We start from the raw sequence: 461,373 nt of genomic DNA, 5'->3' as shown, positions 1-461,373 counted from the left end.
ATGCTAGAGAGCGAATGGAAAATTTTAAAAGATAAAATGCATGCCAAAGTTTACAGAACAAATTAAAAAGGGAAGTACCTTTAGAGAGAGTTTTGCTTACACCCAAAATGATGTGGATAGATTTGCTGAAATTTCTGGAGATAAAAACCCAATCCATTTGGATGAGGCTTACGCCGCTCAATCTATTTTTAAACGACGAATTATCCATGGTTATTTAGGAACTAGTGTTTTTTCAAAAGTGTTTGCCATGGACTTTCCCGGTGAAGGCACCATTTACCTTAAACAAGATTTAAAATTTATGAAGCCTATGTTTGCAGACACGCAATACACTGCCGTATTTGAGGTAATAGAACATATGCAAGACAGGCACAGGGCTTTAGTCAGCACTTATATTTTGAATAATAACAACGAAGAGGTAGTAACTGGCGAAGCATTAATTCAAAATTCAAAATTTTTATAGATTATTTAAAGGGGTGATAAATGTTAGGTATGGATAATAATTCAGTGTTTATAATCGCAGAGCTCTCAGCCAACCACGGAGGAGATATTAACATTGCGAAACAGACCATTAAAGCGGCTAAAAGAGCTGGAGCTGATGCAATAAAACTACAAACCTATAGAGCGGATACCATTACCTTAGACGTAAAGAACGACTATTTTAAGATAGATCATAATTCTCATTGGGACGGAAGATATCTTTATGACTTATACGAAGAAGCTTATACCCCTTGGGAATGGCATCAGGAGTTGTTCGAAACTGCAGAGAACGAAGGGCTAGTGTGTTTTTCTTCTCCTTTTGATTTTAGTGCTGTTGACTTATTGGAATCATTAAATGTTCCTATATATAAAATAGCATCTTTTGAAATTACGGACATACCCTTGATAAAATATGTTGCCTCTAAAGGAAAGCCTATTATTATATCTACAGGAATTGCAACAATAGATGACATAGAGTTGGCTCTAGAAACTTGCAGAGGAGAAAACAATAACGATATCACTTTGCTTAAATGCACATCACAGTACCCAGCACTTCCAGAAGACTGTAATTTAAATACAATACCAGATTTAAAAATCCGTTTTGGCACTAAAATAGGTTTGTCTGACCACACCTTAGGAATTGAAGCGCCAGTAGTAGCAGTGAGTTTGGGCGCAAAAGTAATCGAAAAACATTTTATGGTTGATAAGAGTATTGGTGGACCAGATGCGCATTTCTCATTGGACGAAAAGGAATTTACGGAACTAGTAAAAGCCGTGAGAAAAGCCGAAAAAATGTTAGGTAAGGTGGATTATGATTTAACAGAAAAAAAAATAAAAAGTCGCGAATTTTCTAGATCTCTATTTGTTTCTGAAGATGTAAAGACAGGGGATTTAATCACATCTTCGAATGTTAAATCGGTTAGACCAGGACATGGATTACACCCAAAGCACTATAATAATATTTTAGGCAAAAGTTTTACTAAAGATTTAAAAAAAGGCACACCACTTTCTCAACAAATGATTGAAGGTTTTAATGTTTGAGGTAACGGTAAATAAGTATGATCAAGCATTTGGTTCCTTCAAAATTTGGATTTTATAAGTTATTCAACTTAGGTCTTAGGGTAGCTCCCTTAAGTGTTAAATTTTTATTTTTTGCCGTATTATCAAAAGTTCTAAGTCCTGAAATTTATGGGAGCTATACACTTATTACAACTACAATTACTATTTCCATATTTGTGCTAGGATTAGACTTTTACAACTATTCTATTAGAGAGATTTTAATGAATGGCCAAAATACTGTTAGTAAAGTGTTCAGCACTTTTTTACTTTATATTGTTGTTTATATTATTGCGATGTCTTGCGTTGCTGTCTATTATCATTTTAGTGATGGTATGGGTATGTCTTTAAAGGTCACTCTTACGATTTTATTAATTTGCATTACGGAACATTTTTGCCAAGAGGCATATCGGCTTCAAATAGCATTCAAGAAGGTGCTAACGGCAAACTTAATTTTCTTTTTTAGAGTATTCTTGTGGATGTCTTATTTGACTATAGAAATACTTTTTTTCAATAAAAATCTAGTTTTAGAGACTATTTTGAACTATTGGTTAATATTCAATTTAGTTGCCGTTGGTTTAAATGTTGTAACTGCAGTAAGGCCAGCAATAAATAATAAGGGCTCATTAAAATTAAGCATAGCATTTATAAAAAGAGGAATTGTAGTTTGCAGTTTGTTTTTTTTAGGTACATTATCCCTTAAATCAATTGAGTACCTTAACCGTTATATTGTAGACTTATTTTTGGGAAAAGAAATTACAGGTGTTTTCAGCTTCTATTCTAATCTAGCTTTAGTAATTACTGTCTATATTAATGCTATTGTTATTTCTTTTGAACTGCCTCTATTAATAGAAAAAGGCAATACCTCTAATTTTAGTAAGTACTTTAAAATATTTAAAAACTCATTCTTGAAACAAATCGTTATAATTATAGTTTTACTATTGATTGCTATTGCGCCAATTTTATATTGGCAAGATATACCGCTTTATAAAGATTATCTGTATATATTTTTCATATTATTGATTTCCACAGCAATAATAAACTATTCTTTAGTGTATCATTTTTATCTTTATATTAAGAAAAAAGACAGAACTATTTTATGGCTTACCATCAAAAGTGGTTTTTTTAATCTAGTAACAACTCTTATTCTAACATACTATTTTGGGGTTGCAGGTACATGTGTAGCTTTCTTGTTAACAAGTATATGCATTATTTACCTGAGAAAATCGAGTTGTAAAAAGGTTGGTTATGAATAATATTTTTATTGCACTTTCTACCCACCACGTTAAGTATTGCGAAAAAATTGCTCAGCAGCAAAAAAAGGCGACTAACATTTTAATTACAAGTAGGGATTTTGAGGTAGATAAAACCATATTTGATAGGTTAATTTATCTTAAATCTAAAGCATACAATCAATCTGACTCTACAGTTTCTAAAATCAAGACCATTATAAAAAAAGCATCAGTATATAAGGATGTTGTTGCGCAATTGAGAGACTTAAGAAATGAAGCTCAACTTAGGGTATATTTTTCTTCATTGGAAGATATGTTATCTAATCATATGCTATTTTATTTTTCAAGAAATATTGAGGGTGTGGTAATAGAAGACGGTGTGTTAAATTATTATATGCATACCCTAGAAGAGGTTTCTCAGTTTAATTTTTTAGTTAAAAGACTTATTGCTCTAGCGTATGGCATAAAAATTAAGCCATATATTGGGCACACTTCAGGGATCGATTACGATAAAGTGAAATATCAACTAGTTCGCCAACCAAATTTCGCAATTAAACCAGAAAAATCCAGGCAATTACCACAAGAAAAGCGAAAATTAACAGAGCTTAGCAACAATAATTTAATTGTAGGTCAAGAGCCTTATGGCAGTATGTTTGGTTCAGACGTTTATATTTCTAAACTTAAAAAACTCCTAACTCAAGTAATAGGTTCAGATAATTACAGTGCAACTCATAAAATCTATTACAAACCCCATAGACATGGTCCGAGATTAGATTTCGAAGCACTAAAACGAGATTTTAAAAACCATAATTTAATTTATGTAGATGATGAGACGAGTATGGAAGACTTATATTTTGACAAATTAAAATGTAGAAATATATATACTTTTGACTCAAGTGCTGTGTTTAGTATATATTCTGAAGCTCCATTACAATTAAAGGAGCAAATAAATATTACTGTAATGCCTTTTTATAAAAGTGTGCTAAACCCGCTCTTTAAAAAACTAAACTTTACAATTATAGAAAATGATCTTTAACCTTATTAGCATATTGGTAATTGTATTGATTGGCTATCATTTTTTTAATAAGAAAAAAATAGCATTTATATGCTTCCTTCCTTTTTTTATACAGTATCTATGGATGGCTGCATCAGTTTTGGTTATTGAGCAAGGTGCTTATGTTAGTGAACAAGACAAACATGGTGAGTTTTACTTCACTAATTTTTATTTGCTTATGTTCTTCTTTGTGTCTGTTGTTTCTTTCCTGTTTTTTTATACAGTTTTTCAAAAAGGCTTAAAGCTCAACTTACCTAAGGTTAAAATAGTTAAGAAATCAGAATTGTCCATTGTATACGCTATTGCCATTATAATTATGGTTGTTGCTTATATAAGCCTGTTGTCTTCCCCCTCTGTATACACGTCTGAAGAAATAACTAAATTCAATTACTGGGAAACAGCTGCATATCCTGGTTTAAGTGCATTGTTAGGAAGTACTATAGGGTATTTACCCTTTATTTTTGGGATAACATTTAGACGATATAAAAAGTTGACATTATTATTGGTTGGGCTTTATATTATTTATTTAGTGGGTGTAGATCAAAAGTTCACAGCCTTTTTGTATGGTCTTATAGGATTTTTTGTTTCATATACTATTATTGGTCTAAGGCAAAAAGAAAGTAAGAGTATTTTGAATTTCAAAAAACGTTATTTAGTGTTGGTCGGAACTTTAATATTTTCTTTAGTCCTACTAAAATATTCTAATAAAAATCCATTTGCTTATTTAAATTTAACTCCTGTAGAGTCTGTTTTTTATAGAGCTTTTGGACTACAAGCTCATGTTTTTTGGGGCGTAAATGAAAAATATGTTTATAACGACGCGCCTAACACGTGGGACTTAAGCGAATTGCCATATGGGATGCATGTTGTTATGAGAGACTTTACACCAGAATTTCATCAGAGGTATTTAGAAAGGTTATGGGAAGGAGGTGTAAGCTGGACTAATGCTTACCCAGCTATACTAATGAGGATTTTTCCACTTCCTATAGCGCTTTTGTTTCATTTTATAGCATTTTCTTTTGTTCCCCTAATATACGTATTGCTTGTAAAAGCAATACGTAATGAAAATTACCTTATTGCAGTCATTTTGTTTCAGCTAACATTATGGTTAACAAACGTGTATTCGATGGCTTATTTTCATAGAATATTAAAGGTGGTTTTAATATTTTTGTTTATTGCATTTTTATCATATATATACATAAATGCTAGAGCAAAAAGAAAATTATGAAAAACCTTCAAGATATAATACCAAAAGCATATTTCGCTTTGATGTTTTTCCTAACTACTTCAATTTTTCTGAGTAATGTAAGCTTAATAATTTTGATAACTGTTGCGCTTTTTTTTGGTAAGAGAGTATATCCGTTAAAGCAAATCCTGTTCTCTAGCCTAATATTACTTTTCTGTTATGTTGTAATATTAAGCACATCTACCCTAAACCTAGAGTATAAAGAATATTTGAAACTTTTACCACTGGTCTTAATACCCATAGGCATGGCCTACATCAAAAAGGACACCTTATTAAAGGGGTTGTACTTTTTATTTGCAGCGATACTAGTGAATCAATTTATAGCTTTGTTTGGTATTATTGAGTATTATTTTTTCACAGAAGGAAAGACAGTTGCTTTGAGAAGTTACGCAGGTATTAATGAAATTTTACATTTTGAAAGACCATATTTAGGTTTTTTATCAGCATTAAATATCATTATTAGCTATAGGATATTTAGAAATTTTAGAAAGTGGGTTTTTGTACTTTCTAGTGTGTTTTCTGTATTAATAATAATAATAATTTCAGCTAGACTAGGATTAATAATTGCATTATTAGCGGTTTTAGTTTTTGTATTAGTTGAAATAAAGATTAATTTAAAATATCTGTTGCTTTTTATATTGGCATTATTAACTTCTACAATTATATTTTTTCAATCTAATAATCCATTGAAAAATAGATTTCAACAATTAAAGTATGACACTAGAATTGTAGTTTGGCAAGGAGCAAAATCCATATATAGTAAAGACGCAAATCCCATATTCGGATTGAGTAGTCAGACTGAGGTAAAAAATAAACTGCTCAATTATTATAAAAAAGAAGCAAATTTTGATTATCAGCCTGATAAAACAAGATTTATAATGAAAGAATATAACACTCATAATCAATATATAAATGAGTTACTTAGAGGTGGTTTGCTTGGTCTCTTTTTGTTGGTTTCCCCCTTTTTTATGGCATTAAGATCCAGTTATCTTGAAAAAAACATCGTTAATGCATTATTATTGTTAGCGGCCCTGCTATTTCTTTTGGTAGAAAACCTACTAGCAAGGCAAATGGGAGTATATTCTATAGCTATTATATTATCTTTGACTAGAAATAAATCTTATGAGAGTACTTAAGTTTTTTTTGCTATTACTTCTTTTAGCATCATGTAAAAATGAAAATAAGACCGTTGAGGAGAATGATGTTGTAGAAGAGCATACATACGTTGACTCCCTATATACTATAGACAGCTCCTTTAAAGTTGGAGATGTTAGACGTTACGGTGTAGAGCCGGGCAAGGGAATAGGCCAGCACCCAACCTTACTAAAAGACAAACTAGATGTCCTGTTAGATATTTCAGAAACTGGAGTCGAAATTTTTTTCCCAAAAGGTATTTACGACAGGACTTTTAATATAGAAAACCGTAAAAATATTAAGATAAATTCTGATAGCGCTACGTTTACTGGTGCCATTAACATTAAAAATTCAGAATTAATTAAAATAGACGGTGTTATACAATCTCTGTCTAGGTTCTATACCCAAAACGCTAAGAGCATCAGTGTAGATGAAATAATTACTGAAACAAATGTTGAAGACAAAATGAATAACTTAAGAAGTACAGGTGTTTCGATACATGGTGGTTCAGAAGACATTACGATTAAAAAAGTACTCATTAAAGATTCAGGTTCAGGACCACAGCAATATAAATATATCAAAGCAGGCTTTATTGTGCATGGTCATAATAATGAACCGAGAGAGATAAAGATAGACACCGTTATTGTAGAGTCGTCAGATAGACACGGTGTGTATTTAACAGGTGAGGAAATAGATATTAAATATTTGAACGTTAAAAAATTTGGTGTTGGTAGTGGAGAAAATATGGCAAAAATGGAAGGCGGCATAGAGGGGGAACAGTTAAAATTTTCTGGGCTTTGGATAAAAAACTGTCATAATTCATTTATAGACAAGGCAATTATTGATTTATCAGACTCAAAAGGCACTTATAGCGTAAATTTTGATATCGGCGAAGAATTTAGACCTACAGTAATTGAAACTTTAATACTAAAAGGAACAAATATCAATACAACTCTTAAACAACGGACATTTTCTCGAACGGGAGTAAGAGTAGAAAACATAATTGAAAAGTAGGCATCAATTTAAAAACCCCATTCTCTAATTTAAGCAATGAAAAAAGCACTTATACATGATTGGTACTACGTAAATGGAGGTGCCGAAAAAGTCATTCATTCATTTAATAAAATTTGGGATGACTTTGACCATTTTGCCCTTGTGGATTTTTTGAAGGAAGACGATCGTGACTATATATTAAATGGTAAATCGGTAAACACAAGCTTTGTTCAAAATCTTCCTACGGCAAAATCTAATCACAGAAAATTTTTACAATTATTTCCTTACGCAATAGAGCAATTTGACCTAAGTGAATATGATTTGGTATTAAGTTCTTCAGCGTCAATTGCTAAAGGTGTTTTAACTAATCAAAATCAACTTCATATATGTTATTGCCATTCACCTATGCGATACGCTTGGGATTTATATCATCAGTATCTTAATGCATCAAGTTTTGGTATAATAAAAAGGATATACGCCAAAAGAACTTTACATAAAATAAGGATGTGGGATGTGTTGAACTCAAATAGAGTTGATTTGTTTATTGCAAACTCCCACTATATTAAAGGTAGAATTAAAAAGATATACAATAGAGATGCAGAAGTAATTTATCCCCCTGTCGATGTCAACCAGTTTCAACTTCAGAAAAAAAAGCATGACTATTACTTTACCGCATCTAGAATGGTGCCCTATAAAAAAATTGAACTTATAGTAAGAGCATTCAATAACCTACCCAATAAAAAATTGATTGTTGCGGGTGATGGACCAGAATATAAAAAAATTAAGGCCATAGCTAAATCTAACATTCATCTAACAGGTTTTTTAGATACGGCTGAACTAAAAACATATATGGCAGATGCTAAGGCGTTCGTTTTTGCTGCTGAAGAGGATTTTGGGATTATACCAGTAGAAGCCCAGGCATGTGGAACTCCGGTTATAGCATACAATAAAGGGGGTGTTAGAGAAACTGTAATAAACAGAAAAACAGGATTACTATTTAACCATCAAACCGAGAAATCCATTATAGATGCTATAAGCGAATTTGAAACTTTAGAATTGGATCCGGTCACAATAAGACAAAATGCCATGAGATTTTCTAAAGAACGATTTGAGAAAGAAATTGGTGATTACGTAAACGAACAACACAAAAATTTTATTGCTCATAAAAAATCACTACACCAATCATATTAGAGCTAAAGCGGCAAGTTCTTTTTTCAAATCTCAAAAGTTGTTGTATATATTAGCATTTTATGCTAACTTTAAAGTAGTAAAATTCATTCACTTTAAATCAATAAGCTCAGGAAAAAAATTACTTTTGTCATCTATTTTCAAGAAATTTGAGTTTATTTAAACACGGAAGATATTCAGGATATTTAAGACCCATATCTTACTTAATCGATTTAAGTATTATAAATGGTGTAGCAATTCTGTATTTGCTAGAAGGCAAAGACCCCTTAATTTTCTCAATATTTATATCTGTCGGCTGGGTTTTATTGGCCATTTATTCAAAATTTTATGAAGTCTATAGATATACAAGACCCGTTAATATCTTGGCCCTTGTAGTAAAACAATTTATCTTGTTTTTGCTTTTAGTGTTTGCATTTTCGGGTCTGTACCACGAATTAAACATTTACCCAAGGCCAATTGTAAAATATACGCTTCTTTGTTCTTTGTTAATTACTGTTTCTAAGTTTACAATTTATTATCTATTACAGAAGTATAGAGTCTCGTTTGGCGGAAACTACAGGTCAACAGTTATTTTAGGTGCAAACAAAAAGACACTTGCTCTAGAAAATTTTTTTAATAAAAACCCAGAATATGGGTATCTGCACCAAAAGACTTTTAACTTTAAGAATAAAGAACACACATTGAGCGATTGCTTTGATTATGTACTAAATGAACGAATAGACGAAATTTATTGCTCCATTTCTGAACTTACAAACTCTCAGATAGCTGAAATTGTAGATTTTGCAGATAATAATCTAAAGATTTTAAAATTTATACCAGATAGCAAAGAGATTTATTCAAAACGACTTAGGTACGAATATTATGATTACATACCCGTTTTAACATTAAGAACCATACCTCTAGAAGATTCGGCAAACATGGTCATAAAACGAGGTTTTGATATTTTATTTTCAAGTATTGTAATTGTTTTCGTTTTATCATGGTTAACCCCTTTAATTGCAATTCTTATTAAATTAGAATCCAAAGGACCAGTGTTTTTTAAGCAATCTAGAAATGGTTTTAATTATAAAGAGTTTGATTGTTACAAATTTAGGTCTATGACACCAAATAAAGACGCGAATTTATATCAAGCCACTAGAGGAGATCAACGAGTAACAAAAGTTGGTAAATTCATAAGAAAAACGAGCATAGATGAGCTTCCTCAGTTCTTTAATGTCCTTTTTGGAGACATGTCTGTGGTTGGTCCTAGGCCGCACATGGTGAGCCATACCAATATGTACGCCAAGAAGATTGACAAATTTATGGTGAGACACTTTGTTAAACCTGGCATTACAGGCTTGGCTCAAATTAGTGGATTTAGAGGCGAAGTTGAAACGGATAAGGATATTATTGGTCGCGTAAAATATGATATCTTTTATATTGAAAACTGGTCTTTACTACTCGATATAAAGATTATAGTACAGACTTTTGTTAATGCTATAAAGGGAGAGGATAAAGCTTATTAAATTTTGCCTTTTAAGCCATTTAATTGAGCGGTTAAATCAAAGCTTGTACATGCTGTAGCTTGTATTGCTTTTTTTCTTTCAATAGTTATATCTGACTTTTTTATGGAGTTGATTATTGAATTCAATTCAGTATAGTTTCCAGCTTCAGCTATCCAGCCTAATTTGTGTTTACTGATTACAGACTCGCCTTCACCTCCACCAAAATATAGCATTGGGAGTCCTAATTTGGCATATTCAAAAATTTTAGACCGAACCGATCCATATATTCTATTAAGCAGTGGAATAATAGCAACATCATATTTTTTTAATTCTTGGTGTAAAACACTTCTGTCTACTCGACCATAAAAGAAAATGGGCAATTCTTTATTGGTTTCAATATAAGATTTTACATCTTCCTCTTCTGCGCCAGAGCCATAGATATGAAGTTCAATAGTGTCATAGTCTAAATTTTCACATAGTTTTAAAATTCCCTGAGCCACACCCAAAAGCCCAGCATAAACTATCTTAATTTTTTTGGTGCCCGAATGGTTTTCTGATATGTTGTTTACCGGAATATTAGGATAATTACGATAAAGAAACATCTCAGGTTTTTTGGTAATTTGTTCAATATGCGAGAGTATTTCATTACTCTGCCCCAAGATTAAATCAGCATTTTTATAGTTAAATCGCTCTAGCTTTTTTAAAATACTATAACTAAAGTTGTTCTTTAAAGCACCCAGCTCAAGCCCAGCACTTGGCCATAAATCACTAACATTTAAGATTAACTTTCGTTTTTTAGTCCTCAAAAAAAACATACATGTAAAAGCAACAAGCAATGGAGGAGATTGAACAATAACCTTCTTAGGTATTTTGTTCCAAGTAAAAAACCACACTAAGCTTATACTGTAGGACAGCATGGCAAATAAACGTACAAATTTGTTTTTAGATTTGCTTGCGTACAGCCAAATCCTATTTACCTCAATACCGTTTTCTAAAGTCTTAGATTTGTATTTGCCTTTGTATTCAGAAAAAATCTTACCTGTAGGGTAATTTGGCAACGGCGTCACTATACGAACCTTATAGCTGGATTTTAAACCCTCGGCCAAATGATATATACGATTAGATGCAGCTCCTATCTCAGGAGGAAAATAACTCGTAATAATCATTAGTTCTTCCATAACCTAGTCAACGTAAGATGTAAACTGCTTTAACTTTCCGGATTTAGAACGGTCTAATTTATCAACGCGTTCAAAAGTAATAGAAATTCCTGGTTCTAAATACTGTTCCATAGCTTTGGTAATTGTCTTTTTTTTATCTGAAGACAACACTTCACGACTCACATATTTAATCTTAAAAGTGTCCAATGCTATTTGCTCAATAATAAACTCAGAGACATTACCATCATCCTCAATAACGCTTTTGGTAATATAATAAAATGTTAGACCAGCCGCTTTTTTTCCGCTTGGCAAAACAGCGATATCATTGGTTCTGCCCACAAGTTTTTTCAAAATGGGTTTTCTCAATGTGCTTTTGTCGCTTAAAATGCCAATATCACCAATATCATATCGAATAAATGGATGTGCTTTATTGTATAAAGAAGTGATGACAATTCTACCTTCTTCTCCATGTGGAAGCACATTATCATTATCATCCAGAATTTCCAAAAATAAGGTTTCACTGTTGATTTGCCATTCGTTTTCTGTATTCTGAAAAGCTATTAAATCCAATTCAGAAGCGCCATATTCATTAACAATCGGCACACCAAATTGTTTTTCCATAAGTGCCTTATCATCATCAAATAACATTTCAGAAGTTACAATACAAACCTTTAAACTTGGGCACAAATCTTTTAATATAATGTCCTTACGCTTTAGGAATTTAGCAAATTGAACAATTGGACTCGTATAACCATTGATAAAATCAAATTTTGAAGTCTTAAATTTTACAAGAGCCTTTTCAAAAGCATTATCACTCAGATCAAAAACGGAAAACCGATATCGGTTACTAAACCAATCTTTTAAGCGCTCTTTATAATATCCCTTCTTGTCTAACGGTATGCCGTAGAAGCGCGCTTGTTTTGAGGTATTAAAATCAATACCGTACCAAGAAAATCTATCAGTAATTTCTGCCCAGGTCATCGCATGGCACCATTTATCTTTAGCAAAAATAAAAGGGTCACCTGAACTGCCCGAAGTTTTATTTACGTAAATATTCTTTAACTCATAACCATTACTCAAGCGCTTGTCTAGTGGCTGCTGTAGGTGACGTTTGGTCATAACAGGAACAGAACTCCAATTATTAACATCTAATTGGTTTGCAAAAGATCTATAAAATGAATTGTTCTTTAGGTGGAAAGAAATGATGTCCTTTTTCTGCTTTTCAACATAAGCTTTAAAGTCCGAATTATTTTTAGTCTGAATTTTAGACAGAGTCAACCTCGCCTTGTTGATATCAAAGCCATTAATTTTAAGTGAAAAATCAAATAGTCGCAAGATGTTTAAAGCCAAAAAGGTTTCCGTAAATTAATTGTTTTTTCATCTTAAAACCAATTATTTTTGCCCAAAGAAAATTTAGGCATGAATATTTTAGTACTAGGCTCTGGTGGTAGAGAACATACGTTTGCATGGAAAATTGCTCAAAGCGAACATTGTAACAAACTTTTTGTAGCTCCAGGAAACTCTGGTACTGCAAATATTGCTACTAATTTAAATATTTCCGTAACTGATTTTGAAGCGATTAAAAAAGCAGTTATCGAAAATGAGATTGAGTTGGTGGTCGTTGGACCAGAAGATCCTTTGGTGCAAGGCATTCATGATTTCTTTTTACAAGACGAGGATTTAAAGCATGTTGCAGTTATAGGTCCTCAAAAAGCATCTGCAGAGCTTGAGGGCAGTAAAGAATTTGCCAAAGAATTTATGATGCGTCATAATATCCCAACGGCAGCCTATCAAAGCTTTACAAAAGACAATGTTGAAGAAGGGTACAAGTTTTTGGAAACCCTAAACCCACCTTACGTTTTAAAAGCTGATGGTTTGGCAGCTGGTAAGGGTGTTTTAATTATTAATGATTTATCTGAGGCTAAAGCTGAATTAAAAAGAATGCTTGTTGATGCAAAATTTGGAGATGCTAGTACCAAGGTGGTCATTGAAGAATTTTTGGATGGTATAGAATTGAGCTGTTTTGTGCTTACCGATGGAAAAGACTATAAAATCCTACCGACAGCAAAAGATTACAAGCGCATCGGTGAAGGTGATACAGGATTGAATACAGGAGGAATGGGAGCAGTATCTCCAGTACCTTTTGCAACAGATCAATTCTTAAGTAAAATTGAAAATCAAATTGTTAGACCTACGGTTGAAGGTTTAAAAAAAGACAACCTACCTTATGTGGGCTTCATTTTTATAGGGCTAATTAAAGTCGGTGACGACCCAAAAGTAATTGAGTACAATGTTAGAATGGGTGACCCTGAAACCGAAGTGGTTTTACCACGATTAAAAACGGATTTGGTTGAAATTTTCCAAGCTATGGCCAATCAAACGTTGTCAGGTGTAACTATAGAAATTGATGAACGAGCAGCGACAACGGTTATGTTGGTCTCTGGTGGTTATCCAGAAGCTTATGAAAAAGGGAAAGAAATTTCTGGAATAGATAAAATTGGAGACTCACTGGTGTTTCATGCCGGAGCAAAATATCAAGGTGATAAAGTAGTGACTTCTGGAGGACGTGTTATCGCGATAACATCTTATGGCAACACTTACCAAGAAGCCATAAAAAAATCTTACCAAAGTATAGAAAATCTACATTTTGATAAGATGTATTATCGTAAGGATATAGGTTTCGACCTTTAAAGACCTACAAATATGAGTGAGCTGTTACGCTCTTATCTTCTTCGTTATTGTCGTTGTATTTTTTTAATTGAAGCATCCAGTAGATAAAAGCAACCATGCCAACGATAGTGAAAAGCCAAGACATAAAATTAGCAGTGAACCAGCTTTCTAGCTCTAACGCTCTTAAAGCATCAAACGGAGCAAATAGTACATCAACAAATAAATCTTGTATTGCGTAAAAGAAATCCTTCATAACTTTATAAATTTACAGAGCAAAAATACAAAAAGAGTTAATGATTACAAGCATTTTTAGTAAATCTAAACCTATAAACTATATAATAGTTACAGTTTTTGTTGCGCTACTTTTTGTAATTACAAATATCAATACCTTATTTGGTGATTTAGACAGCACCTTAAAGGCACTAGTTAAATTGATAGTTGCTTTGTTTTTGGTGTTTCTCATCGATTTTATAATTTCAAAAAACAACCTCACAAAAAAAAACAGTTATGCTTTAATGACATTTGGTTTGCTGTTCGCAATGTTCCCAGAAGCACTTCGTTATTCCGATATTCTGTTTGCTAATTTATTCGTCCTTTTTGCTTTAAGACGCATTATAAGCTTGCACACCAACCTTCACATTAAGAAAAAATTGTTCGATGCTGGTTTTTGGCTAATGTTGGCTACTCTTTTTTATTTTTGGGCAATTCTGTTTTTTGCATTAGTCATAGTAGCATTGATTTATCATTCGCAAAACGACGTTAAAAACACCATTATTCCTTTTGTTGGTGTGGCAACAGTTATTGTTTTACTACTGGTCTACAATATAATTGTTCACGATAATTTTATAAGACCAACAAACTTTCAACGCTTTGCGAGTTTAGATTACACACCGTATAACAGTAAAGGGAGCGTACTGAAATTTACGGTGCTATTCGCAACTTTTGTATGGATACTTATCTATTTCTTTAGAATCCTTCCGGATAAGAACAAGAAACTGAGGCCGTCTTATTTTCTCATAGCGTGGTCTTCAATAATCGCTATATTGGTAGCAATTATAGCTCCTGTAAAAAATGGCAGTGAGTTTATATTTTTGTTTGCACCATTCTCTATAATTATGGCCAATTATATTGAAGTGATCTCAGAACGATGGTTTAAAGAGGTTTTTGTAGTCTTGTTAATTATAACGCCAATACTTGCCTTATTCCTGTAATTTATTGCCGTAGGCTAAATCGCCAGCATCACCGAGACCAGGAACGATATAACCTTTGTCATTTAAAGTGTCGTCTACCGCTGCAACCCAGAGATGGGATTCAGCATCAAAAGTATTAGCAACATAATCAACACCTTTTTGAGCACCAATAACACTCACCAAGTGAACTTCTTTTGGGTTACCAAATGGTTTTAATGCTTCAAATGTCGCGACCATGGACTGGCCAGTCGCCAACATTGGGTCGGCAAGAATAAGTGTTTTGTTTTCCAAACTAGGGCATGCTAAATACTCCACCACAATTTCAAAACTTTCAGGGTTATGTTTGTGTTGTCTATAGGCTGAAATAAAAGCGTTCTCGGCAGCATCAAAATAGTTTAACAACCCATTGTGAAGCGGTACTCCAGCTCTCAAAATAGAACACAAAACTATATTGCTTTGATGCAAAAAAGTGTTAGACGCGCCTAATGGAGTTTCTGTTGCGTGGGCTTCATAATTTAGGGACTTACTTAATTCATACCCCAAAACCTCTCCTATGCGCTCTATGTTTCTTCTAAACCGCATACTGTCTTTTTGAATGGCCTTATCTCTTATTTCTGAAATAAATGTGTTTAGTATGGATGGTGTTTTAGAGAGGTCGTGAATGTGCATAGATTCGCTTTTAATTCAATCGCTAAGTTAATAATTCAAACTATATTTGCATATTCAAATTTATAAGATATGTTTTCGGAAAAAGCAAACTCCATATTTCAAGACGCTATAAAAACCTACAAAATTCTTAATACCGTAGATCAGCCGTTCACAAACAAATACAATAAAAACGAAGATCTCATCGCACATTTGCTGTACAGAAAATGTTGGATTGATACGGTTCAGTGGGCTTACGAAGACATCATTAGAGACCCGAACATCGATCCAGTTGCCGCATTAAAATTAAAGCGAAAGATTGATGCATCTAACCAAGACAGAACTGATACAGTTGAGTTTATTGATAGCTATTTCTTAGATAAATACAAGGATGTAGATGTAAAGCCTAATGCTAAGATAAATTCCGAAAGTCCGGCTTGGGCTATAGATCGCTTATCTATTTTGGCGTTAAAAATCTATCACATGCACCTAGAAACTGTGAGAGAAGATGCATCTGATGCTCATAAAGCAGCTTGCCTAAATAAGCTCAATGTTTTGTTAGAGCAACGAAAGGATTTAAGCACAGCAATTGACGATTTGTTGAATGATATCGCCAATGGAGACAAGTACATGAAAGTGTATAAGCAAATGAAGATGTATAATGATGATGAGCTTAATCCTGTACTTAGGGGACAAAAGTAATTTGTCATCCTGAACTTGTTTCAGGATCTCATTTACTGAAACAAATGCCAAATACAAAACATATACTCGTCATTAGGTTTTCTGCCATGGGAGACGTGGCTATGACTGTTCCCGTTTTAAGAGCTTTAACCGAAGAACATCCTGGTGTAAAAATAACAGTGGTCACTAAAGCTTTTTTTAAGCCTTTCTTTTCAGATTTAAAAAATGTTGAGGTTTACGCTGCAGATTTAAAAGGAAAACACAAAGGCGTTCTTGGGCTTTATAAACTTTCTAAGGAATTAAAAGCGCTCAAATTTGATGCTGTTGCCGATTTGCACAATGTGTTGAGAAGTAAAATCTTAAAACTTTTTTTTGCAGATAAGGAAGTTGTGCAAATTGATAAAGGTAGAGCTGAAAAAAAGGCTTTGACTTCGGGCAGAATATTTCAACAATTAAAAACCACACATAAACGCTATTCTGACGTGTTTGAAAAACTCGGTTATCAAATAGATTTATCCAATCCTCAGTTTCCTGAAAAACCTGAATTAACTTCAAAACTAAAATCCTTTATTTCAAATTTTGAACAAAAAATTATTGGCATTGCACCTTTCGCTGCTCACCAAAGCAAGATGTATCCATTAGAAAAAATGGAAAAGGTCATTGCACAACTTTCAAAGGAGTATAATGTCATTTTATTTGGTGGAGGAAATAAGGAGGTGAAAATTTTAAACAATCTCGAAACCAAATATGACAATGTAAAGTCGGTAGCTGGGAAACTGAGTTTAGAAGAAGAACTGGACTTGATCTCTAATTTAGATGTGATGTTGTCTATGGATTCAGGTAACGGACACTTGGCGGCAATGTTAGGTAAAAAAGTAATTACGATTTGGGGAGTAACACACCCATTTGCTGGATTTGCACCATTCAATCAACCAGAAGATTATGCTTTGGTGGCAAATAGAGAAGAATATCCTTTGATACCCACTTCAGTTTACGGTAACAAATATCCCAAAGGTTACGAAAATGCTGCGGGAAGTATTTCTGTCGATGAGGTTGTTTCGAAAATTAAAAAGACTTGTCAGGTTTCTAAAACCTGAAAGGTCTGATACCTAATACGTCATCAATCCCCTTCCTTCTGGGAAGGGTTAGGGATGGGCTTTACACATCATCATAATCCACCACAACCTTAGCCGAAGTAGGATGCGCCTGGCAGGTCAACACCAATCCTTCTGCAACTTCACTATCTGTAAGAATATTATTCTGACGCATTTTTGCTTGCCCTTCCGTTAATCTGGCAATACAACTGCTGCAGATTCCGCCTTGGCAAGAGTACGGAGCATCAATATCTTGTTTTAAGGTCGCTTCGAGAATTGAATCCTCTTGAGACATTTCAAATTCAAATTCTTCATCATCAACCAACACTTTTATTTTTGAGTTTCCGCTAGGAACTTCAACATCAGAATCATTTTCACTATCAACTGGCGCTGTAAACAATTCGAATAAAATATCTTTCTCCTTAATGCCGTTTTCTAACAGTACGTCTTTTACCGTGTGAATCATTTCTTCAGGGCCACAGAGGTAGAATTTCTCAATAGAGACTCCTTTGTACTTATTCTTAACAATAAGGTTTACCGTGCTTTTTTCTATGCGACCGAATAATGCATTTTCCTCACGTGCTTGGCTGTAAATAAAATGGGCATGGAAACGATTTTCGTAGGTTTTTTTTAGCTCGAGCAAATCTTGGATAAACATAGCATCTGCTAAAGTTTTATTCCCATAAACCAATATAAAATTGCTAAATGGCTCTTCCTCTAAAAGTGTTTTGGCAATACTCAAAACAGGTGTAATACCACTACCAGCAGCAAAAGCTGCAATAGTTCTGGTTTTAGCTTCATTGGCCTCTAACGTAAAGCGTCCGTTGGGTTCTGCCACGTCGATAGTATCGCCAGTTTGCAGTTTTTCGTTGGCGAAAATTGAAAAGGTTCCTCCTTCCACAGCTTTTACCGCTACGGTTACTTTTCCACTGTTTTGGGACGAGCAAATAGAGTAATCTCTACGCACCTCTTCGCCATCAATAGTTGTTTTTAAGGTAATATATTGACCAGCTATAAAGCTGAAATTATCTTTAAGATTTGTAGGAATATCAAAAGTTATAGCTACTGATTTGTCAGTTACGTTTTCAATTGATTTTATGGTAAGACTATGAAATTGTGCCATTGCAATGATTTTCTGCAAAAATAAGGAAGCAAGACGGAATGCTAAATTTGTTTGTAACAAATTAACGATTAAGTTTACTAATAGAAAAAACCAACCAAAAGCATGATAAAGCATTTCTTAAATTTAGAATGGAAACAATATTTCCGTTCATCCTATTGGCAAAAAAACTTGGCACTCAACATATTGCTGGTGTTTTTTGCCCTTTATTTTGTTGTGGTATTTTTAGCATTAGGGTTTGGGCTACTGCCAATCCTCAAAAAAATGTACCCAGAGCAAGATCCTTTTATAGTAGCTAACAGCTTTTTGTTTTTCTGGATTATTGCGGACTTAATGATTCGTTTCTTTTTGCAGAAACTACCAGTAATGAGTGTAAAACCTTTACTCACGTTGCCAATTAAGCGCTCAACGGTTGTGCATTTTGTTTTAGGGAAATCTGCATTATCCTTCTTTAATTTTTTACCGCTTTTTGCGATTATCCCGTTTAGTATTATGCTTATAGCCAATGGCTATGTGGCAAGTATGGTGCTTACATGGATGTTCACCATGATTTGTATTGTGCTTATTATCAATTTTCTGAATTTTATTATAGAAGCGTTATCCGCAGAAACCGAGCTGTCATTTCTGCCACTAATTATTGTTGTCGGAATTCTGTATGGACTGGATTATTTCGAAATCGTATCCATGACCGACCTTGTTGGAAATGCGCTTATAGGTATAGCTAACAATCCAACATTGATACTGATTCCACTGGCAATTTTGGTATTGTGCTATGGTTATAACTACAAAATTTTGAAGCAAAAGCTGTTTTTGGACAGCTCGCTTAAATCTAAGGTCACAGAAGTAAAAGCGGCTGACCTATCATGGACCAAACGTTTCGGTAATATTGCGCCTTTTATGCAATTGGATCTAAAACTCATTTGGAGAAATAAACGAACCAAGTCTTCAGCTTTTCTTATGATTATTGGTTTGTTATATGGCCTATTTTTTTACACACAGCCAATTTACAGGGACTCGTTATATGCGGCATCATTTGTTGGTATCTTTTCAACAGGAATTTTTCTAATATCGTTTGGGCAATTTATTCCGGCTTGGGATAGCGGTTATTATAAGATGCTGATGAGCCAAAACATTAAGTACGAGCAATACCTACGCTCAAAGTTTATTCTTATGATTTTAAGTGTAGCCATTATGTTTGTATTGGGTATTCCCTACATTTATTATGGGTGGAAAATATTAGTAATGCATTTTGCAGCGGCCATTTATAATATCGGAGTCAACTCTCATATCATGTTATATGGCGGCTCATTCAACAGAAAAAAAATAGATCTCAACCAACGTGCAGCATTTAACTATCAAGGTACAGGAGCTGTACAATGGATAATTGGGTTGCCCATAATGCTTATTCCATTGATTATATTTTCAGTCGCAAACTTTTTTGCAGGCTTTGAAGTCGGTGTCGCAGTTCTCATACTTATAGGCATCACAGGGATAGTGCTTCACAAAAAATTAATGAAGTTAATCACCAAGCGCTACTTAAATTCAAAATATAAAATGATTGACGCCTTTAGTCAAGACAGTTAATTTACAGACCAAAAAATTATGATATATACAAAAAACCTTTCAAAGTCATATAACGGAACTACGGTTCTCAATATAGAAGAATTAAATATTCCTAAAGGCCAAAGTTTCGGTTTGGTAGGGAATAATGGAGCGGGAAAAACCACCTATTTTAGTTTGCTTTTAGACCTGATAAAGCCAACAACAGGAAGTGTTACCAGTAACGAAGTGGTCGTAGATCAAAGTGAAGATTGGAAACCTTTTACATCATCATTTATTGACGAAAGCTTCTTAATAGGTTACCTCACACCAGAAGAATATTTTTACTTCATAGGAGATTTAAGAGGGCAAAACAAAGCAGATGTGGATGCACTGACATCGCAATTTGAAGACTTTTTCAACGGTGAAATTATAGGAAAGAAAAAATATCTTAGAGACTTAAGTAAAGGTAACCAAAAGAAAGCAGGTATTGTTGCTGCGCTCATTGGTAATCCCGAGGTTATTATTTTAGACGAACCTTTTGCTAATCTCGACCCAACCACACAAATCCGACTAAAACAAATCATTAAAGATTTAGCCAAAAAGAAAGGAGTAACCGTACTTGTATCCAGCCACGATTTAATGCACGTTACAGATGTTTGCGAGCGTATTGTGGTTTTAGAAAAAGGTGATGTTATTAAGGATTTAGAAACTAATCCAGCAACTTTAAAAGAACTCGAAGCACATTTTTCGGGCAGTATGGTTTCTCAGGAAGAGGAATAACCATCGTTTTTTATTTCCGCGATAAGGAAAATAGGTATAATTTGTTAGTTTTAACACATGATGAAAAAACTCACCTTCGGAATATTTATCACATTTCTGGTTTCAACTTGTAGTTCGAAAAAAGACAGCTATTTGATTAAGTTTTATGAAGGAAAATTTGATGAGATCGGAGTTCCATGTGGATATTTAAATTCGAAAGGAGATACGATTGTACCAATCGGAAAATATTACCACTGCTATACCGACACAATTCGAGATTTTGGAATGGTTATGGAGAAAAAAACAGGTACAATATTTGGGATTGACCATAAAGGAACTGAATTATATGAGGTTTTTAAATATGACAATGGGCCTGATTTTATGGAAAACGGACTTTTCCGAATTATTAAAAATGGAAAAATTGGATATGCTAACTCCAAGGGGAAGATAATAATTGAACCGAGATTTGAATGTGCTTATTCATTCAAAGACGGCTTTGCCAAGGTTTCTGACAATTGCGAAACGATAAAAGACGGTGTACACTCTATTTGGAAAAGTGAAAACTGGTATCAGATTACAAGAAATGGTAAACGTGCTGAAAAATAACTGTCGACAGTTTAAGTTAACCAGTAAAACATATAGGCTACGCACATGCCAGTTTCTTCTCTATTTACAATTTCTAAAGTAGTTTTCCGCTTTGGTGACTTTTCCGAAGAATCCCAAATTCAACTTCATTTTCAACCTCAAATTCAAAAAGATGCTTATTTTTACCACTTAGCACACTAAAAACCCAATAGTTTAGTTATCTATTAATCAAATAGAACCGACGTTGAAGACCTATTACAAACTCATATTATCTCTATTCTGTATTGCGTTAATTTCACAGAGTTGTTCGCGCAAAAAGGACACTTTTATTAACAGAAATTTTCATGCCTTAGGCACCAAATACAACATTCTCTATAATGGAAACATAGCCTTAGAGCGTGGCAAACTTGCGGTTAATGATGAGTTTACCGAAAACTTTTGGGAGTTGCTACCTGTGGAGCGCATGAAGGTTAGCGAAGATATTTTTCTACCTGGTCAAACTAAAAACGCAGATTTTGAACGTGCTGAAGAAAAAGCCATTAAGGCCATCCAAAAACACGGTATGAACATAGATGGGAAGGAAAAAAACCCACAAATTGACGAAGCTTATTTGCTTTTGGGTAAGGCACGTTATTACGACCAGCGTTTTGTACCTGCTCTAGCGGCATTTAATAATATTCTGAATAAATATCCTACGAGCGATAAAATCAATCAGGTAAAAATTTGGCGAGAGAAGGCCAATATGCGTTTAGACAATAACCAAGGAGCCATAAAAAAGCTAGAACGCTTACTTGAAGAAGAGGAGATAGAAGGACAAGATTTGGCAGATGCCACAGCGACTTTGGCTCAGGCCTATATTAACATTAAAGCTAAAGATACTGCTATATCATTGCTTGGTGTTGCTGCTGAAAACACTAAAGTGAAAAGAGAAAAAGCACGTTTTCATTTTATTAGAGGTCAGCTATACAATGAGATGGAAGAAAAGGATAGCGCCAATATGGAATTTGATGCCATTATAGAGATGCACAGACAAATTCCTAGGTCGTTTTATATTAATGCCCATTTAGAAAAATCCTATAATTTTGATGTTTTGGATGGAGATGAGGTGGCTTTTGAAGAATATCTCACAGAACTTGAAGAAAATCGCGAAAACAGACCTTTTCTTGATAAAATCTATTATCGTATTGCAGAGTTTCATCGCAATAGAGCCTCAGATAGCCTAGCGGAAGCCTATTACAACAAGTCGCTTAGAAAAACAACATCAGACAAATACCTAAGATCACTTAGTTATGAGACTTTGGGGAACATGTATTTTGATAGAAACATATATAAAACAGCTGGTGCCTATTATGATAGTACCATGACCGCTATGGTTCAAAACTCCAAACCTTTTAGAATTATTAAAAGAAAGCGTGAAAATTTAGATGATGTCATTTACTATGAAGACATAGCACGAGCCAATGATAGTATTTTGCACATAATCAATCTTCCAAAGGAAGAGCAGTTGGCCATTTATGTTAAACATACCGAAGAACTAAAAGCTAAAGCGCTAGAGGAAGAAAAACTCAAAGAAGAAGAATTAAAAAAGCAGGAGGTAAGAAAAAATGCGGCAACAAATAACATAAAGGACAATAACCGAAAAGCAAGTATAAGTCCGAGAGGTTTACCTGGAGAATTTAACACTAAAGATGGTGGTGGCAGTAGTTTTTATTTCTATAATCCAACAACTGTTGCTTACGGTAAAAATGAATTCTTAAGACTTTGGGGAGAACGAAAGCTTCAGGATAATTGGAGGCTTTCAGATCAACGTGCTGGTATTAAAGCTGCTGACAAACAAGAAAGCATATCGCAAAGCAAAGGAAGCGAAGAGCTTTACAACCCTGAAACATACATAGCCTCTCTACCTACAGATGAAGCTGACATCGATAGCATAGCAAAAGAAAGAAACTTTGCCTATTATCAACTGGGAATTATCTACAAAGAAAAATTCAGAGAGTTTGAATTGTCCAAATCTCGTTTCGAAGATTTATTAAATAACAATCCTGAAGATCGATTAATTCTTCCTTCAAAATATAATCTTTATAAGATTTATGTTGAATTAGGTCTTAATAGAAAGGCTGAAGCGATGAAGGGAGACATTGTCGCTAATTACCCAGATTCGCGTTATGCAGAAATCCTGTTGAACCCTCAGTCAGAATTGGCTAAGGATGAAAACAGTCCAGAAGTGATTTACACCAATCTTTATAAAAAGTTTGAAAATCAAGAATACCAAGAAGTAATCACTGAAGCAGATATTCAAATAAAACGTTTAGAAGGCGACGACTTTTTGCCAAAGTTCGAGATTTTAAAAGCCTCTGCCAAAGGCCGTCTTTATGGGTTTGAGGCATATAAAGAAGGTATTAATCACATTGCACTGACCTATCCAAATTCTGAAGAAGGTAAAAAGGCTCAAGAAATATTGAATAATGCTATCCCTGCATTGGCTAAAAAAGATTTTGTATCGGACGACGTAGCGAAGAATTTTAATGTGATTTATCAATTTGAAAAAGGGTCTGGTGAAGATATAGAAGCCTTTGTAAAAACCTTAAATGAAGAAATTGAAAAAAAGATAAAGTACTTCGATTTAACCACGTCAATAGATGTCTATGACGAAAACACTACCTTTGTAGTTGTACACGGTCTAACTAGTATTCAGGGTGCTAGTGGTTTTGCCCAATTATTGCAATCAGACGAAAGAGATAGTCGAGGACGACCGGTAAAACCAAAAATAACAAAAGAATATATTGCAATATCCTCGCCAAATTATGCTATTATCCAACGCCATAAGAATTTGAACACATATCTAAAATTAGAGTAAATTAAAACCAAATCATCATGTTTTCCTCAGACAACAAGAAACCTAAACAAACAACGACTATGGAAACAAGTACGCAACAGAATATTATAGCAAAGGGCACTAAAATTGTTGGAGATATAGCAAGTGAAGGGCCTTTTAGAATAGATGGCACTGTAGAAGGGAATGTAAAAACTTCGGGTAAAGTCGTAATTGGCAAATCAGGATTCATTAAAGGTACCTTACAGGGTGAAAATGCTGATTTTGAAGGTAAATTCTCTGGTAAGCTAATACTATCTGGCACATTGTCTTTAAAAACCACAGCACACATAGAGGGTGAAGTCCATACGAGTAAATTAGCTGTTGAGCCAGGCGCTACATTTAACGCAACATGTAGTATGAAGGGTACAGTAAAAGCATTACCTAATGAGCCAGTTAAACCAAAACAACCAGAGCAGCAACAAGTCAAAGCCACACAAGCCTCTCAAAGACCAGAAAGACAAGCTTAATACATACGCACGTTTTTCTAGTATCGCTTTGCAAATGTTTGCCATTATTGGTGTTGGCACTTATGCTGGTGTAAAATTGGACGAGTACTCCCCTAATGAGCATAACCTTTATACTATAATATTGTCTTTATTATCCGTGGTTCTTTCAATTGTTTTTGTAATTAGACGTATTATTGCAGCTTCAAAAGAAGATTAAAATGGAAGCCTTTAAGAAAAGACAGATATCATTTGTATTACAACTTATAGGGATTAGTGCGGTTTTATTTGGAATTCACAGCTATTTGCTACATCACTTTGCCTCTGAGAGAATATTCTTTTTTCCTGTTTGGCAGATTTATGTTTTTCATTTCGTTATTACACTTGTCCTATATACTATTATCAATTATAGATATTCCTCAGGTAAAACAGACATTTTTAATGTCTTTATGATTATGACTTTTGTAAAGATGGCATTGGCTATTGTCTTCCTATTGCCTTTGATACTTTCGGATTTTGAAAACAAACAACCAGATGTTTTTAATTTTTTCATTCCGTATTTCTTGTTTTTATTCTTTGAAGTTTTTGCCTTGACAAAATTTCTTCAAAAACAGTAATTTTTAGGTTTCTAACACGCCTTTAAATCAACTGATTTTACCGATTAAAAGACCTGAAAAATTATAGCGAAATTATTGTTTGTCAATTCATATAATGTACGTACATTTGCAGCGAATTTAAAACAAGGTATTTTAAAGCCACAAAGAATGACGTTAAGCACCTTAAAGCGTACAGTATTTACAGTTCTGTTTTTATCCGTATTTAGTTTTGGTTTTGCCAAGGATGCTAAAGAGCAAGGAGATGATGAAAAGTTTGACGCTAAGTCAATGATAATGCATCACGTTAAAGATGCCTATGGCATGCACATTATTACGTTTAACGAAGGTAAAGAAGACGAAAAGCACATTACCATTCCATTACCTGTTATTCTTTGGACAGATAATGGTTTAACTACATTTATGTCTTCAGAATTTCATCATGACTATCACGGACACGAAGTGGTGGAAAAAAATGGAGGCAAATTCGTTAACGTTCATGAAAAGGTTTATCAACTTAACGAGGGTGAAACAGAAGTAAAGTTAGACGAAGAAGGACACCCTACCAATGCAGAACGACCAATAGACATATCAATTACAAGAAACGTCTTTATGATGTGGGTTTCGGTTATTGTCTTGATACTGATTTTCTTTGCTGCAGCAAAAAGTTACAAAAAGAGTAAAAACAATGTGCCTTCTGGTATCGGAAGCTTTGTTGAGCCTTTGGTGGTGTTTGTGCGCGATGAAATTGCAAAGCCAATGATTGGTGAGCATAAATACAAAAGGTACATGCCTTATTTGTTAACGGTATTTTTCTTTATCTGGATTAACAATATTTTCGGTTTGATTCCAATTTTAAACGGAGCTAACCTTAGTGGTAATATTGCTTTTACAATGGTATTGGCACTATTCACATTTATCATCACAACATTTAGTGGAAACAAAAACTATTGGAAGCATATTTTCTGGATGCCAGGTGTACCTGTGCCAATGAAAATATTCTTAATGCCAATAGAATTAATAGGAATATTTACAAAGCCAATTTCGCTTATGATTCGTTTGTTTGCTAACATTACAGCAGGACACATTATCATTTTAGCATTAATGTCTTTGATATTTATATTTAAGACTTGGGCTGTAGCACCAGTTTCAGTAGCATTCTCGTTATTTATCGGGATTATTGAAATTGTGGTAACTGCAATTCAAGCCTATATATTTACAGTATTGTCTGCCCTTTATTTTGGGATGGCAACTGAAGAAGCGCATCATTAATTAATTTAAATTTTATATTATGACTATTACTGGAATTGCAGCTATTGGAGCTGGTTTAGCAGCTATCGGAGCTGGTGTAGGTATTGGTAAAATTGGTGGATCTGCTATGGAAGCTATGGCACGTCAACCAGAAATGCACGGTAAGATTCAATCTTCTGCATTAATTTTAGCAGCCTTCGTAGAAGCGGTAGCGCTATTTGGCGTTGTAGCAGCGTTAATCGTATAATTATGATTAAAACTAATTACAGAAGTAACGGTTGGTTGCTTCTGTAATTTTTATCATTCTCCATGTGGCTTTGGCTGCGGAGAATAAAATTTAGATTAAAAAGCATTTATAAAACATGGATTTAATTAAACCTGGATTTGGATTGGTATTTTGGACGGTAATCACCTTCCTAATATTATTGTTTTTATTAAGAAAATTTGCTTGGAGACCTATTCTTGGTGCCGTTAGTGAAAGAGAAGAAGGTATAAAAAATGCCTTAGCTTCTGCTGAGAATGCACGCAAGGAAATGGAAAACCTTCAAGCAGATAACGAGCGTATTTTACAAGAAGCGCGTGTAGAGCGTGAGGCTATGCTTAAGGATGCTCGTGAAATAAGAGAGCAAACCATTGCTAAAGCTGAAACAGAAGCACAAGAAAAAGCAAGTAAGATCATTGAGAAGGCACAAGCAGCTATAGAAAGTGAAAAGAAAGCTGCAATGGCTGAGCTAAAGAGTCATGTTGCTGGTTTATCAATAGAAATCGCTGAAAAAGTAGTGCGCGAAGAATTATCTAACAAAGACAAGCAATTGAAATTGGTTGAAGGCATGTTAGGTGAAGCAAAATTAAACTAAGGATAAATGGCAGGATCAAGAGCAGCAGTAAGATATGCTAAAGCGGTTTTAAGCTTAGCACAAGATCAAAAGGCAGCAGAAGCGGTTAATAGTGATATGAAGCTTATTTCAGAAACTATTTCTCAAAGTGATGAGCTTAGACAAGTGCTTCAGAGTCCTGTTGTAAGATCTTCAGACAAAAAGTCTGTATTGTCTTCTGTATTTTCAAAAGTAAGTGCTAATACAGAAAACCTGATAGATACTTTAATCTCAAACAAACGATTAGCACTCTTAAACGAAGTAGCTTCAAGTTACGTTCAGTTATTCGATCAATTAAGAGGAAGTCAAATTGCTAAGGTTACTACAGCAGTGCCTTTAACAGCAGATTTAAAGACTAAGGTTTTAGCTAAGGTTAAGGAATTAACTGGTAAAGACGCAGAAATAGAAAATATTATAGATGAAAGCATTCTAGGTGGTTTCATTTTACGAGTTGGAGATACACAGTACAATGCTAGTATCGCAAACAAACTCGAAAAACTAAAAAGAGAATTTACATTAAATTGAAATAATTCAGAATTCAGAATTTTGAATTCAAAATTAAATAGAGATGGCAGAAGTAAAACCAGCTGAGATATCAGCAATCTTAAAACAACAACTTTCAGGTTTTGAAGCAAGCGCTTCATTAGACGAAGTAGGAACAGTATTAACTGTAGGTGATGGTATTGTACGTGCTTATGGATTGGCTAACGCACAATATGGTGAATTAGTAGAATTCGAAGGTGGTGCAGAAGGAATTGTACTTAACCTTGAAGAAGATAACGTAGGTATCGTATTATTAGGTGCTTCTACTGGTGTAAAAGAAGGATCGACAGTAAAACGTACTGAGCGTATTGCCTCTGTAAAAGTAGGTGAAGGTATCGTAGGTCGTGTTGTTGATACTTTAGGTAACCCAATCGATGGTAAAGGACCAATTACTGGTGAAACTTATGAAATGCCTGTAGAGCGTAAAGCACCAGGTGTTATCTATAGAGAACCTGTAACTGAGCCATTACAAACGGGTATTAAGGCGATTGATGCTATGATTCCTGTAGGTAGAGGTCAACGTGAGTTGGTTATTGGTGACCGTCAGACAGGTAAGACTACGGTTTGTATTGATACCATCTTAAATCAAAAAGAATTTTACGATGCAGGTGAGCCTGTATACTGTATATATGTAGCAGTTGGACAAAAAGCGTCAACTGTAGCAAACATTGCTAAAACATTAGAAGAAAGAGGGGCTTTAGCTTATACTACAATTGTAGCGGCTAACGCATCAGATCCAGCAGCGATGCAAGTATATGCACCAATGACAGGAGCTTCTATTGGAGAGTATTTTAGAGATACTGGTCGCCCAGCATTAATCATCTATGATGATTTATCTAAGCAAGCGGTAGCTTACCGTGAGGTGTCGTTATTATTACGTCGTCCTCCAGGACGTGAGGCGTATCCTGGTGACGTTTTCTATCTTCACTCAAGATTGTTAGAGCGTTCTGCAAAAATTATCAACGATGATACTATTGCCAAGGAAATGAACGATTTACCAGATTCTCTTAAGCCAATGGTAAAAGGTGGTGGTTCTTTAACTGCTTTACCTATCATTGAAACGCAAGCAGGTGACGTATCAGCATATATCCCGACTAACGTAATTTCTATTACGGATGGTCAGATATTCTTGGATGGTGATTTATTTAACTCTGGTGTACGTCCAGCAATTAACGTAGGTATTTCTGTATCTCGTGTTGGTGGTAATGCTCAGATTAAATCGATGAAGAAGGTATCAGGTACTTTAAAACTAGATCAAGCTCAGTTCCGTGAATTAGAAGCGTTTGCTAAGTTTGGTTCAGATTTAGATGCATCTACATTAAACGTAATTGAAAAAGGTAAGCGCAACGTTGAGATCTTAAAGCAAGCTCAAAACGATCCTTATACTGTAGAAGATCAGATTGCAATTATCTACGCAGGTTCTAAGAACTTGTTAAGAGATGTTCCTGTTGAAAAAGTAAAAGAATTCGAAAGAGATTATATCGAATTTTTAAATGCTAAGCATAGAGATACGCTTGATACGCTTAAAGCAGGTAAATTAACTGATGAGGTTATTGATACATTAACTAATGTAGCTAAAGACCTTACAGGAAAATACAGAGCTTAATAATTAATCTAATGTCACTCTGAGCGCAGTCGAAGAGTCTTTATAAATTAAAGAATGGCAAACTTAAAAGAAATACGTAACAGAATATCATCAGTATCTTCAACGATGCAGATTACCAGTGCCATGAAAATGGTATCTGCTGCTAAATTGAAAAAAGCTCAAGATGCTATTACTGCGATGCGTCCCTACTCTAATAAGTTAACTGAATTATTACAAAGTTTAAGCGCTACTTTAGATGCTGATTCTGGTAGTAAGTATTCTGTTCAGAGAGAGGTTAAAAATGTTTTGATTGTTGCTATCACGTCTAACAGAGGTCTTGCAGGAGCTTTTAACTCTAATATTATAAAAGAGGTGAACAGGCTTGCAACTGAGACATATGCAAATCAAGAAGTATCGTATTTAGCAATTGGTAAAAAAGCAAATGATGCTTTTAAAAAGACCAATAAGGTTATTGCTAATAAAAGTGATCTTTACGATGACCTAACATTTGAAAATGTTGCGGAAATCGCCGAAATGATCATGGAGAAGTTTGTTGAAGGTGATTATGACAAAGTTGAATTGGTATATAACAGCTTTAAAAATGCTGCAACGCAGATTATTATGGCTGAACAATTCTTACCAATCGTACCAATCGAGGGAGAGGATGCTCACGCAAACTTAGATTACATTTTTGAGCCTTCTAAGCAAGAAATTGTAGAGACCTTAATACCTAAGTCTTTAAAGACTCAATTGTATAAGTCGATTAGAGATTCATTTGCTTCTGAGCATGGTGCACGTATGACAGCAATGCACAAAGCAACTGACAATGCTACTGAGTTAAGAGATCAATTGAAGTTAACGTACAACAAAGCAAGACAAGCGGCAATTACCAACGAAATTTTAGAAATTGTTGGTGGTGCAGAAGCACTTAACAATTAGGTTCGAGCCAAAAATTTTTGTAAAAATAAAGTAAAGTCCAACTCATTGAGTTGGACTTTTTCTTTGAGTAAATTTAAAAAATTAATGTATTTCATCGATAAAATACCGAAATCATCGATAAAATAAATAAAATTCCTATATTGCCCTCCCAAATCTAAACCTACTTATAAAATGAAAAAGCTTAAAGCAGGAATTTATGCCCTAATTTTCGCTATTGCGATGTGTCTTACCTTCCAATGCGCTAGTCCAAAAGTGGCAACTACCTTTGAAAATGAAATACCTTTTAATATTGAAGATGTTTACTTTCAAGAATGGTATGCAGGCATTAAAGTTGGTGGTACAGGTGTAAATATTTTTATTCCAGTGGTCGACAAACCTGCAGATGTTATAGTGGACAGTGTCTATTTTAGAAATCTTCAAGGTAAATTGGTAAAGACCCAAGGGAAATATTCAGCGGTGCTTAAAAACAAGTCACGCAGCTACACCTTTAGAGTTGAAGACAAACCAGAGGGTTATCCTTTTGATTTAAAAGCTTATGAATGTGTGATTAGCTACATTCAAAACGGAGAAACAAAATATTATAAAATTCAACAACTTAATGAATTTGCAGGGACTTACTATGAGAATGGTCCACCATCAATCTATGTACGAGAAAGCTCAGAAGGCTTAGCAACTATAGACGAAGAGAATGATAATTAGTTTCATATAAATAATTTTTAGTTAGTGATTAAAAAGTCTTGCATGCTATGTGTAAGGCTTTTTTATTTCAGCTTATTAGAAGAGCTATTTATTTAATACTTTTACACAGCACAGAACACAATCAATTGAGCGGTTTTAAATCCCTTTTTAAACAAACTTTTATTTATGGCTTGGCAACGGTATTACCGAGGATGTTGAGCTTCTTGTTGGTTCCACTTTACACAAGTGAAGCTGTTTTAGCCAATCCTGCTGAATATGGTAAGGTTTCGGTTATTTTTTCATATTTCGTACTGTTCAATGTGGTTTTGGCTTACGGTATGGAAACTGCATTTTTCCGCTTTTTCAATAAAGAAGAAAATAAAGACAAGGTGGTTAGTACGTCGTCCCTATCCTTAATTGTATCGTCTTTTGTGTTCTTCGTGTTAGCCTTAATATTTCAAAATCAAATTTCGAGTATTATTGATATTGACGTAAAGTACATCAATCTAGTGATATGGATATTATTACTCGATGCATTGGTTATCATTCCCTTTGCATGGCTTAGGGCAAACGAAAAACCAATGCGCTATGCCATTATTAAAATATTGAATGTTGTTATTAACATTGGGTTGAATCTATTCTTCTTACTGGCTTTAAAAGACCTGGCGCAAGGTGGAGGATTATTTGAAAGCATCTACAAACCCAACTTCGAAATCAGTTACATATTTATTGCAAACCTTGTAGCGAGTGCCTTTACATTGTTGGTAATGTTATCATTTTATGCAAAAATCAACTATAGATTCGACAAGCATTTATGGAAACAAATGATGCGCTACGCTATGCCTGTTTTAGTTGCAGGTGTTGCATTTTCAATAAACGAGACTTTCGATAGAATTTTGTTAAAGGAATTATTACCGCCAGACGTCGCTGAAAGTGAAATAGGAATGTATTCAGCGTGTTACAAATTGGCACTATTCATGACACTTTTTGCAACAGCTTATCGCTTAGGTATAGAGCCCTATTTCTTCAGTCACGCAAAAACTAAGAACCCACAAAAAAACTATGCCAATATTTTAGAGTTCTTTGTGGCATTTGGATCTATTATTCTATTGGCCGTTGTTGTATTTGCGGATATTTTGAAACCAATCATCATTAGAAGTGAAGCTTATTGGGAAGCTATGTGGATTGTTCCAATAATTCTATTGGCCAATTTTTGTTTGGGTATTTATCACAATCTATCCGTTTGGTATAAAATAACGGACAGAACAAAGTTCGGTGCCTATATTTCAGTTGTTGGTGCTTTAGTGACGCTAGCTATTAATTTTATGTTTATAGAAACCTATAGTTACAAGGCATCTGCCGTTGCTACATTGGTAGCTTATGGAACAATGATGTTACTGTCCTTCTATTTCGGAAGAAAGTATTATCCCATACCTTATAATCTTAAAAAAATTGGTCTTTACCTAGGCTTTTCCATTGGCTTATCGGCATTATCTTTCTATCAATATCGAGAGAATTATGTTATAGGAATTGCAATGTTAATTGTATTTTTGGGATTGGTTATCATGTTGGAAAAGAACCAACTGAAACGTCTCCTAAAACAATAAAAACATGAAGATTAAAATCATAAATAAATCCAGGCACGATTTACCACATTACGAAACCATAGCTTCCGCAGGTATGGATTTAAGGGCGAGTTTAACTGAATCTAGAATTTTAAAACCTCTAGAGCGTACCATCGTTGGTACTGGTTTATTTATAGAATTACCGATTGGTTACGAAGCACAGGTAAGACCAAGGAGCGGATTAGCAGCTAAAAAAGGCATTACAGTTTTAAACGCACCAGGAACAATAGATGCAGATTATAGAGGCGAAATAGGAGTGATATTGGCAAACCTTTCAAATGAAGATTTTACCATTAATAATGGTGAACGCATCGCACAATTAGTCATTGCAAAACACGAACGTGCAGAATGGGACGAAGTAGTAGAACTTTCAGAAACAGAAAGAGGAGAAGGTGGTTTTGGTAGTACAGGCACCTCGTAATTGTAGAATTACGATTGACGATTTCAGAATTGTCCCCTTGAGGGGACTTTAGGGGTGTTTTAAAAAATCACCTTAAACATAAACAAAGATAAAGTTTAACATAAAAGAGATTTCCGCTTTTGCGGAAACGAAAAATAAGTTTTTCGATGAAAATAATAGTACCAATGGCAGGCAGAGGTTCTCGCCTTAGACCACATAGTTTAACAGTTCCAAAACCATTAATACCTGTTGCAGGCCAACCCATTGTGCATCGGCTAGTAAAGGATATTGCCAAAGTGTTGAAACAACCTATTGAAGAAATTGCTTTCGTTTTGGGTGATCCAGCATTTTTTGGTGAAGATGTGGTTGAGAGCTTAACAGAACTAGCTCAGGACCTAGGAGCCAAAGCATCTATATACAGACAAGACCAACCATTAGGAACAGGACACGCCATAATGAGTGCCAAGCCTTCTCTTTCTGGTCCAGCCGTAATTGCCTATGCGGATACGCTGATTAGAGCAGAGTTCGATTTAGATCCAACTGCAGACAGTGTGATATGGACAAAAAGAGTTGAAAACCCTGAAGCTTATGGTGTTGTAAAATTAAATGAAAACGAAAATATTGTGGAGCTGGTTGAAAAACCAGAAACCTTCGTCAGTGACCAAGCGGTAATAGGTATTTACTACTTTAAAGATGTTGCGGTTTTAAAAGAAAAGCTTCAAGAAGTTCTGGATGAAAACGTTATGAACGGAGGCGAATACCAAATCAACGATGGTATAAAGCGTATGATGGCTGATGGCAGAATATTCAAAACAGGTACTGTTGATGAATGGATGGACTGCGGTAACAAAACCGTTACATTACAGACCAATGCAAAAATGTTAGACTTCTTAAAAGCTGATGCCGAAGAACAATTAGTTGATGATTCTGTCGTATTAGAGAACTCAAAAATTATTGAACCTTGTTTTGTTGGTAAAGGCACTGTTTTACGCAATACAACCATAGGACCTTACGTTTCTATTGGCAAGGACTGTGTTATTGAAGACTCAAGCGTTAAAAATAGCTTAATCCAGAACCAAACCAGTATCAAAAACGCTAATTTAGAGGAAGCTATGATTGGTAACCATGTAAAGTACAATGGTAAGTTTACTAAAATAAGCATTGGTGATTATTCTGTATTAGAATAAAACAAGAATGTCATACTGAGCGTGGTCACTGAGTAAAGTCGAAGTGCAGTCGAAGTAAATTTTAGTTTGGAACAACTTTTGAAAATATAATGTCATTCAGAGCTGTCAGGCTGAGCTTGTCGAAGTCAAAGCGAAGTGAAGAATCTCAAATGAAATTTAATAATAAAATAACAAGAATTCTTGTGGTACTAGTTTTAGTGCCAAGCCTTGCTATGGCCCAAGTGGATTTCAACAAACGTCCAGATGATGACTTAGGCAATGTTGAAGATGAGTTTCAGGAGCATTTTTTCGAAGCTCTTAAACAAAAGGGAATTGAAAATTATGACAGAGCAGTAGAAGCACTTCACAAGTGTTTAAATCTTAACAGTAAAAAACCGGTTATTTATTTTGAACTGGGAAAGAACTACAATAAGCTCAAAAACTTTGGTGCTGCTGAAGACAACCTCAAAAAGGCGATTAGTATGCAACCTGATAACGAATGGTTTTTAGATGAGCTATACGATGTATATTTCCAACAAGAGGACATAGACAACGCCATCAAAACCATAAAACAATTGGTTAAATACCATCCAGATTACAAAGAGGATTTAGCTGCTTTGTATGTCAGGGAAAAACGCTATAAACAAGCTTTGGAACTTTTGGACGAGTTAGATGAAGAATTGGGTGTTAGTGAAGCCAGAGATGCTATGCGAAATGATATCTATAGTATTACCGGCAATGTTGATGACAGAATTGAAAACCTTGAACAGCGAATCGCAAACAATCCCAACAACGAAGACAATCATTTAAAACTCATTTATAGATACAGTCAAACAGGAGATAAACAGAAAGCCTATAAAGCAGCCGAGAATCTTCTAAGAATAAAACCAGATTCCAAATTCGTGCATTTGGCGCTATACAAATTTTATCTACAAGACGGTAAGTTGGAAGATGCCATAAACTCCGTAAAAATAGCACTGACAAGTCCAGAAATAAATGCAGATGCTAAAGCCAAAGTACTTAAGGATTTTGTGAATTTTGTGTCTAAAAATCCAGAATATGAGGGTGATTTAGTTGATATTACTGCTTTGGTGGACGGTAATAAAGATGCCCAAACCCATAGTGACCTTGGGCAATACTATCTAAAATCAGGTGATAAAGTAAAGGCATTGGCAAATTTCAAAGAAGCCCTAAAACAAGACCCTAATGACTTTAAACTCATTAAGGATGTATTGTTACTTCAATTAGATACTCAAGATTATACAGCGGTAGTACAAGATAGCGAAGAAGCCTTAGAATTGTATCCTGCACAGCCAATATTGTACTTGGTTAATGGAGTTGCAAACAATAAGCAAGGCAGTCACAAAAAGGCTATAGATAATCTAGAAATGGGCTTGGATTTCCTAATCGACAATCCTAACATGGAAGCTGATTTTTATTCAGAATTAAGTTTAGCCTATAAAGCTCTTAATAATATTAGTAAATCTGAAACGTTTGCTAAAAAGGCACAAGCCATAAAAGCCCAACAGTAAATGATTTTAAATCCCACCTTTAAGTTCTCTAGAGTAATTTTATCATTTATTTTGATGGCTTTCTTACTAAACTGCAAGTCAGCCAAAAGTGTTATAGAATCTGGTAAAGCAAGTGACAAGCTTTCTGCCAAGCAAGTTATTAAACAGCATCAGAAAAATGATGCAGACTTTAAAACGCTTCAAGGCAAGGTAAAGATAGATATTATCCAAAACCAAGAGGAACAAGGTTCAACCTTCAATTTGAGAATTGAAAAAGATAAGGTTATTTGGCTGAGTGCAAAACTTGGGTTGGCTAGAATGATGATCACACCAGAGAAAGTAAGATTCTATAATAAACTAGATAATGAGTATTTTGATGGTGATTACAAATTATTAAGTGATTTTGTAGGTGTTGACTTAGATTTTGATAAAGTTCAAAATATATTATTGGGTCAGGCCATATTTAACTTAAAAGATGAAGCTCATACAGTTTCGGTTAATGACAATTCTTATGCCTTGCAACCTAAAGACCAAAACGCACTATTAGAGCTGTTTTATTTAATTAACCCATCGTATTTTAAGATGGATAGTTTACAGTTGTTTCAACAGTTAAAAAAACGTATTCTTCAAGTAGATTATATGTCTTATCAAGAAGTTGGGAAGCAGATTTTACCAAAAGATATCAAAATTATTGCGGTTGAAGACACTGATGAGGTTGCTATCACCATGGAGTTTAAGTCCTTAACACTCAATGAAGAGGTCCGTTTTCCATTTAAAATTCCAGCAGGTTATAAAGAAATAGTTATTAAGTAATGAATGCAAAGTGTTTACAAATCATTATAATTTTAGGGTTTCTACTATCCTCACCATCGCTTATTGCGCAAAGTAAAAAACAAGAAAAGTTAGAAGCTCAACGCCAGCAAGTTCTTAAAGAGATGAAGCAAATAAATGCTTTATTATTCACTAAAAAGAAGGAACAAAAATCTGAAATCACCCATATTGAAGACCTTAACTATAAAGTGAGTGTTAGGCAAAATTTGATTAGAATCACTAACGAACAAGCCAATTTATTAACTCGCGAAATCAATACAAACCAAAAAGAGATTACAAGCCTTAGAACGCAGTTACAAGAATTAAAAGATGATTATGCTGCCATGGTTGTAAAATCATACAAGAGCAAATCAGAGCAAAGTAAGGTGATGTTCTTATTGTCATCCGATGATTTTAAACAGGCTTATAAGCGATTACAATACATTAGACAATATAGAGATTACCAAAAGGAACAGGGTGAAGCGATAAAAACCAAAACCCAAGAGTTACAAGATTTAAATATTCAACTTTCCAAACAAAAGGCGGATAAGCAAAAATTAATTGAAGAAAATAGAGCTGCTAAACGTCAGCTGGAAAGAGAGCTTAAAGAGCGCGAGGTATTGATGGCTTCCATAAAAGCCGACATGAGCAAATTTGCCGCTCAGATTAAAAAGAAGAAACAAGAAGCAGACCGATTGGATAGGGAAATTAACCGACTGATTAGAGAAGCCATTGCGGCATCCAATAAAGAAGCGGGTAATAAATCATCTACAGGAAAATTTGTGCTCACACCTGAAGCTAAAAAACTAGCTGCTAATTTTGAGGCCAACAAAGGCAAATTGGGTTGGCCTGTTGAGAGAGGAGTAATAAAAGCTAAATTCGGAAAAGGCCGTTCCTTAACGGACAGTTCTGTTGAGGTTAACAATCCTGGTATTAAGATTGCAACGACTACAAGCGCTGAAGTTAAAGCAGTTTTTAATGGTGAAGTCTCTCAAATTTTAGTTATAAAGAGAGGGAATCCAGCCATTTTAATAAGACATGGAAATTACCTAACTGTATATACAAACCTCTCTAAAATTTATGTAAAAAAAGGAGATAAGGTAAAAACTGGCCAGGCCATTGGACAAGCGTTTACCAACAAAACCAATGGAGAAACTTTATTAGGCTTTAGAATTTATAAGAACAATCAAAAGCTTAATCCTCAATATTGGTTGTCTAAGTATTAAACTCTCACCACTACATAACCTTTTCGTGTCTTTTGGTAGTGTTTTCCATTAAAGAAATAGTAACGTTTTCCTTTTACCCTAACGACTTTATAATTTCTAGGTAATTTTTTTACTACAGTAACAGAAGCAGGTTGTTTTACAGCCACTCGACTTGCACAAGAATTTAAACTTAATGCAAATACAAAAACTAAGGTGTAAACTAAATATTTCATATCATTAATAAATTTGGTTTAATGATAAGACACGGATATTTAGAAAAGGTTTAATTCTACAGATTGTAAGATATAAGGGTAAACGAGATACTGAAACAAATTTAGCTTGAGAGCTTTCACCTTCTGTGCTACATCATGTGATTTGTTATTCTGAACTCGTTTCAGAATCTATTACTCAAAAAGCGCCTTTAGTTCAGTAGCACTAGAAGGTTTCATCTTTCCTGCTAACACCAAGCTCAATTGTTTTCTACGCAGAGCTGCATCATAGCGTTCCTTTTCTAATTCGGTTTCTGGGATAAGCTCTGGGACTTTTACAGGACGACCTGTCTCGTCTACAGCAACAAAGGTATAAATAGCCTCATTGGCTTTAATACATTCGCCAGACTCGCGGTCTTCAATCCAAACATCCATATAAACTTCCATTGAAGACTTAAAGGCACGAGAAACTTTTGCCTCTATAGTCACAACGCTTCCAAGAGGAATAGATCTATTAAAAGCTACATGGTTAACAGAAGCCGTAACAACAATACGACGTGAGTGACGTCTCGCTGCTATACTTGCTGCTCTATCCATACGTGCCAATAACTCACCACCAAAGAGATTGTTGATAGGGTTGGTTTCACTTGGTAATACTAAATCGGTAACCACCGTTTTAGACTGAAATGCGGTTCTAGGTTGCATAAATCATTAAAATTTGTGCAAAGATAAAGTGAATTGAATTAATAAAGGGATAACTAAGAACTAATCTAACTTCTTAATCAACAACCAAGCATCACGGTTGTGCTCACGTCGGATTTTGTAGAGTGCACTTTGAGCCTCAGACCTAGTTTCAAAGCTAGAATAAACCACTTCGTGCAAGCCATAGCGATTTTTGCCAATTTTTCTGGCTTTATAGCCTTTGTCTCTTAGCTGCTTCACTTTTTTATCGGAATTAGCTTCAATTCTAAAAGCACCGGCAACAATATGGTAATTTCCAGTTTGTTTTTCTAACGACAACGTTGCAGCAGGTAATGGGTTGCTGATAACAAAAGTAGCTTCCTGTACTTTGGCATCCAATTGTGCATTGGCCTCCTCTTGTGCTAGTTGGTTATGGTTTTCAATGGTATTGTTGTAATACTTTGCAGCTCCAAAACCTCCTAAGCCCAACACAATAACAGCTGCAGCAGCATACTTTAACCAGTTGTTGTTAGAGCGCTTTTCTGGTGTAAATGCAATTGGTGCTGTTTCCTCAATGGCTTCAACCTCTTCTTTATAAACTTCACGCTTAATATCGTTAGAGGTAAAGTGAGATAAACCAAAGGAATCCGTTAGGTAATTAATATGGTTAGAAGGGTTAAATACAATTTTGCCTTCTGCATTTAAAACCAGTTCGCCAATATTTTCAAATTGAATGGTTTCACCTTCAATTAAATACGACTTTATGGTTTTAACATGCTTAGTGATTTTTTTGTTAGCGGTATTGTAAGGAATCTTTTCAACCTCAGCAATGTAGTTAGCTAACAAGCCATCGTTGCTCTGCAATTGCTCATTAAACGATAACGCTTTTTTTGGAGGATAAAATGTATGAGTTGACTCATGCATTTTGGCAGAAATACGATTGGTTAAAAAAGCACCAAAATTTGGAACGGTTACACAGTCGTATCGGTATAAAAGGTCGCTAATGTAAGTCTCTAATTGCATATTACTCTAACTATTGTAAGTAAAACCGAGATAATGATTGAACTAAAATTATCTCTTTAGTATAAGCTTCAGTTTTGCTAAAACTAGTTTATGGAGTAAAGTTAAAAATTTTTGAAATTGATAAAAGTTTGCACACATATAGTTATTAACATCAGAAAAATTTAGTTTCTTGTAGGTTTTAAATCAGCCGTTTAAAAATGACAGAAGAACAACTTATTTACACTCTAGCATTGCAACATGTACCTAAAATAGGTTCCACAACAGCTAAAAAATTGATCAATCATTGTGGCTCAGCTGAAGCGGTTTTAAAAGAAAAGAAATCTAAACTTTTAAAAATTGATGGGATTGGCACCATCACCATAGAAGGTCTATTTGATAAATTTCATCTTGAAGAAGCCGAGAATGAACTCAAATTCATAAGAGACAATAACATAACCGTACATTATTTTACGGAAGACACCTATCCTGAAAGATTAAAACATTGTATTGACGGACCTATATTATTATTTCAATCTGGTAATATCAACTTAAAAAAGCAACCTATTATAAGTATTGTTGGTGCGCGAAAAATCACCACAAACGGTATTGCCTTTTGTAACAAATTAGTAGAATCGCTATCACCTTATAATCCAATTATCGTCTCTGGTTTTGCCTACGGCACAGATATTACAGCTCAAAAGGCGGCTATAAATCACAACTTACAAACCATAGGCTGTCTGGCACATGGCTTAAATCAAATTTATCCTAAAGTGCATAAGAAATATGTGGCAGATGTTGAAAAACATGGTGGCTTTTACACCGATTTTTGGAGTACAGATGTATTTGATAGGAACAATTTTTTAAAGCGAAATAGAATCATCGCAGGCCTGAGCGAAGCCACCATCGTCATAGAATCTGCCGAAAAGGGCGGAAGCTTGGTTACCGCAGACATCGCCAATTCTTATGATCGTGAAGTTTTTGCAGTACCAGGACGAACAACAGATAGCCAAAGCGTGGGTTGCAATAACCTAATAAAATTTCAAAAAGCACATCTATTATCTGACCCAATGGATGTTCCCTATTTATTGAATTGGCAATTGGAAACAGAGACCAAACCAGCAGTACAAAAACAACTGTTTGTTGAGTTAGAACCCGATGAAAAAATTATCTATAACTATTTAAAAGACAATGACAAAGAATTGCTTGATGTTATAGCGTATCAATGCGGAATTCCAACCTACAAATTAGCTGGCTTACTTCTTAATATGGAACTGAAAGGTGTGATTAGACCTTTGCCTGGTAAGTTGTTTGAGCTTATTTAAAAAATAAATTGATTATGAGTGGATTCCAGTTAAAACTTTTTATAATTAGAAAAGTGGCGGTAATATGGGCTTTTTTAATTTTGACGCTTTTAGCCTCTTGTGTAAGTATTTATAATATTGATGAACCTAATAATAATCAAATAGATATTTCTCAATATATTATTCGAAACCTAAGGTCAAAACATAAAAGCTTTTTGAACAAAACTAATGTTATTATAATTACTCAGTCAGATAGTATTAATAATAATGAATTTATATATGGTATTTATGACATAGGTTCTGTTCAAGACATTGAAGTTCGACCAGATTCAATTGGTTTTAGCTTTAAAAACTTTAAGGAAATAGATAGAAAGTTATTTGTGTATGAAAGTCAGAATATTGAAAAAAAGCCTTCAGAGATATATGAAATGCTTCACAAATACAATGTAAGATTGGATTCTTGTTCATATAAGTACAGATATGTTACTTATAACTTACAGAAACATACTGACTGTTCTAAAAGCCGAAAATCACACTTTACAGATAATGATTTTTCGTCTATTTATTATAAAGTATATATTGATAAAAAGCTAAAGAAAATAAGATTAAAACAAATTGAGGGGCGTAAACTTTTTTCTTATTAATACCCAACCTTTTCCCTAACACGCTTTAAAACATCATCAGCCACAACCTTAGCTTTTGCAGCGCCTTTGGCTAAAGCCGCATCAACTTCGCTGAGGTTTTCCATATAATAATCATAGCGTTTTCTAGGTTCAGCAAAACGCTCTAAAATCAATTCGTATAGAGTTTGTTTAGCATGTCCATAACCATAGTTGCCACCTTCGTAATTGGCCTTCATTTCTGCAATCTGCTCATTTGATGCCAATAGGTTATAAATAGCAAAACAGTTGCAGGTTTTCCAATCTTTTGGCTCTTCAAGCGGTGTGCTATCCGTCTCTATAGACATAATCTGCTTGCGTAATTTCTTCTCTGGCAAAAAGATATTAATGATGTTGTTTTTACTCTTGCTCATTTTAGCACCATCAGTGCCAGGAATCAACATGGTCTCTTTTTGTATATCAGCTTTTGGTAAGACAAAAGTTTCGCCTCCCATTTTGGCATGAAAGCGTGATGCCACATCGCGCGTCATTTCTATATGTTGTTCCTGATCTTTCCCAACAGGAATGATTTCAGAATCATACAACAGAATATCCGCAGCCATAAGCATAGGATAGGTGAACAGACCTCCATTGACATCGTCTAATCTGTCGGCTTTATCTTTAAAACTATGTGCTAATTCTAATCGCTTAAAAGGGAAGAAGCAATTTAGATACCAAGCTAATTCAGTCACCTGTGGCACATCACTTTGTCTGTAAAACACGGTTTTATCTATATCTAGACCAAACGCCAACCAAGTAGCTGCAGTAGAGTACGTATTGTTACTAAGCGTTTCAGCATCCTTAATTTGAGTTAAAGAATGTAAATCTGCAATAAATAAATAAGAATCGTTTGCCTTATCTTTTGCTTTTTCTATTGCAGGTAAAATAGCACCTAGTATATTACCTAAGTGCGGTGTTCCTGTACTTTGTATACCTGTTAGTATTCTTGCCATAACATTACCTGCGTAGGCAGGTATTTAATTAAATTAAACTTAGTTCTAAAACTGAAAGCAAAGATAAATTTTTGAAAGAACTATAAGAAGCTATTTGAATTAAATACTTAGTTTTGGTGCCATGGCAATATTTAAGTATCCGTTTTGGGTTTTATATCGCATTTGGTTCTACATTTTGGTAGCCATACCTATTATTGTATTGTTTCCTATTCTATTGATTTCCATTTCTAGAGAAAAATGGTATCCGTTTTTCTTTAAACTAGCCCGTTTTTGGGCCAAGTTTATTTTAGTTGGGATGGGTTTTGCCTATAGGGTTAAAAAAGAAGAAAATCCAGACCCGAAGAAGAGTTATATGTTTGTTGCCAACCATACTTCTATGGCGGATATTATGTTAATGCTGGTGTCTGTAAAAAACCCTTTTGTGTTTGTTGGCAAAAAGGAATTGGCAAAAATCCCTTTATTTGGCTTCTTTTACAAGCGTACCTGTATTTTGGTTGACAGAAGTAGTGCAAAGAGCAGACAAGCCGTTTTTTTAAGAGCTCAAAGACGGTTAAAACAAGGCTTAAGCATTTGTATTTTCCCTGAAGGAGGAGTGCCGGAAGAAGACGTTGTATTAGACACTTTTAAAGATGGGGCTTTTCGCTTAGCCATTAACCATCAAATACCAGTTGTACCGATTACCTTTTACGACAACAAAAAAAGATTCTCTTATACGTTTTTTAGCGGTGGTCCAGGTAGAATGCTAGTTAAAATTCACAGTTTTATACAAACAAAAGGCTTAACAATTAAAGAGACTAAAACCTTAAACGAAACTGCCAGAACTGTAATTTTAAACGAGTTAGAAAAGGGTAACATAAAGAGTTAATTCCTAAAAAAGGAAAAGCCACTCTAACCAAGAGTAGCTTTTTTTGTCATCATTGCATTCACCATTGCTTTAGTTTGTTTGCAATAACCTAACCTAATTTAAATTTACCTAAAACTTAAAACTTAATCCTGTATATACTCCAATAAAGAATGGTCTATAATTACCAGACGTATTATTGAATGTATTTATTTGATACTTGAACTGAGGTTCAAGATTAATATTCCACTGTTTAGACAAGCTATAATCTAATCCCAAACCAAAGTTGGCACTAAAACTTGTACTATTAATATTGTTAGCTTCACCAATTAAGGTGTTAACTCCGTCTAAATCTGCGTAGATTTCATTTTCATTTAAAAAGAACGTACTAAATCCGCCAATTACATTAACTCCAAATTTTTTATCTAACACACGATATTCCAATTCTAAAGGCACTTCAATAAAACCAAAACGCTGATCAATGCTACCCACCTTTGTGCTTAGGTCTAAAGAAGATACCATTGCTTTGGCACTCATTAATGATACACTTTGTGCTTGGTTATTTAAAGTGACATTTGCATATTTTTGAGTCACATTTGCACCTGAACCTGAAGTTACAAAAGAGGCAGACACTGCAGGATTAGGGTTTGTAATAGCGAAAACATCTGAAGTTGACTGACTAAGATTAACAACATTTACACCAGTACGCACTTTTAACCTTTCGTTTACAGCATAGGCAGTAGTAATTCCGTAGCTCATATTGATATCGCTACTTTTGGAGTTGTCATTAAACTGTCCATCGATAGGAGACCCTTCACCTAAAGAACTGTAATAAACAGGCGCAACATTTGGCGTAATGCTCCACCTGTTTTGTTCATCTTCTTTCTCTTTTTCATCAGTATCTTTATCCTCTGCATTATTTGCTGCAATAGCATCTAAAATAGATTCCTTTTTTGGGTCTTCTTTAAGAATGTCTTTCTTTTCTATATCTTCAGTAGCAGATGTAGCGTCCGTGTTTTCTGAATTGGATTTTTCAGAACCCTTTGATGTTGAATTATCCGTAACTGCTGTGTTGTTATCTTCTATTGTTTTCTTAATTGCCGACTTTATGTCCTTATCGTTAGCAAGTTCTGTTTTATTACTGTTTTCTGAACTCTTCGTATCAACAGAAGCTACCTTTGTATTATCCGCATCAATTATTGTAGTTAATTTTTCACGTTCTTGTGAAGGTGGGTTTTCGCCTTTATCTTTATTGTCTGAATAAACCGCAACAGAATTTAACTGCGACTTAGGGTTGGAAGTAAGATTTTTAGAAGCACTTTTCTTATCGGAACCGTTATCTTCCTTTAAACCATTAATTGATTCGTCGTCTTTCTCAGAACCTACAAACTCAAGCTTTTCATATGCTTCATCATCCTTAAGCTCATTTTGCTTGTCATTAGACGTTGAGTTGTTATTGTTTTGATTAGAGTTGTTGTTTAAATCTTCTGTATCAACAACAGTAGGGTCTACTGAATTGTCTATGTCTGAATTAAATACAGATATACCAATAGTAAGAAGCAAAGCAATTGCAGCGGCTACACCACCTATTTGCCACCAAAGTGCTACAACTCTGCGTTTTCTCTTCTTATTAGGCAGACTTTCGCTTATGCGATTCCAAACAGCATCGTTAGGTGCTACTTCAAAATCCTTAAACTTTTCTTGAAAAAGTCTGTCTATGTTCTTTTTATCATTCATTGTTATGATGATTGCGAATTTCCATTCGACTTATAATTTTCTATTTTTTCTTTTAAAATCAATCGTGCTCTTGCAAGATTTGATTTTGAGGTTCCAATTGAGATATTGATCAATTCGCTAATCTCTACATGAGAGTAACCATCTAATACATACAAATTGAATACCAATCTATATCTGTCGGGCAATTCTTGAATGATTTTTAATAAAAAATCAATATTCAAGTCTTCATCATCTATATCTACTGTGACGTCTTCAATATTACCTTCATTTACAATATCGTAAACACCTACATTGTCTCTATAGCTTTGCAATGATGTATTAATTGCAATCCGTTTTAACCAACCTTCAAAAGAACCTTTATTATTGTACTGATCTATTTTACTAAATACAGTTATAAATGCATCGTGCAGATTATCTTCTGCTTCCGCATAGTTTTTAGAATACTTAAGACAAAGCGAAAATAACTTACTTGCATACTGCTTGTATAATTGGCTTTGAGCTTGAGCATCTTGTTTTATACAATTTTTAATGAGTCTATCTAAACTCACATTGTTGTCGGAATTAATTAATAATTATCTTTCTTACTACTTACTGCATTTCTACCATCAACCACTGGGATTTCCACCACCTCAAACATTTCTTCACCCTCTTCGTTCTCTCCTTGAAAAAACTTAAAATAATAAGTTTCATTGCTGGTCACTTCAAAATTAAAACTTGCAGTAACTTCTTCTGGCCCAGTAACACATGCCGCCCTCTCGCTAACAAAAACGGTATTTACTATAGCTATGGTTCTTTCTTGCCCATTAATTTCGTATATAAAGTCACTGAAATCGTAACAAGAAGTAGGCTGATTGTAAGTCATTGAGATTTCATAAACCTCTCCAAAAATAAATTGTTCTGGAACATCAATACTTTCAACAGGCAATACTTCTAGAAAAAAAGTCTCTGAATCATCACTCTCAATACTACATGATGTAATAGTGGTGATAAAAATAGCAACTAATATTACGAACTTCTTCATTAGATAACATAATCAATTTCACTCTATAGATGCAGAAAAAGCAAAAGGGTTGCGTCTAAAAACAAAAAAAATCCTGATTTTAACAGGATTTTTGTTTAACTTACTGATTTTCATTTATTAAGGCTCGAACTTTTTCCTCTAATTCATCCATTAAATCAGGATTATCCTTAATTAAAGATTTAACCGCATCTCGTCCTTGACCTAGTTTGGTATCCTCATAACTAAACCATGAGCCACTTTTCTTTACAATGTCACTATCTACAGCTAAGTCTAAAACTTCACCAACTTTAGAAATGCCTTCACCATACATTATGTCAAACTCCGCAGTCTTAAATGGTGGTGCCACTTTATTCTTAACAACCTTTACTCTGGTTTTATTACCCATCACATTGCTGTTGCTGTCTTTAATCTGTGTAGAACGTCTTATATCTAATCTAACAGAAGCGTAGAATTTTAGAGCATTACCACCAGTTGTAGTTTCTGGATTACCAAACATTACTCCTATTTTTTCACGTAATTGGTTAATAAAAACCATGGTGCAATTGGTTTTGCTTATGGAAGCCGTAAGCTTTCTTAATGCCTGAGACATTAAACGCGCATGAAGCCCCATTTTAGAATCTCCCATTTCACCTTCTATCTCACTTTTAGGTGTCAACGCTGCTACAGAATCAATAACAATGATATCAATAGCGCCAGAGCGCACCAAATTATCCGCAATTTCTAAAGCCTGTTCACCATTATCTGGTTGGGAAATAATCAGGTTTTCTAAATCTACACCTAATTTCTCGGCATAAAAACGATCAAAGGCATGTTCTGCATCAATAAATGCGGCTATACCTCCTGCTTTTTGTGCTTCGGCAATAGCATGTAATGTCAATGTGGTCTTACCAGAAGATTCCGGACCGTATATTTCTATCACCCTACCTCTTGGGTATCCTCCTACACCTAATGCAATATCTAAGCCTAAAGATCCAGATGAAATTGCATCTACATCAACAATCGCTTGATCACTCATTTTCATTACTGTTCCTTTGCCATAAGCCTTATCTAATTTGTCTAACGTTAATTTTAGGGCTTTTAATTTTGCGTCTTTTTCACTACTCATTTCTTCTATTGTCTTAATTAAATTGTTATCAAAAATACCACTTATTTTATTTTTTTCAATTTTATGACGCAACCATTTTACACTTTTTGCATCTACTATATGAAAAAGGGAATAATTGCTATGAAAAGTTTTGTTTTCAATAACAAAAGATGTATTCAAAGCTTTTATAGCACCTTTTGAAAAAGAAGAGCTAGTCAATTAGATTAGAGTTGAAAATATATGGGTTCACCAATAGGTGAATTTATTGTCACAGATAGTTTATTGTCTAAGTTTAAAAACTAAAAAAAACGATTATGAAAAAAAATGTAATTAAATTAATGATGGTCTCGGGACTACTTCTAACATTCTTAGGGTGTTCTGATGACTTTGTGAACGAAAACCCTGAAAGTGGTTTTCAGAACATCAACCAGCTTGGTGAAGCTGCGAGTAACAATCCTGACATTGTAACAGGTTTCATCGAGGGTGTTTACTCTACGATGTATACGGTTGGTACTGGTGGTACCGGTGGGCATGATGACTTCGGTCATAAAGCCTATGACCTGTTTGCTGATTTCTTGTCTAGTGATGTTGCCCTGTCCGTAAGTACTTATGGATGGTATAGAGCTAGTATTACTGAGATGCAGTGTACTGAAGATTTCACCTTTTTAGATAATTACCAAGTTTGGAGACACTATTATAGAATGATACGTGCTGCCAATACCGTAATTGAGACTTTAGGTGGTGATGAAGCGGATCCAGAAAATCCTGATAACAGAGCTACTCTTGGACAGGCTTTAGCTATGCGTGCTCATTCTTACTGGTATTTGACCCAGTATATGCAGAATGATTACAACCCTTCACAAGAGATCCTTCCAATCTATAGAACAGTAACTAACGTAGGTGTAGGTAAATCTACTGCTGCTGAGGTTTTTGAACTTATAGAGAGTGATCTTAACAGAGCCATCGTATTATTGGATGATTATAACAGACCAACTAAGACTCAGGTGAACAAGGAAGTTGCACAGGCTATGTTAGCTTATGCTATTGCTTCTCAACGTGATGTTTCTCGTATGGGCGAAGTTGTTGCGTTATGTGATGCTGTGATTTCTGGAACTGGTGCTACGGTAATGACCGCAGCTGAGATTACAGGTGGTTTTAACAATGTGGCTACTCCAGGATGGATTTGGGGTGTAGACCTTAATGGTGATATCGGATTAAGACTTATTTCTTGGTGGGGACAAATGGATGCGTTCTCATATAGTTACGCTTGGGCAGGTGATGCCAAGGCTATAGATCAAAACCTATATGATGCTATTCCTGCTGATGATGCTAGAAAAGCACAGTTCTTCCCAGGTTCAGGTTATTATAACCTAATGCCATTGGATAAGTTCTACGATGCCAGTAGAATTATCGGTGGGCCAAGTGGATCGGTTGTAGCTGATTATGTATACATGAGAATTGCTGAGATGCACATCTTAAAAGCAGAGGCTTTAGCAAAAATGGGCCAGGATGGACCAGCTAGAACTGCATTGAGAGAGGTATTGGACCAACGTTTGCCAGACACATCTTATTTAAATGGATTGTCAGGAGCGGCTTTATTGGCTGAGATTCACTTACAGACGCGTATTGAGTTTTGGGGTGAAGGTAAAACATACCTTTCTATAAAGCGTAACCAGACATCAACAGGTGTGAGAGGAAGTAACCACTTATCTTTTGTTGGTGAATCATTTATGCATAATGATGAGCGTTTAACTTTTGAAATCCCTGAATTGGAAATTCAAAGTAACGTTTTCATTAACGAACAAAATTAATTAACTGCCGTCAGAATAATAAAATTTAATTTTTTTCAATTTTATGACGCAACCATTTTACATTTTTTGCATCTACTATATGAAAAAGGAAAAAGTTGCTATGAAAACCCTTTAAAAAGTTGAGATAAGTCTTGAAAATAAATTTTCTACTTTTTAATAACAATTAGCAAAACACATGACGACTCGGCTGTTGTTTAGTTCAACAGCCGAAAAGTCTAAGTGAGTTAACTTTTTCAATTAGTTTTAAGTTAGTGGTTAGTTAGAAAAGCACCTTGATAATTTCACGGTGCTTTTTTAATGAAAAAATATTAAAATGAATACCTTTGCACAATATACATCAAGGCTTTAGCAGAGATGTACTTTAATTCTTTAACCTTAAAAAATTAGTATAGCATGCAACTGTACAATAACTTAAGTGCTAAAGAAAGAGCAGAACTTATTGAAAAAGCGGGAAAAGACCGCTTAACAATCTCTTTCTACAAGTACGCCAAAATTGGCAATACCGAAATTTTTAGAAACCACATGTTCTTGGCTTGGGACCAGCTAGATGTCTTAGGTAGAATATACATTGCTAACGAAGGCATTAATGCTCAGCTATCTGTCCCTGCAGAGAATTTCGAAGCCTTTAAAAATCATTTAGACACTATCTCGTTTCTTGTAAATGTAAGGTTGAACGTTGCCATTGAGCACGACAATTTTGCGTTTTTAAAACTAAAAGTTAAAGTACGTAATAAGATTGTTGCCGATGGTTTAAATGACCATACTTTTGATGTGACCAATAAAGGGGTTCATGTAAATGCAGAAAAGTTCAACGAACTTATTGAAGACCCAGACACGGTTTTAGTGGATATGCGTAACCATTACGAAAGTGAAATAGGCCATTTTAAAAACGCCATTACACCAGATGTAGATACGTTTAGGGAATCACTGGACTTGATAGAAGAAGATTTAAAAGAATACAAAGAAGACAAAAAGCTAGTTATGTACTGTACTGGTGGAATTCGATGTGAAAAGGCCAGTGCCTACTATAAACACAAAGGATTTAAAAATGTATTTCAGTTAGAGGGTGGTATAATAAATTATGCTAGACAAGTTGAAGCAGAAGGTCTTGAAAATAAATTTATTGGAAAGAATTTTGTTTTCGATCAACGACGGTCAGAACGCATTAGCGATGATGTTATTGCTAGTTGTCACCAATGCGGCAAGCCCGCAGATTTACATACCAATTGTGCTAATGAAGCTTGTCATTTATTATTTATTCAGTGTGATGAGTGTAAAGAAAAGATGGATAATTGCTGCTCTACAAATTGTCAAGAAGTCATTAAATTGTCTTATGAAGAACAAAAAGCTTTGCGCAGAGGGCAAGGAAACAGTAACGACATATTTAAAAAAGGAAGAGCGGACCACCTACCATATAAGAAAGATTTGAGAAATATATTTGAAACACTTAAATCTTCAAAATAAATAAAAGGCTCTAGGTTAAACCAGAGCCTTTTTTAATGTCTATTTTTTAATAAGTTTGATTGTTTTCTTTTGGTTTTGTTCTCCTTCTAGAGTTACAAAATACATTCCGTCAGAAAGTTCTGAGAGATTTAATTCTTTAATACCTTCAGGAGAATTTTCTTCGAAAGTTTTGATGGTCTTACCTAAAATATCAACAACTTTTGCACTTTTGACTTTTGAGGTAGAATTAATATTAACTATGTCATTAAAGGGGTTTGGGTAAATTGAAGTGCTTTCCAGCCCTTCTTCTTCCACACTTAAAGCACCAACATAATAGCTATGGGTTACAGTTTGTCCATTATACGTGGCTTCCCATTTCCATTCTCCAGCAATATTTGCGACCGAAGTCCATCCTCCCCAATATGAAGCATAGTAATTGTCATTAAGATCAAAATCCCAATTATATAAATAGGTGTTGTCTGGTCTTATTACTTTAAGGTTTACCGTTGTTCCGGCAACCTGATCTCTTAAATAAATGAAGTAAGTTACAGTGTCATTTAAATCAAACTGATCACTCTCATTAGAAGTTTCAGTAGTTGGGCAGGCCGGAAAAACCGGAGCAGCTGTGTGCGTTAACACGGCATTGATTCCAGGATTATTGTAAGGCCTTTGGGTTTGCCACCAAGAATCAGCATTAAAACTATTGCAGGTGCCAGCATAAGGATCTACAAGTTGGGTGAATGTAGCATCAGTAAATATTTCAAAATGCAAATGAGGTCCAGTAGAAACACCAGAACTACCAACAACACCAAGATATTCCCCTTCAATGACCATATCACCAATATTCTTGGTCGTAGTTGAGCCATTTTTCATATGTCCATACAAAGCAATACTACCATCACTATGCTGAATGTAAACGGCATTCCAAGGTGTTGTAGTATCAAAATCGCAACTGCGATCAAAATTACCATCGCTTTTAGCAACAATTTGTCCAGGAGCGGCAGCAATAATCTCTACTTCGTCATTGTCCATCATTTTCCATCCGAAGGGCCAAGTAAAATAATCTATACCTTGGTGATTGTACCCGTTATCGGTATCGTAAGATCGTGTACCACAATTGTAATCGGTCAATTGGTCTGGGTATGCAGCATTATGATCTATATAACCAGAAATACCATAAATTTCATTATAAGTTGAATTGGTTGATTTTTGTAAAGGCCATACAAATAAAGGATGAGCACCTCTGTTTTCGGCAGAATAAGCTAGGCGGTTGTTTTGACTTAATTCGGAGATACGAGATTGTATATTCTGATAAATGACTTCTCGTTGAGCATCAGTTAGACATTCCGCTTTTTCAGGATTAAAAACAAATTCACCACCAGTAACGTCAGATGAAGGTTGTTGAGCAAAACTGAAGATAAAACTGAGGACAAAACTGAATAATGTAATTTTTGATTTCATAATGTTAAGGTATTGGTTTGTAGTAACATCGAACTAATCTGAAAATGTGAGCATTAAGATAAACAATATTCTATAAGTTATTATTAGCCAACTCTTTATTTGACTTAAGAAATAATCTTATCTTTACTCATTAATAAATTATGAATCCTTTATCTAGACTTTTTATATCTAGATTGAATATATAAAACTTTTTATGGCTTGTAACAGTTGTGCAACTGGTAAAGACGGCCAACCAAAAGGATGTAAAAACAATGGGACCTGCGGTACAGACAGCTGCAATAAGCTCACGGTTTTTGACTGGTTGGCAAATATGTCACTTCCTAGCGGACAAGAACCCTTTAATGGTGTTGAAGTTCGCTATAAAAATGGAAGAAAACAATACTACAAAAACACAGAAAACTTAACGTTAAGTATAGGCGATATTGTCGCTACCCAAGCAAAATCTGGGCACGATATAGGCATGGTCACTTTAACAGGTGAATTGGTGCGTGTACAGATGAAGCGCAAAAAGGTAGATATCAATGACGAAGAAAACGTTCTAAAAATATACCGAAAAGCATCTCAAAGAGATATAGATGTTTGGTCAAAATCGCGAGACAAAGAAGAGGCAATGAAGGTAAAAGCACGTCAGTTTGCTATTGACCTTAATCTGAAGATGAAAATCTCTGACATAGAGTATCAAGGAGATGGCAGCAAGGCAACTTTTTATTACACTGCTGAAGAACGTGTAGATTTTAGGGAGCTGATCAAAGTTTTTGCTCGTGAGTTCAGAACGCGTATAGAGATGAGGCAAGTTGGCTTTAGACAAGAAGCGGCAAGACTTGGTGGTATTGGCTCTTGCGGAAGGGAATTGTGTTGTTCTACTTGGCTGACGGATTTTAGATCAGTTAGCACTTCTGCAGCGCGTTATCAACAATTATCTTTAAACCCATTAAAGTTAGCTGGCCAGTGCGGTAAGTTAAAGTGTTGTTTAAATTATGAACTTGATGCTTACTTAGATGCATTAAAGGATTTTCCAAAAACCGACATAAAACTTTACACTGAAAAAGGAACTGCAGTTTGCCAAAAGACAGATATTTTTAAAGGTCTTATGTGGTACGCCTATGAAGGAGAATGGATGAATTGGCACGTCATTACAACCAAACAGGCTAACGAAATTATTGCAAAAAACAAGAAAAAAGAAAAAGTTGCAAGCCTCGAAGAATATGCAGCTGAGCACATTCAAGACACTAAAACCGAGTTTGAGAACGTTGTAGGTCAGGATAGTTTAACACGTTTCGATAATCCAAAATCAAATAAGAAACGTAAAAACAATAGGAAGAGAAATAAAAACCGCAACAGAAACCGCAATCAAAAACAAAATGCAAAAAAGAACTAGTTGGTTACTATTGGCACTTGTTAGTTTGTTTATGGTTACAAGTTGTGATTCTAAAGCGGTTTATGACGAATATCAGTCTGTTCCTAACAAATGGCATAAAGATTCAGTTGCGAGTTTTAATTTTAAAGCGCCAGACACTATAAAGAATTATAATCTTTATGTTAATCTCAGAAATACTAACGATTATAAGTTCAGTAATTTATTTCTCATTGTAGAGTTAAATTACCCAAACGGTAAAGCTGTAAAAGACACTTTAGAATATAAAATGGCTGCTCCAAACGGTGAGCTTTTAGGGACAGGATTTTCTGACATTAAGGAAAACAAGCTTTGGTATAGAGGTTATAAGTCGCCGTTTAAATTTAGTGAAACAGGAGACTATAATGTAAACATTCAACATGCTATGCGAAAAAACGGAGACGTAAATGGCGTGGTGAATTTAGAAGGTATAACAGATGTTGGTTTTAGGGTAGAGAACGCTCAAGAGTAATAATTATGGCAAAAAAGAAAACGACAAAATCTAAAACAGAAGCAATAGACTTTTCAAAATATATAAGACGATTTTGGATACTTTTTGCAAGCGGTATTTTTGCATTCGTATTATTGTTTCTTTTAGCATCTTGGGGACTTTTAGGCGAAATGCCAGATCATACCAGATTAGAAAACCCAGAGACTAATTTAGCTACCGAAATTATTTCTTCAGATGGCGAAACCTTAGGCAAATTTTATTTTAACGATAATAGAACTCCAGTTGGTTATGAAGATTTGCCAAAAAATTTGGTTGATGCTTTAATAGCTACTGAAGATATTCGTTTCTATGAGCACTCAGGCATAGATGGCAGAGGTACACTTAGAGCAATTTTCAAACTTGGTAGAGGAGGTGGAGCAAGTACGATATCGCAACAATTGGCGAAACAATTGTTTACTGATCAAGTTTCAAAAAACAGTATAGAACGCGCACTTCAAAAAGTTAGAGAATGGATAATAGCTATTAGGTTAGAACGTCAATATACTAAAGAGGAAATCATAGCGCAATATTTCAATATTTACGATTTTGGAAACAATGGTGATGGAATTCGTTCCGCTTCCAGAATCTATTTTGGTAAAGAGCCTAAGGATTTGGATTTAAAAGAATCAGCTATGCTGGTTGGCATGTTTAAAAACTCTTCATTATACAACCCAAGAAGAAATCCTATAGGAGTTAAAAATAGACGTAATGTTGTTTTAGCGCAAATGCATAAGTACGAATATATTACCGAAGAAGTAAAGGATTCATTACAAGCAACAGAATTAGATTTAAATTACTCACCAGAGTCTCATCGCGAAGGTATAGCCACTTATTTCAGAGAATATCTTAGAGGTTTTATGAAAGAATGGGCTGAAGATGAAAACAATAGAAAACCAGATGGCAGTAAATACGACTTGTATAGCGACGGGTTAAAAGTATTCACCACTATTGATTCGCGTATGCAACAATATGCTGAAGACGCTATAGCTCAACACATGCCAAGACTTCAGGCAGAGTTTGATCATCAAAATACTCCGGATAGAAACCCAACAGCTCCGTTTTTGGAATTAGACCAGTCTGAAATCAATAAGTTGATGAAAGATGGAATGCGTAGAGGAGAACGTTGGAGAATTTTAAAAAACCAAGGAAAATCAGACAAAGAAATTGAGGCATCTTTTCACAAACCAGTTGAAATGACGGTATTTAAATGGATAGATGGAAAAGCCAGTGAGGTAGATACGGTTATGAAGCCAATAGACTCTATGCGCTACTATAAGTCGTTCTTAAAGCCAGGCATGATGTCTATGGACCCAATAACTGGCCATGTAAAAGCTTGGGTTGGCGGTATGAACTATAAGCATTTTCAGTACGATATGGTAAAGCAAGGTAAGCGCCAAGTCGGTTCTACGTTTAAGCCTTTTGTTTATGCCACAGCTATTGACCAATTGCAAGTGTCTCCGTGCGATTCTTTCCCAAGAACACCAATCACAATTGAGGCTAATAAATTTGGTAATCCAGAGTCTTGGACAACAAAAAATTCTGACGGTAATTATTCTGGTAAGCAAACCTTAAAAGATGCTCTGGCAAGTTCTACTAATACTGTCACTGCACGTCTAATGAATGAAATTGGTCCACAACCTGTGGTTGAAATGGCTAAAAAATTAGGAGTTGAGCAAGAGATTTTACCTGTGCCAGCTATTGCATTAGGAACTGCTGATATAAGTGTATACGAAATGGTGGCAGCCTATTCTACTTTTGCCAATAAAGGTGTTTATAATAAACCCGTAATGGTGACGCGTATTGAAGATAAAAACGGAACCGTTCTTTATCAAGTAACGCCAGAAAGTAAAGATGTTTTGAGTGAGGAAGTCGCTTACGTAACTGTTAACCTTATGGAAGGAGTAACACAAGCAGGCTCAGGTAGAAGATTAAGGCACAAAGGGTTTGATAAATGGAATGCCATGTATAAAGAAATTATGACAGGCTATCCTTATGAATTAACAAATCCGATAGCTGGTAAAACTGGTACGACACAGAACCAAAGTGATGGCTGGTTTATGGGCATGGTGCCAAACTTAGTAACTGGTGTATGGGTAGGTGCAGAAGACAGGGCTGCTCACTTTAAAACTATTACTTATGGTCAAGGAGCCTCTATGGCACTACCTATTTGGGGACTTTACATGAAGGCTTGTTATGCCGATGAAACTCTGGATGTTTCTAAAGATGAATTTGAAAAACCATCTGGATTGACCATTAATGTTGATTGTTCTGTGCACGATGAAGGTGATCTTGGTGCCGATTCTGATACTGATGATGATGATGTCGAAGTTGATGTAGATTTCGAATAAGGCAACATACTTCTTCGACATATTTAAGCAAATTTTAGTATGAAGTTTGTTTAGTCTTTTGTATTTTTCAGAAGATAATTTTTCAATTTATGATTAGTAAAAAAGTAGCTAATGTTACTGAAGCTTTGCAAGGCGTAAAGGATAATATGACCTTTATGTTTGGTGGTTTTGGCTTATCTGGTATTCCTGAAAATGCCATTGCAGAACTTGTGAAGCTGAATGTAAAAGGCTTAACCTGTATTTCTAACAATGCAGGTGTCGATGATTTTGGTTTAGGGCTGTTGTTACAGCAAAAGCAAATCAATAAAATGATCTCATCTTATGTTGGTGAGAATGATGAGTTTGAGCGTCAGATGCTGTCAGGAGAATTAGACGTAGAGTTGATTCCACAAGGCACTTTAGCAGAACGTTGTAGGGCAGCCCAAGCAGGATTTCCAGCAATATACACACCAGCTGGCTACGGCACTGAAGTGGCAGAGGGAAAGGAAACACGAGAATTTGATGGTAAAATGTATGTTTTAGAACATGCATTTAAAGCAGATTTTGCATTTATAAAGGCTTGGAAAGGTGATGCAGCGGGCAACTTAATTTTTAAAGGAACAGCCAGAAATTTTAATCCCAATATGTGCGGTGCGGCAAAAATAAATGTAGCTGAGGTAGAGGAACTTGTTCCTGTAGGTGAATTGGACCCTAATCAAATTCATATACCTGGTATTTTTGTGCAACGAATCTTTAAAGGTGCACATTACGAAAAACGAATTGAGCAACGAACAGTTAGGCAAAAGAATTAAGAATGTTAGACAAAAACGGAATAGCAAAACGCATAGCTAAGGAAGTACAAGATGGTTATTATGTTAATCTAGGCATTGGCATACCTACTTTAGTTGCAAATTATGTGAGAGATGATATTGAGGTAGAATTTCAAAGTGAAAACGGAGTTTTGGGCATGGGCCCATTTCCTTTTGAAGGAGAGGAAGATGCGGACATTATCAACGCAGGAAAACAAACTATAACAACATTACCAGGAGCATCTTTTTTTGATTCTGCTATGAGTTTCTCAATGATTAGAGGGCAACATGTAGATCTAACCATTCTTGGAGCGATGGAGGTTGCGGAGAACGGAGATATTGCAAATTGGAAAATACCTGGAAAAATGGTCAAAGGTATGGGAGGTGCCATGGATTTGGTTGCCAGTGCCGAAAATATAATTGTTGCGATGATGCATACTAATAGAGCAGGAGCATCTAAGCTGCTTAAAACATGCTCATTACCGCTTACTGGCGTTGGTTGTGTAAAGAAAATAGTAACCAATATGGCAGTTATAGAAGTTACAGATAAAGGTTTTAAACTATTGGAACGTGCTCCAGGTGTATCTGTTGAGGACATTAAAAACGCTACTGATGGTCACTTAATCGTTGAAGGTGAGATTAAAGAAATGGAGTTTTAGAGAATTCTATTTGCAAAAATGTTATACCGCATATTAACTTGCGGTTTTTTTGTAAGAAAAGAAGACGAAACAGACTACAAATGTTAAAATTATATGCATTTTATCGAATTATAAAGTATTACAACTGATAAAATGAATATTTGTTTCATATTAGCAAACCCAAATAAAAACTAAATTGACCAAATTTACCATAAACTTAATTTATTGATTTTGCCCCAAATCTACCATAAACTTAGCTTATGAAAACTAAATCAAATCTACCAGAACCTACTTTGAACGAAAACGTTTTGTTTTCGAACATTAAAAACACAATGAGAGTAATTTCAGGTGTTTTAAAGTTAACCAAGAAAATATTCATGCTATAACCCTTTTGGGATAGCATGAATTAATTTTTTGGTGTATTCCTTTTCTGGGGATGCATAAATATCATCAGCATCTCCTAATTCTTCAATTTTTCCTTTATTCATAACCAATAATTGGTCTGCCATATATTTTACAACGGCTAAATCGTGTGAAATAAAAATATAGGTAAATCCAAATTGCGATTTCAAATCATTCAATAGATTTAAAACTTGTGCCTGTACCGAAATATCCAATGCAGACACGGATTCATCACAAACAATCAGTTGAGGTTCTAGGGCAATAGTTCTTGCAATGCCTATACGTTGACGTTGTCCACCAGAAAATTCATGCGGATACCTATAAAAAGCCGAGCCTTCTAGTCCTACTTTATTAAGAATATCTAACACTTTTTCTTTACGTTCAGCTGAAGAATTGCCAACATTGTGGACCTTCATAGGCTCCATTATGGCGTTACCAACTGTTAGACGAGGGTTTAGAGAGGCAAAAGGATCTTGAAATATTATCTGAATATCTTTGCGTAATTCACGTAACTCCTTCTTTTCTAGCACAGTAATGTCATTACCCTTGTATTTTATTATTCCAGAAGTGGCTTTATCCAATTGAAGTATGGCGTTTCCTAAAGTAGATTTTCCACAACCGGACTCACCAACCAAACCAATGGTCTCGCCAGGATACACTTTAAAACTTACACCATCAACCGCCTTAAAAGGAACATCTTTAGAAAATAAACCTGATTTTGAAAGATATGTTTTTTCAACATCAATGACTTCTAGTAAAGGTTCTTGAGCGTATAATGTTTTATGACGATTAAGCCTATCTTCTTTTGAGATAATGGTTTTATCGACTTCATTCGACATGAAATCAGAAATAGTTGGTAATTGCTTTAGCCTAAAATCTGCGGAAGGTCTTGCCGCAATGAGCGCCTTGGTGTAATTGTGTTTTGGGTTTTTAAAAATAGAACTAGTGTCACCTTGCTCTACAATTTCCCCTTTGTACATCACCAAAACTTTATCTGCAAGCTCTGAAACTAAAGATAAATCGTGTGAGATAAATAAAATGCTCATTTTAGTTTCTTCTTGGATGTCTTTTAATAGATCTAAAATATCTTTTTGTACAGTAACATCTAGAGCAGTAGTGGGCTCGTCAGCAATGAGCAATTTTGGCTTACATGCAATAGCCATAGCAATCATAACTCTTTGCTTTTGGCCGCCAGAGATTTCGTGTGGATAGGATTTAAAGATTCGTAAAGGTTTAGGAAGTTTTACTTTTTCAAACAGATCAATAACTTCAGATTTAATCTCTGAATTAGATAGTTTTGTGTGTTGTTTCAAAATTTCTTCAACCTGTTTGCCGCATCGCATAGATGGGTTTAGGGAACTCATAGGTTCTTGAAAAATCATTGCAATTTCATTCCCTCTTATTTTTTGAAAAGCATTGTTGTCAACTTTAACAAGGTCATTATCTTCAAACCATATTGAACCCGAAGTAATTTTAGAAATTCCTTTTGGTAAAAGCCCCATTATTGCTAATGAAGATACAGATTTTCCTGACCCAGATTCGCCTACAATTGCAGTTATTTCATTCTGTCTTAGAGCAAACGAAATTGATTTAATAATTTTCTTCTCTATTCCTTCACCAAAAAATGAAATTGAGAGCGCATTAACTTTAAGTAAATCTTGATTTGGCATGTGTAAAAATAATTAAATAAAGGATAGAATTATGATATTTCAATGATATTGACTTTAAAAGCAAATTGCTCACAAATACAATTAAAAGACTGTAATTCAGGCACATAAATAAATCAACAAAAAACCAATATTGCATTTCATCGATTTTATTTGCATTTTATCTGTTTTTATTAAAATTTTACAATATATTAGCCCCTCAACAAATTCATTTAATCCCCAAAACAAATGAAAAAAATTACTTTAACCTTAACCGCTTTATTTTTTTGTTTACTTAATGTAAACGCTCAACTATCAGAAAAAGAAAAAGCTGAGAACTATCTATCCAAGCAAGGTGAATTAACTTTTACCTTTCAAATTGAGGATGGATCCCGGTTAAAATCTTTAACCAGAAATATTTCCTTAATTAATTTCGATGAAACTACCAATACGGTAAAAGCTTGGGCCAATGAGGCTCAGTTTAGAGCTTTTGAAGCTTTAAATATTTCTTATCAGGTACCAAAAAATGAAAACGAAGTTGATGAAGCTACAATTTACGATGTTAGACCTTTAGTAAGTCGAGGTATGATGTCAACACTTACATTTCCGCTTAGTAGCTACCCAACCTATGCAGAATATGCGCAACAAATGCAAGATTTTGAAGATGATTATCCTGCTTTGGTAGAGAAAATAAGTATCGGCACGACAGGTCAAGGCGATAAAGAACTTTTATTTGTAAAAATATCTGATAATGTTTCAGTAGATGAGGCAGAACCTAAATTGATGTTTACATCCTCTATGCATGGAGATGAAATTGCAGGATACCCTATGATGTTAACATTGATAGATTATATATTAACGGTCTATAGTGATACGGGTCATGCGGATCATGCTAGAGTAAAAAACCTAGTTGAAAATGCCGAAATATGGATTAACCCTAGTGCAAATCCAGATGGAACCTATCATAATAGTGCATCAAACACTTCTGTAGGGAGTGCCAGAAGAGGGAACGGTAACAATATAGATTTAAATAGAAATTATCCAGATAACGTAGCGGGACCACATCCTGATGGTGAAGTTTATCAAACAGAAACTATTGCCTTTATGAACTTTGCAGATCAGCATAATTTTGTAATTGCTGCTAATTTTCATGGTGGTACTGAACTTGTGAATTATCCTTTTGATAATGCCTATGCCACATCGCAATACACACATGCAGACACAGATTGGTATGAATATATAAGTGTAGAATATGCCACACATTGCCAAACCGATGCTAATGCTGGTAATACATCAACACCAACGTATACTAATAAATCGTCTTATATGACTGATGATGACGATTGGGATGGCAGTGCAGGAAGTCAACCTTGGCAAAACAATTACTCCCAAAGTCCGGGAGTAACTCATGGTGCTGAATGGTATCGTGTATATGGTGGAAGACAAGATTATATGAATGTTTATCAGCAATGTAGAGAGGTAACCATAGAATTATCAGATACCAAAGTTTTGCCAGAGAGTTCATTAGTAGATTATTGGTATTACAATAGAGATGCCTTACTAGATTATTTAACTCAAGGAACTTATGGATTTAGAGGTTTGGTAAAAGATGCCTCGGATACAAACCCAATAGAGGGTGCTACAATCACTGTAGTTGGTCATGATTCATATGGATCTGAAGTTTCATCAGACGTAGATGGTGATTTTTACAGACCTATAAAAGGAGGAACGTATGATTTATTGATTAGCGCTCCGTGTTATCAATCCGTTACTTTAAGTAGTCAATCAATAACTGATGGGGCGATAGTAGATTTATCGGACATATTACTTACTCCGATTACACCTTCGGTACCTAATACCTTAAACGCGTCTTCTATAACAACAACATCAGCAAATTTAAGCTGGAACTCAACAGGATCTACTTTTGACCTAAGATATAGAGAGGTTGGATCTCCTACTTGGATAGACGTTAATGGGTTATCTACAAATTCATATAATATCACAGGTTTAACTGTTGATACTGATTATGAATTCGAAGTAAGGTCATTATGTAATTCTAATACCTCAGCATATTCTAGTGCCTATAGTTTTAGTACATCTGCGGTAACTTATTGTGCAAATTTAGGTGGTGATGTTTCTGACGAATATATAGGAAGAGTTCAACTAAACACTATCGATAATGTATCAGGTGCTCAAAGCTATTCTGATTTCACAAATATTTCCACAACATTAATTTCTGGAGTACAATACACTATTACAGTTACTCCTCAATGGACGGGAACAACTTTTTCTGAAGGATATAGTGTATGGATAGATTATGATAAAGATGGAAATTTCACAACAGCCGAGCGTGTTATGAACATTGCACCTACACAAAATACAACTGTGAGTGCTACTTTTACTGTGCCATTATCAATTAGCATAGGTAACACCAGAATGAGGGTAGCTATGCAATACAATGCAACACCACCAGCTTGTGATACAAATGGCTATAACTATGGAGAGGTTGAAGATTATACTATTAATTTGTTCAACGGTTTAGTCTTTAGTAGTAATGTTTGGACACCTAGCGCACCTACCGGAGCTACATCTTCTACAAATATTTTAATAGAAGACGGAACATATAATGTTAACTCTGCAATTAGTGTTAATAATATTACCGTTAATTCAGGAGCTACAATCAATGTTGACAAAAGTCAGTCAGTTACAGTAGCGGGAAACATAACTAATAACGGTGAGTTTGTATTAAACTCAGATTCTAACGAATTCTCTAGTTTAATGCTGTCAGGTGCGGCAACAGGTAATATTAATTATAACCGTCATGTTAATTCTAATGCTGGCGGTAATGATTTAATTGCCCCACCTGTTAGTGGACAATCATTTGTAGATTTTTTATCTAACAATTCCAACATTTTATCAAATACAGGCCAAACACAATATCTATTCGGAAATTTTGAAAAGCCAACTAATGACTATTTGCTTTTCGCAAATAATGAAGCAGTAAACTTGGAAGCTGGAAAGGGATATAGAGTGGCATCAACAGATAATGGTACATTCACATTTTCGGGAGCAGTCAGCACAGGAAATGTTAACGTTGCTATTGAAAAAACCGGAAGTAATTACGATAAGTGGAATTTAATAGGAAATCCATATACCAGCTATATAAAATTAGAAGATTTCTTATCTGCAAATGTGTCTGAACTAGATCCATTTAGTGCAGCGGTTTACGGATATGACGCTGATGCTTCAAATGGAAGTAAATGGACTATATGGAATTTAGCATATGCATCGGCAAACCCAGGTACATTAATTGCACCAGGTCAAGGATTTTTTGTATCGTCTAAAGACGGCGGAGCGAATATTTCGTTTACACCATCGATGCGATCAATAGGATCATCAGATGATTTTATTGCTGGTAGAAATCCATCAACAACAGTTGGGCATTTTGTCTTAAAAATGACATCAACAGAAAACACTTTCGAGACTGATATTTATTTTAACGATAACTCTACTTTAGGATTAGATATGGGTTATGATGCAGAACATTTTGGAGGAGCTCCATCAGATTTTTCAATATATTCAGAACTTGCCCAAAATAATGAAGGTAAAGATATGGCAATACAGTCTATAGGTAATGATGACCTTAACATTACTACAACTATACCTCTAGGAATTAATGCTAATCTAGGACAACAATTAGTGATAAGCTTAGAAGGTTCTAATGTTACTCAAGATGTTTACTTAGAGGACATAGTTGATAATACCATTACACATTTAAATTCAGAAGACTTTAGTTTTATACCAGACTCAAACATGTCTGGCATAGGTAGATTTTACCTAAGATTTGGACAAGAAGTATTGTCAACTAATACATCAGAATTTGACGGATTGCAAATTTTTAATGATGCTGAATTGCAGCAAATAGTTATAAAAGGGCAACTAAATGAGAAAACAAAATTAGCATTATATGATATCCAAGGAAGAGAAGTTATTGTTAAAGATTTAGATATTAATAAAAACTTTAATACAGTAAATACCTCTGGAATAATGAAGGGTATATATTTAGTGCAACTAAATAACGGAGCAAATGTTATCACTAAAAAGCTAGTAATAAGATAAATGACGTATTAATTTTATTAAACAGCCTAGAGAAATCTAGGCTGTTTTTGTATTTTACGCAGTAAATAAACAGTGCTTACTTAAAATTAGGTTTATCATTATTTACATAGTAGCAAGCTAAATAAGAGTGGTATTTGTAAAATTTAGAATATTAACTCAAAAATGTTATGAAAAAAGAAATATTGTTGATTATTGCTATGGTGGCAACGACCATGACCTGGTCTCAAGATAATGCAATATGGCAAAAAGAATCCTTAAGGTCTAATGAGGTTTTAAAGGAGAGTCATCAATCCTTAAACAATTCTCAGTCCTTTAATTTAGACACAGATAGGTTAAGACAATCTTTAATGGGTGTTGCCCAACGAAGTGATAGTTCAGTTTCTACAACTACAATTTTATCGTTTCCCAATTCTGATGGAAAATTAGAGCGCTTTTCAATTAAAGAAGCGTCTGTTATGCATCCAGATTTACAAGCAGCTTATCCCGAAATTAGATCATATGTTGGCCAAGGTATAGATAATGCTTCATCCGTTTTAAGGTTTAGTTTGTCTCCTTATGGTTTTAGTGGAATGATTCTTTCGGCTAATGGTAAAAACACATTTATTGAACCAATAGGACAGGATACCAATTCATATATTGTTTTCAATAGAAAGGATAGGGTAAATACTAATAATGATTTTGAATGCTCAGTAACAGAACAGGTTAACAGCGTCATAAATAATGGTACGGCATTTAGAAATGCAGATGACTCAATTCTAAGGACATATCGGTTAGCAGTTTCTGCAACAGGAGAATATACACAGTTTCATGGTGGAACGGTATCTAATGCCTTAGCCGCTATTAATACGACAATGACAAGAGTCAATGGTATTTTTGAAGTAGATTTTAATGTTACCTTGACTTTAATTGCTAACACCACAAATGTCATTTATACTAACTCTGGATCAGATCCTTATGGCAACACAACTACGAATTATAATTCAGAGTTACAAAACACATTAACCTCTGTTATTGGTGAAGCAAATTATGATATAGGACACCTTTTTGCCAATCTTCAGAATAATGGTAATGCAGGTTGTATAGGCTGTGTTTGTGTTAATAACCAAAAGGGAAGTGGATGGACTTCTGCAACAAATCCTGTTGGTGACTTTTTTGATGTAGATTATGTAGCACATGAGATGGGCCATCAATTTGGTGCTAATCATACATGGACTCATGGAGGAAATGAAGGTACAAATGTACAGGTAGAGCCAGGAAGTGGATCTACAATTATGAGTTACGCAGGTATAACTGGTGCTACTGACGTGCAAGCAAATGTTCACCCTAATTTTCATGCAGTGTCTATTGAGCAAGTTACGGATTATGTAAAATCAACAAGTTGCCAGACCAATACTAATACAGGCAACGCAGTTCCTGTTATAACAGCACTTTCTAACTATACAATTCCTAGAGGTACAGCTTTTATTTTAGAGGGTTCGGCTACTGATACAGATACGCCTTCAAATGCTTTAACATATAGTTGGGAGCAGATGGATGAAAACAATGCTTCAACAACTTATCCTAGTACAACGGCGACCACAGGCGTTGCTTTTAGGGCCTATGAACCCACATCAGACAGTTTTCGCTATTTCCCAAGATTACAGACCATTAAAACTGGTGCAACGTCTTGGCAATGGGAAGCGGTTCCTAATGTGGCAAGAACATTAAATTTTAGACTAACAGTTAGAGATAATGTTGCGGGAGGTGGAACAAACAATAGTGATGATATGGTGGTTACTGTTAATGGGACTGCAGGACCATTTGTAGTTAACTCACCAAATACAAATGTTACATGGAACGCAGGAACAACACAGACAATAACATGGGATGTAGCAGGGACGACAGGTAATGGTGTAAATGCCGCTAATGTCAATATATTCTTGTCTACTGATGGAGGAGATACGTATCCAATTTCCCTTGCAACAGGTGTTACCAATGACGGGTCTCATAACGTTGTAATACCTAACAATCAAGGAAACCAAAATAGAATAATGGTAAGAGGATCTAATAATATATTCTTTGACATTTCTGACACTAATTTCACAATTGATGCACCTATTCCTTGTAACCCTATTGTACCAACAGGTTTATCAGCTTCAAATGTAAGTTTCAATTCTGCAACAATTGATTGGGACTCGAATGTAGGGGCTACCTTTGATATAAGATACAGAGAAGTAGGTACAACACCTTATACAAATATTACTGGTGTCACTTCAAACACATACCAACTAACTGGTTTAACTCCTACAACTGATTATGAACTTGAAATAAGAAGTGTATGTACGGCATCTAATTCAGCATATTCAACAACATTGTTGTTTTCTACAACTGCAATTCCACCATGTACAGGAGCATTAATAAATTCTTTTCCATATGAAGAATCCTATGATTCTGGAATTGGTGATTGGATTCAAGCTAGTGGAGATGATGGCGATTGGATTTTATATAATGGTTTAGCTAATAACGGAACCCCTTCTGGAGGTACTGGACCTTCAGATGATATTACCGGAGGAGGAAATTATCTATATATAGAAGCATCCTCTAATAATACACCTGGTGAGATTGGTGCTAATGCAACAGCCATATTAGATAGTCCATGCTTTGATTTGAGCTCAGAAAGTAATCCTTTTTTATCATTTTATAACCATATGTTTGGTGGAGATACAGGAACACTTACTTTAGAAGTTACAACTGACGATGGGTCTAATTGGATTACTCTATTTACCCAAAGTGGAAATCAAGGTAACCAATGGAATTTTGTGCAGTTAGACCTTTCTGCGTATAACGGACTTACCGTTAAATTTAGGATTACAGGTTTAACTGGAAATGGATTTGAAAGCGATATAGCTATTGATCATTTTAGAATAGGAGCACCGACTTATTGTAGCTCTAATGGTAATAATACAAGTGATGAGTATATCTCTAACGTTACCTTAAATACAATTGATAATGATTCTGGTGATAGTGCAACTAGTTTAGGGTATTCAGATTTTACCAGTATAAGTACAAACTTATTTATTGGATCATCATACCCTATTTCAATTACACCTTTATGGCCAGGGACAAATTATGATGAAGGATATTCTGTCTGGATAGATTTTAATCAAGATGGGGATTTTGATGATTCTGGTGAGCAGGTATTTACACAAGCGCCTACACAAGATAATCCAGTTACGGGTAATATTTCTATACCTAATGATGCACTCTTAGGACCAACAAGGATGCGAGTTTCGTTAAAATATGAAGGTATCCCAACTCAATGTGAATCATTTGGGTTTGGTGAAGTTGAAGACTATACGGTCAATATGGCCTTTGATGGACTACTATTTACTAATAATGCATGGACACCAAATGCACCAGATAATACAACTGGCACCGACAATGCTCTTGTACTTGATGGTATAAGCACAATAACATCTGATGTAGAATTGAATGATATTATTATAAGAACAGGTGCTGAACTGCAGTTAGATTCTTCTGGTTCGCTAACGTTAAATGGCAATATAGTCAGCGATGGAATGCTATCGCTCAATTCTGTTTCAACTAATTATTCAAGTTTAATTGTCGATGGTACTGTAACAGGTAACGTGAGATATTTTAGACATGCCAATAATACCGCTACAGTTGGCGAAGGTGACGCAAACGATTTAATTGCTCCACCAGTTTCAGGACAAGCCTTTAACGTATTTGCAAGTAGCAACAGTAATATAGTAAGTAGTAATGGTAACACCCTTTACTTATTTGGTCCGTTTGAAAAGCCAGCAAATACATATGTTTTGTATTCAAATACAGAAACAGCTACCTTAGATGCTGGTACAGGTTATAGAGCCGCATCTACGAATAACTCAACTTTTGAATTTTTTGGAACTGTAAATACAGGAAATATAAATGTCCCAATAGAGGTATCAGGATCAACGTACCCAGAATGGAATCTTGTAGGTAACCCTTATCCATCTTATATTTCGTTGGCAGACTTTTTAACGGCAAACGATTCTCAATTGGCTGTGCCTAATGTAGGTATTTATGGCTATGATGGTAATGCATCAAACGGATGGACCATTTGGAATCAAGCATATTCTTTGCTAAATCCGAATGCGAAAATCACACCTGGACAAGGCTTTTTAGTCGCTTCAATTCCTGGAGGAGGAACAATTAGTTTTACACCTAGCATGAGAGAAATCGGAAATTCTGATGATTTTATTGCAGGTAGAAATAATCCAAGTAGCATATCTTATTTTAAATTAAATCTTACAAGCGAAGGTAATTCATACCATACAGAATTTTATGTTTCTGATGATGCATCCTTAAGTTTAGATCCTGGCTATGATGCTAGAACTTTCGGAAGTATTGCCCCAGACTTTAGCATTTACTCTCAGCTAGTTGAAGATAATGATGGCACTGATATGGCCATTCAAGCTATTTCTAATTTAGATATTGCAAATGATGCTATAATCCCAATTGGAATAAATGCAGTTGCAGGTCAGCAATTAACGATAAGTTTATCTGATTATAGTTTCCCTGAAGAAATCGATATTTATTTGGAAGATCGTCAAAACAATTCCTTTACGCTTTTAAATGATACTGATTTTATTCTATCTGACGCGTCAGATTTGCAAGGGATAGGACGGTTCTTTTTGCGTTTCAATCAAAGTGTTTTAAATGTTGATGACTCTAGTTTAGAAACTATTCAAATTATAAGCTTGGAAAACCCAAAACAAATCGTTGTAAAAGGCCAGCTAGATGAGTTAACGGAGCTCACAATTTTTGATGTTAGAGGTAGAGAAATATTAAACCAAGATCTACCAGTAGGCAGTTTGTCTAATACAATAAGCACTTCTGGATTTGTAAGTGGAGTTTATTTAGTTCAACTAAAAGATACGAAAAACAAAATATCTAAAAAACTAATTGTAAGGTAATTGTTATATAAGTATTTGATTAAAAGCTCAGAGAAATCTGAGCTTTTTTTGTTAGTTGCTAATAAGTAAATGCATTCTTACTTTATGTTACGGTTTTTCCGCACATTTTCGGTTTTAAGGCAATAAGTTATTAACACTGCAATTTTAAATGACATAATTAATTAATTTCAGAGATGAATGCTATTAATTAATCCATAAACCTCAGCATATTATGAAAATTAAATTACTGTTACTCATCGTAATGATGAACACTACCATCGCGTGGACTCAAAACACAACTTTATGGCAAAAACAAACTTCTAATGCCACAACTGTTTTACAAGAAAACCACCAATCATTAAAAACGTTTCAAACGTTTAGTTTGAACACTGACGCGCTTAGGCAATCGCTTAAGAATGTTGCTCAACGAAACGATTTTTCTGTCTCGTCTAACACAATTTTATCATTTCCTAATTCCGAAGGAAAACTAGAACGCTTTTCTATTAAGGAAGCCTCTATAATGCATCCAGATTTACAAGAACGTTTTCCAGAAATTAGATCATACGTTGGTCAAGGTATTGACGATGCTTCGTCTGTATTAAGATTCAGTTTATCACCTTACGGTTTTAGCGGAATGATACTATCTTCAAATGGAAGAAATACATTTATTGAACAAGCAACGCAAGGGTCTAATAGCTACATTGTTTTCAATAGAAAAAACCGAATAAATACGGATAATGATTTTGAGTGTTCTGTAACTGAGCAAATAAACAACACAATCAGTAATACAGCTTTAAGAAATGCAGATGATTCTATTTTAAGAACTTACCGTTTGGCGGTTTCAGCAACGGGAGAATATACACAGTTTCATGGAGGAACAAAAGCTCAGGCATTAGCAGCCATTAATACAACCATGACTAGAGTCAATGGTATCTTTGAAGTGGATTTTAATGTCACCATGATCTTAATAGCTAATACAGATGATGTTATTTATACCAGCACGTCTTCTGATCCTTATGGAAATACAACTAGTGGATATAATAGCGCTTTACAAAATACCCTCACAAATGTAATTGGAGAGGCTAATTATGATGTTGGTCATTTATTTGCAAATCTTCAAAACAATGGTAATGCTGGTTGTATAGGATGTGTCTGCGTTAATGGTCAAAAGGGTAGCGGTTGGACTTCTGCTACGATTCCTGAAGGGGATTTCTTTGATGTTGATTATGTAGCACACGAGTTGGGCCATCAGTTTGGTGCCAACCATACATGGACTCATGGAGGAAATGAAGGTACAAATGTACAGGTAGAACCAGGTAGTGGTTCTACTATTATGAGTTATGCTGGTATCACAGGAGCAACAGATGTGCAGCCTAATGTTCACCCAAACTTCCATGCTGTTTCTATAGAGCAAGTAACAGATTATATAAAAGGCACAAGTTGCCAAACCAATACCAATACAGGCAATGCAGTACCAGTTGTAAATGCAGGTTCTAATTATACAATTCCAAGAGGAACGCCTTTTGTTCTCGAAGGTTCAGCAACAGATGTAGACACTGGTGATGTATTAACTTATTCTTGGGAGCAAATGGACGAAAACAATGCCTCATCCACATACCCTAGCACAACAGCAACAACAGGCGTGGCCTTTAGAGCTTATGAGCCTACAACCAATCCTAATCGTTACTTACCAAGACTACAAACTATAAAAGCTGGAGCAACATCTTGGCAATGGGAAGCGGTGCCTAATGTAGCAAGAACATTAAATTTTAGGCTTACGGTAAGAGACAATGTAGCTGGTGGAGGAACTAATAATAGTGATGATATGGTTGTTACGGTTAATGGTACAGCAGGTCCATTTATTTTAAACTCACCCAACACCAATGTAACATGGAATGCAGGAACAACTCAAAATGTAAGTTGGGATGTTGCAGGTACGACAGGTAATGGAATAAATGCAGCCAATGTTGACATTTTATTATCAACCGATGGTGGTGATACTTACCCAATAACAATTGCATCCGGAGTACCAAATGATGGGTCGCATGATATTGTAGTACCAAACAACCAAGGAAATCAAAATAGAATTATGGTTAGAGGTTCTAACAATATATTCTTCGATATTTCTAATAGCAATTTTACCATTGGTGCACCAGTGGTTTGTAATGCAACAGTGCCGACAAGTTTAACGGCCTCCAACATAGCAGAAACTACAGCTACTCTAAGCTGGGATGCTGTACCAGGCGCAACATACGATTTAAGATATAGAGAATCAGGGACATCAACTTGGACTACTATTGCTGTAACAGGTGTATCGTCTAACCTTTCTGGCTTAACGGCTTTAACACAGTACGAAGCACAAGTAAGAAGTAAATGTTCTGGAGGTTCAAATTCTGCATATAGCAGTTCGGTAAACTTTACAACTACAGACGTACAATTAAACTATTGTAATTCTGCAAGTACAAACGTTAATGATGAGTTTATTAGCCGTGTGCAATTGAATACAATAGATAATAGTTCTGGTGCCCAATTTTATTCGGATTTTACAGGAATTTCCACCACCTTAACTAAAGATGCTCAATATACAATAACCATAACTCCGACTTGGACAGGAACGGTCTATAACGAAGCATACGGAGTTTGGATAGATTACAACAGAGATGGTGATTTTACGGATGCTGGCGAACAGGTTTTTACACAAGGAAATACACAGGCAACATCAGTTAGTGGAAGCTTTACAATTCCTTCTGGTGCGGTTGAAAACTCAACTCGTATGCGAGTGACAATGCGCTATAATCAAGTTCCTGGTCCGTGTGATAGTTTTACTTATGGTGAAGTTGAGGATTATACGGTCATCATTGAAGGTTCTGGTCCAGATACGGAAGCACCAGTAATAACTTTAAATGGGTCAGCTAATGTAAGCTTAGAACTTGGCGAGACTTATAATGAATTAGGAGCAACGGCAACCGATAATGTAGATGGAAATTTAACAGCCAGTATTGTTATTGGAGGAGATGCCGTTGACACCAATACTGAGGGAACTTATATTGTAACCTACAACGTTAGTGATGCTGCAGGAAATGTAGCTCAAGAAGTAACGAGAACGGTTACCGTTAATCCAGATACAACACCACCTGTCATTTCATTGATCGGATCTGGAACAATAAACTTGAATGTTGGTGATAGTTATAACGAACTAGGTGCTACGGCAACAGATAATTACGACGGTAATATTTCATCTAGTATAATTATTGGTGGTGATGTAGTTGATACAAATAATGCAGGGACTTACGTGGTGACTTATAATGTGAGTGACGCAGCTGGTAACGTAGCCAATGAGGTTACAAGAACGGTGAATGTAATTGCCGACACAACACCTCCAGTGATTACTTTAATTGGCGCATCCGTAATTAATTTAACTACTGGCGATAATTATGTAGAACAAGGAGCAACTGCAACGGACAATATTGATGGTGATATTTCAGCTAATATTGTAATTACAGGAAATGTTAACACATCAGTAGCCGGAACTTATTTTAGAAATTACAATGTGAGTGATTCAGCTGGTAATCCGGCAAACCAAGTCGTAAGGACAATAAATGTTACAGACCCTTCGACAGGATGTTCTGGAGGAATTTCGTCATTTCCTTATGCAGAAGGTTTTGAAAACACATTAGGAGCCTGGACGCAATCCAATGCCGATGATATCAATTGGACGGTTGATGCAAACGGAACTCCATCTAATGGTACAGGGCCTTCAAGTGCATTTCAAGGGAACTATTATATTTATGTAGAAGCCTCTGGAAATAACGTTGGCTATCCAAACAAAAGAGCAATTTTAAATTCTCCATGCTTTAACTTATCAGGATTGAGCGAAGCATCATTCAACTTTAAATATCATCAATACGGTTCATCAAATATGGGGCAAATTGATTTGGAAGTTAGTGATGATGATGGAGCATCTTGGTCTTCAGTATGGAATAGTTCAGGGAATTTGGGTAACTCATGGCAAACAGCAAATGTAAACCTAGATGCCTATGTTGGCGGAAGTATTCAATTACGCTTTAATAGAATTACTGGTGGCACGTGGCAAGCAGATATTGCAATTGACGATGTTAGTTTAACCGAAGGAGAGCCTCAGGTCGTGGGTTGTTCTGGTGGAATCTCTTCATTCCCTTATTCTGAAGGTTTTGAAAACACTCTTGGTGCTTGGACACAGTCTGGTGCAGATGATTTAAACTGGACCGTGGATGCCAACGGCACACCTTCGAACGGTACGGGACCATCGAGTGCAATTCAAGGAAGCTATTATATCTATGTTGAAGCTTCAGGGAACAATACAGGATATCCTAATAAACGCGCAATTATCAACTCACCATGTTTTGATTTATCAAATGAATCTGATGCAGATTTCAGTTTTAATTACCACCAATACGGCTCTAATAATATGGGAACCCTAAATTTAGAAGCCAGTAATGATAACGGAAATACTTGGTCAAGTATATGGAATAGCTCAGGAAACTTAGGTAACTCATGGCAGTCGCAAACAGTTAGTCTATCGGCTTATGCAGGTGGAAGCGTTCAACTTCGCTTTAATAGATTAACTGGTGGCACATGGCAAGCAGATATAGCTATAGATAATATTAATTTAACGACAACTAGTTCTTCAAAAGATGAAAAAGACACCGCTGTTGTATTGAATGATGATATTCGTATCTATCCTAACCCTGTAAAAGGTACATCATTAAATGTACAAACTCAGTTTACAGATATTAGCTATGAAGTATATAATTCTATCGGTCAAATGATATCACGAGGGAAGCTTACAAATAAAAGTATAGATGTAAGTACTCTAGATGCTGGTGTATATCATATTAGATTTGTAAAAGCTGATAAAACTTTTATGAAACGCTTTATTAAGAACTAATTAAGCAAGACCCTTTAAGAAGAAAACCCAGAAGCGTTAAGCTTCTGGGTTTTTTTATATGTGTTTTATTTCATTGTCATGAAGCAGTTCATCACCACGAAGGCGTAAGAAAATTTGAGCAACAGCTATGGTGTCTTTTTCGCAATAATTAATAATTCGGTCTATGTCATTGTCTTTGTAATATACACGATAGACTTCGCTCCCATCTATATCGTCTTTGGGTGATGGAATGCCTAAAACATTGGTAAGCAATTTTAAAGATGTGTAGGTTTTATAATCACCAAATTTCCAGAGTTCTAAAGTATCGAGATGAGGAACTTCCCAAGGTTTTTTACCGAAGAGGTTGAGTTTGTATGGCAATTCTATATTATGAATTATCATCCGTCTTGCGATATAAGGGAAATCGAATTCCTTACCATTGTGCGCACAAAGTAAATGCTTGTTTTGGCTAAAATGTGAAATGATGAGGTTTTTAAAGTCTTTAAGAATCTTTATTTCGTCACCATAGAAAGAGGTCACTCGGAATGTTCTTATATCACCCTCAATATTAAAATAACCAACCGAAATGCAAATGATTTTCCCAAACTCAGCCCAAATGCCAGCTCTATCATAGAACTCTTCAGCAGTAAACTCCTCCTTTCGTTGATATTTTGATTTGGCGTCCCAAAGCTCTTGTTTGGTTTGGTCTAAATCCGAGAAATTTTCCGTTTCAGGAACCGTTTCTATATCTAGGAACAATATGTTTTCTAGGTTGAGTTTACTAATCATAATAGCTTATAAAGGCACAATAAATGCTGTAAGAGTTTTTCATCTTAAGTCAAATATAACAAATTCAAGAACAATTAGATACGGGTTTAGATAGGGTTAGTGTTTTTTGTAAAATAGCTAACATATATTAAAACAATGGTCGGCACTATTAACATTCCCATAGAAAAATTTAAAAATGAAAGCCAGCCTGTAAGTTCATTTCCTCCCTGAGAAATATATATTATATCTCCTAATGGACCTTTTGAAAATACAGTGTTATAAGTAAAATTCCATCCAAGGTGCAAGCCGAAAGCAAGCATTATAGATTTAGTTTTGTAAAAAGCCAAAGCCCATGCATATCCCATAAGGCCAGTTCCTAAAAACACCATTAGCATTGCCAATGGGTTACCTAAAACTCCAAATGTAAACCAATGATAAATACCAAAAGCCACTGCAGAAATTGAGATTGAAATTTTTGAGCCTAATTTTTTAATTAAAATGTATAACAAAGCACCGCGAAAAATTAATTCTTCCGTAAAAACAGATTTTATGTCCCACCAAAAAGCTTCAAAGAGAAGTTGTATTGAAAAATTTTCACTCAAAACAAAATGTGAGGTTTTCAAAAGGCTTTCTAGATATTGAACAATTACGCAGAGTACAGCAGTAATAAGAAAACCAGTAATGAATTGTTGAAGCCGATTTAAAACAGGAAGGAAACCGAGTGCTAAAATGGATTTCTTTTCTACAAGGTAAAGTAATAGCCACGACGTAGCTAACAAGACTAAAATTCCTAGCATACAAAAGTCTATTTAGAAATTTTATTCATCATCTCATAAGCCTCATCAATATATAAACTAATATCATAAGTATAAATACCGTCACTCGCCAGGTTTGGCGATTTTTGATGCCCTAAACGTACTATGATAACATTATCTTCTGGTTGAACAATAACGTACTGACCCAAATGACCACGCATCATAAAGAAATCCTTGCCTATTTGACGGTGTAGCCACCAACCATAGCCATATTCTGGACTATCCTTAAATCTAGGTTTCACGGACAAAGCAACATAACTGGAATCTAAAATTTGCTTCCCGTTCCATTTACCATGGTCTTTAAATAGTTTACCATAACGTGCAAAATCCTTTGCGTTACTGGCAATACAACAATAGGCTTTTACCAAATCATGGTCTTCACTATCCACTTGCCATAAGGTTGAATTTTCTGAACCTAAAGGTTTCCAAAAGCTTTCTTCAAAATAATCGTAGAGCTTTTTGCCTGTAGCTTCTTCAATAACCATAGCTAACATTTGTGTGTCTCCGCTAGCGTATTTAAAAGCCTGTCCTGGCTCGGTTTCCATTTTTAGACCGTTCATTACTTTGGCTAAATCATCATCAAAATAAGCTCGGGTTGTTATGGATAATGGCGAATAATACGCTTCGTCCCAATTGGTGCCAGATGCCATGCTGCTTAAATCGCCAACCGTCATTTTTGCTGCATTACCTTCGCAAAACGCAGGTAAAAAATCACAAACTGGTTGGTCTAAACTTTTAATATAACCATCTTGAATCGCTTTAAACATTAAACCAGACACATAACTTTTAGCCATTGAAAACGAATTCGATTTTGAATCTTCATTAAAACCGTCGTAGTAGTCTTCAAACCAAATGCTGTCATTTTTAATAATGACATAGGCAACCGTTCCCCAATCTTTATTAGCCTTGGCTAATTCTTTAGTGGGTTCAACTGAGTTATAATCTTTATGGTTTGGCCATGGTTGTGGATTATCACTTGCCTCTATGGCTTGGTTGTCGAATTTCTTGTAATCCTCTAAAAAGGCAGTGGTATGGCCTTTCATGTAAATAGTTCTTACCGCTTTGATGAGGTAATCGGTATCTGTGATGTAAAGTATGGCAATTAGCAATCCGAAAAAGATGACTAAAACCTTTAATAGTTTTTTGAGGAATTTCATAAAGAAAATTTAAGCACTAAATATAGTAAAAGTGAATTTAAAAAAGTGTTTGTTGCTTGTGTTCGCTTTCGTGATTGAGCAACCATTGTTTTCTATGCAATCCACCTGCATAACCTGTTAAACTTCCATCACTTCCAATAACACGATGACAAGGCACAATAATCCAAAGTGGATTTTTTCCATTGGCACCAGCAACAGCACGAATAGCTTTTACGTCGCCCATTTGTTTAGACAACTCTAAATAAGAGATGGTTTTACCGTAAGGAATGGTCTCAAGTTGCTTCCAGACTTTTTTTTGAAAATCTGTGCCTTCAGGATTTAGTTTTAAGTCGAAATGCTGAAGCTCGTTATTAAAATAAGCTTTAAGCTGTGTCACACAGTCTAAAAGTGCTTCGGGAATAAATTCAACGAGTTCTTCTTTTGAGTCTAATATTGAAACGGATGAGATACCATCATCATCTCCAACGATTTTAGCATGCCCAAGTGGTGTTTCAATATAGCAAGTTGGCATTAGTTTTCTGGATTGTCGTTTTCTATTAGGCCTAAGCGCTTGGCTCTATATTCCCAGCTTTTTCTGGCTAACTTTTGTAGGTCGGAAACGTTATCGCTTTCATCCATAATCTCCAACCCTAACAAGGTCTCAATTACGTCTTCCATAGTAACAATACCACTTACGGAACCATACTCATCAACCACCAAGGCCATATGGTTTCGACTTTCCACAAGTTGATTGAACAGCGTCGGAATTGGCAAACTTCTATTGACAACAATGATACTTCTTTTAATGTCAGAGAGTAGCTTATCACCATTGCCCAATCCCATTTCCTTAAACACTTCGTCCTTTAATACCAATCCAGTAATATTATCTGCGTTTTTTGTATAAACAGGAATACGGGAAAATCGAATATTAGAATTGGCATCAAAAAAATCGCGTACAGACATGGTTTCATCTTCAGATTTCATTACGGTACGAGGAGTCATAATATCTTTGGCTTGTACCTCTTTAAAATTAAGTAGATTTTTAATCACCTTACTTTCATTTTCCTCAAAAACACCTTCTTCGTGCGCAATATCCGCCATAGCGACAAATCCTTCTCGGCTCAATACACTACCATGACCCTTTCCTCCAATAAGTTTAGTAGTGAGTTGTAATATCCAAAGTATACCTGTCCATTTTAGAGGAAAAATTAGAATATTGAGTGCTTTAGATGTAAAATTTGCCAAGCGTTTCCAATATGTTGCACCAATCGTTTTTGGAATGATTTCCGAAGCAACTAAAATTAATATTGTCATTATTGTCGATACTACACCAACCATAATATCCTCGGTAAATTCGATGCCTAAAACAGTGCGTTGCGTACTTCCATAGAGATCGGCATAAGCCACCTTTGCTTGTACACCAACAAGAATGGCACCAACTGTATGAGCAACTGTGTTAAGCGTAAGAATGGCAATTAAAGGGCGATCCACATCTTTTTTTAATTCTTCCAGATTATTAGCATAAGTTTTACCCTCTTTCTTTTTAACGTTGATGAATGTTGGAGTGATGCTCAAGAGCACAGCCTCTAAAATGGAACATAAAAATGAAAAGAAAATGGAAATTATGGCGTAAAAAATGAGTAAGCCCATTAATATATTGAAGTTTAGTTAGTGCGAAGTTACGAAATCAATTTTACAACATCCTTAGCAAAGTAGGAAGCTATAATATCAGCACCAGCACGTTTAATAGACGTCACTTGCTCAAGCATTACCGCATCATGGTCTAACCAGCCTTTTTTCGCAGCTGCTTTAAGCATGGCATACTCACCGGACACTTGATAAACAGCCAAAGGCACATTAAATGTGTTTTTAATATCACGTACAATATCTAGATAGCATAAACCAGGCTTAACCATAACGATATCAGCACCTTCGTTAATATCCATTTCGGTTTCCTTAATGGCTTCATCTCTATTAGCAAAGTCCATTTGATACGTTTTTTTATCCTTTGGTACATCTACCATATCCACAGGTGCAGAATCTAAAGCGTCTCGAAATGGGCCATAAAAAGCCGAAGCATATTTAGCAGAATAGCTCATAATACCAACATCAATAAAGTTAGATTGGTCTAAGCCCTCTCTAATTCCAATAATTCTTCCGTCCATCATGTCGCTAGGTGCAACAAAATCGGCACCAGCCTCAGCATGGGAAATACTCATTTCGGCTAATACTTCAACAGTAGTATCGTTCATTATTTTTCCGTTTTCGATAATGCCATCGTGTCCGTAAGATGAAAAGGGATCTAAAGCCACATCGGTCATCACCAACATATCTGGGCAAACGTCTTTTACGGTTTTTATGGCACGCTGCATTAATCCGTTTTGGTTTAAAGCTTCTGTGCCCTTGTTGTCTTTTAAGTTGTCTTCAACTTTTACGAAAAGCAACACTGATTTTAAGCCTAAGCTCCAAAGTGTTTTTACTTCATCTTTCAGTAAATCCAAACTGAAACGATAGTAATTAGGCATTGAGGCGATTTCTTCTTTAACACCTTTGCCTTCGACTATAAATAATGGTACTAAAAAGTCATTTGGAGTGATGTAGGTTTCCCTTACTAAACTTCTAATGGCTTCGTTTGTTCGTAATCTTCGGTTTCTTCTTATAGGAAACATAGTCAATGTTTTTAGTTATTGAATTAGGTTTCGATTGCGCTCAACCTAACATTCAATTTTATGTTAAACCCATTCTTTTGGATGCTGTAATACTTGTATCAATTTCTCTTCTTCACTTCCTTTTTCAGGATGGTGGTCATAAACCCATTGCACATGTGGTGGCAAACTCATCAAAATACTTTCAATTCTTCCGTTTGTTTTTAATCCGAATAATGTGCCTTTATCATGCACCAAATTGAATTCCACATAGCGTCCACGACGTATTTCTTGCCAATCGCGTTGCGCTTTAGTATATGGTAAATCTTTTCGTTTTTCAACTATTGGAATATAAGCATCGAGGAAACTATTGCCAACTTCAGTAACGAAGGCGTACCAGTTTTGCATGCTCATATCTTCTGTAGCTTTGCAATAATCAAAGAATAAACCACCTATGCCACGACCTTCATTTCGATGTGCATTGTAAAAATACTCATCGCATCTTGCTTTGTATTTTGGGTAGAATTCTGGGTTATGTTTATCACAGGCCGTTTTACAGGTTTGATGGAAATGTTTGGCATCTTCTTCAAACAAATAATAAGGCGTTAAATCTTGTCCGCCTCCGAACCATTGGTCTACGATGTTGCCTTCCTGATCGTACATCTCAAAATAGCGCCAATTCGCATGCACTGTTGGCACCATTGGATTTTTGGGATGTAATACTAAGCTCAATCCACAGGCAAAAAAATCGGCATCTTCTACACCAAAATATTTCTGCATACTGTCTGGTAATTTTCCATGAACACCAGAAATATTGACTCCTCCTTTTTCAAAGACGTTACCGTTTTCAATGACTCGTGTTCTTCCGCCACCGCCTTCTGGACGTTCCCAGATATCTTCTTGGAATTTGGCTTTACCGTCAATAGCTTCAAGTTTAGAAATAATGGTGTCTTGTAGTTCGTGTATGTAGTTGAAGAATTTGTCTTTCATTATGTAGGTTTGCTAACCCTATTTTAGAGACTTGATTATACATGGCAAAAATACAACAATAGAACTATCTCAAGGGGATTTTATAAACTAGAAATTTATAAATGACAACTTCATTTTTTAATCCTTGAAAAAGTCTTACTTTTATTAATAAATTAATTATCCGTCAATTAAATATGAGAGTGCAAGTTGTAAAAACCTGTTGTGCTTTAATTTTCAGCTTTTTTTCTTTTTCTATCCTAGCTCAAAGTGAGTTTTATGACCAAGCTGATTTAGATAGTATTTATAAAGACATAAAATCTAATTTAAAGAATACTGAATCTAATTTAGTTAGAATTGAAAGGGCTATTACTTCTATTGAAAAGATAGAAAATGATACCATAGCTGGTGAATTCTACCACAAATTCGCCAACCTCCGACAAGATATGGGGCATTGGGACAGCATTTCTAGACAAACACATCAAAAAGGGTATAATAGAATTGAGGCTTCTGGTGATGTCTGTAAACAAGTTGTTAGTCTGTTTAACTTAACGCGATTTGCTCTTTTTCAAGACGGTAAAAATTTGTTAGACCTTGCAAAACATGGGTTAGATCTCGCTAAAGAATGTGGTGAATTAAAACACATTGCACATGCACAGTCTTTTTTGGGTGCCGCATATATAAACGCCGCCAATTATAAAAATGCCTTAAGCAACCTTATCGATTCTGAAAAGAACTATGCAAAGATTAATGATTCTTTAGGAATGGCCATGGTCAACCTCGATTTGGCAATTGTCTATTCTAACTTACAAGAAGATGAAAAATCAATAGCAGTGACAAAAAAGGCTGCACTAATTTATAAAGAGTCAGGAAAGGATTTAAATTATGCAGTGGCATTAATCGATATGTGTTCATCTTATTTGGACATCATGGAAACAGACAGCGTCATAAAATATTTGCCTATTGCACATAAAATTGTTGAAAACAGGCATCAGCTTGCCAATGCTTATGTATATCAACATTATGGTAATTTAAATATTCAACAACAGAAATATAGGTGATAGAAGTCTAAACATCAATCTGTATAATTTTTTGGTTTTGGCTTACAAAGGGAAAAAAACGCCTGATATTGCGTATTTCTACGCATTAAAATCAGACTCTATATCAAAATCCATTGGTAATAATTATGAAAGGTTGAATAGTCTGTTGACTCTGGCAAAAGCTAGCCACGACGTTGGAAGAAACGACCAAAGCCATGATGCCTTTTTAGATTACATAAAATTGAAAGATAGCCTTTTAGGCGAAGAAAAATTAAAAGAAGTTGCGGCACTCGAAAAATTTTATGAAGCTGAAAAGCGCGAAAACCAGATTAAGATTCAACAACAGGAAAATGATCTCCTAACAACCAAAAATAGGGCTGCAAACAACCGAAATATAGCCTTGCTCATCACTTTATTGCTATTAGGTGCCATCGCTTATGCGCTCATCAATAAGTTTAGATTAAGAGCAACCAAACAAAAGGCTATCACAAAAGTAAAGGAACTTGAAAATGATAATCTCAACCAAAAGATTGAACATCAAAAACGTGAATTAGCCTCAAAAGCACTTCATATTGCTCAGAAAAACGAAATGCTAAATGAACTTAAAGAGGATCTGAATAATTTAAAAAAAGACTCTAATATCAACGAGGTAAACCATCTTCTAAATAAGTTGCGTTTTGACAAACAAATTGATGATAATTGGGAGCAATTTACAACGCAATTCATGGAAATGAATCCAGATTTTTTTAACAGGATTACAGAACTTTATGATGATTTAACGAAGAACGATATCAGATTAATTGCGCTGTTGAAAATGAAATTTGATACCAGTACAATAGCCTCTTTGTTAAATATATCAACTGAAGGAGTAAAGAAAGCTAGGTATCGACTTCGAAAAAAATTAAACCTATCTTCTGATGAAAATTTGGAAAAGCATATTATGAGCTTTTAATTAGATGTCACTAAAGCGCAATTTGATAGGAAAGTTCATACAGCTCCATATCTAAAACGTGTTCATTAGGAGGAGCAAATTCATTTAATAATGTTTTCTGCCATTTAAAACCATTATTTGTAGCCACTTTAATACTTGATAAATTTTCTTTGTGTGCTATAATTTGAAGCGATTCCAACTCTAAACTATTAAAAGCGTATTCAGACAAAACCTTTATGGACTTAGTTGCCAATCCTTGACCTTCAAAATTATAATCTGTGGCATAAGCAAATTCACCTTGTTTCTTTTGCCAATCAAGTTCTTTTAAATAGATAAGAGCTGCAAGTTTTCTGGTTTCAGAATCTTTTAAAGTAAACAGGAATTCATCTCGGTTCTGAAATTGTTTTACCTTCTTATCTACAAATATCTGTGACAAGGTCGGATTTAAATTTTGCTCCAAGGTCTTCGGGAAAAAGCGTTTCAATCGATAGGCATTAACGACACAAAAATCACAGATTTTCCAAGCATCTCCAGAATGGACCGGGTTTATTTCAAAACCATTGAACTGAGCGATCATGCCATAAGTTCTTCTGATTCTAGAAGCACTCCCTGTTCTTTAAGAAGGTTCACTGTTTTTAATGATGCAGCTGTTACGCTCATCGGTAAAACTAAAATCACACCAATAACAGGAATCAATAAAAATAGAATAAAAATAATACCATTGCCAATCGCAACACCTCTATGTTGCCTTACAAAACGAATGCTTTCGCGATACTTAAAATGGCGTTCCAAAGTATAATCCATATTACCAAAACCAGCATAATAGGCTTGAACTAAAAACAGCAAAACCGTTGAAAAAATATTGACCACTGGTATAAACTTCAATATTAAAATAGGAATCGTAATCAACAGTTCCTTACCTAAGTTTCTAACGTTGATTCTTATACCTCGCCATAATTGCTCTTTAAAGGTTGTATTGCGATGCTGATGTGATTCTACACCTGTTAAATGCGTTTCAATTTTTTCTGAAACCGGACTCATAAACGGCGCGGATAATGCCATGATGATGTGTTTGTAAAGAATCAAACCAATGGCGATAATCACTATGGCTCCTATAAAGGTAGAGATCGCGGTAAAGGTTTCCTTTCCCCAATCCCAAATCCAGATTCTAGCTACGAACCTTCCAATATTATCTGAAAGTCCATAAGCAGAAAAACCAATTATAGTAGCTGTAATAATACTGATGGCAATAGGTATGGCAAAGTATTTCCAAAGTTTTAATTTTGAAATCAGTGCCAGCGCACCCGAGTATGCTTGTATGCCTTTAAGTATGTTTCTAAACATAAGCCTTTTCCTAATCCTTCCCAGAAGAAAAGGAATTTATATAGTAATTAATTCAACTTTTAAAGTTACAAATTACAAAAAAACTTTCCACCTCTTTGTGTTTGAGTAAGCGTTCCTTAGAAGGCTAGGACGGGCTTTTATATTCCTTCACTGCATCAATAAATGCCTTTGCATTTTCCAACGGAATATTTGGCAAAATACCATGACCTAAATTTACAATGTATTTATCTTTTCCAAACTCATTGATCATTTGGGTCACCATTTTTTTAATTTCTGAAGGAGGTGAAAATAATCGAGTTGGGTCAAAATTACCTTGTAGCGTGATGTTGCCTCCAGTTAAATAACGTGCATTTCTTGCAGAACAGGTCCAGTCAACACCTAAAGCTGATGCTCCAGATTTAGACATTTCATTTAAAGCGAACCAACAGCCTTTTCCAAAAGCAATTACTGGAGTGTCCTCTTTTAACGCATCAATAATCTGCTGAATATATTGCCACGAAAACTCTTGGTAATCTACTGGTGATAACATGCCTCCCCAAGAATCAAACACTTGTACGGCATTACAACCTGCTTTTACTTTTTCTTTAAGATAAGCAATAGTTGTATCTGTGATTTTCTGTAATAATTGATGTGCTGCAATAGGGTTTGTAAAACAGAATTCCTTGGCTTTATCAAAGTTTTTAGAGCCTTGTCCTTGTACGCAATAACAAAGAATCGTCCAAGGTGAACCTGCAAAACCGATTAACGGAATCTCGTCATTCAATTTTTCCTTAGTCGCTTTTATAGCTTCGTAAACATAATTCAGTTCTTCTTTTACATCCGGAACGATAACATTATCCACATCTTTTTGAGAACGCACAGGATTTGGCAAGTACGGTCCAAAATTGGGTTTCATCTGCACCTCAATATTCATCGCTTGTGGAATCACCAAAATATCTGAAAACAATATAGCAGCATCCATCCCATAACGTCTAATGGGTTGAACTGTAATTTCACTAGCTAACTCTGGTGTTTGGCAACGCGTAAAGAAATCATATTTTTTCTTGATTTCCATAAACTCTGGCAAATATCGACCTGCTTGGCGCATCATCCAAACTGGTGGACGCTCAACGGTTTCACCTTTTAATGCTCTTAGGAATAAATCGTTTTTTATCATGCTCACTTCCCTTGAAAACGGGAATCTTTTTAATTAAACTTTAAGTTATTACATCTCAGATCTGCAAGGTCATGTTTTTTGCGCTTCCATTTCCTTCCCTCTAGGAAGGCTAGGATGGGCTTTTAAACATAATATTCATTCACCAACTCAATAACACTCTCAACAGTCGGCACTTTTGCCACACGTACGTCTTCAAAATACTTTTTAGCTTCTTTAGCCGTCGTTTCTCCAATACAAAAAGCAATACCACTGGTTTTATTTTGCTTTAAGAAACTTTCAACAGTAGAAGGGCTATAAAACATCACACCATCTAATTCTGCTTCAACTTTATCTGCATCAAATTTGGTTTGATAAGCCTCAACTTCGTTGACTGTGATGTTGTTTTCAGTTAAGGTATTTGGTAAATCATCCAACCTCAAATCACTGCAGAAAAATGTGACTTCAGTACCCTCCATAAATTCCACTAAATGCTCAGCTAATTTTTTAGCGTTGGCTTCCGTGTGCTTTACTTTACCAATACGCCTTTCAATCATGCGCTTGGTTCTTCGACCGACACAATAGATGTTTTTGAATTGCAATTCGGGAGCTGAAAAATTGTGCAATAATGCTTCAACAGCATTTTTGCTGGTAATGATGACATTCTCAATTTCGTTTCGAACAATAGTTTTAGGAATACGGTTCAAACTGATTTTTATAGCATCATTACTATCAGCAATAACGTCATTGTGAAACAGCATCATCTGGTCATCCGTTAACTTTTTAGTGGAATAGATATTTATTTCTTTTTCACTGCGCTTAACTTGGTCAATCAGCTTTTTTCCACCTTTTTCAATCACGTAATCAGCGGCAAACTTTGCCAAATCATCTTTTTGGTCTAGCGGCACAACTTTAGAAAATTCAATTTTCCTCGAACCATCTTTACTGAGCAAAACGCTTTTAAAGTTGATTTCCTCGTTTTTTATAAACGCTAAAGCTCCGATTGGTGCAGTACAGCCTCCTTCGAGTCTGTTTAAAAATTCGCGCTCAATAGATGTGCAAATTTCGGTTTCCTCATGATTGATTTCCGCACATGCTGCTAGTGTCTCTTCATCATCCTCCAGAGCAGCAACCATAACGGCTCCTTGTGCTGGTGCAGGAATCATCCAATGTAGATTAATTGAATTTTCTGGTCTAATATTCAACCGTCCCAATCCTGCTGCTGCAAAAATAGCAGCATCCCAATCTTCATTATCCTCTAACTTCTCTAATCGGGAATTGACGTTGCCACGCAACCCAACGACTTTGTGTGTAGGATATTGATTGAGCCACTGCGCTCTACGACGTAAACTTCCTGTGGCAATAACAGCATCTTTTGTAGATAGAAACTCTTCGTTCTTCTTAAAAACCAAAGTGTCGTTAATATTTCCACGCTTTAAGACTGCCGCTTGTACAATGCCTTTTGGCAAAACGGTTGGCACGTCTTTTAATGAATGTACGGCAATATCGATATCGCCATTAAGCATAGCAATATCTAGGGTTTTTGTGAAAATACCTGTAATGCCAAGTTCGTAAAGTGGCTTGTCTAAAACCAAATCGCCTGTAGATTTTACAGGTACCAATACAGTTTTATGGCCAAGGTTTTCTAACTGTGCTTGTACAGTTTTTGCTTGCCACATAGCGAGTTGGCTGTCGCGTGTGCCAATGCGAATAATTTTAGACATTACTAGTGTTTTCTAACTGAAAAATTTTCTTGATAAGCTCAATGCTTTCGTCTGAAGTGTTACCATCTTCGCGTAAATGATGCGCGAATTGGTTGGTAATTTTCTGAATGATATTTGACGTAATCAACTCGGCTTGGTCTTCATTGAAGTCGCTGAGTTTTTTACGCTGGGTATTAAGTTCGGAATTTTTAAAATCCGTTAATTTATGTTTGATGGCTTGAATGGTAGGCACAAATTTTAAGGTGTCTAACCAAGCATTAAATTCGTTTGTGATCTCAGTAATAATCGCTTCAGCATTTGGGATGTACGCTTTTCGCTTTTCAAGGGTGTCATCAGTGATTTTTGCCAAATCATCTAAATGAACCAATGTTACATTTGATAATTCGCGAATATCTTCATTTACGTTTTTCGGAATCGATAAATCCAATACCAATAAAGGTTTTTGAGTAGAAATTAACGATTTGTAAACCGTAGGGTTTTCAGCACCTGTAGCAACAATTACGATATCTGATGCATTGATTTCGGCTTCAAGGTTTTGATAATCTTTTACGATGAGGTTGAATTTTCCGGCAACTTCTTCAGCTTTTGTTTTGGTTCTATTGATAAGCGTAATATGTGAATTCTTGGTGTGCTTCACTAAATTTTCACAGGTGTTTCTTCCAATTTTACCAGTTCCGAAAAGCAAGATGTTCTTATCTGAAATCGCTTCAACGTTGTTCATGATGTATTGAACAGAGGCGAAGGATACTGATGTTGCTCCAGAAGACAGTTCCGTTTCATTCTTAATGCGCTTACTGGCTTGAATGACGGAATTGACCAAACGCTCCATATACGAGTTGAGAAGCCCTTCCTTTTTTGAAGCACGCGCACTGAATTTAAGCTGACTAATAATTTCAAAATCGCCCAAAATTTGCGAATCCAATCCAGAGCCTACTCGGAACATGTGATTTATCGCATCCTTATTTTTGTGAACATAAGCCACTTCTTGAAACTCTTCAACCGTTCCTTTGGTGTTGTCACAAAGTAACTGAATGAGCTGATAAGGGTGTTCTGCAAAACCGTAAAGTTCAGTTCTGTTGCAAGTGGAAGTCACTAAAACACTTTCAATACCGTTATGCTTGGCTTGGTTCAACAAATTTTGCTTAGCCGTATCACTTAGACTAAAATGACCACGAACTTCAGCATCAGCTTTTTTGTAGCTAAGGCCAACGGCATAAAAATATGTGCTTTTTTGTTGTTGCATTAGGGCAATAAACGCTTTGTGTATTAAGCTGGACAAAAATAATTTGCTTAATGAAGAAAAAATAACGCTAGAAGAACTTAAAGTATCGTTTCTGGTTTTTTTGGTTTGTTTTTTACTAAAACATGATTTTTATCATACTTTTACAGTAAAATTAGGGGTTTTTCAGCTCTTTGTTTAGAACGAATCTAAATAACAATAAAATGAATTTAGAAAAATCGACTTCAAAAAGTATCGCTAGAGGTACTTTTGATGAAACGTTTATAGAAGATGGCTTTTTTGTCTTAACATATAAGAATGAGGACAATGCGGTTCAAATTCTTGAAAGAGAAATTGATAGCAGCTACCTTCAGTTTCATTTTTGTACAAAAGGCAAGGCAGACTTTGTTTTTAACAATGGTAATTACACGCTAAACATTACTGAAGACATGTCTTTATTGCTTTATAATCCGCAACGCGATTTACCCATTCATTTAGAATTGCAACCACAGTCTTGGTTAGTGTCTTTTGTGATTTCGATTAAAAAATTCCACGGTTTGTTTTCTAAGGATGCCAACTATATTACCTTTTTAACAGACGATAACAAGGATAAAAAATACTACACGGATGGTAAAATTTCACCATCAATGGCTGTGGTGCTCAACCAATTGATAAGTTTTGGTTTGCACGATTCCATAAAGCCACTTTATTTTAAAGGTAAGGTTTATGAGCTGTTGAGCCTCTACTTTAACCGCAACGAAGAAGCTGATATTGAGCAATGTCCGTTTTTGGTGGATGAGGAAAATGTAGCCAAACTTAAAAAAGCAAAGGATATCATCATCGCCAATATGGCTGAGCCTCCAACGCTACAAGAGCTTTCTGAAACCATAGGACTAAGCCTTAAAAAATTAAAAGAAGGCTTTAAGCAAATTTATGGCGATACGGTTTATGGCTTTCTGTTTGACTATAAAATGGAAGTGGCTCGCAAACTTTTAGAGTCTGATGATTACAATGTTAACGAAGTCGCGTTAAAAGTGGGCTACAGTACAGCAAGTCATTTTATTGCGGCATTTAAAAAGAAATTTGGGACTACACCCAAGAAGTATATACAGGCTACTAGTTAATAATCATAATACCCATTATAACCACCTCGAGAACTCGGAGTCACTCGTTTTCGGTCTTTATAAATGGCTAGGTTGATAATCTCTTCGTATTGTTCTTCTAATTCCTTGGTTTCATCAACGGTGGTACCATAATTTTGAGAAATACTATAGTAATCTACAACCAACTGTTTAGGGTCTTTAGGTTTTATAAAAGAAATGTAGTGTAGTACTTCAGACTTACCAGAATACTCGTCATCCTTATCTATTTTAAAGAAATACATTACGGCATCCTTACCTTTGTCTGTAACAAAATCGCGTTTTAAAAGAAAATTAATGGAGTCCTTTTCTTTCTCGTAATTAGAATGTGCCAGTAATTTGGATTTAGCAAATTGCTGTTGGCTAATATTAAGAGACTTTATCTTTTTGTGCAGTTTAGCCTCATCAAGCTTTTCTAAAAGCAGATATAGATTTTCCTCGTCTTCAATTAATTTTTCCTTAAGCTGATCTGGTATGTTTTCTTTGTTTTTTGATAACAATATATAGTATTTTACCAATGCTAATTTTTCATCAACGTTGAGCATCTTCTCAAAGAAATCTTGGGCAGTGCGCTCTTTTCTATACGGAAAAATAAGATTGATGTAAGTTGAAAGATCATCAGAATAAGAACCGTAACCATAACCGCTGTTACTCAAACTACGCTTTACCTCAATTTTACCATCATTAATCAGTTGATTCTTATATTTATTATAAGTTTTAGTCTTTATATAACCACTGTCTTTAACACGTGCCAACAAATCGTAAAGCGGTTGCTTGTATTCGCTTATAGTGCTGTACTGAAGTATTTTAGGGTACAACGAGGCTTTTAATTGTAATGAGTCTTTGCCATAATAGTTGTAGAAAATTCCGCCAATACCACCTAAAGGTAGATCGCGCTCCATTAGATCCATGGCCAGATCGTAATTTTCCTTTTTATTGGAATTGAATAAACCTTCTAAAATAGACGACTGTATTTGTGGATCTGAGTAGCTATCGTAATACAATTGCTTAATGAAATCTAAATTGTTTTTTAAGTCAATCTCAACAAGTTTTCCTACCAGATGAGACTTTATGTCCATTCGGTCTTTTTCAAACTCAAAATCCTTCAATACAGATACAATATCCTTGCTGTTATGTTTTTTAAATTTTACGAGACCATAAGATTCTAGGACAATACTGTCGTTTGCTCTTAAGGCTTCAAAAAACTGCTTGGTCTTGTCTTTAAGAACATCTTTTCCCATTAATGTGTCTATTGGCGTAAAGGAATCGTAGAATTCGGTTACAAACTTTGAAGGTCCGCTTATGGAATCGATTAAAGTTTTAAGCTGAAAAAGCACACCTTCCTTTAAAATATTCTTAACCATAACCTGCTTTGCACTTGCTGAATCGGTATAGGTGAAATTGTAATAATGAACATCTTCTAATTTAGATTTAGACCGATTAGCGATGTTAAATCTTTTTTCTGGCTTATAAAATCGAGTGCTGAAGTTTATGTTTCGCTCAAGGTCTTTCCAAAGGCTATCAACATTATGAAACATCTGCAAATCATGAAACTTCTGTCTCGATATTAAAATTTGTTCATTGGCCTTTGTAGAATATGTTGTCGATTTTGTTTTCTCTTCATAATCTTTTTCATCATTATTGTTGTAACTGCCATACCCATAAGGATTAGGTATTGGTGCTTTTGCATTTGTGTTTACTGAGAAATGTAACGAAGTGTCTACAACTTTCTCAAAACCTGTATAATTTGTTTTGTTGAACTTAAAAGATTTAAAAAAGCCGGTTTTTTCAGTTTCATTTGTGCCAACATAACCTAATAGATAGTAACTGCCATCTTTAACCACAGTTTTTAAGTGCAAGTTTTTACCAGAAGTAGAATCTAAAACTGCGCGAGATTCATAGGTTTTATATATACCTTTCTTAAAACCACCTTCAGCTTCTTTAAGCTTGTAGTTTTTATACAGTGCATGGTGAAAATATTTGGCCTCAAAACTATCTTCTTCAATATAGTCTAAATCGTGTAACGCTACTTCTTCAAGAAAATAGTAGGCATCATCTTTATAGCCTTCTAATAACTTCTTTCCGCTATTGCTCATATTACTTGTGATGTAATATTCTGGGAAATCAACACTGAATTTTTTGTTTGGCGACACAAAAACCTTACTTAAGCTTGAAGGCTTTTTGATAGTGATGGAGTTAAAAATTTTACCTTCATGATGTAATACAAAATCACTACGCCCAGCAAACTTTACAATGATTATTTCTAAGGGTGTTTGATAGATATGATACTTTTGAAACTCTCCCTTTTTGGTTTTATTTACAATACTTAAACCAAGATATGGTTCAGCCAATTCTTCTTTTTTAATGATGTCTCCAGGAATATCCTCGTACAATAAATCGTCTATGTCCTTAAGCGTGATATTGTCTTTCTCATTAGGCAAATACATAAAACGGCTAATTCTTGTAACGGTTAAATAAGCACCATTGGTCATATCTGGATCTAAATAATATTTTTGTCCAGCATAAGAAAACTCTCTTAGCTTGTCATAAGTATTAAGCCCTAAAAACCCATCAGGTGTTTTGTGCATTTTCAGCTCAGGAGCCACAAAGAGACTATCGAGTTTTGTTTTTTCTGCCTTGCTGAAATCGGTTTGCTCAGAGGTTAAGGCTTTTACCTTGTATCCTCTTTGGCGTAACATATTAATCATACCTTTATCACCAGGTAAATGAGCCGCACCAACACCTGCAAAAACGGATTTGGTTGGCATCAATTCTACCAAAGAGTTTACCATGTTTTCATTTCTAATAAACAGCATATTCTCTCGGTAGAATTTTGTATTGACTCCGGCACCAATAGAATCCAATAAATCGAGATTTCTATCGCGATATAAATTTTCTTGAATCAAATATGGATTCTCCTTGGCATATAGTTTTTGAATCCAAGGATCTAAATCTTTCTTGTTAGCGTTATACGCTGCTTTTGTAGTTAAATAGCGAGATTCTGCTAAATCTTCTAAGCCATAAATTTCCTTTCCATTTTTCTTTCCGGCTTGATAGATAAACATATCTAAATAGGTTTCCTCCTCAAAATTGTCAGATGCATTACTCTTTCTGTACAAATAAGCATTTACGGCACCATTATCCATTCTTACTGAAGCTCTAATGGCCATTTCCTCAGGATGGGTTAGTTTAAAAAGATTGGTGTAGAACTCGTTTTGGTAATTATTGTAAAACGCAATCTCATTTATCATCATGTCGTAGTTAAAACCTGGCCAAGTAATTGGGTCAGACTCTAAAGCAATACATTCGCTTTCATTTAAGGCTTTATAGAACACATCATCCAAGCGAAAGGCCACTTTTTTACTCACGTGCATCGTTCCATATAGGTACGATGGTTTTTCCAAATCATTACCAGTGATTTCCCAAAGTAAGCTCTGGTATTTCTGTTGGGCAAAGCATGTTATTGAAACTACAAATATTAGGGCTGTAAGAATTTTTTTCATTTTTAAAATTATAATCAGAATTCGTAAAGATATTTAAATCATTGAAATAGCCATAGTTCGTCCATAAAACTCGTTTAAAAACTCATATTATAGATGTTCTAGCTTTTAAATAGAACAAATAAATCACGAAAATATTTGATGATAGCTCAATAACTAATTCCTATTGGAGATAATCAGTTCTATTGCAATTAGAGTTGTATTTTTGCAATTGAAAAAGAAAATTTATGTCAAAAGGAATTCTTCTTGTTAATCTTGGTTCGCCAGACAGTCCAAAACCAAAGGACGTTAAAAAATACCTTGGCGAATTCTTAATGGACGAACGCGTTATTGACGTGCCACTTTGGGCACGAACGCTTTTAGTTAAAGGTATAATATTAAATACACGACCAAAAGCTTCGGCAGAAGCCTATCAAAAAATTTGGTGGGACGAAGGTTCTCCATTAATTGTTTTGTCCGAAAGGCTACAAGAAAAAGTACAGGGTAAAGTTGATTATCCTGTAGCGCTAGCCATGCGTTATGGAAGCATGACGCTGAAAAAAGGGATACAAGAATTAGTGGATAAAGGCTGTACGGAAATAAAAACTATTCCGCTCTATCCACAATTTGCCATGGCAACAACAGAAACGATTGACGTAAAAGTGGATGAATTGGTTGCTGAACATTTTCCGCAAGTTACAATTACAAGAACACCAGCCTTTTATAAGCGTGAAGATTACATCAATGTGCTTTCAAAAAGTATTGGTGAAATCCTTGAAGGTCTGGATTATGAGCATATACTTTTTAGTTATCACGGAGTTCCAGAACGCCACATCCGAAAAAGTGACATCACTAATGGCAACTGCAAAATGAACGGCAAATGCTGTTTTAAAATGGGCAGCAAACAACACGAATTCTGTTATCGTCATCAATGCGAAATTACAACAGTAAACGTGGCTAAAAAATTAGGATTAAAAAATGGAACCTATTCCACAACCTTCCAATCCAGGTTAGGTTTTGACCCGTGGTTAAAACCATACACAGACCGAACTATTGAAAGGATGGGCAAAGCAGGAACTAAAAAAATGGCCATCGTCACACCAGCATTTGTAAGCGATTGTCTTGAAACTTTGGAAGAAATCGCCATGGAAGGAGAAGAAATTTTCCATGAAGTAGGAGGAGAAGAATTCACAGTAATTCCTTGTCTAAATGACCGTGACGATTTCGCACAAGTGCTTACAAATATGATTGAAGAATGGGCAAGTTCAGATAAAACTGTACCAGCCTAATGGCAAAAGTATCCTCACAGGAACTGGGCAACAAATCGATTGGTAAACTTCTGATTCAACAGGCTGTACCAGCATCTATTGGGATTTTGGTCATGTCACTCAACATTCTAATCGATACAATTTTCGTCGGAAATTGGATTGGGCCAACAGCCATTGCGGCAATCAATGTGGTGCTTCCTGTGTCGTTTTTTATCGCGGCTTTGGGTATGTCTATTGGTGTTGGTGGGTCATCTATAATTTCACGAGCTTTGGGAGCTGACAATGAAAAAAAGGCACTCAAGACGTTTGGCAATCAGATTACCCTAACCATTTTTATAACTATTCTTTTTGTGATTTTCGGGTTGATTTATATCAACGACCTCATTCCAGCTTTTGGAGGAAAAGGAGACATCTTTGAGCCTGCAAAAATTTATTACAGAATTGTATTGTACGGTGTCCCGGTCTTGGCTCTTTGTATGATGGGGAATACGGTCATTCGAGCTGAAGGTAAACCGAAATTTGCCATGTACGCGATGATGTTTCCATCCGTTGGAAATTTGATTTTAGACTACCTTTTTATTAATGTTTTTGATTGGGGAATGACAGGCGCTGCGTGGGCAACAACAGGTTCGTACATTATGTGTTTTATATTTATTCTTTGGTTTTTTCTGTCGAAAAATTCAGAACTAAAAATCAATGTAAAACATTTTGGGTTGGATTTACCAATCGTCAAGGAAATAGGATCTTTAGGATTTGTGACGCTTTCAAGACAAGCCATCGTGAGCGTCACTTATTTATTAATGAATAATATTTTATTCGATTTAGGTGGAGAAACGTCAGTTACGGCTTATGCCATTGTCGGTAGAATGTTGATGTTTGCACTCTTTCCCGTTTACGGTATTACACAAGGGTTTTTACCGATTGCAGGCTTCAATTACGGAGCTTATAAATACGATAGAGTTAAGCAAACCATATATACTGCGATTAAATATGCCGCTTTGTTGGCTGGTATTGTGTTCATTTTTTTAATGGTATTTCCAGAAACCATTACAAGCGTATTTACACAAGACGCACAAGTATTGAAAGAAACACCACCAGCAATGCGTTGGGTGTTTGCCGCCACACCTATTATTGCGGTACAGTTGATTGGTGCCGCGTATTTTCAAGCCGTTGGGAAAGCCATTCCTGCATTACTATTAACATTGACACGACAAGGGTTTTTCTTTATTCCACTGATTTTAATTCTGCCAAACTTTTATGGCGAAATGGGTGTTTGGATGTCATTCCCAATTGCTGACGTGTTGGCAACAATAGTTACAGCTTATTTTTTACATCGTGAAGTGAAGTTAAATTTGAAACCAAAGACGACGGAATAATTTTAAATCCGTAATTTTAGAATTCAAAACTAACGATTCAAATAATTATGCGATTTTCAACCATCCTAGCAGTCGTTCTGCTGTCATTTTTAAGTCTAAACGTTCAATCTCAAAACTTTCAAGAAGCCGATTACGGTGCTTTAGAGTATCGTTTACTTGGTCCTTTTAGAGGTGGACGAAGTGCAGCCGTAACAGGCGTTCCCAACAAACCCAACTTGTTCTATTTTGGAGCCACTGGTGGAGGTATTTGGAAAACCACAAATGGCGGTCGCGAATGGGAGAATATTTCAGATGGGTTTTTTGGTGGAAGTATTGGAGCAATCACAGTTTCTAAAAGTGACCCGAATGTGATTTATGTTGGCGGAGGAGAAAAAACCGTTCGCGGAAACGTGTCGTCTGGTTATGGTATTTGGAAAAGTGTCGATGCAGGAAAAACCTGGACGGAATCTGGGTTAAAAAATTCCCGTCACGTACCACGAATTGCTGTACATCCGCAAAATCATAATATAGTGTATGCTGGAGTTTTAGGTAATATCTATAAACCAACCCAAGAACGCGGTGTCTATAAAAGTGTTGATGGTGGTAAAACTTGGAAAAAAGTCTTATTCGCCAACGACCATGCAGGTGTGGTTGACTTAATTATGGACCCAACTAACCCAAGAATTTTATATGCTTCAACTTGGCGTGTGCAACGTACACCTTACAGTTTAAGTTCTGGAGGCGAAGGTTCAGCCTTATGGAAAAGTACAGATAGTGGCGAAACGTGGACGGAGATTTCAACCAAAAAAGGATTTCCAGAAGGGATTTTAGGTATTATTGGAGTAACGGTTTCACCAGTGAACAATCAACGTGTTTGGGCAATTATTGAAAACAAAGATCAAGGAGGATTGTATCGAAGTGACGACGGTGGCGAAACTTGGAATCAAGTGAACGACGAACGTAAATTACGTCAACGAGCATGGTACTATACACGTGTTTATGCAGATACCGAAGACGTTGATAAAGTGTATGTTTTAAACGTGCGCTACCATAAAAGCACCGATGGCGGAAAAACTTTTAGTACGCACAATGCACCTCACGGAGACCATCACGATTTATGGATTGCACCAGAGAATCCAGATAGAATGATTATAGGAGATGATGGTGGAGCGCAAGTCACTTACGATGGTGGCGAAACGTGGAGCACGTATCACAATCAACCAACATCGCAATTTTATCGTGTGACAACGGATAATGCTTTTCCATATCGTATTTATGTGGCGCAGCAAGATAATTCGACTATTAGAATTCCGCATAGAACAGATGGTAGAGCCATCACCGAAGACGATTGGGAAAGTACAGCAGGAGGTGAGAGTGCACATATTGCCGTTGATCCAGAAAATAATGATATTGTTTATGGCGGAAGCTACGACGGATTCCTAACACGAGTAAACCACGAAACAGGAACAGTAAGAGCCATCAACGTGTGGCCAGACAATCCAATGGGTCATGGAGCTGAAGGTATGAAATATCGCTTTCAGTGGAATTTCCCGATTATATTTTCAAAACATAATCCAGATCGACTTTATACGTTTTCGCAACATGTCCATGTGACCGAAAATGAAGGGCAATCTTGGGAAATAATTAGTCCAGATTTAACCCGAAATGACCCAGAAAAATTGAAATCTTCTGGTGGGCCAATAACACAAGATAATACGTCGGTTGAATATTACTGTACTATTTTCGCCGCACAGGAATCTCCATTAAAGGAAGGTTTGCTTTGGGTTGGTAGTGACGATGGATTGATTCATGTGACACAAGATGGCGGAAAAACTTGGGATAACGTCACACCGAAGGGAATGCCAGAATGGATGATGATTAACAGCATTGAGCCAAGTGCATTTGATGAAGGGACTTGCTATGTTGCAGGAACAAAATATAAGACTGGAGACTTTGCACCATATTTATATAAAACGACCGATTTCGGTAAAACGTGGAAAAAAATTACGGATGGCATTAACGAAGAGCATTTTACAAGAGTACTTCGCGAAGACCCAAAACGTAAAGGGTTGCTATATGCTGGTACGGAAACAGGAATGTATATTTCATTTAACGATGGAAAAAACTGGAAACCGTTTCAATTAAATTTACCAATCGTACCAATTACAGATTTAACCATTAAAGACAATAACCTTATCGTTGCTACTCAAGGTCGAAGTCTTTGGATGATTGATGATTTAACCGTGATACATCAATTGTACGATGCGGATTTGAGCAAAACAACATTGTTCAAACCAAAAAACACATACAGAATGCGAGGTGGTAGCCGATCAGGAAGTAAGACAACAGGCACAAACCATCCAAATGGTGTGATAACCTATTTTAACTTGAAAGATTTTGATGAAGATGATAAAGTCTCTTTGACCTATTTCGATACCAAAGGCGACACTATTAAAACGTATTCAAATAAAGACAAGAAAAACATGCTCAAGGTTGAAAAAGGTGCAAATAAATTCGTTTGGGACATGACCTACGATGGAGCAGAGCGACTGCCAGGTATGATTTTGTGGTGGGCAAGTTTAGAAGGGCCAAGAGCTATTCCTGGCGAATACAAAGTTTCTCTTAAAGTTGAAGATTCTGTGCCTTCAAACTCATTTGAGGTGACTAAGCCCTTTACAATTGTTGCAGACCCAAGAGCAGAAAGCACCTTGTCAGATATGCAAAAGCAATTCGATTTTATAAAGGATGTAAATAAAACGATGGATGATGCGCACAAATCCATAAAGAAAATTAGAAATATCAATAAACAATTAGGCGCATTTCAAAAGCAATATAAAGATGATGACAATGTAAAAGACTTGGTAGAAAAGGCTAAAAAATTGGAGGAGGAATTGTCAAATATCGAAAAAGAACTCTATCAAACCAAAAACCGAAGTGGCCAAGACCCATTAAATTTCCCAATTAAATTAACCAACAAATTAGGGCATTTAAATTCATTGGTGAGCATGGGAGATTTCCCACCAACGGAACAAGATATTGCTGTAAAAAATGAGTTAACGGCTAAGATTGAGAAGCAATTAAATGCATTCAATACCATTTTGAGTGATGAGGTTAAAGCTTTTAATGAAGCCTTTAATAATAAGAATCTCAATTATTTGTTTGTTGAGGATTAACAAAAAACATCAATATATTCGTCATCGCGAGCCTGCCTGTCGACAGACACGGAAGAATGACGAAGCAATCTCATGAAGTTTAGTTTTTAAATCAAGAGATTACTTCAAAATAAATTTCTCGTAATGACGATTTCATTTTAACACTATATTTTCAGAATTGGAATACTACAACTACATAAAATCCCTACATCTAATCTTCGTCATCACGTGGTTTGCAGGTTTGTTTTACATCCCTAGGTTATTCGTATATCAAATTGAAGCCTTTCACAAACCATCTCCAGAAAAGGAAATCTTGGGCAAACAACTCAAGTTAATGGCAAAGCGATTATGGTTAATCATTACATGGCCTTCAGCAATTTTAGCAACTATTTTCGCCATTTGGCTATTGATATTAATACCTAGTTGGTTAGAGCAAGGCTGGATGCACGTAAAACTAACGTTTGTACTTCTACTTTTTATTTATCACTATAAAACGCATCTCTATTACAAGCAACTTCAAAGAGATGAGGTCAAAGTCACATCTAACTTTATGCGTATTTGGAATGAAGGAGCAACATTTATTTTATTTGCGGTTGTCTTTTTAGTGATATTAAAAAATGCCTTCAACTGGATTTTTGGAGTTATAGGAATTGTTGTTTTGGGTATTCTTCTTATGCTGGGCTTTAAACTTTATAAACGCATACGTGATAAAAACCCGAATGCTTAGTTGGCTTGATTATTGCTATATTTAAACTCAAAATTAAGAATTAACAGTTACCCTTTTTTAAGGGCACTTTGATGAAAATAAAACGCCTCTCCTTAAGAGCAAGAATATTTGTAGCCATGATACTTTTAGTATTGTTGGCTTCTGTTCTTATTGCCGCTGTTACCATTTATCAATATCACGAAGAGGCTCAAGATTACCACAGAGAGAGGCTTGAACGTAAAGAGAAAGCCATTAGGCAAAGTATAGATTTTGCAATCAGGGAAACCACATGGGAAGTAAAAACAGAGAACATTCCCTTAATTTTTAAGGAAGAAATCTTTGATATTGATGCCATTCATAATCTTCAAATTAACCTTTACGATTTAGAGGGAGAGTTGTTGATAAGTTCCAAAAGAACAATACAACGAGATACAACCGAAACTTGTTTGGATGCAGAAGTGCTCAATGCATTATCCAACACGGTAGAACATCGCCATGTGATAAAGAAAGAGGAAAACGGACAAACATTTCAGTCGTCCTACTCTTACATTACAGATGAAAAATTTAAGAATCTCGCTATTTTAAATTTACCGTATTTAGAGAATGACGATTTTCTGAATAAAGAGCTAAAGGAGTTTTTAGGTCGCTTAAGCTATGCCTATTTGGCCATGATATTAGCGGCTATTGTATTTGCATATTTCATTTCAAAATACATCACAAAATCACTTAAGAACATAAGTGAAAAGATGAATGAAATCCGTCTCGAAAAGCGGAATAAGAAAATACAAATAGAATCTTCTAGCGAAGAAATTGAAACCTTGGTGAATTCATACAACAGTATGATTGATGAGCTTGAAGCCAGTGCAGTAAAATTAGCTACCAGTGAACGTGAGCAAGCTTGGCGTGAAATGGCAAAACAAGTAGCCCATGAGATTAAAAATCCGCTAACACCAATGCGTTTGAGCGTTCAGAGTTTTCAGCGAAAATTCAATCCTGAAGATGAAAACATTCATCAAAAAGTTGAGGAATATAGCAATACTTTGATTCAGCAGATAGATACGATGAGTTCCATAGCTTCTGCGTTTTCAAACTTTGCAAAAATGCCAGCACAAAAAAGTGAAGTCCTCAATGTAGTACATATCGTAAAACTGGCACTCGACATTTTTAACGAACACTACATTACGTTTAAAGCTGAAGAAGAAGAAATTATCGCCAAGTTCGATAGAACCCAGCTGATACGAGTGGTTACCAACTTGGTAAAAAATGGAATTCAGGCGATACCAGAAGACGCAGAAAAGCCAAAAATAGAAGTTAAAGTTTTTAGCGAAGAGAATTCAGTTAAAATAACAGTAGAAGATAATGGCTTGGGAATTTCAGAAGAGAATAAAACCAAGGTCTTTGAACCTAAATTCACCACCAAAAGTAGCGGAATGGGATTGGGATTGGCTATGGTAAAAAACATTGTAGAAACTTATAACGGAAGTATTACCTTTGTATCTCAACAAGGAATTGGCACAACTTTTACGGTTACGTTTCCGAAGGAATAAATAAGCTTGTCATTCTGAACTTATTTCTGAATCTTTTAATAATCAACTATCAATGAACTACGAAAACATACTATCTGAATACAATAATGGAATTACAACCATTACTATTAACCGACCTAAAAAGTTAAATGCATTAAACAAGGATACCATCCAAGAGTTGCACGATGCTTTTGAAGACGCTGATAATGATAGTGACACCAAAGTTATTATTGTTACTGGAAGCGGTGATAAGGCATTTGTAGCTGGAGCTGATATCAGTGAATTTGCACATTTCAGCGTTGAAGAAGGTGGAAAGTTAGCAGCTCAAGGTCAAGCGTTATTGTTCAATTTTGTTGAAAACCTAAGCACACCAGTGATTGCTGCCGTCAACGGATTTGCACTTGGTGGTGGATTAGAATTGGCCATGGCCTGTCATTTTAGGGTCGCAAGCAACAATGCCAAAATGGGCTTACCAGAGACCTCTCTTGGAGTCATTCCTGGTTATGGTGGCACTCAACGCTTACCACAATTAGTGGGTAAAGGCAGAGCTATGGAAATGGTAATGACGGCGGGCATGATAGATGCCACACAAGCCTCTCACTATGGGTTGGTAAACCATGTAACAGAACTTGAAGAGCTGTTACCATTTTGTGAAAAGATAGCAGATAAAATAATGCGAAATTCTTCCGTTGCCATTGCCGAAGCCATTAGAGCTATTAATGCCAATTATAAAGATGGTGTCAACGGTTTTGATGTAGAAATTGAAGCTTTTGGTAATTGTTTCGGGACAGAAGATTTTACTGAAGGTACTACAGCGTTTTTGGAAAAACGTAAGGCTGATTTTCCTGGCAAGTAACCCTTTCATAAAACTACAAACGGTAGCAATACGTTAAAGCATTACTCAATATTTTTGTGTAATGAAGACCAAATCTACTTTATCTGGTCGTGGCGCCCAGCGCAATGTCCACAACCGTTTTTTCGTATTATCACACGAGATGCGTGATGATTTCTTGGAGTTCTGCGAAAAAGAAGGTGAAATAGCGGACAAAAACAAGACACTTTATCTAAACGTATTTCCCAAAACCATAGTCAATAAAGTCACTAGTCCAGATGTTGGTATGGCTTATTCCATGAATATGTACCAAGGCTGTGAGCATGGTTGTATTTATTGCTATGCTCGCAATAGCCATGAGTTTTGGGGTTACAGCACAGGCTTGGATTTTGAGCGTCGCATTTTAGTAAAAAAAACAGCTCCCAACCTTTTAGAAGCTCACCTTAAAAAGAAAAACTGGAAAGCACACCCAATAGTGATGTCTGGCAATACGGATTGTTATCAACCCGCTGAAAAGAAATTTGAACTCACCCGACAATGTCTAGAAGTGTTTCTAAAGTACAAACACCCAACAGCAATAATAACAAAGAATGCTTTGATCCTTCGGGATTTGGATTTGCTTAAAGCATTAGCTAAAGATAATTTGATTTCAGTCAACGTGTCCATTACCTCCTTATCAGAAGAGACCAGACGCATTTTAGAACCAAGAACGGCAACGATTAAAAGACGACTTCAGGTTGTAAAAGCGTTAAGTGATAATGGCATTCCTGTAAATGTGATGCTGGCGCCTATAATTCCATCGATAAATAGTCATGAAATTTTATCCATGGCAAAAGCAGTTTCAGAGGCTGGAGCCCTCAGTATTGCACATACCATTGTAAGGTTAAACGGAGCTATTGGTGAGATTTTCACCGATTGGATTAAAAAAACACTACCAGATAGGGCAGATAAAGTATTACATCAAATCGAAAATTGCCATGGCGGAACCTTAAACGAAAGTAGATATGGAGTGAGAATGCGTGGAGAAGGCAACATAGCTAAGCAAATCAATGATTTGGTGAAATTAGCTAGACTTAAATATTTTAAAGATAAAGGTATGCCAAGGCTTAACACAGATTTGCACGAGCAATATAAAGTAGGACAGATGAAACTGTTTTAAATAAAAAAGTGGGCTAACTAGGCCCACTTTATCAGTAAATAATTAACTAATATATAAACAACAATTTATATTCTAAACCTCTTGATGTAAACCCTATCGTTAGTTCTTACAATTGCTGTATAATCACCACGATTAGTTTCATCTAATTTATAAACCCTATTTAAGATATCTTCTTCCTGTCCATCAACACTTTCGTTGTAGATCAACTCATCTTCGTAATAAAGTTCCACTTCCATTTCCTTTGTGTCTAAAGCAATTTTAGAAATGATAATTTTACTGTTTTCTGTTCTAAAAACCGGTTTGAAGATTTTCTCTTGAGAGTCCGTTAACAAGGTTACTTCCTTGTTTTTTACATTTAAATTCATAATTTCAATCTCAAAGTCTTTACTGATCTCAACAGTGTAAACACCATCATTTAATTGACTGAAATCAAAAAGTCTTATAAGGTTCCCGTTATAGTTAATACGTCCTTGGTAGATGACTTCACCAGATGAATCAGTTACAGATATACTGTCTCCTTCATTTATAAATTTAAATGTAGGTAGGGTTCTTAATGTTTCGCTTGCGTAGCCTGTGTATGTTCCAAACATCACTGCTACTACTAAAATACTTTTAATAAGTGTTTTCATTGTTTTCAATTTTTTGGGGTTAAACTAAATTAACACTACAAAGGTATGTTGCATCTTAAGCTTAGAAAACAAGGATTTTGGCACATTTATGTTCTAAATTAACCTTATATTCGATATTTGAATTTATATGGGTTAAAATAACACACATTATTGGTAATTGAACATAGGTTTTATGTCTTAACATCAGCTAAATTTGTTTAAGCACTTGATTATGACAGTGAATAACACGAAACGTAAACCGACATTAGAAAAGATAAGTCCAGAGTTTGGAAGTTCTATTTTAATTAGAAAACATAATGTTGATGCATATGCTGGAGAAGTGAAGCCTTTTTGGCACTTTCACCCAGAAATTGAATTAGTTTACGTTAACAAAGGAAAGGGTAAGCGTCATATAGGAAACCACTTGTCTTATTTTAACAATAGTCAGTTGTTACTTATTGGGTCTAATCTCCCACATAACGGTTTTACGGATCGTCTTACAGTTAATGGTAGCGAAACGATTGTACAGTTTAGACCCGAATTTCTAGGTGAGTATTTCTTTAATATTCCAGAGATGGAAGGCATTAATAATCTATTCGAACGTGCTAAAAGCGGCATCTTATTTGGCGTAAAAACAAAGAAAAAAATTGGTAAGAAAATAGAAAAACTATCAGAAAAAGAGGGTTTTAAAAAAATATTGGTGCTCCTCGAAATATTGCATGGTTTGGCAAAGTCAGAAGATTATACGATACTAAATGCTGATGGTTATGCGTTTGAAACAGAACCACAAGATAGTGCCAAGATTGATATTGTCTTTAAGCATGTCAATCAAAATTTTCAAGAGCATATTAGTTTAGAAGAGATTGCAGATAAGGTAAGTATGACGGTGCCTGCGTTTTGCCGTTATTTTAAAAAAGTTACTGGAAAAACATTTACTAAGCTAGTCAATGAATACCGTGTTGTACATGCTACCAAACTGCTTTCAGAGAGCCAAATGAGTATTACAGATGTTTGTTATGAGTGTGGATTTAACAACTTTTCGCATTTTAATAAGCTATTTAAAGAATTTACAGGGAAGAGTGCTTCAAAATACCGAAGCGAATTAAAATTAATGGTGCAATAGCAATAAGAACGTAATGGACACAAAGATTGATATAGCTATAGAATATTACACTAAAAAAGGGCAAAGCATTCTAAATAGTGTAAATGCAAATTCAAATCTTACGGCAGATGAACTTATTAGATATGGTGAAGAAATGGCTGTTATTGAGTATAAACTGACAGCACTTGAGATAGCCAAGGAAAACTAAGTTACTTGTTACCTTCCCATTCGTCATAAAACTGTTTCAAAAAGCCTTCCATATATTTATGCCGATCTGCGGCAATTCGCCTCCCAGTTTTGGTGTTCATCTGCTCTTTCAACAATAACAGCTTTTCATAAAAATGATTTATGGTTGGCGCTTTTGTAGCCTTATACTCGGCCTTGGTCATGTTTAGGTTTGGTTTTATTTCTGGGTCATAGAGTGGTCTGTTTTTAAACCCTCCATAATTAAAACAGCGCGCAATGCCAACAGCACCAATAGCGTCTAATCGGTCTGCATCTTGTACCACTTCCATTTCCTTTGAGGTAAAAGAGGTGTTTAAATCAAAGGAATTTTTAAAGGACATGTTTTCAATAATCTTGGTGACATGCTCAATGACTTCGCTATCCACATTTTGTTCTAAGAGAAATTTGCTTGCTTTTCTTGGCCCAATGGTTTCATCACCATCATTGAATTTTGGATCGGCAATATCATGAAGTAATGCCGCCAATGAAACTACAGTTAAGTCAACATTTTCATGTTTAGCAATCCGTAACGTATTCTTATAAACACGCTCAATATGAAACCAATCGTGGCCACCTTCAGCATGTTTTAATTGTTCCTTTACAAAGGCTTTTGTGGCTTCTATGAGTTTATCATTGGTCATGCGTCGATACTACTTTTTACTTGAGCTTCAATAAGGCTTATCAACTCAATTTTGTCTTCATAATGATTAGCTTGTAAAGGCTTATGAACCCTAAATGTGATATGTGCACCAATTCCCATTGGGAATTTCCCATAGCGCAGGGTTTTCCATGAGTTGTTGATAGTTATCGGTACCACTAATGCGTTTGGTACATGCTTTACCATGGTTAACAATCCTTTGGTTTTAAAAGGTTTTGGATGACCATTTCTACTTCTGGTACCTTCAGGAAAAATAACAGCAGCCCAATTGTTTTTTTGTACGCGTTCGGCAAACGCTTCAATGGCTTTAATGGATTCAACAGGTTTTTTCCTATCGATTAAAACCGATCCACCATGACGTAAATTATAGGACACACTTGGAATGCCCTTACCCAATTCTTTTTTACTGATAAATTTTACATGGTGCTTCCTGAAATACCATATTAAAGGCGGAATGTCATACATGCTCTGATGGTTGGCAACCAAGATTAGAGGAATTCCTTTTTCAATGTTATAAGGATTGGTAAAAGAGAAGGTCGTGCCTAAAACGTTAAGGCACCTCATGATGAAAAACTGCAGCCAGTCCACACTGATTTTATGGGCTTGGTAACCAAATACATTTTTACAAAACCATTGTATTGGGTGAAATACTACCAAAGTTAGCCCAAAGCAGATGAAATAAAGCACTGTAAGAGGGTAAGCCAGCAATTTTGTCATAATACAAAAGTAAATCAATGAGGTAGATGCACAAAAAAACCACGAATTAATTCGTGGTTTAAATATTTAAAAAATGAATCGCCATTGCGAACACAGTGAAGCAATCTTTTTAATTTATAGATAAAATTTAGCGAGATTGCTGCGTCATTCACCTTTGAAATGACATGAAATTAACAATGCTCATTATAAGCATCCATAAGATTTTCTGAAATTAATTCTGCAGGACGACCTTCAATATGGTGACGCTCTAACATATGAACCAATTCTCCGTCTTTAAACAAGGCCATACTAGGTGAACTTGGTGGAAAAGGAATCATATATTCTCTTGCTTTGTCCGTGGCATCTTTATCAACACCTGCAAAAACAGTCACTAAGTGATCTGGGCGTTTTGCGTTCTGTAAACTCATACGAGCACCAGGTCTTGCGTTAGCTGCTGCGCAACCGCAAACCGAATTCACCACTACCAAAGTTGTTCCTTCTTTTGCCAAAGCCTCATCTACAGCCTCTGTTGTATGTAATTCTTCAAAACCTACGTTGGTTAAATCTTCACGCATTGGTTTTACTAATTCTGCTGGATACATATTTCAATTTTTTATTAAACTAATTTTGAACTGCAAAGATACGGAAAAAAGTAAGCAGTATTCAGTATTTAGTGAGCAGTATCAATCATACTATCTTAATTTTCAATGGTAACAAACGGGAAAAATAATCTACTAACAAGTATTATATTTGAATTTTAATAAATAACGAGAGAATACATGAGTTTTGCAAAATGGATAGGAGGTGCCATAGGCTGGTCATTTGGTGGGCCAATTGGTGCTATAATTGGCTTGGCAATAGGAAGTTTTGTTGATAATTTAGCTGGAAACGGAACTCCACTGCTAGGTGAGCAACAAACAGGAAGGCAAAGACGGGACCCTTATAGTCAACGACGAACACAAACCAGAACTAGTCGTCCACAAACACAATCTGGTGATTTTGAAGTGAGTTTGCTGATTTTAGCCTCAGTTGTGATAAAAGCGGATGGCAAACAAGATCAACGTGAGCTGGATTACGTACGTCAGCAGTTTAGAAATATGTACGGTACGGAACGTGCCAACCACGCCTTTAAGTTGTTTAAGGGTATAACAAAACAAAATATTTCCACACATAAGGTTTGTACTCAAATACGTCAAATGATGGATCATCCATCACGTTTGCAGCTGCTTCATTTTTTATTCGGGATTGCTAAAGCAGATGGCCACGTAACGGAAGACGAAATGCGACAAATCTATACCATTTCTGGGTATTTAGGCATAAGCAACAAGGATTTTGAAAGTATAAAAGCGATGTTTTATAATAGCACCAACAATGCTTATAAAATTTTAGAAATTAACAAATCGGTTTCTGATGATGAGGTAAAACGTGCTTACCGCAAAATGGCAAAGAAATACCATCCAGATCGAGTTGGGCACTTAGGTAAGGAGCATCAAGAAGGAGCAGAGGAGAAGTTTAGGCAAGTGCAGGAAGCTTATGAACATATACAGAAGGAACGTGGGTTTAAATAGGTTTCAGTAAGCAGTAAGCAGTAAGCAGTAAGCAGTAAGCAGTAAGCAGTAAACAGTCTGTGAAAAGCAAAATCAAAAATTGTAATTCGTAAATCAAAAATTGATTTACCCTCTAAACAAAAAGAAATCATCTTTCATGTCTTCAATTTGGGCATCTTCATTGGTGATGATATAGTCGATGGCTTTAGAGGTAAATTCATCGCCTTTTTCGGTTAGGGATACAATCTTATTGTTAATAGTAATCATATTATTTTTCTGTGCTAAGTCTAATACACTTTTGGAGCGCACTTTTTGCCAATTGATATGCTCGTTGAGATGTTTTACATGACGCTCAGAGATTTCATCATGGTTTTTTAAATGCAATAAAAAGGTGATAAGCGATACTTCTCTACGCTGTTGTTTTTCTCTATACATCACCGCTATAATACCTTTTGTTGGTGCAAATAAATAGACCAATAGAAAGACAAGCCCTAGCACTGTGGTTATGGAACCAGAAATGGATGCATCAAGCCAATGTGCTACCCAATAGCCTAAAATGGCACTAAAAATCCCAAAGCCAATAGAAAGTCCAAGCATTTTCTTTAAATCCGTCGTTAAAAGATAAGCCGCTGCAGCAGGTGCAATCATAAGGGCAACGACTAAAATAGCACCAACAGCATCAAAAGCACCAACGGTTGTTACGGACGACACCGACATTAAACCATAGTGAATAATGGCTGGCGAAAATCCGAGAGATGCGGCTAAACCTTTGTCAAACGTGCTGACTTTTAATTCCTTAAAAAAGGTAAATAGTAAGGTTATGGTGATAAATAGAATTGTCCCGACAATCCAAAGTGATTTTGGACCTACATCAGTGCCAGCAATAAGTAGCCTATCAAAAGGAGCAAAAGCCAGTTCACCCAATAAAACGGCATCAACATCCAAGTGAACGTCGTTGGCGTTTTTGGCAATCATAATCACACCAATACTAAACAATGCAGGAAATACCAAACCAATAGCTGTGTCTTCCTTTACCAATCCTGTTTTCTGAATATACTCTACTAAAATTACGGTGATAATTCCCGTTAGTGCTGCTAAAAGGATGAGTAAAGGCGAGTTTAAATCATGAGTTATGAAAAAGCCTATAACGATACCTGGTAAGATGGAATGGCTTATGGCATCGCTTATCATTGCCATTTTTCTGAGCACCAAAAATGTTCCTGGTATGGCACAGGCCACAGCAACCAAACTTGCAATCAACTGTATTTCAAACTGTGCGCTACTCATCGTTTTCGTTTTGTTGGTTGTATAAATTTGAAGCTGTTTCAAACCCTTTTTCAGTGAGACTCCACATATTGCCCTGTAGTTCTACATAACCTTTATCCACCAATTTCTGTAAAGTGCCTTTGGTGTAACCTTGAAAGTTGTTCAAAATAATAATAGCATGTGGATGCGAAATATCCTCGTGCGTTGCAGCAATGTTATGCATAAATGCCAATGTTTTGTGTAATTCTAAATCACGACGGTTTTTAATAAACCTGATCTGTTTAAACAACAATCCTCGACTAGGTGAAAAAACAAAAGAAATAATAACAAAAACCGCTGCTACCAAGACAATGACAGGTCCAGTGGATAAATTATTCTGACTGGCACTAATCGCAGTACCAAATACTCCTGAAAATGCTCCAAAGAGCGCAGCCAAAAACACCATAACCGACAATTTGTTGGTCCATTGCCTTGCTGCTGCAGCTGGTGCCAAAAGCATGGCACTCATTAAAACAACTCCAACAGTTTGTAAGCCTAAAACAATAGCTAAAACAATAAAGCTGGTGATTAGTATATCAATGGTTTTGGTATTGAAGCCAAGTGTTTTGGTATAGTCTGCATCAAAGAGCAGTATCTTGAATTCTTTCCAAAAGGTGAGCATAATGATTAAACAGATTCCTGTGACGATTGCCATTAGCCATACATCACTTTCAACTAAGGTTGCTGCTTGTCCAAAAAGGTATTTATCCAATCCGGCTTGATTGGCATTGGGCTGTTTTTGAATAAAGGTCAACAGCAACATCCCGAAGCCAAAGAACAAGGATAAAATCAGACCTAAAGCCGTATCAGATTTTAAATGGGTTTTTGTGACAATGCCTCGAATCCAAAAGGTGCCAATAAGACCACTGACCAATGCTCCGAGCAATAAAGTATTACTGTCTTTTGCACCTGTAATTAAAAAAGCAATAGCAATACCTGGCAAAGCAGCGTGCGAAATCGCATCTCCGAGTAAACTCTGTTTTCTGAGCACGGCGAAACTGCCTAACATTCCGGTTACCGCACCGAGTATGGCAGTACCAAGAGTTATGGTTCTGAGTGTGTAGTCTGTGAAGACGAGTTCTATGTATTCTGTTAAGTCTATAATTTTCTTTTATTTGCCATTGCGAAGCTGGTTTTTAATCAGCTGCGGCAATCTGTTTCTTTTTTTCTTTTGTTCATTTTGTCTTGATACAAAACGAACCAAAAAATCACGATCAAAATTAGGAAATTGCTAAAGCACCATTTACTTTCAGAACTTCGTGCTTAAGGCTACGCCTTGCATCTTCGTTCTTTCGTTCATTATTTCTGAATTTTGATGTTTCCGACCTTGTCGGAATATCAAGTTCGATTTATATTTTGGTTTTCATTAGTTAGAGTATGTACTGCAAACTGCGACTGAACACTGTTTACTTTACACTTTTCTACTCTTGTATACTTACCTTATAATTAATACCATAAGTCTTCGTCAAATTATCATCATTAAAAATGTCTTTTACTGGTCCTGTGGCAATTTTCTTCACATTTAAGAAGGTCACCCAATCGAAATACTCAGGAACGGTTTGTAAATCGTGATGAACAACAATAACCGTTTTGCCAGCCTTTCTTAATGCTTTTAATATATTAATGATGGCGATTTCAGTTGAAGCATCAACACCTTGAAACGGTTCATCCATAAAATAGATGGATGCATTTTGTACCAAGGCTCTTGCCAAAAATATACGTTGTTGCTGTCCTCCTGAAAGTTGACTGATTTGTCTGTTTTTAAAAGGGAGCATTCCTACTTTTTCAAGAGCTTCAAGGGCTGCTTTCTTTTCTTTTTGTCCTGGTCGTTTAATCCAGCCCAGACTTCCGTAGGTGCCCATCATAACCACATCTAAAGCGGTTGTTGGGAAATCCCAATCGACACTTCCTTTTTGAGGTACATAAGCTACCAGCTGACGTTGTTTTTCGTAGGGCTTATCATAAATAGCAACGCTACCTGCTATGGGTTTTAAAATACCAAGAATAGATTTTATTAAGGTTGACTTTCCTGCTCCATTTGGACCTACTATAGCCATTAAAACACCTTCTGGGATTTCTAAATCGATATCCCATAGTACGGGTTTGTAGTTGTAGGCTACGGTGAGGTCATCTACTTTTACGGCTACCACTCCTGCGGAAGCAGGAGTCTCATTGTCTTTAGTTTGTTTCTTCATAATTTAATTTATGTTCATTTTGCCTTGATGCAAAACGAACCAAAAAATCACGATCAAAATTAGGAAGTTACTCACTAATTTCTATCGTTTATTATTGAGTTCGTGAATGCAAAGCATTTGCGAAGCACCATTCGCTTTCAGAACTTCGTGCTTAAGGCTACGCCCTGCATCTTCGTTCTTTCGCTCATTATTTCTGAATTTTGATGTTTCCGACACAGTCGGAATTAGGGACATTCATTTATGCTATTTTCTGTTCTTTTGGTTTATTTCTCACTAATCACTAATCACTAATCACTTCAAAGCATTTACAATCGTATTCACATTATACTCAAACATACCAACATAGGTCCCTTCAACTGTACCAGCATTTCCAAGGGCATCAGAATATAAGGTGCCTCCAATTTCTACTTCATGACCTTTTGACTTTACAGCAGCTTGTAGTGCTTCAATCGTTCGTTTTGGCACAGAGCTTTCTACAAAAATAGCTTTGATTTGTTTTTCAATAATAAAAGCAGCTAATTTCTGTACATCTTGAACGCCAGCTTCTGTTGCAGTGGATAATCCTTGAAGGCCGACCACTTCAAAATCGTAAGCTTTTCCGAAGTAATTAAAGGCATCATGTGCTGTCACCAATATTCTCTTTTCTTTTGGAAGCGTTTCGATAACGGTCCTTACTTTTTCTTGAAGTTCATCCAATTCTGATAAATATTTCATTTTATTGGCTTCAAATGTGTCCTTGTTTTCTGGATTATTTTCGGATAGAACTTCTGTTACTTTTTCAGCAAATTGCTTAAAATAGTCAATATTAAACCACACATGCGGATCGTAATTGGAAGCAAAGTAATCAGAACCAATCAATCCTTTTTTGTCTAATTGATCGGCCAATGCTATAGGAGTTTTCGCTTGATTACCCATTTTTTCAAAAACCTCTACTAGTTTGCCTTCAAGATGCAAACCATTATAAAAAATAATATCTGCATTAAACAGTTTTGTTACGTCACCTTCACTTGCTTTGTACAGGTGTGGGTCAACACCACTGCCCATTAAACCTTCTACATTAATAGCATCGCCACCAATGTTTTTTACTAAATCAGTAATCATTGTCGTTGTGGTGACTACATTTAATTTACCGTTGTCGTTTTTCTCGTTTTTACAGCCAAATACTGTTATTAATAAGAGAAATAGTAGTGTTATATTCTTCATTTAAATTTTGTTTTCAATTGCATTTCGACTGCGCTCAATGTGACACGCACAGTAAAAATTATCTTTATTTTTTCTTTCTTATTCTATAACTTAATCCAGCTCCAATTAAAATATCTTGCCCTTCGGTAAAACTTGTACCGAAATAGGCATCAAGTTGTAAATCGTTGCAAACTAAATAGGTGAGTCCTGCATCCCAATAATGGTTGGCAGAACTGTCTTCTGGCAAGTCTCCATACACTTCAGCGTACATGCCGAATTTTTCTGTAAAACTGTAACCATAAGCAAGCGTATAGATGGCTGCAGCTTCTGGTGAGTCATCTCCCCATTGTGCACCAATATTATAGCCAAGACTAGAATTTTCACTCAAAGTATGTGATAGCGAAAGTCTAAAATCTACTCCCGTATATTCTGGTCTGTAGTCTTCTGCAGCACTAAATACCGGAAATACATGGCCTATCAATGCGATCTCTGGCATACAGCCATCTTCTTCGGCAATATCTAACTTCAAACCAAGTAATAATGGGGAAAGACCACTGGTAACATTATCTAATTTGTTGCCGTTTACTGTGGTTACGCCTTCAACAAAATCCCAGCCTAAACGAAATTCCAGATTATCTAAAATTCCGTAACGTATCAGCATAGTGTTGTACGTGTAGTTTTCAGACTTAATATTATTCTCTTCAAAGGATTCGTAAAGTCCTCCGGTTTCAAATTGTAAAACTCCTTTGCCCACGGTTGAAGAGGCTTCAGTTGCATCTGGTCTATCGGTTACTAATGCTTCTACATTATCAGTTTCTTGTGCAAAACCAAATTGTAACGCGGTAAATAAAGTGAGACTCAATAATAAATTTCTGTTAGTTAGCTTCATTGACATAAATTAAGGTTGTAAAATCTTCGTTTAATAAAATTGTGTTGTTTTCAACTGAGAGTTCAGTCATTTTGTTGTTTTTGAATTGCTTTGAAACTTTAATTTCATTGCCATATTTTAATTTGTGATGCGCGCAAAACTCAAAGAATTCCTTGTCATCGCTTGTTAAACGAGAAATGACATATTTTTTTCCTTCAACAGCATTAGACAGCGGAATGGAAGTATCTGTTGTTGTTATTTCTCCTTCTGAATTTGGAATTGGGTCACCATGCGGATCAAACTTAGGGTTGCCAAGATATTCACTGATTTTATTGGCTAATAAGTCTGATGTTTGATGCTCTAAAAGCTCTGCTTCCCTGTGTATGTCGTGTAAAGACATATCAAACATTTTAAATAGAAAAGCTTCCCAAAGACGATGTTTTCTAATCACATTGAGCGCCATTTTTTTGCCTTTATCTGTTAGCTGTAATTCTTGATACTTTTCATAATGCAGCAAATCCTTTATAGCCAGTTTTTTTGCCATATCGGTTGCAGCAGCATTGGATATACCAAGTTTTTTAGCAATATTCCCTGGTTTTGTGTTGCGAGCATCGTGGGAATTATTGTTATAAATAGCTTTTATAAAATTCTCAGTAGCTACGGACATTTATAATTGCTTTAATTAATTTTTAAGTTAGCTTAAATATTTTTCAAATGTAGCTAAAATATTTTATAATTTGTCACATTAATAAATTATTTAAGTCTTTAGATTATATATTAGTAATATGAGAAAAGGACTGTTTTTATTATTGTGCTGTATTGTTGGTTCATTTAATGCACTAGAAGCACAAAACGTTGTACAAAAAGATTCGTTAAGCATCAGTGAATTTGTAAAATTGAATGAAAAGGCAAAGTTCGGCACTTTTCAAGTGGAATTCAACAAGGTGATAAACGATTCAAGATGTCCAAAAGACGTGATGTGTGTTAGAGCAGGTGAGGCTTTTGTTGAAGTGTTGATTTATAAAGATTCAAAATTTATTCAAAAGAAAAAACTAAGGATTGATGCCAGCGGTTTTGTAACGGCTAGCAATAACTTAGCTTTTTATTCTGAGAATTTATTAATTTATGGTTTTAGCTTAACTCCATATCCCGACACTTCTGTTGAAACAAAAGAAGAAGATTATCAGCTGGAAGTTGTGTTTCAGCCTAAAGAATGAATCAAACACTAAGACTAAAGTTTATTTGAGGTTAATGGCATCCGCAATCATCGGTTCCACAAGCCGAAGAAGATTTGCTTTTTGGCTTCCAAATAAATTTTCTTACCAGGAATAGAAGTGCTAAGCCTAGAGCAGAAAAAACCAATATGTTTTGAATAAGTGTGTTCATTTATTTTAACATTTGAAATGCCGCCAATGCTACAAGATAAGCAAAAGCACTCATGATTACAAGTTGGTACATGGGCCATTTCCACGAGTTGGTTTCACGTTTTACAATAGCTAATGTACTCATGCATTGCATGGCAAAAGCATAGAACAGCAATAACGATATTCCTGAGGCAAAATTAAATAAGGGTCCACCAAGAATTGGGTTGACCTCGCCAGCCATTCTGTTTTTAATAGTTTCCTCTTCATCACTACCAACGCTATAAATGGTCGCCAATGTACCTACAAAGACTTCGCGTGCTGCAAAAGAACTTACAATGGCAATACCAATTTTCCAATCGTAACCCAAGGGTCGTATCGCAGGTTCAATTGCTCTTCCTGTAATGCCAATAAAGGAATGTTCTAACTTGTGTGATGCAATTTTTTGCTGTAACTCGTCCTCAGACAGATTTTCTGAAGCAAATTGTTCCGTAACAATAGTATCTGCATTGTTGAATTGTTCGCCAGGACCGTAAGAAGCTAAAAACCAAAGAATAATTGAAATAGCCAGGATGATTTTTCCTGCGCCAAATACAAAAGCCTTTGTTTTCTCTAAAACCGTTAAAGCTACATTTTTAAATAACGGTAATTTGTAGTTGGGCATTTCTACTACAAAAAAAGTTTTACTCCTTATTTTCAGTATCTTATTCAATATCCAAGCTGAACCAACCGCAGCTCCAAACCCGATCAGATACAGCAGCATTAAAGTTAAGGGTTGGTAACCTAATCCTAAAAAGCGACCTTCAGGTATAACTAATTCTATAATGATTAAATACACTGGTAAACGTGCAGAGCATGTTGTAAATGGAGTTACTAAAATGGTAATTAAACGTTCTTTCCAGCTTTCAATATTACGTGTCGCCATTATTGCAGGTATGGCACAAGCTGTCCCGGAAATTAAAGGCACTACGCTTTTTCCGCTTAGTCCAAAACGTCGCATAATTCTGTCCATTAAAAAGACCACACGACTCATATAACCGCTTTCTTCGAGAATAGAAATAAAGAGAAATAAGAAAGCAATCTGCGGAATAAAAATAACAATACCTCCAAGCCCAGGAATAATGCCTTCGGCTATAAGGCTTGTAAATGCTCCGTCTGGCAGCGTGTTTTTTGTCCATTCACTTAAAGACGCAAACGCACTATCAATAAGTTCCATAGGAATTTGTGCCCAATCGTAAATCGCCTGAAAAATAGTTAAGAGTATTATTCCAAATATGAGGTAGCCCCAAACCTTATGTGTTAAAATCCTATCTAATTTAACCCTTAAATCCTTAGCACTGGCCAAATCAATAGTTTGCCCTTTTTTAAGCGTGTTATTGATAAACTGATAGCGCTTTATTGTTTCTTTTTGCTGAAGTCGTTTTAGATCTGCTTTTGTTTTTGTTTTAAAATCTGAAACGGCATCTATGGTGTTTCTATCGGTTTTACCAAAGTTGACATCTTGGGTAATCACTAACCAAAGTTTGTACAAGAGTTGATTGGGAAATGCTTTTCTTAGATTATTAAAATAATCCTCATCTATTGACGAAGCATTAAGGCATGGTTTTGTGGAGAGGTCTTTATAATTTGCAATGAGCTCCTTAAGTTCACCAATGCCTTTATTCTTCCGTGTACTTATAAGTGCAATTTTGGTTTCGAGCTGTTGCTCTAAATAATCAATATCTAAGGAGATACCTTTATAGGCCATTCGGTCTGACATATTGATGACCAGTACGGATGGAATTTCTAAATCCTTTATTTGGGTAAAAAGCAAAAGGTTTCGCTTTAGATTTTCAACATCACTGACTACAACAGCAACATCAGGAAAATCTTTATCGTTTTTATTAAGGAGCAGTTCAATGACCACATTTTCATCAAGCGAAGAGGCATTCAAACTGTAAGTTCCCGGTAAATCAATAATATGTGCTTTTACACCTCGAGGTAATTTGCAGATGCCTTCCTTTTTTTCAACTGTAATACCAGGATAGTTACCCACCTTTTGATTCAATCCTGTTAAGGCATTAAAAACAGAGGTTTTTCCTGTGTTTGGGTTTCCTATTAACGCAACGTTGATTTGTTTAGCCATTTATTACCTCTATTATTATGTGCACAGCCGTTTCCTTTCTAATGGCCAAATGCGAGCCATTAATGTTGAGGTACATGGGATCTGCAAAAGGAGCAACTTGAACCAGCTCCACAGAATTACCCGGCAAACAGCCCATTTCGAGAAGTTTTAAAGGAATATGGATTGAGGAAACATCTTTAATAGTACCTTGTTGTCCACGTTTTAATTCTGCTAGTGTCAAGCTTATTCTTATTTAGATTGAATTTAAAGAAGCAAAAATAGAATAAAATTTCTAGGGGCTAAAACCTTTTTAAAGAATTTAGGATTCGTCTTTTAAGGTTTCAATATCTTCCAGAAGCTTTTCAATGTCTTCAGGATTTGTACCATCATAAAATCCTCTGATTTGACGCTTTTTATCAATAAGCATAAAGTTTTCGGTATGTATCATGTCGTACATATCGCCATTGCCTTGCGTTTTTACCGCTAAGTAGCTTTTTCTGGCCAATTCATAGATTTGTTTTTTATCGCCAGTCACTAAATTCCATTTACGGTCAATGACGCCTTTTTCCTTGGCATACTTTTTAAGTTGTGCAACGCTATCTATTCTTGGAGTAACAGAATGGGAGAGGAGCATTACATCGTCATCACTAATTATTTCCTTTTGAATTTGATACATATGATCCGTCATAATCGGACAAATCGTTTGGCAGGTCGTAAAGAAAAAGTCAGCTACATATATTTTGTCTTTGTAAGTGTTTTGCGTAATGATTTCGCCATTTTGATTGATTAAACTAAAATCCGCAATTTTATGATATTTAATTTGGTGCTGAATAGTGCTATCCACCAATTCTTCACTAACCATGGCTGGCTGGTATATTGGCAATGGTCGTTTAACATTAAGAATACTATAAATTATACCTATAATAATGACACAAAGCACAGAAAAGAAAACTCCGAATTTTTTATAGCGCTTAAAAAACGAAAGAAATGACATTGGTATTTCGTTAAAATTTTTGAATTGCAAAGATACAACAGTTGGCAATTTGACTCTATTATTTTAACAGAAACGTGAGAGAGAAATCCTATGATTTATAAATCGGTGTTAAAAATAAATCGATTGGAAATACAATTATTTTCTAAGTTGCTTTAAAACCTTACTTTTGTCAATTGAAAATTTGAAAATGACTACATGGAATTTGTAATTAAGATATCCCAATTTTTACTGAGTTTATCGCTTCTGATCGTATTGCACGAGTTGGGCCACTTTATACCAGCCAAATTATTTAAAACCAAAGTAGAGAAGTTTTATCTCTTTTTTGATGTAAAATACTCGCTGTTTAAAAAGAAAATTGGGGATACTGTATATGGAATCGGTTGGTTACCACTTGGAGGTTACGTAAAGATTGCCGGAATGATAGATGAGAGTATGGATAAGGAACAAATGGCACAACCTCCACAACCGTGGGAATTCCGTTCTAAACCAGCTTGGCAACGGTTGATTATTATGCTTGGTGGTGTAACGGTTAACTTTATTCTGGCTTACTTTATTTATGTCTTTATTTCCTTTGCTTATGGTGATAAAGACTATACGCTAGAAAGTCTTAAGGATGGATATTTAATTGAAAACCAATTAATGCTCGATTTAGGTTTTAAAACAGGTGATAAAGTAATTGCGGTTAATGGTAAACCTGTTGAAGCACACTCAGACGTTATTAAAAGCTTGATTTCTGCAGAGGAGTTTACTGTAGAACGTAACAACAAAACTAAAAACATCAACTTACCGGAAGATTTTTTAGGGCAGTTGTCTTCTAGAAAAAACCGTTCTAGTCTATTTAACCTTAGAGTACCGTTTATGGTAGCAAAGGTTGATGACACTATGCAGAATAAAGATGTTGACCTAAAGCAAGGAGATGTTCTGTTAGCTATAAATGGAAAAGGCATTAGATATTTTGATCAATTAGAACCAAGATTGAAAAACTATAAAAACCAAACCATTACTGCCACACTTTTGAGGGACAATGATAGTATTGAGAGGGAATTGAAAGTAAACTCAAATGGTAAAATAGGTGTGTTTCCGGGTATTTCAGAAAATAAGTTTGAAGAATTAGGATATATAGATATTACCAGAAAGGAGTACACATTTTTAGAGAGTTTTGGTGGTGGCGCAGATAAATTTGTAGATCAAGTAGCAGGTTATTTTGATCAGTTAAAAGCGATATTCACTCCAAGTACAGGAGCTTATAAGGGTTTAGGTGGTTTTAAAGCCATCTTTGATATTTTCCCAGAAGTATGGAGCTGGGAAGCTTTCTGGAGACTTACAGCTTTCTTGTCAATTATGTTGGCAATACTTAATCTCTTACCAATACCTGCCTTAGATGGTGGACACGTTATGTTTTTATTGTACGAAATGATATCTGGTCGCAAGCCAAGTGAAAAGTTCTTAGAGCGTGCGCAAATCGTTGGATTCTTTATCTTAATTGCTCTGGTATTATTTGCTAATGGTAATGACGTTTTTAGATGGATAACAAACCGATGATGAATTTTAATTTTTAAATCAAAAAATTAAAATTTCATATTGTAGAGATTAAAAAATAATTTATATTTGCCCTCGCTTAAGCGAAAAGCATCTTCCTCAGTAGCTCAGTTGGTTAGAGCATCTGACTGTTAATCAGAGGGTCACTGGTTCGAGCCCAGTCTGAGGAGCAAAAGCCCAACTTCCATGTTGGGCTTTTTTATGCCATGTATTATTTTTATATCATTTATTCAGAACGTTTCGACAAGTTTTATTCGGGTTCTTCTCAAGAGCCATGGAAACGATTGGAAAAACATAAAACCACATCGCTCAACACTTTTACAGCTAAATATAGACCATGGGAATTGAAAGCTGTTTTCGAGGCAGGTAACACAAGGGGTGAAGCTGAGCAAATCGAAAGATTCGTTAAGAGACAAAAGAGTAGAAATCTATTAGAAAAATTAATTACCCCAGATTTTAAGCCAAAAGGGAAATTAGCTCAGTTGGTTAGAGTTCCGCATGTGCGGAATTAATCAGAGGGTCACTGGTTCGAGCCCAGTCTGAGGAGCAAAAGCCCAACTACCATGTTGGGCTTTTTTTATGCACTGTCTCAGCAGGATTTATAACAGTTTTGAAAAGTTATTAGGTTCAATACCAAAACAACCCATAAGGTTATTAAGCTACAACTTTTTTTACTGAGAAATATTTGATTAAAATATTTTGGAGTTTCTCCTTAGATAAGGGCTTAGTAAGATAGTCGTTCATACCAAGTTTTAAGGATTTGTCTATGGCTTGTTTTGTGACATCAGCAGATAGGCCAATAATTAATATGTCCTTATTAACTTCTCGTATTAAACGGGTTGCTTCATAACCATCCATCAAAGGCATATGGATATCCATTAATATCAATTGGTATTGTTTTTCCCTAGCCATTTTCACAGCACTTATACCATCTTTGGCTTTATCTGTTTTTACACCAAGATCTCGAAGAAGTTTGGTTAAGACAAGAACATTAATATTGTTATCATCTACTACTAAAACTTTTATATTCTCAAAACTAAAATGGAATGAATCAGTGTTGAAATTGTTTTGAGGTTGAATTTCAGATAATGTAAAAGGTATATTAAACATAAATTCACTGCCTTTGCCCAATTGACTATCAACAGATATTGTACCTCCCATTAATTCAACTAAATTCTGGCTTATCGCCAAGCCTAGGCCACTGCCTTCATGTTTTTTCTTAATTCCCTGATCTACCTGCGTAAATCTTTTAAATATTTTTGAAAGGTTGTACTGAGGTATGCCAATCCCTGTATCCGAAACTTTTAATGATATGTTTAGACAATTGCCCTTTAGAGTTTCTTTGTAAACCACACAAGCGCCACCACGAGCTGTAAATTTCAAGGCATTTTTTATAAGATTGATAATAACTTGGTTGAACTTTCCCTCATCACCCACAACGGACAGCTCTGAATTGGAGTGAAGCTCTAAATCTAGGCACAGATTTTTTGTTTCAAATTCTGCTTTAAACTGACTTACTAAAGCCGCAACCTCTTTACTTGGTGTAAACACAACCTCATTTAAACTCATTTCCCCAGATTCTATTTTGTCTATTTCAAGTACATCATTTACCAAAGCCAAGAGGTTTTTAGAAGATTTGTCCATTAGATACAAATAATGCGCATTGTTCTCTGGGTTGCTCGAATTTTTCAATAATTGAATTAATCCTAAAATACCATTCAAAGGTGTCCTAATTTCATGGCTCATGTTAGAGAGAAATTCTGTTTTAGCCATTGATGCTCTTTCTGCTCTATTACGCTGCTTACTAAGTTTTTTATTGGTTATTTTTAATTTTTTATTTGCTCTGACAGCCCTTGTGGTTTCAAGTTTTGCTCTTAAATGAAAATAAATAAGTAAGCTCATTAAGGTAGATAGTGCCAACCCAAAAATAAGCATGTTGTTTATTGAAGAACTTTTGTCGTTTAAAAAATTGGCAGAGGCTGGCTTTACTTTTATGGACCAAAATTGACTATCTAAACTATCGATTTTCAATGTATTGCTATATACAAAATCATCATTGCCAGTTTCGGTTTGGGTTGGGTTTTGAGTATAGAAAACAGTCCCTTTATCATCACGGATTTCTACACTATAATCAGGCAGGTTTTCTGCAAATGCATCAAGGTTTTTCTTAAAATCCATTCCCGCAGTAATCGTTCCTCTAAATTTGTTCTGAAAGTAAACGGGAACGTCTACTAAAAAGGCGTGACCGCCCTGAGTCATCTTAAACCACGAGGTTACATTGGTAGATCCATCTAAGCTATGTCTAATCCACTCATCGCGTCTGTAGTCAATTTTAGAAATATCCAACCCGATAGCGGCTTGGTTTCCTAGGGTAGGGTTTATTTTGCGAATGATCATAAGATCATCTATCCACTCAATAAATTTAAAAGAAGGATTTTGCTGTAATATTAATTCCGCATCATGTTCCCAATAATCAAAATAAGCGCCATTTGTAATCTGAAGTCTATCCTTTAAATTTTCTAAACTCTGAATATCTCTTTTAACAATAGAAAGAAACTTTTGCGATAAGAGTTCTCCCGAATTGTGAACCCTATTTTGAAGCGCTGATTTTTGAGCACTAATAGACTGATCCCATAAAAATAGAACGAGTAGGTTAAGAAATATAAAAGAAAAAAGAGGAATTAGGGCTTCTCTTTTTCTCACTTTTGTAAACATTTGAGGCTTTAAAGCGCCGAATATAAAACATTTATATAAATTAACAAATAATTCTTAAGAGGTATGGTACTTTTTCTTTAATGCTCTCAACATCTCAGCAGTCATAGCATCCAAGTCAAAACTATGCTGCCAATTCCAATCTTGTCTTGCTACGCTATCATCAATAGAAGATGGCCAACTATCAGCAATGGCTTGTCTAAAATCGGGTTTATAGGTGATTTCAAAATCAGGCATTTGCGCTTTTATGCTTTCATATATTTCTTTTGGAGTAAACGAAATAGCTGAAAGGTTATAGGATGACCTAATGGTTAGATTTTCTCCTGGTGCTTCCATCAAATCTATTGTTGCCTTTATAGCGTCGTCCATAAACATCATTGGTAAACTTGTATCTTCTGAAAGAAAACATTCATATGTTCCTTTTTTGATAGCTTCATGGTAAATTTCTACGGCATAATCCGTTGTGCCACCACCAGGCATAGCTTTATGACTTATAATACCTGGATAGCGGATACTTCTAACATCAACACCGTATTTTTTATAATAATATTCGCACCAGCGCTCACCCACCTGTTTCGTTATACCATAAACCGTAGTTGGCTCACAGATGGTATGTTGAGGTGTGTCTTCTCTAGGAGTGGTAGGGCCAAAAACGGCAATGCTACTAGGCCAATAGACTCTTTTTATATTACCTCCCTTGGCTAAATTAAGGACATGGAAAAGGGAATTCATGTTGAGATCCCAAGCTTCCATAGGGTATTTTTCGCCTGTAGCACTTAATAAGGCAGCCATTAGATAAACGGTATCTATATTGTGGTTTTTACAGCAGTCTTTTATAGCGTTGAAGTTCTTGGCATCAATAATTTCAAAAGGACCTGAGTTAACCAAGTCTAACTTTCTGGTATTAATGTCGCTGGCTATAACATTCTCTGTACCATGTATTTCTCTTAACTTAGTTGTAAGCTCTGAGCCAATTTGTCCACAGGCACCAATTATTAATATTTTAGAAGGCATATAGTTTAATTAAAGTATCTTCAAAAATAGCAAGAATTTAGACGTCCAAAAATTAAAATTTTCAAAAAAAACAGCTTTAAAGTAAGAAGTTGTCAATCTTCATTTTAAGAATATACTATAAACCCAAAATAATAGTTTAAGTATATTTACAATCAAATTATAATAAGAAATGAGAATTGGTTTACTGCTCTTAAATATATTTAGCTTTCTATTAATGAGTTGCGGTGATGGAGAATCACAATCTCAAATCACAGACACAGAAACTGAGAACCAAAAAACTCCGATTACGGCAAAGGCTATTGAGAATTTTGATTATTCTGATTATGCCTTGAGTACCAATGGAGAGGAAGCTGTTGCTGATTGGGAAAAATATCAAGAATTGGCAATCCAAATCAGCTATCTTAAAAAAGCGGACTTATCTTTTTTTAATGGGGACAAAAAACTCTTAAAGAAGTTTATAGACGAATTTAAAGCACAGATTCCAGAAGATTTACAGACCAACCCAATTATTTCCAGAACGATAATTATTGAAACGACACTTTTAAGGTTAAACGAAAATCTAACACTAGACAATATAGATAGTGACTTAAAATTAGAAAGCGTTAAAGAGGTTGTCGTTGCTTTTTCTAACCTTAATTATCAAATCAATAAAAAATTATCACGCGATATTTACGAACAGATTAAAGCAGAATACTAGTATCTAACTATCTTAAAATTTTGTTAAGTTGTAACATTTGCTTAATTAATCGGTCTTACTACTAACCACGTTTAATTATAATTAACTAATAATCACATTATGGCACGAGCGTATTCAAAGTTTAATCATTTTACGTAATGATTAATAGCGAATTGCATTTGACCATAATTAATCAGTAAACACAAACACATGAAAACCAATCTAAGTCGCGTTCTAGCGATATCAGGTTTGGCTTTCTTTACTATTGTAGGATGTAAAGATGAAGCCAAGAAAGACTCTGCAATGGCAGAAGAAAAAATTCCAGGCATAATTTTGGAAAACATGGACACAACTGTAAGTCCAAACGATGATTTTTACACTTTCGTTAATGGTAAATGGATGGAAACCAATGCTATCCCAGACGACGAATCGCGTTGGGGAGGATTTGGAGTATTGCGTAAATCTACAAGAAAAGATGTATTGGATATTTTAAATACATCTAAAGAACTAGGAACCTATAAAGAAGGTTCAGACCAACAAAAAGCCTTGTTGATTTTTGAATCTGAGTTAGACACTCTTGCTCGTAACGAAACTGGCACTAAACCACTAGAGCCTCTATTAAATAAGATTGATGGCGTCAAAAACCTAAACGATATGCAAACGGTTCTTGCTTCAACACTTGGTGTTGCAGCACCATTCGCTGGTATTGGTTCAAACCCAGATCTTAATGACAGTAGTATGAATACTGCTTGGTTGTTTCCAGCAGGATTAGGTTTACAGCGTGATTATTATTTAGATCAAGACGATAAGACCAAAGAGATAAGAAGTCAGTATGTTGACCACATAGCAAGAATGTTGCAATACATTGATTATTCTGAAGCTGATGCTAAAAAAGCTGCAGAAAAAATCTTAGAGATGGAGACGCAATTGGCAGAACCACGTTTAGATAAAGTGGCGAGTAGAGATATACGAAATTTTAACAACCCAACGTCACTTGAAGATTTACAGACGATGGCACCAGCAATAAACTGGCAAAAGTTTATGGATGACATGGGTATTGAAAAGAAAGTAGATACGCTTTTAGTAATGCAGCCTAAGTATATTAAAGCGATGAATAGTTTTTTAAAGTCTACACCTATTGAAGATATTAAAACGCTTATGGACTGGAGTACTTTAAATGGTGCTGCTGGATTTTTAACCACTGAAATTGAAAAGGCGAATTGGGAATTTTATGGTAAAACACTTAATGGATCTAAAAAAATGCGTCCAGCGGATGAGCGTGCTCTTGGAACTGTAGATGGTAGTGTTGGTGAAGCAGTAGGTCAATTGTATGTACAGGCTAAATTTCCACCAGAAGCTAAAGAAAAAGCTGAGAAAATGATAGCTAACGTCATTACGGCTTTCCAAAATCGCATCACCAAGTTAGATTGGATGAGTGAGGAAACTAAAAAGAAAGCTATAGAAAAGCTAGATAAGTTTACTGTTAAGATAGCTTATCCAGATGAGTGGGAAGATTACTCTGACTTACAGGTGAAAGAAGGAAATTCTTATGCCGAGAATATGTTAGCAGTAGGCGCATGGTCACAGAAACAAAACATTGAAGATATCAATGAACCAGTTGACAAATCTAAATGGGGAATGCCACCGCAAATGGTTAACGCTTATTTTAACCCGCTAAATAATGAGATTGTTTTCCCAGCGGCTATTTTACAACCACCTTTTTATAACTATACAGCTGACGAAGCTGTGAATTATGGAGGAATCGGTGCAGTAATTGGTCATGAGATTTCTCATGCCTTTGATGATTCTGGCGCACGTTTTGATGGTGATGGTAATGTAAACAACTGGTGGACACCAGAAGATTTAGCTGAATTTGAAAAGCGAGGTAAAGCCTTAGCAGACCAATATTCTGCAATTGAAGTTTTAGATAGTGTTTATGTTAACGGCCCTTTTACTTTAGGAGAAAACATTGGTGATCTAGGTGGTTTATTGGGAGCTTATGATGGGTTACAATTGTACTTTGAAGAAAACGGAAGACCAGACGATATAGATGGCTTTACAGCAGAACAACGTTTCTTTATGTCTTGGGCAACGGTTTGGAGAACGTTGATTAGAGATGAAGCTTTAAGAACACAAATCAACACAGATCCTCACTCTCCAGGTCATATTAGAGCAACACAACCTTTAAAAAATATTGATGCATTTTACGAAGCGTTTAATATTAAAGAAGGAGATTCAATGTATTTAGCACCAGAAAAGCGTGTTAGAATATGGTAAGAAACCCAAAAGATTGAAAATAAAAAAAGCTGCCAATTGGCAGCTTTTTTTATTCACCGTGTTGCGATTGTTAGTTCTTTTTAGCAGCGGCAGCTTGTTGTGCTTGTTGTGCTTTTTGGCTTTCTAAAGCTTGACGACTCACTTTTGCCAAATTAAAATTAGGATCTATGGCCAAGGCATCGTTCATTAACTTTATAGCTGCATCTATATTCGCAGTTTTGTCTTCAGTAAATGTTTGTAGTCCCTTTAAACACAATAATGCAGCTTTCATAGAAGTTTCGTAAGGCTGTTGGGTTTCGTAGAAACCACGCTTCATATCATCTGTTACATTGGCTAAACCATATTCAATTTTAGATTTAGCGCCTGCTGAATCACCAGTTTGAATTTTCATATCAGCAATTTCGTATGCCAAGTAAACATTAGGATCGCGTTCAAACAAAATCTCGTAATGCTCTAAAGCTAATTTTGGCTGATTTAGATTTTTAAGCGCTAAAGCTTTAACTTCAACATTCATATCCGAATCCGTTGCGTTTTTTTCAATACCTATAGTGTTTAAGGCCTGCATATACTTACCTTCAGAAAGGTATAAGTATGCAAGGGTATCTTGTCTGGCAACTGATGGTTCTAAAAGATTAAGGTGTGTCATAGCATTAATAATACCTTGTACATCACCCTGTTTTTTCATTTGCTGGTAATACGCTTCGTAGTGTTCCTTTAATTCTGCATTGGTCTGGGCAAAAGCACTAACTGAAAATAGTATCGCAATTGCTAATGTAATCTGTTTCATTGTCTTAAAATTTTGAGGGCTAAAACTATAAAATTTAATGTGAATAGCTCTTAAAAAACTATTAATTTCTATAGTGCCTGTTTAAAAGTGTAGTTCAAAAGCTGTACCAGGTTAGTACTATCTATTATTTTTCCTTTGCTTTTGGACTCCGAATCAAACTCAGGTAACTGTAAACTATGGTGTTTGCAATAGGCTGTATAGTATTCACTTTTCTTAGGATGATCTGGGTGAGCTGCATTAAAAACCATATTCCAATGGTTGTTTTTTAATATTTTGGCAATGATTTCTATGCAATCGTCTTTATGAATCAAATTGATTGGGGCATTAGGATTAGCAACATTTTTCTTTCCTGAAAGATATTCAGCTGGATGCCTTTCTTCATCAAACAAACCACCAAATCGTAATATAGTAGTATTGAAGTTTGAATTGTTTTGAAGCGTTTGCTCAACTTCTATAAGTTGCTTAGAACTATTTGAAGTTGCATTGGGCAAGGTATCACTATCTATTATAGGAAAATCCTCTTCATCTTTAAAAACTGAAGTTGAGCTCACATAAAGCACGTTTTTTATTTGTGCTGCCTCAATAGCTTTCACTAAATGCGTTATTTCGGCAACATGGTTTTTGGACGGATTTTTTCTTAAACCAGGTGGAATATTAATGATTATGGTCTCACTTTCCACTAAAAACTCTGAAGGATTCCCAGAAATTCCATTTTCACTTAACTGAATTAAATAACTATCGATTGAAGCTTTTTTTAGGTCTTCAATCTTATTTTGAGATGTTGTTGAGCCCTTTATTTTATAACCTTTACTAATTAATGATTTAGCTAAAGGAAGGCCAAGCCAGCCACAACCAATAATGCTAATTTGATTTTTCAAACGTCGATGAGTTAATAAAGGATAAAAGTACCTAAAATTTAGACCAAGAACTTATCATTTTGCCAAACAAGTAATTTTCACTAAATTTAAAATTAACTCTAAAATTCAAACGTTATGGGAATAAAAAGTTTTCAAGGTGCTCGTAAGCAACAACAGCAAAGCACTAGTCAGCCTGTTGCGCTAAAAGTAAAAGATTATATGACCACTAATCTCATAACATTTAAACCAGACCAGTCCGTACAACAAGTGGTAGAGTGTTTAATAAAATATAAAATCTCTGGTGGACCAGTAGTTAATGACAAAAATGAGTTAGTTGGTATTATTTCTGAAGGGGATTGTTTAAAACATCTGAGCGAAAGCCGATATTATAATATGCCTCTTGAGCAGGATAATGTAGAAAAACGTATGGTTGCCAATGTTGAAACCATTGATGGCAACATGGATGTTTTTGATGCTGCAAATAAGTTTCTAAATTCTAAACGAAGACGTTTCCCTATAGTTGAGAACGGTAAATTGGTAGGTCAGATAAGTCAAAAAGATATTTTAAAAGCAGCACTTCAACTGAAAGGAGAAAACTGGAACAGTAAAACCAAGGGTTAATCGTCTCGTTTTACCAAAGCATAATAGTCTCCTTCTAAAGGCAAGTAGCCTTGGTCGTAAACAAAATAGTAGATCGTACCTGCTTTTGTCGTATAAATACTTGTGAAATAATTAAAATCAAAACCACGCTCAACGAGTTTTGCCCTAGAACATTTAGTTTTTTTGTTCGGATTAAGGGCTTCCAAAATCCTATAATTTTTTCGAAGGCGATTATTGGTGTTTCTGATAAGATTTTTGGAATCTTTGTTAATGCGATTGTTATAAGCATTGCGACAACCATCACTGCAGAATTTTTTATCAACTCTGCCTATAATTCTATCGCCACATTCTGGACATTTTCTATGCATAATTATGTGTTTAAAATTGGGATGTACGCCACCCAAGGCCCTACTTCGTTTTTATATTGTTTTGCCATAACTCTACTTATTTGGGCAATATGACCCAAATCGTGCGTTACCCAACAGGCTAATAATTCACTAATAGAAACTTCACCCAATTCTGGATGCATACCTTTTTGTTGTAATTGTTCGCTCGATAAATTGAGTTGCTTTAAAACCTTGAGATTATCTTGTCTTAAATTCTCAAATTCATTTAGTAGTTGGCTGATGGTTTTTCCTTTGGAATTTTCAAATTGTGCAAACCGATCGAAGGCTTCAAAAGTTTTGTTTTCAGCATTGCTGAGTATGATTTTAAGGCGTGGTATCCAATCCGTTTTTTCACCATGAATTAAGTGTCCAACCACATCATATGGGTTCCAGGTATCGTTTCCTTCATTGGAGAAAAGCCAATCGTCAGAGAGATTGCCCAAATAGGATTTTAAGGTTTTTGGCGTTTGTTGTAAAACTTCTAATGCCTTTTCAATCGAATACTTCATACGTAATGACAAAATACAAAATATTCGTTTACAAACGTTTACAGAGATTTTAAAATCACAAGCGTATTGGTGTCATTAACGTTTTCAAAAACATCGACTTTATACACCTTAGTTTTAAGGTAATTGATGAGCTGATTTACACTTTCGTTTTTAGCATCTTTTACAGAGGCATTAAAGATGATATCACCTTTTGAAGATTTTAAATTGAGCGTATGGTCCCAAAACTCTTCAGATAAAAATTGATTGGGAACAGATAAATCTATAAAAATATCTACAATGATCAAATCGAACTGAGCTTTACTCTGCTTAACAAATTCAAACGCATCAGCACAGTAGATTTTGAGATTGTCATTTCCTGAAATACCAAATTCACTATTGGCAATATCTATAATTACAGGGTCTATTTCAACGGCTGTAATATGTTTATTGAATTCAAAATCTTTACGAAGCGTATCAATAACGCTTCCGCCTCCCATGCCTAACACTAAAATAGAGTTGACGTTCTGTAAGTTTATTTTTTCAATTCCAAATTTTAAAATGCGTTGTAGTGAACCATAACTATAGTTGGCATTTTGGGAGTTAAGGTGCTTTTTACCATTGTGCCAGGTGATTTCTAGAGTACCACTATAATCGGATTCTATGGTTTTTGTTACCGGCAAGATGTAGCTGAGTAGCTGTTTCATATTGCGATTAAAGATACAATTTCATAAATAGTACTGTCATTTGGTGTATTACCTTTTCCCTTGTCTAATTCGCTATAATGCTTGGTAAAGGTTTTGCCATTTTTATAGACACCAATTGACACGGAATTAAATCCCTTTTTGCTGAGTAGCGAATCTGCATTTCTATCCATGGATTGCTCTATGGATAGTTCTAATTCCGATCTTTTACCGTCTGATGTTTCTTTGCAAGCGAAAGCACTCGAAAGCATTAAAACTATAATCAATTTTTTCATGGTAAAAGGTTTTCTAAGGTTGTAACATCACTTTGTACCACTTGTTGTTATTACGTGTAAATAACTCACGATAGTGAAACCGGTTTTTATTAAACTCCATAAACTCTATCCGTTTTGGTACGATGTAAAAACCAGACCAATCTTTAGGTCTCTCAATTTCTGTATTGGTACATTCAGCTTTTCGTTGTTTAAACAAAGTCATAAGTTCAGTGATATCATCTATTTCAGCACCTTGGCTGCTTATTGCAATAACAATTTGTGATTCTTTGTTCCTGTCTTTAAAATAGTGGTCTGCAAGTTCGTCTTCAATTTGAAAAGCCTCTCCTTGTACCCTAATTTGTCTTTCAGTATCTGTCCACCAAATTATGAGAGAAGCTTTTGGGTTGGCTAGTAACTCCTTTCCTTTTTTAGAATTCATGGGACCAGTGACAACAAACTTTTCTTCTCTAACTTCTTTTAAAGAAACCATACGAGCATTAGGAAAACCATCTATACCAATAGAAGACAAACAACAAGCCGAAGGTATTCTAACCGTACTTTTTTGAGTTTCTTCGTTGTACCAATCTTTAAATTTTTCTAATGGGTTCATTTTATAAAGTTTGCGTCGAGTATTTGTAGGTTAACGGTCGTTGGCTATAACCAGCAATGAATTATACACATAGTTGTGTGTAGTTATTTTATTACGTTCAACGTTTCCATAATCAGTTCAGATTCAATTATTGCTTTCTGAATATTTGTTTTTTTAATCAGCTTTTTCCAAAATCGAAATTCAAAAGTCATTGCTGTTCCGAACAATTCATAAACTCCGTTGTTTTCAAAAGTATAATGCGACTTATAAGGATATTTTCCTTTGTATAAATCCTCCCGTTTTATTTTTGTAGAAATGAGTTTTAAGAATTTTTCAAAACCTTTTTCAAATTCCAATCCAGCATATTTATCAGAATAAGATTCAGTCACCATTCCAATTCCAACTCTTATTTCGTCAAACAAAAACCTGATTGAAATTTCAGAATCATTTTCATTCAGAGGTTCTATTAAAAACCAATCGTTTTCAATCCAAGTCGTTTTATTTCCTATATGCTCATTTAAGATTGATTCATATTGTTTAACTCTTGTTGCGAATATCTTTGAGTTCAAATGTTCGTTTTTTTTTAATTACACACAACGTGTTTGGCTATGGTTTCGTTGCGTGAAAATCCGCGAGGATTTTCCGCCGTAAACCGAAGATAGCAAATTTGCGAGGACTTTCCGAGAGGAAAGTTAGAAGCAATGAACCATAGTCGTTGTTGCATGTAGCTATTTTTTTATTTTCTCGTCTATCCAATTTATAATTCTTTTGGCAATTTGTTTTTGCATTCCTTTTGGTGTCTCATCAAGGATAAATTCAACTTCAAATCTCTCTCTTTCCAAATCTTTAAGGAATTCAGTCAAGTTTTCGTTATCCGAAACTTTGTATTCATCTATTAGGTCATTTATTGAGTCCAAAGCACTTTCTATATCCAAAAACATATCATCATCAATTTCCTCCAATTCATCATAATTATCGTGAAAGAAATCATAAATGGAATCAATTTCTTTCTGTATTTCTGAAAGTTTGATTTCGTTTGGAAAATCAAGCAAAGATTTAATTATTTCATTGTCAGTGAGATTTTGGAAACGACAAGAAACTTTTTTATCTGATTCCGAGAAGATATTTCTAAAATCCAATTTGATTAGAATTCCGCTATCGTCATTCCATTCAGGTTCAGATTCCGCAATATTTGTTGTCAAATCATCGTAGTGAAAGTCAATTTTTTCAAAACTTTTTTCTCCAAGTCCAAAGCGTCTCTTTCACTTAAATTTTCTTTTAAGACCAAAACTTTATGAGGTTCAGTTAGTTTTGAAACGTATTCAACCCATTTCTCATTTCGAGAAGTCTTTGCTGTTTTTCTGTGTCCTTTGCCTTTTCCAACGTAGAAAATTTCATTCGTTGTTGGATTTAGATGTATGTAGACGTAGTAGTCGTTCATAATTACAGGCAACGCGTATAAAAAACACTTTTTATAAAATTAAACAAAATATCAACAAAACCAACAACCATAGCGTTTTAGTCATTTTTAAACGACTACAAACATTTACAAACGAATTTAAACACGTAACTACCGACTAAAATTTGCCAACTGTATAATCTTTGCAGTGTCGAAACATAAGAACCTATCCATGGGTAGGCAAGTCTCGATAGTATTAACTGTTTAACATTAAAAATTTAGAAGACATGAACACATTAAGAAACAAAGTACAGTTGATTGGTAACTTAGGTAAGGATCCAGAAATCATCAATTTAGAGTCAGGAAAAACCTTGGCAAAATTTTCAATAGCGACTAACGAGAGCTATAAAAATTCGCAAGGCGAAAAGGTAACCGACACGCAATGGCACAATATCGTAGCTTGGGGTAAAACGGCACAGATTGTAGAGAAATTTGTAACCAAAGGTAAGGAGGTTGCCATTGAGGGTAAACTGACCACACGCTCTTGGGAAGATAAAGACGGTATGAAACGTTATATGACTGAAGTTGTTTGTAGCGAACTTTTAATGTTGGGGAAATAAAACCCAAGTAAAAAAGTTGAGATATAAAAAGAGCTGCCATTTGGCAGCTCTTTTCTATTTATATAAATAATAAAATTAGTTCTTAATTACTTTTTTAGTAATATTACTACCACTAAAGTCATTGGTAATTTTAACAAAGTATAGTGCATCACCTAACTTATCTAAATTAGAAAGCGTAAGGTTACCGTTTGTTGCAGTTAGCGTTTCGCTCATTACAACACGTCCGTTGATATCAAACAGATTTACAGTGTAGTCATCATTTGCACCATTAGATAATTTTATGGCAATAGATGATGTAAATGGATTTGGACTTATTTCAACAGTATCTACAGTAAATTCATCTACTGTAAGAGAACCACCACATATAGACCAGCCCATGTCTTCAAAAAGGCCTAAAGAAATTGGTCCTGGATTATGGTTTGCAACACCAGAGCCTATTTGAGGAGTCATCAATGAATTTACATTTCCATTAGGAAACGTTGACTCATCCCAATGGCTATAACTAGAACCTTGATCCCATGGGCTAGGTGCAAACATCCTTGGTATTACACCTCCGTTTTGACCTACCGATGTTGGCGAGTTGTTAAAGAGGTTACTACCTGTTAACTGTAAATGCATATCATTAGAAGGGTCAGTAAAAAGACCAGAATCTAAAAGGGATTGACCCATACCGTTTTCAACATTAAGATCGTAAACAGTCGGAATCATGTTGCTTGGCTCTCTCAATCTTCCAGTAGACCCATCTGTCGTGGCAAAGCTTATAAAGCCTAAACCATGACCTAACTCATGTAATACTACCGTGACAAAATCAAATTGACTTCCTGGAGGCATGGCATCTGTACCGTAATACCAGTTAAAAGAACTACTAAAAGTAGCATTTATGTCTATAGATCCAAAACCACTTGAGTCTTGATCTTCAATTTTTTCCCATAATGCAACAGGATAAAAGACATTTGGGGTAGCGTCTGGATGATTAGATGTTAAAACTGTAGTTGGACCAGCTTGGCCTAAGACTCCTGGGCCAAGAGGCTCAAAACTTGCATTTATTCTAATGGGTTGAGAGGATTCTATGGAATTAGCCCAAATATCTACAGCAAATTGAAAGGCTGCCATAGCTTGCGCTCCTTCAGGGCCAGTAAAACCCGTATAATTAACAATAAAGTTTGTACATGCTGTACCACTTGCCATTCTATTTAAAACTTCTGGTGACGTGTGTGTAGAGCTAGGTCCTTCATAATCTTTGGCATAAAGTACACATGCAGGTGTAGTAACATTTTTTACTTTAGGTACAAATTCGGTTTCATCTTGTGCAAAAGCACCTATTGTAAAGCACAATGCACCAACAATAGTAAGTGGCTTTATAAAATTTTTCATTTTAAATGTAATTTTGTTCATAGACTTATTTTTTTCAGCTTAAAAATAATACAATTTTAGATAAAAATAAGGTATAGCTATGAATTTTGGTCAAAACCACCACTATGTTAGACGACCAAAAGTTAGTGACTGAAAAGAAAGAAAGGTTATGCGGGAATAATAATTAAGCCACTTTTTTTAGCAGATCAAAACAAGGACATTTTTTACAGCGTTTACTTTCTGCTTTCTTATACTTCTTACAGCACTTCGATTTTACTTTGCCCAAGGCTTCAAAACCAGAAGTTTCAAGAACTTTTATGCGTTCTTTTTTAAGCTTTTTGTTTTTCTTTTTTTTGCCCATCTTTAGTTCCCTCGAAAGAGGGAATCTTTAAAATTCGGCCACAAAAATAGCTATTTTTATTTATTCTAAATAAGGTTTAACATTTAAACTCCGCCAGGAGTGTCAGCTGCAGAACTTATTGTTAGTTGTTGAATATCGCGATCAAATAAGTAAAGTCCACCTTTATCATTACCAATCATATTGACTTTGTCTAATATGGTTCTTGCCATAGCTTCTTCCTCTATTTGCTCAGCGACGTACCATTGTAAAAAGTTGTGTGTGGCATAGTCTTTTTCCTGTAAAGAGATATGAACCAATTCGTTGATACTTTCAGACACAAAAACTTCGTGCTCTAACAACTTTTCAAACATTTCCTTAAAAGACGTAAACGTAACATTTGGCGCATTAAGCTCGGATATTTGCGCATGTCCTCCACGCTCGTTTATAAACTTCACCAATTTTAACATGTGCTCACGTTCTTCATCAGACTGATCGTACATAAAGTTAGAAATACCTTCCAGACCTTTTACTTCAGCCCAAACAGCCATGGCTAAATACACTTGGGATGATTCGGCTTCTATTCTTATCTGTTTGTTTAATGCAGCTTCTATTGATTTTGATAACATAACTTCTCGGTTTTACACAAAGATAAGCAGTTATAAATAGTATTAAAAGCTTTAAGTGTTAAGTAATTAGAATAAGCGAATTGATAATATTTATGCCTAAGAAATTTGGAATTAAGGTACGGTTTATGTCATATTTGCAATACTAATGAGAAAAACAATAGTACATAGAGCACCAAAATCACTGATGTATCAGTGGGATTATCGTGGAAATAGCATTGAATTCTTTCAACGACAAGGACGTTATGTATCTATTTTTAATCATTGATTATATATGATTTAAACACAAAAACTATAAATAGATAACAAGCGTCCAAGAAATTGGACGCTTTTTTTGTCCGTAATGGGCACTTATTTATGAAATACGAATAGAGGAAAATCGAAAAACCATTAAAAATGATCATCAAATATTTAAAAACAACTTTAAGGCGAAAAAAAATTACAAAAATTTGAAACTAGACTTTAAAAAATAAAATAACACGTATTGAAGACTAAGCAATTGGGAGACAAACGCTTGCCAAAAACCTTCGACCATCTGCATAAAGCGGACAGGAATTCTTTTGCCTTAGATCAACCTAACTAATTGATAATCAATAAATTAAATTGAATTTTTATTTGGAAGTTTCAAAAATTCCATTTTATATTTGCACCAGTGCTGAGCGTAGTCGAAGCATCGCAGAATTAAACAATTCGCAATAACACAAATAATAATATTAATGCTGAATTCATTTCAGTAAAACAAAGAAGCCATGCTAAAACATAGAGTAGCATTTCAAAATTTAAGTTATGACCTCGAGTCATTTACAAGGCTTCGGTATTTTCTGCCTGCCTGTCGGCAGACTGGTAGATAATTTATTTCCCAGAGAAGAATCCGAAGCAAATAAACTGTTTCGGATTTTTTATTTCAAAAAATTTAAGAATACATCTATCTGAGCAGTTTTAAGAGCAGTACATAACGCGCTGCATTTAAAACAGTAACAAACTATTGAATAAAAGTATCATGGAAAATAATTTGCATAACATCCACTTGTTTAGAGCTATTGAAGCCTACCCTTGGGAATTAGGGAAAGCGGTTGAAGCCTTAAATTATGCTTTGTCTTACGACCCAGAAAATGTAAAAGCTTTGCATTTAATGGCTAAAGTACACTATGAGCAATTGGGTGATAACGAAACCGCAAAACGCTATTTTGAAAAAGCTCTGGCTAGCAATTATGAAACGCCAGATATATACCCAGATTATATAAGGCTGTTGATTAATAATGAGGATTTTAATGAAGCCCAAAAGTTAATTGACTTCGCTAAAACTATAAAAGGAGTTGGTAAGGCTGGTATTGCTTTGGCACAAGGACAACTATACGAAAGTATCGCTAAGTATGAAGATGCTGAAAAGGTTCTTAAAGAAGCAAAGCAATTAGCATTGAACGATGATTTTATCAGTTTTGTTGATACTGTTTTATCTCGAGTAAAAAAGAAGAGAAAAGTACAGGCAAACGAAAATAGAATCATAGAAAATCAGGCTAAAAAAGAAGCTGAAGCAGAAACTAAAAATAGCTGGTTTCAGAATAGGCTGAATAATTTATTGTAATTAAAAAAAGTAATTTAGTAGAAGTCTTTTTGGAATCAGGCTTCATTGTAGCGCTCTGCCAGATGTAGAAGCTGGCAGAGCTTAATAAAATTAGAAAACATGAAAACAAAAATAACAGGGCACGATTTAATTGCCTTAGGATACAAGCAAGGGAAATGGATGAAAGAAGCCATTGCACATATCAATGAAAATAAATTACAAGGAGAGGCAATGACTACTAAGTATTTAGAGCAGTTTAAAATGCCAGATCCAATAGCATTACACAGAAATCCGATTGAATTTTCAATAAATATTAAAGCAGAAAATGAAATGGAAGAGGACAATGTCTCTAAAGTCATTAACTCAATGCAAACCTTGATGAAAACACCAACATTGGTTGATGGCGCTATTATGCCAGATGCTTGTCCTGCTGGTCCTGACGGAACAATTCCAGTAGGAGGTGTTGCTGTGGCTAAAAACGCCATTCATCCAGGAATGCATAGCGCAGACATCTGTTGCTCAGTCATGTTAACCGATTTCGGTAAAACAGACCCTAAAGCCATTTTAGATGCAGCACATGCCAATACACATTTTGGTCCTGGCGGAAGAGATAGAAATTCTCAATTTAGATTCCCAAAGGAATTGTTAGAGGCTTTTGAAGATAACGTGTTGTTGAATGACAAAGAAATGATCAAAATTGCACGTTCTCATTTAGGAACTCAAGGTGATGGTAACCATTTTTTATTTATTGGAACCTCTAAAAATACAGGAAACACTATGATGGTAACACATCATGGTTCTAGAGGTCCTGGTGCAAAATTGTACAATAAAGGAATGAAAATTGCCGAACGTTTTAGACGTGATTTATCACCTGAAACTAAAAAGCAAAATGCTTGGATTCCTTTTGATACTGAAGAAGGTAAAAATTATTGGGATGCATTGCAGACTATCAGAGATTGGACAAAAACCAACCATGAAGTATTGCACAATTCAGTTGCTGAAACCTTAGGAATTGATATTGAAAACCGATACTGGAATGAGCATAACTTTGTGTTTAAAGATGGTGATTTGTTTTACCATGCTAAAGGTGCAACTCCTTTGGATGCTAAGTTTATGCCTGATATTACAGGACCTCGATTGATTCCTTTGAATATGTCTGAGCCTGTTTTAATTGTTGAGGGATCTACCACAAAAACCAATTTAGGTTTTGCACCACATGGTGCTGGAAGAAATGTGAGTAGAACACAACATAGAAAAAGTAAAACAGGGAGTGTTATGCAAATCTTCAAAGAGGAAACACGTGGATTGGATGTACGATTCTTTTCTAAGGAAATTGATATTACCGAGTTACCTAGTGCTTATAAAAATGCGAAAGCAGTAAGAGCACAAATGGACGAATTTGGCTTAGGCAATGTCATTGACGAAGTAATGCCTTACGGTTGCATTATGGCAGGTGATTGGCAGAAAAATGCACCTTGGAAATTGAGAAGAGAGAAAAGGAAGCGTGATAGACGTTAATAAAAAAAGCGCAAGTGATTCACTTGCGCTTTTGATTTTAGAATAAGATTCTACTGTTTTATAAATCGTTTTATATTCTGACCATTTTCAGAAGATACTTTAATAAGATATAAGCCTGTTTCCCATTCAGAGACATCAATTTGCGCTTCAATATTAGATGAAATCGACTGAGCATAGACTTGTTTCCCCAATATATCATATACTTGTAAAGTTCCTTCTGCAACTACTGATTTAAATTCTACATTTAAGATAGTAGATGAAGGATTAGGAAATAACCTTAAACTACTACTTTCTTCAAAATCGTCAATCCCGAGAGTACTCCAGTTCGCAACACCGTTTTGTGTGCCATCACCATTATACTGAAAAGGTGGTGATACAGTAATAAAAGTATCAGCGACCCATAGACCAGCAGCAACAGCAACAGATTCTCTGCTTGGTGAAGCTCCGGTTCCCCATTGTAAAAAATCTAACATATTTGCACTAGAACCAAATCCAGAACTACTATACAACGCAAACTCTCCACTTGAAACAGGGAAATTTATTGAGCTTGCAACATCTAATTCTGCTCCCGGAGCTAATGTTGTAACAGTAGTCATACTGCTTAGCTGTGCGTATTGAGGGCGTACACAAAACCAATATCCTGAAATTGTTGCTGTTACATCTCCAAAATTCTTTAGTGTTATGGAGTTTGTATTAGGGTCAGCTTTCAAAATTCTAACATTTTCTTGAGCGAATAATGTTGTTGTAGAAAGTGTTGTAGATATGATTGCCATCAACAACACCTTTAGTAAGTAATTTTTTTTCATAATCAATTTTTATTTTAGGATTCTATTATTCTATATATCCAGTGATCAATACGTTAGAATTGAGTAAAAGATATAATAAATTCCTCTGATTGTGCTTATTTCTGTAGAAGAATTTAATCCTTTAAAAACATTGTTGTTTTTTTAAAAGAAGATTTCTTGAGCCAATCGGTAGGTATTGGCATGCGCATCAACAATAACTTTAATATCAGATGAATAACCACCTCCCATACTACACATCACTGGTATTTGGTTGTTCTTGCACGTTTGTAGAACAAAACGATCACGTTCTTTACAACCTTCTACGGACATACTAAGCTTACCTAATTTATCTGATGAAATGACATCTACTCCACTGAGGTAGTAAATAAAATCGGGTTGTTGCTGGTCTATGAGCTTTGGTAAAGTTTCTTTTAATAGTTTGAGGTATGTATTATCATTAGCGTCATTTTCTAAAGCAATATCCAAATCACTTACTTCCTTTTTAAAAGGATAGTTACTTTTTCCATGCATAGAAAAAGTAAATACGGACTCATCATTTTGAAAGATCTGTGCAGTGCCATTACCTTGATGAACGTCTAAATCTACAATGAGAATTTTTTTAGCCAATCCCATCTTTTGTAGATAGCGTGCTCCAATCGCTTGGTCATTTAGTAAACAAAACGCTTCTCCACGATTAGTGTAAGCATGGTGTGTGCCTCCTGCAATATTCATTGCAATTCCGTGTTTTAATGCATATTCGCTTGCTTTAATTGTGCCGTCTGCAATGATAACTTCGCGCTCTACCAAAACCTCACTTAGTGGAAAACCTATTTTTCTTGCAGCGCGTTGATCTAAAGTAATGTTTACCAAATCATAATAATATTCGGGTTCATGTACTGCTAAAATATATTTGTCATTAGGTTTTGTAGGTTCAAAAAAATTACTGCCACTACAAGTGCCTTCGTGTAGCAATTGTTGTGGCAATAATTCATATTTCTCCATCGGAAAACGGTGTCCTTTTGGGAGAGGATGTTTATAAATGGGGTGGAACGCTATTTTTAGCATACACAATTAGATAATTTTTCATCTAATTTAATGATATAGATTTTTCTTCAAAAATAAACGAACCGTCGTTTGCTATTCCCTCTATAAATAATGTAATAGGAACTTCTGGCTGAGCTATTTTTAATGTAACATTTCCATTGGCATCTGTTGCAAGCTCAGGCTTCCAATCTATAGTACCATAACCTTTAAAGAAATCATCGTTGTAATATTTATAATTAGGCACATAGAATTTCTTCTTTGTACTGAATGCCAGTGGCAATTCATAATCTTGTGTAGTCTTTACATTGTTACTAGGTCTATTTTTAAAATCTGTATAAATTTTAACAATTCCGCCAGAACTATTCGATGTTCTACTAATATCACGTCTATCAACTTCGACGAAATCCACATAGAGCAACGGCAGATTATCAATTATAGATCTGTCTAGCACACGCATATCGTCCAAGAATATTACAGGTACACCGCCAGAAAACGTGGTTACGGTAGTGGTTCCATTTACGGTTCTTTTTGTCAAACCTGCCCTGAATACAAGGAAGTCGGCAATTGATTGAAACTGAATGACGTCATCCTCATCTACAACATGCACCCTGCCATTGCGTCCTTGACTTAATTCTCGGGTTCTTAATTCTTTTCTTCCTGCTTTGGTTTTTACAAGAACTTCATCTAATTGTTGTGTTTCGTTTAAGTTTAAAAATGAAATATTTGTATTTGTCAATCCTGCATATGTTTCATAGTCCCACTTAGGTTTTATAATCCCAGCATTAGTTTGAAATGATGGAATTTTGCTAGGAAACGATTGCAGATAGAGCTTCGCAGGTTCTAATTCGTTATTTTTATTGACCTTAGATAAATAAAGCTTATCATCTTCGTTTAAGAAAACATTTTCTACTGTAAAAGCTTTGCTTATATCATTATCAACCTCATAAAATTGTGGATCTTGATTGGATACAGCATGCACCAAATAGGTTTCCTCTTTGTCTCTTGACTGAGCATTAATATTGGCTCTTAAAGTTATACCTTGCTCAAACGTATGAGTAAGACCAGGATTAGGCGCAAAAATTGTATTCCAATCGTAGCTGCTCCAACCTTGCGTGATCAATAAATTATCTAGCGCTACTTTCTTTTCTTCAGTGATATCTGAAAAATAATACTTAGCATTTTCAACTACACCATTTACATAGGGTTGAAGATAGGTATAAGATAAAATATTGTGATGTCTGTAATAAGATGATGTTTCTTGTGGCAAAACAGAAACGCTCATATTATTTATAAGCGAAGGGTTAACTTGCTTAAAGTTGAGTTTCATTGTTATAGAATCATTAGCCTTAACAGCCGAGAGCTCGTTAGAAGCAATAATATCTATGCCATTATAGTTAAAAAATAAGCGTTCTATAATTGGTTCATTATTTTCATTGAATAGTGTAAGAACATTTACGCCAGCCGCAATATTATCTAGCTCAAAAGCTTTCATAATAGTTAGATCTTCATTAAATACAATTTCAGTAACATCGATATTATCTCCATTATGAATTGTCATTTGATATGGCTTTCCTTTAACCAAATCTAAACTTTCCTTGTTGGTCATAAGTGCCACAATAGCTTTATTTCTATGCTTAACAAGAGAGAGCGTTACACCAAGAGGTTCAACTTGCTCGTTAAAATCAAAACTATAATCTTTGTTTAAGTATTTGATATTTATCTTATAGGATTTACCTATTTCGGCTAAAAGCGGAAACTTTCCGATACCCAATTCATTCACGGCAAATTCAGTTATCAGGTTGTTGTCTTGGTCAACAACTTCACCTTTTACGGATTGTACACCATAACCTTTATAGTCTTTTAAAACCACACCAACATTATTAACAACACCATTTAGCAAATGTCCACCTTCTGGTAAGAACTGAGCATCAATAGAATTTTTAACCGACTCAGTTATAATGGTTTTTTCTGTTTTAGGGTCTATAACTTTAACAGACTCTACAAAATAGTTTTGCTCGTTAAAGTTTTTCATCCAGTTTGTGTAAGCCTTAAAAGTGTAATAGCCAGAGCTAAAGCTTGAATCAATTTTAATGATGTTAGCCGCAACACCATTTTCTACTTTGAGAAGTTTTTGTTTTAAGACGTTGTTATTTTCATCTTCAATACTTACATAAAGATTTGTAGTAACCTTAGATGGTTTTTTATCTTTTTTGTCGAGGACATAAGCAGTGAATCCAATAGCTTCTCCCTTAATATAAGCAGACTTATTTAGATGCACATATACAACTTCTCTTGCATCCGAGGTATAATCTTGGTACTGGGTTACAATTTCTTTAGCCTTGTCTTGGGCATTTAAAGATAAACTGCTGAGAAAAATTAATAGAATAAATAGTTTTGAAATACGAAATCGAGTAGAGTTTTTCATAACGCGATGGTTTTAGAGATTAATAATTTATAGCTTGTAAGAAACCTCTCAATTTTAATGCCAAACTTTAATAATATTTAAGTAAAACCTAAATTTACTTGAAGAATTATTAAAAAACCTGCTAAATTTTAAACATTTAGCAGGTTGAAGCAGAGGTTGTAAGGTGTTAATTAAGAGAAATGGCTTTCTCTTCAAAAACAAACGAACCGTCATTTGCTATTCCTTCTATAAATAATTTTATGTTCCCTCTCGGTTTCACTATTTTAAAACTAGCTATACCCTTTTCATCAATTTTTACTTTTGGTTCCCAACCAATAACACCATAACCTTTATAAAAATCGCTAAAGTATGATTGGTATTTAGGGACATAGAATTTTTTCTCTGCGCTAAACGATAGTGGTAACTTAAAATCTTGTACGGTATCTTGGTTGTTGGTACTTTTAGAGCCTTTTGTGCTAGAGTAAATTTTAATTACACCTCTTGCACCTCTGGCTCCCTCACCAATCCCTTGCCTGTTAATTTCAATATAACCGACGTTGGTCAGTGAATATTGATAAAATATTTGTGTATCGGCAATATACATTCCGTCTAAGAAAAACTCAGGACCCACACGTGAGCCATTAGGAGTTCTATCTGCAAAATACATTCGGTCTTCTACCGCAAATTCACCTTGATTATCAATAACATTAAAACCTTTTGAAACTAGAAACTGGCCAAGCGTGTTAAACAATAGCCTATCTTCTTCTTCTATAACGGAAATCTTACCAAATTTATGCTTTCCAAATTCGCGCATTTTTGTACGCTTTCTATCCAATTCACTTTGCACTACAACCTCATTAAGTGCTTGGACTTCATCAAAATTAAATTCTTTGAATACATTGGGCTTTATATTGGCCTCTATTTTATAATCGTGTTTAGGGTTTAATGTTCTAGAATCCGTAGTTAATCGCGGGATTGCGCTTGGAAAACTCTGAAAATATAATGAAGCTGGTAATAAACCGTTAACCTTTGTCATCTTGGAGACATAAATCTTATCAGAGCCAACAGGGAAAAGGTTGTCTATTAAAAAACTATTTTCACCTTCAGAAAGCGAAAAAATTCTTGGTTCCTCATCAGCAACGGCATGCATTAAAAATGAGTTGTCGTCATTATCACTTATGTCGCTAGCGAGATTTGCCTTTAATCTTATGCCTTGCTCAAAAGTATGTGTTTGGTTTGGAGCGTTCTGAAAAATGGTGTTCCAGTCATAACTACTCCAACCTTGGGTAAGTAATAAGTTATCTAATTCGTATTGCTTTTTGGCATCCACATCTGTAAAATAGTACTTTGCTTGCTCTATATAACCTCTTAAATAAGGTTGTAGATACGTGTAAGACACAATATTGTTGTGCCTATTATAAGATTTTGTCTCTTCTGGCAAAACAGATACACTCAAGGAGTTTATAGTTTCTGAATTAATACCCTTAAAGCCTAAGTTCACTGTAACTGTATCTCTTTTTCTAGACGCAGAAAGATCATTGGTCTTTAACACATCTATACCATTATGATTAAAGAATAAACGCTCGGCAATTGGCTTGTCTTCTCCATTAAATAGTGTTAGGATATTTACACCTGTTGCTGTATTAATGTAATCAATGGCTTTGGTAACAACGGTTTCATCAGTAAAATAGATATCCATGATGTCGTAGTTATCACCATTATGAGCCATTAGGGTATATCGGTTGCCTTTTATGCTTTCTAAAGTTTCATCATTGGTAATTAATGAGACAAACACTTTAGATTTTAGGCTTTTTAAGGACATAATAATACCTCTTGGTTCAACATTCTGATCAAGGTTGACCGTAAAATCTTTGTTGGCGCTCGTAATATTAACCTTATAGGTTTCATTTGTACTTGGTAACAATTGAAATTTACCAATACCAAACTTATTGGTTTCGAATGTTGATAATATTTGATTGTCACTATCTACAACTTCACCTTTAGCATTGGGAATTCCAAAACCAAGATTGTCCTTTATAACAACTCCTACATTATTAATAACACCACTAAGTAAATGTCCACTTTCTGGTAAAAACTGAGCATCAACCGTATTTTCTATGCGTTCTTCCTCTATATATTCCTCAGTTTCTGGATTAATGATTCTTACAGATTCTACATAGTGATTTTGCTCGTTAAAATTCAGCATCCAATTGGTATATGCTTTTACATTATAATAACCAGAAGAAAAAAGGGAATCAACCTCAAACGAATTAGAAGCTACTCCATCATCTACGCGTATAAGCTTTTGTTTGATTACATTTTTATTTTCATCCTCAATACTCACATACAGATTAGTGGTAAGTAGTGATGGCTTTTTATCTTTTTTATCCATCACATATGCTGTAAAACCTATGGACTCACCTTTAATGTAAGTGGATTTGTTAAGGTGCATATAAACGACTTCACGAGCTGCTTCAGTATAGTCTTCATAAGCCTCCAAAACTTCTGAATCTTCTTGTGCACTAATTGATAGACCAAAACATAAGAGAAGTAAAAAAATAGTTTGAGATAGAGGAAGTGAGTTAATTGCTTTCATAACAGTTGATTTTTAATATAAATTTATCAAAAACCACGTCAACAAGAAACAATTTTAACGCGAGTTTAGTAAAGAATAGTAAAGTTTTACATTATTCTCCATAAAAATTCAAACCAGTATAATCAGATATTAAAAGACTAGCTAATCTTCAACCCATTTGAAACCCCTTCAATACTAGGATTAACAAAAACCAGACTACCGTTTTCATCTTCCGTCATTAAAATCATACCTTGACTCTCAACACCTCGAAGCGCTCTTGGAGCCAAATTCACCAAAACAGTAACACGTTTACCAATCACCTCTTCTGGTGAAAAACTTTCTGCAATACCAGAAACTATGGTACGTGTATCTATGCCAGTATCTACTTTTAAAACTAAAAGTTTTTTTGTTTTGGGCATTTTCTCAGCTTCTAAAATAGTACCAACACGTAAATCTAGTTTAGAAAAATCATCAAAGGTAATTTCATCTTTTTGAGGTTCTACCGTTTTGTTGGCCGCTTCGTTTGCTTTTCTATTAGCCTCTAACTTATCGAGTTGTTTCTGTATTTCAGAATCTTCAATTTTTGAAAAAAGTAACTCTGGTTTTCCTGTTTTTATGGTATGTTCAGCAGGAAGTAAGATATCTTTTGTTGGAACGTTGTCCCAAGTAGGCTCTTCGTCAAGTTTAGAATGACAAAGAATTGACTTTAATTTTGTTGAGGTAAACGGTAAAAACGGCTCGCATAAAACTGCTAAGGCAGAGGCAATCTGTAGAGCCACAAACATTACTGTTTTTGTACGCGCTTCATCAGTTTTTATAGTTTTCCATGGCTCTTCATCTGCTAAGTATTTGTTACCAAGTCGTGCCAAGTTCATTAGCTCTTGACTCCCTTCTCTAAAACGGTAACGCTCTATTGAACTAGCAATTACTGCTGGATAGGCCTTTACAGCTGCTAAAGTTTCTTCGTCAATTTCAGAATATTCAGAAGATGTAGGAATAACTCCGTCGTAATACTTGTTAGTTAAAACCACTACACGATTAATGAAATTACCGAAAATAGCAACCAGCTCATTATTGTTTCTGGCCTGAAAATCCTTCCAAGTAAAATCGTTATCCTTAGTTTCTGGTGCATTTGCAGTTAGAGCATATCGCAATACATCTTGTTGATTAGGAAAATCCTCTAAATAATCTGGTAACCAAACCGCCCAGTTTTTTGAGGTTGAAAGCTTATTACCTTCGAGATTCAAAAATTCATTGGCAGGCACATTTTCTGGTAGTATGTAAGATCCTTCAGCTTTAAGCATTGATGGAAAAATAATACAGTGAAAAACAATATTATCCTTACCAATAAAGTGTACTAAAGTTGTGTCCTCATTCTTCCAGTAATCTTCCCAGTTTTTTCCTTCGCGTTCTGCCCATTCTTTGGTTGCGGATATGTAACCAATAGGTGCATCAAACCAAACGTAAAGGACTTTACCTTCACCACCTTCAACAGGTACGGGAATTCCCCAATCTAAATCTCTCGTTACCGCTCTTGGACGCAAACCATCATCAACCCAAGATTTAACCTGGCCATAGACATTTGGTTTCCAATCTTTTTTATGACCTTTTAGAATCCACTCTTTTAAAAAGTCTTCGTGCTTGTTTAGTGGTAGAAACCAATGTTTGGTTTCTTTTAAAGTAGGTTTATTTCCTGTTATGGCTGATTTTGGATTTATTAAATCCGTAGCATTAAGGCTAGTACCACAGTTTTCGCACTGATCGCCATAAGCTTCTTCATTACCGCATTTAGGGCAAGTACCTGTCACAAAACGATCTGCTAGAAACTGATTGGCTTCGGCATCGTAAAGCTGCTCTGATACCTCTTCTACAAACTCGTTTTTATCATATAGAGTTTTAAAGAACTCAGACGCTGTTTTGTGATGGATTTTAGCTGAAGTACGTGAATAATTATCGAACGTAATTCCAAATTCCTCAAATGAGGATTTAATAATCTTATGATATTTATCTACGATATCCTGAGGCGAAACACCTTCTTTTTTGGCTTTTATAGTAATCGGAACTCCATGCTCATCGCTTCCGCAAATAAAAGCCACATCATTGCCTGTTAGCCTTAAATATCTAGCATATATATCTGCTGGTACATAAACACCTGCTAAATGACCAATATGTATTGGGCCGTTAGTGTATGGTAATGCAGCAGTTATGGTATATCTTTTAGACATAAAGGATGGTTTTTTTCAAGCTACAAAAGTACACATTATAAAGTCGAATTAGAAAAAAAATGTACATTTACAAAAAGCAGTTTTTATGATTTTGAGACGCACTATTTTACTCCTCTGTATGGCCATTATATTAGGAATGGGCAATTATGCCTTTGCTCAAAATGATAATGATAAATCTTCTGACATGATAACCGAATTGATTAGACCTCCATACTTAAAAGCAGGTGACACCGTAGCTATTGTTGCTCCATCAGGAATTTTAAAAAACCGAGAGCGCGAAGTACAACAAGCCGTTGATTTATTAAAAAGTTGGGGTTTACATAGTGTAGTAGGAAAACATGTCTTTAGCAAAGCAGATCATTTTGCCGGCACTGACGATGAACGTTGTGAAGATTTACAACGCGCCATGGACGACCCTAAAATCAGTGCCATTTGGTGTGCAAGAGGTGGTTATGGAACCGTGCGTATTTTAGATAAATTAAATTATTCCAAGTTTAAGAAAAACCCTAAATGGGTGATTGGGTACAGTGATATTACAGCATTGCACAATCAATTACATAATGAGGGATATGAGTCGCTCCATGCGCTTATGTGCGTTAGTCTGACTAAGGATTTAGAGGATGTAAAGAGCTCAATAGAAACATTTAAATCTGCTTTGTTTGGCAATCCTACCAATTACATATTAGAGGGTTCAGAATACAATAGGAACGGTGAAGCCTCAGGTCAGCTAGTCGGCGGAAACCTTACCATATTACATACTATGTTGGGTTCTAAGGAAAGTATTGATACATCAGGGAAAATTTTATTTATTGAAGAAATTGGTGAATACAAATATCATATAGACCGCATGTTACAGAGCATGAAACGTGCTGGCTATTTTGATAACCTAAAGGGATTAGTGGTAGGTGATATGTCTAAGCTAAGAAAAAACACCACGCTATGGGGAACTTCAGTAGAACAACTTGTCTTAGATGCCTTAAAGGAATATGATTTCCCAATTGCATTTAATATGCCTGCAGGACATGAAAAAGATAATCGCGCTTTGGTTTTAGGAAGAACAGTTGAGTTGAAGGTAGATAAAAAGGAAAGCACTTTAACTTTTGAATAAATTTCTTAGCCTTATTGAAAAACTTCACAATCATTCAAATATAAATACTTGGCACAGCATTACGAACTTGGCAAAAAAGGAGAGCAACTAGCCGTAAATTATCTAGCTAATAACAACTATGAAATTGTTGAGCGTAACTACAGGTTTGACAAAGCTGAAGTAGATATTATTGCTCAAAAAGGTGATATCCTAGCCATAATTGAGGTGAAAACACGTTCTACTATAGATTTTGGAAATCCGCAAGACTTTGTAAAACCTAAGCAAATTAAAAACTTGGTGAAAGCGGTACATGAATACGTCACCGAAAACGACTTAGATGTAGAAGTCCGTTTTGATATTATTGCAATTGTAAAAGAAAAGAAGGGGTTTAAAATAGAACATTTAGAAAATGCATTCTATCATTTTTAGAGGTAAATGTTAGTGACTACAATAAAGAGGCTATAAAAAAGAACATTTACAACCTTGTCTTTAGTTCTTAATTTCAAAAATCTTTTAAACTCTTTCTTTAATACATTAAAAGATAATAGAATACCTGTAAAAACTACTCCTAATCCAATAAACCAATATAATGATTCTGGATAGGGTAAGGTTGCACTAGTAACAAAAAAAAGTATCAGTAAACTTCCTGTAATTAAAAGGCGTTTTTCATTTACATCATCTAAATTATTTCTCAGTACTATGGTTCTGATTTTTGAAACAATCAGAGCAATAATAGCTGTCAAAAATACTATGGTAAACGTCATTTCTTTTTCAAATTTATTTTAATTAAAAATAATTATTCTTTTAAAGAATAATAAAAATTGAGAGGGTTAACTACTAAATTATTTATAAAAATTCATTTCGTCTATATAATGCCACACATTATCGGATAACATGGGACGAACATTTCTTCCCGCTTTTATTTCTTGTCGTATAAACGTCGAAGACAGCTCCATTATTGGCGCAGAAATGTTAAAAATTTTCGGATGATTGTTAAATTTTGTGTTCACCTTACCATCTGACAATCTAGGGTAAACATAAATGTTGTAATTTTCTAAAATAAGTTCATAGTTTTTCCACTTATGAAAATGTTTTAGATTGTCCTCTCCCATAATCAATGAGAACTCATGTTCAGGAAATTTTTCACCGAGATAAGTGAGCGTGTCTATTGTGTAGTTGGGCTGCTTTAGCCCAAACTCAATATCACTAGGTCTTAATTTAGTATAGTCTTTGGTTGCTCGGTAAACCATCTCTAATCTTTGATGATTATCCAGTAAACTACTTTTTGTTTTAAAAGGACTTTGAGGTGTCACTACGAACCAGACCTGATCTAGATCACTATGCTCTGCTAAATGATTTGCAATAGTTAAATGACCAATGTGTATAGGGTTAAATGTTCCGAAGTATAGACCAATTTTCATTATCAGCTAAATTTATTCCAGTATCTATTCATTTATAAAATCAGAAACCAATTTATAGGCATTTGCCAAAGCTTCATCTAAGTTAGAGTTAACCACGATTTCATCAAAAAGAGGTGCTGTTGCTAGTTCAGCCGGAGCTTTTGCTACACGCATGCTTATTTTTTCCTCGCTTTCCTCGCCACGATCTTTTAAACGTCTTACTAATTCGTTTAGGTCTGGTGGTTTTACAAATACTGCTAAAGTTTGCTCTGGGAATTTACGTTTAATACGTAAGCCTCCAGACACATCAATATCAAAAATAACGTGCTTTCCTTTAGCCCATATACGAGCAACTTCTGTCTTTAGTGTACCATAGAAGTTATCGCGATAGACTTCTTCCCATTCTAAAAACTCATCATTTTTTATCCTGTTTTTAAATTCTTTTAAGGAGAGGTAATAATAATCTTTACCATGAATTTCATTGCCACGTTTTTCGCGCGAAGTTGCTGAGATTGAAAACTCTAAATTTAATTCTGGTTGCTTTAATAAATGCCTAACAATAGTCGTTTTCCCAGAGCCTGATGGTGCTGAAAAAACAATGAGCTTACCTTGTTTTTTGGTTTTAATTTCTGACATTGACTAAAATTTTATTAAAGGACATTCAATAATTGTTCCTTAATTTTTTCTAGCTCATCTTTCATCTGTACAACCAATTTTTGCATAGGCGCGTGATTGGATTTTGAGCCTATGGTATTAATTTCCCTTCCAATTTCTTGAGAAATGAACCCTAGTTTTTTTCCGTTGGAATCATCAGAATTTAAGGCTTTTTCAAAATAATCTAAATGATTTTCCAATCGTACTTTTTCTTCGGTGATATCAAATTTTTCGATATAATAGACAAGCTCTTGTTCAAAACGGTTTTCATCCACTTTTTCCTTAATATCCGCAATACCTTTTTCCAATCTTGCCCTTACACCATCAATACGATCTGGATCCATAGCAATAACTTCTTCCAACAAACGTCTAAGAGTGACAATTCTATCTAAAAAATCTTGTTTTAGAGTAGCACCTTCGTCTTTTCTGTAGGCAACAATTTTAGAGACGGAATCATTAATGCCATTGGCGATTAAGGTCCATTCTTCTTCATCAATGTCATCTCGTTCTGTGGTAACCGCATCTGGTAAACGGATTGCCATTTTAAGTAATTCTGTAGTATCACCATCAACAACATCCTTTAGTTGTTTGATGTATTCTTTTACTACAGTCTTATTGATTTGAGAACTTGTATCTTCACCTGTGATTTCAACATAGAGCGAAAAATCCACCTTTCCACGTACCAGATGCTTTGCTATTAGCTTTCTAATTTCGAGCTCTTTTGCTCGGTACATCGATGGCATACGTGCATTTATGTCTAAATTCTTGCTATTCAGTGATTTTAGTTCTATAGATATTTTTTTGGTTGGGAGTTGCAGAACAGATTTCCCATAACCAGTCATAGATTGTATCATTAATACGATGCGATTAAAGTTGTGCAAAGGTACAAAAATGAATGTTTAACGCGCTATTTAAATAGTTTGAAAAGTATTGAGGTGACCCAAGAGACTTTTATAACTTTGCGTTTTTGATCTGAAAAACAATTTATGTACAAAAAACAGTTTGAAATCCGTTGGAGTGATGTAGATGCCAATGCCCATTTAGCAAATTCTGCCTATACCAATTTTATGAGCCATACCAGAATGGCTTTTTTTGCTGAATATGGCTTTTCTATGCCCGAAATTAAAAAGCACAATATTGGTCCGGTAGTATTTTATGAGCACATGTATTATTTTAAAGAATCTTTTCTTGGAGCACCCATTACTGTGACCATTGAAGTGTCTGGCATAAGTGAAGATGGTATGCTCTTTATGTTTGAGCATAATTTCTATGATACAGACGGAAACAATTTAGCCCATTGTGAAATGCAAGGAGGTTGGATAGACCTTAAGGCTAGAAAACTTACAGGTTTGCCAGAATCTTTATTGGAGTTGGCGCATAAATTTCCGAAGTCTGAAAGTTTTAAAGTGCTTACAAAAGAAGATACACGTAAGCATGGTGTAAGGCCGAAGCCACTAGAAGTTTAAATTATTTAAACGGCTGATGCTGTTTAAATCGTTTTATAGCCGCACCACTTCTCTGAATAATAGGCTTAAGTATTTGATTAGGCAGATAATGCTTATGCCTAATGTAACAAGTAAGCTGCAAAGGTTCTGCACCAATCGTACTTTTTATTTCAGAGGCTGTTCTGCCCAAATTAATCTGTTTTGATTTGGTTTGTAATCCCAACCTAATGTAGTCGTTGAGTATTCTGGGATAAATGGAAAACTCTCTATTTTTAGTGTAATCTAAGCCAATAAAATGAGCGTCTAAATTAGTTCCGTTTTGCATAGCGGATAAAAACCCAACCAATACGTTATTTAAAAAGTATCCTTTTACAATAAACTTATCCTTAAATGTATTTTTGAGATGGATATAAGTGTCTAAATTTAAGATTTGAGCATTAAAGTCGGCATTATCAATAGTGTTTTGATATAATTTTTGAAGCTCATCTTTATAGCTCTCAATATCGTCTTCCGTGAAGAATTTTGCTTCGAGAGGTTCACTTTTAGCATCAGCTCTGTTCGCTTTTACTCTATATTTTGATTTTAATGCATTGAGGTAATCGGTGAATGACTTCCATTCTGGTTTTAAACTTACCACCATATTGGGTTCAACATGCATTGGCACATAGCCAAATGTTTTGAGGTGCTCAGTAATGTAAAGTGATTCGTTTATAAAATCCTTCACAAAAATGGCGTTCATTCGCTTTTTGCATTTTAACTGCCTAATACTTTGGGCAAGTGCTTCAAAGGTTTCTATTTTTGGTTCACCTGTTTTTAAAAAGGTGCCATATTCACCACTTAAAAAGACGTTGCCACAAAAAAGAATTCGGACTTTGCTATTACAAAATAACCAGTTAAAAAAACGTTTTATCCAAGGGAGTAAACGTGTGTTTTTGGTAATGGTTTCAACACCAATGGTAACAATTTGGGTATTGCCAAATGCTACGGCTTTACCATTTTTTAGAATGAAGATGTAGTTAAAGTCAATATCTGTATTTGCAATCTCAAACGCTTTTAAAAATTCTGGGGAATAATAAATGTTTCTAGTACAGCCCAAGCTTTCCCAGTAGGATTCTGGAATCGCATCTACGGTTTCAAAAATTTCAGATTTAAAAGACAAATCAGTGAATCTTTTTGGGTTTAAATGATACGAGATACACTCCTGTAAAAATTAAAATCATAGCAAAAATCTTAATGGCATCAATGTTGTCTGCACCCATTGTTATAGCAAATAAACCAGCAATTACAGGTTGAAGATAAATAAATATACCAACAGTTGATGCTTTTAGCTTATTAAGTGCTAATGGATTTAACAAGTAGGTACCAAAGGTGGCACCTAAAATTACAAATAAGACTGAGAATGTAATATATGGTGTAAACGATTGCCACTGTACCTCTTGTAATTCGCTATACCCAAAAGGAATAAGAACAATTAACCCAAACAAAAACAACCACTTAATAAATGAAAAAGGGTGGTATTTCGCTGTTAATTTTTTGATTAATATGACATAAATACTATACGAAATGGCATTTAAAAAAATAAGCAAATTTCCCAATGGCACATTGTCTCCTGTTCTGACAGATTTACCATAAATGGTTAGTGCTAAAGCACCACAAAGGGCCAAGACAATGCCGACAATTTTTAATGAAGTAATTTTTTCCTTTAAAACATAAGCCGATAGAATTAGAATAATAACTGGTACAATGGTCATTATCGCGGAGGCATGGATTGGTGATGTGAATTCCAATCCTTTAAAAAAGAATAACATATTGATGACCACGCCAAACAACGCAGCTGCGAAAAGTTTTATAAAATCTTTTTTTTCAATTTTTTGTTGAGGTACAATTAGGCTTAAAAGCCAAAATAAAACAGTTGCTCCTGCTACCCTTAATAGTACAAAGCCGAAAGGTTTAATGTAGTTTTCATTCATTACGGCTTTTGCTATAGTGTAATTAAGTCCGTATAGCAGTTGTACCATGAAGAGCGCAAAAATGGCAAAAGCTCTACTATTCATCTAAAGCTTGTTTTGCAGATGCCACTGTTTTTTTGGAATTGCCGATAAAAATCTGATCATTAAAGATGATAACAGGCCGTTTTAAAAAAGTATAATGTTTTAGAATGTGGTTTTTGTAATCTTCTTCTGTTAGGTTTTTATTTTTTAGATCAAGTTCCTTATAAAGTCTAGCGCGTTTACTAAAGAGGCTTTCATAACTATTTGTAAGGCTTCTCATATTTTCAAGTTGATATTGAGTAATAGCTTCTGTTTTTATATCCTGAAGGTGAAAATCACTAGATAAATCAAGCTCATTTATAATTCTCATACAAGTATTGCAAGTGCTTAGATAAAATACTTTTTTCATGTTATTAGTCCCTTAATTATATTTGAAATACAAAGTAAATTTATTTAATCCTAAAAAGGATTACTTTTAGAAAATAAAGCACAATATTATATTTTTACCCGCTCAAAAATCGATTGTCAGTAATGGAATATTATTCAATAGCAACAATTTTAATAGTGCTCTCGGGCATTTTTGGTTACATCAATGTAAAGTTTTTAAAACTTCCAATTACTATTGGTTTAATGGTAATTACCATTGTATTTACAGCAGTTGTGGTTGCCATTGCACAGTTTGATGACACGTTACTTCTGCAAGAGAGAGCATTCATTAATAGCATAGATTTTGAAACGGTTCTGTTGGATATAATGTTGAGTTTTCTACTCTTTGCAGGCGCGCTGCATACTAATTTTCAGCAATTAAAAATTCAAAGAGGACCAATTCTAGCATTTGCCACTTTAGGGGTTTTAATGTCTACCTTTTTGGTGGGAGTAATTATGTTCTTTGTACTGCAATGGATGAATTTGAATGTTGATTTTATTTACTGTCTATTGTTTGGGGCATTAATTTCTCCTACCGATCCTATTGCCGTTTTAGGGATATTAAAAAAGGCGGGCGCACCGAAAAAATTAGAAACTAAGATTGTGGGAGAATCCTTATTTAATGATGGAGTAGGTGTAGTGATATTCTTAACCATATTTGCCATTGCAGCTAAGCCTGAAGCGGCTATAGAGTTTTCATCTATAGCGACTTTATTTGGTCAAGAAGTTATAGGTGGATTGATTTTGGGCTTAGTTTTAGGCTGGATAACATATCGATTAATGCGTTCTATTGACAATTATGAGGTAGAAGTTATTCTTACTATTGCAACTGTAATGGGAGGTACCATGTTAGCGCATAAGTTTCATTTATCGGCACCTTTGGCTATGGTAACAGCTGGGTTAATTGTCGGAAACGATACTGTAAGAAATTCGGCAATGTCTGAAACTACCGAAATCTATGTTGATAAATTCTGGGAGCTTATAGATGTATTATTAAATACTGTTTTGTTTGTAATGATTGGTATGGAAATGCTAGTCTTAACTTTAGAAGGAAAATACATTTATGCAGGCTTATTGGCGATACCAATTATTTTAATGTGTCGTTATATTTCATTGTGGCTACCTATAAAATTCTTTTCTAAACGGTTGGATTTTGTGCCAAAAACTAACCTTATAATGACTTGGGGAGGACTGCGTGGAGGGATTTCAATTGCGTTAGCGCTTAGTTTGTCAGAGGAAATGCATAGAGAGCTATTTCTGGTGATAACTTACATTGTGGTGATTGTCTCTATTGTAGGTCAAGGCTTAACCGTAGAGCCTATTATAAAACGATTGACAAGACCCAAAGTTTAATGTACTTTAAGCAAAGACTCAACTTCATTAAAAGGTATGACGAATTCTGTAAAACCTTGGTCGTAAGAGGCTACTTCATAGACATTATAAAGTAAAACCAAGCCATCTTCACTAAAACCAATATTTTCTGGCAGTTGAAAAGGCTTTCCAAAGAAGAAATCTTCCATTTTTATTTGTTCGCTATCTCTATCAAGAGACTTTACAAAGTGTGATTTAGCTATAACTTTAAAATCTTTCAAATTCTCGATTATATCTTTTTGATTGAGAACCTCACCTGTTTTAGCATTAAGGTTTAAGAATTTTATTTTGTCATTTCCGTGTGCGCCACCTTTAAATTCGTAAGTACTGACAGCAAGAGTAATAACCTCGTCAGATTGATAAATTTTTTCTGTTTCAATATGCAGCTCCCAAACAGGCTCAGAGGCATCAGGAAAGTCTTTTTTAAAGTTTATAAACTCTGAATTGAAATCTTTTAAAATGGACTCAAGGTTCGTCTTTTTTGTTGCATCACTTAATGTGGTAATTATGGCTTCCTCAATCTTAAAATTAATGGTTTTACTTAGCTCATTTTTGCCGATAGCTTTATCATAAATCACGGAAATGTCAGCTTCGTAAGTATTGTTAATTTCAGTTGTTTCAAATACAACAGGATTAAATTCCGAATCGCAGGAACTCAACAGAAATAAAAAAACGAAAAAAGGCAGTAATCGCTTCAAGAATCTTGTGTTTTAGTTAATCATACCATAAAGGTATTGCATAGAATTGAATAGAACGCATAATCCCTTAAATTTGTTGTAATATAAAAATGCACTTCATGAAATTCAACACAAAGGTAATACACGGAGGTCAGGAGCACGATCCAGCTTATGGATCTGTAATGCCACCAATATATCAGACAACAACCTTTGCACAATCCACACCCGGAGGACATAAAGGTTACGAATATTCGAGAACACACAACCCAACCCGTAATGCTCTGGAAAACGCATTTGCAAGTATAGAAAACGGAAATTATGGCTTAGCATTTGGGTCTGGTTTGGCAGCAATAGATGCGGTTCTAAAATTATTACAACCTGGTGACGAAGTGGTTTCTACAAACGATTTATATGGGGGCACTTATCGTCTATTTACTAAGATGTATGAAAATTTCGGAATAAAGTTTCATTTCATTGGGATGGAAAATACCAGTAGAATAGAAGAATATATTACTCCAGACACCAAACTTATTTGGGTAGAAACACCAACGAATCCAATGATGAATATTATAGATATCGTTGCGGTTTCAGAAATTGCCAAAAAGAACGATCTGTTATTGGCTGTTGACAATACTTTTGCCACTCCGTACCTACAAAGACCTTTGGATTTGGGTGCCGACATTGTAATGCACTCTGCAACCAAATATTTAGGTGGTCATAGTGATGTGGTAATGGGAGCTTTAGTTGTAAGAGATAAAGATCTGGCGGATAAGCTTTATTTTATTCAAAATGCAAGTGGAGCAATTTGTGGGCCACAAGACTCGTTTTTAGTTCTAAGAGGAATTAAAACACTTCATATACGTATGCAAAGACATTGCGAAAACGGTAAAGCTATAGCAATCTATTTGGCTAATCACCCAAAAATTGAAAACGTGTACTGGCCAGGTTTTGAAAGCCACCCTAATTTTGAGGTTGCAAAATCTCAAATGGATGATTTTGGTGGCATGGTCTCTTTTACGACTAAAGGAAACAACTATGAAGAAGCTATTAGAATTGTTGAGAATCTTAAAATATTCACTTTAGCAGAATCTCTTGGTGGTGTAGAATCTTTAGCTGGCCATCCAGCGAGTATGACACATGCTAGCATTCCTAAAGAAGAACGCGAAAAAACAGGAATAGTAGACTCATTAATCAGACTCAGTGTAGGAATTGAAGACGAAGGTGATTTAATAGCAGATTTAGAACAAGCCATAGGCTAGTTACTTCGCATCACAAAAAACATATTATATTCTAGTCTAAATAATAGATATACCCAAAATTGAGCCATAAATTCCAGTCGTTGTTTTTGTTAGAAGGTAATTTATGATTTAGACCATCTATAAAGTCATTAAAATAATATTGCCAACGAAGCTCTAAAAATAAATCTGAAAGTATAGTGAGCTTATAACGGGTTCCTACACTCGCAACAACGGACCAAGTTGATCCAGACTCGTTGCTTACAAATGGGTCACCACCAGAAGCAGCTCCCCAAGGGTTATAAAAATTGCTGTTGTTTAATATATTGCCATCACCATAGGTAGTTTCTACAGATGGGTTGTAAGATACAAAGTGTGCTCCAAGCGCACCAAATGGGGCAAACGAATAAGCACCAGCTGAGAAAGCTCTAATACTTCTAGGAAAATACTCAAGTTGCATACCTATGTCCCAGTTTTGGGCTTCACCAGTATGCTGTCTCAGTCGTTCCGCATCTTGACTTGTTCTAGAGTCATCCACCCATTTTCCAAAGTGGTTTAACGAAGTCTTATTCCAAGAAATTTCACTTCGTATTTTAAAGTGGTCATTCCAATATGTGTCAGTAGAATAACAGTTACAGTCAGCACGATAGGCAAAATTAATGTAGTGAACAATACCTACGGCAATACCAGTATTCCCTGAATTAGTTTCAAAATCTTTTCTAACTCCAAAATCAGATTGGAAAGCAACAGCACCTACAAAAGCACCGATTTCATGAGAGAAGCCCAACTGGGCAGAAGTAGTTTGCACTGAAAAAGCAAGCACAAACAAAAGAAATAGTTTTTTTAAGTGTATTGCCATATAACTCTATCTAAAAATTTGAAGCTCTTATCGAACAAATATATAAAAACTCGACGAACTACAAAATAAAACGGACAAAATGCATTTTTCTTGTTAGGGATAAGAATTTTACTGCAATTCTGAAATATTGAAAAAATAATTGAGAATATAAAAAAAATGAATGGTTATTTTTATAGATAACGTATCTTTATGCCCTTAAAATTACAATTTCTTAACATTTTTTTATATGAAAGATAAAATTGAAGCTTTTTTAGATCTTGTAAAGGAGCGCAACGGTCACGAACCAGAGTTTTTACAAGCAGTTCAAGAGGTAGCAGAAACAGTTATTCCATACATAGCTAAACATGAAATCTATAATGGGAAAAATATTTTACTTAGAATGGTAGAGCCAGAAAGATTGATCTCTTTTAGAGTCAGTTGGGTTGATGATTCTGGTGAAATACAAGTGAACAGAGGCTACAGAGTACAGATGAATTCTGCTATAGGACCTTACAAAGGTGGTTTGCGTTTCCACCCTACAGTAAATGCTAGTATTCTTAAATTCTTGGCGTTTGAACAGGTTTTTAAAAATAGTTTAACGACACTTCCTATGGGTGGAGGAAAAGGAGGCTCTGATTTTGACCCTAAAGGCAAGTCAGATAATGAAATTATGCGTTTCTGTCATGCTTTTATGACGGAGCTATACAGACATATTGGTCATAATACGGATGTACCAGCAGGTGATATAGGTGTAGGAGCGAGAGAGATTGGGTATATGTTTGGAATGTACAAAAAGCTGAATAATACATTTACAGGCGTCTTAACAGGTAAAGGACAATCTTGGGGAGGATCTTTAATTAGACCAGAAGCTACGGGATATGGGAATGTTTACTTCGCTGACAATATGTTAAAAAGGAAAAACGACTCCTTTAAAGGTAAGAAAGTTGTTGTTTCTGGGTCAGGAAATGTTGCACAGTATGCTGCAGAAAAAGCCATTGAGCTCGGTGCAACAGTATTAACACTTTCGGATTCTGGAGGTTATATTGTTGATGAAGAAGGCATAAGTTCAGAAAAACTAAAGTTTGTTATGGACCTTAAAAATGTAAAAAGAGGCCGAATAAGTGAATATGTTGAGAAATATCCAAATGCTAAATATGTTGCAGGCGAAAGACCATGGTCTGTAAAATGCGATATAGCACTTCCTTGTGCTACTCAAAATGAACTGAATGGTGAAGAAGCAAAACAACTCATAGAAAATGGTTGTATGTGTGTATCTGAAGGTGCCAATATGCCTTCTACACCAGAAGCAATACATGAGTTCCAAAAAGCAGGCATTTTATTTGCACCAGGAAAGGCTTCTAACGCAGGTGGTGTAGCGACTTCTGGTCTAGAAATGAGCCAGAATTCCTTACGTTTAAGCTGGTCTAGAAAAGAGGTAGATGAAAGGCTGAAAGATATAATGGAAGATATTCATGATTCTTGTGTAGAATATGGCAAGAATGACGATGGGTCTATAGACTACATAAGAGGCGCTAATATTGCAGGCTTTGTGAAAGTAGCAGATGCTATGCTGGCACAAGGCGTAATTTAATTATTTTTAAATAACACTATTAATACTAGCCTCCATGTTTTATGGAGGCTTTTTTTATGACATTGTATATGATTAACATCATATTATCGTTACTATTAAATATATTTGAGCAAACAATTTATAATGTATAAAAGTGTTTTTAAAATCTTGATTTTAATACTGGGTTTATCTACTAGTATGTATGGTCAGGAATTTTCAACCCTATGGCAAGCGCATTATTCTTATAATGACATAGTTGATGTCGTCAGTGGAGATAGTAAGATTTATGCTGCAGCCCAAAATGCTGTTTTTGAATATGATATATTCTCTGAAGACCTGAAAACAATTACAACGGTTGATGGTTTGTCTGGGGAACAAATTACTACAATACATTATAGTGAAACTTACCAATATTTACTCATAGGATATGAAACAGGTTTAATAGAAGTCTATTCAGAAACTGAGGAATCGGTATTGTCTGTAGTTGATATTTTAGAAAAAGAAAATATAACACCTATTAACAAAACTGTAAATCATTTCTACGAGCACCAAGGTTTGATTTATATTTCTACGGATTATGGAATTTCAGTATATGATTTAGAACGATTAGAGTTTGGGGACACTTATTTCTTAGGAAATGGAGGCTCGCAAATTAGGGTAAATCAGGTTTCTGTTTTAAATGACGAAATTTTTGCTGCCTGTTCTAACAATAATGGCCTTAAAAAAGCAGATCTAAACAATCCTAATCTTATAGATTTTTCTCAATGGCAAATTTTAATAGGAGGTAATTTTGTTACAATTAACACACTTGTAGATAAGGCCTATGCAGTCAGGGATAATAGGGCATTATTTGAAATTGACCAATCAGGTTTCACTCAATTGTTTACATTAGATATACTGCCTAATGATACTGAGGTAAGTAACTCTAATTTAATTATATCAACAATGAATACAGTATATGTTTACGATACAAATATTCAGTTGGTAAATAGTTTTCAGCCAAACGAAGAGTTTGATACAAGTTTTACGTCTGCAACACAAATAGATGATTTCATTTATATCGGTTCGCAAGATTTTGGTGTGTTGAGAAGCTCAATTTCAGATAATACATTTTATACGGAAATAAAGCCGAACGGTCCTTTATTTAATGAAGTGTTCAGAGTAAATGCAGAAACTGAAACAGTTTGGGCAACTTTTGGGGACTATACCGAATCGTTAGATCCTTCTCCGGTCAGGAGAAGAGGGTTTAATTATTACCGGGATGAACTATGGGAAGATGTCCCTTTTGATAGTGTGTTTGGAGCGAAGAATCTTTCTGAGATAGCAATAAATCCATTCAATCCAAATCAGGGCTTTATAAGTTCTTTTCAAGACGGTATTTTAGAGGTTAATGATTTTACGCCTACAATTTTATATAATGAAGATAACAGTGGACTAGAGTCTCTAGTACTTCCTAACGCACCTGATTTTAAGAGCATTAGAGTGTCGGCATCCATTTTTGATAGAAATGGAGTTTTATGGTCACTCACAGCTCGTGCTCCAAACCCCTTAAAATCCTATGACCCTAATACAGGGAGCTGGCAAGGCTATGATTTTTCTGCAATTATAGAAAATGCTTTGTTAGATGAATTTGGCTTTTTTGATATAGCCATAGATAATAATGGTACAAAATGGATAGGAGGATACTCTAATGGTTTATATGCTTATAATGAAAATATAGGTACAGACCCATTAAGAAATATAGTATCCGAAGAACAGAACCTCCCTTTTCCTAGGGTGACGTCATTAGAAATAGACAATAGAAACCAACTTTGGGTAGGTACATTTGCTGGCTTAAGGGTTTTGTTTAATACTTCAGGGTTTTATGATGATCCAAATCCAACCTTAAGCTCTATAATAATTTTAGAAGATGGTATCCCAAAAGAATTACTAGAAGGACAGTCCATAACTGATATTGAAGCTGATGGCTCTAACAATAAATGGGTTGGCACCGTAGATTCAGGTGTTTTTTATTTTTCACCTGATGGGCAAAATACCATTTACCATTTTACAAAAGATAATTCTCCATTGCCTTCAGACCGTATTAATGATATCTCCATAGACCCAAATAATGGAATAGTCTATATAGCAACTACCAAGGGCATGCTGTCCTTTAGAGCAGGTGGCTCAAAACCAGAAGAGACTTTAGAAAATGCATTTGTTTATCCAAATCCGGTAAGACCAGAATACAATATATTGGGATTTAATGATTTAAATGATGTAAACAAGGGTATAAAGGTCAGCGGACTTACCGAAAGTGTAAATATTAAAATCACAGATATAGAAGGTAATTTAGTTGCCGAGGCACAGTCCAATATCAACTTAAGATCTTCTAGTGCCAATTATAACTTTGCTATAGATGGTGGTACTGCGATATGGAACGGTAAAAACCTCGCTAATGCTGTAGTAAGAAGTGGTGTTTATTTGGTAATGATTTCAGATTTAGACTCCTTTGAAACCAAAGTTCTCAAAGTTCTCATAGTTAGATAACCATGCTTACCAAAAACAACAGCATTGTACTTTCAAAATTAAAATACAAAGACTACGACCTTATCGTTAAATGCTATACCCAACAACGCGGAATAGTAAGTTATATATTAAGAGGGATTTTAAAATCTAAAAAAGGCCAAGCAAAGACCGTTTATTTTCAAGCATTATCTCAGTTGCAGATAGAAGAAAACTTTAAGCCAAATCAATCGCTCCACACCATTAAAGAAGTGAAGTTGGGCTATATTTATAAAAGCCTTCACACTAACATTTATAAAAGCGCTATAGTTTTATTTTTATCCGAAATTCTTTCTAATGTATTAAGGGAAGAAGAAAGGAATGAGGCACTCTATGACTATTTAGAAACTGCGTTGCAATATCTAGATAATGAAGAGCAGTATGCCAATTTCCATCTTTTATTTTTATTAAAGCTAACACGCTATTTAGGATTTCAGCCCGAAAACCTAAATAAAAATCACGCTTATTTTAATCTGCAGTCTGGAATATTTGAAACTTTCGATGATGGAATTTACTCCATTTCTGGGAAAAATTTAACACTGCTGAAACAGTTGTTGGGCATAAATTTTGATGCGTTACATACTATCAAAATTAGTGCAAAACAAAGACAAGAGTTTTTAAATATGTTATTGCATTATTTTGAATTACATTTGGACGGTTTTAAAAAACCTAAATCATTACAGGTGCTTAATGAGGTATTTCATTAAGCAATTTTTACGAAAAGATTTTAATGAAGATGCGCATAAAAGTAAAATGCAATACCATACTTAGTGTTATTTTATTTCTTTTTTTACAAGTATCGTTTTCCCAAACAATTACTGTTTTAGAAGAAGGTAGTAACGAGCCTATTCCTGGAGTTGCCTTATACAATTTAAAGAAAACAAAATATGTGGTTACAGACATTGACGGTAAGGCCAAATTAGATAGTTTCAACGCGCGAGAAATCATTTATTTTCAAAATCTACTATACGAGAAACTTCAGTTAAGAAAGATTGAGATTTCAGACAATAACAACATCATTTATTTAACTCCCAAAGTTGAAAGCTTAAACCAGATTGTGATTTCGGTCTCTAAGTTTGAACAAAGTAAACGAGACATTCCACAATCCATAGTAAGTATAAGTGCAAAGGAAATAGCCTTGGCAAACCCACAGACCAGTGCAGATTTGTTAGAAAACACTGGAAATGTTTATGTTCAAAAGAGTCAAATGGGTGGTGGGAGCCCTATGATACGAGGTTTTTCTACTAATAGATTACTTATTACAGTAGATGGTGTTAGAATGAATAACGCCATATTTAGAGGTGGTAATCTTCAGAATGTAATTTCCATAGATCCATTATCCATTCAGAATACCGAAGTAACATTGGGAGCTGGTTCCGTGGTTTATGGTAGTGACGCTATAGGAGGCGTCATGAGTTTTTACACAAAAAAGCCTCAGTTGTCATACAAAGATGAACTGTTGGTAAGCGGAAGTGCCTTAGCGAGATATGCTAGTGCCAATTTTGAAAAAACCGGACATTTTGATTTAAATCTCGGGTATAAAAAATGGGCATTTTTAACCAATGTAAGTTACACGGATTATGATGATTTAAGAATGGGAAGCAATGGCCCGACAGATTATTTAAGACCAGAGTATATCATTCGGCAAAATGGTGAAGATGTTATCGTTCCTAATGATAATCCTAAGGTTCAAAAACCAACAGCGTATAGTCAGATTAACTTAATGCAAAGAGCGCGCTACGAACCATCCGATAATCTTAAGTTCGATTTAGGATTGTATTACACCACCACATCAGATTATCCAAGATACGACAGATTGATACGACCACGAGGGGAATCGTTACGTTCTTCCGAATGGGAATATGGGCCACAGCGATGGTTTATGAGTAATTTTCAGGTGACCAAAACCAGTAGTAGCTCCAACTTGTATGATAAGATACAGGCTACGGCAGCATATCAAAATTTTAAGGAGAGTAGAAAGGATAGGGATTTTCAATCCTATATAAGACAAGTAAGAGAGGAAAATGTGGATGCACTTTCCTTTAATTTAGATTTAGAAAAAAAGGTAAGCCCTAAGACCACCATTTTTTATGGACTCGAGTATTTACACAATCGAATTGGCTCTAGTGCGCAAGAGGAGAATATTGATACCAATATGAGTTCTCCCAATGTAACCCGTTATCCAGATGGTGCTACTTGGCAATCTCTTGCAGGTTATGCGAGTTTAAAATACAAACCTAACTCTAAATTTGTGTTTCAATCTGGGTTAAGATATAATCAGGTATTAGCAAGTGCCGATTTTACCGAGAACAACGCTTTTTTAAACCTTCCGTTTGATGATGCTGAGGTCAATACAGGTGCACTGACAGGTACAGCTGGTATTACATGGTTACCTAGTGATATGATACAATGGAAGCTAAATGCCTCAACCGCCTTTAGAGCGCCAAACATAGACGATATAGGAAAAGTTTTTGATTCTGAACCCGGTTCAGTCGTAGTGCCTAATAGAGACCTAAAAGCAGAGTATGCCTATGGAGGAGAATTGGGACTGAAACTGAATTTTGATAAAAAAGTCATTATAGACTTAGCCACATATTACACGTTTTTGGATAATGCTTTAATCCGAAGGGATTTTGAGCTCAATGGAGAAACAGAAATTATGTACGATGGTGAACTGAGCACTGTGCAAGCCATACAGAATGCATCTAAGGCATGGATTTATGGGTTTGAAGCAGGAGTAGAGGTTAACTTTTCTGGTCGCTTAAAGATGCGTTCACAGTATAATGTTATAGGAGGAACCGAAGATAATGACGGAGTGGAAGTGCCAGTAAGACACGTAGCCCCCAATTTTGGCAGAACCCATTTTATTTGGAAAAACGATAAGCTACTTTTTGATGCCTTTTTGGTTTATAATAACGAGCTATCATTTAATCAATTAGCGCCTTCAGAAATATCTAAAGATTATTTATATGCTAAAGATTCAGACGGAAATCCATATGCACCGTCTTGGCACACCTTAAACTTTAGAACACAGTACACTTATAATGAAAAATTAAGCCTTACAGCAAGTTTAGAAAACATCACAGATCAACGCTATAGAACTTATTCTTCTGGTATAGCTGCAGCTGGTAGAAATTTGATTTTGGCTTTAAAATACAGCTTCTAATTCAAAAAAAAGCCTCAACTAAGAGGCTTTTGAATTGTATGTTTATTTAATCTATTTGCGTTTTATGGCTTTTTTGCTAATAACTTGTCCATTGGATAAAGTCACTTTTGCTATATAAGCTGCATTGCTGAGTCTAGATAAATCATAAACTTCAACAGAACTGTTTCCTTTTAGATTATAGACCTGTCTTCCTAAAATATCTAATATTTCAACTGTGGTTATGGTTAGGTTTTTACCTATACTAAATCTTACATCACCATTGGATTGCTCAACAATGGATAGGTCGTTATCATCTAATTGATTGTCGTCAATGGATAAAGCATCGGCTCTAAATACAATCTCAAAACGTTCGTTGAATTCCCCTTTTTCTGAAGTGAAACTATAATCAGAATCTTTAAGGTTATGAATTGAATTTAAGAGATGGTCAATGACATAAATATCATTTTCGTGCATAAAGGCACCCTCAAATTGACGAATAGAAATCGTATAGATCGTAGGTTCATCAATAACAGTACTAAAACCTACAGGAATCACTTCGTCCGTAGTTAAGCTAATAGGGTCTTTACCTTGTATGGCAAATTTCTTATCAGTAGAATCGCCAATCAGAGAATAGATACCAGAATAAAGCTCAGAAGACAGATTTTTATGTGCATCATAATAAGCACCATCATAATTATCTGTTGCGCCATCAACATAGGCCACTAAGATTTGGTTAAACACACCATTGTCTGAAGTTAAGTCTAACCAAAGTTTATTAGGTTCATCTACGATAGAGTTTCTAAAGAACTGATTATTGTTTCCTGTAACACGCATGCTATTATTAAAAATAACATCTGTTGTTCTTATATTTTCACTGTGTATAGTAGATGTAGCACCATCGTCCATAGAGATAAAGAATCCTTGTCCAGAAGGGATATATCGATTTGGTGTAATACCATCACCACCAGCCGTTTGTCCAGAACCGTTTATTATTGCATAATCACTCTGCGAATAGTTTAAATTCTCGTTACCATTGGTATTTGCATCTGCAAGCGTATTATGTGACCAGAAAAAGATGGCACCATTAGTAGCACCGACTGTCTGATCAATACTAGCATTTACTGCTAAGAATAAATCTGCATCTACAGCCGAAGGATATGGGTTACCAATAAAATTCCAATTATTATCATTTAATTCTGCATCATTTCTGTAAATAGGTATATTGTAAACTCCATTATTAAAAGGACCTTCAAACACATAAATGTATTGGCCTGGATTTATAAAAATTGCTGGGTTATGGGTGGCCGCATACCCAACGCCTGGTGTCATTACTGTCGCTCCAGTAACGTTTTGCCAGTCGTCCGCATTATCATCGATATCATCTTGTCCCGGAGTAGTAGAATCATTGTTATTATTAGTCTCTTGAGTAGAATCTCTAAAGTTCTCACCACTAAATAAATATATTCTATTAGGATCAGCTTCTAACAAACCGTCACCGATAATCTCCCCAACTACAGGTGGGCTCCAATAGGTGTATTCTCGGTAGCTAGCAAGAGGCGCTGTTTCTTTTTCTACGGAAATTTTACTCTTATCTGTTAAGACATCTCCATCAACTACAGCGGTATCATTAACCTGTACAAAAGAGCCATCTGTCATAACAACAATATTACCATTTACCGTTAAATCATTTTCCACCAATACATAGGTGTTATTAGCAATGATTAATTCATTATCTGTGTTCACTATACATTCACAAGCTTCAAAACTAGTCTCACCATTTGTCCCAACACTAGTATCATAGTCATCATCTATTACAACTATTTTGTTCAGTGCAGGAGCTGAAGACCAAGACCCATTCCAAGTTGCAGTTATGATATTTAGCTTTACGGCATTGCTTGCCTGATAGCATGTTGTCGTATTTTCCCTAACCTGGCAATAGAACTGATAATCACCGTAGCCTAATGGATTTACGATATCCAATGTAGCAGTTGTAACATTATTAAAATCTGCATTATCTGGTACTACCATAAAAGTTGAAGTGTTAGGCACCAAGTAATACCATTGGTAGGCTAATGGTAATCCGCCAGACACTCCTTCAGTTCCTGTTACTGAAAGTGAAATTGCACTTGTACAATTAAAGGTTGGTGCGGTTAAAACCGAAACAGTAGGTGGTACACCAAGCGAAAAGTCATATAAACCAAAATTGCTATAGTCTGAATCTCCACAAGAGGTCCAATCAATTTCATCCCATTCCGTAATATCAAATGTTGTAGAAGGTAAATTAGCAGCCGTATTTTGACGTCTGTAATTAACACCATCATCGCCAATACCTAAACCATTTGCCCAAGTATCACTACCTAGAACACCAAAAACATCAATTGAAGTGGTAGTAGTGCTATTATATAATTCTAGAGCATCAGAACTGTTATTGTTAAAGTTAATACCACTAGCAGCATTAAAGGCTTGATCTGGCAAACCTCCTGCTAAGCCATTACCAGTTAAATCACAAGTCGTAGTACCAATGCTTATTACATGAACTCCACCTGGTGCTAGTGTGCCAATTAGGTTGGCTGTTGTAGATGGTGATGCGCTTCCGTTGTTAAAAACTCTTATACTGTAATCACTTAAGTCAATACTAGAGGCAGTTCCATTAAATATTTCTATAAATGAAGAACTTCCACTTGTGGCATCTGAAATTTCACTGATAAATAAATCGGTTGGTACAGTTGATGACGATGCGGTTTCACACCCACTTATGGCATCATCTATAATAGTGAATGCATTGGTAGAGGAACAACCTATAGAAAACAGCACTGAAATATTGCCAGAAGTAGCTCCTGTTGGAACTAATACCACCAGCTCTGTTGCAGTAGTGGATACCGTTGTCATTGCCACTCCGTTTATCGTTGCAGTTGCTCCTGTCAAATCCGTAGCTGAAGTAATTGTCACTTCAGTATTTTCTGGGCCTTCGGTTGGCCAAATGGTACTTGTTATAGTTGAGACACATTGTCCTGTACCCTCAATTTGAAAAGTATACGGATTTTCGTCACTATCAGAATTTGTGATACTTACTGTTGCTGTTCTTGTGCCATCTGCGGTAGGTGAAAATTCTATCCTAAACTCTGAAGTAGCAGTTGAAGCCAGTGATGAACTTGGTTGTAGAGTTACATTAAAATCACTAGGATGCGCACCTGTTAACTCTACTCTTGGTGCGCCTGTAAGATTTAATGTCGCTAAACCAATGTTCTCTACAAAATAACTTTTTGGGGCAGTTGTTGCTCCTATATTCGTCGTTGCAAATAATGTATTATTAAGTCCGTTAGGAGCATTAAAACCATTTGCGATTGTAATATTATTACCTTTAATATTGATTTCTGCGTTGGCAGGTCGTACAATATTTATGGTATAGTCTTCTACTTCACCATCAAATCCAGTTTGACATGGCGTAGAAGTTGTATTAAATCTTGTGGACACACGCATTCTTGTCGCAGCAACCACAGCATTACCAGGTATTTCAATAGCTAAGGGACTTTGGTCAGTAGTACCATCTGCTACATTATCAGCCGTACCCAATTCATAATCTTCATTGGAATCTGAGAAATCACCATCATTATTCCAATCTATCCATACCCTTGTGTGCGTCGTGAAATTACCATCAGTGTTTACTCTAACCTCTAAGTTATAACTTTCACCTAAAGTAACAGTTGTTGATATCGCGGTAAAATCTGAATACGCAACATTTGTTGCCGTGCCTGTATTATTTATAGTATTAAATATGACTCCAGTTGTACCAGTATCAAAAGAAGTATTTCCACTAGAATTACAATACGTTAAGGAAGGTACAGCACAAACTTCAACGCCTTCAGACCATGTGGTGCCTCTTCTAATAAAAACTTTTAAACAATAATTAGTGCCATTTGTAAACCCTGTTACGGATTTACTCGTGACGCTAGAAGTTGTTTCATAAACTAACTGATTTGGTGTTGCATACACATCATTATCATTACCAGAATATGCAGACCCATCACCAGAAGGTGTAAACGTAACAGTGCCTTGATTAGCAACTATTATGAGTTGATCCCAACATGAGGAAGGTGTTGGGTTGTTCCAGTTTAAGTTAATTTGATTTGTCAATGGTGTAGCTACTAAATTTCTAACATCAGCTTGTGCTAATCCATTGACCACTCTACTACCTCCAGACGTACCGTTAGACCATCCAGTTAATGCTTCACCAACATAGGCAAATACTGTAATTGAATAATTATTATCTTCCGTTAGGTTGGTTACAGTTGCTGAAGTGCCATTACCTTTATATACAACTTTTCCCAAAGTTGCGCTTACTGTTGTTGCTGTTGTAAAGTTAGCATCCGCAGTATATGTATTAGCATCAGAAAGCGCGCCAGCAGGTGCTGTACCTCCATCTATCATAAAGACAACATAACCTGTAGGTGTGGCACCAGTTGCAGGAGCGTTCCAATCTATGTTTACGGAAGTATCTTCAAAACAGCCTCTAGTACTTGTAACATTATTAGGACTAGGATTAGTAACTGTTAAACTTGCACTATTAGATGTTGTGTTACCACATGCATTGGTCAAAATACAACGGTATAAATTACCATCCATTGAAGCATCCGTTGCACCTGTAGTAAATGAAGTAGCGTTTGCTCCTCCAATTGGTGTCCATGTAGAACCTCCATTTGTGGATACTTCCCATTGATAGGATGATGCATCACTTGAAGCTACAGAAAATGTAGCCGTATCTGGTATTTGCTCGATTTGGTTAGCTGGTTGTGTTGTTATGGTTGGGTTAGAAATCCCAGTTCCATCCAAATCTATTGTAGAGCCACTTGCATTTGTACTCGTCACCGTTATCGTTGCATTTTGTGCTCCTATTGCTGTTGGTGTAAAAGTAACATCAAAGGTAGCAGTACCAGATGGTATTATTGCTTGTGGTGTCCAATTGCTAATGACAAATTGAGCATCATCTGAGCTTACATCAACATTTAAGGCTATAGCAGCACTATTGTTGGTTATGGTATAAGTTACTGGCGATGCTGCTGCAGATAAACAACTAGAACCATGATCTGTTGGTGTTCCTGATATAACAAGATCTGAGGCAACAGCAGATGTCCAACTTAAATTGTCGATTACAGTTCGATTACCACTATTTCTTAGCTCTACATCTACATTCCCACTTACATTTACGGGTATAGATGCTGTGCTCGAAGCTGTTGATGATACCGTTATATTTCCTCCGTACTGTACGCCATTTACAAATAGTTGGAGAGTAGAGTTGCCAGAAAAAACTCTTCTGTAGTCAAATGTCACAGTTCCACATCCATTAGAAACTGAAGTGTCATTAGTGAGAGAACCAGTTCTTAACGTTATAGCATTACCAGTTATATCTTGATCTGTCCTTGCATCAGTCGCAGTCCAATCAAAACCGTCATCACCCGTCCAATTTCTTGTCAAGTAAGAGGTGGAACTGTTAGTTGGAATATTTGTAAAAGATTCTGATGCTTGCCCATAACCAGACACAACAAAGCATAGAAAAGCCAAGAAGATAAGGGAGTATTTCTTTTTCATAGGGATCAATTAACTATTAACCTACCACAAAGATATAATATATCATTGTAGCTCAGGACTTTGTAAGATATGAAATTATTAACAAAAAGTTATATTTTCGTAACTGTGAATCTACAAAAAACCTATACCGTCGATGAAGCGCAAAAAAAGATAGAGCATTATTGCGCCTACCAAGAGCGTTGCCACAAGGAAGTGAGGAATAAATTAAAGGAAATGCGTATGATTCCTGAGGCTGTTGATAATATTATGGTTCACCTTATACAAAACAACTATCTCAACGAGGAACGCTTTGCCAAAGCCTTTGTAAGAGGGAAGTTCAGAATTAAAAAATGGGGAAAAAATCGATTAGTAAGGGAGTTAAAGTTCAGGGATGTTTCTAAATATAGTATTGATGCAGCGCTGAAGGAAATTGATGCTGATGCCTACCATAAAACCCTTGATGAGTTGACCAAAAAAAGAATCGATCAGGTAAAGGAAAAAAACAGCTATAAGAAAAAGCGTAAAGTAGCTGATTATCTACTATACAGAGGCTGGGAGAGTCATTTGGTTTATGAAAAACTTAATGAATATTTATAAAAAAGCCTTTTTTTGAATGAAATCAATGAATGTCAGGTTGAGTGCAGTCGAAACCAATTTTAGGTTAGAACTTTTAAGACCCTTCGACTGCGCTCAAGGTGACATAAGTGGTTACAAATTAAAACTTGCACCAATATTTATAGTAAACTGATTATAGAGATAATAGCCTACATCAGTTTTATCATCACTGTATTTTGCTAATGGGAATGCAGCTTCTGTATAAATACCAAAGCCTTCAGAAAAGAAATAACGTGCACCTACATGGCCACCAAAATTCTTTAAACTTAAGCTCAAACCAGGATAGAAATCAAAGTTGTCGTCAATTTTTAAGACATTACCCAAGTTGGCATTAAAACGACCTTTTAGGTCAAAGCGATCACCAAAATCGGCATCCAATCTATCATCTATGCCCAAAGCATAAGAAGAAGAAATACCTACAGAGATGTTATCACCCAAACCATAATCAAAAGTAATGTTGATACCAGTGGCTTCATCCTGAAAGTTGGCACCAACCTGAAATTTTTGATCACCCTTACCTTCAAACGCTTGCGAATTTCCAAAACCAAAAGCCATTAAAGCTGCTAATAAAACAATTTTTTTCATGTTCAAAATTTTATAAAATGTGGGCAAATATACAAATTTAGATGGCTGCTTATACAGCAATAAGAAAAAGACAAACTAAACGAAAGGCTCTGTATTGGTAATTGCTTTTTCGTTTTTCCAATCAATCCATTTTTGACCTCGCAGGCGACGCATTACATTGTCATAGTTGCGCATCAAAAGAACATTATAAAGTGCTTTCCCGAGATTTTTAGGATTTCTGGCAATAGCACGCAAGCTCATTGAAAAACCTGGTGTTATATATCGCATGTAATGCCAGTAACCTTCTGGCATATAGAGCACTTCTCCATGATTTAAATCGCAAACCCAACCCTTGGCATGTTTAAGTGCAGGCCATTTTTCAAAATCTGGATTATTAAAGTCTATATCTTCTCTAGTAATCAACGAATGCGGTACTTTGTAGAGGTACTTATTCTGTTTTTGGTCAAAAAGGATGCATTGTTTTTTGCCTTCAAAATGAAAATGAAAAATATTGGCCAAGTCAATATCGTAGTGCATAAAGGTGTACGAATCCTTTCCGCCAAAAAAGAGCATTGGTAACCCCTTCATGAGTCGAAGTCCAAAATCGGGATAACTAAAATCCTTTTGAAGCTGAGGAACTTCTTTTAAAACGTTCCAAAGAAAAATCCTGAATTTGGTAGGTTCGCGTTTCAACAAATCCACGTATTCTCCCATTTTCATGGTGGCATGTGGTTCGTTAAACCCATCTTTATAATCTACTGGTCTATCGTCGTAAAGAGGCACTGTTTTATCACCTGCCACTTCTTTCATGTAGTCTAGGCTCCATTTGGTGTAGGCTGGCCAATCTTCAATAAAGCGCTCTATAACCACAGGTTTTTGTGGTTTAAAGTAATGCTTTAAGAAATCTGCTTTCGTGATGGTTTCAACACGAGGTATGTCTTGAAGATTTAATTGCAACAGTGAAAACTTTAGTGCGCCAAAGTTAGTAAAACGTTATCAAAGTTTAGATATTGTTAAGCCGAATTACTTTAAAGCTCTGGCTTTTTGCTTAGCTTCTTCGTTACGTTCAATTTTATGGTCTGGTCGCGACCATTTTGGTTTTTCACCTAAAGCTTGATATTTTGAGTCTGATGCTTCAACAGTCTCAGGCTGCATTTTTTTGATAAATGGCTTCTGAGGGTTTAAACCAAGTTGTTTAAACATTTCCATATCCTCGTTAACATCAGGATTTGGAGTGGTCAATAATTTGTCACCAGCAAAAATAGAATTTGCTCCTGCAAAGAAACACATGGCCTGACCTTCGCGAGTCATCTGTGTTCGTCCTGCAGATAAACGCACTTGGGTTTCTGGTAATACTATACGTGTAGTAGCTACCATACGCACCATATCCCAAATGGAAATAGGTTCTTGTTCTTCTAAAGGAGTTCCGTCAACGGCAACCAAAGCATTGATAGGTACGGATTCTGGTTGAGGGTTTAAAGTGGTTAGTGCCACTAACATTCCGGCTCTATCTTCCTCTTTTTCTCCCATACCAATAATACCACCAGAACATACGGTAACATTGGTTTTACGCACATTGTCGATGGTTTCTAATCGGTCTTCAAAACCACGGGTAGAAATCACTTCTTTATAATATTCTTCTGAAGAATCTAAATTATGATTGTAAGCATATAAACCAGCTTCCGCTAAACGTTGTGCTTGATTTTCAGTAACCATACCCAAGGTACAGCAAACTTCCATATCTAGCTTGTTGATGGTACGTACCATTTCCAAGACTTGGTCGAATTCTGGTCCATCCTTTACATTTCTCCAAGCGGCTCCCATACATACACGCGAACTTCCTGAAGATTTGGCGCGCAAAGCTTGTGCTTTTACTTGCTGAACGGTCATTAAATCGTTGCCTTCAATATTGGTATGATAACGCGCTGCTTGTGGGCAGTAACCACAATCTTCTGGGCAACCACCAGTTTTTATAGATAATAATGTTGACACCTGAACCGTGTTTGGGTCGTGGTGTTTTCTGTGTATCGTTGCTGCTTCGTAAAGCAGTTCCATTAAAGGTTTGTTGTATATATCTAGAATTTCTTCTTTGGTCCAGTTGTGTCTTACTTCGCTCATATGGGTTAATGTCTTAGTGAAACAAAAATAGTGAACTCATTTAATCTTTTTGAGTTTAAGTGAAAATTTGAATTTTTTAACAGATTGAAAAAGACTATGTGAGTTCTTATAACCATTTAGATTCTCGTTCTGTTGCGTCTAAAATATCGATATTTAGAATGGTTGCAATTTGCTTTGCTTTTTCAAAGGCGTCTTTTTCACTTTGCGTGTTGTAAGCTTCTATTTTCTGATTGGTGTTATAGAATAAATTGAGTTTTATGACTTCGTTATTAACGTTAGCTTCAGCACTCAATGCTCTAACAGTAGTGGTTTCTGATGTTTTAAAAACAGAGACATAATCTATATTAGGGAGTTCTTGCCACTTACCAAAAGCTAGACTGAAAAACGAAACAGTTTTTCTGTATTTTCTATTCTCCAAGTCAATCTCTATGCCAGTAGTATGGACAAAGAAAAATGACAAACCACATATAACAAAACCAAAAATATGTGGAAGCCATGATATCCCAAGAATGAAGAAAGCAGCACCAAAAATGAACTTCATAATTGGTATTGGTCTTTTATAAGTTATTTTATTTTTCATTTTTATTAGGAGTAAACGGGTTTGAGTCTACTTTTTTCATTGTGCTATAATCGTCATTATCACCATCAACAACTTTTATATACAAAGTGTCTTTGGTTTTATTGAGATTGTATTTGTAACTTATTTCCTGCTTAATAATTGAGTCTGATAAGTTAACATTGAACAAATGAATTTTATTTTCATCCAAAGTCCATTCCGAGATAGTATGAAAATCGCCATTAAAAGCATCTAAAACTAAAGAATCTTGATAAAAAGTTATTGCAATTTTATCGTGATGAGTCTCGAAAGACTCCCATATTCCAAGCAAATCCTTTTTTTCATCACTTTTACATGCAAATAACATGATTGACAATATCAGCGATATCAATAATTTTATTGGTTTCATTAATTATTGTTTGGGGATTTCATACTATATACACCCCTAAAGTCCCCTCAAGGGGACAATAGTTTTAATGTTACTTTTGAGGACTGTCCCCTTGAGGGGACTTGAGGGGTGTTTTTATGTAAGAACAGTCTATTTCTCTTCAGACTTATCAATCTCAGCATCATCAGCGTCAATCTCTTTTTTGTCTTTACCTTTTAAATACTCTGGTAAATCCATACCAGCCATATTAAACATTTCCTGCAAAGGTGGCACGGACTTATACATGCCTGAGATAAAGTTAGAGGTCGAAGACTTTCCGTCTTTACCACCACCATTTTCCCAAACAGTGACTTTATCTATCTTAATGTTCTTAATAGCTTCAGCTTGCGTTTTTACCAATTCAGGTAACTTATCAGCAATCAATAATAATACAGCATCCTTGGAATTGTTGCCAGCAGCTTTTACGATTTCATCCAAACCAGCAGCTTGCTTTGTTAAGACTTCGTATAAACCTTTCGCTTCCGCTTGTGCTTTGAACAATATCGCATCAGCTTCACCTTTTGCACGTCTTCTTATACGCTCCGCTTCAGCTTCTGCATCTATTTCAACTTTACGTTTGTCAATTTCGGCAGGAACGATAACATCTGCTAACTGCGATGAACGCTCACGTTCAGCTCTTGCAGTTTCAGCGAGTTGCTCAGCAGCATAAGACTCTTCCAATGCTTTTGCAGCTTGTACTTTCTCAGATGCAATGGCCACACGCTCAGCTTCAGCTTCTCGCTGACGACGTAAGGAATCGGAATTTGCTACAGAAATCTTCGCTGTATTTTCACCTTCAACAGCTTGTGCGTTTGCTGCAGCGACTTGAGAACGTTCGTCTTGTTTTGCATTAGCTTCGCCAATAGAACCATCTCTGGTTTTTTCTGCAACAGACTTACGTGCTGCGTTAATTGCATGTGCAGCAGCTTCTTTACCAAGTGCTTCAATATAACCAGATTCGTCAACGATATCCGTGATGTTTACGTTGATAAGTTTCAGTCCAACTTTCTTTAATTCTGTTTCAACAGATTGTGAAATATTGGTTAAGAATTTATCTCTATCGTTATTGATTTCCTCAATATCCATCGAAGCAACTACCAAACGCAATTGACCAAAAATAATCTCTTTTGCCAGTTCTTGAATATCCTGTAAACCTAAGCCTAATAAACGCTCAGCAGCATTTTGCATTACACCTGGTTCAGTAGATACACCAATGGTAAAACGTGATGGTACATTAACACGAATGTTTTGTTTTGAAAGGGCATTGACCAGATTCACCTCAATTGAAATTGGTGTGAGATCCAAAAATTCATAATCTTGGATTACAGGCATAATAAACGCAGCACCACCATGAATACATTTGGCCGATTGTCCGCCACCAACTTTACCATAGACCACTAAAATTCGGTCTGAAGGACAGCGTTTGTAGCGCTTTATTAAAATGATTAATGTCAGTACGATGAATAAGGCTACAAAAATCAGTAGCATTGGCCCACCAAAGCCATCTAAATTCACATTTTCTTGAATGAGTAAGTTGATCATAGGACTTATGTTTTTAAAGGTTAGTATTTAATTTATTTGTCGTTTAGCAAATGAGTTTCACCTGATTGTAGCTCATCACGTTTTGGTGATGAAGCCTCAATAGGTTTACGTGTTCGGTCAACAATGAGAATTCCGTTAGAAGTCACATCCACGACCTTTATTATGGTTCCTGATTTTAAATCTGTTAAGGAATCCGTAAGAGCATCAAGTTCGCGAACCGTACCTTGTACATTCACGCTTACTTTTCCCATGCTAGAGCGATCGCCACCAATGGTGAGATAAACTTCTCCTACTGCGTCTAATGCGTTGTTATAATTCAATGTCCCACTATCAGTAAGTTTACTAATGAAATAGAACAACGACGCCATAATCACCATCATTAATAATCCGCAAATCACGGAAATGATAATTGTTAAAGGTGTTGAAAGCCCAGCGTCAATACAAGCAATACCACTCCAGCCAAAAATGGTAAAAAAGCCTACCAAATTCTTAAAAGTGATAAACTGAAATCCTGCTCCAGCATCACTGTCGATATCAGCATCAGCATCTCCAATATCATCGGCATCACCACCAACAAAAGCCATTATCATTACAACAATGAAAATTAGCGAGCCAACTAGTGCGATTGACCAGTATAGCTTAGGAAGAAACTCTAAATTTGAAAACCATTCTAGCATAATCAATAAGAATTAAAGGTTGAACAATTTATTTTTGCCTTTAAATATAATTATTCAAAAGCTTTTTATACTCTCAGAATCGTCGTTGTTTTTCACTTTTGGCCAAGAGTATAGAAATTAGACCGTTGCACTGTGAGAAAAAAGATTAAAAATCAGGACATCTTATTTCTAACTTCTTACAACGCAGTGGTCTGACATCCAACTATTGGACATTTCTGTCATTTTATTTTGAAAGTATAACAGACACAGCATTACCACCAAAGCCGACGGCATTAATCATAATTTTTGAAATCTTTGTTGGATGCGATTGCTCCAAATAAGGAATGTCAATAAATTTTTGATGGTTAAGCATAAGTATGGCCATTTCTATACTGAGCATTCCAGAAGCTCCTAGACTGTGACCTACTTGTATTTTATTAGTAGTCAATGCAGGAATTTTGTTACAAAAAATCTTTTTTATCGCGTTGTATTCTGCCAAATCACCTTTAATGGTACCTGGTGTATGTGTAACGATGATATCAATCTCCTCTGGATTTGAATCACCCAACGCCATTGCCATAGAACGTTGAAAACATTTGGCATCGGTTGAAAGTGAGGCGTTGTGTTCTAAAAGTTCTGTTCCGTAACCGATACCTTCTATTACTGCAATTGCATTATTCGTTTTTCCTTTTTCTAAGCAAGCCACTGCAGCGGCTTCACTGAGAATCATGGTGTTTTCAGTTTTGTTGAAGTCTAGGGCTTGGCAAGGGTGAGATTCTTCGCTGTGCTCTGAATGACAATAAATTTTCAGAGCCTTCATCTGAGCGATTGTGAAAGGTGTGAGTGGAGCTTCACTACCACCAACCAGAAATTTATCGGACATTCCAGAGTTTAGCCAAGCAACTCCATTTAATAATGCGTGTAATGCCGTTGAACAGGTTATAGAGTGTGAAATTTCTGGTCCTTTGGTTTGCAGATCGTGGGCAATCCAAGAGGATATATTACCAAGTGTTGTTGTTGGCGAACTTAGGGTTTCGGCTTTATGCTTTTCTAAAAAGCTTTCAAAATAAGTTTCAAACAAGCCTGTTGCACCTCGAGACGAACCGATATTTATTCCGAAGTTGTCTGAAGCTTTCCAACCAGCTTGTTTAACTGCTTGTCTCGCAGATAAAATTCCGAATAAAACAGAATCGTCAAGTTGTTTGTACTTGTTATTTGAGTTTCTAAGTTTTTCGATTTCTTCTTTGGCATCATTTGGTAATTCAGCAACGAGATGGTTGTCTTTTAAAGAAAAGAAATGTGTTTTTGACATATAGTTTTCCCATATGGTTTCAGGCAATAACCCTAATGGAGAAATAGATGATATGGCAGTTATGGAAATGGGCTGGTTCAATGTAATTTTTCTTTAAAACAAAAGTAAGATTTATACCTAAGTCTAAAAGTTAACCTTGATAAATTATTGCTAAATTGTAACATAAAATCGTTTCGCTTGACTTACAAATAGAAAATCAATCAAAAAAAAGACATGGAAAACTATAAAAAGAAAAGTTGGTTTGGAAGAAATTGGCTTTGGGTATTGCCAGTTGGTGGTTGTTTAACATTAATAGTGTTAATTGTTTTAGGTGCTGGAACTTTATTTTTTGGGGTATCGAAGATGTTTACATCATCAGAACCTTATAAATATGCTATGGAACAAGTCTCTAATAATGAAGAAGTAATTAGTATACTAGGTGAACCAATTGAAAAGGATGGAATGCTGAACGGAAACATAAACCTGAGTGGTGGTGATGGTGAAGCCGATTTTAGAATACCAATATCTGGGCCTAATGGAACAGGTCGAATTGTTGTTAAAGCCACCAAGTCTTATGGTAAATGGACTTATGAAAAATTGTATACGCAATTTCAAGGAGAACAGAATGATATTAATCTTTTGGATAAGAGTTTAGAGGGTAACTAGAGCAGCTTCAATAGTTTTATAGACCTTTTCTAATTCTTCATCAGTAATGACATAAGGTGCCAAAATATAAATGGTATTACCAAGTGGTCTTAAAAAGACACCATTGTCCATAAAGAATTTAAAGAGTTGGTCGCGTAAATTACCATAACGCTCCATTTGAATATCTAAATCCAGAGCGAAAATTATTCCTGTTTGGCGGATGTTAGCAACTTTTGGATGATTTTTAATCCGTTCACCAAAAGCTTGATGTGATTCTATAATCCGTTTTATATTTTGTTGAATGTCCTCGGATTGTAAGAGTTCAATTCCTGCTAAAGCTGCAGTACAGGCTAATGGATTGGCAGAATAGGTGTGTCCATGGAAAAAGCCTTTGGTAATGTCGTCACTTAAAAAGGCATCGTATATCTTCTGAGTACAACTTGTAATTGCCATTGGGAGTAATCCAGCTGTTAAGGCTTTACTCAAACATATAATATCTGGTTGATTGTTGAGGTGAAGTGAGGCAAAGTGTTTACCTGTTTTTCCGAATCCGGTCATGACTTCGTCGGCAACAGTTATGATATTTTGAGATTTACAGAATTCTAAAATGGCATCTAAGCCATTAGCATCATGCATTTTCATTGCTGCAGCTCCTTGTACTAAAGGTTCGTAAACGAAAGCTGCTACTTTGTTATTTTCTGAAATAGTTTTGAGTTGATTTAAAATGTCATTATGATTGTTGCCATCTGGTGTCGGAATCCGCTTCACTTCAATAAAGAAATCTTCAAAAGGGCCATTGTAAACGGATAACCCTGAAACACTCATGGCTCCAAACGTATCTCCATGAAACCCATCTTCAAAAGCGATTAAAACATTTCGTTTTTCGTTGCGATTAAAATGATATTGCAATGCCATTTTAATGCCGACTTCAACCGAAGTAGAACCATTATCGCTAAAGAATATTTTTTCTTGATTATTGGGAAGAATGTCGATTAAAGCTTCGGATAATTTGACAGCTGGTTCATGGGTTAAACTGCTAAACACGACCTGGTCTAGCGTTTGCATCTGATCTGCAACTTTTTTGGTAATGTATGGATTGCAATGCCCATACATACAAGTGTACCATGAGGCAATGGCATCGATATAGGTGTTGCCATCTTCATCGTAAAGGGTACAGCCCTCTGCCTGTACAATTGCAATGCTTTCTGGATGCAATTGGTGTTGGGTTAGTGGGTGCCAGAGGTGTTTTTTGTCTCTTTCTTTTAAAGTCATAGATTTTCTTTAAACATTTCGGCGTACTCCTTAATCACATTTCTATCAAAATAAGGCTCATCATTTATTCTTCCAATGACATTTACGCCAGTCATTTTTTCGATAATGGATTCTGTGGATTTGTGCTCATCTCCACTATATATAATAGAAACATCAAACCCTTTTTCTTTCAATGTATTGATGGTTAATAGTGAGTGATTGATGCTTCCCAAGTAATGACGAGATACCACAATAACCTTATCTTTTGGTTGAATCAAATCTAAAATAGTTTCAGAATTATTTATTGGCACCATTAATCCGCCTGCTCCCTCAATGACCAAATTATTTTTGGTTTGCGGCCTTTTTATGTTTTTTATGTCAATAGTTAATCCATCAATTTCAGCAGCGCCATGAGGACTCATCGGTGTTTGTAATGCGTAGCTGTTTGGGTAAAAAATCGATTTGGAATTAGTAACCAAACGTTGCACTTTTTTGGTATCGCAATTATCTAATTCGCCAGCTTGTACAGGTTTATAATAATCTGCTTGTAAAGCTTCAACCAAAATGGCTGAGGCTATGGTTTTGCCAACGTCTGTTGAGATTCCGGTGACGAAGTAGGTGTTCATTTTAATGGAAATTCGGTTTTACAATTGTCGCAAATGTATTTGTAACGCGCGTGAAATGGAAGAGTAAAGGTCAATAAACCTATGAAAAATGATAAAAAGGCTTTAAAGCTGTCAATAGTGGAATAAAGTTCTACTTCGTTCTTCCCACAATTGGGACATAAAATAGGGTCATCATTATCATCCAAAGCGTATGCTTTTATTGATTTTAAAATTTCCTTGGCTTCCTTTTCATCTTCAGCACGTACTTTTAGTTTAATGCCTCCAATGGCATTGCTCACCAAAGGATCTGTATCTATAGTGATATTATCCTTTAGAAAAGTTTGAATACCATCTGCTTCCAAACGGCCTTTTACAATCTGTGCTTCGGATGAATATTGAAATCTTGCTATGGTTACAAATGCTTCCCTCATTGGTTAGCAAAGGTAACCAACAAGGTCAAGACTTCCGAGATTTCTTCTTTGGAATTATAGCTGTGAATACAAAACCGTAAACGTTCTCTCCCTTTAGGAACTGTAGGTGATAAAATGGGCTTAACATCAAAACCATGATCTTGAAGAATACTGGCAACAGATTTCACCTTTTCGTTTCCTGGAAGGATACAGCATTGTATTGCGGAGTCGCTGTCTAGAAACCTCTTTTGAAACCCAATTCGTTTAACCTCTTTTTTGAAGAATGAAATATTTTCTTTCAGTTGATATATTTCATTGGTTGTGGTCAATTCATTGTAAGCTATTTTTATGTTAGCCAAAGCGTGAGGAGGCAAAGCAGTGGTGTAAATAAAAGAGCGTGAAAAATTAACGAGATAATCTTTTAAATCTTGCGAACCTAAAATTGCTGCACCATGGCAACCTAAGGCTTTTCCAAACGTGATTACTCTTGCAAACACATCATTTTCTAAACCAAGTTTTTGCACTAAACCTTTTTCAAAAAGGCCTAGTGCGTGCGCTTCGTCAATGATGAGGTGTGCATTGTGTGTTTTGGAGAGCTTAATAAGTTTTTTCAAATCTGGCGAGTCGCCATCCATTGAGAAAACGGATTCGGTAATAATATATGTATCAGATTTGTCATGCTGAACTCGTTTCAGCATCTCAGCCAAATCCTCTAAATCATTATGCTTAAATTTATAAGACTTGGCATTACTCATGTTAATTCCATCTCTTATGGAAGCATGGCACAGTTCGTCATATAAAATGATATCACCACGTTGAGGAACGGATGACAATAACCCAATATTGGCATCGTAACCCGAATTAAAAATCAAAGCGGCTTCACAATTATGGATTTTTGAAATTTCAGATTCAACCTCGTTGTATAATTTATGATTACCTGAAAGCAAACGAGAGCCTGTTGCGCCATTTTGCTTTAGATTGTTGTCAACGAGGTATTGATGGGCTGCATCAAAAATGGTTTCAGATTTTGAAAACCCTAAATAGTCATTGGATGAAAAATCTACCAATTTAGAGTTTGAGCCCAACTCACGAAATGCGTTATTGGCTTTACGGTCTTCGAGTTTTTTATTTAACTTTTTTGGTAGCATTGGGTAAAGATAGTTAAGACCTCACAGGTTTCAAAAACCTGTGAGGTCTAGTTTTAAAATTATCTTTTTTCAATAAAAAATTATTGTTTATCAATAATTTTTATATATTTGTTATTGTTAAACGATAATAAAAAATGAAAACAAAACAAATCTTAAGTATAATGCATATAGTGGCTTGGATACTATTCATCGGACTGTGCATTAAAGCAGGAGCTCTTATTATATCCTTTTTTGTTAGTCTTTTTGTGAATGAATATGCTGTGCAAAATATTTATTTAGGCCTTGATTTTTCTCGTCTTTACAACTTTAGTCAATTACATTATATAATTACAGTTAGCTTAATAATCTTAATAGCTAGTTTGAAAGCCTATCTTTTTTATTTACTCATAAATGTGTTTAGAAAAGTTGATTTTAATAGTCCGTTTACAGAGCCCGTCGCACAGTTGCTTTCAAAAATCAATAAGGTAGTTTTATATACTGCATTGATAGCATTATTGGCAAGTGGATATAGTGCTTGGCTACATCAACAAACATTCTTTTATCCATATAATTGGGGCGCACAAAGCTTGTTGTTTATGGCAGGAGTAGTTTTTATTGTTGCATTATTATTTAAACGTGCTGTTGAGATTCAATCAGAAAACGAATTAACCATCTAAATATGAAAAAAGGAACTACACTTGTGAATATTTTATATTGGTTTAGCAAGATTTCATTTTATCTTCTAATTATTTTATTAATAATAGCCATTAGTTTTGAGGCTTTTACTAAAGATGGAAAGTTAGGTCAATTCTCTTCTGGTGTTCATCACTCTGTCGGCTATCAAGTACCTGTAAGTTTAAAAGTTCATCCGCAAAAACCAATGTATAACAGCTTGCTATTTGAATTAAAAAACAAAAGCACTAATGCTATGGGACAGAAGTATTCTAGTGGTGTGTCTCACTATGCTAAACCGCTTACAAAAGAGGATTCTTTAAATTTTAGAACGATAGTTAGTATCCATAATCGTGATATGGAAGACAACTATGAATTAACCTCCCAAGTATTTAAAGGAGATGGTTATGTTAATGTAAAACCTAAAAAGCTACTAGATAAAATTATACTACTTATTAAAACGTATCTAGGTTTTGTGCTCTTAATTGTCATCTTCTTTTTTCTTAAAAACATTTTTAAAGCGCTTAAATCTAATTTTGAATTTTCTCAAAAATTATACAAGTCAATACAGATATTGGGAATTATTTTAATTGTACAAGTTTTATTAGTTACGATATGTAATTATATCGTTGGAAGTCAATTGTCTATGGTTGGTATAAGACCATTAGATTACAAATTAAATTACGTCACTCTCTCTATGAATCCGCGCTTAGACTTTGATTTTATGATATTCTTTGTTGGAATTTCATTATTGGTTTTATCTACTTTATTGAAATCAGGTAATGAGCTTAAACAAGAAAACGACCTAACCATATAACCATGCCAATAGTAGTCAACTTAGATATAATGCTGGCCAAACGAGGCATGAAGAGCAATGAACTTGCAGAAATCATTGGCATCACCACAGCAAACCTTTCCATTTTAAAAACCGGTAAGGCAAAAGCCATTCGGTTTTCTACCTTAGAAGCTATTTGTAAAGCATTAGATTGCCAGCCTAGTGATATTTTAGAGTATGTAGAAGATTAACATTAAAAAAGAGTGTCCTTTTGCACTTTTTCAATAATATAGGATTGGTTGGTATCGATACCTTTTTTGTAGAAATCTCTGCTAATTGGATGTGCCTTAAATGGTTGTGAGCTCATACCAACGGCTATAATTTCGTTAATCTCTTGTTCATTCATACCATCATCGAGCCAATCTTCATAGTAATGTTCATCTAAGACTAATGGCATTCGCTTGCCTTTATTATGAACCTCCATAAAAAAGTCATTGGCTTCTGTTGTTAGGATGGTAGTACTTAAAGTATTTTTATCGATTTCATTATAAAGACCTGCAAAAAGAAAAAGATCGCCCTCTGGATTACTATTGGAGGGTTGATAGCAGAAATAGGGTATGGCTTTTCCATTTTCGTGATGTGGTTCAAAAAAACCATCGGCTAAGATTAAGCATCTTTTATTTTCTGCACTTTCTTTATAGGATGGTTTTTCAAAGATACTTTCACCTCTAGCATTTAGTGTATTACTTTTTTTGCGAAAATCATCTGGATTGTGTGCAGCCCAATCTGGTATTAGGCCCCAACTTGCGTTATAAATTGTTTCTGGTTCATCCATTTTTATGATTAGTAATTTACCGTGTGTAAAACCATTGAGGTGGTAGTATGGAGTATAACTTACTGAAGGATGAAATTTAGCATTAACACTGTCTCGCAGCTTTTTCTCTACTTGTTCTCTTTGCTTTCGTAACGCTGTTGAATAACACATGATTCTAAGATAGTAATTTTTGTTTTTATTGATGTCTATTAGCAAGTAAAGGAGGTGGTTCTCCCGTAAACGGATTCCAACGGCTAATGGTTTTGGCTTCCATACCAGCAGCATTCATTACAGCTCTATCTCCGTAACGTTCGCGCATTTTATCCATAGCCTGGGCCAAATTAAGATGTATCTTATTGTCTTCAAATAGGTTGATTTGATGGCCTCCTTCTACCAAATGGCTAAACTTTACACCTACCAGACGTACCAATAACCTACGGTTATATAATTTTTTGAATAAATCAAGTACCACAGGAATAATGTTATGGTCCATAGCACTGTAGGGAATGCGTTGTTGTTGTGTATAGGTTTGAAAATCTGAATACCGAATCTTAAATGTCACACAAGCCGTAAGCTTATTGCCACGACGCAATTGAAAGGCTAAGTTCTCTGCCATAGCAATAACTAAACCTCTTAGTTTATGAACGTTTGTGGTGTCTTGCCCAAAGGTACGCTCGGTAGAAATGGATTTGCGTTCGTGATATTGAATTACGGGCGAATTGTCTATACCATTGGCTTTTTTCCAAATGGAAAGACCGTTTTTGCCCAAAACCTTGTGCATTAATTCCATAGGCATATCCTGCACGGTTTTAATGCGTTTTACACCCAAATCGCACAAAGCTTTATAAGTCACGTTACCTACCATCGGGATTTTTTTTACCGAAAGTGGTGCTAGAAACGGTTTTTCGGTACCTGAAATAACACGGATTTCGTTATTGGGTTTGGCTTCTCCTGTCGCAATTTTTGAAACCGTTTTATTTAGCGACAAACCAAAAGAAATGGGCAATCCTGTTTCTTTGATGATACGCTGACGCAGTTCTGAAGCCAATTTATGGCAACCGAAAAACTTATCCATTCCGGTGAGATCGAGATAAAACTCATCAATAGATGTTTTTTCATAAAGTGGTACACTTTCTTTAATGACATCAGTTACATTTTGCGAAAATTTTGTGTATATACCAGAATTACCTCTTAAAATAATAGCTTCTGGACAAAGCTGTTTTGCCATTCGCATTGGCATTGCAGAGTGTACGCCAAAAGTTCTGGCTTCGTAACTACAAGATGCTACAACACCTCTGTCGCTTGTGCCACCAATGAGCACAGGTTTGCCATTAAGACGGCTGTCTAGTAAACGTTCGCAAGACACAAAAAAAGTGTCTAAATCCATATGTACTATACTACGAGTGGTATTCATTTTTTTAACACCCCTAAAGTCCCCTCAAGGGGACAATTCTAATAAGTCTCTTCAGAGTACTGTCCCCTTGAGGGGACTTTAGGTGTGTTTTTCTTTAATGTTAAATATTTATTTTTTACCCATGCGCTTTTTTAAGGTCTTTAAAACTTCTTTTTCTTTGAAACGTTGGATTTAATGATTTTATGGAATATCGAGGATCTTCAATAATTGCCAATCGTTCTAATTTTGAAACCTCGATGGTAACACAGTCAAACTCTACCATTACTTTACCGATGATTTCATATATTCCTTTTCCTCTAAATGGGAATTTTGATGCCACTGGAGGAAAATGAACGGTATCTATAAAATCACCATTACGATCTAAAAAGGTGCTAAAATGCATCAGCTTACCATTTGAGGTTTTTGTATTTTTTGTGGTAACTAAATACCCTTCAATTTTTACATATTTATCTTCTAGTTTAGTAAGGTGCTTTGCACGTAATCTAGTAGTAGATTCTTTTTCTAATAAATGAAATGGGTTGCACAACGGAAAGCCTAATAGTTCAATCTCATCAAAGGCATTTTCTAGTGCTGTACTTGGCAATTCTGGTGTACTGTAATTAATGCGCTCACTTCTAAATAGTGTAACTATATGGTCTTGAATTACAGTTTTGCTAATTTTTAAATGTGCTTCCCAAAGCAATTCACGCTTATTGATTTTTGTAAATCTAAACGCATTAATCTTTATAAGAATACCAATCTGTTCTATAGGAATAGGGACACGTTCTATAAAATCATCGAGCGAATTAAACAGTCCATAATTTTGGCGTTCTGAAAGGATGCGTTCAATAGTTTTAGATTCTAAGGATTGTAAAAACATAAAACCGAGATATATGGTTTTTCCTTTGATAATAGTTTGGGTGTAAGATTGGTTGATGCAAGGTGCTTCAATTTCACCATCATACATTCTGGCTTCGTGTACATAAAATTCGGTACTGTAGAATCCGCCAAAATTATTGATGGTTGCTGTCATATATTCCAATGGGTAGTAGGCTTTTAAAAACAGACTTTGGTAACTTTCTACGGCGTAAGAAGCTGAGTGTCCTTTAGCAAAGGCATAACCAGCAAAGCTTTCAATCTGTCTCCATATATCTGCAACCAAATCAAAAGGCTTTCCGTCCTTTTTGCAATTATCAAAAAACTTCTGTTTCACTTTTAAAAATTCTTCACGCGAACGAAATTTACCAGACATACCACGACGGAGCATATCAGATTCTCCCAAATCTAAACCACCAAAATGATGGGCCACTTTAATTACATCTTCTTGGTAGACCATAACTCCATAGGTTTCTGGCATAATTTCAGCCAGTACTGGATGCGCTTCTTTACGTCTTTCAGGATAACGATAGCGCAAAATATATTGACGCATCATACCGCTTTTGGCAACACCTGGTCTAATGACCGAACTTGCAGCGACTAAGCCTAAGTAATTGTCTACCTGCAATTTTTTTAAGAGCATGCGCATAGCGGGTGATTCTACATAAAAACAACCAATAGCCTTGGCATTTCTAAGTAAATACTTAATGCGTTCATCTTGTTTAAAACGCTTAATATCATGGATGTCTAAAGCGGGTTGGTTAGGGTGATTATAGCTCACAATTTCTACGGCCTCCTTAATTTTTCCCAAACCGCGTTGGCTTAGTATATCGAATTTATAGAGCCCTATATCTTCAGCTACGACCATATCAAATTGGGTAGTGGCAAACCCTTTTGGAGGCATAAATGTTGCACCATAATAATGAATAGGTTTCTCAGAAATTAAAATACCACCTGCATGAATCCCCAAATAATTAGGAAACCCTTGAATATATTTTGCGTACTTAATAACGAGTTGAGATAATCTGTCGAGTTTATGGATATTGTATTTACCTCGTGTGAGTATATCCATCTCAGATTTTGGCAAACCAAACACTTTCCCCAACTCACGAACCGAAGCCTTAAACTTAAAAGTGTTATAAACCGTAATGAGCGCCGTGTGTTTAAAGTTCTCAAAAATAAAATGTGTAATATCATCTCTGTCTTTCCAGGAAAAGTCAATATCAAAATCGGGAGGATTTTGTCGGAACAGATTGATGAAGCGCTCAAAATATAAATCGAGTTCAATAGGATCTACATCAGTAATTCTTAGCAAATAAGCAATGATACTATTAGCTCCACTACCACGACCAACATAGTAGTAGTCTTTGCTACGCGCATACTCTAAAATTTTCCAGTTGATTAAAAAATAGGATACAAAACCTTTCTGTTTAATGATGTTGAGTTCTTTTTCAATACGTTGATAGATTTTTGGTTTAACATCGTTTCCGTAACGGTATGCAATGCCATCATAGGTTAGCTTTTCTAAAAGCTCATAATCAGAATTAGTATTTTTTGTGAGGAACCGTTGATTTTTGGGTATAGGATTTTCAAAATCGAATGAAATTGAGCAATTGTCTAACAAATCCTCTGTGTTATTGATAAGACTTGGGAATTCTGAATAGCGTTCGCACAGTGCATCATAAGGCAACATTATATCTTCTGAGCTGCCTTCTTCAGCTTTTGGAAGTTTGCTCAATAGCGTATTATTATCAATAGCGCGTAGCAAACGATGTGTGTTAAACCCTTTTTTATTTTGAAAAGAGACTGTCTTAAGCACCACTAATTTCTCTCTATGTGTATTCCATTTAGAGAATTTTAATTGATTGAGGTCTTTGGGTGCAATACCTAAAAACTCATTCGGTTTTAATTTGAAATCTTTTCCTTTTTGGTAAGGGTAAATCACGAAACAGTCCTCTATGATATGCTCTGGTCGTTCAGGAATTTTTAAATCGAGGTTATGAAGAAATTTAGAGAGATATTCATTTATATTCTGAAAGCCTTGATTGTTTTTTGCGATTAGAATAAACTCTTGTTGTGCGTTGTTTCTAAAATCTACACCGAGCACAGGTTTTACCTTGTATTTTTTTGAGAGACGAACAATATCTAAACACGCTGAGGTGGTATTAATATCTGTTAACGCTAAAGTCTGTACACCATTTTCTGAAGCAATAGCAAGTAGTTGCTCAGGTTTTATAGTACCATAGCGAAGGCTGTAATATGTGTGACAGTTTAAATACATGGGACTAACAAAATTAGCTACTATATGTAGTCTTTATTGCTTATATTTGTAGTAAATATTGTTAAATTTAATCACATTGAAACCTATACAAGCTAACATAAAGCACCTCAGGTCATTAAAGAAACTATCCCAAGAACGCTTTGCAGACGATTTGGGCTGGACACGTTCTGTAGTTGGTTCTTATGAAGAAGGCAGAAGTGAACCACCTATTGAGCGCTTAATAGACCTGTCTAATTATTTTGATATTCCTATAGATATTTTGGTGCGCAAAGATTTGCGTAAAGCAAAGGATACCTCGTTTATTGAGGTAGGGAACAAGCGCGTATTGTTTCCTGTAACCGTAAATGAAGATAATGAGGATCTCATTGAAATTATACCAGCAAAAGCCTCAGCAGGTTATTTATCTGGCTACGACGATCCAGAATATATAGAACAGCTTCAAAAAATTAAACTACCATTTTTACCCACAGGAACACATAGAGCTTTTCCTATAAAAGGGGACTCTATGTTGCCTGTAAAGCCAGGGTCTTTTGTTGTTGCTAAATTTATTGAAGATTTTAATGATCTAAAAAGCGGAAAGACTTATGTGGTACTGACCAAAGACGACGGTCTAGTGTATAAACGTGTGTACGTTCCTGAGGGTGACGTGGTTAATTTGCTACTAAGTTCAGATAATAAAGCTTATAAACCTTACCTAGTTTCAAAAGAAAACATTTTAGAGTTATGGGAGTTTACCTGTTGCATCAACACTCAAGAATATGATGAAAAGGAACTAAAACTAAGTAGTATTATGACGATGTTCCAAGAGCTAAAAGTAGAGCTGGAAGCCGTAAAACAAATGTAGGATGAAGCAAACCATAAAATGGGGAATTATTGGTTGCGGCAACGTTACCGAAGTTAAAAGCGGACCAGCCTACAAAATGACCGAAGGTTTTGAGCTTGTCGCCGTCATGCGAAGAAACTTAGCCTTAGCTCAAAATTATGCTGAACGACATAATATACCGCGTTTTTATGATGATGCAGATGAGCTGATTAATAATCCTGAAGTTGATGCCGTTTATATTGCCACACCACCAGACAGCCATCATTACTATGCAATAAAGGTTGCCGAAGCAGGTAAAATCTGCTGTATTGAAAAACCAATGGCACCAAATTACACGGAATGTGTTCAGATTTGTGATGCCTTTGAAAAGCGAGATTTACCGTTGTTTGTGGCTTATTATCGCCGATCTCTACCGAGATTCAATAAAGTGAAGTTTCTGTTAGAAGAACATACTATTGGAGATGTGCGATACATTCATTGGACGCTTACCAGAACACCAAGTGAGAAAGATCAATCAAAAGATTATAATTGGCGAACCGATGCAAAGATTGCACCTGCTGGTTATTTTGATGATTTGGCAAGCCACGGTCTAGATTTGTTTGCTTATTTGTTGGGAGATATAAAGGAAGCTTCAGGAATAAGCAGTAACCAACAGCAATTATACACAGCAAAAGATGCTGTTTCGGGTTCTTGGGTACATCATTCTGGAGTTATGGGTTCTGGTACTTGGAACTTTGGTGCTTATGAACGCGAAGATAAAGTCAAAATTATAGGAAGTGATGGAGAAATAAGCTTTTCGATATTTCTTGAAGAACCCCTTACACTAATCACTAATAGTGGAATTAAAGAATTTGTAATTGATAACCCAAAGCATATTCAACAATACTATATAGAAAACATGAAGAAACATTTGGATGGTACTTTACAACATTCGTCCACTGGAAAAACCGCAGCGCATACGGCTTGGGTCATGGACAAGATATTAGGTAAGCTATAATAAAGCAAAAAAAACGCGAAGCATCTGCTTCGCGTTTTTATATTTCAGTTGAGATAATCTAATCTGCTAAAACAATTAGCTTATTATCTTTCATTTCAATAGTACCAGAATTGATGGCTAACCAAACACCTCTATCTGACTTGGTGAATTGGTCTTCAACCTCTTCTTCTAATTGAATATTATTACCAGCTACTTTAACGTGTCCTTCCTTAAGAATAGATACGATAGGAGCGTGATCTTTTAACATTTCGAACTCACCATTAACACCAGGAACAGTAACAGAATCTACTTCTCCACTAAATAATGTTGCTTCAGGTGATACAATTTCTAAATACATAGTTTTTAAAATTTCAATTTTCAAAAACTAAATTCCAAAATTATTACGAATTGGAATTTTGTTTTTTTGTTTTTGGAATTTATCAAGCTTTGCTTGATTATGCTTCCGCTAACATCTTTTCTCCTGCTTCGATAGCTTCTTCGATAGAACCTTTTAGGTTAAATGCTGCTTCTGGTAAGTGATCTAATTCACCGTCCATAATCATGTTAAAACCTTTAATTGTTTCTTTAATATCTACTAATACACCAGGAATACCAGTAAACTGCTCAGCTACGTGGAATGGTTGAGATAAGAAACGTTGTACACGTCTTGCTCTATTTACAGCCATTTTATCTTCTTCAGATAATTCTTCCATACCAAGGATGGCAATGATATCTTGTAATTCTTTATAACGTTGTAATAACTCTTTTACGCGAGTAGCACAGTCGTAATGCTCATCACCTAAAATATCTGCTGCTAAAATTCTAGACGTAGAATCTAAAGGATCTACCGCTGGGTAAATACCAAGCTCAGCAATCTTACGAGATAATACGGTTGTTGCATCTAAGTGAGCAAACGTTGTAGCAGGCGCAGGATCCGTTAAATCATCCGCAGGTACATAAACCGCTTGTACAGATGTAATAGAACCTTTCTTAGTAGAAGTAATGCGCTCTTGCATCGCGCCCATTTCAGTTGCTAATGTAGGTTGGTAACCTACCGCAGATGGCATACGACCAAGTAATGCAGATACCTCAGAACCAGCTTGTGTAAAACGGAAGATATTATCTACGAAGAATAATACATCTTTCCCTTGTCCATCACCAGCACCATCACGGAAATACTCAGCGATAGTCAAACCAGATAATGCCACACGAGCACGAGCTCCAGGAGGCTCATTCATTTGTCCGAATACAAACGTTGCTTTAGAATCTAACATGGCTTTCTTATCTACCTTTTGAAGATCCCATCCACCTTCTTCCATTGAGTGCATAAAGTCATCACCATACTTGATAATTCCAGACTCTAACATCTCACGAAGTAAATCGTTTCCTTCACGTGTTCTTTCACCAACACCTGCAAATACAGAAAGACCACCGTGACCTTTTGCAATATTGTTAATCAACTCCTGAATCAATACTGTTTTACCTACACCAGCACCACCAAATAATCCAATCTTACCACCTTTTGCATAAGGCTCAATTAAGTCGATTACTTTAATACCAGTAAATAAAACTTCAGTAGACGTTGATAAATCTTCGAATTTAGGCGCCTGTCTGTGAATAGGCAAACCTGCATCACCAGCTTTAGGCAAATCACCTAATCCATCAATAGCATCACCAATTACATTAAAAAGACGTCCGTAAACATCTTCACCAATTGGCATTTGGATTGGAGCACCAGTAGCAGTAACTTCTGTCCCTCTACTTAAACCATCTGAAGAGTCCATAGCAATTGTACGTACAGTATCTTCACCAATGTGAGATTGTACTTCTAATACTAAAAGGGAACCATCTGGTCTTTTAATTTCTAACGAATCATAAATCTTTGGAAGTTCTGAACCAGCAGCGAATTCTACATCGATAACTGGACCTACGATTTGTGCAACTTTACCTGTAACTTTTGACATTACTTATATGTTTTTGTTTTGCAATAATTTAAATATGAAAAACAGCTTACGAAATCAAGTCGATTACGTGCGTTTTTCGCGCTGCAAAGATATAGTTTTATTTAAAAAAATGAGCCTTTTTTAAATAAAAAAAACACGCTTTTTAAAAGCGTGTTTTTAGATATATTTATATTGCTACTCTATTGTAGAGTAGGTGAGTAATTCGTTGGATAATCTCCTGCTTTAGCAAGGTTTCCAGAGGCTTCAAAATTTGAGCCGTATGTCGTATCTATAGCTTGTAAAAAACTATTAGCCATTAAGGCGTAGCCTCTAGCTGTTAAATGTATCCCGTCTAAACTTACTAATCCACCGAATACTAAATCTGTATTCATCAGGTAATCATCAAACATAATGCCTGTAGTAGAAGCTTCAACCAATATGCTGTTAAGATCAACCAATGCTAACCCATTTGAACTTGCTACAGATGATATACTTGCGTTATAAGCTGCAGTTGCTGTTGCGATTTCTGTTTGTTCTTCAGGTAATAATGCCCATTTATCTTCTAATGGTAATGTTACTCCCTCAACTGCAAATTGACCTGCAACAGCAGGAGGTAAACCTTGACTCTGTAAGAATGCTAAAAAATCCGCATTTACAGAACCTATTACTGAAGAGCTCGGTAATACAAACAAGTCATCAGCAGTTGCTTGTCTTGCCTGGCCATAAACTAAGCCTAAGAGTCCAGCAACCTGTGGTGCAGCTTCAGGTGGTAATCCGAATTGTGCTAAAAATGCAGGGAATGCAGGATTTGCCAATAAAGTTTGAGTTATTAATGTAGATATATTAGCCAAATTCTCGTCTACTATAACTACGGCACTTGCATCTGTTTCTGAAAAGATTACAGTTCTTTCTGCAGCATCATCAATAGCTCCTTGAGACTCTAAGAAGGCATAAACACCATTTAAAGCACCAAATAAGTTATTTAATGTTGGAATTAATGGTCCGAAATCTGGATTAGAAGGTTCTAATGGATTGTGAGGAACCGTTGTGAAATGTGATAAACTAGTAATGTTAGGTAAGTTTCCGATAACTCCTTTAGCTCCATTAGCTGTTAAGCCAGCAACTAACACATTTAAGGATGCGTCGAAAGTAGCAGTTGGTGTAATAGGGTTGGAACCATCTCCACCAGTAGTAGCATAACCTAAAACATCATTACCTCCAACTTCTGATATTGAAACGAATGTTGGACTCTGTGCCATCGCCAATTCTAAGATTGATGCGTTGGGCGTATTCCCAGTCATTCTTACTGCATAAGGATTTGCCGCTGCTGGGAAATTAGCTAAATTACCATAACCTGGAGCAACTAAATGAAAACTTTTTGCTCCTGGTACACCTAAATTACTAAATGGACCTGTAGGGTTGTTTAAAGCAATATCTGTAGATACAGTTACAGGGCCAATAACAGCTTCTAGAGGCACAGGACCTGCACCACCAAAAACTAATCTAGGGTCTGTAATTCTCATTCCGCCAACAGCTAAGCCGCCAAAATTATCACTCATCATTGGCTGCGTAAAAGTCCCTCCGCCAGCTAATGCAAATTTATTTGACATAATATTTGGAAACGAATTTTCTTGAGCTGCAATAAAAAGTGCGTTATCTGTAAAGCCAGCAGTAAAAGATGCCCCAACGGCAACATAATTTGAAAAGTCAGCAGAGCCTACCGTTAATTCTGGTAATGGCTCGTCGTTAGTATTGTTTCGGTCTCTTAAATCCTGTACGAGTTCATTCTCGCAGGCTACCATACTTAGAGTAAGTAATGATAGCGCTATATATTTTAATTTTTTCATTTTATATATTTTTCTTTTCCGTTATTATAGATTGTTGATAGTCCAAGACACATAGTATTGAGAGCCAATCAATCCTGTACCAAATGCAGTAAAATACTCGTCTTGCAGTAAGTTGGTTGCACCAGCTTTAAATGTAGACTTTAAACTAGGTACTCTTAAATTGATTTGTGCATCCAATACATGATAAGCAGGTACTTCACCATCACCGAAAGAGGCTTCCCAGAAGTAATTATCACTCCATCTCCAAGACACATTAAAACCGAAATTTTTGAATAATTCTGTATTACCAAAAGACGCTTTTACTTTATGCTCAGGAGTGTTGAAGTTAGTTCTAAAATCAGGGTTTTGTTGCACATCAAAATCTAATTTGGCATACGTGTAATTAGCACTTAGGTCAAAGTCTCCTAAAACTTTAGTAGAAACTTGTATCGCAGCACCATAAGAATTAACCTCTTCATCTGAATTAGTATAGGTCTGATATGCTTGGAAGTCTCCATTAGCTATGGCAGCTACTGCTAATGGTGTTCCACCTGGTAATGTTTGTGACAATTGCACGTCTCCATAGAATGGGGCGATTACGGTTTCATTGGCTAAGAAATCCTGGTACTTATTATAATAAGCAGAAGCATCAACTATAATACCATCTAATTTACCACGATACCCTAATTCGAAAGAACTTACTTGCTCTGGTTGTGCTAAGTTAGAGTTGGCTATTTCTAATGCTGCGGGATTACCTGTCTCTGAAAATGCACCTACAGAATTTGCAAAGAAAGAGTTATTGTAAGCACCCGTACCATCGAAATCAATATTCGATTGACCGACTATTGCAGTACCATTTGCACTTAAATCATAATTTCTGACATCTCTTGCTGGGTTGTCTGGTGCACCACCAACAAGAATAGCTCTACCAACATCTAACCCAATGTATAAATCTTGAGTGGTTGGGTTTCTAAATCCAGTTTGAAAAGATGCTCTAATATTATGGTTATCGTTAATAGTGAAACCAGCAGACAATCTAGGAGAGAAGAATCCATCAAACAATTCTGATTTATCATATCTTACAGATCCTGTTAATTTTAATTCTACATTATCAGATAGTTCTAATGATCTTTGTAATTGTGTGTAAAAACCAACTTCTGAGTAGTTAATTGGCCCATCCGTATCCGTATAAATAGTTCCGAATGAATTTAACCTATATCTTCTGTAAGATCCACCAACTTGGATTTCTGCAAAATCTATCATGTCACCAAAATTATAGTTGGCGTCAGCATGATAAATTTTAGAATTATCTTGAAACTTAGATCCAGTATTTAAATCTGGGTCATTAACACTTCTATTAAATGCAGCCTCATATTCTGGGGTGCCTGGAAGATAACGACCCGTATCGGCTGCAGCCCTTGCTGTGGAGTGAGCTTGGTCATTGGTTGCTCCACCTAAAGTTGCACCAATGTATGCCGCAACATATTCACCAAACCAAGTTTGGTCATCTTTCCATGCTCTGTTAATATTAATACCTGTAAATACCATGTCATAAGAGTCGCCTGCTTTATCTTCTGTAACATAACCTCTAACAAAAAAGTTATCGTTTCTTATCTCTAGTTTATGTTGCTGCAAGAAGAAATTCTTAATGTTGTAACGGTTAGCACCTTGATAAATAGTATTACCAGAACCTACTTTACCAACATATTGAATTTCGAAGTCATTTTCCCAAGGACGAAAAAATAATCCCCAATCAGCTTTTATACTTTCAGCATTATAATTTGTTAAATCTCTTTCATTGTAACCAGTTCTACTCACATTTTGTGAAGGTACAAGTGCCGAAGAACCTGGAGGTGCCAAACCTAAATCTTCTAAAAGTAGTGCTACACCGTTAATGTCCGTACTTACTTCGTCACCATATACATTTATTCCGTCATAATCTGGATCATCTCTTGTCAATCCACGATTAAGTTTATCGTCTTCATTAACAGCAAACCAATCTGTTCCTTTTAAATAACCGAAGTTAACTTTTGCTGCAAATTTTTCACTGAATTTATAGGCCATTCTAATCCCTAGATCAGTATAAGGATTGTCTCCAGCAGCTTCTTGAGAAGTTATACCTCTTTTTATATAGCCACTAATTCCTGAATGGTCAAAAGGATTTTTACTACGCATAAATAAAATACCGTTAAATGCATTTGCACCATATAAAGCTGATGATGCACCTGGTAATAATTCTACACTAAGAACATCAGTTTCGGTCATTCCCAATAAATTACCAAGCGGGAAATTTAGCGCTGGTGCTGAGTTGTCCATTCCATCGACTAATTGCATAAAACGCGTATTGGCAAATGTGGCAAAACCTCTGGTATTAATGGATTTAAAGGTTAAACTATTGGTATTGATATCCACACCTTTTAGATTTTCTAATCCGTCATAGAAATCTACAGATGCCGTATTCTTAATTTCTTTTAATCCAAAACGTTCTACTGTAACTGGTGATTCGAAAATACGTTCAGGTGTACGAGATGCAGAAATTACAACTTCATCTAAAGTATTTCCTTCTTGTAGTGTAACATCTACTGTTTGATCGTTAGTTGTTATTTCAACTGTTTGGGCTTCAAAACCTGTGTAACTTACACGAATAGAGAATGGAGGGTCTTGATCTACGGTTAGAGTGTAGTTACCATCAAAATCCGATACTGTACCAGAACTGGTGCCAACTACTACAATATTTGCACCAGGCAAGGGTAACCCAGTATTGTCAGTAATTTTACCTTTAACTGTGGTTTGTGCAAATGACACCACACAAAAAAGCATCGTAAAAAGTTTTAAGATTGTCTTCATTTTAGAGAATTAGTTAATTTTAGTTGAGCAATTTAAAGAAATATATGAAAAGTAGGTAACAAATTTTCATAAAATTATGCACGCATAGTATATTTTGAAAAAATAAGAGCCAAATAATTGAATAATCATCAATTATTTGGCTCTTATTTATGAATTTTTTAATTGTTACTCTACGGTCACAGATTTTGCCAAGTTTCTTGGTTGATCTACATTTTTATCTAACATTACTGCGATGTGATAAGAAAGTAACTGTAAAGGTATAGTGGTTAATAATGGTGAAAGACACTCTAGCGTTTCTGGTACTTCGATAACATGGTCTGCTAATTCCTTAACATTAGTATCTCCTTTAGTAACAATGCCAATAATTTTACCTTTTCTAGATTTTATTTCTTGAATATTACTTACTACTTTATCGTAATGTCCTTTTTTAGTCGCAATAACAACCACAGGCATTTGCTCATCTATTAGAGCAATAGGACCATGCTTCATCTCCGCAGCAGGATAACCTTCAGCATGTATATAAGAAATCTCTTTTAATTTAAGAGCTCCTTCTAAAGCCACCGGAAAATTAAAGCCACGACCTAAATACAAGAAATTGGTTGCATTTTTGTAAATATCCGCTATAGTTTGAATGTAGCCATCAGATTTTAAAGCTTCTTCAACTTTACTAGGAATAGTTTCCAATTCAATTAAATGATGTCTAAACTCTGAACTCGAAATAGTTCCTTTGGCCCTTGCTAATCGTAAGGCCATTAAAGTTAAAACTGTAATTTGGGTTGTAAATGCTTTTGTTGAAGCAACACCAATCTCAGGACCTGCATGCGTATAAGCACCGGCATCTGTTTCTCTTGCAATAGAAGAACCTACTACATTACAAACTCCAAACACAAAAGCTCCTTTAGACTTCGCTAATTTAATTGCTGCTAAAGTATCTGCTGTTTCACCAGATTGTGATATTGCAATAACTATATCTTTTTCCGTAATAACAGGGTTTCTGTATCTAAATTCTGAAGCGTACTCTACTTCAACAGGTATTCTTGCTAAATCTTCAAAAATATACTCAGCTACCAAACCTGCATGCCAAGATGTTCCACAAGCTACAATGATAATACGATCAGCAGCAAGAAACTTTTTCATGTTATCCTCCACACCAGCAAGTTTTACCATGGCTTCATTACTTAACAAACGACCTCTAAATGTATCGGAGATGGCATCTGGTTGCTCGTGTATCTCCTTAAGCATAAAATGGTCATAGCCACCTTTTTCTATTTGCTCAAGATTAAGCTGAAGTTCTTGTACATAAGGATCTACGAGTGCATCATCCTTAATCTTTCTAACTTTTACTTCTTTACCTCTTCTAACAATCGCCATCTCTTCGTCTTCTAGGTAAATGGCGTTTTTTGTGTATTCTATAAATGGAGAAGCGTCACTGGCTATAAAGAATTCGTCTTCACCAATACCTATCGCCAATGGGCTACCTAGTCTAGCAACTACAATTTCGTTAGGTTTGTTTTTGTCAAAAACAGCAATAGCATAGGCTCCAACAACCTGGTTTAATGCAATTTGAACCGCTTTACCAAGCTTAAGGTTTTCGCTCTTTTTAACGTCTTCTATTAAGTTGACTAAAACTTCAGTGTCTGTATCTGATTTAAAAGTATAACCTCTCTTAATGAGCTCTTTCTTTAAAGAGTCATAATTTTCAATAATCCCATTGTGAATTATAACTAAATCACCAGAATTGGAATAGTGTGGATGGGAATTTACATCATTTGGAACACCATGAGTTGCCCAACGTGTATGGCCAATACCAAGTGTGCCATTGGTTGAAATTTCACTTTCTATACGTTCCTTTAAGTCAGAAACTTTTCCTTTGGTTTTTGAAAGTTTAATATTGGTGCCATCATAAAGAGCGATACCAGCACTATCGTAACCACGATATTCTAGTCTTTGAAGTCCTTTAATTACTATAGGATATGCCTCTCTATGGCCAATGTATCCAACAATTCCACACATAGGTTAATGTTTTAGTTATTTGGTTCTGTGTAATATATCTCTAAATACACTTTTTTACTTTCATCTTCAGTATTGTTTCCATGCAATACTGTACCTCTTGGTGTTATTATTGAACTCGTTGGTGTTGTAAATTCAGAATCATCAGTTGTCTGTACTCGTCTTTGTGCTAATATATCTTCTAAATTAACATTTAATGAAACAGCTAAACCTAATTCAACATTAGTAGAATCTCTTAATAAGATATTATTAATGTGCTCTGTAATCCTAAACTTATACTTAATACCGTCTCCAGTTGGTTCATCATCAACGCGTTGCAAAGGGCCAAGATGGTTAAACTTTGAAAACGAAGGTAAACTATTATTGGTAAGGTCAATAAAAAAATCTGTCAACGGTGATTTATTATCTATATCATACAGAAAAAGACGATCTGGCTCTTTTCCATCGACCATATTCTGATCCACATAAAAAACTAAGTTAGCTTCATTAACCAATCGTTTAGTTCTAACAAACTTACCGTCTTCATCAGTTTCTACAAATTCACTTTTCCAAGTTTCAAAAGTATTCATGGTGTTATCATCTTCATCCAAGTCCTCGCCATTAAATAACTTAATCCTTGCAATAGATCCTTCACCACCTTTTAAAAACAATCTGTCGTCACCATTGGTCTCATCTCCATCGTTAATTGGAGAGGTAAATTCATTGTCCATAAAATTGATTCTATTAGGACCAAAACTTAAAACTATAGACGCCTGCTCAGTTGTATCTTCATCATCCGAAGTAGAAGCTGTTAATCTGGTATAATAAATAGTAATATTAGAAGTTTGTGCACCAGTATTAAGAATAAGAAAACTGCCATCATCATTTACGGGCTCAGCTTTAAAATAAAGACCTCTAAAATATTCTGAAAAGTTGTTTTGGCTGTCTAAAACTGGATCACCTTCTTTATCAATAATTTTGTTATGCCAAAATGTAGTGTCTAATTGCACTCTTATACCAGGAAATTGTCTTTGAGTTACTTGTGTTTCTCCTTCATCATCTAAACCAGTTAAAACAAATCCTTCTTCAGAAATTTCGATGATATTATCAATTGGATCAAATTCTTCAGTTGTCTCATTGTAATCAACAAATGGCAATAGTGTACCTTCTAAGACAGCATCAGAAATCGGTTCAGTTGCTGATGCAGATTTGTTTGAAAAATAGGCCTGCGTTTCATCAAATTCAGCATTTGGATCAAAATCTCTAATAAAATAGTTGCTCTCAAATAAACTTAACCTTATTGGTTCTCTACCAAGAACTGAATCTATTTCATAAGTTACATTATCGTCCTCATCTACTTCTTCAATGGAACCAAAATAGGGTATGTATAATACAACAGAGTCAATTTTAACCACATCTCCAAAATCTGCGCCAAAAGTAGTGCTTAATTGAGTTACAAAACTAGATGTTGTTCTGCCATATGTATTATCGTCATAAACGCCTAAAGTGTTAAGGCCAAGACCATTGGTTTGTACTGGCTCTAATGCATCTGTATATGTGATGATATCGTATTGATCTGAAAGAATATCAAAATTAGTTGCAACATCATCATTTAAAATGTCTGATTCTAATGTTGAAAAGTCCTTATCGCAGGCAATAAAACTTGTTGTAATCAGTGCAAATACTGCTATTTGAAGGGCAAATTTGTTCTTTTTCATAGGTTTATTTAACTGTTAAGCACAGTTTCTTTGTAAAACTCCGTGTAAGGATCTGCAAATTCTTCAATAGAATGGAAATCTAAAACAGGTTTTGTTAAATTTTTAATGTAAGTGTCTAATTCTTTTGGCAATGATTCTGAGCCTCTAATAATAGCATCAGAGTTGTCAATTGCAATCTTCATTAGATTAATATAATTTGGCTTTTCAAGAGGTTTTATAGCCTCCTCGTCCAAATTATCGAATTTCACCTTATCTATCATACCTTTATCTAACGTTCCGTCAAAGGTTTGATTGTACACGGAAGTCACAATTTTACTTTCAGTAAATAACGGTTCAGTTTTATAGAATTCTTTAAGATAGAGCGGTAATAATGAGGCTAGCCATCCATTTACATGAATAATATCTGGAGCCCAGTTTAATTTTTTTACGGTTTCAATAACCCCTTTTGCGAAGAAAATAGCACGTTCATCATTATCTGGAAAAAGATTACCATCCTCGTCAGTCAAAGTAGCTTTGCGCTTAAAATAATCTTCGTTATCAATAAAATAAACCTGAATGCGTTCCTTAGGAATAGAAGCTACCTTAATAATCAAAGGCATATCCAAATCATTGATGACTAAATTTATACCAGATAACCTTATAACTTCATGAAGTTGGTGCCTTCTTTCGTTAATATTACCAAAACGAGGCATAAATATTCGTATCTGTCCTCCTTGTTTGTTTACCATTCTTGGAGCTTCAAAGGACATTGAAGAAATCTCCGTTTCTGGTAAATATGGAACAACTTCCGACGACACATACAATATTCGTTTATCTTTCATAAATCTACTGCTTTTGAAAATTAAGAGTAAAAAACATGCAAAATTACAAAAATTTGTGCAGATTGCTAGTAAAATATTATGTTTGCACGCGTTAATTTTTTGTTATAGAGTTGAAAATTTTTCACAATCAAACCGAATTATCCAGTCATGTAGATGGCCTTAAGGCAGATGGAAGCTCCATGGGATTTGTGCCTACAATGGGTGCGCTTCATAATGGGCACTTGTCTTTGGTTGAAAAAGGATTACATGATAATGCTTTTGTTGTAGTAAGTATTTTTGTCAATCCTACTCAATTTGATAATAAAGAAGATCTTGTTAAATACCCAAGAACATTAAATGCTGATGTATCACTTTTAAGAACTGTAAGTGATACAAATATTGTGGTTTATGCACCAACCGTTGAGGATATTTACAACGATAATGTACAATCCCAATCCTTTACTTTTGATGGCTTAGAGCACGAAATGGAAGGCGCTTTTAGAGAAGGTCATTTTGATGGTGTAGGTACTATTGTAAAGCGTTTGTTTGCAATTGTTAAACCTGATAGAGCTTACTTTGGTGAAAAAGATTTTCAGCAATTGCAGATCATTAAAAAACTAGTAGAATTACATAATATACCTGTAAAAGTAATAGGTTGTCCAATCCATAGAGCAAAAGATGGCTTGGCAATGAGCTCTAGAAACTCAAGGCTGACAAAAGACCATAGAAATGTAGCTCCATTTATCTATAAAACCTTAAAATCTGCCAAGAACAAGTTTGGCACAAAAAGTGCTCAAAAAGTTACGGAATGGGTAGAAGAGCAATTTAAGCAACAACCGCTTTTAGAGCTAGAGTATTTTATAATTGCAGACACAGAAACCCTAAAGCCAGTAAAACGAAAATCAACAAAAAAGACCTATAGAGCTTTTATAGCTGTATATGCAGGTGATATAAGACTTATAGACAATATCGCCTTAAATTAATTACCTTTAGTCCCATGCAAATTCAAGTTGTAAAATCTAAGATACATCGCGTTAAATGTACAGGTGCTGACCTTAATTACATTGGTAGTATAACTATTGATGAGGATTTAATGGATGCTGCTAATATTATACAAGGAGAGAAAGTTCAGATTGTAAATAACAACAATGGTGAGCGATTAGAAACCTATTGTATTCCTGGCCCTCGTAATAGTGGAGAAATAACCCTAAATGGAGCTGCGGCTAGAAAAGTAGCTGTAGGTGATATTTTAATTTTGATTACGTATGCCTTTATGGACATCAAAGAGGCAAAAACCTTTAAGCCGTCTTTGGTGTTCCCAAACGAAGCTAACAATCTTCTAAAATAAACTCTTGAGCACACCAAAATCCATCCTAAAAGTTGTTTTGCCCTTGCTCTTAGGAGTAGTTTTGGTATGGTATTCATTGTCTCAAATATCCGTATCAAAACTTATTCAATATTTTAAGAATGCAGACTATTTTTGGATAATCTTAGGAGTGAGTTTAGGTATATTAAGTCATGTGTGTAGAGCTTATCGTTGGTTGTTTATGGCAGAACCATTAGGTTACAGGCCTAAATTTGCCAATAGTTTTATGGCTGTGTATTCAGCTTACCTTATTAATCTAACAATACCAAGAGCAGGTGAAGTAGCCAGAGCTTCAATATTAGCTACATATGAAGATGTGCATTTTGACAAAGGATTTGGTACCATTGTAGCAGAACGTGTTGCTGACACCTTAATGCTACTCTTAATAATAGGAATAGCCCTCGTTTTAGAGTTTGAGTTCATTTATAGTTTCTTTATGGAAAAGTTTAATCCCACAACTTTGCTTATAGGCGGAACAATATTGTTGTTGATAGTTTTAGGATTGTACTTTTTTATAAGGCGAAGCAGTTCAAAATTTGCTTTAAAAGTAAAAAGCTTTGTTAAAGGACTTATTGAAGGTGCATTGAGCATATTTAAAATGAAAAAGAAATGGGCATTTATTTTTTATACTGTATTTATTTGGGTACTGTATTTATCTATGTTTTATGTCACCACATTAGCACTGCCAGAATTAGGCAACATATCACTAGCCGGTGTATTGATAGGTTTTATTTTAGCAAGTTTCAGTATTGCAGCAACAAATGGAGGTATAGGCTCTTTTCCTGAAGCTATAGTGATTGCATTTACGCTGTTTAATATATCAGAAGATCCAAGTAGAGCCTTCGGTTGGATTATGTGGTCTTCTCAGACTTTGGTCATTATAGTTCTTGGAGGCCTGTCTTTAATATACTTACCAATCTATAACAGAAAGAAAACCAGCGTATAAAAATATTTTTTACCTTGCTTCAACTTTAAGTCAATCTACAACATGAAGAATTTTTATAGACTTGTTATATTATTTCTAATCACATGTAATACCCAAGCACAAGCAATTTATGAAACTATAGATTCATATAAGCTTGATGATAAACGTGAATTAAAAATTCAATTGCCAAGAAATTATGATCCAGAAGCGGATCGCACGTATCCTTTGGTTATCGTTTTAGATGGGGATTATTTATTTGAGCCAGTTGCTGGGAATATAGATTACCAAGCCTATTGGGAAGATATACCAGATTGCATTGTGGTGGGTGTAAAACAAGCGACATCTAGAACAGATGATTTTTTCTATGCTGAAGAGACAAATTTGCCCATAAACGAAGGAGCGGATTTCTACGAATTTATGGGAGCAGAATTGATTCCCTTCATTGAAGAAAATTACAAAGCCTCTCCGTTTAGAGTAATTGTAGGGCACGATATGAGTGCTAATTACATCAACTACTACTTGTTTAAAGATGAGCCAATGTTTAGGGCATACATAAGCCTGAGCCCAGATTTAGCACCACAAATGGTAGAAAGATTGCAGCAACGCTTATCAATTTTAGAGCAAGAAACATTTTATTACATGGCAACGGCAGATGCAGATTTGAAGGTTTTAAGAAATTCAATAATAGAATGTGACGCCAAATTAAAATCTATTGAAAATGGCAAACTACACTATAAGTTTGACAATTTTGAAGATGCCAACCATTATTCTTTGGTAGGGAGAGGGATTCCAAAAGCCTTAAATGAAATATTTGCTTTATATAAACCAATTAATGGAAAAGAATACAATGAAAAAGTATTGACTTATGAAGGCTCACCGTACGACTACCTAATGAAAAAGTACGAAGACATAGAATACTTTTACGGTTTTGAAAAGAAATTGATAGAAAATGACATTAGAGCTATTGCAGCTGCTTGCAAAAAGCGCGATGATTTAGAATCTTTAGAAAAGTTGGCAAGGTTGGTTAAGAAAGAATTTCCTAAATCCATGCTCAGTGCTTATTATATGGGAATGTTCCACGAAAAGGAAGGCAACCTAAGAAAAGCACTATTACGCTACAAAGCTGGATTATTGCTAGAGCCTTCTCAGTATATTGATAAGGAAATGATGCTCGAAAAAATGTACGATATACAAGATGCGATGAAAGATTAATTGCAGTTCATCGAAAAAAATTCACAACTTAACGATATTTTAGTATGTTTGGTACCCCAAAGCTAAACCTACTTAAAAATGAGAAAGACTATTTTAATAGTTCTGGCATTTGTTTTTTGCATGCCATTATGCGCTCAGATTAGTTATGATGAAATAAATTCATCTAAACTAAATTCGGTTCGTCAATTAAAAATCAAACTACCAAAAGATTACGACCCTTCTTCAGAAATTAAATATCCTTTAATTATCGTTTTCGATGGTGATTATTTATTTGAGCCCATAGCTGGCCAAGTAGATTTTCAAACCTATTTTGATGATATGCCAAGCTCTATAATAGTTGGTGTTGTACAAGGTAGCGAGAGACGTTATGATGGCTATTGTGATGAGGTCACTGGCTTACCTAAAGAATCTGGCTTGCGTTTTCACGATTTTGTGGCAGAAGAGTTAATACCTTATCTAGATGAAAAGTTCAATACAAGTAAGTTTAGGGTTGCAGTCGGCCATGATTTAATGGGCAATTTCATAAACTCTTATTTATTTAAAGAAGATCCATTATTTAATGCTTACGTATGCATTAGTCCAGATTTATCTGGTACTGTAAGAGACTATTTAGGTAAAAGATTAGAGTTTTTTAAGGATGATATCTTTTATTATATGGCGACTTCAGATAAAGATCTGCCCTATATAAGAGAAGCTGTTTTAAACGCCAATTCTCAGATTTCAGAAGTTAAAAATCAATATTTAACTTATTATTTTGATGATTTTAAGAATGATACGCATTACACACTTGTTAACAGTGCAATTGCTAAATCGTTTGACAAGATTTTTGAATTGTACAAACCACTTCGTGAAAAAGAACTAGAAGAAAAAGTATTGACTTATGAAGGTACTTTAGACAAGTATTTGGTAGATAGATACGATAGAATTGAAGAATTATTTGGCATAAAGAAGCCAATTACCGAAGAAGAATTTGAAAAAGTAGTTAAAGTTGCCGAGCAACGTAACGATTTAGAGTCTTTAGAGAAAATAGGAAAACTGGCGAAAAAATTAAATCCAGAATCATTATTGGGAACATACTACCTCGCTCAATATTCAGAAAAAGTTGGTAAGACCAAAAAAGCTAAAAAGTTATACGAATCTGCTTTAACACTTAATGATGTGAGCCATATTAATAGAGATTTTATCTTCTCTAAAATTGATGAACTTACCATTGTGGATACAGATGAAGAAGAAGAAGGAGAGGAGGAAGACAATGAAGAAAACTAAGAAAAATTCATTATCGACCGACTATTTCTTTGAGGCATTGTTCAACAGAACAAAAAACTTTCTATTTACTAATATACCTTCAAAATTAGCTACGATAAAAGTTTTCGCAATAATCAGTTGGTTTAAAGACATCAACTAAAATTATATTAATTTAGCTGTTCTAAAATTTTAAAAGATTTCCGATTTAATTGGAAACTGAAAATGGCTAAAGTAAAAACAACCTTTTTTTGTCAAAACTGTGGTAGTCAATATGCCAAATGGCAAGGACAATGCACATCTTGTAAGCAATGGAATACCATTGCTGAGGAGGTTATCCAAAAACCTGAAAAAAGTAATTGGAAGCCTCAAGGCTCATCTACCAAACGCGTCTCAAAACCACTAAAAATTAATGAGATAGACACTTCGCAAGAAGCACGCCTAAACATGCATGACGCAGAATTTAATCGTGTTCTCGGAGGTGGAATGGTTCAAGGCTCGTTAACACTTTTAGGAGGTGAACCAGGCATAGGAAAAAGTACCTTACTACTTCAAATTGCTTTAAAATTAAACTACAAAACACTTTACGTATCTGGGGAGGAAAGTCAGAAACAAATTAAGATGCGTGCAGAACGTATCAATCCCAATGACAATAGTTGCTATATCCTTACAGAGACTAAAACCCAAAACATCTTTAAACAAATAGAAGCCTTAGAACCAGATTTGGTAATTATAGACTCTATACAGACGTTGCATAGTGATTATATTGAGTCTTCAGCCGGAAGTATATCTCAAATTAAAGAATGCACTACCGAACTGATCAAATTTGCTAAAGAAACCGCAACACCAGTCTTGTTGATTGGGCACATTACAAAAGACGGTCATATTGCCGGACCTAAGATTCTTGAGCATATGGTAGATACCGTTTTACAATTTGAAGGCGATCGTAATCATGTTTTCAGAATTCTAAGAGCACATAAGAATCGCTTTGGCTCAACGAACGAATTGGGCATTTATGAAATGCAAGGTTCTGGGTTGCGAGAAGTTTCTAACCCAACAGAGATTTTAATTTCCGAAAAAGATGGAGAACTTTCTGGCAACGCAGTTGCCGCCACCCTTGAAGGTTTACGACCTTTAATGATTGAGGTACAAGCATTAGTAAGCACCGCAGTTTATGGAACTCCTCAACGTTCCGCGACGGGTTTTAATGCTAAGCGTTTAAACATGCTGTTGGCAGTTTTAGAGAAAAGAGCTGGCTTTCGTTTAGGCGCAAAAGACGTGTTTTTAAACATAACTGGGGGAATCACTGTTGATGATCCGGCAATAGATTTAGCCGTTGTTGCTGCAATCTTATCTTCTAATGAAGACGTAGCTTTACCTAGCGATTACTGCTTTGCTGCTGAGGTAGGTTTATCTGGTGAAATAAGACCAGTTCAACGTGTTGAACAGCGCATATTAGAAGCGGAGAAATTAGGCTTCTCCAGTATTTTTGTTTCTAAGTATAATAAGATTTCCATAAAAAACACACAAATTAAGATTCAGTTAGTCTCAAAAATTGAAGACTTGATAGGTTTTATAGTCTAATTCTCTGAAAAACAAGTGTTTTTAATCGGTGTTTTTGTGGTTTTCATTTTCCGCATTAAACACTTTATCGAATTTTTTATACACTTTATCGTTTTTTTTAATGAAATGTCTTGCGCACTTTTTTCTAAATGACTACTATTGTACGGTATGGTGAACCTTATAATAAAGGTTTGTCGCACAATTAGTTATATCCCTCCTACTATTCATTTCCATTGAATTAAAGATTTTATCACAGTACATAATAATAGTCCCAAACTATTAATACCATTATGTTATGAAGATAAAATTACTTTTGTGCTTTCTTACTAGTTTAATGCTAAGTAGTACTTTCTATGCCCAAACTTCTAAGGTGATAGTTAAGGTAAAATGGAAAAGCGAATCCTATAATCACAAATTAGAACTCTATAATGCTGCCAATGATTTAGTGATTTCTATTTGCGATGATACCCAATGTTATTCTGGTACTCAAACAGGTGGTACGGACAAATATGTGGTTAAATATAACCTTGGATGTGTTGATGACGGAAATAACTACTATTTAAAGCTTTATGATTATGATAATGACGGTTGGTCTAGTAGCAGTGTAAATGTTAAAGTTGCTGGAGTTACAGTAATTAATAATGATGGTACTGGTGCGACTACAGCGGGTCAGAATTTATACTTTAATGTATCTGGTGGTGCTGCTGAATGTAATGCTGAACCAGATATGGATCAAGACGGAATAGCAGACTATTTAGATTATGATGATGATGGTGACGGGCTAACTGATGGTGCTGAAAATCTTGGTGAAGATCGATTTGAATGCACTCTTCCTCCTCTAGTTTTTGAAAATGGTGCTTATGACGCTGCGGCTAGTAGTAGTTCTGAAGGTACTGTAGGTGCAGTTTACCGTTTTGGGAATGCTATTGAAGGAAAAGATGTTTTATTGGAGGTCTTAGAATTAGACAATACGACGATTAGCGATATTGATGTTGACACAATTGATAACCCTTCGTATCTCCAAACCCAACTGACAATGACTGGGACTGGTACACCTGGAGCAAGGTTTAAATTTACCATCGTAGATTCAGGAACAACCACTCCTTCTGTAGAAGTGTATAGAATAAATGGAATTTCTTGGGATGTCGATGGGGGATCAAATTATCAAGAATCGCATGTATATTATGATGTTGCGGCCTATGGAACGGAGAACCCAACTGCTTTAGAGGTCACCGATTTGGGTAGTAATAATATTCAAATTAGTGCTAATGGCGAACAAGAAGGACCAGGTTTCTCAACTTTAAAGATATTAAGAGCATATTATCAGTTTATAGGCAATTCTTTCGAAATGAGAATGCAACTTGTAAATAAAACAACCACTGGATCTAATCTGCGCCAGTTCGGAATGTCATTCACACAGTGTGAGTTTTTAGATTTTAATGCCAATTCTTTGATTATTATTACAGGTGAAGATTTTGACGGGGATGGTAAATACAACCATTTAGATTTAGACAGTGACAATGATGGTATCCCGGATAATGTGGAAGCACAGACAACATTAGGATATATTGCTCCTAGCAATAACGTTAATCAAAAAACAGGAATAGATTATAATTATGGTGAAGGCCTAAGTTCAATTGATACAGATGGAGATAATACTCCTGATGTTTTAGATTTAGATACAGATGGTGATGGCCTTCCTGACATAGAAGAAAATGGAATGGCAAATAGTATTACCACATTTTCAGATTCTGATGACGACGGACTAGATATACTTTTTGAAGGTTCTGTAACTTATGACCCAACAGATCCAAACGATGATATCAATAGCCCTGAGGCGTCGATATTACCAGACACCGATGGGGATTTATATATAGGAGGTGATTTAGACTACAGAGATGACTTGGATGTTTACCATGAACATGCCACAATCGATTTCGACGGGGACGACGACTATCTGAGCGGCGACAGTCTTCTTGAGGGCCTGGGCGAGCTGACGATAATGGCGTGGGTAAAGATAGACGCCTCCAACGCGGCGAACACCTATACCACGATAGCTGGAGAGGGCGATGGCTGTAAGCTCTCGGTAAGGATCGGCAACAGGCTGGTGTTCGGCATTCGTACGGCACAGGGCTATACTTCTGTCCAAGGGATCGACGTCAATTATAACGAGTGGCATCATGTAGTAGGTACTTTTTCAAATGTCACGGGGGAACAAATCATATATGTCGACGGGCAGGAGCGGAGAAGGCTTACCTCAAGTGGTCTGGTCGGCGAGGTTATAGCCCCTCTGAGTTCATGGAACGGCAATTTTGAGATAGGCCGTTTATCCAGTGATGTGGGTAATCAGCAGTATTTTCCAGGTAACATTGACGAGGTGAGGGTCTTCAACTCGGCACTGAGCGATGAGCAGATACAGCAGATGGTCTACCAGGAAATAGAGATGGAAAGTGGTAATGTAAAGGGGAAGGTCACACCGAAACAGATAAAGGACACCAAGACCCTTCAGACGGTGCCATGGTCGAGCCTGATGGGTTACTGGCCAATGACCGATATAAAGAGCAGTACGACGACGGACCTCTCGGGAAATGGCAGGACCCTAAAGCTGATGAACATCAGGACGGTACAGGAACAGACCGCTCCAATGCCCTATGAGACGGGTGGCAATGGCGACTGGACAAATGAAGGGACATGGTTGCACGGCGATGTCTGGGACATTGAGGATGTGTCGAACAACAAGGACTGGGGCATTGTCCATATTAAGCATAATGTTGCATCCTCAGCGTCGCACACCAACCTGGCACTGCTGATAGACTCCGATAGGACCTTGACCATCAACGGTGACAACAAGGTAGAGAACAATTGGTACCTAGAACTGAACGGCACCTTGGATCTAATGGGCGATTCCCAGTTGATACAGACTGTTACCAGCGACCTGGTGACCTCAGCCAACGGCAAGGTTCTAAGACGGCAAGAGGGGACTTCTAGTGTATATTGGTACAACTATTGGGCTTCGCCTGTTGGAAATACAGGAGCTACAACATTCACAGATAACAATTTATCTACGAACAACACGAACAATACAACCTATAACTTGGGAATGCTCAAGAAACCGAACGGCTCTAACTGGCAGTTCACTAGTGCCTACGACGAAGTGGGCAAGATCAGTACGCGCTGGCTATATACCTACAAAAATGGTGTAACCTATTATGATTATGCACCATTGGGTCAAGGTACCCAGTTGCAGCCAGGCGTCGGATACACCCAAAAGGGCACCGGTACATCAGGGTCGGAACAGCAATATCTGTTTGAGGGAAAACCAAATAACGGTACCATAGTCGTACCGGTCACGGATACTGGGGGAAGCGGTTCCGTTCCCGCGGTTTCTAAAACGGACTACCTGTTGGGCAACCCATATCCATCTGCTTTGGACATCCATGAGTTCATCGATGACAATATCGGTGTCATAGACGGTACGATACAGCTTTGGCAGCAATGGAGCGGAAGCTCTCATTATCTCGATGAATATAACGGAGGCTACGCACAGGTCAACAAACTGGGCTCGGTAAGGGCATATCAGTTTGTGGGCATCGAAGGTGAGACCAATGGCAGCCAAGATGGAACAAAGACACCATCAAGGTACTTGCCGGTAGGGCAAGGGTTTATGACAGAGATTGAGAACAGTGGCAATATAGTTTTTAAAAACAGCCAACGAGTGTTTATTAAAGAATCAGACGCCAACGGGTCTTATAATAATGGGTCGGTGTTCTTTAGGGGCACTTCTAATTCGCAAAATGTAACTGAACAGCAAAATTCAGATCCAGAAGAGGATCCAATGCAAAAAATACGTTTAGAGTTCAATTCAGTTGATGGCCCTGCCACCAGAAGAGAATTATTACTGGGCTTTAGCGAAGATACATCGGACGATTATGATTACGGATATGATTCTAAAAATGTAGAGGAATACAGCGATGACCTCAACCTTGCTCTAGAAGACGAACTGATGACCATGCAGGCCTATGGTCCAATTACTGAGGATAAGGTGGTACCGCTGGTACTAAAAACTTCGGGAAGCTATAACTATACCATAAAGGTTTCCGAGATGGGAAATATCCCTGAGGCCCAAGAGCTGTATATAAAGGATAATTTAACTGGTGAATATTTCGATTTAAGAAACGAACAACCATTTGAATTCTCATCCGAAGAAGGTGAGTTTAACGATAGGCTCGAGATCGTTTTCCAGCAACAGCAAAGCGAAACGTTGTCTCAGATAGAAGAAAACATTGAAGATATTAACCTTTATTATGCCATGGGAAGAAAGAAGATTGTGGTGCTGAACCCGACCAATGAAGACCTGAAGAGCATGGAGATAATAAACATGCTGGGACAGTCCGTTGCAAGGATCGGTACCTTCGAGGGCTCGTACAACGAGTATGGCTTGCCGCAACTGAGCGCGGGCACGTACATCGTAAACCTTACCACCGCAACGGGAGCAAGCATGACGAAGAAATTTATCGTAAAGTAAAACAGTGTTTTTAGTTAGTTAGTGGCAAAGGCCGTTCGGTAAGCATATCGAATGGCCTTTGTTTTTCAAGAACATCTAGACATTTTTAGCAAAAAATCCTTAATTTCGCACCTCGAAAAGAAATGCGAATAATGACTACAAAGTTCCCTGAATATAAAGGACTTAACTTGCCAAGAGTTGCCAAAGACATTAGCGACTATTGGGAAGCCAATAATATCTTCGAAAAAAGTGTAACAACAAGAGAAGGCAAAGAACCCTATGTGTTTTTTGAAGGTCCACCTTCTGCTAATGGTTTACCAGGTGTACACCACGTTTTAGCACGCGCTATTAAGGATATCTTTCCACGTTACAAAACCATGAAAGGCTTTCAGGTAAAACGTAAAGCTGGTTGGGATACGCACGGTCTACCAGTAGAACTTGGCGTTGAAAAAGAATTGGGTATTACTAAAGAAGATATCGGTACAAAAATTACGGTTGAAGCTTACAACGAAGCGTGTAAAAAAGCGGTGATGCGTTATACAGACATCTGGAACGACCTCACACAGAAAATGGGTTACTGGGTAGATATGGACGATCCATATATCACTTATAAATCCAAGTATATGGAATCTGTTTGGTGGTTGCTCAAACAGATTTACGAAAAAGATTTAATATACAAAGGCTATACGATTCAGCCATATTCGCCAAAAGCTGGTACTGGTTTAAGTTCGCATGAGTTAAATCAACCTGGAACTTACCAAGATGTAACAGATACAACGGTTGTAGCTCAGTTCAAGGCCAATACGGATTCATTACCAGACTTTTTACAAAATGAAGGTGATATCCATTTCTTAGCTTGGACGACCACACCTTGGACACTACCAAGTAATACAGCACTTACAGTAGGTCCTAAAATTGATTATGTCTTAGTTGAAACTTACAATCAATACACGTTTAAACCTATGAATGTGGTATTGGCTAAAGGATTGGTCAATAAGCAGTTCGATGGTAAATACAAACAAGTTGAAACCAAGCCAGAACTAATAGAATTTAAAGAAGGAGATAAGAAAATCCCTTTTTATGTTGTAAAAGAATTCAAAGGAAAAGATTTAGTTGGGATTACCTACGAACAACTATTATCCTACGCATTACCAAACGATAACCCAGAAAATGCGTTCAGAATCATTTCAGGAGATTTTGTAACAACAGAAGATGGTACAGGTATTGTACATACTGCGCCAACCTTTGGTGCAGATGATGCTTTGGTTGCAAAGCAAGCTACACCAGAAGTACCACCAATGTTAGTAAAAGATGATAATGGTAACTTGGTGCCACTTGTAGATTTACAAGGCCGATTTAGACCAGAAATGGGAGAGTTTGCAGGTAAGTACGTAAAGAACGAATATTACAATGATGGCGAAGCACCAGAGAAGTCAGTGGATGTAGAACTTGCCATTAAATTAAAAATAGAAAACAAAGCCTTTAAGGTTGAAAAATATAAGCACAGTTACCCAAACTGTTGGAGAACAGATAAGCCAATCCTCTACTATCCTTTAGACTCTTGGTTTATTAAAGTGACAGATGTAAAGGAAAAAATGGTCTCACTAAATGATACCATAAACTGGAAACCAAAATCAACAGGAACTGGGCGTTTCGGTAACTGGTTAGCTAATGCAAACGATTGGAATTTGTCACGTTCACGTTTTTGGGGAATTCCATTACCAATTTGGAGAACAGAAGATGGGAAAGAGCAATTGTGTATTGGTTCTGTTGAAGAATTAAAAGCTGAAATCGCAAAAGCTGTTGAAGCAGGTGTAATGTCTGAAGATATATTCGCTGATTTTGAAGTCGGTAATATGTCTGAAGAAAACTATGAAACTGTCGATTTACATAAAAATGTAGTCGATAAAATAGTATTGGTTTCACCTTCAGGGCAACCAATGAAACGCGAAAGTGATTTAATAGACGTTTGGTTCGATTCAGGTTCTATGCCTTATGCACAATGGCATTACCCATTTGAAAACAAAGATTTCATAGATAAGAAAGAAGCGTTTCCTGCAGATTTCATCGCAGAAGGTGTTGACCAAACACGTGGATGGTTCTATACATTGCACGCTATTGGCACAATGGTTTTCGATTCTGTGGCATACAAAAATGTGGTATCTAACGGTTTGGTTTTAGACAAAAACGGACAAAAGATGTCCAAGCGTTTAGGTAATGCTGTAGATCCGTTTGAAACACTTGCTAACCATGGCGCAGATGCTACGCGTTGGTATATGATAAGCAATGCCAACCCATGGGATAACCTAAAATTTGATATTGAAGGTGTAGAAGAGGTTAAGCGTAAGTTTTTCGGAACGTTGTATAACACCTATTCATTCTTTTCACTTTATACCAATTTAGACGGATTTAATTATTCAGAGGACGATATCCCAATGAATGAAAGACCTGAGCTCGATCGTTGGATTCTTTCAGAATTAAACACATTGATTGAAAAGGTTGATGCATTTTATGCAGATTACGAGCCTACTAAGGCGGCCAGGGCCATTTCAAACTTTACTCAAGATTATCTGAGTAATTGGTACGTGCGTTTAAGTAGAAGACGTTTCTGGAAAGGTGATTATCAAACAGATAAAATTTCGGCATACCAAACGCTATATACATGCATGATTACTATTGCGAAACTCGGAGCTCCAATTGCACCGTTCTTTATGGACAGGTTGTATTTAGACCTTAATGCTGTAGCGCAAAAAGAGAATTTTGAAAGTGTGCATTTGGCAGAGTTTCCAAAAGCTGATAAAAGTGCTATAGATAAAGTGTTGGAACGAAAAATGGAAAATGCACAAACAATATCTTCATTAGTATTATCGTTGAGAGCTAAGGAGAAGATTAAAGTGCGTCAGCCATTGCAGAAAATTATGATTCCTATTGATAATCAACAGCAAAAGGAGGAGATTAAAGCAGTTTCTGATTTAATAAAACACGAAGTAAACATAAAAGAGATTGAGCTTTTAGAGGATGCTTCAGACATTTTGGTTAAAAAAATTAAACCAAACTTTAAAGTGTTAGGTCCTCGATTTGGAAAGGATATGAAGTTGATTTCCAACCTTATAAGTAATTTTTCGGCTGAAGACATTAAAAATATCGAGCAAAATGGTACTTTAGACGTTGAAATTAACGGAAAAAGTGTTACTTTAGAATTAGGTGATGTTGAGATTACATCCCAGGATATAGAAGGTTGGCTTGTGGCTAATGAAGGTGCATTAACAGTAGCTTTAGATGTTACAATAACCGAAGATTTACGTAAAGAAGGTATTGCACGTGAGCTCGTAAACCGTATTCAAAATTTACGTAAGGATTCTGGGTTTGAAGTCACAGATCGAATTGATGTGCAACTTCAGAATGACGAATCAGTAAAAGCTGCAATAGCTTCAAATGAGGAGTATATCAAATCAGAAACTTTAACCGAAGAATTACAAATTATGGACAAAGTAAACAATGGTATAGATATTGCTTTTGACGAGGTAAATACCAAACTGTTTATACAAAAACACTAATATTATGGCAACAGATACTACTAACAGATATTCAGATAAAGATTTAGAAGAATTCAGAGTTTTAATTCAAGAAAAAATTGATAAAGCTGAGCACGATTTAGAACTGATAAAAAGTGCTTACATGAACGATCACAACAATGGTACCGACGATACGTCGCCTACGTTTAAAGCGTTCGAAGAAGGGAGTGAGACTATGAGCAAAGAGGCAAACTCTGCTTTGGCCATACGACAAGAAAAGTTTATTCGTGATCTAAAAAACGCATTGATTAGAATTGAAAACAAAACCTATGGTGTATGTCGTGTTACCGGTAAGCTTATTAACAAGGATCGCCTAAAGCTGGTGCCTCATGCAACTTTGAGCATCGAAGCTAAAAACATGCAGAAGTAACAAATTCCTGCAATTGCAGGAATACCATGATAATAGAAGAGATTTGCAATTACAAATACAGACCTCAAAGGTTTCCAAAACCTGTGAGGTCTTTTGTTTTAGTGTTTTGTCTTGTATTTTCTTACTGTGGTAATTCTCAAAACATACTGACAAAGACCATAGATGCAAGTGCCATTGAAACTATTTCCATACAAGGCAATCAAATTTTCAATATTTCGGTTGTAACGTCTAAAACGAATCTCATTGATATAACATCAACATTAGATGGTGAATACCAAAGTAAATATCAGATTATAACTGAAGAAAAAAACAACAAACTTACACTTCGATTAGAGTTTATGTCTTTTGAAGATATACCAGACAACAAGAGAAATGCTCATAAAGTCATTGCAGCAACTCTACATCTCAAAATCCCTGAAAACCTTAATTTAAACATTCATAGCGATGTTGGCTCTGCAGATGTTGCCGGAAATTTCAATATGCTTTCCATAGAGCTTTCGCAAGGGTACTGTAATGTTAATGGGTTGGCTAAGAACGGCATTATCAACACTATTGACGGTAATATTAGCGTTGTTACCAAAGATGGGAAAATTATTGCATCATCTAAAAATGGTAAGGTAGTTAAGGACAACTTTAACCCATCGCAGTCTCTGTGGAATTTGAAATCCATTAATGGAGATATAACTGTTGCCAAAAAAGAATAATAATTTACATTTGCCTAAAATCGCTTAATGTCCCTAAAGAAAGCTTTATTTATCATCCTCCTCATTTTACTGATAGACCAGATCAGCAAAATTTATATTAAAACACATTTTGCGTTAAATGATGACATCACTGTCTTTTCATGGTTTAAAATCGCTTTTGTGGAAAACGATGGCATGGCATGGGGAACTAAGCTGAGTGATTTTTTCACCTTTATTTCAGATAAATCAGCCAAACTTATCTTAACCTTATTTAGAATTGTAGCTGTAACTTGTATTGGGTTTTGGTTGGTAGATGTCACTAAGAAAAAAAAGTCTAAAACATTGATTTTTGCAATTTCCATAATCTTTGCAGGTGCTTTAGGGAATATTATTGATTCTGTGTTTTACGGAGTATTATTTAGCGATAGTGACATGCAGATCGCTACGTTTTTACCAGAAGGAGGCGGTTATGCAGGCGTGTTTCATGGTAAGGTGGTAGATATGTTGCATTTTCCTATTTGGAGTGGTGTGCTACCAGAATGGCTACCATTTTTTGGTGGAAAATACTTTTCTTTTTTTGATCCTGTTTTCAATGTCGCTGATATAGCTATCAGTACAGGTATCGGGATTTTAATTGTATTCAATAAAAAAGCTTTTAATGACGAGCCTAAAACTGAAATACATGATTCGGAGTCACACAATAATCCAACTTAACATCATTATCAACGGCTTCAAAATTCTCGGTTTCAGCTTCAAAAAAAGATAAGCCTATTTTAATAGTTTCTGGTTTACAATGCTTTAAAAACCTGTCATAAAATCCTTTTCCGTAACCCACTCTGTTTCCTGTTTTGTCAAACGCTAAAAGCGGTACAAAAACTACCTCTAATTGTTCTGAAGCGATAGGGATTCCGTCAATTGGTTCGGGAATGTTATAGTTGTTTTTTTTAATTGTTATACTATCAGTGAGGAGATAATGTGTCATCGAAAAATCCACGAAATTGCTTTTTGAAATGACGATGTTTTTATCTTTTCCTGCTAGGATATTTAAAATGTATTCGGTATTGATTTCCTTTTGTTCTTCTATGGTCAAGAAGATATGATAGAAGGATTTATCCCAAATATCTAATTTTAGCAACTGATTGGCTATAGAAAGACTATAATCTTCAATGTCATCAAGGGATAATGCCTTACGAAGTGATTTATATTTTTTTCGGAGTTCAGATTTTGTCACGATTCGGTTTTAGTGGTAATGTGAAAAATAGCATCACCTTGATAAATTATTGGTGATTCATTAACATTAAAAATATAGCCATTATTTGGCGCTTTTACAAAATGGTTAAAACTACCGTAAGGATCTGTAATATGCCCAAGAACATCTCCTTTTTTTACTTCAGAATTAATTGAAACTGAAGATTTAAACATGCCAGAATAACTAGCTCTAATCCATTTACTCTGTAATATATTCACGCAAGATTTTTTTGGCTCAGACACCTTAAATTTAGAACCTAACATCCCTAAATGATGTAGCACGCGTTTAGCTCCATTAACACCTGTATTGGTGATGTGATGGTCTATATGAAAGGATTTACCGCCCTCATACAACAAAATAGGGATGCCCAATTTGTGACAGGTGCTTCTGAATGATTTCTTAATGTTTTTAGTATATAATACGAATGGAGCACCAAATATTTGTGCTAATTCATTTAGACTTTTTTCCTCTTTTATAACACGAATTTGGGCAGAATTGAAACGACCAGCACCTCCTGTATGAAAATCCAAAACCAAATCTGCATGCGGTAAAATTTCGGTCACCAATTTAAAAGCTACTCTACTTGCTAAAGAACCTCCTTTTATACCAGGAAATACACGGTTTAAATCCCGGCCATCAGGGAATTCTCGATCCATGTGGATAAACCCAAAAACGTTAATGACAGGAATACATATAATCGTCCCTTTTTTAGGCTTATTGATACCCTTGGCAATAATCTGACGCACAATTTCCACACCGTTGACTTCATCACCGTGAATACCAGCTGTAATTAACACTGTAGGTCCAGGCTTTTTGGAGCGTTCAATAATCACCGGAACATCAATTGTGTTTTGGGTGTGCAGTTTTGCAACATTAAAGCTAACCTTGGCACTTTCTCCTAGTCCTACTTTTTCTCCAAGAATATGTAATACTTCTTTTTTGCTCATAAAAATTAGCCCATCCTTACCTTCCTGCATCAACTGCGCTAAGCACAGGCTTCGAAAGGGACTCTCAAGCTTGGGCAAAAGAGTCTATTTAGTGTTTCTTTCAATAAAAGTAATAATAGCCCTCGCTATATTTTTTTGTGTTGCCCTTTCAATACCTTCCAAGCCTGGCGTAGAGTTGACCTCCATAATCAATGGCCCTCTTGAGGATTGTAACATATCTACTCCGCATACAGGCAACTTTAGAGCACGTGCCGCTTTTATCGCCAATTTTAATTCATCTTCAGAAAGTCTAATTAAATCAGCACTTCCTCCTCTATGTAAATTAGAACGAAATTCACCATCTTTACCTTGACGTTTCATAGCGCCAACAACTTGCCCATCCACGATCAATGCTCTTAGATCGGCTCCTTTGGCTTCGGCTATATACTCCTGTACTAAAGCTCTTGCTTGTAGTCCATTAAAAGCTTCTAGAACTGATTCGGCAGCATTTTTCGTTTCTGCCAGTACCACTCCCAGACCTTGTGTGCCTTCCAATAATTTAATAATTACAGGTGGTCCGCCAACATGTGCCAAAACTTCTTCAACATCACGAGAGTAATTAGTAAAAACTGTTTTTGGCATACCAATACCAGCTTTAGATAAACGCTGAAAACTTCTCAATTTGTCGCGAGAACGTATGATGGCATCAGAGGAAACGGTTGTAAAGACGTTCATCATTTCAAACTGACGTACAACAGCGCAGCCAAAAAAGGTGACAGACGCGCCAATTCTAGGGATAATGGCATCGACATAATCTAAATATCTGTCCTTATAATAAATGGTCGGTTTTTCTTTTTCTATAATGATATCGCACTTTAGAGGGTCGATAATTTCAATTTCATGCCCTCTATTTTCGCCTTCTTCTACGAGTCGCCTGGTAGAATATAAATGTGCATTACGCGAAAGAATTACAATGTTCATTAGTGTACTTATAGGATTGGTTGTCTAGGTCAACATCGACCAAAAATTTTTGTTTTAGAAATTGACGGCCAATTAATACCGGAAATTTCATATCGTCTCTGGTGCTTAAAGTTAAGTTAATCTTATAGCTTTTTCCAAAGAATATAGCAGTTGTTTTAATTTTATAGCGGTTTTCCTTGTGGCCATTACTGCTCTTTACATCTGTGTAAGTGTAATTTTCAAATACCACTTCCTTACTATTAAAATTGGGATGACCTTTACTTTTAAAAGTGCAATATAGTTTGCCATTAGCCTCACTAATTTGTGAGCAATGTATGGCAGAGGTGTAAGCGCCAGTATCAATTTTTACATCGATACTTTTAAGCAGTAATTCGGGAAAGTCAATCTTATCGACACGTCCCAAAGTTTTTTTCATATGAAGTAAAATTTTTAAAAAGTGGCGCAAGATAGTGATAAAGTCTATTGAATTTGCACAATTATTTTTACGAATTCTTACCTTTGATTCAATGCCAAAAACTGCCTTAGATATTCAGATAAAAACGCTTCCACACCAACCAGGTGTGTACCAATATTTTGATGCCGATGATAAATTAATTTATGTTGGTAAAGCTAAGGATATAAAAAAGCGGGTGAGCAGTTATTTTACGAAGCATCACGATTATGGTAAAACACGTGTATTGGTTAAAAATATAGCGTCGATAAAACATATTGTTGTAGAAACTGAAAATGATGCCTTGCTGTTAGAGAATAATCTTATAAAAAAGTATCAGCCAAAGTATAATGTGATGCTTAAGGATGATAAATCCTACCCTTGGATTTGTATCAAAAACGAACGCTTCCCTAGGATATTCCCAACGCGTAGAGTAATAAAAGATGGATCTGAATATTTTGGGCCATACACCAGCATGAAAACCGTAAGAACGCTTTTAGACCTAATCAAAGGCTTATACCAATTACGGACTTGTAACTATGATTTATCCGAAGCTAAAATTGAAGCAGGAAAATACAAGGTTTGCTTAGAGTATCACCTCGGAAACTGCAAAGGCCCATGTGAAGGCTTAGAAACGGAGGAAGAATATCATTCTAATATCACAGCTATTAGAGAAATCTTAAAAGGGAACTTTAAAGACTCGCTACAACAGTTTAGAAAACAGATGAAGCGACACGCGGAAGCCATGCAATTTGAAGATGCCCAAAAGATTAAAGAAAAGCTAGAAATTTTAGAAAACTATCAGGCTAAATCAACAATTGTGAACCCTAAGATTAGTAATGTTGACGTGTTTTCTATTGTAAGTGATGAAACCTATGCTTTTGTTAACTTTTTACAATTAAGTTATGGCTCTATTATAAGGTCACATACACTTGAGCTGAAGAAAAAGCTTCAGGAATCAGACAAAGAACTTTTAGAGTTAGCAATTACTGAGATAAGACAACGGTTCAATTCAAATTCTAAGGAAATTTACGTGCCGTTTAAGATTGACTTAGGTGAAGAGGTGAAAGTAACAGTTCCAAAGCTTGGGGACAAAAAGAGCATTGTGGATTTATCTAAACGTAATGCGATGTATTACAGAATGGATAAATTGAAGCAAATAAAAATTGTAGATCCAGATCGTCATGCCAACAGAATTATGGCACAAATGAAAGCCGATTTACGGTTGTCGGAAGAGCCAAGACATATCGAATGTTTTGATAACTCTAACATGCAAGGAACAAATCCTGTGGCTGCTTGTGTAGTGTTTAAAAATGGAAAGCCGAGCAAAAAGGATTATCGTCATTTTAATATAAAAACGGTTGAAGGGCCAGATGATTTTGCGTCTATGGAAGAAGTCGTATATAGACGCTACAAAAGATTACTTGAAGAAGATCAACCATTACCACAGCTCATTATCATTGATGGTGGCAAAGGGCAATTGTCCTCGGCATTAAAAAGTTTAGATGCGCTTGGATTGCGAGGTAAAATAGCAATCATCGGAATTGCTAAACGTTTAGAAGAATTATTCTATCCAGATGATCCAATTCCATTATATTTAGACAAGAAAAGCGAAACGTTAAAAATCATACAACAATTACGTAATGAAGCACACCGTTTTGGTATAGAACACCATAGAAATAGAAGAAGTAAAAGTGCATTGACCACTGAACTAGAAAATATTCCTGGAGTAGGCGAGCAGACCATTATAGATTTAATGAAGCGTTTTAAAACCGTAAAACGAATTGCCAATGCGAAATTGGATGAACTTGAAGCGGTAATCGGAGTAGCTAGAGCAAATAAAGTGTATAATTATTACCATAAAGAATAAATTCATTTGAAATTATCACCCACATATAGACAAAGGATTAATAAGTTAAATCTTGTTTTGTTCTTATTTTTTCTAGTGTATAACTTAAACAGCATACATGCCCAAGAGGATGAACAGCCAAAAGTAGGTCTGGTTTTAAGTGGTGGTGGAGCTAAAGGGTTTGCGCACATTGGAGCATTAAAGGTTATTGACAGTTTGGGTATAAAGATTGATTATATCTCAGGTACAAGCATGGGAGCCATTATAGGTTCTTTGTACGCTACAGGTTATTCTGGTAAACAGCTAGAGAGTTTGTTTAATACTATCGATTTTGATGAATTGATAAATGATAAATTTCCCAGAGCATCAAAACCTTTTTACGAACGCGATAATTCAGAAAAATATGCTGTTAGTCTCCCGTTTGATAGGTTCAATATAAGTTTACCGTCTGCATTATCTCGTGGTCAAAATGTATATAACTTACTGTACCAAATGATGCTTCCTGTAAACAACGTAAGAGACTTTGAGAATTTACCAATTCCTTTTTTTTGCATTGCTACAAATATAGAGACAGGAGAATCCATAATTATGGATAAAGGGAATTTAGCTGAAGCCGTAACTGCAAGTGGTGCGCTTCCGTCTCTGTTTCAACCTGTCATAATTGATGATAAAATATTGATAGATGGAGGAGTTACCAATAATTTTCCTGTTGAAGAGTTAAGGGCTAAAGGTATGGATATTATTATCGGTGTAGATGTTCAAGATGCACTTAAGGATAGGGAGTCTTTAAAATCAGCACCAGAGATTTTACTTCAGATTAATAATTTTCGCACTATTAACGCGATGAAGAAAAAAGCTAGTCTGACCGATATCTACATAAAACCAGATATAGCTGAATTTTCTGTTGTTTCGTTTAGCGAAGGGGAAGATATTATTGCTAATGGTGAGGCAGCAGCTAGAGCTAATATTGCAGAATTGCTAAAGGTAAAAAAACAGCAAAGCACTTATTCAGAAAAACCAAAGCTTCAACTTTTAGATAGCATTAAAATCAACTCTATAAATTTTACTGGAAATGAAAGATATACAAGAGCGTATCTTTTGGGGAAACTCAAGTTTAAGGATAATGAAAAGATAAGTTATAATGATTTTAAAGAAGGTGTAAATAACCTCATAGCAACCAACAACTTTAACACATTCAGATACTATTTAGAACCCTCTTCAAATAACAATGGGTATAACTTAATGGGAGAAATTAGAGAGTCAGAAGTCTCTACCTTTTTAAGATTAGGCGTTCATTACGATGGGCTGTATAAAAGTGCAGCTTTGGCCAACATTACAAAAAAAAGATTACTGTTTAATAATGATATAGCGTCCTTAGATATTATTCTTGGCGATAATTCTAGATATAACTTCGATTATTTCATCGACAAAGGGTTTTATATCAGTATAGGTGTTAAGTCGCGTTACAATAGTTTTAATAAAAACATAAATCCATTACTTGCTTTAGAAGAGGATTCTCCTTTGTTAACCGGACTGAACAAAATTGACGTAGAACTCACGGATTTCACCAATCAAATTTACTTACAGACCATTTTTAGAAAAGACTTTGCGTTAAGAGCAGGTGCAGAGTATAAACGCCTTAAGATAACTTCTGAAACGATTATAGATAATAATCAAGAAGATGAATTTACTTTTGAAAACACAGATTATTTTAGTGTCTATGGTAATTTAATTTTTGACGACTATGACAATTTTAATTTTCCTAAAAGCGGATTTTATTTTAATGGGGATTTTCATTTATATCTCAATGCGTCAGATTTTAACACCGATTTTCAGCAGTTTTCAATAGCCAAAGCCAATATAGGATATGCATTTAGCTTTACAGATCAACTCGCCCTAAAAACAGAAACGAGTGGTGGCTTTAAAATTGGAGATAACTCCACAACAACTTTAGGTTTTGGTTTAGGTGGCTATGGCAAAAATTTCATCAACAATTTTCAATCCTTTTATGGCTACGATTATTTAGCCTTATCGGGTGATAGTTTTGTAAAAGCAACCTTTACTTTGGATTACGAAATTTTTAAAAAGCATCATATCCTCTTAGCGGCTAATTACGCCAATATAGAAGACGGGATTTTTGAAACAGGCGAATGGATTACAGCGCCTGATTATAGTGGGTATGCTCTGGGTTATTCTTTAGAAACGTTTCTCGGACCTTTGGAAGGGAAATATACATACTCACCAGAAACAGGCGATGGTTATTGGTTCTTTAATCTTGGGTTTTGGTTTTAAGTTAAAAAATTATCAACTTTGTAACTCATATGAAACCATTCTGGGCAAACATAAAACTACACTTACACTTTCTTATAAAAAGGAACCCAGAATAGTATTTGTCTCATCCTGAACGGATACGCTAAACTTTTCTGCACTGAGTGAGCAGAGTCGAAGTCTTATTTCAGGATATCTTTAATTTAGTTTTCATTTTTTGTACCTTTAAACGTTGCTGGTTTATACCAAATCAACGAATAAACAACTCAACAATTAAACAGGATTACAAATGCCATTTTATCATAAATTAGGAAAAATTCCACCAAAACGCCATACACAGTTCAAAAAACCAGATGGTAGTTTTTACTATGAGCAATTGTTTGGTACCATAGGTTTCGACGGAATGTCAACCAACAGCTACCATGAACAGCGACCAACTCAAGTAAAAGAAATAAAGAAACAGTATAGTGTCGCACCAAAAGTAGCCAAAGCCAATAATATGCAATCCTATCGTTTTCATGGATTTAAGATAAAGCCCGAAAACGATTATTTAGATAGCAGAAAGACTGTCTTAACCAACAGCGATTGTAGCATTATACTCGCAGCACCAAAAAAATCCACAAAGGATTATTTTTATAAAAACACAGATGCTGACGAGCTTATTTTTGTCCATAAAGGCACAGGTAAACTAAGGACACATCTCGGTAATTTAGATTTTAAATACGGAGATTATCTGTTGGTGCCAAGAGGCATTATTTATAAAATAGATTTTGATACAGAAGACAATCGCTTATTTATTGTAGAAAGTAGAAGACCAATCTACACACCTAAGCGTTATCGTAACTGGTTTGGGCAATTATTGGAGCATTCACCATTTTGTGAGCGCGATTTACGCCAGCCGCAAGAACTGGAGACCTATAATGAATCTGGTGAGTTTTTAATCAAGATAAAAAAGCAAGATGACATATTTGATATGGTCTATGCTTCGCATCCTTTTGATGTAGTGGGTTACGATGGGTACAATTATCCCTATGCGTTTTCAATTCACGATTTCGAACCGATAACGGGACGAGTACATCAACCACCACCAGTGCATCAAACTTTTGAAACCGATGCTTTTGTGGTGTGTAGTTTTGTACCACGTCTATATGATTATCATCCTTTAGCTGTACCAGCACCATACAACCATAGTAATATAGATAGTGATGAGGTGTTGTATTATGTAGATGGCGATTTTATGAGCAGGAATGATATTGACAAAGGCCATATTTCATTACATCCTGCAGGTATTCCTCACGGACCACATCCAGGAGCAATGGAGCGCAGTATTGGTAAGGTGAAAACAGATGAACTGGCAGTAATGGTAGATACGTTTAAGCCTTTAAAAGTAACAGAAGAGGCATTAAAAATTGCTGATGGAGATTATTATAAGTCTTGGGTGAGTCCCTAAATCTCCAAAGGGGACTTTTTAAGTTATCGAAAAATAAAAACATGATATTAATTTAAAACTCAAAATCTGTCCAATTTTGAGTTCCTTCCCTCTGGGAAGGTTAGGATGGGCTTTTTAACATGAGTAAAGAAATAAAATCCGTTGATTACGGTCTAGAAAAAATATTCGAAGGAGCGCAAGATTTTCTTCCGCTTCTAGGAACAGATTATGTGGAATTCTATGTAGGTAATGCAAAGCAAGCGGCACATTTTTATAAGACTGCGTTTGGTTTTCAGTCTTATGCTTACAAAGGATTGGAAACAGGAAGCAAAGACACGGTGTCTTATGTTTTAAAACAAGACAAAATCAGACTGGTGCTTACGACGCCTTTAAGCTCTGAGAACCCAATAAACGATCATATAGTTAAACATGGTGATGGAGTTAAAGTGGTAGCACTTTGGGTAGATGATGCACGCAAATCTTACGAAGAAACCACAAAACGTGGAGCCAAGTCCTATATGGAGCCAAAAGTTGAAACAGACGAATTTGGAGAAGTGGTGAGAGCTGGCATCTACACGTACGGTGAAACCGTACACATGTTTGTAGAACGCAAAAATTACAATGGTGTATTTATGCCTGGTTTTATGAAATGGGAGTCTGACTACAACCCAGAACCAGTAGGTTTAAAGTACATAGACCATATGGTCGGGAATGTAGGTTGGGGAGAAATGAATACTTGGGTAAAATGGTATGAGGATGTGATGGGATTCGTAAACTTCCTATCATTTGATGATAAGCAAATCCATACCGAATACTCTGCACTGATGAGTAAAGTAATGAGTAATGGTAACGGAAGAATAAAATTCCCAATTAACGAACCAGCAGAAGGGAAAAAGCGTTCTCAGATTGAAGAATATTTAGATTTTTATGAAGGACCAGGTGTGCAACATATTGCAGTGGCCACTGACGATATCATAACAACCGTTTCTCAATTGCGTGCCAGAGGAGTTGAATTTTTATCCATTCCACCAGAAGAGTATTATAGAGCCGTACCAGGACGATTGGAAGAATTCAGCCATGAACTCAGAGAGGATATCGAAACCTTAAAAGGCCTTGGCATTATGATAGATGCTGACGAAGAAGGTTATTTACTTCAGATTTTCACAAAACCAGTAGAGGATAGGCCAACCTTGTTCTTTGAGATTATTCAACGTATGGGAGCTCGTGGCTTTGGCGCAGGTAATTTTAAGGCTTTGTTTGAGTCTATTGAAAGAGAACAGGCTAAGAGAGGTACTTTATAAAAAAAGCAAAGCGCGTTTAACTCCCTACTGATAAACGCGCTTATAAAAACCAACTCTAAATTCTAATTGTACATCAAGTTTAAAATAGATGTACTTTGGTTTGCTCTACTCTAGCATCGAAAAACTTTAAAAATGTGAGCATTAATCGAAGATATTTTTAAATAGACTATAGTTTTTGCTTGTGTTTCAGGGTTTTAATAGATTTGGAACAGTAATTGTAATTAAGATAATTGTAACATAAAAATTGCGTTACATTATTTAAATTTACAAACTGGAGATTATGACACGAGCATGTTAAAAGTTTATCGGTTTATAGAAGTATAAATTGCGAACTGTATGTGACCGTCAAATTTCACTAGACAAAAACACATGAAATATATATTTACCATACTAGTTTTTCTTATCGGACTTAAGGCGCCAAGCATACAGAGTGAACCTGCTTTTCAATCTGGTGAGTGGTTTAAATTTAGAATGAGCTACAGTGGCTGGTTTAAAGCTGGTGAGGCGACATTAAAAGTTGATGAGAAAAAATTAAACGGAAAGTCCGTTTTTCATGTTGTGGGTAAAGGAAAGACCACAGGTCTTGCCAATGCTTTTTTTAAAGTAAGAGATAGGTACGAAAGCTACTTTGATAAGGAAACAGGTGCACCATATAAATTTATTAGGAAAATTGACGAAGGTGGCCACACAAAAGACATAGAGATTGATTTTATTCACGAAGAGCAAAAAGCTATTGTCAATAACAAGAAGCATAAAAAGATAAAGACTATTTCAACAGAAAAAGATGTGCAGGACATGGTGTCCATGTACTATTATCTAAGAAACAGCATTGATATTTCTTCATTAAGTATTGGAGACGAAATAAAAACCAATATGTTTTTTGATGAAGAGAATTATGGTTTTAAGCTTAAATATTTGGGTAAAGAAACAATAAAGGTTGATGTTAATGGTTCTAAAGTTAGAGTTAAAACCTTAAAATTTAGACCTTACGTAATGGCAGGTAGAGTATTTAAGGAAGAAGAGAGTTTGACCTTGTGGGTGAGTGCTGATAAGAATAAAATTCCATTAAAGATAAAAGCAGACTTGGCCGTAGGATCACTACGTGCCGATTTAGTACAGTTTAAAGGGTTAAAACATACTTTCCCAATAGTATTAGATAATTAATTTATGCCAGACCAACCTAACTACGACGAGATTATTAAAGCGCTTCAAGAGAAGTACACCAAAATAGACCAAGATACAGATGACCATTTATACGGCTTGCTTTATAGCAAGCCGATTACATATTGGGATTATATACAAACTGATGCACTGTTAAATCTTCAGATTCAACGTACTACATTACCAGATGAGATGGTTTTTATTGCCTATCATCAAATCAACGAGCTTATTTTTAAAATGATACTTTGGGAAATTTCCCAAGTGGCCGAAAAGGAAAATCTAGACGTGGTCTTTTTTGAGAATAAAATCATGCGTATTAGTCGTTATTTTGATATGCTCACAACTTCCTTTAATATCATGGGAGAAGGCATGGAAGTAGAGCAGTACATGAAATTTAGATATACCTTGACTCCCGCAAGTGGATTTCAGAGTGCGCAGTACAGGTTAATAGAGTTTGCATCTACCGAATTGATAAATCTAATTGATTATAGGTTTAGAAAAGATATTGATAGAAATACACCATTTACACACGCATTTGAACATCTATATTGGCAAGCTGCAGGAAAAGACCATAAAACAGGAAAAAAATCAACGCTTTTAATTAATTTTGAAAAGCGTTACAAAGACGAGTTCTTAAGATTTATGGAAACGTATAACACTAAAAATCTTTGGACACGTTTTAAAGAGTTGCCAGTTGAAGACCAAAAAGATAAGGACTTGGTAAAGGCAATGCGCCATTTTGACTATACGGTTAACGTTACTTGGGTAATGGCACATTATAACACAGCCAAGCACTACATAGATAGTGCCTTGGGTGACGGAGAAGCCACTGGTGGTAGTGACTGGAAAAAATACATGCATCCAAAATATCAAAGACGTATTTTTTTTCCAGATCTATGGACTGAAGAAGAATTAGAAAATTGGGGAAATAATATATAATTAGCATACTTAATGCAGTTGAAACAATTAATAGCAATAATCGTAGTTTCCGTGTTTGTTTTTGCTTGTAAAGAAGACAATTCAGCGGAAGAAACTTACAATAAAGAGATAGCCGAAATAGCCGAAGAGGAAAAAATTCTTGAATTTGGTTTTGATCTAAAACAGTTCGAGTTTAAAAGAGATACCGTAAAAAAAGGAGATACTTTTGGTATTATTTTAGAGCGAAATAATGTGGGTTACCCTGAAATTTACCAAATAGCCGAAAAAGCAAAAGACACTTTTGATATTGCCACCAAGCTTCAAGTTGGTAAACCTTATACCTTATTATTTTCTAAAGAGAATGCCAATGATAGTATTCAAAAACCAACAACTTTTATCTATCAGCAAAATCTAGAGGATTATGTGGTTATAGATTTTAAAGATTCCATTCAGGCCTATACAAGCACAAAGCCCATAACCTATGTCGAAAAAACAGCAACAGGCGTCATAGAAAATAATATTTCCCAAACTTTAGAAGAAAAAGGATTAAGTCAAATGCTGGCATTTAAAATGGCTGATGATATCTACGCATGGACCATAGATTTTAGACGTCTACAACCAGGAGACCGATTTAAGGTAATTTATACGGATAAGTATATAAACGATAGTATATATGCAGGTGTTCATGATGTGAAAGCGGCATATTTTGAGCATAATGGAGATTCCCTCTACGCTTTTCGGTTTCAAACAGATTCTATAAAAGGTATTGTTGACTACTTTAACGAAGATGCCAAAAATTTACGTAGAGCATTTTTAAAAATGCCGGTTAAGTTTGGTAGATTATCTTCTCGATATAATTTAAATAGAAGAATAGCCTATTATGGTTACAAAGTTAGGCCACATAAAGGTACTGACTTTGCGGCATCGGTAGGCACACCAATTATGGCCACTGCAAATGGAACGGTCATAGAATCTACAAGACGAGGAGGTAACGGTAAGTATGTGAAGATTAGGCATAACGACACGTACACCACCCAATATTTACACATGAGTAAACAAGCGGTAAAAAAAGGACAATTTGTAAAACAAGGAGATATAATTGGATATGTTGGTATGACCGGTAATACAGGTGGTCCTCATGTATGTTATCGCTTTTGGAAAAATGGGAAACAAGTCGACCCTTTTAAACAAAAATTGCCAGAAGCAAAACCAATTTCAGATAGTTTAAAAGTGAAATACCTAGACTACATAAAGCCAATAAAACAGCAATTAGACAATATCTTTTTCTTGGAAGGCGAGCCTAAAGATATTGAAAATACAATCACCGAAGATCAAATTACAGACATTCAATAATGGCATTGAAATCCACAAATCCGACCCAAACAGAATCCTGGAAAAAATTAGAAGAGCATTTTAAAACGATTAAGTCCAAACACCTAAGAGAGCTTTTTGCGGTAGACCCAAACAGAGCAAATGATTTAACTGTAAAGTGGGATGATTTTTATGTTGATTTTTCAAAAAATAGAATTACAAGCGAGACTCTAGATTTATTGTTGCAATTGGCTGATGATGTTAATTTAAAAGACGCTATTTCAAAATATTTTGAAGGGGATATCATCAACGCCACGGAAGGTAGGGCGGTTTTGCATACGGCATTAAGAGCAACAAAAGATACTGAGGTATTTGTTGATGGCGCTAATGTTATCCCAGAAGTTTTTGAGGTAAAACAGAAAATAAAAACTTTCACAGATTCGGTAGTCAACGGAACGCATAAAGGTTATACAGGTAAGGAAATAACAGATGTTGTTAATATAGGTATTGGTGGTTCTGATCTTGGACCTGCTATGGTTGTAGATTCACTTCAGTTTTATAAAAACCAACTCAACACACATTTTGTTAGTAATGTAGATGGTGACCACCATAAAGAACTCATTAAAAATCTGAACCCTGAAACAACACTTTTTGTGATAGTTTCAAAAACCTTTACTACCCAAGAAACCTTATCCAATGCCAATTCCATTCGATCCTGGTTTTTAGAAAATCAGCCAGAAGAAGCAGTTTCCAAACATTTTGTTGCCGTATCTACCAATATAGAAAGTGTAAAAGCATTTGGTATTGATGAGGCCAATATCTTTCCAATGAAAGATTGGGTGGGAGGACGTTTTTCGCTATGGAGTGCAGTTGGGTTATCAATTAGTTTAGCACTAGGTTACAAAAATTTTGAAAGTCTGCTGATAGGGGCCCATAAAATGGATGAGCACTTTAGGACTTCAGATTTTAAAAGCAATATTCCTGTTATTTCGGCATTATTAACTGTATGGTACAATAACTTTTTTAATGCAGAAAGTGAAGCCATTATTCCTTACACACAATATTTAAATCAATTTGCTACTTACTTACAGCAAGGTATTATGGAAAGCAATGGTAAAAGTGTAGATAGGGACGGAAATACTGTTGATTATCAGACTGGAACAATAATTTGGGGAGAACCAGGTACAAACTCTCAACATGCCTTTTTTCAATTGATTCACCAAGGTACTAAATTGATTCCTGCAGATTTTATAGGTTTTGTAGAATCGCTTCATGGAAATAAAGACCATCACGATAAGTTAATGTCTAACTATTTTGCACAGACAGAAGCCTTAATGAATGGTAAAACAAAAGATGACGTTTTATCAGAGTTGCAAGGGCAATCACTTACCAACGAACAAATCAATAAGCTATTTCCTTTCAAAGTTTTTGAAGGCAATAAACCAACAACGTCAATACTGGTTCAAAAATTAACACCAGAAAGCTTAGGAAAACTCATTGCATTCTACGAACACAAAATATTTGTTCAAGGCATAATTTGGAACATATATAGCTATGATCAATTTGGTGTTGAATTGGGCAAACAACTGGCAAAATCTATACTTAGTGAGCTAAATGAAGAATCGAATTCTTTAAAACATGATTCTTCGACTCAAAACCTAGTGGCTTTTTATAAAGAAAAACGTTAAAAACTGTTAAAAACTTTCTGAAAATTTAATTATGCACGCATAAAAATTGCGAAAAGTATAATTAAATTGTGCTGTTAAAATTCTTAACATTTAGGTAATATAATAACTATAGATATACGTAATTTTGCGCCACTAATTGAAACCAATTAATTCAAATTTTATATGAAAAAATTTAACTATTTTTTATTTGCAGCTGTATTGATGCTTTTTACTACAGCAGCATTTGCTCAAGCTACTATTACAGGTAAAGTAGTTGATGCTGACATGAATTCACCTCTGCCTGGTGCTAATGTTTTAGTAAGAGGTACAGTTAATGGTACAACCACAGATTTTGATGGTAATTTTACAATTACTGCCAATTCAACTTCTGGTGAGATAGTAATTTCCTATATCGGATTTGCTTCTAAAGCCATTAAGTTTAATGGTGATGCTAATCTAGGAACTATTGTTCTGGATTTAGACAACTCTCTACAAGAAGTTGTAGTTGTAGGTACAGGGATTATAGATTTAGCAGAAGGTAGAAAAACACCTGTTGCTGTATCTACTATTAAAGGTAAAGATATACAGCTAAAAGCTGCTGGTAACGTAGAATTTGGTGAAGCTATGAAAAACACACCATCTGTCTATGTATCGAGCCAAGCTGGTGGATTTGGTGATAGCCAAATATTCTTAAGAGGTTTTGATGACACTAACACAGCTTACCTTTTAAATGGACAGCCAATAAACGGTATGGAAGACGGTAGAATGTACTGGTCTAACTGGTCTGGTATGTCAGATGTAGCTAATGCGGTTCAGGTTCAAAGAGGTCTAGGATCTTCTAAACTAGCAATTTCATCAGTTGGTGGTACAGTTAATATTGTATCTAAGACAACAGATAGAAGAGAAGGTGGTTTTGTAAGATTTATGTCTGGTAACGATAGTTACTTTAAAGGGTCTTTTTCATATAACTCTGGCATAAATGATAAAGGATGGGCTTTTTCAGTATTTGTTGATCACTGGCAAGCACATAGAAAATATTCTGAAGGTACTGCCGGACAAGGTCAAAATTATTTATTTTCTGTTGGTTATAAGCCAAATGAGAGACACACTCTTAACTTCTTATTGACAGGTGCTCCTCAATGGCACGATCAAAACTTCTCAGAAGATTTAGAATTTTATGAGGAATTTGGCGAGAAAGCTAATGATAATTACGGGTTTTATAACGGTGAAGGTTTTACAGAAAGACGTAACTACTACCATAAACCAGTAATGAACCTTAACTGGGACTATGACATTAAAGAAGGTTTAGAACTATCTACAGTATTATATGCGTCTTGGGGACGTGGTGGTGGAACCGGAAACCTTGGTAGAGGAAGAGTTAGAGTTGGTGATGATCCTATGTATGATGGCTCAAGACCATATTTAATAGATTTTGATCAAATTGAAGAAAACAATGTTGCTACGGCAGATTCTAACAATAACGGTAATTTCGGTGATTCTTATTTAAGAAGAGCTTCTGTAAATAACCATAATTGGTATGGTTTACTATCAAACTTAAATATTGAAACTAGTGAAAATTGGTCATTTAATATTGGGTTAGATGGAAGAACATATAACGGAATCCACTTTAGACAATTAATAGATAAGTTTGGTCTTAATGGTTATGAGGATAACTTTAGAACTGATAGGCCTGATGATTATGTAATCTCTGAAACCTTTGAAGCTAATCCATGGTCTTCTTTATTTGACTTTGCTGATGATGATCAAAGATATGACAGAAACTACGAAGAGGTAATAAATTATATTGGTGGTTTCGGTCAGGCTGAATATGCAAATGACAATTTCTCTGTCTTTGTACAAGGTGCTGTGTCTACACAATCTTACCAAAGAGAAGGTTTCTTTACTGGTGTAGGTGACGGATTAGGAAAATCAGAAAAAATCAATAAAGTAGGTTACCAAATTAAAGGTGGTGCAGCTTATAACTTAACTGAAAACCATAGCATTTTTGCTAATGCAGGATTTTTTGAGCGTCAACCTTTCTTAGATAACGTGTTTGCTAATATTAGATATTCTAATGAATTAGTTGAGCCAGAAGTTGAAAATGAAGCAATTACTGGTCTTGAAGCTGGATACCGTTTTAGCAACAGTTCTTTTAGATTTAATTTAGATGTTTACAGAACAGAATGGGGAAATAGATTCTTAAGTTTTGGCACTAGCTTACCAATGGATGAGTTTGGTATCTATAGATTTAATGATGTTACTCAAATACACCAAGGTGTAGAATTTGATTTTGAATACAGACCATTAGCAGCAGGTTGGAGCCTTAGAGGATATGGTTCTATTGGTAACTGGAAGTATGATAATGAAACTCCATTTAACCTGCAAAATGATGATACTGGAGAATTTGTGATTGAAAATGGCACTGTTAACCTAACAGATGTTAAAGTAGGTAATGCACCTCAAACGTCTTTTGGTGTTGGATTTGTTGCAGATATTTGTGATGGACTTTCTGTAGATATGGATTATAATATCTATACAGATTTGTATGAGTTTGTTGATGTGGAAGATGCAATCCAAGCTTCTTTAGATGGTGGTACTTATGAGTCTGTAAGACTACCAGCTTATACATTAGCTGATGCCGGTTTAACTTATAGATTTACTATGGGAGACAACCCAATTACGTTTAGAGCGAATGTTTTCAACTTATTTAATGAAGCATATATTAACCAAAGAAATGCTTTTGGTTACTACCTAGGTGTTGGAAGAACGTTTAACGCAAGTATCCGTTACAACTTCTAGTCTATACAAAATATAGAATAAAAAAAGCAGCCATTCGGCTGCTTTTTTTATGACTTAAGATTAAGTTTTTATTCTTTCCAATTTACAGATTCCATTATGCGCTTTATATCCTTTTTTAGATATTCTGAAGCCGGGTAAATAGAATCATAATTAGGTTTTGCGTAAAAGTATAAAGACCCACTTAAAAAGTGATTAACGCTGTCTGTAACATAAAATTGAGATTGTGAAGCAGCATCTCCACCAACTTCATACAGCATACCATAGACCTTGTCTTTATTGTTTTCAAAAGGAACAGTTAAAATCTCATCTGCCTTAATAGTGTGCTTTTGGGTGAGATTTTGCGCATCTCTTAGCAAACTATCCAAATTATCGTTGCTTACAGTTTTATATGTAAGGTATATGGTTGCTTTTAAAGCAGGATATTTTACATCCACACCTTTGGCGTTGCCAGACGATTTTACTTTACTGATAGGTTCAGACAATTTGTTTTTATCAAAGGTAAATGGAAGCGGTAAAGTTGCCTTTTCATATTTAGCTTCAGGATATTCCAACCTTAGATAGCCTTTTGGCTTGGGTAGCGGATCATCACCACAACCTAACATAAAAAGACTTAATATTGGTACCATTATACGCTTCATATATTTGACTTAAGCAAGGTTAATTTTATTTGTTTTATGCGTTTTCGTTCTAAAGCTTCAATAGTAAAAACGAAATTTTTAAAATTTATTTTACTACCTATTCTTGGGAAACCACCAGAAATTTCGAGAACAAAACCAGCTAAGGTTTCCGCCTCACCCTTTCTGCTTTCAAAATCCTCAGTTTCGTCTTCAATGCCAATAATTTTATAGACATCCTTTAAAGGGGTTTTACCTTCAAAACTATAATTATTGTCGTCTAATTTGGTGTAGATTAAATCTTCGTCATCATACTCATCGCTAATATCACCTACAATTTCTTCAATAATATCTTCTAAGGATACCAGACCAGACGTCCCACCATATTCATCTACTACAACGGCAAGATGTACTTTTTTGTGTTGAAATTCGACCATTAAATCATCTAGTTTCTTGTTTTCTGGCACAAAAAACGGATCACGCAGAATACTGGTCCAATCGAATGTTTTCTTATTTAAGTGAGGTAATAGATCTTTGACGTAGAGTACACCTTTTATCTTATCTATATTTTCTTCGTAAACAGGAATTCTAGAATAACCATTATCCACTATGTCTCTAATAATAGTCTCAAAGGGAGTATCGATATTTAGTGCAAATAAATCCATGCGTGGACGCATCACTTGTTTAGTGTCAGTGTTACCAAATGAAACAATTCCTTGTAATAATTTTTGCTCTTCTTGCGTCGTGTTTTCGTGGTTTGTGAGCTCTAAAGCCTGTGATAACTGATCGACACTTAGGTTGGAAGATTGTTTTCCAAACTTCTTCTGAATATTAAGCGTTACAAAACGCATTGGGAGGCTGATTGGAGAAAAAATAACATCCAACACCTTCAGTGGTCTCGCCATAAATGAAGAAAACTTTACACTGTTTCTACTGGCATATATTTTTGGAATAATCTCACCAAACAGTAAGATTAAAAATGTAGCTGAGACAACTTCTACCAAAAACCTCAAAAGTGCATGTGTAATGCTGCTAAAAAGTGTTTCACCTATAAAGGCAAATAAAAGAACAATAGCAATATTTATAAAGTTGTTTGCAACTAAAATAGTTGCTAATAGTTTTTTAGGGCGCTCCAACAGCTTAGCAATGATCTGCATTGCGGCAGAATTATTTTCCATGCCTTCATCTACATTAGATTTCGTTAAGGAGAATAATGCCACTTCGGCTCCAGAAATCAGTGCTGAGCACCCAAGAAGTACAATAAGTAATATAACACTCGTAATAAACGAAGTGTTAGTGAGTAATAAATTTGAAATTAAAACCGTGGGTTCTGGATCCAAGATAAAATTAAATTATATGAATTTAGAATGGTAAATCATCATCCTCTTCTGGTGCAACACTGTTTTGGGTCTGTTGTTGAGGTTGTTGAGATGGTTGTTGGGCTTGAGCCTCCTGTTGTGGTTGCACACCTTGTTGTTCGTTTTTATTGGTTAAAAACGTAAAGTCTGTACATTGAATTTCCGTAGAATAACGCTCCATACCTTTATCATCTGTCCATTTTCTAGTTTTTATGCGACCTTCAATATAGACTTTATCTCCTTTACTCAGGTATTTTTCACAAATCTCAGCGGCTTTGTTTCTCACCACGATATTGTGCCACTCTGTATTAGAGACACGCTCGTTGGTTTGCTTGTTAGTGTAAGTTTCGTTGGTTGCCAATGGAAAACGACCGACACAATTTTTGTCGTCGAAATAATGCATTTTTACTTCATCTCCTAAATGCCCAATTAGCATTACCTTATTTAACGTTCCTGACATAATATGTTTGTTTTAGCTTGCAAAGTTACTCAATTTGATATCACTCCTTTAAAATTAAGAAAAAAATGTGATTTCTATATATTATTAAAATTGAAGGTGTTAATGAAATCACTAATTAGCACAGGTGTAGGATATAAATCAAGGTTTTTAACAGGTATAGACCCTTTGGGTAGTTCATTAATTTCAACAATCCAGAATTTAGTATAAAGATGCTGGTGAGATAATTTGTGGATGATGTCCGACTCGTTATATAGCCAATAATCAAACTTTAAACCTTTAAATAATTCCTCTTCTACATTTAAAAGATGGAACTCATTAGTTTTGAGGCTTTTTGTAGACTCAACTAAAGGAAATTGATACAGGTTTTGCCAAATGCCCTTGCCAGTTCGTTTTTCTAACAATGTGTTTTTGTTTTGGTCAACACAAACTAAAAAATTGAAATATTTGTTAGTGACTTTGGTTTTCTTTAGTTTTACGGGAAGCGTTTCCACTAAACCTTTCTGTAAGGCAACACAGCCATTATTTAAAGGACAAATGGAGCAATCAGCATTTTTGGGCTTGCACTGCCTTGCACCAAATTCCATAATGGCTTGGTTAAAGGTCGCTGGCTGTTCTCTATCTATTAAAGAGGACGCCAATTTTTTAAATTCTTTAATACCTGAGGTAGAATTTATAGGAGTATCAATTCCGAAGTATCGCGATAAAACTCTATATACGTTACCATCTACTACTGCGGCAACTTCATTAAAAGCTATTGATGCAATGGCACTAGCTGTATAATCTCCAACACCTTTTAATTTTAGTAGGTCTTTATAATTGTTTGGAAACTCACCGTCTAAATTAAAAGCAATGTGCTTTGCTGTGGTATGTAAATTTCGAGCTCTAGAATAATAACCCAAGCCTTGCCATAGTTTTAAAACCTCTTGCTCAGTAGCGTTTGCAAGGTCAAAAATTGTAGGATAGGTTTTAACAAAAGCTTCATAATATGGCAACCCTTGCTTAACTTGGGTTTGCTGTAAAATAATTTCTGAAAGCCAAATGTAATATGGATTTTTGGTATTTCTCCAAGGTAAATCTCGTTTATTGTTTGAATACCAGTTAGTTAGTTTTTTGTTAAAATCCATTAAGTTTTTAATTGATGAAGCAAAATTAAATCTTTATCACGTTAAATTTTAATTAATTACGCTTGAAATATTGAAATTAAATTACATATATTTGCATCCCTTAGAATTTATAGTAACCCTAAAACTAATAACAATGACAAAAGCCGATTTAGTAGCTAAAATATCTGATAAATTAGGTATCGAGAAAGGTGACGTACAAGCTACAGTAGAAACCTTTATGGAAGAAGTAAAATCATCTCTAGAAGGTGGTGACAACGTGTATTTAAGAGGTTTCGGAAGTTTTATTATTAAAACAAGAGCTGAAAAAACTGGTCGTAACATTTCAAAAAACACTACGATTAAAATCCCAGCTCACAACATACCAGCTTTTAAACCAGCTAAAGTATTTTTAGAAGGTGTAAAAACTAATGTTGAAGTCAACTAAAGACATTAAAAAAAATATTAATTTAAAAAAGCATTATTTATTATGCCAAGTGGTAAAAAAAGAAAAAGACACAAGGTAGCGACGCATAAGCGTAAGAAACGTAGACGCGCTAATCGTCACAAAAAGAAATAAGCTGAGGAAAAGTAGTTTTAAAAACTACTTTTTTCAGTTTTAGAACGCATTCAAACATAAAAAGTTTAAATACGTTTTTACAAAGAACGTTCTTTGATATAGAATTTAAGCACATTTAATAGAGTGTACTTAAGTTTGCTGGATAATCCTGATAAACAATCAGGAATCCTGTGTCAATTAATTAAGTAAAATCCATCTGTCCTAATTAAAGGATGGATATAAATTAACATTATGAACAAGGAATTAATCATAAGATCGAGTTCAGATATTGTTGATTTTGCCTTATTAAAAGATGGAAAACTTATTGAATTACATAAAGACGAAGAGGATAATAACTTTGCGGTTGGCGATATTTTTATTGCCAAAATACGTAAGGTTATGCCAGGTTTAAATGCCGCGTTTGTCAACGTTGGCTATGAGAAAGATGGTTTTTTACACTATCACGATCTAGGACCTAAACTCCCTTCACTTTTAAAATTCATTAAACGTGTAAGCACAGGAAAATTAAGAGATTATACGCTCAAAAACTTTCCGTTTGAAAAAGATTTAGATAAGCATGGCGCTATTGCCAATGCTTTAAAATCCAATCAATCAATTTTAGTACAAGTAGTAAAGGAGCCTATTTCCACAAAAGGACCTCGCATTAGTTCAGAATTGTCTATTGCAGGAAGATACATAGTCTTGGTGCCGTTTTCTAACCGTATTTCAATTTCACAAAAAATTGAATCGCAAGAAGAAAAAGACCGCTTAAAACGACTAGTAAAAAGTATCACACCTAAAGGATTTGGTGTTATTATTCGTACTGTAGCTGAAGGCAAAAAAGTTGCCGAGCTAGACAGTGATTTACAGAATTTGCTGACAAGATGGACAGCAATGTGTAAAAAATTGTACAAGGCGCATCACCCAACAAAAGTACTTGGCGAAATGAACAAAGCATCCTCAATTTTAAGGGATATTTTTAACGATTCGTTTTCTGGTATCGTTGTGGATGACGAGGAATTGTACATACAAATAAAAGATTACGTGCAGCAAATTGCACCGAAAAAAGAGTCTATTGTAAAGTATTACAAAAACGGAATTCCGATTTATGAAAAATTTGGTGTAGAACGCCAAATAAAAACATCCTTTGGAAAAACCGTTTCTATGGCAAAAGGAGCGTACTTGGTTATAGAACATACCGAAGCTATGCATGTTATAGATGTAAACAGTGGTAACCGTTCTAATAAAGAAAAAAGCCAAGAAGCCACAGCTTTAGAAGTCAATTTAATCTCTGCCGCAGAAATTGCCCGCCAGTTGCGTTTACGCGATATGGGAGGCATTATTGTTATCGACTTTATTGATATGGGTCGTGCAGAGAACCGAAAAAAGCTTTACAACTTTCTCAGAGATGAGATGAAAGACGACAAAGCAAAGCACAAAATATTGCCGCCGAGTAAGTTTGGGTTAGTGCAAATAACCAGACAGCGCGTTAGGCCAGAGCGCAATATTAAAACAAAAGAACAAAATCCTAATCTTGTAGGTGGAGACGAAATCGAAGCACCAATTAAAGTGGTGGAACGTATTAAGCAAGACCTCGAAAGGATTCTTAAAAAAGACTATAAAAAGATAACGCTAAACGCACATCCTTTTATAGCGGCCTTTTTAACCAAAGGGTATCCATCGGTACGTACAAAGTGGTTCTTTGAACACAAAAAATGGGTAAAAGTTTTACCTAGAGATGCTTACACTTATCTTGAATACCATTTCTTTGACAAGGATGGTAACAAAATCACATAATATCTATTAGAAAAAAGCCCTTCCAATTTTGGAAGGGCTTTTTTATTGTTATAATTTATTAGGGCAATTAAGTTTATAAATTATTCCAAATAAATCTATGTAGCAGGATTAGGAATCTCCTCATGTACTTTATTGATTGCTTTCATCACATCTTCTGATAATGACATATTAATGCTATCTATATTTTCCTCTAGTTGCTCTAAAGAAGTTGCACCAATAATATTACTGGTTAAAAACGGACGTTCACTAACAAAAGCTAAAGACATTTGTGCTAATGTCATATTATTGTCTTCTGCGATTTTCAAATACTTTTTTGTAGCTTCATTAGATTGCTCACTGCTGTAACGTGAAAAACGCGGGAATAAATTTAACCTCGAGTTTGCCTTGTCCGTGCCTTTAATATATTTACCCGATAACACACCACATGCCATTGGTGAATAGGCTAAAAGCCCAATATTTTCACGATGTGAAATTTCTGCCAAATCATTTTCAAAAGATCTGCACACTAAGGAGTACGCATTTTGTATGGTAATCATTCGTGGTAAGTCACTGTACTTAGATTCTTCCATATAGCGCATCGTTCCCCAACCGGTTTCATTAGATAATCCAACCTGCCTTATTTTCCCGGACTTAATAAGCTCATCGAGATTATGAAGAACTTCATTAAAATTATCTTCCCATTTTTCATTTGGGTTATGCTTATAATCACGTTGCCCAAAGGTGTTGGTGTCGCGCTCTGGCCAATGCAGTTGGTATAAATCTATATAATCGGTTTGCAGTCGTTTTAAACTGTTATCTACCGCTTCATTTAGTGCGTCTTTACTAAACCCAGTTGTTCTAATATGAGCAGTGTAATCACCTGGTCCTGCAATCTTGGTTGCTAAAACCACCTTGTCTCTATTGCCGGTTTTTTTAAACCAATTGCCAATAATACGCTCGGTTTCAGCATAAGTTTCTGCGTTTGCAGGTACAGGATAGAGCTCAGCCACATCAAAGAAATTAACTCCTTTGTCCAAGGCCATATCCATTTGTGCAAAACCTTCGTCTTGGGTGTTTTGGTTGCCCCAGGTCATGGTGCCAAGGCATATTTTACTAACTTTTATATTGGTGTTGGGTAGTGTTGTGTATTTCATGTTCACTTCCCACGAAAGTGGGAATCTCTTTTTAATTAAACTTTTATTTTGTCATCCTGAACTTGTTTCAGGATCTCATCTACATATCTACAGTTGCACTTCGACTGTTGTTACTCTAAAGCTTCAGCGGCACGCGTGCGCTCAGTTTGATACCGTTGATTTGATTTATGATTATACAAACAAATATAACAAGACCTCACAGGTTTCTAAAACCTGTGAGGTCTAAATCTGTGTTAATATGTTATTGCGAGGAACGAAGCAATCTTACGAATGGTTGTTAATATGCTAATTATGAGATTGCTTCGTTCCTCGCTATTACAACTCGTTTATATTTCATTCAATAGTTTAGAAATCTCATCGAGCTTAGGCGTTAAAATCACCTCAATACGTCTGTTCTTGGCTCTACCCTCTGCGGTGTCGTTTGAGGCAATTGGTGCATATTCTCCACGACCAGCAGCAGTTAAGTTTTCAGGATTGATAGATGGATTTTCCCTAAGAATATTAACGATGGCTGTGGCGCGCTTAGTGGATAAATCCCAGTTACCACTCAACTGTGCGTTGCCTTTGTAAGGTACATTGTCTGTATGGCCTTCAATTAAAATAGCGATATCAGGATTTTCGGCCAATACACTTCCCAATTGCTGTACGGCTTTACGACCTTCGGTACCAACTGACCAGCTACCAGATTGAAACAAGAGTTTATTTTCCATAGAAATATAGACCTTGCCATCTCGCTGTTCAACCGTTAAGCCTTTACCTTCAAAATTGGTTAAGGCTTTAGAAATAGCATCTTTTAATGCACGCATGTTGGCATCTTTGGCCGCTATAACACTTTCTAGTTCAGCAACACGTTTGGATCTATTTTCGAGTTCTTTTTTCAACTTCTCCAAACGTTCGTTTTCTGCAGCTAGTGCTTGTTCTTTGGCTTCGAGTTGTGCTAACAGTTCTCTGTTCTTTTTTGAGTTTTTCGCAATTTCGGCAGAGCTGTTTTGTTCTAAAGCGTCGTAGGATGCTTTTAGATTTTCGAGATTAGATTTTGTTGCTGCATAATCGCTTTGCAATTTATCACGTTCGGCAACTGCTTTGTCGTAGGCTTGTTGCAGCGCGTCTAAATCATTGGATAGTTTGTTTTTATCAGCGTTAAGGGTTTCAACTTCATCAGTTAAATTTCTATTTTCTTTTTTGAGATTGGCATACTTAGTTTCAAGATCTGTGTATATTTTTTTTGATACACACGAAGAGAAAAGGGTAAGTGCCAGTGCTATTAATGAAATTCTTTTTATCATGCTATAAGTTGTTAAGTTGTTGATTTGATTCTAAATATCTAATTCTAATAATATAGGACAATGGTCGCTATGTACAGCTTCAGTGAGTATAACGCTTCGTTTTATCTTTTCTTGTAAGGGTTCGCTAACCATGGCATAATCTAATCGCCATCCTTTGTTATTGGCTCTGGAATTAGCTCTGTAGCTCCACCATGAAAATTCTTGTTTTTCTGGGTGTAAATGTCGGTAGCTATCAATAAAACCACTATCAATAAAATTGCCCAACCATTCGCGTTCTTCTGGTAAAAAACCAGACACTCCTTTCATTTTTGGGTTATGGATGTCAATCTCTTCATGACAAATATTATAATCTCCGCAAACGACAAGATTTGGTTTTTCTTTTTGAAGTTCGTTGAGATATTCATGAATCATATTCATATATTCAAACTTATGAGATAATCTGGCATCATTAGTCCCAGAAGGTAGATACATGCTCATTACAGAAACTCCATCATAATCTACCCTTAAGTTTCGGCCTTCAAAATCCATGGATTCTATGCCTGTGCCAAATTCAATATGATTGGGTTTTGTTTTGCACAGAATAGCGACACCACTATACCCTTTTTTTTGAGCGCTGAACCAGTAGTTGTACTCGTAACCGGCTTGAGTAAATAAGTCTAAATCCAACTGCTCTTCCATGGCTTTAATTTCTTGAAGACAAATGACATCTGGGTTGGTGGCTTTTAACCAATCTATAAACCCTTTGTTAATTGCTGCTCTAATACCATTGACGTTATAGGATGCTATTTTCATACACATTTCCCGTGTAAACGGGACTCTTTTTAATTAAACTTAGATTCCATAAGGACTTCGACTGCGCTCAGTCTGACAGACTAATGTCTTATTATCGGTCTAAATTAAATAATACCCTACTTTTACACTATTATTTTGAGGCTATTTTAACAATAAAATAATCGAGGGTTTTAATAGTTATTATTCTACAATGAAGCATACGCTACTTTTTCTATTGCTACTGAGTTCTTTTTTGGGTGTTGCCCAAGAGAATGCTGGTAATTACAAAAAAAAGCGTTTGGTTGTAAAGGATACTATTAAAATTGATTCGGTAAGTATTAACCCTTCTAAATTTATTGTAAAAACAAAAGAGGGCAAAATCTTGGACTCTACGCTTTATACCGTGGATTATTCAAAATCAATTTTGAGGTTTAAACAGTCTATTGACGTAGATACGATTCAAATCGAATATTTACGTTATCCTGAATTTTTAACCAAGGTTTATAGACAGTTGGATGACGATGTCATCGTAGATCGCTCAGGTCCTGGTACGGAGGCCTTGTACAAGCTCGAAAACACCAACAAACGAAATGTATTTACACCTTTTGATGGGTTAACGACTTCCGGAAGCATTTCTAGAGGAGTTACTATTGGAAACAATCAGAATTCGGTATTGAATAGCGAATTAGACCTTCAGATTTCGGGTAAATTAAGTGATAAAGTGTCTTTAAGAGCATCAATACAGGATGCTAATATCCCTTTGCAAGAAAGTGGTTATTCCCAACGCTTGGATGAATTTGATCAGGTATTTATAGAACTTTTTAGCGATAACTGGAATATACGAGCAGGTGACATTGATTTGGTGAATACCAACAGTTATTTCGCCAATTTTTCTAAGCGTGTACAAGGGTTACTGGTCAATGCCAACATAAGTGAAAAAACGTCTGTTTTTGCTTCGGGTGCTTTGGTACGAGGACAATTTACGACTACCCAATTTACGGCTCAAGAAGGCAATCAAGGCCCTTATAAATTACGTGGTCCCAATAATGAACTCTTTGTACTCATTGTCTCTGGTAGCGAAACGGTTTACGTTAATGGAGTGCCTTTAGAACGTGGAGAAAACAACGATTATATTATTGATTACAATGCAGGTGAGATTATTTTCAATTCTACATTTCCGATAACTTCCGAAATGCGAATTACGGTCGATTACCAATTCAGCGAACGCAACTATTCAAGATTTACGGTTTTTGGTGGCAGTTCTTATAACACCGAAAAGTTAAACTTAAACGTTTCTGTGTATTCTGAAAGTGATGCTAAAAATCAACCGTTACAACAAAACCTCTCAACTGAGCAGACTCAGATTTTAGCTGATGCAGGAGATGATAGAAGTTTAATGGTAGCTCCATCAGCAACACCAGAATCGTTTTCTGAAAATAGAATTCTATACCGTAAAGACATTGTTGGAGGGGAAGAAGTATTTGTGTTTTCCCAAAACCCAGAGGATGAACTCTTCAGTGTACGCTTTACGTTGGTAGGTGCCAACCAAGGAAATTATGTGTTGAGCAATGATAATGCTGTGAGCAATATTTTTGAATATGTAGCACCAATTGCAGGAGTACCACAGGGAAATTATGAACCTATTACACAATTAGTGGCTCCTGAGCGTTTACAGATTGCAGTGTTGAATGGTCGTTATAAACCTACTGAAAGAACAGATGTGTTTTTTGAATTGGCAGGAAGTAAAAATGATGCCAATTTATTTTCGAACATAGATGATGACGACAATAATGGTTTTGCAGGAAAACTAAAAGTCAATCAAAAATTGATAAAATCGGATAGCCTTTGGAATTTATTCGCCTTGATAGATGCAGATTTTATCCAGAAGGATTTTAGAACGATTCAACGTTTATACAGAGCGGAATTTAATCGTGATTGGAATTTAGAGAACGATAATCGAGATGATCAAGGTAATTTTAATTTTGGTAATCAGCTGTTGTTAACTTCAGGATTAAAACTGTCTCATGCTAAGAAAGGCATAGCCGCCTATAATTTTGAGTACTTAGACTATGCCAATAATTTTAATGGTAGTCGACATAACGTGACCGCTAATTTGCGCTTGGGGAATTTTAGGATATTTTCAAATTCGAGTTTTCTCAATAGCGAAAGTACTATTAACCGTTCCACATTTTTAAGATCCTTTAATCGTGTCATCTATGGAAAAAACAACAAATGGGCTGGAGTTAAATTTGCTACGGAAGACAATGAGCAAACTGTTATTGCTACGGATTCTTTAACACCGTTAAGTCAAAGGTTTAAAGCCTATGAAGCTTTTGTTGGTATTGGTGACAGTACTAAGGTGTATGCTGAAGTGGGTTATATAAAACGTTTCAACGACAGTTTAAGAAATAATTCTTTAGAGCGTGTCAACAACTCAAACACTTATTATTTAAAGTCGCGTTTGATTCAGAATAAAAGTACCAACCTTCAGTTATTTGTCAATTATAGGGATTTAAAATCTGAAGATCCCAATTTTGAAGATGAACAAAGTTTGAACAGTCGTTTAAATTACAATCAGAAATTATTCAATAATCTTATCGTTTGGAACACGAGTTTTGAAACCAATTCGGGCACATTGCCACAACAAGATTTTACTTATGTTGAGGTAGAAGCAGGGCAAGGGGCTTATACATGGATAGATTATAACGACAACGGTATACAAGAACTAAATGAGTTTGAAATAGCACAGTTTGCAGACCAAGGGAATTATATTAGAGTACTATTGCCTAACCAGGTTTTTGTAAGAACACATCAAAATCGATTGAGCCAGACTTTGACCATTAATCCTATACAATGGAGCCAATCTAAAAACAAAACGAGAAAGTTCTTCTCTCATTTTTATAATCAGACCTCATATTTAGTGGATAGAAAGGTAAGGCGAGAAGGCAATAACTTTAACCTCAATCCTTTTAAAGATGATGAAGACAATCAATTGGCCTTAAACAACAGTGTGCGAAATGTGTTGTTTTACAATAGAGGAAAGCAACGTTACACAACATCTTATACTTATTTGACCAATACAAGTCGCAATTTGTTATCCATCGGTTTTCAGGAAAATAAGTTGACCAGTCATCAGTTAAATTTCAATCATAAATTCGCGACTAATTGGCTGGTAAATGCTTTAGCTAGTTTTGGAACAGATGAAAGCATTAGTGAGAATTTTGCCAATCGTAATTTTAATATTGAAGAAGAGCGCTTTCAGCCTAAATTATCTTATTTATTCAGTGAAAATGCACAGTTTGATGTCTTTTATCAATACACCTCAAAAAGTAATACCATAGGAAGTTTAGAGACCTTATCCCAAAACAACTATGGCCTGTCGTTCACATATAACAATGCCCAAAAAATTGCCTTAACGGGTGAGTTTAACTTTTTTCAAAATGAGTTTGAAGGCAATGCCAACACACCAGTCGCTTACCAAATGCTTGAAGGTTTACAGCCTGGAAAAAACTTTACATGGAGTTTGTTAGCACAAAAGAAACTAACCAAATTTCTAGATTTAAATCTCAACTATTTTGGTAGAAAAACAGAAACCTCTAAAATTATTCACACTGGTACGATTCAGTTAAGGGCTTATTTTTAAGATAAAGAGATGACAGCAATAAAAAAGCCTAAATCAAAATTTAGGCTTAATAATTTGTGGGCAATCGACAGAAATTAATCGTAATCTCTGTCTTCGTTGAAATTGTTCATAATCATTATGTTTGGTTAAAATTAAATATCTAAAATATTAAAGACAAAAAACGTGCCTTTAATATACTATAGTATCAATTTGTCAGGAAATTAGTAATTATTTAACTAATTTCCAATTTTTTGGGACAATACTTATATATCCTCCATTCCCTTTAAGCATCCATTTCTTTGATTCTATACTAATAGAATTTGAATCTTTATCGATGAAAATACCATCTCGAGGATTGGACATAGTACCATAAATATTACCAACTAATTCAGTATCATCATTTTCAAAAACTAGTGAGAATTTAAAATTTTTCACCAAACTATCAATTCTAAATGAATAATTCAAGTCATCTAATGGGATTTTTCTTTCTTCGATAATTTTAGCCGTAAAAGTGTTATTAAAAGATAAAGAATTATTAGTTAGGTTTTTGTTGATATTTAGGAATTCGAGCTCAGTTGTTATAGTATATCCATCTTCGCCATTCTTTGAATCATTAGAAAATTTAAGTTTGATAATATCAATTATTGAATTTAGTGCCTGTCCATCTACAGATATTTCAAATGCTGAAATATTTCTTATTTCTGAATCTTCTAGTCCTTCAATATTTTTAAACCGAACCTTTGGTGTATAAACATCTAAAAAGTTTGCTTTTTTTACACTTGGATTAATTAACTTAAATCTATTTCTAACTGTTTTAATTATATATTTGTTATCATCACTTAACCTACAAGTAGAAGCCTCTTGAAAAAAATCAAAATACGGCTCAGTGAGAGCATCACAAATTTCTTTATCAAGCTCAATTAAATCTTTATCTACATCCATTGACTTTTGAGCATATATGTTTTTTGTCGCTCTTTGTCTTAGTCTCATCAGTTCTTTGTGATGCTGGAACTTTAAATATTCATCATTAATTAAAATGTCTGAGATTCTCTGTTCAAAATAACGTTTTACTGATCCCATTTCGAATAAAATCCCGATTAATCCACCGACAAACAAGGCTTGTCCTAGATTGTTTAATATTCCTATTATTAAAACCTTATACTCACTCTTCCAAGATGTTGAAACTGGAAAGAAGTCATTATCTAATAATGCACCGATAACTATAAAAACTATTCCTAAAAGAGCTACAAAAGACATAAGAATCCACATTGGAATGATTAGATTATCATTATGCTTTTGTTTTACACGTCTATCAATAAAAAAATATAAGAGACAAATAGCTAAAACACCTCCTATTATTATGAAAATATTATTCATGCCGTTAAATGGTTGATTTTATGGGAGTAATATACTAATTAAATCTCATTAACCATTCCTTAACATCAACCTCTTTTTTGATGATGTCCCGCAATTCTTCAATCTTAACGCGTTTTTGCTCCATGGTGTCTCTATGGCGTATGGTTACAGTGTTATCTTCCAGACTTTCTCCATCAACCGTAATGCAGAAAGGGGTGCCTGCCGCATCTTGTCTTCTATAGCGTCTTCCGACAGCGTCCTTTTCGTCGTAATCCACATTGAAATCCCACTTAAGATCATCAACGATATCTTTTGCCATTTTGGTTAAGGCTTCATCTTTTCTAACCAATGGTAAGACAGCTGCTTTTGTAGGTGCCAAAACTGCTGGTAATTTTAAAACGGTTCTTTCACTACCATCTTCTAAGGTCTCGTCTTGTAAACTATTGGAGAATACGGCTAAGAACATACGGTCTAAACCGATAGAGGTTTCCAAGACATAAGGTGTATAACTTTCATTATCCTCATGGTCAAAATATTGTAATTTTTTGCCTGAGTATTCTTCGTGTTGTTTTAAATCGAAATCCGTACGTGAGTGGATACCTTCCAATTCCTTAAAACCAAACGGAAAATTGAATTCAATATCAGTAGCAGCATCTGCGTAATGCGCTAATTTTTCATGGTCGTGGAAACGGTAGTTTTCTTCACCCAATCCTAATGATTTATGCCATTTTAATCGTGCGTCTTTCCAGTAGTCAAACCAGTCACTTTGTGTACCTGGTTTAATGAAAAATTGCATTTCCATTTGTTCAAATTCACGCATTCTAAAGATAAATTGTCTCGCAACGATTTCATTTCTAAAGGCTTTTCCGGTTTGGGCAATACCAAATGGAATTTTCATACGTCCTGTTTTCTGAACGTTCAAAAAGTTGACAAAAATACCTTGGGCTGTTTCTGGTCTTAGGTATAAATCCATTGCAGTATCAGCAGAAGCACCTAATTTGGTACCAAACATTAAATTGAACTGCTTAACGTCTGTCCAGTTGCGGCTACCTGTCATCGGATCGGCAATTTCAAGCTCTTCAATCAAAGCTTTTACGTCTGCTAAATCTTCTTTTTCCAAAGATTGTCCGAGACGTTTTAGAATGGTATCTATCTTTTCTTGATAGCCCAAAACGCGTCCATTGGTAGAAACAAATTCTTCTTTGTTAAAAGCATCACCAAAACGTTTTTCGGCTTTTTTAATTTCCTTATTGATTTTAGCTTCAATCTTGGCACAATAATCTTCCACCAAAACATCGGCTCTGTAACGTTTTTTAGAATCTTTATTATCAATTAAAGGATCGTTAAAGGCATCAACGTGCCCAGAGGCTTTCCAAGTGGTGGGATGCATAAAAATTGCGGCATCTATACCTACAATATTATCGTGCATTTGTACCATAGCTTTCCACCAGTAGTCACGAATGTTTTTCTTTAACTCAGCACCATTTTGTGCATAGTCATATACTGCACTTAGTCCGTCGTAGATTTCACTACTCTGAAACACGTAACCATACTCCTTTGCGTGAGAGATTACTTTTTTGAATTTGTCGTCGTTTGCCATGTTGCAAAAATAAAAAACCGCTCAAATTAACAGAGCGGTTTTAGAAAAATTATGTAGTTAGTTTACTTTAATTCTATGCTAGTGCTTCCCAGCTTTGTGTTATTATGAAAAACATTGATAAAATAGGTACCTTTTTTTAGCGGTCTATCTTCTTTGTAAGTAGCCACAGTGGTACAAATTTTAAGGTTTTTGTTGTTAAAATTCACCACTTGTTTTTTACTGTAAATTAAGGAACCATTTTCAAAAAAGACTTCACCCTTATCTGAAATAACATTATTGTCTGGGCTTACAATTTGAATATAAAATTCTTTATTGCCTTTTTCCGTTAGGGGATTTTCTACTAAGTCTATACAAACATCAATAGCGTTGGCACGCCTCGCTCTGGTAGTTGACTTCTTCTTGTTGTTGTTTATCTTAAAAGCTTCAGCATTAACACTACTTGCCCTTAAAACAGAAGCCACATCAATGGTTTTGTTGAGGGAATCGTTTTTTTCTACTAGTTCATTGATTTCAAAACTTTTTCTTTGAATAGTATTTAAGGCATAACGCTTTTCTTTCTGCAGCCTAATATTCGCAGAATTAAGGGAATCTACAGTAGCCAGAAGTATCTTGCTCTTGGTTTTTAAAACCGAAAGTTGATCTTTAAATCTAGTGATTATTGATAAGTCACTTTTTAACAATCTTAAAGAATCTAAAGCAGTTTTAGTTTCTTGTTTTGCCTCTTGGAGCTGTGAGGCCATTAGATCATAATCTTGCGTCAGTTCGTCATAACTTTCTAGCATTTCCGATAGCTCTTTTTCAATCAAAAACTTTTCTTGTTTCAGGAACTCTTCGTAGGATTCAATGGATTTATAGTTTGTAAAACTATATATACCTAAAACAGTTAAAACGACCAACAATGAACTTATAATTAATCTGTAGTTAAATAATTGAGGGTTAACTATCATCATTAATTTTCTTAGTTGACGCGAATTTAGATTATATTGGAGAGCAATTTTATTTTATTCGATTAAGTGGTAAAAAATTTGTTGAACTTGTTTTTTCCTGAGGTCTGTGACGCCTGTAATAATATTTTGTCTGATAATGAGCAAATTGTATGTGTCAATTGCAGACATCAGTTACCTGTAACCAACTTTCATTTTGATAATTCTGAAGCGGTTAAAAAGATCGTTTACGGACGTGTAAAACTTGAAAAAGCTACCGCACTTTTACATTTTTCTAAAAAAGGGAAAGTGCAACAATTACTTCATAATTTAAAGTATAGAGGACATAAGGGTATAGGAAGCTTTTTTGGGAAATGGCTTGGTAAAGAGTTAAGCACAATTGATGCGTATATGCAAGTTGATGTCGTTGTACCTGTGCCGTTGTACAAAACCAAATTACGAAAGCGAGGCTACAACCAAGTAGAACAATTTGGGAAAGAAATTGCTAAGACGCTCAATGCAGATTATAATGATAAAGTACTCATAAAAACCAAAGCCACTAAAACTAAAGTGTTTGAAGGGAGATTATCCCGTTGGAATGATGACGGAGCTGTATTTGCCATTTCAGAAAACAAATCTTTAGAAGGCAAGCATATCTTGTTGGTAGATGATGTTATTACCACAGGTGCCACAGTCGAGGCCTGTGCTACAGAATTGTTAAAAATTGATAATATTAAGTTAAGTCTAGCGACGATGGCAATTGCAGATTGATTTTTTCGTTTGTAAGCTTTAAAATTGTTTCTTTGTGCTAAATTATTTGCAATTAATGCGCTCATATTTACTACACATTCTAAGTATTGTTTCCATTGCAATAACTCTAGTGAGTTGTGCCAATCGTGGTTCGCCATCTGGAGGTGAAATAGACGAAGAACCTCCGGTAATCGTTGATGAGAGTCCAGAAAATTTCTCAACTAACTTTAAAGAAGATGAAATCAGGATATATTTTAATGAGTATGTAAAAATAAAAGACATAAGAAAACAACTCATTGTTTCTCCACCAATGGATGTTGATCCGGTTATTGTGCCAATGGGTAACGCAAGTAAATATATTTCAATAACGATAAAAGATACACTTCAAGAAAATACTACTTACGCCTTTAACTTTGGTGAAAGTATAGTGGATAATAATGAAGAGAATCCTTATCCATATTATCGTTATGTATTTTCAACTGGTGATACTATTGATTCACTTTCGGTGAGAGGTTATGTAGAGGATGCCATACTAGAAGAACCAGACACCTTTATTTCTGTAATGCTCTACGAAGTAGATTCTACTTACACAGACTCTATTGTTTATAGGGAAAAACCAAGATACATCACTAATACTTTAGATAGCTTAACGACCTTTAGCATAGATAATATTAAAGCCGGAACGTATAAACTTATTGCCTTAAAAGACAAAAACGGAAATTATAAGTTTGATCAAAAGGATGATAAAATAGCATTTCACGAGGATTTCATATCAGTGCCATCAGCATCAGAATATCAATTGACCTTGTTTAAAGAAGAGGCAAATTTTAAGGCTGTTAAACCAAAGCAAGAAGGTAAATCTATGATAATGTTTCCGTATGAAGGAGATTATGAATCCATGCGAATAAATGTTTTGGGCGACAAGCCAGAAGGCTATCAAACACGTATTGTTAAAGATCCAACTACGGATACACTTTATTATTGGTATAAGCCAGATTTTGAAGTAGATACCACCTTGTTTCTCGTGACTAACGAAAAACATGTAGATACCTTTAAACATCGATTTAGAAAACTAGAAGCAGATTCTTTAGAGATAAAAACAGTAACATCTGGTACACTGAATTTTGAAAATGAATTCACTATAGAAGGGAGCATACCATTGACAAAGATCGATACCACAAAAATTAAATTGATTAATCGAGACTCTACCGAGATAAACTATGGAGTGGAGTATGATTCTATATTAAACCGTTATAAATTTCCTGTTGTAAAAGAAGAAGGGCAGAAATACTTTTTCGAAATGTTGCCTGGTACTTTTACGGATTTTTATGAAGGTACCAATAAAGATACTCTGAATTATACCTTTAGAACCAAGTTGAAATCTGAATATGGTAATATTAGAGTGAATCTAAGAAATGCTAAATTCCCATTGATTGTACAATTGGTAGATCAGAAAGGTGTGGTGTTATATGAGCGTTATACCATAGAGTCTCCAGTGGTAGATTTTACCAATATTTCACCACGGCAATACAGCCTACGTGTAATTTATGATGCCAATGGTAATGGTAAGTACGATACAGGTAATTATCTATTGGGCATTCAGCCAGAGCGTGTGAGCTATTCTCCTCCAATAGAAGAGGTAAGGAAAAGTTTCGATTTTATTATCGACTTTACGCTTTTAGATTAAAGGCATCTCTGTCTTTTAAGAAACCAAGCTTTTCGCGGTATTTTGTAATGTGTTCTTTTTCTAGAGTAACAATTTCAATAGCTTCTTTACTTTCAGGTATAGAATCCATGCGATGACCTAACACATCATAAGCGGCAGAGTGCCCAGAATACTCATAATTATTACCATCTAAGCCAACACGATTGACTCCAATGCAATAAGCCATATTTTCTATAGCACGAGCTTTTAAAAGTGCATCCCAAGCATCGGTACGTATTTTTGGCCAATTAGCGACATATAGTAAAAGATCATAGTCCTCGGTATTTCGTGCCCAAACTGGGAAACGTAAATCGTAACATACCATTGGGCAAATTTTCCAGCCCTTATAATTCATTGTTAATTTTTCAGTTCCAGCGGTATAGACTTTATGCTCTCCAGCCAAAGTAAAGGTGTGCTTTTTATCGTAGTGTGTAATTGTACCTGAAGGTTCTACAAAAATCAATCGGTTATAATAGTTGTTGTTTTCAGTGATAACCAAACTTCCTACAATAGCAATTTGCTTTTTATCGGCCAATTGTTTTAGCCAATTGATGGTGTTACCATCCATGATTTCTGCAACTGAGGAAGCATTCATGGTAAAGCCAGAAGTAAACATTTCTGGCAAGATAATAAGGTCGGCACTTTCTATAGTGTTGACCTTTTTTTCTAAGTTAATTCTATTGGCTTCTGGATTTTCCCAGACTAAACTGGTTTGGATAAGTGCAACGGTTAGGGAATTGCTCATGGTTATAGCTTTTTCTTGGCCTTCTCTACTTTTTCGGTAAGTTTTTCTATTTTTTCTAGCCATTTACCTTCATCAACAGGCGATAGTTTGCCTCTCTTTTTTAACTTTTCGTATTTAGATTGTGCATTTTCTAAGTTGTTTTGCGCTCTATCAAAATTCTTCTGAAGTTTCTCTCTTTTCTTCAATTCCTTTTCAGCCTTCTTTTGGGCTTTTTCTGCTTTTTTTTGAGCTTTTTCTGCCTTTTTGTTCTCTTTTTCGAGTTTTTTGGCTGCTTTTTCTGCTTTTTCCTTCATTTTTAGTTCTTCAGAAATTGCAGCAGCTTTTTTTAAAATAGTTTGTTTGTCTTCTAGATTTAAAGTTTCTGTGACATCTTCACCGTTTAAAAAGATTTTTTCCTTTTTTACTTCATAAGTCTTTCCGTCTTTTTCCACCTTTTGGGCAAATGATGAAAAAGAAAATGCCAGGAATAATAGTATGATATAGTATTTCATTGTCTTAAAATTTAAGTTCACTAATGTGACACAGAAAAGTACAAAAAGTAACAGATATAACTTAGTTTCTGTTAGGTTTTTTTAAGTTTTTGAAATGCTTCCTCAACCTCTAATTTTAACTTTTTCAGTTCTTTTTCTCGATCTTTAATTTCCGCTGGTGAAAGTGAACCTTCTTTTCTTAATTTTTCAAATTCTTTTTTATGGTCTTCATAACGTCTTTTAATATTTACATAATCGTCTCTTGCTTCTTCAGATGCTTTAAGCTTATCTTGTAGTGCGTCTAATTTTTCTTTTAACTCTTTCTGCTTTTCTTGGGCTTTTTTTTCAATTTTCTCTTGTTCTTCAATAGCTTTTTCCAAAGTTTCTTGTTCTTTCTCTGTGGCACTTTGTGCGCTTTCTTTTTGATTTACTAATTTCTGCAATGAATTTTTTTCAGATTCAGTTAGTTTTCCCGTTACATCTTCTCCATTATTTATTATCGTATTTCCTTTTACTTCATAGACCTTACCTTCATCAGTAATTATTCGTTCACTACTTCCGCAAGAGGATAAAATCAACAATAATAATAGTATTGATATTTCTTTTGAATTAGCCATAGGTATTTATTTAATTATATGCCCAAATGATAGCATTTAAATGGTTGATTTATTAACTAATATGATTATTAAATTAGCTTTAAAACATCCGCTGCTTTAACTAAAGTTTCATTAGTTTTAGCAAAGCAGAAACGTAACACTTTATCGTCCTTACCATTTTCATTAAATACAGACAACGGGATTGATGCAATCTTAAACTTTTTTGTTAATCGCTTAGCGAAATCCACATCGTGTTCATCCGTAATTTCAGAATAATCTAAAACCTGAAAATAGGTGCCCTGTGAAGGTTGAAACTTAAAGCGAGATTCTGAAATGAGATTAAGAAACAAATCACGCTTCTGTTGAAAGAAATCATTCAATCCTAAATACGTTTCTGCATCTTGCATATAGTCAGCAATGCCTTTTTGCGCAGGATGATTAACGGAAAAGACATTGAACTGATGTACTTTTCTAAATTCCTTCATCAAATATTCTGGTGCACAGCAATACCCAATCTTCCAACCCGTGTTGTGGAACGTCTTTCCGAAAGAAGCTGTGATAAAACTGCGCTGTTTTAGATCATCAAATAAGCATACACTTTGATGATGTTCGCCGTCAAAAATAATGTGTTCGTAAACTTCATCACTTAGTACAATGATGTTGGTGTCTTTTGTCAGTTTTTGAAGTTGAAGCATATCATGTTTAGTCCAAATCGTTCCACTTGGATTATGAGGGGTATTGATAACGATCATTTTAGTTTTTGATGATATTTTTGAAGCAACTCCCTCCCAATCGACTTTATAGTTTGGTGCAGAAAGCTGAATAGGAATCGTTTTTCCACCATTGACCTCTATTGCAGGTTGGTAACAATCGTAAGCAGGTTTAAAAATGATGACTTCGTCACCATGCCGCACAAATGCTGAAATAATGGTATAAATGGCTTGCGTGGCACCTGCAGTGACCGTGATATCCTTTTCAGGATGGTAAGTCGATTTATAGAGTAATTGGTATTTGTTTGATATTGCCAATCGTAAATCGAGATTACCAGCCATTGGTGCATATTGGTTATAGCCATTGTTCATGGCATTGCTGACTAGATCATTCAATTTTTGCGAACTCGGATAATTTGGAAAACCTTGCGAAAGATTTATAGCATTATGCTCTTTTGCTAAAGCACTCATTACGGTAAAAATAGTAGTGCCTACATTGGGTAATTTAGATTGGTGTTGCATAGATTTAAAGATACTAAAACCATAAATCTTTTAAAACTTATTTAAGGTTTGTTTAATCCAGCAGTATGTAAAAACATCATCACATCATTAATGCATGTTTTGAGATTGTCTTTTATTTCATGGGTCCAAAATCTAAATACAGTAAAATCAAGTTCTCTTAATTGTTGGTTCACTTCTCGATCGCGTTGCATATTTCGCTCTATCTTCGGAATCCAAAATCCACGGTTGCTTTTTAGTTGGTCCTTTCGCTCATCCCAATTGTAGCCATGCCAAAATTCACCATCAATAAAAATGACTAATTTGTATTTTTTAATGCTTACATCTGGTCGTCCAGGTAGTTGTTTGCTATCTACACGATATCGCACACCTTTTCGCCAAAGTGCCTTACGGAACAACAATTCTGGTTTGGTATTCTTACCACGTATTTTGCTCATTATTTTAGAGCGTTTCTTTGTGGTATAGAAACCAGATTCTTCGTTGAATCTTGGGACTTTTATTTTTTCTTCGGAATACGGCATTGATAAATTAAAATAACAATTTAGAATTTTTTTTCAAAGAGTTCACCTTCTCGATACAATTCCTCATTCTTCGGAATCACTCGAAGTGACGAAATGTGGTTAGTACGTCAGTTCGAGTGAAATTGCTTTTTCAGCAATTTTGTATCGAGAACTCTTATTTGTTAAAACTCTTCTTTGCTAAATTGGAAAGTTTATCAAATTCATTATTAATTAGTGCTTCCTTTTTAGCTCTCGACCATTTTTTAATTTGCTTTTCTGTCTGGATAGCTAAGTTGATATCAGTGAACCCGGCATAAAAAACTAATTTTATTGGTCTACGAGTATAAGTATAACTCTCTATATGCTTACCGTTTTTATGTTCAGAAATTCTATTTGTCAAGTTAGACGTTATTCCTGTGTAATATGTGTCATCAGAGCATTTTAAAATGTAAACGTAAGATTGTTTCATTTGATAAATATAAATACTTCTCGATACAATCCCGAGGTTTCGGGATCACTCGAAGTGACGAACAGTTCGAAATCATTTCAAAATATCTCTAATAATTTTTAAATGATGATTGGTATGCAGCATCAAAAAACGATTAACTCTTTTAGTATTAATATGTCCAAACAAGGGATGCTTAAAATAAGCATTGTTATCTAATTTATTAATGACATCAATATTAGTTTTTGTTGTTTCCAATTGTGCTAATAAATCCTCTTTTGTGATATCATTTGGTGGTAAAACGTATTTTGGTGCTTTTGCTTTTCCTCTTGGGAAAAATCCCAGCGTGAAAAACACTTTTCCTAAAAAGCTGAAATTATTTTGATACTCTGCTGGGTTAGATTTCTCTAAAGTATTAATAACACTGTTTATCACTTTTAAGCTGTGATCCAAATGCCATCCAATGGATGATTTTGAAACTTCAGGATTTTCGAATTCGTATTTTGGTATATAACTTTCAATTTGGCTGATGTAATTGTTCAGGTTTTTAGTTGATGCCATGGATATATAGTTTGGGATAAGGTAAATAAAAAAAATCCCAAACTCTAAAGTTTGGGATTTTTCGATTATGAGATTCCTGTTTTCGCAGGAATGACATTAATATCTGTAATGTTCAGGCTTATAAGGCCCTTCAACATTAACACCAATATATTTTGCTTGGTCTTCTTTTAATTCCGTAAGCTCAACACCAATTTTTTCTAAGTGTAACTTTGCTACTTTTTCATCTAAGTGCTTAGGTAACATGTATACGTCGTTTTTGTAGGCTTCAGAATTATTCCAAAGTTCAATTTGTGCCAACGTTTGGTTGGTAAATGAATTACTCATTACAAAACTTGGGTGGCCAGTTGCGCAACCAAGGTTTACCAAACGCCCTTCAGCCAATACAATGATGTCTTTGCCATCAATAGTGTATTTATCAACTTGTGGCTTAATAGTGTTTTTAGTGTCACCATAGTTGTCGTTTAACCAAGCCATTTGAATTTCGTTATCAAAATGCCCAATATTACACACTATGGTTTTGTCTTTCATCGCCTTAAAGTGCTCAGCTCTTACAATATCTTTGTTTCCTGTTGTTGTGATTACAATATCAGAGTTACCTACAACCGTTTCCAGTTTCTTCACTTCAAAACCGTCCATGGCTGCTTGTAACGCACAGATTGGGTCAATTTCAGTAATAGTAACAATACTACCAGCACCTTTAAAAGAAGCGGCTGTTCCTTTACCAACATCACCATAACCACAAACGGTTACACGCTTACCAGCTAACATAAGGTCAGTTGCTCTACGAATCGCATCTACTGCAGATTCTTTACAACCGTATTTATTATCAAACTTCGACTTAGTCACTGAATCATTAACGTTAATTGCTGGCATAGGTAAAGTTCCATTCTTTACACGCTCATACAATCTGTGAACTCCAGTTGTAGTTTCCTCAGAAAGGCCTTTGATACCAGAGGCTAACTCAGGATATTTATCTAAAACCATGTTGGTTAAATCACCACCATCGTCCAAGATCATGTTCAACGGTTGTCTATCTTCACCAAAGAATAAGGTTTGTTCTATACACCAATCAAACTCTTCTTCCGTCATATCTTTCCAAGCGTAAACGGCAGTTCCTGCAGCGGCTACTGCAGCAGCAGCTTGATCTTGAGTTGAAAAAATATTACAAGAACTCCAAGTGACTTCTGCACCTAAAGCTTGTAAGGTTTCGATTAATACCGCAGTTTGAATCGTCATGTGCAAACACCCTGCAATACGAGCACCTTTTAAAGGTTGTTCGTTTTTGTATTCTTCTCGAAGACTCATTAAACCTGGCATTTCTGCTTCTGCTAATTCAATTTCTTTTCTTCCCCAAGCCGCGAGCGACATGTCTTTTACCTTATTAGGTACGTAAGCAACTGTTTTTGTACTCATATTATTTTTTGTCTAATTTTTAAAATTGTTCCTGCCTTTGGGTTTCACATTGAAATGGTTAAATTCGCTTACCAAAAAATGCCAAATCTGCCTTAGGCAGTGCAAAGATAATCAATAGCTTTCAGAATATTAAATGCCACTGTATAAATCCATTAGCGTAAACTCACAAACTACTGTTAAAATCTGGAAGATTGAAGAGTCTTACCACGATTTAATGAAGCCCTTGGATCTAAAACCAAACAGCCTAGAACGTGTTTTAGGTATGAAAAGCGAACTGCACCAACGTGGTTTTTTAAGTGTTAGGCATTTGCTGCGGGAATTCGGTTATACGGACCAGGATTTGTATTATGATGAAAACGGTAAGCCACATCTTAAAGATGGTAAGCACATTTCCATTACGCATTCATTTACATTTTCTGGAGTGATTATCAGTGACGATGAAGTTGGAATTGACATAGAAAAACAACGTGACAAAATCAGTATTATAGCCCATAAATTTGTGGATTATGAATTCGATTATCTAGATAAAAATTCTGAAGACTACATTGGAAGGCTAACGGTTATTTGGTGCGTAAAAGAATCACTTTATAAACTCTTTGCTACACCAGGTATGGTTTTTAAAGACCATTTTTTAGTGATTCCGTTTATGTTAAAAGATAGAGAAACAGTAGCCTGGATTGATTATGAAGATAAAAAATACAGGTATAATACAGCCTTTTTAGAGTTTGAAGGGTTTACTTGTGCTTATGTGGTTCCTTAATGCAAAGTCTCTATAAAAATATCGTTGCATCTTTAAATGACGGAAAGAAAAACTTAGCTGTTCTCATCGATCCAGATAAAATGAGTATTGAACATGTTGAAGGTTTTATCAACAAGGTAAACACATCTATAGCAACACACATTTTTGTAGGTGGAAGCGAAGTAGATGAGGGAGTTACCGAAACTTTGGTTATAGAGATAAAAAAGTACACGCAACTGCCAGTTATTTTATTTCCAGGTGATCTCATTCAAATTACGGATAAAGCAGATGGCATTTTATTTCTGTCATTAATTTCTGGTAGAAATCCAGAGTATTTAATAGGAAAACACGTCGAAGCTGTTTCAAGATTAAAGCAAACAGGTTTAGAGGTAATGCCATGTGGCTATATTTTAATAGAAAACGGAAAAGAAACCTCAGTACAACGCGTAAGCCAAACTAAGCCATTGCAAAGAAATGATATTCAAAATATAGTGGATACCGCCAAAGCAGGAGAATTATTAGGAATGAAACTCATTTACCTCGAAGCTGGTAGTGGAGCAACACATCCTATTGAACCAGAAATCATTTCAAAAGTAAAGCGAGAACTAAATATCCCATTGATTGTTGGTGGTGGAATTAGGTCTAAGACAGAATTAGAATCGGCTTACAAGGCAGGAGCAGATTTAGTAGTTATAGGAACGGCTTTTGAACGGGATGAAGGATTTTTTGACAATTTGCAAAAGTAAATTGTCATTCTGAATGTATTTCAGCATCTTATAAAAAGAATATTAATAAAAAGATTACCGCTTTTGCGGCGAGTACCATGAAAATATCAATAGAACTAACACTTACACCACTAAAGGACGATTACGAATCGCATATCATCGACTTTATAAAAGTGCTGAGAGCTTCAGAATTCAAGGTTTTAGAAAATCCATTGAGCACACAGATTTATGGTGATTATGATACGCTAATGCCTTTTTTAACTCGAGAAATAAAGAAGTCATTTTCAGAAATTGAAATTGCCGTATTGAACATGAAAATCGTAAAAACCGACCGAAGCGATTATGAACCAGATTTTTGATTTTTTTTTCGCTCAATATGCCGAATACCAGACCACAGATATAGTCTTAGAAATTATAGCTGTTGTATTTGGATTCCTATCCGTTTGGTTTTCTAAGCAAAATAAGATTTGGGTGTTCCCAACAGGTATGTTAAGTACCATAATTTTTGTGTATCTACTTTTTAAATGGGAATTGTTGGGCGATATGATGATCAACGGTTATTATTTTATCATGAGCGTTTACGGTTGGTATATATGGACTCGAAAAGTAGATGAAACCCATGTCACACCTATATCTACGACGACCGCAAAAGAAAAAAAGCTAAGTCTAGGCATTTTTATAGCTACCCTAATTTTTGTTTTTAGTGTCTATAAAACATTTGACAAATGGAATGGTTGGGTTGCCTACATCGACACCATAACAACGGCGATATTTTTTGTAGGCATGTGGCTTATGGCGAGACGAAAAATAGAAAATTGGATATTCTGGATTATTGGAGATATCATATCTGTACCTTTGTATTTTTATAAAGGATTTACATTTACAAGTTTTCAGTATTTAGGATTTACTGTAATTGCAATATTCGGTTATTTAGCATGGAAGAAGCACTTAAACAACAACCTAGTAACTGTATAAAAGTCGTTTTGTTTGGACCTGAATCTACAGGAAAAACAACACTATCGCGTCAGTTGGCCAGACATTACAATTCGGTTTGGGTGCCAGAGTATGCGAGAGAGTATCTTCAAAACAAATGGAATAACGAACGCAAAACCTGTGAGCCCGAAGATTTGTTACCAATAGCAATAGGTCAAATGAAACTCGAAAATGAACTGGCTCAAAAAACGGATTCTGTTTTAGTTTGTGACACTGATTTACTCGAAACCAAAGTGTACAGTGAAGCCTATTACTCAGGTACATGTGACCCGATTTTAGAAACATATGCTCTAAAAAATTCGTACGCCCTTTATTTTTTAACTTATATTGACACACCTTGGGAAGCAGACGATTTAAGAGACAGACCCGATGAAAGAGAACGTATGTTCAAAGCTTTTGAGTCGGCTCTAAAAACGTATAATAGACCTTACGTTTTGTTAAAAGGAACTAAAGAGGAACGACTTAAATTAGCTGTTAAGCATATAGATAACCTACTACAGAATAAAAAATGAGCTTTACAGAAAAAGATATAAAACAAATTGAAGCTAAAGGATTAACAATGAAGCAAGTTGAATCCCAGATTGAACTTTTTAAAACCGAAATTCCTTTTGCAAATATCGCTAAAGCCGCAACCATAGATAACGGTATTATTGGCTTGTCCGAGAATAGCATTGAGGACAATGTGGCAAGATTTGATGCGCAAAAGGATAGCTTAGATCTCGTGAAATTTGTGCCAGCTTCTGGTGCAGCCACACGGATGTTCAAATTTTTGTATAAATTTTTAAAGGAATACAACCCGGAAGAACAATCCATTAATTCTTACATCAACAAAAGTAAGCTGAAAGAAATGTCGCTGTTTATGGTTGGGTTAGAAAAGTTCCCATTTTATGCCCAAGTTATAGAGCGATTGGAATCAAAAGGAGTGGATTTTGAAAACCTATCAGATAGTAAAAAAACCTGGCATTTTGTTCATACCATGCTCGATGAGAAGCAGTTAAATTTTGGAAATCAACCAAAAGGATTATTGCCATTTCACAAATATCGTAGTAGTCACATTTCTACAGCATTTGAAGAACACTTGTATGAAGCGGCACTTTATGCTTCAACAGACAATACAGCTGAGCTACACTTTACCATTTCAGAACGTTACAAGGATAAGTTTGATAAGGAATTTAAGCGTATCGAGGAATACGTGGAAAATAGCACTGGAGTTTCATTTAATATTTCATTTTCTTACCAGCACGAATCTACGGACACCATTGCGGTGACTTTAGATAATGAACCGTTTAGAGAAGATGATGATAGTCTGTTATTTAGACCCTCTGGTCATGGGGCTTTATTAAGGAACCTCAATGCCATTGAAGCAGATATTATCTTTATTAAGAATATTGATAATGTAGTAGTAAAGGATTACAAACATGAAGTAGCAAAATACAAAAAGGTACTGGCTGGAATTCTATTAAAACTACAATCCAAAACATTTGAGTATCTGCAATTGTTGGATAAGCAAACAATTTCGGGTGGTGAGTTTACCGAAATTGAGGAATTTCTTTCACAAGACATGATGATTAAAATCTCTAGTGAATACCAAAAATATCAGGATGAATATAAAATAGAGTATTTACGGGAAAAGCTCAACAGACCTATCCGAATTTGCGGTATGGTAAAAAATGAGGGAGAACCAGGTGGAGGTCCATTTTGGGTAAGAGATATGTATGGTAACCTATCCTTACAGATTGTGGAGTCGGCACAGATTAATTTAAAGAATAAATCACAGAAAGATATTTTAACCAATGCCACACATTTTAATCCAGTGGATTTGGTTTGTGGAGTTAAGAACTATAAAGGTGAAAAATTTAATCTCGAAAACTTCGTCGATCACAATGCGGCTTTTATAACCATGAAAACTAAGGTTGGTAAGGATCTAAAAGCACTGGAATTACCTGGATTATGGAATGGCAGTATGGCATTCTGGAACACTATTTTTGTTGAAGTGCCAATCATAACCTTCAATCCAGTGAAAACCGTCAATGATTTGCTAAAAGCACCACATCAAATAAAGTCGTAGTGGATGCAAAAGCTTTAAAATCTGAATTAACGTATAAAGCCGTCAGAAGCTCAGGAAGCGGTGGGCAAAACGTCAACAAAGTAGCATCTAAAGTTGTACTGTATTTTGACTTAGAAGCATCTTCGGTCTTCAGCGAAGAAGAAAAAGAACTTTTAAGAGCATTTTTCAGTAACCGATTAAATAAGAAGGGAGTACTAATCTTAAGCTCTGATGAGAGTCGAAGCCAGTTTAGAAATAAAGCTTTAGTAACCCAACGTTTTTTAGAACTAGTTGAGGAAGGTCTAAAAGAAGATAAAGAAAGAAAACCAACCAAAATCCCAAAAGCTGTAAAACGAAAACGTTTAGAAAACAAACGTAAGAATTCCGAAAAAAAAGCAAATCGTAAACCGCCAAAAATTGATTAAAATAATTAGTCAATAATCATTTGCAAATTATCATTTGTTACTATCTTTGCAGCGTTCTCAAAAAAGGGGTGCTGAAATGAGTTAGCAGTCGCAGTACAGAGTTAATAATTGGTTTAAACAACTTTTAACTTTTTACTTGTAACTTTTAACTTAGAAAAGCTGAGATCATACCCATTGAACCTGCGCAGGTAATGCTGTGAAGGAATTTAACGATGACTTTGTCATGCTGAACTTGTTTCAGCATCTCATTCATCAAAAAAATCAATTATTAACAAGAATAATGACCTCTTTTTATTCGATTATAAACTTATAGTCGTATGAAAAATCTATTCAAAAATCTGCTTAAAACAAGTTGGCAGAAATCGACAATTTTCATTTTTTTATTTAGCCTTTGTTCAGCTTATGGACAAGAAAAACAACAAGACACCACAAAAGTTGAAAAACTAGACGAAGTTCTTGTAAAAGCCGTTCGTGTAACGGAAAAAGCACCAATTACACATTCTAATGTCACCAAAAAGGAAATCGCAAAGCGTAATCTAGGGCAAGATATTCCGGTTTTGTTAAACTTTTTACCTTCAGTAGTTACAACAACAGATGCTGGTGCAGGTATTGGTTATACGGGTATTAGAGTGAGAGGTGTGAGCCCGCAATCAACCAATGTTACCATAAATGGGATTCCGTATAACGATGCCGAATCTTTAGGTACGTTTTGGGTGAACCTGGGTGACTTTGCATCTTCGGTTGAAAGTTTACAGTTGCAACGTGGTGTTGGGACATCAACTAACGGATCAGGAGCATTTGGTGCGAGTATTAATGTATTGACTGACGCTGTGTCTAAAGAAGCTTCAGGTGAAATTTCTAATTCCTTCGGAAGTTATAATACCAGAAAGCATACCGTAAAGTTTAGTACGGGATTACTTAATGACCACATTGAGATAGCTGGTCGATTATCTAATATTTCATCAGACGGTTATATCGATAGAGCTTCAGCAGATTTAAAATCATATTTCTTGCAAGCGTCATACATTGATACTAATACCTTAATTAAAGCTATTGCTTTTGGTGGTAATGAAGTCACCTACCAAGCTTGGTATGGTATTGATGCAGAGACTTTAGCTAATGACCGAACTTTCAATTTTGCCGGAATCTATACAGATGATGATGGAAACACACAGTTCTACGATAATGAGGTAGATAATTACAGCCAAGACCATTACCAATTACACTGGAATCAGAAATACAACAACAATTGGTCAACAACCTTGGGCTTAAATTACACCTATGGTCGTGGCTATTTTGAGCAGTTTAGAGAGGACGATGATTTTTCAACTTATGGTTTTGAAGAATTGACTGTTGATGGAGAGACGGTTAATACTACAGATTTAATTCGTCGTCGTTGGTTAGATAATGACTTTTATGTTATTAATGCAAGTGCCAACTATAAAAATGATAAACTCGATATGATCTTCGGTGGATCATTCAGTCATTACGATGGAGACCATTTTGGCGAAGTGATTTGGGCAGAGTTTGCAAGCCAAAGTGAAATACGAGATCGTTATTACGATGGTAATAGCCTAAAGAATGATTTGTCGGTTTTTACAAAAGCCAATTACCAGTTAAACGAAAATGTGAGTTTGTACGGAGATTTACAAGTTAGGAATGTAACGTATAAAACCTTCGGAAATACATCTGATTTAGTAGATTTTGAAGTGGATAAAGATTTTACTTTTTTCAATCCAAAGGCTGGTATTACTTACGACTTAAATACGTCTAACAGCCTATATTTTTCTTATGCCAGAGCAAATAGAGAACCAAATAGAACGGATTTTGAAAGCAATCCTAATATAAAACCTGAGCAACTCAATGACTTTGAGCTCGGTTGGAGACACAAAAAAGGCAACTTTACGTTTAATGCCAACGCCTATTATATGCTGTATAACCAACAGTTGGTGCTTTCTGGACGGTTAGATGATGTTGGTAACCCAATTAGAACCAATAGTGGTGAAAGCTATCGCCTGGGATTAGAGTTAGAGGCAATTATTCCTGTAACATCTAAGCTAACGTTACAACCTAACATGACGATTAGCTCTAATAAAACTAAAGAAACCATTGTGTCCTTAAATGGAGAACTACAGAATTTAGGGAAGACAGATATTTCATTCTCGCCAGATATAGTAGCAGCGAATGCTATAGTATTTCGACCTATAGACAATCTTCAAATGTCATTATTGAGTAAATATGTGGGAGAGCAGTTTATGGGAAATACAGAAAATCCTGATTCAAAACTAGATAGTTTCTTTGTGAATGACTTTAACATCAACTACACACTTAAAACAAATTCAATTTTTGAATCTATTGTGTTTACCGGTTTGGTAAATAATATTTTTAACGAAAAATATGTGTCAAACGGTTACTTTGGTTCTTTTGATTTTGAAGATCCTAGTAGCCCAACAGGTATTTCAACTGGTTTTTTCTCTGGATTTTACCCACAGGCCACAACCAATTTTTTAATGGGGGTAACATTGAATTTTTAGTTAGAAACTACATAGGTATTATTACCAACATCATCAACCCTGTATGGCACTAACGTACAGGGTTGTGTATTTCCCTCAAGACCTAAGCCAGTTGCTAAGCTATATTGATTCTCATCATCACAACCACAAACCACAATATCACCAACCCCAGAATCTGTAAGTGTTGAACATGCGGCAGGAGCATGACTTGGGTCAGCTGCTTCCCAAGCATAAAGTGTAGATGAGTTTAAGCGCCAAAGCCATATACCATTGTTGCCTTGTCCGGAAACGTAAACACCATTACCAGGAAACTGTAATTGATTAAACTGTGGTAAATTAGTATTAACAGTGAGGTTAACTCCAGCATCAAATAAGAAGTTACAATTGCTTCTTGCGCTGTCATCGCTATTGCATGTAAATAAGAGTATAGAAAGGATAATAAGTAGCTTTTTCATTACAAAATTTTGAGGCTCAATTTACGATTATTTCAGCTATACCGTAAATATTTTATATATTTGCATAGTAATCTCGTTGGCGCGGGATTTTTTCGTTAGTCCCGAACTTGTTTCGGGATCTTTTTTAGATATAGCACAAGAGATTACAATAGTTAAACGAATGAATTATGAGTAAAGTATCTTATTACACAGCTGAAGGACTAAAAAAATTAAGAGAAGAACTAAATCATCTTAAAGATGTAGAACGTCCTAAAGCATCACAGGCGATTGCCGAGGCAAGAGATAAAGGTGATTTAAGTGAAAATGCAGAATACGATGCTGCCAAGGAAGCACAGGGAATGTTAGAAATGAAAATTTCTAAGATGGAAGAAACTCTGGCAAATGCTCGTGTTATTGACGAATCTCAGTTAGACACTTCTAAGGTGTTAGCGCTTTCAAAAGTTAAGATAAAGAACCAAACCAATGGTATGGAAATGACTTATACCTTAGTTGCAGAAAGCGAAGCGGATTTAGCTGCAGGCAAGATTTCGGTAAATTCGCCAATTGGTAAAGGTTTATTGGGTAAATCTGTTGGTGACACCGCAGAAATACAAGTGCCTAGCGGAATTATGAAATTTGATATTTTAGAAATTTCGAGATAAACTAAAGACAATTTAAATGCTTATAGTAAAAAGATTCCTTTCTCAAGGAATCTTTTTATCTTTATAAGATATTCTTAAAAGAAATGGCTACACTTTTCACAAAAATCATAAATGGCGAAATCCCATCTTACAAAGTGGCAGAGACACAAGATTTCTATGCTTTTTTAGATATAAATCCAAATTCAAAAGGTCATACACTTTGTATTCCAAAAAAAGAGATCGACAAAATTTTTGATTTAGATGAAGAGACTTACACTGGTTTAATGCAATTTTCGAGACGAGTGGCTATAGCTATTGAAAAAGCTATACCATGTCAACGTGTAGGTATGTCGGTTATTGGGTTAGAGGTTCCGCATGTACATGTCCACTTAATTCCACTACATACCATGGAAAATGCACGCTTTACACATAAGGAAAAATTAACTTCGGAAGAGTTTGAAACTATAGCCAATAAAATAGCTTCCTTCTTGTAATTTAAAAAGAAATTACATCAGTCATCACCAATACAATCAGTGCTAAAATAAGTATATCCAATAAGATAATAACCCAAGCTAAAGGCTTTAGTTTTATTGATTTTGATTTGGGCTGCACTGCACGTTGTTGATATTCAACAACACGTTCTATATCATCTGTCCATCGCACAGGAAATATTGCTGTATTACAATTATTACAGTACATTTCGTGTGAGGTTTCAGTAGTTATAGCTTTATAAAACGCATTTTCTTTAAACTTTTGCTTAAAAGTAATTTCTAAACCATCATTAGAATAACATTCTGGACAATTGTTATTGAGTCTAGCCTCTTTTAGCGTAAAGAATTTTGTCGTAGCCATACCTAAAGTTAAGACAATAATTTTAAACTAATCTGAATGGTGGTGCCTTTACCAATTTCAGAATGAAGAACTTTTATCTTTCCGTTATGATAATCTTCAACAATCCTTTTGGCTAACGATAGCCCAAGTCCCCAACCACGTTTTTTTGTAGTATAACCAGGCTCAAAAATTTTAGTAAACTGATGTTTGGCAATACCTTTTCCTGTATCGGAAATATCAATTAAAACGTTTTTATCAGTTTGTGAAATTTTCAGCTTTAAATCCCCTTTGCCCTTCATAGCATCAATGGCATTTTTTACCAAATTCTCAATAGTCCAACTGTAGAGTTGTGGATTTACATTTACGATAATTTCATTATCTGGGCTTTCAATATAAAAGTTAATAAGTTTAGAAGATCTCGATTTTAAATAATCATACGAAGACTCTGTGAGCTTAACAATATCCAACCTTTCTAAAGTAGGAGCGGAGCCTATCTTGCTAAAGCGCTCTGTAATGGTCTGTAAGCGATCGATGTCTTTTTCTATTTCCGAAATATACTCTGCATTTACATTTTCTGTTTTCAAAATTTCTGTCCAACCCACAAGCGATGATAATGGAGTTCCTATTTGATGTGCCGTTTCCTTGGCCATTCCTGTCCACAATTTATTCTGCTCCGCGTTTTTAGAACTTCGATAAAAGAAATAGACCACAGCAGCAAAAAGAAGTATAATGAGCAATAAAGCCAGTGGATAGTATTTCAATTTGTTAAGTAGCGGTGAATTGCCATAATATATGGTTTGAAACACTTTGTTATTAACAATAACTTTAATAGGCTCATTCTCGCTTGTGAATTTATTAACCAAGTTTTGTATTTGAAGAGAATCTTGAAGTTTTTCCTCATCAATATTAATAGAGGTACTTACCTTACCTTCTTCGTCTAAGACCAGCATTGGTGTGCTGGTTGTGGTCTCGGTGAGAACGTGGGAAGTGACTTCATTTACATCTTCAGTGAGGTCATCAATATTTTTCAATAAGTCAATTTGGGCAACCGACCAGGTTTTTATTTTTATTCGCTCTTCGGCCTTAAATTTTTGAAAAAAGGAATAGGTGTTCCAGAGAATAAGGGAAATAATGATAAACGAAGACAATATAATAATCCAGCGAGCTACATTTCTTTCTAAGCTTAGGTTCATTGGCTAGTGCAATTTCTTTTTAATATAATGTAAAACTGTTGATAATATTGTACTGATATACATGCCAAACACTTTCATCAGCGAACCAATATAATTATATTTGTTGAAAATCAGTTGACTGCATGCTATCTTTTGATCCCAAAGACCTTTCTACAGGCAGATTACACGGTTATTTGTTGAGTGCTGTAGCGCCAAGACCTATTGCGTTTGCAAGTACTATTGATGCTAATGGCAATCCAAATTTATCGCCATTTAGTTTCTTTAATGTCTTTAGTGCCAATCCACCAATAATGATATTTTCTCCTGCGCGACGTGTTAGGGATAATACCACAAAGCATACCTTGGAAAATGTTGAAGCGGTAAAAGAAGTGGTCATTAATGTTGTTAACTATGATATTGTACATCAAATGTCATTGAGCAGTACCGAGTACCCTAAGGATATCAATGAGTTTGAAAAAGCAGGATTAACTATGTTGCCTTCCGATAAAGTGAAACCTTTTAGAGTAGCAGAATCTCCGGTACAGTTTGAATGTAAGGTCAATGAGATTGTTAATTTAGGTACTGAAGGTGGTGCAGGAAATTTGATAATATGCGAAGTGGTTAAACTTCATATATCAGATGAAGTTATGAATGCCGATAGTACTATAAATCAAGAAGCATTGGATTTAGTAGCGAGAGCTGGTGGCAGTTATTACAGCAGGGCAAAACGAGGCTTTTTCGAAATTCCAAAACCATTGAGAACTATGGGAATTGGTGTTGATGCATTACCAGAAGATGTTAGAAATAGTATGATTTTAACAGGGAATAACCTAGGCATGTTGGCTAATGTAGAAACTTTGCCAAACAAAGAGGAAGTAACAAAATTTATTGCAAATATAAGTGAGCGCTATCCCGAAATTAAAACAGCCTCACATAGAAGAAAGCATAAATTAGCTCAAAATTATTTGAGTTATGGAGACGTAGAAAGTGCATGGAAGTTATTACTTTCGTAAACTCAAAGAAAATAAACATAAAATAATTATAGATTAAGCAAAAATGGAAGTACAAGGACGTATTAAGATGATTGGAGAGACCCAAACTTTTGGAAGTAACGGATTTAGAAAAAGAGAAGTTGTAGTAACAACAGAAGAGCAATATCCACAACATATTATGGTGGAATTTGTCCAGGATAAGACGGACTTATTGAACAATTTCCAAGTAGGACAACAGGTTAAAATTAACATTAACCTAAGAGGCCGTGAGTGGGTAAATCCTCAAGGAGAAACAAAATACTTTAACTCTATACAAGGGTGGAGAATTGAAGCTTTACAGCCAGAAGCGGCAAGTGGTGATATGCCACCAGTACCACCAACTGAAGCTTTTGAGCCAGTGAGTGATTTAAATGAAGACGATCATGATGATTTACCGTTTTAATTAAAAAAACGCAATGATTATAAAAAAGACTTGTTTCTCTTGAAACGAGTCTTTTTTGTTTTAAAATGAAAAAGTCCCAATGGTTAGTTGGGACTTAGTATTGTGGTTTTAGGTTTTGACCTTTACAAACAAACTTAAAAAAAAGCAATGATGAACAAAAATTTATTACATAAAGGTCGAGCCAAATATCTATAAAATTCTTATACTATCAAAACACAAATCCTTATTTAACAGTAAAAAATCGCTTAAAAGCATATTTTATGCACTTTTTGACACAAAAAATAGAATTTCCCGATGTTTCAAAAGCCTCTGCAGATGGGTTATTGGCCATTGGTGGTGATTTATCTACAGAACGATTGATACATGCATATTCCCATGGTATCTTCCCTTGGTTTGAAGCTGAAGAACCACTGCTTTGGTGGTCACCAGACCCAAGATTTGTGCTTTTTCCTAAAGATTTAAAAGTGTCAAAGAGTACGCGACAAGTACTTAAAAAGAATCTTTTTAGTGTTACTGTGAACAAAGATTTCAATGCTGTAATCGCTCAATGTTCCAATACAAAAAGAAAAGGACAGTTAGGGACTTGGATAACCAAGGATATGATAGAGGCTTATAAAAAATTGCACCAATTGGGTTATGCAAAGTCTGTAGAAGTGTGGCAAAACGATGAATTGGTTGGTGGTTTGTATGGTGTGGACTTAGGAAATGATGTCTTCTGTGGAGAAAGCATGTTCGCTAAAGTGAGTAATGCCAGTAAGGTCGGATTTATAACCTTTGTTCAGAATTCTGACTATAAATTAATCGATTGCCAATTGCACACCAAACATCTAGAAAGTTTAGGAGGAAAGCATATTTTGAGGCAAGAATTTCTGAAATACCTTTAGACCTCATTATATCTAAAACAAGATACTTCATGGTCATTCACCATGCCTGTAGCTTGCATGTGCGCATAAACAACTGTAGTGCCCACAAACTTGAAGCCACGCTTTTTTAAATCCTTACTTATTTTATCACTTAGAGGTGTATTGGCTGGAGCGTTTTTGTAGTCCTTAAAACTATTTTTAATGGGTTTACCATCTACAAAGTCCCATATGTATTTTGAAAATGAACCAAATTCATCTTGAATTTTCATAAATGCCTGGGCATTGGTAACCGTAGCGTTTACTTTCAGTTTGTTTCTTATAATACCTTTATCTTGAAGTAGTTCATCAACTTTAGGCTGTTGGTACTTGGCTATTTTCTTGTAATTAAAATTATCAAAAGCCTTCCTGAAATTTTCACGCTTTCTTAAAACGGTAATCCAACTTAAACCTGCTTGAAAGGTCTCTAAGGTTAAAAACTCAAATAGCGTATCGTCATCATAAACTGGAACTCCCCATTCTTCATCATGATAAGCTTCATAAAGTGGATCACCAACGCACCAACCGCATCTATGCTTTTCCATTTTGTTTTTTTTCTAAGTAATAAATTAATGTTGTAATAAATGAAACAATAACGAAAAGAATCCTAAACCAACCATAAAAATTAGAACGGTTTGTCGGATAACCTTCAAAATAATGAAGCCTTTCAATAATTAATGCAATAATCCATCCAATTAAACAGACTATTTGAATGATAAAAAATATTCGTCGCCGTTTATTCATTGTAAGTTTTCTGTTTATTTCATACTAAGGTAACAACTGTCACATAAAATATGGCAAGTCAGCCTTAAATTTGCAATATGAAAGTAAATGAATTATCAGTGGTCAACGAAATTATTTCAAAAAGCCTTAAAAAAAGTATTTCTTATCCTCAATATAGAGCACTCGTTGCTGAATTAGTGCAGAAACATTCTACTACTGGAAACGAAAAAACAGAAGCCTTAATTAACTATACCATGCTAAATGACAGACGCATGAAACGCTGGGATAAAACGGTTAAGCTATCTAACGAAGCAAAAACCAAGATCAAAAGCTTTGGCAACAAAGTAACTTGGTTAGTGATTACTGAGAGCTGGTGTGGTGATGCAGCGCATATTATGCCAGTAATCCATAAAGTAGCTGAGCTAAATGACAATATTGATTACAGAATTGTATTGCGTGATGATAATGTGGAATTGATGGATCTATTCTTAACCAATGGTGCGCGAGCAATCCCTAAACTTATTATGATTGATAATGAATCTAAAGAAGTGCTTGATACCTTTGGAGCAAGACCGTCAGTAGCTACTGAAATGGTACAGGCTTACAAAAAAGAACACGGAATGTTAACACCAGAATTTAAAGAAGATTTACAGCGTTGGTACAATAAGGATAAGGGGCAATCAACAATTGAAGATTTGTTGAAGTTATTAACCTAATTTTTCCCTCTAAATCGAAACGTAATAGTACCAATTTGCTTCGTTTTACTGGAGGAGTCAAATCTAACATCCTTAGCATACTCCAAAGCATGTTCTATTAAGCATTGATTTCTGGAGCTAGAAGATCCGTTAATTGATGCATCTGTTACTTTACCTTTTCCATTTACCTCAATATTAACCACTATTCTACCGCCTTTTTCGCACAAGTAGCGTGGAATGTCATAGGCTTGCATCACTCTGCCAATTAAGGAGTAGGTTAGCGTACTTTTGCTTTTGGCATGTTCGTCAGCTGTTTTTTTGTTTTCTAAACGTTTATTAAGCTCTTCCTGTAGCTTTTTGTAAGATTCGGTTTCATCCGAGTTTAGAGCATAAGCGTTATTGTTAGCATAAGACTTGTTTACACTATTTTCTTCTAATACTTCATTGGCTTTAGCTTCTTCCAAAGCTTTCGTGGTGCGTTCAAAATCATTAGAACTGACGGTTTTAAAGTTACGCATCATGTCCTTGTATTCCTGGTCTTCGTTAAACGCTTTATTGGTAGAAGGTGCGTTAGGATCTTCAAAATTTTCAAGTTCTTGTTCAGTTAGCTTTTCCTCAGGTAGTTCTGGCTCTGGTTCTAACTCATAATAGCTTTCGGTAATGAGATCTCCTTGTTGTTTTAGTTGAATACTGAACATAGCGAGAACCACAGTTCCTGTAATAAGAAACGTGATTATAGCGGCTTTATATTGTTCAATTAGCTTCAAATGTGGTTTAAATTTCTAGTATTTAGATATACGAATATAACAATGAAAAAGTTTAGATAGGTATCATAAACCCTTGTTAAATCATATTTTCTTGGGAAGTGAGGCAATAAAATCCTCTGGACTCAAGGCATTTTCAACCTTAAATTCACCAATACGTGTTCGTCGTAACTCAGACAAATGTGCACCAGAATTTAATGCTTTTCCGAAGTCGTGCGCCAAAGAACGAATGTAGGTGCCTTTGCTACAAACCACTCTAAAATTTAGTTCTGAACCTTTAATTTCAGTGATTTCAAACTCAGTGATTTCGACTTGTCGTGATTTAATTTCAACCGCTTCGCCAGCTCTGGCAAATTCATACAAACGCTTCCCATCTTTCTTAATGGCAGAAAAAACCGGAGGAAACTGCTCAATTTTACCAATAAATTGTTTGGTGGTCTCGTGGATGAGGTCTTCAGAAATATGTGCCGTAGGGAAAGTCGCATCTATTTCAGTTTCCAAATCATAGGATGGAGTAGTGCTCCCTAAAACAAAAGTCCCAGTATATTCTTTTTCCTGACCTTGAAAAGTATTGATTTGCTTGGTCATTTTACCTGTACAGATTACCAATAATCCCGTTGCTAAGGGATCTAATGTCCCAGCATGTCCAACTTTTATTTTTTTAATGGAAAAAGCTTGTTTAATAGCCCAGCGCAACTTGTTAACAGCCTGAAAAGACGTCCAGGTTAGTGGCTTATCAATCAGTAGGATTTGACCGTTTTTGAAATCGTCTAGTGTTTTCATTTAAAGAATATCGTCCAGATTATCGCAATAATACCAACAATAACACAGTAAATAGCAAAGTAGGTCAATTTACTTTGCTTAACGAGCTTTATCATCCAAGTACAAGCAAATAAACCAGATATAAATGCAGCAATAAAACCAACACTTAAATAAGTGAAATTAGTACTAGTATAATCAATCTGGCCTTCTAAAACATCCTTGGCAATTTTTCCAAAGATCAGTGGAATAACCATTAAGAATGAAAACCGTGCCGCTTTGGTTTTATCAATTCCCAATAATACCGAAGTAGAAATCGTTGCGCCAGAGCGCGAAATACCTGGTAACATGGCTATACCTTGTGCAACACCAATGATTAAGGCATCGAGTAAACCTACTTTTTTATGTGTTCGCTTTGCTCTATCCGCTAGGAATAAGAGTACAGCTGTAACAATAAGCATGCAGCCTACCAGTAGAATATTGTTACCGAAAAGTTCTTCAAAAACACGTTCGTATCTATAACCAATGATAACAGCAGGTAGCATTGAAATAATGATTTTAGCAGAAAATTTCGTCTCTTCAGTCCAAGTTAATGTAGTGATACCTTTAAAAAGGCCACTCAATATTTCGACAACGTCCTTTCTAAAGATAACGATGGTACTTAAAGCGGTTGCAAAATGTAGAATTACGGTAAACAATAAACTTTCTTGAGGTAAGGATTTGCTGCCTAGAATAGCTTTACCAAGTTCTAAGTGTCCACTGGACGATACTGGCAAAAACTCTGTAAGGCCTTGAATAATTCCTAAAATGACCGCATCTAAAATCTCCATGAGGTAAAAGTATCACATCGTGTTTTGATGTGCGTCAAAAGTAAGTAAAAAGAATGTTATTTTTTTGAGCCTTTATTCGGGTTTAAAAGTATAGCATATACCTGAATGCCAAAACCGATTAAAACAAGTGTTGGTGCCAGACGAATACGTCTCCAGCTAAAGATTGATGGGTCAAAAACATTTGGGTCATCACTGCCACCACCAGCCATAAGGATAAAGCCGATAACAATACATGCCAATCCTATAAGCATAAACTTGTAGTTCTTCTTCCCGAAGATGAATTCAGTTTTAGACTGTTCTTTACGTTTTTTTTCTCCCATCAGTTATCAAATTCTGTATAAAGGATATGGTCTTCAATAGCCAATTGCGCTATGTGCTTAGAAGGCCCATAAATCATTTTTGGTAAGTGCAAAGTAACGGTTTTATTTAAAACTTTTGCGTTAAGAGAATCTAAATTTAGACCAGATTCTATCCCTCGGTTGATGTAATACGTTTTGCCTTTATCGGTTTTAAATTGAATGTCATAGGTTGGTCCGGCTCTGAGTGCAGTGATTTTTACAGTCACTATTTCACAATTTTTGGCTTTTGGATTGTAAATCACACAAGACTTGAAAAACAATAGCGGTAAGAGTACTACTATAACCAAAATAATGAGGAGGTTTCTAACTGGACGGCTCATATAGGATGGTTTAAAACCTTAACGAGATTAAAAATAATTTATTTCCTAACAGCTAATAATACAACTGATCTGTCTTCAAATTCAAAAAGCGTTGTGTAGCTATAAAAGTACTGATCCAGGTAATAATGACACCCAACAAGAAAACACCAACAAACAGTGCAACAATCATTACGGTGTTTCTTAATAGCTCTAATTCTGGAAACGTTATATCTAAATAATACAATACTACTGCCATGCCTATCAACGCCACAATAGCTCCGATGATTCCAAGTTGAACACTCTTCCAAACAAAAGGCCTGCGGATAAAACTCTTGGTGGCGCCAACCATTTGCATCGTTTTAATGATAAAACGCTTAGAGTAAACGGCTAATCTAATGGAGCTGTTAATCAACAACACGGCAATGAGCGTAAATAGCCCGCTGATGACCAAAACCCAAAACGATATTTTCTTTACGTTATCATTCATCAGTTCTACCAAGTCGTTATCGTATCTTATTTCTTCTATAAAGGTTTTGTTAGAAAGGCTTTCGGTAATTTCTGTCAATTGTTCAGTAGTGACAAAATCAGCTTTTAGGTAAACATCAATAGAATTTTTTAAAGGATTGTAACCCACAAAATCCATAAAGTCCTCACCAGTTTCAGCTTTCATCAGTTCTGCAGCTTCTTCCTTAGACACATATTTTGCTTCCTTGGTATAATCTGCCATGGCCAAACTTTTCTTTAGTTGGTTGACTTCAACCTCCTTGGCAGTATCGTTGAGATAGATGGTCATGACTACCTGCTCCTTAAAATGATCGGCCACTTTCTTGGAGTTTATCACCAATAAACCCAAGCAACCTAAAAGAAACAAAACCAAAGCAATACTTATCACTACGGAGATGTAGGATGAAATTAATTTTCGCTTTTGGTATTTGTCAAAAGATGATGCCATATGAATAGGATTAATTGCGTAAAAATAAAAAACAATGACAATAAAACTTCAAAAGATGTCAGTCTTTTGATAACATTAAAATTGTCATTCCCGTTAAAACGGGAAACTTTTAAAAATTCCGAAAACTACAATGAGTTCTAAAGCTTTATTTTATTGATGTTATTACAACGTTTAGTTTTTTATTGTGTTGTAGAATAATGGAAATTGGTCTAAAAAATAAATGTATTCAGTAACTATTTTGTAGTCAAAAAACTATAAAGTCGATTTTGTTTTTCTGAAAAATTTTAGCGTTTTCAATTGGTTAATGGCATAGTTGTTGAAAAATCCTGAACTATAAATTTAAAATCAAATCAATTATGAAAAAACTACTCTTTGCCATAGCATTTACCGCTATCGGATTTACCCAACACACCAATGCCCAAGACGTTACTTTTGGAGCTAAAGCAGGACTCAACGTTTCAAATTTCTCTGGAGGAGATGCCGACAGAAATAGCTTAATAGGCTTTCATGTTGGTGCCGTTTCCGAAATTTCCTTAAACGAACGATTTTCACTTCAGCCAGAACTTTTATATTCTAGACAAGGTTCAGAAGCTCAAGATGTTGTGAAGATTAAATTAGATTATTTGGCTATTCCTATAATGGCAAAATACTATTTGGCTGATGACTTTAGTATAGAAGTTGGCCCACAATTCTCTTTTTTGGTGAATGACAAAGGCGAGTATATAGACAGCGATTTGCCAGATGAAGATACAGATGCCGAAAGTTTTGATATCGGTGCCAATGTAGGCTTAGGTTATAACATCAGCTCAGATATTTTTGTGCAGGCACGTTATAATTTTGGTATTTCTACGGTCGCAGAAAATCCAGATATTAAGAACAGCGTATTTCAATTGTCTTTAGGATATAAATTCTAAATCAGTTATGTCATATATACCAAAAAGGACCTTTATTTTAGGTGCTTTTTCAACTTAATAACTTCTGTAACTTATAGGCTATTTGACAAGTAAAGTTTAAATTTGCACCTTATTTCAAGGAAAAACTGTGATGCGATACAATTTCAACGACATTGAAAAAAAGTGGCAAGACTACTGGGCAAAAAACCAAACCTTTAAGGCTGAAAACCATTCAGACAAACCTAAATATTATGTATTAGACATGTTCCCTTATCCAAGTGGAGCAGGTTTGCATGTTGGGCATCCGTTAGGTTACATTGCCAGTGATATTTATGCGCGCTATAAACGCCATAAAGGATTCAATGTGTTGCATCCGCAAGGTTACGATTCTTTTGGCTTACCTGCTGAGCAATATGCTATACAAACTGGTCAGCATCCTCGTATTACCACGGAAGAAAATATAAAAACCTACCGTCGTCAATTAGATCAAATCGGATTTTCTTTTGATTGGAGTAGAGAAGTGCGTACCTCAGACCCTAACTATTACAAATGGACACAATGGATTTTTATTCAGTTGTTTGAGTCGTGGTACAACTATGATTCCAATAAAGCAGAATCTATTGATACCTTAATAGAAAAGTTTAATGCTGAAGGAAATACAAACGTAAAAGCAGCTTGTGATGATGACGTGGAAACCTTTACTGCTGAAGTATGGAAAGCCTATTCAGATGTTGAAAAACAAGAAATTCTATTAAAATACAGACTGACCTATTTAGCAGAAACCGAAGTGAACTGGTGTCCAGCATTAGGAACGGTATTAGCGAATGACGAAATCGTAAATGGTGTTTCAGAGCGTGGTGGTCATCCAGTCATTAGAAAAAAGATGACGCAATGGAGTATGCGTATTTCTGCCTATGCAGAACGATTACTTCAAGGCTTAGAAACTATCGATTGGACGGACGCCCTAAAAGACATACAACGCAACTGGATTGGTAAATCGGTTGGAGCAAGTGTCTCGTTTAATGTCATTGCGAACCACGAGGAACGAAGTGGGAAGCAATCTGCCACCTCTGAAAATCCGGTTATTGATGTTTTCACTACGCGTCCTGACACCATCTTCGGAGTGTCATTTATGACACTAGCTCCAGAACACGAACTCGTATCACAAATCACAACTCCAGAACAAAAAGCTGAGGTTGAAGCCTATGTTGAAGCTACTGCAAAACGTAGCGAACGCGACCGTATGGCAGATGTAAAAACCATTTCTGGTGTGTTTACGGGAGCTTATGCCGAGCATCCTTTTACTAAAGAACCGATTCCGATTTGGATCGGTGATTACGTATTAGCAAGCTACGGCACAGGAGCTGTGATGTCAGTACCATGTGGTGATCAACGCGATTATGATTTTGCCAAGCATTTTGGTATCGCTATTCCTAATATTTTTGAAGGAGTGGATATTTCTGAAGAAGCTTTTGCAGATAAAGAAAAAACCATCATCACCAATAGCGATTTCTTAAACGGAATGACCTATAAAAAAGCAACTAAACGCGCCATTTATGAGTTAGAGCAAATAGGTCAAGGTGAAGGAAAAACCAATTATAGGTTGCGTGATGCGGTTTTTTCAAGACAGCGATATTGGGGCGAACCGTTCCCTGTATATTATGTGGATGGCATGCCACAGATGATAGACACAGAACATCTGCCATTAACTCTTCCAGAAGTTGAAAAATACTTACCAACCGAAACAGGCGAGCCACCTTTAGGTAACGCTACAAAATGGGCTTGGGATACTGCATCTAACACCGTTGTAGATAACGATAGAATAGATCACAAAACCGTGTTTCCATTAGAGTTGAATACCATGCCAGGTTGGGCAGGTAGCTCACAGTACTTTAACCGCTATATGGATCCGCATAATGATGAGGAAATCTTTTCGCAAGAAGCCATCAATTATTGGGAGCAAGTGGACTTATACATTGGTGGAAGCGAGCATGCCACAGGGCATTTACTCTACGCACGCTTTTGGCAAAAGTTTATGTTCGATAAAGGTTTAGTGCCTGTTGATGAGTTTGCTAAAAAATTGATTAACCAAGGGATGATATTGGGGACGAGTGCTTTTGTTTATAGAGCCGCGCCTGTTTTTTCAGATGATGATGGGACAATACCTCTAGGTGGTGTTATTTTTTTTGTTTCTAAAGGGCAAATTAAGGATGGTAAAATCCAAAATGAAAACATAAGTTTTATAGTAAAAGATCGTTGGAAAAAATTTGTTGATTCATGTATTTCAGAAGGTGAAAAGTATGAAAAGTTTAAGGCTTTAATGGATAAAATAGATAATGGTGACATTTGGATAAATACCAATCTTAGTCATATGCAAATATCTCATGCTGATGTATCTTTCGTAAATAGTTCAGATGAATTAGATGTCAATGCATTTAGAAAATGGCGTCCTGAACATGAGAACGCAGTATTTATTGGGGAAAATGGGGAAATTATTGACGGTAATAACGATGTATATAAAGTAGGTCGCGATGTCGAAAAAATGTCAAAATCCAAATACAACGTGGTAAATCCAGATAGTATTTGCGAAGATTACGGAGCAGACAGCCTAAGACTCTACGAAATGTTCCTTGGACCATTAGAGCAATACAAACCTTGGAATACAGCTGGTATAACAGGTGTACACGGTTTCCTTAAAAAACTTTGGAAATTGTATGTTGGTGAAGACGGCTTAAATGTCAATGATACCGAGCCAACTAAGGACAACTTAAAGACTTTACATAAAACCATAAAAAAAGTAGAGGAAGATATTGAGAACTTCTCTTTCAATACATCGGTTTCAACCTTTATGATTGCTGTTAACGAGTTAACTGCACAGAAGTGTACAAGTAAGGAAATACTAGAGCCTCTATTGGTTTTAATTTCACCTTACGCTCCACATATTGCTGAGGAACTCTGGGAAAAATTAGGGCATTCAGAATCGATTTCTACAGCACCTTTCCCAAAATTTGAGGAAAAGTACTTGGTAGAAAGTAGTAAAGAATATCCGATTTCATTTAACGGTAAAATGCGTTTTACTATGGAGTTACCGTTGGATTTATCTAAGGACGAAATTGAAGCTGCAGTAATGGCAAATGACAAAACCAAAGCCCAATTAGATGGTCGCACACCTAAAAAGGTAATTGTGGTTCCTGGTAAGATTGTAAATATTGTGGGATAGCGTTATACTTTGGTAACCAAATACAAATGACTTTCCGATTTTCACTTCATCGAAACTTTAATGCATTCGTCTATTGCTGTATTTGTTTGAAAACGTGTTAGTTATTGTTAATTCTTTAAAATAAGGACTTCAAAATAATAATTCCATAAAAATACGTTCAGAATTCCACTCAAATTTGGATAGTTGAAATTTTTAATAGTATTTCATAACGCTATTAACCTCAAAATCAATTATCATGAAAATTGGAGTCCCAAAAGAAATCAAGAACAATGAAAGCCGTGTTGGTATGACACCAGCCGGAGTTTACGAACTTATCAAAAACAATCACACCGTTTATGTACAAAAAGACGCTGGCTTCGGAAGCGGATTTTTTGACGAGGACTATAAAGAGGTTGGAGCCATAGTTTTAGATACTATTGAAGGTGTTTACGGTGCTGCGGAAATGATTGTAAAAGTGAAGGAGCCTATTGCAGAGGAATATCCTTTAATTAAGTCACACCACGTGGTATTTACCTATTTCCATTTTGCATCAAGCGAGCCATTGACAAAAGCCATGCTAAAAAGTGAAGCGGTATGTATCGCTTACGAAACTGTAGAAGACGAAGATGGCAGCTTACCATTATTAACACCAATGTCTGAATTAGCTGGTCGAATGGCCATCCAACAAGGAGCAAAATACCTCGAGAAACCGATAAAAGGCCGTGGAGTTCTGTTAGGCGGAGTACCAGGAGTACCACCTGGAAAAGTATTGGTATTAGGTGCAGGTGTGGTTGGAATCCAGGCTGCGAAGATGGCAGCAGGTTTAGGTGCACATGTTACCATTATGGATATTAATATGAAACAATTGCGCTATGTTAATGATGTGATGCCAAGTCATGTCGTTACTGAATTTTCTAGCGAATACAATATTAGAAAACGAATTAAAGACCACGATTTAATTATTGGAGGTGTTTTGCTAAAAGGCGCAAAAGCTCCAAAGTTAATCTCAAAAGATATGTTAAAGGAGATGCGACCTGGAACCGTTTTAGTTGATGTTGCCGTGGATCAAGGTGGTTGTATTGAAACATCCAAACCAACAACACATGAAAACCCGACTTATATTATAGATGATGTTGTGCACTATTGTGTTGCCAATATGCCAGGTGCAGTGCCTTACACTTCTACGCTTGCATTAACCAACGTTACGTTACCATACGTACTTAGATTGGCAAATCAAGGTTGGGAAGTCGCTTGTGCCAAGGATGCATCCCTAAGAAAAGGTCTTAATATTGTAAAAGGCAAGATTGTATATGAAGAAATTGCAGAAGCCTTCAACTGGACAGTTGATGCCATGTAAACCAATAAAACTGACATAATTTCTTAACTTTAGTTTGGCGCACTATTTGCTATTCATTTACTAAATTTACATTTTAAAAAAATATAAAACTATGGGAGGAATAGGAATAGGGTATTGGATACTAATTGGCGGCATTACACTTGTAAGTTGGCTTGTTAGTAATCAATTAAAAAGAAAGTTTGCCAAATATTCTAAAGTGCAATTACGCAATGGAATGAGCGGAAGAGAAATTGCTGAAAAGATGTTGGCAGATAATGGTATCTATGATGTTGAGGTAATTTCTACCGCAGGGCAATTAACAGATCATTACAACCCAAAAAATAAAACAGTAAACCTAAGTGAACCTGTTTATAATCAACGTAACGCGGCTGCTGCTGCAGTTGCTGCACATGAAGTTGGGCATGCCGTACAGCATGCACAAGCTTATAGTGCATTAGGTATGCGATCTGCGCTTGTGCCAATTGTGAGTGTTACTTCTGGCATGTCTCAGTGGTTAGTTATTGGTGGACTTGTTTTGGGTGCCGCAGCCGGTGTTGGATTAGGCTATTGGGTAGCTGTTGCAGGCTTGGTTTTTATGGCCTTCGCAACGCTGTTTAGCTTTATCACCTTACCAGTGGAATACGATGCGAGTAATAGAGCATTAGCTTGGTTAAAGGCAAAAAACATGGTAACACCAGAAGAGTATAAAGGCTCAGAAGACGCTTTAAAATGGGCAGCCAGAACGTATTTGGTTGCAGCTATAGGTGCATTAGCTTCGCTATTGTACTGGGCACTTCAGGTGTTTGGAGGTAGAGATTAAGACTAAAACCTTATAAAATTAAAGCTCTGAGAAATCAGGGCTTTTTTTATTAAAATTGCTCATCTATAGTCACCAACTTATTCTGAATGGCATAAACCACCAAACCCGCTACATTTTTAGATTCTGTTTTTAGCAATAGATTGTTACGGTGACCATCAACGGTTCTTGGACTAATGAATAGCTTTTCACCAATCTCGTTGGTGGTGTATTGTTTGCAAATAAGTTCTAAAACTTCTTTTTCACGGCTTGTAAAGTAGTTGGTGTCAAAACTCGACTTTTTAATTTTGTCGTCTTTGTTTATTAAGCCTTCATGTATAAAACGCATTACCTGCTCATCATAATAAAAGCCTTTTTCAGATACTTCGTTAATGGTGGTAAGCATTAACTTTGGTGTACTGTTTTTTGCCAAATAAGCGACGGCTCCTATAGAAATCATATTAATAATAAAAGGTTTGCTAAAGTAGCTTGTCAGTGCAATGATTTTAATATCAGGAAATTCTTTTCGAATCAATTTTGTCGTTTCTACACCATTTAATCCTGGCATTTTTAAATCGGTGATAACAATTTCGGGCAATGTTTCAGCAGTTCTTAATTGCTCCATAAGATGATTACCGTTTTCGGCATCAAAGAGAATCTCTAAGTTTTGTTCTTTGCTTAAAATTGAGATAAGCCCTTGCCTAAATAACAATTCGTCATCGGCTATAGCTATAGTGATTTTAGTATCCATAAGATTCACAGTTTATGGTGAAGGTGCTTCCAGCTTTCTTAGAGCTTTCTACAAATAGTTTTCCGTTTAAAATGGCAACTCTGCTCTTTATATTTTGTAAACCTATACCAGATTTTTTATTGTGTTCACTAATGTTAAAACCTTTCCCATTATCCTTAAATACCAAAACAAAACCTTGTTTTTCTTTTTTAAGTTCCATTTTTAGTTGGTCAGCTTTACCATGAACTAAAGCATTGTTGATTAACTCTTGTGTTATTCTAAAGATATGCAACGCATTGGTTTTGTCTAGGTTCTCAATAGAATCGATGCTGTGGTCAATGCGTATTGAGGTATTAGAGGTAAATTCTTCAAAGAGTTCTTCCAATGCTACTTTGAGTCCAAATTTATCCAAGATTGGTGGCATAAGCTCGTGCGCTATTTTTCTAGAGCTTTCCAAGGTGCGTGTTGTAATATCAAGGATATGCTTTAAGGCTTCTTTATGGGTTTTACCTACGGTATCATCTTCAATTAATACATTGGTAGTTAGGCTTACCACATTGAGTTTAGAGCTAATGGCATCGTGCAAATCTTGCGCAATACGGTTGCGCTCCTTTTCTTGTACCTTAATGGTGGTCTGCAATATTTTCTTTTGATGATCTAGTTTAATATTAACCTTTTCAACTTCTTTTTCAATGATTTTTTGTCGTGTGTAGTAGAAAAACAAAACCAGCCCTAAAGTAACTAGGACTAAAAAAATGATACTATAAACAAGAGCACCTATGATTTGCTCTTGCGTGGCAAATTGAGCTTCTTCCATTCCACTAAAATTAATACTAAATATATTACGTATAAAATCTTATTTATCATCCATATTTTTGTAATGGTGTTATTTTTAAATTCAGAAAGGTAATCTCCTAGAATAAAAATTAAAGTACTCGTGGTAAGATAAATTAATACTCCTGCGTTTATGAGCATAAACTCTCCCTTTTTGCTCAATGAATTATAGAGATGCATTATTGAATAAATAATTAAAGGAACTGAAGTGATGAAAATTTCTAAGAGGTTGAATTGAGATATTAAATAGGGTTTATTAAAATATTGAATTGCTAATGTAAGTAGAACTAAGAGTATGATAATATCAATTCCTTTTTTTTGATTTTGGTTGAGCAAAGTTCTATAAAAAAGAGATAGGAAGATAAATTGAGTAATAAAATAGATATGTGAGTAGTGTAAATTAGCTTCACCTTTATTTCCTAAGTAAGAGCTTATTACAACTACAAATGCAGATGTTACTAAATACAAAGCTAAAAAGAATAGAGCTACATTTTTACTATTAATGTAGCTCCATAAGTATAGACAAGCATTAATTAAGATGAGAGCAATACCGATATATTCAAAGTAATCATCAATTTTGACCATTATGGATTACTTTGGATCGTATAGAGGGCTTGTTATGTCGCAATTACTTGGGCATGGTCTAATAAAATCATAAACTCCAGTACCCACCATTTTACTCAAGTCAACACCTGTATTACCTTCAACAATGTCTTTATGCACACCTTTAACATCTTCAGTGCCTACTAGAAAGAGGCCATTACCGTAACCTTCTGCCATACCACGTTTTTTGTTATCTGGGTTTATACCTACGTAGGCTCTTATACCTTGATCTACTGTTGAGCCTACAGTCAGTGTGCCAGTCTTTGCATCTTTGGTTACTACTCCCATTTCCGTGAGCATAGCAATTAAGTCAGATGCTGGTATTAAAAATGCTTTAGCACAATTAGTGTTAGCTGTTTGCCATTCTTTAGCCCAGTCTTTAGCTTGTTTAACAGGGATAGTAAGAGTTGATAAATTAGAATCCATAATGAAATAATTTAATTAATAGTTAATGGTTAAAGTTAACTATAAAACATCTATAAATAAGGGCCATGCCTAAAAACAGGTATTTCTACGTGTTTTTTAGTCACCGTGATTGTGCGGTTAAAATTTTAAGAGATTAAAGCCACATTTGTAGTCTATTAATCAGTAAAAATTAGACTATTATGGATCAATTTATGGGACAAATTTTAATGTTTGGCGGCACTTTTGCCCCAAGAGGATGGGCATTCTGCCATGGGCAAATGCTTTCAATCGCACAATACCAGGCACTATTTTCATTATTAGGAACTACCTATGGTGGTGATGGAAGAACGACTTTCGCTTTACCAGATTTAAGAAGTAGAGTTGCTGTTGGTTTTGGACAAGGTCCAGGGCAGCCAAATATAAAGTTAGGTTCAATAGGTGGTGAAGCTCAAGTAACACTAAATGTGCAGCAACTACCTGCTCATAACCATACAGGTACAATAGAGGCGGTAAGCCCAATACCTAGAGGCGGTTCTGCAGGACCAGATCCAACGAACGCATACAACGCGGAAGGCGGTGCATATGCTACTGGCAAAAATGCTAAAATGGCAGCGGACTCTGTTTCTGTTGGCCAAACAGGAGGTGGACAAGCACACAATAATATGCAACCATATACTGGTATTAATTATATCATTGCTTTGGAGGGTGTTTATCCATCTAGAAGTTAAAATTTTAATTAATTGAAAGTTAAGGTACTATATGGGTTTTATATGGTGCCTTAACTTAAATTTAAAAGCTATTAACCATGAAAAAAAATTACATTTTAAAAAAAACAATCTTACAAAACTGTTTGTTTTGTTGTTTGTTATTACTGTTGAGCTACTCAGTAAAAGCTCAGAACCTAAACTTCACTATTGACACTGCAGTTGATAACGGGACATCGATAACAGAAACGATTTCTGTTGGACCCGACACCTATGTTTTAACTGTTTTTCATTCAGGAAATGAAGAACTTGATAATCTTGGAGGTGGCGATCTCGTATTTTATCATAGTGCTATTGATCCGTTAAATCCACACATGTTATCTGTCACAAAAAACGGAAACCCTGTTAATTTCAATCTTAACAGTATTGATTACGACACTTTAGGAGAGGGAACTATCTCACTAACAAACCAAGATGGCGACTTTATTTCCGATCCTACACTTTATCCTTTAGGCGCAGGGACTTTAACAATTACTAACCCTGCTAATGGTTTAGGTATTTCTCAAATAAATATTAACCCAACGGATAGTGATGATCTTAATGATTTTGGATTTCATAACGTCAATTTAGATATTGTAAATTCATGTTCACCACCAGCAGGAACAGTTGTTTTTTTTAGTCAAAACTGTACATCTGGCGAATTTTTTGTTGAGGTAGATATAACAGATTTAGGAAGTGGTAGCCCTTCATTGCTTGATGGTACAACAACGTATCCTATTACTTCAACAGGCACATTTAGTTTAGGGCCTTATCCAATAGGCACACCAGTAAACTTTACATTAGTGCATGGTAGTGATGACTCTTGCGATGTTGATTTAGGAAGTGTTTCAGACACCTGTCCTCCACCATGTCAATCACCAGTCGGTACCGCAGTTATAGGCGCACAAGACTGTAACGCTGGTACATTTGAAATTGATGTAACCATAACGGATTTAGGTAACGGAAGCCCATCGTATTTTGATGGTGAGGACAACTTTCCTATATCTTCTACGGGAACTTTCTCTGTAGGACCATATCCTGTAGGCACTCCCGTAAACCCAGTTTTACTTCATGGAAGTGATGCTTCTTGCGATGTAAGCCTGCCGACGATTGCAGATACTTGTTCTGAAGTACTTTTTACAATTGATACTGCAGTCGATGATGGTACTAATATTACTGAAACAATTGTTGTTGGCTCAGATACATATGTGTTAACCGTGGCACATCCTGGTAATGAAGAACTTGACAATCTAGGTGGAGGAGATCTCGTGTTTTTCCATAGTGCAACTGACCCTTTCGACCCATATGTTTTAACCATTACAAAGAATGGCTACCCTACCAACTTCACTTTAAAAGTGATGGATTACGATACTTTAGAAGCTGTTGATATATTATTGCAAAACCAGGATAATGAAGACATTACGCCATATACAAATTACCCATTAGGAGCAGGTACTATGGTAATTTCTAACATAGCTAATGCTACTAATATTTCAAGTTTTAAAATTTTTGGACAAGGTGGTGACGATCTTAATGATATAGGCTTCCATAATATTGGTGTAGACATTGTAGACACATGTGCATCACCTGTAGGAAGTGCAATTTTTGCGAGTCAAGATTGTACGGCAGATGAATTTTTTGTAGATATAGAAGTTACCGATTTAGGTAATGGTAGTCCGTCCATTTTTGATGGAACAACTACGACACCAGTAGCGGCAACAGGAACAATTAATTTAGGGCCTTATCCAACTGGGACTCCAGTGAACTTTACATTGCAACATGGTAGTGATGCCTCTTGTGATGTTGATTTAGGAGGTATATCAGATACTTGCCCACCACCTCCAGTAAATGATGAATGTACTGGAGCTATTTCAGTCGCTTGTGGTGATACTGTAACTGGTTCAACTGTTGATGCAACGGACAGTGGTAGTAATACTTCAAATGATGTATTTTATTCTTTCACGGATACTGTTGATCAGTTTGTCACACTTAGCCTTTGTAATTCAGATTATGACTCATACATAAGGGTGTTTGACGATTGTCCACAAACCAATGAAATAGCAGGAAATGATGATAGTTGTGGAACACAATCTGAAGTCACATTTTTAGCCACGGCAAATACAACCTATTATTTAATGATTGAAGGATTTGGTGCCAATAATGGAAACTATGAGATGTCTGTGACGTGTGCACCTGCGGCTGTCAATGACGAATGTACTAGTGCTATAGCGGTATCTTGTGGTGATACCGTAACAGGTTCAACGGTTAATGCAACGGACAGTGGTAATAATACCTCAAATGATGTATTTTACTCGTTTACAGATACCGTTTTACAAGATGTAACATTATCCTTATGCAACTCTGACTATGACACGTTCGTAAGAGTGTTTGATGACTGTCCACAGACCAACCAAATAGCAGGTAATGACGATTCTGACAACTGTCCTGGCAATCAGTCTGAAGTAACTTTTACGGCACAGCCAAATACCACGTATTATATTATGATTGAAGGATTTAGTGGAAACAATGGTAATTATGATATGTCAGTAACTTGTATTCCTAATGTGCCAGCTCCAGGCAACGATTTGTGTGTCAATGCAACACCACTTAGCTTAGGTGTTACATTAAATGGAGAAACAACTGCTGGCGCAACAGATGATACAACTGGTACCGCTGATGACACAACATGTGATCCTTTTACATTTAAATCTGATGTCTGGTATACGTTTACAGCTCCAGCTTCAGGTGAAGTTTTGGTGAATACTGAAATTACCGGAGATTCTGACCAAGCGAATGTTGCTGTATACTCGACATTAGACTGCTCTCAATTAGATGCTGATATCGTTGCTTGTTCTGCAGGTAATGGAGGTGAATTAGTAACAGTAACTGGATTAGTTGATGGCGCAACATATTATATAAGAGTTTGGAGTGATGGTGTAGCGCCTCCATCAAGTCCTACAACGAGAATTGAAGGCACATTTAATATCATGGTAACGGACGCAACATTATCTACACCTACATTTGATGATATTCCGTTTAGTTATTATCCTAATCCGGTTAAGAATATGTTGACTTTAAATTCGCAACAAGTAATTTCTAAGGTGAGGGTATTTAATATGTTAGGTCAAATGGTATTGACAGAAACACCAAATGCTGCAACAAGGAATTTAGATATGTCTAGATTAGATTCTGGAGCTTATTTCGTTGAAGTGTCAGTAGCAAATACTATTAAAACAGTTCGTGTAATAAAGCAATGATTTTAAGTTAGTAATTAATATCAATGCAAAGAAAAATGCAACCTGAAAAAGGTTGCATTTTTTTTTGTTTTAAATCTTTATCTGTCTGTTAATTTGTTGCTGTAAGGAGATAAAGGTTTCGGTTCTAGAAACCCCTTTTATACTTTGTATTTCAGAATTCAGTACATGCATTAGATGCTCATTGTCTTTTGAAAGTATTTTTATAAAGATACTCCAATGGCCAGTAGTGTAGTGGCATTCAATAACTTCAGGGATTTTTTGTAATTGTTTTACTGCTTCAGGATTACTGACGGCTTTATCTAGATATACACCTACAAAAGCCATGGTCGTATAACCCAGAACTTTTGGGTTGATTATAAACTTAGAACCAGCCAGAAGACCGGATTTCTCAAGTTTTTTAAGCCGTTGATGTATGGCAGCTCCCGAAATACCAACTTGGCGCGCAATTTCGAGAATTGGAGTTCTGGCATCTTGCATTAATGCTCTAAGTATCTTTTTGTCAATACCATCAATGTAAATGCCTTTGTCGTTAATCTTCATTTAAAACTTGTTTTCATTTCCGAGAAAACGGAAATCTTATTCTTATAATTTAAAAGTTAAAAATAAGAAAACGATTTCAGATTAAAACTTCAGTTCAAACATTTAAAGGATTATAACCTAAGTAAGGCACTTCTTTTTCATTAAACTTTATACCATAAGTTTCTAATTCTTCAAGAATTGGAGAATAAACTTCTTTAGAAATCGGAATTTGAACACCAGGCGTGGTTATCTTTCCATTTAAAACAGCCATTGTTGCCATAGCTACTGGTAAACCTACGGTTTTAGACATCGCTGTATAGGTTTGGTCCTCACCAAGAGCTACCATAGTAGAATCAATTTGATGCTTTTCTCCATTGAGTTCATAACCAAATTTATGGTACATCACAATCATATCTTTATCATCAGCATCAAGCGACCAACTATCCATCAAAATCTTTTGAAGAATTTGGGCAGGTGTGGCTTTATCGAGTTCCACCATCTTTTTAGAGTTGAAAATATCGAGTTCCAAAAATTTATCCCAGACAATATCATCCTGGTCAATCTTTAGAGCATGTCTAAATTTTAATTCCACAGAATCCGTTGGGCTGTAAGGTAAAAATGAGTTTACAAAATCACGATAACTCATATTGGCACTATCATCAATCGTATAGCTGTCATCTGTCATACCTAATTGCACAAACACGTTCCAAGCTCTACTAAAACCAACACGTCGCATAGTGCCACGATATAGCGTTTTAATATGGTCTAAGCCATATACTTTCTGATATTTTAGAGAATCTCTATTGGCATAAGCTTCAAAACGGCCATAACCATCAACTTCGAGAAATTCTGTTCGCCTAAACAATCTGTGGTAAGGGATGTACTTAAACTGGTCTTCTTGCAAAAATTTCGCTGCACCACCTTGTCCTGCAACAACAACGTTTCTAGGATTCCAAGTAAATTTATAGTTCCAAAGATTGTTATCACTTTCTGGAGCGACCAATCCGCCAGTAAAGGATTCAAACAGAATCATTTTTCCGCCTTTATCCCTAATTTTATCAATGACCTGCATGGCACTCATGTGGTCAATACCAGGATCAACACCAATTTCATTGATAAAAATGAGGTTATTCGCTTTTACATCTTCATCCAATTCCTGCATTTCCTTGCTAACGTAAGAAGCAGTAACCATGTGTTTTTTATAGGTGACACATTCTTTAGCGACTTCAATATGAAAACGTGCAGGTAGCATGGAGACTACAATATCTGAGTTCTTAACGGCATCAATTCTAGATTCAGAATTAAACACATCTAAATGAATGATATTGGCATTCTGGTGGTCATCAACAAGTTTTTTAGCATTGTCTACGTTGAGATCGCCAACCGTTATTTGAAGATTTTCCGTTTCTGATTTGTCTAACAAATATTTTATGAGATATGATGAGGATTTTCCGGCACCAATAATTAAAATCTTTCGCATAGTGGGTTTATATGACTAATTTTGTAAAGCACGAAAGTAACAAATACAGAAGGCAAAAAGAAACCAAAAAGGTATTTTACTTATGAACAAAAAGATATTAATAGCGGGTTCAATTTTAGGGATTTTAGGAATAATACTGGGAGCCTTTGCTGCCCACGGTTTAGAAAAAATGATTGATGCTGATGCCATTAAATCTTTTGAAACAGGTGTGCGTTACCAATTGTATCATGCATTTTTATTTCTGATTTTAGGTGGTACTTCTTTTGTGAGTTTAAAAAGCAAAAAAACGATATTTTATTTAGTCATAATTGGTGTGATTTTCTTCTCAGGATCTATTTACGGATTGGCTACAAACGAACTCTCAAGCTTTGATTTTAAGAGAATTGCGATGATAACTCCTATTGGTGGGTTATTGCTAATATTGGCTTGGATTGTGATGTTAATCGGTATTATAAGAAATAAGGTCGATTAATGGTAATCTAAGGTGTAGTTTTAAAATAAAGTTATAATTTTGCACCCTAAACAACACAAAAATTATGGTAAACCATACACAAAAAACGAAAACGATTTCGTTAGACAATTACGGTATCAAAAATGCCAAAATTAACTACCAATTAACTCCAGATCAACTTCATGCCGAAACTATAGCGAAAGGCCAAGGTGTTGAAGCCTCTTCTGGTGCACTAGCTGTAAATACAGGTGAATTTACAGGACGTTCGCCTCAAGACCGTTTTATAGTAAAGGATGATATTACCAAGGATAAAGTTTGGTGGGGAAATATCAATATCCCTTTTGAAAGTGAGAAGTTTGATAAACTTTACGATAAAATTACTGATTACTTGTCGGGTAAAGAGGTTTATGTTAGAGATAGTTATGCCTGTGCAGACCCAAATTATAAAACAAATATCCGAGTGATCAATGAGTATCCTTGGAGTAATATGTTTGCATATAATATGTTTTTGCGCCCAACGGAAGAAGAATTACAGGATTTTTCTCCAGAATGGACCGTAATTAACGCACCAGGTTTTATGGCTGTACCTGAAGAGGATGGTACACGTCAACACAATTTTGCCATTCTTAATTTTACTAAAAAGACGGCTATTATTGGAGGTACAGGCTATACAGGTGAAATTAAAAAGGGAATCTTTTCTGCTTTAAATTTTGAATTGCCTGTATTTAAGAATACGTTACCAATGCACTGTAGTGCAAATGTTGGTAAGGATGGTGATACGGCTATTTTCTTTGGTTTATCAGGGACAGGAAAAACAACCTTATCAACAGATGCCAATCGTAGCTTAATTGGTGACGATGAACACGGTTGGACCAACGAGAATACGGTGTTTAATTTTGAAGGTGGTTGCTATGCTAAAGTAATTAACCTATCGCAAGAACAAGAACCAGAAATTTACGGAGCCATTAAAAAGGGTGCTATTCTCGAAAATGTAATTATGGATGATAAGGGCAATGTAGATTTTGCTGATACGTCAATAACTCAGAATACCAGAGTAAGCTATCCTATTTACCATATTGAAAATATTAAAACCCCATCTATAGGGAAAAACCCGAAGAATATATTTTTCTTAACGGCTGATGCATTTGGAGTACTGCCTCCAATTTCTAAATTGACTCCTTCACAAGCGGCTTATCACTTTATTTCCGGGTATACCGCTAAAGTTGCTGGTACAGAAGCTGGTGTTGTAGAGCCTGTACCGAGTTTCTCGGCTTGCTTTGGAGCACCTTTTATGCCATTGCATCCAACAGAATATGCAGATATGCTAAGTAAAAAGATGAAAGATGCAGGTGTAAATGTATGGTTGGTAAATACGGGTTGGACAGGTGGTCCTTATGGAGTAGGTACACGTATGAAACTAAAATATACGCGTGCTATGATCAATGCGGCTCTTAATGGAGACCTTGGTGATTACACATACGAAGACTATCATATCCACTCTGTTTTTGGAGTTGCCCAACCGAGAACATGCCCAGGAGTGCCAACAGAAGTGTTGAGTCCTAGAAAAACATGGAATGATGACAAGGCTTATTATACGATGGCGTTTAAATTAACCAATGCGTTCAGAGAGAACTTTAAGAAGTTTGAATCTTATGCTTCTGAGGAAATAAGACGTGGTGGTCCACAACGCTATGCGTTTTAACGCTAATCTTAAATAGACAATTAAAAAAAGCGATTCTGATTCAGAGTCGCTTTTTTATTTATTATAACTAGTTGAAAGTAAAATATTTAAGAGCTATACATAGAAAGAGGGAAACATTTTATATATTGGATTTTTAATTTTCATAAAATGAAAAGATTTTCCCTCGCTATTTTGCTTCTTTTGGTTTTCAATCAAATAAGTAATGCTCAATCCAAAACTAAATACAATCTTTACTTAGTGTTCAATTCTGAAAATAACGAAATGCACGTTATTGATAAAAAGGTGAATGACTCAGTATTAATAAAAACGTTCAAACTATCTAAAGACCTAGCTTCTGAGAACTTTAAATATGAATTGTTAGTTGACGATGATGGAGAAATTAATAGAAATCTTGAGAAGATACCAGTGGCAAAAAAAGGAAAAATAACACTCTATCATTTTTCCTATATGCATGGAGAAGAATCGTTGGATAATTTATCAGACGGCAACATTATTAACTATGAAGACTTTATAAATTCAGAATTTAAGAGCTTTAGCAAAATTTTAAATAGTGCATCTAAAATCTATATGGTAGATTTAAAGGATAAAGACCAAACTATTTATAGAGCTTATGAAGTTAAGCTATAAAAAAAGCCCAATTGAATTCTCAATTGGGCTTTTTAATAAAGTTATATTTTTTATTTGCCTTTGTTAACAGCATCAATGTACTTCTGCAAAGCCATTGTCATAGATGGTGTTTCAGGAGTTGGTGCTGCAATATCCACACGTAAGCCTTTTTCCTTAACCGCCTGTACTGTTGTATTTCCAAACACTGCGATACGCGTATCGTTCTGTTTAAAATCAGGGAAATTATGGAATAAAGATTCTATACCAGATGGACTAAAGAACACTAAAATATCGTAGTATACATTGGCCAAATCCGATAAATCACTAATAACCGTTTTATAGAATGTTGCCTGTGTCCAGTTGACTTTTAAATCATTTAAGGTTTCAGGAATTACAGGCTTTACTTTATCTGTAGTCGGCAACAAAAATGTTTCGTCCTTATATTTTTTAATCAAAGGAATTAAATCCGCAAAATTACGCTTACCTACATATATCTTACGCTTTCTGTAAACAACATACTTCTGAAGATAATAAGCAACAGCCTCAGATTGGCAGAAATACTTTAATGTATCAGGCACTTTAAAACGCATTTCTTCTGCTACTCTAAAGAAATGATCTACTGAATTTCTACTAGTTAATATAATGGCAGTAAACTTGGTAAGGTCTATTTTTTGCTGTCTAATTTCTTTTGCAGAAACACCTTCTACATGAATAAAAGGTCTGAAGTCAACTTTAACTTTTTGCTTTTCTTGCAAGTCAAAATATGGAGAGTTCTCTATTTTAGGTTCTGGTTGCGATACTAAAATTGTTTTCACTTTCATACGGAAACCCCTTTGTTTTAAACGTTATACTCTCTAATTACCTTATATAAAAGCACATAAGGCGCAATTTCGAGAGCGCAAAGATACAATAAAAAATAGAAAATATTGAGATTAATTATTTTTTGATTGTTTTTTAAAGAAGTTATAAATCCGATGAGGTTTATAAAACAAATCAACGAAAACGTTGCTATTATAATAACATCTGCATAATTTTTTGTGTATAGAAGAAAAAGATTTGCAACCAAAAATAATAGCCCAGAATAATTGATAAAGGTTGTTTTTTGAAACAAGTAATCATCAACTAACGCGTCTATTTCAAAAAGACTTCCAATAAGCCGCTCTAACAAGGTTTTAATAATAACTATTGTAGCAATTGCCAAAAGCAATTTTAAGAACCAAACCAATTCAAAAGTTAATGGAGAAATAAAGGTTGAATAGCTCAAAAACAAAAAAACGCCCACAGAGAGTGAGAAGTTTAAAAACAGAAGGCCATCAAATAAATCAACAAACTTCTGGTCCTTGCTATAAATCTTTAAATATTTAGAATTACCTATAACCGAAAGGAAATCATTAAACCTAAAGGTATTGACATATTTAGCTGCGACAATAAACACCAGCCCTAAAACTGTAAAGATTGTAAACCACTCGTAGGTAATAAAATTTCGCATGTTGCTAAATTATAAAGAATTATTAGGCATAAAAAAGCAATTGAGGTATTTCTTGGTTCAACAAAATCTTATGAAAGTTATAACAGTTTATAATCCATTAAAAACTTTACTTTTGTCCTAACTCTAAAGTTAGCACCTAAACGTGTTTAAAAGTATGCAAATGTCTGACGCACTTGTCATCATTCCAACATATAATGAGATTGAAAACATCGAAGCCATTATCCGTGCAGTGTTTTCACAAGAGAAGGTGTTTCATGTTTTGGTTGTGGATGATAATTCCCCAGATGAAACAGCTGAGCAAGTCAAAACTTTACAAATCGAATTTCCAGAACAACTTTTTTTACTAGAACGCGATAAGAAAAATGGTTTAGGACGTGCGTACATTGCCGGATTTGAATGGGCCTTAAAACAGCACTACGAGTATATTTTTGAAATGGATGCTGATTTTTCACACAATCCAAATGATTTAATAAAACTCTATAAGGCTTGTGATGTTGACGGTGCAGATATTGCTGTAGGCTCTAGATACGTTAAAGGTATCACGGTTGTTAATTGGCCGTTGACCAGAATTCTCTTGTCCTACGGAGCATCGAGATATGTACGGTTTATAACAAGAATGAAAGTTAAGGATTCTACAGCAGGCTTTATTTGTTATAAAAAAGCCGTGCTAGAAGCTATAAATTTAAATAAAGTGAGATTTGTGGGATATGCGTTTCAAATTGAAATGAAATTTAAAGCTCACGAAAAAGGTTTCAAAATCACTGAAATTCCTGTTATATTTAAAGATAGGGTTAAGGGCAAGTCTAAAATGAGCGGAAGTATAATTTCGGAGGCTGTCTTTGGAGTTATTAGTTTAAAGTTAAAAAGTTTATTTTCTAAATAGAACAATGAGGAAACACACTATAATTAAGAACGCTAAAATTGTCAATGAAGGGCAAACTATTGAAGGCGATATACTTATTGAAAATGATATTATAAAGGAAATAGCTTCCTCAATAAGCGTAAAATCCTCTGAAATAACTGTTATTGATGCAGAAGGCAACTATGTTTTACCTGGTATGATAGACGACCAGGTTCATTTTAGAGAACCAGGACTTACACACAAGGCAAATATAGAAACGGAATCAAAGGCGGCTTTAGCAGGTGGGATTACCTCTTTTATAGAAATGCCGAATACCAAACCACAAACCACAACTGTAGAAAAGCTAGAGGAGAAGTTTGAAATTGCATCTAAATCATCGCATGCCAATTATTCGTTTATGTTTGGCGGAACCAATGATAACTTGGATGAGATTTTAAAGGTAGATTCTAAAACCGTCGCTGGTTTAAAATTGTTTTTAGGTTCTTCCACAGGAAATATGCTGGTTGATGATCCTGCAGTCATCGAAAAGATATTCTCAAGTACAGATATGGTGATTTCCGTACACTGTGAAGATGAAGCAACGATAAAAAAGAATCTTGAAGCGCATATCGCTGAGTATGGAGATGATATTCCTATGGAAAAGCATCCAATTATTAGGAGCGAAGAGGCTTGTTACATTTCATCATCAAAAGCTATTGAACTAGCAAAGAAAACTGGCGCAAGATTACATGTATTTCATCTTTCTACAGGAAAGGAGACGAGCTTGTTTTCAAATAAAATACCACTAAAAGATAAAAAAATAACAGCAGAGGTTTGTATACATCATTTGTGGTTTTCTGATGAAGACTATGCGAGAAAAGGAAGCCATATCAAATGGAATCCGGCAGTAAAAACTTCAAAGGATAGAGAACAGCTTTTAAAAGCATTGTTGGATGATAGAATAGATGTTATTGCAACAGATCACGCACCACATACTTTAGAAGAAAAAGATAATTCTTATACAAGTGCTCCTTCTGGAGGGCCATTAGTGCAGCATGCTTTGGTAGCTCTTTTGGAAATGCATCATCAAGGTAAAATTTCAATCGAAAAAATTGTAGAAAAAGCATGTCATAATCCTGCTATATTATTCGATGTTGAAAAAAGAGGTTACATAAGGGAAGGGTATTATGCAGATTTGGTAATTGTAGACCTCAAAAGCCCTTGGACAGTAAATAAGAGTAACATACTTTATAAATGTGGTTGGTCTCCTTTTGAAGGCAATACATTTAAAAGTAGAATAACCCATACCTTTGTAAATGGAGAATTGGCATATAACAACTTTAAGGTTTTAGACGTTAAAGCAGGACGTCGTTTAACTTTTAATCGATAATATGAAAAAGATAGGTGTTTTATTCATTTTAGGTCTTTTGGTCTTGGCTTGCAATAGCAAGGAGAAACCCAAAAAACCAGATAATCTTATTTCTATGGATAAAATGGAGCACATTTTATACGATTTGTATATTATGAATGCTGCTAAAGGTGTTAACAGAAAAATATTGGAGGAAAATGGAGTGGTGCCAGAAACCTATTTGCTGACCAAACACAACATCGATAGTGCACAATTTGCCAATAGCAATGCATATTATGCCTTTTATGCAGATGAATATAGAGGCATAGTTGAAAAAGTTAAAGAAAGATTGGAAAAGGAAAAATTAGAGTTTGAAGAACAGGAAAGAATTGAAGGCCAGGCTGCCAAACGAAGAAGAGACTCAATAACAAAAGCCAACAGAAAAAAGAAAGACCCAAAGACAAAAGGATTAAAAAACCCAAATAATTAATTTTCCTCTGCTTTTAAATCTTTTAGGTAAAGTTCACATATTTCCTCAATCGATTTGTCAATCGGTTTAAAATCAAAACCTAGAGCATTTTTTAGTTTAGAATTGTCATACTTTGTGATGCTCATGGCCGATTTCGCTGCCTGTTTAGACAGACTACGTCTTGTGCCAAATAATATATGCTTTAACCAATCCAAACGCCAGGCTAAATTCAATAACAAGGCTTTAGCTTCTTTTTTAGGCGGATCCACATTTAGTGTTTCTGCTACTTTATATTGAAAACGTTTAAAACTAAGGTTCTCTGATACTAAAATAAAATTCTCATTTTTTATATCACTTTTCATCAGCTTAATCATAGCGTTGACAACATCAAAAACATCCACGTAGCCAACGATACCGTTAGTGTAGTAGCGCATGCCATTATATATTCTTCTAAAAAGGTTACCGCTACTACCACCTTTCCAATAGCCTGCTCCTAAAATTATCCCAGGGTTTACAATAACGGCATCCAAACCTTCTTGTGTACCTCTCCAAACTTCTAGCTCTGCTCCGTATTTTGTTATGGCATAAACGCTGTTATCGTCTTCAGGGTTCCACTCGGTTTTTTCATTTATTAGTTTTTCAGAATCTTCATGATGCCCAATAGCAGCTATAGAACTCACATAGCATAGTTTCTTAACCGAATTACTAATCGATAGGTTGACAATATTGGCAGTGCCTTCAATGTTTATTTTTCGTAATTGGTGATGTTTATCAGGCTCAAAAGAAACAAATGCAGCACAATGGTAAACGTGGGTAATGTTTATAAATGCTTTTTGTAATCTTGGAATATCATTAATGTCGGTTTCTACCCAATCAATGGTATTAAAAAGTGATTCATAATCATCAGAAAAATAAGAGAACACATGCTTCACACGTTTTAAGGTTTTCTCTCTTCTGTAAATAGCACGCACCCTTTCCCCACTGCTCACTAACTTAAAAAGTAAATGTGAGCCTACTAAACCTGTTCCGCCTGTAACTAATATCATAGGGTAAAATTACGTTAAAATTGTCTTTTGTCTTTTGGTACGGAAACATATCTTTGCCAAAACCGAATTACAATCATCTTATAATGGGAAAGAATTTTGTTGAAGAATTACAGTGGAGAGGTATGTTACACCAAAGTATGCCTGGAGTAGAAGAGCATTTAGCTGAAGCAATGAGAGGTGCTTATGTTGGTTTTGACCCAACCGCAGATTCTTTACATATAGGTAATTTGGTGCCAATTATGTTATTAGCACATTACCAGCGTTGTGGGCATAAACCTGTAGCTTTGGTTGGTGGTGCCACAGGCATGATAGGTGATCCGTCTGGTAAATCTAGTGAGCGTAATCTTTTGGACGAAAAGACCTTACGTCATAATCAAGAGGCTATAAAAAAGCAATTGTCCCATTTCCTCGATTTTGAAAGCAATGAAGCCAATGCTGCTGTTTTAGTGAATAATTACGATTGGATGAAGGAATTCTCATTTTTAGAATTCATTAGAGACGTAGGGAAGCATATCACGGTAAATTATATGATGGCTAAGGATTCTGTGAAGAATAGAATTTCTGGTGAATCAACTAGCGATGGTATGAGCTTTACGGAGTTTACTTACCAATTGGTACAAGGCTACGATTTTCTGCATTTGTACAGAGCGAATGATTGCACTATTCAAATGGGTGGAAGTGACCAATGGGGAAATATTACCACAGGTACCGAACTGATAAGACGTATCGGTAACGGAAAAGGTTTTGCCATTACATGTCCGCTGATTACAAAAAGCGATGGCTCTAAATTCGGAAAGTCTGAAGGTGGAAATGTTTGGCTAGATGCCAACAGAACGTCTCCTTATAAATTTTATCAGTATTGGCTAAACTCTAGTGATGAAGACGCTGAAAAATACATTAAGATATTTACATTTTTAACGGAAGCAGAAGTAAATGAGTTGATTTCTGAACATTCAAAGGCACCGCACTTTAGAGTACTACAAAAGCGTTTGGCAGAAGAAATTACCACAATGGTACATTCTAAAGCGGATTTTGAAAATGCCGAGAAAGCCTCAAACATTTTATTCAGTAAATCATTTAAAGAAGACATTAAAACTTTAGATGAAAAAACCTTTTTAGATGTGTTTGAAGGCGTTCCTCAAGCTGAGATATCACAATCAGATTTTAAGGAAGGGTTAGACATGATTGGGGCTTTAGCGGCAAAAACGAATTTTTTAAATTCTAATGGTGAAGCACGTAGAGCATTAAAGGAAAATTCAATAGCCGTTAATAAAGAAAAGGTAAAAGAAGATTATCAGTTATCTGCTGAAGATTTAATAAATGATAAATACATCATCATTAATAAAGGTAAGAAGAATACCTATATTATTAAGATAGTATAAAAAAAGTGCCCAAAATCTCTTTTGGGCACATCTAACCAATCAATCAACTATTGAAAATTTCTCTTTTCGATAGCATATATTTAGTCGTAAATTTTATGGACTCCTTACAGTGCCATTAAATTACATCCGCGAATATCAGAATTATCGAATCTGCCAATAATTTCAAATTCACCGTTGTCGTAAACTTTACCTAAATCTTGTGTGGCAATAAAAGCACACGAATTCACATTTGCCAAGTCAATAACGTTAATGCCACCTGTTTTGTTGGGCTTCTGAAGTGAAAGTGCGTCTTCCGTATCTCGTGTTAAAATTTTCATCCATGGAGGACATTCAAAAATACCATTACCTTTAGAATAAGCTTGGCTTAAGAGCTCGGTCATGCCATATTCGCTATGGATTTTGTCAACACCAAAACCGGTTTTAAGAATATGATGAAGCTCTTGCCTAATGATTTCCTTTCTCCTGCCTTTCATACCACCAGTTTCCATGATAGTAGTGTGCTTTAAACGGAACTGAAACCGTTCCACCAAATCCAATAAGGCAAAGGAAACACCAATTAAAAGTGTTTTTTGTTGTTTAGCCTCAAGTTGAAGTAATTTTTGTGCTAATTCGTCAAGGTTGTTGAGATAAAACCCGCTTTCAGGATGATTGGATTGCTGTATTAAATCGTTTACCATATAAATTAGCGAGGAACCATCACGTTCAAGATAAGAAGGTAATAAAGCTAAAATTACATAGTCCTCAACGTTTCCGTAAAAACTTTGGAAGCCTTTTGTATAGCTTGCTTTATACAGGTTAAGGTCAGTGACTAAATGCTTACTTGTTACACTTCCTGTGGTGCCAGAACTTGTAAAGGTTTTTTCAATAGCATCATTAGAACTTAAGACATCATGACTTTTAAAAAACTGAATGGGCAAAAAAGGAATACCTTCAATGGTTTTTACATCAGAAGGATGTTTATAAAGTAAGTCGCAAAATGAGCGGTAAACAGAATTATTTTCAAACTGAAATCTAAAAACTTCCAATGCCAAAGCTTCAAATTGAGCATCTGATTTAATACTGAAAATGGCTTTAGGATCTATCATAATTTTTACCAAACTTAAATAGTCAGTTTGTAAACAAAATTTGATTTGGTTATTGAGTGTAGTCGAAATACAAAAGTAGATAAAATAAAAAAAGCGCTGTTCAAAATTGTGAACAACGCTTTTTCGAAAAATTTAATATGCTTATCTAATCACTAATTTTTTAGTAGTAGAGGCATTATTTTGAGTAATCTTTAAAATATAAACACCAGTGTTTAAATCAGAAACATTTAGTGTGTTATCCGTTAAAGTTTCACTTTTTACCTGCTTCCCTAAAATATCAAATACTTGGACACTCATTACATCACTATTTGATGAAGTTATGGTTACAAAACCTGTGTTTGTTGGGTTAGGGTAAACAGAGAGTGAAGTTGAATCAAATTCACTTGTAGAAAGTGATGGGTCATCATTTTCTTGGCCAGGTGAGAATAAAGCACCTCCATTTCCTGCAATTGTAGAATGGTCAACAAAAGCACCCGTAAAATCTGGGTTACGGCCAACAGATTGGTCTGTGGCACCAGTATAGGTGTAAGTTACTACAACAACACCAGAGTCATTTTTCACTACAACATCGTCACCGCCATTATTTAATCCTAATTGACCTTCTGAGGCAACTTGTACCATACCAGAAATTCCGGTTGGTGTCCCACCACCAAATACGGTGATAAAACTATTTGCAGGGATAACTGTACTAGCAGGGAATGTATGTCTTAGCCCAAACCCATCTTCAATAGTGAAGCCAGAAATGTCTAAACTACTTGAGCCAATGTTGTACAGTTCTACAAACTCATCATCAGAGCCATCTCTTGTTCCATCTCCATTGGCGTCACCAGTAATATCTCCTGCAGGATCAGCTAAAATTTCATTAATTACTAAGTCCATAGTAACAGGGTCACATTGTGCTGCTGGTACGGCTCCCGACATGGTTGTACCGTCACAATCTCCTCCATTTATAGTAATATCCCATAAATCACCTTCGCTTAATCCTGTAATGGTAATTGTGCCATCTGGGGTGCCAGACGGATCGTCACCACCAACAATACCTGCAGATGTAGTAGTAACTGATGTTATGGTATTGTCAACTCCTGTGTAAGGAATATTTATAGTCACATCATCATTATTATCGCCAGCAGTGTTTGTAGTACATACGTAGATTTCACTTTGTAATGAAACATCACATACCGCACAATCAGAAGTAGGTCTAGAACCTAAAGTAGGACATGTGCCAAATGCACCAATGCTTACGTTAGATAGATCCCAGGAAGAGAAAGATCCATCAGAATCTAAATATTGGATTCCAATAAAAGCGTCTGTACCTGATGCTCCCGAAATATCAATAGAATAATTACCACTATCAGCAATAGTTTGAACTGATGTCCAAGTGGCACCATCTGGGCAAAGACTAGAATAATCATTTGTATATTGAATATTTAATTCAGTTCCGTCAAATCCTTCAGTAGCTTCAAAAATTAAAGAAAGATCTGATACACTTGTCATATCAAGTGGTCCAAAAATTAGCCACGTGTTAGACTCTTCCATGCATCCACCTCCACAGAAACCATTCATACTGTATGTACCTGAAGTTTCAGTCCACTCATCGGTGTCAGAATTTGTTGCTACAGAAACTGATTCAAAAAATTCAGTTCCACCACTCAAATCAAAACATGTATTTGGTGCAGGATCACATTCAGCAGCAGGAACCATTCCAGATAACGATACCCCATCACAATCACCACCTTCTAAGGTTACGTCCCAAGCATCACCTTCAGATAAACCAGAAATTGTAATTGTACCATTAGGAGTCCCAGATGGGTCATCCCCAGCAACTGTACCTCCAGAAGTTGTAGTCACATTCATTATACCGGCATTAGAATTTGTATAAGGTATATTAATTACTACACCATCGTTATTATCACCAAGTGTATTGGTATTACAAGAGTAAGTCGCAGGCTGCAAGGAGACATCACAAGCAGAGTCGTTCATAATTTCATTCCAAGATGTTGCCACACGAATGCCATCTACAAGAACATCTGGGATATTCGAGGATTGTCTCAAAGAAATTGCATTAATGGCTGTACCTGATGTACCTGTGTTTGTTGCCTCGGGTGTCATTGGCTCAGTTGGCGTAACAGCTGTAAGCACGTGTAAATTAGTAACACCAGTAGCTATTTCATAAGAAAAGACTAATAAGTAAGTAGTATTTAAGCTATATGCAGTTGTGCCATAGGTTAAAGTACTACTACTGGTTCCAATACCAAATAAAACATCTCCGTTTCCATCATCTTGAGCACCAACCCTGGCTCTAAATCCACTAGCATTAAAATGAATGAAATAATTGCCGGTCCCAACCGACGATAGATTCACTAATGCACTTCCATATACTGTACCTGTTGTTATATCTGTGAATGCTCTGTTTACATCTTCAGAGTTTGAACCTGTTATAGACACATGGCCTCCAACACCTGAAGAAGGATAATCAGTCATAGATAAACTTGTAGGAGCTCCTACGTATGTAACAGCAGTAGTCCCAGAATGATTACTCCATAAACCACCACTGGTAGCTGTTAAATCTCCACTTGTATTGCCATAATCAAAATCTTCAGCCAAAACTTGGGCAAAAGAAATTGAAGAAACAATCAATGCAAATAATAAAATGTAAAGTTTTTTCATAATTGATTTTTAAAAATTAGTTCATAAATATACTAACAAATAGTGAGTTTCTATAATGGTTTTACCAACATTTCCGTTTTTTACAATATGTTAACATAATAAGGGTCAGAGTGTTTTAATTTACAGTGAATTAGATTTTCAATGTTAGCGAATTGTTATCAATTTAAAAACTTTGCTATCATAACACAGATATATTTTATCTTTACAGAAGCTTAAAATTACCTTAACAGTGAAGAAAAAGGATATTAAGATATTATTGGTTGATGACGAACCAGACATTTTAGAAATAGTAGGGTATAATTTATCATCAGAAGGTTATCAAGTTATTACTGGAGAAAATGGACTTGAAGCCATTGAAAAAGCCAAAAAACATAAACCTCATTTAATTATTTTGGATGTTATGATGCCAGAGATGGATGGTATTGAAGCTTGCGAGCGCATACGCCAAGATTCTAAGCTCAATAATACTATAATTACATTTCTAACTGCCAGAGGTGAAGACTATTCTCAAGTTGCGGGTTTTGATGCTGGTGCGGATGATTACATTACAAAGCCGATAAAGCCCAAAGTGCTCATAAGTAAAGTTAAAGCGTTACTAAGAAGGTTTAAGGAAAGTGAAACCACAAGCGAATCTCTAAAAATCGGTGATTTAGTGATTAATAGAGAGGAATATAAAATTACCAAAAAAGGAGAAGAGATTATACTGCCAAGAAAAGAGTTTGAATTGTTATCTTTGTTAGCAACCAAACCTGGTAAAGTTTTTAAGCGCGAAGAGATTTTAGATAAAGTCTGGGGAAATGAAGTCGTTGTTGGCGGCAGAACCATTGATGTACACATTAGAAAACTTCGTGAAAAAATAGGAGATAAATCCTTTAAAACCGTTAAGGGTGTTGGTTACAAGTTTGTGGACTAATGCAGAAAAATAATCTTAAAAAATCGTACAAGTTTGCTTTTAAAACATCCTTGTATATTACCATTTTACTAACACTCTTCTTGAGTGTTTTTTTGCTTCCGGGAATTCATTTTGTAATCTTTTTTATAATATTTGCTTTAGTTACCTATATTTTATCTTTTGTCGTTATACAATACAGGGTGCAGCGTTTTATATATAGAAGGGTTAAAAACATCTACGACGACCTTACGCTTTTAGAATCTAAAAATCTTAGAGAGCAGCCGATTACCACAGATATGGGCACACTTACCAAAGAAATAGATAAGTATGCCAGAGACAAGAAAATTGAGATTGAAACGTTAAAAGTAAGAGAAGAGTACCGAAAGGAATTTATTGGTAATGTATCCCACGAATTAAAAACACCATTATTTACAGTACAGGGTTATATTGATACACTTTTAGATGGTGGAATAAAAGACGAGAAACTTAGAAAAAAATACTTAACTAGAGCCAGCAAAGGCGTAGAGCGTTTAACCTATATCATAAAGGATTTAGATATGATCACCAAGTTAGAGGTTGGTGATCTGAGTCTAAATAAAGAGCGTTTTGATATTGTAAAATTAGTTGAGAATGTCTTTGAGCTTTTTGAAATGAAAGCTGCCAAGAAAAGCATAACCCTTACTTTTGATATTGATTACAAAGAGCCAATAATGGTGTATGCTGATATAGAACGTATTCAACAGGTGCTGACTAATTTAGTGGTTAATTCCATAAAATACGGAAGAGAAAACGGCACAACGGAAATCAGTATAGAAAACCTCATTAAAAGTAAAGTTATAGTAAGAGTAACTGACAATGGTGAAGGTATTAAAGAAGAGCATCTTCCACGTTTGTTCGAAAGGTTCTACAGAGTGGACAAAAGTGGTTCTCGTAAGGAAGGTGGTTCTGGACTAGGTCTTTCTATTGTTAAACATATTATAGAAGCTCACGAAGAGAAAATGTATGTAGAAAGTGAGCTGAGCGTAGGAAGTGAGTTTTCCTTTACGTTAGAAAAGGCTGAATAACTTTTTGTAGTTAACCTCGTAGTTTAAGAACTTTAATCCTGAGTAATTTTCAACTTCAGACAATAATTTTATTTTAAAATCTTTCTGTTTGCAGCATGGAGCTATACCTTCAACATTAAATTTTTGGGCTAAATACTCTTGTTCGAATTGGCCGGGAGTAGGGATGAAAAAAGCTTGTTTCTCTAGCTTGGCATAATCCATAATCGAGGTGTAACCAGATCGGCTTAAAACCAATTCACTTTCATTTAAGGCTTTTTCTAGCTCAACACTCGTCATAAAATTATATAAGGTGAGGTTTCCTTTTGTAACTTTAGTTTGTTCAGGTTCTATGATACCTTTTACAAAACATACGTTTCCATGGTAGGCTTTTAATTCCTCCAAAAGTTTCTCTTCTAGTAAAGTACGTTGAGGTTCTGGGCCAGATAATACCACAAGTAGATTGTATTTTATGGGTAAATCCTGCTTGTTAAATCTACTTAAGGGACCAATATATTTTAATGCCGATTGGTAACCATCAGGATGTCCTAGGTCACCACTTAGGTTTTTTGTTCCTATATGATCAGGTACCCAGCATTCATCAAATTTTGAAATTATTTTCTGATGCAACTTACTACTTAACCAAGTTGTACTACCGCTTAGCACTTGCAATTGATGTGTTACAAAAACAGATGGAATCTTCTTACTCCGTACTCCAAAACGATTATCTGAAATGATACCCGAAATGTCTTCAGATGCAATTAAACTTTCAACAACCTTTTTTTCCCTTTTAATGGTTTTTAAAAGATGTGGCGAATCTTTCAGTAATTTTAGTTTAAAGCTATTGGCTTTTTTTGCATAAGTGATGTTGTAAGACGGCAATTCAATAGCTTGAAGTTTGGGGAATTCTTTTTTCAACAATTCTAAAGCCTGTCCATCACTGGCAATAACAGGTTCAAAATTGTTGGCAATCAAGGCGTTTACAAGAGGAATGCATCTTGTGGCATGTCCTAATCCCCAATTTAAAGGCGCAATTAAAATTCGTTTCATCAAATACAAAGATAAACCTAAAATGTTTCCTTAATTTTACCGAATTATTACGAAATCGAAAACGAAAGAATAACGTGGGAAGTAAAAATAAGCTCAAACGATTTAAAGAAAATGAAACCTTTGCAAATGTGTTTCAACCAAGACGAGAAGAGTTAACTGAAGGAAACTATTCATTAAAAGGCAATTGGAGGAAAAAATTTTTTAAGAATGACAATCCTGTGGTTTTAGAATTGGGTTGTGGCAAAGGTGAATACACCGTTGGTTTAGCGAAACGTTATCCAAATAAGAATTTTATAGGTGTCGACATTAAAGGAGCACGGTTTTGGCGAGGGGCTAAAACGGCTTTAGAGGATAACATTCCCAATGCTGCTTTTATAAGGACACAAATAGAACTCCTTGAATACGTTTTTGAAGAAAATGAAGTGGATGAAATCTGGATCACATTTCCAGACCCACAAATAAAATATAAGCGTACAAAACACCGCTTAACTAATCTTCAGTTTTTAGAGCGATATCGCAAAGTGCTTAAACCAAATGGATTGATGCACTTAAAAACCGATAGCGAATTTATGCATGGCTATACGCTTGGCTTACTTCATGGTAAGGGTTACGAGGTGCTATATGCCAACCATAATGTATATAAATTAGAAGGAAGCCCTGAAGAAGTCACCGAGATACAGACCTTTTACGAAAATCAGTATTTAGAGAAAGACAAAGCAATTACGTATATTAGATTCAAAATCAACTAAAATTTGAGCATAACAGTCGTCTTCTTCCTCGGGCTCTTTGTGGCACTTATTGGAGTAATTCCACCAGGTTTACTAAATATGACGGCTGCCAGAATTAGCCTTAAAGAAGGTCCTGGTAGAGGTATTACCTTCTCGTCGGGTGTTTGTTTGGTCGTCTTTATTCAAACTTATGTTGCTGCTATTTTTGCTAGATATTTATCAAATAGACCAGATATCGTAGAGATTTTGCAACGTGTAGCTTTTGTCATCTTTGTTCTGATTACTATTTATTTTTTGATTATAGCCAGAAACCAAAAAGAGACCAAGGTAGAAGCGGACGTAAGAAGTAAAAAAAGTCGCTTTTTTCATGGCATGTTTTTATCGGCACTTAATGTTTTCCCAATTCCTTATCAAGCCTATATGACTATCACTATGGCGTCTTTTGGTTGGATGGATTTTGAACGAACAAGCATAATCACCTATGTTACTGGTGCAGCAATGGGAACTTTTGTGATGCTGTATTTCTACATTTTCTTTTTTGATAAGATAAAAGATAAAAAATTCACCTCCCAAAAGAATATGAATTATAGCATAGGAGCAATAACAGGTCTTGTGGCATTAATTACTTTTATCAATATTTTAAAGGAATTGTGATGAAACCTGAAACCTTAGGTTTTTTTGAAAAAGTGTATGAAGTGGCCAGGCTAGTCCCTTACGGAAGAGTAACGAGTTACGGAGCCATTGCCAAATATTTGGGAGCCGCAAAAAGTGCAAGAATTGTTGGGTATGCTATGAATGGTTCTGGAGGGAAAGATTTACCAGCACATCGCGTGGTCAATAGAAAAGGTTTATTGACAGGTAAACATCATTTTGATGGTACTAACTTAATGCAACAATTGCTCGAAAATGAGGGCATTGAAGTTATAGATAATCAAATACAGAATCTTGAAGCGGTGTTTTGGGATCCTGCAAAAGAACTTAAGTAAATTGATTTCATCAATCTACCAATAAATATCTTCTAACTCACGGCTTTATTCTTCTTTCATTAATGCCTATCTTTGCATTTAGAATTAATCTTAATAAACACAGTGAAGCTTAACAAACAAGATATACTTAAAGCCCTCAAAACCATAACAGTGCCTGGTGAAGGTGAGAATATGGTAGATAGTGGTGCAGTGACCAATGTAGTAACTTTTGCAGATGAAGTTATTGTCGATATCACTATAAAGAATCCAAGTCTACAGGCAAAGAAAAAGACTGAAGTCGAAATCCTTCAAACGATTCATAAAGAGGTTTATGAAAAGGCAAAGATAAAAGTGAATTTAAAGGTGGATGCTCCAGCAGCTCCATCAAAAAACGAAATCAAAGGAAAACCAATTCCTGGAATTCAAAATATTATTGCAGTAGCTTCAGGTAAAGGTGGAGTAGGAAAGTCAACTGTAACGGCGAATTTAGCTGTGACTTTGGCCAAAATGGGATTTAAAGTTGGGATATTGGATGCCGATATTTACGGACCATCAATTCCAATTATGTTCGATGTGGCCAACGAGCGACCACTATCCGTTAATGTTGATGGCAAATCAAAAATGAAACCCATAGAAAATTATGGAGTCAAGGTATTATCTATAGGATTTTTTACTAGTCCAGACCAAGCCGTAATTTGGCGTGGGCCTATGGCTTCAAAAGCGCTAAACCAAATGATTTTTGATGCCGCTTGGGGAGAACTGGATTTTCTGTTGTTAGACCTACCTCCTGGTACAGGAGATATTCATTTAAGCATTATGCAAGCGCTACCAATCACAGGTGCTGTGGTAGTTAGTACTCCGCAAAATGTTGCCTTGGCAGATGCTAAAAAGGGAGTGGCAATGTTTCAGCAAGAAAGCATTAATGTTCCTGTTTTGGGAATCATCGAAAACATGGCGTATTTTACTCCAGCGGAATTACCAGAAAATAAGTATTACATTTTCGGAAAAGAAGGAGCTAAAAACTTAGCTGAAGATTTAGAAGTTCCGTTTTTAGGTGAAGTGCCATTGGTACAAAGTATTAGAGAAGCAGGTGATGTTGGTAGACCTGCAGCAATGCAAACAGCAACTCCGACAGAAGAAGCTTTTGAAGCGTTGACACGAAATGTCGTTCAGCAAGTTGTGGATAGAAATGAAAATTTACCAGCTACAGAAGCAATAAAAATTACAACAATGGCAGGTTGCTCTGCCGTAAATAAAAAGTAAATGAGCTCAGAAGAACTTAAATTAAACGTAGAAAAAGCATTAGACGAAATCCGTCCGTTTTTGCAGAGTGATGGTGGTGATATTAATCTATTGTCCATAGATGACAATAAGCTGGTTAAAGTGCAGCTAGTTGGCGCCTGCACGTCTTGTAACGTTAATCAGATGACGTTAAAATCGGGTGTAGAAATGACCATTAAGAAATACGCTCCTCAAATAGAAAAGGTTATTAATGTAGAATAATAAATGTGACATTTATCACATTTTACTTCAAATTACATTGATAGTTTTGTATCCAATTTTCAATTCATGATTAAAACAGATATACTTATCATTGGTGCTGGACCAACAGGATTGTTCACGGTTTTTGAAGCTGGTCTCCTAAAATTAAAGTGCCATTTAATTGATGCTTTGCCGCAACCTGGTGGACAATGTTCAGAGATTTATCCAAAAAAGCCTATTTACGATATTCCTGCTTACCCTGAAATTTTAGCAGGTGACTTAACCGATAAGTTATTAGAGCAATGCAAGCAGTTTGAGCCTGGTTTTACCTTGGGCGAACGTGCAGACACCATTGAAAAACAAGAAGACGGCTCTTTTATAGTAACTACAAATAAGGGTACAAAGCACCAAGCACCAGTTGTTGCCATAGCTGGTGGATTAGGAAGCTTTGAACCTCGAAAACCTTTAATCCATAACATTAAGGATTTTGAAGATAAAGGTGTAGAGTACATTATTAAAGACCCAGAAATGTATCGCGATAAAAAAGTGGTGATTGCAGGTGGTGGTGATTCTGCATTAGACTGGAGTATCTTTTTAAGTGATGTCGCTAGTGAAGTCACTTTAGTTCATAGAAGAAATGAATTCCGTGGGCATTTAGATTCTGTAGAAAAGGTGCAAGAACTAAAAAATAAAGGAAAGATAAACCTAATTACACCTGCGGAGGTATTTGGTATTGTGGGTGATGAAAAAGTTAACGCTGTCGTTGTAAAACAAGCGCAACATATTGAGAGAGAATTTGAGTTGGAGTGTGATCATTTTGTGCCCTTATTCGGCCTATCTCCAAAACTTGGTCCAATTGCAAATTGGGGACTTGAAATAGAGAAAAATGCCATTAAAGTGAACAATGCAATGGACTATCAAACCAATATTCCAGGCATTTTTGCCATTGGTGATGTAAACACCTATCCAGGAAAACTAAAGTTGATCCTATGTGGTTTTCATGAAGCCACCTTAATGTGTCAAGCAGCCTATAAAATTATAAATCCTGGTAAGCGCTATGTCATGAAATACACTACGGTTTCAGGTGTTGACGGCTTTGATGGTACAAGGAAGGAAGCACCAAAAGCCGTTGTAAAAAAGATAAATTAAAAGCAAGACCTAGACCTTGCAGGTCTTTATATTGAACATTTTTTTGCAGAAAATATAGCATGGAACAAGACATTAACATAAAAATTACCGATCGCGATGGCGTTACCCACGACATCATGGCACCAACCGATATGGCGATGAACTTAATGGAAGTAGTTCGTTCTTTTGAGCTCGCTCCAGAAGGTACCATTGGTGTTTGTGGTGGTATGGCGATGTGTGCTTCTTGTCAATGTTATGTAAATTCAGATCATGAATTACCAGAAATGCAAGATGATGAAGAAGCGATGCTTTCTGAAGCCTTTTACGTAAAAGATAATAGTCGTTTAGGTTGCCAAATACAAATGACTCCTGATATGGAAGGCTTGGAAGTAGAACTGGCACCAGAATCATAAATTGAAACGTCATTGCGATCCCGAAACTTCGGGAGAAGCAATCTGTTTATTTTTTTAGTTCTGTTTTAAGAGATTACTCAGTCTTATAATCAATCAAAGGTGTAGGGCCTTCCAGCAAAAAACGGTCAATCTTTAAAGTACCATCTTCCGTCGTCACTATCTGCCATTTAATCAGGGAAATTTTACCATCTTCAATTTCAAGACCAGTAATACTTCGCGGATGTACACAACTCCCATCATTAAAATAGGCAATATCGCCAGGTTCTGGAAAACGTGGTCTATGCGTGTGGCCAGTTATTGTGATGAGATTTTTATTTTCTATAATCCATCTTTTGGTTCTTCGCTCTACTTTTATCAGCTCCTTATAGTTTTTTGCCGGACTGGTTGGGTCCGCAATACCCATAACATTTAAAGGTTTCCAAAGAATACGAACCATAAAGCGACTCCATTTCCAAAAGAGATAATTCCACCAATCTGCTTGGTGTCCATGGCATAAGAAAATTTCCTGCCCAGTTTCGGAGTGTTCTAAAATAATGCCTTCATGATATTTAATATCACAGAAAAGATCTTCGTCTTTACCTGTTTTAGGATCAAAATAGGTGTTGATGTGCTTGCTAACATAATCCTCGTTTCTGTACACCATATCGTGGTTGCCCCAAATCATATGTAGTCGTCCTTCGTCGTGGAATAGCTTCATCAACATATACACGTTTTTATGGGCACTCAAAATGGATTCAAAAGAAAGATTTTCCCATAACTCGTCACCATCACCCAATTCACAATAATTAAACCCTTCGGCATAATAAGTTTTCAATGCATGAAAGTAAATATTACGGTTATTGGCAAAATCATCCGCAAAGCTATTATCACCACGATGGCAATCGCTAAAGAGTATAAACTTGGAACTGTCATTGAACAAAACGCGTTTGGCGTTTTTATAGGCTTTATTAAATCGTGTTCGTGATGACATTTAATTGGTTTGAAACTAAAGTAAGAAAAGTTATTATAATTTCTCTAATGCCACGGGTAAAAGCCGTTCAACAAATTGAGTATATGCCAATTCTGAAGGATGTAAGCCATCTGATGCCACTAAATCTGAATTGTTAAGGCCTTCTCTGGTAATATCTGTAATGCTTATAAAAGTGATGTTGTTATTATTACAGTAATCTTCGGCAAAAGCATTATACATATCAATCTCTTCTGAAGTAGTTTCAGGATTTCCGGAATTTTGTCCAAAAGGAGTAAAGGCGTAATCAGGAATTGAAACCACAATAACCCTAGATTTATCGTTATTGGCAAATCCCAAAGCCTTGTTGACCAACTCAGGAAATTCTTCTTCGTATAATGAAAATGGTTTGCTTTGATACTGATTATTAACTCCAATAAGCAAGGTTGCCAAATCATATTCTGAAGCTAAATCCGCTGTTTCAATTGCCGATTTTAAATTGGTAGTTGTCCAGCCTGTTTGTGCAACCACATCCAGATCTATGGTTGCTTCTTCGATTAGATTTTCAATTAAACTGTCTTTTAATTGTTCAGGAAACCGACAAGAATCGCAAACACTTTCTCCAATGGTGTAACTGTCTCCTAAAGATAAAATTTTATATGTTGCAGTTTGCTGGGAATTTTCATCATCATTTGATTGGCAAGCCACACTCATGGTGGCAAGTAGTAATACTAAAAATATCTTTTTCATAGATTTAAAGATACAACTTTAAAAAAAATGCTTCTCAGTTGTGAGAAGCATTTTCGATATCTGTATTTAAGTCTAAAACCTATTTAAAAGCATTGAGTCCTGTAATATCCAATCCTGTAATCAATAAATGAATATCGTGGGTACCTTCATAAGTGATCACACTTTCAAGATTCATAGAATGACGCATAATGCTGTATTCGCCAGTAATTCCCATACCTCCTAACATCTGTCTGGCCTCTCGTGCAATATTGATGGCCATATCTACATTGTTGCGCTTTGCCATTGAGATTTGTGCTGAGGTTGCCGTGCCATTTTCACGCATTACACCAAGTCTCCAAGCCAATAACTGGGCTTTGGTGATTTCGGTAATCATCTCAGCCAATTTTTTTTGTTGTAGTTGAAATTGCCCAATAGGTTTGCCAAACTGAATACGTTCTTTACTATATCTTAGAGCTGTATCATAACAATCCATGGCTGCTCCAATCGCTCCCCAAGCAATACCGTAACGTGCAGAATCCAAGCATCCAAGAGGTGCTCCCAATCCAGATTTGTTTGGTAATAAGTTTTCTTTAGGAACTTTTACGTTGTCAAAAATCAATTCTCCAGTAGCAGAAGCTCTCAATGACCATTTGTTATGTGTCTCTGGAGTTGAAAAACCTTCCATGCCACGTTCTACGATCAATCCGTGAATTCGTCCATTTTCATCTTTTGCCCAAACGACTGCAATTTGGCAAAATGGAGCATTAGAAATCCACATTTTAGCACCATTCAATAAGTAATGGTCTCCCATATCCTTAAAGTTTGTGGTCATGCCACCAGGATTGCTTCCATGATCGGGTTCAGTTAATCCAAATGAGCCCATCCATTCACCAGAAGCTAGTTTTGGTAGATATTTTTGGCGCTGTTCTTCATTACCATATTTCCAAATAGGATACATTACTAAAGAGGATTGTACAGATGCCGTACTACGTACACCAGAGTCTCCACGCTCAATCTCTTGCATTATTAAACCATAAGAAATTTGGTCTAATCCTGCGCCTCCATATTCTTCTGGAATGTAAGGTCCAAAAGCACCAATTTCCGCTAATCCGCCAATTATTGATTTAGGAAATTCTGCCTTTTGAGCAGCTTCTTCTATTATAGGAGAAACTTCACGTTTCACCCATTCCCTCGCAGCATCTCGCACTAATTTATGCTCGTCTGAAAGTAATTCGTCTAAGTTATAATAATCTGGAGCTTCAAATAAATCTGGCTTCATTATGTAATTTTTTAAAATCTATTGAAGGTCAAATGTAACGAAATCGTTTTCATTGCCCAATAAGAGAACTACATTTTCAGGTAAAAATCTTTGGTAAGGTTGATATAGTCTTCTGTGTATTGATGGCGCTCAGTTTCTATGATTAGTTCTGATATTTTTGTTGCAGTTTCTGAATAGCTAAACTCAATCAAACTTCGTTTTATTTCTGAGTTTGGATTGCCTTTTACCCTTAAAATACGATTGGGAAAAAGACCTATAAGGCTAGCTTCTTCAATAAATGTGTTCTCCATTTTATGAGGAATAACAATTGAAAATATACCGTTTTCCGATAAAAAATTTATTATAGCAAAGATGATATGTTCCATAGGCATAGCGTCACTAAATCGAGCTAAGTTCCTTGCTTTGTCTTCGGTTTTGTAATCTTCTGAGTAGAATGGTGGATTACAGATGATAAGGTCAAATTTTTCATCCACGGCTTCAATATATTCTAATAATGAAGCGTGGAAACAAAACAGACGGTCGTTCCATGGTGAGTTTTCAAAATTCTCTGCGCATTGCTCAAATGCGTCATCATCAATTTCAATCGCTTCAATTTGCTCAGCATTACTTCGCTGCGCTATCATAAGACTTAATATTCCTGTGCCAGCACCAATGTCCAATACGTTAAATGGATTATGGTCAACAGATGTCCAAGCTCCAAGTAATACTCCATCGGTGCCAATTTTCATGGCACATTGGTCTTGATTGACTGTAAATTGTTTGAACTGAAATGGCTTATTCATAGGAGTGAAAGTCCTTCCCTCAGGGAAGGATTTAGGATGGGCTTATATACAATTCAATCAACCCCTGAGGTGTATCAACTTCAATGGTTTTATTTTTCCTGTCAACTGTAACTATAAATTCATCATTCATCGGAATTAGAATTTCAACACCATCTCTATCTATTTCAAAAAGCGCTTGAGCCGTAGAATCGTTAATGGCTTTAATAATACCCACTTCACCAAAGTTTTTATCTTTAATAGTAAAACCAATGACTTCATGAAAGTAAAATTTATCTCCTTCCAATTTTGGGAGTAAATCAAGAGGTAGGTAAAGCTCGGACTTAAGCAAGGCATCGGCATCAGCTTCAGTGTCTACTTCCTCAAATTTAAGTCGAAGCAAATCCGACTTGTGTAATTGGGAAGATTCGATAAAAAAAGGCACTAGGTTTCCTCTTAAGTCAATAAAAATGGCATCTAAATTATCGTAAAGGTCAGGTTCATCCGTATCTAGTTTAGCCAATAGCTCCCCTTTAAAGCTGTACTTCTTTACAATCTTACCTAAATAAAAACAATCTTCTTTTTTCAAGACCAAGTATTGATTTGTCACCCTGAATTTATTTCAGGGTCTTTTTTTTATTAAAATTTTAGATTATGCATAAGAAAGTTCTTTGCACAAAAAACCCAGACCATAATGATCTGGGTTTAAAAGTATAAAAAATAAATTCTTTATTCTTCTTCGTTAGAAGCCGTTGCTTCTTCTGTTGCAGCTTCAGTTTCTTCAGCTACTTCTTCTTCAACAACTGGTTCAGCTGCTGCAATACGTGCTTCGTTTACAGCTTTTTCTGCCTCAAGTGCTTTAGCTCTTGCATCAGCTTCTGCTTTAGACAATCCTTCAGCTTTAGCTTCAATTTTAGCAGTTTTTTCTTCCAACCAAGCGTTGAATTTTTCTTCAGCTTGCTCTTCAGTAAGTGCTCCTTTTCTAACACCAACAGCTAAATGCTTTTTAAGCATCGCACCTTTGTAAGACAAAATTGCTTTTGCAGTGTCAGTTGGTTGTGCACCATTCTGTAACCATTTTACAGCTCCGTCAACATCTAATTCTATAGTTGCAGGATTTGTGTTTGGGTTGTAAGCACCTAATTTTTCTAGGTATTTACCATCTCTTTTAGCGCGAGAATCCGCAGCTACGATCCAGTAATAAGGTTTTCCTTTCTTACCGTGTCTTTGTAATCTAATTTTTACAGGCATAATAATTAATTAGTGAGGTTCTCGACCTCTGTTATTAATGAGGGCGCAAAGATAGTGTATTTTTTTAATTTACAAGGCTTTTAACCACTTTAACTGAAAGATTATTACTTTGACCTAAAGACCAATCCAAGATGAGCTCAGAATAAAAAAATATTATACTTTTGAAACTCTTGTTTCGTTATATTTGAAACAAAGATAAATTAGTATTTAAACAATGAAAAAACTAATCCTCTTATCTCTTATTTTCTTAACGGTATTAAGCTGTGGTGACGAAGTACAATTTAATACACCTGCTTTTCAAGGTGATCGTGCAAATGAGCTTTGGAGAGCTAAGGCATTCTCAGCTAGTATTGATGCCAATGGTTTCTTAACGATTACAGGCACTAATAATATTGAAACGGTAAATCTCAGAACGCCTTCTGTTTCAGAAGGAACCTATGTCGTTGGAAATGTTAATGCTATAGAGGCTGAATATATTGATGGTTTTGGCACAATATTTTCTACTAATAATAGACCAGACCCTAGCGTTTCTATATATCCGGAATTAGGTGAAATTGTAATAGAAGAAATAGATATCGCAAACGCAACATTTACTGGGACATTTAGATTTTTGGCTTTTGATGCTTCAGGTTTAAACTCTGTAGGTTACACCAATGGAATTTTTTATAAAGTTCCTTTAATATCTGGCACAATACCCACAAACCCTATGACGTGTACAGACACTGAAATGGCAGCTGATACGGCTTTATTGGTTTACCAGGCGACATTCGATTCTAGTTTAGAGTTTGTGAGTAGCGCAGAATTTGAAGCGGCTTGTAATGCCTATAGTGAGGCTTTAACAACTCAACGCAACTTTTGCGGAGATGCAGATGGGTCTATACAAGCAATGATCGATGCTTTAGGAAGTTGTCAAATTAGTTGTTCGCAGGCAACAGATAATAGGATAGAAGCCGAAAACCAATACAATACAGCAACAATTGGTAATTTTGATGAGAATTGTGCTCAATATATATTTTACCTTCAGGAGCAGATTCAATTTTGTGGGGATACAGATGGATCTATTCAGGCGGAAATCGACAATCTAGACTGTGCTGATGATGACTCAGATGGAGTGCCAAATGCTTTCGAAGACTTTAATGGTGATGGTGATTTAGAAAATGATGATATCGATGGTGACGGTACACCAAACTACTTGGATAATGACGATGATGGAGATGGAGTTTTAACCATAGACGAAGCAGTAGATGCTGATGGTAATCCAATAGATACTGATGGTGATGGAGATGTGAATTATTTAGACAATGACGATGATGGAGATGGCATATTTACCAATTTTGAAACAGGCGATACCGATGGTAATGGTGTTGAGGATTATTTAGACGATGATGATGATGGAGATACCATATTAACGATTAATGAGAACGCTGACCCTAATTCTGACGGCAATCCTGTGGATGCTTTAGATTCTGATGCGGACGGCACACCAGATTATTTACAAGCTTAGGTAGCCAAAAAAAAACTAATAACAGGAAGCATTACTCGAGAGAGTGATGCTTTTTTTGTTAAATAAAGCTAAGTCTTTGTTAAAGATGTTAAATTGTTGGATTTTTCCTACTTTTTTGTTTATACTACATAGTGTTGAGATGTTAACAATACGCATCCTATAAAGAAGATATTGAAACTTAAAAACAACAAACCAATTATGACATTTTCAGAAGAAATTTCAAATAAATTAAATGAATTATTAGTAAAGAATTATGATGCCGAGAAAGGCTATCTCAACGCCATCGATAATGTTGATAGCGATAGGCTTAAAATGTTCTTTAAAAGAAGAGCATCTGAGCGAAGTGAGTTTGCCAAAGAATTGAGAACAGAAATCTTAAGATATGGTGAAGACCCTAAAGATTCAGGTAGTTTTAAAGGTACAGTTCATAGAAACTGGATGAGCCTAAAATCACTCTTCAGTTCTAACAACGAAGAAGCTATACTAGAAGAAGCCATAAAAGGCGAAAAGGAAAGTTTGAAGTCGTATAACGACTTGTTAGAAGAACGTAACCTACCGCCTTCGATAGATAGTTTATTGATTAAGCATAAAAATGCTATTCAAGCAGCTATCAATACAGAGAAGGTTCATGAAGAAATTGTATCCTAATAAAAGATCAACCATAACAAAAGGGTTGTTATAATCAACAGCTCTTTTTTTTATTATAAGATGTTAAACGATACGCATCTAAAAAAATTAAGTATCGAAAATTTTAAAATGAGAAAGATTATGAAGTACGAAACAGAAATTACAGATAAATTAAACGAGTTAATTGAAAAAAATATGAATGCTAAAGATGGTTATGAGATGGCCATTGATAAAGTAGAAAATAGCGAAGTGAAGAATTTTTTCAAGAATAGAGCAGAGGAACGTGCCAGATTTGTAAAAGAATTAAGAAGTGAAGTTTGGGACAATGGAGAGATTCCAGAGAACTCAGGGAACATTACTGGCGAATTACATAGAACATGGATGTCTTTAAAGACAGCATTTTCAACAAATAATGAAGATGCCATCTTAGAAGAAACCATAAGAGGCGAAAAATCTAGTTTAGAGGAATATAATGAAATTCTAAATGAAGGAACTATGCCAATGTCTATAACTAATATTCTAAGAGAGCAGCGAAATGCTATTGAAGCAACTGTTGCTAAAGCGAAAAATTTTGAGGTCGTATTGTCCTAAAATTAAAGATTAACTGAATTAAAAACCACACCATTTGGTGTGGTTTTTTAATGTTCAAAACTCATAATAACTTCACTTTAAAAAAGTACAAATTCTATGTAATTTTATGGGCTAACTTTCTGTCACGTTCAGAGTAGTCGAAACGCTTTTTAATTCTTAGTTTACAAGTGCTTCGACTGCGCTCAGCATGACATTTAGGTTATCATTGACAAAAGAATAAAGTATAGTTTCCCTCTTCGCGCCTCTGCGCCTTAGCGAGAAGAAAACTTTGAACTTTATACTCTAAACTTTTTTGAACTCTAGAGCATGTACTTAATATTCGACACCGAAACCACAGGATTACCAAAACGCTGGGACGCGCCAATCACTGATACGGACAATTGGCCAAGAGCCATCCAGATTGCATGGCAGTTGCATGACGCGATGGGTAATTGTATTGAGCATCAGGATTATTTGATAAAACCAGAAGGTTTCAACATTCCTTATGATGCTGAAAAAATCCACGGTATTTCCACTGAATTGGCAGCAGAAAAAGGTGTGTCATTGGCTGAGGTTCTGGAAAAATTCAATACCGCTTTAGCTAAAACCAAATTTGTGGTCGGGCAAAATGTTGGATTCGATTTGAATATTATGGGTGCGGAGTTTGTCAGAGAAGATGTGGCAAATCAGTTACAAGAGCTTCCGGTTTTGGACACGTGTACAGAGCACACAGCCGAACTGTGTAAAATTCCTGGTGGTCGTTACGGGAAATTCAAATTACCAACCTTGACGGAATTGCATGAATTCCTATTCAACAAACCATTTGCTGAAGCGCACAACGCCACAGCCGATGTTGAGGCAACCACACGTTGCTTTTTGGAACTTATTCGATTGAAGCAATACACAAAAGAACAGCTCGACGTTCAACCAGATTATTTCGAAAAGTTTTCTGAAGAAAACCCAAATGAAATTCAGCTGATTGGTTTAAAGCACATCAACCTTAAAAAGGAAAGTGCTAAAATCAACGCAAGGCTTCAAAAAGAGCAATCTGAAGTTGTCCCAACCCAAACCAATAAAGAAGCTGCGAAACAATTGGCAGATGTGGATTTTGTGCATCTGCATAACCATTCGCAGTTTTCGATTTTACAATCCACCATAAGCATTAAGGATTTGGTGGATGCTGCAGCAAAGGAAAATATGCCAGCCGTGGCATTGACCGACCACGGAAATATGATGGGTGCATTTCATTTTGTTAGTGCAGTTTCCAATCATAATAAAGCAATAAAAGCACAACATGCTGAAGCTGAAGAGGCGGGAGAAGAGAAAAAAGGGCATATTATAAAACCAATAATTGGTTGTGAGTTTTTTGTATGTGAGAATCATTTAGATAAAACCCGAAAAGACAACGGTTACCAGATCGTGTTGTTGGCAAAAAGCAAAAAAGGATATCACAATCTGGCGAAACTATCTTCAGCCGCATTTACGGATGGCTTCTACTATGTGCCACGAATCGACAAAAAACTGATTGAGCAATACAAAGAAGATTTAATCTGTCTCACAGGAAACCTTTATGGTGAAGTACCAAGCAAAGTGTTGAATATTGGCGAAAACCAAGCTGAAGAAGCCTTACTGTGGTGGAAGGATACCTTTCAAGATGATTTGTATATCGAGTTGATGCGTCACAATCAAGAAGATGAAAATCGGGTGAATCCGGTTTTGATTCAGTTCGCGCAAAAGCACGATGTAAAATTGGTAGCCACCAACAACACCTATTATGTTGAGCAAGAAAATGCCAATGCACACGACATTCTATTGTGCGTAAAAGATGGCGAAAAACAAGCGACACCAATCGGTCGTGGTCGTGGTTATCGTTATGGTCTGCCGAATCAAGAGTATTATTTTAAGTCTTCGGAAGAAATGAAGGCCTTGTTTCGGGATGTTCCTGAAGCGATTGTTAACATTCAAGAGGTGGTGGATAAGATTGAGCCTTATGAATTGGCACGTGATGTATTGTTGCCTGCTTTTGATATTCCAGATGAATTCAAGTTTGAAGAAGATGAAGCCGATGGTGGTAAACGTGGTGAAAATGCCTATCTAAAACACCTCACTTATGAAGGTGCAAAAAAACGCTACGGAGAGATTACGCCAGAAATCAAAGAACGTCTCGACTTTGAGTTAAGCGTTATCGAAAATACAGGTTATCCAGGCTATTTTTTGATTGTTGAAGATTTTATTCGCGAAGCTCGAAAAATGGACGTTTCCGTTGGGCCAGGTCGTGGTTCTGCAGCAGGTTCGGTGGTTGCATATTGCCTGTGGATTACCAATATAGACCCAATAAAGTACGATTTACTTTTTGAGCGTTTCCTGAATCCAGATCGTGTGAGCATGCCAGATATTGATATCGATTTTGATGATGAAGGTCGTGGTAGAGTGATGCAATATGTGATCGATAAATATGGCGCCAATCAGGTGGCACAGATTATCACCTATGGTACTATGGCTGCAAAGTCGTCCATTAGAGATACAGCGCGTGTACTGGATTTACCTTTGAATGAAGCCGACCATATTGCGAAACTGATTCCGAATATGTCTAAACTCGGAAAGATTTTTGGCAAAAGTGAAAAAGAATTGGCGAGCAAATTCCGTTCAGAGGATTTAGAGAAAGTCAATCAGCTGCTCAACATTTCAGATGGAGAGGATTTACAGGCTGAAACTGTTAACCAAGCTCGTATCTTAGAAGGTTCGGTAAGAAATACGGGAATTCACGCTTGTGGAGTCATCATTACACCTGGTGATATTACCAATTATGTGCCTGTTTCAGTAGCAAAAGATTCCGATTTGTACGTCACGCAGTTCGATAACTCTGTGGTTGAAAGTGCTGGCTTGCTGAAGATGGATTTCTTGGGTCTAAAAACACTGACCTTAATAAAGGATACGGTTAAAATTGTAAAGGCAAAGCACAATATAGACCTTGATCCAGATAGCTTTCCACTTGATGATGAAAAGACCTACGAACTCTTCCAGCGTGGAGAAACGGTTGGGATTTTTCAGTATGAATCGCCAGGCATGCAAAAGCACATGAAGCATCTAAAGCCTACGGTTTTTGATGATTTAATTGCCATGAACGCGCTGTATCGCCCTGGTCCGATGGAATATATTCCGAGTTTTATTAATCGTAAACACGGTAAAGAGGAAATTATTTACGATTTGCCTGAAATGGAAGAATACCTAAAGGAAACCTATGGTATTACAGTGTATCAAGAGCAAGTGATGTTGTTGTCCCAAAAATTGGCGGACTTTACCAAAGGTGAAGCCGATGTTTTGAGAAAAGCGATGGGTAAAAAGCAGAAAGCGGTACTTGATAAAATGAAACCAAAATTTATCGAGCAAGCTGCTGCTAAAGGGATGGATAAGGACAAGCTCGAAAAAATCTGGAAGGATTGGGAAGCCTTTGCAAGTTATGCCTTCAACAAATCGCATAGTACATGTTACGCTTGGATTGCCTACCAAACGGCTTATCTGAAAGCTCATTATCCAGCAGAATATATGGCTGCGGTGCTTTCTAATAATATGAACGATATTAAATCCGTAACCTTCTTTATGGAAGAGTGTAAGCGGATGCGACTACCAGTACTTGGACCAAGTGTCAACGAGAGTTTCTATAAATTTTCAGTAAATAAGGACAATGCGGTACGGTTCGGTATGGGAGCCATAAAAGGTGTAGGTCATGGAGCTGTAAAAACTATTGTGGAAAACCGTAAAAAAGACGGAAATTATAAATCTATTTTCGATTTGGCAAAGCGTATCGATTTGCGAGCTGCCAACAAAAAAGCCTTTGAAGGTTTAGCCAATGCTGGTGGTTTTGATTGTTTTGAAGATACACATAGAGCACAATATTTTGCCCATGATGGAGATGGCATTACCTTTTTAGAAAAAGCGGTAAAGTATGGTGCCAAACATCAGGAAAATGAAAACTCGGCACAAGTGAGTTTGTTTGGGGAAGCTAGTGATGTACAGATTGCAGAACCACAAGTGCCACCTTGTGAAGATTGGGGAACGATGGAAAAACTATCGCGCGAAAAGGAAGTAGTTGGTATTTATATTTCCGGTCATCCGTTGGATGATTTTAAAATTGAAATGAAAACATTTTGCAACGGTAATATTTCGGTATTCAATGATTTACAATCCGTAGTAAATCGAGAAATTACATTTGGTGGTGTGGTTACCGAAGTACAGCATCGTGTGAGTAAGCAAGGTAAGGGTTGGGCGATTTTTACGATTGAAGATTATACGGATAGTTACGACTTTAGGATTTTTGGTGAGGACTATTTAAAGTTCAGGCATTTCTTGGTACAGAATTCCTTTGTTTATGTACGCGCCTATGTAAAGGAAGGTTGGATGAACAGAGAAACGGGACAAAAAGGAGAGCCAAGGATTCAGTTTAATAACTTTCAGTTGTTGCACGATGTTATGGATGCCTATGCAAAAAAGTTGTCCATACAATTGAATATTGATGATTTGGAAAAAGACACGGTTTCAAACTTACAAGACTTACTTGGTATGCATATAGGCAATCATAATCTCAATTTTGTGGTGTATGACCAATCTGAAAAATTAAAGTTGAATATGCCAAGCCGAAAACATAAGGTAAAGATTTCACAAGAGTTATTGAATGAGCTGCATGAGTTGGATGTTCGGTATAAGTTGAATTAAGAATTTTTGGTGAATTTATTACGTCAATATGGCAATAACCAAATGAAATACTGCCATTGTAAGGTTTGGCAAAATTTTTGACTAATTTTGTGTAAACGAAGTAGAATACAATTAAAATAAATATTATGGCATTAGAAATAACAGATGCAACGTTTGAAGAAACAGTATTAAAGAGTGATAAACCGGTAATGGTAGATTTTTGGGCAGCGTGGTGCGGACCTTGCCGTATGGTTGGGCCAATCATTGACGAGATTAGTACAGAGTACGAAGGAAAAGCCGTAGTTGGTAAGGTAGATGTAGATGCAAATCAAGAATTTGCTGCTAAATACGGAGTAAGAAACATACCAACAGTATTGGTTTTTAAAGATGGTGAAGTCGTAGGACGACAAGTAGGTGTTGCACCAAAGAACGCTTATTCAGAAGCTATCGATGCACTTTTATAGTCGATATTAAAATAAGTTCTAAAAGAAATGATAAAAGGTTTGCCATTGCGGCGAACCTTTTTTAGTTTAGGCGTATAGCACGAAGCACGAAGCACGAAGCACGAAGCACGAAGCACGAAGCACGAAGCACGAAGCACGAAGCTAAAATAATGCCTTCTGGTTGGGAAGGTTAGGATGGGCTTATGGATTTACAATTAGAATTAAATAAAGCAGGCGGTTTTAAAAACCTAGAATTACTCGCCAAGCAAGTAGTAGAGGGTTTTATTGCTGGCATGCATAAAAGTCCGTTTCATGGATTTTCGGCAGAATTTGCTGAACATAAGATTTATAATCAAGGTGAAAGTACCAAACACATCGATTGGAAACTCTATGCTAAAACCGATCGTTTGTACACCAAGCGCTATGATGAGGAAACCAATTTACGTTGTCACTTAATTGTGGATAATAGTACTTCGATGCACTATCCAGAATCAGCAGGTACAACAATTGATAATCTCAATAAAATTGCATTTTCGGCATTGGCAAGTGCATCCTTAATGCATATTCTAAAAAAACAGCGTGATGCGGTTGGGTTGAGTATTTATAGTGATACTTATGATTTTTACGCACCTGAAAAAGGGAGCGAGCGGCACCATAGAATGTTGCTGAGCAAATTAGGTGAAGCTGTAGTTGCTAAGCCAGAGTCCAAAACCACCGAAACCTATACCTATTTGCACCAGATAGCAGAGAAGATTCATCGCAGGTCTTTGATATTTTTGTTTACGGACATGTTTCAGACCTCTGAAGACGATGAGAAGTTGTTTGAGGCTTTAAGACATCTAAAACACAATAAGCACGAAGTGGTTTTATTTCATATATATGATAAAGCTAAAGAATTGACTTTTCAGTTTGACAATAGACCTAAGCGTTTTATAGATGTGGAAACAGGTGATTTTATCAATTTGTATCCGGATAACATCAAGGAAAATTATGAAAAGGCTGTAAAAGATTACTTTGATAACCTAAAATTGAAATGCGGACAGTACAGAATAAAGTATGTTGAGGCGGACATTAATAAGGGCTTTAACCAGATACTCACCACATATATGATAGAGCGGCAAAAATTTGTGTAAATAAATCTCTATTTTTTTAATTTTTTGTTTGCGGAATTAAAAATGCAATGTATATTTGCCCTCGCAATTATGCAACGGTCTGGTAGTTCAGCTGGTTAGAATATCTGCCTGTCACGCAGGGGGTCGCGGGTTCGAGTCCCGTCCAGACCGCAAAAATTGCTTAAAAGCTCTGAGAAATTGGAGCTTTTTCAATATAAAGACGTTGTGTTGTGCTCAGAGTAACATCTGAGTATTAGTAGAAATCCAATTTATTGGGTATTTACCAATGAAAGGCTTTCCTTTTTTCTGAATAAGAAAATCGGGATGCTTTTTTGTTATATACAAATTTGAAATTAATGATGTTATACAATCTTTCTTTAATAACTATACTGTCTAATATTTTTTTGTATATTGGATGTATTCTTGTGTGACTCAACTTTAAAGAAACCTCTTAACTGCCCACCCTAAAGGCGGAATATTTGTATTGTGTCATATGAAAAACGATAAAGCCTCAGGCAAAAACCCTAACCCTTCTAATACTGTTTTTAATCAAAATAGTATTTACTCAAAAATATTTCATAACAACCCAACGCCTCATACCCTCGCAAAAAAGAGTGATAGAACCTTAGTTGACGTTAACGAAGCATGGGAAAAATTTACAGGCTATAAAAAAGAAGAGGTTTTAGGACATGCTGTCGAGGATTTAGAGCTTATTTGTTTAAGCGAGGCAAATTCTATTAGGGCGTTTTTAGCGGATCAGGAAATCCTCAAATCATACGAGCTAGAAGTGATTAAAAAAAATGGTGACACCACCTATGGATTGGCAACCTTTCAATTGGTCAATTTGGGAGGGGATGATTTTGTGCAGTCCTCAATTTTAGATATTAGTGCACTAAAGCATACCGAGAACCAGCTTCAGGTGTCCAAAAACTTTTCTGAGTCTGTATTAGATAGTATGCATGAAGGGCTTATAGTATTAAATGCAGACCTCACTTGTATACGCGTAAATAAGGCTTATCTTGATATGACTGGGTATAAAGAGTCTGAAATTGTGGGTACAAAACAGCCTTTTCCTCATTGGCCACCTGAGCACTATAAAACCTTCAGAAAATACGTAAGTTTAGGTCTGCAAGGTGTTTTCAATAAAAGTCAACTCACATTTAAGAAGGCAAATGGTGACCGTTTTGAGGCAGCGGTAGCAAATGCAAAAATTACCAATAGCCAAGAAAAAACCATTGGTTATGTGTCAACTTTTGTAGATATATCAGAGCGGCTAAAATTTCAGAATGAGTTAAAGGATAAATCAGAGAGAGCTTTAAATAGAAAAAATGTCATTCTCAAATTGGTAAATCTAATAGGTGAGGATTTTGATGAAGTCTTAAAAAACATAATCTCAAGTGCGGCTCAAGCATTAGAAGTAAAACGAGTTAGTATTTGGAAATTTAATGAGGATGAGACCCAAATACAGTGTCTAAGTGCTTATCATTTACAAGGAGATGAATTTAAAAATAGTGAAGAGCTCGAAACAAAGAACTATCCTAACTATTTTAAAAAACTGTACGATAAAAAAATTGTAAAAATCAATGATTGTGCAAATAGTGACTTTGATAATGATTACAAAAATAGTTACTTAGACAAGTTTGGTATCACTTCCATGCTCGATGTTTTTGTTAAAGGCCTTAAGAAACCTTTTGGTGTACTATGTTTTGAGCATTTAGATGACATAAGGGAGTGGACACCAGAAGAAGAACAATTTGCTACAACTGTTGCGGGTTTAGTGTCATTGGCCATAGAAAATGCCGAACGGACAAAAATACAGAAAGAGCTTGTAGAATTAAACAAAAAGCTCTCTGTAGCGAACACTGATCTAAATAATCTAAAGAAGGAGTTAGAGCAACAAAACGTATATTTAAGAGAGGAAATAAACCTGGTCTTTAATTATGAAGAAATGGTCTATGGCAGTACGGCCTTTAGCCAAGTACTTACAGATGTAGAAAAAGTAGCAGATACAGATGCTACTGTATTGCTTCTTGGTGAATCTGGTACGGGGAAAGAACTTATCGCTAGAGCTATTCATAATATTAGTGAAAGGAATACAAAGCCTCTGATAAAAATCAACTGTGCCGCAATACCCAAAGAATTAATTGAGAGTGAATTGTTTGGCCATAAAAAAGGATCGTTTACGGGAGCTTTAAATGATAAAGAAGGTAAATTTAAACTAGCGGATGGTGGTACATTATTCTTAGATGAAATTGGGGAATTGCCTCTAGACATGCAGCCTAAATTACTACGCGCTATTCAAGAACATGAAATAGAGCCAATAGGTAGTTCTAAAGTACAAAAAGTAGACATAAGAATAGTTGCAGCCACCAACAGAAATTTAGATGAGGAGGTTAAAAAGAAAAAATTTAGGGAAGACCTCTACTTTAGGCTTAATGTATTCCCAATAAATATACCACCGCTTAGACAAAGACCAGAAGATATACCTATTTTAATAGAACATTTTGTGGACAAGTTTTGCAAAAAATACAATAAGAAAATCAAGTACATTCCTCAAGATACAAGACATGCCTTATACAACTATGATTGGCCTGGTAATGTTAGAGAATTGGAAAACTTGGTGGAGCGCGCTGTTATATTGACTAATACAGAAACCCTGTTTGTACCAGGATTCAAGTCTTCAGAAAAACCTACTCCTATACATTCTGCAACACTTAGCTTGGACGACGTACAAAGAATGCATATAGTACAGACTTTAGAGCAGTGTAACTGGAAAATCGATGGGTCCCAAGGCGCTGCTCAAATTTTAGACATTAAACCAAGCACATTAAGAGATAGAATGAAAAAGCTTGGAATTAAAAAACCGTAGTCACGGTATTCCGCGGATTGCGTTTTCCGTAAACTAGTCCCACGGTATATCGTGGGTTCTTTATTTTTAGACATATTTGTAAGTTTTTAATAATCATTGTGTTATAATTTTATTGCAAAAGAATTCTACACTTGGCACGCCTTTGGCAATAAAAAAAGAGAGTTTAAAAATTTACATGTCGACCACATTATCATACGACTTTAAAATAGTTAGATTTTGGATAGAAAGAAATATTCTATTCTGTCAGTTTTTAAATACCAATCTCAATCACAAGTTAACGGATAAAGATATGGGATGCTTTTTAAAAGCTGTTGAAGATTTAACCAGAGGAAAGCGCATGCCATTACTGGTAGATCTAAGAAATGTGGTTTGTAATTTTACTGTAGAGGCTTTTAAATCATTGGCAATTAGTGAAAATTTTCGCCAGTATATAACTTATGAAGTCTTTATTACAAACTCAATTAAAGGAAAACTCTTAGTTCTTACCTACAAAAGAATCTATGAGCCAAAAAAGCCTTTTAAAATATTTGATGACGTAGAAAAGGCCATACAATATTGTATGGAAGAAAAAAAGAATGTATGCAAGCCCCAAAACTTGAAAACTTCAACTTAAAAGGACAAAACGCTAGAATACTAAGTACTCTAGAAGACCACCTCGTAATATCTGTAAATGATAGATTTGGTCGTGTCATTTATGTCAACGATAATTTCTGTAATCTTGTTGGCACATCTAGAAATCTTATCCTCGGAGAGGAAAATGAAATTTTAAAATCGCATTTACACACCAATAAAGTATACAAAAATTTGTGGAAAACCTTAAAAAAGGGTGACGTATGGAAAGGTGTACTGTTTCATAAAATTTCAGAATCTAGACACTATTGGTTGCAAACCACAGTATATCCAATAAAAGATAAAAAAGATTGTATTACAAAATACCTTTCTGTCTATAATGATATTACCGATTATTACCAAAATCAAAACATAGATACTACTGTTGCGCTAGGAGAAAAAGTTGAGTTTAAAAATTTAGAGAAAGTTATCCTTTCTGTTAATAAAAGAGCTAAGATAATTAGGGCACAGAGCACATCCTTAAATAAGGACTACGACGAACTGGTTGGGTCTTATATCTACGATTTTATTGATATAGCTTATCACGATGCCATAAAATCTAAAATCGCTGAGGTATTTAATGAGAAAAAATCTAGTGATTTTCAATTTGCTAGATGCCAAGACAGCTATAATAAAGAACTTTATTTATCAGAAGTACAACCTGTTTTAGATAAATACGATGAGGTGTCTTATGCTAAAATTACTACTGAGCTTAAAACAAAGAATGTAAATATTTTAAGAGAGCTAAACGATATCCAAACCAAGTATAAAAATATCCTAAAGTCACATAACTTAGGAATCGTTGTTGTAACAGATAGTAATGGTATTATAAAAGAATGGAACAAAGGCGCTGAAGTTGCATTTGGCTATAAAGAAGATGAAGTTATAGGAAGATGCTTTTCTATGCTCATTTCCAAACCGCAGATAGAGACAGGTGTAAGAGAGTTGCTTAAGATTAAAAATGACTTAGGTAATGTTAGAGAAGGCGATACTTTAGAAATGAATGCGCTTAAAAAAGATGGGCGAGCGTTTCCTGTAGAATTTGCTGTAAACGGATGGTTCTGCGGAAAGGAGCATTTCTTATCAGCATTTATGATAGACGTCACCGAACGAAAAAGCCTTGAAAATCGCCTACGACAAAAAACCAGGGATCTTGAGCTTTTTTTGTATAGATCTGCACACGATCTCAAAGCACCATTAACCTCGGCAGAAGGTTTGTTAGCATTAATAAAAGAGGAAAATATTGATAGTAGCACTGCAGAATTAGTAGATTTATTAAGCATGAGTCTTCAAAAAGGAAAATTACTTTTTGATAATCTTGCATTTGCCTCATCTATATCACAGAAAAAATTAGACGTAAGTGCCATCAACTTTAAGAAAGAAATTGAAAAATCTATTGAATCACTTAGTGGGCTTGATGGTTTTGATGAAATTGGTTTCAAAATAAATGTAAAGCAAACCAAACGCTTTTATTCGAGTAAAGAGCTGCTAAACTCTGTATTTCAAAATTTAATTCAGAATGCCATCAATTATAAAAAAACTTTGTCTACGAACTATAAACCCCTTATTAAAATAAATGTAGAACAACACGCAAACACTATAGATATAATCATCTCAGATAATGGGCTGGGTATACGTAAAGAGAACCAAGATAAAGTGTTTGATCTTTACTATAGAGTTAGCAACGAAGGTGTACAAGGTACTGGCTTAGGTCTTTACATAGTTAAATGTATCGTAGAAGATCTAAACGGAACCATAAGTTTAGATAGCGATGTTGCCAATGGCACAACTTTTAAAATAACAATCCCCAATTTACCTAAAAAAAAGTAGTATGATTTCTAATGTAATGCTTATAGACGATAACAAAATAGATTTGTTTATATGTAAAAAAATAATTGAGAAATATGATCCGGAGATTAAAACCAGAAATTTTACTAATGGAATTTCAGCGCTCAATTATTTAAAGCTATGTCGTTTAAGCAGCAAGTCCAAAACCTTGGTGCCTCCAGATCTGATATTGCTCGATATTAATATGCCTCAAATGAATGGCTTTGAGTTTATAGAGGAGTTAAAGAAACAAGAACTATATCTTGCTCAATTGCCTAAAATCTACATGCTCTCATCGTCACTATACCCTGAGGACATCCTAAATTCAGATAACAATCCTTATTGTTCGGGATATTTAAATAAACCGCTCACTGTTGAAGGTTTTTCTAGTATTTGCAACACGGCCTCAAATAGCAAGAGATTTAGAGGTTCTTATCTGAAATTAATCTAAAATAACCTAACCCAAATGTACTATGAAAATACACTACTATCTAATCACCACAATCTTAACGGTTTGTGTAACGTCCTTAAATGCCCAAATCAGTAATCATGGCGACTTAAAAATCGTTAGTGGTACCGACGTTAAGTTTACAGACGAGTATGTAAACAATGGCAACCATAACTCTGATGGCAATTTGCAATTAAACAACAATTTTATTAATAATGGTAGTACAGTTGCAAATTCCGGAACAACATTTTTTAAAAGCGCTAGCAACAATTTAATTCAAATTTCAGGCACTGCTGATACGGTTAATTTTTACAATTTAGAGCTAGATGTAACAGCGGCAAATACTAAAGGTGTCCGCGTAGAGGACAACAGGGTTCTTAACCTGCAAAATTCACTGTACTTAAAAAACGGAGATTTGAGGTTGATGGGCGAGTCACAACTTATACAAATGCATTCTGGTTCAAACACAAATACATTTGGTGCTGGAAAATTGCTAAAGGATCAGCAAGGTGAGAGCTCGGTTTATAAATATAATTATTGGTCTTCACCAGTAAACCGAAGCGCTGTTTTTTCAATAGCCAGTTGTTTGTTTGACGGTTCTGACGCTGAATTAAACCCTTTTAGCCCACAAGCTATTAATTTAAATAACGGTGCGCCCTACAACGGTCTTCCTTCTGTAACTGATGTGAGCGGAAATGTCACTAATGCGCTTACCATAAATAAATATTGGCTATATACCTATATGGCTGGCAATGGTTCTTATGCAGATTGGTTGCATATAGATGAAAACACAACGTTAAATCCCGGGCAAGGATACACCATGAAAGGCACAGGTACATCATCTTCGTATCAAAATTATGTGTTTTATGGTGAACCCAATAACGGTGATTATACTTTTACCATAAATTCTGGTGAGCATGCCCTTTTAGGCAATCCGTATCCTTCCGCTTTGGATGCAGATCAATTTTTAACCGACAACGCTAGCGTTGTTGACGCATTATATTTTTGGGTTGATGGAGGCTCTACGTCTCATTATTTAACAGATTATCTGGGCGGTTATGGTGTAAAGAACCTAACAGGTGGAACACCGCCTTCAGTAGCATCACCATTAATTTACGGAATAGGAACTTCTGGCTCAGTGACCTCGCCAACACAATATGTTTCTGTAGGTCAAGGATTTTTTGTACAGGCGTCTTCCAATGGTACAATTCAATTCAATAATGCACAACGGGCGTATAAAACAGAGTCTTCAACGGAAACTACTTTCTATCGATCAAATAGCAACGCTAATGACTTAAATAAATACATAAGAATAGGTTACGAAAACCCTGGAGGGTTTCATAGACAGTTATTGCTAGGGTTCTTACCCAACTCTGCAGCAAATCTCGATTATAACATGGGCTACGATGCCAAAATGTTTGATTTAAGGGATAATGATGCTTATTTCGTTATTGAAGACAATGATGATCTACAATATGTAATACAAGGTGTTGGAGAATTTGCTACGCAAATGGAGTTTCCGCTAGGGATAAAAATTTCAGAACTGGGTAATCATAAAATCACTATAGATGCTCTGGAGAATTTCAACCATTCGGTTTATCTACGAGATACCTATACCAATACGGAAATTGACTTAACAGCGTCTGACTATGAATTTAGTTTGCCAATAGGTGTTTATAACAACAGGTTCGTTATAGCCTTTGAGGCTTTAGATGTTCTACAAGTTGAGGATAATAGCCTAAAAGAGTTACAAGTTTTTTATAACGGTTTAGAGTCTATAATAGTTAAAAACAACAAGAACATTCACATAGACTGTATTGAAATTTATAACACCCTAGGTCAATTAATCATAAAAAAACAAGATAATCTAAATAACAATAGCACTATTGCCATACCATTTGCTCATCCAAACGGAATCTATATAGTGGACGTAAAAAGTGACAATACCCAAAAATCTACTAAAATCTTAAAATATTAATTATGAAAAATCTTAACCGAAAAGTAATCTTCACTAAATGCCTTATCGCTTTATTCATTAGCTTTAATAGCTTTGCCCAAGTGGGTATAGGCACGCTCACTCCAGATGAATCTTCCATGCTAGATGTGAGCTCTACCTCAAAAGGAATGTTGGCACCAAGAATGACAAGCGCCCAAAGAATTGCTATTTCAAACCCTGCTAACGGGCTACTGGTGTTCGACACAACAGAAAATTCGTTTTACTATTATAGTTCTAGCCAGTGGGTAAATCTCAAATCTAAAACGCGAGACAATTACAAATTAATAAAATCGGTTGCTGACTTAAGTGAGGAACTAACAGCAGGAGGTGGCTCAAAATACCTACTCTCAGAAAACACTTTTTATGAAATCAATGGTACAATAAATTTGGCCTATCCTATAGATATTAATAACGCTTTTATATCTGGAAGGGATACCTACGAAGATGTTTTGTTAAAAACCGGAGGTACAATGTTTGTTAGTACAAAAGGCGGTCTTATTAAAAATACAACCCTAGTTGCTGCTGGTGGTACTGTATTTAATCTCTCGGGCACAACTACTGATAATCTTATAATAAGGGATGCTGTTATTGCTAATTCTAATGCGGTAGGTACTATATCTGGCTTTCAATTGGTGTTTATGAGCATTGTGCAATTTGCTGGTAATTCAGGTGGTATTACTTATACGGATATCGATGATCTTTTAATAAGTAATACAGCGTGGCAATCTACTAATTCTGGCGTTTTTGAAACTTATTCTGGGACTTTTGCTTTTATTCAAAAACAAGGTGGCTACATGTTAATTGATGGTACTGATGTTGGTATAGATGTTAGCAGTAACCCAACAGTTAACAATGCAGTATTAACCGGTGTCAGTTTCTCTGGTACGAGTAGTCAGTACATAGATGGCTATAGTGTAGGGTCATATTCTGGATATAATTTTGATAATTCTTGGACGGTTAATTGTCCTGGTATACCAGTAGAATCTGATGAGGTAAGTAGTGGTAATATTTATTATGACGGAACTATAACCACTGGATTTGTTCAATCGACTACTGACAACAACCCATTTAACCTTAGGGGTAATGGAAATAGTAATAGTACAACATTGGTTAATGAATTACGGACCATGTCTACCCAAGACAATAGAATTACCTACACTGGTGATAAAACAAGGACATTTCAGCTTAGTGCTGCGCTGTCCATTAGAGGCAACTCGGGTGTAGGAGATTATTATGCCTTTTTTATAAGAAAAAATGGTACAACAACACTTACTGAAACAAATACCTTAATGAGAGTAAATAATACTTCAGATATATCAAGTAACGCTATTTCTGGTACTGTAGAACTTGCTCCCAATGATTATATTGAAATCTGGGGACAAAGATTAACAGGTTCTGGAACAACCTCAATTACTGTTTTTTCATTAAACTTAAGTATAAATTAGAACGAATTATAATTCATCAAAACCCTTAACAGAATAATTGTGCATAACAATTTGTTTTTTTAGTGTTAGTTATGAAGCCCCAATTGAGTTGGGGCTTTGTTCTTATAGTAATAAAATTAACAAATTTAGTATTTAATCGATAAAAAAATACATTTTATCGATGATTTAGTTGTTAATCTTTCAAATAATTATATATTCGTTCTCCCTCGTTAAAGTTATTTCAGCTTTAATTTAATCCATTTTACTTATAGACTTTCTGTTTAGAAAACATCCCTCGTTTTTCTTTAGTACAATTTTAGGCTTAAACCTAAAGAATAGTTAATTATCCATTCCCTCCCTCAATGTAACGACAGTCGTTACGCAATTTTAATATTGACTATTTAATAAACCCTAAATTGATACTTATGAGAACCCTAAAAATTACTTTAGCCTTAGTTGCAATTGCTATGTTAACCGTGTCTGGTGTGCAATCAGATCAAAATGACTATGTAGATGCTAAGACCATAAAGCAAGAAACTAAAATTAACTTGATCGCTCATGGTAAAGTAAAAAAATTAAAAATGCCTAGTCAAGGATAATATTTTAAGTTTTAAAATGATACAAGCCCATAGCAATTTGTTATGGGCTTTTTATATGTATGTAATTTTTTTATTTCTTCATTAAAAAACTCTAAATTTGATTCTATACCAACGCCATAAAATTCTTGAAATCTAAACTTTTCTTTTTTTGTTTTCTATTTTTAACATTGCCTTTGGCAGCCCAGGAAAGTTTTGCTCTACTTGATTCGATAAGAGAATACAATAAATCATTTAATGATAATTCTTTATCAGCAAAAGAAAGACTTAATTTTGCAAAAAAGGCCAGTGAACTTTCAAAGCGATCTAATATTGATTCACTTATTTTACGCTCTAACAGAAACTTGAGCTATGCGCTTTTAATTAATGGTGATTACGTAAAATTTAAAGATCAGACCACAAATAATCTAAAATTAGCTAGAAAAATAATTGATTCCTCAGCCATTGCATTTTCGGCTCAAAATTTAGGCTGGTATTATTATCAAATAGGAGGTGATAACACTACCGCTTATGCTTATTTAGTTGAAGCACTAAGATATTTTGACAATTTAGGTAATTTACAGAAAAAAGCTGAAGTTTTATATGCAATTGCAGCAATTCAAAATCAAGAAAAGGATTATCTAGGGAGTGAACAGAATGCTGTTGAAGCATTAAAAATTTTCAATAAATTAAACAACATAGATAAGGCTTTAGACAGGTATCTGGTTCTTAGTCTTCTGGGTAGTTTATCTTATAAGTTAGAGAATTACGATAAGTCAATTGATTATCATAACCAAGCCATTGAACTTACAAGAAAAATAGATGGAGGTAATGACTTGTTGTTGGATTCACAAAACGATTTGGCACTACCATATCGTGCAAAAGGAGATTATGATAAGGCTTTAGAAATTTATGAGGATTTAGCAAATAATGAAAATCTAAAAAAAAACGATCTAGTATTTCACGCTTTGATTTTGGATAACTATGCTTTTACAAAATTTTTATCAGGAAATTATAATTATTCTACATTAGAAAAAGATTTTAAAAGCGCTCTAAAAATCGCAGACAGTTTAGGAGATCCTTATACAAAATTAGCAGTATCTATAGATTTGGCGAAATTTTATAAAGCCAATAACCGTTTGGATTCTTCACTTATCTATTCTAAACAGAGTTACAAGATTTCAAAAGACATATCCATTAACGATCTTTATTTAGAGTCTATGTTGCTTTTGGCAACTTTAACCAAGGGAGAAGAAAGTAAGAATTATTTAGAAGAACATATTAAGCTTACGGACAGCTTGTTAAAGGAAGAAAGAAATGTTAGAAATAAATACGCCAGAATTGAATTTGAAACCGACCAACTAGAAGCCGAAAACGAGCAAATATCTAAAGAAAACCTGTACCTAGTCTTTTTGTCAATTGGACTTTTGTTAACAGCGGTACTCGTTTTCATTGTGATATCCCAACGCGCTAAAAACAGAAAATTAAAACTCATACAGGTTCAACAAAAGGCAAATGAAGATATTTATAACCTTATGCTTGGGCAACAGGATAAGGTAGACGAAGCCAGAACTCAAGAGAAAAAAAGAATTTCAGAAGAATTACATGATGGTGTGCTTGGACGTCTGTTCGGTACGCGACTTAGTTTAGACAGCATTAATTTTAAAGATGGTAAAGAAGCGATGATGACCAGAGCCAATTACATTGGTCAGCTTAAAAGTATAGAAGAAGATATCCGAAAAATATCTCATGAGTTAAATACGGATTTTGTTTCCGGTACTGGGTTTATGGATATTGTTTCAGAGCTTATTGAGAATCAGACTCAAGCTTATGGCTTAACATACGATTTTGATTATACGGACGATATTAGCTGGGATTCTGTATCCAATAAAACCAAAATTAATATCTACAGAATTATTCAAGAGTCCATGCAGAATATCTACAAACATGCTAATGCTAAAGCCATTAAAATTAGCATTTCGTTAGAAAAAAATGTAATTTGCCTAGACATCATTGACGATGGAGAGGGATTTGACACATCAAAGAACAAAAAAGGAATTGGTTTAAAAAATATGACATCTCGTGTAGAAGATATTAATGGAAAAATTACCTTTACCTCTCAATCTGGTGATGGTACAATTGTTAATGTTAAGATTCCCTACTCAAACCAATCGACATGAAACATATTAATATCCTTATGGTAGATGATCACCCTATAATTATCGAGGGCTACCAAAATGTGTTAATGGCAACAAAAGAAGACGACCAAACCTTGCTTATTGACACTGCCAATAACTGTGACACAGCACAATTAATGATCAATAGAGCATCAAAAGATACACCTTACGATGTTTGTTTTTTTGATATTAGCTTACCACCATCAGAGGATGGTAAATACGCTTCGGGCGAAGACCTTGCCCTTTTGGCAAAAAAAGTTTTACCGGAGGCCAAAATTATTATTCTGACCATGTTTAATGAATCGTTTAGGATTCATAATATCATAAAAGAAATAAACCCAGACGGTTTTCTTATAAAAAGTGATTTAACATCCATGGAGCTGGCAGATGCATTTCAGCAAATTTTAAAGTATCCACCATATTACAGTAGTACTGTAAGTAATTATGTAAAAAAGACCATTACTAGCGAAATATACGTGGATGATGTTAATAGAAAAATTCTACATTTATTATCTCAAGGGATAAAAACCAAAAGCCTTAGTGAGTATATCCCATTATCAACAAGCGCCATAGAAAAACGAAAAAAGCAACTTAAGCTATTATTTTCAGTAACAGATGGTAAGGACGAAAGTTTGTTGCAAGAAGCACGAGAAAAAGGGTATTTGTAAAAAAAAACAGCGTTTTCTACTGCTAAATAAAACTTCCAAAAGGCTTACCAATGCTGAAAACTACGGTTTTTCCGCATCAAGTCTATGGTTTTTCCACAACAAAAATTTGAACTGCTTACTTATATTTATCCCAAGTCAACAAGAATTAATTAATCCCTCTTAAGTAATTGTTGAGTTAATAGCAAGAAAACTAAACCTAGTTACACACGTTGTAACTAGGTTTTTTACTTTTTAGAACCAACTGGCATTATGCTCAGAAAGTTTTACTATAAAAAAGCCTAAGAATATTATGGCCACAATAAACTTTAAAAAAGTAGAAGCTATAAATCCTAAGAACGATCCAAACGCTGCCTTAAGTGCTTTTTCCATATCGTTTCTGTGAATCATCTCTCCAATAAGAGCTCCAACAAATGGACCGATAATGATTCCAAAGGGAATTGGCGACAGTATACCTACAATTAAGCCCAGAGTTGTACCAATCATACCAGCTCTACTACCACCAAAGCGCTTGGTTCCCAACGCCGGAATTATATAATCTAGCACATATATAAAAATGGCGACCAAGAGCGTAACTATTAAAAACGTCTGACTCATTTGTACACCTTCTGTAAAATGTAAAACCAAAAGACCAACCCAACTAGTTAGCGGACCAGGCAATACAGGTAAAAAACTACCTAATACTCCTAATATCATTAAAAGTAGTGCGACAAGCACTAAAAATATTTCCATATAATTAATTTAAATTCAATTATAAGACGCAAGAAGAAAGCCAAAGTTACAGTGAACGAATGCCAACTGAAAATCGCAAAAAAAAACGTACATTTCGGTATCAAAATGTGCCAATGAACCGAATTGCTTGTCTCTTTTTAATTATTCTCTTTACATCTTGCGATTATTTTGAAAAGCAAAAAGTGAATTCAGAAGATCTGCTTGAGGAAGAATTGCAAACCTTCAATTGGAACGATGTAGATACCTATCCTACGTTTAGTAGTTGCGATTCCATTACTGCAAAAGAAGAAAGTAAGGTTTGTTTTCAGAACACACTTTTGTCTCATGTTAATCAATACCTGGCAGATCAAAACATTGTAGTTTCAGAAGATGTCAACGATACTATTCGTTTAAAACTTGTTATAGATAGCAAAGGTCTTTTAGAAGTTGATAGTATGGTGATAAAACCAGAAACACAATTTCAAATTCCAGAAATAGATAGCTTACTACTTCAAAGCTTAACAAATATTCCTAAAATCTATCCAGCAATTAAACGTGGGCAGCAAGTTACCACAGCTTTTGAGTTGCCTGTGATAGTTAAGATTGAATAGGTTTAGTAAGCAGTTACTTTGTTTTTCTAATTACTTCGCGCCTCTGCAAGAATCACTAAAAGCGTATCGCCAATTTCTGCATCAATCTCAGTACTTCTATATACAACCAAATTAGCGTTGCCAAAAGTCCCCAAGTTGCAATCCACTCTTTGTATTTTGGCGCTCTGTTCTTATAACGCTCTATATAATCAAAGTCTAACAACAAGGCAAATGAAGCTACTATGGCAGCTAAAACATTAAACACAATAGCAAACCAAGATGTTCCCCAGATATAGGTTTTTATCCCGAAAAAACTAAGTATCCAAGAAATTAAATACACAACCATTATACTAATTGTGGCGGTTATAATAACGCTTCGTAATTTTTTTGTCACTACAATGATCCTAAGCTGATACAAAATGAGCATTACAAAGAAGGTAACAATAGTAACACCAATTGCCTGATATGGTAGCTCGGGAAAATTACGATGCGCATAAGACGAAAACCCACCCAAAAAGAAGCCCTTTGCTACAACGTAAAGTGGTACTAAAATGTAAGCCCAATGTTGTCTCACGGAAATTAAAATACTCATAACTATGGCTCCCAGCATGCCACCTAGGGTAAACCATCGCATGGGTGTACCAGCTTCATTGAGCTTCCACAAATAGCCTGTAATGGCTGCAATAACAATAATGCCGAGCATGGATTTAAAAAAAATGCCAGCAACAGACATAGTTTTTGACGAGGACCTACCATCCTCCCAAAAATAACCATTAAATATAGGGTTTGAAGTCTTAAAATTCCTTAGACTCATTCTTACAAGTTGAATTTATAGCCTATGGCAATATCTGTGGAAAAATTACCTTGGTTATCTAAAAAAGCAGCAAATAATTCTCCATAAATTAATGTGATATAGCTGTTCTCACCAACCTTAATATCAGAACCTACTCCGAAAATAAAAGGGATGTCAAATGAAGTCTCATTGACGTCAACTTCCATGTCGCTTTCATTAGTGAATGTAGCATTAGAAAGGTTCAGCGTTGCAAATTTTACTTGTCCATAGATTGAAAATGTTTCCGTATTAACAAATCTAAAGCGGTAACCTAATGAAAATTCGGTGGTGCTGTAAGGAAAATCGTCACTGTCAAACGTCTGTCTTGCTTGTAAAAAACCAGAATGTCTTGGCATATCATGGCCTTCTAAGACTTCTAATTCTGCACCAATCATTGGTGTTTTTTTATTTTCAGGATTACCAACAAAAGGATTATTGGTTATACCTCCAGAAAATCCCAGTCTAAACTGCGCTTTACTTTCGGTTGTACTCGATGTATAGTTCGGGTCTGCAGAGCTATTATAAGCATCAATATAAGCTCTTAGGCTGTAGAGTGTTAACTTAAGCTTGTCCGTGGACATCCCTGTGAGTTCACTCAACGTTGATTTATACTCCTCTTTATAGTCGTTGTTTTCATCCCTTGTGTTCTTTAATTCTGTAATTGTACCATTTTCGGTACGCACAAAATAGCGATATTCATCATCGATAACATTCCACAGGAGGTCTAATTTACCGTCAATTTCAGTTTTGAGCTCCAACGTCTCGCCATTGATGGTATAGGTTTCTTGGCTATGGTTTAGCTGAAACGCAAGACAAAGAATTAGGATTAACAGTGATTTTTTCATTTGTTGTATGACTTGGTTTTAGTAAAGCTACCAAAAATATATGAGATGTTATTATTTTTTGAACGTTCTGCCTTTCCAATGATAGGATTTAAACAAAGAGAGAATCACAATATAAACACTAAAGAAAGGGTATAAAAAGCTTGAAAACAGGAACGATAACAGAAGGTTTTCTTGTTTAAAAAAGCGAGCTGTTTTAAATAACAACAAAAAGTCTATCCCTAATTTTATAACTAATAAGGAAACCGCCATTCTTGGGCTGATAAGGTTAAAAATCAATAGAGGAACCAATGACAGACAAACTAAATTTGCCAAGAAAACAACGAGTCCTAATAGCTTAGAAAACCAATTGGGATTACGGCTAGTTTTAGAGGCCCAACGTAATCGCTGATTAATTAATTGCTGCAAGCTTGAAACAGGTTGTGTATGAACAATAGCTTTTGGGTTCTTTAAATAATTGACTTTTTTTGAATCGTGATTTTTAAGCTTCTCCAATAAAAAAATATCATCACCACTTGCAATTTTCATATTGCCTTCAAATCCTTGCAACTCTCTAAAAATAGATTTTCGATATGCAAAGTTGGCACCATTACATAGAAAGGGTTTCTGCAAACCGAAACCACCAATTGTTGCACCTTGAAGACTTAAAACATCCAAAGTTTGAAAACGGTTAAAGAAAGAGGTTTGACCATAATAGGTTACAGGTGCCACAATACTGTTGGGTTGCTTGGTTTGAATAAATTCATCAAAAGTATCTAACCAATATTCAGGCAAAACACAATCGGCATCTGAAGTAATAATCCATTCGTTGTTAGTCATTTCTATAGCTGAGGTAATCGCATCTTTTTTTGGTGAATTTGAAACGCGATTGTTCTGAATAATTTTTATGTTGTCAGTTCCAGTGAAATCTTTTGTGTCGAGAAGGTTGTATATGATATCGGCCGATCCATCATCAGACTCATCATCAACCAAAATGACTTCAAACAAATCTTTAGGATAATTTAAATTAGAAATCGAATCCAATAATTTAGGTAAATTCTCCGCTTCATCCCGAAAAGGAATTACTATCGAAAATTTAGTCTTAGGTTTTAAATCCTGAAGTTGAAACTCTTCAACTTTATCAAAACCATAGGTCAGACTTCCGATAACCATCAGATAAGCAATTATGATGACGATTATAATAGTTGCGATCATTCGTCGATTTTTGGCATCTTAAAATTCAATACAAAATAACTGCCAAACAGACTCGGGATTACAAAATTCAATAGCCACATTATGGTAATAATTGACAATATAGTGAGTTCGTTGACTTGCACATAACCGAACAGGAAAACTGCAACACTTCCTTTTATAACAACATCGAAAATTGAAATTGAAGGTACAATGGACGCTAAAAAGTACATGCTAGTGATTAATACCATAGCTTTGGTATAATCAACTTCAACTCCAAAAATGGTGAGCAAATAGTAAAATTGAAATGAAAAAATTAAATAGCGAATTAGAGCAAACAATAAATTGGTGGCATGGATTTTAAAAGCCATGTTTTTAATGTATTCTAAAATGCGCTCAATAGAATAGCCTTTAATACTAAACCGGTTGTGTTTAGTTCCAAAAGCAGCAAAAATGCTAACTAAAAGAATTATAAACACAAATCGTGTAACTCTATAGTAGTCCACTTCAATTTGATAACGATTAACAAAAATAATTAACCCAACAACACCAAAAATGGTTGTTATGGTCATTTGTGCTATGTTACCCAAAAGATTTAATAGAACAATTCGTTTTCTGAATTGCTTTACAAAGTAAGCAGCCTTCACACCGTAATCACCAATTCGATTTGGCGTAATCAAAGAAGCGGTTAATCCTCCTAAACTTTGCACTAAAGCATCTCTAAAAGAAATATACTTAATAGATTTTACCAAAGACTTCCATTTTACAATTTCAAAAAACCAGTTAAAAATGCTTAAAATGAGTAAAAAAATGATGTTTTTGGATGAAAACGTGTCATTTTCTCTTAAAAATGCAATAAAATCACTGAATTCTAGATTTTCATTTTCAGCTAGTTTAGAGTAAATAAAATAAAAAGCGCCAACTACAATGCTTAACTTAATAAGTACAAAGAAGAATTGCTTAGTTTTGTAAGGCACGTTATAAAGCATATTACAAATTAAACCAAAAACTTATAGATGCGGCAATGTTTAAAACATTACATTTTCTTTTTTATCGTCTTCTTTGCGACTTTGAATGGATATGCACAACTTAAGGATACGTCTAAGTGGAAAGCGCTTTTTGCAGTAGGTTTTAACTATCCTACAACAGATGGTTTTGTTGATGGCACTTATGCACAATCAGTGAATTTCCCAACTGTGAACCTTGGTATTCAGCATATGTTTAAACGCACTTATGGAGTAAAGTTGGACTATGGATTTAACCGGTTTAAGAATGATGATGGCTCTCCAGAGTTTAAAATCAACTACTCACGTATTAATGCGCAGTTTGTATTTGACCCTACTGAATATATCGGTTTTTTGCCAATGAGATTACGTACTATTTTTCATGCCGGACCAGGTTTTAGTTTTGCAAAACCTTTAGGGAATTTAGGAGATAACAAGCAGTCTTACCTTAATCTCTTAGGTGGTTTAGAAATCCATTATGCTATTAACGAAAAGGTCTCTATTTATGTAGATACAGCTTATATATATGGTTTAACATCCTTAGATGATTATGACCCAGCCCTAAGTGGATTGGGTGCGTTTAATGGCAGTGTTTTTAATGTAACTGTTGGTTTGGCCGTTTCATTAAGCGGTTGTCAATATTGTGATTGATTAAATGAGTAAAGAAAAAATAATATTAGGAATTGATCCAGGAACCACCATTATGGGTTTTGGACTTATAAAAGTGGTTGGAAAACAGATGCAGTTTATGCAACTCAATGAATTGCAGCTCAAAAAATACGACGACCATTACCTGAAACTCAAACTCATTTTTGAACGCACTGTAGAACTCATTGACACCTATCATCCAGATGAAATAGCCATTGAAGCTCCCTTCTTCGGTAAGAATGTACAAAGTATGTTGAAATTGGGAAGAGCACAAGGTGTGGCTATGGCAGCAGGTTTATCTAGAGAGGTTCCTATCACCGAATATTCACCAAAGAAAATTAAGATGGCGATTACGGGTAATGGTAATGCCAGCAAAGAGCAAGTCGCCAAAATGCTACAAAGTACATTAAACCTAAAATCACTTCCTAAAAACCTCGATTCAACCGATGGGTTGGCGGCAGCAGTTTGTCATTTTTACAATCAAGGTAGAGTAGAGGTTGGTGAGAGTTATACAGGTTGGGCTGCTTTTGTAAAGCAGAATGAGAAAAGAGTTAAAAAATAGTTTATTTGTTTAATCGTTGATTTGTCATTCCTGCGAAAGCAGGAATCTATTTTTAATTATGAAAAAGATAACCTGCATTATTATTCTTTTAATTTTTAGTTGTGAAGAAAGGAATCAAAACAAATTTCTTTCTTCTAATACAGATGGAAATACTATAGAAAAAATCAGTGAAAAACCTATTAATGCTTCTGCATGCGATGAGGTAAAAATGAAATGGAATGGACACCTCAAATATACTTCAGGTCCTTTCTATGAATTGAATACACTGGAACAAACCACAGATTTAAAAGCACTTTTGTCAAAATCGGAAACCATAACTAAGCTAAAAATCAATTCTCTAAATTTAACTGAGCTGCCTAAGGAGTTATTCCATTTTAAAAACTTAGAAGCTTTAGATATCTCGGACAACCCTTTTACAGATTTAGAAAAATTGATAACCGATTTAGGTGATTTTCCAAAGTTGGAATTATTGGCAATGAACCATTGTGGCATTGAGAAGCTTCCAGTTAATTTATCGCAATTGGATAATTTGATAGGTCTAGCATTAAATCAAAATGTAAATTTAAAGGAGGTAATCAATATTGGTCAACTGAAAAAACTAAGGTATTTAGACCTTAGCAAAAATAAAAGGTTGAAAGATTTGCCTAGTGAAATAGGCAAACTTAAATGTCTTGAGCAAATAGTTATGGGTGGTTCGGGTTTTACAAGATTGAGAGCAGAACTATCTTATTGTACTAACCTTAAGGAGATTACTGCTAACGCATGTAAAATTAAAGAGTTGCCAGTAAATATTGGTAATCTAAAAAAACTAAAAAAGCTCAATTTAGGTGCTAATAAAATTGAAGTGGTACCAGAATCTATAGGTAATTTAAGTAAATTAAAAACCCTAAATTTAGGTACCAATGAAATATCAGATTTACCCTATTCTATTTCTAACCTAGATAAACTTTACTCAATTAGCCTAGAGTATAATAGATTTAGAAATTTTCCGTATCAGATAATAAAACTGAAAAGCATTAGATATTTGAATTTGCACAATAATAACTTAAAAAAAATTCCTTTAGAGGTTGCTGATTTGCCAAATCTCGTAAGAGTATATGTTGATCACGAATTAATTTCAGACCAAAATATTAATGAGCTTAGAAAAAGAAATCCTGACCTAGTTGTTGAAAGGCGTGACGCTTTGAGGCTTGTCCCAAAGCAGCCAAAAAGAAAAAACTAAAATGGCTGGCATCTACATCCACATACCATTCTGCAAACAAGCTTGTCATTACTGCGACTTTCACTTTTCAACCTCATTAAAAAAGAAAGATGAACTAATCGAAGCACTAGCTAAAGAGTTAGAACTTCGTAAAGATGAATTTAAAGATGTAACGGTAGAAACCATCTACTTAGGTGGTGGAACACCAAGTCTATTGACGAATGACGAATTACAACTTCTGATGGATTCGGTTTATAAAAATTATCAGGTTTCAGAAAATCCAGAGATCACCCTAGAAGCCAATCCAGATGATCTTTCGGCTCAGCGAATAGAAGATTTAGGAGATTCACTAATCAACAGATTGAGCATCGGTATCCAATCCTTTTTCGAATCCGATTTAAAACTTATGAATCGTGCGCACAACGAAGAAGAGGCAAAAAAATGTCTGTCTGTGGCGACTCGCCACTTCGATAATATTTCCCTCGATTTAATTTACGGCATTCCAGGTGCGTCAAACGAGCAATGGAAAAGAAATATTGAAATTGCTTTGAGTTATAACGTACCACATATCTCGAGCTACGCCTTAACGGTTGAACCGAAAACGGCACTGGCATCATTTATAAAAAAAGGCATTATTGAAGATGTGGATGATGAGCAAGCCCATGAGCAATTCCACATATTAAAAGATCGATTAGAAGAAGAAGATTTTATTCATTATGAGTTGTCTAATTTTGGCAAGGAAGGTTATTTTAGTAAAAACAATTCGGCCTATTGGCAGGGAAAACCGTACATAGGTGTTGGTCCTTCAGCACATTCTTTTAATGGTACACAACGTGGATGGAACGTAAGAAACAATTCGAAATATATAAAAGCTATTCAACACAATGAATTGCCAATTGAGATAGAGACGCTCACTAAAACAGACCAATACAATGAATATATAATGACAGGTTTGCGCACCACTTGGGGAGTGTCTTTAACCAAAGTTGAACAAAATTTTGGGATGGTATATAAAGATTATCTAATTGAGCAAGCCAATGTTTTTATAAATCAACATTTATTGTATATTGATGATGAGCATTTACGTGTTACTGAAAAAGGACAATTTTTGAGTGATGGTATTGCTTCAGAATTATTTAAACTTAATTTATCTTGATAACTACAATTCAATACAATTCCAGAAAACTAAAAATAGATTTATCACAGCCCTTAGATATCTCTATACCAATAAAAGGCGGTAAATCCAATATAAATGCTTGGTATATTGGTGAACCAAAAATAGAACCAGAAGTTTTTGACGGAGACACCATTAGTGTTGCTGAAGGTGCTGCGGTAAACTTTAACACTATAACCTTTAATCCACATTCTCACGGAACCCATACAGAAACCGTTGGGCATATTACAAAAGAAAAATATTCAGTTAATAAGTACTTAAAACAGTTTTTCTTTTTGGCAGAAGTGGTTACTGTGGCACCAGAAAAGCTAGATGATGATTATGTGATTTCGGCAAAGCAACTGCAATTTGCTTTAGGTAATAAAAAAAGAGAGGCCTTAGTGGTGCGCACTATGCCAAATACCAGAGACAAAAAATCAAGACAGTATTCCAATACTAATTGGACGTACTTTCAAGAAGATGCTATAAAACTGTTGGTAAAAAAAGGCATTAAGCACCTATTGATTGATTTGCCAAGTGTAGATAGGGAAGAAGATGGTGGTGAACTAAAAGGGCATAACACATTTTGGAACACCAAAGGCAAAATTAGAAAAGACGCCACAATTACTGAGTTGATCTATGTGGCCAATAAAATTGAAGACGGTATGTATATGCTCAATCTTCAAATTGCACCTTTTGAGAATGATGCCACACCAAGTAAACCGATTTTGTATAAGGTTATAGATTAATGCATTTGATTTGTCGTGCTGAACTTGTTTCAGTATCTAAACCCATGTGGACGTTTAGTATGTGACGGAACAGATTAAAAGTGTCCTATGAATAAAGAAATAACATAAATGGAAACATTTTTTATAATCATTATAAGCATATTGGTAACCTTGGGTTTGGTTACCATATACAAGCAATGGAAAACCAAAAAGAAGACCAACGAGCAATCCATTGTGTTACTGGACAAAATAAAACGTGTTTGTAAATTTATTACGGTCGAAGGCGACTTTGCCGAGATTTATCATTACGAAGACGTAAAGGAAAAATTCTTAAAACTAATTTCTAGTCGAAAGAAAGCGTTGGTTGTTATTAATGCAAAGGCGCATGTTGGGTTCGATTTGAGTAAAATACAAATGGATTCCAACCCAAAATCAAAGACCGTAGTACTATCACATTTTCCACAGCCAGAAGTGTTGTCTATTGAAAGTGATATTAATTATTACGATAAGCGCGATGGCATGTTCAATAGATTTGAAGCATCAGATTTAACTGATTTGCACACTAAAGCTAAAGCACATATATTGGATAAAGTTCCTGAGAGTGGTTTATATAATATAGCAAAACAAGAAGCCTTGGAGGCGATTCAGCTTATTGAGAATTTAGTTGAAACTATCGGTTGGACTTTAGACTATTCGGCTTTAAAAATTGAAGGGGAAGAGGATAAAAAGTTATTGAAATAATAAAAAGTCTTCCCTTTGGGAAGATATAGATGGGATGAACATAGAAGACTACAGAAATTATTGCATGAGCAAAAAAGAAGTCACAGAACACTTCCCTTTTGATGATGATGTGTTGGTGTTTAAGGTGTGGAATAAAATGTTTGCGTTGGCATCACTTTCTAAATGGGAAAAAGGAGAAGGTTTTATTAATCTTAAATGCGATCCTGACTATGCTGAAGAATTACGTGCAGAATACAACAGTATAAAACCAGGTTACCACATGCATAAAAAATCATGGAACAGTGTTTATTTTCATACAGGAGAATTGACAACCAAATTTATTTTTGAGCTCATTGACCATTCTTATGATATGATCGTAAAAGGATTACCCAAAAAAGTAAGGGAAACCTTCAATTAACTCTACATTTGTTCTAAACAATAAGATATGTCCTTGGAAAAAGAACTTCAACAGCGCAGTAACAATCAATGCGAACTGTGTGGCAATTCAGAAAATATTTCAACTTACAATGTGCCAGACATTAAAGAAAATGGATTAAATACCTCGCTTTATGCCTGTAAAGCCTGTATTGAACAAATGGACGATTCTGAAAAGATTGATGCTAACCATTGGCGTTGTCTTAACGACAGTATGTGGAGTGAGCATGATGCCGTTAAGATTATGGCTTGGAGAATGCTTAATAGAATTGAAGCCGATTGGTCACACAATTTATTAAGTATGATGTATTTGGAAGACGAGACCCTTGAATTGGCAAAGGCATCGGGAGACGGTGAAGAGGATGAAAATAAAATCACCCATAGAGATGTTAATGGTGTTATTTTGGTAACTGGTGATTCAGTAGTGCTGATCAAAGATCTTAAAGTAAAAGGCTCGAGCATGATAGCCAAGCAAGGCACAGCAGTTAGAAATATAAGATTAGACCACGACAATGAGACGTATATTGAAGGTAAGGTCGATGGCCAGCAGATTGTGATTATTACAGAATACGTTAAAAAGATTTAATCCGAGTCTTTTTTGTTGAAGAAACTAAAACTAAGGGGAATCATAAAAACAAGAAACAGATATTTACCGGTCACCAAGCCGTAAATGGTTATTGCGGCTAATATGGCCATTAGGATAAGTTTGTAACTGTATTTCATGCTGCAAAAATAATTATAAGGATTCAATTTTTTAAAAGATCAAAAATGTTAGAGATTAGGCCAACCTGCGAAAACTGTAATAAAGCATTACCATATAACTCTAACGAAGCCATGATTTGCACGTTTGAATGTACCTATTGTAAAGACTGTGTAGCACTTTTAAAAGAAGTTTGCCCTAACTGTGGTGGTGGATTTGAAAAACGACCGATAAGACCTAAGCGTTTATTAAAAAAATATCCAGTTTCTATTACGCAAGTGTACAAGCCTGTAAATATTGAGTCACATATGAAAAAACTAAATTCTAAGTAGTTAATTTTCTTACATTCTATCTGTTTGCAAATGTGTTGTTTATCGAAAAAATAAACCACCAATTTCAAATTAACTAGTCAATATTACCATTTGTCGATTTTCTAATTAACTAAGGATTATATATCGGATATTGAGGCATCCCTTTGAATTAATAGCACCAAATTTACAGATTAATAGCCCTAAATTATTATTGATGAACTAATATTATTTATTATGGACTTACAGATTACCAACTACAACAATCGCTTTCAGATTAAAGGAACCTTAAACAAGTTGAACTTAAAAACATTTCACGCACATTTCTCTAATATTTTTGACAAGCTAGATGATGTTTTGTTAGATATTGAAAGTGTTGAAAGCATTGACAGGGCAGGTGTAATGGCTTTGGCAAGATTACACAATGAATCGATAACAAAATCAAAACGATTATCTATAGTCGGTTTGGGCTGCAAAGACTTATACGACCACTTTAAAAGTCAAGAAGAAACTACTGTAGCTGCATAAGCAGTTTTAGATAAAGATTTAAAATAAAGTGTTTCCGACTAGTGTTTTTCGTGACAGATTAATGCTCTTGGAAACACTTTTCTTTTAGAGACTTTTAGCAAGACATATCAGCAACAATTTTCCATTCGCCTGCAATCTTTTTAAAGATAATGATAAAGACTCCATTGGCATCACCAATGTCCCGTTTTAAGTGATATTCTCCCATTACCCAATAATTGTCACCTTCAATTTTAGAAATATCATTGATAACGAACTTTAACCTACCACTTTCTGCTTTTGTTGGGTACGCTTTTTTATATCTAGCTAATGTGTTATCCCAACCTAATGTAAGTCCATTAGATCCATAAAATTTTAACTCTTCACTTTTCCAATAGCCTTGCATAAAACTCTCTAGATCATGATTGTTCCAAGCACTTTCTTGAGCTTGCATGACTAAACGAATACCAGCTTCTGCATCAACCACACTAGTGGATGGTAAATTATTTTTTTCTGTGTTAACATCAGCCTTTACGCTAATACAACTAACAAATAATAATGATAAAACTAAGGCATAGACAAATCTCATAAGGTTGAATTTTTTAATTATTATATAAAAGTAATAACTAATTATAATATTCTAAGAGATTTCTTAAATAGTGGTGATTGCACTTATCGAACTCAAAGCACCCCTTTCTGTTTCTTTAAAAACGCATCTGCTTGGTGCTGCATCAATTCGCGTGCTTTTTCACGCTTGTAGTTCATTACTTCTTCCTCGTCGGCAATTTCTGTGTAAACTCTGTTATTGATTTCGTTGTCGGTAGCTACCAGTAATTTGCGTTCGGCAACCTGTTGATTTACCCAAGATTTTACTACCGTTTCCTGGTCTTCTAACTTAAAGTCATATTCACCTTTTGGAGATAATAGTTTTGCAATTATAGGAGAGGTCTCTATAGCCAAAAACAAAAGAAATATAAAAAATGAAGGCAACCAAGGCAGTACTCCCAAAGCATTAACACGTGCCATTAAGCCATCAAAATTATCGATCACAGGTTGCGATTCTGCAACATTGGCTTTATAATCTCCCTGCAAGGCTATGATATCATTTTCTATAGCCTCTATCTTTGCGTTGTTATCTGTCTTAAGTTGTTGTAATTCTGCTAAAGCAGCATCATGTTTTTCACGTTTTTCTTTATAGACAGGGCCTTTGCCTAATTTCATGGTTCCTGATGTGCCTTCGGCTTCTGTAATATAAGTGTCGTAAAGCGCATTGACTTCTGTTTCTTTGGTGTCAATCTGCGATTGTAAACCTATAATCTGATTTTCTAAATCCGCAATTTTAGGATTAAACTGTTGAGCAATCTGATTTTGATTGGCTAAGGTTAAATCATTCTTCTGCTCCAATAGAACTTGATTGATTTCCTTTTCAAAAATCTTTAGTTCTAATGGTTTTGAAATAACAATAGCGATAATTACTGCCAAGAAAATCCGTGGAGTGGCTTGAAGGATTTCGTCCAAAACATTGTCGCGTTTCTTTATTGTTGAGACAATATAACGATCTAGGTTAAAAATGAGCAAACCCCAAATAATTCCGAAGAAAACGGAGGTGTATAAGTTGTCAAAAACGTTGTAAAGCGCGTAGCTCGATGCGATTGTGGCCATTAGAGCCGTAAAGAAAACTGTAGCGCCAATACCAGCGTATTTATTTTGTTCGCCAATGGAACATTCGTCTAGAATATCCGTATCGGCTCCCGAACATAAAATGAAGAATTGTTTTAACATGATTGATTGTTTTTTGATTGATTGACTATTAGAACGCTAAAACCTATGATTTGTTACACTATATATCAAAAAAAGCCTCGATAATCGAGGCTTTTTTAAGATTTTATAATTATTAGTCTTTGACTTTTATTGCTTTTCCATAATATAAACTAATGGCCGACCATCTTTAGATTTTTCTGTAGCTTTAATATTAAACATTTTTTTTGTCTTCATGAGTTTAATTGCCTGATCTGAAGAAATGGATTTTCCCTCACTAAAGAATATTGCATCAGCTTTTGCCATTCTTATTACAAACTCTAAAGGTGATTCTGGTGCTGGCGGAGGAGGAGGTGGTGGAATGTCCTCACCTCCTTTTCTAACCTTTGTTGGTTCTGGCGCTGGTGGTGGAGGCGGAGGAGGTGGCGGAATATTTGGCCATGGTTCGGCATTCTCACGTTGCGCTTCAGTCATTAGGTTACTGTAAATATTATAGTATTTATCGTATTCCTTTTTCTTGATTATAGGGTATTCTTTTATTTTGGTATTGGTTGCTTCAGCTTTTTTAATGGCAGCATTCATTTTTTTTGCCCATGCATCGTATTCTGCAATTTCAATTACTGTAGGTCTTTCTTGTTCTACTGGTGGAGGTGGTAGTGGAGGCGGAAAACTTGGCCATGGCTCTGCTACTTTTTTCTGAGCTTCTGTCATAATATTGTAAATAGCTTTGTATTTATTGACCTCTTTTACCTTTACAATAGGATATGCGTTTACGTCATTATTGGCTTTAGCTTTAGCCATGGCAGTATTTATTTTTTTTGCCCAAGCGTTATAAGCTGCAATTTGTTTTTGTGTGGCTTTTTGTTGTTCGCTATCTTTTACATCAAGACCTGGAAAAGGATACTCAAGAGCTTGTTTTTTCTGTTGAGCTGACATTCTTTTATAGATCTTTGAGAATTTAATTAAGTCTTGTTCGTCAATAGGAGGATACCATGTAGCATCTTCTGAAAGTGCTTTACTTTCACTATGTATTTTCTTAGCCCAAGCATTGTATTTTTCTATTTCTGTTTTTGTGACTACTTGTTGAGTCTCAATTTCATCTACTCTAGCACTGCTTAGTTCAGATGTTTTTTCAACATACTCCCTTTCAGCAAAACTGTAAAAAAGAATAGCAATAATAGGGAGCAATAATAAGCTGCTCAACCAAATTCTGGTTTTTGATGTTTGTGTTTTCATAACTGTAAATCGTTTTTTGATGGATGAATAATTGATGGCACTCGCCAGCTGATGCTCTTGAGTACTTGATGAAAATTGTAGTAATATGTTTTGATACGTTTTGGTATCTGAACCTTCTTGTAAAACGGCATCGTCAGCCAAAAATTCGTGATTAAGCTTTACATGGTGTTTCAGTACATAAATTAAAGGGTGAAACCAAAACACAATTTGAAGCAGTTCAATAAGTATAATATCTAAACTGTGCCATTGCTTGGCATGGGTTTCTTCGTGCAGTAAAACCTCTTTCGGTATATCGTTGTTTTCAAACTTTGATTTATTCAAAAAGATGTACTTAAAAAAGGAATGTGGTATACGATAGTTTTTCAACAACACATATATAAATGAACGTTGAGGTATACGCTCATTCTTGGAGATTAGACGATACAATTTTGTAAGGTTAACCACAAACCGAACGGTAAATAGTAGCGCACCAATACCATAGATAAGCCATAATACGGTTTCTAAGGTCATAAACGTTCTTTCCTCAATTTGTACTTCTGCAAGACCTGATTCTATTGGGATATACATTGGCGATGAATCAAAATCTTGAACTATCGGCTCTACATAATGTGTTATAGTCAATAGTGGTATGATTAAAGCTGCGGCAAAGCAACCTAGTAGATAAAAGCGTTTAAAATGGTGCATTTTTTGACGCTCTAACATCAAAATATAGATGAGCCAAAAAGCCAACAAACAAGCCGAAAATTTTAATAGGTACGTATCCATAGCTACTTGTTTTTAATTTCTTGGTCTATAATAGACTTTAATTCTTCTAACTCTTCTTTAGTTAAGTCTGTTTTTCTTGTAAAAAACGATGCAAACTGAGTAGCACTATCATTAAAGAATGTTTTTATGAGCCCATTAACATGTTTGGAAAAGTAATCTTCTTTTTTAACCAAAGGAAAATACTCTCGCGACTTTCCGTAGGTTTTATAATCTACAAAACCCTTGCCGATCATACGTTTTAATAAAGTGGCAACTGTAGTGGTTGCTGGTTTGGGCTCAGGATAGATATCCAACAAATCTTTCATAAAAGCTTTTTCTAGCTTCCAGAGATATTGCATTAACTGTTCTTCGGTTTTTGAGAGTTGCATGTTCTACAATGTTAGAATTAACTCTACAAATGTAGAATAAAATAATGATTTACAAAAGATTTTATTAAAAATATTTTTGACAGCCCTAAAGTTCCCTCAAGGAGACAATTCTCAAAACAAGCTCTGTTATTAGTGTCCCCTTGAGGGGACTTTAGGGGTGTATTGACCTTGATAAAGCTTAGAGTTTTAAAAATAGATTATAATTCTAAATAATTATCTTTACGAAAAATGAAAAAGAAAATATAAAGTGATGAAGAGCGTATTTCTTTCTATGATATTTGGTTTTACGGTTTTGGGTGTCTCTTATGGACAATCTGTAGAAGATTTAATGAATCAGGTCAGCACTATAAACTTAGAAACTAAAGTCGCGGTGCTATCTGGCGAACAATCTGCCAATATTGATGGTACAACGCAGACCATTACCAGCCGAGTACACAGCAATAACGATTTAGCTGCAGAATACATAAAAGAACAGTTAGAGGCTTTACCTAATCTCACGGTGAACTATCAGAACTTTAATACTACTGGGAAAAATATTATTGCCACACAATTGGGACAGACTAATCCTGATGATATTTACATCGTTTGTGCACATTATGATTCGGTGACGGCCTATTGTGCAGATGACAATGCTACTGGTGTTTCTGCTGTTATTGAAATCGCAAGAATTTTATCCACACAATGTACAGATAGTACCATTATTTATGCACTTTGGGACGAGGAAGAAATAGGTTTACGAGGAGCCAATTATTATGCACAACAAGCTGCTGACGACACCAACGGAAACACAAGAGATAACATACTTGCGGTTGTAAATATGGATATGATTGGGTACGATGGTGATGCTCCAGGAACAGCAGGCGATAATGATTTTGATATTGATGTGCGAAACATTGCGAATTCCATTGCCATTAAAGATGATTTAATAAGTATTCTCAGTACCTACACTTTTGATTTGAATGAAATAGTCGTTAACCCAGGAACAACGGCAAGTGATCACTCACGTTTTTGGAATGAAGGGTATTCTGCGGTTTTGGTTGGGGAATCTTGGGAAACCGACGATGAAACACCAGATTATCATACATCAAATGATAGAGTAGAGGATATTGATTTTCAGTATATGACAGAACTGACCAAATTAGTTACAGCTTATTTGGCCACAAAATCTGGATTGATTAACCTTGATAATACAGTAACACAATCAGCAACAGAATTGACAGCCAACCAATCTACAGGCTCATATCAATGGTTTAATTGTGATACTGGTGCTGCAATATCAGGAGAAACCAGTCAAACATTTACACCGACAACCACTGGAAATTATGCTGTTGAAGTCAGTAATGGTAGTTGTTCGGAAATGAGTTTGTGCATTAGTTTTTCGGTTTTATCCACAGAAGAATTTTCACCCAATGAAATCAAGATATTCCCAAATCCGGTAACTTCAAAACTGAATATTGAAAACTTTACAGGCTCAGAGTTAAAGATAACCATCAATGATATTTCAGGTAAAGTCGTTAGAACACAAGTCTCACAAAAAGAGCTCACAGTGATTGAACTCAATACAATGGCAACTGGTGTTTATTTTGTTAGTATAAACTCAGATACTAAATCTTCAACTTATAAAATTGTAAAGGAGTAATCCTTACTTTTTCAACTCAGTAAAATACTTATAGAACCAAGGAATGGTTTCTATGCCTTTTAGGTAATTCCAAATTCCGAAATGTTCGTTTGGTGAATGAATAGCGTCGCTATCTAAACCAAAGCCCATTAAAATGGTTTTGCTCTTCAATTCTTGCTCAAAAAGGGATACAATAGGAATACTTCCACCGCTACGTTGAGGTATAGGTGCTTTTCCAAAGGTCTGTTCATAAGCTTTTGATGCGGCTTGGTAACCAATACTATCAATTGGAGTCACGTAGCCTTGCCCACCATGATGCGGAGTTACTTTTACTTTAACGCCTTTTGGCGCTATGCTTTCAAAATGTGATTTGAACAATTCAGTAATCTCTTCCCAATCTTGATGTGGTACTAATCGCATGGAAATTTTTGCGTAAGCTTTACTCGCAATTACGGTTTTGGCTCCTTCACCAGTATAGCCTCCCCAAATGCCGTTGACGTCTAATGTTGGTCTAATTGAATTACGTTCATTGGTTGTGTAGCCTTCTTCACCATAAACAGCATCAATATCCAAAGCTTTTTTATAAGCCTCTAATGAGAAAGGAGCTTTCGCCATTTCGGCACGTTCAGCATTAGAAAGGTTTTCGACTTTATCATAAAACCCAGGAATTGTAATATGATTGTTTTCATCATGTAAAGATGCAATCATTTTAGCCAAGACATTAATAGGATTTGCTACTGCACCTCCGTACAATCCCGAATGTAAATCACGATTCGGACCCGTTACTTCAACTTCAACATAACTAAGTCCTCTTAAGCCAGTTGTAATGGAAGGTACGTCTTTGGCTATCATACCTGTGTCAGAAATTAAAATGACATCATTTTTAAGTTTTTCTCTGTTGTTAGCGACAAAAACACCTAGATTTTCACTGCCAACTTCTTCCTCACCCTCAATCATAAATTTAACGTTGCATGGCAGTTCGTTGTTTTTGGTCATGTATTCCAATGCTTTTACATGCATATACATTTGTCCTTTGTCATCGCAAGCTCCTCTTGCGAAAATGGCACCTTCAGGATGTAATTCCGTTTTTTGAATAATTGGATCAAAAGGTGGTGAATTCCATAAATCTAATGGATCTGGTGGTTGTACATCGTAATGACCGTAAACCAAAACAGTTGGCAGGTTTTTATCAATAATTTTTTCACCATAAACAATTGGGTAGCCTTCAGTTTCACAGATTTCCACATGGTCACAACCAGCATTTTCTAAACTTTCTTTAATGGCATCGGCTGTGTTTAGAACATCTTTCTTATAGGCTGAATCAGCACTAATGGATGGTATTTTTAGAAGTTCTATAAGTTCGTCTATGAATCGTTGTTTATGTTCTTTGATGTAAGAATCTATATTTTGCATAATAATTGTTTGGTTTCAAACAAAAATAACAAAAACAAAACCGAAAATATTCTAGTTTAAATGCTATTTGAATATTGAAAGTATTGTTTATATTTGCATCCCGTTATTTTCGGGATTGTAAGCAGGCGTGGTGGAATTGGTAGACACGCTAGACTTAGGATCTAGTGCCGCGAGGTGTGCGAGTTCGAGTCTCGCCGCCTGTACAAGTTAGAAAGCTTCAGTATTTACTGAGGCTTTTTTATTTAACGATAATTTGATTTATTATTAGGTAATTATTTTTTCGAGGTTATAATTAGTTCCCCCTTTTCTAGATTATCTCCAGTAACCGTAAGTTTTATGTTTCCAACTTTATTTGTTGACTGAACCAGTACTACGAGTTTACCACTAAACAATTTCATCGTTGGTAAGTGAAATAGTTCTAATGAAGTTGCATCTCCATTGCAGGCAGCTCTGTATAAGCCATTTCCTTCAACTTTAAATTGAAGTTGGTTTGTTGCTGTTGGACAAGGGATGCCATTTTTGTCTACTACAGAAACTGTAACAAAAGCAATATCTTCACCATTGGCTTTTAAAGTTTTTACATCAGAATCGAGAACAAGCTCATATGGTTTTCCTGAGGTTTTGATTTCTTTTTCGGCCGCAGGATTGCCATTGTTATCTAAAGCTACTACTTTTAATATTCCGGGTTCGTATTTTACATCTATCCACATTAAACGATATCGGTTTTGATTCGTTTTGTTGTTTTTAGTTTGGATTCCTAAACTTTTTCCGTTCAAAAATAATTCTGCACTATCGTAGCTTGTATACACAAAAACTGGTGTGGTTTCGCCTTCACGTCCTTGCCAATTCCAATGCGGTAATATATGAAGTGTTTCATCTTCGGTATTCCAACGACTTCGGTACAAATAATAGCGGTCTTTTGGTAAACCTGCTAAATCATTAATTCCAAAATACGAACTTCGCGATGGCCAAGCTTCATCGTACGGCGTTGGTTCCCCCAAATAATCAAAACCTGTCCAGACAAACTCGCCAATAACCCAAGGTCTATCATCTTGTAATACAAAATCATCATCTGGAAGATTGGACCAGCTACAGTATTCCAAATCGTAAGAAGAGGATTGAAAATCTGGATAGGTCTTCATACTAGCAATTTCAACAGGAAATTTATAGATGCCACGAGAACTTACTGTTGAAGCTGTTTCGGAACCTAAAAGGAAACCTTGCGGAAAACGTTCATAAGCTTCGTCGTATAAATGAACTCTGTAATTTAGTCCTGGAACATCCATAATGGCACCAAAACCAGATTCCATAACCGCTTTCACTTGGTCCATACCAACCGTTACAGGTCGCGTTGGATCTTCTCTATGAAAAATATCTTGTAACCATTTAGCACGTTTAACACCTTCACTTCCCCATTGATCTGGCACCTCGTTACCAGAACTCCACATAACAATGGATGGATGGTTTCTTGTTGCTCTCACTAAGTTAACGACATCCTTTTCGGCATATTCATCAAAAAAGCGATTATAGCCATTTTCAACTTTTGGTTTTTTCCATTCGTCAAAACTTTCAGCCAAAAACATAAAACCCATTTCGTCGCAAAGTTCCAATTGCTCAAAAGACGGCATATTGTGTGCGCTTCTAATGGCATTGCAACCCATATCTTTTAAGATTTTGAGTTGACGTTGCAATGCAGACCTATTTACTGCTGTACCAATTGGACCCAAATCGTGATGTAAACAAACACCTTTAAATTTTCTGGTTTCGCCATTAAGGCTAAAACCTGTGTTTGGGCTGTAATCTATGGTTCTAATACCAAAGCGTTGTGTTATTTCATCTTTAAGAATGTCGCCTTTGTAAAGCTTTAAAACAGCAGTATATAAATATGGTGTTTCCGGACTCCAAAGTTGCGGTTGGTTGACTTTAATATTTTGTTCAAACTCATTGTTGATGATGGTTGAGGTTTCTTTAGAATTTATTTCGTTGCCATCTTTGTTATAAATTTCCGTGACTAGCTTTAAATCTGTACCAAAAGCTTTTGTTTTGATGTTAACTTTAGCTTCATCTAACGAAATTGAAGGTGTGGATATAAATGTAGACCATTGCTCAAAACTTTCGTTATTTTTTATAATGACCCTTACATTGCGGTATAAACCAGCTCCAGGATACCATCTTGACGATTTACCTTCATTGGTTAGTTTTACGGCTAAAGTGTTTTGAGATTTACCATTAATGTATTTTGAAACATCAAAATAAAAATAGCTGTAACCGTACTTCCATTCACCAACTTTTTCTCCGTTTAAAAAGATTTCTGGTTCGCTCATAGCGCCTTCAAAAAGCAATAGTACTTTTTTGGTATCGTCAAAATTCTCAAGTGAAAAAGTATTTCTGTACCAAGCTTCTCCGATGTAAGGTAATGCGCCAGTTCTGCCTGTTTTTTCAGTGGCAATATCCTCGCCATTTTGAGTAATGGCAACGGTTTGTTTATCAACTTCTTTATCAAAAGGGCCATAAATTGCCCAATCGTGAGGAACGGTTACGGTTTCCCATTTAGCGTCATCAAAATCTACTTTAGTAGCACTAGGATGTTGCCCTTTTTTAAATTTCCAACCTTTTTTTAACGTGATTATTTCTCTGGTTTGCGCTTCAGAAAAATATGCTCCGCAGAAAAATATCAAACAACCAAGAAGTGAAAATAAAGTCTTATTCATTTAGTGAAGCGTTATAAAATTTAATTCCGAGCGTGGCTTTATTATCGTGATCAAAAAGTGTAGCATTGTCCCAATGAGAACCTTGTGCCCAAAGTGTAGAACAGCCTGTAGAAACCCAAGCAGGTTCCCAATATACTAAGCCTTGTCCGCCAGCATTTTCGATAATTAGGGCTAACTGATTAAGATAGTCTAATTGTCCTTGCTGGCTTGCAGGAAATCCGCCTGTTAAAGCATCTGAACCTAAAATGTTATTGGCATTATCTGCATTTTCAAGCGTAAAAGGATAAGCTGTTTCAACAATCATCAATTTTTTGTTATAGGTGTTAATTAGTGTAGAAAGCGGTGTTTGTACTTCATCTAAATCGTAATCGGACCACAAGGGATAATAGGATAGTCCAATCCAATCAAAATCTGTGATGCCATTTGCTGTAGCTTGCTCAAACCACCAAAGTCCATTTTCTGGTTGTGCAATATGAAGCATTACTTCTATGTCTTTATTTTTAGCTGTTGCAATATCCCTAACAGCTTCAATACCTTTATTGATTAATGTAGCATTTCTAGCCCAGTCTATAGGCCAAACTAGCTCACCTTGTTGCAAAATCATACCGTTAATTTCATTACCGACTTGTACCATGTCTGGCAATAAATTTTGATTGGATAATTCATCTAGAGTGTTATAGGTGTAATTGTAAAGCAACTCACCCAAAGCAGGGGTATTGTTTATTTCGTTAAGCCAAGCGGCAGGGATTTCTTGTTTGGAAGGATCTGCCCAAGTATCGCTATAATGAAAATCCAATAGCACTTTTAAACCTTTGGATTTAGCGCGTTGTATGGTTTCCTTAACATCATTAAAGTTTGAGTAATTGGTCCAATCAGGATTGTGCCAAAGACGTACTCTTACCAAATTAGCACCTTCGTTTTTAAATAGTTGATATACATCTGTAGTTATTCCGTCTGAATCCTTATAGATGGCACCACAATCTTCCATTTCATTGACATAAGACAGGTCAGCACCATAATAAAATGAAATTGGTGTTTCGGTTAGATCACTATCATCATTAGTGCCATTTGAATCTTTTTCTATACACGAATTGACACCAAAAAGAAGTGATAGCAATAATATTATAGACAAAATGTGATGCATTCCTAATTTAAGATATGTCATAATTTACAGCAATTTTCTGCTAAGTTAAAAAAATATTTTTCAAACACCTACCAGTACCTACCAGTTTTTGTATATATTTGTTCTGTGAATATTATTAATGTAAATAACAACACCGGAATACCTAAGTATAAACAGATTATACAATCTATAGAAATGGGTTTACTTGATGGTCGTCTTAAAAAAGGTGATAAACTGCCTTCGGTGAATAGTATTAGAAATAGATTTTCATTATCTAGAGATACTGTTTTCATGGCCTTTGGTGAGTTAAAAAAACGAGGTATAGTTGAAGCTATTTCTGGCAAAGGTTATTATATAAAAAGTGAAGATGTTACCGTAGTAAAAAAAGTGTTTCTTTTTTTTGATGAATTAAACATTTTTAAAGAAGATCTTTATAATGCATTTACAAATGCCCTAGGACAAGGTGTACAGGTAGACATCTTTTTTCATCATTTCAATGAAGAAGTATTTGCCAAGCACATTAATGACAATCTGGATAATTATAACTACTATGTAATTATGCCTGCAAGTTTAAAAAATGTAGCAAAAACGTTGGAAAAATTACCAAAAGAAAAAGTCTATTTGCTAGATCAGACGAATGAAGAATTAAGTATCTATGCAGGAGTATTCCAAAATTTTGAAGCTAATGTTTTTGATGGTTTAACTCGTTTAAAACCAATGATGCAGAGCTATAACAATTTAATCCTGATCACCCCAAAATCTAATCAACCAGAAGGTATTTTTAATGGTTTTAGGAAGTTTATTTCAAAGATTACGATTAAAGGAAGCCAAGTTGCTGGTTTAGAATTAGTAATTCCAAACCAAGGTGACATCTATTTAGTTCTTGATGATAGAAGCTTAATAAAGCTTATAAAAAAGCTTAAGCAGAGTACGCTTAAAATAGGAGAGGATGTTGGTATTATAGCTTATAATGATTCATTACTCAAGGAAATCGTTGAAGGCGGTATTACAACTATATCCACAAACTTTAAGGAAATGGGAGAGCGCATGGCGTTTATGATAAATAATGATGAGTTTGCCCAGATAAAAAACCCCAATAACATTCTTATTAGAAAGTCACTTTAGATGTATAAAATTGAACACGTTAAGAGTGAAAATTCGAAAAGTCTTGTTATAAGCAATCAAGAAGAAACCAATACCCTATTAATTAATTTGGATGAAGGTGGTAGGGTTGCATCATATAAACATAAAGGAATTAATATTATATCGGATATAGAAAATTCTCCCTACAATAAGAGTTATGCTGCAGCTATTCTTTTTCCTTTTGCAAACCGAATTGAAAATGGTGAATATGTTTTTAACGCTTCAAGCTATAAACTGCCTTGCAATGAAAAGGGAAACAACAATGCTATACACGGTTTGGTTTATAATAAGTCCTTTAAGTTAATAGGTGAAGAATTAAAAAGCGATACAGCCAGAATAGTTCTATATTATAAAGAAAAAAATGGTTACCAAGGGTTTCCCTATAAATTTTCAATCTGGTTAATCTATATTTTAAATAATGGCGAGTTTTCAGTGACCGTTAAGGTAAAAAACGATGACGACTATTCATTTCCTTTTACACTAGGATGGCATCCTTATTTTATAAGTTCAGATTTACAGCAAAGTCAGCTAATTTTTAATGCTAAAGAAAAATTTTTAAGTGATGAAAAGGGTATTGTACTGGATAGAGAAAAATTCACTACTAGCATACCAATTCAGTTGGGTAAAATAGAACTTGATGATGCATTTACTGTAAACTCAAATATTGCAAAGCTTATAACACCAGACTACACACTCAAATTAGAGTCGTCATCTGCAGAAAACTATTTACAAATTTATACACCTGAGGAGCTTAATGCTATTGCAATAGAACCTATGGTAGGGGTGTCAAATAGCCTTAATAATGGTATAGGTTTAAATGTATTGGACTCCAATGAAACCTATGAAAAAGAATGGATCTTAAAAATATCTAAAAACTAAAAAATAAAAGACTATGCAATTCTTAGCATTTATAGGATTCACGCTAATTGTAGCAATTATTTCTTACCTAAAAACAAGATCAACTAAAGAGTCTACATTAGATGGTTATTTTCTTGGAGGCCGAAGTTTAACAGCGGGAGTTATTGCTGGGTCTCTTCTACTTACTAATCTTTCAACAGAGCAAATCGTTGGTTTAAATGGATCTGCATACGAAAGCGGCCTTTCCGTTATGGTTTGGGAAACCTTAGCTGCAATCGCTATGGTAGCAACAGCAATGTATTTATTGCCAAGATATCTTAAAGGCGGAATAACAACAGTACCTCAATTTCTTCAAGATAGGTTCGATACTTCGACGAAAACCATTACATCTATCTTATTTTTAACAGGATATGCGGTGGTGCTTTTGCCAATAATATTGTACTCTGGTTCTATTGCACTAAGCGGTATGTTTGATGTGCCAGAATTGTTGGGCGTTTCAAAATCTACAGCATTGAAAATATGTATTTGGGGAATAGGTGTCATGGGATCTATTTATGCGATTTTTGGGGGATTAAAAGCAGTTGCCGTTTCAGATTCAATTAACGCTATAGGTCTATTAATTGGCGGACTATTAATTCCGGTTTTCGGACTTTTACTAATAGGTGATGGAAGTGTCATAGACGGACTTTCTATTTTAACAACAGAGCATCCCGAAAAATTCAAGTCCACAGGTGAACTCACAGACCCAGTACCATTTTATACTATTTTTACAGGAATGATGTTGGTGCAGCTATTTTATTGGGGAACTAATCAACAAATTATTCAAAGAGCACTTGGTGCCAAAGATTTAAAGGAAGGACAAAAAGGACTATTACTAGCTTCGTTTATTAAAATACTTGGACCAATAATAGTGGTGTTGCCAGGTTTAATTGCATTTCATGTATTTAATGGGGAGTTAGGAAATGCAGATGAGGCCTATCCAGCACTTGTCAAAAAAGTCTTACCAAATGCTTGGGTTGGTTTTTTTGCAGCGGTATTATTTGGTGCAATTCTGAGTTCGTTTAACAGTGTGTTGAATAGTTCTGTCACCTTATTTGGTATGGATGTCTACAAGCAACATATTAATAAAACCGCTAGTGATAGGAGTGTGGTTAGGTATGGAAAGTTTTTCGGAATTATCTTGGCTATACTTGCAATGATGATTGCCCCTTTAATTGAAGATGCTGGTAGTTTGTTTGATTACCTTCAAGAGGTCAATGGTATTTACAGTATACCTATTTTAACGATTATAGTTGTAGGCTATTTCACCAAAAGAGTACCTGCAATTGCAGCTAAAATTGGTTTAATAACAGGATGTCTGTTATATATTCTAAGTCAGTTTTTACTTCAACCTTATTTTATTGAAAAAGCTCTAACAGAGGCAAAATTGAATGGTGTCGTATCGGAGTCAGCGATAGCATTAGTGGAAGCCAAAGCATACCCTCATTTTTTAGATATTATGGCAATTCTCTTTGTCTTGAATATTATAATCATGCTCATTATTGGGAAGTTTCGTCCCAATAGCCAAGCTTATAACATGGAGTACACTAAACAGGTCAATATTACACCTTGGAAGCATGTTAACACAGCAAGTATAAGCATAGTTGTGGTTGTAATAGCCATATACATATATTTTGCGTAGCCTATGAATACACAACTTGTAAATACAATAAGAGATAGGTATAAAACTATATTTAAGGCTGAAGGTGTTTTAGTGTTTTCCCCTGGTAGAATTAATCTAATAGGTGAGCATACAGATTATAACAATGGTTTTGTGCTTCCTGCTGCAATTGACAAGGGTATTGTTTTAGCTCTTGGAAGAAGTAGCAATAACCATTCTACTATAGTCTCTATGGATATGAATGAAGAATTGGTAATAGACCTTAAAAATCTCGAAAGAATAGAAGAGAGTTCATGGAAGAATTACATCATTGGGGTTATTGCAGAAATCTTTAAAACTGGAAAGCAAGTCGAGAATTTTAATTGTGTTTTTGCTGGCGATATTCCTGTAGGATCTGGTTTGTCTTCCTCTGCAGCGCTAGAAAATAGCTTAGCTCTTGGTTGCAATGAGCTCTTTAGTTTAGGTTTAAACAAAAATGAATTAATATATATATCCCAAAAGGCAGAACACAATTATGTAGGCGTAAACTGTGGTGTTATGGATCAATATGCGAGTATATTTGGAAAACATAATCATGCTATATTTTTGGATTGTAAAACATTACAATCAGAATTAGTCCCTGTACAACTCCAGAAATACGAAATTGTACTTGTTAATAGTAATGTAAAACACGCTTTGGCAGAGAGTGGTTATAACGACAGGTATTCCGTCTGTAAAAAAATCATTAAACTTCTTAATAAACCATCGCTTAGAGAGGTTTCGTTTGAAGAGTTGAATTCTATAAAAACTAAACTTTCAGAATCAGATTATAGAAAGGGAGTTTATGTTCTTCAGGAAAATGATAGAGTAGTGGCATGCAAAAATGCGCTTAAAGATAATGATGTTGAAGCTGTAGGTAGATTACTTTTTGAATCGCATATTGGACAAAGTAAAATGTACGATATAAGCTGTACAGAATTAGATTTTTTAGTAGATGAGGCTAAAAAAAGTGCTTACGTCATTGGTGCAAGAATGATGGGAGGTGGTTTCGGTGGTTGTACTATTAATTTGGTATTAAAGAAAGAAGTAGAAGATTTTAAATTAAAAATTTCAAAGGCTTATAAGAAAAACTTCAATAAAGATTGTAGTATTTATAATGTAAAGTTGGGCGACGGCACAAGAGTTATTAAATAAAAACTAAAATGGAAGATTATTTACAAAACGCGTCACATAAACGATTTAATATTTTAACAGAAGAATGGGTCTTGGTATCTCCGCATAGAACTAAACGACCTTGGCAAGGGCAAGAGGAAGAATTATCTACATCAAAAAGACCTAGCTATGACCCTAATTGTTACTTATGTGCAGGAAACAAAAGAGCCAATGGAGAAGTAAACCCCAATTATGAAGACGTTTTCATTTTTAAAAATGATTTTGCTGCGCTAACACATGGAAAAGAGAACTATAAAACAGACCATAAACTCATTAAAGCCGAAACAGAAACAGGCATATGCAAAGTTGTATGTTTTAGCCCAGATCATTCAAAGAGTCTAGCCCAAATGTCTATTAGAGAGATAGAAAAAGTAATCAATGCATGGCAGAGAGAATATAAAAACTTGGGAAAAAAGGATAGTATCAATTATGTACAGATATTTGAGAATAAAGGTGAAGTTATGGGTTGTAGTAATCCGCACCCTCATGGTCAAATATGGAGTCAAAGTTCACTGCCTAATGAAGTTTTAAAAAAAGACAGAAGTCAGTTTAATTATTTCAGTGAAGAAAGTAGTTCATTGCTTGAGGATTACCTCAAACAAGAAATAAAATTAAAGAAACGTATTATTTTCGAAAATGAAGCCTTTGTAGTTTTAATTCCGTTTTGGGCCATATGGCCTTATGAAACAATGATCATACCCAAGGCGCATCAAACAGATATCTGTAAAATACCTGTCGCTGAAACAGTATTATTCGCAGAAGCTATTTCAGTAATTACAAAGGTTTATGATAAGTTGTTTAACTGTTCTTTTCCGTATTCTAGCGGAATTCATCAATCTCCTACAGACAAAGCCAATAATGAGCATTGGCATTGGCACATGAGTTTTTACCCTCCACTTTTAAGAAGTGCAACTGTAAAAAAATTTATGGTTGGTTACGAAATGTTTGCGAGTCCACAGCGTGATATTACTGCTGAAGCAGCAGCAGAATCCCTAAGATATTTATTATAAAAAAAAGAGCTTCTCAACGAGAAGCTCTTTTTTGCTCAAATAACACTTAATAATTAGAGCTTGACTAACTTGGTTGTCATTGTTTGTTTATTATCATTTTCAACTTTGACGATATACATTCCTGTATTTAAGGAAGAAATATCAAATGAATCTATTCTTGTAAAATCACCTTTATAGGACTTTATCATTTTTCCTGATAAATCATAGATCTCAACGTCTGAAACATTGGTGTTGATACTAAATGAAGTACGAGATGGGTTAGGGTAAATAGTAAAACCAAATAATGACTCATCTTCTACACTCAACACATTTGATGGTTTATTACCTAAGATTCTAAACTGGCCCGCAGGAATAGTGATAGAAGTTGTTGAATTTGTAATCGTGGTATTTCCTGTTGGATCCATAAGATCGTACCACGTTGAAGTGACACCTGCAGGGAAATTAGTATTTACCGTTTGTGATACCACATCAAAGTTTGCTAAAATAATAACGTTCTTTAATTCCGTTGTTGGTATGGAGTTATCAAAGATGTCAATTCTTGGTGTAAAATCGCCAGAAGTCATGGTATAATCTCCTTCAAAAACAGGTTCGTCTGTTTTTAATTTATGAAGTTTAGACCAATCATCATAAACTGCTCCTCTAACGGCATCAGCTAACCAATTATTTGTCCATTGTGGTTGTGGCTTCGTGTCTAATTTACAATCTCCATCACCTCCGCCAGGTAAATTAACGGTACCATTATTACACGTGAAAATTGAATTTTCCATACCGAGCTCACCAAAATGCCATATCATTTTAGGACCAGGTACCATTACCGAAACGGCAGCCATAGCAGACATTCTAGAAATGGCCGTATTTAAATCTTGTACATTATGACTTGCATTACTGGTGTTACCAAATGCTAAATTTTTATACATTAAGCGTTCTTCATCATGACTTTCTGGGTAACCGACAACTCTTGGCCCATTAAATGAAGGACGAGAGTTATGACCAATACCATTAATGTTTTTGTTTCCATTTTGTCCCATGGTCAACTCATTATAAGGATCAGTCATTTTTCCCCACATCATTATTCCTTTACCTTCGTCGAACCTATAATTCGCCCATTCTTTTTCTTCATTTTCGCTTCCTAAATGCTCAAAAATTACATAGTGGTCATCATCTAAAGACCAAGAATAATCAGCATACTCTTTAAGTACATCTACTCGGTCTTGTTGGTATTGATTAGTGCAACCTTCATTGTTTTCACAATTTTGGGTAAACCCTTTGGTTAAATCCCAACGGAATCCGTCAATATTGAATTCTTCAATCCAGTGTTTTACTACACGCTTAACGTAATCTTTTGTTCTAGGGTTAGAGTGATCATAATCACTACCTACACTATAACTATGTTGTGCAATTTCATTAAAATAAGGGTTGTCACTACTTGGATCTCCCCAACCGTCACCATCAGGATCGTTCATCCACATTCTTACCATAGGGCTTCTTCCAAAGGCGTGATTTAATGCGATATCCAGTATTACTGCGATTCCATTTTGATGACAAACATCAATAAATTCTTTAAACTTTTCTTCTGTACCATAAAACTTATCCAAAGCCATATGAAATGAAGTGTTGTAGCCCCAACTTTCATTACCTTCAAACTCCATAACTGGCATTAACTGAATGGCATTGATATTAAGATTTTTGAAATAATCGATTCTATCTATAAGATCTTGATAGTTTCTATCAGCATCAAAATCCCTAACCAAAACTTCATATATAATTAAATCTTCCTTCTTTGGTTTTTCAAAATTTGTAACCTGCCAATTATAAGCTGTCTGACCAGTTTGAAGTACAGTGACCTCACGCTCTTGACCTGTAGGATATGCTGGTAAGTTAGGATATGTTGATGAAGGAATAAAAGGATCATCAAACGGAGATAAAACTAAAGTAGAATAAGGATCCGCTACCTTAACTAAAGACGGAGAATTTGCAGTTGGTGTTTTATCTGCTACCCAATATTGATAAGTTTCTACTTGGCCCGGAGTTAATCCTGTAAGTTCTATCCAGAATTTATTGTTTCTGGTCACATCTTTTTTCATGGCATAATTAGAATCTGGTTGCCAGTTATTAAAACTTCCTGCCAGATACACAAAATCTTTCCCAGTAGCATATAAAACTAGTACTGCCGTATTGTCGTCAATATATGTAATACCATCTTGATAATTGGTTGGCATGATGCCAATATTTGATCCTGGGTCAATGAGAACACTAAACTCTTTTGTAATTGTAGTACCATCTAAAACAGCAACCAACTCATAATTTGTGTTTTCTGTAATATTAGTAACAGTGTAAGAGTAGCTATTAGTTGAGCCATCCGTGTCAATAACAGATCCATTTGCGCTTAGTGTGTAACTTGCATTTCCGCCAATATTAGTTGCAGAAATAGCTAAGTCATCACCAGAATTAATGATAGTTGTATCATCGCTAGGAGAAGTTAAACTAACCTGAAATGTCCCAATCTCAAAAATAAAGTCATTACAGCCACTAGCTTTAAACTCTTGCGAACCATCTTCATTTCTAAATACCATTCCCATTAAAACAGCGTTCGCGGCTTGGGTTGCGGTTAGACCGTAATAGGTTTCTGGCACTAAGGTTATAGAGTATATACCACTCCCTTGGCTTGTCATTTGGCCAACACCATCATCTTGTCCCCAATTTCCAACAACACTAATATTAAAAGCATTATCGCTATCACCTACACCAGAGTGCATATACACTTTGTTTGGGCTAGTAAAACCATCGCAGTCAGTAGCTGTACTATTGATGTCTAGAGTTATGGTTATGCTTTCATCAATTTCAAATGGGTTGGGTGTAATAGTCACTTGACTAAACATAAGTAATGAAAAGCCAAAGCATAAAATTGATAAGTAGAACTTTTTCATAGAAGTTTTTGTTTTTAAAAAAAGGGCTGAAAAATCAGCCCTTTTAGGTTTAAGGGTTATACCCTAAATTATTGAATTTTATTAAGTTGGTAAGTGCCATTAGCAACATCTAATCTAACTCTGTATAATCCAGCAGTTACAGCAATATTATCACCACCAGCATCTATAGTTCCATCAGCACCAGTATCTCCATAGTCAGAAGCCCAATCGTTATTAGCTCTGAATTTAACTTCACCATCAACAAGAGTAGCAATGTCTCCGTAGTAAACATCTGGTTGTATTTTAGTTAAAGCGAAATCTGGACCAGCTCCACCCCAATCATTATAACCAGAACCTACAACACCCCAAACATCAGTAGATTCGATTGAGTAAGTGTTGTCGTTGAAGTTTAAAGTTATTTGGTAATGTCCTGCACTTACAGGGATGTTATCTCCTCCGCCATCTAATGTACCATCTAAACCAGTATCACCAAAGTCAGTAACCCATTCGTTGTTTTGTCTGAATTTAATTTCACCATCTACCAATCTAATGCCAACTTTAAAGGTATCAGTAGTATAGTCGTAGTAGAACTTTCCATCAGGACCTGCTCCACCCCAATCATTATAACCAGAGCCAACAACTCCCCAAGAGAAATCTTCCATCATGTAAGTACCAGCAGCAATATCTAAAGTGATTTTATACGTTCCAGCAGTTACAGCGATGTTTGCACCACCTGCATCAAGAGTACCATCAGCACCGTCGTCACCAAAGTCATTTACCCATTCGTTATTTTCTCTAAACTTAATCTCACCATCAATAAGTGTTACGTAAGCTACAAAGACATCGGCAGTACTTGTAGTATAGAACTGACCGTCAGGGCCAGCTCCGCCCCAGTCATTATAACCAGAACCAACAACACCCCAAGATGCTGGCATAATTCCGCCACCACCTGTTCCAGTGCTCTCTAATAATTCTACATTTAATACCATAACATTTGAAAATGCTTCTGTTCCACTACCAGTATCACCTGGATATGCTCTTAATCTCACAGAAAATGATCCAGTATTTGGCTCTGGACTATCTGGATCAGCGTCTAAACCAGCTTCCATAGCAACACTCATCATTTGTCCAATAGTCATTGCTATTTCGTTAGACGTGGTTGATGAAACAACAGTAGCATCTGTAAAATCTCCACTTACTGAGCTTTGTAGTTCGTAAGTAACATTTGTTGGTGCACCAAAATCTGCGCTGACCCAAGTGAATCTTTCACCAAGATTACTTGAAGTTGCAGCAGCAAGTACATAGTTATCTAAAGTAGAATTTGTAAACACAAACCCTTCTGGTTCTTGTGTTGTGAAAACAACGTCATCTTCAGTTTCACAACTATTAAAACTTATTAAGGCTAAGATGAAAAGGCCTAAAATTGATAATTTTTTCATGTTATTTTTTAGTGTTAATTAGTATCCTGGGTTTTGTTCTAAGTTGGTATTTATACCTAAGTCTGTTGCAGGTAATGGCATTAAATCTCTAAAGGATTCTGTTGTAGTACCAGATTGTACTCCACCTTTCCATTGCCAAACGCCATTATCTGAGAATTGATCAAATCTTATTAAATCAGTTCTTCTGTGAGCTTCCCAGTATAATTCTCTAGAGCGCTCGTCTATAATGAAATCCAAGGTTAAATCAGCTTCAGATATGTTTCCACTTGTGTCGCCATATGCACGTTCTCTCAGTTCATTAATATATCCAACAGCGGTACTGGCACTACCGCCGCCGCCTCTTAAGAAAGCTTCTGCATACATTAAATATGCATCTGCCAATCTAAACATTGGGAAGTCAATATCCGTATGGTCTCCTGTAGTATCCGATCCTGGGTTTCCGTTCACATCTACATTTCGGTATTTAGCAACGGCAAAACCATCAGTAAATGTAGCCACAGACATAATGTCTTTGGACTGCCCATCTGTATAAAGTAACTCACGTCCGTCTGCTGAATTTTCTTCACCAGGGAATTGCTCAACAAATGTTGGTGTAGTTCTAATGCCAAACCAACCACCATTGATTCCAAAATCCGAAGGATCCATAGATCCACCAACTGGGGCATGTGTTAAAAATGTCATACCTCCAAAGGCCTGTGTTCTCTGACCATCAAAAGGAATTGTAAAGATAACTTCGTCTTGTGCACCATTAGAATCGTTGTCTGCTAAGAAAGAATGGAAATAAGGGATGTCTGGAATGGAGTATCCTGCACCAATAATATTATTAGTATAAGTAATTACGTCTGCATATCTTGGTGTACCAGTATATACTTCAGCATTTAAATAAATCTTAGCCAATAACATCCAAGCAGCAGCTCTATCAGCTCTACCATATTCATTGCTTCTAGGAGCAGCCATATTATCTGTGATTGCTAATAATTCAGACTCAATGAAATCAAATAAGTCAGCTCTTTGTATTTGTGGTGGAAGAAATGCTCCAATAGGATCGTCCTCAGTTACAAATGGCGGATTTGCAAATAAATCCATTGCATGCCAATAGGTGAGCGCACGCATAAAACGAACTTCTGCTCTAAAGGTCTGAATGTCAGCTCTCAATTCTGAAGAGACACCTCTACCATCTAATTTACTATCCGTAGTTTGTCGTAAAAATTCATTACATAATGCAACTTGGTACATTAGTCTACTGTACATGGTTCTGATAAATTCGTTACCAGAGGTCCAAACTTGACCGTGTAAATCTTGAATTGTACCGTCATTCCACGCAATAAGCGCTTCATCAGTTGTGAGTTCTTGCATTTTCCAATACAATCTTAGATAATTGGAAAACCCTTCGTCTAAACCGGCTAAATCTGGTGCGCCTGCAGGACCTTCCTGACCGCTCAAAGAGATTCCAGCATAAATTTTAGCTAAAAATTCTTTGTAAGCATTAGGGTCTTCAAACGCAGCATCGCCAGTAAGACGTTCGTCTTCTGGTTGTAAATCTAATCGGTCTGCACAAGATTGCACAAAAAGTGCAATAGCAAAGACCAAGAAGATACTTTTAATTGTTCTTAACATCATAGCTTTGTTGTTTATATATTTATTTTTCATTTTTTTTAAAATGTAAAGTTTAAGCCTAATACAATATCTCTAGTTCTTGGGTAGAAATTATTTTCTATACCATTACCAATTTCAGGATCTAAACCGTCATATTCAGTGATTACAAAAACGTTTGTAGCCGTTAAGGAAGTTCTTAATGTCATTTTTGAGAAAGGAATTGTGTAACCAAGAGAGATGTTATCCAATCTTACAAAATCAGCACGCTGAATGTATAAATCTGAAAACAGCTCTTGATTAGTAAATCCAGTATTTAATAAACTAGCATGTCCATTTGCTTGGTAACCAGGTTGGTTTACAATGGCATTAGTATTACCTCTATCTGAGGCTACATTGTTATACACATAGTTTCCAAAACTTCCTCTGAATGTAAAATTCAAGTCCAAGTTCTTATATCTAAAGTTATTAGTGAAACCTATAAAAGCATCTGGTGTTGCCTTTTTATAAGCTTGTCTGTCTGCTTCAGTAATTTGGTTATCCCCATTAACATCTACGTAAGAACCAGCGATTGGGTTTCCATTATCATCATAAACTTGTCTAAATACAAAGAACGTAGTCGGATCATAACCAGGTCTTAAAATTTGAATATTGTTACCTACACCACCAGAAATACCTCCAGTTGGTAACGTAAAGTTAGGATCATCACTTAAACTTAACTTAGTAATTTCTACATCCTGAAATGTTAAGTTAAAATTAGTGTCCCATCCAAAGTTTTCGGTTTGCGAGATAATACCATTAAGGCTTAATTCTATACCTCTACTAGTGGCTTCACCGACGTTAGTAATCAGTAAATCAGTAAGGTTGGCACCAGCTGGTACAGGAACACGAGATAATAAATCTTCAGTTTCTCTATAATAAGCATCAATAGTACCTGTAAGTCTATTGTTAAAAAGACCGAAGTCTAAAGCTACATTATATTGTGTGGTTTCCTCCCATTTAAGTTCTTCATCAAAACCTTCTGGTCTTAAAGTTTGGAAGAAAATAGGATCACCATTTGGTAACGTACCAAATTGAATATTGGCAGCGTTGTTACGTGAAGGTGTATAAATACCTAAATAGCCATAATTCTGCCCAATTTCTTGCTGACCAGTAACACCCCAACCAGCTCTAAGTTTTAAGTTAGAGAAGAAAGAGTTGTCCATAAAACTTTCGTTCGTCATCTTCCAACCCACAGAGACACCTGGGAAAGAACCCCAACGATTATCTTCACTAAATCTCGAAGAACCATCACGTCTATAACTTGCAGATATTAAGTACTTGTCTGCAATATCAAAACTTGCTCTTGCAAAATAAGACTCAAGTGCATTTCTATTAATATCAGTATCAGTAAGTGTTGTAGCGGATACTCTATCTACAAAACTTTTGATATAAAATTCTTGGAAAGCGTGACCCGCTGTAATATCTAATTTTGTATCAATAGACTCAACATCTTTCTTGTAATTTAAATAGAAATCTAATGATGTATTTCTGTTAAGACCAGAAGATACTTCATTTGTTGGTACTCCACCTGAGTTATTTGGATTAGCAGCTGAGAAAACGTAACCATCATTTTCAGCGTAATCTATACCAGCATTGACATTTAACCTTAAGTCTCTTAAGAACCAAAACTTATAATCAACATTAAAGTTTGAAATAACTCGCTTTATAGTTTGTCTATTGTTGTAATTGTTGTTATCTAATAAAAACACAGGGTTGGCAGGTGCTAGATTTGCACTAGTACCATATTGTGTGTAGTTACCGTTTTCATCAAATACAGGTTGCGTAGGGTCAAAAGATATTGCAGCACCTATTGCACCTTCATTTGCATAAGTGTATTCATCTTGAATTCCTTTAGCAACTAAAGTCAATTTTAGATCATTATCCAGAAAACGGTGAACAAACGACGTGTTGATGCCGTTTCTTTCGTATAAATCATCGAGTGGCCCTTCTTGAGATACATGGTTTAAATTTACTCTAAAGTTAAATCTTTCGTATCCTTTAGAAACTGTAATATTATGAATTGCTCCAATACCAGTTGTAAAAATTTCATCTTGCCAATTTGTGTTGGCACCACCAAACGATGAGGTATCACCTCCGTTATCCGTAACTACTTGCATGTATTGCTCAGCGTTTAAAACATCTACAGTGTTAGTAACACTTCTCGTTGATGCCTGTAAACCATACTCAACTTTAAAAGGCTGATTTGCACTTCCTTTTTTCGTAGTAATTAGTATAACACCGTTAGATGCTCTAGAACCATAAATGGCAGTAGCAGAGGCATCTTTAAGTACCACAAAATCTTCAATGTCAGCTGGGTTAATAGCGTTTAAAGCATTTCTACTTCCTTGCGCACCACCACGTTGATCAATTGGAAGCCCGTCAATTACAATTAATGGGTCATTGGTTGCACCAAAATTAGAGCCTAATGAAGCTCCACCACGAATTCTAATTTCACCACCTTCACCAGCAGCACCTCCACCAGATGTAATTCTAACACCTGCAGCTTTACCAGCAATAAGTTGCTGTGGCGCTACAATGGCTCCACGGTTAAATTCTTCATCGCCTACTTTTTCTACAGCACCTGTGGCGTCTTGTTTCGTTGTAGAACCATAACCGATAAGTACTACTTCATCTAATTGAGCTGCGTCTTCTTCCAAAACTACATCAACGGTAGCTTGTCCGTTAAAGACTATTTCTTGCGACTTGTAACCAACATAAGAAATCACAATAGTTTCTCCTTGGTTGACTTCAATTGTGTATTTTCCATCGAAATCGGTCGATGTTCCTCTCGAAGTCCCTTTTACCAGAATATTTACACCTGGTAAAGGCATAGCGTTTGCTTTGTCTGTTACTGTACCACTGACAGTTGATTGTGCCATCAGAGTAGCTGGTATCATAATTAAACAGATTATTAAAGCATTTAAGAATGTTTTCATACAATGTTTTTAAGTTAATTGCTTAGTTAATTGATTTATATTTTCACTTCTTGGGTTAAATCTATGTAAAATTAATGTGATTTAAGTGTTAAAAGGCAAGCGAGACCTAACGCAAACGTTTTCGTGTTAAAAACTTTTCTGAAATTATTGATAGTGAGAGTAAAATAGTAAAAAAATGAGATATTTTCAATTGAGAGCTGTTAAAATTACCAAGTCCCGAAAACCTGTAAAACTATTTTTGGTGTATATTCGTTTTAAAGATCCCTTAGTTAGTTTATAATACATGAAACGAAAAATAACCCTTAAACAAATTGCTAAAGAACTAGATGTCTCCATTTCAACCGTATCAAAGGCACTGCGTAATAGTGTGGAAATTAGTGAAGATACGAAGCAAAAAGTCCAAGCTTTTGCGAAATTGTACAACTACAGACCCAACAATATAGCCTTAAGTCTTAAAAACAGAAAAACCAATACCATTGGAATTATTATCCCAGAAATTGTTCATCACTTTTTCTCTAAGGTCATTAGTGGAGTAGAGACTGTAGCCAACAACAGAGGTTATAATGTTATTGTTGGCCTTTCAAATGAATCGTTCTCTAAAGAGGTCATAAATATGGAAATGCTTGCCAATGGTAGCATAGATGGCTTTATTCTGTCAATTTCAAAAGAAACATTGCAGCAACAAGACTATCATCATTTTAATGAAACGATGAGCCAGGGTATGCCTATTGTTATGTTTGACCGTGTAATTGCAGACATTAAATGCGATAAAGTTATTGTAGATGATTATAAGGGCTCGAAAAATGCAGTAGAAAAACTGATAACCAATGGGTGTAAATCTATTGCTCTAATTACAACCAAAGATTATGTAAGTGTTGGTAAATTACGTACTCAGGGCTATTTAGAGGCTTTGCATGAACACAAGATGACTCCAAAGGCGGAGCTTATCCTCAAAATTGACGACACATTAGATTACGAAGTCCATTTGGACGCGTTAGAGTTAGAAATTGAACAACTTTTTAAATCAAATAAAAAGATTGATGGTGTGTTTGCAGTTAATGAATTGTATGCTTTATCGGCAATGAAAGTCGCTAGGAAATTAGGCTTGGATATACCAAATGATATTCAGGTTATTGGTTTTACCGATGGTGTTTTGTCAAAACATGCCACACCAAGCTTAACTACGGTCAGTCAGCATGCACAACAGATGGGAGAGACTGCAGCAAATCTGTTAATCGATAAGTTAGAAAATGAGTTTGATGATGAGAAGGAAGAAGAGTTTCAAACGGTTGTTATTGCTACAGAATTGATAGAACGCGAATCCACCAAATAGAAATTTAACATTGCCATTTTAAAAACTTTTATATCTTTACCACGAAATCAAAACTTATATTTTCACTTCTACACATAAGTTTTGATAAGCACAGCTTGTCAGAATAGTATTAATTTAAACATACTATTTCATGAAAAAGCGCATTCTCGGATTTTGGGAAATCTGGAACATGAGTTTCGGTTTCTTAGGAATCCAATTTGGATTTGCCTTGCAAGGCGGATTTATGTCACGAATATTTCAAACGCTCGGTGCAGATAAGCATGATATTCCATTGTTGTGGATTGCTGCTCCTTTAACAGGATTACTTGTACAGCCAATTATTGGTTACATGAGTGACAGAACCTGGCACCACCGATTTGGACGACGGCGACCATACTTTCTTATTGGTGCAGTTTTGAGTTCTATCGCATTATTTTTTGTGCCTTATTCTCCAGCATTATGGGTAGCAGCGGGTTTTCTTTGGATTTTAGATGCATCGATTAATATTTCCATGGAGCCTTTTAGGGCTCTAGTAGCAGATAAGTTAGATGAATCTCAAAGAACTTATGGCTTTGTAATGCAAACTCTAATTATTGGAATCGGAACCTGGGTGGCAAGTAATTTGCCTTGGTTAGTGTCGAAAATGGGAGTCAGTGACTCTGCAGCTTTAGGTGTTGTGCCAGATTCAGTGAAAATAGCATTCGCTATCGGAGCATTCGTGTTCTTAATCAGTATTCTTTATACCGTATTTACAACGACAGAATATCCTCCAGAGGATATGGAAGAGTTTGAAAGAGAGAAGGCGCAGAAAAGCAGTTTTGTTTCGGATATTATAAATAATATCGGGAATATGCCTTCCACCATGAAGAAACTAGGCGTAATTCAGTTCTTTAGCTGGTTTGCTTTTTTTACTATGTGGAGTATGGCAAACCCTGCCTTAACAGAGCATGTTTATAAAATGCCAGCACCTATTGAAGCAAATTTTGATATGACTACTGTTGAGGGTCAAAAAGCTTACGATATTGAAAATACTGCGTTTCAAAAATCTTCAAATTTAGTAGGTTCTGCCATGGGTGTTTACGGTTTGTCATCAATGGCTTTTGCTTTGTTATTTGTGTTTTACACTTCAAAACGAAATATTAACCGAAAATACGTTCACATGATATCACTAATTATAGGAGGTGCAGGCTTCTTATTAATGACGGTGGTTACGCCAGAACAACTTAAATATTGTTTTGTGTTAATAGGTATTGCTTGGGGAAGTATTTTGTCCATGCCTTACGCTATGCTTTCAAGTTCGGTTGATCCTAAAAAAATGGGAATGTTTATGGGTATTTTCAATATGTTTATTGTTATCCCTCAGATCATTGCTGCACTTGGTGGTATAAATTACATTTCAGGCCTTTTGGGAGATGATGCTATTAATGCTATGATTATCGCAGGACTGAGTTTAGTAATCGCAGGCTTAAGTAATTTTTTAATTACAGATAAAGCAGCAATTTCTTACCAACCTCAATCGTAAAACTTTAAAATGAATAAAAAAGGATTCATATTTGATCTCGATGGTGTGATTGTTGACACCGCTAAATATCACTTTTTGGCTTGGAAGAAATTAGCTAATAGCTTAGGTATAGATTTCACTGAAGTAGAAAATGAGCAACTAAAAGGTGTAAGTCGGGTAAGATCATTAGAAAAGATTTTGTCTTGGGGACATAAAACCATTTCCGAAGATAAATTCATGGAATTAATGTCTGCAAAAAACACAGATTATTTAAGTTATATTTCCAAAATGGACGAAGATGAAATACTTCCAGATGTTCCAAAAATATTGAATTTATTAAAAGATAAAGAGCAACCTATCTCATTAGGCTCAGCAAGCAAAAATGCCAGAACCATTTTAGAGCGTGTAAATCTAAAAAAACATTTTGATGCTATCGTAGATGGTAATGATGTAAGCAAAGCGAAACCAGATCCTGAGGTTTTTTTAATAGCCGCAAAACTATTAAATGTAAAGCCAGAGCATTGTATAGTTTTTGAAGATTCTGTTGCTGGAGTCGAGGCTGCCAATGCTGCCAACATGGTATCGATTGGTATTGGAAGTGAAGACGTTCTTGGCCATGCCAAATATATATTTAAGGATTTCACAGAAATCTCAAATGAGTTTATAAACTCACTAATTGAAAATTAAAACATACAGTGCCATTAGAATGTGGTACTAAGATTAAGATAAATGAATTTAGATTATATCATACCAAATGATTGGTCAATCTTAGAAGAGGGATTCGATCCAAATAACGTAAAGGCGTCAGAAAGTATATTCAGTATCGGAAATGGTGCCATGGGACAACGCGCTAATTTTGAAGAGCAATATTCAGGGCCAACATTTCAAGGAAGTTATATTGCTGGTGTTTATTATCCGGATAAAACCAGAGTAGGTTGGTGGAAAAACGGTTACCCAGAATATTTTGCAAAAGTACTTAATGCACCAAACTGGATAGGTATTAACGTTTTTATTAATGATGAGGCCTTAGATCTTCATACCTGTAAAAAGATTGAAAATTTTAAAAGAGAGCTCAACATGAAAGAAGGTTGGCTATCTCGCAGTTTTATCGCTACACTTCAAAATGATGTTAAAGTAGAAGTAAGTGTTAAACGTTTTTTAAGTTTAGATATAGATGAATTAGGTGCCATAAATTACTCGGTTAAACCTTTGAATTCTGACGCTACCATAACATACAGACCGTATATCGATAGTGGGATTACAAACGAAGATACCAATTGGGATGATAAGTTTTGGGATACCTTAAATGTAAGTCACGAGAACAATCAAGCCTTCATTCAGGCCAAGACAATGAAGACCGATTTTTATACCTGTACCTTTATGGAGTCTCAAGTTTTTATTGATGGCAAATCTGTAATTATTGAGCCAAATATAAGTGCCGATTCAAACAGTGCTTCGTTTAGTTATAGTTATAATGTAAAGAAAGACCAAACCTACACCATTCATAAGTTCGGTGGTTATACTGTTGATAGAAACCACGATAAATACGAATTGGTTTCAGCTGCTAAAATGGTTCTGAACAAAGCCACAAAAACTGGATTTTCAGCATTGCTCGAAGCTCAAAAAAATGCATGGGCAAAAATTTGGGATATGGCAGACATTACTATTAATGGAGATGTAAAAGCACAACAAGGCATCCGATTTAATATCTTTCACTTAAATCAAACCTATCTCGGTACTGATGCAAGATTAAATATTGGGCCTAAAGGATTTACTGGCGAAAAATATGGAGGAAGCACCTATTGGGATACCGAAGCCTATTGTATTCCTTTTTATATGGCAACAAAAGACCAAAAGGTGGCCAGAAACTTATTGACCTACAGATATAAACATTTAGAAAAAGCCATTGAAAATGCCGAAAAATTAGGATTTTCAAACGGTGCAGCGTTGTATCCAATGGTGACCATGAATGGTGAAGAATGCCATAATGAATGGGAAATTACCTTTGAAGAAATCCATAGAAACGGTGCCATTGCGTTTGCTATTTTCAATTACCATCGTTATACAGGAGATTTCAGTTATATCCCAGAAATGGGATTAGAAGTACTTATTGGTATTGCTCGTTTTTGGCATCAACGCGCAAATTTCTCAACAGACAAAAACAAATATGTTATCTTAGGTGTAACTGGGCCAAATGAATATGAAAACAATGTAAACAATAACTGGTACACTAATTATATTGCCCAATGGTGTATCAATTATGCAGTAGAAAACATTAATCGAGTGGCGTCAGAATATGATACGGATTACACCCGAATTATGAATAAGGTTAAACTATCTAAAGCCGAAATTAAGGAATGGCAAGAGGTAGCGGACAACATGTATTTTCCATACTCTGAAAAGCACAATGTGTATTTACAGCAAGATGGTTTCTTGGATAAAGAATTAATAACTGTAGCAGACTTAGATAAGTCGCAACGGCCAATAAACCAAAAATGGTCTTGGGATAGAATTTTGCGTTCACCATACATAAAACAGGCGGATACGCTTCAAGGGTTTTACTTTTTTGAAGATCAATTTTCTACTGAAGAATTAAAACGACATTTCGATTTCTATGAACCATTTACAGTACATGAAAGCTCGTTGTCACCTTGTGTACACAGTATTCAGGCAGCGAAGTTAGACCGAATGGAACAGGCCTATACGTTTTATTTACGAACATCGCGATTAGACTTGGATGACTATAATCACGAAGTGCACGAAGGTTTGCACATCACCTCAATGGCAGGTACCTGGATGAGCATTGTAGAAGGCTTTGGAGGCATGCGTATTAAAAACGATATGTTAAGTTTTGAGCCTAAAATCCCTGAACAATGGGAAGGGTATTCGTTCAAGGTGAACTTTAGGAATAGAATACTAAAGGTTATCGTAAACCAAGGCAAAACACATTTTGAGTTAGATGGCGACGAAGATTTATCAATTATGGTGCATGGTGAAGAAGTAATTATTTCACCTAATAAGTTGGTAACGGTTTAGATGATTTTATAGCTCCAGTTAAAGAACACTAAAAACAATGAATATGAAAAACATAATAAAAATAGTTTCAGTATGCTTATTGATTTTTGTGACTTCTTGTAAGGAGCAAACCCAAAAAGAGGTAAAGCCGTCAACATCTAAAGAGTTGACTAAAGAGATCAATGATCTCGAAAGGGTAGAACCACCACATTGGTGGACTGGGTTTAAAAACGCTGAATTGCAATTACTGGTTAAACATCCGAATATCGGAAGTTACACACCAGAGATTTCTTATTCTGGTGTCACTCTAGAAAATTTTCATCAGGCAGATAGTCCTAATTATCTGTTTTTAGATGTAGAGATTTCGGAATCTGCAAAAGCAGGTAAATTCAATATTGTTTTTAAACAAGATGATGGTAAGGAGCTTGTTCAAACTTATGAGTTGAAATCGCGTGAAAAATCAGCTGAAGATTATATAGGTTTTAATAGTTCAGATGCCATTTATCTCATCACACCAGACCGTTTTGCAAATGCAAACCCAGAAAATGATGAGGTAGAAGGTTTATTAGAACAAGGAATAGATAGAACCCATGGTTACGCTAGACATGGTGGAGATGTCCAAGGTATAACAGAGCATTTAGATTATATAGACAATCTAGGTTTTACTGCTGTTTGGCCGTGTCCTGTACTCATTAATGATATGCCAAGGGGCTCATATCATGGTTATGCCATGACAGATTTTTATAAAGTAGATCCAAGATTCGGAACTTTAGATGAGTATAAAAATCTAGCTGATGAGCTAAGAAACAGGGACATGAAACTTATCATGGATCAAGTGGCTAATCATTGTGGTTTACAACATTGGTGGATGAAGGATTTGCCGTTTAAGGATTGGGTAAATTATCAGGATTATTATCTAGAAAATATAGATAACTGGAATAGAGAAACAACTAAAATGTCTAATCATAGACGAACTACAAATCAAGATCCTTATGCAGCAAAAATAGATAATGATGGCATGTCTCAAGGTTGGTTTGTACCAGATATGCCAGATTTAAATCAACGGAATCCGTTTATGGCAAATTACATCATTCAAAATAGTATTTGGTGGGTAGAAACTTTAGGCTTGGGCGGAATCCGTCAAGATACCTATCCATATCCAGATAAAGCATTTATGAGTGATTGGGCAGGTGCAATTATGACTGAGTATCCTAATTTTAGTATTGTTGGTGAGGAGTGGAGTTACAATCCGCTTTTAATAGCATATTGGCAAGAAGGTCATGAAAATAAAGATGGTTACGATTCTAACTTAAAATCATCAATGGATTTTGCGATGCAAAAACATATTATTGATGCCTTAAATGAAGAAGAATCTTGGGATAAAGGTCTTGTTAAAATGTACGAAGGTTTAGCAAATGATTTTGCCTATACCTCACCAAAAGATATCATGGCATTTCTAGATAATCATGACAAGAGCCGTGTCTATACAGAACTGAAAGGGGATGTAGTAAACACCAAAATGGCATTGAGTTACTTATTAATGTTGCCAAGAATTCCTCAGATTTATTATGGTACAGAAATCTTAATGGACGACTTTGATAATCCAGGCGATCATGGATTAATTAGAACAGATTTTCCTGGAGGTTGGCAAGGTGATACTGTGAATGCTTTTACAGGTGAAGGTCTAAATGCCGAACAAAAAGATATGCAGAACTTCCTTAAAAAGATGCTCAACTACAGAAAGGACAGTAAAGCCATTCATGAAGGCGAAACAAAACACTTTGCACCATTCGAAGGAACATATTTCTTATACAGAACACATGGTAATGAAACCGTAGTGCACATCATTAACAAAAATGAAGAACCAATTGAAATTGATTTAAACTATCACGAAGAAATGGGTCTAAAAGGAAAGACATTAAAGAATGTGATTACTGGAGAGACCATGGTTTGGGGAGATAGTATAAAGTTGAATGAAAAAGGAAGCATAATCTTATCGACAAAACTATAAAGATGAAAAATACCATTTATGTTTTAGTCCTATTAATGATAATGTCTTGTAAAAACGAGAAGAAAACAACTGATGTCGATTTTGAATCTAACGTGCCAAGTAAAACCTACACTTTTGAAAAGTTAGACAAGGTAGAGCTTTATGCAGGTTCCTTAATTAGAGTAGATAGTTTTCCTTCAAAATATATAACACCACGACCGGTAGATATTTGGTTACCTAAAGATTACACCAGAGATAAAAAATATAGCGTCCTCTATATGCACGATGGGCAAATGTTATTTGATAGTACCACATCTTGGAACAAACAAGAATGGAAAGTTGATGAATGGGCAACTAAACTTATGGAAGAAGAAAAGGTTCAGGATTTTATAGTGGTAGCTATCCACAATATTCCTAGCATCCGTTGGCAAGATTTGTTTCCTGAGAAGGCAATTAATTATATAGATGGAAGCGTAAAAGATTCTCTTGCAGACATAGCTGGTAAAAAGAACATAAAACTCAATGGTGACAATTACTTAAGATTTATAGTCGAAGAATTAAAGCCACAAATAGATTTTGCTTATCCTGTCCATACAGATAGAGAGCACACTTTTGTTATGGGTTCAAGTATGGGAGGTTTAATGTCAATGTATGCTATTTCCGAATATCCTGAAGTTTTCGGTGGAGCAGCATGTTTATCAACCCATTGGGTTGGTGCTATGCCAATGGAAAAGAACCCATATCCCGAAGCCATTTTTAAATATATGGAAACCAATTTACCAGAAGCAGATGAACATAAGTTGTATTTTGATTACGGCAACAAAACCCTAGACCAGCATTACCCACAATATGCACCTAGAGTAGATGAGATATTAAAAGCAAAAGGTTATACAGATAAAGATTCTAAGAACTTATTTTTTGAAGACACTGACCATTCAGAGAATTCTTGGAATAAACGCCTAGATCAACCCTTAATATTCTTATTAGGGAATGATTTGGATTAATAGCAACCTAAGACCTCATAGAAAGGTTTAAATCTGTGAGGTCTTTAAAATTTACTATGAAGCAAAGCATACTATACATAGCGTTTATACTTTTTACAGTTTCAATCACTGCGCAGAATGCTGAGCGTATTTTTAAAAGCGCTCAAATTGAAGGGTTATATGTAAAGGTTGAGGTGAATGACGGTTATTACATCATTAAACCATATGCGTCAAACATTGTTGAAACAACATTTGTGCCCAATGGTGAAGATTTAAATACAGAATCGCATGCCGTTGTGGCAAAACCGAAAAGTTCAACAATTGATATTACAGAAAGAGCTAAAGACGTTTTGATAAAAGCACGTAACGGTTTATATGTAGTTGTCACCAAAAGCCCATTCCAAATCTCATATTACTACAAGGAACAACTCATCACATCCGAAAAACGAGGCTACTACAAAAGCGAGCACGAGCCAATGGATATGGTAAAAGGCAATATTGTTGCAGATTCTACCGAAAAAATAGAATTCAGCCTATCAAAAGATGAAGTGCTTTATGGCGGAGGTGCAAGAGCATTAGGTATGAATCGTAGAGGACATCGTTTACCCTTATTCAATAGAGCACATTACGGTTATGAAACTGAATCTCAATTGATGAACTACACCATGCCGATTGTTTTGTCTTCCAATCAATACATGATTCATTTTGACAACGCACCAATTGGCTATTTAGATTTAGACAGCAATGGAGATAACACCTTAACTTACGAAACTGTTTCTGGTCGTAAAACCTATCAAGTGATTGTTGGTGATTCATGGTATGATATTATGAGAAGTTATACCAATTTAACAGGTAAACAACCTATGCTACCACGTTGGGCTTTGGGGAATTTTTCAAGCCGATTTGGCTATCATTCCCAAGAAGAAGTTGAGATGACGATTGATAAATTTAGGGAAGAAGAGATTCCTGTTGATGCCATTATTTTGGATTTGTATTGGTTTGGTAAAGACATAAAGGGAACCATGGGAAATCTTGAGTTTTTAAGGGATTCATTTCCAAATCCAAAACAGATGATTAAGAATTTGCAATCTAAAAACGTCGAAACGATCCTTATAACAGAACCTTTTGTATTAACCACTTCTAATCGATGGGACGAAGCTGTCGAAGAAGATATTTTAGCTAAAGACTCTATTGGAAACCCAGCCAAATACGATTTCTATTTCGGTAATACAGGAATCATAGATATTTATAACCCAAAAGGGGAGCAATGGTTTAAAAATATTTACAAGGAATTGGCTAATATGGGTGTCAATGGATTTTGGGGAGATTTGGGAGAACCCGAAGTGCATCCTAATTGGGTACAGCACCATACAGGTTCGGCCTCAGAAGTCCATAATATTTACGGACACGATTGGGCAAAATTAGTGTATGAAGCCAGTCTAGAAGCCAATCCAAATAAAAGACCATTCATCTTAATGCGAGCAGGTTATTCTGGTAGTCAGCGTTACGGCATGGTGCCATGGTCTGGTGACGTCAACAGAACTTGGGGAGGATTACAATCTCAACCTGAAATTGCACTACAAATGGGCATGCAAGGATTAGCTTATATGCACTCCGATTTGGGTGGTTTTGCAGGAGCAAATTTAGATGATGAGTTGTACGTACGTTGGTTGCAATACGGAGTTTTCAATCCCATTTTTAGACCACATGCACAAGAAGATGTGCCTAGCGAACCTATATTTAGAAGTGAAAAAGCAAAACGATTAGCGAAGTTCGCGATTCAAACGCGTTATCGTATGTTGCCGTATAATTATAATTTGATGTACGAAAATCATTTATATGGCAAACCATTAATGCGACCTTTATTTTTTGAAGAACCTAATAACACTAAATTATTTAGCTATTCAAAAACCTATTTGTGGGGAAATGATATTCTAGTAGCACCAGTTTTAGAAGCTGGTAAAACAGAACAAGAGGTTTATTTTCCGAAAACGTCAAACTGGTTTAATATAGAAACTGATGAACTCATTGAAGGCGGACAAACCAAAATGGTTAAAACACATCCAGCCTATATCCCAACTTATGTTAGGGCAGGAGCTTTTATACCATTAACCAAAGTGGTGCAATCAACATCTGAGTATGAAGGTAATCGTCTAGAGCTTCACTATTATTTCGATAAGAATTCACCTGAAAATGAACGTACAGTTTATAACGATAATGGTTCAGAAATTAATCCATTGTGGAGTGGTAATTCAAATTATGAATTAATGAAATTTGAATCTATATATAAGGGATCAAATCTAAAATTTGAATTCGAGTTTGAAAAAAGTATCGAATTTGACGAAACTTTAAATTCAAATGACAAAACAATCAATCTTATAGTACACAATATTCAAAGAGAACCAAAATATATTAAGGTTGATGGTAAAAAAGTTGAGGTAAAATGGAATTCAGAAACAAAAACCTTAACTATTCCTATTAATTGGGAAGCTTTAACTAAAAAAGAGATTAAAATAAAACTCAAAAAATAAAACAAGATGAAAAACTTTGCATTAATAATCTGTATGCTACTAGTATTTGTAGCATGTAAATCAGAGAAAAAAGAAGACATCAAAGTAGAGGAAACTATTAAAGAGGAATTTACACCAATTTCCACTTCAGATATGGAAACAGCCGTGATTTACGAAGCTAATATTCGTCAATATTCACCAGAAGGCACGTTTGATGAGTTCACTAAAGATATTCCTCAATTAAGGGAATTGGGTGTAAAAATCATTTGGTTAATGCCAGTATTTCCTATTTCAGAAACTAAACGTAAAGCCACAGGAGGAGCAGATAGCAAGTTTGCTTCAGAATTTCCAGAAGAAGAGCGCTCAAAATATTTGGGGAGCTATTATGCTGTAACTGATTTTACTGAGATTAATCCAGAGTTTGGTACCAAGGAAGATTTTAGAGAATTGGTTAAAACTGCTCACGATAATGGTATTTATGTCATATTGGATTGGGTGCCAAATCATACAGGTTGGGATCATGAGTGGTTAAAAACAAATCCAGAATACTACACACAAAACGAAGATGGTGAAGTCATTCATCCTAAAGGAACAGATTGGACAGATGTCGCAGATTTAAACTACGATAACCAAGACATGCGAAAAGAAATGATTGAAGACATGTCTTACTGGATAACCGAAGAAGGAGTCGATGGATTTAGATGCGATGTAGCCGGTTCTGTACCTCTTGATTTTTGGCAACAAGCCGTACCTCAATTAAGAGAAAAGAAAGATATTTTTATGTTGGCTGAAGCCTGGGAACCAGAATTATTGGATGGTAATTTATTTGATATGGCCTATGCTTGGGATGGCCACCATCTACTTAATGGATTGGCTAAAGGCGAAAAGAATTTAGAAGATTACGAAGCCTATATTCAAAAAATTTCAAAAGACTATGATAACGATGATATCTTAATGAATTTTGTAACCAACCACGATGAAAACTCATGGAATGGTACTATAAAAGAACGCATGGGAGACGCCTCAGAGCTTATGACTGCATTGAGCTTTACTTTAAAAGGTATGCCGTTGATTTATTCAGGTCAAGAATATGATATGGATCATAGATTAAAGTTTTTTGAAAAGGATTCCATCCCTAAAACAAAAGGAGATAGCTGGGATTTGCTCAAAAAACTAGGTAAACTCAAAAATACAAACCCAGCCTTACATGGTGGCAAAAATGCGGCTTCGTATAAGCGTTTAGACTCGGAAAAAGATATATTAATGTTTGAGCGTTCTAAAAATGATGAAACTATTTTATTCATTGGTAATTTTTCTGATGAAGTAAATAAAATAGCTGTACCTGGAGGTATGTATTTAGATTATATGGCTAATGAAAAAATTGAATTGAAGGGAGATGCTTTTACTATGGGCCCTTGGGAATACAAGATTTTAATAAAATAAACTATGAAGAAAACAATTTGGGTTTTACTAATCGCACTAACGTTTCTTAATTGTAAAAATAATACGGATTCGGATGTCGCTATAACACTGGAAAAAGAAAGCTTACAGCAAGATTCACCATTTGTATGGGAAGGTGCCAATCTTTATTTTTTGCTAACCGACCGTTTTAATAATGGAGACACATCCAATGATGTCAACTTTGGTAGAACTAAAGAAACAGGTAAACTTCGTGGCTTCGAAGGTGGAGACATTAAAGGTATAACCCAAAAAGTAAAAGAAGGTTATTTCACAGATTTAGGAATCAATGCTATTTGGATGACACCAATCGTAGAGCAAATTCACGGAGGTACAGATGAAGGCACAGGAGTGACCTACGGTTTTCATGGCTATTGGGCAAAAGACTGGACTAAAATAGACCCTAACTATGGTACTAAGGAAGATTTACAAGAGTTAGTAAAAGAGGCGCATGCCAAAGGCATTCGTATTGTTTTAGATGCCGTGATAAATCACACAGGACCAGTAACGGAAAAAGATCCAGTTTGGCCAGATGAGTGGGTAAGGACTGACCCACAATGCAAATATGATAATTATGAAAATACAGTGACCTGTACATTGGTCGCCAATTTACCAGATATAAAAACCGAAAGTAACGAGGATGTAGAGTTACCACCTCAATTGGTGGAAAAATGGAAGGCAGAAGGACGTTATGAGCAAGAAATAAAAGAACTCGACGCTTTTTTTGAGCGTACAGGACATCCCAGAGCACCACGTTTTTACATCATGAAATGGCTAACGGATTACATCACAGAATTCGGTGTTGATGGGTATAGAGTAGATACCGTAAAACATACCGAAGAACACGTGTGGCAAGAGTTCAGAAAAGAGTGTGACTATGCCTTTAATGAGTATAAAAAGAATAATCCAGATAAGGTGTTGGATGACAATAACTTCTATTTGGTTGGGGAAGTTTATAACTATGGTATCAGTGGAGGTCAAATGTTTGATTTTGGTGATAAAAAAGTAAATTATTTTGAACCTGAAAGCTTTCATAGTCTTATCAATTTTGAATTCAAATGGAATTCAAAAGAAATGGATTATGAATCACTTTTTAAACGCTATTCAGAGGTGTTGAATAACGATTTAAAAGACTATGGAACTATGAACTATCTAAGTTCACATGATGACGGAAGTCCTTTTGATGCCTCAAGACAAAAACCTTTTGAAACTGCTAATAAATTATTGTTATCACCAGGCACTTCGCAAGTCTATTATGGAGACGAGTCGGCAAGATCATTAATTGTGGAAGGCACAGTAGGAGATGCAACATTGCGTTCATTTATGAATTGGGATTCTATAGCAAATCAACCAAGAACGAAAGAAGTCTTGACACATTGGCAAAAATTAGGGCAGTTTAGAGCAAATCACCCTGCAGTAGGTGCTGGTATACATCAAATGATAACAGAAACTCCGTATGTATTTTATAGAAGTTTGTCCACAGACCATTTTAACGATCTTGTTGTAATTGGTATGGATCTCAAAAAAGGACAAAAAGTATTAGATGTCTCTAAGGTGTTTGAAGAAGGAGATAAACTGCATGATGCGTATTCAGGTCAAGATATTAAAGTGACTGATGGCAAAGCTGTTGTTAGTTCAGAATATAATATGGTATTGCTAGAGAAAAAGTAAAATTATGAAATGTAAATTTCTTGTTGTTTTAATTATAATACTCTCATTTTCTTGTAAGAATGACAGTATGATTCTAGATGTGGAATCACCACAATCTAATCTTAAGGTAAGTTTTAATCTAAATGCTGAAGGAGAGCCTTTCTATCAGGTGATGTTCAACAATAAAACGGTTGTAGATACTTCGTATTTGGGTTTCGAATTTACAAATGCTGAAGCTTTAAAAGATGATTTAAAAATTATAACTACAGCCACAAATTCCTTCAACGAAACCTGGCAAATGCCTTGGGGAGAACAAGTCGATGTGGTTAATCATTATAATGAATTAAAAGTAGAACTACAGGAAACTTCAGAACCAAAACGAAAATTAAACATCGTTTTTAGAGTTTACGATGATGGCATTGGTTTTAGATACGAATTCCCAGAGCAAGAAGGATGGACAGAAGCATTAATTAAAGATGAGCATACAGAATTCAACCTCACAAAAGACTACAATACCTTTTGGATTCCTGGTGATTGGGATATCTATGAGCACTTGTACAGCACTACAAAGTTATCAGAAATCGATGCTTTGAAATATGTAGGTCATGTGAATTTGGCACAAACCTATATTCCAGAAAATGCTGTAAATACACCAGTAACCATGGTTGGTGATGATAATACGCACTTAAGTTTTCATGAAGCGGCATTAGTAGATTATTCTGGAATGACTTTAAAGGTCGATACTGAAAATCTTAACCTAAAGAGTAATCTAGTAGGTTCTGAAAATACAGATTATAAGGTAAAAAGAAGTTTGCCATTTCATACACCTTGGCGAACCCTTCAAATTACAGATAATGCACCAGATTTAATTGAGTCTAAACTCATCGTCAATTTAAATGAACCCAACAAACTAGGTGATGTCTCATGGTTTAAGCCCATGAAATATACTGGTGTTTGGTGGGAAATGCACTTGGGAAAATCTTCATGGGATTATGGAATGACTCAAGATATGAATACATGGACAGACCCTGGGAAATCCAATGGCACGCATGGAGCAACAACAGAAAATGTAAAACGTTTTATTGATTTTTCAGCAAAAAACAATATTGGAGGTGTTTTGGTCGAAGGCTGGAATACAGGTTGGGAACATTGGATTGGCTTTGAGGACAGAGAAGGTGTATTCGATTTTGTAACACCATATCCAGATTATGATATTGATGAAGTAACTCGTTATGCCAAGGAAAAAGGTGTAGAAATTATAATGCATCATGAAACTTCAGCAGCTACTGAAACCTATGAAAAACAGCAAGACACAGCTTACGCCTTAATGCAGAAATATGGTATGCATGCCGTTAAATCGGGTTATGTAGGTAAGATTCTACCAAAAGGCGAATACCATCACGGACAGTATATGGTTTATCATTACAACAACGCAGCCATAAAAGCCGCTAAATACGAAGTTGCCGTTAATGCACACGAACCGATTAAAGCCACAGGACTGCGAAGAACCTATCCTAATATAATTTCGAGAGAAGGTTTGCGAGGTCAGGAGTTTAACGCTTGGGCAGAAGATGGTGGCAATCCACCAGAGCATTTGCCAATAGTGGCCTTTACCAGAATGTTGTCTGGCCCAATAGATTTTACGCCTGGTATATTCAATATAAAATTTGATGAGTTCAAAAAAGATAATCAGGTCAATACTACAATTGCCCAGCAACTAGCTTTATATGTAGTTATTTATAGCCCTGTGCAAATGGCAGCAGATTTAGTGGAACATTACGAAGCTAACCCAGAACCTTTGCAGTTTATCAGAGATGTTGGTGTGGATTGGGAGGAAACTAAAGTGCTGAACGGTAAAGTTGGAGATTATGTGACTATTGCAAGAAAAGAACGTCAAACAGGTAACTGGTTTGTTGGAGGTATAACTGATGAAAATTCAATAACTCATGAGTTGACTTTCGATTTTCTGGATGAAGACCAAACGTACGACGCTACAATCTATAAAGATGGCAAAGAAGCCCACTGGAACGATAACCCATTGGATATAGAAATAGAAAAAATGGAACTTACAAAAGGTAATAAGCTATCAATTAAACTCGAAGAAGGAGGTGGCTTTGCTATAAGTTTGAAAAAGAAAAACAACTAATTTTTTAATCCCTATGAAAAATATAGTAACCCTTTTATGTTTAATCTTTACGTTTTGTTTGAATGCTCAAGTAGATGGTGTTGGGATCAACACACAAGACCCAAAGAGCACACTAGACATTAATGGAAACTTATCTTTAAAAGTTGTTGGTTATAATGGCGGACCTAGTAATTCAGCTACTCCAATTGATGACGGTATTTATTTAAATTTAACTCCTACATCTGGAAACATTGAGTTTATTCTACCTGATGCTACAACTGTACCTGGCAGAATATATATTGCTAGAAACATATCTGATACTGAAAACGCGCAGATATATAGTTTTGGCGGGCAGTTTTTTTCTGGCGATAGTAGAGTTGCCACAGCGGCTCCAGTTATTATGACTCCAGATGCTGCAGGAGATGGTGGTGACATAACAAAAACCTTGATTTTTGTAAGTGATGGGTCTAATTGGACCTACGGTCAACTAGGATTCTAGTGCCATTTAACATTTCTTATTGTAACAAACTGATTGTAAGGTAGTCTTAAACTAAACGACTATTTTAAATATTTGTAACTTTGCTTACTTTATACAACTACAGTTTGGACATTAATGACAACATAGAATCACCTTTTGTTTTAAAGGTTAGTTTCAATAAATTATTAAATCAGTACGAAGAATTAATTAAGACTGATAACGATTTTATTGCTTCTAATGCACGTCGTGTACTCAAAATAGCAGAAGAAAACCCAATACTAAGAGAAGGATTTAGTGATTTCTCGGTATTTGTAGATTTAGAAAAGGAAATAGAGGGAATTCTACAAGACACTTTCAGTCCTATACTTACAAAAAACGAAATAAAAACGGCATCGGTACCGTTTCACAATTTTACGTTTAATGCTTCAGAACGTTTTAAATCTATCTTAAAAACGGCAGGTGAAGATTTTGAATTAGAGATGAAAAACATGCCAGAGGATCAAACCTATATAATTGCATGTACCATCATTCTAAACTTTTGCTATGGTTATAACCTTAATTTTAAACGTCCGTTTTTTTATGAGATTCCAGATGCAAATGGTATAAAACGTTATTATAAAATACTGTATAATGCAGACTTTACTGAGATTATTCCTAATGAGGATGCTCCTAAAATAACAGACAAAGATTATGAGGAACTGTTAGATAACTTTGAAAATATAGAGCTGTGGAAAGAAAAATTTCCACCAAACAGTTATACGTTTAAAGGCTTTGTGATTTCAAATATTTTTGATGTTACTGATGATCAATCCATTTCAAACATTAAATCTTCTTTAATAGGTGAAGATAAACGGAAGGATGAAAGTTTTATGAAGGGCTTCTATGAAATTTTCCGTTCACTATTTGGCTTAAAGAATTTAGAAGTGGGTTTTTCCATTTATAATGAAGTAGAAAACACTTTTGAGCGCGTATATGGTGTAGGGATGAATAGTTTTTTATTAAATGAGTCTGAAAGTAAGCCTTGTTCTGATGCTTTATGCGATTGGTCCTATAATAGACTAATGAAAGAAAACGCATTTTTTTCGGTATCAGATGTGGATCGCATCTTTAAACAATCCAAAGGTAAGGCACCACATGTTAAGGAATTGCATAACCAAGGATTTAAGAGTGCTATTTTTGCTCCTATTGCAAATGACGATGGTCTTATGGGAATTTTAGAAATAGTATCTAAAACACCAAAGACTTTAAATAGTATAAATGCCAATAAGTTGGTAGATGTTATGCCATTTATTGTATCTGCAGTAGAACGTTCTAAAAATGCGGAAGCAAACTTAATAGAGGCAATCATACAAAAGGAATGTACATCGATTCACTCTAGCGTGCACTGGAAATTCGTTCAAGAGGCCAGACACTATATTAAAACTGAGTTTAATACAGGCGAGTCTCCAACCTTTAGAAAAATTGCCTTTGAGAATGTCTATCCATTATTTGGACAAATTGATGTTAAGGGCTCATCCAACGCTAGAAATGAAGCGACACAAAAGGACTTGTCACTACAGCTTAACTTGGCAGATAAGATTTTAGAGAAAAGTTTAGAAGAGCAAAGTTTGCCTATTTATGAGCAGATAAAATTTCAAATAACTGAGTTCCTTTCACAATTAAAAGAGAATTTTAAGGTGGATAGTGAGCATGCTATTTCTGTATTCTTAACTACTGAAGTAAAACCTATTTTTAAACTAATAGCTCAAACACAAAAAGCACTAAGACCAGATATTGAGGATTACTTTAGTAAAATAGATGAAGATTTAGGAGTTATCTATTTTTACAGAAAACATTACGATGATACGGTAAAACTAATTAACACCAATATGTCATCTTTGATTGATGAGAAACAAATTGAAGCTCAGAAAATGTATCCACATTTTTTTGAGCGCTTTAAGACAGATGGTGTTGAGCATAATATGTATATAGGTGAATCCATTACAAAGCAAGATAGCTTTAACATGATTTACCTCTACAACTTAAGATTATGGCAATTGCAGGTAATGTGCGAAATGGAAAATGAATATTACCAAAACCAACACGAGTACCCAATTGGTTTAGATGTAGCTTCTATGATATTGGTATTTAACCAACCTTTGTCTATACGTTTTAGAATGGACGAAAAACGTTTTGATGTAGATGGTACGTACAATGCGCGTTACGAAGTGGTTAAAAAACGTGTTGATAAAGCATTTATAAAAGGTACCGAGGAACGAATCACAAAAAAAGGCAAACTCACTATTGTTTACTCACAAAAAGAAGATGAAGAAGAGTATGTTAGATATATAAGGTTCCTTCAATCCAAGAACGTTTTAGATAAAGATTTAGAAATCTTAGAACTTGAAGATTTACAGGGTGTAACAGGCCTAAAGGCATTGCGCACCAGTATTCTTTACCATAATGAAAATGATAAGAACTTCTACACTTATGATGATTTAATGGAAACGATTAAATCCTAAAATTTGCAGTCTTGTTTTCACTAATACCTTCAAATATCATTGAGGTATTGGTATTGGTTTCAGGCAAAACATCCTTTAAATCAACACCTGGATTTTTCTTAACAGCTATACCAAATGCAATAAGAGAAATAATAATCCCTGTCATAAAGACGGTATAGGTAATTCGTAACAATCTATATTTACGTTCTAATACTACACCTAAAAAATAGAGATCTTTTGTAAGTGCTTTATAAATGTAATCTTTGTCCTCTAACATTTCTTTAATGGCCCATTCGTAATCGTCCATGCTCATTTTGTGGAAATTCCCAAAAAAACTTAAATTCACTTTTTGATTTTTTACGTCTTCCTTTGTGAATTCACCACTCGTTACATTTGGACGTGTTGCTATTATAGATAAAACCATAGATGTTACACAGAATAGAGTGAATATTACTGTTGGCCAGGTTAAATAAGGATTTGTATCTAACTTAGAGATGAGGTTGGCAAGTACAACAGAAATAATAATGGCATTAACCGATAATAAAATATTGGCTTTTGTATCTGCAATATCACTTAATTTAATATGGTTTCGTAATGCTACTCTATAAAACGTCTGAACACCTCTAGATGGGCTTTCGTTTTTGTACTGCGCTTTGTATTTAGCCTTAATCTCTTCTTTCTTATACTTGCGCTTTTGTTTCTTTTTCGCCTTCATTAACTTAGAAAGATTTTTCGCTTTTCTAGGATCCCATTCCTTCAAAGCATAATCTGTGTAATATTGATGGCTTTTTGCAAGTACTCTAATGTTTTCATTACGCCATTCTGTTGGCGAGTAGTGCTTAACACCTCTCATTTCCAATTCCTTACGCAGGAATTCGCTTGCTTCTTCAAAATATTTTTTACCAAAGTGAGAGGCATCAGCATCTCTAATAATTTTGCCTAACTTGGTCTTTGGTGGCTCTTTAAATTTTGTTTCCATGATGCACTCATTAACACCATCGATGAGGTCTTGGTCTGCATTTTGTTCTTTAAGAAACTTGGTGGCAATTTCAACACTTTTTTCTTCATGCTCATCTGCACTCTTAGTGTATCCTGTATCATGTAATAAAGCAGCTATTTCAAGAATTTCAGTCTCTTTGTCAGATACTTCAGTGTTTTCAATGATTTCCCGGGTACTCCTTAAAACGCGTTCAGTATGCGTATAGTTATGGTATAAGAAAGAGTTTGGCAGCTCTTGTTTTAAAAGATTAAATACAAATTCTTGAGTCTTTTCTACTAAGGATTTTGCCATGCTAAATGAGTTTATTTGAACAATGTGAATTTACAAAAAAATAAACGAGTTAATATTTAAAATTATTAAATGAGTTACAATCTAAATCTATTTTTATAGTAATTAAGGTTGTTAAATGATTAAATTAGTTACTTAAATAAATCAAAGCTTAGAAATTTAAGCAAACACCATATTGTGCAGCTGAAAATTAAAGACTCATTTAATAAGGAATTACCGTCAGATTCAAACCTTGAGAATACAAGACGGCAAGTATTTAATGCGGCACATTCTTATGTTATACCAAAGGTCCCGTCTAACCCAAAATTAGTTCATGCCTCAGAAGAAATAGCGTCTAATTTAGGCATAGGTGTTGAGGGTTTAAAATCAAAAGAGTTTTTAGAAGTGTTTTCCGGAGCAAAAGTTTACCCAAAAACTAAACCTTATGCTATGGCTTACGCTGGACATCAGTTTGGGAATTGGGCTGGGCAATTAGGAGACGGTAGAGCCATAAATTTATTTGAGATAGTTCATAACGAAAAACGGTGGGCTTTACAGCTCAAAGGAGCTGGTGAAACTCCCTACTCTAGACAAGGCGATGGGTTGGCAGTGCTGAGGTCATCAATAAGAGAATATCTGTGCAGCGAAGCGATGCACCATCTAGGTGTACCAACAACCAGAGCATTGAGTCTAATGTTATCAGGCGATGATGTGTTGAGAGATATGCTCTATGATGGTAATGCTGAGTACGAAAAAGGAGCTATTGTATGTCGCGTAGCACCGACATTTATCCGTTTTGGCAATTTTGAGTTATTTGCCTCAAGACAAGACACTAAAAACCTAAAAATACTGGCAGACTATACCATCAAATACTTTTATCCTGAACTGGGAAAACCTTCAAAAGAAACTTATATAAAGTTTTTTGGAGCGGTTGCCGACAGAACTTTAGACATGATTATCCATTGGCAACGTGTAGGTTTTGTTCATGGAGTGATGAACACCGATAACATGTCAATTTTGGGATTGACCATAGATTATGGCCCTTATGGTTGGTTAGAGGGTTTTGATTTTGGTTGGACGCCAAATACTACCGATAGCCAGAACAAGCGTTATCGCTTCGGTAACCAGCCTAATATTGCACTTTGGAATTTGTTGCAACTAGCCAATGCACTTTATCCTTTGGTAGAAGAAGCCTCTCCTTTCGAAGAGATTTTAAATCAATACAAAACAAATTTTGAAAGTAGATCATTGGATATGATGCGATCTAAATTAGGCTTGCAAAAAAAAGACGACAATGATCTAAAATTGATTAACAATTTAGAGGATTGTTTATTAAGTTCTGAAACTGATATGACCATCTTCTTTAGGCTACTATCCGATTATAAAAAAGGAAAAGTTGAAAATGCATTAGGCACTATTGAAAAAGCATTTTATAAACCCGAACAGATTAAGGGTGATATATTAAAACAATGGAAAGGATGGTTTAAAGCTTACGACCAAAGATTACAAATGGAAGAGGTTGATGACGACGGAAGAAAAGAGAAGATGAACTTAGTGAACCCAAAATATGTGTTGCGAAATTATATGGCGCAATTGGCAATAGACAAGGCAGATAATGGAGACTACAGTTTAATTGACGATTTGTTTCAACTATTAAAACAGCCTTATGCAGAGCAACCCGAAAATGAAAATTGGTTTGCAAAACGTCCTGATTGGGCAAGGCATAAGGTAGGCTGTTCTATGTTATCCTGTAGCTCATAAATACTAATTGATAAAAAAATAATTATGAAAGCAATCTGGAACAATAAAGTAATAGCAGAAAGTAATGATACCGTTGTAGTGGAAGACAATCACTATTTTCCGCATAACAGCATTAAAGAAGATTTTTTTACACCTAGCGATTCCAAATCGGTATGTCCTTGGAAAGGTACGGCATCCTACTACAATATTAATGTTGATGGTAAAGAGAATATTGATGGAGCATGGTTTTATCCAGATCCCTCAGATGAAGCCAAACACATTCAGAACAGGGTGGCCTTTTGGAAGGGCGTAGAAGTAACCGAATAGTATGAAAAGCACAAAGCTAAAAATAAAAAACAGTAAGGGTTTAACGCTGAATGCCTATATGGAGTTGCCAGCAAATCAAAAGCCTAATTACTACGCCATTTTTGCCCATTGCTTTACTTGTAGCAGTAATCTAAATGCTGTTAAGCATGTGAGCAGATCACTTACACAAGATGGTTTTGCCGTTATACGATTCGATTTTACAGGATTGGGTCGTAGTGAAGGAGAGTTTGCAGATAGTCATTTCTCGGCAAATGTTCAGGATTTACTCGATGTTCATAGTTACATATCAGAGCATTATGAAGCTCCAGGTTTATTGGTTGGTCATTCCTTGGGTGGAGCTGCGGTACTGGTTGCAGCATCAAAACTAAAAGCGGTAAAAGCGGTCGCAACTGTTGGTGCACCTGCCACAGTTGACCATGTAAAGCGTTTATTTTCGCATCAAATTGAAGACATTGAAAACAAAGGAAATGTTGAAGTTGATATTGGAGGAAGACCATTTGTAATCAATAAAGACTTTGTAGAGGAGTTTGACAAAACAGATCTACCAGCAATTGTAAAGAATTTAAGAAAGCCACTATTAATAATGCATTCGCCATTAGATAAAATAGTTGGTATAGATAATGCCAAAGAATTGTACGTCAATGCACATCATCCCAAAAGCTTTATAACCTTGGATGACGCTGATCACCTTCTGAGTGAAGAAAAAGATAGTCAGTATGTAGGAGAAATTATTGGTACATGGGCAAGTCGTTATTTTCCTCAGGTCGAAAACAAAATGCTAGATACTGAGGGAGAGCAATTGGTTGGGCATTTAAACATTGTTGAAGATAATTTCACTACCTCAATTCAAACTAAAAACCACACGTTTATTGCAGATGAACCTGCTGGTATTGGAGGTAGCGATTTTGGACCATCACCTTATGAATATCTTAATGCAGCATTGGCCGCTTGTACAGCCATGACTTTAAAAATGTATGCAGAAAGAAAGAATTGGGATCTCAGGGAGGTCTTTGTTTATCTTTCTCATTCCAGAAAGCATAGTGACGATTTAATGGTTAAGGTTGATAAACCAAAATATATGGACCATATTAATAAAAAGCTAAAATTTGTGGGCAATTTAGACGATACTCAAAAAGAACGATTAAAAGAAATAGCTTCGAGATGCCCTGTGCATAAAACCATAGCAAGCGAAGTTGTTTTCGAAACTCAAATAATAGAAGAATAGTGCAGATAGAATTAGAAAAACCGATTACTAAAACTCGATTTTTAGAAATAAGACATAGAACGGAAGAAATTTGTAAGTCTTTAAAACCCGAAGACGTTTCACTACAACCTGTAGAATTTGTCTCGCCACCCAAATGGCACCTGGCACATACCACATGGTTTTTTGAGCAGTTTGTGCTTTCAGAATATAAAAAAAATTATGAGGTATTTCACGAGAAATTCGCCTATTACTTCAACAGTTATTACAACAATGTTGGAGATAAGGTTTTAAGAACCAATCGTGGGTTAATGACACGTCCTACTTTAGGGCAAGCCCTAGATTACAGAACTTATGTCAATGAACAGATGTCGGAATTTTTGAGTGCTGATATATCAACGGAAATTGAGAATGTTGTTGAAATAGGATTGCAGCACGAACAACAGCATCAAGAGCTTTTGTTTTATGATATAAAATACATTTTCGGACACCAACCATCATTTCCAACACTTGATTATAATATTACTTTGAAGCCCGAAAATCAATCACAGGAATTTATAAAAATTGATGAAGGACTCTATGATATTGGGCACAAGGGAGAGGATTTTTGTTGGGACAATGAATTGGGAAGACATAAAGTTTATCTGAATGATTTTGAAATTTCAAATCGATTGGTAACCAATTCAGAATATATGGAATTTATCGAGGCTGGAGGTTATAAAGATTTTAACCTATGGCACGCAGAAGGTTGGGATTGGGTTCAGAATCACAATATTGAAGCTCCAATGTATTGGCATAAGGTCAACGGTAAATGGATGCATTATACGCTTCAAGGTTTTAAAGCTATTGAAGACGAATTGCCTGTCAATCATATTACGTTTTATGAAGCATTCGCCTATGCGCAATGGAAACAGATGCGCCTACCCACGGAATATGAATGGGAAGTATCTTCAGAACATTTTAAACATGGGCAGTTGTGGGAATGGACTAATAGTGCCTATCTTCCATACCCGAATTATGCCAAAGCAGATGGTGCGTTGGGTGAATACAACGGTAAATTTATGGTCAACCAAATGGTGTTAAGAGGAGGTTCTGTAGCGACTTCGCCACAGCACTGCAGACCAACTTATAGAAACTTTTTTCATCCCGAATTGCGTTGGCAGTTTTCGGGAATAAGACTAGCAAAATAAATGACAAATTCTTTCGCAAAGGACGTGCTCGCTGGCCTAACAGCCAAAAGCAAGTACCTATCCTCAAAATATTTTTATGACGATAATGGCAGTCGCATATTTCAAGAAATAATGAATATGCCAGAATATTATCTTACGGATGCCGAGTTTGAAATTCTCTCTATGCAATCCAAACAGATAATAGATGCTCTAGAGTTTTCAACTCCTTTCAATATAATTGAGCTGGGAGCGGGAGATGGCTTTAAGACATTTAAACTTCTCGAGTATCTGGTAAATAATGATGTGAATTTTAATTATGTGCCGATTGATATTTCCCAAGAGGCCATGGATATACTGTCAGAGCGATTGAAAAAGCGTTTGCCAGGTATAAATATTAAGCCTAAGGTTGGTGATTATTTTGAGATACTTAGCGCAAATAAGGATAGTGATTATCCCAGTTTACTACTATTTTTAGGTGGTAATATTGGTAATTATTTAGAGGATAAAGCTAATGAACTTATTAAGCTTTTTAATGATAACATGAAAGTGAGAGATAAGCTTCTTATTGGGTTTGACTTAAAAAAGAATCCAATAACTATTCATAATGCATACTATGATAAGCATGGCATAACCAAACGATTTAATCTCAACTTGCTGTTAAGAATCAATAGAGAATTAAATGCCGATTTTAAAATTGATGATTTCGACTTTTATTGCCATTATAACCCAATTACCGGTGAGGTTAAAAGTTACATTGTTAGTTTAACGAAACAAAGGGTGAATATAAAAGCCCTTAATACATATGTAGAATTTGATTATAATGAGTTGATTTGGACAGAGCTTTCCAAAAAATATGCTCTTGACGAAATTTGTAACTTAGCAGAAACAAACAACTTTAAACTAAAATCTAACTTTTTGGATTGCAAGCATTATTTTGCAGATAGCCTTTGGGAGAAACTCCCTTAAGGATTAATATCTATAGCACTTGCGTTAAAACTTAAGTTATAGTCTTATTATTTTTACGGTTTAAATTTACTCATGAAGAACATTAAAAAAATAATTACCTTAATAGCTTTATCTTTCTTATGTAATGCCTGTGCAACTTATGAAGCAAAATATAGAGACGAGGCACTCAAACAAAACAAATCTCCAGAAAAAGAAATTGAAAAACGGTTTTACTTAATAGGTGACGCGGGTAAGTCACCCATGAATGGTATGTCTTATGGGTTGACAGCTTTCGACAAACATATAAAAGGGAAAAATACAACTCAGGATTATGTATTGTTTCTTGGAGATAATATTTATCCATCAGGTTTGCCAAAAGAAGGCCAAAAAGGTTATGAGAATGCCATAAATGCGCTCGAGGGTCAATTAATGTCACTAGAAAATTTTAATGGAAATGTCATATTTCTTCCAGGTAATCACGATTGGTATTCAGATGGCCTAAACGGCCTCAAAAGGCAAGAAAAATATATTGAAGATGCTCTAGGAAAGAACACGTTTTTGCCTGAAAATGGCTGCCCACTAGAAAGCATAGATATCAGTGAAACGGTTCAGTTAATAATCATTGATTCTCAATGGTATTTAGAAAATTGGAACAAGAATCCAACCATAAATGACGAATGTGAAATTAAAACACGTGAGCGGTTTTTCTTGGAAATAGAAGGTGAGCTAAAAAAAGCACAAAATAAAACAACGGTGTTTGCTATGCATCACCCAATGTTTACCAACGGTGTGCACGGTGGTTATTATGCTGCAAAAAAACATTTATACCCTACCCAAAACAAAATACCAATGCCAATATTGGCTTCGTTTTTAACGCAGGTTAGAACACAAGGTGGTGTCTCTATTCAAGATAGATATAATGAAAGGTATAATGATTTAATGAAACGTCTTGAGACTATGACTTACGATGCAGATAACGTTGTATTCGTTTCAGGGCACGAGCATACACTACAATATATAGAAAAGGATAGTATACGACAAATCGTTTCTGGATCTGGTGCGAAATACTCTGGTGCTGCTCTAGGAAAAAATGGGGTATTTAGCTATGGAGGTCAAGGATTTGCAGAACTTATAATATATAAAGATGGGAGTTCTTGGGTGAAAATCTATAGTGCGGAAAATGGTGAACCTAAAGTACTTTTTGAAAAGGAAGTGTTCGCTCCCAGAAAATATTATGATGTCTCTCATTTACCGGAAAGTTTTCCGAACGAAAAGGAAGTTTCAATATATACCCAAGAAGAAACAGATAAAACAGGTTTTTTTGAATCGGTTTGGGGCGATCACTACCGAGATGTTTACAGTATAAAAATAAAAGCTGAAGTCGCCACTTTAGATACATTATATGGAGGCTTGGAAGTGGTTAGAAAAGGAGGAGGTCATCAAACAAGATCTTTACGATTAAAAACCAAAGACGGCAAAGAATTGAATATGAGAGCGTTACGTAAGAGCGCTACACAATATCTGCAAACCGTATTGTTTAAGGATACTTATATTCAAGATGAATTTGAAAGAACCGCAATTGAAGGGCTGATTTTAGATTTCTATACAGCAGCTCATCCATATGCTTTTACCGTTGTGCCAGAGTTGTCTGACGCTGCAGAAGTATATCATACTAATCCAAAACTATACTATATACCAAAACATAAACATCTCGGTGATTATAACGAAGAGTATGGAGGTGAGCTTTACATGATTGAAGAGCGTCCGGAAGAAAATTACACCGATGAGCGCAATTTTGGATACGCAGATGACATTGAGAGCACTCACGACATAATTGAGAAGATTAGAGAAGATGAAGAGCATAAAATAGATGAAAATGCCTTTGTTAGGGCACGTTTGTTCGATATGCTTATTGGCGATTGGGATCGACACCAAGATCAGTGGAGATGGGCACAATTTGATATGGAAAATGGCGACAAATATTATAGACCAATTCCAAGAGATAGGGATCAAGTGTTTTCAAATTTTGATGGAGCATTATTGGGAATTATGCGAATAATTTCGGGTTCTACCAAGCAACTGCAAGTATATGATGATAAGCTAGAAGACATTGAGTGGATGAATAATGCAGGTATTAAATTAGACCGTACACTGATTCAAAATGCAGAAAAAGAAACATGGCTAAAGCAGGCGAAATTTCTGCAGGATAATGTAACTGATGAGGTCATAGAGAAAGCGTTTGAAAATGTACCTGAAGAAGTGCGCGACAAAACCTTAGAAGAAATAAAGCAACATTTAAAAGGGCGACGTGCTAACCTTCAGGATATTGCCACACGCTATTACAATTATTTAAATGAACTTGTCATTTTAACAGGAACCGATAAGGATGATTACATTGAAGTTATTAGAGAAGGAAACAAGAAAACTAGAGTCGTAATCACCAGAATAAAAGATGGAAAGAAAGCAGACTCAATTGTAGATAGAGTGTTCAATCGAGATATAACCAAAGAGATTTGGATATATGGATTAGACGATAAAGACGTGTTTGAAGTCACAGGCAAGGGAGATAACCCAATTTTTATCAGACTGATTGGCGGACAAGAAAATGATACTTACATCATAAAATCCGGAAGGCGTATTAAGGTCTATGACCACGAAAGTAAACCCAATACCATCAAAGAAAGTAGAAAAAGTACCATAAGATTAACCGATGTATATAATCTTAATCTCTTTGATTTTCAGAAAAATATTGTAAAAAATAGTGTGATAACTCCAGCTGTTGGATATAATCCAGATGATGGTATTTCCGTAGGAGTATCCTATGCATCTACGCTTAATGGATTTCAGAGAAATCCATTTTCAAGACAGCACAGATTTAAGGGAGGTTACTTTTTTGCAACAAGCGGGTTTTCTTTAAAGTATGACGGTGAATTTGCAAATATTATGAATGACTGGAATCTTCATATTGGAGGTCGGTTTACCTCAGATAATTTCACCAATAACTTCTTTGGTTATGGTAATGAAACCGTAAATAATGATGATGAGCTAGATTTCGATTATAATCGAGTTAGGACTAGTATTTATATGGCAAAGGCAGGTATTATAAGAAAAGGTAATTTTGGTAGTGATTACGGGTTTAGAGTTATATTTGAAGGTATAGAACTAGACGATACTGCAGATAGGTTCATAACGGATTTTGCGCCATCATCTAACGAAGAGTTTTACGAGCGACGATACTTTGGTGCTGTTGAAGCGCAATATAACTATGCGAGTTACGATAATCAGATAAACCCAACTAGGGGAATGACATTTATGCTTCAGGGCGGTGCTAAAACAGAGCTTAAGCAAGCAAAGAACATTTTTGGCTATATCAATGCAGATATTGGATTTTACAATGCTTTATCCCGAAACAGAAAATTGGTTTTAAAGACAAATTTAAGAAGCCAATTTAGAATTGGTAAGGATTATCAGTTTTACCAAGCCGCAAATATTGGAGGAAGCAATGGATTAAGAGGCTACAGGACCGAGCGTTTTACAGGGTCGCGCTCTTTGGTGACCAGTGGTGATTTAAGGTATAGTTTCAATTCATTCAAAACCAATATTTTACCATTACAGATAGGAATTTTTACGGGTTTTGATGTGGGAAGAGTGTGGCTACGAAATGACTTTTCTGATAAGTGGCATAGCGACTATGGTGGTGGCTTTTGGGTGACTGCAGCCGAGTCACTTTCAGGTACATTTAATTTATTTAATAGTACCGAAGGGTTCCGCTTTTCATTTGGTTTTGGTCTTAATTTCTAATAGTAAATGAAAAACTTTTTAAACTATACCATTAAATATTTTTACAAATTAGAAAGTAAAATTGCCTTTTATCCGACAGTTTTAAGTCTCATAGGTACCATTTTTGCTTTTGTAATGATATATGCAGAGAGCTTAGGAGTTTCAGATTACTTAATAGAAGAAGCTCCCTTATTGGTTGTAAATGACACTGAAACTGCCAGAAATCTTCTTACAACTTTTGTAGCTGGTTTAATTTCAATCATGGTCTTCAGTTTTTCTATGGTTATGATCTTATTGAGTCAGGCATCAAGTAATTTTTCGCCACGTGTGTTGCCAGGCTTAATTTCTAACAGAAGACATCAAGTAATACTTGGGATTTACAATTCCTCTTTACTCTATTGTATTTTTACTTTAGTAAGTATTGAGCCAGATGGAGATAAATACCAACTGCCAGGCTTTAGTGTTCTGCTTGCCATTTTTTTTATGACCTTTTGTTTAGGTGCGTTTATCTATTTTATTCATTCTATTTCACAAGAAATACAGATAAACAATATTATGAGCAGAATTTTTTCTGTAGCAAAAAAACGACTCAAAGAGCTGGTTAATAACCAAACGGATGAAAAAAACAAGTTTCCGTCTACGGACAATTGGACAACGTTGAATTCAAAAAAATCGGGTTACTTCCAAGATATTTCACTTTCGGCTATGGCTAATCTTGCAGATGAAGTAGAAATGCAATTAGAGGTGGTGCCAGTAAAAGGCACTTATGTTTTTAAGAACACTCCTGTGCTAAAAATGAGCAAAGAGGTTGATGAAGACACTATAGAAAAAGTATTTTCTTCTTTTCATTATTCTAAAAGTGAACGTATAGAAGATAATTATCTGTTGGCTTTTAAGCAACTGACTGAAATTGCTGTAAAAGCCATGTCTCCTGGTATTAACGATCCTGGTACTGCCATAAATGCTATTGATTATTTAACGGAACTGTTTTTGTTACGGTTGCAAAAACAAGATCAGAGCATATATAGAGATAAAAATAATAATCCTGTAATTTTAATAAATACTGTGAGTTTTAAGCAATTGCTTTTTAATGTTATGACAGCATTAAGAACGTATTGTAAGCATGATATTATTATTGTGCAAAAGCTCATGCAAATGTTGGCTTCGATGTTAGATAATAATGAAAAAGCCAGTAAGGATTACGTAAAAACCATACGTCAGGAAATAGAAAATCTATATGAAGATGCCAAAAAAAGTATTCAGAATACAGCGGATTTAAAACTTCTAAAAACGACCTATAATACGATATTGGGATAATTATTTTAGGTTAAAACTGTAAATATTACCACCTTCATAGTCGTTGCGTTCGTCGGTTAAAATGACAATAGTATCATTGACAAAACAAACCCCTTCTTTTTGTGTGTTATGTTGAAATGGAAGTTTATTAATAGCTCCAGAAAAGAAATCATCACCTTCAAAGCCAGATAATGCCCATAGTTTGTCATGATTTAATAGTAGAACTTTTTCATCATTTAAACTTATATCTGCTGAAGTTATTTTATTGTGTTTCCCTTTTAAATTATAATCTGATCTTACAATAGCTTTATGTCTTCCTGTTTTATTTGGAACTTTTAAAACAATAAATTTTTTAGTCTCTTTACTGAAGATGTAGAAATAATTATTGAATAGAAAAAAGGCTTCAAAATCTTTTGATTTTACATCTTTAGGTAATATGAATTCAATAATTTTTGCATCTGCTCTAGAAGCATTTAAATCCTCTTTTTTTACTTTTAGAATTCTAAATAATTTTCGCTTTTTATTGTTGTTTCCAAAATCGCCTATGTAAATATTCCCTTCACTATCAGAGGTTAAATCTTCCCAATCTGTATTTTCAGCATTTAGAATCGTAATATCCCTAATGATTTTACCTTTTCTGCTTAAGCCATACAAATGGTTATCGTTACCTGCATCTTCTATAACCCAAATAAGGTCAGAATTTATAAGAGATTCTGCTGCCGAAACTTCATCTAAACTATTATTGATGGAGCCTTCAATAGTTAACAAGTCAGAGTGCTGACAAGAGCTAACAATAAGTAATAGAAATATTAGTCTTTTGACCATTATCATTGTAATTTTATGACTTCAATATATAGCATTGAATACATACAAAGATATTATAATTATTGGTGGAGGAGCAGCGGGATTCTTCGCGGCAATCAACATTGCAGAGCAACATCCAGAGAAATCAGTTGCTATTTTAGAACGTGGTAAAGAAGGCCTTCAAAAAGTGAAAATTTCAGGTGGTGGACGTTGTAATGTGACACATGCTGAATTTATCCCTTCGGATTTGGTTAGCAATTATCCTAGAGGTGAAAAAGAACTGCTAGGGCCATTTCACACCTTTATGACTGGAGATACTATAGCCTGGTTTGAAGAGCGTGGCGTAGAACTGAAGATTGAAGACGATGGAAGGATGTTCCCTGTTTCTAATTCTTCACAAACCATTATCGATTGCTTTTTACACCAAGCCAAAAAACATAATGTTGAGGTGTTGTATAATCATTCTGTAAAATCTATTGATGCAAGAGAAAATGATTTTTTACTAGATACTTCCCAAGGTGTCTTTGAGTGTGATAAACTTATCATTGCCACAGGAAGCAATCCAAAAATCTGGAAGCTGTTAGAAAATTTAGGTCATGCTATAGTACAACCAGTACCATCGCTGTTCACTTTTGATTTAAAGGATAAACGCATAAAAGATATTCCTGGCGTTGTCGCAAAAGATGTTGAGGTAAAAGTTTTGGGAACTGATTTAGTTTCTGAAGGACCATTATTGATCACACATGTTGGTATTAGTGCGCCAGCTATTTTAAAGCTGTCAGCATTTGGTGCTATAGAACTGGCAAAACTCAATTATGATTTTAAAATTGAAGTCAATTTTATTAAACAAGATTATGAATGGTGTTTGAGTTCACTTAAAGATTCAAAACAAGAATATGCAAAAAAATTAGTGGTTAATACCACACATTTTGACTTGCCAAAACGTCTTTGGAAGCAATTGGTTTTAGCTTCAAACATAAATGAAACCGAACGCTGGGCGGATATTAATAAATCACAATTAGAGGCCTTGACGTTGCAATTAACAGCAGCTAAATTTCATGTTACAGGGAAGAGCACTTTTAAAGAAGAATTCGTTACGGCTGGAGGCGTTGATTTAAAAGAAATCAACTTTAAAACTTTTGAAAGCAAACGAATTCCAAATCTCTATTTAGCGGGAGAAGTGATTAATGTCGATGCGGTTACAGGTGGTTTCAACTTTCAGAATGCTTGGACAGGAGCTTATATTGTGTCACAATCCATCGCTAAATCATGAATACATACATTGCACTCTTAAGAGGTATTAATGTTGGTGGCCATAAAAAAGTACCAATGGCTAAACTGAGAGCGTTATTGGTCGAATCTGGTCTGGAAAATGTAAAAACTTATATCCAAACAGGGAATATTATTTTTCAATCTTCAAGTAAGAACACTAAAACGTTAGAAGAAAAAATAAAGCAATCAATTTTAGAGCATTTTGGTTTTGATGTTTCCGTGTTGGTAAGAACCAGAGCGCAGTTAAGCAAAATTTTTAACGATTGTCCTTTTCCGGAAGAGAAAAAAGAAAACAGCTATTTTGCAATACTATCTAATGTTCCAAAGGAAGACTTGGTCCAAGAGGCATACAAGAAAACCTATGAAAATGAAGAGTACGAAATTCTTAACGATGCCCTGTATTTCTACTGTGCCAATGGTTATGGTAAGGCAAAATTCAATCTTAATTTTTTTGAACGTAAATTAATGGTGAGTGCTACTGCTAGAAATTATAAAACGATGGTAAAACTCTTATCTTTGTCACAGAATTAACCGAAATGACAGAACAAGATTTTATCCTCAAATCATATAATAGCCATATCAAAAGTGGCACTGTAAAATGGTCTTCACCAAGCAATATTGCCTTGGTAAAATATTGGGGAAAAAAGGAAAATCAAATTCCAGAAAACCCTTCTATAAGCTTTACACTTTCAAATTGTAAAACCATCACAGAAGTCACTTATACTAAAAAGGAAGGTGATGATTTTAGTTTTGATGTCTATTTTGAAGGTGAAAAAAATGAAGCCTTTAAACCAAAGATTCAAACATTTTTTGAGCGTATTGAAACCTATATACCTTTTTTAAGAGATTATCATTTTAAAATTGAAACCTCTAATACATTTCCACACAGTTCTGGTATTGCGTCTTCAGCTTCAGGTATGAGCGCTTTGGCCTTATGCTTAATGAGTATCGAAGAAAAATTAAAGGATGATGTCATTCATAGCTGTCATCCTGAGCCTGTCGAAGGAGATAGCGAAGAATCTCAAAATTACTTTAACAAAAAAGCATCTTTTTTAGCCAGGCTAGGTTCTGGAAGCGCATGCCGAAGTATAGAAGGCGAACTCGTAGTTTGGGGAGAAAATGAAAGTACCGAAAGTTCAGACTTATTCGGAATTAAATTTGATGGTGAAGTCCATTCAAACTTTAAAAACTTTCAGGATACAATTCTCTTAGTAGATAAAGGTGAAAAACAGGTGAGTAGTACCGTTGGACACAAATTAATGTTTGGTCACCCCTTTGCAAAAGAACGTTTTGCCCAAGCCCATAGAAATCTTGCTGACTTAAAAGAAGTTTTTGCTTCAGGTGATTTAAAGGCTTTCGTCAAAATTGTTGAGAGTGAAGCCTTAACGCTACATGCGATGATGATGACAAGCATGCCGTATTTTATATTAATGAAGCCAAATACGCTCGAAATCATCAATAAAATCTGGAAATTCAGAGAAGAAACCAATTCTAATATTTGCTTTACTTTAGATGCAGGGGCTAATGTTCATGTGCTTTATCCTTTAGATGAAAAGGAAACCGTACTCGATTTTATAAAGAAAGAATTGGCTAAATTTTGTCAAAATGAACATTATATTTGCGACCATACTGGCTTGGGAGCAAACCAAATAGAAGATTAATACGTATATTTGTTAAAGGAAATTGCTAATACCAATATGAAAGGACCACTTTTTTATTCAAAAATTTTACTCTTTGGAGAGTATGGCATCATTAAAGACTCTAAAGGTCTGTCTATTCCTTACAATTTTTATAACGGAGCATTAAAGGTGGATGAGAATCCCTCTATAGAGGCGATTAAATCTAATGAAAGCTTAAAACGATTCGTTGAATATTTAAAGGGATTGGACAAAGACCTGGTTGATTTTGATTTTGAAACATTACAAGAAGATGTCAACGCTGGCATGTACTTCGATTCTTCTATTCCGCAAGGTTATGGAGTAGGGAGTAGTGGTGCTTTAGTGGCTGCGATTTACGATAAATACGCGTCAGATAAGATTACGGTTTTAGAGAATCTTACGCGTGAAAAGCTTTTAAAGTTGAAAGCTATATTTGCTGATATGGAATCGTTCTTTCATGGTAAATCATCTGGTTTAGACCCATTGAATAGCTATTTAAGTCTTCCTATTTTAATAAATTCTAAAGACAATATTGAAGCAACTGGCATTCCGTCTCAAAAAGCAGAAGGCAAAGGAGCCGTATTTTTATTAGATAGTGGCTCTGTTGGTGAAACAGCACCTATGGTCAGCATTTTTATGGAAAACATGAAGAATGAAGGCTTTAGAAGTATGCTAAAAGATCAATTTATAAAACATACGGATGCTTGTGTGGATGATTTTCTTAAAGGTGATATAAAATCACTTTTTAAAAACACTAAGCAACTGTCTAAAGTGGTATTGAACAACTTCAAGCCAATGATACCAAAACAGTTCCATGAACTTTGGAAAAAAGGTATCGAAACTAATGATTATTACCTTAAACTTTGCGGTTCTGGTGGTGGAGGCTACATCTTAGGCTTTACAGAGAATATTGATAAGGCCAGAGAAGCTTTAAAAGGACAGAAATTAGAGGTGGTTTACAACTTTTAATTCAAAAAATATTACATTTAAACCTCATAGGTTCTTGAAACTTATGAGGTTTTTTTAATTTAGACCTATGCTATCAAGACGGCAGAAACACATTCTACTTAAATTTTTCAGCCTGTTTTCTGTAGTTAGAGGGTATAACATCCTAGTGGTAGTTATTGCCCAATATTTAGCGTCCATTTATATTTTTGCACCAGATAAAACCATTAAATCGGTACTTTTTGATGTTAACTTATTAATGTTGGTGTTGGCATCTTCAGCAACAATTGCTGCCGGTTATATTATCAATAGTTTCTACGATTCAGAAAAAGACCTGATTAACAAACCAACAAAAACGATGTTAGATCGTCTGGTAAGCCAAAACACAAAACTGTCATTCTATTTTGTGTTGAATTTTCTGGCGATTGTTTTTGCAAGCTATGTCTCGTTTAGGGCAGTCATCTTTTTTTCTATTTACATTTTTGCGATTTGGTTGTATTCCCATAGATTAAAGAAACAGCCTATTGTTGGTAATCTCGTTTCAGCAATACTAACAGTTACACCGTTCTTTGCAATCTTTATTTACTACCAAAATTTTGAACTGGTCATCTTTGCCCATGCCATTTTTCTTTTTCTTTTGGTTTCCATGCGTGAACTCACCAAAGATCTTGAGAACATAAAAGGGGATTTAGCTTTAGATTATAAAACCGTGCCTGTGGTGCATGGAGAAAAAGTGTCTAAATTCATGCTAACCATAATGTCTGTATTAACTATAGTTTCTGCTGTTATCTTAATTATGTTCTTTAAAGTTGGGCATATGTACTACTTTTTCTATCTCAGTATTGGGTTGCTAATACTATTCTTGTTTGTACTCTGGAAATCAAACAAAAAAACGCATTATCTTATACTGCATAACATACTTAAGTTTATAATAGTTCTGGGTGTGTTTTCCATTTTATTAATCGATGTATCTGTTGTTTTAAACCGAATATAAATGAATACGACTTTAAAAATCGCGATGGCACAAATCGCACCAGTATGGTTAGACAAAAGTGCGACTTTGCAAAAAATTGAAGATGCTATAAAAGATGCAGCAGAAGAACAATGCGAGCTCATTGTCTTTGGAGAAGCCTTGTTGCCAGGCTATCCGTTTTGGTTGGCGTTAACAGGTGGAGCAGAATGGAACACAAAAGTGAATAAAGAACTACACGCGCATTATGTAAATAATTCCATTTGCATAGAGAAAGGCGAACTTGATTCGGTATGTCAATTGGCAAAAAAACACAAAATGGCTATTTATCTAGGCATTATGGAGCGACCAACAGATAGAGGTGGTCATAGTATCTATGCATCTTTGGTTTATATCAACGCAAAAGGAGACATAAAATCGGTACATAGAAAACTACAGCCTACATACGATGAACGCTTAACCTGGTCTCCAGGTGATGGCAATGGTTTGCAAGTTCATCCGCTCAAGGCATTTACGGTTGGTGGACTCAATTGCTGGGAAAACTGGATGCCATTACCAAGAACGGCTTTATACGGTCAAGGCGAAAATTTACATATTGCAGTTTGGCCTGGCAGTGATCATAACACTAAAGATATTACGCGTTTTATAGCAAGGGAGTCGCGCTCTTATGTGGTTTCGGTTTCGAGTTTAATGTCTAAATCAGATTTTCCTGATGAAACTCCGCACCTTGATGCCATTCTCAAAAACGCACCTGATACTTTAGCCAATGGTGGCAGCTGTATCGCTGGACCTGATGGAGAGTGGATTGTTGAACCAGTCTTGAATAAAGAAGGCTTAATTATTCAAACCATAGATTTTAATCGTGTGTTAGAAGAACGTCAAAACTTCGATCCAGTAGGGCATTATTCAAGACCAGACGTCACAAAACTCATCGTCAATAGAGAGCGACAAACTACTGTGGAAATTAAGTAGTTAATGAGAACTATTGTTATACCTTTGCAAAAAATTAAACCATGAGCAAAAATCAAAATAGCAGAGGAAAAGGACAAGCTTCAGGAAAGGGAAATGCTAAAGGTAAATCCAAAGGTTTTACCAAAGGAAATGCTCCTTTTAAAAAGAAGTCCCAACCAAAAAAGAAATCTTCATCTAATCCTGATGAAATAAGGTTAAACAAATACATTTCAAATTCGGGTATATGTTCGCGTCGCGAGGCTGATGAGAATATCGCCATTGGCTTGGTAACCGTCAACGGAAAAGTGGTGACCGAAATGGGTTACAAAGTAAAACTCGAAGATGATGTAAGATTTGACGGTCAGCGTATCAACCCAGAGCCTAAAGTCTATTTGTTATTGAACAAACCTAAAGGCTTTGCTACTACAACGGCAGAAAGCAAAGGTAGAACGGTTATGGATTTGGTAGCCAATGCTACCAACGCAAACATAAAACCGATAGGACGACTAGGAAGAAACTCTTTAGGCTTATTGTTATTTACCAACGATGATAAAGTGGTGCAAAAGTTCACGAACTCAAAGCATGGTGTAGCACGATTATTTCAAGTTGAATTAAATAAAAACCTAAAGTTTGAAGATCTTAAAAAGATACAGGAAGGTTTTAAGGTAGATGGCAAATTAATCACTGTAGAAGAGGTAAGTTATATTGAAGGTGAGTCTAAAAATAAGATCGGCATAAAAATTAAAAATACCGGAAACACCATACTGCGCACCATTTTTGATACACTTAACTACGATATTATAAAGATAGATTGTGTTGCCATAGGTCACTTAACCAAGAAAGATATTCCAAGAGGCCACTGGAAACATCTTACAGAACAGGAGATTAGCACTCTAAAAATGCTATAAATCCGTCATAAGTAGCACTAATTTTAATTAAAACTATGCATTTCGTCGAATAAACCATACTATTTGTCGAGTGTATCTTTAATTTTTCTATGTTAGTCCTCCCAAATTAAATAACCTGCTTATGAAACATGTAAGACGCTTACTTGTGCTTTTACTATTTGTAAACTGTACAACAGACTCACCTAACGCTGAAGAAGTATTAGAGGTTTCTGCCACAAATCAAGTTGTGCAAAACTGTGTAAATGATGCTCCTAAAGTTAGACTCACCAACAACGGTACGCATAGTTTTGAGTTCATAGTTTATGCTGAAGATTATAGCTTATTGCATTCTGGCAATGTATCTGCGACTGCTAATAGTGGTTGGGTAGAATTATCTCAGAATGATGTTTTGGCTGTAGCTACCAATGACATTGTTTATGGGCAGAAAATCCCTTTAAACCTTCAGTTGTGCGATAACTTGGAACTGGAAATCGATATTAACAATACATTGATGATCTCTGGAGAATAAATACATTTAACTTTTAGGAATATCAGTTGCTTACCTTAACGGTATAGGTGGCTATTAAATCATCTTCTAGATAAAAATGGACATCATAGGACCCAATGCTATTAAATTGGTGTTCAAATGATAATGATGTATCATTAATTGAAATTGATGTAGGGTGGATTTTCCAAGTATCAAATCCATTATCCAGTACGAGTTGTATATGTTCTGTTTTTGCTGAACCTTTCAACTCGTACTGAAAAGCTACGTTACCATACTTTTTAATGTCGTGATGCATTTGCATTGGTGCATTGTGTAGGGCAAGATTCTCATAGGCTTTTCCATAGATAACAGGTGCACTCAAAAACATATCGAATGTAGGAATGTTATCCTCTAAAAGCCACCACCTTTCATCCACAGGAAAATGGTTGACTGCAAATAACTCAGGTTCTGTTAAAAAGAATCCATCATTATATTGAAAGGTAAAGCGGTTGGTTGTCTTGTCTGGAATACCACTCGCCCAAGTAGGATCACAGAGATACCACTTACCATCTAATTTTACGGCATTCCAAGAATGATTGGGAAGATTTAAATTTTCAATATCCGTTGTACTGACGCGTCCGTAGCCTTGTACAATTTCACATTCTATGTTGGCCAACTCAGCTAATTCCTTTACCAAATAGGCATAACCAGTACAAATGGTACGTTGGTTTTTTAGAAGCTTTTTAAATATGGTTTTTCTAAAGTCGTTGTTCCAACTCACAAACTTTAAGCTATCGTCCTTAAACCGTTGGCGCTTGCGCTTATTCTTAAGGTATAGACTATAGTCATTGGCAATATTGGCACAAACCCAGCGATAGATGGCTCTAAACCTTTCTACATCAGTATTGAGGTGGGCTGTTAGCTTATAAGAAAGTTCAGGTAGATTTGTTAATTCTTCTTTGTTATACGATAGGGCAATACTATCCGCTGTTTTAAAATCTATATGCTCAAAATCTGAGATTTGCGAATAGGAATGACCTACTACAAATAAGAAAAATATGTAGGGAAATGTTTTCAATAGAAACAGAACAATTAGTTTTTGCGTTTAGACTTGTATGGTTTGTTGGAATCTAAAGCACCGATCATTTCTATCATATCTTCGGTTAAGACCAGCTTAATAAAGGTGGTATCTTCCTTAATTTCAAATTTTTGCGTTTCGTAACCTATATAACTTATAAGTAGAACATCTCCTGTCTTAAGCTTTATAGGAAAAGTAAATTCACCATTTTCATTGGTGGTGGTACCATTTCTAGCGCCTTGTAGAGTAATGTTTACATCTTTAATTGGTCCTTTTTCGTTACTGATTACACCTTTTACAGTGCGTTCGGTTGAAGTAGTTTCTGTAGCAGCTCTAGTTTGTCCATAAGAAGAGTTAGATGTAAACAGGGCTAACATTGTCACAATAAAACCAAAGGTTTTAAGTGTTTGTTTTTGAGTAAATACTTGTGTTTTCATAATGTTTGTGTTTTGTTTACATCTAAACTATAAGCTTTGGTTAAAGATATAAAATAGACTTGAGTTATCTATTGGCTTGGGTGAGTAAAGAGGTGGTTTTGTTTAGGGAAGTTTTTTTGCTTAAACAGCAAAAAGGGCTTAATGTTCTAAAAAAATGGCAGGTAACGGTCTCGTATAACCGTCAGTTACGGGTTAATATGCGTTAATTTTCGGTTTGACACAGACTTTAGCAATTCCGAGTGGATTCGGACGTAGTCGAATCCGCCGTAATTGCGGTTATACATTGTTGGCACCAGTTTTTTAATTTTTATTTGTCATTTCGTTCGGGTCAAAACCGTACATAAATTTATTCAGTTGTCCATTCGAACTTTCCAGTCCGACGATGTCCATTAATTCCTCAAAATATGTACAAACTCTTTCTCGGTCTTCAGTGTCCAATTCCATATAAACGTCCGCAAACCTTGAAAGTCCGATTTTAATTTTCTCTTGATATTTTTCATCAGTCGGATTTTTAGATTCCGATACGCTTTTAAAGTCAGACGCAACACTATTAATTTTCTCTGTAAAAATCGGTCGCATTTTTTCGTCAGCGATTCCAGGATAGTAATTTTCCGCTACGAACTTTTTCTTTGCGATAAATTCCGCAAATTTTTCATTCGCATTTTCAGGTGTTTTCATTTCAGTCGCATTTTGTCCGCAAGCAGATAAAGTTAAAAACAGAACTAATATTTTAATGTATTTCGTCATTTCTCAAATTGGTGCCAACGGTTTCGTATAACCGTCAGTTACGGGTTTATATGTGTTTATTTTCGGTTTAGCACAGGCTTTAGCAATTCCGAGTGGATTCGGACGTAGTCGAATCCGCCGTAATTGCGGTTATACATTGTTGTGCGTAGGCTTTTATATTTTTCCATTTACGATTTTCAATTCCGTTCCGATTATTTTTTCCAATTCAGCCACGAACTTTGGGTTTAGCTTTGTCCAATTCCAAAAGGTAATTCCAAAATTCCCAAAAGCCCAAGTCGGATTAAATTCAAATTCCGTTATTGATTTTTCAATTCCGCATTTTTGGCATTTTAATATGTCAGAGTCAATTCCACTATGCCAATTTCCTAACGTATTTCCCCAGTCATTTTCAATGTTATTTTCTCCGCAATTCGGACACGTGATTTCTTCAAGTCCATTTCCGCCATTTTCAAACACCTGCTTCTCCGTAATCAATTCAATTCCATTTATTTTTAGCTCGGTCAAATCCAATTCCGATTGCTCTAAAATATTTCGATAATTTTCGGCTGGCGCGTATCCTTTTGATGAGCCTAAAACACATTCAGTCAAATCTTTTTCTGCGATTTTTTGTTCAGTCAGAAACTCAATTATTTTTTCCGCTTTTTTCTTTGAATCAGCAGAATTTAATTTTTCTGAAACTAATGTTATGTAGGTGTCACTCATTTTTTTCAGCTTACGCACAACGGTTTTGGCTATGGTTTCGTTGCGGAATGGTTCGGCAGAACTATTCCGCCGTAAACCAAAGTTAGCAAACACACAGGAATTTCCGAGAGGAAATTCCGCCGCAATGAACTATAGCCGTTGTTGTGCATAGTATTTTTTATTCATTTTTTGGAACATAATAAAATCGGAAGTTTTCAAATGGTGTTCCCTCAACTGCTTTTCCAGCAGGAATAAGAGTTATACTTTCCGCCTTTAAATCCGTTATTTTTCCATTTATTTCTCCGTTATCACGTTTTGTGTAAATCGTTTTTTCATTGCTATTATATTCCCACGTTCCAGTCATAAAAGTTTCATCTTCATTGTAAAGAAGATATTCTCCATTCCGTCTAAATTCGTAGTCGTTATTTGGTGATTTTGGAAGTCCGCTAATTTTTTCTCCGTTAGCCATTCCGTAATCTAATTTCCAACGTTGGAAAAGTTCTTTTGGTAATTCCGAATTTGAGTCAGATTCAGAGTTTTTCTGCGCTCCGCATGAATAGGCAAAGGTCAGAATTCCAATTAATAATATTATTCGCAATGTTTTTTTCATATTATGCACAACGAGTTTGTGTAAGCGTCAGTAACGGGAAAAGGCGTTAGTATTTTTCCGCTGACGCAACTAAGTTAATTAAAACGGATGAATTTCCGATAGGGAATTCAGTAGTTATTGCGCTTACACGTTGTTGTGTGTAGTTTTTTATTCTTTTAAAGTTTGTAAAATTCCGTAATCATCCTTAAACATATTTATTATGCTTTCTGATGGTTTCATTTCTAGTTTATGAAATCCGCTATCATAAATTATTTTTCGCATATCTATTGCTTTTTTATTTTTCCAAAATGCAACTTTGGTATATCCAACTGCATATAATTCACCTTTCTGCTCAAAAGTTTGACGATGATAAACCCATTTGTCATCCCAACCTTCTAGAGTAAGAGTAATTTTAAATTTATTCCACCTTTTTAAAGGTTTTTTATAAATGAACTTTTGAGAACCTAAAACAGGAAATATTCCTTTCTTAAATGTATTGTCATAAAGCTTAGATCTGAAAAGTATCTCAAATCTTATGAAATCCATGTAATAGAAATATTTTGAATTTGCCATGTATCTCAAACCATCGCAATCAAGAATTTTGACTGTTCTAACACGAGAAAGGTCAGATTCTAAATCAACTTTAGTCCAAAATAACTTTGCTCCAATATAAATGTAAAGCATGTGTAACCAATAATAAATCATTTTTCAGGATTTAGTTTGTAGGTTACATAAGTATTCAGGACGGGTCAAAATTACACACAACTGGTTATATCCAAACAAATATATGGATTTATCGGGTTATTTGTCGGGATAAGAGAACATTTGGGTTTGTTTTATCCCGATGATTTAGTTTTTCTAAAGCTACATCTAAAGGGTTCATAATATCCATGAGGTCTTTTCGTCTTACATGAGTGTAAATCATTGTCGTTTCTGGTTTACTATGTCCCAAAAGAGATTGAATATATCTGATATCTACACCATTCTCTAATAAATGCGTAGCATAACTATGTCTTAACGTATGTGGAGTAACAACTTTTTCTATTTGCGCTTTTTTTGAATTTCTTCTAATAAATTGTCTAACACTTTCATGACTATATTTTTTCCCATTCGATCCCTCAAAGAGATATTGCTTAGGCTTGTAATTCATATAATAGGTCTTTAATACAGGCAAAATAGTATTGGCCAAACTTACAACTCTGTCTTTACGACCTTTACTGTTCTTAACATATAATTGTTTTCTGTCTGTATCAATATCAGATAATTTTAAGTTTAGTAATTCACTGATTCTTAAGCCACAAGAATATAAGAGTGTAGTTATGGTTTTGTGTTTTAAGTTTTTAGTATGCCTTATTAAATCTAACACTTCCTCTTGCGATAATACATTAGGCAATTTTTTGTCCTTATTAGGTCTCAACAACTCTAAACTATTAATGTGTGTAGCGGGCTCAAAAACTATAAACAATTTCAGAGCACTAATAAACTGTCGCTGAGTACTAATACTGTAATTCCGCTGTATAAACACGGTCTCTATAAATAATTCAACATCTCTATTGGTTAATTGGTCAACAGCTTTATTGTTATGAAATTCAATAAAATCTGCTACAAAAAACGTATAGGTATCTATGGTGCTTTTACTGTAACGTTTCCCTCTTAAATATTTGTAAAAATTATTAAGTAGTAGCTTTTGTTCTTCTGATAATTGGCGTTGTCGTTTTTGTTTCTTTTTGTCGAGTACCACAGCTTGTTTACTTAGTCCTTTACTATCTATAATTGCGTCTTTTTTAAAACAATTATGTATAAGTTCAATGTTTTTATCAGAATACGGTAAATACCAAATTCTATGGGTTTTACTCCAGCGCGCCAAAGGTATATCCCTTATAATGTTCAATAAATCTTCATTATATCTAAATCTAAGACCAATATGACTCTGACCTTTGTGAACTAGGTTCACTAGCTGAATTTTAGGTGAGGTGTGCTTCATGTTGTTAAATTAATAAAATTCAGTGTATATCAACCATCTACACTGAATTTTATGAATTAAAAACATTTTCTCAAATAAATCACAAAAAAGTTTTGCATATTAAAAAATAAACTACATTTGCCGCGAAAATCGGTTTCAATACATAACACAGAAACCGGTTTTTAGCTGAACACATTGAAAACTGTTTTTATGTTCGGGCTTTTGGACCTTAGGAAGTCATTTTCAAAAGCTGCTTATAGGATAAGTAACCGAATTTTAGAGCTAACTTCCGCTACTACCATCGCTGCAAGCCAGCATGTCTATGGTTTTGTGCCAACTACACAAAGTCAAATTCAAGTTTGATATAAGCTAAACTCATATTGATTACGCTTATCACATTATTATTTCACTTGAATTTTTAAACCACAGAATGAATACAAAATACATTGATCTTATTGATCAATCTTTCGATTTTCCTCAGCCTGAATTTGAGCTGCAGGACAAAACATTGCAATTTCACGGTATAGACCTTATGGAATTGGTTGAGCAATATGGTGCACCTTTAAAGTTTACCTATTTGCCACAAATATCCAACAACATTCAGCGTGCCAAGACCTGGTTTAGCGATGCCTTTAAAAAACACGAGTATAAAGGCAAGTATAACTATTGCTATTGCACCAAAAGTTCACATTTTAAGCATGTCTTGGATGAGGCATTACGTAACGATATTCATATAGAAACCTCGTCGGCCTTTGACCTAGATATCGTAAAAAGTCTAAAAAAAGCTGGTAAAATCACCAATGATACTTACGTGTTAAGTAATGGCTTTAAACGCGATCAATACGTACAGAATATTGCCGAATTAATTAATAGCGGACACAAAAACTGTATTCCGATTATCGATAATTACGAAGAGCTGGATTTATTGTCGCAAGAAATAAACAAAAAGTTTAATGTAGGTATCAGAATCGCTTCAGAGGAAGAACCAAAGTTTGAGTTTTATACATCTCGACTTGGAATCGGTTATAAGAACATTGTGCCGTTTTACAAGAGTCAAATTCAAGATAATAAGCAGGTTGAGCTTAAAATGCTTCACTTTTTTATCAATACTGGTATTAGAGATAATGCCTACTATTGGAACGAGTTGACTAAGTGTTTAAAGGTATATACCTCGCTTAAGAAAATCTGCCCAACTTTAGATAGTCTGAATATTGGTGGAGGCTTCCCAATTAAAAACTCATTGGCTTTTGATTTTGACTATGCTTATATGGTGGATGAAATTGTGAATCAGATAAAAACGGTATGCGATGAAGAGGGAGTGGATACACCAAACATTTTTACGGAATTCGGCAGTTTTACCGTGGGTGAAAGTGGTGGTGCCATTTATAAAGTATTGTATCAAAAACAACAGAACGACAGAGAGAAGTGGAACATGATCAACTCATCGTTTATTACGACACTGCCAGACACGTGGGCCATCAATAAACGTTTTATCATGTTACCAATAAACCGTTGGAACGACAGCTATGAACGTGTTTTACTAGGTGGATTGACTTGCGATAGTGACGATTACTACAACAGCGAACAGCACGTTAACGCCATTTACCTTCCTAAACATAGTAAGGATAAACCATTATATATAGGATTCTTTAATACAGGAGCGTACCAAGAAACCATTGGTGGTTTTGGTGGCTTGCAACACTGTTTAATTCCTTCACCAAAGCATATTTTAATTCAACGTAATGGTAACGGAGATTTAACAACGGAAATTTTTGCAGAACAACAAAAAAGCGAAGATTTACTGAATATTTTAGGATACGGTTCTACGGAGAAAGTAGAAGGACAACCAAAATTTGAAAAGATTAATTACAATTAATAAGATTTCTGCTTCCGCAGGAAGAGAAACATGAAACATCTCAAAGTGATTTTCAAATGCGAAGAATTACCACGAAGATGTTCTATGTGACCTTAATAAAAAATAAAAATGACACACATAAAAACAAAAACTTACGCTGGTATATCAGCAGAATATGGAAAATTAGACCAATCGAAGATTGTGTTAATTCCAGTGCCTTATGATGGCACAAGTACTTGGCAAAAAGGTGCTGACAAAGGGCCAGATGCGTTTTTAGCAGCGTCTGAAAATATGGAACTTTACGATATCGAAACCGATTCTGAAGTGTATCAACAAGGTGTCTTTTTAGCTGAAGCGGTTACAGAAAATACTTCACCAGAGGCTATGGTAGAAGCGGTACACCAAAACACAAAAAAATACATAAAAAAGAACAAATTTGTGACGATTTTTGGTGGTGAGCATTCCATTTCCATTGGCACCATCAGAGCGTTTAATGAAATGTTCGAGGACTTAACCGTACTTCATATTGATGCACATGCCGATTTACGTGAAAGCTATGAAGGTTCTAAGTGCAACCACGCTTGTGCGGTTTACGAAGCGAGTCAGACCACTAACCTTATTCAGGTTGGAATTCGTTCTATGGACGTTATTGAAAAAACCGTAATGAATGAAGAACAAACCTATTTTGCCCACGAAATGGCAGAAGATGACAATTGGGTAGATTCCGCCATTGACCAAATGACGGACAACGTATTCATCACCTTCGATTTGGATGCTTTAGACCCATCCATTATGCCAAGTACTGGTACACCAGAACCTGGTGGTTTGTTGTGGTATGAGACTTTGGACTTCTTAAAGCAAGTGTTTGAAGAAAAGAACGTTGTTGGCTTTGATATTGTTGAACTTTGTCCTAATGAAAATGATAAGTCTTCAGATTTCTTGGCAGCGAAGCTTTATTACAAAATGTTAAGTTATAAGTTTCAAGATCAAGATATTGATGAAGATTTTGAAAGTAATTTCAACGAAGGAGTAACAGGAGTAAATAAAAATTCTAAATACAATGTTGAAGATGACTACTAAAGGACAGATATCACAGTTTATAGAAAAGTACTATCTGCATTTTAACGCAGCAGCTTTGGTCGATGCCGCAAAAGGCTACGAAGACCAATTGAACAATGGTGCAAAAATGTTAGTGTCTTTGGCAGGTGCGATGAGTACTGCGGAATTGGGAAAGATATTTGCAGAAATGATTCGTCAGGATAAAGTGCATATTATCTCTTGTACAGGAGCCAATTTAGAAGAAGATATCATGAATTTAGTGGCGCACTCTCATTATAAACGTGTTCCTAATTATCGCGATTTAACTCCGCAAGATGAATGGGATTTATTGGAGAAAGGTCTTAACCGAGTAACGGATACTTGCATTCCTGAAGAAGAAGCGTTTAGACGCATACAAGAGCATATTGTAAAAATCTGGAAAGACGCCGAAGCCAAAGGTGAGCGTTATCTCCCACATGAATATATGTACAAATTATTGTTGTCTGGAGTTTTAGAAGAGCACTACGAAATAGATTTAAAAGATTCATGGATGTATGCTGCTGCCGAGAAAAATTTACCGATAGTTTGCCCAGGTTGGGAAGACAGCACCATGGGTAACATTTTTGCTAGCTATGTGCTTAAAGGCGAATTGAAAGCAAGTACCATGAAATCTGGTATTGAGTATATGACCTTTTTAGCCGATTGGTATACTGATAATTCCGATGAAGGCATTGGTTTCTTTCAAATAGGAGGTGGTATTGCAGGTGATTTTCCTATCTGTGTAGTGCCAATGTTGTATCAAGATATGGAACGTACAGATACGCCATTTTGGAGTTATTTTTGCCAAATCAGTGATAGTACAACGAGTTATGGATCGTACTCTGGCGCAGTACCAAACGAAAAGATTACTTGGGGAAAGTTAGATATTGATACACCAAAATTTATTATAGAAAGTGATGCAACTATTGTTGCGCCATTAATTTTTGCGTATCTTTTGGGTATGTAAACCTACAATAAAATGAATAAAAAAGACCAACACTTAAAACGTGTCATAGTTGATTTTAAAAAACTGACACCAGAAATTTTAGCACTTTTAGTAGAAAAGTATCCTTATGGTTATGATGATGGTCATGTGGTGAAATTTAAAAACCTTAAAAATGAGCTCATTGAAGCGGTTGAGGTAACCACAGAAGACACTAAGTATCTTGTAAAAATAAGTTCGAAACTAGAAGTGACTATGGAGAACTATGACGAAGAAGATTATGAAGATTTTGAAGATGACGATCCAGACGCAGTGCAAGACCCAGATATGGTACCGAGTGACGATACGGATGATTTTGATTGATAAAAAATTATAAATCTTAAAAAGGATTTTATGAAAACAGCATTTCACATGTCCTTACCATGTTTAAATGTAGATGAGACCAAAGACTTTTACATTAAAAGCATTGGTGCTTCCTCAGGAAGAATGGCAGAACATTGGGTAGATATAGATCTCTTTGGTCATCAGTTAACATTTATTCAGGCTGAGAAATTTAATTTTAATAGCCCAAATTATGTACTTGAAGGTAAAATACTACCATCATTCCACTTTGGAGTGATTGTAGATATTGACACTTGGGGAGAACTTTATGCAAAACTTAGCAAAAGTGATTTAGAAGTTGTGACCCAGACCACTTTTTTAAAAGATAAAACAGGAGAGCATCTGTCCTTTTTTATCAATGATCCTAATGATTATATGATAGAGTTTAAGAGTTTTAAAGAACTTAAAGACATGTTTAAGACCTAATGTTTACCGTTGTTGCTTATCAAGTAGCAAACACTATCAACATAAAAGCGAGTAAACAGCAATTGCCATGGCAATTGCTGTTTCAAGATAGTGACGAACTCTTTTTTTCGAGTTCTAAAGACAAATTTATTTACCTATTTCATTATGGGATGGTTAGCTTTTTCAATTTATCATCAGATGAACGTGAGGCTGCCTTAAAGATGATTCAACCTTATTGTGAAAATCACTTTGGCGAGAGCATTTCAGAAGAAGTACGGATTGAAATTAAACCCAACACATTACAAGTAAATTTTGAAAGTATTGTACTTCCAAATTTAAATAGTGAAATGATTCGGTTGGTGATGCTTAACGCGTCACAGTCTGTGGCCCTAGATCGGTTTTCAAAAATAACCGAAGACCTACTGATTGAAACCAATGAGCACACTAAATACCTCGAGAATAAAGGGAAGTTGGATATCTCGGGAAATAAACTGAAGCGATTTATAGGTAAGGTTTTAAATATAAAAAACAAGATTTCTGAGAATCTCTACATTTTTGATTCTCCAGAAATTACATGGGAAGACGAACAATTAAATAAACTGAACCTAGAGCTAAAGAAGACCTTCGATCTAAAGGATCGATACCACCTTATCCATGATAGGATAGAAATTATTAAAGAGAATTTAGAACTCTTTAAGGATATTATGGATCATAAGGAAAGTAGTCGATTAGAATGGATAATAATCATTTTAATCTTAGTTGAAGTCGTAGATATGTTTATTCTAAAACTGTTTTAGGCAAATAAAAAATACTTCAAAACTAACCACGGTAATTATAACCCTAAGGTTGTAATCTAAAAGCACTTTTGGGCTTGAGGTGGCAAATTCCCAAAAAACGAAAAGTTAAAATCTTCCAATATAATTCTATATGGAAGACAACCCATTTTAAAATTGAATAAAATGAAAAATAAACAAGTTATATTGGCATTTATCTTCTCAATAGTTGCATTTAATGCTAACGCAATTTTAGAGATCAAACATAACAATCAAGACGTGGTTACAGCAACTATTACAGGTACCTATGATGGTTATGATGAAGATGATGGTTACGCTTTTGTGGTCCCAGATGAAGAAGGGGACGATGAAACGATGTACTTTGCAGAAATCGCTGAGGACGTGTTGAAAGCTGTAAATCTTCAGTCAAACGATATGATGGGCAAACGTTTTGAAATCACTTATGAGATTACAGAATACGAAGAGGAAGACGAAAACGGTTTTACAGAAATATATGAAGTTTATAAAATTGTAAAATTGAAGAAACTTTAATTCTTTTAATAATAAAATTTAAGGAGCTGCTAGGAAACTGGCAGCTTTCTTTTTTGCCATAACTCCCAAATAAACACCGAAAATACGATAATGTATTCTAAAGCAATTATCCAAAGATTTTCAGAATTGTCAACATTTAAATAGGCCAAATAGCTTAAAACAACAACCAAGGACCAAGCCAAAGGGAATCTATAATGTGTAAATACACATAGTATTACCAAAGTGGCGATATACCACGGATGTACCGTTGTACTTAAAAATAAATAACAAGTAAAAGTCAGTAGGATAGAAGTGGTTAATTTTGGAATAGTATGGTTCTTTTTAAAAAATGAAAACCCTAAGATTATAATCAAGGTTACTATGGGTAGTATTTTCCCAATAATAGCAATTTCGTTATAGCCAGTTATGGCATAGCCAATTTCTCTAGCGAGATAATAGATACTTGCATTAAACTCAAAATCACCAAACCAAAGCCCAACAGTTTCTGTGTAATTATTGATGAACTTCATAGAGAAGAATGGCAGGAATAACATTAGTGTAGTTATACCGACTATGGTATAAAATGACAACAATTTTGTCATGCTGAGCGCAGTCGAAGCATCTTTTTTGTGTTCAGAAAACCACCAAAAAAACAAAGGCAAAAACATCAACGGAATCAGCTTTACGGAAATAGAGCAAGCCAAAACTACAGCTGCCCATTTCCATTTACCACAATGAAGTAGATACAAACTCCAAACCAGGAAGAAAATCATCACTCCTTCAAAATGAAGGTTGCCAGTGAGTTCAATAATTATAAACGGGTTAAGAATGTACCAAAAGATTCTTTTAGAAGGTACTTTAAGACGCTCTAACAGTTTTTTTCCAAAATAAAGCGTACCAATATCAGCCGCGATAATTATAACACGCATCACTATTACAGAGCCCAAAATACTTTTTCCAGAAAACAGTGCAGCGATAGTAAAACATAATTGATTTAATGGAGGATAATTGGTAAAGTGCGAAGAACTCAATGCTCCCATACCGTTGTATAGTTCTTGTGCTTGTTTAACAGGAAGCTTACCATTTTGTATAAACGAATCAGGCGTATAGAGATAAGGATTTAAGCCTTCTAAAATCATTCTACCGTCCCATATAAAACGGTAAAAATCCTGTGATAAGTTGGGTATGGCAAACAAAAACAGCAATCGGAATACTATTGAAGCTATTACAAGCAGCCTGAAGTGAAAGCCAGACAATTTTATAATTTGAAAAGCAAATGCAAACAGAGCCACATACAATACGAGCAGTTTTTCACTATCCGTTCGTTCTAAATCATAACCAAATGAAACATAAAAAACACCACTCAAAATAATGAAGAGTAGTGGAATCTTATGATATTTTATAAGGTTGGATAGCCCGAGCATAAATTCAAAAGTACATGATTTTTTTAGTTTGAAAATTGACTCGTTATCAAATTAAAAAAAATTATGTGCTAACGCAGTGGTTCCTGAAGTACATTGAATTTTGTTATTTTTTTTAAGCTAAATTTAATGTACAGAAGAAAGATAGAACTATTTAAAATTGGCAAAACCGAGTTTAAAAAAAGATTAATAACTTTAATTCATAAAAACTAAGGTTATGAGTCATTCCATTTACTTCAATTTTATTATTAAGAGCGATAAGGCAAGTGTTTATTATGCAGTTTCACATCCAGATCATTTGGTCAATTGGTGGCCTTTGAAATGTTCTGGAATCCCTAAAGTAGGGAAATCCTATAACTTTAATTTTACAGATGAGTACGATTGGTACGCTGAGGTAGTGAGCTGTGAGCAAGATGATCACATTCATTTTAAAATGACAAAATCTGATGATGATTGGAATCCAACAACATTTGGGTTTGAACTAAAGGAAAAAGAAAACGGAACTTGCCTCAACTTTTTTCATAAAGATTGGCCAGAATGTAATAATCATTTTAAACACTCATCCTTCTGTTGGGCAATGTTGTTAAACGGCTTAAAAAATTATTTAGAAAAGGGAGTCATTATTCCGTTTGAAGACAGAAGCTAGGTTAGAAATTGGCTTCAAATATTCTCGCAAAGCTGCAAGGAAACCAAAACGTTGTGCAAAACATCCGTGAGAATCAGTGTAATCTGTGTCAAAATTAAACCTTAGAACTCAAAGACTTAAAAAATACATAACCAAACCCAATAAAAAGCATAAGGTGAAAAGGGAATAACCCAAAGTCTCCTCCTTGGTCTCCAACGACAAAAGCGCTGTACATACCAAAAGCAAAATACAGCATCAAAATACCTTCTATTATTACGTGAGGTGATAATTTCTTTCTAAGATATTTGTTGCCTTTCCATGAGTCTCTAATGGTGCTGATGTTGAATTTTGGCGTACGCACAAATTCACTTCGCTTACCAGCATGGCCTTCTATCACGGCAATTGAATTGTGCAACGAAAAGCCCATTGCGATAGAGAAAAACGTAAAAAACATGCCAATATATCCAAAGAACTTTTTAAAGCCACTACCATAGATGTTGCGATACATAAACCAATAGCACACAAAGAATATGATGGTACTCATAATGAAGAAACTCATTACATAAAAATAGTCACGTAAATGAGCGTATTCATTCTTTATGTATAGCATGGGAATACTTAAGACCGCTACAATAAAAATACTCAAAAACATGGTGCTATTCAGTAAATGTAGTAAACCATGAACTTTGGTTTTTGTTGAAATATTCTCGGACTTAATTACGCGTTTAAGCATTTTTCTAAAGTTCTCGGCACCACCTTTATTCCAACGGAATTGTTGTGATCTTGCGGCACTGATGACTACAGGCAATTCTGCTGGAGTCTCAACATCTTCCAGATACTTAAACTTCCAATTTTTAAGTTGTGCTCTGTAGCTTAAATCTAAATCTTCAGTTAAAGTATCACCTTCCCAATTACCAGCATCGATGATGCATTTTTTCCGCCAGATACCAGCTGTACCGTTAAAGTTGATAAAGTGTCCTTTGCTATTTCTGCCAACTTGCTCTAAAGTAAAATGTGCATCCAAAGCAAATGCCTGAATTTTTGTAAGCAAAGAATAATTACGGTTAATGTGTCCCCAACGTGTTTGGACGACGCCTATTTCTTCATTCTTAAAATAAGGAATGGTACGTTTTAACCAATTGGGCTGTGGTAAAAAATCAGCATCAAAAATGGCAATAAAATCTCCCTTGGCAATTTTTAAACCTTCTTTTAATGCACCTGCTTTAAAACCAGCTCTATTGGTCCTTGTAATGTGCTTTATATCAAGACCTGTAGCGGCTAATTTTTCAACATGAGCTTTTGTGGAATGTACGGTTTCGTCTGTAGAATCATCTAAAACCTGAATTTCCAGTTTTTCACGAGGATATTCTATCCGTGCTATATTATCGAGCAGGCGCTCCATAACATACATCTCATTAAATACCGGAAGCTGAATGGTTACATAAGGTACCTCTTCAGGGTTGGAAAGGTCAAAGGTAACACACTTTTCCCTTTTCTTTTTTGAGGATAGGTAATTGTAAAGTAAATTAAGCTGAGCCAATGCGTACAAGAAAATAAGTACAATGGCAATGGTGTAAACAATGATGATGAAATATTGTAAATAAATCACTTAAAACTATATTTGAAAATCCAAGTTAGGATTTTTACGCCTGCAAAGATAGCACCTTTTACCGTACCTGAAACTTTTGAGACACCTATTCTGTTTTTATATCGTACAGGAACTTCTTTATAACTCAATTTTTGCTTAAGAGCTTTAAGTTGCATCTCTACTGTCCAACCATAGGTTTTATCTTCCATGTTCAACGCTAACAACTTATCGTACTTAATGGCTCTAAAGGGACCAAGATCGGTAAATTTTGAGCGAAAAAATAAACGCATCAGACTTGTTGCTAGCCAATTACCAAAAATTTGAGGAAACGTCATTGAGCCAGCCTCGCGTAATTCTTTAACTCTTGCTCCTACGACAAAATCTATATTCTCTTCTGTTATAGGTTGAATTATTTTGGTCAGTTCTTCGGGATAATCACTGTAATCTCCATCTAAAAAAACGACGATATCTGGTCGCTGAGCGTCATCGAAGCGAGCAATGTATTCCATGCCTTTAAGACAAGCATAACCATAACCTTTTCGCGATTCTGTTAAGACAGTAGCACCTGCATTTTTAGCATTGGTTTCCGTTTGGTCTGTTGAATCGTTGCTCACTACAATAACTTCATCAACTATAGAAGGAATATCCTTTATAACTTGCGCAATGGATTCTTCCTCATTAAAAGCAGGAATGATGACAACAATTTTGGTCATTTAGTTAGTTTGAAGATGCAAAAATAGACTTCTTATTTCTGATTTACTAAATCCATAAGGTCAACATCATTACCCAATAAAATTTCGTTCGAGTTAATGCGGCCTTTCATGGAATCGTTTTCTAGTTTTAAGACACCTCTTGGACATACGGCAGAACAAATACCACAGCCAACACAACTTGAGCGTATAATGTTTTCACCTTTTTGGGCATAAGCTCTTACATCGATTCCCATCTCGCAATAGGTAGAACAGTTTCCGCAAGAAATACACTGGCCTCCATTGGTCGTAATTCTAAATCTCGAAAATAAGCGTTGTTGAAATCCAAGAATAGCAGCCATAGGGCAACCAAAACGGCACCATACGCGATTCCCGAAAATTGGATAAAATCCTGTTCCTATAACACCTGAGAATATAGCTCCAATTAAAAACCCATAAGTTGATCTCAGGGTTTCGGCTTTAAATAAAAATAAATTAGTGCCATTAAAATAATGCATACCTAACAGCACTAGTATAATCACAAAATAGCCAATGGCACCATATTGCGCATCTTTGGCCAATTGGTCTCTTTTAAAAATCATTGCCAAGGCAAAAACTACGGTCAATAAAACGGCAACGCTGATAAGGAATGTACTCTTTGTTAACCAATATTTACTGCTATCATCTCCTAAATACGAATACACAACTGCCGTAGTCATTAAGACCACAAAAACCACCACACTATGTACGACCCATCGTTCAATTTTCCAGGCAAACTTACGTTTGTCACTTAAATGCCTAAAGGGATCACCAGCGGTTTCCGCTAGACCACCACAACCGCAAACCCATGAACAGTACCAGCGCTTTCCATATTTGTAGGTTAGGATTGGTGTGATGACAAAAATTGAAAGTATTCCGAAGATTAACATTGCCAAACCGATATCGCCTGCATCAATCATTGAATCGACTCTATACTGCTCAAAATTATAGTAATTAAGCGGCCAAATATTTTTTAGATCGTAATACGGTAAACTGAAGGATTCTGAGTTTAATCGCGACATAAACTCTGGAATCAAAAACGCAAACGATAATTGAAAAAACATTACGGAATAAGTTCGTAATCGTTCGTATTTATTGTGTCTGTATTTCAACAAAAATTTATAACCAAATACTAATATGGCAATGGTATAGAATACGCCATAAACAAACCACTGGCTGGCTTGTCCACCATTAAGTAATCTACTCAGTGGATCAAAAAGCGCAACCAAACCTGTGTTTTCTGCACCATCAGCCCCAAGCCCTAACCAACCTGCTTTAAAATAGAGAACAATATAAAATCCTGTTAATGCCAATCCGGAAATCCATGCCCAAAGTCCGCGAGATGAGATAGATTTAAACATCACTCCATCGTTCTTAATTCCAGCCATTTTATTGAGGTACAAATCATTCGCAAAAAGTATGGTGCCGATTATTATAGCGAGCAAGGATACCGTTAGTGTAATTTTGCGATAGGGAAATGTAATATTGAATGTCGCTAACGTTAAAACCATAAGTCCAATCATCCCAATGGCAAGGTAAATGCGTTGCTTTGTTGATAAATCAAAAGCTTCTGGCTTTGTAAGCGACATACTTGGGTTTGGTGTGTTCATTGTTTTTTGTTTGGAGACCTCACAGGTTTTAGAAACCTGTGAGGTCTAAATTCTTATTCTAAAGTTAGTTCTTCAATAGTATTCTTTTTTGGAATGTAATACCATGGAAAAATTTTCAGTGTTTTCAAAAAGGTTAATTATAAATGTTCTACTTAAAAGAGTTGGTTTGTCAGAAACCAATGCTTGGTAAGAGGAATATTTATAAGAAGAAACATCTTGAGTAAATCCATGATGCACTGCATTGTTATTAATATAAATTATTAACGATTTCAGATATTCCTCATCGGTTATTTTAATTCTTGAAAATCTATCTTGAAATAGGCTCCCTGTTCTACCATAAGCTTTATTTATAGCTTTCGTATAAGCGTTAAAACAATTAGAAAATGCTTGTGAAATAAATTTATCTTCAACATTACTTTTAGTTTTTACGAGTAGATGAAAGTGATTTTTAAGTAGGCAATAAGATAAGAGTTCAGCTACTGGTAGAATATGTTTTTTTAGAAGCGAAAGGAAATAAGCATAATTACGTTCTTCGATAAATATATCTTCTTTATTATTCCCGCAATTATAGATGTGGTAATAGGAATCTTTTATTATTGGTTCGTATTTCATTGCTTCAAGTTACACAGACCTCACAGGTTTCCAAAACCTGTGAGGTCTCCTAAATTATTATGATGGTTGTAATTGTCTGTTGTATGCGTTTAAAATTTCTTTTTCATAATGGTCGTAAAACTCTGGATCAAAATTGGCTTGTCTTAAATTCTTAACCACAAAATCAATATCGCGTTTTTCTGTCAGCCATTTATCAAAAGTGTCGTGTTTCATTCGAATCCCAAAGGTGTTGATTCCCAAAAATTCACTAGTGTCTTTGTTGAATGCAATTGTGATGCATTTGGTATCATCCTCATGTTTCCAGTGAAAATGTTGTTCATAATCCGGTCGTCCTTTACTGCCATGTACCCAACCATAGGTTTGGTATTCAATATCCATAAATTTGGCAGAATTAAACCAGTGACCAGGATTATAAGCCATCTTGTTGCCACAAAGCGTTTGCGCTAAAACTTCTCCCATCATACGTCCCGTGTACCAAACGGCTTCGATTGGTCTACGATTTTCACTGGGTTCTTGTTGCTCAGCACAGTCGCCAACGGCATAGACATCTTCAACATTGGTTTCGAGATATTTGTTAACCTTTACTCCCTTGTCAGTTTCAATTTCAGAATCCTTTAGAAAATCAATATTGGGTGACACTCCAGCAGTTAATCCCACTAAATCACATGGAATTTCCTCTCCGGTTTCTTCGATAATAACCGATTTTGCTTTTCCGTTTTCGTCCGATTTTATTTCTTTCAGATTTGTCGATAAACGTAAATCTATATGATGGTTTTTAATATGCCTATTGATCATTTGGCTTTCGCCTTCTGGTAAAACACCATTCCAAAAACTCGATTCTCTAACTAAAAATGTAACAGGAATATTTCTTGAATTCAACATTTCGGCCAATTCAATGCCTATTAAACCTCCACCTACTATCACGGCACGTTTACAGACCTTGTTGTTTGGCGCATCAATTTCGAGTTGGTCCACATCTTGTTTGGTGTACAATCCTTGTACGCCTTTTAAATCTTGTCCTGGCCAGCCGAATTTATTGGGTTTGCTTCCTGTGGCAATGACCAATTTGTCGTAGGTCATTGAATCTCCTTCAGCAAAATGAAGCGTTTTTGATTTGGTTTCAATATGTTTCACATAACCTTTTTTCAACTCAATTCTATTCTTCTTCCAAAACCAATCTTCGTAAGGTTTGGTGTGCTCGTAGGTCATGTGGCCCATATAAATGTACATTAGTGCTGTACGGGAAAAGAAGTAATCGGTTTCAGCAGAAATTATTGTAATTCTTTTGTCTGAAAGTTTTCTAATATGCCTTGCAAGTGTAACACCAGAAATTCCGTTGCCAATAATAACAATGTGCTCCATTTTTTAGGCCCGAGAAGTCGGGAAACTTTTGTAGTTAGATATCTTTATGTCGAAGGATTTGATAAAACCTTAACAGCGATAGTTCAATTTCTTTTAAATTTAGGCATAAATTTACAGTATGAGATATTTTTTACAGTTCCTTTTGGTTTTCGTTTTAGTGGGTTGTGCTGCAGTACCCTTTAAGCCTGTAAAATTTAATGGAGTGAGTTTTGTAGCCGCAAGGGGTGCTGTAGATACAACGCACGTCAATCCGTTAGTAAATGTCGGTGCAAATAGTGCAGCGATTATGCCTTTTGGGTTCATTAGAAATTTAGATAACCCAACTATAGTTCATAATACAAATAGACAATGGTATGGTGAAACTAGGGCAGGAGCTAAGCAGTACATCGAAGAGCTGCGTAAGGCAAATATTAAAATTATGGTGAAACCACAACTTTGGATTACCCATGGATTTTTTACCGGTTTCCTAGAAATGAAAACAGAAGCTAATTGGAAACTTTTGGAATCCTCATATTTAGATTTTATTTTGGAATATGCTGAATTGGCAGAAGAAGTTAATGCCGAAATATTTTGCATTGGTACTGAGCTCGAAAATTTTATAAAACATAGACCAGAATATTGGAACGGTCTCATAATCAAAATAAAAAACATTTATAAAGGCAAACTCACTTATGCAGCCAATTGGGATGAATATAAACGCACTCCCTTTTGGGATCAATTAGATTATGTAGGTATAGATGCCTATTTCCCGATAAGTAACGAAAAAACACCTTCGGTTGAAGATTGCCTAAAAGGATGGGAGAAGCACAAACCAATGATAAAACAATTTTCGGAACAACTAAACAGACCGATTTTATTTACCGAATATGGTTATAGAAGTGTGGATTTTAGTGGAAAAGAACCATGGCAATCTGATCACACGATGAGAGATGTAAACCTTGAAGCCCAAGTAAACACTACAAAAGCACTTTTTGAAACCTTTTGGAAAGAAGATTGGTTTGCAGGAGGTTTTGTATGGAAGTGGTTTCATAAGCACGACAAAGTTGGAGGTGCAGAAAACCCAATGTTTACTCCTCAAAACAAACCTGTTGAAAAAGTTATTCAATCTTACTACACAAAATACAATTAATTTATATGCGGACATTAGCAATTGGCGATATTCATGGAGGACTGAGAGGTTTAACCCAACTTTTAGAACGCGCTAAAGTTACCAAAGATGATAAACTCATCTTTTTAGGTGATTATGTTGATGGTTGGAGCGAATCTGCACAAGTCATTCAATATTTAATAGAACTTTCAGAAAAAAATGAATGTGTGTTTATAAAAGGCAACCACGATATTTGGTGCGAAAAATGGTTACAGCATGGTACGGCGCCACCAGTTTGGTTATACCATGGAGGAAAAGGCACCATTGAAAGTTATAAAGATTTTTCAAAAGACGACAAACAAAAGCATTTAGAGTTTTTTCAGACTATGCCAATGTACTATATAGACGATCACAATAGGCTGTTTGTGCATGCGGGTTTTACCTCAATGCACGGTGTAAAGGAAGAAAAATTTGAACAAAGCTTTTGCACGGACCGTACACTATGGGAAATGGTGCAGACTATGGATAAGCGTATAAAAAAAGACGCAGATAATTACCCAAATCGATTAAAGCATTATTCTGAAATTTACATCGGTCACACACCAACCTTGCGCAGTCACAGTTACGAGCCGATGAATAAAGCCAATGTTTGGAATGTAGATACTGGTGCAGCATTTACAGGTATGTTGTCTGCCATAGACATTGATACAAAGGAAATTTTTCAAAGTGATACATTGCCCAAGCTTTATCCAGATGAGGATGGTAGGAATTAAATAGGATTTTAATCTAAAAGTTCAAAGTGTAACTGTTTAGAGGTGCATCTGAATGCAAAAGGTCGTTTGGTTTTTGAAGATAATTTTTTTATTTCAGGCCATCTTTTAATTAACTGCATTGTCATTTCCCAAAATGAAAAACCCTTTTTGGATGGTGCTTTCATAAAGAAAACTCCTAAGCCATATTTAATATATAAATCCCTTTGGTGTCGTGTGGTCTGAATTCTCAAATCTTGAGTGATAACAATTGCACCTTCTTTACCTGCAATTGGAATCCAATCTTCATCTTGAACACCTCTGCCAAATCTATCTTGTATGGAAATAACCTTGTATCGATTTTTTTCTTTTAAATTCAAGTGTTCTTGAATTAAGTTTAGGCTTTTTGCCAATTGAGGTGCGAAATTTTCATCAATATAAATTATTGTCATCAAGCAGCTTTTTTACAAAATGCTATTGCATCTTTGACTTCGTTTATAGTAATTGAATAAGTCGATGCAATGAATTTTATTGGTTCCTCTGCTAAATGAAGTTGGTAGATTGATTCTGGGTAAATGTTTGTACCTTGAATAGTAGGCAAACCTAACTTGTAATTCGGGTCAACTACAATACTTTTTTCTTTACCTAAAGGCCAGAGTCTTGTCGCTAAGTTGCCATTGTCAAAATCTATTTTGTTAGCGAAAGCTTTAATAAATTTTAGATTTAACTGTTTAGAAGAATCTAAATTGATTATATCTTTATTTTTGAACTCAAATAATACATTTTTACCAACACAATTTATTCCATTAATAACATCTGAATTTGCAAAAGGGAAGGGTGTAGCAAATATTTCTGATAATTCTGTATGGGCTTTTAAAATATTTCTTGTTGATATACCAGTTTCTTTTAATTGAAAAAAAATATAAAATTCAATTAAAGTGTGGAAACTAACAGCCTTAGATTTACCATCAGACCATGAATATTTACTCCCTAATTCTTCTGCAAACCTTTTATCCCAATACTCATTCAGTAATCTCTGAACTTTGTAATATTTTAGATTTAGGATTTCAGCTAAATCAGGAACAGTGTATATCCCAATACCTATTTCAGACTTATTTTCGAAACTCATGACGTTTTAAGTAGCTCTTAAATGTGTGTTGCTAAGATACTTTAATAAATAGAAAAAATATTTAAATAAATACTAAAGGTTTATTTTCCTAACACAAATGCCTTTTATAATAAGCCAGCATCTCATCTGCTGAAGCACCAAACCATTTCTTCACATAGATGGTCCAGAAGTGATATTGCACTTTCCAGACACCATGTTTATCATACATCCTAGCTGAGGTTTTTAGCTTTTTATTGATAACTACAAATTCATTGCGAGCGTAGAGTTCATTAATTAAAATGTTATCTTCATAAATAATGTAATTTTCGTCATAACCACCTATTTCATCAAACAAAGCACGTGTTATAAATTGACTTTGGTCACCACCTCTACATGCACGGCAACTGAATTGCGTTAGCCAACTTGCTAATCGTAACCACCAATGGTTACTATCAAATTGAAGTCTAAAGCATCCTGCATTATTACCTTTATGGACTTCGTCAATAATAAATTTATCATATCTGTTTGGAGGAAAAGAATCGGCATGTAGAAAATATAGAATATCACCTTTAGCATGCTTTGCTCCGAAATTCATTTGTTTGGCTCTTCCTTTTTCTGAATCTAAAAGCACAATGTTTAAATCGAGAGATTTAACAATGTCTTTAGTATTATCAGTACTTCCGCCATCAACAACTATAATTTCTGAAATTGAATTTAACGACGCGTTATCAATTAAATGATGGAGTACATCTTTAATGGTTTCAGACTCGTTTAAAACAGGAATTATAATGCTTATCATATAGTTACTTACGGAAATATAGTTTGGTCAGTTTTAGTTCACTAGTTTAAATATTGTCATGCTGAATTTATTTCAGCATCTATGATTTAATGAGATTCTGAATCAAGTTCAAAAATCCCAGATTCGAGGTAATTAATGACAAGCTAATGTTTAATCATTCAAATCCCAATTATAATCTTTATAACTTTTTTTTGCAGATTCTGAAATGGTAACAGTAGTATATTGGTTCAGAAAATCAATTAAACTTCCATTTTGCTCAAAGTCTTTTTTAAACCACTTAAAGATTTTGGATAGTTTGATTTCATCTTTTGAAATTTCATTTTTTGAAGTGTCAGCTAAAAATTCATTAGTGGCATTGGTTAATTGCTCTTCAAGTTTTGATGCTGTAAAGGCTTCATTTTGAAGTTTAGGACAAGACACGGACGCACAAACAATGGCAAAATGAATACGTGGCTCGTCCATTTTACGTAACATTTCATGCTCAATATCATTAAGGTTATACCATTTGTCACCAAACTGCCATAAGCGTTGGTCCCAAGGGTCTTTAATGTCTTTTATGCTTTCTGTTGGATAATTACGAAGAATTAAATCTACAGTCAAGGCGTTGTAAGCGTTAATCCAATAGGCAAGTAATTCGTTTTGGGGTCTTTCTTCTACCAGATTTCTTTTTTCATATGTAATTTGAAGTATTCTGATATATCCCAATAGATCTTTATGGTCTTTTTTAAAGCCTGAATAGTTAATCTTTCCATCATCTGAAACATGTTTTTCTAAAAGTTCATCCCATAGTTGGTGCTCAGTCAAAAAGCGTTTTGATACTTCTTGATGAATTGACAAATCTTCAGCTTCATAATTTGTTTTGATCTCAACCTGTGTATTTTCAATTTCTTCAACTTCCTCTTCTCTTAAGTTTTCAATTTCGACTACATTTTCACCCGAATTAGGAACTTCCTTAACCACAATAACTTCCATTGCTTGTTCGGGTTGAGATTCAACAGTATTTTTTGCACCACAACAAGCGCTGGTTAATATTGCAACTACTAAAATTGAAAGGTATTTCATTTCTTTAATGGATATAATTCTTGATTTAAAAAATCCTTAGGAAAGGTTTCATCTCCTTTAAAACCCAATTCAATATCCCTTCCGTCGTGCGGCACATGAGCAGTTTTAAAAAGATAATCCCAAAGACTTAATGTTAGTCCATAATTAACACCATACCTTACATGTTTGGGTAAGGCTTTGGCATGGTGCCAAATATGCATTTTAGGATTGTTGAAAATGTATTTTAAAACGCCGTAATCCCATCCCAAATTCGCATGATTTAAATGCCCAATAGCAATCGTAAAGAAATAAACTATGGCTACGTCTTGCGCATCAAAACCACCAATAAGCGCTATCGGAATATAAAGCAGTGACTTGTAAACCACAGGCTCCATCCAATGATAGCGTAAGTGTGCGGCAAAGCCCATTTCTTTTACGGAGTGATGCACTTTATGGAAATTCCAAAGCCAAGGCACACGATGTAGTAGACGATGTGTATTCCATTGTACAAAATCAGATATCAGGAAGAAAATTAATAAGCCCAGCCATTGCGGTAAATCATCGACATCAAAAAGCTGAATGTCAGAAAGCGATAAACCAACTAGACCTAAAACATCATTAAATAGTTCTGAAGCAGTATTGGATAAAGCAATGAGGACGATGAGATTTAGTAAAAAGAAATTGAAAAACATGTAAAAAGTGTCTAGCCAAAAGTCTTTTCTAAAAATAGATTGGTTTTTTCGCCAAGGAAAAGCGATTTCCAAAACCCAAACCAAAAGTGAAATTATAATAAGACCGTAAAAAAAGTTATCCCAATGGTTGAGGTCAATGAGCTCGTATTTGAGATAATTCCAGTAATCGGAATAGGATTTTTTGAATATGTCTATGTACTTTTCCATCTGTCATTCCTGCGAAGGCAGGAATCTCTATTATTAAATTCAAAGTGGATTCCTGACTTCGCAGGAATGACAATGTAGTCTAACAACACCCTCCACCATCATAATGATAGGTAGATTCACTGATAAAAATATCGTCTCTTCCTAAACTCGCCAAAGCACCAGCAGTCTTATCACAAATCGCTAATGGTTGATTTTTCAACAAAATATGACCAGCGTTATCATCTATGTAATCTTCATCACCAAAGTAAATGGCTGCTTTTCCTGTAAAAACACAAGGGCCGTCAGCAGGCATTGGATCTTTAATTGCAGCAACTTCTATTGATTCTATATAGATTAATTCATCTGTATTATAATGCTTAGGATCTAAAATTCTATACGGTTTACGTGCTCTTATTTCAATAGTACCAAAACCAGCATCAGTTAATGCTTTTACATATTCAGCTATTGGTAAACTACCACTTAAACATAATGCACGTAATCTATCGTCATTTCGTAGCTCATCATTCATAGGCTGCTCACAGGTTGGATCGCTCATCACCAAACGACCATGTGGTTTTAAAACACGATACATTTCTGCAATAGCTTTCTTCAAATCTTCAGCCTTAAAAATGTTGAACAAGCAGTTTTGAGCTGCAACATCTATACTATTGTCTTCAACAGGAAGATTCATAGCATCCCCTTTTTTAAGCTCTACAAACTCTGATTTAAACCAATCGTTTTGCTTTTCAGCGACTTTAAAATTTTTGCGTGAGGCCTCTAACATTTCATCAACCACATCAACTCCAATAACTCCACCTTTTTGCCTGTTGAAATATGAAAATTGTAATAATTCCATACCACCTCCAACGCCAACATATAGCATTTTTGGGTTATTGGTTAAATCTCTTGCATGTACAGTAGAACCACAACCGTAGTTCATCTCTTGCATTATTCTTGGGATTTTTAATCCTGGTAATTCCCAAACAGGGTTTGTAGTGCAGCATAAGCCAACATCTGGTGTTAGTGCAGCTTCTTTGTAAAGGTCGTTTGTAGCTTCTAAGTAACTCATAATTTTGTCATTCCTGCGAAGGCAGGAATCTCATTTTAATTAATATGCATTTTCTTTTTTTCGTTGTTCATTTTGTCTTGATACAAAACGAACCAAAAAATCATATTGAAATGAGGAATTTTTCTTTCGTTCTCACGAAAGAAAACCAAAAATAAAATCTAAATTTTTTCCAAGGCTTCAAAAATTCTTAACGATTTAATTTTTATATTCTGCATTTCAATGGTCAATTCAAAGAATTGATTTGGGACTTGAATTTCGACTTAATAAAATCAAAATCCCATTATTTTTTATGTCAAACTCTTAATAAGTTCCTTAAAAAGAGTAATCATATTCGGCTCAGCTTTTACAGCCATGGCAATAATTTCAGTAATATCTACTGGTTTAAGGTTATCTGGGTCGCATTCATCCGTTAAAACTGACACAGCGGCCACTTTTAATCCTAAATGGTTGGCAACTATAATTTCAGGAACGGTACTCATACCAACAGCATCAGAACCAATAATTTTTAGCATTCTATATTCTGCACGTGTTTCAAGCTGTGGGCCAACGACACTTGCATACACTCCTTTATGAAGGGTTATATTGTGTTCTTTGGCTATGGACTCAAACTTTGCGTTTATCTCAGGATTATATGGTGCACTCATGTCCGTAAATCGCTCACCCAATTGCTCTACACCTTTAAATGCCAAAGGAGAGCTTCCTTGCAGATTAATATGATCATCGATTAACATCAACTCTCCTTTTTTGAAATCTAAATTTATGGCGCCAGCTGCATTAGAAACCAATAAGGTTTTTATGCCAAGTTTTTCCATAATCCGAACAGGAAATGTTACATCTTGTAATGTGTAGCCTTCATAAACATGAAAACGTCCTTGCATCACCACTACTTTTTTTCCACCTAAATTCCCATAAATCAATTTGCCTTTATGAAATTCTACGGTTGCTGTTGGGAAATTTGGGATATGATTATAACTCGCTTCGGCAATGATGTCAATGTTATCAATCAACTGCCCTAAACCAGTACCTAGAATGATACCAACTTCTGGATTTTCAAAACCTTTACTTTGAAGGTATTCTGTACTTTCAATAATAAATTTAATCATTAAGCTGTTGTATTTTTTCTTGTAGTTTTTGATTGTTTTTATAAAAGTCTGAAGCGATTAAATCGTCATAAGTATCAATATCATTGAGGGTTTCAAGAATCCCCACTTTAGTTTGTTTTTCTTGTAATTCTTGAAGTGTAAGTTCTAATAGGTTAGCTTGACTCCAAGGTTTGTTTTTAAAGATTAATTCTTCCATTTTAGACATTCCGACAAGATAATAACCGCCATCTTCCGCAGGTCCGAAAACCACGTCATTAGTTTTCAATGCATCAAGACCATTTTCAATATGAGTTGAATTGATATCTGGCAAATCAGAACCAATCAACACAATTCTTTTATAACCAGATTGAAAGCCATCCTTAAAAGCATTGAGCATGCGCTCACCTAAATCAACACCATTTTGAGCAGTTTTAAATTCATTTGGCCATTGCGTATCCACCACAGCATTAGAAAAATAAATACGTTTGTCTATATCTAAAGCTTCCGTTGCTTTTTCTGTGATTTTAACCAGTTCTGAATACACCTCAAAAGCACCATAGTCGCCAATGGTTTTGGCGAGTCGAGTTTTTACGGTTCCTAATTTTATGTTCTTTACAAACACAATGACAAGTGCATCAGTCATATATCTTATTTCCTTTTAATAGCCATTTGCTCCATACTTTGGAAAAGGCATGAATATTATCTGTTTTACCTTCGGAATCATAAACCGAAAAGTCATTGTTTTTCCATTCAAAAATACCACCAAATAAATTATAAACGTTAGTGTAACCAGCTTTTTGGAGCTGCTCTGCTATGTCTTCTGAACGAATACCTAATGAACAATACACGATGATGGTTTGTTGTTTGTCATTAAGTTGTTGTGTTGTTTCTTCTAAGTTAAAGTCGTTATAACCAATATGTATGGCATCCTTTATATGACTAACTTCATATTCTGCAGTTTCTCTAGCATCCAAAAGCACAGCTTCCGTTTTGGGCATTGCCAATTCTTGAACTGAGATATATGGTACAGTTTCAGAATTATGTCGTTTCAACAACTCTGTAAGCGTTTCTTGAGCATTTACTATGGGAGAAAAACAAACGCATATAATTAGAGTGAGATTTCTCACATGAGTTTGAAATGACAAATTAGTTCTATTTTTAACTGCTAACTGCATACTGCGACTGTTTACTTATTATGCCACACTCCCTTGACAACTACTTCCTGCACCAGCCGTACAACCGTAACAATGTTGAGAAATTACAATATTTCTACCTTCAAGTAGGTCCTCGTTATATTCTGAAATGTGTTTTACTTTACTATTCACAGGCAATTCTAACATCTGATTAAAATCGCAATCAAATAAATACCCATCCCAACTTACAGAAAGCGTATTGGTACACATTACATTCTCTACTGCAGCAGGATTGTACGCTTCCACTAACTGATACATATAATCTTCATAGTTTTCTGAAGCTATTAAATAATCCAAGAAACGTGCAATTGGTAAATTCGTTATAGCAAATAGGTTATGAAAATGAATATTGAAATCTTCTAATAAAGCCTTTTTAAAATCCTTCTCCATAGAGGCTTGGTCTCCTGGTAGAAAAGCTCCTGAAGGGTTATAAACTAAATCTAATCTTAAATCAGAATCTGGCATGCCGAAACCTCTGTCATTAAGTTCTTGTAAGGCTTTTATGGATTTATCAAAAACACCGTCCCCTCTTTGTTTATCCGTTTTTCCACGTGTCCAATGTGGCATTGAGCTCACAACATGGACGTTGTGTTTTTTAAAGAAGTCTGGTAAATCGTAATACTTTTTATTTGCACGAATAATAGTAAGGTTGGAACGTACAATGAAGTCTTTAATTCCAGCTTTTGCGGCTTCTTCAACAAACCATCTAAAATCAGGATTCATTTCTGGCGCACCACCAGTTAAATCCAAAGTATGTGCTCCAGTATTTTTAATGACCTCTAGACATTGACGCATGGTATCGCGTGTCATAATTTCTTTTCGGTCTGGACCAGCATCAACATGGCAATGGTCACAAACCTGATTGCACATATAGCCTACATTGATTTGAAGAATTTCGAGCTTTTTAGCTTTTAAGGGAAACTGATTAGTTTCAGAAATCTTTTTCTTAAACGTTGGCAATTCACCATTTTGAAAAATTCCATTAGAGAGAATTTCAAGTTGTTTGTTGCTTTTCGCTAGTTCGCTTCCTTGTTTTTTTAGGGATTTTGTTGCTGTCGCCATTAATCTGTTTCGGGTTTGTTATGCTTATTTAATTTTATGCGTATTGATTTTTCCCCTCAGGGGAAATAAAAAGGGGCTTTTTTATCCGTCTAATTTATTCACTTTATTCATCATTTGTACACCATGCACTAAAGTTGCTCCGCTTTTTATAGCAGCACCAACATGTATGGCTTCCATCATTTCTTCTTTAGTAACACCTCGCTGAAGCCCGTCTTTGGTATAGGCATCGATACAATATGGACATTGTTCCGTATGTGCAACTGCCAAAGCAATAAGTGATTTTTCGCGAGCAGTTAATGCTCCTTCTTCAAACACTTTACCGTAGTAGTCAAAGAATTTATTGCCGAGTTCTTCACTCCATTCCGTGATATTTCCAAATTTTCTTAAATCTGCTGGGTCGTAGTATGTTTTAGACATTTGTAAAGTGTTTCAGTTCGTTATATTACCTACGTAATTTTTAGGTATTGGGTTTTAGGTCGAAAAATAAACCCAAACTTAACAGAAAAATAAGGAGAATGCTAATTTATTTTAAGCAGGTGTACTCTGGATGGTTTACACTAAAAAACCTTACTTTTAGTTCTTCTTTTTCTAAATAAAATGAAAAACTGGATAGAACTTTTATCAGAATTTAAAGAAAAGCGACAACCTGTGGCTTTGGTTACCGTAACCAAATGCTCAGGCTCAGCACCTTGCGTGGTATCTTCGCGAATGATTGTTACTGAAGATAAATCTATTTTTGGTACCATTGGAGGCGGAAAATTAGAATATAAAGCCATTGATCAAGCCATAGTGGCTTTAAGGGAAAACAGAATCATTGAATCATCGTACACTTTAGGACCAGATTTTGCTCAATGCTGTGGAGGTGTTGTAGAATTTATAATAGAACCCATGAATCAATCACCAGAATTGCATCTCTTTGGTGCAGGACACATCGGAACCGAAATCGCCAACCTTCTTGTAGGGACACCTTTTAAAGTAAAACTGATCGATTCGAGACCTGATTGGTTTTCTGAGTTTGATATTCATGAAAGTATAGAACAATGCCAGGTAAAAGAACACGATTTTAAAACTTTTAGGGACACCATCACTTGGGGAAAGAATTGCTATGTGTTGGTGTTGACGCATAACCATGCTATAGATTTTGATATTGTCGCCATGGCATTGGAAAATGAAACCAAATATTTAGGTTTAATAGGCAGTAAAACCAAAAAAGCACGCTTCAATAATATGCTCATAAAAGAAATGGGAATTGAAGATGGCATGAAGAATGTGGTTTGCCCAATAGGATTGCCAATAGGTGGTGATACTCCAAAAGAAATTGCAATTAGTGTTGTGGCACAATTGCTTCAGGTGCATTATAATTCTACTGTTTCTACAGATGAAGAATAACAAATTAATCATTGATAGATTGACTGCCCTTTGGGCATTAAACGAGTCTGGTTTAGGGGGTTTTTTGCATGTTTTTAGTACGCCTTTCACAGGATTGATCGTTGGAGGAATTGCAATTTTATTGATAAGCTTAATTGCCTATTATGCCGAAAACAAATGGCAAGCCATATTAAAAGCGCTTGTTATTGTACTAATTATAAAAATGGCTGTAAGTCCATATTCACCTTTTGGAGCCTATGTTGCTGTGAGCTTTCAGGCCATATTTGGAGCGTTTTTGTTTTCTAACTTTTCTTGGAAAGGTGCAGCGATTATCGTTTTGGGAATCGTCACCTTTTTAGAATCAGCACTTCAAAAATTACTGATATTGACCATAGTTTATGGCACAGAAGTTTGGGAAGCCATTAATATTTATGGGAAGTGGGTGCAAACTAAATTGAATTTTGTTTCAGAAACCACCACATCGACTTTCCTCATTAGCCTGTATCTGATTGTCTATGGAGTTTGTGGATTGCTCGCAGGCATTTTTATCAGAAAGATTATTAAAATAATATCAAAAAAGAAGGAAAAGAATTTTTATTTAGACACTCAGTTAGACGCTATTAAAACTGGTAAGAGCAAAAGGGCTTTCAAAACGAAAGTGATTTGGCTTTGGTTGATTACGGTAGCAGTCATCGTTTTAGCCTTTTCATTTTTCGGCGGAGACTTATTTGGTTGGCAAAAAGCAGTTTACATTTTAATGCGAAGCTTTTTAATTCTGATGCTTTGGTACTTAGTTATTGGTCCTTTTCTTTTAAAAATGGTTCGTAAGTATTTAAACAAAAAAGAATCGCATTACAAAGAAGATATTACTAATGCCATGGATTTGTTTCCGTATTTCAGACAGATTATTTCATATACTTGGAAAGACACCAAACATCTAAAAGGTTATACACGCTTCAAACATTTTATGGCAGATAGCATTTCTAATTGTATGCATTTTAAAGTGCCTTCAGAATGATTTATATTTTAACTGGCGATATTAGAACTGGTAAAACAACTGCACTTTTAAACTGGATTGAAGGTAGAACAGATGTTGATGGTGTGTTGTGTCCCGATGGTAAGAATGGAAAGCGTTATTTCTTGGAAATAAAACCTAAGGAAGAATTTGAACTTGAGGTCGAACTCGAATCTGAAAAGACCATAACCATTGGACCTTTTCATTTTCTGAAATCTGCTTTTGAAAAAGCTAATGAATTTCTAATAACATTAAGTGCTAAAAATGAAAGTCAATATCTTGTTATTGATGAATTGGGAAAGCTAGAGTTGAAGAATACAGGCCTACATGATTCAGCTAAAGTTTTGATTCCAAAATATGAAAAGAAAAAAGACCATCATTTAATTCTCGTAGTTCGTGAATCTTTGTTTGATGATATTTTGGAACATTATAATATTTCTGAATATTCTGTTTTGAAAAAAGATGGCTTAAGATTATTTGATTAGACCTAACAGGTTTCAAAAACCTGTGAGGTCTGAGCTTTGGCTTGTCAACCAAAAAAAGTCTCACTCAAAGCATAATAAATCGCCATTAAAGCTGAAAATATAGCACTTCCCAAAAACCGCCATTTCAACTTAAATCGATTCTGAATGATATAATTGGCGATAAACGAAATCAAAATATTAGCTAAAAATGACCAAAAAGCAATTTCCAATATATTCCAACCAATAACATCAAACTGACCAGAAAATAGTTTAATAAACAGTAAATGTCTGGCAATCCATAGTGGGTTAAAATATAAAATAGCTAATGCGGTTTTGGTTAATGTGGCTTTTATACCTTTTAAAAATTGTGTCTTACGTACAATCCAATCAAAATAATTAGGAATTTCAAAGGCATAAACTGTTGCCCCTATAAACATCATTCCTAATAAGCGTGTAAAGGAGAATTCATCTAATAAAAGTGCAGCAATAGTGTCACCAGCACTGTAGATTAGTGCGCCTTTTAGGATGTTATGTTTTTTGTAATGAAGTGTGATAAGTTATTTTTTCATTTTAGCTTTAAAATTATTCCAGTCCAACTGAAATTCAGCTGAGTCAATAGGTTGAGGGTCAAAATTTTTATAGTCGTCTAACTCTAAGTTGTTATCTGTCCAAAATCCATAGTTTTCAGCTAAGGGCATAGCAACAATAGGTTTTCTATTTTTGTCAAGACCTATTTCTCTCCATGTTGTATTTTCGTTTACATCGTATTCAACTCTCCAGAACTTTACTTCTTCTATCAAATGGTCAAAATCTGGATTCCCATTTGGCAAAATAGCGGTCAGAATTTTATCCAAAGTATTCTCTATTAATTTTTGAAACTTATTTGATTCAGGAAATGAACTTCCTTTTGGGTGCTCAAACTCAATGTATATTTTATTTTCCATTCATTTAGTTGGTCTACTTTCATACAATCCCATCAAAACCTTCTCTGGTGTCATCGGTGCATGAAACTTTAAATCGTAATTAGGATTAAAGGTTTTAATCGCATTCTGAATCGCGAAATAAGCACCAATACCATACATTAGTGGTGGTTCGCCTACAGCTTTTGATTTTAGTATTGCCAATTCATGACCCTTGGTTTCTAACGGTACAGTTTCCACAATCTTCGGTACCGAAAATATATCTGGAATCTTATAGGTTGATAAGGCGTTTGACAATAGTTTTCCATCGTCGTTATAAGCAATTTCTTCCATAGTCATCCAGCCAATACCTTGAACTAGAGCACCCTCAACCTGACCTAAGTCAATGCCTTTGCTCATGCTTTTTCCATAATCATGAACAATTTTAACCGAATCAAATTCATAAGTGCCACGCGTACAATCTACCGTTGTAGTGATGATGGCTGTGCCATAAACATGATAGGCAAATGGATGACCTTTTTCTTTGGTTTTATCAAAATGAATTTCTGGTGTGGCGTAATGCGCATTTTCAGTCAGAGCCACACGCTCTAGCATGGCCATACTGATGAGTTGCGTCCATTCTAGTTGCGTCTTTTTAGCTTTAATATATACGAATTCATCTTTTAAAGTGATCTGTTCAGGTGTAACCTTGAGGTATGTGGCTGCAACAGTTTTCAGTCGTTTTAATAAAGCGTTACAGGCTTTTAATGTAGCCTTTCCGTTTAAATCTGCCGTTGAACTTGCTGCAGAAGGTGAGGTGTTGGCAACGCGAGTGGTATTTGTGGTTTCAATTTTAATTTTTTCAATAGGAACAGAAAACACATCAGCAGCAATTTGCATCATTTTTGTGTTGACACCTTGTCCCATTTCTACGGCTGCGGTACTTATGCCAACGCTTCCATCAAGATAGATATGAACCAAAGCACGCGCATGATTCATTGGTGTATTGGTAAACGAAATGCCGAAACAAATAGGCATCAATGCCATGCCTTTTTTAAATGCTGAGTTTGAATTGTTGAATTCTTCAACTTCACGCTCTATGGCTTCGATGTTATAAATCGACGTTGCCGATTCCCACGAGTTTTTAGCTTCCACTTTTTTAGCAATTTGCCCATATGAAAACACATCGTTTTCATCTAACAAATTAGCTTCTTGAATGGCTCTTGGTGTCACTCCAATGTCATGTGCTGCTTTTGCAATCGCAGACTCAATTACAAACATGCCTTGTGGACCACCAAAACCACGAAATGCTGTATTTGGTGGTAAGTTGGTTTTACAACTCGCTACAGTAACATTGACATTAGGGACGTAGTAACTATTCGTTGCATGGAATAAGGTGCGCTCGGCTACAGCAGGAGATAAATCGGCTGCTGCACCAGCATTTTGCAGAAATTCAGCTTCGTAAGCTAGAATCTTCAAATCTTTTGATAATCCGATTTTATAAGTGCTTTCATAAGGGTGACGCTTACCTGTCATACGTAAATCGTCATGACGATTGAGTATCAATTTTACCGATTGATTCAAATGGTAAGTCGCCAAAGCAGCCATGACAGCCCAAGGTGTGGCTTGGTCTTCTTTTCCGCCAAATCCACCACCAAGTCTTGTTACATCCACTTCAATTTTGTGCATAGCCACTCCTAAAACTTGTGCTGTTGTTCTTTGTACTGCAGTAGGACCTTGTGTTGATGAAGTGATTTTTATAGTTCCGTTTTCCAACGGTTCGGCATAAGCACCTTGTGCTTCAATGTATAAATGTTCTTGACCGTTTGAGAAGGTTTCACCTTCAAAAACATATTCACAATCCTTGAACGCTTTCTCAGGATCTCCCAATACAAATGAACGTGGTTTTGTAATGAGACTTCCTTTTTCTTTGGCTTGTTTCCCTGTGGTAATAACAGGAAGTTCTTCAATTTCAATCTCGATTAGATCTCTTGCTTTTCTGGCAATGAATTCCGTTTCGGCAACAATCAATGCGATTGGCATTCCCCAAAAATGGACTTCGTCTTCTGCAAACAATGGTTCATCAGGTATAATGCCACCAATCTGGTTTTTTCCGGGAATGTCTTTATAGGTAAGAATACGTTCTACACCTTCCAACGCTTCGGCTTTAGAATAATCAACAGACTTTATTTTTCCATGTGCTTTTGGCGAATCAAAAACCACGGCATGAAACGTGCCTTGTCTGATATTAACATCATCTACATACAAGGATTCACCGCGAACATGCGTATAGGAATCCAGATTCTTAATACTCTTTTTTAAAGCAATAGAAACAGCATCTAGTTGAGATTCCAATTCGTTATTTGATTTGTTTTTATGCATGTTGAACAAAGTCGTTTAAGATGAATTGCTTTGGGAACAGTTCCGTAAAATGGGCAAAGAACAGCTGTCTTCCCAGTAAGCGTTTATAGTCGCTTGACCCACGAACATCACTAATTGGTGAAATTTCATTTTGAAGTATATCACTGGCTTCCAAAATGATTTCTGAAGTCAATGATTTTCCGTTTAAAAATGCTGAGGTTTTGTACAAATATTTAGGAATGGCTGCAACACCACCAATAGACACATGAGCCTCTTGGATTTTTTTGTTTTCTACAGAAATATGTATTGCAGAATTTACACTCGCGATATCTAAATGGGTTCGCTTGCAGACTTTTTCGAAATTGAAATATGAATCTTTTGTTGGGAGTTTAAAGCTTATGGTTTTGATAAGTTCTCCATCCTTTAGATCATAAGTTTTATAATCTTGATAAAATTCCTTAAGCGGCAACTGTCGTTCTTTGCCTGCAGGATTTATAATTGTGATTTTGCTGTTTAAGGCTAAAAAGAAAATGGTCATATCTCCAATAGGTGACGCATTAACCAGATTGCCGCCAAAGGAAGCCATATTTCTAATTTGCTCTGAAGACACCAATTTCAGATGCTTTTTTAAGTTGGAGAAATAGCTGTTGAGTTTTGTATGGTTCCACAAATCTGTAACTGTAGAGTTTGCGCCAATGTTGCAAATTCCATTATTGATTTCAATACCTTTTAAAAAGTTTTTTTCCTGAATAAGATGTACCGAATTGTCAATTAAATTATCGGCTTGTTGAACATATAAATCCGTTCCGCCAGCAACATATTTTCCTTTGGGTTGGTTAAGGTCTTCAGCTTCGATTTCCTTTAAACGTTGCGGAATATCTTCAAAATATTCAGGAATAAATCCGTTTTCAATCAACCATTTTAAAGAATTTTTTTCTTGATTTTCAAGTTTTTCTACCACTTGGTATGCTGCTTTTTCAATAGATTTATAACCCGTACATCTACAGATGTTACCACTGATAGCATCAAGAGCTTTACTGTAATTTTTATCAGAATTTGAGATTGCAAAACCAGTAAGCGCAACAACAAAACCAGGTGTGCAAAATCCACATTGGGTGGCATAATTGGCTTTCATGGCTTCTTGAGCAGTGGTTAATTTGTTTTTTAGGTTTGTGCCTTCAACTGTGACTATATGTTTGCCATGCGCATTTCCTAAAGGTGAAATGCATGAGGTGATACTTTGGTAAGTAATGGTGTCATTTTCTAGAGTTCCAACTAAAACTGTACAAGCTCCACAATCGCCTTCGCGACAACCGATTTTGGTTCCTGTGAGACGTTGTTCGTAGCGTACAAAGTCTAGTAAGGTCATCCCAGAATTGGCTGAGGCTGTTATTGTTTTATTATTTAATATAAATCGTATCAATATTCTAATTTGTTTTTCTGTTCATTTTGTCTTGAAACAAAACGAACCAAAAGTTCAAAACGATTTGTTAGGAAGTTACTCACTAATTTCTATCGTTTATTATTGAGTTCGTGAATGCAAAGCATTTGCTAAAGCACCTTTCGCTTTCAAAGCTACATGCTTGAAGCTGCGCTTCGCAGTTCCGCTTTTTCGCTCTTTATTTCTGAAAATCGTTGTTTCCGACTATGTCGGAATTTGGGTGTTGCATTTTTGCTATTTTTCGATTTAACCCAAATTCAATGTTTGTTAATATTCAGTCTTATCCTCTTTCTTAGCCCATTCTTCAAATGGCTCCAAAGCAATCTCTCTCGCTAACTGCTCAAAAGGGATGCTTCGTTTTTCGTATGGCAAAGGAATTTCATTATAGATAAACTCATCGTCAAAGCCAATGTTGGCTGCATCTACTTGATTACTTCCGTAATACACTTTATCTGGTCGTGCCCAATAAATTGCGCCTAAGCACATTGGGCAAGGCTCGCATGAAGTGTAAATTTCACAACCATCCAATTGAAAGGAACCTAAGTTTTTACAAGCATCTCTAATGGCGGTCACTTCGGCATGTGCTGTTGGGTCGTTGGTTGAAGTGACTTTATTATTACCTCTGCCGACTATTTTTCCATCTTTTACGACGACGCATCCAAAAGGGCCTCCTTCGTTGTTGTTCATTCCTTTTAAAGCAGCGTTTACTGCTTCTTTCATGAATTGTTCTTTTTTATTCATTTATATGATTTCTTTCAATTTTTAAACCCATCCCTAACTCTTCCTGAAGAAGGGAATACAATTTAGGTTATTTAAAGTTATGTTTCAAAAATTCGTTTGCATTTATAAAAAGTAAGCGATCAATGATTTCTTGTGCTGAAATTTGATTTTGAGCTTGTAATTTTGATCCGTTTTCTTTCAAGTAATCCTCGGCTTTTTCAATCAAGTAAGGTTTAATGTCTGCTATGTTTTCTGCTGTCCAAAGCCCTTTTATTGGATTTATTATACCATCGAAATCTGAGCCAATAGCCACAGTTTCCCAACAAAATAACCCGTTTTTATCTAAAAGTTCTGCGATGTGTTGGACCTGGTTCCAGATTAATTCCGATTTGTTTCTTGAGCGTCGTTTTTTACTAGGCCAGTAAATGCGAGAGCTTCTTATGGCTTTTTTGCTTCCAATGCGTCGTTCGTCCAATTGCAATCCAAAAATACCTTTAGATTTTGCAATAAGCAGGATTTCAGAATCATAAAAATTGACATCAATATCGCTAAATGCTTTACTGAGTTTTGAATCTGATTTGTCCCATTCTACAATACTGCGTTTTCCATTTACAGCTCCGTGACTGACTATTATTGGAATATTTTGACTGGCATATTTGGTATCTAAAAGTTGGTAATAGGTTTTTCGGGATGCAGTGCTCATGTGTTTGACGTCAATCAGTATGCGCTTTCCTTGTGAATTGTTTAGTAGTTTATCAATGACCTTAAAGCCCAATTCCGTTATGTCTGAATTGAGTCCACGGTTTTGTTGTTTCTTTATTAAACCTATGCTAATACTTCTGGCATGTCCGCAGATTTCATTATAAAAATGATGCGCCAAGGTGATAAAAAATGGTTTGTGTTCCCAGTTTTTCACGGTTTCGATATTGTTTAAAACCGTTGTTTCATCTGCTGTGTTTTTATCTCTGTGCAATCCGGTTTCAAAGGCGTGTGCTCCTTCAATGGTGTTGACTACACTAATTATTTTTCTTGTTTTAGTTGAACTATTGATGTTGTTTTCAATATCAACATAATTGTTGACCAGTCTATAGGTAAAGGTGATGCCATCAATAATTTGAGCCATGTTATGCAATTGCATGTAGTAGTTGTATTCGTCCTGTAAATCTTGAAAATAACTATTGTGATTCCGTAAATTATCAATTCGTTTTTGGCTTACACCAGCAGCAAGATTCACTAATAAATCAGGTATAAACTTAAAGCCCAACATCTTTTCCTTTAGGAAATGTTTTTCAAAAGGATAGAGCGACATCACTACAATATTGCAATTGGCTTTTGCCAAGGTGGTCATATCGGTTTGTGTGAATTTCGTTAAAGTGAGCAATCGGCTAACTTGGCGCTCCAGAAAATTAGGTGGACTGTAATGCCATATCGAATTTTTTCTACCGCTATTAAGGTGATTCTGTTTTTGTGGTTGGTATTTAAAGCTCTTGCCATATGGCTTTAAGGAAGGATGGCAATGTAAATCTATGTACGAAGGCTTCATACTTCTAAAATACGTATTATTCTAGAATTATCATTTGTCTTTGAAAACCAAAAACCCAACTCAATTGAGATGGGTTTTTGGTTTTTATGAATACAGCTGTGTTTATTCTTTAGTTTGGGCTAAAAAGCCACTTCTACAGGACATAATTGACCTCCTGTTTGTGTTGATCCAGATACAATTTCTAAACTGCCTACTAATAAACCTGGGCCAATAATCTGAGAGCAATCTGTAGCCAGTTGAGCGACTTGTTCATTATCTATAAAAACGATGAGATCGCTACTGAAAGTGCCATCTGAAGCATTCCCAGAGATAGTAAACAATTCATCTATCTCAACAGTGTCGTTAAATAGAATATCACCGTTAAGAGTTTCAATTCTAACAGCTGATTCTTGCGATGCACCAATATATCTAAATGTTAGTTCTACAATATTGCTATCACACTCAACACATGGTTCTTCTGTTTCTAATTCAAGCGAAATGTTATCAATAGCACCAGAATTATTCATTATTATTTCCATGAATGCTACACCAAAAGTAGAGTTAAGATCAACAGTTGTTTTTGAATTATCGCCACCTGGTGTGATATCAGTACTAAAGATTACGTTTGCTTCATTATCGTATAAATTAACAATGGTAGGGTTAGAAGCTGCTTCAATATCTAAAATATCAAACGAATTTAGAGTAACATTATCGTTAGCACTAAAGTTAAATACAAAGCTGGCACCTATTTCTAAAATATCATCAGGATCATTTTGATCTAAATCTTCAGAAAGAATAAGGACGTTTCCTAATGCAACATCGTTACTAGCACCACCATTTCCAATTCCTGGGCCACCATAGATTTCATTTGGAGTGCCAATATCAAAATCACCTCCCGTAGGGTTTGATGAGTCAAAAATCATCGCTGCATTACTATCGGGAAAAGCCATGGTAATACCTTCAACTTGCGCATTTTCGAAAGGATCTGTAATCAGTATTTCTGACACAATGTCTCCAGGGCTAAAATTTTCAAAATCAATTATAAACGATTCTATAGTTGAAAATTGATATTCAGAATCATACCTGTAGGTTGTTGTGTTTAAATCTGAATTTGATAGTGATTCGGTTTCACAGGCAAACACAAAGAATAGTAGTGCCAATGAAATAAAGTATAACTTTTTCATGGTAGATTAAGTTTTAAGGATTTGGATTAAGAAAATTAAAGAAAAAGTTATTTGTAATGGTTTTTTTAACGTAAAAACCGTTGAAACGAATACAATTTGTAATAATATGCTTACTATCAGGTGCTTTTGGTCTTGATATTTAAATTTTATAACCAAAAAACCCGATTCAATTGAATCGCCCCGAAACTTCGGGATTGATAGTGGTGCCAAAGGAACATAAGTCGAACTGTTCTCATAAAGATTTACAAAGCTTAATAATTGACTTTACAGCATATAATAAAAAACAGCAAATATATTATCATTATTTATAGGGTAGTAAGGAACTTTAAATAGTCATAACTATTTAAGGGAATACCCTGATTTTTCACAAATCAAGGAAAGCCCTTACTCTTTCAAGACTTTCAAATACTAACTTGCACTCAAGTAAAACCAACACAATTTAAGTCATGAAAAATATATACTTTTTATTGCTACTACTTATCTGTTCTAGTTCTTTGATAATAGCTCAGACTATTCATATAGTTGATAATAATCAAGGGTCTGCTGCACCATATACCAATGTACAGGATGCTGTAGATGCGGCTGCTGATAATGACATTATTTATATTCAACCTTCACCAAACAGTTATGGAAGCATACAAATGACCAAGCCGTTAAAAATATATGGTCTTGGGTATAAACCTGAGCTCAATTCAGGACAAAGAGCATCGGTTTCCAATGTCGCATTTAGACACGGAAATGCCTCTGGCTCTGAAATATCTGGGTTGAATATCACTGAAATCTATCTAGACAATACAACTTTTGAAAATCATGATGTAGTAATCACCAATAATAGAATCAGAACTATTTTTGGAAATGGTTCAACCTCAAACGCAAACAATGTCATCATTGCTGGGAATGTCTTTATTACATGGTCATTTTCTATTGATAATAATAACTCACAAAACTGGATCATATCCAACAACCTATTTGCAAAACAAACTACAAGCTCAACTAGTTACATTTTTTCGAGGCTCAAGAATTCAACTATATTGAGTAATAATATAATTTGGTCTACACAAAATGGGGACACTAACCAATCAATAAGTGTATTTAATGCTTGCAATGGTACCCAAATAAGTAATAATATTTTTCTCTTTACAGGGACTAATTTAGTTAATATGAATTTAGGTTCTAATTCGGCATTAAGCTATCAGAATAATTTAACCTATAGCCTTAATACTACTTTAGATGCCTTGTCTGGTTCAAATAATATTGACAATACCGATCCGCAGTTTGTAGCTTACACCATAGGCTCATCTTTAGAAAGTGCTTCTAACGACTTTAATATACAAACAAGTTCGCCTGCCGAAAATGCAGGTACAGATGGCAATAACCTTGGTGTGTACAATGGGCTATTTCCTTTTAGTCAAAGAGGGTATCCTACCGAATTGCCATACTTAACGGATTTTGTAATATTCAACAATATTATTAGTCCTGGTGAGACCTTGGATATCAACATAAAGGCCAACGCAAATATTAATGATTAGTAAATATGGATACAATGAAACAATCACTATTCTTAATAATTCTATTACTTGCATTCGGCTACGGCAAAGCTCAAATTACTTCAGCTGAATATTTTATTGACACAGATCCAGGTGTGGGTAATGGTATAGCCTTGATCGTTACGGGTAATGTTATAGATTCCGATTTTAGTATACCCACAATTGGGCTTTCTGCTGGTATACATAAACTTTATATACGCGTAGAGAATGCTGACGGAAATTGGAGTTTATACGATAAAAATGTGTTTTATATCCTACCCGATAATACTAATAACACAAACATAACAGGTGCCGAATATTTTATAGATACAGATCCTGGCGTTGGTAATGGAACAGCACTATCGGTTTCGGGTAATATTGTAGATATGGACTTCGACATACCTACATCTGGTTTACCTGATGGGATTCATAAACTATGTATGCGCGTTATCAATGAAGATAACACTTGGAGTTTGTATGATTGCAATGTGTTCTATGTAAGTGAAAATAATTCCAATACGGCATTAATCACATCAGCTGAATACTTTTTTGATATTGATCCAGGATTAGGAAATGGAACACCGATAGATTTAGACAATGCTGAAGATTTAGATGAGGACCTAACAATAGATGTGCCAGTAGATTTACCAGATGGTGATCATTTTTTGTACGTGCGTGTTCAAAACACAGATGGTACATGGAGTTTGTATACCATATCTGAAATGTTATCGTCGTTATCTAAATATGATTTTGAATTACAAGAATTTAAATTCTATCCTAACCCTGTGAAAGACATAGTGCATTTTGACTTAAATAATCAGGTTATCAGTGAAGTTAAAATCATTGATTTACTTGGAAAGGTTGTCTTTAAAAGTAATAGGTTGTCTACTCAAATTGATCTGGGTAGTTTGAGTTCAGGGACTTATTTAATGTATCTCAGCACAGATAGAGCTCATATGTCTCGTAAAATAATCAAACAATAAATCATTATCTTTAAGACAGTTAGTAATCAGTCGAATATTTTGAAAACTTTCGTACTATATATTTTACTGTTTCCGTTGGGTGTTCTCGGACATGAAAACAAGCAAACGGTCCAGAAATACAAGGATAGCATTTCATCGGAGTTAAAAAAAATAACTTCGGATAGCTTGCGTGCTGAAAAGTATTACAATGAAGCTAATTATACAATGCGTAGACTTAACGACTTAAAATTGGGTCGTATCTATCTTGACAGTGCTTTTTTTCTTGCAAATAAAAAGAAACTCAAAAAATTAGAGGCACAATGTCATTTTACATATGGTGTTCTGGAGCGTTTTGAAGGCAACTATAAAAAAGCGCTCAATCATTTAGATAGCAATATGCGCTATTTTAAGAACGATTCTACGCTAGTGTCATATGCCCTGTTTCAAATAGGTGTCATACATGACGAAATGGGTGATTATGAAAAAAGCTTAAAAACATATTTAGAGATTTTAAAAATTTTTGAGGCTAAAAAGGACTCTTTTGCCATTGCTTCAACATTGAACAGTATAGCGGTTGTTAATGGACAAATGGGACAGAATACAGAAGCTATAGATAATTTTAAAAGAGCGTCAATTATTTTTGAAAAGCT

At 35.4% G+C, this 461,373-nt stretch carries 411 protein-coding genes, 3 tRNA genes and 1 pseudogene (2 of these 415 only partly in view); 223 read left to right on the top strand and 192 right to left on the bottom strand.

Annotation, left to right across the window (positions count from 1 at the left end):
• From pseG to ACQ65V_RS04875, 10 genes are all read left to right on the top strand, one after another.
• Nucleotides 1–66, top strand: partial view of a UDP-2,4-diacetamido-2,4,6-trideoxy-beta-L-altropyranose hydrolase gene (gene pseG, locus ACQ65V_RS04920; RefSeq protein WP_155089222.1) — the final stretch only. 1,509 nt of this gene lie to the left of the window's left edge; only the last 66 of its 1,575 coding nucleotides appear in the window; its start codon lies off the left edge, out of view; it ends in the stop codon at nt 64–66.
• The gene (locus ACQ65V_RS04915) at nt 41–460 is read left to right on the top strand and encodes a MaoC family dehydratase (RefSeq protein WP_155089223.1); all 420 of its coding nucleotides are present in this window, start codon (nt 41–43) and stop codon (nt 458–460) included. The genes pseG and ACQ65V_RS04915 overlap by 26 nt, the downstream gene beginning before the upstream one ends.
• A 29-nt stretch (nt 461–489) precedes the next feature.
• Nucleotides 490–1,518, top strand: coding sequence for a pseudaminic acid synthase (gene pseI / locus ACQ65V_RS04910; protein ID WP_202913892.1), 1,029 nt, complete (start codon nt 490–492; stop codon nt 1,516–1,518).
• 17 nt (nt 1,519–1,535) lie between these two features.
• Complete coding sequence (locus ACQ65V_RS04905) at nt 1,536–2,789, top strand: lipopolysaccharide biosynthesis protein (protein ID WP_155089225.1); 1,254 nt, start codon at nt 1,536–1,538, stop codon at nt 2,787–2,789.
• Nucleotides 2,782–3,801 (top strand): hypothetical protein, encoded by a 1,020-nt coding sequence (locus ACQ65V_RS04900; RefSeq protein ID WP_430467095.1) that lies wholly within the window; start codon nt 2,782–2,784, stop codon nt 3,799–3,801. Before ACQ65V_RS04905 ends, ACQ65V_RS04900 begins: the two co-directional genes overlap by 8 nt.
• 13 nt (nt 3,802–3,814) lie before the next feature.
• Nucleotides 3,815–5,047 (top strand): DUF6418 domain-containing protein, encoded by a 1,233-nt coding sequence (locus ACQ65V_RS04895; RefSeq protein ID WP_430467094.1) that lies wholly within the window; start codon nt 3,815–3,817, stop codon nt 5,045–5,047.
• Nucleotides 5,044–6,201, top strand: a complete 1,158-nt coding sequence (locus ACQ65V_RS04890; protein WP_155089228.1) for an O-antigen ligase family protein — start codon at nt 5,044–5,046, stop codon at nt 6,199–6,201. Before ACQ65V_RS04895 ends, ACQ65V_RS04890 begins: the two co-directional genes overlap by 4 nt.
• Entirely contained in the window at nt 6,188–7,213 is a 1,026-nt protein-coding gene (locus ACQ65V_RS04885) for a hypothetical protein (protein WP_155089229.1), read from the top strand. The genes ACQ65V_RS04890 and ACQ65V_RS04885 overlap by 14 nt, the downstream gene beginning before the upstream one ends.
• Nucleotides 7,214–7,249: 36 nt before the next feature.
• Complete coding sequence (locus ACQ65V_RS04880; protein ID WP_430467093.1) at nt 7,250–8,383, top strand: glycosyltransferase; 1,134 nt, start codon at nt 7,250–7,252, stop codon at nt 8,381–8,383.
• A gap of 146 nt (nt 8,384–8,529) precedes the next feature.
• A complete protein-coding gene (locus tag ACQ65V_RS04875) occupies nt 8,530–9,885 on the top strand; it encodes an undecaprenyl-phosphate glucose phosphotransferase (RefSeq protein WP_430467092.1) in 1,356 nt (451 codons plus the stop codon).
• On the opposite strand, the gene ACQ65V_RS04870 is transcribed toward ACQ65V_RS04875, so the two are convergent.
• Both ACQ65V_RS04870 and ACQ65V_RS04865 read right to left on the bottom strand, forming a co-directional pair.
• Complete coding sequence (locus ACQ65V_RS04870; RefSeq protein WP_430467091.1) at nt 9,882–11,042, bottom strand: glycosyltransferase family 4 protein; 1,161 nt, start codon at nt 11,040–11,042, stop codon at nt 9,882–9,884. The two genes, ACQ65V_RS04875 and ACQ65V_RS04870, sit on opposite strands and share 4 nt — an antisense overlap.
• Before the next feature lie 3 nt (nt 11,043–11,045).
• Nucleotides 11,046–12,356, bottom strand: coding sequence for a phenylacetate--CoA ligase family protein (locus ACQ65V_RS04865; RefSeq protein ID WP_430468618.1), 1,311 nt, complete (start codon nt 12,354–12,356; stop codon nt 11,046–11,048).
• Between the two features lie 84 nt (nt 12,357–12,440).
• Here ACQ65V_RS04865 and purD point away from each other — a divergent pair, with 84 nt between their 5' ends.
• Entirely contained in the window at nt 12,441–13,712 is a 1,272-nt protein-coding gene (purD, locus tag ACQ65V_RS04860) for a phosphoribosylamine--glycine ligase (RefSeq protein ID WP_430467090.1), read from the top strand.
• A gap of 4 nt (nt 13,713–13,716) precedes the next feature.
• On the opposite strand, the gene ACQ65V_RS04855 is transcribed toward purD, so the two are convergent.
• On the bottom strand, nt 13,717–13,944 hold the full coding sequence (locus ACQ65V_RS04855) for a DUF6341 family protein (protein WP_155089234.1): 228 nt from the start codon (nt 13,942–13,944) through the stop codon (nt 13,717–13,719).
• 40 nt (nt 13,945–13,984) lie between these two features.
• On the opposite strand from ACQ65V_RS04855, the gene ACQ65V_RS04850 reads away from it, so the two are divergent.
• Nucleotides 13,985–14,902, top strand: a complete 918-nt coding sequence (locus tag ACQ65V_RS04850; protein WP_155089235.1) for a DUF6427 family protein — start codon at nt 13,985–13,987, stop codon at nt 14,900–14,902.
• On the opposite strand, the gene upp is transcribed toward ACQ65V_RS04850, so the two are convergent.
• Nucleotides 14,891–15,550: a uracil phosphoribosyltransferase gene (upp, locus tag ACQ65V_RS04845; protein WP_430467089.1), complete on the bottom strand. Its 660-nt coding sequence runs from the start codon at nt 15,548–15,550 to the stop codon at nt 14,891–14,893. The two genes, ACQ65V_RS04850 and upp, sit on opposite strands and share 12 nt — an antisense overlap.
• A 69-nt stretch (nt 15,551–15,619) precedes the next feature.
• On the opposite strand from upp, the gene ACQ65V_RS04840 reads away from it, so the two are divergent.
• Together ACQ65V_RS04840 and ACQ65V_RS04835 are read left to right on the top strand one after the other, a co-directional pair.
• Nucleotides 15,620–16,228, top strand: coding sequence for a DUF4254 domain-containing protein (locus ACQ65V_RS04840; protein WP_430467088.1), 609 nt, complete (start codon nt 15,620–15,622; stop codon nt 16,226–16,228).
• A gap of 86 nt (nt 16,229–16,314) precedes the next feature.
• A complete protein-coding gene (locus ACQ65V_RS04835) occupies nt 16,315–17,304 on the top strand; it encodes a glycosyltransferase family 9 protein (RefSeq protein ID WP_430468617.1) in 990 nt (329 codons plus the stop codon).
• Between the two features lie 61 nt (nt 17,305–17,365).
• Here ACQ65V_RS04835 and ACQ65V_RS04830 read toward each other — a convergent pair whose 3' ends face one another.
• On the bottom strand, nt 17,366–18,424 hold the full coding sequence (locus ACQ65V_RS04830; RefSeq protein WP_430467087.1) for a 2Fe-2S iron-sulfur cluster-binding protein: 1,059 nt from the start codon (nt 18,422–18,424) through the stop codon (nt 17,366–17,368).
• 102 nt (nt 18,425–18,526) lie between these two features.
• On the opposite strand from ACQ65V_RS04830, the gene ACQ65V_RS04825 reads away from it, so the two are divergent.
• The 6 genes from ACQ65V_RS04825 to ACQ65V_RS04800 all read left to right on the top strand — a co-directional run bounded on the left by ACQ65V_RS04825 (nt 18,527) and on the right by ACQ65V_RS04800 (nt 24,845).
• Complete coding sequence (locus tag ACQ65V_RS04825; RefSeq protein WP_430467086.1) at nt 18,527–20,005, top strand: DUF5687 family protein; 1,479 nt, start codon at nt 18,527–18,529, stop codon at nt 20,003–20,005.
• A gap of 18 nt (nt 20,006–20,023) precedes the next feature.
• Entirely contained in the window at nt 20,024–20,743 is a 720-nt protein-coding gene (locus ACQ65V_RS04820) for an ABC transporter ATP-binding protein (protein WP_430467085.1), read from the top strand.
• Between the two features lie 57 nt (nt 20,744–20,800).
• Complete coding sequence (locus tag ACQ65V_RS04815; RefSeq protein WP_430467084.1) at nt 20,801–21,328, top strand: WG repeat-containing protein; 528 nt, start codon at nt 20,801–20,803, stop codon at nt 21,326–21,328.
• Nucleotides 21,329–21,551: 223 nt separating this feature from the next.
• A complete protein-coding gene (locus ACQ65V_RS04810) occupies nt 21,552–24,164 on the top strand; it encodes a tetratricopeptide repeat protein (RefSeq protein WP_430467083.1) in 2,613 nt (870 codons plus the stop codon).
• A 59-nt stretch (nt 24,165–24,223) separates the two neighbouring features.
• Nucleotides 24,224–24,649, top strand: coding sequence for a bactofilin family protein (locus ACQ65V_RS04805; RefSeq protein ID WP_412559631.1), 426 nt, complete (start codon nt 24,224–24,226; stop codon nt 24,647–24,649).
• Nucleotides 24,567–24,845, top strand: coding sequence for an AtpZ/AtpI family protein (locus tag ACQ65V_RS04800; protein WP_430467082.1), 279 nt, complete (start codon nt 24,567–24,569; stop codon nt 24,843–24,845). Before ACQ65V_RS04805 ends, ACQ65V_RS04800 begins: the two co-directional genes overlap by 83 nt.
• A 186-nt stretch (nt 24,846–25,031) precedes the next feature.
• Here the strand turns inward: ACQ65V_RS04800 and ACQ65V_RS04795 are convergent, their stop codons facing one another.
• On the bottom strand, nt 25,032–25,178 hold the full coding sequence (locus ACQ65V_RS04795) for a hypothetical protein (RefSeq protein ID WP_430467081.1): 147 nt from the start codon (nt 25,176–25,178) through the stop codon (nt 25,032–25,034).
• A 211-nt stretch (nt 25,179–25,389) separates the two neighbouring features.
• Between ACQ65V_RS04795 and atpB the strand changes: the two genes are divergently transcribed.
• The 13 genes from atpB to ACQ65V_RS04730 all read left to right on the top strand — a co-directional run bounded on the left by atpB (nt 25,390) and on the right by ACQ65V_RS04730 (nt 37,827).
• Nucleotides 25,390–26,490: a F0F1 ATP synthase subunit A gene (gene atpB / locus ACQ65V_RS04790; protein WP_155089245.1), complete on the top strand. Its 1,101-nt coding sequence runs from the start codon at nt 25,390–25,392 to the stop codon at nt 26,488–26,490.
• 19 nt (nt 26,491–26,509) lie between these two features.
• Nucleotides 26,510–26,716 carry an ATP synthase F0 subunit C gene (gene atpE, locus ACQ65V_RS04785; protein WP_103050608.1) on the top strand — a complete coding sequence of 69 codons (207 nt, stop codon included), beginning with the start codon at nt 26,510–26,512 and terminating at the stop codon, nt 26,714–26,716.
• A 115-nt stretch (nt 26,717–26,831) separates the two neighbouring features.
• The gene (locus tag ACQ65V_RS04780) at nt 26,832–27,326 is read left to right on the top strand and encodes a F0F1 ATP synthase subunit B (RefSeq protein WP_273289673.1); all 495 of its coding nucleotides are present in this window, start codon (nt 26,832–26,834) and stop codon (nt 27,324–27,326) included.
• Between the two features lie 6 nt (nt 27,327–27,332).
• A complete protein-coding gene (gene atpH / locus ACQ65V_RS04775; RefSeq protein ID WP_412559634.1) occupies nt 27,333–27,869 on the top strand; it encodes an ATP synthase F1 subunit delta in 537 nt (178 codons plus the stop codon).
• 43 nt (nt 27,870–27,912) lie between these two features.
• The gene (atpA, locus tag ACQ65V_RS04770) at nt 27,913–29,493 is read left to right on the top strand and encodes a F0F1 ATP synthase subunit alpha (RefSeq protein ID WP_155089248.1); all 1,581 of its coding nucleotides are present in this window, start codon (nt 27,913–27,915) and stop codon (nt 29,491–29,493) included.
• A 54-nt stretch (nt 29,494–29,547) separates the two neighbouring features.
• The gene (atpG, locus tag ACQ65V_RS04765) at nt 29,548–30,411 is read left to right on the top strand and encodes an ATP synthase F1 subunit gamma (protein ID WP_430467080.1); all 864 of its coding nucleotides are present in this window, start codon (nt 29,548–29,550) and stop codon (nt 30,409–30,411) included.
• 171 nt (nt 30,412–30,582) lie between these two features.
• Nucleotides 30,583–31,110: a hypothetical protein gene (locus tag ACQ65V_RS04760; RefSeq protein WP_430467079.1), complete on the top strand. Its 528-nt coding sequence runs from the start codon at nt 30,583–30,585 to the stop codon at nt 31,108–31,110.
• Between the two features lie 125 nt (nt 31,111–31,235).
• Nucleotides 31,236–32,696, top strand: a complete 1,461-nt coding sequence (locus ACQ65V_RS04755) for an oligosaccharide flippase family protein (protein ID WP_430468616.1) — start codon at nt 31,236–31,238, stop codon at nt 32,694–32,696.
• A gap of 4 nt (nt 32,697–32,700) precedes the next feature.
• Nucleotides 32,701–33,135 (top strand): dUTP diphosphatase, encoded by a 435-nt coding sequence (gene dut, locus ACQ65V_RS04750; RefSeq protein WP_430467078.1) that lies wholly within the window; start codon nt 32,701–32,703, stop codon nt 33,133–33,135.
• Nucleotides 33,136–33,281: 146 nt separating this feature from the next.
• A complete protein-coding gene (locus tag ACQ65V_RS04745) occupies nt 33,282–34,301 on the top strand; it encodes a sugar phosphate nucleotidyltransferase (protein ID WP_430467077.1) in 1,020 nt (339 codons plus the stop codon).
• A 149-nt stretch (nt 34,302–34,450) separates the two neighbouring features.
• Entirely contained in the window at nt 34,451–35,812 is a 1,362-nt protein-coding gene (locus ACQ65V_RS04740) for a tetratricopeptide repeat protein (RefSeq protein WP_430467076.1), read from the top strand.
• A 54-nt stretch (nt 35,813–35,866) separates the two neighbouring features.
• Entirely contained in the window at nt 35,867–36,604 is a 738-nt protein-coding gene (locus ACQ65V_RS04735; protein WP_430467075.1) for a DUF4292 domain-containing protein, read from the top strand.
• Nucleotides 36,604–37,827 carry a murein hydrolase activator EnvC family protein gene (locus ACQ65V_RS04730; RefSeq protein WP_430467074.1) on the top strand — a complete coding sequence of 408 codons (1,224 nt, stop codon included), beginning with the start codon at nt 36,604–36,606 and terminating at the stop codon, nt 37,825–37,827. The genes ACQ65V_RS04735 and ACQ65V_RS04730 overlap by 1 nt, the downstream gene beginning before the upstream one ends.
• On the opposite strand, the gene ACQ65V_RS04725 is transcribed toward ACQ65V_RS04730, so the two are convergent.
• From ACQ65V_RS04725 to ACQ65V_RS04715, 3 genes are all read right to left on the bottom strand, one after another.
• Nucleotides 37,824–38,039: a DUF6515 family protein gene (locus ACQ65V_RS04725; RefSeq protein ID WP_430467073.1), complete on the bottom strand. Its 216-nt coding sequence runs from the start codon at nt 38,037–38,039 to the stop codon at nt 37,824–37,826. The two genes, ACQ65V_RS04730 and ACQ65V_RS04725, sit on opposite strands and share 4 nt — an antisense overlap.
• Nucleotides 38,040–38,210: 171 nt before the next feature.
• A complete protein-coding gene (locus ACQ65V_RS04720) occupies nt 38,211–38,720 on the bottom strand; it encodes an acyl-CoA thioesterase (RefSeq protein WP_155089257.1) in 510 nt (169 codons plus the stop codon).
• A 60-nt stretch (nt 38,721–38,780) separates the two neighbouring features.
• Nucleotides 38,781–39,719, bottom strand: coding sequence for an SPOR domain-containing protein (locus ACQ65V_RS04715; protein WP_412559643.1), 939 nt, complete (start codon nt 39,717–39,719; stop codon nt 38,781–38,783).
• 197 nt (nt 39,720–39,916) lie between these two features.
• Here ACQ65V_RS04715 and dprA point away from each other — a divergent pair, with 197 nt between their 5' ends.
• Together dprA and ACQ65V_RS04705 are read left to right on the top strand one after the other, a co-directional pair.
• Entirely contained in the window at nt 39,917–41,020 is a 1,104-nt protein-coding gene (gene dprA, locus ACQ65V_RS04710) for a DNA-processing protein DprA (RefSeq protein ID WP_430467072.1), read from the top strand.
• Nucleotides 41,021–41,034: 14 nt separating this feature from the next.
• Nucleotides 41,035–41,643 carry a hypothetical protein gene (locus ACQ65V_RS04705; RefSeq protein ID WP_430467071.1) on the top strand — a complete coding sequence of 203 codons (609 nt, stop codon included), beginning with the start codon at nt 41,035–41,037 and terminating at the stop codon, nt 41,641–41,643.
• Here ACQ65V_RS04705 and trpS read toward each other — a convergent pair.
• Nucleotides 41,640–42,611, bottom strand: a complete 972-nt coding sequence (gene trpS, locus ACQ65V_RS04700) for a tryptophan--tRNA ligase (protein ID WP_412559646.1) — start codon at nt 42,609–42,611, stop codon at nt 41,640–41,642. The genes ACQ65V_RS04705 and trpS overlap by 4 nt on opposite strands.
• A 121-nt stretch (nt 42,612–42,732) precedes the next feature.
• On the opposite strand from trpS, the gene ACQ65V_RS04695 reads away from it, so the two are divergent.
• Nucleotides 42,733–43,476: a lysophospholipid acyltransferase family protein gene (locus ACQ65V_RS04695; protein WP_430467070.1), complete on the top strand. Its 744-nt coding sequence runs from the start codon at nt 42,733–42,735 to the stop codon at nt 43,474–43,476.
• Nucleotides 43,477–43,584: 108 nt separating this feature from the next.
• Here the strand turns inward: ACQ65V_RS04695 and ACQ65V_RS04690 are convergent, their stop codons facing one another.
• The 4 genes from ACQ65V_RS04690 to recA all read right to left on the bottom strand — a co-directional run bounded on the left by ACQ65V_RS04690 (nt 43,585) and on the right by recA (nt 47,315).
• Nucleotides 43,585–45,189, bottom strand: coding sequence for a hypothetical protein (locus tag ACQ65V_RS04690; protein WP_430467069.1), 1,605 nt, complete (start codon nt 45,187–45,189; stop codon nt 43,585–43,587).
• A 2-nt stretch (nt 45,190–45,191) separates the two neighbouring features.
• Nucleotides 45,192–45,737, bottom strand: a complete 546-nt coding sequence (locus tag ACQ65V_RS04685; RefSeq protein ID WP_430467068.1) for an RNA polymerase sigma factor — start codon at nt 45,735–45,737, stop codon at nt 45,192–45,194.
• 17 nt (nt 45,738–45,754) lie between these two features.
• Nucleotides 45,755–46,210 (bottom strand): hypothetical protein, encoded by a 456-nt coding sequence (locus ACQ65V_RS04680; protein WP_155089264.1) that lies wholly within the window; start codon nt 46,208–46,210, stop codon nt 45,755–45,757.
• A 100-nt stretch (nt 46,211–46,310) separates the two neighbouring features.
• The gene (recA, locus tag ACQ65V_RS04675; protein WP_155089284.1) at nt 46,311–47,315 is read right to left on the bottom strand and encodes a recombinase RecA; all 1,005 of its coding nucleotides are present in this window, start codon (nt 47,313–47,315) and stop codon (nt 46,311–46,313) included.
• A 293-nt stretch (nt 47,316–47,608) separates the two neighbouring features.
• Here recA and ACQ65V_RS04670 point away from each other — a divergent pair, with 293 nt between their 5' ends.
• Nucleotides 47,609–49,105 (top strand): RagB/SusD family nutrient uptake outer membrane protein, encoded by a 1,497-nt coding sequence (locus tag ACQ65V_RS04670; RefSeq protein WP_430467067.1) that lies wholly within the window; start codon nt 47,609–47,611, stop codon nt 49,103–49,105.
• A gap of 393 nt (nt 49,106–49,498) precedes the next feature.
• Complete coding sequence (locus tag ACQ65V_RS04665; protein WP_430467066.1) at nt 49,499–50,569, top strand: rhodanese-related sulfurtransferase; 1,071 nt, start codon at nt 49,499–49,501, stop codon at nt 50,567–50,569.
• Between the two features lie 39 nt (nt 50,570–50,608).
• Here the strand turns inward: ACQ65V_RS04665 and ACQ65V_RS04660 are convergent, their stop codons facing one another.
• Nucleotides 50,609–52,009 (bottom strand): T9SS type A sorting domain-containing protein, encoded by a 1,401-nt coding sequence (locus tag ACQ65V_RS04660; protein WP_430467065.1) that lies wholly within the window; start codon nt 52,007–52,009, stop codon nt 50,609–50,611.
• Between the two features lie 193 nt (nt 52,010–52,202).
• Here ACQ65V_RS04660 and ACQ65V_RS04655 point away from each other — a divergent pair, with 193 nt between their 5' ends.
• The 5 genes from ACQ65V_RS04655 (at nt 52,203) to ACQ65V_RS04635 (ending at nt 57,687) form a co-directional block, all read left to right on the top strand.
• Nucleotides 52,203–53,387, top strand: coding sequence for a PSP1 domain-containing protein (locus tag ACQ65V_RS04655; RefSeq protein WP_155087935.1), 1,185 nt, complete (start codon nt 52,203–52,205; stop codon nt 53,385–53,387).
• On the top strand, nt 53,371–53,874 hold the full coding sequence (locus ACQ65V_RS04650; protein WP_430467064.1) for a gliding motility lipoprotein GldH: 504 nt from the start codon (nt 53,371–53,373) through the stop codon (nt 53,872–53,874). The genes ACQ65V_RS04655 and ACQ65V_RS04650 overlap by 17 nt, the downstream gene beginning before the upstream one ends.
• Nucleotides 53,875–53,879: 5 nt before the next feature.
• On the top strand, nt 53,880–56,240 hold the full coding sequence (locus ACQ65V_RS04645; RefSeq protein WP_430467063.1) for a penicillin-binding protein 1A: 2,361 nt from the start codon (nt 53,880–53,882) through the stop codon (nt 56,238–56,240).
• Between the two features lie 89 nt (nt 56,241–56,329).
• The gene (locus ACQ65V_RS04640) at nt 56,330–57,031 is read left to right on the top strand and encodes a CoA transferase subunit A (protein WP_273292791.1); all 702 of its coding nucleotides are present in this window, start codon (nt 56,330–56,332) and stop codon (nt 57,029–57,031) included.
• 2 nt (nt 57,032–57,033) lie between these two features.
• On the top strand, nt 57,034–57,687 hold the full coding sequence (locus ACQ65V_RS04635) for a CoA transferase subunit B (RefSeq protein ID WP_412559654.1): 654 nt from the start codon (nt 57,034–57,036) through the stop codon (nt 57,685–57,687).
• A gap of 359 nt (nt 57,688–58,046) precedes the next feature.
• Here ACQ65V_RS04635 and ACQ65V_RS04630 read toward each other — a convergent pair whose 3' ends face one another.
• Complete coding sequence (locus ACQ65V_RS04630) at nt 58,047–59,738, bottom strand: ABC transporter ATP-binding protein (RefSeq protein WP_430467062.1); 1,692 nt, start codon at nt 59,736–59,738, stop codon at nt 58,047–58,049.
• Between the two features lie 225 nt (nt 59,739–59,963).
• On the opposite strand from ACQ65V_RS04630, the gene ACQ65V_RS04625 reads away from it, so the two are divergent.
• The 3 genes from ACQ65V_RS04625 (at nt 59,964) to ACQ65V_RS04615 (ending at nt 73,694) form a co-directional block, all read left to right on the top strand.
• A complete protein-coding gene (locus tag ACQ65V_RS04625; protein WP_430467061.1) occupies nt 59,964–63,833 on the top strand; it encodes a M14 family zinc carboxypeptidase in 3,870 nt (1,289 codons plus the stop codon).
• A gap of 167 nt (nt 63,834–64,000) precedes the next feature.
• The gene (locus ACQ65V_RS04620) at nt 64,001–68,788 is read left to right on the top strand and encodes a reprolysin-like metallopeptidase (protein WP_430467060.1); all 4,788 of its coding nucleotides are present in this window, start codon (nt 64,001–64,003) and stop codon (nt 68,786–68,788) included.
• A 211-nt stretch (nt 68,789–68,999) separates the two neighbouring features.
• Nucleotides 69,000–73,694, top strand: a complete 4,695-nt coding sequence (locus tag ACQ65V_RS04615) for an immunoglobulin-like domain-containing protein (RefSeq protein ID WP_430467059.1) — start codon at nt 69,000–69,002, stop codon at nt 73,692–73,694.
• Between the two features lie 54 nt (nt 73,695–73,748).
• Here ACQ65V_RS04615 and ACQ65V_RS04610 read toward each other — a convergent pair whose 3' ends face one another.
• The 7 genes from ACQ65V_RS04610 to hemF all read right to left on the bottom strand — a co-directional run bounded on the left by ACQ65V_RS04610 (nt 73,749) and on the right by hemF (nt 80,027).
• On the bottom strand, nt 73,749–74,462 hold the full coding sequence (locus ACQ65V_RS04610; RefSeq protein ID WP_430467058.1) for a 3'-5' exonuclease: 714 nt from the start codon (nt 74,460–74,462) through the stop codon (nt 73,749–73,751).
• Nucleotides 74,463–74,548: 86 nt separating this feature from the next.
• Nucleotides 74,549–75,043: a CPBP family intramembrane glutamic endopeptidase gene (locus ACQ65V_RS04605; RefSeq protein ID WP_430467057.1), complete on the bottom strand. Its 495-nt coding sequence runs from the start codon at nt 75,041–75,043 to the stop codon at nt 74,549–74,551.
• Nucleotides 75,044–75,246: 203 nt separating this feature from the next.
• A complete protein-coding gene (locus ACQ65V_RS04600) occupies nt 75,247–76,413 on the bottom strand; it encodes a serine hydrolase domain-containing protein (RefSeq protein WP_430467056.1) in 1,167 nt (388 codons plus the stop codon).
• A gap of 37 nt (nt 76,414–76,450) precedes the next feature.
• A complete protein-coding gene (locus tag ACQ65V_RS04595; RefSeq protein WP_430467055.1) occupies nt 76,451–76,924 on the bottom strand; it encodes a methylated-DNA--[protein]-cysteine S-methyltransferase in 474 nt (157 codons plus the stop codon).
• Nucleotides 76,924–78,042: a CNNM domain-containing protein gene (locus ACQ65V_RS04590; RefSeq protein ID WP_430467054.1), complete on the bottom strand. Its 1,119-nt coding sequence runs from the start codon at nt 78,040–78,042 to the stop codon at nt 76,924–76,926. The genes ACQ65V_RS04595 and ACQ65V_RS04590 overlap by 1 nt, the downstream gene beginning before the upstream one ends.
• Nucleotides 78,043–78,071: 29 nt before the next feature.
• Complete coding sequence (hemB, locus tag ACQ65V_RS04585; protein ID WP_430467053.1) at nt 78,072–79,061, bottom strand: porphobilinogen synthase; 990 nt, start codon at nt 79,059–79,061, stop codon at nt 78,072–78,074.
• Nucleotides 79,062–79,124: 63 nt separating this feature from the next.
• Nucleotides 79,125–80,027 (bottom strand): oxygen-dependent coproporphyrinogen oxidase, encoded by a 903-nt coding sequence (hemF, locus tag ACQ65V_RS04580; RefSeq protein WP_430467052.1) that lies wholly within the window; start codon nt 80,025–80,027, stop codon nt 79,125–79,127.
• A 173-nt stretch (nt 80,028–80,200) separates the two neighbouring features.
• Between hemF and ACQ65V_RS04575 the strand changes: the two genes are divergently transcribed.
• Complete coding sequence (locus ACQ65V_RS04575; protein WP_430467051.1) at nt 80,201–81,064, top strand: hypothetical protein; 864 nt, start codon at nt 80,201–80,203, stop codon at nt 81,062–81,064.
• A 37-nt stretch (nt 81,065–81,101) separates the two neighbouring features.
• Entirely contained in the window at nt 81,102–81,995 is an 894-nt protein-coding gene (locus tag ACQ65V_RS04570; protein WP_430467050.1) for a helix-turn-helix transcriptional regulator, read from the top strand.
• A 10-nt stretch (nt 81,996–82,005) separates the two neighbouring features.
• On the opposite strand, the gene ACQ65V_RS04565 is transcribed toward ACQ65V_RS04570, so the two are convergent.
• From ACQ65V_RS04565 to hemA, 5 genes are all read right to left on the bottom strand, one after another.
• Entirely contained in the window at nt 82,006–82,551 is a 546-nt protein-coding gene (locus ACQ65V_RS04565; protein WP_430467049.1) for a GNAT family N-acetyltransferase, read from the bottom strand.
• Complete coding sequence (locus ACQ65V_RS04560) at nt 82,548–83,318, bottom strand: EI24 domain-containing protein (RefSeq protein WP_430467048.1); 771 nt, start codon at nt 83,316–83,318, stop codon at nt 82,548–82,550. Before ACQ65V_RS04560 ends, ACQ65V_RS04565 begins: the two co-directional genes overlap by 4 nt.
• Before the next feature lie 124 nt (nt 83,319–83,442).
• Nucleotides 83,443–84,474 (bottom strand): uroporphyrinogen decarboxylase, encoded by a 1,032-nt coding sequence (gene hemE, locus ACQ65V_RS04555; RefSeq protein WP_430467047.1) that lies wholly within the window; start codon nt 84,472–84,474, stop codon nt 83,443–83,445.
• A gap of 122 nt (nt 84,475–84,596) precedes the next feature.
• Entirely contained in the window at nt 84,597–86,174 is a 1,578-nt protein-coding gene (gene hemC, locus ACQ65V_RS04550; protein WP_430467046.1) for a hydroxymethylbilane synthase, read from the bottom strand.
• Nucleotides 86,167–87,417, bottom strand: a complete 1,251-nt coding sequence (gene hemA / locus ACQ65V_RS04545) for a glutamyl-tRNA reductase (protein WP_430468615.1) — start codon at nt 87,415–87,417, stop codon at nt 86,167–86,169. The genes hemC and hemA overlap by 8 nt, the downstream gene beginning before the upstream one ends.
• Nucleotides 87,418–87,617: 200 nt before the next feature.
• Here hemA and ACQ65V_RS04540 point away from each other — a divergent pair, with 200 nt between their 5' ends.
• The gene (locus ACQ65V_RS04540) at nt 87,618–88,517 is read left to right on the top strand and encodes a helix-turn-helix domain-containing protein (RefSeq protein WP_430467045.1); all 900 of its coding nucleotides are present in this window, start codon (nt 87,618–87,620) and stop codon (nt 88,515–88,517) included.
• Here ACQ65V_RS04540 and ACQ65V_RS04535 read toward each other — a convergent pair.
• The gene (locus ACQ65V_RS04535; RefSeq protein ID WP_430467044.1) at nt 88,514–92,035 is read right to left on the bottom strand and encodes a TraB/GumN family protein; all 3,522 of its coding nucleotides are present in this window, start codon (nt 92,033–92,035) and stop codon (nt 88,514–88,516) included. The genes ACQ65V_RS04540 and ACQ65V_RS04535 overlap by 4 nt on opposite strands.
• A gap of 224 nt (nt 92,036–92,259) precedes the next feature.
• Between ACQ65V_RS04535 and hemH the strand changes: the two genes are divergently transcribed.
• The 7 genes from hemH (at nt 92,260) to ACQ65V_RS04500 (ending at nt 102,009) form a co-directional block, all read left to right on the top strand.
• On the top strand, nt 92,260–93,300 hold the full coding sequence (gene hemH, locus ACQ65V_RS04530) for a ferrochelatase (protein WP_273292629.1): 1,041 nt from the start codon (nt 92,260–92,262) through the stop codon (nt 93,298–93,300).
• Nucleotides 93,300–94,655, top strand: coding sequence for an MATE family efflux transporter (locus ACQ65V_RS04525; RefSeq protein WP_430467043.1), 1,356 nt, complete (start codon nt 93,300–93,302; stop codon nt 94,653–94,655). Before hemH ends, ACQ65V_RS04525 begins: the two co-directional genes overlap by 1 nt.
• A gap of 47 nt (nt 94,656–94,702) precedes the next feature.
• Entirely contained in the window at nt 94,703–97,807 is a 3,105-nt protein-coding gene (locus ACQ65V_RS04520; RefSeq protein WP_430467042.1) for a VPS10 domain-containing protein, read from the top strand.
• 157 nt (nt 97,808–97,964) lie between these two features.
• The gene (locus ACQ65V_RS04515; RefSeq protein ID WP_430467041.1) at nt 97,965–98,513 is read left to right on the top strand and encodes a CopD family protein; all 549 of its coding nucleotides are present in this window, start codon (nt 97,965–97,967) and stop codon (nt 98,511–98,513) included.
• 71 nt (nt 98,514–98,584) lie between these two features.
• Entirely contained in the window at nt 98,585–100,039 is a 1,455-nt protein-coding gene (locus tag ACQ65V_RS04510; protein ID WP_430467040.1) for an ATP-binding protein, read from the top strand.
• Nucleotides 100,040–100,091: 52 nt separating this feature from the next.
• Nucleotides 100,092–100,874 (top strand): enoyl-CoA hydratase/isomerase family protein, encoded by a 783-nt coding sequence (locus ACQ65V_RS04505; protein WP_430467039.1) that lies wholly within the window; start codon nt 100,092–100,094, stop codon nt 100,872–100,874.
• A gap of 61 nt (nt 100,875–100,935) precedes the next feature.
• On the top strand, nt 100,936–102,009 hold the full coding sequence (locus ACQ65V_RS04500; protein WP_430467038.1) for a PA0069 family radical SAM protein: 1,074 nt from the start codon (nt 100,936–100,938) through the stop codon (nt 102,007–102,009).
• Nucleotides 102,010–102,074: 65 nt separating this feature from the next.
• Here ACQ65V_RS04500 and ACQ65V_RS04495 read toward each other — a convergent pair whose 3' ends face one another.
• A complete protein-coding gene (locus tag ACQ65V_RS04495) occupies nt 102,075–102,638 on the bottom strand; it encodes a hypothetical protein (protein WP_430467037.1) in 564 nt (187 codons plus the stop codon).
• Between the two features lie 211 nt (nt 102,639–102,849).
• On the opposite strand from ACQ65V_RS04495, the gene ACQ65V_RS04490 reads away from it, so the two are divergent.
• Both ACQ65V_RS04490 and ACQ65V_RS04485 read left to right on the top strand, forming a co-directional pair.
• Nucleotides 102,850–103,740 (top strand): AraC family transcriptional regulator, encoded by an 891-nt coding sequence (locus tag ACQ65V_RS04490; RefSeq protein ID WP_430467036.1) that lies wholly within the window; start codon nt 102,850–102,852, stop codon nt 103,738–103,740.
• A gap of 13 nt (nt 103,741–103,753) precedes the next feature.
• Nucleotides 103,754–103,927, top strand: a complete 174-nt coding sequence (locus ACQ65V_RS04485; protein ID WP_430467035.1) for a hypothetical protein — start codon at nt 103,754–103,756, stop codon at nt 103,925–103,927.
• Nucleotide 103,928: 1 nt separating this feature from the next.
• Here ACQ65V_RS04485 and ACQ65V_RS04480 read toward each other — a convergent pair whose 3' ends face one another.
• From ACQ65V_RS04480 to ACQ65V_RS04470, 3 genes are all read right to left on the bottom strand, one after another.
• The gene (locus tag ACQ65V_RS04480; RefSeq protein WP_430467034.1) at nt 103,929–104,585 is read right to left on the bottom strand and encodes an HD domain-containing protein; all 657 of its coding nucleotides are present in this window, start codon (nt 104,583–104,585) and stop codon (nt 103,929–103,931) included.
• On the bottom strand, nt 104,582–105,319 hold the full coding sequence (locus ACQ65V_RS04475) for a lysophospholipid acyltransferase family protein (protein ID WP_430467033.1): 738 nt from the start codon (nt 105,317–105,319) through the stop codon (nt 104,582–104,584). Before ACQ65V_RS04475 ends, ACQ65V_RS04480 begins: the two co-directional genes overlap by 4 nt.
• Nucleotides 105,320–105,489: 170 nt before the next feature.
• Complete coding sequence (locus ACQ65V_RS04470; protein WP_155087969.1) at nt 105,490–105,900, bottom strand: BrxA/BrxB family bacilliredoxin; 411 nt, start codon at nt 105,898–105,900, stop codon at nt 105,490–105,492.
• A gap of 177 nt (nt 105,901–106,077) precedes the next feature.
• On the opposite strand from ACQ65V_RS04470, the gene ACQ65V_RS04465 reads away from it, so the two are divergent.
• Entirely contained in the window at nt 106,078–106,866 is a 789-nt protein-coding gene (locus ACQ65V_RS04465) for a TerB family tellurite resistance protein (RefSeq protein ID WP_430467032.1), read from the top strand.
• Nucleotides 106,867–106,971: 105 nt separating this feature from the next.
• On the opposite strand, the gene ACQ65V_RS04460 is transcribed toward ACQ65V_RS04465, so the two are convergent.
• The 7 genes from ACQ65V_RS04460 to ACQ65V_RS04430 form a co-directional block, all read right to left on the bottom strand.
• The gene (locus ACQ65V_RS04460; protein ID WP_430467031.1) at nt 106,972–108,132 is read right to left on the bottom strand and encodes a metal ABC transporter permease; all 1,161 of its coding nucleotides are present in this window, start codon (nt 108,130–108,132) and stop codon (nt 106,972–106,974) included.
• Nucleotides 108,125–109,252, bottom strand: coding sequence for an iron chelate uptake ABC transporter family permease subunit (locus ACQ65V_RS04455; RefSeq protein WP_430468614.1), 1,128 nt, complete (start codon nt 109,250–109,252; stop codon nt 108,125–108,127). The genes ACQ65V_RS04460 and ACQ65V_RS04455 overlap by 8 nt, the downstream gene beginning before the upstream one ends.
• Before the next feature lie 319 nt (nt 109,253–109,571).
• Complete coding sequence (locus tag ACQ65V_RS04450) at nt 109,572–110,345, bottom strand: metal ABC transporter ATP-binding protein (RefSeq protein WP_430467030.1); 774 nt, start codon at nt 110,343–110,345, stop codon at nt 109,572–109,574.
• Nucleotides 110,346–110,426: 81 nt separating this feature from the next.
• A complete protein-coding gene (locus ACQ65V_RS04445) occupies nt 110,427–110,579 on the bottom strand; it encodes a hypothetical protein (RefSeq protein WP_430467029.1) in 153 nt (50 codons plus the stop codon).
• A 57-nt stretch (nt 110,580–110,636) separates the two neighbouring features.
• On the bottom strand, nt 110,637–111,548 hold the full coding sequence (locus ACQ65V_RS04440) for a metal ABC transporter solute-binding protein, Zn/Mn family (RefSeq protein WP_155087972.1): 912 nt from the start codon (nt 111,546–111,548) through the stop codon (nt 110,637–110,639).
• 64 nt (nt 111,549–111,612) lie between these two features.
• The gene (locus ACQ65V_RS04435; protein ID WP_430467028.1) at nt 111,613–112,416 is read right to left on the bottom strand and encodes a transporter; all 804 of its coding nucleotides are present in this window, start codon (nt 112,414–112,416) and stop codon (nt 111,613–111,615) included.
• The gene (locus ACQ65V_RS04430; protein ID WP_155087974.1) at nt 112,403–113,062 is read right to left on the bottom strand and encodes a metal-dependent transcriptional regulator; all 660 of its coding nucleotides are present in this window, start codon (nt 113,060–113,062) and stop codon (nt 112,403–112,405) included. Before ACQ65V_RS04430 ends, ACQ65V_RS04435 begins: the two co-directional genes overlap by 14 nt.
• A 118-nt stretch (nt 113,063–113,180) precedes the next feature.
• Between ACQ65V_RS04430 and ACQ65V_RS04425 the strand changes: the two genes are divergently transcribed.
• Nucleotides 113,181–113,612, top strand: coding sequence for a hypothetical protein (locus ACQ65V_RS04425; protein ID WP_430467027.1), 432 nt, complete (start codon nt 113,181–113,183; stop codon nt 113,610–113,612).
• A 169-nt stretch (nt 113,613–113,781) separates the two neighbouring features.
• Here the strand turns inward: ACQ65V_RS04425 and feoB are convergent, their stop codons facing one another.
• The 3 genes from feoB to ACQ65V_RS04410 all read right to left on the bottom strand — a co-directional run bounded on the left by feoB (nt 113,782) and on the right by ACQ65V_RS04410 (nt 116,854).
• Nucleotides 113,782–115,881, bottom strand: a complete 2,100-nt coding sequence (gene feoB, locus ACQ65V_RS04420; protein WP_430467026.1) for a ferrous iron transport protein B — start codon at nt 115,879–115,881, stop codon at nt 113,782–113,784.
• The gene (locus ACQ65V_RS04415; RefSeq protein ID WP_162306918.1) at nt 115,874–116,107 is read right to left on the bottom strand and encodes a FeoA family protein; all 234 of its coding nucleotides are present in this window, start codon (nt 116,105–116,107) and stop codon (nt 115,874–115,876) included. The genes feoB and ACQ65V_RS04415 overlap by 8 nt, the downstream gene beginning before the upstream one ends.
• A gap of 72 nt (nt 116,108–116,179) precedes the next feature.
• A complete protein-coding gene (locus tag ACQ65V_RS04410) occupies nt 116,180–116,854 on the bottom strand; it encodes an SCO family protein (RefSeq protein ID WP_430467025.1) in 675 nt (224 codons plus the stop codon).
• Nucleotides 116,855–117,049: 195 nt separating this feature from the next.
• Between ACQ65V_RS04410 and rseP the strand changes: the two genes are divergently transcribed.
• The 3 genes from rseP (at nt 117,050) to ACQ65V_RS04395 (ending at nt 118,905) form a co-directional block, all read left to right on the top strand.
• The gene (gene rseP / locus ACQ65V_RS04405) at nt 117,050–118,396 is read left to right on the top strand and encodes an RIP metalloprotease RseP (RefSeq protein ID WP_430467024.1); all 1,347 of its coding nucleotides are present in this window, start codon (nt 117,050–117,052) and stop codon (nt 118,394–118,396) included.
• Nucleotides 118,397–118,489: 93 nt separating this feature from the next.
• A tRNA-Asn gene (locus ACQ65V_RS04400) sits at nt 118,490–118,563 on the top strand.
• Between the two features lie 36 nt (nt 118,564–118,599).
• Complete coding sequence (locus tag ACQ65V_RS04395; RefSeq protein WP_430467023.1) at nt 118,600–118,905, top strand: GIY-YIG nuclease family protein; 306 nt, start codon at nt 118,600–118,602, stop codon at nt 118,903–118,905.
• A 142-nt stretch (nt 118,906–119,047) separates the two neighbouring features.
• Here ACQ65V_RS04395 and ACQ65V_RS04390 read toward each other — a convergent pair whose 3' ends face one another.
• Together ACQ65V_RS04390 and ACQ65V_RS04385 are read right to left on the bottom strand one after the other, a co-directional pair.
• Entirely contained in the window at nt 119,048–121,108 is a 2,061-nt protein-coding gene (locus ACQ65V_RS04390) for an ATP-binding protein (RefSeq protein ID WP_430467022.1), read from the bottom strand.
• 54 nt (nt 121,109–121,162) lie between these two features.
• Nucleotides 121,163–122,119 (bottom strand): NAD-dependent epimerase/dehydratase family protein, encoded by a 957-nt coding sequence (locus ACQ65V_RS04385; RefSeq protein WP_430467021.1) that lies wholly within the window; start codon nt 122,117–122,119, stop codon nt 121,163–121,165.
• 169 nt (nt 122,120–122,288) lie between these two features.
• On the opposite strand from ACQ65V_RS04385, the gene ACQ65V_RS04380 reads away from it, so the two are divergent.
• A complete protein-coding gene (locus tag ACQ65V_RS04380; protein WP_430467020.1) occupies nt 122,289–122,816 on the top strand; it encodes a hypothetical protein in 528 nt (175 codons plus the stop codon).
• 189 nt (nt 122,817–123,005) lie between these two features.
• Complete coding sequence (locus tag ACQ65V_RS04375) at nt 123,006–125,072, top strand: M13 family metallopeptidase (RefSeq protein ID WP_430467019.1); 2,067 nt, start codon at nt 123,006–123,008, stop codon at nt 125,070–125,072.
• A gap of 70 nt (nt 125,073–125,142) precedes the next feature.
• Here ACQ65V_RS04375 and ACQ65V_RS04370 read toward each other — a convergent pair whose 3' ends face one another.
• Entirely contained in the window at nt 125,143–125,859 is a 717-nt protein-coding gene (locus tag ACQ65V_RS04370; RefSeq protein WP_273289753.1) for a hypothetical protein, read from the bottom strand.
• Between the two features lie 68 nt (nt 125,860–125,927).
• Nucleotides 125,928–126,737, bottom strand: coding sequence for an NAD(P)H-binding protein (locus tag ACQ65V_RS04365; RefSeq protein ID WP_430467018.1), 810 nt, complete (start codon nt 126,735–126,737; stop codon nt 125,928–125,930).
• Nucleotides 126,738–126,851: 114 nt separating this feature from the next.
• Between ACQ65V_RS04365 and ACQ65V_RS04360 the strand changes: the two genes are divergently transcribed.
• Nucleotides 126,852–127,337 carry a CBS domain-containing protein gene (locus tag ACQ65V_RS04360; RefSeq protein ID WP_273289751.1) on the top strand — a complete coding sequence of 162 codons (486 nt, stop codon included), beginning with the start codon at nt 126,852–126,854 and terminating at the stop codon, nt 127,335–127,337.
• Here ACQ65V_RS04360 and ACQ65V_RS04355 read toward each other — a convergent pair.
• The 8 genes and pseudogenes from ACQ65V_RS04355 to ACQ65V_RS04320 all read right to left on the bottom strand — a co-directional run bounded on the left by ACQ65V_RS04355 (nt 127,334) and on the right by ACQ65V_RS04320 (nt 131,175).
• Entirely contained in the window at nt 127,334–127,684 is a 351-nt protein-coding gene (locus ACQ65V_RS04355) for a DUF2116 family Zn-ribbon domain-containing protein (protein WP_155087987.1), read from the bottom strand. The genes ACQ65V_RS04360 and ACQ65V_RS04355 overlap by 4 nt on opposite strands.
• Nucleotides 127,685–127,686: 2 nt before the next feature.
• Nucleotides 127,687–128,211 (bottom strand): DinB family protein, encoded by a 525-nt coding sequence (locus tag ACQ65V_RS04350; RefSeq protein ID WP_430467017.1) that lies wholly within the window; start codon nt 128,209–128,211, stop codon nt 127,687–127,689.
• Nucleotides 128,212–128,249: 38 nt separating this feature from the next.
• Nucleotides 128,250–128,894 carry a spermidine synthase gene (locus tag ACQ65V_RS04345; RefSeq protein ID WP_430467016.1) on the bottom strand — a complete coding sequence of 215 codons (645 nt, stop codon included), beginning with the start codon at nt 128,892–128,894 and terminating at the stop codon, nt 128,250–128,252.
• Nucleotides 128,891–129,166, bottom strand: a complete 276-nt coding sequence (locus ACQ65V_RS04340; protein WP_430467015.1) for a hypothetical protein — start codon at nt 129,164–129,166, stop codon at nt 128,891–128,893. Before ACQ65V_RS04340 ends, ACQ65V_RS04345 begins: the two co-directional genes overlap by 4 nt.
• Nucleotides 129,167–129,179: 13 nt before the next feature.
• Nucleotides 129,180–129,761, bottom strand: a pseudogene (locus ACQ65V_RS04335) (pyridoxine/pyridoxamine 5'-phosphate oxidase); the annotation flags it as partial.
• A gap of 77 nt (nt 129,762–129,838) precedes the next feature.
• On the bottom strand, nt 129,839–130,303 hold the full coding sequence (locus ACQ65V_RS04330; RefSeq protein ID WP_155087992.1) for a hypothetical protein: 465 nt from the start codon (nt 130,301–130,303) through the stop codon (nt 129,839–129,841).
• Between the two features lie 159 nt (nt 130,304–130,462).
• Nucleotides 130,463–130,936: a hypothetical protein gene (locus ACQ65V_RS04325; RefSeq protein WP_430467014.1), complete on the bottom strand. Its 474-nt coding sequence runs from the start codon at nt 130,934–130,936 to the stop codon at nt 130,463–130,465.
• Nucleotides 130,933–131,175 (bottom strand): hypothetical protein, encoded by a 243-nt coding sequence (locus ACQ65V_RS04320; protein WP_430467013.1) that lies wholly within the window; start codon nt 131,173–131,175, stop codon nt 130,933–130,935. Before ACQ65V_RS04320 ends, ACQ65V_RS04325 begins: the two co-directional genes overlap by 4 nt.
• A 245-nt stretch (nt 131,176–131,420) precedes the next feature.
• Here ACQ65V_RS04320 and ACQ65V_RS04315 point away from each other — a divergent pair, with 245 nt between their 5' ends.
• On the top strand, nt 131,421–131,753 hold the full coding sequence (locus ACQ65V_RS04315) for a single-stranded DNA-binding protein (protein ID WP_155087994.1): 333 nt from the start codon (nt 131,421–131,423) through the stop codon (nt 131,751–131,753).
• Between the two features lie 75 nt (nt 131,754–131,828).
• Here ACQ65V_RS04315 and ACQ65V_RS04310 read toward each other — a convergent pair whose 3' ends face one another.
• Nucleotides 131,829–133,127 carry a T9SS type A sorting domain-containing protein gene (locus ACQ65V_RS04310; RefSeq protein ID WP_430467012.1) on the bottom strand — a complete coding sequence of 433 codons (1,299 nt, stop codon included), beginning with the start codon at nt 133,125–133,127 and terminating at the stop codon, nt 131,829–131,831.
• A 423-nt stretch (nt 133,128–133,550) separates the two neighbouring features.
• Complete coding sequence (locus ACQ65V_RS04305) at nt 133,551–134,072, bottom strand: ferritin (protein ID WP_412559701.1); 522 nt, start codon at nt 134,070–134,072, stop codon at nt 133,551–133,553.
• A gap of 997 nt (nt 134,073–135,069) precedes the next feature.
• On the opposite strand from ACQ65V_RS04305, the gene ACQ65V_RS04300 reads away from it, so the two are divergent.
• Both ACQ65V_RS04300 and ACQ65V_RS04295 read left to right on the top strand, forming a co-directional pair.
• Nucleotides 135,070–135,654 carry a tetratricopeptide repeat protein gene (locus ACQ65V_RS04300; RefSeq protein ID WP_155087997.1) on the top strand — a complete coding sequence of 195 codons (585 nt, stop codon included), beginning with the start codon at nt 135,070–135,072 and terminating at the stop codon, nt 135,652–135,654.
• A 99-nt stretch (nt 135,655–135,753) separates the two neighbouring features.
• Nucleotides 135,754–137,151, top strand: coding sequence for an RtcB family protein (locus ACQ65V_RS04295; protein ID WP_430467011.1), 1,398 nt, complete (start codon nt 135,754–135,756; stop codon nt 137,149–137,151).
• 50 nt (nt 137,152–137,201) lie between these two features.
• Here the strand turns inward: ACQ65V_RS04295 and ACQ65V_RS04290 are convergent, their stop codons facing one another.
• The 5 genes from ACQ65V_RS04290 to metG form a co-directional block, all read right to left on the bottom strand.
• Nucleotides 137,202–137,957, bottom strand: a complete 756-nt coding sequence (locus tag ACQ65V_RS04290) for a T9SS type A sorting domain-containing protein (protein ID WP_430467010.1) — start codon at nt 137,955–137,957, stop codon at nt 137,202–137,204.
• A 141-nt stretch (nt 137,958–138,098) separates the two neighbouring features.
• Nucleotides 138,099–139,001 (bottom strand): histone deacetylase family protein, encoded by a 903-nt coding sequence (locus tag ACQ65V_RS04285; RefSeq protein WP_430467009.1) that lies wholly within the window; start codon nt 138,999–139,001, stop codon nt 138,099–138,101.
• A 22-nt stretch (nt 139,002–139,023) separates the two neighbouring features.
• On the bottom strand, nt 139,024–141,405 hold the full coding sequence (locus ACQ65V_RS04280) for a hypothetical protein (RefSeq protein ID WP_430467008.1): 2,382 nt from the start codon (nt 141,403–141,405) through the stop codon (nt 139,024–139,026).
• 166 nt (nt 141,406–141,571) lie between these two features.
• A complete protein-coding gene (locus ACQ65V_RS04275) occupies nt 141,572–143,980 on the bottom strand; it encodes a hypothetical protein (protein WP_430467007.1) in 2,409 nt (802 codons plus the stop codon).
• Between the two features lie 137 nt (nt 143,981–144,117).
• Nucleotides 144,118–146,184: a methionine--tRNA ligase gene (gene metG / locus ACQ65V_RS04270; protein ID WP_430467006.1), complete on the bottom strand. Its 2,067-nt coding sequence runs from the start codon at nt 146,182–146,184 to the stop codon at nt 144,118–144,120.
• Between the two features lie 118 nt (nt 146,185–146,302).
• Here metG and ACQ65V_RS04265 point away from each other — a divergent pair, with 118 nt between their 5' ends.
• Complete coding sequence (locus ACQ65V_RS04265) at nt 146,303–147,292, top strand: S66 peptidase family protein (RefSeq protein ID WP_430467005.1); 990 nt, start codon at nt 146,303–146,305, stop codon at nt 147,290–147,292.
• 48 nt (nt 147,293–147,340) lie between these two features.
• Nucleotides 147,341–147,700, top strand: a complete 360-nt coding sequence (locus ACQ65V_RS04260) for a YraN family protein (RefSeq protein WP_273289722.1) — start codon at nt 147,341–147,343, stop codon at nt 147,698–147,700.
• Here ACQ65V_RS04260 and ACQ65V_RS04255 read toward each other — a convergent pair.
• The 4 genes from ACQ65V_RS04255 to ACQ65V_RS04240 all read right to left on the bottom strand — a co-directional run bounded on the left by ACQ65V_RS04255 (nt 147,697) and on the right by ACQ65V_RS04240 (nt 150,179).
• Nucleotides 147,697–148,035 (bottom strand): hypothetical protein, encoded by a 339-nt coding sequence (locus tag ACQ65V_RS04255; RefSeq protein ID WP_430467004.1) that lies wholly within the window; start codon nt 148,033–148,035, stop codon nt 147,697–147,699. The genes ACQ65V_RS04260 and ACQ65V_RS04255 overlap by 4 nt on opposite strands.
• A 78-nt stretch (nt 148,036–148,113) precedes the next feature.
• Nucleotides 148,114–148,692, bottom strand: a complete 579-nt coding sequence (nadD, locus tag ACQ65V_RS04250; RefSeq protein ID WP_155088017.1) for a nicotinate (nicotinamide) nucleotide adenylyltransferase — start codon at nt 148,690–148,692, stop codon at nt 148,114–148,116.
• A gap of 24 nt (nt 148,693–148,716) precedes the next feature.
• The gene (gene gmk, locus ACQ65V_RS04245) at nt 148,717–149,307 is read right to left on the bottom strand and encodes a guanylate kinase (protein ID WP_430467003.1); all 591 of its coding nucleotides are present in this window, start codon (nt 149,305–149,307) and stop codon (nt 148,717–148,719) included.
• A 14-nt stretch (nt 149,308–149,321) separates the two neighbouring features.
• Nucleotides 149,322–150,179: a YicC/YloC family endoribonuclease gene (locus ACQ65V_RS04240; protein ID WP_155088019.1), complete on the bottom strand. Its 858-nt coding sequence runs from the start codon at nt 150,177–150,179 to the stop codon at nt 149,322–149,324.
• Between the two features lie 132 nt (nt 150,180–150,311).
• Between ACQ65V_RS04240 and ACQ65V_RS04235 the strand changes: the two genes are divergently transcribed.
• A complete protein-coding gene (locus ACQ65V_RS04235; RefSeq protein ID WP_430467002.1) occupies nt 150,312–150,791 on the top strand; it encodes an acyl-CoA thioesterase in 480 nt (159 codons plus the stop codon).
• A 1-nt stretch (nt 150,792) separates the two neighbouring features.
• Here the strand turns inward: ACQ65V_RS04235 and ACQ65V_RS04230 are convergent, their stop codons facing one another.
• Genes ACQ65V_RS04230 through ACQ65V_RS04220 form a run of 3 tightly spaced genes read right to left on the bottom strand, consistent with a single transcriptional unit; the run spans nt 150,793 to nt 153,170 of the window.
• On the bottom strand, nt 150,793–151,929 hold the full coding sequence (locus ACQ65V_RS04230; RefSeq protein WP_430467001.1) for a hypothetical protein: 1,137 nt from the start codon (nt 151,927–151,929) through the stop codon (nt 150,793–150,795).
• 1 nt (nt 151,930) lies between these two features.
• Nucleotides 151,931–152,824 carry a DMT family transporter gene (locus ACQ65V_RS04225; RefSeq protein ID WP_273289711.1) on the bottom strand — a complete coding sequence of 298 codons (894 nt, stop codon included), beginning with the start codon at nt 152,822–152,824 and terminating at the stop codon, nt 151,931–151,933.
• Nucleotides 152,817–153,170 (bottom strand): arsenate reductase family protein, encoded by a 354-nt coding sequence (locus ACQ65V_RS04220; protein ID WP_430467000.1) that lies wholly within the window; start codon nt 153,168–153,170, stop codon nt 152,817–152,819. Before ACQ65V_RS04220 ends, ACQ65V_RS04225 begins: the two co-directional genes overlap by 8 nt.
• 122 nt (nt 153,171–153,292) lie before the next feature.
• On the opposite strand from ACQ65V_RS04220, the gene ACQ65V_RS04215 reads away from it, so the two are divergent.
• Complete coding sequence (locus ACQ65V_RS04215; protein ID WP_430466999.1) at nt 153,293–154,540, top strand: cation:proton antiporter; 1,248 nt, start codon at nt 153,293–153,295, stop codon at nt 154,538–154,540.
• On the opposite strand, the gene ACQ65V_RS04210 is transcribed toward ACQ65V_RS04215, so the two are convergent.
• Entirely contained in the window at nt 154,537–155,256 is a 720-nt protein-coding gene (locus ACQ65V_RS04210; RefSeq protein ID WP_430466998.1) for a DUF3298 domain-containing protein, read from the bottom strand. The two genes, ACQ65V_RS04215 and ACQ65V_RS04210, sit on opposite strands and share 4 nt — an antisense overlap.
• A 98-nt stretch (nt 155,257–155,354) precedes the next feature.
• Here ACQ65V_RS04210 and ACQ65V_RS04205 point away from each other — a divergent pair, with 98 nt between their 5' ends.
• On the top strand, nt 155,355–156,494 hold the full coding sequence (locus ACQ65V_RS04205) for a cystathionine gamma-synthase (RefSeq protein WP_430466997.1): 1,140 nt from the start codon (nt 155,355–155,357) through the stop codon (nt 156,492–156,494).
• A 31-nt stretch (nt 156,495–156,525) separates the two neighbouring features.
• On the opposite strand, the gene ACQ65V_RS04200 is transcribed toward ACQ65V_RS04205, so the two are convergent.
• Nucleotides 156,526–157,329: a THC0290_0291 family protein gene (locus tag ACQ65V_RS04200; RefSeq protein WP_430466996.1), complete on the bottom strand. Its 804-nt coding sequence runs from the start codon at nt 157,327–157,329 to the stop codon at nt 156,526–156,528.
• A 226-nt stretch (nt 157,330–157,555) separates the two neighbouring features.
• Here ACQ65V_RS04200 and gdhA point away from each other — a divergent pair, with 226 nt between their 5' ends.
• The 4 genes from gdhA to ACQ65V_RS04180 all read left to right on the top strand — a co-directional run bounded on the left by gdhA (nt 157,556) and on the right by ACQ65V_RS04180 (nt 164,588).
• A complete protein-coding gene (gene gdhA, locus ACQ65V_RS04195; RefSeq protein ID WP_155088028.1) occupies nt 157,556–158,899 on the top strand; it encodes an NADP-specific glutamate dehydrogenase in 1,344 nt (447 codons plus the stop codon).
• Between the two features lie 147 nt (nt 158,900–159,046).
• The gene (locus ACQ65V_RS04190) at nt 159,047–161,407 is read left to right on the top strand and encodes an ABC transporter substrate-binding protein (RefSeq protein WP_430466995.1); all 2,361 of its coding nucleotides are present in this window, start codon (nt 159,047–159,049) and stop codon (nt 161,405–161,407) included.
• 2 nt (nt 161,408–161,409) lie between these two features.
• A complete protein-coding gene (gene recO, locus ACQ65V_RS04185) occupies nt 161,410–162,129 on the top strand; it encodes a DNA repair protein RecO (protein ID WP_430466994.1) in 720 nt (239 codons plus the stop codon).
• 23 nt (nt 162,130–162,152) lie between these two features.
• Complete coding sequence (locus ACQ65V_RS04180) at nt 162,153–164,588, top strand: TonB-dependent receptor (protein WP_155088031.1); 2,436 nt, start codon at nt 162,153–162,155, stop codon at nt 164,586–164,588.
• Nucleotides 164,589–164,639: 51 nt separating this feature from the next.
• On the opposite strand, the gene ACQ65V_RS04175 is transcribed toward ACQ65V_RS04180, so the two are convergent.
• Nucleotides 164,640–170,153, bottom strand: a complete 5,514-nt coding sequence (locus ACQ65V_RS04175; protein WP_430466993.1) for a GEVED domain-containing protein — start codon at nt 170,151–170,153, stop codon at nt 164,640–164,642.
• 69 nt (nt 170,154–170,222) lie between these two features.
• On the opposite strand from ACQ65V_RS04175, the gene ACQ65V_RS04170 reads away from it, so the two are divergent.
• The gene (locus ACQ65V_RS04170; protein WP_430466992.1) at nt 170,223–170,729 is read left to right on the top strand and encodes a regulatory protein RecX; all 507 of its coding nucleotides are present in this window, start codon (nt 170,223–170,225) and stop codon (nt 170,727–170,729) included.
• A 111-nt stretch (nt 170,730–170,840) separates the two neighbouring features.
• On the opposite strand, the gene ACQ65V_RS04165 is transcribed toward ACQ65V_RS04170, so the two are convergent.
• The 8 genes from ACQ65V_RS04165 to ACQ65V_RS04130 all read right to left on the bottom strand — a co-directional run bounded on the left by ACQ65V_RS04165 (nt 170,841) and on the right by ACQ65V_RS04130 (nt 178,003).
• A complete protein-coding gene (locus tag ACQ65V_RS04165) occupies nt 170,841–171,332 on the bottom strand; it encodes a DUF6646 family protein (protein ID WP_430466991.1) in 492 nt (163 codons plus the stop codon).
• A gap of 75 nt (nt 171,333–171,407) precedes the next feature.
• Nucleotides 171,408–172,268: a cupin-like domain-containing protein gene (locus ACQ65V_RS04160; RefSeq protein WP_430466990.1), complete on the bottom strand. Its 861-nt coding sequence runs from the start codon at nt 172,266–172,268 to the stop codon at nt 171,408–171,410.
• 66 nt (nt 172,269–172,334) lie between these two features.
• On the bottom strand, nt 172,335–173,429 hold the full coding sequence (gene bioB, locus ACQ65V_RS04155) for a biotin synthase BioB (protein WP_430466989.1): 1,095 nt from the start codon (nt 173,427–173,429) through the stop codon (nt 172,335–172,337).
• 106 nt (nt 173,430–173,535) lie between these two features.
• Entirely contained in the window at nt 173,536–174,009 is a 474-nt protein-coding gene (locus ACQ65V_RS04150; RefSeq protein WP_430466988.1) for a hypothetical protein, read from the bottom strand.
• Nucleotides 173,999–174,394, bottom strand: coding sequence for a hypothetical protein (locus ACQ65V_RS04145; RefSeq protein WP_430466987.1), 396 nt, complete (start codon nt 174,392–174,394; stop codon nt 173,999–174,001). The genes ACQ65V_RS04150 and ACQ65V_RS04145 overlap by 11 nt, the downstream gene beginning before the upstream one ends.
• Nucleotides 174,395–174,523: 129 nt before the next feature.
• A complete protein-coding gene (locus tag ACQ65V_RS04140) occupies nt 174,524–175,954 on the bottom strand; it encodes a flotillin family protein (RefSeq protein ID WP_430466986.1) in 1,431 nt (476 codons plus the stop codon).
• A 32-nt stretch (nt 175,955–175,986) separates the two neighbouring features.
• The gene (locus ACQ65V_RS04135) at nt 175,987–176,631 is read right to left on the bottom strand and encodes a hypothetical protein (protein WP_430466985.1); all 645 of its coding nucleotides are present in this window, start codon (nt 176,629–176,631) and stop codon (nt 175,987–175,989) included.
• A gap of 223 nt (nt 176,632–176,854) precedes the next feature.
• Complete coding sequence (locus tag ACQ65V_RS04130) at nt 176,855–178,003, bottom strand: beta-ketoacyl synthase N-terminal-like domain-containing protein (protein WP_430466984.1); 1,149 nt, start codon at nt 178,001–178,003, stop codon at nt 176,855–176,857.
• Between the two features lie 132 nt (nt 178,004–178,135).
• On the opposite strand from ACQ65V_RS04130, the gene ACQ65V_RS04125 reads away from it, so the two are divergent.
• Nucleotides 178,136–178,567, top strand: a complete 432-nt coding sequence (locus ACQ65V_RS04125) for a cytochrome c oxidase assembly factor Coa1 family protein (protein ID WP_430466983.1) — start codon at nt 178,136–178,138, stop codon at nt 178,565–178,567.
• Here the strand turns inward: ACQ65V_RS04125 and bioA are convergent.
• From bioA to ACQ65V_RS04105, 4 genes are read right to left on the bottom strand one after another with little or no spacing between them, the layout of a single operon-like run.
• Entirely contained in the window at nt 178,553–179,818 is a 1,266-nt protein-coding gene (gene bioA / locus ACQ65V_RS04120) for an adenosylmethionine--8-amino-7-oxononanoate transaminase (RefSeq protein WP_430466982.1), read from the bottom strand. The two genes, ACQ65V_RS04125 and bioA, sit on opposite strands and share 15 nt — an antisense overlap.
• Nucleotides 179,815–180,423: a dethiobiotin synthase gene (gene bioD, locus ACQ65V_RS04115; protein ID WP_430466981.1), complete on the bottom strand. Its 609-nt coding sequence runs from the start codon at nt 180,421–180,423 to the stop codon at nt 179,815–179,817. The genes bioA and bioD overlap by 4 nt, the downstream gene beginning before the upstream one ends.
• Nucleotides 180,420–180,833 (bottom strand): DUF2007 domain-containing protein, encoded by a 414-nt coding sequence (locus ACQ65V_RS04110; RefSeq protein ID WP_430466980.1) that lies wholly within the window; start codon nt 180,831–180,833, stop codon nt 180,420–180,422. Before ACQ65V_RS04110 ends, bioD begins: the two co-directional genes overlap by 4 nt.
• Nucleotides 180,830–181,960, bottom strand: coding sequence for an aminotransferase class I/II-fold pyridoxal phosphate-dependent enzyme (locus ACQ65V_RS04105; protein ID WP_430466979.1), 1,131 nt, complete (start codon nt 181,958–181,960; stop codon nt 180,830–180,832). Before ACQ65V_RS04105 ends, ACQ65V_RS04110 begins: the two co-directional genes overlap by 4 nt.
• Before the next feature lie 134 nt (nt 181,961–182,094).
• On the opposite strand from ACQ65V_RS04105, the gene ACQ65V_RS04100 reads away from it, so the two are divergent.
• The 3 genes from ACQ65V_RS04100 to ACQ65V_RS04090 are packed head-to-tail and all read left to right on the top strand — an operon-like array spanning nt 182,095 to nt 183,637.
• Complete coding sequence (locus ACQ65V_RS04100) at nt 182,095–182,616, top strand: DUF2975 domain-containing protein (protein WP_430466978.1); 522 nt, start codon at nt 182,095–182,097, stop codon at nt 182,614–182,616.
• Nucleotides 182,617–182,618: 2 nt separating this feature from the next.
• Complete coding sequence (locus ACQ65V_RS04095) at nt 182,619–183,428, top strand: DUF2975 domain-containing protein (protein ID WP_430466977.1); 810 nt, start codon at nt 182,619–182,621, stop codon at nt 183,426–183,428.
• A gap of 2 nt (nt 183,429–183,430) precedes the next feature.
• Complete coding sequence (locus ACQ65V_RS04090) at nt 183,431–183,637, top strand: helix-turn-helix domain-containing protein (RefSeq protein WP_412559731.1); 207 nt, start codon at nt 183,431–183,433, stop codon at nt 183,635–183,637.
• A 2-nt stretch (nt 183,638–183,639) separates the two neighbouring features.
• On the opposite strand, the gene ACQ65V_RS04085 is transcribed toward ACQ65V_RS04090, so the two are convergent.
• The 3 genes from ACQ65V_RS04085 to ACQ65V_RS04075 form a co-directional block, all read right to left on the bottom strand.
• On the bottom strand, nt 183,640–184,371 hold the full coding sequence (locus ACQ65V_RS04085; RefSeq protein ID WP_430466976.1) for an SOS response-associated peptidase: 732 nt from the start codon (nt 184,369–184,371) through the stop codon (nt 183,640–183,642).
• Between the two features lie 25 nt (nt 184,372–184,396).
• Nucleotides 184,397–185,614 carry a DNA polymerase IV gene (gene dinB, locus ACQ65V_RS04080; protein ID WP_430466975.1) on the bottom strand — a complete coding sequence of 406 codons (1,218 nt, stop codon included), beginning with the start codon at nt 185,612–185,614 and terminating at the stop codon, nt 184,397–184,399.
• Between the two features lie 115 nt (nt 185,615–185,729).
• Nucleotides 185,730–188,750, bottom strand: a complete 3,021-nt coding sequence (locus ACQ65V_RS04075; protein WP_430466974.1) for a DNA polymerase III subunit alpha — start codon at nt 188,748–188,750, stop codon at nt 185,730–185,732.
• Between the two features lie 76 nt (nt 188,751–188,826).
• Between ACQ65V_RS04075 and ACQ65V_RS04070 the strand changes: the two genes are divergently transcribed.
• Together ACQ65V_RS04070 and ACQ65V_RS04065 are read left to right on the top strand one after the other, a co-directional pair.
• Nucleotides 188,827–189,594: an XRE family transcriptional regulator gene (locus ACQ65V_RS04070; RefSeq protein ID WP_430466973.1), complete on the top strand. Its 768-nt coding sequence runs from the start codon at nt 188,827–188,829 to the stop codon at nt 189,592–189,594.
• Between the two features lies 1 nt (nt 189,595).
• Complete coding sequence (locus tag ACQ65V_RS04065) at nt 189,596–190,570, top strand: Gfo/Idh/MocA family oxidoreductase (RefSeq protein WP_430466972.1); 975 nt, start codon at nt 189,596–189,598, stop codon at nt 190,568–190,570.
• Nucleotides 190,571–190,628: 58 nt separating this feature from the next.
• Here the strand turns inward: ACQ65V_RS04065 and ACQ65V_RS04060 are convergent, their stop codons facing one another.
• From ACQ65V_RS04060 to ACQ65V_RS04030, 7 genes are all read right to left on the bottom strand, one after another.
• Nucleotides 190,629–190,907, bottom strand: coding sequence for a F0F1 ATP synthase subunit epsilon (locus ACQ65V_RS04060; protein WP_430466971.1), 279 nt, complete (start codon nt 190,905–190,907; stop codon nt 190,629–190,631).
• A gap of 97 nt (nt 190,908–191,004) precedes the next feature.
• On the bottom strand, nt 191,005–192,513 hold the full coding sequence (atpD, locus tag ACQ65V_RS04055; protein WP_273292561.1) for a F0F1 ATP synthase subunit beta: 1,509 nt from the start codon (nt 192,511–192,513) through the stop codon (nt 191,005–191,007).
• Nucleotides 192,514–192,692: 179 nt separating this feature from the next.
• Nucleotides 192,693–194,339, bottom strand: a complete 1,647-nt coding sequence (locus tag ACQ65V_RS04050) for a G-D-S-L family lipolytic protein (protein ID WP_430466970.1) — start codon at nt 194,337–194,339, stop codon at nt 192,693–192,695.
• A 24-nt stretch (nt 194,340–194,363) separates the two neighbouring features.
• Nucleotides 194,364–197,165, bottom strand: a complete 2,802-nt coding sequence (locus ACQ65V_RS04045) for a TonB-dependent receptor (protein WP_430466969.1) — start codon at nt 197,163–197,165, stop codon at nt 194,364–194,366.
• Between the two features lie 165 nt (nt 197,166–197,330).
• Nucleotides 197,331–199,178 carry a glutamine--fructose-6-phosphate transaminase (isomerizing) gene (gene glmS / locus ACQ65V_RS04040; protein ID WP_273292567.1) on the bottom strand — a complete coding sequence of 616 codons (1,848 nt, stop codon included), beginning with the start codon at nt 199,176–199,178 and terminating at the stop codon, nt 197,331–197,333.
• A gap of 11 nt (nt 199,179–199,189) precedes the next feature.
• Nucleotides 199,190–200,872, bottom strand: coding sequence for a DUF4270 domain-containing protein (locus tag ACQ65V_RS04035; RefSeq protein WP_430466968.1), 1,683 nt, complete (start codon nt 200,870–200,872; stop codon nt 199,190–199,192).
• A gap of 8 nt (nt 200,873–200,880) precedes the next feature.
• Nucleotides 200,881–201,693 (bottom strand): glycogen/starch synthase, encoded by an 813-nt coding sequence (locus ACQ65V_RS04030; RefSeq protein ID WP_155088059.1) that lies wholly within the window; start codon nt 201,691–201,693, stop codon nt 200,881–200,883.
• Nucleotides 201,694–201,803: 110 nt separating this feature from the next.
• Between ACQ65V_RS04030 and panC the strand changes: the two genes are divergently transcribed.
• The 11 genes from panC to ACQ65V_RS03975 all read left to right on the top strand — a co-directional run bounded on the left by panC (nt 201,804) and on the right by ACQ65V_RS03975 (nt 217,826).
• Entirely contained in the window at nt 201,804–202,655 is an 852-nt protein-coding gene (gene panC / locus ACQ65V_RS04025) for a pantoate--beta-alanine ligase (protein WP_430466967.1), read from the top strand.
• A 14-nt stretch (nt 202,656–202,669) separates the two neighbouring features.
• Complete coding sequence (panD, locus tag ACQ65V_RS04020) at nt 202,670–203,020, top strand: aspartate 1-decarboxylase (RefSeq protein ID WP_155088061.1); 351 nt, start codon at nt 202,670–202,672, stop codon at nt 203,018–203,020.
• Between the two features lie 4 nt (nt 203,021–203,024).
• Nucleotides 203,025–203,984, top strand: a complete 960-nt coding sequence (locus tag ACQ65V_RS04015) for a lysylphosphatidylglycerol synthase transmembrane domain-containing protein (RefSeq protein ID WP_430466966.1) — start codon at nt 203,025–203,027, stop codon at nt 203,982–203,984.
• A gap of 42 nt (nt 203,985–204,026) precedes the next feature.
• The gene (locus ACQ65V_RS04010; protein WP_155088063.1) at nt 204,027–205,175 is read left to right on the top strand and encodes an alpha/beta hydrolase; all 1,149 of its coding nucleotides are present in this window, start codon (nt 204,027–204,029) and stop codon (nt 205,173–205,175) included.
• A 78-nt stretch (nt 205,176–205,253) separates the two neighbouring features.
• Nucleotides 205,254–206,441, top strand: a complete 1,188-nt coding sequence (locus tag ACQ65V_RS04005) for an alpha/beta hydrolase (RefSeq protein WP_430466965.1) — start codon at nt 205,254–205,256, stop codon at nt 206,439–206,441.
• 201 nt (nt 206,442–206,642) lie between these two features.
• On the top strand, nt 206,643–208,001 hold the full coding sequence (gene radA / locus ACQ65V_RS04000) for a DNA repair protein RadA (protein ID WP_430466964.1): 1,359 nt from the start codon (nt 206,643–206,645) through the stop codon (nt 207,999–208,001).
• 274 nt (nt 208,002–208,275) lie between these two features.
• The gene (locus ACQ65V_RS03995) at nt 208,276–212,505 is read left to right on the top strand and encodes a LamG-like jellyroll fold domain-containing protein (RefSeq protein ID WP_430466963.1); all 4,230 of its coding nucleotides are present in this window, start codon (nt 208,276–208,278) and stop codon (nt 212,503–212,505) included.
• A 131-nt stretch (nt 212,506–212,636) separates the two neighbouring features.
• Nucleotides 212,637–216,041 (top strand): isoleucine--tRNA ligase, encoded by a 3,405-nt coding sequence (ileS, locus tag ACQ65V_RS03990; RefSeq protein ID WP_430466962.1) that lies wholly within the window; start codon nt 212,637–212,639, stop codon nt 216,039–216,041.
• A 4-nt stretch (nt 216,042–216,045) separates the two neighbouring features.
• Complete coding sequence (locus ACQ65V_RS03985) at nt 216,046–216,429, top strand: TraR/DksA family transcriptional regulator (RefSeq protein ID WP_155088070.1); 384 nt, start codon at nt 216,046–216,048, stop codon at nt 216,427–216,429.
• A 26-nt stretch (nt 216,430–216,455) separates the two neighbouring features.
• The gene (locus tag ACQ65V_RS03980; RefSeq protein ID WP_430466961.1) at nt 216,456–217,133 is read left to right on the top strand and encodes a hypothetical protein; all 678 of its coding nucleotides are present in this window, start codon (nt 216,456–216,458) and stop codon (nt 217,131–217,133) included.
• Nucleotides 217,134–217,160: 27 nt separating this feature from the next.
• Entirely contained in the window at nt 217,161–217,826 is a 666-nt protein-coding gene (locus tag ACQ65V_RS03975) for a lipoprotein signal peptidase (RefSeq protein ID WP_430466960.1), read from the top strand.
• Here ACQ65V_RS03975 and ACQ65V_RS03970 read toward each other — a convergent pair.
• The 4 genes from ACQ65V_RS03970 to ACQ65V_RS03955 form a co-directional block, all read right to left on the bottom strand.
• Complete coding sequence (locus tag ACQ65V_RS03970; RefSeq protein ID WP_430466959.1) at nt 217,780–218,343, bottom strand: 5-formyltetrahydrofolate cyclo-ligase; 564 nt, start codon at nt 218,341–218,343, stop codon at nt 217,780–217,782. The two genes, ACQ65V_RS03975 and ACQ65V_RS03970, sit on opposite strands and share 47 nt — an antisense overlap.
• Nucleotides 218,340–219,308, bottom strand: coding sequence for a succinylglutamate desuccinylase/aspartoacylase family protein (locus ACQ65V_RS03965; RefSeq protein WP_155088073.1), 969 nt, complete (start codon nt 219,306–219,308; stop codon nt 218,340–218,342). The genes ACQ65V_RS03970 and ACQ65V_RS03965 overlap by 4 nt, the downstream gene beginning before the upstream one ends.
• An 84-nt stretch (nt 219,309–219,392) precedes the next feature.
• Nucleotides 219,393–220,268 carry a 30S ribosomal protein S6--L-glutamate ligase gene (gene rimK, locus ACQ65V_RS03960; RefSeq protein WP_155088074.1) on the bottom strand — a complete coding sequence of 292 codons (876 nt, stop codon included), beginning with the start codon at nt 220,266–220,268 and terminating at the stop codon, nt 219,393–219,395.
• On the bottom strand, nt 220,243–220,683 hold the full coding sequence (locus tag ACQ65V_RS03955; RefSeq protein ID WP_412559746.1) for an ATP-dependent zinc protease family protein: 441 nt from the start codon (nt 220,681–220,683) through the stop codon (nt 220,243–220,245). Before ACQ65V_RS03955 ends, rimK begins: the two co-directional genes overlap by 26 nt.
• 91 nt (nt 220,684–220,774) lie before the next feature.
• On the opposite strand from ACQ65V_RS03955, the gene uvrC reads away from it, so the two are divergent.
• From uvrC to ACQ65V_RS03910, 9 genes are all read left to right on the top strand, one after another.
• Nucleotides 220,775–222,568, top strand: coding sequence for an excinuclease ABC subunit UvrC (gene uvrC, locus ACQ65V_RS03950; protein ID WP_430466958.1), 1,794 nt, complete (start codon nt 220,775–220,777; stop codon nt 222,566–222,568).
• A 75-nt stretch (nt 222,569–222,643) separates the two neighbouring features.
• Complete coding sequence (locus tag ACQ65V_RS03945) at nt 222,644–224,839, top strand: patatin-like phospholipase family protein (RefSeq protein WP_430466957.1); 2,196 nt, start codon at nt 222,644–222,646, stop codon at nt 224,837–224,839.
• 265 nt (nt 224,840–225,104) lie between these two features.
• Entirely contained in the window at nt 225,105–226,265 is a 1,161-nt protein-coding gene (locus ACQ65V_RS03940) for a homogentisate 1,2-dioxygenase (RefSeq protein ID WP_430466956.1), read from the top strand.
• Between the two features lie 119 nt (nt 226,266–226,384).
• Nucleotides 226,385–227,545 carry a 4-hydroxyphenylpyruvate dioxygenase gene (gene hppD, locus ACQ65V_RS03935; RefSeq protein WP_155088079.1) on the top strand — a complete coding sequence of 387 codons (1,161 nt, stop codon included), beginning with the start codon at nt 226,385–226,387 and terminating at the stop codon, nt 227,543–227,545.
• A 369-nt stretch (nt 227,546–227,914) separates the two neighbouring features.
• Complete coding sequence (locus ACQ65V_RS03930) at nt 227,915–228,709, top strand: DUF3108 domain-containing protein (protein WP_430466955.1); 795 nt, start codon at nt 227,915–227,917, stop codon at nt 228,707–228,709.
• Between the two features lie 3 nt (nt 228,710–228,712).
• Entirely contained in the window at nt 228,713–229,645 is a 933-nt protein-coding gene (locus ACQ65V_RS03925; RefSeq protein WP_430466954.1) for a tryptophan 2,3-dioxygenase family protein, read from the top strand.
• Between the two features lie 12 nt (nt 229,646–229,657).
• Entirely contained in the window at nt 229,658–230,977 is a 1,320-nt protein-coding gene (locus ACQ65V_RS03920; RefSeq protein WP_430466953.1) for a peptidoglycan DD-metalloendopeptidase family protein, read from the top strand.
• A complete protein-coding gene (gene pgi, locus ACQ65V_RS03915; protein WP_430466952.1) occupies nt 230,977–232,623 on the top strand; it encodes a glucose-6-phosphate isomerase in 1,647 nt (548 codons plus the stop codon). The genes ACQ65V_RS03920 and pgi overlap by 1 nt, the downstream gene beginning before the upstream one ends.
• A gap of 162 nt (nt 232,624–232,785) precedes the next feature.
• A complete protein-coding gene (locus ACQ65V_RS03910; protein WP_430466951.1) occupies nt 232,786–235,401 on the top strand; it encodes a TonB-dependent receptor domain-containing protein in 2,616 nt (871 codons plus the stop codon).
• 68 nt (nt 235,402–235,469) lie between these two features.
• Here ACQ65V_RS03910 and gldD read toward each other — a convergent pair whose 3' ends face one another.
• The 4 genes from gldD to mutY all read right to left on the bottom strand — a co-directional run bounded on the left by gldD (nt 235,470) and on the right by mutY (nt 238,957).
• Nucleotides 235,470–236,039 (bottom strand): gliding motility lipoprotein GldD, encoded by a 570-nt coding sequence (gene gldD, locus ACQ65V_RS03905; protein WP_430466950.1) that lies wholly within the window; start codon nt 236,037–236,039, stop codon nt 235,470–235,472.
• Nucleotides 236,036–237,355 (bottom strand): gliding motility-associated protein GldE, encoded by a 1,320-nt coding sequence (locus ACQ65V_RS03900; RefSeq protein WP_430466949.1) that lies wholly within the window; start codon nt 237,353–237,355, stop codon nt 236,036–236,038. Before ACQ65V_RS03900 ends, gldD begins: the two co-directional genes overlap by 4 nt.
• A 22-nt stretch (nt 237,356–237,377) precedes the next feature.
• A complete protein-coding gene (locus tag ACQ65V_RS03895) occupies nt 237,378–237,833 on the bottom strand; it encodes a single-stranded DNA-binding protein (RefSeq protein ID WP_430466948.1) in 456 nt (151 codons plus the stop codon).
• Between the two features lie 74 nt (nt 237,834–237,907).
• A complete protein-coding gene (mutY, locus tag ACQ65V_RS03890) occupies nt 237,908–238,957 on the bottom strand; it encodes an A/G-specific adenine glycosylase (RefSeq protein ID WP_430466947.1) in 1,050 nt (349 codons plus the stop codon).
• Nucleotides 238,958–239,090: 133 nt separating this feature from the next.
• Between mutY and ACQ65V_RS03885 the strand changes: the two genes are divergently transcribed.
• Both ACQ65V_RS03885 and ACQ65V_RS03880 read left to right on the top strand, forming a co-directional pair.
• Nucleotides 239,091–239,381 carry an HU family DNA-binding protein gene (locus ACQ65V_RS03885; protein ID WP_155088089.1) on the top strand — a complete coding sequence of 97 codons (291 nt, stop codon included), beginning with the start codon at nt 239,091–239,093 and terminating at the stop codon, nt 239,379–239,381.
• A 363-nt stretch (nt 239,382–239,744) separates the two neighbouring features.
• Nucleotides 239,745–241,289, top strand: a complete 1,545-nt coding sequence (locus ACQ65V_RS03880) for an Rne/Rng family ribonuclease (protein ID WP_430466946.1) — start codon at nt 239,745–239,747, stop codon at nt 241,287–241,289.
• 95 nt (nt 241,290–241,384) lie between these two features.
• On the opposite strand, the gene ACQ65V_RS03875 is transcribed toward ACQ65V_RS03880, so the two are convergent.
• The 3 genes from ACQ65V_RS03875 to ACQ65V_RS03865 form a co-directional block, all read right to left on the bottom strand.
• The gene (locus tag ACQ65V_RS03875; protein ID WP_430466945.1) at nt 241,385–242,422 is read right to left on the bottom strand and encodes an aldo/keto reductase; all 1,038 of its coding nucleotides are present in this window, start codon (nt 242,420–242,422) and stop codon (nt 241,385–241,387) included.
• Between the two features lie 326 nt (nt 242,423–242,748).
• Complete coding sequence (locus ACQ65V_RS03870) at nt 242,749–243,708, bottom strand: OmpA family protein (RefSeq protein WP_430466944.1); 960 nt, start codon at nt 243,706–243,708, stop codon at nt 242,749–242,751.
• 30 nt (nt 243,709–243,738) lie between these two features.
• Nucleotides 243,739–244,500 carry an exodeoxyribonuclease III gene (locus ACQ65V_RS03865; protein WP_430466943.1) on the bottom strand — a complete coding sequence of 254 codons (762 nt, stop codon included), beginning with the start codon at nt 244,498–244,500 and terminating at the stop codon, nt 243,739–243,741.
• A 190-nt stretch (nt 244,501–244,690) separates the two neighbouring features.
• Between ACQ65V_RS03865 and ACQ65V_RS03860 the strand changes: the two genes are divergently transcribed.
• Nucleotides 244,691–248,122: a hypothetical protein gene (locus ACQ65V_RS03860; protein WP_430466942.1), complete on the top strand. Its 3,432-nt coding sequence runs from the start codon at nt 244,691–244,693 to the stop codon at nt 248,120–248,122.
• A gap of 207 nt (nt 248,123–248,329) precedes the next feature.
• On the opposite strand, the gene ACQ65V_RS03855 is transcribed toward ACQ65V_RS03860, so the two are convergent.
• The 3 genes from ACQ65V_RS03855 to ACQ65V_RS03845 form a co-directional block, all read right to left on the bottom strand.
• Nucleotides 248,330–249,478, bottom strand: a complete 1,149-nt coding sequence (locus tag ACQ65V_RS03855) for a hypothetical protein (protein WP_430466941.1) — start codon at nt 249,476–249,478, stop codon at nt 248,330–248,332.
• 34 nt (nt 249,479–249,512) lie between these two features.
• Nucleotides 249,513–251,057 carry a glycine--tRNA ligase gene (locus ACQ65V_RS03850; protein ID WP_430466940.1) on the bottom strand — a complete coding sequence of 515 codons (1,545 nt, stop codon included), beginning with the start codon at nt 251,055–251,057 and terminating at the stop codon, nt 249,513–249,515.
• Nucleotides 251,058–251,119: 62 nt separating this feature from the next.
• Nucleotides 251,120–252,007, bottom strand: coding sequence for a hypothetical protein (locus ACQ65V_RS03845; RefSeq protein WP_430466939.1), 888 nt, complete (start codon nt 252,005–252,007; stop codon nt 251,120–251,122).
• 78 nt (nt 252,008–252,085) lie between these two features.
• Here ACQ65V_RS03845 and ACQ65V_RS03840 point away from each other — a divergent pair, with 78 nt between their 5' ends.
• On the top strand, nt 252,086–252,751 hold the full coding sequence (locus ACQ65V_RS03840; RefSeq protein WP_430466938.1) for a ComF family protein: 666 nt from the start codon (nt 252,086–252,088) through the stop codon (nt 252,749–252,751).
• 55 nt (nt 252,752–252,806) lie between these two features.
• Nucleotides 252,807–254,417 carry an Ig-like domain-containing protein gene (locus tag ACQ65V_RS03835; protein WP_430466937.1) on the top strand — a complete coding sequence of 537 codons (1,611 nt, stop codon included), beginning with the start codon at nt 252,807–252,809 and terminating at the stop codon, nt 254,415–254,417.
• Here ACQ65V_RS03835 and ACQ65V_RS03830 read toward each other — a convergent pair.
• From ACQ65V_RS03830 to ahcY, 8 genes are all read right to left on the bottom strand, one after another.
• Nucleotides 254,401–255,180, bottom strand: a complete 780-nt coding sequence (locus ACQ65V_RS03830; RefSeq protein ID WP_430466936.1) for an amidohydrolase — start codon at nt 255,178–255,180, stop codon at nt 254,401–254,403. The genes ACQ65V_RS03835 and ACQ65V_RS03830 overlap by 17 nt on opposite strands.
• A gap of 2 nt (nt 255,181–255,182) precedes the next feature.
• The gene (locus tag ACQ65V_RS03825; protein WP_155088101.1) at nt 255,183–255,671 is read right to left on the bottom strand and encodes a hypothetical protein; all 489 of its coding nucleotides are present in this window, start codon (nt 255,669–255,671) and stop codon (nt 255,183–255,185) included.
• A gap of 71 nt (nt 255,672–255,742) precedes the next feature.
• Nucleotides 255,743–256,267, bottom strand: coding sequence for a hypothetical protein (locus tag ACQ65V_RS03820; protein WP_155088102.1), 525 nt, complete (start codon nt 256,265–256,267; stop codon nt 255,743–255,745).
• 68 nt (nt 256,268–256,335) lie between these two features.
• A complete protein-coding gene (locus tag ACQ65V_RS03815) occupies nt 256,336–257,478 on the bottom strand; it encodes a methionine aminotransferase (protein WP_155088103.1) in 1,143 nt (380 codons plus the stop codon).
• 41 nt (nt 257,479–257,519) lie between these two features.
• Nucleotides 257,520–257,996 (bottom strand): very short patch repair endonuclease, encoded by a 477-nt coding sequence (locus tag ACQ65V_RS03810; protein WP_155088104.1) that lies wholly within the window; start codon nt 257,994–257,996, stop codon nt 257,520–257,522.
• A gap of 154 nt (nt 257,997–258,150) precedes the next feature.
• Entirely contained in the window at nt 258,151–258,444 is a 294-nt protein-coding gene (locus ACQ65V_RS03805; RefSeq protein WP_155088105.1) for a GIY-YIG nuclease family protein, read from the bottom strand.
• A gap of 72 nt (nt 258,445–258,516) precedes the next feature.
• On the bottom strand, nt 258,517–258,981 hold the full coding sequence (locus ACQ65V_RS03800) for a DUF1569 domain-containing protein (RefSeq protein ID WP_430466935.1): 465 nt from the start codon (nt 258,979–258,981) through the stop codon (nt 258,517–258,519).
• Between the two features lie 96 nt (nt 258,982–259,077).
• The gene (gene ahcY, locus ACQ65V_RS03795) at nt 259,078–260,394 is read right to left on the bottom strand and encodes an adenosylhomocysteinase (protein WP_155088107.1); all 1,317 of its coding nucleotides are present in this window, start codon (nt 260,392–260,394) and stop codon (nt 259,078–259,080) included.
• 133 nt (nt 260,395–260,527) lie between these two features.
• On the opposite strand from ahcY, the gene ACQ65V_RS03790 reads away from it, so the two are divergent.
• From ACQ65V_RS03790 to ACQ65V_RS03755, 8 genes are all read left to right on the top strand, one after another.
• A complete protein-coding gene (locus ACQ65V_RS03790) occupies nt 260,528–261,154 on the top strand; it encodes a 4'-phosphopantetheinyl transferase family protein (RefSeq protein ID WP_273291368.1) in 627 nt (208 codons plus the stop codon).
• Nucleotides 261,154–261,879 carry a geranylgeranylglyceryl/heptaprenylglyceryl phosphate synthase gene (locus ACQ65V_RS03785; RefSeq protein WP_430466934.1) on the top strand — a complete coding sequence of 242 codons (726 nt, stop codon included), beginning with the start codon at nt 261,154–261,156 and terminating at the stop codon, nt 261,877–261,879. The genes ACQ65V_RS03790 and ACQ65V_RS03785 overlap by 1 nt, the downstream gene beginning before the upstream one ends.
• A 77-nt stretch (nt 261,880–261,956) precedes the next feature.
• Complete coding sequence (locus ACQ65V_RS03780) at nt 261,957–262,217, top strand: thiamine-binding protein (protein ID WP_430466933.1); 261 nt, start codon at nt 261,957–261,959, stop codon at nt 262,215–262,217.
• Nucleotides 262,201–262,833, top strand: a complete 633-nt coding sequence (gene pnuC, locus ACQ65V_RS03775; RefSeq protein WP_430466932.1) for a nicotinamide riboside transporter PnuC — start codon at nt 262,201–262,203, stop codon at nt 262,831–262,833. Before ACQ65V_RS03780 ends, pnuC begins: the two co-directional genes overlap by 17 nt.
• Entirely contained in the window at nt 262,794–263,363 is a 570-nt protein-coding gene (locus ACQ65V_RS03770) for an AAA family ATPase (protein ID WP_430466931.1), read from the top strand. The genes pnuC and ACQ65V_RS03770 overlap by 40 nt, the downstream gene beginning before the upstream one ends.
• Entirely contained in the window at nt 263,360–264,919 is a 1,560-nt protein-coding gene (locus ACQ65V_RS03765) for a DUF4301 family protein (protein ID WP_430466930.1), read from the top strand. Before ACQ65V_RS03770 ends, ACQ65V_RS03765 begins: the two co-directional genes overlap by 4 nt.
• Complete coding sequence (gene arfB, locus ACQ65V_RS03760; protein ID WP_430466929.1) at nt 264,919–265,323, top strand: alternative ribosome rescue aminoacyl-tRNA hydrolase ArfB; 405 nt, start codon at nt 264,919–264,921, stop codon at nt 265,321–265,323. The genes ACQ65V_RS03765 and arfB overlap by 1 nt, the downstream gene beginning before the upstream one ends.
• A 317-nt stretch (nt 265,324–265,640) precedes the next feature.
• Nucleotides 265,641–267,857, top strand: coding sequence for a TonB-dependent receptor (locus tag ACQ65V_RS03755; RefSeq protein ID WP_430466928.1), 2,217 nt, complete (start codon nt 265,641–265,643; stop codon nt 267,855–267,857).
• On the opposite strand, the gene ACQ65V_RS03750 is transcribed toward ACQ65V_RS03755, so the two are convergent.
• Nucleotides 267,854–268,291, bottom strand: coding sequence for a hypothetical protein (locus ACQ65V_RS03750; protein WP_155088114.1), 438 nt, complete (start codon nt 268,289–268,291; stop codon nt 267,854–267,856). The genes ACQ65V_RS03755 and ACQ65V_RS03750 overlap by 4 nt on opposite strands.
• Nucleotides 268,292–268,458: 167 nt before the next feature.
• Between ACQ65V_RS03750 and greA the strand changes: the two genes are divergently transcribed.
• Nucleotides 268,459–268,932, top strand: a complete 474-nt coding sequence (gene greA / locus ACQ65V_RS03745; RefSeq protein ID WP_430466927.1) for a transcription elongation factor GreA — start codon at nt 268,459–268,461, stop codon at nt 268,930–268,932.
• A gap of 83 nt (nt 268,933–269,015) precedes the next feature.
• Nucleotides 269,016–269,405 carry an HIT family protein gene (locus tag ACQ65V_RS03740; RefSeq protein ID WP_273292059.1) on the top strand — a complete coding sequence of 130 codons (390 nt, stop codon included), beginning with the start codon at nt 269,016–269,018 and terminating at the stop codon, nt 269,403–269,405.
• A 1-nt stretch (nt 269,406) separates the two neighbouring features.
• Here ACQ65V_RS03740 and ACQ65V_RS03735 read toward each other — a convergent pair whose 3' ends face one another.
• The gene (locus ACQ65V_RS03735) at nt 269,407–269,763 is read right to left on the bottom strand and encodes a hypothetical protein (RefSeq protein ID WP_430466926.1); all 357 of its coding nucleotides are present in this window, start codon (nt 269,761–269,763) and stop codon (nt 269,407–269,409) included.
• 8 nt (nt 269,764–269,771) lie between these two features.
• Nucleotides 269,772–270,935: a sensor histidine kinase gene (locus ACQ65V_RS03730; protein ID WP_430466925.1), complete on the bottom strand. Its 1,164-nt coding sequence runs from the start codon at nt 270,933–270,935 to the stop codon at nt 269,772–269,774.
• A gap of 122 nt (nt 270,936–271,057) precedes the next feature.
• Here ACQ65V_RS03730 and ACQ65V_RS03725 point away from each other — a divergent pair, with 122 nt between their 5' ends.
• From ACQ65V_RS03725 to aat, 3 genes are all read left to right on the top strand, one after another.
• Complete coding sequence (locus tag ACQ65V_RS03725; protein WP_430466924.1) at nt 271,058–271,927, top strand: flavin reductase family protein; 870 nt, start codon at nt 271,058–271,060, stop codon at nt 271,925–271,927.
• A 43-nt stretch (nt 271,928–271,970) separates the two neighbouring features.
• Nucleotides 271,971–272,348, top strand: a complete 378-nt coding sequence (locus tag ACQ65V_RS03720) for a DUF3127 domain-containing protein (RefSeq protein WP_155088120.1) — start codon at nt 271,971–271,973, stop codon at nt 272,346–272,348.
• A 260-nt stretch (nt 272,349–272,608) separates the two neighbouring features.
• Nucleotides 272,609–273,232, top strand: a complete 624-nt coding sequence (gene aat, locus ACQ65V_RS03715; RefSeq protein ID WP_430466923.1) for a leucyl/phenylalanyl-tRNA--protein transferase — start codon at nt 272,609–272,611, stop codon at nt 273,230–273,232.
• On the opposite strand, the gene ACQ65V_RS03710 is transcribed toward aat, so the two are convergent.
• Nucleotides 273,229–273,792 (bottom strand): DNA-3-methyladenine glycosylase I, encoded by a 564-nt coding sequence (locus tag ACQ65V_RS03710; protein WP_430466922.1) that lies wholly within the window; start codon nt 273,790–273,792, stop codon nt 273,229–273,231. The two genes, aat and ACQ65V_RS03710, sit on opposite strands and share 4 nt — an antisense overlap.
• 276 nt (nt 273,793–274,068) lie before the next feature.
• Between ACQ65V_RS03710 and ACQ65V_RS03705 the strand changes: the two genes are divergently transcribed.
• Nucleotides 274,069–274,686: a thioredoxin family protein gene (locus ACQ65V_RS03705; RefSeq protein WP_430466921.1), complete on the top strand. Its 618-nt coding sequence runs from the start codon at nt 274,069–274,071 to the stop codon at nt 274,684–274,686.
• On the opposite strand, the gene ACQ65V_RS03700 is transcribed toward ACQ65V_RS03705, so the two are convergent.
• The 6 genes from ACQ65V_RS03700 to ACQ65V_RS03675 form a co-directional block, all read right to left on the bottom strand.
• Nucleotides 274,683–275,432 carry an energy transducer TonB family protein gene (locus ACQ65V_RS03700; RefSeq protein WP_430466920.1) on the bottom strand — a complete coding sequence of 250 codons (750 nt, stop codon included), beginning with the start codon at nt 275,430–275,432 and terminating at the stop codon, nt 274,683–274,685. The two genes, ACQ65V_RS03705 and ACQ65V_RS03700, sit on opposite strands and share 4 nt — an antisense overlap.
• Nucleotides 275,433–275,513: 81 nt before the next feature.
• Complete coding sequence (gene truB / locus ACQ65V_RS03695) at nt 275,514–276,212, bottom strand: tRNA pseudouridine(55) synthase TruB (RefSeq protein ID WP_430466919.1); 699 nt, start codon at nt 276,210–276,212, stop codon at nt 275,514–275,516.
• Entirely contained in the window at nt 276,209–277,018 is an 810-nt protein-coding gene (locus ACQ65V_RS03690) for an undecaprenyl-diphosphate phosphatase (protein ID WP_155088126.1), read from the bottom strand. Before ACQ65V_RS03690 ends, truB begins: the two co-directional genes overlap by 4 nt.
• Before the next feature lie 56 nt (nt 277,019–277,074).
• Nucleotides 277,075–277,338, bottom strand: coding sequence for a DUF3098 domain-containing protein (locus ACQ65V_RS03685; RefSeq protein WP_273292040.1), 264 nt, complete (start codon nt 277,336–277,338; stop codon nt 277,075–277,077).
• Nucleotides 277,338–277,697 carry a hypothetical protein gene (locus ACQ65V_RS03680; RefSeq protein ID WP_430466918.1) on the bottom strand — a complete coding sequence of 120 codons (360 nt, stop codon included), beginning with the start codon at nt 277,695–277,697 and terminating at the stop codon, nt 277,338–277,340. Before ACQ65V_RS03680 ends, ACQ65V_RS03685 begins: the two co-directional genes overlap by 1 nt.
• A gap of 52 nt (nt 277,698–277,749) precedes the next feature.
• On the bottom strand, nt 277,750–278,628 hold the full coding sequence (locus ACQ65V_RS03675; protein WP_430466917.1) for a cell division protein FtsX: 879 nt from the start codon (nt 278,626–278,628) through the stop codon (nt 277,750–277,752).
• 356 nt (nt 278,629–278,984) lie between these two features.
• Between ACQ65V_RS03675 and ACQ65V_RS03670 the strand changes: the two genes are divergently transcribed.
• The 4 genes from ACQ65V_RS03670 to ACQ65V_RS03655 all read left to right on the top strand — a co-directional run bounded on the left by ACQ65V_RS03670 (nt 278,985) and on the right by ACQ65V_RS03655 (nt 284,876).
• Nucleotides 278,985–279,542 (top strand): porin family protein, encoded by a 558-nt coding sequence (locus tag ACQ65V_RS03670; RefSeq protein ID WP_430466916.1) that lies wholly within the window; start codon nt 278,985–278,987, stop codon nt 279,540–279,542.
• Nucleotides 279,543–279,672: 130 nt separating this feature from the next.
• Nucleotides 279,673–282,741 (top strand): leucine--tRNA ligase, encoded by a 3,069-nt coding sequence (locus ACQ65V_RS03665; RefSeq protein ID WP_430466915.1) that lies wholly within the window; start codon nt 279,673–279,675, stop codon nt 282,739–282,741.
• Between the two features lie 235 nt (nt 282,742–282,976).
• Nucleotides 282,977–284,077 (top strand): alanine dehydrogenase, encoded by a 1,101-nt coding sequence (gene ald, locus ACQ65V_RS03660; RefSeq protein WP_430466914.1) that lies wholly within the window; start codon nt 282,977–282,979, stop codon nt 284,075–284,077.
• Between the two features lie 91 nt (nt 284,078–284,168).
• Nucleotides 284,169–284,876 carry a zinc metallopeptidase gene (locus ACQ65V_RS03655; RefSeq protein ID WP_155088132.1) on the top strand — a complete coding sequence of 236 codons (708 nt, stop codon included), beginning with the start codon at nt 284,169–284,171 and terminating at the stop codon, nt 284,874–284,876.
• Between the two features lie 49 nt (nt 284,877–284,925).
• On the opposite strand, the gene ACQ65V_RS03650 is transcribed toward ACQ65V_RS03655, so the two are convergent.
• The 3 genes from ACQ65V_RS03650 to ACQ65V_RS03640 form a co-directional block, all read right to left on the bottom strand.
• A complete protein-coding gene (locus ACQ65V_RS03650; RefSeq protein WP_430466913.1) occupies nt 284,926–285,603 on the bottom strand; it encodes a response regulator in 678 nt (225 codons plus the stop codon).
• On the bottom strand, nt 285,593–286,399 hold the full coding sequence (locus tag ACQ65V_RS03645; RefSeq protein ID WP_430466912.1) for a sensor histidine kinase: 807 nt from the start codon (nt 286,397–286,399) through the stop codon (nt 285,593–285,595). Before ACQ65V_RS03645 ends, ACQ65V_RS03650 begins: the two co-directional genes overlap by 11 nt.
• A 608-nt stretch (nt 286,400–287,007) precedes the next feature.
• On the bottom strand, nt 287,008–287,445 hold the full coding sequence (locus tag ACQ65V_RS03640) for a hypothetical protein (protein ID WP_430466911.1): 438 nt from the start codon (nt 287,443–287,445) through the stop codon (nt 287,008–287,010).
• Nucleotides 287,446–287,624: 179 nt separating this feature from the next.
• Here ACQ65V_RS03640 and ACQ65V_RS03635 point away from each other — a divergent pair, with 179 nt between their 5' ends.
• Nucleotides 287,625–288,152 carry a phage tail protein gene (locus ACQ65V_RS03635; RefSeq protein ID WP_273292023.1) on the top strand — a complete coding sequence of 176 codons (528 nt, stop codon included), beginning with the start codon at nt 287,625–287,627 and terminating at the stop codon, nt 288,150–288,152.
• Between the two features lie 77 nt (nt 288,153–288,229).
• Complete coding sequence (locus ACQ65V_RS03630; protein WP_430466910.1) at nt 288,230–291,424, top strand: T9SS type A sorting domain-containing protein; 3,195 nt, start codon at nt 288,230–288,232, stop codon at nt 291,422–291,424.
• Between the two features lie 69 nt (nt 291,425–291,493).
• Here the strand turns inward: ACQ65V_RS03630 and ACQ65V_RS03625 are convergent, their stop codons facing one another.
• Nucleotides 291,494–291,964 (bottom strand): Lrp/AsnC ligand binding domain-containing protein, encoded by a 471-nt coding sequence (locus ACQ65V_RS03625; protein WP_430466909.1) that lies wholly within the window; start codon nt 291,962–291,964, stop codon nt 291,494–291,496.
• Between the two features lie 94 nt (nt 291,965–292,058).
• Nucleotides 292,059–293,423: a saccharopine dehydrogenase family protein gene (locus tag ACQ65V_RS03620; protein WP_430466908.1), complete on the bottom strand. Its 1,365-nt coding sequence runs from the start codon at nt 293,421–293,423 to the stop codon at nt 292,059–292,061.
• 82 nt (nt 293,424–293,505) lie between these two features.
• Between ACQ65V_RS03620 and ACQ65V_RS03615 the strand changes: the two genes are divergently transcribed.
• From ACQ65V_RS03615 to ACQ65V_RS03605, 3 genes are all read left to right on the top strand, one after another.
• Nucleotides 293,506–293,895, top strand: a complete 390-nt coding sequence (locus ACQ65V_RS03615; protein ID WP_430466907.1) for a DUF423 domain-containing protein — start codon at nt 293,506–293,508, stop codon at nt 293,893–293,895.
• Nucleotides 293,896–293,959: 64 nt separating this feature from the next.
• Nucleotides 293,960–295,576, top strand: coding sequence for a phosphoenolpyruvate carboxykinase (ATP) (gene pckA / locus ACQ65V_RS03610; RefSeq protein ID WP_430466906.1), 1,617 nt, complete (start codon nt 293,960–293,962; stop codon nt 295,574–295,576).
• A gap of 147 nt (nt 295,577–295,723) precedes the next feature.
• On the top strand, nt 295,724–296,203 hold the full coding sequence (locus tag ACQ65V_RS03605) for a hypothetical protein (protein WP_430466905.1): 480 nt from the start codon (nt 295,724–295,726) through the stop codon (nt 296,201–296,203).
• 50 nt (nt 296,204–296,253) lie between these two features.
• Here ACQ65V_RS03605 and ACQ65V_RS03600 read toward each other — a convergent pair whose 3' ends face one another.
• Together ACQ65V_RS03600 and ACQ65V_RS03595 are read right to left on the bottom strand one after the other, a co-directional pair.
• Nucleotides 296,254–297,003: a uroporphyrinogen-III synthase gene (locus ACQ65V_RS03600; protein ID WP_273292009.1), complete on the bottom strand. Its 750-nt coding sequence runs from the start codon at nt 297,001–297,003 to the stop codon at nt 296,254–296,256.
• Between the two features lie 17 nt (nt 297,004–297,020).
• Nucleotides 297,021–297,671 carry a DUF4271 domain-containing protein gene (locus ACQ65V_RS03595; RefSeq protein ID WP_430466904.1) on the bottom strand — a complete coding sequence of 217 codons (651 nt, stop codon included), beginning with the start codon at nt 297,669–297,671 and terminating at the stop codon, nt 297,021–297,023.
• Nucleotides 297,672–297,831: 160 nt separating this feature from the next.
• Between ACQ65V_RS03595 and ACQ65V_RS03590 the strand changes: the two genes are divergently transcribed.
• The 3 genes from ACQ65V_RS03590 to ACQ65V_RS03580 are packed head-to-tail and all read left to right on the top strand — an operon-like array spanning nt 297,832 to nt 300,350.
• Nucleotides 297,832–298,554, top strand: coding sequence for a polyprenol monophosphomannose synthase (locus tag ACQ65V_RS03590; protein WP_430466903.1), 723 nt, complete (start codon nt 297,832–297,834; stop codon nt 298,552–298,554).
• 4 nt (nt 298,555–298,558) lie between these two features.
• Entirely contained in the window at nt 298,559–299,902 is a 1,344-nt protein-coding gene (locus ACQ65V_RS03585; RefSeq protein ID WP_430466902.1) for a dihydroorotase, read from the top strand.
• A gap of 1 nt (nt 299,903) precedes the next feature.
• Nucleotides 299,904–300,350, top strand: coding sequence for a DUF4296 domain-containing protein (locus ACQ65V_RS03580; protein WP_430466901.1), 447 nt, complete (start codon nt 299,904–299,906; stop codon nt 300,348–300,350).
• Here the strand turns inward: ACQ65V_RS03580 and ACQ65V_RS03575 are convergent.
• Entirely contained in the window at nt 300,347–301,375 is a 1,029-nt protein-coding gene (locus ACQ65V_RS03575) for an NAD-dependent epimerase/dehydratase family protein (protein WP_430466900.1), read from the bottom strand. The two genes, ACQ65V_RS03580 and ACQ65V_RS03575, sit on opposite strands and share 4 nt — an antisense overlap.
• 83 nt (nt 301,376–301,458) lie before the next feature.
• Between ACQ65V_RS03575 and tyrS the strand changes: the two genes are divergently transcribed.
• Nucleotides 301,459–302,757: a tyrosine--tRNA ligase gene (gene tyrS, locus ACQ65V_RS03570; RefSeq protein WP_273293076.1), complete on the top strand. Its 1,299-nt coding sequence runs from the start codon at nt 301,459–301,461 to the stop codon at nt 302,755–302,757.
• Between the two features lie 104 nt (nt 302,758–302,861).
• On the opposite strand, the gene ACQ65V_RS03565 is transcribed toward tyrS, so the two are convergent.
• Nucleotides 302,862–303,842 (bottom strand): acyl transferase, encoded by a 981-nt coding sequence (locus ACQ65V_RS03565; protein ID WP_430466899.1) that lies wholly within the window; start codon nt 303,840–303,842, stop codon nt 302,862–302,864.
• A 141-nt stretch (nt 303,843–303,983) separates the two neighbouring features.
• Entirely contained in the window at nt 303,984–306,509 is a 2,526-nt protein-coding gene (locus ACQ65V_RS03560; RefSeq protein WP_430466898.1) for a lamin tail domain-containing protein, read from the bottom strand.
• A 229-nt stretch (nt 306,510–306,738) separates the two neighbouring features.
• On the opposite strand from ACQ65V_RS03560, the gene ACQ65V_RS03555 reads away from it, so the two are divergent.
• Both ACQ65V_RS03555 and ACQ65V_RS03550 read left to right on the top strand, forming a co-directional pair.
• A complete protein-coding gene (locus tag ACQ65V_RS03555; protein WP_273293083.1) occupies nt 306,739–307,422 on the top strand; it encodes a response regulator transcription factor in 684 nt (227 codons plus the stop codon).
• A complete protein-coding gene (locus tag ACQ65V_RS03550; RefSeq protein ID WP_273293085.1) occupies nt 307,422–308,465 on the top strand; it encodes a sensor histidine kinase in 1,044 nt (347 codons plus the stop codon). The genes ACQ65V_RS03555 and ACQ65V_RS03550 overlap by 1 nt, the downstream gene beginning before the upstream one ends.
• Here ACQ65V_RS03550 and ACQ65V_RS03545 read toward each other — a convergent pair.
• Complete coding sequence (locus ACQ65V_RS03545; RefSeq protein WP_430466897.1) at nt 308,448–309,491, bottom strand: glycosyltransferase; 1,044 nt, start codon at nt 309,489–309,491, stop codon at nt 308,448–308,450. The two genes, ACQ65V_RS03550 and ACQ65V_RS03545, sit on opposite strands and share 18 nt — an antisense overlap.
• Before the next feature lie 74 nt (nt 309,492–309,565).
• On the opposite strand from ACQ65V_RS03545, the gene trmB reads away from it, so the two are divergent.
• The 7 genes from trmB (at nt 309,566) to ACQ65V_RS03510 (ending at nt 314,207) form a co-directional block, all read left to right on the top strand.
• Complete coding sequence (gene trmB / locus ACQ65V_RS03540; protein WP_430466896.1) at nt 309,566–310,240, top strand: tRNA (guanosine(46)-N7)-methyltransferase TrmB; 675 nt, start codon at nt 309,566–309,568, stop codon at nt 310,238–310,240.
• 3 nt (nt 310,241–310,243) lie between these two features.
• Nucleotides 310,244–310,873 (top strand): LysE family transporter, encoded by a 630-nt coding sequence (locus ACQ65V_RS03535; protein WP_155088151.1) that lies wholly within the window; start codon nt 310,244–310,246, stop codon nt 310,871–310,873.
• On the top strand, nt 310,873–311,205 hold the full coding sequence (locus ACQ65V_RS03530) for an MGMT family protein (protein WP_430466895.1): 333 nt from the start codon (nt 310,873–310,875) through the stop codon (nt 311,203–311,205). Before ACQ65V_RS03535 ends, ACQ65V_RS03530 begins: the two co-directional genes overlap by 1 nt.
• Before the next feature lie 102 nt (nt 311,206–311,307).
• Nucleotides 311,308–312,447: a P-loop NTPase gene (locus ACQ65V_RS03525; RefSeq protein WP_430466894.1), complete on the top strand. Its 1,140-nt coding sequence runs from the start codon at nt 311,308–311,310 to the stop codon at nt 312,445–312,447.
• The gene (locus tag ACQ65V_RS03520; RefSeq protein ID WP_155088154.1) at nt 312,448–312,687 is read left to right on the top strand and encodes a NifU family protein; all 240 of its coding nucleotides are present in this window, start codon (nt 312,448–312,450) and stop codon (nt 312,685–312,687) included. It begins immediately after the preceding gene.
• Nucleotides 312,688–312,753: 66 nt separating this feature from the next.
• Nucleotides 312,754–313,815, top strand: a complete 1,062-nt coding sequence (locus tag ACQ65V_RS03515) for an NAD(P)/FAD-dependent oxidoreductase (protein ID WP_430466893.1) — start codon at nt 312,754–312,756, stop codon at nt 313,813–313,815.
• Nucleotides 313,816–313,874: 59 nt separating this feature from the next.
• Nucleotides 313,875–314,207, top strand: a complete 333-nt coding sequence (locus tag ACQ65V_RS03510; RefSeq protein ID WP_430466892.1) for a ferredoxin — start codon at nt 313,875–313,877, stop codon at nt 314,205–314,207.
• Nucleotides 314,208–314,280: 73 nt separating this feature from the next.
• Here the strand turns inward: ACQ65V_RS03510 and ACQ65V_RS03505 are convergent, their stop codons facing one another.
• The 6 genes from ACQ65V_RS03505 to ACQ65V_RS03480 form a co-directional block, all read right to left on the bottom strand.
• On the bottom strand, nt 314,281–315,177 hold the full coding sequence (locus ACQ65V_RS03505; RefSeq protein WP_430466891.1) for a serine/threonine protein phosphatase: 897 nt from the start codon (nt 315,175–315,177) through the stop codon (nt 314,281–314,283).
• Nucleotides 315,178–315,210: 33 nt separating this feature from the next.
• Nucleotides 315,211–315,903, bottom strand: a complete 693-nt coding sequence (locus ACQ65V_RS03500; RefSeq protein ID WP_430466890.1) for an SGNH/GDSL hydrolase family protein — start codon at nt 315,901–315,903, stop codon at nt 315,211–315,213.
• 79 nt (nt 315,904–315,982) lie between these two features.
• Nucleotides 315,983–317,161, bottom strand: coding sequence for an acyl-CoA dehydrogenase family protein (locus ACQ65V_RS03495; protein WP_430466889.1), 1,179 nt, complete (start codon nt 317,159–317,161; stop codon nt 315,983–315,985).
• A gap of 68 nt (nt 317,162–317,229) precedes the next feature.
• The gene (locus ACQ65V_RS03490; protein ID WP_430466888.1) at nt 317,230–317,943 is read right to left on the bottom strand and encodes a tRNA1(Val) (adenine(37)-N6)-methyltransferase; all 714 of its coding nucleotides are present in this window, start codon (nt 317,941–317,943) and stop codon (nt 317,230–317,232) included.
• Between the two features lie 31 nt (nt 317,944–317,974).
• The gene (gene rimM, locus ACQ65V_RS03485) at nt 317,975–318,508 is read right to left on the bottom strand and encodes a ribosome maturation factor RimM (protein WP_430466887.1); all 534 of its coding nucleotides are present in this window, start codon (nt 318,506–318,508) and stop codon (nt 317,975–317,977) included.
• Nucleotides 318,509–318,648: 140 nt separating this feature from the next.
• Nucleotides 318,649–319,170, bottom strand: a complete 522-nt coding sequence (locus ACQ65V_RS03480) for a 30S ribosomal protein S16 (protein ID WP_273291556.1) — start codon at nt 319,168–319,170, stop codon at nt 318,649–318,651.
• 214 nt (nt 319,171–319,384) lie between these two features.
• On the opposite strand from ACQ65V_RS03480, the gene ACQ65V_RS03475 reads away from it, so the two are divergent.
• The 16 genes from ACQ65V_RS03475 to ACQ65V_RS03400 all read left to right on the top strand — a co-directional run bounded on the left by ACQ65V_RS03475 (nt 319,385) and on the right by ACQ65V_RS03400 (nt 340,711).
• A complete protein-coding gene (locus ACQ65V_RS03475) occupies nt 319,385–320,674 on the top strand; it encodes a DUF6252 family protein (RefSeq protein WP_430466886.1) in 1,290 nt (429 codons plus the stop codon).
• A 198-nt stretch (nt 320,675–320,872) separates the two neighbouring features.
• Complete coding sequence (locus ACQ65V_RS03470; protein WP_430466885.1) at nt 320,873–321,322, top strand: ferritin-like domain-containing protein; 450 nt, start codon at nt 320,873–320,875, stop codon at nt 321,320–321,322.
• 120 nt (nt 321,323–321,442) lie between these two features.
• The gene (locus ACQ65V_RS03465; RefSeq protein ID WP_430466884.1) at nt 321,443–321,892 is read left to right on the top strand and encodes a ferritin-like domain-containing protein; all 450 of its coding nucleotides are present in this window, start codon (nt 321,443–321,445) and stop codon (nt 321,890–321,892) included.
• 306 nt (nt 321,893–322,198) lie between these two features.
• Nucleotides 322,199–326,584 carry a DNA polymerase III subunit alpha gene (gene dnaE, locus ACQ65V_RS03460; protein WP_430466883.1) on the top strand — a complete coding sequence of 1,462 codons (4,386 nt, stop codon included), beginning with the start codon at nt 322,199–322,201 and terminating at the stop codon, nt 326,582–326,584.
• Between the two features lie 125 nt (nt 326,585–326,709).
• Nucleotides 326,710–327,027, top strand: a complete 318-nt coding sequence (gene trxA, locus ACQ65V_RS03455; RefSeq protein ID WP_155088173.1) for a thioredoxin — start codon at nt 326,710–326,712, stop codon at nt 327,025–327,027.
• A 182-nt stretch (nt 327,028–327,209) separates the two neighbouring features.
• The gene (locus tag ACQ65V_RS03450; RefSeq protein ID WP_273291564.1) at nt 327,210–328,139 is read left to right on the top strand and encodes a DUF58 domain-containing protein; all 930 of its coding nucleotides are present in this window, start codon (nt 327,210–327,212) and stop codon (nt 328,137–328,139) included.
• 76 nt (nt 328,140–328,215) lie between these two features.
• Nucleotides 328,216–328,289, top strand: a tRNA-Asp gene (locus tag ACQ65V_RS03445).
• Between the two features lie 322 nt (nt 328,290–328,611).
• Nucleotides 328,612–330,987, top strand: a complete 2,376-nt coding sequence (locus ACQ65V_RS03440; protein WP_430466882.1) for a sigma 54-interacting transcriptional regulator — start codon at nt 328,612–328,614, stop codon at nt 330,985–330,987.
• Nucleotides 330,988–331,162: 175 nt separating this feature from the next.
• A complete protein-coding gene (locus ACQ65V_RS03435) occupies nt 331,163–331,600 on the top strand; it encodes a hypothetical protein (RefSeq protein ID WP_430466881.1) in 438 nt (145 codons plus the stop codon).
• Nucleotides 331,567–333,426 carry a PAS domain S-box protein gene (locus ACQ65V_RS03430; RefSeq protein ID WP_430466880.1) on the top strand — a complete coding sequence of 620 codons (1,860 nt, stop codon included), beginning with the start codon at nt 331,567–331,569 and terminating at the stop codon, nt 333,424–333,426. The genes ACQ65V_RS03435 and ACQ65V_RS03430 overlap by 34 nt, the downstream gene beginning before the upstream one ends.
• 1 nt (nt 333,427) lies before the next feature.
• Nucleotides 333,428–333,874, top strand: coding sequence for a response regulator (locus tag ACQ65V_RS03425; protein WP_430466879.1), 447 nt, complete (start codon nt 333,428–333,430; stop codon nt 333,872–333,874).
• Between the two features lie 22 nt (nt 333,875–333,896).
• Nucleotides 333,897–335,849: a T9SS type A sorting domain-containing protein gene (locus ACQ65V_RS03420; RefSeq protein ID WP_430466878.1), complete on the top strand. Its 1,953-nt coding sequence runs from the start codon at nt 333,897–333,899 to the stop codon at nt 335,847–335,849.
• A gap of 2 nt (nt 335,850–335,851) precedes the next feature.
• On the top strand, nt 335,852–337,312 hold the full coding sequence (locus ACQ65V_RS03415; protein ID WP_430466877.1) for a hypothetical protein: 1,461 nt from the start codon (nt 335,852–335,854) through the stop codon (nt 337,310–337,312).
• Between the two features lie 404 nt (nt 337,313–337,716).
• Nucleotides 337,717–337,890, top strand: a complete 174-nt coding sequence (locus ACQ65V_RS03410; protein WP_273291578.1) for a hypothetical protein — start codon at nt 337,717–337,719, stop codon at nt 337,888–337,890.
• 173 nt (nt 337,891–338,063) lie between these two features.
• Complete coding sequence (locus ACQ65V_RS03405) at nt 338,064–340,046, top strand: sensor histidine kinase (protein WP_430466876.1); 1,983 nt, start codon at nt 338,064–338,066, stop codon at nt 340,044–340,046.
• Nucleotides 340,043–340,711, top strand: a complete 669-nt coding sequence (locus ACQ65V_RS03400) for a response regulator (RefSeq protein WP_155088183.1) — start codon at nt 340,043–340,045, stop codon at nt 340,709–340,711. Before ACQ65V_RS03405 ends, ACQ65V_RS03400 begins: the two co-directional genes overlap by 4 nt.
• Nucleotides 340,712–340,942: 231 nt before the next feature.
• Here ACQ65V_RS03400 and ACQ65V_RS03395 read toward each other — a convergent pair whose 3' ends face one another.
• Nucleotides 340,943–341,440, bottom strand: coding sequence for a DUF456 domain-containing protein (locus ACQ65V_RS03395; protein ID WP_430466875.1), 498 nt, complete (start codon nt 341,438–341,440; stop codon nt 340,943–340,945).
• Nucleotides 341,441–341,499: 59 nt separating this feature from the next.
• On the opposite strand from ACQ65V_RS03395, the gene ACQ65V_RS03390 reads away from it, so the two are divergent.
• The gene (locus tag ACQ65V_RS03390) at nt 341,500–342,030 is read left to right on the top strand and encodes a hypothetical protein (protein WP_430466874.1); all 531 of its coding nucleotides are present in this window, start codon (nt 341,500–341,502) and stop codon (nt 342,028–342,030) included.
• A 55-nt stretch (nt 342,031–342,085) separates the two neighbouring features.
• Here the strand turns inward: ACQ65V_RS03390 and ACQ65V_RS03385 are convergent, their stop codons facing one another.
• Genes ACQ65V_RS03385 through ACQ65V_RS03370 form a run of 4 tightly spaced genes read right to left on the bottom strand, consistent with a single transcriptional unit; the run spans nt 342,086 to nt 345,842 of the window.
• Nucleotides 342,086–342,823, bottom strand: a complete 738-nt coding sequence (locus ACQ65V_RS03385; protein WP_273291589.1) for a Bax inhibitor-1/YccA family protein — start codon at nt 342,821–342,823, stop codon at nt 342,086–342,088.
• Between the two features lie 2 nt (nt 342,824–342,825).
• A complete protein-coding gene (locus ACQ65V_RS03380; RefSeq protein ID WP_430466873.1) occupies nt 342,826–343,686 on the bottom strand; it encodes a hypothetical protein in 861 nt (286 codons plus the stop codon).
• A gap of 51 nt (nt 343,687–343,737) precedes the next feature.
• Nucleotides 343,738–344,877, bottom strand: coding sequence for a glycosyltransferase family 2 protein (locus ACQ65V_RS03375; protein WP_430466872.1), 1,140 nt, complete (start codon nt 344,875–344,877; stop codon nt 343,738–343,740).
• Complete coding sequence (locus ACQ65V_RS03370; RefSeq protein ID WP_430466871.1) at nt 344,874–345,842, bottom strand: lysylphosphatidylglycerol synthase domain-containing protein; 969 nt, start codon at nt 345,840–345,842, stop codon at nt 344,874–344,876. Before ACQ65V_RS03370 ends, ACQ65V_RS03375 begins: the two co-directional genes overlap by 4 nt.
• 27 nt (nt 345,843–345,869) lie before the next feature.
• Here ACQ65V_RS03370 and ACQ65V_RS03365 point away from each other — a divergent pair, with 27 nt between their 5' ends.
• From ACQ65V_RS03365 to ACQ65V_RS03320, 10 genes are all read left to right on the top strand, one after another.
• The gene (locus ACQ65V_RS03365; RefSeq protein WP_430466870.1) at nt 345,870–346,508 is read left to right on the top strand and encodes a cell envelope biogenesis protein OmpA; all 639 of its coding nucleotides are present in this window, start codon (nt 345,870–345,872) and stop codon (nt 346,506–346,508) included.
• A 4-nt stretch (nt 346,509–346,512) separates the two neighbouring features.
• A complete protein-coding gene (ruvC, locus tag ACQ65V_RS03360) occupies nt 346,513–347,067 on the top strand; it encodes a crossover junction endodeoxyribonuclease RuvC (RefSeq protein WP_430466869.1) in 555 nt (184 codons plus the stop codon).
• Nucleotides 347,068–347,125: 58 nt separating this feature from the next.
• The gene (locus ACQ65V_RS03355) at nt 347,126–348,289 is read left to right on the top strand and encodes a leucine-rich repeat domain-containing protein (protein ID WP_430466868.1); all 1,164 of its coding nucleotides are present in this window, start codon (nt 347,126–347,128) and stop codon (nt 348,287–348,289) included.
• Between the two features lies 1 nt (nt 348,290).
• Nucleotides 348,291–349,424 (top strand): radical SAM family heme chaperone HemW, encoded by a 1,134-nt coding sequence (gene hemW / locus ACQ65V_RS03350; RefSeq protein WP_430466867.1) that lies wholly within the window; start codon nt 348,291–348,293, stop codon nt 349,422–349,424.
• Entirely contained in the window at nt 349,421–350,170 is a 750-nt protein-coding gene (locus ACQ65V_RS03345; protein WP_430466866.1) for a cyclase family protein, read from the top strand. The genes hemW and ACQ65V_RS03345 overlap by 4 nt, the downstream gene beginning before the upstream one ends.
• A 108-nt stretch (nt 350,171–350,278) precedes the next feature.
• On the top strand, nt 350,279–350,890 hold the full coding sequence (locus ACQ65V_RS03340) for a DUF4230 domain-containing protein (RefSeq protein WP_155088195.1): 612 nt from the start codon (nt 350,279–350,281) through the stop codon (nt 350,888–350,890).
• A gap of 34 nt (nt 350,891–350,924) precedes the next feature.
• Nucleotides 350,925–351,287 (top strand): MmcQ/YjbR family DNA-binding protein, encoded by a 363-nt coding sequence (locus ACQ65V_RS03335; RefSeq protein ID WP_430466865.1) that lies wholly within the window; start codon nt 350,925–350,927, stop codon nt 351,285–351,287.
• A 27-nt stretch (nt 351,288–351,314) separates the two neighbouring features.
• The gene (locus tag ACQ65V_RS03330) at nt 351,315–351,890 is read left to right on the top strand and encodes a PhnA domain-containing protein (RefSeq protein ID WP_430466864.1); all 576 of its coding nucleotides are present in this window, start codon (nt 351,315–351,317) and stop codon (nt 351,888–351,890) included.
• Between the two features lie 182 nt (nt 351,891–352,072).
• Nucleotides 352,073–352,336, top strand: coding sequence for a DUF1272 domain-containing protein (locus ACQ65V_RS03325; RefSeq protein WP_430466863.1), 264 nt, complete (start codon nt 352,073–352,075; stop codon nt 352,334–352,336).
• 213 nt (nt 352,337–352,549) lie between these two features.
• Complete coding sequence (locus ACQ65V_RS03320; protein ID WP_155088199.1) at nt 352,550–352,840, top strand: STAS domain-containing protein; 291 nt, start codon at nt 352,550–352,552, stop codon at nt 352,838–352,840.
• 94 nt (nt 352,841–352,934) lie between these two features.
• Here the strand turns inward: ACQ65V_RS03320 and ACQ65V_RS03315 are convergent, their stop codons facing one another.
• The 4 genes from ACQ65V_RS03315 to ACQ65V_RS03300 form a co-directional block, all read right to left on the bottom strand.
• Nucleotides 352,935–353,405 carry a YybH family protein gene (locus ACQ65V_RS03315; protein ID WP_155088200.1) on the bottom strand — a complete coding sequence of 157 codons (471 nt, stop codon included), beginning with the start codon at nt 353,403–353,405 and terminating at the stop codon, nt 352,935–352,937.
• Between the two features lie 92 nt (nt 353,406–353,497).
• A complete protein-coding gene (locus ACQ65V_RS03310) occupies nt 353,498–354,598 on the bottom strand; it encodes a DUF4407 domain-containing protein (RefSeq protein ID WP_155088201.1) in 1,101 nt (366 codons plus the stop codon).
• A 126-nt stretch (nt 354,599–354,724) separates the two neighbouring features.
• Nucleotides 354,725–356,575 carry a M56 family metallopeptidase gene (locus ACQ65V_RS03305; RefSeq protein WP_155088202.1) on the bottom strand — a complete coding sequence of 617 codons (1,851 nt, stop codon included), beginning with the start codon at nt 356,573–356,575 and terminating at the stop codon, nt 354,725–354,727.
• Between the two features lie 2 nt (nt 356,576–356,577).
• Nucleotides 356,578–356,943, bottom strand: a complete 366-nt coding sequence (locus tag ACQ65V_RS03300) for a BlaI/MecI/CopY family transcriptional regulator (protein ID WP_155088203.1) — start codon at nt 356,941–356,943, stop codon at nt 356,578–356,580.
• Between the two features lie 250 nt (nt 356,944–357,193).
• Here ACQ65V_RS03300 and ACQ65V_RS03295 point away from each other — a divergent pair, with 250 nt between their 5' ends.
• On the top strand, nt 357,194–358,582 hold the full coding sequence (locus ACQ65V_RS03295; RefSeq protein WP_155088204.1) for a M28 family peptidase: 1,389 nt from the start codon (nt 357,194–357,196) through the stop codon (nt 358,580–358,582).
• A 3-nt stretch (nt 358,583–358,585) separates the two neighbouring features.
• On the opposite strand, the gene ACQ65V_RS03290 is transcribed toward ACQ65V_RS03295, so the two are convergent.
• Complete coding sequence (locus tag ACQ65V_RS03290; RefSeq protein ID WP_155088205.1) at nt 358,586–359,974, bottom strand: dipeptidase; 1,389 nt, start codon at nt 359,972–359,974, stop codon at nt 358,586–358,588.
• Between the two features lie 121 nt (nt 359,975–360,095).
• On the opposite strand from ACQ65V_RS03290, the gene ACQ65V_RS03285 reads away from it, so the two are divergent.
• Nucleotides 360,096–360,177: transfer RNA gene (locus tag ACQ65V_RS03285), tRNA-Leu, on the top strand.
• Between the two features lie 69 nt (nt 360,178–360,246).
• Here ACQ65V_RS03285 and ACQ65V_RS03280 read toward each other — a convergent pair.
• Together ACQ65V_RS03280 and ACQ65V_RS03275 are read right to left on the bottom strand one after the other, a co-directional pair.
• Entirely contained in the window at nt 360,247–362,685 is a 2,439-nt protein-coding gene (locus ACQ65V_RS03280) for a DUF4982 domain-containing protein (protein ID WP_155088206.1), read from the bottom strand.
• The gene (locus tag ACQ65V_RS03275; RefSeq protein ID WP_430466862.1) at nt 362,678–363,850 is read right to left on the bottom strand and encodes a glycoside hydrolase family 53 protein; all 1,173 of its coding nucleotides are present in this window, start codon (nt 363,848–363,850) and stop codon (nt 362,678–362,680) included. The genes ACQ65V_RS03280 and ACQ65V_RS03275 overlap by 8 nt, the downstream gene beginning before the upstream one ends.
• Before the next feature lie 84 nt (nt 363,851–363,934).
• On the opposite strand from ACQ65V_RS03275, the gene ACQ65V_RS03270 reads away from it, so the two are divergent.
• Genes ACQ65V_RS03270 through ACQ65V_RS03250 form a run of 5 tightly spaced genes read left to right on the top strand, consistent with a single transcriptional unit; the run spans nt 363,935 to nt 369,670 of the window.
• A complete protein-coding gene (locus ACQ65V_RS03270; RefSeq protein WP_162306905.1) occupies nt 363,935–364,933 on the top strand; it encodes a GntR family transcriptional regulator in 999 nt (332 codons plus the stop codon).
• Entirely contained in the window at nt 364,934–365,830 is an 897-nt protein-coding gene (locus tag ACQ65V_RS03265; protein ID WP_430466861.1) for an aldose 1-epimerase, read from the top strand.
• Nucleotides 365,831–365,843: 13 nt separating this feature from the next.
• Nucleotides 365,844–367,490 carry a solute:sodium symporter family transporter gene (locus ACQ65V_RS03260; protein ID WP_155088208.1) on the top strand — a complete coding sequence of 549 codons (1,647 nt, stop codon included), beginning with the start codon at nt 365,844–365,846 and terminating at the stop codon, nt 367,488–367,490.
• A 3-nt stretch (nt 367,491–367,493) separates the two neighbouring features.
• Complete coding sequence (gene galK / locus ACQ65V_RS03255) at nt 367,494–368,642, top strand: galactokinase (RefSeq protein ID WP_155088209.1); 1,149 nt, start codon at nt 367,494–367,496, stop codon at nt 368,640–368,642.
• Nucleotides 368,643–368,650: 8 nt separating this feature from the next.
• A complete protein-coding gene (locus ACQ65V_RS03250; RefSeq protein ID WP_155088210.1) occupies nt 368,651–369,670 on the top strand; it encodes a UDP-glucose--hexose-1-phosphate uridylyltransferase in 1,020 nt (339 codons plus the stop codon).
• 53 nt (nt 369,671–369,723) lie between these two features.
• On the opposite strand, the gene ACQ65V_RS03245 is transcribed toward ACQ65V_RS03250, so the two are convergent.
• The 4 genes from ACQ65V_RS03245 to ACQ65V_RS03230 form a co-directional block, all read right to left on the bottom strand.
• The gene (locus ACQ65V_RS03245) at nt 369,724–372,597 is read right to left on the bottom strand and encodes an alpha-amylase family glycosyl hydrolase (RefSeq protein ID WP_155088211.1); all 2,874 of its coding nucleotides are present in this window, start codon (nt 372,595–372,597) and stop codon (nt 369,724–369,726) included.
• Nucleotides 372,598–372,665: 68 nt separating this feature from the next.
• A complete protein-coding gene (locus ACQ65V_RS03240) occupies nt 372,666–374,015 on the bottom strand; it encodes a SusE domain-containing protein (RefSeq protein ID WP_430466860.1) in 1,350 nt (449 codons plus the stop codon).
• Between the two features lie 18 nt (nt 374,016–374,033).
• A complete protein-coding gene (locus ACQ65V_RS03235; protein WP_430468613.1) occupies nt 374,034–375,632 on the bottom strand; it encodes a RagB/SusD family nutrient uptake outer membrane protein in 1,599 nt (532 codons plus the stop codon).
• A 38-nt stretch (nt 375,633–375,670) separates the two neighbouring features.
• A complete protein-coding gene (locus ACQ65V_RS03230; RefSeq protein ID WP_430466859.1) occupies nt 375,671–378,586 on the bottom strand; it encodes a SusC/RagA family TonB-linked outer membrane protein in 2,916 nt (971 codons plus the stop codon).
• Nucleotides 378,587–378,869: 283 nt separating this feature from the next.
• Here ACQ65V_RS03230 and ACQ65V_RS03225 point away from each other — a divergent pair, with 283 nt between their 5' ends.
• The 12 genes from ACQ65V_RS03225 to ACQ65V_RS03170 all read left to right on the top strand — a co-directional run bounded on the left by ACQ65V_RS03225 (nt 378,870) and on the right by ACQ65V_RS03170 (nt 398,109).
• Nucleotides 378,870–379,919: a LacI family DNA-binding transcriptional regulator gene (locus tag ACQ65V_RS03225; protein ID WP_155088214.1), complete on the top strand. Its 1,050-nt coding sequence runs from the start codon at nt 378,870–378,872 to the stop codon at nt 379,917–379,919.
• A gap of 130 nt (nt 379,920–380,049) precedes the next feature.
• A complete protein-coding gene (locus tag ACQ65V_RS03220; RefSeq protein WP_430466858.1) occupies nt 380,050–381,420 on the top strand; it encodes an MFS transporter in 1,371 nt (456 codons plus the stop codon).
• 9 nt (nt 381,421–381,429) lie between these two features.
• Nucleotides 381,430–382,086 carry a beta-phosphoglucomutase gene (gene pgmB / locus ACQ65V_RS03215; RefSeq protein ID WP_430466857.1) on the top strand — a complete coding sequence of 219 codons (657 nt, stop codon included), beginning with the start codon at nt 381,430–381,432 and terminating at the stop codon, nt 382,084–382,086.
• Between the two features lie 42 nt (nt 382,087–382,128).
• Entirely contained in the window at nt 382,129–384,435 is a 2,307-nt protein-coding gene (locus ACQ65V_RS03210) for a glycoside hydrolase family 65 protein (protein ID WP_430466856.1), read from the top strand.
• Nucleotides 384,436–384,478: 43 nt separating this feature from the next.
• The gene (locus tag ACQ65V_RS03205; protein WP_430466855.1) at nt 384,479–386,425 is read left to right on the top strand and encodes a glycoside hydrolase family 13 protein; all 1,947 of its coding nucleotides are present in this window, start codon (nt 384,479–384,481) and stop codon (nt 386,423–386,425) included.
• A 2-nt stretch (nt 386,426–386,427) separates the two neighbouring features.
• The gene (locus ACQ65V_RS03200; RefSeq protein ID WP_430466854.1) at nt 386,428–387,408 is read left to right on the top strand and encodes an alpha/beta hydrolase; all 981 of its coding nucleotides are present in this window, start codon (nt 386,428–386,430) and stop codon (nt 387,406–387,408) included.
• A 56-nt stretch (nt 387,409–387,464) separates the two neighbouring features.
• A complete protein-coding gene (locus tag ACQ65V_RS03195; protein ID WP_430466853.1) occupies nt 387,465–389,918 on the top strand; it encodes a TIM-barrel domain-containing protein in 2,454 nt (817 codons plus the stop codon).
• A 6-nt stretch (nt 389,919–389,924) separates the two neighbouring features.
• Nucleotides 389,925–391,340 (top strand): alpha-amylase family glycosyl hydrolase, encoded by a 1,416-nt coding sequence (locus ACQ65V_RS03190; protein WP_430466852.1) that lies wholly within the window; start codon nt 389,925–389,927, stop codon nt 391,338–391,340.
• 3 nt (nt 391,341–391,343) lie between these two features.
• Complete coding sequence (locus tag ACQ65V_RS03185; protein ID WP_430466851.1) at nt 391,344–393,026, top strand: alpha-amylase family glycosyl hydrolase; 1,683 nt, start codon at nt 391,344–391,346, stop codon at nt 393,024–393,026.
• 4 nt (nt 393,027–393,030) lie between these two features.
• The gene (locus ACQ65V_RS03180; RefSeq protein ID WP_430466850.1) at nt 393,031–395,151 is read left to right on the top strand and encodes a glycoside hydrolase family 97 protein; all 2,121 of its coding nucleotides are present in this window, start codon (nt 393,031–393,033) and stop codon (nt 395,149–395,151) included.
• A gap of 13 nt (nt 395,152–395,164) precedes the next feature.
• Nucleotides 395,165–395,629 carry a hypothetical protein gene (locus ACQ65V_RS03175; RefSeq protein ID WP_430466849.1) on the top strand — a complete coding sequence of 155 codons (465 nt, stop codon included), beginning with the start codon at nt 395,165–395,167 and terminating at the stop codon, nt 395,627–395,629.
• A 104-nt stretch (nt 395,630–395,733) separates the two neighbouring features.
• Nucleotides 395,734–398,109: a GAF domain-containing protein gene (locus tag ACQ65V_RS03170; RefSeq protein ID WP_430468612.1), complete on the top strand. Its 2,376-nt coding sequence runs from the start codon at nt 395,734–395,736 to the stop codon at nt 398,107–398,109.
• On the opposite strand, the gene ACQ65V_RS03165 is transcribed toward ACQ65V_RS03170, so the two are convergent.
• Nucleotides 398,099–399,379: a Pycsar system effector family protein gene (locus tag ACQ65V_RS03165; protein WP_430466848.1), complete on the bottom strand. Its 1,281-nt coding sequence runs from the start codon at nt 399,377–399,379 to the stop codon at nt 398,099–398,101. The genes ACQ65V_RS03170 and ACQ65V_RS03165 overlap by 11 nt on opposite strands.
• A gap of 174 nt (nt 399,380–399,553) precedes the next feature.
• Here ACQ65V_RS03165 and ACQ65V_RS03160 point away from each other — a divergent pair, with 174 nt between their 5' ends.
• From ACQ65V_RS03160 to ACQ65V_RS03130, 7 genes are all read left to right on the top strand, one after another.
• Complete coding sequence (locus ACQ65V_RS03160) at nt 399,554–401,116, top strand: protein adenylyltransferase SelO (RefSeq protein WP_430466847.1); 1,563 nt, start codon at nt 399,554–399,556, stop codon at nt 401,114–401,116.
• A 24-nt stretch (nt 401,117–401,140) separates the two neighbouring features.
• A complete protein-coding gene (locus ACQ65V_RS03155; RefSeq protein WP_155088226.1) occupies nt 401,141–401,422 on the top strand; it encodes a DUF427 domain-containing protein in 282 nt (93 codons plus the stop codon).
• 1 nt (nt 401,423) lies between these two features.
• Nucleotides 401,424–402,647, top strand: coding sequence for a bifunctional alpha/beta hydrolase/OsmC family protein (locus ACQ65V_RS03150; RefSeq protein ID WP_430466846.1), 1,224 nt, complete (start codon nt 401,424–401,426; stop codon nt 402,645–402,647).
• Nucleotides 402,647–403,813 (top strand): ergothioneine biosynthesis protein EgtB, encoded by a 1,167-nt coding sequence (egtB, locus tag ACQ65V_RS03145; protein ID WP_430466845.1) that lies wholly within the window; start codon nt 402,647–402,649, stop codon nt 403,811–403,813. The genes ACQ65V_RS03150 and egtB overlap by 1 nt, the downstream gene beginning before the upstream one ends.
• Complete coding sequence (locus tag ACQ65V_RS03140; RefSeq protein WP_430466844.1) at nt 403,814–404,758, top strand: L-histidine N(alpha)-methyltransferase; 945 nt, start codon at nt 403,814–403,816, stop codon at nt 404,756–404,758. It abuts the gene before it with no gap.
• Nucleotides 404,759–404,830: 72 nt separating this feature from the next.
• Complete coding sequence (locus ACQ65V_RS03135; protein WP_430466843.1) at nt 404,831–408,538, top strand: metallophosphoesterase; 3,708 nt, start codon at nt 404,831–404,833, stop codon at nt 408,536–408,538.
• A 6-nt stretch (nt 408,539–408,544) separates the two neighbouring features.
• A complete protein-coding gene (locus ACQ65V_RS03130) occupies nt 408,545–409,834 on the top strand; it encodes a DUF2254 domain-containing protein (protein ID WP_430466842.1) in 1,290 nt (429 codons plus the stop codon).
• Here ACQ65V_RS03130 and ACQ65V_RS03125 read toward each other — a convergent pair whose 3' ends face one another.
• On the bottom strand, nt 409,835–410,638 hold the full coding sequence (locus ACQ65V_RS03125; protein WP_430466841.1) for a hypothetical protein: 804 nt from the start codon (nt 410,636–410,638) through the stop codon (nt 409,835–409,837).
• Between the two features lie 34 nt (nt 410,639–410,672).
• Here ACQ65V_RS03125 and ACQ65V_RS03120 point away from each other — a divergent pair, with 34 nt between their 5' ends.
• The 8 genes from ACQ65V_RS03120 to ACQ65V_RS03085 all read left to right on the top strand — a co-directional run bounded on the left by ACQ65V_RS03120 (nt 410,673) and on the right by ACQ65V_RS03085 (nt 417,829).
• The gene (locus ACQ65V_RS03120; RefSeq protein ID WP_430466840.1) at nt 410,673–411,890 is read left to right on the top strand and encodes an NAD(P)/FAD-dependent oxidoreductase; all 1,218 of its coding nucleotides are present in this window, start codon (nt 410,673–410,675) and stop codon (nt 411,888–411,890) included.
• On the top strand, nt 411,887–412,420 hold the full coding sequence (locus tag ACQ65V_RS03115; RefSeq protein ID WP_430466839.1) for a DUF1697 domain-containing protein: 534 nt from the start codon (nt 411,887–411,889) through the stop codon (nt 412,418–412,420). Before ACQ65V_RS03120 ends, ACQ65V_RS03115 begins: the two co-directional genes overlap by 4 nt.
• Before the next feature lie 5 nt (nt 412,421–412,425).
• Nucleotides 412,426–413,550, top strand: a complete 1,125-nt coding sequence (locus tag ACQ65V_RS03110) for a diphosphomevalonate/mevalonate 3,5-bisphosphate decarboxylase family protein (RefSeq protein WP_430466838.1) — start codon at nt 412,426–412,428, stop codon at nt 413,548–413,550.
• Between the two features lie 36 nt (nt 413,551–413,586).
• The gene (locus tag ACQ65V_RS03105; protein WP_430466837.1) at nt 413,587–414,516 is read left to right on the top strand and encodes a mevalonate kinase family protein; all 930 of its coding nucleotides are present in this window, start codon (nt 413,587–413,589) and stop codon (nt 414,514–414,516) included.
• Between the two features lie 67 nt (nt 414,517–414,583).
• Nucleotides 414,584–415,486: a geranylgeranylglycerol-phosphate geranylgeranyltransferase gene (locus ACQ65V_RS03100; protein ID WP_155088236.1), complete on the top strand. Its 903-nt coding sequence runs from the start codon at nt 414,584–414,586 to the stop codon at nt 415,484–415,486.
• Nucleotides 415,487–416,434, top strand: a complete 948-nt coding sequence (locus tag ACQ65V_RS03095) for a carbon-nitrogen hydrolase family protein (protein WP_155088237.1) — start codon at nt 415,487–415,489, stop codon at nt 416,432–416,434.
• Between the two features lie 41 nt (nt 416,435–416,475).
• Nucleotides 416,476–417,321 (top strand): pseudouridine synthase, encoded by an 846-nt coding sequence (locus ACQ65V_RS03090; protein WP_430466836.1) that lies wholly within the window; start codon nt 416,476–416,478, stop codon nt 417,319–417,321.
• A gap of 121 nt (nt 417,322–417,442) precedes the next feature.
• The gene (locus tag ACQ65V_RS03085; RefSeq protein WP_155088239.1) at nt 417,443–417,829 is read left to right on the top strand and encodes a hypothetical protein; all 387 of its coding nucleotides are present in this window, start codon (nt 417,443–417,445) and stop codon (nt 417,827–417,829) included.
• Nucleotides 417,830–417,851: 22 nt separating this feature from the next.
• On the opposite strand, the gene ACQ65V_RS03080 is transcribed toward ACQ65V_RS03085, so the two are convergent.
• The 7 genes from ACQ65V_RS03080 to xerA form a co-directional block, all read right to left on the bottom strand.
• Nucleotides 417,852–418,865 carry a transglutaminase domain-containing protein gene (locus tag ACQ65V_RS03080; protein WP_430466835.1) on the bottom strand — a complete coding sequence of 338 codons (1,014 nt, stop codon included), beginning with the start codon at nt 418,863–418,865 and terminating at the stop codon, nt 417,852–417,854.
• A gap of 14 nt (nt 418,866–418,879) precedes the next feature.
• A complete protein-coding gene (locus ACQ65V_RS03075) occupies nt 418,880–419,302 on the bottom strand; it encodes a carboxypeptidase-like regulatory domain-containing protein (protein WP_430466834.1) in 423 nt (140 codons plus the stop codon).
• 300 nt (nt 419,303–419,602) lie between these two features.
• Complete coding sequence (locus ACQ65V_RS03070; RefSeq protein ID WP_430466833.1) at nt 419,603–420,049, bottom strand: DUF4844 domain-containing protein; 447 nt, start codon at nt 420,047–420,049, stop codon at nt 419,603–419,605.
• A 153-nt stretch (nt 420,050–420,202) separates the two neighbouring features.
• Entirely contained in the window at nt 420,203–420,751 is a 549-nt protein-coding gene (locus ACQ65V_RS03065; protein WP_430466832.1) for a hypothetical protein, read from the bottom strand.
• 157 nt (nt 420,752–420,908) lie between these two features.
• Nucleotides 420,909–421,328: a hypothetical protein gene (locus tag ACQ65V_RS03060; RefSeq protein WP_430466831.1), complete on the bottom strand. Its 420-nt coding sequence runs from the start codon at nt 421,326–421,328 to the stop codon at nt 420,909–420,911.
• A gap of 159 nt (nt 421,329–421,487) precedes the next feature.
• The gene (locus ACQ65V_RS03055; protein WP_430466830.1) at nt 421,488–422,024 is read right to left on the bottom strand and encodes an acyl-CoA thioesterase; all 537 of its coding nucleotides are present in this window, start codon (nt 422,022–422,024) and stop codon (nt 421,488–421,490) included.
• A gap of 88 nt (nt 422,025–422,112) precedes the next feature.
• On the bottom strand, nt 422,113–423,303 hold the full coding sequence (gene xerA, locus ACQ65V_RS03050; protein WP_430466829.1) for a site-specific tyrosine recombinase/integron integrase: 1,191 nt from the start codon (nt 423,301–423,303) through the stop codon (nt 422,113–422,115).
• Nucleotides 423,304–423,712: 409 nt separating this feature from the next.
• Between xerA and ACQ65V_RS03045 the strand changes: the two genes are divergently transcribed.
• The 7 genes from ACQ65V_RS03045 (at nt 423,713) to ACQ65V_RS03015 (ending at nt 429,268) form a co-directional block, all read left to right on the top strand.
• Nucleotides 423,713–425,158 carry an arginine decarboxylase gene (locus ACQ65V_RS03045; protein WP_430466828.1) on the top strand — a complete coding sequence of 482 codons (1,446 nt, stop codon included), beginning with the start codon at nt 423,713–423,715 and terminating at the stop codon, nt 425,156–425,158.
• Nucleotides 425,159–425,266: 108 nt separating this feature from the next.
• Nucleotides 425,267–426,217 (top strand): agmatinase, encoded by a 951-nt coding sequence (gene speB / locus ACQ65V_RS03040; protein ID WP_430466827.1) that lies wholly within the window; start codon nt 425,267–425,269, stop codon nt 426,215–426,217.
• Nucleotides 426,207–427,181, top strand: a complete 975-nt coding sequence (locus tag ACQ65V_RS03035; protein WP_273291008.1) for a deoxyhypusine synthase family protein — start codon at nt 426,207–426,209, stop codon at nt 427,179–427,181. The genes speB and ACQ65V_RS03035 overlap by 11 nt, the downstream gene beginning before the upstream one ends.
• Nucleotides 427,182–427,193: 12 nt before the next feature.
• Nucleotides 427,194–427,520 (top strand): hypothetical protein, encoded by a 327-nt coding sequence (locus ACQ65V_RS03030; protein ID WP_155088249.1) that lies wholly within the window; start codon nt 427,194–427,196, stop codon nt 427,518–427,520.
• Between the two features lie 30 nt (nt 427,521–427,550).
• The gene (locus tag ACQ65V_RS03025) at nt 427,551–427,964 is read left to right on the top strand and encodes a VOC family protein (RefSeq protein ID WP_430466826.1); all 414 of its coding nucleotides are present in this window, start codon (nt 427,551–427,553) and stop codon (nt 427,962–427,964) included.
• Nucleotides 427,964–428,740, top strand: a complete 777-nt coding sequence (locus ACQ65V_RS03020) for an RMD1 family protein (protein WP_430466825.1) — start codon at nt 427,964–427,966, stop codon at nt 428,738–428,740. Before ACQ65V_RS03025 ends, ACQ65V_RS03020 begins: the two co-directional genes overlap by 1 nt.
• Nucleotides 428,741–428,902: 162 nt before the next feature.
• Complete coding sequence (locus ACQ65V_RS03015; RefSeq protein WP_155088252.1) at nt 428,903–429,268, top strand: hypothetical protein; 366 nt, start codon at nt 428,903–428,905, stop codon at nt 429,266–429,268.
• A gap of 29 nt (nt 429,269–429,297) precedes the next feature.
• Here the strand turns inward: ACQ65V_RS03015 and ACQ65V_RS03010 are convergent, their stop codons facing one another.
• Nucleotides 429,298–430,671, bottom strand: coding sequence for a mannosyltransferase (locus tag ACQ65V_RS03010; protein WP_430466824.1), 1,374 nt, complete (start codon nt 430,669–430,671; stop codon nt 429,298–429,300).
• A 214-nt stretch (nt 430,672–430,885) separates the two neighbouring features.
• Between ACQ65V_RS03010 and ACQ65V_RS03005 the strand changes: the two genes are divergently transcribed.
• Entirely contained in the window at nt 430,886–431,314 is a 429-nt protein-coding gene (locus tag ACQ65V_RS03005) for an SRPBCC family protein (protein WP_430466823.1), read from the top strand.
• Between the two features lie 94 nt (nt 431,315–431,408).
• Here the strand turns inward: ACQ65V_RS03005 and ACQ65V_RS03000 are convergent, their stop codons facing one another.
• From ACQ65V_RS03000 to ACQ65V_RS02980, 5 genes are all read right to left on the bottom strand, one after another.
• Entirely contained in the window at nt 431,409–432,899 is a 1,491-nt protein-coding gene (locus ACQ65V_RS03000; protein ID WP_273291098.1) for a cellulose synthase family protein, read from the bottom strand.
• The gene (locus ACQ65V_RS02995) at nt 432,899–433,594 is read right to left on the bottom strand and encodes a glycosyltransferase family 2 protein (RefSeq protein WP_430466822.1); all 696 of its coding nucleotides are present in this window, start codon (nt 433,592–433,594) and stop codon (nt 432,899–432,901) included. Before ACQ65V_RS02995 ends, ACQ65V_RS03000 begins: the two co-directional genes overlap by 1 nt.
• Nucleotides 433,595–433,626: 32 nt before the next feature.
• Nucleotides 433,627–435,219, bottom strand: coding sequence for a 4Fe-4S binding protein (locus ACQ65V_RS02990; RefSeq protein ID WP_430466821.1), 1,593 nt, complete (start codon nt 435,217–435,219; stop codon nt 433,627–433,629).
• A 72-nt stretch (nt 435,220–435,291) separates the two neighbouring features.
• The gene (locus ACQ65V_RS02985; RefSeq protein WP_155088257.1) at nt 435,292–435,831 is read right to left on the bottom strand and encodes a transposase; all 540 of its coding nucleotides are present in this window, start codon (nt 435,829–435,831) and stop codon (nt 435,292–435,294) included.
• Nucleotides 435,832–435,888: 57 nt separating this feature from the next.
• Nucleotides 435,889–437,193, bottom strand: a complete 1,305-nt coding sequence (locus tag ACQ65V_RS02980) for an NAD(P)/FAD-dependent oxidoreductase (protein WP_430466820.1) — start codon at nt 437,191–437,193, stop codon at nt 435,889–435,891.
• A 118-nt stretch (nt 437,194–437,311) separates the two neighbouring features.
• Between ACQ65V_RS02980 and ACQ65V_RS02975 the strand changes: the two genes are divergently transcribed.
• Together ACQ65V_RS02975 and ACQ65V_RS02970 are read left to right on the top strand one after the other, a co-directional pair.
• Nucleotides 437,312–438,322 (top strand): glycoside hydrolase family 113, encoded by a 1,011-nt coding sequence (locus ACQ65V_RS02975; protein ID WP_430466819.1) that lies wholly within the window; start codon nt 437,312–437,314, stop codon nt 438,320–438,322.
• Nucleotides 438,323–438,327: 5 nt separating this feature from the next.
• Nucleotides 438,328–439,053, top strand: a complete 726-nt coding sequence (locus ACQ65V_RS02970; protein ID WP_430466818.1) for a metallophosphoesterase family protein — start codon at nt 438,328–438,330, stop codon at nt 439,051–439,053.
• An 8-nt stretch (nt 439,054–439,061) separates the two neighbouring features.
• On the opposite strand, the gene ACQ65V_RS02965 is transcribed toward ACQ65V_RS02970, so the two are convergent.
• From ACQ65V_RS02965 to ACQ65V_RS02915, 11 genes are all read right to left on the bottom strand, one after another.
• Nucleotides 439,062–439,481 carry a hypothetical protein gene (locus tag ACQ65V_RS02965; protein ID WP_430466817.1) on the bottom strand — a complete coding sequence of 140 codons (420 nt, stop codon included), beginning with the start codon at nt 439,479–439,481 and terminating at the stop codon, nt 439,062–439,064.
• Nucleotides 439,481–440,158 (bottom strand): DUF433 domain-containing protein, encoded by a 678-nt coding sequence (locus ACQ65V_RS02960; RefSeq protein ID WP_430466816.1) that lies wholly within the window; start codon nt 440,156–440,158, stop codon nt 439,481–439,483. Before ACQ65V_RS02960 ends, ACQ65V_RS02965 begins: the two co-directional genes overlap by 1 nt.
• A gap of 88 nt (nt 440,159–440,246) precedes the next feature.
• Complete coding sequence (locus tag ACQ65V_RS02955; protein ID WP_430466815.1) at nt 440,247–440,936, bottom strand: TIGR04283 family arsenosugar biosynthesis glycosyltransferase; 690 nt, start codon at nt 440,934–440,936, stop codon at nt 440,247–440,249.
• A 150-nt stretch (nt 440,937–441,086) separates the two neighbouring features.
• Complete coding sequence (locus tag ACQ65V_RS02950) at nt 441,087–441,998, bottom strand: DUF547 domain-containing protein (RefSeq protein ID WP_430466814.1); 912 nt, start codon at nt 441,996–441,998, stop codon at nt 441,087–441,089.
• On the bottom strand, nt 441,995–442,876 hold the full coding sequence (locus tag ACQ65V_RS02945; RefSeq protein ID WP_430466813.1) for a sterol desaturase family protein: 882 nt from the start codon (nt 442,874–442,876) through the stop codon (nt 441,995–441,997). The genes ACQ65V_RS02950 and ACQ65V_RS02945 overlap by 4 nt, the downstream gene beginning before the upstream one ends.
• A 79-nt stretch (nt 442,877–442,955) precedes the next feature.
• Nucleotides 442,956–443,924, bottom strand: a complete 969-nt coding sequence (arsM, locus tag ACQ65V_RS02940) for an arsenosugar biosynthesis arsenite methyltransferase ArsM (RefSeq protein ID WP_430466812.1) — start codon at nt 443,922–443,924, stop codon at nt 442,956–442,958.
• A gap of 287 nt (nt 443,925–444,211) precedes the next feature.
• The gene (locus tag ACQ65V_RS02935; protein ID WP_430466811.1) at nt 444,212–445,027 is read right to left on the bottom strand and encodes a purine-nucleoside phosphorylase; all 816 of its coding nucleotides are present in this window, start codon (nt 445,025–445,027) and stop codon (nt 444,212–444,214) included.
• Nucleotides 445,020–445,649, bottom strand: a complete 630-nt coding sequence (locus ACQ65V_RS02930) for a TIGR04282 family arsenosugar biosynthesis glycosyltransferase (protein ID WP_273291039.1) — start codon at nt 445,647–445,649, stop codon at nt 445,020–445,022. The genes ACQ65V_RS02935 and ACQ65V_RS02930 overlap by 8 nt, the downstream gene beginning before the upstream one ends.
• On the bottom strand, nt 445,642–446,181 hold the full coding sequence (locus ACQ65V_RS02925; protein ID WP_430466810.1) for a rhodanese-like domain-containing protein: 540 nt from the start codon (nt 446,179–446,181) through the stop codon (nt 445,642–445,644). The genes ACQ65V_RS02930 and ACQ65V_RS02925 overlap by 8 nt, the downstream gene beginning before the upstream one ends.
• An 18-nt stretch (nt 446,182–446,199) precedes the next feature.
• A complete protein-coding gene (arsS, locus tag ACQ65V_RS02920; protein WP_430466809.1) occupies nt 446,200–447,261 on the bottom strand; it encodes an arsenosugar biosynthesis radical SAM (seleno)protein ArsS in 1,062 nt (353 codons plus the stop codon).
• An 81-nt stretch (nt 447,262–447,342) separates the two neighbouring features.
• On the bottom strand, nt 447,343–447,678 hold the full coding sequence (locus ACQ65V_RS02915; RefSeq protein ID WP_155088269.1) for an arsenosugar biosynthesis-associated peroxidase-like protein: 336 nt from the start codon (nt 447,676–447,678) through the stop codon (nt 447,343–447,345).
• 180 nt (nt 447,679–447,858) lie between these two features.
• On the opposite strand from ACQ65V_RS02915, the gene xdhC reads away from it, so the two are divergent.
• The 3 genes from xdhC to ACQ65V_RS02900 are packed head-to-tail and all read left to right on the top strand — an operon-like array spanning nt 447,859 to nt 450,129.
• Entirely contained in the window at nt 447,859–448,650 is a 792-nt protein-coding gene (xdhC, locus tag ACQ65V_RS02910; protein WP_430466808.1) for a xanthine dehydrogenase accessory protein XdhC, read from the top strand.
• Nucleotides 448,640–449,647 (top strand): hypothetical protein, encoded by a 1,008-nt coding sequence (locus ACQ65V_RS02905; protein WP_430466807.1) that lies wholly within the window; start codon nt 448,640–448,642, stop codon nt 449,645–449,647. Before xdhC ends, ACQ65V_RS02905 begins: the two co-directional genes overlap by 11 nt.
• Nucleotides 449,644–450,129, top strand: a complete 486-nt coding sequence (locus tag ACQ65V_RS02900; RefSeq protein ID WP_430466806.1) for a nucleoside-triphosphatase — start codon at nt 449,644–449,646, stop codon at nt 450,127–450,129. The genes ACQ65V_RS02905 and ACQ65V_RS02900 overlap by 4 nt, the downstream gene beginning before the upstream one ends.
• A gap of 44 nt (nt 450,130–450,173) precedes the next feature.
• Here ACQ65V_RS02900 and ACQ65V_RS02895 read toward each other — a convergent pair whose 3' ends face one another.
• From ACQ65V_RS02895 to ACQ65V_RS02865, 7 genes are all read right to left on the bottom strand, one after another.
• On the bottom strand, nt 450,174–450,548 hold the full coding sequence (locus tag ACQ65V_RS02895) for a hypothetical protein (protein WP_430466805.1): 375 nt from the start codon (nt 450,546–450,548) through the stop codon (nt 450,174–450,176).
• 117 nt (nt 450,549–450,665) lie between these two features.
• Entirely contained in the window at nt 450,666–451,052 is a 387-nt protein-coding gene (locus ACQ65V_RS02890; RefSeq protein WP_430466804.1) for a hypothetical protein, read from the bottom strand.
• Nucleotides 451,053–453,389, bottom strand: coding sequence for a xanthine dehydrogenase molybdopterin binding subunit (locus tag ACQ65V_RS02885; RefSeq protein ID WP_430466803.1), 2,337 nt, complete (start codon nt 453,387–453,389; stop codon nt 451,053–451,055).
• Entirely contained in the window at nt 453,382–454,791 is a 1,410-nt protein-coding gene (locus tag ACQ65V_RS02880; protein ID WP_430466802.1) for an FAD binding domain-containing protein, read from the bottom strand. Before ACQ65V_RS02880 ends, ACQ65V_RS02885 begins: the two co-directional genes overlap by 8 nt.
• Before the next feature lie 285 nt (nt 454,792–455,076).
• Nucleotides 455,077–455,550 (bottom strand): nucleoside deaminase, encoded by a 474-nt coding sequence (locus tag ACQ65V_RS02875; RefSeq protein WP_430466801.1) that lies wholly within the window; start codon nt 455,548–455,550, stop codon nt 455,077–455,079.
• A gap of 67 nt (nt 455,551–455,617) precedes the next feature.
• Nucleotides 455,618–457,072 (bottom strand): membrane dipeptidase, encoded by a 1,455-nt coding sequence (locus ACQ65V_RS02870; RefSeq protein WP_430466800.1) that lies wholly within the window; start codon nt 457,070–457,072, stop codon nt 455,618–455,620.
• A gap of 119 nt (nt 457,073–457,191) precedes the next feature.
• A complete protein-coding gene (locus tag ACQ65V_RS02865) occupies nt 457,192–458,235 on the bottom strand; it encodes a DUF7467 domain-containing protein (protein ID WP_430466799.1) in 1,044 nt (347 codons plus the stop codon).
• A 446-nt stretch (nt 458,236–458,681) separates the two neighbouring features.
• Here ACQ65V_RS02865 and ACQ65V_RS02860 point away from each other — a divergent pair, with 446 nt between their 5' ends.
• The 3 genes in view from ACQ65V_RS02860 to ACQ65V_RS02850 are tightly spaced (at most 39 nt apart) and all read left to right on the top strand, a layout consistent with a single transcriptional unit that may run on beyond the window.
• Entirely contained in the window at nt 458,682–459,764 is a 1,083-nt protein-coding gene (locus ACQ65V_RS02860; protein ID WP_430466798.1) for a hypothetical protein, read from the top strand.
• A 14-nt stretch (nt 459,765–459,778) separates the two neighbouring features.
• Complete coding sequence (locus tag ACQ65V_RS02855) at nt 459,779–460,744, top strand: T9SS type A sorting domain-containing protein (protein ID WP_430466797.1); 966 nt, start codon at nt 459,779–459,781, stop codon at nt 460,742–460,744.
• 39 nt (nt 460,745–460,783) lie between these two features.
• Nucleotides 460,784–461,373: the 5' portion of a tetratricopeptide repeat-containing sensor histidine kinase gene (locus ACQ65V_RS02850; RefSeq protein WP_430466796.1), read on the top strand. It continues 1,366 nt past the right edge of the window; only the first 590 of its 1,956 coding nucleotides appear in the window; it begins with the start codon at nt 460,784–460,786; its stop codon lies off the right edge, out of view.

Origin of the sequence: Winogradskyella ouciana (assembly GCF_965284585.1) — a bacterium.
GTDB classification, from domain to species: Bacteria; Bacteroidota; Bacteroidia; order Flavobacteriales; family Flavobacteriaceae; genus Winogradskyella; species Winogradskyella ouciana.
Note: the sequence above shows the minus strand (reverse complement) of the source record. Positions and strands in the feature narration are given on the sequence as shown.

Coding starts and splice junctions, on each gene's coding strand:
- ACQ65V_RS04915 (WP_155089223.1), top strand. CDS start 41: ATGCCAAAGTTTACAGAACAAATTAAAAAGGGAAGTACCTTTAGAGAG.
- pseI (WP_202913892.1), top strand. CDS start 490: ATGGATAATAATTCAGTGTTTATAATCGCAGAGCTCTCAGCCAACCAC.
- ACQ65V_RS04905 (WP_155089225.1), top strand. CDS start 1,536: ATGATCAAGCATTTGGTTCCTTCAAAATTTGGATTTTATAAGTTATTC.
- ACQ65V_RS04900 (WP_430467095.1), top strand. CDS start 2,782: ATGAATAATATTTTTATTGCACTTTCTACCCACCACGTTAAGTATTGC.
- ACQ65V_RS04890 (WP_155089228.1), top strand. CDS start 5,044: ATGAAAAACCTTCAAGATATAATACCAAAAGCATATTTCGCTTTGATG.
- ACQ65V_RS04885 (WP_155089229.1), top strand. CDS start 6,188: ATGAGAGTACTTAAGTTTTTTTTGCTATTACTTCTTTTAGCATCATGT.
- ACQ65V_RS04880 (WP_430467093.1), top strand. CDS start 7,250: ATGAAAAAAGCACTTATACATGATTGGTACTACGTAAATGGAGGTGCC.
- ACQ65V_RS04870 (WP_430467091.1), bottom strand. CDS start 11,042: ATGGAAGAACTAATGATTATTACGAGTTATTTTCCTCCTGAGATAGGA.
- purD (WP_430467090.1), top strand. CDS start 12,441: ATGAATATTTTAGTACTAGGCTCTGGTGGTAGAGAACATACGTTTGCA.
- ACQ65V_RS04855 (WP_155089234.1), bottom strand. CDS start 13,944: ATGAAGGATTTCTTTTACGCAATACAAGATTTATTTGTTGATGTACTA.
- ACQ65V_RS04850 (WP_155089235.1), top strand. CDS start 13,985: ATGATTACAAGCATTTTTAGTAAATCTAAACCTATAAACTATATAATA.
- upp (WP_430467089.1), bottom strand. CDS start 15,550: ATGCACATTCACGACCTCTCTAAAACACCATCCATACTAAACACATTT.
- ACQ65V_RS04840 (WP_430467088.1), top strand. CDS start 15,620: ATGTTTTCGGAAAAAGCAAACTCCATATTTCAAGACGCTATAAAAACC.
- ACQ65V_RS04835 (WP_430468617.1), top strand. CDS start 16,315: ATGGGAGACGTGGCTATGACTGTTCCCGTTTTAAGAGCTTTAACCGAA.
- ACQ65V_RS04830 (WP_430467087.1), bottom strand. CDS start 18,424: ATGGCACAATTTCATAGTCTTACCATAAAATCAATTGAAAACGTAACT.
- ACQ65V_RS04825 (WP_430467086.1), top strand. CDS start 18,527: ATGATAAAGCATTTCTTAAATTTAGAATGGAAACAATATTTCCGTTCA.
- ACQ65V_RS04820 (WP_430467085.1), top strand. CDS start 20,024: ATGATATATACAAAAAACCTTTCAAAGTCATATAACGGAACTACGGTT.
- ACQ65V_RS04815 (WP_430467084.1), top strand. CDS start 20,801: ATGATGAAAAAACTCACCTTCGGAATATTTATCACATTTCTGGTTTCA.
- ACQ65V_RS04805 (WP_412559631.1), top strand. CDS start 24,224: ATGGAAACAAGTACGCAACAGAATATTATAGCAAAGGGCACTAAAATT.
- ACQ65V_RS04800 (WP_430467082.1), top strand. CDS start 24,567: ATGAGCCAGTTAAACCAAAACAACCAGAGCAGCAACAAGTCAAAGCCA.
- ACQ65V_RS04795 (WP_430467081.1), bottom strand. CDS start 25,178: ATGAAAAAATTAAAAACATCTGGTTGTTTGTTTTCAAAATCCGAAAGT.
- atpB (WP_155089245.1), top strand. CDS start 25,390: ATGACGTTAAGCACCTTAAAGCGTACAGTATTTACAGTTCTGTTTTTA.
- atpE (WP_103050608.1), top strand. CDS start 26,510: ATGACTATTACTGGAATTGCAGCTATTGGAGCTGGTTTAGCAGCTATC.
- ACQ65V_RS04780 (WP_273289673.1), top strand. CDS start 26,832: ATGGATTTAATTAAACCTGGATTTGGATTGGTATTTTGGACGGTAATC.
- atpH (WP_412559634.1), top strand. CDS start 27,333: ATGGCAGGATCAAGAGCAGCAGTAAGATATGCTAAAGCGGTTTTAAGC.
- atpA (WP_155089248.1), top strand. CDS start 27,913: ATGGCAGAAGTAAAACCAGCTGAGATATCAGCAATCTTAAAACAACAA.
- atpG (WP_430467080.1), top strand. CDS start 29,548: ATGGCAAACTTAAAAGAAATACGTAACAGAATATCATCAGTATCTTCA.
- ACQ65V_RS04760 (WP_430467079.1), top strand. CDS start 30,583: ATGAAAAAGCTTAAAGCAGGAATTTATGCCCTAATTTTCGCTATTGCG.
- dut (WP_430467078.1), top strand. CDS start 32,701: ATGAAGATTAAAATCATAAATAAATCCAGGCACGATTTACCACATTAC.
- ACQ65V_RS04745 (WP_430467077.1), top strand. CDS start 33,282: ATGAAAATAATAGTACCAATGGCAGGCAGAGGTTCTCGCCTTAGACCA.
- ACQ65V_RS04740 (WP_430467076.1), top strand. CDS start 34,451: ATGAAATTTAATAATAAAATAACAAGAATTCTTGTGGTACTAGTTTTA.
- ACQ65V_RS04735 (WP_430467075.1), top strand. CDS start 35,867: ATGGCTTTCTTACTAAACTGCAAGTCAGCCAAAAGTGTTATAGAATCT.
- ACQ65V_RS04730 (WP_430467074.1), top strand. CDS start 36,604: ATGAATGCAAAGTGTTTACAAATCATTATAATTTTAGGGTTTCTACTA.
- ACQ65V_RS04725 (WP_430467073.1), bottom strand. CDS start 38,039: ATGAAATATTTAGTTTACACCTTAGTTTTTGTATTTGCATTAAGTTTA.
- ACQ65V_RS04720 (WP_155089257.1), bottom strand. CDS start 38,720: ATGCAACCTAGAACCGCATTTCAGTCTAAAACGGTGGTTACCGATTTA.
- ACQ65V_RS04715 (WP_412559643.1), bottom strand. CDS start 39,719: ATGCAATTAGAGACTTACATTAGCGACCTTTTATACCGATACGACTGT.
- dprA (WP_430467072.1), top strand. CDS start 39,917: ATGACAGAAGAACAACTTATTTACACTCTAGCATTGCAACATGTACCT.
- ACQ65V_RS04705 (WP_430467071.1), top strand. CDS start 41,035: ATGAGTGGATTCCAGTTAAAACTTTTTATAATTAGAAAAGTGGCGGTA.
- trpS (WP_412559646.1), bottom strand. CDS start 42,611: ATGGCAAGAATACTAACAGGTATACAAAGTACAGGAACACCGCACTTA.
- ACQ65V_RS04695 (WP_430467070.1), top strand. CDS start 42,733: ATGGCAATATTTAAGTATCCGTTTTGGGTTTTATATCGCATTTGGTTC.
- ACQ65V_RS04690 (WP_430467069.1), bottom strand. CDS start 45,189: ATGAATGATAAAAAGAACATAGACAGACTTTTTCAAGAAAAGTTTAAG.
- ACQ65V_RS04680 (WP_155089264.1), bottom strand. CDS start 46,210: ATGAAGAAGTTCGTAATATTAGTTGCTATTTTTATCACCACTATTACA.
- recA (WP_155089284.1), bottom strand. CDS start 47,315: ATGAGTAGTGAAAAAGACGCAAAATTAAAAGCCCTAAAATTAACGTTA.
- ACQ65V_RS04670 (WP_430467067.1), top strand. CDS start 47,609: ATGAAAAAAAATGTAATTAAATTAATGATGGTCTCGGGACTACTTCTA.
- ACQ65V_RS04665 (WP_430467066.1), top strand. CDS start 49,499: ATGCAACTGTACAATAACTTAAGTGCTAAAGAAAGAGCAGAACTTATT.
- ACQ65V_RS04660 (WP_430467065.1), bottom strand. CDS start 52,009: ATGAAATCAAAAATTACATTATTCAGTTTTGTCCTCAGTTTTATCTTC.
- ACQ65V_RS04655 (WP_155087935.1), top strand. CDS start 52,203: ATGGCTTGTAACAGTTGTGCAACTGGTAAAGACGGCCAACCAAAAGGA.
- ACQ65V_RS04650 (WP_430467064.1), top strand. CDS start 53,371: ATGCAAAAAAGAACTAGTTGGTTACTATTGGCACTTGTTAGTTTGTTT.
- ACQ65V_RS04645 (WP_430467063.1), top strand. CDS start 53,880: ATGGCAAAAAAGAAAACGACAAAATCTAAAACAGAAGCAATAGACTTT.
- ACQ65V_RS04640 (WP_273292791.1), top strand. CDS start 56,330: ATGATTAGTAAAAAAGTAGCTAATGTTACTGAAGCTTTGCAAGGCGTA.
- ACQ65V_RS04635 (WP_412559654.1), top strand. CDS start 57,034: ATGTTAGACAAAAACGGAATAGCAAAACGCATAGCTAAGGAAGTACAA.
- ACQ65V_RS04630 (WP_430467062.1), bottom strand. CDS start 59,738: ATGCCAAATCAAGATTTACTTAAAGTTAATGCGCTCTCAATTTCATTT.
- ACQ65V_RS04625 (WP_430467061.1), top strand. CDS start 59,964: ATGAAAAAAATTACTTTAACCTTAACCGCTTTATTTTTTTGTTTACTT.
- ACQ65V_RS04620 (WP_430467060.1), top strand. CDS start 64,001: ATGAAAAAAGAAATATTGTTGATTATTGCTATGGTGGCAACGACCATG.
- ACQ65V_RS04615 (WP_430467059.1), top strand. CDS start 69,000: ATGAAAATTAAATTACTGTTACTCATCGTAATGATGAACACTACCATC.
- ACQ65V_RS04610 (WP_430467058.1), bottom strand. CDS start 74,462: ATGATTAGTAAACTCAACCTAGAAAACATATTGTTCCTAGATATAGAA.
- ACQ65V_RS04600 (WP_430467056.1), bottom strand. CDS start 76,413: ATGAAATTCCTCAAAAAACTATTAAAGGTTTTAGTCATCTTTTTCGGA.
- ACQ65V_RS04595 (WP_430467055.1), bottom strand. CDS start 76,924: ATGCCAACTTGCTATATTGAAACACCACTTGGGCATGCTAAAATCGTT.
- ACQ65V_RS04590 (WP_430467054.1), bottom strand. CDS start 78,042: ATGGGCTTACTCATTTTTTACGCCATAATTTCCATTTTCTTTTCATTT.
- hemB (WP_430467053.1), bottom strand. CDS start 79,061: ATGTTTCCTATAAGAAGAAACCGAAGATTACGAACAAACGAAGCCATT.
- hemF (WP_430467052.1), bottom strand. CDS start 80,027: ATGAAAGACAAATTCTTCAACTACATACACGAACTACAAGACACCATT.
- ACQ65V_RS04575 (WP_430467051.1), top strand. CDS start 80,201: ATGAGAGTGCAAGTTGTAAAAACCTGTTGTGCTTTAATTTTCAGCTTT.
- ACQ65V_RS04565 (WP_430467049.1), bottom strand. CDS start 82,551: ATGATCGCTCAGTTCAATGGTTTTGAAATAAACCCGGTCCATTCTGGA.
- ACQ65V_RS04560 (WP_430467048.1), bottom strand. CDS start 83,318: ATGTTTAGAAACATACTTAAAGGCATACAAGCATACTCGGGTGCGCTG.
- hemE (WP_430467047.1), bottom strand. CDS start 84,474: ATGATAAAAAACGATTTATTCCTAAGAGCATTAAAAGGTGAAACCGTT.
- hemC (WP_430467046.1), bottom strand. CDS start 86,174: ATGTCTAAAATTATTCGCATTGGCACACGCGACAGCCAACTCGCTATG.
- hemA (WP_430468615.1), bottom strand. CDS start 87,417: ATGCAACAACAAAAAAGCACATATTTTTATGCCGTTGGCCTTAGCTAC.
- ACQ65V_RS04540 (WP_430467045.1), top strand. CDS start 87,618: ATGAATTTAGAAAAATCGACTTCAAAAAGTATCGCTAGAGGTACTTTT.
- ACQ65V_RS04535 (WP_430467044.1), bottom strand. CDS start 92,035: ATGAAAAAAATTCTTACAGCCCTAATATTTGTAGTTTCAATAACATGC.
- hemH (WP_273292629.1), top strand. CDS start 92,260: ATGTCAAAAGGAATTCTTCTTGTTAATCTTGGTTCGCCAGACAGTCCA.
- ACQ65V_RS04525 (WP_430467043.1), top strand. CDS start 93,300: ATGGCAAAAGTATCCTCACAGGAACTGGGCAACAAATCGATTGGTAAA.
- ACQ65V_RS04520 (WP_430467042.1), top strand. CDS start 94,703: ATGCGATTTTCAACCATCCTAGCAGTCGTTCTGCTGTCATTTTTAAGT.
- ACQ65V_RS04510 (WP_430467040.1), top strand. CDS start 98,585: ATGAAAATAAAACGCCTCTCCTTAAGAGCAAGAATATTTGTAGCCATG.
- ACQ65V_RS04505 (WP_430467039.1), top strand. CDS start 100,092: ATGAACTACGAAAACATACTATCTGAATACAATAATGGAATTACAACC.
- ACQ65V_RS04500 (WP_430467038.1), top strand. CDS start 100,936: ATGAAGACCAAATCTACTTTATCTGGTCGTGGCGCCCAGCGCAATGTC.
- ACQ65V_RS04495 (WP_430467037.1), bottom strand. CDS start 102,638: ATGAAAACACTTATTAAAAGTATTTTAGTAGTAGCAGTGATGTTTGGA.
- ACQ65V_RS04490 (WP_430467036.1), top strand. CDS start 102,850: ATGACAGTGAATAACACGAAACGTAAACCGACATTAGAAAAGATAAGT.
- ACQ65V_RS04485 (WP_430467035.1), top strand. CDS start 103,754: ATGGACACAAAGATTGATATAGCTATAGAATATTACACTAAAAAAGGG.
- ACQ65V_RS04480 (WP_430467034.1), bottom strand. CDS start 104,585: ATGACCAATGATAAACTCATAGAAGCCACAAAAGCCTTTGTAAAGGAA.
- ACQ65V_RS04475 (WP_430467033.1), bottom strand. CDS start 105,319: ATGACAAAATTGCTGGCTTACCCTCTTACAGTGCTTTATTTCATCTGC.
- ACQ65V_RS04470 (WP_155087969.1), bottom strand. CDS start 105,900: ATGTATCCAGCAGAATTAGTAAAACCAATGCGTGAAGATTTAACCAAC.
- ACQ65V_RS04465 (WP_430467032.1), top strand. CDS start 106,078: ATGAGTTTTGCAAAATGGATAGGAGGTGCCATAGGCTGGTCATTTGGT.
- ACQ65V_RS04460 (WP_430467031.1), bottom strand. CDS start 108,132: ATGAGTAGCGCACAGTTTGAAATACAGTTGATTGCAAGTTTGGTTGCT.
- ACQ65V_RS04450 (WP_430467030.1), bottom strand. CDS start 110,345: ATGAAGAAACAAACTAAAGACAATGAGACTCCTGCTTCCGCAGGAGTG.
- ACQ65V_RS04445 (WP_430467029.1), bottom strand. CDS start 110,579: ATGTCCCTAATTCCGACTGTGTCGGAAACATCAAAATTCAGAAATAAT.
- ACQ65V_RS04440 (WP_155087972.1), bottom strand. CDS start 111,548: ATGAAGAATATAACACTACTATTTCTCTTATTAATAACAGTATTTGGC.
- ACQ65V_RS04435 (WP_430467028.1), bottom strand. CDS start 112,416: ATGAAGCTAACTAACAGAAATTTATTATTGAGTCTCACTTTATTTACC.
- ACQ65V_RS04430 (WP_155087974.1), bottom strand. CDS start 113,062: ATGTCCGTAGCTACTGAGAATTTTATAAAAGCTATTTATAACAATAAT.
- ACQ65V_RS04425 (WP_430467027.1), top strand. CDS start 113,181: ATGAGAAAAGGACTGTTTTTATTATTGTGCTGTATTGTTGGTTCATTT.
- feoB (WP_430467026.1), bottom strand. CDS start 115,881: ATGGCTAAACAAATCAACGTTGCGTTAATAGGAAACCCAAACACAGGA.
- ACQ65V_RS04410 (WP_430467025.1), bottom strand. CDS start 116,854: ATGTCATTTCTTTCGTTTTTTAAGCGCTATAAAAAATTCGGAGTTTTC.
- rseP (WP_430467024.1), top strand. CDS start 117,050: ATGGAATTTGTAATTAAGATATCCCAATTTTTACTGAGTTTATCGCTT.
- ACQ65V_RS04395 (WP_430467023.1), top strand. CDS start 118,600: ATGTATTATTTTTATATCATTTATTCAGAACGTTTCGACAAGTTTTAT.
- ACQ65V_RS04390 (WP_430467022.1), bottom strand. CDS start 121,108: ATGTTTACAAAAGTGAGAAAAAGAGAAGCCCTAATTCCTCTTTTTTCT.
- ACQ65V_RS04385 (WP_430467021.1), bottom strand. CDS start 122,119: ATGCCTTCTAAAATATTAATAATTGGTGCCTGTGGACAAATTGGCTCA.
- ACQ65V_RS04380 (WP_430467020.1), top strand. CDS start 122,289: ATGAGAATTGGTTTACTGCTCTTAAATATATTTAGCTTTCTATTAATG.
- ACQ65V_RS04375 (WP_430467019.1), top strand. CDS start 123,006: ATGAAAACCAATCTAAGTCGCGTTCTAGCGATATCAGGTTTGGCTTTC.
- ACQ65V_RS04370 (WP_273289753.1), bottom strand. CDS start 125,859: ATGAAACAGATTACATTAGCAATTGCGATACTATTTTCAGTTAGTGCT.
- ACQ65V_RS04360 (WP_273289751.1), top strand. CDS start 126,852: ATGGGAATAAAAAGTTTTCAAGGTGCTCGTAAGCAACAACAGCAAAGC.
- ACQ65V_RS04355 (WP_155087987.1), bottom strand. CDS start 127,684: ATGCATAGAAAATGTCCAGAATGTGGCGATAGAATTATAGGCAGAGTT.
- ACQ65V_RS04350 (WP_430467017.1), bottom strand. CDS start 128,211: ATGAAGTATTCGATTGAAAAGGCATTAGAAGTTTTACAACAAACGCCA.
- ACQ65V_RS04345 (WP_430467016.1), bottom strand. CDS start 128,894: ATGAAACAGCTACTCAGCTACATCTTGCCGGTAACAAAAACCATAGAA.
- ACQ65V_RS04340 (WP_430467015.1), bottom strand. CDS start 129,166: ATGAAAAAATTGATTATAGTTTTAATGCTTTCGAGTGCTTTCGCTTGC.
- ACQ65V_RS04320 (WP_430467013.1), bottom strand. CDS start 131,175: ATGAACGACTACTACGTCTACATACATCTAAATCCAACAACGAATGAA.
- ACQ65V_RS04315 (WP_155087994.1), top strand. CDS start 131,421: ATGAACACATTAAGAAACAAAGTACAGTTGATTGGTAACTTAGGTAAG.
- ACQ65V_RS04310 (WP_430467012.1), bottom strand. CDS start 133,127: ATGAAAAATTTTATAAAGCCACTTACTATTGTTGGTGCATTGTGCTTT.
- ACQ65V_RS04305 (WP_412559701.1), bottom strand. CDS start 134,072: ATGTTATCAAAATCAATAGAAGCTGCATTAAACAAACAGATAAGAATA.
- ACQ65V_RS04300 (WP_155087997.1), top strand. CDS start 135,070: ATGGAAAATAATTTGCATAACATCCACTTGTTTAGAGCTATTGAAGCC.
- ACQ65V_RS04295 (WP_430467011.1), top strand. CDS start 135,754: ATGAAAACAAAAATAACAGGGCACGATTTAATTGCCTTAGGATACAAG.
- ACQ65V_RS04290 (WP_430467010.1), bottom strand. CDS start 137,957: ATGAAAAAAAATTACTTACTAAAGGTGTTGTTGATGGCAATCATATCT.
- ACQ65V_RS04285 (WP_430467009.1), bottom strand. CDS start 139,001: ATGCTAAAAATAGCGTTCCACCCCATTTATAAACATCCTCTCCCAAAA.
- ACQ65V_RS04280 (WP_430467008.1), bottom strand. CDS start 141,405: ATGAAAAACTCTACTCGATTTCGTATTTCAAAACTATTTATTCTATTA.
- ACQ65V_RS04275 (WP_430467007.1), bottom strand. CDS start 143,980: ATGAAAGCAATTAACTCACTTCCTCTATCTCAAACTATTTTTTTACTT.
- metG (WP_430467006.1), bottom strand. CDS start 146,184: ATGTCTAAAAGATATACCATAACTGCTGCATTACCATACACTAACGGC.
- ACQ65V_RS04265 (WP_430467005.1), top strand. CDS start 146,303: ATGGCCATTATATTAGGAATGGGCAATTATGCCTTTGCTCAAAATGAT.
- ACQ65V_RS04255 (WP_430467004.1), bottom strand. CDS start 148,035: ATGACGTTTACCATAGTATTTTTGACAGCTATTATTGCTCTGATTGTT.
- nadD (WP_155088017.1), bottom strand. CDS start 148,692: ATGAAAATTGGTCTATACTTCGGAACATTTAACCCTATACACATTGGT.
- gmk (WP_430467003.1), bottom strand. CDS start 149,307: ATGTCAGAAATTAAAACCAAAAAACAAGGTAAGCTCATTGTTTTTTCA.
- ACQ65V_RS04240 (WP_155088019.1), bottom strand. CDS start 150,179: ATGATACAATCTATGACTGGTTATGGGAAATCTGTTCTGCAACTCCCA.
- ACQ65V_RS04235 (WP_430467002.1), top strand. CDS start 150,312: ATGTACAAAAAACAGTTTGAAATCCGTTGGAGTGATGTAGATGCCAAT.
- ACQ65V_RS04225 (WP_273289711.1), bottom strand. CDS start 152,824: ATGAATAGTAGAGCTTTTGCCATTTTTGCGCTCTTCATGGTACAACTG.
- ACQ65V_RS04220 (WP_430467000.1), bottom strand. CDS start 153,170: ATGAAAAAAGTATTTTATCTAAGCACTTGCAATACTTGTATGAGAATT.
- ACQ65V_RS04215 (WP_430466999.1), top strand. CDS start 153,293: ATGGAATATTATTCAATAGCAACAATTTTAATAGTGCTCTCGGGCATT.
- ACQ65V_RS04205 (WP_430466997.1), top strand. CDS start 155,355: ATGAAATTCAACACAAAGGTAATACACGGAGGTCAGGAGCACGATCCA.
- ACQ65V_RS04200 (WP_430466996.1), bottom strand. CDS start 157,329: ATGGCAATACACTTAAAAAAACTATTTCTTTTGTTTGTGCTTGCTTTT.
- gdhA (WP_155088028.1), top strand. CDS start 157,556: ATGAAAGATAAAATTGAAGCTTTTTTAGATCTTGTAAAGGAGCGCAAC.
- recO (WP_430466994.1), top strand. CDS start 161,410: ATGCTTACCAAAAACAACAGCATTGTACTTTCAAAATTAAAATACAAA.
- ACQ65V_RS04180 (WP_155088031.1), top strand. CDS start 162,153: ATGAAGATGCGCATAAAAGTAAAATGCAATACCATACTTAGTGTTATT.
- ACQ65V_RS04175 (WP_430466993.1), bottom strand. CDS start 170,153: ATGAAAAAGAAATACTCCCTTATCTTCTTGGCTTTTCTATGCTTTGTT.
- ACQ65V_RS04170 (WP_430466992.1), top strand. CDS start 170,223: ATGAAATTATTAACAAAAAGTTATATTTTCGTAACTGTGAATCTACAA.
- ACQ65V_RS04165 (WP_430466991.1), bottom strand. CDS start 171,332: ATGAAAAAAATTGTTTTATTAGCAGCTTTAATGGCTTTTGGTTTTGGA.
- bioB (WP_430466989.1), bottom strand. CDS start 173,429: ATGAGCGAAGTAAGACACAACTGGACCAAAGAAGAAATTCTAGATATA.
- ACQ65V_RS04150 (WP_430466988.1), bottom strand. CDS start 174,009: ATGAAAAATAAAATAACTTATAAAAGACCAATACCAATTATGAAGTTC.
- ACQ65V_RS04145 (WP_430466987.1), bottom strand. CDS start 174,394: ATGAAACCAATAAAATTATTGATATCGCTGATATTGTCAATCATGTTA.
- ACQ65V_RS04140 (WP_430466986.1), bottom strand. CDS start 175,954: ATGATCAACTTACTCATTCAAGAAAATGTGAATTTAGATGGCTTTGGT.
- ACQ65V_RS04135 (WP_430466985.1), bottom strand. CDS start 176,631: ATGCTAGAATGGTTTTCAAATTTAGAGTTTCTTCCTAAGCTATACTGG.
- ACQ65V_RS04125 (WP_430466983.1), top strand. CDS start 178,136: ATGGAAAACTATAAAAAGAAAAGTTGGTTTGGAAGAAATTGGCTTTGG.
- bioA (WP_430466982.1), bottom strand. CDS start 179,818: ATGACTTTAAAAGAAAGAGACAAAAAACACCTCTGGCACCCACTAACC.
- bioD (WP_430466981.1), bottom strand. CDS start 180,423: ATGAACACCTACTTCGTCACCGGAATCTCAACAGACGTTGGCAAAACC.
- ACQ65V_RS04110 (WP_430466980.1), bottom strand. CDS start 180,833: ATGAGGGAAGCATTTGTAACCATAGCAAGATTTCAATATTCATCCGAA.
- ACQ65V_RS04105 (WP_430466979.1), bottom strand. CDS start 181,960: ATGCTACCAAAAAAGTTAAATAAAAAACTCGAAGACCGTAAAGCCAAT.
- ACQ65V_RS04100 (WP_430466978.1), top strand. CDS start 182,095: ATGAAAACAAAACAAATCTTAAGTATAATGCATATAGTGGCTTGGATA.
- ACQ65V_RS04095 (WP_430466977.1), top strand. CDS start 182,619: ATGAAAAAAGGAACTACACTTGTGAATATTTTATATTGGTTTAGCAAG.
- ACQ65V_RS04090 (WP_412559731.1), top strand. CDS start 183,431: ATGCCAATAGTAGTCAACTTAGATATAATGCTGGCCAAACGAGGCATG.
- ACQ65V_RS04085 (WP_430466976.1), bottom strand. CDS start 184,371: ATGTGTTATTCAACAGCGTTACGAAAGCAAAGAGAACAAGTAGAGAAA.
- dinB (WP_430466975.1), bottom strand. CDS start 185,614: ATGAATACCACTCGTAGTATAGTACATATGGATTTAGACACTTTTTTT.
- ACQ65V_RS04075 (WP_430466974.1), bottom strand. CDS start 188,750: ATGTATTTAAACTGTCACACATATTACAGCCTTCGCTATGGTACTATA.
- ACQ65V_RS04065 (WP_430466972.1), top strand. CDS start 189,596: ATGAAGCAAACCATAAAATGGGGAATTATTGGTTGCGGCAACGTTACC.
- ACQ65V_RS04060 (WP_430466971.1), bottom strand. CDS start 190,907: ATGTATTTAGAAATTGTATCACCTGAAGCAACATTATTTAGTGGAGAA.
- atpD (WP_273292561.1), bottom strand. CDS start 192,513: ATGTCAAAAGTTACAGGTAAAGTTGCACAAATCGTAGGTCCAGTTATC.
- ACQ65V_RS04050 (WP_430466970.1), bottom strand. CDS start 194,339: ATGAAAAAATTAAAATATATAGCGCTATCATTACTTACTCTAAGTATG.
- ACQ65V_RS04045 (WP_430466969.1), bottom strand. CDS start 197,165: ATGAAGACAATCTTAAAACTTTTTACGATGCTTTTTTGTGTGGTGTCA.
- glmS (WP_273292567.1), bottom strand. CDS start 199,178: ATGTGTGGAATTGTTGGATACATTGGCCATAGAGAGGCATATCCTATA.
- ACQ65V_RS04035 (WP_430466968.1), bottom strand. CDS start 200,872: ATGAAAAAGAACAAATTTGCCCTTCAAATAGCAGTATTTGCACTGATT.
- ACQ65V_RS04030 (WP_155088059.1), bottom strand. CDS start 201,693: ATGAAAGATAAACGAATATTGTATGTGTCGTCGGAAGTTGTTCCATAT.
- panD (WP_155088061.1), top strand. CDS start 202,670: ATGCAAATTCAAGTTGTAAAATCTAAGATACATCGCGTTAAATGTACA.
- ACQ65V_RS04010 (WP_155088063.1), top strand. CDS start 204,027: ATGAAGAATTTTTATAGACTTGTTATATTATTTCTAATCACATGTAAT.
- ACQ65V_RS04005 (WP_430466965.1), top strand. CDS start 205,254: ATGAGAAAGACTATTTTAATAGTTCTGGCATTTGTTTTTTGCATGCCA.
- radA (WP_430466964.1), top strand. CDS start 206,643: ATGGCTAAAGTAAAAACAACCTTTTTTTGTCAAAACTGTGGTAGTCAA.
- ACQ65V_RS03995 (WP_430466963.1), top strand. CDS start 208,276: ATGAAGATAAAATTACTTTTGTGCTTTCTTACTAGTTTAATGCTAAGT.
- ileS (WP_430466962.1), top strand. CDS start 212,637: ATGACTACAAAGTTCCCTGAATATAAAGGACTTAACTTGCCAAGAGTT.
- ACQ65V_RS03985 (WP_155088070.1), top strand. CDS start 216,046: ATGGCAACAGATACTACTAACAGATATTCAGATAAAGATTTAGAAGAA.
- ACQ65V_RS03980 (WP_430466961.1), top strand. CDS start 216,456: ATGATAATAGAAGAGATTTGCAATTACAAATACAGACCTCAAAGGTTT.
- ACQ65V_RS03975 (WP_430466960.1), top strand. CDS start 217,161: ATGTCCCTAAAGAAAGCTTTATTTATCATCCTCCTCATTTTACTGATA.
- ACQ65V_RS03965 (WP_155088073.1), bottom strand. CDS start 219,308: ATGAGCAAAAAAGAAGTATTACATATTCTTGGAGAAAAAGTAGGACTA.
- rimK (WP_155088074.1), bottom strand. CDS start 220,268: ATGAACATTGTAATTCTTTCGCGTAATGCACATTTATATTCTACCAGG.
- ACQ65V_RS03955 (WP_412559746.1), bottom strand. CDS start 220,683: ATGAAAAAAACTTTGGGACGTGTCGATAAGATTGACTTTCCCGAATTA.
- uvrC (WP_430466958.1), top strand. CDS start 220,775: ATGCCAAAAACTGCCTTAGATATTCAGATAAAAACGCTTCCACACCAA.
- ACQ65V_RS03940 (WP_430466956.1), top strand. CDS start 225,105: ATGCCATTTTATCATAAATTAGGAAAAATTCCACCAAAACGCCATACA.
- hppD (WP_155088079.1), top strand. CDS start 226,385: ATGAGTAAAGAAATAAAATCCGTTGATTACGGTCTAGAAAAAATATTC.
- ACQ65V_RS03930 (WP_430466955.1), top strand. CDS start 227,915: ATGAAATATATATTTACCATACTAGTTTTTCTTATCGGACTTAAGGCG.
- ACQ65V_RS03925 (WP_430466954.1), top strand. CDS start 228,713: ATGCCAGACCAACCTAACTACGACGAGATTATTAAAGCGCTTCAAGAG.
- ACQ65V_RS03920 (WP_430466953.1), top strand. CDS start 229,658: ATGCAGTTGAAACAATTAATAGCAATAATCGTAGTTTCCGTGTTTGTT.
- pgi (WP_430466952.1), top strand. CDS start 230,977: ATGGCATTGAAATCCACAAATCCGACCCAAACAGAATCCTGGAAAAAA.
- ACQ65V_RS03910 (WP_430466951.1), top strand. CDS start 232,786: ATGAAAAAATTTAACTATTTTTTATTTGCAGCTGTATTGATGCTTTTT.
- gldD (WP_430466950.1), bottom strand. CDS start 236,039: ATGAAGCGTATAATGGTACCAATATTAAGTCTTTTTATGTTAGGTTGT.
- ACQ65V_RS03895 (WP_430466948.1), bottom strand. CDS start 237,833: ATGTCAGGAACGTTAAATAAGGTAATGCTAATTGGGCATTTAGGAGAT.
- mutY (WP_430466947.1), bottom strand. CDS start 238,957: ATGGATTTTAACAAAAAACTAACTAACTGGTATTCAAACAATAAACGA.
- ACQ65V_RS03885 (WP_155088089.1), top strand. CDS start 239,091: ATGACAAAAGCCGATTTAGTAGCTAAAATATCTGATAAATTAGGTATC.
- ACQ65V_RS03880 (WP_430466946.1), top strand. CDS start 239,745: ATGAACAAGGAATTAATCATAAGATCGAGTTCAGATATTGTTGATTTT.
- ACQ65V_RS03875 (WP_430466945.1), bottom strand. CDS start 242,422: ATGAAATACACAACACTACCCAACACCAATATAAAAGTTAGTAAAATA.
- ACQ65V_RS03870 (WP_430466944.1), bottom strand. CDS start 243,708: ATGATAAAAAGAATTTCATTAATAGCACTGGCACTTACCCTTTTCTCT.
- ACQ65V_RS03865 (WP_430466943.1), bottom strand. CDS start 244,500: ATGAAAATAGCATCCTATAACGTCAATGGTATTAGAGCAGCAATTAAC.
- ACQ65V_RS03860 (WP_430466942.1), top strand. CDS start 244,691: ATGAAGCATACGCTACTTTTTCTATTGCTACTGAGTTCTTTTTTGGGT.
- ACQ65V_RS03855 (WP_430466941.1), bottom strand. CDS start 249,478: ATGAATAATATTTTCATAATAATAGGAGGTGTTTTAGCTATTTGTCTC.
- ACQ65V_RS03850 (WP_430466940.1), bottom strand. CDS start 251,057: ATGGCAAACGACGACAAATTCAAAAAAGTAATCTCTCACGCAAAGGAG.
- ACQ65V_RS03845 (WP_430466939.1), bottom strand. CDS start 252,007: ATGATGATAGTTAACCCTCAATTATTTAACTACAGATTAATTATAAGT.
- ACQ65V_RS03835 (WP_430466937.1), top strand. CDS start 252,807: ATGCGCTCATATTTACTACACATTCTAAGTATTGTTTCCATTGCAATA.
- ACQ65V_RS03830 (WP_430466936.1), bottom strand. CDS start 255,180: ATGAGCAATTCCCTAACCGTTGCACTTATCCAAACCAGTTTAGTCTGG.
- ACQ65V_RS03825 (WP_155088101.1), bottom strand. CDS start 255,671: ATGAAATACTATATCATACTATTATTCCTGGCATTTTCTTTTTCATCA.
- ACQ65V_RS03820 (WP_155088102.1), bottom strand. CDS start 256,267: ATGGCTAATTCAAAAGAAATATCAATACTATTATTATTGTTGATTTTA.
- ACQ65V_RS03815 (WP_155088103.1), bottom strand. CDS start 257,478: ATGCAACACCAATCTAAATTACCCAATGTAGGCACTACTATTTTTACC.
- ACQ65V_RS03810 (WP_155088104.1), bottom strand. CDS start 257,996: ATGCCGTATTCCGAAGAAAAAATAAAAGTCCCAAGATTCAACGAAGAA.
- ACQ65V_RS03805 (WP_155088105.1), bottom strand. CDS start 258,444: ATGAAACAATCTTACGTTTACATTTTAAAATGCTCTGATGACACATAT.
- ACQ65V_RS03800 (WP_430466935.1), bottom strand. CDS start 258,981: ATGGCATCAACTAAAAACCTGAACAATTACATCAGCCAAATTGAAAGT.
- ahcY (WP_155088107.1), bottom strand. CDS start 260,394: ATGAGTACAAAAACAGTTGCTTACGTACCTAATAAGGTAAAAGACATG.
- ACQ65V_RS03790 (WP_273291368.1), top strand. CDS start 260,528: ATGCCACTGTATAAATCCATTAGCGTAAACTCACAAACTACTGTTAAA.
- ACQ65V_RS03785 (WP_430466934.1), top strand. CDS start 261,154: ATGCAAAGTCTCTATAAAAATATCGTTGCATCTTTAAATGACGGAAAG.
- ACQ65V_RS03780 (WP_430466933.1), top strand. CDS start 261,957: ATGAAAATATCAATAGAACTAACACTTACACCACTAAAGGACGATTAC.
- pnuC (WP_430466932.1), top strand. CDS start 262,201: ATGAACCAGATTTTTGATTTTTTTTTCGCTCAATATGCCGAATACCAG.
- ACQ65V_RS03770 (WP_430466931.1), top strand. CDS start 262,794: ATGGAAGAAGCACTTAAACAACAACCTAGTAACTGTATAAAAGTCGTT.
- ACQ65V_RS03765 (WP_430466930.1), top strand. CDS start 263,360: ATGAGCTTTACAGAAAAAGATATAAAACAAATTGAAGCTAAAGGATTA.
- ACQ65V_RS03755 (WP_430466928.1), top strand. CDS start 265,641: ATGAAAAATCTATTCAAAAATCTGCTTAAAACAAGTTGGCAGAAATCG.
- ACQ65V_RS03750 (WP_155088114.1), bottom strand. CDS start 268,291: ATGAAAAAGCTACTTATTATCCTTTCTATACTCTTATTTACATGCAAT.
- greA (WP_430466927.1), top strand. CDS start 268,459: ATGAGTAAAGTATCTTATTACACAGCTGAAGGACTAAAAAAATTAAGA.
- ACQ65V_RS03740 (WP_273292059.1), top strand. CDS start 269,016: ATGGCTACACTTTTCACAAAAATCATAAATGGCGAAATCCCATCTTAC.
- ACQ65V_RS03735 (WP_430466926.1), bottom strand. CDS start 269,763: ATGGCTACGACAAAATTCTTTACGCTAAAAGAGGCTAGACTCAATAAC.
- ACQ65V_RS03730 (WP_430466925.1), bottom strand. CDS start 270,935: ATGAACCTAAGCTTAGAAAGAAATGTAGCTCGCTGGATTATTATATTG.
- ACQ65V_RS03725 (WP_430466924.1), top strand. CDS start 271,058: ATGCTATCTTTTGATCCCAAAGACCTTTCTACAGGCAGATTACACGGT.
- ACQ65V_RS03720 (WP_155088120.1), top strand. CDS start 271,971: ATGGAAGTACAAGGACGTATTAAGATGATTGGAGAGACCCAAACTTTT.
- aat (WP_430466923.1), top strand. CDS start 272,609: ATGCACTTTTTGACACAAAAAATAGAATTTCCCGATGTTTCAAAAGCC.
- ACQ65V_RS03710 (WP_430466922.1), bottom strand. CDS start 273,792: ATGGAAAAGCATAGATGCGGTTGGTGCGTTGGTGATCCACTTTATGAA.
- ACQ65V_RS03705 (WP_430466921.1), top strand. CDS start 274,069: ATGAAAGTAAATGAATTATCAGTGGTCAACGAAATTATTTCAAAAAGC.
- truB (WP_430466919.1), bottom strand. CDS start 276,212: ATGAAAACACTAGACGATTTCAAAAACGGTCAAATCCTACTGATTGAT.
- ACQ65V_RS03690 (WP_155088126.1), bottom strand. CDS start 277,018: ATGGAGATTTTAGATGCGGTCATTTTAGGAATTATTCAAGGCCTTACA.
- ACQ65V_RS03685 (WP_273292040.1), bottom strand. CDS start 277,338: ATGGGAGAAAAAAAACGTAAAGAACAGTCTAAAACTGAATTCATCTTC.
- ACQ65V_RS03680 (WP_430466918.1), bottom strand. CDS start 277,697: ATGAGCCGTCCAGTTAGAAACCTCCTCATTATTTTGGTTATAGTAGTA.
- ACQ65V_RS03675 (WP_430466917.1), bottom strand. CDS start 278,628: ATGGCATCATCTTTTGACAAATACCAAAAGCGAAAATTAATTTCATCC.
- ACQ65V_RS03670 (WP_430466916.1), top strand. CDS start 278,985: ATGAAAAAACTACTCTTTGCCATAGCATTTACCGCTATCGGATTTACC.
- ACQ65V_RS03665 (WP_430466915.1), top strand. CDS start 279,673: ATGCGATACAATTTCAACGACATTGAAAAAAAGTGGCAAGACTACTGG.
- ald (WP_430466914.1), top strand. CDS start 282,977: ATGAAAATTGGAGTCCCAAAAGAAATCAAGAACAATGAAAGCCGTGTT.
- ACQ65V_RS03655 (WP_155088132.1), top strand. CDS start 284,169: ATGGGAGGAATAGGAATAGGGTATTGGATACTAATTGGCGGCATTACA.
- ACQ65V_RS03650 (WP_430466913.1), bottom strand. CDS start 285,603: ATGGATACTAAAATCACTATAGCTATAGCCGATGACGAATTGTTATTT.
- ACQ65V_RS03645 (WP_430466912.1), bottom strand. CDS start 286,399: ATGGAAGAAGCTCAATTTGCCACGCAAGAGCAAATCATAGGTGCTCTT.
- ACQ65V_RS03640 (WP_430466911.1), bottom strand. CDS start 287,445: ATGGATTCTAATTTATCAACTCTTACTATCCCTGTTAAACAAGCTAAA.
- ACQ65V_RS03635 (WP_273292023.1), top strand. CDS start 287,625: ATGGATCAATTTATGGGACAAATTTTAATGTTTGGCGGCACTTTTGCC.
- ACQ65V_RS03630 (WP_430466910.1), top strand. CDS start 288,230: ATGAAAAAAAATTACATTTTAAAAAAAACAATCTTACAAAACTGTTTG.
- ACQ65V_RS03625 (WP_430466909.1), bottom strand. CDS start 291,964: ATGAAGATTAACGACAAAGGCATTTACATTGATGGTATTGACAAAAAG.
- ACQ65V_RS03620 (WP_430466908.1), bottom strand. CDS start 293,423: ATGCGAAAGATTTTAATTATTGGTGCCGGAAAATCCTCATCATATCTC.
- ACQ65V_RS03615 (WP_430466907.1), top strand. CDS start 293,506: ATGAACAAAAAGATATTAATAGCGGGTTCAATTTTAGGGATTTTAGGA.
- pckA (WP_430466906.1), top strand. CDS start 293,960: ATGGTAAACCATACACAAAAAACGAAAACGATTTCGTTAGACAATTAC.
- ACQ65V_RS03605 (WP_430466905.1), top strand. CDS start 295,724: ATGAAAAGATTTTCCCTCGCTATTTTGCTTCTTTTGGTTTTCAATCAA.
- ACQ65V_RS03600 (WP_273292009.1), bottom strand. CDS start 297,003: ATGAAAGTGAAAACAATTTTAGTATCGCAACCAGAACCTAAAATAGAG.
- ACQ65V_RS03595 (WP_430466904.1), bottom strand. CDS start 297,671: ATGCGAAATTTTATTACCTACGAGTGGTTTACAATCTTTACAGTTTTA.
- ACQ65V_RS03590 (WP_430466903.1), top strand. CDS start 297,832: ATGTCTGACGCACTTGTCATCATTCCAACATATAATGAGATTGAAAAC.
- ACQ65V_RS03585 (WP_430466902.1), top strand. CDS start 298,559: ATGAGGAAACACACTATAATTAAGAACGCTAAAATTGTCAATGAAGGG.
- ACQ65V_RS03580 (WP_430466901.1), top strand. CDS start 299,904: ATGAAAAAGATAGGTGTTTTATTCATTTTAGGTCTTTTGGTCTTGGCT.
- ACQ65V_RS03575 (WP_430466900.1), bottom strand. CDS start 301,375: ATGATATTAGTTACAGGCGGAACAGGTTTAGTAGGCTCACATTTACTT.
- tyrS (WP_273293076.1), top strand. CDS start 301,459: ATGGGAAAGAATTTTGTTGAAGAATTACAGTGGAGAGGTATGTTACAC.
- ACQ65V_RS03565 (WP_430466899.1), bottom strand. CDS start 303,842: ATGATAGATCCTAAAGCCATTTTCAGTATTAAATCAGATGCTCAATTT.
- ACQ65V_RS03560 (WP_430466898.1), bottom strand. CDS start 306,509: ATGAAAAAACTTTACATTTTATTATTTGCATTGATTGTTTCTTCAATT.
- ACQ65V_RS03550 (WP_273293085.1), top strand. CDS start 307,422: ATGCAGAAAAATAATCTTAAAAAATCGTACAAGTTTGCTTTTAAAACA.
- ACQ65V_RS03545 (WP_430466897.1), bottom strand. CDS start 309,491: ATGAAACGAATTTTAATTGCGCCTTTAAATTGGGGATTAGGACATGCC.
- ACQ65V_RS03530 (WP_430466895.1), top strand. CDS start 310,873: ATGAAACCTGAAACCTTAGGTTTTTTTGAAAAAGTGTATGAAGTGGCC.
- ACQ65V_RS03520 (WP_155088154.1), top strand. CDS start 312,448: ATGAGCTCAGAAGAACTTAAATTAAACGTAGAAAAAGCATTAGACGAA.
- ACQ65V_RS03515 (WP_430466893.1), top strand. CDS start 312,754: ATGATTAAAACAGATATACTTATCATTGGTGCTGGACCAACAGGATTG.
- ACQ65V_RS03510 (WP_430466892.1), top strand. CDS start 313,875: ATGGAACAAGACATTAACATAAAAATTACCGATCGCGATGGCGTTACC.
- ACQ65V_RS03505 (WP_430466891.1), bottom strand. CDS start 315,177: ATGTCATCACGAACACGATTTAATAAAGCCTATAAAAACGCCAAACGC.
- ACQ65V_RS03500 (WP_430466890.1), bottom strand. CDS start 315,903: ATGAAAAAGATATTTTTAGTATTACTACTTGCCACCATGAGTGTGGCT.
- ACQ65V_RS03495 (WP_430466889.1), bottom strand. CDS start 317,161: ATGAAGCCAGATTTATTTGAAGCTCCAGATTATTATAACTTAGACGAA.
- ACQ65V_RS03490 (WP_430466888.1), bottom strand. CDS start 317,943: ATGAATAAGCCATTTCAGTTCAAACAATTTACAGTCAATCAAGACCAA.
- ACQ65V_RS03480 (WP_273291556.1), bottom strand. CDS start 319,170: ATGCCTGTAAAAATTAGATTACAAAGACACGGTAAGAAAGGAAAACCT.
- ACQ65V_RS03475 (WP_430466886.1), top strand. CDS start 319,385: ATGAAAAAACTAATCCTCTTATCTCTTATTTTCTTAACGGTATTAAGC.
- ACQ65V_RS03470 (WP_430466885.1), top strand. CDS start 320,873: ATGACATTTTCAGAAGAAATTTCAAATAAATTAAATGAATTATTAGTA.
- ACQ65V_RS03465 (WP_430466884.1), top strand. CDS start 321,443: ATGAAGTACGAAACAGAAATTACAGATAAATTAAACGAGTTAATTGAA.
- dnaE (WP_430466883.1), top strand. CDS start 322,199: ATGTACTTAATATTCGACACCGAAACCACAGGATTACCAAAACGCTGG.
- trxA (WP_155088173.1), top strand. CDS start 326,710: ATGGCATTAGAAATAACAGATGCAACGTTTGAAGAAACAGTATTAAAG.
- ACQ65V_RS03450 (WP_273291564.1), top strand. CDS start 327,210: ATGGATTTACAATTAGAATTAAATAAAGCAGGCGGTTTTAAAAACCTA.
- ACQ65V_RS03440 (WP_430466882.1), top strand. CDS start 328,612: ATGAAAAACGATAAAGCCTCAGGCAAAAACCCTAACCCTTCTAATACT.
- ACQ65V_RS03435 (WP_430466881.1), top strand. CDS start 331,163: ATGTCGACCACATTATCATACGACTTTAAAATAGTTAGATTTTGGATA.
- ACQ65V_RS03430 (WP_430466880.1), top strand. CDS start 331,567: ATGCAAGCCCCAAAACTTGAAAACTTCAACTTAAAAGGACAAAACGCT.
- ACQ65V_RS03425 (WP_430466879.1), top strand. CDS start 333,428: ATGATTTCTAATGTAATGCTTATAGACGATAACAAAATAGATTTGTTT.
- ACQ65V_RS03420 (WP_430466878.1), top strand. CDS start 333,897: ATGAAAATACACTACTATCTAATCACCACAATCTTAACGGTTTGTGTA.
- ACQ65V_RS03415 (WP_430466877.1), top strand. CDS start 335,852: ATGAAAAATCTTAACCGAAAAGTAATCTTCACTAAATGCCTTATCGCT.
- ACQ65V_RS03410 (WP_273291578.1), top strand. CDS start 337,717: ATGAGAACCCTAAAAATTACTTTAGCCTTAGTTGCAATTGCTATGTTA.
- ACQ65V_RS03400 (WP_155088183.1), top strand. CDS start 340,043: ATGAAACATATTAATATCCTTATGGTAGATGATCACCCTATAATTATC.
- ACQ65V_RS03395 (WP_430466875.1), bottom strand. CDS start 341,440: ATGGAAATATTTTTAGTGCTTGTCGCACTACTTTTAATGATATTAGGA.
- ACQ65V_RS03390 (WP_430466874.1), top strand. CDS start 341,500: ATGCCAACTGAAAATCGCAAAAAAAAACGTACATTTCGGTATCAAAAT.
- ACQ65V_RS03385 (WP_273291589.1), bottom strand. CDS start 342,823: ATGAGTCTAAGGAATTTTAAGACTTCAAACCCTATATTTAATGGTTAT.
- ACQ65V_RS03380 (WP_430466873.1), bottom strand. CDS start 343,686: ATGAAAAAATCACTGTTAATCCTAATTCTTTGTCTTGCGTTTCAGCTA.
- ACQ65V_RS03375 (WP_430466872.1), bottom strand. CDS start 344,877: ATGATCGCAACTATTATAATCGTCATCATAATTGCTTATCTGATGGTT.
- ACQ65V_RS03370 (WP_430466871.1), bottom strand. CDS start 345,842: ATGCTTTATAACGTGCCTTACAAAACTAAGCAATTCTTCTTTGTACTT.
- ACQ65V_RS03365 (WP_430466870.1), top strand. CDS start 345,870: ATGCGGCAATGTTTAAAACATTACATTTTCTTTTTTATCGTCTTCTTT.
- ruvC (WP_430466869.1), top strand. CDS start 346,513: ATGAGTAAAGAAAAAATAATATTAGGAATTGATCCAGGAACCACCATT.
- ACQ65V_RS03355 (WP_430466868.1), top strand. CDS start 347,126: ATGAAAAAGATAACCTGCATTATTATTCTTTTAATTTTTAGTTGTGAA.
- hemW (WP_430466867.1), top strand. CDS start 348,291: ATGGCTGGCATCTACATCCACATACCATTCTGCAAACAAGCTTGTCAT.
- ACQ65V_RS03340 (WP_155088195.1), top strand. CDS start 350,279: ATGGAAACATTTTTTATAATCATTATAAGCATATTGGTAACCTTGGGT.
- ACQ65V_RS03335 (WP_430466865.1), top strand. CDS start 350,925: ATGAACATAGAAGACTACAGAAATTATTGCATGAGCAAAAAAGAAGTC.
- ACQ65V_RS03330 (WP_430466864.1), top strand. CDS start 351,315: ATGTCCTTGGAAAAAGAACTTCAACAGCGCAGTAACAATCAATGCGAA.
- ACQ65V_RS03325 (WP_430466863.1), top strand. CDS start 352,073: ATGTTAGAGATTAGGCCAACCTGCGAAAACTGTAATAAAGCATTACCA.
- ACQ65V_RS03320 (WP_155088199.1), top strand. CDS start 352,550: ATGGACTTACAGATTACCAACTACAACAATCGCTTTCAGATTAAAGGA.
- ACQ65V_RS03315 (WP_155088200.1), bottom strand. CDS start 353,405: ATGAGATTTGTCTATGCCTTAGTTTTATCATTATTATTTGTTAGTTGT.
- ACQ65V_RS03310 (WP_155088201.1), bottom strand. CDS start 354,598: ATGTTAAAACAATTCTTCATTTTATGTTCGGGAGCCGATACGGATATT.
- ACQ65V_RS03305 (WP_155088202.1), bottom strand. CDS start 356,575: ATGGATACGTACCTATTAAAATTTTCGGCTTGTTTGTTGGCTTTTTGG.
- ACQ65V_RS03300 (WP_155088203.1), bottom strand. CDS start 356,943: ATGCAACTCTCAAAAACCGAAGAACAGTTAATGCAATATCTCTGGAAG.
- ACQ65V_RS03295 (WP_155088204.1), top strand. CDS start 357,194: ATGAAGAGCGTATTTCTTTCTATGATATTTGGTTTTACGGTTTTGGGT.
- ACQ65V_RS03290 (WP_155088205.1), bottom strand. CDS start 359,974: ATGCAAAATATAGATTCTTACATCAAAGAACATAAACAACGATTCATA.
- ACQ65V_RS03280 (WP_155088206.1), bottom strand. CDS start 362,685: ATGAATAAGACTTTATTTTCACTTCTTGGTTGTTTGATATTTTTCTGC.
- ACQ65V_RS03275 (WP_430466862.1), bottom strand. CDS start 363,850: ATGACATATCTTAAATTAGGAATGCATCACATTTTGTCTATAATATTA.
- ACQ65V_RS03265 (WP_430466861.1), top strand. CDS start 364,934: ATGTATAAAATTGAACACGTTAAGAGTGAAAATTCGAAAAGTCTTGTT.
- ACQ65V_RS03260 (WP_155088208.1), top strand. CDS start 365,844: ATGCAATTCTTAGCATTTATAGGATTCACGCTAATTGTAGCAATTATT.
- galK (WP_155088209.1), top strand. CDS start 367,494: ATGAATACACAACTTGTAAATACAATAAGAGATAGGTATAAAACTATA.
- ACQ65V_RS03250 (WP_155088210.1), top strand. CDS start 368,651: ATGGAAGATTATTTACAAAACGCGTCACATAAACGATTTAATATTTTA.
- ACQ65V_RS03245 (WP_155088211.1), bottom strand. CDS start 372,597: ATGAAAAAGTTCTACTTATCAATTTTATGCTTTGGCTTTTCATTACTT.
- ACQ65V_RS03240 (WP_430466860.1), bottom strand. CDS start 374,015: ATGAAAAAATTATCAATTTTAGGCCTTTTCATCTTAGCCTTAATAAGT.
- ACQ65V_RS03235 (WP_430468613.1), bottom strand. CDS start 375,632: ATGTTAAGAACAATTAAAAGTATCTTCTTGGTCTTTGCTATTGCACTT.
- ACQ65V_RS03230 (WP_430466859.1), bottom strand. CDS start 378,586: ATGAAAACATTCTTAAATGCTTTAATAATCTGTTTAATTATGATACCA.
- ACQ65V_RS03225 (WP_155088214.1), top strand. CDS start 378,870: ATGAAACGAAAAATAACCCTTAAACAAATTGCTAAAGAACTAGATGTC.
- ACQ65V_RS03220 (WP_430466858.1), top strand. CDS start 380,050: ATGAAAAAGCGCATTCTCGGATTTTGGGAAATCTGGAACATGAGTTTC.
- pgmB (WP_430466857.1), top strand. CDS start 381,430: ATGAATAAAAAAGGATTCATATTTGATCTCGATGGTGTGATTGTTGAC.
- ACQ65V_RS03210 (WP_430466856.1), top strand. CDS start 382,129: ATGAATTTAGATTATATCATACCAAATGATTGGTCAATCTTAGAAGAG.
- ACQ65V_RS03205 (WP_430466855.1), top strand. CDS start 384,479: ATGAAAAACATAATAAAAATAGTTTCAGTATGCTTATTGATTTTTGTG.
- ACQ65V_RS03200 (WP_430466854.1), top strand. CDS start 386,428: ATGAAAAATACCATTTATGTTTTAGTCCTATTAATGATAATGTCTTGT.
- ACQ65V_RS03195 (WP_430466853.1), top strand. CDS start 387,465: ATGAAGCAAAGCATACTATACATAGCGTTTATACTTTTTACAGTTTCA.
- ACQ65V_RS03190 (WP_430466852.1), top strand. CDS start 389,925: ATGAAAAACTTTGCATTAATAATCTGTATGCTACTAGTATTTGTAGCA.
- ACQ65V_RS03185 (WP_430466851.1), top strand. CDS start 391,344: ATGAAGAAAACAATTTGGGTTTTACTAATCGCACTAACGTTTCTTAAT.
- ACQ65V_RS03180 (WP_430466850.1), top strand. CDS start 393,031: ATGAAATGTAAATTTCTTGTTGTTTTAATTATAATACTCTCATTTTCT.
- ACQ65V_RS03175 (WP_430466849.1), top strand. CDS start 395,165: ATGAAAAATATAGTAACCCTTTTATGTTTAATCTTTACGTTTTGTTTG.
- ACQ65V_RS03165 (WP_430466848.1), bottom strand. CDS start 399,379: ATGGCAAAATCCTTAGTAGAAAAGACTCAAGAATTTGTATTTAATCTT.
- ACQ65V_RS03155 (WP_155088226.1), top strand. CDS start 401,141: ATGAAAGCAATCTGGAACAATAAAGTAATAGCAGAAAGTAATGATACC.
- ACQ65V_RS03150 (WP_430466846.1), top strand. CDS start 401,424: ATGAAAAGCACAAAGCTAAAAATAAAAAACAGTAAGGGTTTAACGCTG.
- ACQ65V_RS03140 (WP_430466844.1), top strand. CDS start 403,814: ATGACAAATTCTTTCGCAAAGGACGTGCTCGCTGGCCTAACAGCCAAA.
- ACQ65V_RS03135 (WP_430466843.1), top strand. CDS start 404,831: ATGAAGAACATTAAAAAAATAATTACCTTAATAGCTTTATCTTTCTTA.
- ACQ65V_RS03130 (WP_430466842.1), top strand. CDS start 408,545: ATGAAAAACTTTTTAAACTATACCATTAAATATTTTTACAAATTAGAA.
- ACQ65V_RS03125 (WP_430466841.1), bottom strand. CDS start 410,638: ATGGTCAAAAGACTAATATTTCTATTACTTATTGTTAGCTCTTGTCAG.
- ACQ65V_RS03115 (WP_430466839.1), top strand. CDS start 411,887: ATGAATACATACATTGCACTCTTAAGAGGTATTAATGTTGGTGGCCAT.
- ACQ65V_RS03110 (WP_430466838.1), top strand. CDS start 412,426: ATGACAGAACAAGATTTTATCCTCAAATCATATAATAGCCATATCAAA.
- ACQ65V_RS03105 (WP_430466837.1), top strand. CDS start 413,587: ATGAAAGGACCACTTTTTTATTCAAAAATTTTACTCTTTGGAGAGTAT.
- ACQ65V_RS03100 (WP_155088236.1), top strand. CDS start 414,584: ATGCTATCAAGACGGCAGAAACACATTCTACTTAAATTTTTCAGCCTG.
- ACQ65V_RS03095 (WP_155088237.1), top strand. CDS start 415,487: ATGAATACGACTTTAAAAATCGCGATGGCACAAATCGCACCAGTATGG.
- ACQ65V_RS03090 (WP_430466836.1), top strand. CDS start 416,476: ATGAGCAAAAATCAAAATAGCAGAGGAAAAGGACAAGCTTCAGGAAAG.
- ACQ65V_RS03085 (WP_155088239.1), top strand. CDS start 417,443: ATGAAACATGTAAGACGCTTACTTGTGCTTTTACTATTTGTAAACTGT.
- ACQ65V_RS03075 (WP_430466834.1), bottom strand. CDS start 419,302: ATGAAAACACAAGTATTTACTCAAAAACAAACACTTAAAACCTTTGGT.
- ACQ65V_RS03070 (WP_430466833.1), bottom strand. CDS start 420,049: ATGACGAAATACATTAAAATATTAGTTCTGTTTTTAACTTTATCTGCT.
- ACQ65V_RS03065 (WP_430466832.1), bottom strand. CDS start 420,751: ATGAGTGACACCTACATAACATTAGTTTCAGAAAAATTAAATTCTGCT.
- ACQ65V_RS03055 (WP_430466830.1), bottom strand. CDS start 422,024: ATGATTTATTATTGGTTACACATGCTTTACATTTATATTGGAGCAAAG.
- xerA (WP_430466829.1), bottom strand. CDS start 423,303: ATGAAGCACACCTCACCTAAAATTCAGCTAGTGAACCTAGTTCACAAA.
- ACQ65V_RS03045 (WP_430466828.1), top strand. CDS start 423,713: ATGAATACAAAATACATTGATCTTATTGATCAATCTTTCGATTTTCCT.
- speB (WP_430466827.1), top strand. CDS start 425,267: ATGACACACATAAAAACAAAAACTTACGCTGGTATATCAGCAGAATAT.
- ACQ65V_RS03035 (WP_273291008.1), top strand. CDS start 426,207: ATGACTACTAAAGGACAGATATCACAGTTTATAGAAAAGTACTATCTG.
- ACQ65V_RS03030 (WP_155088249.1), top strand. CDS start 427,194: ATGAATAAAAAAGACCAACACTTAAAACGTGTCATAGTTGATTTTAAA.
- ACQ65V_RS03025 (WP_430466826.1), top strand. CDS start 427,551: ATGAAAACAGCATTTCACATGTCCTTACCATGTTTAAATGTAGATGAG.
- ACQ65V_RS03020 (WP_430466825.1), top strand. CDS start 427,964: ATGTTTACCGTTGTTGCTTATCAAGTAGCAAACACTATCAACATAAAA.
- ACQ65V_RS03015 (WP_155088252.1), top strand. CDS start 428,903: ATGAAAAATAAACAAGTTATATTGGCATTTATCTTCTCAATAGTTGCA.
- ACQ65V_RS03010 (WP_430466824.1), bottom strand. CDS start 430,671: ATGCTCGGGCTATCCAACCTTATAAAATATCATAAGATTCCACTACTC.
- ACQ65V_RS03005 (WP_430466823.1), top strand. CDS start 430,886: ATGAGTCATTCCATTTACTTCAATTTTATTATTAAGAGCGATAAGGCA.
- ACQ65V_RS02995 (WP_430466822.1), bottom strand. CDS start 433,594: ATGACCAAAATTGTTGTCATCATTCCTGCTTTTAATGAGGAAGAATCC.
- ACQ65V_RS02990 (WP_430466821.1), bottom strand. CDS start 435,219: ATGAACACACCAAACCCAAGTATGTCGCTTACAAAGCCAGAAGCTTTT.
- ACQ65V_RS02985 (WP_155088257.1), bottom strand. CDS start 435,831: ATGAAATACGAACCAATAATAAAAGATTCCTATTACCACATCTATAAT.
- ACQ65V_RS02980 (WP_430466820.1), bottom strand. CDS start 437,193: ATGGAGCACATTGTTATTATTGGCAACGGAATTTCTGGTGTTACACTT.
- ACQ65V_RS02975 (WP_430466819.1), top strand. CDS start 437,312: ATGAGATATTTTTTACAGTTCCTTTTGGTTTTCGTTTTAGTGGGTTGT.
- ACQ65V_RS02970 (WP_430466818.1), top strand. CDS start 438,328: ATGCGGACATTAGCAATTGGCGATATTCATGGAGGACTGAGAGGTTTA.
- ACQ65V_RS02965 (WP_430466817.1), bottom strand. CDS start 439,481: ATGACAATAATTTATATTGATGAAAATTTCGCACCTCAATTGGCAAAA.
- ACQ65V_RS02960 (WP_430466816.1), bottom strand. CDS start 440,158: ATGAGTTTCGAAAATAAGTCTGAAATAGGTATTGGGATATACACTGTT.
- ACQ65V_RS02955 (WP_430466815.1), bottom strand. CDS start 440,936: ATGATAAGCATTATAATTCCTGTTTTAAACGAGTCTGAAACCATTAAA.
- ACQ65V_RS02950 (WP_430466814.1), bottom strand. CDS start 441,998: ATGAAATACCTTTCAATTTTAGTAGTTGCAATATTAACCAGCGCTTGT.
- ACQ65V_RS02945 (WP_430466813.1), bottom strand. CDS start 442,876: ATGGAAAAGTACATAGACATATTCAAAAAATCCTATTCCGATTACTGG.
- arsM (WP_430466812.1), bottom strand. CDS start 443,924: ATGAGTTACTTAGAAGCTACAAACGACCTTTACAAAGAAGCTGCACTA.
- ACQ65V_RS02935 (WP_430466811.1), bottom strand. CDS start 445,027: ATGATTAAATTTATTATTGAAAGTACAGAATACCTTCAAAGTAAAGGT.
- ACQ65V_RS02930 (WP_273291039.1), bottom strand. CDS start 445,649: ATGACTGATGCACTTGTCATTGTGTTTGTAAAGAACATAAAATTAGGA.
- ACQ65V_RS02925 (WP_430466810.1), bottom strand. CDS start 446,181: ATGCAGTTAGCAGTTAAAAATAGAACTAATTTGTCATTTCAAACTCAT.
- arsS (WP_430466809.1), bottom strand. CDS start 447,261: ATGGCGACAGCAACAAAATCCCTAAAAAAACAAGGAAGCGAACTAGCG.
- ACQ65V_RS02915 (WP_155088269.1), bottom strand. CDS start 447,678: ATGTCTAAAACATACTACGACCCAGCAGATTTAAGAAAATTTGGAAAT.
- xdhC (WP_430466808.1), top strand. CDS start 447,859: ATGAAAAACTGGATAGAACTTTTATCAGAATTTAAAGAAAAGCGACAA.
- ACQ65V_RS02905 (WP_430466807.1), top strand. CDS start 448,640: ATGAAGAATAACAAATTAATCATTGATAGATTGACTGCCCTTTGGGCA.
- ACQ65V_RS02900 (WP_430466806.1), top strand. CDS start 449,644: ATGATTTATATTTTAACTGGCGATATTAGAACTGGTAAAACAACTGCA.
- ACQ65V_RS02895 (WP_430466805.1), bottom strand. CDS start 450,548: ATGATGTTTATAGGGGCAACAGTTTATGCCTTTGAAATTCCTAATTAT.
- ACQ65V_RS02890 (WP_430466804.1), bottom strand. CDS start 451,052: ATGGAAAATAAAATATACATTGAGTTTGAGCACCCAAAAGGAAGTTCA.
- ACQ65V_RS02885 (WP_430466803.1), bottom strand. CDS start 453,389: ATGCATAAAAACAAATCAAATAACGAATTGGAATCTCAACTAGATGCT.
- ACQ65V_RS02875 (WP_430466801.1), bottom strand. CDS start 455,550: ATGAATAAAAAAGAACAATTCATGAAAGAAGCAGTAAACGCTGCTTTA.
- ACQ65V_RS02870 (WP_430466800.1), bottom strand. CDS start 457,072: ATGAAGCCTTCGTACATAGATTTACATTGCCATCCTTCCTTAAAGCCA.
- ACQ65V_RS02865 (WP_430466799.1), bottom strand. CDS start 458,235: ATGAAAAAGTTATACTTTATTTCATTGGCACTACTATTCTTTGTGTTT.
- ACQ65V_RS02860 (WP_430466798.1), top strand. CDS start 458,682: ATGAAAAATATATACTTTTTATTGCTACTACTTATCTGTTCTAGTTCT.
- ACQ65V_RS02855 (WP_430466797.1), top strand. CDS start 459,779: ATGAAACAATCACTATTCTTAATAATTCTATTACTTGCATTCGGCTAC.